Consider the following 442,545-nt stretch of genomic DNA (forward strand, 5'->3'; position numbering starts at 1 on the left):
AGGACCAGCCTGGCGGGATGGCCCTCCGCATCCCGGTCGCGCATGTGCCTCACCGCGAGGCTGCCGGTCCCGGCCAGCGGCCAGGTCCGCTCGATGCTCTCGATCGCCGCCAGCGGCCAGGTCGTCCTGATGCTGCGGGCCGGGCGGCGATCCAGCACGATGACGCGCTCCGTCGTGACGCCATAGGCGGTGAAGGACGCCCGGCGCCAGGCGAGGCCCGGCGCCACCAGGAGGAAGGCGCCGTAGCCGATCGCGATGGGATCGTTGAACTGGTCGTGCAACACCGCGACGAAGACCGGTGAGAAGAAGAACAGGATCAGCACCGAGGGCACGAGCGTGGCCCAGGCATAGCGCGCCCGGTCGGGTTGCGCGGCCCAGAGCAGTGCCTCGCCAGGCCGGAGCGTCGGGGCGAAGAGCGCCTGCAAATCCGGCGCCGGCCCTGCTGCGCCCCGCATCGTCGGCCGGGGCGCCGCCACCAGCGCATGGACCGCGGCCTGCGCGGCAACGTCGTCCTGGATGGCGAAGAACCGGACCAGCGCCCCGCCGGCGCCGTCCCGCTGTCCCGCCGGTGCGCGGCGCAGGATATCGAGCTGCCCTGCCGCCTCCGCACCGCGCTTGTCGGCCCGCTCCGTCCCCCAGATGCGCGCGGGCAGATAGCTGTGCAGGCTGCCGATGACCGGCAGCCGCATCAGTTCCAGCACCCGGCGGTCCGTGACCGCATAGGTCGTGCGACGGAAAACCATCATCAGGACCGGGAGCGCGCAGCTCATCGCGATGCCGACGACGAGGAAGAGGATCCATGCCGCAAGCCGCGTCGCCGGGTCGTCGATCGGGACATTGTTGATGAAGATGGCGCGGTCCGTGGGCGCCCGCGCGACCAGCACGGTCCAGAGAATGCCGAACAGCGACAGGCCGATGCCCCAGCCCATCCCCTCCGTGGCGGCCGGGCGACCATGCCAGCGGATCTCCTCCCCCGGCAGCAACGCCTGGCGGAGCGCGGCCGGTGGCTCCGTCACGGCGCCACCAGCATCCCCACCACGGCCCCCGTCATGCAACAGGCGATGAAGCCCGCCACCAGCGCGGGCAGCCCCAGCCGCACGATATCCGCGCGGCGTTCCGGCACCATCGCCGTCATGCCCCCCAGCATGATCCCCACGGAGCCGAAGCTGGTGAAGCCGCAGAGCGCATATGTCAGGATCAGGCGCGACCGGGCATCCAGCCCCTGCCCGCCACTCGTCGCGAGCTGGAGGTAGGAGACGAACTCGTTCACGACGACCTTGATGCCGAGCGACTGCGCGACGGTCGGGACGTGTTCCAGCGGCACGCCCATGGCGAAGGCGATGGGCCAGAACAGCCAGCCGGCGATCACCTGCAGGGTCAGCCCCGTGATGGGCTCCACCACCATGTTCACCAGCGCCACCAGCGCCACGAAGACGATCAGCATGGCCATGATGCCGAACAGCAATTGCAGCCCGTCCATCGTGCCGCGGACCACCGCCTCCATCGCGCTGTCGTAGAGGCGGGGCGCATCGGCGGCCTCGGCCTCGTCCGGCACCTCCCCCGGCCTTGGCGGGATCATCAGCAGGGCGGCCACGATGGATGCCGGCGCGGCCACCAGGGACGCCACCAGCAACTGCCCCGCCGCATCCGGCACCACGGGCGCGATCATCAGCGCATAGACCACCAGCATGTTGCCGCTGATGGTGGCGAGCCCCGCCGTCATCACCACGAACATCTCGCTGGTCGTCAGCCGCGCCAGCCAGGGGCGGATGAGCAGTGGCGCCTCCACCATGCCGACGAAGACATTGGCGGCGACGGAAAAGCCGGTGGCGCCGCCGATGCCGAGCGTGCGCGTCAGCACCCGCGCCATGCCCGCCACCACCACCGGCAGGATGCGCCAGTGGTAGAACAGGGCGGAGAGCGCGCCGACCACCAGCACCAGCGGCAGGCCCTGGAAGAACAGGATGAAGCCGGCGCCGGGAAAGGGTTCCGCGAAGGGCAGCGGCCCGCCGCCGAGATAGCCGAAAACGAGGCTCGTGCCCTGCCGCGTCGCCGCCGCCAGCGCATCGACGACGCGGCCGAGCAGTGCGAAGGCCTCGCGCAGCGGCGGGATGTGCAGCAACGCGGCCGCCAGCACGATCTGCAAGCCAAGGCCTGCCAGGACCACGCGCCAGGGCACGCCGCGCCGGCAACCACCGAGCACCCAGGCCAGCAGCGCCAGCGCGAGCAATCCCACGCCTGATTGGAACTGGAGAAAGCTCATTCGGCGGCCCTTCGGCTGGTGTCGTCGGGGATGTCGAGGGCGCGGATGGCGTCACCGCGGCGCGCGATCTTCTCCGCCGTCACCTCGATGTCGCGCATGTCCTGCGCCATGGCGGCGTAGTGGCCGCGCAGCGCGCCGACGCGGCGCTCCAGCCGCGCCGTCTCCTCCGCCAGCGCCTCCACCTGCTGGCGGATGCGCCGCGCCTCATCCTGCAGCCGCGCGTCGCGCAGCAGGCCGCGCATGGTGTTGAGCACGGCCCAGAAGCTGGAAGGGCCCACGATGTGCACGCCGCGCCGCGCGGCCTCCGCGAAGAGGTCGCCGTGGTTGGCCAGCAGCGCGGCGTGGATCGCCTCCGAGGGCAGGAACATCAGCGCGCCCTCCGCCGTCTCCCCGGGGATCAGGTACTTTTTCGAGATATCATCGACGTGGCGGCGGATGTCGGTGGCGAAACGCCGGGATGCGAGGTTGCGGGCGGGGGCGTCCGGCGCCTCCTGCATCGCGGCCCAGGCCTCGAGGGGAAACTTGCTGTCCACCGCGATGGGCCCCGGCGGGAAGGGCAGGCGGATCAGGCAGTCGCAGCGCGTGCCGTTGGACAGGGTGTGCTGCCAGGCGAAGCCGGAAGGCGGCAGCCGGTCCTGCACCAGGTCCCGCAGCTGCACCTCCCCCAGCGCGCCGCGCGCCTGCTTGTTGCCGAGCACGGCGGCGAGGGAGGTGACCTGGCCGCCCAGCGCCTCGATGTTCTGGCGCGCGCTGTCGATGACGGAAAGGCGCTGCTGGATGGCACTCGCCGTCGCCTGGGTCCGTTCGGCGGCGACGTCGAGCCGCTGGCCCAGCGCCCTCTCCTGCTCCCGCAGCCTTTCGTCGGTGCGGGCGGCGAGCCGTTCCTGGGCAGCGGTGATGGCATCCAGCGTGGATGCGATGCGGTCCATGCGTTCGGCGGCGCGCCCGCGCAGCGCCAGCATCAGCAGCAGCACCGCGAGGGCCGCGATGCCGGCGATCAGCGCGATGGGCAGCCAGTCCGGCACCGGAATCCCCCGATTCGTCGGGGCGAGTGTCGCACGGCGCCTAGGCCGGCGCGAAAGCCCCTTCGGCGTCCATCAGCACCAGCCGCCCCGTGGCGACGCCGAAATGCGCGCCATGCAGCGTGAGGGTGCCCGCCGCCACCGCCGCCGCCACCCAGGGGAAGGTCATGAGGTTGGCGATGGAGATGCGCACCGCCTCATGCTCGCAGGCTTCCTGCGCGGCTTCCGGCGTGTCGCAGCTGAGGCCCGCTTCCCGCGCGCGGGCGGCGATGTTGATCCAGCCCGCGATGAAGTCCCCGGCCTCCGGCGGCACGCCCTCCCGCAGCGCGCGGATGCCGCCGCACAGCGCGTGGCCCATCACCACCAGGTCCCGCACGCCCAGCACGCGCACGGCGAATTCCACCGCCGCGCTGGTGCCGTGGAAGGCGGCGTCCGGCATGTAGGGCGGCACCAGGTTCGCGACGTTGCGGACGATGAACAGCTCCCCCGGCGCGGCCGCGAAGATCATCTGCGGGTCCACGCGGCTGTCGGAGCAGGCGATGATCATCGTGCGCGGGCGCTGGCCCTGCGCGGCCAGGGCTTCGAAGCGCGCGCGCTGCTGGGGCCAGGTGTCCTCCCGGAATCGCCGGTAGCCGTCGAGGAGGCGCTGCATCGGCACGGGGCCCCGTTCAGAAGTGGTCGGCGCGCAGGATGGTGCAGTCGGTGATGCTGACGATGGCGGGGCGCGCGCCCAGCAATTCGTCACTGGCGTCCAGCACGCGCGCCGTCACCGCCTCGCTGGCGATGCAGAGGATGACGACGTTGTCGAGCACGCCGGACAGGTCGCCGCCAAGCCGCACGCCCCGCCGCCCGCGGCCGGACAGCACGGGCAGAATGGTCCAGCCCGTGGCGCCGAGACGGTCGAGCAGGGCGGTGACATCGTCAGCGCGGACGCGCTCCACGACGATCTCGATGCGCTTGCGGTGATGCATGGTCAGCCCCCGGCCAGTTTCACCCAGAGCGGGATTCCCACCAGGATGTTGAAGGGAAAGGACACGGCGACGGAGAGGGTGACATAGACGCCCGCATCGGCGCGCGGCAAGGCCAGGCGCATGGCGGCCGGCACCGCGATGTAGCTGGCGGAACCGGACAGCACCGCCATCAGCGCGACACCGCCGGTCGACAGGCCGATGGCCTGCGCGCCCAGCAGCCCCGCCGTGCCACCGACCAGCGGCATCGCCATGCCGAAGGCGACGAGCCCCGGGGACAGGCCCCCGCCTCCGGCACGAAGCTGGCGCACCGCCATCAGCCCCATCTCCAGCAGGAACAGGCAGAGCGCGCCGGGGAACAGGGCCTCGGTGAAGGGGGCGAGTTGCTGGCGCCCGGGCGCGCCGGCGATGAAACCGATCAGGAAACTGCCGAGCAGCAGCACCACCGGCCCGTTCAGCAGCACCTCATGCGCCAGCTTGCCCGCGTTCAGGCGCGGCTGGCCGGGCCCGGCGCCCAGCCTTGCCAGCAGCAGCGCCGTCAGGATGGCCGGCGTTTCCATGGCGGCCAGGATGGCGGGCATGAAGCCTTCCGGCGCGACGCCGAGTGTCGCCAGCGTGCCGGCCGCGGCGGCGTAGGTGACGACGGAGACCGAGCCGTAATGGCCGGCGATGGCTGCCGCCGTCTCCCGTTCCAGCCGCAGGGCGCCGCGCAGGAACAGGAAGGCCGGCAGCGGCAGCAGGAAGGACAGCCCGATGCCGAGCGCGAGCGCCGCCCACAGCCCATCCGTCGCCCCGGGGCTGGCCAGTGCCGCGCCTCCCTTCAGGCCGATCGCGATCATCAGGTAGATGGAAAGGGCGCGGGCCAGTGCCTCCGGGATCGACAGGTCGGCGCGAAGCAGACCGGCGGCGAAGCCGAGGATGAAGAACATCACGGGCAGCGGAAGCAGGGAGAGGATGTCGGGCACGGGCGCCTTCCGGGGTGGTGGCGCCGGCCGGTGGATCGTCCGGCAGGCGGCCAGTCATGGGGTGCTGACAGCGTAACGGTGTGCGTTCGCGTCCGCGGGCGCGGCGTGCTTCACGTCATCGCCTTCAATGGCGGAAGTGGCGCATCCCCGTGAACACCATCGCGAGTCCAGCCTTGTCGGCGGCCGCGATCACCTCCGCATCCCGCATCGACCCGCCGGGCTGGATCACCGCCGTCGCGCCCGCCGCCGCCGCCGTCTCCAGCCCATCGGCGAAGGGGAAGAAGGCGTCGGAGGCGACGACGGAGCCCTGCGCCAGCGGCGCATCCAGCCCCGCCGCCTTGGCCGCCGCTTCCGACTTCCACGCCGCGATGCGGGAGGATTCGACGCGGTTCATCTGCCCCGCGCCGATGCCGACCGTCGCCAGGTCCTTGGCATAGACGATGGCGTTCGACTTCACATGCTTGCAGACGCGGAAGGCGAAGAGCAGGTCGCGCAGCTCCCGCGCGCTCGGCGCGCGCTGCGTCACGACGCGCAGCCCCGCTTCCGTCACGCGCCCATTGTCGCGGGACTGCGCCAGGAACCCGCCGGCCACCGACTTGATCAGGCGCCCGGGCGCGGCCGGGTCGGGCAGCCCTCCCGTCAGCAGCAGGCGAAGGTTCTTCTTGCGGGCGAAGACGGCCTTGGCGGCGTCATCCGCATCCGGCGCCACGACGACTTCCGTGAAGATGGCAGCGATCTTCTCGGCGGCGGCGGCATCCAGCGCGCGGTTGGCGGCGACGATGCCGCCGAAGGCGGAGACGGGGTCGCAGAGCAGCGCGCGGTCCCAGGCCTCGGCCAGCGTCGCCGCCGTGGCCACGCCGCAGGGGTTGGCGTGCTTGACGATGACGATGCTGGGCTCGTCGAATTCGGCGACGCATTCGAAGGCGGCGTCGGTGTCGTTCAGGTTGTTGTAGGACAGCTCCTTGCCCTGCACCTGGCGTGCGGTGGCCAGGCCCGGGCGGTCCGTGCCATCGGTGTAGAAGGCCGCCTGCTGGTGCGGGTTCTCCCCGTAGCGCAGCCCCTGGCGCAGGATGCCGGCGGTGGCCAGGCGCTGCGGGAAGACGTCCCTGTTCTCGCCCGCGAACCAGGTGCTGATCGCGGTGTCATAGGCCGCGGTGCGGGCATAGGCGGCCTGGGCGAGGCGCCGGCGCAGCGCGAGCGTCGTGCCGCCTTCCTCCAATTCGACGCGAACCTCGGCCAACTGGTCGGGTTCGGTGATGACGACAACAGAGGAAAAATTCTTGGCGGCGCTGCGGATCATGGCGGGGCCGCCGATGTCGATGTTCTCGATGCAATCCTCGAACTCGGCGCCCTTCGCGACCGTCGCCTCGAAGGGGTAGAGGTTCACGGCGACGAGGTCGATCGGCGCGATGCCATGCGCTTCCATCTGCGCCAGGTGGTCCGTCAGGTCACGGCGCCCGAGCAGCCCGCCATGGACCTGCGGCACCAGCGTCTTCACCCGCCCGTCCAGGATCTCGGGGAAGCCGGTATGCTCCGACACGTCCTTCACCGGGATCCCCGCCGCGCGGATGGCGCTGGCGGTGCCGCCGGTGGAGAGGATCTCGGCGCCCTGGGCGACGAGGAAGCGGGCGAATTCCACGATGCCCGTCTTGTCGGAGACGGAGAGCAGGGCGCGGCGGACGGGGAGGGTCTGGCTCATGCGGCGCGGCATAGACCCCTCCCCCCGGGGCATCAACCGCGTTGCGTGCCTTCCAGCAATGCAATGGTGCGGGAGACGACCTTCGCCTCGTCGAAGCGGTCCAGCGCCCGGGCGCGCCCGGCCTCCCCCATCGCGGCGCGCAGCGCGGGATCGGCGGCGAGGCGCGAGAGGGCGGCGGCCAGCGGTTCGACGGTGGCGGGCGGCACCAGCAGGCCGGTCTCCTCCGCCGCCACCTGCTCCCGCGGGCCGCGGATATCGGTCGCGACCACCGGCAGGCCGGTCAGCATGGCCTCGATGATGGACATGGGCAGGCCCTCGAAATGGGAGGGCAGGCAGAAGAGGTCGGCGGCGGCCATCAGCGCCGGGATGTCGTGGCGGTAGCCGAGGCGCCTGAGCCGCGGGCCGAGGGCTTCGGCGGCGCGGGCGAAATGCGGCTCCAGATCCTCCCCATGGTCGGAGGGCAGGCGTTCGCCGACGACCCAGAGCAGGCAATTCCCCGGCGTGGCCGGCATGGCCGCCAGCAGCTCCGGAAAACCCTTGTGGCGGACGAGGCGGGAGACGGCGATGACGACGCAATCATCGTCGCCGGCACCCAGCTCCGCCCGCAGCCGCGCCCGCGCTTCCGCGTCCGGCCGGAAGCGCGCGGGGTCGCGGCCGTTCAGCACGGCCGTCGCGCGGGGGTGGATGCCGAGCCGCCGGGCATCCTCCGCCTCCTCCGCGCTGACGGTGAGGAAGGTATCGGTGATGCGGCCGGCGGCGCGTTCCAGCGCCAGCGCCAGGCCGCCGCGCCACCAGGGGCCGGGCTGGTTGAACAGGAAGCCGTGGCAGGTATAGGCGATGCGCGGCACGCCGGTGAGGCGCGCGGCCGCGCGCGCCAGCAACCCGCTGATCGGCATATGGGCGTGCACCAGGTCCGGCTTCTCCGCCCGCATCAGCGAAACGAGCGCCCGCAGCGCCCGCGCCTGCGCCACCGGGTTCAGGCTGCGCGCCATGGGGACCGGGGCGATGCGGAACCCCTCGGCGCGGGGCAGGTCGAGCAGCGGGCCCTCCGCGCAGACGCCCACCACCTCATGGCCGCGGTCGCGCAGGCCGCGCATCAGCGGCAGCAGGAAGTGCCGCAGCGAGAAATCGACGTTGGTGACTTCGAGGATCTTCATGGGTGTGCCGACACCGCACGCCGGGAAAGCCCTCTCCACCCCTGCGGGCGGAGAGGGCGCAGGGCGTACCGCACCCCTACTCCTCCGCCGCCTCCACCGCGCCCGGCGCGCTCATGCTCGCGCGCACGATCGCCCATTGCAGGCTGTTCGCGCCCGGCTCGGCATAGAGCGCCACCTGCTGGCTGCGCCGCGGCTCCGCGGCCAGGTAGATGCTCTCCTCGATCGCGACGCGGGCCCCCTTCACCCGCAGCCGCCAGCCGACGCCGGAGGGAAGGCGCAGCAGCACCCCCTGCTCATCCTGCTGCAGGCTCGCCACCACGGCGGGGTGCAGGTGGAAGCGCACGGCGAAGCCGGGGATGGCGACGTCGCGCTCGGCCTCCAGCACATCCTCCCCGCGCAGGTCGTCGCCGGATTCCGAGAGATAGAGGCGCCGGCGGTGCCGCAGGCCGAACTGGCGCACCCAGCCATCATGGCTCGCCTCCAGCCACTGCGCGCCATTCGCCTCCTGCCGGTCGGCCTCCACCTGCTCCACGCGCCGGCCGAGACCCTCGGGCTTCAGCTCGCTGGAATTGGTATCGGCCAGCACCAGGGTGGAATGGGCGGCGGTGGCGCGCAGCGCGTCGCGCCATTCGCCCTCCGCCGCCGGGGCGGCGCCGCAATTGACGATCAGGCGGTCGCGGCCGACCGACATCTCGAAGGCCAGCGTCCCGGCATGGGCGTTGCGGTCGGCGCCGCGCGGCAGCCCGCCCGGCGCCGCATCCCGCCGCGCGGCGGGCGGCGCGCCGCAATCGGCGATCACCAGCGTCCGGCTGGCCGAAAGGCGCTGGAAGCCCGTCTCCGGCAGGTGGGTCGGCGCCCGGCCGCGGGACTGGCCCTGGGTCAGCACCAGGTCGATGATCGCGGCCTGTTCGTCCCGCGTCCCGTTGAACAGGGCGAGCCCGCCATCGGCATGCCGCAGCAGCCGCAGCGCCGGCGCCGCGCGATCCAGCGTGCCGGCCAGCTGGGGCGGCGCCTCGATCCCCGCGCCATGCAGCAGGTTGCGGATCTCGATCAGGTCCTGCAGCGCCAGCAGCTGCGCGCCGGGGCTGCGTTCCGCATGGCCGCCATCCGGGTTGAACTGGCGCTCCAGCTCCTGCGGCAGGAAGCGGACGCAGCGGGCGAGCCAGGTCTCCTCCTCCAGCGCCACGGCGGCCGCCATGCCGCCCTTCAGCGCCACCAGCGCGCCGCGATGCGCGGCCTCCGCCGGCAGGCCGGCCACCACGCCGCGGGCATCCTGGGCGAGCCGCTGCATCAGCTGCTTGCGGAACCCGTCCTCCGCCGTCGCGGCCAGGAAGTCCCAATGGCCGAGCCAGGCGGAGATGCGGGCGCCAGCCACTTCCGGCGCCTCGGCCAGCGCCTCATGGCTGGCCAGCGCCAGCCAGTCCGCCGTCAGCGCCCGGCCGCGCAGCCGCGCGGCATCGGTGCCCAGCGCGCGCAGGTCCCGCAGCCAGGCGAAGCCATGCGCCGCGCTGCGCCAGGCGGCGGAACCACCACCGCCGCCCCAGTCGCCGGGGCCGCCATCGGCCTCCTGCGGGCGCAGCGGCCGGACGGTGCCCTGCACCTCGAACTCCCCGCGCAGCAGCCGGGCGCCGCGGGCGGCATCGCCGGGCCAGAGGTCGCGGAAGGACCGTGCCGGGCCGTCCGGCACCTTGATCGGTTTCAGATTCGCCAGGATGCGGCGCGCGCCGCGAAGGACCCCCCCGATCATGGCGTCTCCCCTATCCCCGCAGGCCGGCGATGGCGGCGGCGTAGTCCGGCGCGCCGAAGACCGCGGTGCCGGCCACCAGCACATCGGCGCCGGCCGCGATGCAATCCTTCGCCGTCACGGCGGTCACGCCGCCATCCACCTGCAGCGCGATGTCGTGGCCGGCGGCATCGATCATGCCGCGCAGCGCCGCGATCTTGGCCAGCTGGCTGCGGATGAAGGACTGGCCGCCGAAGCCGGGGTTCACCGACATGACCAGCACCAGGTCCACCAGGTCGATCACCTCCGCCACCACGGCGACCGGCGTCGCGGGGTTCAGCACCACGCCAGCCTTCTTGCCGAGCGCCCGGATGGTCTGCAGCGAGCGGTGCAGATGCGGCCCGGCCTCGGGATGCAGGCTGATCAGGTCCGCGCCCGCTTCCGCGAAGGCGGCGAGGTAGGGATCCGCCGGCGCGATCATCAGGTGCACGTCGAAGGGCATGGCCGCGTGCTTGCGCAGCGCCTTCACCACCGAGGGCCCGAAGGAGATGTTGGGGACGAAATGACCGTCCATGATGTCGAGGTGGAGCCAATCGGCGCCGGCGGCCTCGATGGCGGCAACCTCCTCCCCCAGCCGCGCGAAATCGGCGGCGAGGAGGGAGGGCGCGATGCGGATGGGGCGTGAAGCGGGCATGACAGTCCCGCTTCTACCCGCCGCCGCCCCGCGGGGAAACCGGGCGGGGCCCCGCAAGCGCGGTCAAATCGGCAGGGCGGTGGTGCTTTTCACGCGTTCCATGGCGAAGCGGCCGGTCACTTTGCGCAGGGACGGCACCGCAGCAACGAAACGCCGGTAGAACGCATCATAGCCCGCCATGTCGGGCACCACGACGCGCAGCAGGTAGTCCACGTCGCCACCGAGCCGCCAGCACTCCACGATCTCCGGCAGGCTGTCCACGGCGGCGGCGAAGCGGGCGATCCAGTCGGCGGAATGGTCGCCGGTCTCCACCGAGACGAAGACCGAGATCGGCAGGCCCACCGCCGTCGCATCCACCAGCGCGACGCGGCCGGTGATGACGCCCGCTTCCTCCATCCGCTTGATGCGCTTCCAGCAGGGGGTGGGGGTCAGCCCCACTTCCTGCGCGATCTCCGCCAGCGAACGGGCGGCGTCCTGCATCAGCAGGCGGAGGATCTCACGGTCGATGCGGTCGAGTTCGGCGGCGGCCATGCCTTGGGGGTCCCGGGTGACGATGCCGGAACTTTAGAACAAATTTTTTCGCATCACGCCAGGGGGCGGGGAAATGAGAAGGATTTTCCGCCCCGACCCCTCAGAGCCGCCGGAATCGCGCGGCGAAGAACCCGTCCAGCCCGCCACGGTCGGCCCAGAGGTCGGGCCGCGTGCGCAGCGTGCCCCGGGCCGTGACCGCTTCCTCCAGCCCCGGCAGTTCCGCGGGCAGGATGGGGTCGGGCACCAGGCCGAGCGCCTCCGCCCGCGCCAGATGCGCCTCCCCCTCCTCCGGCTGGAGGGAACAGGTGGCGAGCACCATGCGCCCGCCCGGGCGCAGCAGGCGGATCGCCTGTTCCAGCAGCCGCGCCTGCGTCTCCGCCAGCGCGGTGATGTCCGCCTGGCGCTTCAGGTGGGGGATGTCGGGGTGGCGGCGGATGATGCCGGTGGCGGAGCAGGGGGCGTCCAGCAGCACGGCGTCGAAGCCCGCGCCATCGGGCTGCCAGGTCGCGGCATCCGTCTCCAGCACCACGGCGTCGAGCCCGAGGCGCGCCAGGTTCTCCCGCAGCCGGGCCGCGCGGCGGGGGTCGCGTTCCACCGCCGTCACGGCGGCCCCGGCGGCGGCGAGCTGCGCGGTCTTGCCGCCCGGCGCTGCGCAGAGATCCGCCACGCGTTCGCCGGGCTTCACGGCGAGCAGCTTCGCCGGCAGGGCAGCGGCCGCGTCCTGCACCCAGAACTTCCCTTCCGCCAGCCCGGGCAGGTCCGCCGCGCGGGTGCCGGCGGGCAGGCGCCAGCTGCCGGTGGGCAGCTCCACCGCCCCCTCCGGCGGCGCCACGCCCGGCTTCAGGGAGATGTCGAGCGGCGCGGGCACCTGGTGGGCGCGGGCGATGGCGCGCACCGCGGGGCCATAGGCGGCGTGCCAGGCGGACCAGAGCCAGGGCGGCGTGTCCAGCCGCTCCGCATCCAGCCCCTCCAGCGAACCCTCGGCCGCGACCTTGCGCAGCACGGCATTGACCAGGCCCGCGAAGGGGCGGGGCACCACCTCCACCGTCGCGGCGACGGCGGCATGGGCGGGGGTGCCGAGCAGCAGCAACTCCGCCGCCCCCATGCGCAGCGCGGCGCGCACCACGGGCGGCGGTTCCCGCCGCAGGAAGGGCTCCAGCACTGCGTCCAGGCTGCCGGCGCGGCGCAGCACGGCGGCGGCGATGCGATGGGCGGCGCCGCGGTCCCGCGCCTCCAGCGTGGAGGGCAGGGCGTCCAGCGCCTCCTCGATCGGGCGGCGGCGTTCGAAGACGGCGGCGAGCAGCGCGAGCGCCGCGTTGCGCGTCAGCACGCCCGGTGCCTGGCGGCCGGGGCTGGCGCGTTGCGGGCTTCGTTGCGGTACGGCAGTCGGGGGACGGGGGGGCATGAGCGGCGCTTTATGGCCCCCCGGCCCGCGCCGTGCTAGGGCCGCGCCATGCAAGCGCTGCGCGATTTCCTCGACAGGCTGCCGGAGACGCGCCGCCCGCTTCCCTGGCTCGCGCTCCTGTGCCTGCTGCTCTGGCTGCCCGGCTTCTTCGCCCTGCCGGCCGGGGACCGCGACGAAAGCCGCTTCGCCCAGGCCAGCCGGCAGATGGTGGAAAGCGGCGACTATGTCCGCATCCGCTTCGGCGAGGTCGAGCGCAACAAGAAGCCCGCCGGCATCCACTGGGCACAGGCGACCGCGGTGCATGTGGTGGAGGGGCTCCGGCTCGGCACGCGGGCCGATATCTGGGCCTATCGCATCCCCTCGCTGCTCGGCGCGCTGCTGGCGGTGCTGGCCACCGCGCATTTCGGGCGGTCGCTGGTCGGGCGGCGCGCGGCCTTCCTGGGCGCGGCCATGCTCGCCGGCTGCTTCGTCCTCGGCGTCGAGACGCATATCGCCAAGACGGATGCGGCGCTGCTCGGCACCATCGTCGTCGCCATGGGGCTGATGGGCCGGGCCTATCTGGCGCCGGGGCAGTTCACCGCGAAGCAGGCCGCCGGCTTCTGGCTGGTGCTGGGCGGCGCGGTGCTGCTGAAGGGGCCGATCGGGCCCGCCGTGCCGCTGCTGGCGGGCATCACCCTCTTCGCCGCCGACCGCGGCTGGCAGGGGGGCGCGCCCTGGCTGCGGGCGCTGCGGCCGGGCTGGGGCATCCCGCTGATGGTGCTGGCCGCCGCCCCCTGGTTCGTCGCCGTCACCATCGCGACGGACGGCCGCTTCCTGGCGGAGGCGCTGGGCGGCGACATGCTCTCCAAGGTCGGCGGCGCGGATGAGAACCACTGGGGCCCGCCCGGCTACTACTTCCTGAGCTTCGGCGTCGCGGCGTTTCCGGCCGCCTTCCTGGTGCTGCGGGCGGCGCCCGGCGCCTGGATGGACCGGCTGCAGCCCGCCACGCGCTTCCTCCTCGCCTGGGCCGTGCCGGTCTGGCTGATGTTCGAGGCGGTGACCACCAAGCTGCCGCACTACGCCATGCCGGCCTATCCGGCGCTGATGCTGCTGGCCGCGGCCTGGGCGCTGGACCCGCTGCGCCGCCAGCCGCCGCGCTGGCTGTCCGTCTTCTCCCTCGTCGTCGCCATCGCCGTGGCCTTCGGGCTGGCCGCCGTGGCGGTGGCGCTGCCGGTGCTGGCGGATGGCCGCGTCTCCCTGGTCGCGCTGCTCGCCCTGCCGGCGGCGGCGCTCTTCGCCGCCGGCGTCTTCCTGATGCTGCGGGATGGCGCGCCGGCGCGGGCCGCGCTGCTGGCGGTGCTGCTGGCGATCCCCCTCCAGGCCGTGGTGCTGGGCGGGGTGCTGCCGCGCATGACGGCCCCCTGGATCTCCCCCCGCCTGGCGGCGCTGGTGAACCAGGCGGCACCGGGCCTGCCGGATGAACGCTTCGGCATCGCCGGCTACCACGAGCCCAGCCTGATGTTCGCGCTGGGCTCCGAGATCCGCCTGCTGCGGGGCGGCGAGGAGGCGGCGCGCTTCCTGGCCGGGGAACCCGGGCGCCTCGCCGCCGTATCGGACCGGGAAGAAGCGCGCTTCCGGGCGGAGGCCGCGACGCTCGGCCTGGCGCTGCGGGAACGCGGGACGGTGGCGGGCTTCAACTATTCGCGCGGCCGCCGCGTGGCGATCGTGCTGTACGGAGTGGGTGGATGATCGAGTGGGTGACGAACACGGTGGCCGCCGGCGGCTGGCCCGGCGTGCTGTTCCTGATGTTCCTGGAGAACCTGTTCCCGCCCATCCCGTCGGAGGTGATCATGCCGCTGGCGGGCTTCGCCGCCGCCCGCGGGCAGATGTCCTTCACCCTCGCGCTCATCGCCGGGATCGTCGGCACGCTGCTGGGCAACGCCTTCTGGTATGAACTGTCGCGCGCCATCGGCGCCGACCGCATCCGCCCGCTGGTCGGCCGCTATGGCCGCTGGTTCGCGGTGGGGGAGGAGGATCTGCGCAAGGCGGAGCGGACGCTGGAGAAGTACGGCCCCTTCGCGCTGTCCTTCGGGCGGCTGCTGCCGGGCATCCGCACCGTGATCTCCATCCCCGCCGGGCTGATCCGCATCCCGCGCGGGATGTTCTATCTCTACACCACGCTCGGCAGCACGGTCTGGACCACCTTCCTGATCTGCGCGGGCTACTTCATGGAAGACCATTACGACCAGGTGGAGGGGTGGCTGGAGCCCTTCTCCTATGTCGTGGTCGCGGGGATCCTCGGCACCTATCTCTGGCACATCTGGTCCACGCGCATCCGCAAGCAGGGCTGAGCGTCAGCGCCGGACGGGCACCGGCACCGGCGCCAGGATCGGGGCCGGCGCGCGGTTGCCGCCGCGCGGGCCGCGCGGCTTCTCCGGCCGCTCCGCCAGCAGCATGGTCGCGGCGCCGATCTGCACGCTGCCGAAGGTGAGGCCCGCGAAGAACCACAGCGCCACCACGGGCCACCAATGCCCCGCGGCGTTCAGCAGGATGCCGCCGGCGCCGCCGGGGTTCGCCAGCACGAAGCCGGCCGTGAAGATGGCGGAGATGCCGAAGCCCACCAGGGCGTGGGAGAGCAGGAAGCGCACCAGGATCGGCAGGCGGTTCCAACCTGCGCGGCTCGGCATGGCCGGGGGCCCTCCGGGGGTTCGCCCCGGCCAACGAAGGATCAGCCCCATGGGTTCCGCCGCCCGCCGGGGTTCGACCAGGGGCCCGGCTGGGGGCCCGGGCGGGCGGGGCCGGACTGCGGCATCCGGCGGGGCGGCGGGGCCATGCCGCCACCCCCCGGCGGCGGGCCGATGCGCCCCGCCAGCGCCTGCAGCGCCGCCACCCGGTTCGCCGTGCTGGGATGGGTGGAGAAGAGCCCATCCATCCGAAGCCCCGAGAGCGGGTTGATGATGAAGACATGGGCGGAGGCGGGGTTGGCCTCCGCGGCCTCGTTCACCCGGCCTTCCTTGTAGGCCTCGAGCCGCATCAGCGCATTGGCCAGGCCCTCCGCATCGCCCGCGATCTCGGCGCCGACGCGGTCGGCCTCGTATTCCCGGGACCGGCTGATCGCCATCTGCACGATCATGGCGGCGATGGGCGCCAGCACCACCAGCAGGATGGCGCCGATCGGGCCGAAGGGGCTTTGCCGTCCCTCGCTGTTGCGGCTGCCGAAGAGGAAGCCGAACTGCGCCAGCATGCCGATGGCGCCCGCGATGGTGGCCGTGATGGTCATGATCAGCGTGTCGCGGTTGCGGATATGGGCGAGCTCATGCGCGATCACGCCCGCCACCTCCCGCTCCGGCATCAGGTCGAGCAGCCCGGTGTTCACCGCCACCGCCGCGCGGTCCGGGCTGCGGCCGGTGGCGAAGGCGTTGGGCTGGTCCTCATGGATCACGTAGAGGGCGGGCATGGGCAGGCCGGCGCGCGCGGCCAGCGCCTCCGTCATGGCAAACAGGCGCGGCGCATCGGCGGGGCCGATGGGCTGGGCATTGTGCATGCCGAGCACGACGCGGTCGCTGTTCCACCAGGCGAAGACGTTCATGCCGCAGGCCACCAGGAAGGCGATGACCATGCCCTGCTGGCCGCCGATGACGAAGCCGACGCCCACGAAGATCGCCGTCATCGCCGCCAGCAGCACGGCCGTCCGCACATATCCGCCCATGCGTCACCGATCCTTTCGTCTTTCGCCCGCGCCGCGCGTTCCAGGGGTCCGCATCAGCAGGAGGAGGTCCTACATGTGGGGCATGAGCAACGCCAATCACGGCCCGATGGCCCAGCAGCTTCCGATCCCGCCGAGCGAGCCGCCGGGCCCGCCGCCGGGCCAGCCACCCTCCCAGGACCCGCCGGTGATCCAGCCGCCGCCGGATGGCGACATGCCCCTGCCCGGGGAGCCGCCGCCCAAGCCCGTCGGCGATCCGCCGAGCGGGGAGCCCATCCGCATGGCCTCCCTGCAACAGTCGGGGCCCAAGGAGATCGGCGGGCCGAAGGGGCCGGAGCCGACGCGCTATGGCGACTGGGAACAGAAGGGCCGCGCGACGGATTTTTGAGTCGCCTCAAGGTGTTCCGCGACTCGGGCCGCGACTCGGACCCGAATCGGGGAACGCGGTTGTGCCGCGAATCGGAACGCGCCCCCCAGATGTTGGGCCGCGTGAACATCCGGCCCGGGTCAGCGATTCGTTCCGCCGACTCGGGCCAGGGTGTTGATTCCAGGACAGGTCCGATGGCCCTGCCCTGTTCCGATTCACCCTGTGTTCCGATCACGGGGCGAATCGCGAACCTCAACGGGCGGCCGGGCGCCCCGACCGGGCCAGGAACAGGCCGAGGCCGGCCAGCCCGATGGCCGCGATGAACAGCGGCGGCTCCGCCCCCAGCGCCCCGCGCCCGAGCCCCATCATGGCGGGGCCGAGCGACTGGCCCATGAAGAAGCAGAAGGCATGCATGGCCACCGCGCTGCCGCGGGCCATGGGCGCGACCTCCGTCACCCGGGTCTGGATCGCGCTGTGCATCATGTAGAAGCCGAGCCCCAGCACCAGGCAGCCCGCCACCAGCACCCAGGCGCTGGGCGCCATCGCCTGCGCCACCATGCCCGATGCCGCGACGAAGCCGCCGAAGCGCAGCGTCAGGCGCTGGCCGCCCCATCGCAGCATGGCCGGGGCGAGGGCGGCGAAGAGGAAGCCGCCGCCGGCGAAGGCCGCCACGGCCAGCCCGGCCTCCGCCTGCCCGCCCAGGCCGCGTTCGATCACCAGCGGCGCGATGAAGGGGAAGAGGCCGAAGACCAGCATCCCCTCCAGGAAGACGCTGCCATAGAGCACCCGCGCCGCCCGCAGCGACCAGAGCTGGCGGTAGCGGGCCAGCGCCTCCCCCAGGTTCAGCCGGCGCGGCTCCACCGGCGGCTCCCCCGCCTCCCGCCGCAGCACCAGCACCGCGCCCGCGGCGGCGACGGCGCAGACCAGGCTGACGCCCCGCCAGCCCAGATAGGGCTCCAGCCCCGCGCCGAGCAGCGCGCCGGCGGCCGAGCCCGTGAGCCCCGCCACCAGCAGGCGGGACAGCGCCAGCTGCCGGTCCTCGATCCGCACGCGGTCGCCGATGGCGGCGATGCACAGGGGAAAGGTGCCGCCCGCGGCGCCGCCCGCGATCACCCGCAGCACCGCCAGCGTGGCGAGGTCCGTGACGAAGAGGTGCCCGACCAGCGCCAGCACCAGCACCACCAGGCAGGCGCGGATGACGCGGCGCTTGCCCACCGCATCGCCCACCGGCCCCAGGATGGGCTGCACCAGCGCATAGGGCAGGGAGAAGGCGGTGGAGAGCAGGGCCACCGTCTCCGGCGGCCGGGCGAACTCCCCGGCCAGCACGCCCACCAGCGGGTCGAGCGAGCGCATCGCCAGGTTGGCGGCGAAGCAGGCCAGGCCGAGGATCAGGATCAATCGGCCGGTGCCGGCGGGGGATGCCATCGGGCGGATGTGCGGCCGGGCGGCTGAATGCGCAACCCGGCGACACGGACCGTGGCCTCGGAACGCTGGTGTGGCCGGACAAGTTGTGGAACAGAGTGTTGCGTCGTGACACCCCCGCCCGCCCCCACCTTCGCCGCCGCCTTCGCGATCGCCTTCCAGCCCATCGTGGATGTGGAAACCGGCCTGACCATCGCGCAGGAGGCGCTGGTGCGCGGCCCCGCGGGGCAGTCCGCGGGCAGCGTGCTGGCCGCCGTGCCCCTGCCCGACCGCTACCGCGTGGATGCCGAGATCCGCCGCGCCGCGATCGAGGAGGCGCTGCGGCTAGGCCTGCCGGCCACCACGGCGGCGCTGACGCTGAACCTGTATCCCGGCTGCGTCTCCCACCCCGATTTCGGGGTGCGCCGCACGGCGGATGACGCGGCGGCGCTGGGCTTCCCGATGGACCGGCTGGTCTTCGAGATCAGCGAGATGGAGCCGGTGGAGGACCCGGAGGCGCTGGCGGTGGAACTCTCCGCCCTGCAGCGCCGGGGGCTGCGCATCGCGCTCGACGACGTGGGCACCGGCCATGCGCGCATGCCGCTGCTGATGGCCTGGCGGCCGGACGGCGCCAAGATCGCGCGGGAGGTCATCATGGGCCTCGACCTCGATCCCCAGCGGCTGGAGCAGGTGCGCCTGACGCTGGCGCAGCTCAACGCCTTCGGCCTGGTGCCGGTGGTGGAGGGGGTGGAGACGGTGGGCGAGATGCGGGCGCTGCGGGCGATGGGGGTGCGGGCCATGCAGGGCTACCTCTTCGCCCGGCCGGGCATCGGCACGCTGCCGCTGCCGGTGGTGCCGGGCGGGCCGGCGTAAGTCCCTGGAAAACCATGAAACCGGAATAAGGCGGATTTAGCCGATTTAGCCGTTTTAGTGCTTTTAGTCGCGATTCCGGGGTGGCTTTGGACAAATTCCCGGACCCGTCCGGGCGCGATCCGCCCGGCGGCTTTCGGAACATAGAACGAACATCGGGCCAGGGCCAGCCGAATCGCGGCTACCCCGCCTTGTCCGGACCCTCCCCCTGCGCCCCGCCCGGGCGGCGGCGCTGGCTTTCGCGCCAGGCTTCCAGCGGCGCCGGGCCGCCGGCCTCCCCGGCCGGCAGCGCGGCTTCCGTCGGCGCCGTCGTCCCGCCGGGCTCGGCCGGCAGGGGCGACAGCCACAGGGCCAGCAGGCCGGTGGCGGCGGCGCGGCGGATGGGCGGCATGGCGATCCCCTTTCCGTGGCAGTCGGCCGAAGGGTCCGAAGGCCGCGCGGCGCCCGGGCGGCATGATCGCGGCGGGAAAGGGGCGAAAGCCGCCGCCCGATCATCAACCCGTGAGCGGCCAGCGCAGCGCCCCTTCCGCCGCCAGGCCCCAGAAGGCGCGGATCAGCCGGCAGGCGGCATCCCAGGCGGGGGCGGCCAGGCGCAGCCGGTGGTCGGCGTCCAGCGCCTCCACCCTGATGGCGGGGGAGAGGGGATGGGCGCCGGCGGCGGCGGGCGTGCCGTAATCGTCCCGGCTGCCCTGCAGGATCAGCGTCGGCACCGAGAGCCGGGCCAGGTGGGCGAAGCGCGCCGGCTCCTCCGCCGCGCCGGGCCGGCGGAAGGGGTAGCCGAGGCAGATCACCGCCAGCACCGGCCGGCGGCACGCGACCTCCGTCACCACCCGGGCGCCGGAGGACCGGCCGATCAGCACCGTGCGCGCCAGGGCGGGCCCGGCGGGCAGCGCGGCTTCCAGCTGCGCCACGCGCGCCGCGATGCCGGCATCGAAGCGGCCGCCCGCCAGCGCCGCCTGGCCGACCCAGCCGCCGAGATGGGGGGAGAGGCGCGGTTCCAGCGCGCGTTCGACCCCGACATCGTCCGGGAAGGAATCACCGGCGAGGTAGAAGGCGGGCCCGGGGCGGCCGGGGGCGGCGGGCATGCGCGGGGGGATGGCGATCCGGCAGTCGGTGAAGCTCAGCCGCGCTCCGTCACCCCGGTCGCGAAGCCATCGACCAGTTCGCGGATGCGGGCGGGGTCGGATTGCTCCATCACGCGGCGGGCGAAGCGGGCGCAATCGCCGATATCGAGCGAGCGGACCGCCTGCTTCACGCGCGGGATGGCGCTGGCATTCATGGACAGGCAGCGGATGCCGAGGCCCAGCAGCAGGGGCACGAGCCGCGGATTGCCGCCCATCTCCCCGCAGACGGAAACCGGCATGCGGAGCCGCAGCGCGGCTTCGGTGGCGAACTGCATCAGGCGCAGCACGGCGGGGTGCAGGGGGTCGTAGAGGTGGGCGACCTCCGCATCGCCGCGGTCCACGGCCAGCGTGTACATGGCGAGGTCATTGGTGCCGATGGCGAAGAAATCGGCCTCCAGCGCGATGGCGTCGGCGGCGAGCGCGGCGCCCGGCGTCTCGATCATGGCGCCCAGCTCGGGCAGCTTCTCCGGCAGCTTCTCGCCCCGCCGGCGCAGGCGACGGGCCACGCGGTCATAGATCTCCCGCGCCGCCTTCACCTCGGTCGGGATGGTCACCATCGGCAGCAGCACGCGCACCGCGCCCTCCGGCGCCTTCCCGGCGACGCGGAGGATGGCGGCGAACTGCGCTTCCAGCAGTTCCGGCCGCTTCAGCAGCATGCGGATGCCGCGCAGCCCGAGCGCGGGGTTGGTGCTGGTATGGGCGGGGACGCCGGCGGCGAGCGCCTCCATCTCCTTCTCCCCGCCCCAGTCGAGGACGCGGATGGTGATGGGATCGCCGGCCATGGCCTCCACGATCGGCGCATAGGCGGCGACCTGCGCATCCTCGTCCGGCAGATCCTCCCGGTTCATGAAGAGGAATTCGGTGCGCAGCAGGCCGATGCCCTGGGCGCCAGCCTGGGCGATCAGCGGCAGCTCGGCGGGGATCTCCATGTTCGCCTGCAGCTCCACCTCCTCCCCATCCGTGGTGATGGAGGGCAGGCGGCGGAGCTTGGCGAGCTTGGTGCGTTCCCGCGCATAGACGCCGACCTGGTCCTTGGCCCAGGCGAGGGTGGCGGGGGTGGGGTGCAGCGCGATGGTGCCGGCGGCGCCGTCCAGCACCATCTGGTCCCCGCGCCGCGCGGCTTCGGTCAGGCCATGGACGCCGAGCACGGCGGGGATGCCGAGCGCGCGGAGCATGATGGCGGTATGGCCATCGGCGCCGCCTTCCTCCGTCGCCACGCCCAGGATGCGGGCGGGGTCGAGGAGGGCGGCATCGGCGGGGGTGACTTCCTCCGCCACCAGGATCGCCCCCTCCGGCACGTCCTTGAAGCTGCGGAAGGGGTTCTGCGTGAGGTTGCGGGTCAGGCGGCGGGCGATCTCCCGCACCTCCCCCGCGCGGCGGCGGAGCCCGGCCTTGTCGTCATCCTTGGCGGAGAGGATCACTTCCGCGATCGCATCGGCCTCGTCCGCCACCGCCGTCTCGGCGGCCAGCAGGTTGCTTTCGATGCGCTTGCGGGCGCCGCGGATCAGGCGGCTGTCGCCCAGCATCATGGCGTAGGCGTCGAGGAGGGGTTCGAGTTCCTCCTGCGCTTCCTCCGGCAGCACGCCGAGCCGCATCTTGAGCTTGGCGACCTGCTTGCGGCTGGCGGCGACGGCGGCGGCCAGGCGCTGCTTTTCCGCATCCACCGCGGTTTCCGCGATGCTGCGGCGCGGCGCTTCGGCGGGCGGTTCGGTGGTGTCGAAGACGGGGCCGATGGCGATGCCGGGGGAGACGGCGATGCCCCGGATGACGGTTTCCTTCACCCGGCGCGCGGCACGCCGGTCGGCCGCCGGGCCGGCCTTCGTCTCCGCCTTGTCGGGCTTGTCGGTCTTCATCCGGCCCGCTTGTCAGTCTTCATGGAAGCCAGCTTCGATCAGGCCGGCGATGGCGTCCATCGCTTCCTTCGCGTCCCAGCCCTCGGCCTCCACCACCACCTCGCTCCCCTGCCCGGCGCCGAGCATCATCAGGCCCATGATGGAGCAGGCCGGCACGGTCTGCCCGTGGCGGGAGACGTTGACGCAGGCGGAGAAACGTTCCGCGACCGTGACCAGCTTGGCGGCCGCGCGGGCGTGCAGGCCGCGGCTGTTGATGATCTTCAGGGTCTTGCGCATGACCAATCCGCCGGCGGGGTCGCAGCCGCAGGCGCCATCGCCTTCCGCCACCAGGGCCGCGCCCGGCTGGGGGGTGGCTTTCGCCTCCCCGGCTTCATCCGGCCATTCGTTCATGCAGAGCCTCCGGCGTCGCGCGCATGGCCCCCGGGAGACCCGCTGGGGGACGATCCGTTGGGGGGGGTGCCATTGGGTTTGGGGGCCTCGGCCATGTCGGCGGCGCAGGCGATGTATTTGCGGCCGGCGGCGGTGGCATGGGCCACGGCTTCCGCCAGCGGTTCCGATCCGCGGATCTTGGCCAGCTTGACCAGCAGCGGCAGGTTGACGCCCGCGATGACCTCCACCGTCCGGTGGTCGCAGAGCTGGAAGGCGAGGTTGGAGGGGGTGCCGCCCAGGATGTCGGTCAGCACCACCACCCCGTCGCCCTGGTCCACGCCGGCGATGGAGGCGCGGATATCCTCCCGCCGCGTCTCCAGCCGGTCCTCGGGGTAGATGCAGACGGTCGCGACCGAGGCTTGCGGGCCCACCACATGCTCCATGGCGAGACGCAGTTCCTCGGCGAGGCGGCCGTGGGTGACGAGGACCAATCCGATCATGATGAGTGCGACAGGGCCTCCCGCCCCGCAACAGGATGGTCTCCCGCGGCCACCCCCTGCGCAGCGGGGGCATGGGTGGCGGCCGAGGGAGCGAGTTCGCGGTGGATCAGGTCCACGCGCCAGCCCAGCGACGTCAAGTGGGATGCCATGCGCTCCGCCACAAGCACGGAGCGGTGACGGCCCCCGGTGCAGCCGAAGGCGATCGTCAGGTACTTCTTCCCCTCCGCGACGTAGCGGGGCAACAGCAGGTCCAGCAGGCCCGTCATGCGGTCCCAGAATGGGCGGAAGGCGGGATCGGCCTCGACAAACGCGGCGATCGGGGCTTCGCGACCGGTCATGGGGCGGAGAAGCGGGTCGTAATGCGGGTTGCGCAGGAAGCGCATGTCCAGCACCAGGTCGGCTTCCCGCGGCAGGCCCTTGGGGAAGCCGAAGGACATCACCCCGATGCCGAGGCCGGCGGCATTGGCCGGGCGGAAGCGCCGTTCGATCTGCAGGCGCAGCTCCGGCAGCGGCAGGTCGGAGGTATCCAGCACCACATCCGCGGCATCCAGCAGCGGCGCCAGCAGCGCGGCTTCGCGGGCGATGCCCTGGTCCACCCGGCTGCCCAGCGCGCCCCCGGGCGCCAGGGGGTGGCGGCGGCGGGTCTCGGAATAGCGGCGGAGCAGGACCGGCGCCTCCGCCGTGGCGAAGACCAGGCTGACCGCGACATCGGGGCGGAGCCGGAGGCGGGAGACCACGCGCAGCACCTCCGGCGCATCGAAGCCGCGGGTGCGGGCATCGACGCCGATGGCGAGCGGGGTGGCGCCATCGCCCACCAGCTCCTCGATGATCGTCAGCGGGGGGTTGTCCACCGTCTCGAACCCCAGATCCTCCAGCGTGCGGAGGATGGAGGCCTTGCCGGCGCCGGACAGGCCGGTGACCAGGACCACGGGGCGGGCGGGGGGGAGCGGCGCATCCATCACGGGGCAAACGCCCCGGCGGCCATGGCGGCGCGGCCACACGCGGCTTTCAACGCGAAGGCCAGCTTGTCCGGCGCCGAAGGCTCCTTCCCCCTCAGCGCCACCAGGGGCAGGTCGATGTCATGCGCCGTCCAGCGCGCGGGGTCGGGCAGGCGGGGCGGCGGCGTATCCCGCAGCTGGACCGCGAGGCGCAGCCGCGCGCTGGCCGCCGCCGGCAGGTCCCGCATCAGGCCGAGGCCGCGGATTTCCAGCATGCCGCGGAGCGGGCCGGGGGAGGAGGCGATGAGCGCGCCCTGCCGCGCCGCGACCTCCACCTGGTCATCGGCGACGAGGTGCCAGCCGCGGCCGAGGAGACGGAGGACGAGATCGGATTTCCCGGCGCCCGAGGGGCCCAGGATCAGGACGCCATCATCATCCAGGGCCACGCAGGACCCGTGCAGCGGCATAGCGGTCCGAAGACCCCCAACTCATGGCGGGCGGACCATGGCAGAAAGGTGGCGGGAGTCAAATGAACGCCGGCGCCAGCGGCAGCGGCGGGCGCGGTTGCCTCGGCGCGGGGGGGCTGCCAGCCTGCGCGCCTGCATCGGGGAATGGCAGCGTGGCGATGATTGAGGCAGCAACGATCAAGGCGGGGCTGATCGAGGCGGCGGCGGCGCGCATCGCCCCCCATGTGCGGCGCACGCCGGTGATGCGGATGGCGGGCGGCGACCTCGGGCTCGACATGCCGCTCATCCTGAAGCTGGAACTGCTGCAGGCCACCGGCAGCTTCAAGCCGCGCGGCGCCTTCAACCGGATGCTGTCCCTGCCGGTGCCGCCGGCGGGCGTCGCCACCGCATCGGGGGGCAACCACGGCGCGGCCGTCGCCTATGCCGCGCGCGCGCTGGGCCACAAGGCGGAGGTCTTCTGCCCCGTCCCGACGCCGGCGGCCAAGACCGACCGCATCCGCGCCTATGGCGCGGTGCTGCACCAGGTGGGGGCCGCCTATGACGAGGCGCGGGAGGCGAGCGAGGCGCGGGCGGCGGAGACGGGCGCCATGATCGTGCATGCCTATGACCAGCCGGAGGTGCTGGCGGGCCAGGGCACGGTCGGGCTGGAGCTGTGGCAGGATGCGCCGGAGGCGACGCATGTGCTGGTGGCGACCGGCGGCGGCGGGCTGATCGGCGGCATCGCCGCCTGGTATGCGGGCCGCGGCGCCGAGATCATCAGCGTGGAGCCGGAGGGCTGCCCGACGCTGGCCACCGCGCTGCGGGAGGGAAGGCCCGTCCCCTGCCCCGTCGGCGGCATGGCGGCGGACAGCCTGGGCGCGCGGCAGGTCGGCGCGCTGATGTTCGAGGTGGCGCGCCACCACGTGGCCCGCGCGGTGCTGGTGCCGGACGCGGCGATCCTGGAGGCGCAGAAGCGGCTGTGGCAGGCGCTGCGGCTGGTGGCGGAGCCGGGGGGTGCCACGGCGCTGGCGGCGCTGACCTCCGGCGTGCTGGCGCTGCCGGCGGGGGCGCGGGTGGCGGTGGTGGTGTGCGGGTCCAACACCGATCCGGCGAAGGTCGTCTGACCCGGCGGCCGCCGTCAGTTGCCGAACAGGCGCTGCAGGCGGCCGAGGATTTCCGGGAGTGTCAGGCCGCTCGGCTGGGGCTGGGGGGCGGTGCCCTCCGGCACCCGGGCGCGGTAGCGGGCCAGGGCGTCGCGGGTGCGTTCCAGGCGCAGCTCCACCGGCTCCGCCTGCGTGGTGCCGGCGCCGAGGCCCGTGACGCGCACCAGCGCGGCGCCGGCGCCGGGCAGTTCCTCCGCCGCGCGGGCCAGGTCCTCGGGCTTGGGGGCGCAGGCCAGGGTCCGGCCCTCCAGCGTGCAGGGCATCTCGTAGAAGCGGTTGGGGGGGAAGCGGAGCTGGGCGGTGCCGGTCACGGCCAGCAGGCCGCGGCCCGCGGCCTCCAGCGTCAGGTCGCGGGCCGTGACGACCGGCACCAGGCGGCCGCCGCGATCCTGCACCTCCAGCACCAGGGAGGAACCGCCGGGACCCTGGGCGCGCTCCACAGGCTCCCGGTGCCGCAGCAGGCAGTCGGCGCGGTCCGTCATCCGGTCCGTGATGCAGGAGAGGCGCCAGCTGCCGATCTCCTCCGGCGGCACGGCGGCGGGGGTCGTCGTCGGCTGCGCCGCCGCAGGGACCGCGAGAAGCCCCCCCGCGGGGACCGCGAGAAGGGTGAGGAGCAGGGCATGGGTTGCGGCGGTCTTCATGTCGGCGAAGATAGGCGGCCAGGGGTCGAGGTTCCATGAAACAGGTGAAATTCCCGGATGGGACGACGGTGCCGGCCCTCGGCCAGGGCACCTGGTACATGGGGGAGCGGGGGTCCGACCGGCGGGCGGAGGCGGCGGCGCTGCGGCTTGGCCTCGACCTCGGCATGCGCCTGATCGACACGGCGGAGATGTATGCGGAGGGCGGCGCCGAGCAGGTGGTGGCGGAAGCCATCGCGGGGCGGCGGGAGGAGGTCTTCCTCGTCTCCAAGGTCTATCCGCACAACGCCTCGGCCCGGAAGCTGCCGCTGGCGCTGGAGGCCAGCCTGAAGCGGCTGCGGGTGGAGCGGATCGACCTCTATCTGCTGCATTGGCGCGGCGGCGTGCCGTTGGCGGAGACGGTGGCGGCGATGGAGCGCGCGATCGCGCAGGGCAAGATCGCGCGCTGGGGCGTCAGCAACCTCGATGTGGATGACCTGGAGGAGCTGGGGGCGGCGCTGGCGGATTGCGCGACGGACCAGGTGCTGTGGAACCTGGAGGCGCGCGGCGTGGAGTTCGACCTGCTGCCCTTCTGCGCGGGGCGGGGGATGCCGGTGATGGCCTATTCGCCGATCGGCCAGGGGGGCGCGCTGCTGCGAAGCCCGGCGCTGAAGGCGGTGGCGGCGCGGCATGGCGTGACGGCGGCGCAGGTGGCGCTGGCCTTCGTGCTGGCGCGGCCGGGGGTGATCGCGATTCCCAAGGCGGCGGATCCGGGGCATGTGCGGCAGAACGCGGCGGCGCGGGACCTGGTGCTGACGGCCGATGACATGGCGGTGCTGGACGCGGCCTTCCCGCCGCCCAGGCGCAAGCGCGCGCTGGCGATGCTGTAGCGCCCGGGCCTATGCTGCGCCCCCGCAACGGGGGAGTGGACGATGGGCCTGCCAGGCGGCTTGTTCGCCTTCGAGGAACCTCCATGGCAGCGCAACCCGATGGGGGACCTCTGCCCGGCCGTCCTGCCGCGGCCCGGCATGGGCTGCCACCTGCCCGTCAGCTGCTTCCCGCCCAGCGCCGATCCGGGCCCGGTGCCGCAGCTGGCGGACGTGCCGATCACGGAGGAGGACCTCCTCCGCCTGGTCGGCCAGGCCAAGACGCAGCCCGGCACGCAGCGTCGCGTCTTCGACGCGCTGATCGAGGCGTCGAGATCCGGCGCGCTCTGGTTCCATGAGATCAGCCGCAGCGGGCTGCGCCTGTCCCATTTCCTCGCGCAGTGCTGCATCGAAAGCTCCTCCTTCCAGAAGCTGGAGGAGGGGTTCGTCTTCAGCACCGTGGCGCGGCTGCTCGAGATCCACGGCAAGTACCTGACGGAGGAGCAGGCCAAGGCCTTCGTGCCGGAGGACCAGAAGACCCGCCACGACGCCATCAAGGCGGAGAAGGGCGAGCCCAAGACGCCTGAGGAGAAGAAGGCGCTGGAGAAGGCGCTGGCGGATAGCGACGCGGCGGAGAAGAAGAAGCCGCAGGAGCTGGCCAGCACCGTCTATGCCAACCGCATGGGCAATGGCGGCGTCGCTTCCGGCGATGGCTGGACCTATCGCGGGCGGGGGCTGATCCAGCTGACGGGGCGGGAGAACTACCGGGCGGCGGGGAAGGACCTCGGCCTGCCGCTGGAGGCGCAGCCGCAGCTGGTGTGGAAGGATGCCGAGGTCGCGCTGAAGACCGCCGCCTGGTACTGGACCAGGCACAAGCTGAACGACCACGCCGACCTGGATGATGCGCTGAAGGTCAGCCAGGCCATCAACCTCGGCCCCAACGCCGTGGGCGGCAAGGGCAAGCCGAACCACCTGAAGGACCGGCAGGAGAAGACGGAGGAGGCGAAGGCGATCTGGGGGGATTGGGCGCTGCGGTGAGCGACGATCCGCTCGCCCTCAGCCCCTTCGTCACGCTGATCCGGGATTTCCTGGCCGGCCGCATCGATGCCGATGCCTTCGAGCGTGGCTATCGCCGCGCCTCGCGGGAGGATGGGCAGCACCGGCCGCGCGCGGTGTTCCTGGTGCTCGATACGCTCTTCGCCGATGTCGATGCCTATTGCCCCGACCCGGCGCTGCGCGGGCCTGACGATTTGGATGCGGCGGGGCTGCGGGAGGCGGCGGCGCGGGCGGCGGCGCGGCTCGGGGCGATGGGCCTCTACCAGTAGCCCTGCATGATCTCCCGCGCCCAGTCCGGTTCGCGGACGGGGCCGCGCGGGTCGAAGCCCGTCATGTGCGGCTTGATGTCGAGCACCGGCGTGCCGTCGATGGCATCCAGCCCCCGCACCCGCAGCACCATGCCCTCCACGCCCAGCAGCGCGCAGGTGGTGACGCCGATCCGGTTCGGGCGGGGCGAGCCGCGCTGGCCGAGGATGCCGACGCGGGGCCAGTCCTGCCGCCCGCGGGGGTGGCGGGCATTGCGCTCCACCGAAGCGGGGTCGATGCGGTCGAAGACGAAGACGACCGTGACGTGGCTGAAGGCGTCAAGGCCGAGGGCGGCATCGGGGCCGAGCTGCGCGGGATCGAGCACGATCCCGGCCTCCACCGCATCCCAGCCATCATCCACCGGCTCCGCCCGGCCGCCGCGGACATGGGCGATGGGCGCGAGGATCATGGGAACGACCTCACTGGAAGACCGGCACCGCCGGCATGTCCGGCTGCGCGGGGGGCGGCGGCAGGTCGATGGTCACCGTGCTGGGATCGACGCGCGGGCCGCGATCCAGCCAGTAGGTCACGCTCTCCGGCCAGAAGATCACGATGGCGACGAGGATGAGCTGCAGGCCGAGCCAGGGCACCGCGCCCCAGTAGATGTCCCGCGTCAGCACCGATTTCGGCGCGATGCCGCGGAGGTAGAACAGCGCGAAGCCGAAGGGCGGATGCATGAAGCTGGTCTGCAGGTTGATGCAGATGAGGACGCCGAACCAGACGAGGTCGATGCCGAGGTTCTTGGCGACCGGGGCCAGCAGCGGGATGACGATGAAGGCGATCTCGAAGAAGTCGAGGAAGAAGGCCAGGAAGAAGATGAAGACGTTGACGAAGATCAGGAAGCCGGTCTGGCCGCCCGGCAGCTGCGCCAGCAGGTGCTCGATCCAGATGCCGCCATCGACGCCCTGGAAGACGAGCGAGAAGACCGTGGCGCCGATCAGGATGAAGATGACCATGGCGGTGATGCGCATGGTGGTGCCCATGGCCTCGCGCACCAGCGGGCGCGTCAGGCGCCGGTTGATGGCGGCCAGCACCAGCGCGCCGACCACGCCCATGGCGCCGGCTTCCGTGGGCGTGGCCAGGCCGAGGAAGATGGTGCCGAGCACCATGAAGATCAGCACGATGCTCGGCACCATGCCCTTCAGCACGCGCCACCAGAGCCGCCAGGTCCGCGGCTCCAGCAATTCATCCGGCAGGGGCGGGACCTTGTGGGGGGCGAAGATGCTGACCAGCGCGATGAAGGCGATGAAGAGCGCCAGCTGGAGGAAGGAGGGGCCGATCGCGCCCGCATACATGTCGCCCACACTCTGGCCGAGCTGGTCGCCCAGCACGATCAGCACGAGGGAGGGCGGGATGACCTGCGTGATGGTGCCGGATGCCGCGATGACGCCCGTCGCGATGCGCATGTCGTAGCCCGTGCGCATCATGATGGGCAGGCTGATCATGCCCATGGCGATGACGGAAGCGGCCACCGTGCCGGTGATGGCGCCGAGGATGGCGCCCACGATGATGACGGCATAGGCAAGGCCGCCCGGCACCTTGCCGAAGAGCTGGCCGGTGCCTTCCAGCAAATCCTCCGCCAGGCCGCAGCGTTCCAGGATGGCGCCCATCAGCGTGAAGAAGGGGATGGCCAGCAGCAGGTCGTTCGACAGGATGTTGAAGATGCGCAGCGGCAGGTTGAACATCCAGGCTTCCGGGAAGAAGCCCAGCGCGACCGAGATGAAGCCGAAGAAGAGGCCCACGGCGGCGAGCGAGAAGGCGGCCGGGAAGCCGATGAGCAGGAAGACGATGAGCCCCGCGAACATCAGCGGGGGCATCAGGTCCTCATGCGGGATCGATGCGATGTAGGCGAAGATGTTCATCGTGCCCTCAAGTGGCGGGCGCCGGCATCCGCCGGCTTGCCTTCGCGCCTGGGCACTGCGGCGCGGGGGCAAGCGGGGGCGCTGTGCGCGGGCCGCCATGGGCGGCCAAAAAATCGGGGTGGTACGCTGGCACGGGGGCCTACTGGTCCGGCCGGGCGTAGCTGGCGTGGAGGCGCCCATCCTCCAGCTTGATGCCGCGCAGCAGCGCCACGCGCTTCACCAGCTCCGACAGCCCCTGCACCGCCATCAGCGCGAAGCCGACCGGCAGCAGCAGCTTCACCGGCCAGCGGATCAGCCCGCCGGGGGAGGAGGAGGTTTCCGCCCGCACCCAGCTCTCCACGAAGAAGGGCCAGGTCATCCAGGCCAGCAGCGCCATGGCGGGCAGCAGGAACAGCGCGATGCCGACCACATCGACCCAGAGCCGCGCCCTTTCGCTGATCGAGCCGTAGATCAGGTCCACGCGCACATGTTCGTTGCGGAACAGCGTATAGGCCGCGCCGAGCATCACCACGCCGGCGAAGAAGTACCACTGCACCTCCAGCCAGGCGTTGGAGCCGGAGGAGAAGCCGTAGCGCGCGAAGGCGTTGCCGGCGCTGATGAGGCAGGCGAGCAGCACCAGCCAATCGGCCAGGCGGCCGAAGGCGGTGTTCATGGCATCGACCGCGCGACTGAAGGCAAGCAAGGGGCCCATGGAGACGGGCGCACTCCCTGGATTTCGATGGTTTGGGCGCCGGGGGCGCCGAGTGGCGCCATCTAGCGCCGCCAATCCCCCTTGGCCAAGGGCGATTCGGGCGTGCAACCCGGCGCATGGCCGGACCGTTGCGGGGCATCCATGATCCACCCGCCCCCTTCTGCCCCGACGGGTCCCTGCGTATCGTCACGGGCGTGACGTTCCCCGACACCCCGCCGTGCTGACGGCACTCTCCCTGACGCTGGCCGGGCTGGTGGTGCTGGCCGTCGTGCCGGTGCTGCTGGCCGGGCGGGGGCTGCCGGCCGGCGCGGCCGTGCATGGGGGGTCGCTGCTGGCCGCGCTGGTCTTCGCGGGCTGCGGGCTGGCCGCGCTGCTGGGCGGCGCGCCGGCGCCGCAGGCGCTGATGCCGGGCAGCTGGGCGCCGATGCTGCTGGCGCTCGATGGTCTGTCGGCCTGGTTCCTGCTGCTGCTGGGGCTGGCCGGGGCCTGTTCGGCGCTGTTCGCGCTGGCGCATGGCGGCCAGGCGCCGCCGCGCGTGCTGGCGGCCTATCCGCTGTTCCTCGGCGCCATGGCGCTGACGCTGCTGGCGGCCGATGGCTTCACCCTGCTGCTGGGGTTCGAGGCCATGTCCCTGGCCAGCTGGGTGCTGGTGGCGGCGGACCATGACCGTGACCACGAACAGGGGGCGGAGAACCGCCGCGCCGCGCGGCTCTACCTGGTCTTCGCCATCCTGTCGGGCCTCTGCCTGGTGCCGGCCGTGGGGCTGCTGGCGGCGGGGGGCGACATGACCTTCGCCGCCATGCGCAACGCGCCGCCGGAGGGGCTGCGCGCCGCGGCCATCCTGGCGCTGGTGGTGGCGGGCGCGGGCGCCAAGGCGGGGCTGGTGCCCCTCCATGCCTGGCTGCCCTTGGCCCACCCGGCGGCGCCGAGCCATGTCTCCGCCCTGATGTCGGGGGCCATGACCAAGGTCGCGCTCTATGTCCTGGCGCGGCTGCTGCTGGACCTCAGCGGCCCCGCCCAGCCGATCTGGTGGGGGGTGCCGCTGCTGGTGCTGGGCGCGGCCTCCGCCGTGCTGGGGGCGCTGCGGGCGAATCTGGAGGAGGACAGCAAGACCCTGCTGGCCTGTTCCACCATCGAGAATGTGGGGCTGATCGCCATCGGGCTCGGCCTGGCCTGCGCCTTCCGGGCGGCCGACCTCGGGGCGCTGGCGGCGCTGGCGGCGGGGGCGGCCATGCTGCACGCGCTGAACCACGCGCTGTTCAAATCCCTGCTGTTCCTGGGGCTGGGGGAGGTGCTGCATGGGGCGGCGTCCCGGCGGCTCGATCGCCTCGGCGGGCTGATCCACGCCATGCCCTGGACGGCGGCCCTGGTGCTGGTGGGCGCCGGCGCGGCGGCGAGCCTGCCGCCGCTGTCCGGCTTCGCCGGCGAATGGCTGCTGCTGCAGGCGCTGCTGGCGGCCTGGCGGGTGGGGGACCTCGCCTTCCAGGTGCTGGCGGTGGGGGTGGCGGCGATGGCGGCGCTGGCCGCGGCGCTGGCGGCGGCGGCGATGGTGCGGCTGTTCGGCATGGCCTTCCTCGGCCGGCCGCGCACGCCCCGCGCGGCGGGGGCGCAGGATGGGCCCTGGGCCGCCCGCGCGGCCCTGTTGCTGCCGGCGGGGCTGACGGTGCTGTTCGGCCTGCTGCCCGGGCCGATGCTGGCGCTGGCGGAGGCCGCGCTGCAGGTGCTGGTGCGGCAGGATGTGACGGGGCGCGCGACGGCGGGCGCCATCCGGGTGGGCGATGGCGCCGGGGCCTATATGCCGCTGGGCATCGCGGTCCTGCTGGCCGTGCTGGGGGCCGCCATCGTCTTCGCGGTGAAGCGCCGGGCGCCGGCGGGCGTGGCGCGCAGCCCGGCCTGGGATTGCGGCTTCATCGCGCCGCCGCAGCACCTGCCCTTCGGCGACCCGATCACCCAGCCCAGCGCCGCCGGGCTCGGCCAGCCGCTGCGGCGAATGCTGGGGAACCCGGTGCTGGCGGTGCATGAGGGGGTGACGATGCCACCGCCGGGCGATCCCTCCCCGGCGCGGATCGAGGCCGGATTCGCCGATCCCTCCGACCGGCTGCTGCTGGCGCCGCTGGCCAGGCTGCGGGATGCGGTGGTGGTCCGGACGGAGAGGCTGCGGGACCTGACGCTGGCGCAATGCCTGATGCTGCCCTTCGGCACGCTGGTCGCGCTGCTGGCGGTGATCGCCTGGCTGGAGGCGCGGTGATGGGCTTCGTCACCGGCGTGCTGACCCAGGCGATCCACCTGGCGCTGATGCTGGCGGCGGCGCCGCTGGTGGTCGGCGTGATCCGCTGGCTGAAGGCGCGGATGATGGGGCGGATCGGCGCCAGCCCCCTCCAGCCCTTGCGGGATTTCCGCAAGCTGCTGCTGAAGCGGCCGGTGCTGGCCGACAATGCCAGCTGGATCAGCCGCGTGGCGCCCTATCTCGGCGCGGGGGCGGCGCTGGCCGCCGTTGCGCTGGTGCCCTCCTTCGCCCGTGGCATGGCCTTCGCGCCGCTGGCGGACCTCGTGCTGATCGCGGGGCTGCTGGCACTGGGGCGCGTCGCCATGGCGCTGGCGGGGCTGGATGTGGGCACGGCCTTCGGGGGGCTCGGCGCGGCGCGGGAGATGAGCTTCGCGGCGCTGGCGGAGCCGGCACTGCTGCTGGCGGTGATGAGCTTCGCGATCCTGGCGGGGACCACCGGCCTCGATGCCATCGCGGCGACGTTCCAGGAGGGGGCGCTCGGCCTGCGCGTCTCGCTCGGCCTGGCGCTGGTGGCGCTGCTGGCGGTGGCGGTGGCGGAGAATGCGCGCATCCCGGTGGACAACCCCGCCACGCACCTGGAACTGACGATGGTGCATGAGGCGATGATCCTGGAGGCCTCGGGCCGCCACCTGGCGCTGTGGGAGGCCGCGGCGGCGCTGCGGCTGACCCTCTGGCTGGCGCTGCTGGCGGCGATCTTCTTCCCCTTCGGCACGGCGCCGGCGGGCTTCGCGCCGCTGGGGTGGGTGGTGGGCTTGCTCGCCTTCCTGGCCAAGATGGGCGTGCTGTGCCTGGCGCTGGCCGCCTTCGAGAGTGCGATCGCCAAGATGCGGGTCTTCCGGGTGCCGGAATTCCTGGGGGCGGCGCTGCTGCTGGGGCTGCTGGGCGCGCTGCTGCTGTTCGTCTCCACGAGGCTGGCATGAGTTTCGGCACGCCCGCCTATGACGTCGCGCATCTGCTGGGGGGCGGGGTGCTGCTGCTGTCCTTCGTGCTGCTCTACCAGCGGCGGATCGATGCGGTGATCAATGCCTTCGCCGTGCAGGGCGCGCTGCTGGCCGCCGCGGCGGCGTGGCAGGGCTACATCCAGGGGGCGGCGGGGCTCTACGTGACCGCCGTGATCGCGGTGGTGGCGAAGGCGGTGCTGATTCCGCTGGCGCTGCGCCATGTGCTGGGGCGCTTCGGCTTGCAGCGGGCGGTGGAGCCGGCGCTGGGCGTCGGGCCTTCGCTGCTGGCGGCGGTCGCGCTTGTCGGCCTCTCGGTGCTGGTGGTGCTGCCGATCACCGCCGGCCAGGCGCAGGCGCTGACGCGGGAGGATCTGGCGCTGGCGCTGTCCGTCGTGCTGCTGGGCATGCTGATGATGATCACGCGGCGGAATGCGATCAGCCAGGTGATCGGGCTGATGAGCCTGGAGAACGGGCTGATCCTGGGTGCCGTCGCCGTCACGGGCATGCCGCTGGTGGTGGAGCTGTCCACGGCGGCGCTGGTGCTGATGGTGGCGGTGGTGGGTGGCGTCGTCGTCTTCCAGATCAGGGGTCGGCTGGAGACGCTGGACACCTCGTTCCTGCATCGGGCGCGGGGGGAGGAGCCCCCCGCATGATGACGCTCGACGCGGTCCAGGGTCCCGCTGGACCCTGGCGGGGGGTGCAGGGGGGCAGCGCCCCCCTGCGGAACGTCCCATGAGTTTCCACCTCCCCTGGGCCATCGTCTTCCTCCCCTGGATCGGCGCCGTCGCGCTCGCCGCCATGCCGCCGCGCGGCCGGGTGCCTGCCTTGGTGAACCTCGGCGTCTCCGCGCTCAGCCTGGTGCTCGCGCTGGTGCTGGTGGCGCAGCCCTATGGCGTGCAGGGCTGGACGCGGACGGATGCGCTGAACCTGCCCTTCGTGCTGCTGTCGGCCATCGTGGGCTGCACCACCGCCGCCTTCTCCGCCGCCACCGTCGATGCCGAGCGTTTCGACGAGCTGCGCGCGCGGGCCTATCACGCCGCCTTCCAGGTCTTCATGGGCGCGCAGTTCCTGGCGCTGCTGTCGGACAATCTCGGCGTCATGTGGGTGGCGATCGAGATCGCGACGCTCGCTTCCGTGCTGATGGTGGCGGTGCATGGCACGCCATCGGCCGTGGAGGCGGCGTGGAAGTTCTTCATCCTGTGCGGCGTCGGCATCGCCCTCGCCCTGTTCGGGACCATCCTGCTGTACCTGGCGGCGCAGCCGGTGATCGGCGCGGGGGATCCGGGGCTGTCCTGGGGCGCGCTGATGGCGGTGGCGGCGCGCTGCGATGGCGGGGTGCTGGGCCTCGCCTTCGTCTTCCTGCTGGTGGGCTACGGCACCAAGGCCGGCCTCGTGCCGCTGCATTCCTGGCTGCCGGATGCGGAGGCCGAGGGCCCGCTGCCGATCAATGCCGTGCTGTCGGGGCTCCTGCTGAACGCCGCGCTGTTCGCCGTGCTGCGGGCCAAGGCGATCGTGGGCGCGCATCCGGATGCGATGGCGCCGGGGCCGCTGATGGTGGGCTTCGGCCTGGCGTCCCTGCTGCTGGCGGGCTTCGCGCTGTGGCGGCGGCGGGATGCCAGGCGGCTCTTCGCCTGGAGCAGCATCGAGCATATGGGCCTGGCGACCTTCGCCTTCGGCATCGGCGGCGCGGCCGCCAACCTGGCGGGGCTGCTGCACCTGCTGGGGCATTCGCTGGTGAAGTCGGGCGTCTTCTTCGCGATCGGCGCGGCGGCGCGGATCAAGGGCAGCCAGAAGGTCGCGGATATCGGCGGGCTGGCGGCCAGCCATCCCGGGCTCGGCTGGGCGCTGGCCTTGGGCATCGCGGCGCTGGCGGGGCTGCCGCCCTTCACGCTCTTCGTCTCCGAATTCTCCATGGTGGCGGCCGCGGCGGCGGCGCAGCCCTGGCTGCTGCTCCCGCTCGGCGTGGGGCTGCTGGTGGCGGCGGCGGCGCTGGTGACGGCGCTGCAGCGGCTCTGCCTCGGCACGCCCACGCCGGACAACCCGGCGGAGGGCGCCTTCACCCTGCCGGGCGGCCTGCTCTGGGCCAGCATCCCCACCTGGCTGCACCTGGTGCTGGCGGCGCTGCTGGCGCTGGCGGCGCCGGCGGGGCTGGCGGCGATGCTGCGCGAGGGCGCGAGGATGGTGGGATGAGCGGCGCGGCCTCCGCCTGGATCCGTCGCGGTTCGCCGCAGGGATGCGCGCCCTTCGAGCGCTACCTGCTGGCGCCCGCCGCCTTCGGCGATTTGCGCGATGCGCTGCGGGCGGAGCCGACGCTGGCGCTGCTGTCCTTCTGGGCGGAGCCGGGCTTCGTGCATGCCGCCTTCCTGGATGAGGTGGAGAGCACGCTGCTGCTGGCCTCCACCCCGACGGAGGGCGGGCGCTACCCCGCCCTCTCCCCGGCCCGGCCCGGCGCGGTGCGGTTCGAGCGGATGATGGGCGACCTCTGGGCGCTGAAGGCGGAGGGGGGCGTCGATCTGCGGCCCTGGCTGGACCATGGGCGCTGGCCCGTCATCGGGCCGAATGCCGCCAAGCCGCTGCGCCGCACCCTGCCGGCGGAGCAGCCGGAATTCCTGCCCATCGAGGGCGAGGGCTGGCACCAGATTCCCGTGGGCCCCGTCCATGCCGGCATCATCGAGCCCGGGCATTTCCGCTTCACCGTGCAGGGGGAGATGGTGGTCCGGCTGGAGCAGCGCCTCGGCTACACGCATAAGGGCACGATCGGGCTGATGGCCGGCAAGTCCCCCCGCGCCGCCGCGCGCTACGCCGCCCGGATTTCCGGCGACACGACGGTGGCGCATGCGCTGGCCTTCGCCCTGGCCGCGGAGGCCGCGACCGGCACCACGCCGCCGCCGCGTGCCACCTGGCTGCGATGCGCGATGCTGGAGATGGAGCGGATCGCGAACCACCTGGGCGATTGGGGCTTCGTCTGCAACGACGCCGCCTTCGCCTTCCCGCATGCGCGGCTCGGCGTGCTGCGGGAGGGCGTGCTGCGCGCCAATGCCAGCGCCTTCGGCCACCGGCTGCTGATGGACCGCGTCATCCCCGGGGGGCTGGCGATGGAAATGCTGCCAGGCGGCGGCGACGCCATCCTGGCGGCGCTGGCGGCGGTGGAGGCGGAGATGCCGGCGCTGATCTCCATCTACGACAGCCATGCCAGCCTGCAGGACCGCGTGGTCGGCACGGGCATCGTCAAGCCGGCGCTGGCGGCCGCCTTCGCGGCGGGGGGCCATGTCGGCCGGGCCTCCGGCCGCGCCTTCGATGCGCGCGTCGCGCTGCCGCATGCGCCCTATGAGTCGCTGGCGCCCGAGGCCGCGCTGCGGAGCGAGGGCGACGTGGATGCCCGCGTGCGCATCCGCATCGCGGAGATCGCGGAATCCATCGCCCTGGTGCGGGAGGCGCTGGCCGCCGCGGCCCCGGGGGAGATCCATGTCCCCCTGCCGCAGAAGGGCGGCGAGGGCATCGCGGTGGTGGAGGGCTTCCGCGGCGAGATCGTCACCTGGATGGCGCTGGATGACGGGGGCCTGATCCGCGCGGCCTTCCCGCGCGACCCGTCCTGGCTGCAATGGCCGCTGCTGGAAGCGGCGATCGAGGGCAACATCGTCGCCGATTTTCCCCTGTGCAACAAATCCTTCAACTGCTCCTACAGCGGGTGCGACCTGTGAGGTCAACGGCCGCTTGCAGCGACCCGTTGGCATGTTTTTCGTTCCCTCAAGCGCCGGGCGGGCGCCTGGCTGCGCGGCACTTGCCGCGGGCCGCGTTCCGGAACCCCATGAGCGTTGCGAAGCAACGCACATGGGCGCCCGTCGCGGCCTCGGCCGGCTTCGCCGGCCGCCGGACAGGCCATCGCGCCGGTGTTATGCCGTCGCGAAGGTGTCGGGTGACAGGCACGGCGGTTTGGGCTGTGGTCGGCGCATGAGCGGCCGCATTCACAGCAAGGCCGGCGCCGCGAAGGGCGCCACGGGCCAGTTCACCGTCACGCTGTTCAAGCCGGGCCCCGGCCGCGGCGTGATGGAGCATTGGGCCTATTCCGACCGCGCCCATGCGCTGGACGAGATCGGCTGGATCGCGGAGCGGGTGCCGCCGGGCACCGAGCTGCTGCTGCGCGATCCCGAGGGCAACGATTTGCTTCGGATGGCACGCACGGCATGAAGAGCCTCCGCCGCCTGCTCTGGCCCCGCCTCGCCCAGGGGCTGGTGGGCAAACCGCTCACGGAACCCGCAACGCCGCCGCCGCCGGAGGTGGTGGAGGCGCTGGCCGCGCGGCTGGAGGCGACGGCGCGGGCGCGCCTCGGCCGGAGCCTGTCGATCCGCCAGGTCGATGCCGGGTCCTGCAATGGCTGCGAGCTGGAGGTGAATGCGCTGAACGGCGTGCTCTATGACCTGGAGCGCTTCGGGCTGCGCTTCGTCGCCTCACCCAGGCATGCCGATGTGCTGCTCGTGACGGGCCCCGTGACGCGCAACATGCGGGAGGCGCTGGAGCGGACCCGCGCCTGCACGCCGGAGCCCTGCTGGGTGGTGGCGGTCGGCGATTGCGCGGCGGATGGTGGCGTCTTCAAGGGCAGCTATGCGGTGGAGGGGGGCGTGACGCCCGTGCTGCCCGTGGACCTGGTGATCCCGGGCTGCCCGCCGGCGCCGGCCCAGCTGCTCGAAGGGCTGCTGGCGCTGCTGGGCGCGCAGGATGAGCCGAAGCGCGTGGTGGCCGGGGCAGCCGCGGAGCCGGGGGTGTAACCGACGACGGTCCAGGCCCGTCTCGGGCCTGGCGGATGGGGTATGGGGAAGGCAAAGCCTCCTTTACCGAACATATCTGCGGTGATCGCACGGTAGCGTGGCGGCGACCATGCCGGTCGAGAAATCCCATGAAGCGTACTGCGCATTCGAATCCCGGTTGCTCCGCCAGTTCCCATACGAGCCGTGCTCTCTGCCAGACCGGACGCCGTGCTGAGTGGCAGGTTTCCTGGGGTTTTTGGGGCAGACCTGTTGACTGGCCCAGCGCGGAGACCCCCGAAGATCGCTCTCTGGAGGCCCATTCTCTCCGGACCTCCTGACTTGGCCGGTTTAGTACGGAACTCAAAAACCCTGGTCAAAGGCCGGTTTCAGCGTGGTCGGCGCTTGCTCCGGTTCGAACCTCACTTGTCAGAAATCCGTACTTCGAAACCGAACACTCGCTACGGCATGAAGGCTGGCTTTGTCCCATCCCAACCCCGGTTACCCTTGCTTCGAGAGATATTCAGCGCCTTTGTAGGCCCATGGATCACGCAATGCCCCAAGGCCGGAAGCGACGGATGACGACGGAGGAAATTCAGTCTCGCGGGGAGCGGCGCTGGATCGTCCTCGGCGAGGACGGGCGGCATGTCACGTTGGGGCGCCATTCCGACCCCTCGCCCGACGAAATCGCCCAGGCCGAGGCCGGCTTGGCAGCCCAGGGTCTCGCGGGGTGGCTCGCGGTCATGGAAGGCGCTTACTACCAGCGCCGCAAACCGTCCTTGATGATGGTCCGGCCTCTCTGCGGTCCCGAACGGCCCTTTGCCGAGGCGGTGGATGCGTTCCAGGCTGCACGCAAGGCAAGCTTGGATAGGTTCGCATAGCTACTCCGTTGTGGGAGGGCCTGATCGGCAATGCGCGTGCGGCTAAGCCACTCTTTAGCAGAACTGTCCCGACATCGCTGAACGGCGTCGCCGCTGGCGCATCTGGCAACGACGAATGGATCCGGCCCGCCCTATATTCCTTTGACACGACCGGTGCTGGGGGCCGCCCGGCGAGCGCCTGACGGATGCCGTTTACGGAGGATTGCGAAGTTACAACGCGTCCTCAAGGGACATTCTCCGCATGAAGGCATCCGAGGGACGCAGTACCGTGCCGCGAGATCGAGAATGGCCCAATTGACTAAAGCAGGCGCGCGCGATCGCACGAGCAACCGCGCGAGGCCTTGCAGGCGCGGATCGTAGCGGAGATCGACTAGACGACGGGGCTCAAAAACACGGTCCAGAACACGCGCCATGCTTGAGTCAAGAAGAGGCTCAGGGCGGCGTTTCGCGAACAGTAGGACCGCACTTGCAACATACTGCCCAACCGCTGGCAATGACTCGAGTTCACCGCGCGATTCTGGAAAGTGTCCTTTGCGCGCAATCATCGCACTGGCAAGTGCCTTCAGGGCTATCGCACGCCGCCGCCAGAGACCGATTGGACGAAGGACGCTCTCCAGCAGTTCGTCTGGCGCAGAAATTATATCTTCCCAGCTTCCAAAATCCTCGAAAAACGCGTCGAACATCCGGCCAACCGCGGAGGCTTGCGTCCGCTGGAGCAACACCTCCACCACGACCTGTCGATAAACGCCTGCATCTGGTGACCGCCACGGAAACTGGCGGCCGTGCTGCGCATACCAAGCCAAAAGCCGGCGCCGACACCAGCGAGCCTTGCCAATCGTTGGCCGGTCGAAAACAACAGGACCCCGTGCCAGCTTACCCCGTGTCGTCGCCCGTGAAGATACGGCTCGTGCCACCATGCTGCGTTACCCGCGGGCGCACCTGCACCAACCGTGGGCGCGCGAACAAGTTTCGTTGGGATGGAATTGACTGAACATAGCAGGTTCCCGGCGCGATCTGTTGGAGCGGCAAATCTGCAAATTCAGGCGCAAACCGAATCAAATCGTTGATGTTGTCCCGTGTTCCCAAGCTAAACACGAATCTTGTCGTAATAAACCGCCGTATCTGCAGTGGAATTGAACCAACATCTTGCGTTGCAAAGACATACGAGGTCCCTTCATGGCGCATTAGCCGGATTCGCGCCTCGATCTTCTCACCAAAGGCCTCGCTCATATACTCGTGCGCCTCGTCGAACACTACGAGCTTGTTGAAGTCTCCCTGCACTCGGCTGATATGGTTCGAGCAGACTAGGAAGAAGCGCAGAGCGTCATCTTTGTTGAATAATGGCTGCCGCAAATCGAAAATCACCGCACGGCCCGGCCGGAGGATCTCGCTAAATTGCAAACCTCCCGTGTCGGACAGGTACCGGCGTATGAAATCAAGCCTAAGTTGGGCTGCCGCTTGGCTTGAGCGGTTCAGCGTGTTCGCGATGCTTCGTTCGAGGCTCTGGAGGCTGACGTCACCGGCAGCCTGCAAGTCCATCAGTGTGTTCCTAATCGCTCGAGCAAAGACGGCGTTGCTCCCCGGCTCGCCCATCAGCAGCTCCCAATCCTCAACACCCAGCGTAGATGGGTCGAAGTAGAGTTCTGAAGCCGGCAAGCCTCCGTATTCGGCGATGCGTTCCGGGGTCAACTGCCCGGGTAAGCAGAGGATATGGATGTCATCGACGCTGCGCGGCGATGCATTGTACATCTGTTCCAGCCGCTCGCGATCGCTTTGGTTAGGATTTGGATGCGCGAACGAACCTAGTTCGAACCGGTCTGCAGAGTGCCGGCGGTAATTGAACACAACCACCGCTAGCGGTGCCGGCAGCGAGTTGATCCCCGGAATCGGAACGAGCGCCGACTCAACGAGCGTGCCAAGAAGATAGCTCTTTCCAGAGCCCATGTACCCGAAGACGCCAATTGCCTTCGGATTGTCTAGATCCACGGCCACTTGCTCGTTCGTGCCTACCATGTTGCCGAGGAGGCAGAACCGAGTTGCCGGCTCGGCCCACCCGACATAAGCCGCTGGCGGCGCGAGACGGGCAGACGGAGCAACGGATGGTGGAGTATCTTGCGCAGCATCGCCCCCGGCTCCCGGTGGGCCGCCTGATACTGCTGGGGAAGATTGCTCCCCGCTGGCTGAAATAGCCGATGCACCGTCATTTACCGGGCTTGCATGCGACGGCGCGCCACCTTCATTCGCGACTGCGGCGGGCGGCGTAAGTTCGTCTGTCGGATCTGGCATAAGCCCGAGCATCGCTGACAGCGCAGCAGTGACATCGGTCTCGGTGGCAGGTGGAATGTTCACCCTTTCTACGAACATCGCTCGCATCGCTTCGTCGATTGCCCGCCTTAGCTCTGCGTCGTCCGGTCCTATTTCACGCCCGGGCCAGCAAGTACCAGGCACGGCGGCCGGGTCGATGAACGCTTCGTAGCTCCCACTTTCATCTTCGCGAACAATACACGCTGAGCCACTTGTCGTAATCGAGCCCGGGGCAAACCACAGCAACATTGCCGGTCCAGCATCTACTGCCACGCGTCCCTGCACGACGTGGCGCAGGATAGTCGCGCGCGCGCGCGCATTCACTGGCTCGTCAGTGAAGCTCAGCGCAAGGTCGAGAAGCATTGCACAGGCTTGCCGGCGGACCACAGCAGCGACTGGATCTTGGGCGACGCCCGGTGCGGGATTTACAGCCCTAGCTAACGCACCAACCAGTCCTGCCGCGTCCCTGAGTTGCTCCCTCGCTCGCCTAAGTTCGGGATCATTGTCCGCAGGCAACGGGGTAGGAGCTTGAGGTTGGCCGTGGTGCTTTACTTCGACTGGCACAATGCCGATACGAACCGCGTCCGCTTCAAGGCTTACCTTGAAAACCAGAAGGTCGGCCCGACGGCGCGGCGACTCTCCAGCGATACCTAACAGGATCGGCGCAACCGGGTCGATTGGCAAAAGTCCGGCGAATGTATTGCTGTTGAGGGTTACCCAGCCTTGGGGCTGCGCGTGCCCCGCGGGAGGCAGCAGGATGCGTGTCGCATAGAAGTGGCCCGCCGTCGCGCTTTCCTGGGTCCCGCCTGCTGCTTGCAAGGATGCCAAACCGATTCCGCGGCGCCCTAACTCGGCAATCATCTCCTGCGCGGCAGCCTCGGGTAAGCCTTGGCGACTCGCGAGCCCTTTGATCAAGGATGCCGGAACGCGCGCCACGACATAGTGCGCACGCTTTGCAAGCGCGTCTCGATCTCCCGGCGCGTCGGCAAGCCATGATGGCCGCCATTCCCAGAGCATACGGTCGGCGTGGCCTCCGGCCCTAATAGTGCTCGAGAGGAGTGCCGGATCAACGTTGAGGGTACCCAAGACCTCCCAGCGTGCATTCCTACCGATTCCAAGCGCGTTCGCCTGAGGCGCAACGCGCAAGGCCGAAGCCCCGTTCGGCAGCGAGTATTCGATTCCTGCCAATAGGCGCGAGAGGCCTAAGACGTCGTCACCAGGATGTCCGGCATATTGCTGGTCGAGGACCTGACCAGAGATCGCAGAAACCGAAAAGCGCCGCAGCGGCAACGGAGCGAGCACTCCGGTCGCGATAGCGTCGACCACGCCCATGTGGGCACTAGCGTTCTCGATAAGCGCTATGTCGGAACTCGGAGGCGCGGAGTCTGCCGCGTATCGGCGCCACTCGAACGGGCGATCCCGCCAATCGGAATCGCGTTGCATACGCAACTGGTCCCGCGACGGCGGCGTACCGAGCCTGTTTTCAGAATCCCAAATGCGTGTCGCTCCACCTAGGAGCGAGATCTCGCGCACCGCTGCTCCTCCGATTGCGCGGACTAGGGCGTCGTCGATCTCGGTCGCTCGCGGCGCCGGCGATACTGACCGGACATCGACTTCGAAGGAGCTCAGGTAAGGGTGGATGGCCAGATAATCCTTGATGGCTTGATCAACGACCTTCTGGTTGATCCCGCTTGGTCCACCCCACGGAAGCTCGAGGCCAGCAGCGAGCCTCGGAACACGCATCAGGCCGTCGTTGCCGAGGATGCCCAACGCGCTCCATGCCGCGAAATCCGCATCCTCTCCCGGGTCGAGCGGCAAGGCGACCAGCGGCACTGGCTGACCCGTAACAGAGACGGTTACCCCCGTAAGCGGAAGATTCCACCCTTCGGCGATGCCTAGCAGGACACGGTCAATATTTGAGCTTTGTGCGAGCCGAGCAACAGAAAACGCCCAGGCAAGTCGCACGGGATGCAGCGGCGATAGAAACACGGCTTGGACATGCCCCAGGTTCGGGCCTGGCGCATCGTCCACCACGACGATCGAGAAAGGATAGCTCGCCCAGAACACATCTGCCGCAGACAGTGTCTTGGCTTGCGCGACTAGATCGGAGTGTGCGTCAACGAGAGTTCGCACAGCTCGGCCCGGGAGCTCGCCCGGATTAGTCGCTGAGAGCCATATGTCTTCTCCACCACACCGCACCCCGAGGTGATCAAGAACCCCGCCCGATGCGGCCACGAATCTCTGCCAGGCCGCACTCGTTGTGAGCGCTTCGCTTGGGCCGTTCCCAATCCCGGGCAACTTGAAGCTTGGGGGGAGATTGGCCAAGACGGTCGGCGCGGTGCTGACGATTGCCGGCCAGTCGACTGAGGAGCGGTTGCTCCCCAGCACGAACTGGAACAAGCTGTTTGGGAGCCCGCTGCTCGAATTCCGGACTGCGCCAACGATCCCGCCTTGAAAGCGACCGAAGACGCTGGCGCGAGCGTTCGAAGACGGAGGCTTTCGGCCGGCGCCGGCATTCCGAATGGCAGCGACGAGTCCAGACGTGACTGACCGCGCGCGTTGCTTAACCTTGACGACCGCTATGACGCCCGCCGTCGAGCCCTCAACTTGGTCGCCCTCATCTAGCCGTGCATCGACCTGCTGCAGTCCACTAACCGCAGCGAATGCCCGCCCCATAACGTCCATCGCTGCTTCGGCAGCAAACGAACCCCCGCCTACGACCCGGCCGTCATAGCCAACCAGGGTGTACGAGCCCTCCTCTGCGAGGAGCAGGTCCGGCGTCGAGCCTGCGTTCCACATAGAGTCGCTGGGGCCACGCTCGAAAGTGTCCCCGCGATCAGGTGTGGCGACCAGCTTTCCGCGAATTCCATTGTAAGCAAGCAATATTGGTGAGAAGCAGGACGGTACGATGATTTCTACCGAGTGATCTACTGGCCGTGCTTCGCCCCACCCAGTTCCAGTCCAATCGCGTGCGGACGCGACGATACGCAGCGTGCGAACAGGATGCCACGAGCCGGAACTAGCGCCCCCGCTATCGACGGCTGCCGAGTACGTGACCGCGATATCGAATTCGATCTCTAACTGCTCGCCCGGAACAACTCGGAGGGCGCGGATGTCCGCTTTCACGCCTGTACCCGAAACCGAGAGTTTTACACTGTCCGGATCAATGGTCGTCGCCCCATGTGCGCCTTGAACTGGCAATGAATGAGTGACGTGAAGCGAAGCCCACGGCTCCCGCAGGCGCAATGACACCGCATTCAGCGAGACGGTTGTTCGCCACTTTGTAGGGGAAGCGTTGTCTGAGACGCTGCCACAGCGTGTCTGCAAGACCAGTACGGCTTCCCTCCCGGGCAACGCGGTCAGCGCCGCGCACGAAGGGTTGCTGGCGATGCCGCGCGCCTGATGAAGTGCTGCCCTCGCGGACTCAAGCTGGACGATATTGACTCCCCACCATGCTGGGACGGGCGCGATCGGAAAGACAGGCGGGCTGCTGGTCAGGAGAGTTGGAGAAGGGGCGCGGGCGAACACTCTTCTTCCAACAACCGGTGCCGGCGCCTCGGGAGACAGGTCAAGTGCGCCCGCCCAACCGAGCCCGCGCCACGGTGTAGGCTTCTGCGCACCAGGCACTTGGAGATCTAGTGCCATCAGCAATAGCTCTATTCCGCCGCGCGGGATAACGAACTCATCGACTAACTGTTGCCACCGGCGTGCAAGCCGAGGGGCGTCATCGTTTACGAGCCGCTCCATCGGGCTTCGCAGGAACGGATTGTCGGTATCCCTTTCGCGTGCTGGAACCGGGATCCCCGCAAGCCGGAAGAGCTCCCATGCGTGGCGTTCTTCCGGTGCTGACGGCAGGCCTCGCATCCCCTGCTCGAGGTCGGACCATATAAGTGTCCAGTGCTCAAGGAACCGATCGCTCCAATGCCCTGTCGCGCTGCTGCCCGCTTGCTCGAATGCAGCTACGAGCAGGTCCGCAAGCCAAGAAGCGGTTTCCATGAACGCCGCAAACGCTGGTCCTCCAGGAGGAAGTGACAAACCCCTCCAAAGCTCGCCGACGCAAAGGCCTGAGAGCAAGGCCGTGGAGCATTCTCCTCCGCCGGTCCCCGGAAACCGAGCTGAGATAAACGGCCGGACCACGTCTCGAAACGACGTATCCGGATCCCGCTCGCTCCGCCTCCACACGAATACTCGGTCTTCAGCGGTTCGCCATCCCAAAACGTCGGGCCAACTCACTTGGACGACGCCACTTGGGACGGTTGGGCGCTCGCCGAGTAGGACGGCACGAGCCGGCGTTGCGGTATTGCAGCCCGCAACGACGTCAAACATTTCTGCTTCAAGTGCGAGCGGCAGCTCGACTGAGTACAGTCCTTTGAGGGTACCAAGGTGAGCCGCTATCGCGCGTCCGACGAGTCCCATGCTATTCAGCCTTCGCCCATCTAGAACGCCGATCTTATTACGAGTGCGTTGTCGGCATCGGGACTATCAGTGCTTAGCCCGGCCTCCTCGAGCAATCGGACAAGCACCGATCGTTCATTTCGAATACCGAGTGACGCCAGATCGTCCACCAGCTCTCCCAGAGTACAGTGACCACCTGGTCGACCAGCTAGTAGGCTGCAAACGACGACGAGCCACTCGGGGCCCGGCTCGAACCAGAAATTCCGCTGGTTGCTCCGCGCAAGGTAATAAAAGTCGGCCTGATCCGCCGTGTCGTCGTCCGATGTCCTCGGAATGAGGAGATATCGCACAAACTCTCGCGTGTTCTTGGCCGTGCTGGCCTCAGGCTCGAGCCTAGCTTCTAGGGCTCCGGCTCCGAGCGACGAAAACTCACGGAGCCACGTGGCAAGCCGAGCAGGAAATGTCCCCGCTTGGATCGTCGAGAGGTCGAGATCGTGGGGGTGCTCTCCGAGCGCGTCTTCGAGCGCCTGGCGTGCCAGACTGCCATGCATCAGGAGCGTCTCGAGGGCTGGCCAAGCGTTCTTTTCCGAAGGCGGAATATTTGCCGGCTCGATGGATGCCAGCCGCGCGCCGTCCTGTATGAAGCTGGTGACCGCTAAGACAGCCGCAGCAGCCTCGCTCGAGTTCTGCCGGCTCTCGATTGCGGCTCGGTGAAGAAGGCGGAAGAACTCTGCTTCCCAAATGTAGGCAAATGCTAGTCCGGTGCGAAGGAGGCACAGCGACCAGTCCGTGAACCGCCGACCCGGCAGGGCATTGCGCCAATTGTTCCGGGGATCACAAAGGTTCGACCATTTCGTCCAGAACCATCGGAACGGGGTAAATCGGGCAGCGGCCAACGGATGCACCGTGCCTTCCAAGATAGGAACAGGTTCGATGACAGGCCAAGGCCGCCAGTTCTCCACGCCCTGCCCGAGTTCATTCCACACGTGTCGCGCCATGGCCTGTAGTGTAGTGGCCATCAGGCGGTGTAGGGCATCTCCCGGAGGTTCGGTGAGAAGCAAGTTGAGAAGGGTCGATGCAACGTGCCCTTCCCCCGATGAGCCACCGAGCAATCCAACGACCTCGATCGCGCGCGCTTGGTTTGCTGGGCTATCCTTGTTGACCATGCCGTGCAGTGTCTGCAGGCTGACTACGTCGGGGGTAATAGGTACGCATGCCAGGGACTTGTCGCCCCTAGCGCGTGGCGCGAGAAGCGAGTCGAGTACTACTGACATAGCGTTTAGCCCTGGCGGCACGCGGTCGATCAATCCTGCCAGCGGTGTACCCAATGCGATCGCGTACGTCTCCAGCGCCTTCGGAGAGGCACCGTGCGTCCTTCGCGCTACTAGCCTTCGCGGGTCGAGGCCTGCTGCCAATTGGGAACGTGCCAGTTCGTCGAAGTACCCTTCGGTCGTCGCACTTCCGCTGAGGCTCGACCCTGGTGACCTCCAGAAAAGATCGGTGAGTAGTGCCTCGGTCTGCTTCGCGTATTCTGGCCGCGGTAACGGGAGGAGCTTGTTCACCAACCAACTTCCGGTCACCGCCGACCTCCGCTTCGCGATTGCACCCGGAAAGGACTTACTCCGGATGTAGGCGGCACAACTTCCCATGCTTGCCCTGCGGCATCAGAGAACAGCAGCCGTACGCTTGCGAGATAGCGCCCACTGATCAGCGCGGCGCGCGCTCGCTCGATACGCGCGAATGCCGCTTCGCCGATCTCGGTGAACGACCCCGACGGACCGTCGATATTGAGTAGCGCCTCCCTTGCTATCCGCAGGTCAATCGGAAGCTTCGCGACGGTTTCTGCCGTGCCGCCTTGCACGGCCGCCAGTCGCAACTCCGCCGAGAGCGTGTCCCCATCGGCGACGAGTTCGAGCCGAAGATCCCGTGCGAGCAGCGACACAGCCACGCAATTTGCGGGCAGAGAGCGTCCTAGCTCCATCGTGCGAGGACGGAATGGCGCCAGAATAAATTCGGCCTGGCTGGGGAGCACGAGGTTGTTCAGCCCCAGCCTAAGAGCGCCGGAGGGCCGGTTGCATAGTGCCGCTTGATGCTCGTTCAACCAGCTCTGGACCACCGACTTGTAGGGCAACCAGCCCAACGCGAGGCCCGCCTGCCTCAGCAGCAACACTGCGCGCCATTTTCGTAAAAGCTCGGCACGGCCTGTGCCCTCGCGACCCCGGCCGAGATCCGCGGTTACCTCTCCCGGGACCACCGCGTCCAGTCTCCGTTCGACTTCGGAGCTTGCAGCGTCGCTCCACCCTTCAACGCTCCGAATCTCGTCCGCTGGCGGCGCGACATCCATGGCCTCAATGATGTCCAGGATCGTCGGGCGAAGCCCCCCCCAAGAGTCAGTGTCGCGCGCCGGATCGATTAGGTTGAAGGCCTGCTCGAAGACGCGCACGCGCGGCGCGTCGTGAACAGCTCGCATCGTAGATGCCACTACGCGGTACGCGCGCGGTTCAGCGAGGGGCCTTCTCTTCGGCCAAGCTGCAGGATCGGTGATCGGAAAGAGGTTCGCGTAGATTCGATGGCTCGCAAGTTCAGCCACGCTCTGCGCATTTCCATTGCGCGCCTCGCGAACGGTGCGTTCAGCCCACCGGCAAGGATGTTCGTCTGTGAGCCAGCTCTGCGCGGGAGTTCCGATGATTGCTAGCGCCAAGTGACCGAGCAAGTCGCGATAGGTGAAACGCCGCCCACCAGCGAGCTCGGCCGCCCGAAGTGCGTCGAGGAATCGGTCTCGGAGTTGTTGCTCACGAAGCCACCGGGCATTCTGTGCAAACGGGCACAAGTCGTAAGCCTCGCACAGCGAGCCGGACCCGTTCTCGCGGCAGCCGGCTCCGTCCCAGTGCGTCGCGTCGGCTAGCTGTCCAGTAATGCCGCCAGCGATCGTGCCAGAACGCGACCCCGCATCGTCGGACAGTCCCCCGAGCGGCTCATATGGAGCGGGGATAGCTGGCAGAACAGAGAAATTTACTGATCGACCATCGTGCCCCGGCGTCGGTTCAAGCAGCGACAACGTGTCGAGGAAGACCGCGTGAACGATGATGTCGTGGGTCACGCCTTGGTCTGTAACGCTAATGGCGAGTTGTCCGTAGTACGGCGACGCGGCGGTGAGCGGCACAGTCGTCTGAACGGGAACCAATGACTCGCCGGGTGCTGCCCTCGGATCTGCAAGCCAGCGAATGATTGCGGCGGCTGCCTGCGTAGCCGGTTCGGCACGCGTCAGGTTGTCGAGTACTCGGCATTCTTCAACGAGAATACCCCGATTCACGTTGGCGAACACGACGAGCGCCGGGCCTGGCTTGAAGAGGTGGTGAACACCGTCGCGGAGATCGAGAAACAGCGACCCGGTTCGTCGATCGCCGTAGGCGTCCTGCCTCGGAACGGAGGCGTCATTCACAAACGCAATGTCTAACCCAGGAACTATGGTTGCTCCTTGGAGCGGCCAAGTTGGCGGGACAGTTCTTGGCGCGGGTTGCCCACTGGACCGCAGCGGCAACTCGACTTGGAGCGCACCTGCGAGATCGCGCAGTGCCTCCGATTTCCCATTTCCCGGCCCACCGACCAAAAAGCACCATTCCAGAGGCGGACCACTTGGTGACGGTGCCCAGCCGGCATAGACGTCAACGAGCCGATCAAGCACATCCTGGACGCCAGCGGGAAGCCTGCCTCTGACGTGCAACGAGCGTGCAGACGCTGTCACTTCTCGATCTGGCACCGCAACCGTGCCGCCCTGACCGTAGGAGTGCCGTAGCAAGTAACCGACCAGTGGATTCGTGGAGTAAGCCACTTCAGGCCGCCTCGCTTTTGCTGGTCAGCGCCAGCCTTCGATACGAGCCTGACGCTGAGCTGAGCACAGTTCCAAATAGCGCGGCCGGGAGTGATGGCACTTCGCTTGCTGGCTGGGTGAACCGCAGTCCCTCGCGCACACGTCGATGGTTGCCCCCGGCTAGTGGCGGTCGCGAAGCCAATGGTACTGGCTTCATGCCGCAACTTCCCTCTTGATCGTCGCTCGTTGGTCTACCGCGTAGCTAAGCAAGACCTCGCCCCACATCTCGGCGATGAGGGGGGGCACGGCGTTGGCGACCTGGGTGAACCGAGGAACCTGCCGTGCGCGCAGCTCGCCGCCAGTCGTGTACTTCCCCTTGAAGACGAACCAGTCTGGGAAGGTCTGGAGACGAGCGTTTTCCCGCACAGTAAGTGTGCGAGGCTCGCTGTAGTGCAGCAAGTCGTCCGGCATGCTCGTGATGGTGGGGGACGGCGCCTCTGGGTCGAGGACTCGGGTAGCCATCTTCTTGATCCCGTAGCGCTCTCGCATCTCCCGATTGAGCTGGACATTCAGCCGCCCGCTCGCCTTGCACTCAGCAATGATCTTTTCAAATCTCTCTACGATGCGGGGGGTGTGGTTAGCTAGCCGAGTGTCCGAGACCGGACCGCGGTGGCCGTCATTCATCAAGCGCTGGAAGTTTGAGAGCGGACGTGGTGCCAGGAGTGCCTCGTAGCCCTTGGTGTCGGGGCTTGGTCCGACGCCAGCCCTCGCCATTTCCAAGTCGCCTATCGCCTGCCGCGAGGTCACCTTGGTGCCCAGCGAGCGCTTTTCGAGAAAGCGGACCTTCGATGCCCGGAGCCAGGCGAACGGGTCCTCTCCGCTCGGCAGCCTCTTGAACTCCGACTTCAGCATCCCGACGAGGAAGAAACGGGGCCGGTGCTGCGGCACGCCAAATGACGAGCAGCGGATCGTGTCGGCATACACATGGTACATCTTCCCAAGTCTGGCCACGAGCTCATCGGCAAAGTTCCGCTTGTCGTCCAGATCGCAGCCAGCACCAAAATCATAGGTGATGCCCCGGACATTCTCGATCAGCACAAGGCGCGGCCTGACGAGCTCTACGAAGTCCAAGTAGCGCTCAAAGAGCACGTTGCGTGGATCGCCAGTGCGACGTCGCCCTGCGCTGGAGAAACCCTGGCAAGGTGGCCCGCCCGCAAGAAGATCAACATGCCCCCGCAGCCCTGATAGCTGATCTGCGTGCTGCTCCATGAGTTCTTCTATGGTCCAGGGCTGGACCGGAAGCCAATCGGGCCAGTCGAACCTGCACTTCGACACCTTGCCAGTGAGGTTCGTTCGCAATGTATCGAACGCGAAGGCATCCTTCTCGATCGCGAACAAGCCGCGCCAACCTGCTTTGAGCAAGCCGAGGCTAAGCCCGCCGCAGCCGGCGAAGGCGTCAATGAATACTGGTTTCTTGATGCCCGCCTGCACGCTCGCCCCCGATTCGCCTCCATGCCGATTCGCACACTCAGGACTGTAGTCACCCCGTCGCGCGTCGCCAAACGGAACGTATCTCATGGCCTTCAGCCCCTGGGGCTCGGGCCGCCTCGCACCGCCGTTTGGGCAGCGGGCCGGGTCGGAGGGGTTGTGGTAGGTGTTCTTTCCTGGTTCGGCTCGCCTTGGCGATGCCACTCCACCGGAAACGGCTCCATCAGCCCCGGCAGCGTCATCCCCTCCGGCTGCCGCCCATCCAGGATCGCGTCGACGATGTCCGGCGCCAGCAGCGTGAGTCGGAGCAGGCGCGAGACATAGGACGAGTTGATTTTCTCAGCCGCCGCCAGTTCGCTGATCGTGCCGTAACGGCCAGCTTCCATCATTCGCCGCCACCTGAACGCCCGGGCCGCCGCCTTCACCAACGTGGTGTCCGAAGCCGATGAGCCCCGGTTCGTGGGGGTGGCAAGTGCGACCATCAGCTTCCGCCCGCCTCGCTGCTTCCGCACCGCCAGCGGCACACGGACGGTCAGCATCTGCGCCGCGCCGGTCACGCTGCGGCCCTCGCCGCTTCGGCCGGCGGCGTCGCCAGGTCCCTCGCCAGGCTGGCCAGCCCTTCCAGCTTGAGCCGCACGTCGGCGCCGCCCACCCCGATGTCCACTCGGTCGACCAGCAGGCGGATGATGCGCGCCTGCTCCGCGGGGAATAGCTCCTCCCACAGCGGGTCCAACCGCTCCAGTGCCAGCGGCGCCTCGTCCTCCGTCATGTCCGGCGCCGAGGCCCGTGCCGCGCGCCAGGCGCCGAGCACCACCTCCGGCTGCCGCAGCAGCCCCCGAACCTGCGCGATGACCGCGCCCTCGATCTCCGCGGCGGAAATGCGCGCGATGGCTGGCCCGTCCGCGGCGCTGCCCTTCAGCACCTACTGGCTGACATAGTAGCGGTACTGCTGGCCGCGGCGCCCCCGCGCGTAGGTGGGCGACATGGCGCGCCTGTCGCTGCCGAAGATCAGCCAGCGCGGAAGCGAAGGCGTCTGGCAGCGCGTGCGGTTGGCGCGGGTCAGCGGGCTGATCGTCAAGAGGGCGTGGGCCGCGTCCCACATTGCCTGTGGGACGACCATGGAATGCTCACCGGTGCGCGACACCCCCTTATGCGTCGCCGCAGCGAGCAAGGAGCTTACTTATCGCTGTGGCCCAGGCGTCAGCCGCCATTCGCATGGTCACGAGGCGCGGCGTACGCCCGGACATCTCAACGCAACGGTGTTTGCTGAGCCAACCCATTCTAATCGCTTCCGCGAGCATTCAATTATTGGCAGGCCCGCAGTCACCGGCAGCACCGCCTCGCCATTCGTCAAGGAAATATGATGAATCGGGTTGCATGCAGAGTATTTTAACCCCCTTTCCTCTGATGGCAACGGCCACAATATGTCGCGCTCGGAATTAATAATCTTGATTAATGCCCGCCACTCATTATTCTAACCTCATCACCAACCACGGAGCGACAAATGGCGATATTCTGGACTATTAAGGAGGGCGAAGGCATTCGGATCGACGGCACCGATATCTGGATGATCAACCGCATAATTGACGGCGGAGGCGCCGCCGAAGTCGCGACGCCCTTCGGAGACATTATTATCTTGGAAGAGAACGCCGTATTCCGTGTCGGACCCGGCTTCAGGATGTGGCTGGAGCGGGGCGATCTCGACGGCCACGTTCGTCTCGCGATGGAGCACTATGTCCCGCTAATGCACCGGCATCCGCCACGCAACCACAAGATCTCGCAGTCATCAAAGGGGCCCAAGCAATGACGCCGCGATCAGCCACCAAGCCGAAGTATACCAGCCTGCCGCCCAGCCGAAGGTTGCGCCTCGAAGTTGATCTCGAATTCGACGGCAGGATCCCATTGCCAGACGGCTTCGTCGCCACGGCCTTGGCGGACGCACTGCTGATCATGGACGAGCAGGGCCTTGTGTTTCCAGGCGTCGAATGGCCACGGCACCTGGAGCGGCTTCACGGCTGGTTCGTGAGGGTCGTCGGCAGTGGCCATCTGGTCAGTGAAGCGTCGGTGCCCGAGCGCTTTATCGAGCAGCGGCGGCAAGACGGCGACGTCTGGCCTCGGGAAAGCTTGCCTGCGGGTACGCCTGCCGCGCTCAGTGCCGAGATCGACGAGGTTCTCGCGGCCATCGACGACCTTGAGCCGCTGGTGATGGAACATGCTGAGGCCGCCTGGATCGCTGTGACTCATCTGCGGCACGCTGCTGCACAGTTGGCAACGCCAGGTCAGTCCGTGCAGGCATTGCAAGCCGCTGTAGAGCAAGGTCGGAAAGCCCTGGCGTCGTCGCATAAACTTGGCGGCGTGCTGTCGGAGCCGCTCCCTCCAACATAGCCGGAGCAACCAGCTCTTTCGGCATCAGGCGTAGGCAGCTCTGTGCCGGTCGTTGCGACGGCAGGGTCTCCAAGTTGCCGGAGCCCGTGCAGGTCATCAACAAGGCGTTGGCCAAGGAGTGCACTTGAGTGCACGCAATGCAAGGTTGGCAGTGCTTGGCCAACGAGGCGAGCGAGTGGGATCTCCTGAGCTATCTGGAGTGTTTGATCCCATAATTTGATAGTGAACTAACCTCTACAGCGTTGAAGAAGGCGCCATTGGCTATGTTTGTCACGGCCGCGCGACGCCTCGGCAGGCCGCAGGAGTTGACCCGCTTTCGTGAGCCAACTCCTGCGTAGCAACTGGCCGTGCGGCTCCCTGTCAGCTGCCCTGTGCCCTCAGGAAGGCTTCGAAGCCAGCCGGGCGGGCAGCATCGCGCGCCAGCGGGCCGCGCGGCCGCTCGGCCGCCTGGGCGCGAACCAGTTCCTCCGTGGTGCGGATCAGCGCCTCCGCGCTGGCGACACCGCGCTCGTTGCGGGCCACCGCCGCGTCGATGCCGCGCAGCGCGGCCTCCACCTGGCCCATCACCCCCGCGGTGCGCGCGAGCTCGATCTGCGCGGGCAGGATGGCCAACTGCGCCCGCACCTCGCCACGCGCCACCAGCAACTCGTCATGCCGGGCGATGATCGCAGCCCGCTGGGCACGCGCATTGTCCAGGAAGGCCAACACGCCGTCGCGTTCCGTCCAGGTCAGCTGCATCTGCCGCTCCAACGATGCGCTGCCCGGCAAGGTCACGCCGACATAGGCGATCGGGGCCTGCGGCGTCGTCGCATTCGCCAGCAGCAGGCGCCGTCCCTCGTGCAGGAACATCTCAGCGCGCGAGGCCTTTGCCTCCTCCCGCACGATCAGCGACTGCACCTCGCGCGCAGCCACGGCCAGCGGCTGCAGACCCGCCTCCACCGCGGCTTCCGAACGACGCAGCTTCGCCTGCTGGTATTCCAGGCAGCCCACCGCATCCGCCTGGCAGGCGGCCACATCCCAGCCATTGGTGGCGCCCCGCATGGCGGAGCGCGCCTGGCTCGTCGCCTGGGCGGTCAGGTCCGGCAGCACCGCGCCGCCGCCGAGCAGCAGCGCGCCGAAGGTCGCGCCGCCGAGAAGGAGGTAACCGAGCTTCGAAACAGGCATTTGATATCTCCGTGCCAGTCCGGGGCGCCTGTCGCCCCGTCACACCCTTCTCCTCCGGGAAAAATGGCACAGTCAGACGATGAATCAGGCGTTTTTCGCAGCAGCCCAGAGGAAGGACGCTTCCTCTATATGGCCGATGGCATGCACCAGCACGCCCGCCTGCCGCGCGCGCGCGATGGCGGCATGCCCCTCGGCGTTCAAGGCGCGGAGGTTGGCGAGGGGGAAGAACAGCACGTCGCCGGCGGCGCAGACCGCCTCCGCCAGGAAAACCAGCTTTGTGCCAAGCTCCTCCACCGCCCCCACTTGGCCGCCTCGACCCGGTGGAATGGTGCCGGTCGCGTGCAGGCGCCGCCCACCGGCAGCGCCCGCCAGCAGAAGCCGGTCCGCGAGGGCAAGGGCGAGTTCGTAGCTGCGCCCCTCGAAGTCGCCGCTGCCGGACAGGGCGCGGTACCGAACGAAGACCGGCTCCGCCAGGCGGTCGGGCGGGCGGGTCGCCGCCAGCACCGCCTCCACGGCAGGGGGCGAGACATGCGGTGGAAAAGCGATGAGCCGCACGGTCGCGCGCGCCGCTAGGTCCACCTGCGCGGTCAGTACGCGCAGCGCACCGATCGCCGGCTGCGGGCCGGCTAGGGGAAAGCGGACCTCGGCCATGGCCGCGCTAGCCGCCTTCGATGCGCACGCCCATGCGTGCCAGCCGCGCCATCGGCGTGCCGTGCTCGGTCCAGACACCGCCAAGCGTGCCGCTCGCATCGGGCCAGCCTTCGAGCCAGACCAGCCCCTCCTCGTCAAGCAGCCGCAACGGCAGCCCATCCAGTGCCGCGCATATGCGGTCCGACAGGCGCAGCAGCAGCAGCCATTCCGGGTCGGCGCCTTCCTCGTCGCGCTGCCCGGCCAGGGTGAAATCTGCGGACCGCAATTCGAAGGTGTCGGCCTCTGTTGCGGCGGCCAGTCGTCGCGCTTCGGTTTCCACGCCGGCCCTGGCCAACCGATGCGCGGCGATCCTGCGGAGTGCATCGCGGGCCTGGGCATGGTGCAGGCGCGCAGCGGGAGAGAGCAGCAGGCGCTGTTCGTCCGCGGGGGTCAGCGCCGGGGCGCGACCGGACAGCGCACGCTGGTAGAAGGCGACCGGGGGCGCGGCCTCGGGATCGTCCCAGGGCTGGTCGGCCATGATCTCCCGCAACAGACGGTTTCGCCCCTTGCCTATCGCCGCCATGAAATCCGGTCCTCTGGTGCCACCGTTGCGTTGAAGCGCTTGATCGCCAGCACGAATTGCGCGCGGGCGGCCGCCAGCGCGGCGTCGTACTCTGCTTCGTTGCGGCCGAAACGCGCGGCAAAGTCAGGAATTTTCAGGTCTGCCAAGTGCGATTCATCCTCATGGTGCAGGAACACCGCGCGCTGCCATGCATCCAGCCGCCCGAAGGCATCGCGCCGCACCGCCTCGGCCCGCTGCGTGGTGCTGGCCAGTATCTCGGGGTCGGGTGGCGGGACAAGGGTCGCGTCCTCGTCGCCGCGAGCGCGCAGCAGCGGGTGAAATTCCTCCAGGTATCCCACCACGCGGGCCCGTTGCAGCGCGGGGTTGTTGCGGGCATTCGGCAAATGGTGGTCGTCCGGCGGGATGCTGGCGATCAGCGCGTCGATGAACCAGTCCTCCAGCGGATGGATATGCGCGGCATCGCGCCCTGCCAGAGGATCGCCCGCGCGTGCGAGGTCGAGGCGATGGGTTTTTTGCGCCACCTCTCGCTCGATGGCCCCAATCAGCCGCGCCAGCCCCGCCCATGCGCGACCGCGCGCCGGGGCCTGCGGCGAGCGCAGGATCTCCCCCTGGTCGCGACCGAAAAGGGACAGGCTGCGATACAGCACGGCCACCGGCTGCGGCACAGCCTCGGCGGGCGCGCAGATTGCCCCGCGGTCGCGCAGCAGCCGCGCCGCCAGCCGGTCATTCGGTAGGACGGCCGCCGCTCGGCCCGGTGCCGCCTCGGCTTCCGTGGCCGCGAACAGGATCGCCTGGCAGGCGCGCCAGGGACAGATATGGAATGAGGGGGCGGGAGGCAGGTCGGCGCCGGAGCCGCTGGACGGCGGCTCCGCAGGCTCCTCCGCCGCCGCGGCGTTCAGCTGTGCTCGCCGTTCCAGTTCCGCTGCCATGGCGCGGAAGAAGGCCTGCGCCACGGCGCGCGCCTCCTCCACCGGCACGCTGCCCACCGGGCAGAAGCGCAGCAGCGTGGCACGCTGCTCCACCCCCAGTTCACACAGCATGCGCAGAAGCTGCCGGAACGGGAAATGGCCGAAATCCGGATGGCTCATGGCGGGCTACCCATCGGCGCAGGCCGCGCCAGGATGACGGCGATGTTGTCGCGCCCGCCTGCGGCCAATGCAGCGGCGACCAGCCTCTCGCCGATCTGGCGCAGCGGTGCGCCGGCTTCCTCGGCCAGGATGGCATCGAAGCGCGCCGGCTCCACCTCTCCCCATAGGCCATCGCTGCACAGCATGAGCAGATCGCCGGCCGCGATGCCGCGCAAGGCCGGCGAGGCCTGATCGGTGCCATCGGCCTCCTTGCCGCCCCAGTTCGGCTCGATCACCAGCGTGGGGTCCGGCCCGCCGAGCGTGCTGAACAGCGTGTTGCGCAGCTGTGCAGGCGCCTCCTCCTCATTGGCGATACGCCCGCCGTCCACATAGATCCGCGCCATGCTGTGATCGCGGGTACGATAGGCCCGCCCCTGGGCCGGGAGGTGGTAGAACCGGCTATCGCCCGCCCCTGCATGCACCAGTTCCCTTGCAGTGGCCAGGACAGCGACCAGGGTCGTTGCCCCGGGCTCCTGGTCCGCAGCCGCCGCCCGGATTGCGGCGTCCAGCCGCCCGAAGGCCAGCACCAGCGCGGTATGGGAGCTCCGCGTGTCCGGCGGCGTGTCCGGCGGCGTCGGCTGCTCGGCCAGCGCCTCCAGGAAGCGATCGGCCAGGCCCTGTACCGCGATCTCGGCTGCCGCGGCGCCATCGGCGGAGCCGCCCAGCCCATCGGCCACTGCCAGCAGCAGCAGGGGCACAGGGGACAGAACGAGCGGCACCACCACCAGCCGGTCCTCCTGCCTTGCGCGGCGGAAACCCCGGTGCATCACCGCGGCCCAGTCCAGCCCCGCCCACTGGCCTTCCTGCCAAGGCAAGGTGCCGGATATGTCGCCGACCAGCCGCAGCGGCTTCGTCATGCCGGCTTGCCCTCGGCAATGCGCCGTCGCCCGGCCTCGTCCAGCAGCCGCGAGGTGGACACGGCCGGGTTCGCCCCGGTGCCGAGATCCGCCTGCAGCTGGCGCGCCGCATTCACCAGCGCGATGCTCCCGGATCGCGTCGCCTCACGCAGCATCGCGCGCGCGATCTCCCCGGTGCGCCCGGGATCCTGGCTGGAGATCAGCAGCGCCGCCTGGTCCTGGAAGCGCCAATCGGCAGCCGCGCGCTCAACGCTTTCCTGCACCGTCATCACTCGGTCCAGCGAGAGGGTGAAGGTGATCGGCACCGCCAAGCTGGCCTGGCTTCCCGCCACATTTAGATGTAACGACAGCAATGGCCGCTGGCCGGGCTGCGCGCCCTCCCCCGGCCCCGGCACCCGCAGGCGCAGCATCAGCTCGGTCACGCCGCCGACCTCGCCCACCGCCACCACAGGGCCGCGGGATTGCCCCGGCGCGATGGGCAACGGCGCAAAGCTGGGCGCGATGCGGGCCGCGGCTTCCAGCTGCAGCCCGGGCAAATGCGGTTCCACCACCAACCGCGCATCGGCGTCACGCACGGATTGCGCGGGCTCCAGCACGTCTAGCAGCTCCGGCGTCAGCGCATCCGTGGTGCGGGCATGGATGAAGCGCCCGCCGCCGCCGACCCTGCAAAGCGCATGCAGCAGCGGCGCATTGAACAATTCTGGCCGCCCGAGGCCGATCGCCTGTAGCGGCACGCCCGCCCGGCCGAGTGCCGCAGCCCGACTGTGCAGCGGCGCCAGGTCCACCATCGGCTTCCGCGCCGCATCATAGGGGTGCCCGTCGGTAACCAGGACGGCCAGCCGTGCGCGGCCCGGTACCGGGGTGGCGGCCGCTGCCAGCCAGTCCAGCGCCAGATCTATCCGCGTGCCGAAGCCGGTGGTCGCGACGGCTAGGCGAGAAGCTGCCTCGCGCTGGGCGGAGGCGCCGTTCAGCCCGCGAACCAGTTCCACCACCGCGCCGTGGAACAGCGCGAGGGAGAGCCGGTCGCCCGGCCGCAGCAACTCCGCCAGGCGGGTGGCGGCCAACCGCGCCTGGTCGAAGGGAGCGCCAATCATCGAGGAACTAGCGTCCAGCGCCAGCGCCACGTCGAGTGGCAGGGGCCGGCCCAAGGTCTGGCCCCCCGCGTTCGGCGTGATGCGGAGGCGGAGGTAGCGGACCTCCTCCCCTTCCATGGCCTGGAAAGGACGGTTGAGATCGCAGGCGAGCATCGGGGCCTCCCTCCAGGCTCAGCGCGGGATGCGCAGCAGGTCGTCGAGATTGCGCAGCTGCTCGGCAGGCGCCGGCTCGGCCAGCGCCAAGCGGGCGTCCCAACGGGGCGGTTCCGGCCAGGCCAGCATCGCACCAAGCCCGGCCAGGCAGAGCAGCATAAGCACGGCCACCGCCGGGCTGCGCGGCGTGGCGGCAGGTCGCGCCGCGGCGTAGCGCAGCCGCACCGTACCCAGCAGCAACTCGTCGCCCGGCGTCAGCCGCCGCCTGCCGTCATGGCCGAGTGCCAGCGCCTCGCCGTTGACCGCGGTCAGTGCGTTGCGGCTCAGCGCCTCCATCGCATGGCCGCCGGACCCTCGCAGCAGCAGCGCATGGCGGCGTGAGACGCCGCGGCCCCCTTCGGGATCGGCCGCAGTCAGGTCGATATCCGGAAAAATGCCTCGCCCGGCATCCGCCCGGCCGAGCAGCATTTCGTCCTGGCGAAGCGGAAACCGCGCACCTCGCATCGGGCCGTCCAGCACTTCCAGCACGGCGTCGTCACCGGCTTCGCGGGCCATTGTCCATCCTCCATGGCAGCTTGCTCCCCCTTCCTCCGGGAAAAACCATGTGGCCCGGTCCCGCGTCCTGAAGGGCGCCAAACTCCGCGCCGCAAGCGCGCTCAACTCCGTGCCGCCAAGGCGTTCAGCCGCGCCACCACCGCGGCCTCGAACGGCGCCTCGCCAGCCCGCGCCGAAGGGTCGAGCAGCCGCCGTATCGCCGCCCGCGTCGCCGGGCGGAGACGCTTTCCGCCGCCATCGCAGATCCGCACGAGCGCTGCCCGGTGGCCAAGCCGCAGCGCCGCCACAGCATGGGCCGCCGCGCTGCCGGGGTCGGGCGGCAGGCCGCCCTCCCCCGTATCATGCAGCCGCATCAACTCGTGATGAGCAAGCCCATCGCCGAAGGCGGCGGCGCGGGCATAGAGGTCGCGCGCAGCCTCGGTATTGACCGCTACGCCCCGGCCCTGACGCCGTGCCTCGGCCAGCAGGGTGAGGCCGGGCACATGATCCAGTGCCGCTGCGCGGGCGAACCAGTCGGCGGCAGCGCGCTCGTCGGCCGGGCCACCCCGGCCATCGGCCAGCATGGCGCCAAATGCTACCATCGCATCGGGGTCGCCGGCCTCCGCCGCGCGGCGGTGCCAGCGGCGCGCCTCGGCTGCGTCGGGCACGGTGCCAAGGCCGAATTCCAGGCGCTCCGCCAGCGCGGCCATGGCGGGCGGGTGGCCGGCTTCGGCAGCACGCCGGAACCAGGCGGTGCCGCGCACGGGGTCGGCGGGCAGGCCCGCCAATCCATCGGCATGGGCCACTGCTAGCCGCATCATCGCTTGCGCATCGCCCGCCTCCGCAGCCCTGCGCAGTGCGGCCTGTGGCGAAGTGGGCGGCGCTGGCGGCGATGCCTTTGCCGGCGCTGGGGCTGGAGCCGCACGATCACCGGCGAGCGCGGCCAGGATCCGCTCCGGGGTCCACCGCTTGGCGGGGTCCTTGAGAAGACAGCCCGCCGCGATGGCGTCGAACGGCGCCGGCAGCGCTGGCAGCGGCAGCGGCCGGTCGCGCAGCAGCTCGGCGCCCCATTGCGCCACCGTCTGGCGCTCACCCGGCAAACCCCCGGCCAGCGCCCACACCAGGCTGAGGCCGAGTGACCAGACATCCCATGGCGCGCGCGGCGCCGGCTGCTCAATCACCTCCGGCGGCTGGAAGCGCACCGCACCGCGGCGAAACATGTACTCGCCCCGCACCTCAGTGCGCGCCAGGCCAAGGTCGGAGATCTTCCACGCCTTCTCAGTTCGCAGGATGTTGCCCGGGTGTAGGTCGCGATGCACGAAGCCAGCCTGCTTCGTCCAGGCCAGCCCGGTTGCCAAGTCCCGCAACAGGGCGCGCGCCTCCGCCGCCGCCAGCGGGCCGCTCCTCGCAATGGCGGCATGCAGCGACTGCTGCGCCAGTTCCATGCCGAAATACGGGAAGGAAAGCTCCACCCCATCGCCCCGGCGCAGCGCGGCAATCCCGGGCTCGCCGCGGCTGGCAATGATGTTCGGATGGACGAACTGCGCCATGTTGCGCAGCTCCCGCAACGGATCATGCGCCAGCAGGCCCTGCGGCCACAGCAGCTTCACCGCCACATCGCCAGCCAGGCCCTCCGCGCTGGCGCGGAAGACCACGCCGAAGGCGCCCCGGCCGAGTTGTGGGCCCAGCGTGAAGACGCCGATCCTGCGGCCCGGGAGGTTGTCCAGCATATCGGTCATCGCGCCCTCCGGGCCTGGTCCGCATTCACTCGTTCCAAGCGAGGACGGGGGCCGCGGCGGCTCATCATCTTGCCGCCTGCACAAGCTGCAGGCGGCCGGTCCAGTCCTGGCGGGCGGCGCCCCAGTTGGGCGCCACCGCGTTCCACGCCATCGCCTGCTCCATCTCCAGCAGCAGCCGTGCGAGCTCCGCGGAAGTGGCGAGGTTCGCTGCCTCGGCATACCAGGCGCCGCGCCGGGGGAGCCAACGCGGCGCAACGGCATGGTCCGCCACTTGCTTGCTGAAGCGGACGAGCAGGCGACCGAGCACCCTTGGATCCTGCGCGGCGCGCGCCTGGGCGATCCAGTCGGCGCGCATCCCCTGCCACTCCGGGTCGAGCGCCGTGGAGCGGATCGCCGCCTCGAATTCCAGCAGGGCTAGCCGGGCGACAACTTCGGGTGCCGGAGCAGGGGCTGGCGGCGGCTTGGCGAGGGACGGGCTTGGCAGCGGAGGCGCGGGCGGCTGCGCTTGGATAACAGGCGGGACCTGCGGCAGTGGGGCTGGACGTGCCGGAGGTTGCGGCGGCGCAGCGCCCTGGGTCGGGGCAGCCTGCGTCGGGGCTGGCCGGGTTGGCGCAGCCTGGGTTGGCGCAGCCTGGGTCGGCGCAGCCTGTGTCGGCGCAGGCCGGGGTGGGGCAGTCTGTGGTGGTGGTGCCGGAGCCGATGCAGAGCGCACGACCCCAGGGCTGGAACTGGGCGCCAGCGCAAGCACCGTCCCGCCACCAAGCAGCGCCACGGCCAGCACGGCGGCTATCCCGAAGCGAAGCTGCTCTGGTGTTGTACTGCTGGCTGGCTGCACCCGCTGCCCGGCCCCCACCCTCTTTGCCTGGCGCGCGAGCTGCGCGGCGGTAGGCCGGCTGGTGCCGGATTTTGCCACGCACGCCTCGACCAACGGCCTCAGAACTGCCGGCAGGGCGGGCGGCAGGGGCAGCGGCTTAAACAGTGAGGCGAAGATATCTATCGCCGGCTTCGGACCGAGCTCCTTCTCCAGCCATTCAAAATACCGCCGGCCGGTCGCCGCCTCGATGGCGGTAATGCCCAGCGCGAAGATATCGACCGAACTGCTAACCTCCATCGCCTGTTCCGGCGGAGCGAATCCGGGCGTCCCACGATTGCCGCTGGCATCGCCATGGGTCGGGCGCGCCAGGCCGAAATCGGCCAGCTTCCAGACGCCGCCGACCAGCAGGATGTTGCTGGGCTTGATATCGCGATGGACGTGCCCGGCCGCATGAAGCGCCGCGAGTCCAGTAGCGACCTGCGCCAGCATCGAGCAGACCTCCGCCAGCGGCATAGGTCGCCCCGCGATGCGGCCATGCAGGCTGGTCTCCGCCAGCGGCATCGCAAAGTATACCGCCGGCACCAGGCTACCGCCGGTCACCTTGACCTGCGCCTCCCCTGGATCGTCGATCACCCTGATCAGGTTCGGATGGGCGTTTGCCTCCAGCACCTGCCGCTCGCGCTTGATCAGGCGCTCTTCGACCGGACCGACATCGCTGCGCACCAGCTTTACCGCCACCGGCGCGCCGTGGACTTCCTTGCCCTCGATGCGGCGTGCCCTGAACACGGTGCCGAAGCCGCCGTGGCCGATCCGCTCCTGCAGGAGCCACGGGCCGCAGCGCTGTGGCAGATCAAGCGCAAGGTTCTCCGTCATGGAAGCCCTCCATGGCGCGGTGCCACCCGACCGGATGCCGGGTGCACGGGTTCAAGGTAAGCCAGTTGCTGCCGTCCCGCAACGAACAAAGGCGAGCCGCAAAAAACGAAACTAAATTGGCTATGGCGGCCGGATTTCGGATGAAGACGCTGCTTCTGTCCCAGGGCTCGCCCGAAGCCCCAGCACTTTGGCCCGTAACAGCGCAACAGCATCGCCTGCGATACCGGACGGGCTGCGCCGTCTCTTCAGTGGAACCTGCATGGAGTGGCGCATTGTCGCCATCATCGTGGCGGCACAGCAGTGAGGCGCAGCCCGCAAGGGGTGTTGCGATCCTGGCCTTTGCCCACCCACTGCCTGCACCGCCCTGCTCCCGTGCTGCTCACGATCCCCCTCCGGGAAATTTCAAGGCTTGCGGCAGTCCGCAGGCACGGGCTGCGGAAACCAGATCGGCCGATGCGCCTGCCCGACCATTCCGATCGTGTCCCATCGCGTGGTGTAGGAGCGCGATGATCGTCGGCGGGCTGGGCCGCCGGGTCAGGCGGGCACAGCCGAGAGCCTGACGGTGGCATTATTGCTGACGGTGCTGATGGCTTCCAGGGTCATGTAACGGGCGCGCTGGGTGGCCCATTCGTCGGACTGTTCCAGGAGAATGGCGCCGATCAGGCGGGTGATGGCACCCTCGTTCGGGAAGATGCCGACGACATCGGTGCGGCGCTTGATCTCGCCGTTGAGGCGCTCGATGGGGTTGGTGCTATGGATCTTGGCGCGGTGCTCGCGCGGGAAGTCCATGTAGGCGACCGGCAGCTGCGGGTCGAAGTCGAGATGGGTGATGGAGGTCACGACGAGGCGGCCGCTCTCATCGGCGCCTTCGCGGGCGAGGTGGCGGGTGATGCCGCCCTCGTCACCGGCATAGTCGACACGGGTGATGCGGCAGGCTGCCACGATCGGCAATGTGGGGTTCTGGTCCCGCAGGGTGGCCAGCAGCCGCGGCGTCATCCGCGCCCGTATCGGCAGGGCGGCGCGTAGCGCGACCAGCAACCGATCCACCTGTTCGGGATGGTCGATCACGGCGTGCTGTCCAGCTTTATGTTTCAGGGCAGGATGTCGTCGAGGCGATCGATGGTGTGGCCGCGGGCCAGGCGGTCGAGCACGGCGGCGATGTAGGCCTCGGGGTCGAGGCCGTTCAGCTTGGCGGTCTCGGCCACTGTGTAGATGATGGCGGCACGATCGCCGCCGACGTCCGAGCCTAGGAACGGAAAGTTCTTCCTTGTCAGCGCAATGCCGCGCAGCTGCCGCTCGGGCAGGTTGTTGTCGATGGAGAGCCTGCCGTCGTCGAGGTAGCGCGCCAGCGCCTCCCATCGGTTTAGCGCGTATTGCATCGCGCGGCCGAGCGTCGACTTGGCGGACAGGCGACGCCGCTGCGCCAGCATCCAGTCATGCAGTTCCTCCAGCAGTGGCTTGCTGCGCGCCTGGCGCTCGGCTCGGCGCTGATCGGCGGGTTTGCCGTTGATCTCGGCCTCGATTACGGATTCCGACGAAGCTGGCCACGGATTCCGATTGAAGGCGGCCACCTGTTCCGACCGAAGGCGGCCGGGGGTTGGGTGGCGATCTGCGGGCGGTGTGGGTGTGGCCTAGCTTTCCCCCTCGGCGTCAACGGTGACGGCGCGGTGGGCGGCCCGGCGGCGCATGGACTCTCCCTTGAGCTCGATGCGGTGGGCGTTGTGGACGAGGCGGTCGAGGATGGCGTCGCCGAGGGTCGGGTCGGCGATCCATCCGTGCCAGGCGGCCACCGGCAGCTGGCTGGTGACGACGGTGGCAGCGCGGCCATGGCGGTCGTCGATGACCTCAAGCAAGTTTCGCCGCCCCTCGGGCGTCAGCGGCGTCAGGCCCCAATCCTCCAGCAGCAGCACCTGGACCCGCGCCATGCCCTTCAGCATGCGGGCGTAGCGGCCTCTCGCCACGGGCCAGGGCAAGCGCCTCCAGCAGCCGCGGCAGGCGCTGGTAGAGCACGCTGCGTCCGTCGCGGCAGGCCTTGCGGCCGAGCGCACAGGCCAGCCAGGTCTTGCCCACCCCGGTCGGCCCCGTCAGCAGCACGCCCTGATGCCGGTCGATCCAGTCGCCGCTGGCGAGGCGCTGAAACATGGCGTGGTCCAGGCCGCGGGCGGCGCGCCAGTCGACATCCTCGATGCAGGCGGACTGGCGCAGGCCGGCGAATTTCAGTCGGGCCCGCATGCGTCGGTCCTCGCGGCCGGTCGCCTCGTGCTCGACCAGCAGGGCCAGGCGTTCCTCGAAGCCGAGGCCATCCAGGTCCGGCTGTCGTCTCTGCTCCTCGAGGGCCTGCGCCATGGCGACCAGGCCAAGGGCGCGCAACCGCTCGCTCGTGGGGTGGGTAAGCATGCTGTCTCCTCAGTGGTAGTAGCCGCCGCCGCGGATGTTCGGGTGCCGGATGGGCGGGGTGTCCGGCACGGGCTCGGGCGCGTAGGCGCGGTCGAGGCCGTTGCGCAGGATGGATGCGATCTAGCCGTAGCTGCGGGCGCCGATGTCGAGGCCGCGCTGGCAGGCCGCCTCGACCCGGCCAGCGCCCTAGCCGCGCACCAGGCCGAGGATGCCAAGGCAGGCGCGAAAGCCCTGCTCGGGGTGGGGTTTGGCGGCCAGGATCGCCTCGACCATGCCGGTCGTGGCGGAACCGATCGCCGCGGCATCACGGCGCAGCCGGGCTCGCCTACATGCACTTCCCCGCCGCGCATCGCGCCAAGATGCATTCAACGAACCCGATCGAGCGTCTTAACGGCGAGATCAAGCGCCGCACCGATGTCGTCGGCATCTTCCCGAACGAGGGTGCCATCACCCGCCTGATCGGCGCCATTCTCCTGGAACAGTCCGACGAATGGGCCACCCAGCGCGCCCGTTACATGACCCTGGAAACCATCGGCTCCGTGAGCGACAACCCCACCGTCAGCCTGCCCGCCGTGGCCGCCTGACCGGCGGCCCAAGCCGCCAAGGAGCACCGCTCCTACACCACGCCCTGGGGCACGATCGCGGGCCGGGCTATTTGTGCACTCGAGTGCACTGAAAGTTTCATCAATCGAACAGGCCTGCCATTGCGGTAGCCAGTGCGTTCGGCCAAAGCGCCCAGATATCCGCCGAGGCCCACCACTTCGGCACCGAGGCGGCCAGCGCGTCGGTAAACCGTTGCCGCGCCGACTTCGGCGAGCCTGGTGCCTTCACGTCGGGCACCATCGCGACGAGGCTACGGATGCCAAGAAGCTGGGCGTGGGAAAGGGCGGCCTTCCGACAGATCTCCCCAACATTGACGACGCTGAACGCGGTCGCGACGTCGTATGGCGTCAAAGCACCGAAGGGGTTTGCGAGATCGGGCAACTGCCAGAGCGGCGTATTCGGCTTCGGCCGAAGTTCAAGACGCGTCCAGGCCTCACTGGCCGGCAGCTTCTGTTGGGCCGCCTTGTCATAGATGCAGGCGGCCCCATGCTTCGGCGAACCCAGGTAGATGGTCTCCAGTCCGCGCTTGCTGACGTAGTGCCGGATAACGTTCCGCTGCGGCATATGCCAGGCGAAGTCCTGCAGCCGAACGCCGTGGAGATCGAGCGCCAGGTCGATCCGGCTGACACGCGCCTTCAGAATGTCCGACGAGTGAAGCACCATCGCGCCGCAGAAAATCTCGTCGTACAGATGCTCGAAGCCAGCGGTGGTCAGGCCCAGCGGGAAGATCTCGATGCGGATCTGCAGCTTGCCGCCCTTGCCCTGCTTCAACTGAACGGTCGCAGCGTTGTCGATCGACCAGATCAGTGGGGAGGTGCTGGTCGGGACCTTCACGTGGAAGGCGACCATGCTGCCCGACTTCGCCTTAGAACCCGCTGGGACGATCCCCTCAGCCCCGCCATTGAGCTTGACACTTATGAGATGATTCAACGCTGCCTCAGTGTCCGCTGGGTGGAGATCAATGAGGAGAGTAACGCGGTCGATCCTGAGGGAGGCCTTCTTCTGGCTTGCTGGCTGAGTCTCCATCGCGATTGTCTTCTTCTGCAGGGCGGGGCTGTTAGAATCACCCACGAATGTCATTGGATCCTCCGGGCATGAGGGCTCGCCACCGCCTTCCTCGGCGGGTGGGCAGTTAAGTGCCGAGCGCAGCCAAGTCGTACGATTCGCGGCCGGTGCGGTCGCTTTACGTCTGATCGGTGCCACGAGAGGCCGCCAGTTGATTTTCTGAGCGTGGTACACCTGCGTGCCAGCTTCGTCCGGTGCCGCCCCGTGCGGGCGTTTGGCATGCGACGTCAACGCCTGACGGCGTTGCGTCTCGCACCGCCCGCATCACGCGGAGACACCCACCAATGCCGGATCTGCCCCGACCGAGAACCTCGACATCGGCGGGAGCGGCCCGGCCGTTCCCCCTGGCGGCACGCCCCCGTTTGCTGACGATGGCGGAGGTGGGCGTCATCATCAGCACACGGCCACGCACCCTGCGGCGATGGATCAAGGACGGTGTGCTGCCCGCCCATTGGGTCGGCGGCCGGCTCATGGTCAAGGCTGAAGATCTCGCGGCGCTTATCGAGCGAGGACGCGTGGTCCCTTAGCGAGGGGGGCGCCGTGACCACGGAAGCGATAGGCGTATCGCTCTGCTCGGCCCCCACTACACGGCATCACGCGGCACCGTTTCGCAGTGCATGGCAGCATTTGGCCACCCCGCCATCAACCCATCACCTCTCAAACACAAGGGTTTTCACCCCTACCCCTTTCACCGCCGGTCGCATTTGGCCGGTCTTGTCCGCAGGAGGGCATGAATGGCCACGCAGAAATCGGTCGATCAGCTGCTTTCGAGCAATTACAACACGCCCACCGCGATGGCGGCGATCCCAGCACTTCCGACATTCGCTGCCGTTCGAGAGTCGGTGCAGGCCGCGCCGGACCTCACCGAAGGCGCGCGCAAGAACCTGCTGCGGGCTGTCGATATCGTTGCCGGCCAGATGGGCGCGGCAGGCATCTCGGCGCCCGTCGACATCAGCCGTATCCGGCGCCTGTTCGAAAAGCTCACCCCGGCGATGATTGGCTACTCCAGCCCAGGCGGGCTGTCATCCATGAAGAGTTCCTTTCATCGGGCGCTGCGCATCGCTGGGCTGACGGTCATGCCAGGCAAGTCGCGCACATCTCTGAGCTCGGCCTGGGGCATTCTGCGCGAAGCCGCTGAACCCAGTGGTTCATGGCCAGCGGTCAGCCGCTTCGCCCATTGGTGCTCGGAGAATGGCGTCGAGCCCGCGTACGTCGAACAGGGCCATGTTGCGCGCTTCGTAGCACTCGTCGGCCAGACCTCGCTGAAGCAGCGTGCCGACAAGGCTGAACGGCAGGTGGTTCGGGCGTGGCGAATCGCTCAGGCCAAGGTCCCCGGCTGGCCAGTACAGCCACTGCCGATGCCTCATCCAAAAAAGGGTGAGGCGTCACCGGCGTGGTCCGTCTATCCGCCCAGCCTCGAGGCGGAGGCGAAGGCCTTCGTGGCACGTGGAGCCGAGGCAGACGGGGACTGGCTGGCGCAGACGCCGCGTACGCCTCTTCGGCCTGCAACGCGCGAGGCCTACCTCGGGACGTTGCGTCGGGCCGCAGGTGAACTCGTCGCGTCGGGCATTCCGCCGGAGGACATTTCATCTTTGACTGACCTGGTACGCCCTGACCGCGTGAAGCGCATTCTGACCGGTATCCGCAACCGTACGCATCGGTCCAAGGGCAGCTCGGTTAGCCAGACCGCGATTGTTCTCACCCTTGTAGCGCGCGAATACCCAGATCTGCTTCAGCAGGACGTGAAGCTCCTGATGCAGATGGAGCGGGCCGTCCGTGCCGGCCGCGGCATGGGCAACAGGACGGTTAGGAAGCTGGAAGAGATTGACGATCCAGCCAAGCGTCGCGCGCTGCTAAATCTCCCAGGCAAGCTGATGCGAGAGGTGAAGGCACGAGCAACAGTCGATATTTCGTCGGCACGGCTGGTCCGCGCCGCGCTGTTCCTTCAGCTGCTGGTCGATACAGGGTCCCGGCAGGGCAACATTGTCTGCCTTGATCTTGAACGCCACGTCTGTCGGCTCCGGGATGGCAGCATGTGGATCTTCATCGAAGGGGCGGAGACGAAGAACGGAGTCGAGCTGGAAGCGCCTCTGCCGCCTGAGACAGCAGCGATGCTCGATACCTACGTGCGCGAGTACCGCCCGCTGCACAGCGGGCAATCCACCTCGTCATGGCTGTTCGCTCGATCCGATGGCAGCCACTGGCCCAGGACCGAGGCAAACCAGACGCTGCAGGATATCACTGCGAAATACATCGGCGTGCCGGTAAATCCGCACCTGGTGCGAGCTGTCATCGCCGAGATCCTGGAGGAGGCGGCACCGGGCGCGCTCGGTCTTGCCCGCGACGTTCTTGGCCATCGGAGCATCCAGACGACCGAGGCCCACTACGCCCGAAGGAAGGCGGCGCGGTCTCGGCGGCTTCATCAGGAAACGATGGACAGGGTGAGGAGGGGGCGGTGAGGGCAGTGCATCACCGGAGGCTCGGCCTTCCGATCGCGGAGTGGCCACCCCTCTGGCGCATCGGCTGGCTCGAGACGGGCACCCCTCGTGGCTTTCTCGACGAGCCGGTGCGCGCCGGGACCTGGTCGCTGCGCCGACGGCGACAGGCGACCTGGGACGCGGAACGCTTCCTGGCCTGGCTTGGGCGCGAACAGCCTGAGGCCCTGCTGATGGAAAGGCCTGGCTCGATCCTCTCGCCTGAATTGCTGTATCGCTTCAGCCGCGCCGAACGTGCTCGCGGGCTTCGCTACAACTCGCTGGCAACAGCGCTTGGCAACGTCGTCGGTGTCGTTGACGCGATTGGCCCGGAGATCGAGCAGGAGCGCCGCAATAGGCTCTGGAACGTCATCGACGCCGTTCGGCAGAGAGCACGGCAGCAGCGCTCCGCAACGCGGCACTTTGTGGAACCTGCCGAACTCTACGCCGCCGGGATCGGGTGGATGGAGGCGACCCTCGACGAGGAAGGCAATTGCCGAGACGCTGACAGCTGGCAGTCCGGCCTCATGATGGCACTGCTCGCCGCCGCCCCGATACGCATTTCCAACTTCTCGTCGCTGGAACTGGGTGTCCATCTGAGAAACGTGGGTGATACCTGGACCATCGAACTGTCGGCGGGTGAGACAAAGACGGGCCGTGCCGATACCTGGCCGACACCCCGAAGTCTTGCCCGGTTTCTCCAGTACTTCGTCGATGAGCTGCGCCCAGGAATGCTCGCCCGCGGCAAGTTAAACACCGCGCATGCGCGCATCTGGGTCGGAGCCTACGGGCAGCCGCTGGAGCATCAGGGCGTACGGGCGAGGATCAGGACGATTACCGAAGCGCGGTTCGGTCGGCCTGTGCTGCCGCATTCGTTCCGCCATGCGGCGGCGACAGCGTTCTTTATGCAGCATCCGGAAAAGGCCCGCGATGCCGCGGCTCTCCTGGGCCATACCGGGTTTCGGACGACCGAGCGCCACTACGTCGCGTCCCGGCGCGCTGTAGCCCTCCAGACCGCACAGAAGCTTCTGCGGGAATACCGCCGGGATCGCAGCCAAGCCCGCGAGGGCCAGGGCGATCCCAACTCGGCCCAAGACGCGCGCGGCGTGTGCACTCGAGTGCAAGAGTAGGCAGTAGGGGGATTGTGGGATCCACTGCAAGCATCAGCACATCCCGTCGACCACTTGGATATACGGGTCAGAGGCGTGAGTGGACACAGAGTAGCACCGGGCCGCTGAACCGGTTGCGCGCGGTGAGCCCGGCGCTGGCATTCGAACGTGGCCATGCAGAAGCCCAGTCGAATCTCGCATCCAACCCCGACTATCGAGATCCAACGATCGAGCGCCCCAGCAGTCGCAGCGCTGGGTGAGCTGGCTCGCTCGCTGGCTCGCTTGGAGGCGCGCCGCCTCTGGGCGGAACAGGTTCAGAAGGGGGATGAACGGCCATCGGAAAGCGGCTACGATGTCGGAACGCCAAGGAGGGCACCCCGCACGACAGCCCGTCGTGATCGAGACGGAGGCCCTCCATGATCCAGCCGCGTTGCGCCGTCTACGCCCGTTACTCATCCGAGCAACAGCGCGAGCAGTCGATCGCCGACCAGCTTCGCGTCTGCTACAGAAGGGCCGAGAGCGAAGGCTGGCAGGTCGTTGAGGTCTTAAGCGACGCTGCGATCTCCGGTGCCACGACAGAACGCCCGGGCTATCAGGCACTGCTCTGCGCTCTTCGGGCGGGGGCGATCGATGTCGTCCTGACCGAGAGCCTGGATCGCCTGTCGCGCGACCAGGAGTACATCGCCTCCTTCTATAAGCAGGCCGTGTTCGCCCGCGTCCGCGTTATCACCTTGGCAGAGGGCGAGATCAGCGAACTCCATATCGGTTTGAAGGGTACCATGGGGGCGCTCTACCTCAAGGATCTCGCCGATAAGACAAGGCGTGGTCTCGAAGGGCGCGCTCGTGCCGGACGCGGTACCGGCCGCGCCCCCTACGGATACCGCTTCATTCGCGGCAAGCTGGCTGAGAATGGCGAGCTGGAGCGCGGCCTACGGGAGATCGACCCCGCCAAGGCGACCGTCGTGCAGAAGATCTTCCGGGACTACGCTGCCGGCGTCAGCCCAAAGGCGATTGCGCGATCCCTGAATGCGGATGGCATCGCAGGCCCCGCCGGCGGACCCTGGCTGGAGGGCACCATCCGCGGCAGAGCCGGGCGCGGCAGCGGGATCCTTCGTAATCCCCTCTATGCCGGTCGAGGGGTGTGGAACCGCCAGCAGACGCTCAAGGATCCGACGACGGGCAAATGCGTCAATCGGCCGAACCCGCGCCAAGCCCTGGTCACGACTGACTTGCCGGAGCTCCGGCTGATCGACGAGCCCACCTGGGCCGCCGTGCAGGACCGGCTGGCCCGAGATGCCACGGCCCGCATCGAGGCGGACGGCCCGCACTTCTGGGAACGGCGCCGGCCGCATTCCGTCGTCTCAGGCAAGGTGTTCTGCGGCGAGTGCGGGCGGACGTTCAAAGCCGTTGGCAGCGACTACCTCGCCTGCACGGCTGCGCGCGAGGGGATATGCACGAACCGCGCCTTTGTACGGCGGGGTCGTTTGGAGCACAGGGTCTGTGACGCATTGGCAAAGCAGTTGATGGATCCCGGGCTGGCTGACGAGTTCTCCGTGGCATTTGAACAGGAATGGAAACGCCTAGCCGCGGAGCAGCGGGCCGGGATGGCAGGCCATGAGGAAGAGTTGCGCGACGTCGAGCGGCGCATCACCCACCTCGTCGATGCACTGGCGGAGGGGGTGGCCGCCTACAGCGTGAAGCAGCGCTTGGTCGCACTGGAAGCGCGCCGGAGCAAACTTGAAGCATCGCTGAAGGCCTGCCCGCCTCCCGCGCCGCAGTCAGTGCCGAATCTTGGAATCGTATACCGAGAACGGGTTGCGGCGCTGAACACGGCCCTCGGTGGTGCTGAGGCCACCGAGGCCCGGGAGGCTGCGCGTGCGCTGATCGACCGTATCGTCATCGGTCAGCCGGATGACGATGGCGGGCCTCCCAGGATTGAGCTTTTCGGTGACCTCGCGGCTATGCTCGGCATCGCAGGCGTTACGCCCTTTGCGGGGCCGGCAGCCCGGGACCAAACCAGCTTGGCCGCCGCGGCGCTGCGTTCGGCAAAGAAGGATAAGGGAAGGCAGAGCCTTCCCCATCAGAGCCGCAGGCACCCCTTCGGCAGCGCCGGCCACACGAACCACGCCCCATTGGCATAGAGCCGTGCCGGCAGTCCCGGCGCCTCATCCCGCAGCAGCACGAAGCCGTTGCCGGTTTCCAGCAGCGCCGCGTCCGTGGCGCTGACCGCCCGGCCCAGCGAGGCGGAGGGCCCGAAGGCGATGGCGCCGGGCGGGTCCACCACCAGCGCCAGCGCCGCCATGCCGCCGAACCACGCCAGCAGCGCCAGGCCCATGCCGCGCAGCAGGCGGAGCGTGCCCTCAATAGTCATAGGCGTGCTCGAAGCTGGCGCCGGCCGCCGCGGCGTCCCGCATCAGCCGGGTGAGGTCCGGCAGGGCCACGTCCAGGCCGAGGCGGCGCCAGCCCGGGCGGGACTGGATGGGCAGGGCGAAGACCGGGTCGCCCGGCAGCGCCACGCCATCGGGCGCCAGCACGGTGACGAGGATGCGGGGATTGCCCGCGATCTCCCGCACCTCCCCTGCCCGCTGCGCGATCCCGCCAAGGATTTCCGTGAAGGCGCGGTAGCGGGGGGTCTCGATCAGGGTGGCGCCGTCCTCGAAGCGGCGGAGGATGGTGATGCGGGGATCGGCCTCGGGATCGCCGCCCGTGATGACGCTGCGGATGCGGAGCGCGGCCGGGGCGGCGCCGGCCAGGGCGCCGATTGCCACCGCATAGGCGGCGCGGCCGCCATAGAGGGCGCTGAGCCAGGCGCGGCGTTCGGTGCTGCGGAGCAGGCTGACCTCGCCATAGGGCGTCTCCTCCCACAGGCGGGAGAGTTCGGTCGCGAAGGGGTATTCGTACCAGGGCACCTGGCGGAGGAAGGTGGCGTAGTCCTCCGCGACGCGCAGGGCGAACTCGTCCTCCGGCGTGCGGCGCGGGCCGCGGGCCCAGGCGGTGAGCGCGCCGATCGTGCGTTCATAGGCGCCGATCACCGCCATCTCCGCGGTGAAGCTGATGCCGATGACGTAGTTCGTCGTCTTCTGGTCGGCGGTCGCCGCGCCGGTGCGCGCGGCCTCCCGCGTCGCGTGGCAGAGGCTGCGCCAGAAGCCGGCGATGGAGGCGAGGTAGTCGAAGGAGGATTCGGAGGCCTGGCGCGCGACGCCGGCCATGTCCTCATAGGCGTGGACGATGAACCATTCGGGATAGGTCAGGAAGCTGTCGCCCGCGGCGCGGCGCCATTCCGCGCCGCCGAGGTCGTAGCGCGGCGCGGGCGGGGCACGGTCGGTGGATTCCGCGACGCAGCGCTGCTCCACCACCACCACGGGGGCGGCCGCCAGCAGCAGCAGCGGCAGCACCACCAGCGCGAGGCGCCGGGCCCAGCGCCGCCAGGGCCGGCGCTTCATCCGCGACGCGCGCCAAGCCATCCCGTGGCCATCCCGAAGCCGCCCAATGCCAGATGGGGAATGCTGGAAAGGAAACTGACCATCCAGGGCATGTCGCGCGCGATGCCGTGGATGAAGAGGCTGAGGTCGAGGAAGCTGGCGCCGGTCAGCACGCCACAGATTCCATCGATGAAGTAGAGCGTGCCGAAGACCCTGAGGAAGGTGACGGAGGCCGCGCGCCCCATCGCGACCGCGGCCAGCGCCCAGAGCGCGGACGCCAGGTGCAGCGCATCCTTGTAGATGTCGAGCCGGAAGAGGCCGAAGACCCGGCCTTCATCATCCACGAAGGCGGGGACGTAGTTGGTGATGGCCGCGAAGAGCAGCGCGGCGGCGAGGAGCGAGGCGGCAAGACGTGGGCTCATTTCAGGCAAGATAGCCGTCCCACAGCGCGTGTCGGAACAACAGGCCGGGATCGTAGTGGCGCTTGCGCTCCGCGAAGAAGGCGGCGCGGGGATAGGCGCGCTGGAACTGGTCCCGCCGCGTATGCAGGCGATAGGGCAGGTAGTAGGCGCCACCGAGGGCGATGACGCGCTCCACCAGCGCCTCCGTCATCAGCAGCATGTCGGCCTCCCCCTCCGCCGAGATGTCCTGGGAGAAGGACATCACCGCCGCGATGCGCGGCTGCGGGGCGTAGCGGAGCACGCTCAACTCGTCCGTGCCGACATAGCGGAGTGTCACATTGATGAATTCCGCCGCGGCGGGCGGGATGATGTCGCGGCAGGCCTGGCGGAAATCGCGGAAGCGCTCGGGCGGCACGAAGTATTCGTGCAGGATGTCGGTGCGCCGGCGGGCGGTGTTCGCCAGGTTGGAGACGGGCTCGACCATCAGCGTGTTGCGGGTCGCGAGCCCGGTGCCGATGGCGGGCATCAGGCGCGTCTCCGCCACCCAGCGCAGGCGCTTCGCCGTCTCGCTGCCGATCTGCTGGCGGTAGATGGTGTTGGAGATGCCGGTCATCAGGCTGTGGTTGGCGGCCGGCGGCAGCGTGGCGGGCTGGGGCGAGACGGCGCGAGAGACGGTCAGGATCGCATCCTCGAACAGCGCCTCCCGCGCCACGGAGAGCCGCCCATAGGCCATGGAGACGGTGGGATCGCGCGCGACCTGGGGGATGAAGGCCTCCGCGAAATCGGCGCCCGGCAGCAGCTGCGCATAGGGGCGGAGCATGAGGTTGGGCACGACCTCGATATCCAGGTCGAGGATGACGCCGAAGAGGCCGTAGCCGCCGGCCATCAGGCCGAAGAGCTCCGCGTTCCGGTCCCGCGCGCAGTCCAGGATGGTGCCATCCGCCAGCATGACGCGGCAGGACCGGACGGTGCTGGCGAAGGGGCCGTGCGGCACGGGCCAGCCATGGGCGTTGACGCTGAAGGTGGCGGCGGCGCCGAAATCGGCATTGGACTGCATCACCTTGGGGGAGAGCCCCTGCGGGTCCAGCCAGCCGATGATCTCCGACCAGGTGGCGCCGGCGGAGACGCGGGCGATGCCGTTGGCGCGGTCCAGCTCGAACCAGGGATTCGTGAGCGTGATGCCGGTGCCGTCGCGCGCGAGCGATTGCGCGCCCATGGAATGGCGGGCGGCGCCGACCACGACGGGGCGGCGCGCGGCGGCGGCATCCCGCAGCTCGGCGCGCAGAGCTTCGTGCCAGGCGCCGGCGCGGTCGGTCGCGGGGCGCCAGTGGCGGGCGACGGGGGTGGGGTTCAGCCGGCTGGCATCGTTCATGACGATGCGGGACTGCGCGGCGCCGATGCGGGGCGACAGGGCGGCCGCGGGCAGCAGGGCGGTGGCGGTCAGGGCATCCCGGCGGGTGATCGGCACGCGCGTCTCCTCCAGGGGTGGGATGGTGGCGCGGAAGGGGGGCGGCGGCCAAGGGTGGCGGCGGCGGCGCCCGGGCAAAAGAAAGGGCCGGTCGCATCGCTGCGACCGGCCCGAAGGGGCCGACCCCGGGCGGGGGCCGAAGGCCACAAGGGCCTGGGGCTCCACCAGATCGGCCTCGTCGGCGCAGGCCTGCCGGGAAATGGCCAGCGCCGAAGCCGGGCGCGCCTGGGGCGCGCCGAAGTCTCAGCCCTGGCCGGCCGGCGTCTGCGCGGCGGGGCGGGCGCGGCGGGCGGCGGCGCGCTGGCCGTTCTGCCGGTGGCGGCGGGCGGCCGCGGCTTCGCGGCGCTGGCGGCGCTGCGCGCGGGTCTGGGTCTGGCCGTCGCGGGCCGCGGCCACTTCCTCATACGGCGTGCCGTTCGGCGCGACGGGGCTGGTGGCGCCGGCGGGCGCCGCCAGCAGGACGGGCGCGGCGATGGCGGCGGCGGCGAACAACAGGCGAAGGGACATGCGCATGGATGCGTTCCTGACTCCGGGGCGGATGGGTAGCGTCGCTGGCGACCGGGGGGAAACGCCGTCGAGGGAGCCCCAGGGTGCGCCCTGGCCCCTGACGGGGCCATGGGGCGCAACTGAAATCCATGTAATCCAAAGCGCTTGGCGCGCGTTCTTCGCGCGCAGTCTCGTCAGATGAGGCAGAGGGCCTGGAGTTCGCGCCGCAGCGCCGGCGGCAGGGCTTCCAGCCCCGTCGCGGCGGCGCCGCCGCGGGGCGCGTCCGGCGGCGCGGCCGCGGGCTCCAGGTAGCGCCAGCCCTGGAAGGGCTTCTGCGGCCGCGGCTCCACCAGCACCAGCTCGGGATCCAGCACCAGGCCGGCGCAGGCGCTGCCATCGTCCCACCGCTCCTCCCGCACATCCAGGATGCGCTGGCGGACGCGGATGAAGCCGGAGACGACCCAGTAGAGCGACCCGCCCTCCGTCAGCTCGGCCGCGCGCTTCGGCACCATGCGCGTCTGGTGGCGCAGCGGCGGGTCGATCGCGGCGCGGCGCGCCTGGTTGGCGGCGAGTTCCGCCACCTCCTTCGGCCCGACGCAGAGTTTCAGCAGGTGCAGCATGGCGCTGCCATGTGGCAGCAGGCCGAGTCCCTGCAAGCCCCGCCCGGCGCGCGGGCAGGCTTGCCCCCCCTTGCGGTCCGGCAGTAAGGCGTCCGGTAACAATAAATGAACGGGAGGAAGCGTCATGCGTCGCCGCCATATCCTTGCCGCCCCGGCCCTCGGCCTGGCGGCGTCCTGGCGCGCGGGCGCGGCCTCCGCCCAGCCACGCAACCCCTCCTGGCCGCGCAGCCTGACCATGGGCACGGCGGCGCCCGGCGGGACCTATGCCCTCTATGGCCCGGCCTGGGGGCAGATGGCGCAGGAGGCGACGGGGATCGCCATCGCCTACCGCAACACCCAGGGGCCCAACCACAACATCATCCTGGTGAACCGGCGGGAGGCGGAGCTGGGCATGGTGACGATGGGGGTCGCGCTGCAGGCCTGGAACGGCCAGGCGGAATGGACGCAGGGCAACCGCTTCCGCGAGATCCGCGCCCTGTTCCCGATGTACGACACGCCCTTCCACGGCATCGCGCTGAAGCGCAGCGGCATCACCGGCCATGCGCAGCTCGGCGGGCGGTCGGTGGGCGCGGGGCCGCGCGGCGGCACGCCCGGCACCTACTACCCGCAGATCCTGAACACGCTGGGCGTGCGGCCTTCCGCCGTGCGCTACGGATCGGCCACCGACCTGGTCGGCCAGCTGCAGGACGGGCTGCTGGACTGCTTCCTCTTCGCCTCCGGCGTGCCGGTGCCGGCCTTCAGCGAGGTCGAGGCGCAGGCGGATGTCCACTTCCTCGACTTCACGGCGGAGGAGGTGCGGCGGCTGACGATGCAGTTCGCGGAGCTGACGCCGGGCACGCTTCCGATGGGCACCTACCGCAAGCAGGAAAGGCCGCTGACCATCGTCGGCATGTACAACTTCGCCATCGGCCACCGCAGCCTGCCGGACGAGGTGGCCTATGAGATCACCAAGGCGGTGCTGGGGCAGAATGCGCGCTTCCGCCAGGCCATCGCCGCGGCGGCGGAGACGCTGGCCGAGAACTGGACGAAGAACAGCTTCCTGCCCTTCCACCCCGGCGCCGCGCGCTACCTGCGCGAAGCGGGGCATGCGGTGCCGGACCGGCTGGTTCAGCCCTGACGATCCTGCGCCGCTGCCTCACACAACCGTGAGGCGGGCCGTTACAACCGCCCGTCGTTCACTGTCCGGCAAGGTGGGTCTGAGAGTTTTCCGGCATACACTCATCCGGAAGCTCGAAAAGAATGCGACTGATCCCGGACTTCACCGTGGGCCGCAAGCTGGCGGCCTCGGCCCTGCTCACCCTGGCCATGCTGGCCGTGCTGACGGCGCTGGTGTGGCGGGCCACCACCGGCATCATCGGGGAACAGGCCGCCTCCGCCCAGACCGAGGCCGCGATGGACCGGCTGGACGAGGGCGAGGGCCTGCTGCGCGAGGTGGCGGTGCTGGAGCGCGACCTGCTGCTGCTGCACCTGGAGGCGGAGCAGGAGCCGGCCTGGCAGCGGATCGCCGCCGCGCTGGAGCAGGGGCGCCGGGTGGTGCGGGATGCCGGGCAGCGGCTGGGCCGGCCGGAGATGACGGCGGCGCTGCAGCGGCTGGACGGCGCGGCGGCCACCTACGGCCAGGCGCTGGAACAGGTGGCGCGGCAGCGGCTGCTGATGATCCAGGCCCGCGACAACGAGCTTTTCCCCCGCAGCAGCGAATATGACAGCCTGTTCGAGGCGGTGGCCGCGGCGATCGGCTTCGACGTGCCGGCCGACCAGCAGGAGGATGCGCGCCAGCGGCTGATGACGGTGCACGCCGCGGTGAACGACACGCGGCTTGGCATCCAGCGCCTGCTGGCGACCGGGGAGGAGGCGCAGGTGCGCCGCGTGCGCCGCGGCATCGCGCAGGGGCGCGTGCATGGCCGGGGCCTCGCCTCCATCGAGGCGCCGCCGCGCGTGAAGGAGGACATCAACCGCCTGATGGACCGCGCCATCGCGGTGGGCGAGGCGTCGAGCAAGGTTCTGGCGGCGGGCGAGGAAATCGCGAAGCTGCGGCGCGAACAGGTGGAGCCCGCCCGCGCGGCGCTGCGCGAGGCGATCGGCGCGGTGAGCGAGGCGTCGCTGCGGATTTCCGCCGCGCAGCGCGCCGCCGTGGCGCAGGAGGCCGAGGGCGCCCGCCAGGGCACCATCTGGGCGGCGCTGGCCATCGCCGTGGTGCTGGTGCTGTCCGGCCTGCTGCTGGCCCGCGCCATCGGCGCGCCGCTGCGCCGCCTGTCCGGCGTGATGGGCCGGATCGCCGATGGCGACGCGACCATCGCCGTGCCGCATCGCGGCCGGCGGGACGAGATCGGCGCCATCGCCGAGGCGCTGGAGACGCTGCGCGTGACCACCGGCCGCGCCTTCGCCCAGCAGCAGATGATCGAGCAGCTGCCCACCGCGGTGATGTCCGCCGACCCCAACGACGATTTCCGCATGACCTACATGAACGCGGAGACGAAGGCGCTGGTGGCGCGGCTGCGGCACCTGATGCCGACGGATGCGGACAGCATGATCGGCCAGTCCATCGACATCTTCCACAAGGACCCCGGCCACCAGCGGGCCATCCTGTCCGACCCCGCCCGCCTGCCGCATACCACCCGCATCATGCTGGGGGATGAGGTGATCGAGCTGCGCATCTCCGCCATCCGCGACGCCGCCGGCCACTACACCGCCGCCATGCTGTGCTGGAACGTGGCGACGGAGAAGGTGCGCCTGGCCGATACCTTCGAACGGGAAGTGGGCCATGTGGTCGGCGCGGTCGCGGAAAGCGCGCAGCGGCTGCGGCAATCCGCGGTCGGGCTCAGCGCCTCGGCCGAGACATCCGGCACCCAGGCGGCGGCGGTGGCCGCGGCGGGCGGGCGGGCGCAGGCCGATGTGCAGGCCGTGGCGGCGGCGGCCGAGGAGATGGCGGCCTCCGTCACCGAGATCTCCCGCCAGGTGGCGGAAGCCGCCAGCGTGGCGAGCCAGGCGGTGGCGGAGACGCGGGCCACGGACACCACCGTGCAGGGGCTGGCGGATGCGGCTTCCCGCATCGGCGACGTGGTGCGGCTGATCGGCGACATCGCCGGGCAGACCAACCTTCTCGCCCTCAACGCGACCATCGAGGCGGCGCGCGCCGGCGATGCCGGCAAGGGCTTCGCGGTGGTGGCGAGCGAGGTGAAGACCCTGGCCGGGCAGACCGCCCGCGCCACGGAGGAGATCGGCCAGCAGATCGGCCAGATGCAGGCCGCCACCAGCCAGGCCGTCGCCGCCATCCGCGGCATCGGCACGACGGTGGAACGGACCAGCGAGATCGCGACCGCCATCGCCGCGGCGGTGGAGGAGCAGGGCGCCGCGACGCAGGAGATCGCCCGCAGCGCCGCCCAGGTGGCGGAAGCCACCCAGACCGTGGCCACGGGGATCGAGGGCATCCGCGGCGCCGCCAACGCCACCGGCGGCGCGGCGACCGCGGTGCGCGACGACAGCGGCACCCTGGCCAGCCAGGCGGAGCTGCTGCGCGCCAAGACGGACGGCTTCCTGCGCGCCGTCCGCGCCCTGTAGCCCGGCTTCAGCGTCGGCCGCGACGCTGGAACCGGTCCGGACGCTTGGTTTCGCGCATGTTCCGGATCGTCGGGCGGCCCCGCCCGACTTGAAGATGCGCCGGCCCGGCGGCGGAGGGGGCCTGCGGCTTGCCCCCTCCGCGCCTTCCGCCTAAGCCGCCCCTCCCCTTCCAGGCAGGAGCGGCAGCATGGGCATGAAGGTCGCGGTCGTCGGCGCCACCGGCGCGGTGGGGCGGGAGATCCTCAAGACACTCGCGGAACGGTCCTTCCCGGCGGATGAGGTCGTGGCGCTGAGCGCCGGCCGCGGCGGCGGACAGGAGGTTTCCTACGGCGAGGAGGCGGTGCTGAAGGTCCGCGGCCTGGACGGGCACGATTTCGGCGACACGGACCTTGTCTTCTTCGCGGCCGGCGCCGCGGCCAGCCAGATGCACGCGCCGCGCGCCGCCGGCCAGGGCTGCATCGTGATCGACGACAGCAGCGCCTTCCGCATGGAGCCCGACGTGCCGCTGGTGGTGCCGGAGGTGAATGCGGCGGCGCTCACCCGCTTCCGCAAGCGGCGCATCATCGGCAATCCGAGCCCGGGCAGCATCCAGCTGGCGGTCGCGCTGAAGCCGCTGCACGACATCGGCAAGGCGCGGCGCGTGGTGATCTCCACCTACCAGTCCGTCTCCGGCGCGGGGCGGGAGGGGATGGACGAGCTCTGGACCCAGACGCGCGGCGTCTATGTGAACGAGACGCCGCCCGCCGAGCAGTTCCCGAAGCAGATCGCCTTCAACTGCATCCCCCATGTCGGCGACTTCATGGATGACGGCGCGACGCGGGAGGAATGGGCCCTGGCGGCGGAGGCGCGGAAGATCCTGGACCCCGACATCGCCGTGGCGGCGACCTGCGTGCGCGTGCCGGTCTTCATCGGCAATGCCCAGGCCGTGCAGGTGGCCTTCGAACGCCCGGTGACGGAAGCCGATGCCCGCGCCGCGCTGCGGGAGGCGCCGGGCGTGATCGTGCTCGACCGGCGGGAGGATGGCGGCTACGCCACCGCGGCCGAGACCTCCGGCGAGGATGCCGTCTATGTCAGCCGCCTGCGCCGCGACCTGACGGTGCCCTATGGCCTCGGCTTCTGGAGCGTGACGGACAATCTGCGCAAGGGATCGGCGCTGAACGCGGTGCAGATCGCGGAGGAACTGGTGGCGCGGAAGCTGGTGGGGAAGTGAGGCGTCCTCAGCCGCCCCGGAACATCGCCGCCACTTCCCGCGCCATCCAGGGCGCGGTGCTGAACTTGCCGCTGTCCACGGAGACGTAGCGGCCGGTGCGGCGGATGCCGAAGCGGTCGCGGCGGTGCAGGCCGGCGGCGGGGTCGTGCAGCGGGCCGCTGCCCGGGGCGACCACCCAGCTGCCCTGCACATCGGTATGCGCCGCCCCGTCCGCGACGCGGCGGATGGCCGGCAGGTGTTCCGCCAGCCCGTCCAGGATCCGCGCCGCCAGGGCCTGGCGCCCGGCCTCGTCCAGGGCCGGCAGGGGCGGTGGCGCGGCGTCCCGGCCTTCCGCCACCAGCCCCGCGGGATACCAGGACAGGTAGAAATCCCGGTCGCCATAGGCCTTCACGTCGCCGAAGGGGCCGGTCCCGATCAGGGCATTGTCCTGCGCCACCGGGCGGGCGGTGTGGATGAACAGCGCGTAGCGGTAGCGGTGGGTCAGCTCCGGCGCCGGGGCCAGGCCGATGCCCTGGTCGATCACGCAGCGGCCTTCCCACAGCGCGTTGACGACGATGGTGAAGGGCCCGTCCGGCCCGGCCTCGGTCTCCACCCGGAAGGGGCCGTCCAGCCCGTCCGCGGCCGCGGCCGGCCGCACGCCCAGCACGCGGGTGCCGGCGCGCAGCTCGATCCGCTGTTCCGCCGCCAGGGCGGCGATGTAGCGGCGGGCGAGCCAGCGGGAGGAGACGCTGCGTTCCGGCAGCCGCCAGCCGCCCAGGATGGCGCCGCCTTCCGGCGCCAGGCCCGCGATCTCCGCGCCCGTCAGGGGGGTGGCGCCGCGGCGGGCGGCGTCGTCCCAGTAGCGCCCGGCATCGGGATGGCTGCGCACCAGGTCGGAGACGCGGCGGAAATAGGCGTCGATGCCGGGCTGCTGGACCACGGAATCGCGGTGCAGCAGGAAGATCTCGTCCCGCGGCGTGGTGGCGCCGGCGATGGAGCCGCCGAGCAGGTCCTCCACGATGTCCTTGAACAGCAGCCCGCCGGGCAGCAGCTGGCGCGCGGTGCCCAGGCTGGGGTCGGCGGCGTAGAGGTAGCCGAGATGGAGCTTGCCGTCGTTCCAGCCGCTCGATCCCTCGAAGGGTTGTCGCGCCTGGTCGAACAAAGTCACGCTGTAGCCTTGCCGCGCCATGTACAGCGCGGTCGAGCAGCCCGTGATGCCCGCCCCGAGCACCGCTACCCTGCCTGTTGCCCGCTTGCCGCGGCGTCGTGGCGTCTCCATCAACAAGACGGTAGGCGGGCCTTCCCGGATGGGCAAGGAAGGGGTGGCGGGGGGACGCCTTCAGAAGAACAGCCGCAGGATGGCGCCCAGCGCCGCGCCGCCGGTCAGCAGCTTGTGCAGCACCTCCAGCGCCCGGGCCAGGCGAGGGCGGGCGGGCGCTTCGGCGCCGGGGGGCGGGCAGGGCGCGGCCGGGCGGCGGGGGGCGAAGCGCGGCAGCGTGCGAGGCTCGGGCTTGCGCATGGCTATAGGATAGCATTCCTATAACCTCGATGCACGATTCGTCGGATGGACGCCTGTCCATGTTGCACCGCGTTGACGCTATGGCGCGGTGCACCATAAAAGCATCCACAAGGTTGAGCGCGCGCCCTGCCTCGACGTCGGGCGCGCCATGAGGAGCGGGCGCCGCATGTCGACAATGCAGGATTCGCGGGAGGCGACCATGATCGGTCGCCGGTCGGATGGCACGCCGGTCAGGCGGCCTCTGTCGCCGCATCTGCAGGTCTATGACATGCTGCAGATGACGAGCGCGCTGTCGATCAGCCATCGCATCACGGGCGTGATCTGGTCCGTGGGCGCGGCTGTCATGGTGTGGTGGCTGGTGGCCGCGGCGTCGGGGCCGGAGGCTTTCGCCACGGTTCAATGGTTTCTTGGCTCCTTCATCGGCATCCTGTTCCTGATGGGGCTGACGGGCGCGGCCTGGTTCCACACGCTGGCGGGCATCCGCCACCTGCTGTGGGATGCGGGCTGGGGCTACGACATCCCGACCGTCTACAAGACGGGCCGTGCGGTGCTGGTCGGCACGGGCGTGCTGACGGCGCTCACCTGGCTCGCGCTGCTGATCTCCTGGTAAGGGGCTGAACCATGTCGCATTCGACCGGGGAAGCGCCCCGCCAGTCCCAGCTCCGCACGCCGCTCGGCCGCGTGCGGGGCGCGGGTTCCGCCAAGTCCGGCGTCGCGCATTGGTGGGGGCAGCGCGTGACCTCCATCGCGCTGCTGCCGCTGACGATCTGGTTCATCGCCTCGCTCGCCACCTCCGCCGGCATGCCGCACCATGTGGCGCAGGCCTGGATCGGGCATCCGCTGAACGCGGTGCTGCTGCTGGCGCTGATCGGGCTGACCTTCCACCACATCGCGGCGGGGCTGCAGGTGGTGATCGAGGATTATGCCAGCACCGAGGGTTCCAAGATCGCTGCCGTGCTGGCGGTGAAGTTCGTCTGCGTGCTGCTGGCGCTGGCGGCGGCGCTCGCCGTGCTGCGCATTGCGGTCTGACGCGGCGACCATAGTTCAAGGCCTGGCGGCAGGGGCTACGGGGCCCCGCCTGATGAATGGACGGCACAGCTGATGAACGCCATCTCGAAGCCCTCGATCGGCAATGGTGCGTATCGCATCGTCGATCATACCTATGACGTGGTCGTGGTCGGCGCCGGTGGCGCGGGCCTGCGCGCCACCTTCGGCATGGGGGCCTCCGGCCTCAAGACCGCCTGCATCACCAAGGTCTTCCCGACGCGCTCCCACACGGTGGCCGCGCAGGGTGGCGTGGGCGCCGCGCTCGGCAACATGGGCGAGGATGACTGGCGCTGGCACATGTACGACACCGTGAAGGGGTCGGACTGGCTGGGTGACCAGGACGCCATCGAGTACATGTGCCGCGAGGCGATCCCGGCGATCATCGAGCTCGAGCATTTCGGCGTGCCCTTCAGCCGGACCGAGGACGGCAAGATCTACCAGCGCCCCTTCGGCGGCCACATGCAGCATTACGGCAAGACGCCGGCGATGCGCGCCTGCGCCGCGGCGGACCGCACGGGCCACGCCATCCTGCACACGCTCTACCAGCAGGCGCTGAAGGCCAATTGCGAGTTCTTCGTCGAGTACATCGCCCTCGACCTGATCATGGATGACGAAGGCGCCTGCCGCGGCGTCACCGCCTGGTGCCTGGAGGATGGCTCGCTCCATCGCTTCCGCGCCCAGTCCGTGGTGCTGGCGACGGGCGGCTATGGCCGCGCCTATTTCTCCTGCACCTCCGCCCATACCTGCACGGGCGATGGCGGCGGCATGGTGCTGCGCGCCGGCCTGCCGCTGCAGGACAATGAATTCGTCCAGTTCCACCCGACCGGCATCTACGGCTCCGGCTGCCTGGTGACGGAGGGTGCGCGCGGCGAGGGCGGCTACCTCACCAACTCCGAGGGCGAGCGCTTCATGGAGCGCTACGCGCCGACGGCGAAGGACCTGGCGTCGCGCGACGTCGTCTCCCGCGCCATGTCGATGGAGATTCGGGAGGGCCGCGGCGTCGGCCCGCTGAAGGACCACATCCACCTGCACCTGGAGCACCTCGGCGCCGACCTGCTGCATGAGCGGCTGCCGGGCATTTCCGAGACGGCGAAGATCTTCGCCGGCGTGGACGTGACGAAGGAGCCGATCCCGATGCTCCCGACCGTCCACTACAACATGGGCGGCATCCCCACGAACATCCACACCGAGGTCCTGAACCCGACGGCGGGCGACCAGGACCGGGTGGTGCGTGGGCTGATGGCGGTGGGCGAGGCCGCCTGCGTCTCCGTCCACGGCGCCAACCGGCTTGGCACCAACAGCCTGCTCGACCTCGTGGTGTTCGGCCGCGCGGCCGCGCATCGCGCCGCCGAGACGATCAAGCCGGGTGCGACCCAGGCGCCGCTGCCGCCGGGCGCGGGCGAGGCCTCCTTCGCCCGCTTCGACAAGGTGCGCCACACCAAGGGCGGTTCCTCCGTCGCCGATGTCCGGCTGCAGATGCAGCGGACGATGCAGGAACACGCCGCGGTGTTCCGGACCAGCGAGCTGCTGGCCGAGGGCGTGCAGAAGATGAACAAGGTGGCGGCGGGCTACGAGGATATCCGCATCGCCGACCGCAGCCTGATCTGGAACAGCGACCTGCTGGAGGCGCTGGAGCTGGACAACCTGCTCGGCAACGCGCTGACCACGATCGTCGGCGCCGATGCGCGCAAGGAAAGCCGCGGCGCGCATGCGCATGAGGATTTCCCGGAGCGCGACGACCAGAACTGGATGAAGCACACCCTCGCCTGGGTCGATGACAAGCGGAACGTCAAGCTCGACTACCGCGACGTGAAGATGCGCACGCTGACCAACGAAGTGCAGGTCTTCCCGCCCAAGGCCCGCGTGTACTAGGAGCCCGATGGATCATGGCTACCTTTACGCTGCCCAAGAACTCCACGATCTCGAAGGGCAAGCACTATCCCGCGCCGCATGGCGCGAAGAAGGTGCGGAGCTTCAAGATCTATCGCTGGGATCCCGATAGCGGGGAGAACCCGCGCACGGATACCTATGACATCGACCTCGATGCCTGCGGGCCGATGGTTCTCGATGCCCTCATCAAGATCAAGAACGAGGTGGACACCACGCTGACCTTCCGGCGGTCCTGCCGGGAGGGCATCTGCGGCTCCTGCTCGATGAACATCGACGGGCTGAACACCCTGGCCTGCCTGAAGCCGATCGAGGATGTGAAGGGCGAGGTGAAGATCCACCCGCTGCCGCACATGCCGGTGGTGAAGGATCTGGTGCCCGACCTCAGCCAGATCTACGCGCAGCTCCGCAGCGTGGAGCCCTGGCTGAAGGCCGATACGCCCCCGCCGCCGGATGGGGAGCGGCTGCAGTCGAAGGAGGAGCGGGCGAAGCTCGACGGCCTCTGGGAATGCATCCTCTGCTTCTGCTGCTCGACGGCCTGCCCCTCCTACTGGTGGAACGGCGACCGGTATCTGGGCCCGGCGGTGCTGCTGCAGGCCTATCGCTGGATCGCGGACAGCCGCGACGAGGCGACGGGCGAGCGGCTGGATGCGCTGGAGGATCCCTTCAAGCTCTATCGCTGCCACACCATCATGAACTGCGCCCGCACCTGCCCGAAGGGGCTGAACCCGGGCCAGGCGATCGGCGAGATCAAGAAGATGCTGGCCGAGCGCCAGGTCTGAACGACCACGCCGCTGAGGCATGGAAGGGCCCGCCGGCGACGGCGGGCCCTTTTGCGTTTCAGCGGAGATAGGGATCCAGCAGCGGCAGCGACAGCAGGGCGGAGGCCGCGATCATCGCGTAGCAGGCGCGGCGGAAGACCACCGGGGACATGATGGTGAAGAGCCGCGTGCCGACCCAGGTGCCGAAGGCATAGACCGGTGCCGCCACGACCAGCGGGCCCAGCAGCGCCGCGCTGAACAGGCCGGCGATGGCGAAGCCCGCCGCGGTCAGGAAGCCACTCGCCGCCAGGAACAGGTTGAAGACGGCGCGCAGCTGCGCCGGCGGCAGGTGGCGGCCGAGCAGCCAGGCCATCACCGGCGGCCCCGGCACCAGCGCCACGCCCGCCAGCACCCCCGCCACCCCGCCCACGCCGATGGCGGCCCCCCGATGCGGCGTGGCGGGGAAGCGAAGCCCCGAGGCCGCCAGCGCCAGCAGCGCCAGGATCACGCCGGCCACCAGCCAGCGCAGCGCCAGCGGATCGGCCATGGCCAGCAGCCCGATGCCGAAGGGCAGGCCCAGCAGCACGCCGAGGCTGAGCCACCCCACCTCCGCCTTGTCCGCCAGGCCCCAGGCGCCCCGCAGCAGCAGGATCATCGGCACGAAGTCGATCACCAGCAGCAGCGGCGCCGCCAGCCGCGGCCCCACCGCGAAGGCCGCCAGCGGCATGAAGATCAGCGCCGCGCCGAAGCCGGAGAAGCCGCGGGCGATGCCACTCGCGAGGGATGCCAGGACCAGGGCGGCCAGCGGAATGCCCTCCGGGATCGTCATGCCCGGCGGAACACGACGATGAGGTTGTTGGCCGGCATGGGCGTGACCTCGGGCGGGGCGAAGCCCCGGGTGGCGGCCAGCGCGGCAACCTCCTCCAGATGCCGCAGCCCCCATGCGGGGTCGCGGGCGCGGAGGCTCTGGTCGAATTCCTCGTTGCTCGGCGCGGTCGGCACGGCCGCCTGGCGGTAGGGGCCGTAGAGGATCAGGGGGGCACCCGGCGGCAGCACCCGCGCCGCGCCGCGCAGCAGGCCCTTGGTCGCCGTCCAGGGGGCGATGTGGATCATGTTGATGCAGAGCAGGGCATCGGCGGCGGCGATGGGCCAATCGGCGCTGGCATCCAGCGCGAGCGGGGGGCGGATATTGGCGAAACCCCCGCACCAGGCGGCGATGCTGGCGCGGTTGCCGGGATCGGGGTCCGTCGGCTGCCAGTCCAGCGCGGGCAGGGCCGCGGCGAAATGGGCGCAATGCTCGCCGGTGCCGCTGGCCACTTCCAGCACCAGGCCGCGCGGCGGCAGCAGGCGGCGCAGCTGCGCCAGGATCGGGTCGCGGTTGCGCAGCGTGGCGGGGGCGTATCGGCGCGGATCGTCGCTCATGCCCCCCGGCATCCGCCCGGCGCCGCGCGCCGTCAACCGGCAACCCCGCGCGCCGCATCCCGTTTCCCCCGCATGCCGCGATGGGCGGCCAGGAGGACACGCCATGACGCATCACACGCTGCACCAGGTGCAGGAACACATGAAGGTCGTCGGCAGCGATGGGGAGGAGGTCGGCACGGTCGATCACCTCGACGGCGACCGCATCAAGCTGACGCGCGACCAGAGCGGCCAGCACCATTTCCTGCCGGGGGAGGCCGTCGCCTCGGTCGGCGATGGGCAGGTGCGGCTGTCCATGCCGGCGGCGCAGGCGAAGCGGCAATGGCAGGCGGAGCCGATGAACCCCGCCATGAACCCGGCCATGACCGGCGCGACGCAGGGCCAGCGCACCATGCTGGGCGCGGCGGAGGCCGGGCGCGGCGGCGGCCAGCGGCAGGAGGGGACGGGCATGGCCCAGCCCGGCAAGGCCCAGCCCGGCATCGCCCAGCGCCAGGGCGACAAGCCGGCGGTGGGCGGGGAGGCCGGTGACGCGACCGGCGGCACGGGGATGACGCGCGACCCGATCTGACATCGAATCAGCCGGCCGAACCCGGGGAGCAACCGATTGCACCCCGGGGCTGCCCTGGGCCATGCTCCCCCTCCCGGTGGCCATCCGAAGAGCGCACCGGAAGGGAGAGATACATGGTCCGCACATCGCTTTTGGCGGCCGGCTTCCTCGCCGCGCTGGCCACATTCCCGGCCCTTGCCCAGGCCCCTGCCCCGGCCCCCGTGCCAGGCTGGGCGATCGGGCGGCCGGAAGGCTCCACCCTCGCCCCCCATGCGCCGCGGCTGACCGTGACGCCGGTGGACCAGGTGCCGGTCGGCGCGCTGCGCCTGCCGCCGGGCTTCCAGGCGGAGATCTACGCGCATGGCATCCCCGGCGCGCGCATGATGGCGGAAGGGCCGAACGGCACCGTCTTCGCCGGCACCCGCGCCATCGGCCGCGTCTATGCCATCAGCCGCAACCCGGACGGCACGACGCGCACGCGCATCATCGCGCAGGGGCTGAACAACCCGAACGGCATCGTGATGGTGGGCAACAGCCTCTTCGTCATCGCGCTGAACCGGGTGCTGCGCTACGACAACATCGAGGCGAACCTCGACAACGTGCCCGCGCCGGTGGAGCTGACGGAGGCCTTCGGCCTGCCGGGCGATGCCGACCACGGCGGCAACCACCACTGGAAGTTCGCGACGCTGGGCCCGGATGGCCGGATCTATACGAATGTCGGCGCGCCCTGCAACATCTGCGAGATCGACCGGGAGCGCTTCGCGCTGCTCGTCTCCTTCAACCCGGATGGCAGCGACCGGCGGATCGAGGCGCGCGGCGTGCGCAACAGCGTCGGCATGGCGCATCACCCGATCACGCGGGAGCTCTGGGCCAGCAACAACAGCCGCGACTGGGCGGGCGACGACAGCCCCGACGACACGCTGTACCGCGTGCGCCGCGCCGGCGAGGATTTCGGCTATCCCTTCTGCGTCGGCAGCTGGGCGGACCCGCAGGAGAACAAGGGGCGCAACTGCTCCGAATTCTCGCAGCCCGCGGCGCTGCTGGGCCCGCATGTCGCGGCCCTCGGCATGCGCTTCTACACCGGCACGATGTTCCCCGAGCAGTATCGCAACCAGATCTTCATCGCCCGCCGCGGGTCTTGGAACCGCACCCGGCTGACGGGCTTCGACGTGGTGGTCGCGAAGCTCGATGCGCAGGGCAATGTCACGGCGGTGGAGGAATTCCTCACCGGGCTGCGTGACGACGCCAACCAGCGCTTCCTCGGCCGGCCGGTCGATGTGCAGGTGCTGCGCGACGGGTCGATGCTGGTGGCGGATGAGCAGATGGGTGCGATCTACCGCATCACCTATCGCCAGTGAGGGGCGTTCTGGGCGCCCTTACCGGGTGTGATCGACGGACGCCGCAGGCGGCCGAGGCCGCGAATGCGGCCCGCCGGTCGTCCGGCGAGCCAAGCGGCCGGAGGCCGCGCCCGGCGCTTGAGGGCCTGAAAATGCTGGCGGCGGCCCTGGTGGCCGCCGCCGCTTCCACCGGCGCGCAGGCCGCCGATGCGCGGCGGGGCGCCGATCTGGCCGCGCATCGCTGCGTGAACTGCCATGGCGACAATGGCCGCAGCCAGGTGCCGGGCGTGCCTTCGCTCGCGGGGCAGCCGGCCGATTTCATCACCGTGCAGATGATCCTGCTGCGGGAAGGCATCCGCCAGGCGCCGGCCATGAACCCCTTCGCGCAGGGGCTGCCGGACCGGGACATCGAGGATCTGGCCGCCTTCTTCGCCAGCCTGCCCCCCGGCCCGCCCGATGACCGCGCGCCGAAGGACGAGGCGCTGTTCGCCGCCGGCCAGGCGCTGGCGGGGCCGCGGCACTGCGCCACCTGCCATGTCGCCGACTATGGCGGGCGGGCGCAGATTCCCCGCGTGGCAGCGCAGCGGGAGGAATACCTGGTGCATGCCATGACGGAGTATCGCGACGGCAAGCGCGCCGGCGTGGATACGCAGATGAACGGCGCCGTCGTCGGTCTCAGCAACGCCCATATCGCCGCGCTGGCGCATTTCCTGGCGCATCTCGACTGAAGCGCCGGGGTGCGCGCGGCACCCCGGCCCTCCCAAAGGCTCAGGCCAGTCTCAGGCCAGGCGGCGATCCGTGGCGCGCACCGTGGTGCGGGTGCCCGTGCGGGCCCCGAACACCGCCGCGACGGCGCCCAGCAGCATGGCCGCGAAGATCCAGTAGGCGCCGATCGCCGCGCTGTTGGCGGCCGCATCGGCCGCGGCGCGGGCGCGCGTCTCGGCTTCCTGCGCCACGCGCGTCGCCTCGGCCTCCAGCCGGTCCACCCGCGTGCGGGCTTCCTCCGCCGGGATGCCGTATTCGGCGGCGACCAGCTGGGACAGGCGGTCGCGCGCGCCCGCATCGGCGCTGCCGCTGCTGATGCGGTTGCCGACGATCTGCGCCATCTCCGCCCGGCGCTGGTCGCTGTTCATCGCGGCCGGGTCGCCGCCGGTCTGCAGGCCCGTCTGCAGGCGTTCCACCACGGCGCGCGGGTCGATGCCGCGCGCGGCCGGCGCCACGGCGGCAATCGCCTCCCCAGCCCCCTGCCCGATCCCCTGGGCGGCGCTGCCGACCATGCGGCTGATGCCGCCGGCCGCGCCGGCCGCGGCATTGCCCAGCAGCACGGCGGAGATCAGGAAGCCGATGGCCCAGACGGAAAGGCCGTGCAGCACGCCATCCGTGTCATCCGCCGTGCCGGACAGCCGCGCGGCGACATAGCCGCCGACCGCCAGGCCGATGAGGTTCGCGACCAGCAGCCAGATGCCGCCGGCGATGCCGAAGCTGCTGGCGGAGGGGGTATCGCCCACCGTCGTCGGATCGATGGTGGTGGCGCCGATGGCCAGGCCGAGCACGTTCAGCATGGCGCCGACGGCGACGGCGACGACGCCGCCCGCGAAGACGGCGCCCCAGGAGATGCGGCTGGGCAGGGCGGGCGCGCCTTCGGGCGCGGCGCCGCCGGTCATGCCAAGGGCACTCCCCTGGGCGGTGGCAACATGGGTCTGCATGGAAATTCCCCTCGGCTTGAATGCCTGGGGCGGAACGCCGCGATCCGGGGCGGGTTCGGGCCGGGCCGCGGCGGCGATGGATGTTCCGCCAAATGTGGGCCCGGCAGCCGGATTTTTTCCCGTCGCAAACTTGCGGCGCCGGCGTTCCGGGTCCAAACCGCCGCAGTCCCGCCATATCGCCCGGGAAGAATGGACAGCGATGCAGGTCTATCTGCCGATCGCCGAGATGTCGGTTGATGCCCTGCTGCTGCTGGGCATCGGCTTCGGCGTGGGCTGGTTGTCGGGCCTGTTCGGCGTCGGCGGCGGCTTCCTGCTGACGCCCATCCTGATCCTGATCGGCATCCCGGCACCCGTGGCGGTGGGGTCGGGCGCGAACCAGACGCTCGGCGCCTCGGTCTCCGGCCTCATGGCGCAGTGGCGGCGCGGCAATGTCGATGTGCGCATGGGCAGCGTGCTGCTGGTGGGCGGCTTCGCGGGCTCGCTGCTCGGCGTGCAGCTCTTCGCCTGGCTGCGCCGCATGGGGCAGGTCGATCTCGCGGTGGCCATCTTCTACGTCGTCGTGCTCGGCACCGTCGGCGGGCTGATGGTGCGGGAGAGCCTGACGGCGATCCTGCGGCGCCGCCGCGCGCGGCCGCGGCGGCTGCACGAGCATTTCTGGATGCACGGCCTGCCGCTGAAGATGCGGTTCCGCAAGTCGCGGCTCTACATCTCCGTCATCCCGCCGCTGCTGATCGGCTTCGCCATCGGCCTGCTGTCGGCCGTGATGGGCGTGGGTGGCGGCTTCATGCTGGTGCCGGCGATGATCTACCTGCTCGGCATGCCGACCGCCGTGGTCATCGGCACCTCGCTGTTCCAGGTCGTCTTCGTCACGGCCAATGTCACCTTCCTGCAGGCCGTGCAGGTCGGCAGCGTCGATATCGTGCTGACCCTGCTGCTGCTGGCGGGCGGCGTGGTGGGGGCGCAGATCGGCGCGGCCATGGGCACGAAGCTGCGCGGGGAGGAGACGCGCGCGCTGCTCGGCGCGCTGGTGCTCTCCGTCGCGTTGGCGCTGCTGTGGGACCTGCTGCGGGTGCCGGAGCAGCTGTTCGTCATCGGCCCCGCGCCGTGAGGCGCGGCCTGGTTGGGCACGCCGTGAGGCGCGGCCTGGTTGGGGGCGCCGTGATCCGCGCGCTGCTGCTGGCCCTGGCGCTGGCCTTCCCGGCCGCGGCGCAGGTCGCGCCGCCGCCGCCCGCGGCGCCGCCGACGCTGGCGCCGCCCTCGCTCGCCGCGCAGCTCGCCGTCGCCACCATCGAAGTGACGACCGCCTTCACGGGCGGCGAGATCCTGGTCTTCGGCGCGACGGAACGGCTGATCGGCGCGCAGGGGGATGAGGTGGTGGTGCTGGCGACCGGGCCCTCCACCTCCCTCGTCGTGCGGCAGAAGGTCGAGATGCTGGGCGCCTGGATCAACGGGCCCTCCGCCCGCTTCAACCGGGTGCCGACCTATTGGGCGCTGGCCTCCACCAGCCCCGTGGCGACGCTGCTGGACGGGGTGGAGCGGCAGGACCTCCGCCTCGGGCTCGACCTGCTGCCGCTGGTGCAGCTGGGCGCGCGGGGGCCGCAGTTCCGCGCCGCGCTCGCCAGCCTGAAGCAGGATGCCGGGCTCTGGGTGGACCAGGTGAAGCCGGTGGAGGTCTCGGGCGGGCGGCTGTTCCATGCCCGGCTGCCGCTGCCCGCCACCGTCGCGACGGGGCCCTACCTGATCCAGGTGATGCTGGTGCGGGAAGGCCGCGTGGTGGCGCGGCAGGAATTGCGGATGGACGTGGTGCGCAGCGGCACGGCGGCCTGGATCGCCGACGTCGCGCGCGGGCAGCCCGTGCTGTATGGCTTGGCCTGCATCCTGCTCGCCGCCCTGGCGGGGTGGATCGGCAGCGTGCTGTTCCGGAGGGGCTGATGCCGGATGAGGTGAGGGACGAGACGGCGGAGGCCGCCAAGGCGCGGCGCGACCGCGTCTTCCTGGTGGTGGTGGATGACAGCCCCGAACGCGGCGTGGCGCTGCGCTACGCCGCGCTGCGCACCAAGAAATCCGGCGGCCGCGTGGCGCTGCTGCGGGTGATCGAGCCCGCGGGCCAGGTGGAATGGGCCGGCATCGGCGCGCTGATGGCGGAGGAACGGCGGGAGGAGGCGGAGAAGCTGCTCTCCACCCTGGCGGCGGAGGTGAACGACATCACCGGCGGCCTGCCCATCCTGCTGATCCGGGAGGGGGAGCCGCGGGACGAGCTGCTGGCGCTGCTGGAGGAGGATCCGCGCATCTCCATCCTGGTGCTGGCGAGTTCGACGGACGGGTCCGGCCCCGGCCCGCTGATCGCGGCGCTGACCGGGCGCTACGCCGCCAAGCTGCCGGTGCCGATGACGATCGTGCCCGGCGCGCTGAGCGATGCGGAGCTGGAACGCGTGACCTGAACGCCATGCCCCGGCCATCGCCCCGCCGTTGCACGGGGCGGTGAAAAGGACCACATAAGTCCGGTATAGCCAGTCACCCCGGAAACCAGTCCCGATGTTCATCGAAACGGAAAGCACGCCGAACCCGGCGACCCTGAAGTTCATCCCGGGCCGGGATGTCATGGGCGGGCGCGGCACCGCCGACTTCACCGCGGCGCCGGAGGCCGATGGCCGCTCGCCCCTCGCCGCGCGGATCTTCGCGGTCGGCGACGTCGCCCGCGTGTTCCTGGGCAACGACTTCGTCACGGTGACGAAGACCGAGGAGGCGGACTGGCAGCTGCTGAAGCCCCGCGTGCTCGGCGCCGTCATGGAGCACTACCTGGCCGGCCTTCCCACCATGGAAGGCGAGGACGAGGAGGCCGAGGCCGAGGATTTCGAGGCCGAGGACGGCGAGATCGTCGCCCAGATCAAGGAACTGCTCGACACCCGCGTGCGCCCGGCGGTGGCCGGCGATGGCGGCGACATCGTCTTCCGCGGCTTCCGCGAGGGCGTGGTCCGGCTGCGCATGCAGGGCGCCTGCAGCGGCTGCCCCTCCTCCCGCGCCACGCTGAAGCATGGGGTGGAGACGATGCTGCGCCACTACGTGCCGGAGGTGGTGCGGGTGGAGCAGGTGGAAGCCTGAACTTCCATTCCTGACGGGCCGGATTGGCGTCACCACGCCCCCGGCCTATCTCCCTCCGGCAGAGACCTGCCGGAGCCGCCTTCCATGACCGACCAAGCCCCCGCCCCCGCGACCGCCGAGCCCGTGCCGCCCGCCCCGCCGCCGGTCGCGGCCACCCCGGTGGTGGAGCGCCCGGTGCTGGATGGCGCGGGGATGGACCTGCTGTTCCGGGAAGCGCGAACCCACTACGCCTGGCAGGACCGGCCGGTGCCGGAGGCGACGCTGGAGGCGATGTACAACCTGCTGCGCATGGGCCCGACCTCGGCCAATTGCAGCCCGGCGCGCTTCGTCTTCATCCGGACCTCGGAAGGCAAGGCGCGGCTGAAGCAGGTGCTGTCGCCCGGCAATGTCGAGAAGACGATGAAGGCGCCGGTGGTCTGCATCGTGGCGCATGACCAGGCCTTCTACGACAAGCTCGGCTTCCTGTTCCCGGGCGCGGAGCTGCGCGGCTGGTACGCCGACAACCCGGCGCTGGCGGATGCGACGGCGCTGCGCAACGGCACGCTGCAGGGCGGCTACCTGATCATGGCGGCCCGCGCCGTCGGGCTGGATGCCGCGCCGATGAGCGGCTTCGACAACTACCAGCTGGACAACCTGTTCTTCGCGGGCACGCGGTGGAAGTCGAACTTCCTGGTCGCGCTGGGCTATGGCGAGGCGGCGGCGCTGCCGCCGCGCAACCCGCGCCTGAGCTTCGACGAGGCCTGCCGCTTCGAGTGAAGCCCTTCCCCCCCTCCCCCGCGCTGGCGGGGAGGGGGGGGTGGGGGTCGAAGCCCTCAGGCGGCCTGGGCGCGCCCCGCGGTGGGGTCGAGGCGGTAGCCGCCGCCTTCCGTCACCAGCAGCCGGGCATTGGAGGGATCCGGCTCGATCTTCTGGCGCAGGCGGTAGATGTGGGTCTCCAGCGTGTGGGTCGTGACCGCGCTGTTGTAGCCCCAGACCTCGTTCAGCAGGATCTGCCGCCCGACCGGCCGGCCGCCGGCGCGGTAGAGGTACTTGAGGATCGCCGCCTCCTTCTCCGTCAGCCGGATCTTCCGGTTCCGCGCCACTTCCAGCAGCAGCTTGGCGGAGGGGCGGAAGGTGTAGGGGCCGACGGTGAAGACCGCGTCCTCGCTGTTGTCGAAGACGCGCAGCTGGGCGCGCAGCCGCGCCATCAGCTCGCTGACCCGGAAGGGCTTGGCGATGTAGTCGTTGGCGCCGGAATCGAGCCCGCGCACGATGTCCTGTTCGCCATCCGCGCCGGTCAGCATCAGGATCGGCATGCGGAGACCCTGCTTGCGCAGCCGCGCGCAGAGTTCCCGCCCATCGCCATCCGGCAGGCCGATGTCGAGGACGATGGCATCGAAGCGCGCATCCTCCGCGGCCAGCCTGGCCGCGGCTTCCGCCGCGGTCGCGGCCTCGGAGGCGACGAATTCACCGTCATGGGCCAATTGTTCCGCCAGCGTCTGCCGGAGGGCTTCGTCGTCGTCCACGACGAGGATGGGGCGTGGACCGGCCATGGTAGCTCCCGTATCTGTGAGGCGCCTTCACAACGGGCGCGATGCGCATCGGTTTCACGCAGCCGTGCCCGAATCTCGCGATACTGGGACGCGACAGGCGATCTGCGCGTCCCAATCTTGCCCGAGGCGTCATGCGAGGGGCAAGCCTCGTGACCATTACGTCACGATCACCCTCGCTTGACGGGCAGAACGTTTTTCTCGGGGCCTGCCCCCTCCCAAACGCCTTCCGCACGCCACATTCGGGCGCGCCAATGGGCGAGTACCGGAACGCCAGATGATGAAAACCACCGCCCCCCTCGCATCACAGATGCGCGACCACGGCACCGATGCCGGACCCGGCGCCGGCGACGCGCAGGTGGCCGCGCTGCGCGCCGTCCATCGCGTGGCCAGCGACCTGCGGCGCGGCACGCCCGTGCTGGTGCGCGGCGCGGAAGGCGCGATCGTGGTCGCGGCGGCGGAGACGGTATCGGCCCGCGGCCTTTCGGAACTCGCCAGCGCGGCGATCGGCCCGGCGCTGCTGCTGCTGGCGCCGGTGCGGGCGGCGGCGGTGCTGCAGCGCCCGGTGCCGCAGGCGCTGGCAGCGGCCAATGCCGGATCCCCGCCGGAGATGGGCGTGGTGGCGCTGCGCCTGCCCGCCGGGCTGCTGGACCCCGCCGCGCTGCGCAGCCTGGCGGACCCGACGGCGGAGCGGCTGCTGCCGGCGGAGCCCGAGCGCGGCGCGCCGCCGCCCCACGCCATGGCCGCGATCGCGCTGGCCAAGCTGGCGCGGCTGCTGCCCGCGCTGGTCGCCGCCCCGGCGGCCGAAGCCACCGCCGCGCGGCTGAACCTGCTGGCCGTGGATGCCGCGGACATCCTGGCCTACCCGACCGGCGCCGCCATGACGCTGGCGCGCGTGGCGGAGGCGCGCGTGCCGCTGGAGGATGCGCCGGAGGCCCGGATCGTGGCCTTCCGCGCCGCCGATGGCGGGATCGAGCACCTGGCCATCCTGGTGGGCCAGCCGGAAGCGGCGCTGGCCGCCGGCACGGCGCCGCTGGCCCGCATCCATTCCGAATGCTTCACCGGCGACCTGCTGGGCAGCCTGCGCTGCGATTGCGGGCCGCAGCTGCGCGGCGCGATCAAGCGCATGGCGGAGGACCCGGCCGGCGGCGTGCTGCTCTACCTGGCGCAGGAAGGGCGGGGCATCGGGCTGGTCAACAAGCTGCGCGCCTATGCGCTGCAGGATACCGGGCTCGACACGCTCGATGCCAACCGGGCGCTGGGCTATGGCGCGGATGAGCGGAATTTCTGGGTGGCGGCGGAGATGCTGCGCGCGGTGGGCATCGGCCGGGTGCGGCTGCTGACCAACAACCCGGACAAGCTGGCGGGGCTCGCGGCCTGCGGGATCGGGGTGGAGGGGCGGGAGGCCCATCAGTTCGAGGCCAATGGCGTGAACGACGCCTATCTGGAGACCAAGGCCCGCCGCTTCGGGCACCTGCTGGCCTGATGGCGGCGGAGGCGGGCTACGCGCGCATCCAGCCCCAGGGCGACGGCAAGCGCGGCTTGTTCGTCCTGGACGGGCTGGTGCTGCGCTGTGCCCTCGGCAAGGGCGGCGTGCGGCCCGCGACGCAGAAGCGGGAGGGGGATGGCGCGACCCCCGCGGCCAGCATGGCGCTGCGCCGCGTGCTCTACCGGGCCGATCGCGGCCCGCCGCCCCGCTGCGCCGTGCCGGTGGAGCCGCTCTCCCCCAGCGATGGCTGGTGCGACGACCCGGCCGACCGCGCCTATAACCGCCCCGTCCAGCTGCCCTTCGGGGGGTCGCATGAGCGGCTGTGGCGGGACGATGCGGTCTATGACGTGATCGGCGTGCTGGGCTGGAACGACGCGCCGGTGGAGCGCGGCCGGGGCAGCGCCATCTTCCTGCACCTGGCGCGGGACGATTTCTCGCCCACCGAGGGCTGCGTGGCCCTCGCAGCCCGCGATCTCCGCGCGGTGCTGGAGGCGGGGCTGCGCGGGGTCACGGTGCTGGAGGGCTGATGCCTCACCCCGGCAGGGGCGGCGGCACGGTGGCGGCCACGGCGGGGCGCGCCATCATGCGGTCGAGATAGGGGACCAGGTGCCGCGCCGCCGCCATCCGCGCGCCGGCCAGCGGCAGCCCGCGCAGCCAGTGCAGGATCGGCACCAGATAGGCATCGGCCAGGGTGAAGGCCTGCCCGCCGGCGAAACCGCCTTCCAGCGCCGCGTCCAGCCAGGCCAGGTGGCGCTCCAGCCCCGGCAGCGTGGCCTCCACGCGGCCGGGGTCCGGCCGGCCATCCGCCGTGCCGGGGAAGAGATAGGCGAAGAGGTGCTGGCGGATCAGCACCGGCTCCGCCGCCGTCACGATCAGGGAAACCCATTGCTCGGCCCGCGCGGCGGCGCGGGGGTCCCGCGGCATCAGCGCCGGGCCGTCGAAGGCCTGGTCGATGAAGGCCATGATGGCGCGGCTTTCCGCCAGCACCAGCTCGCCCTGCCGCAGCACGGGGATGCGGCCGAGCGGGTGCAGGCCCGCGAGGTCCGGATGGCCGGGCGGCAGCGGCGTGCTGACATGCGGCACCCCCTTCTCCCCGGCCGCGATGCGGGCGGCCCAGACGAAGTTGCTCTGCGGGATACCGATGATCTCGATGGGGGGCATGGACGGTCTCCTCGGGGCAATGGCGCCCCGGGGATGACGCGCGGGCCGGGCCCGTTTCGACAGGCCGTCAGCTCCTGCGGCGCCGCAGGCTGCGCAGCGCCTCCCGCAGGTCCAACCCGCCCAGCGCCTGCGCCGCGCCGAAATAGGTGACGAGCCCGGCGCCGATCAGCACCGCGATCCCCGCCAGCCGCGCCAGCCCGTGCTCCAGCGGGAAGATCGCGGCCTGCAGCGCCAGCAGCACGGCGGACATGACCAGCGCGGCCGCCAGCAGCCGCGGCACGGCGCGGCGCAGCCGCCGGTCCAGCACCAGCTGCCGCCGGCGGGTCAGCAGCCAGCCCAGCACCAGCACATTGGTCCAGGAGGCGAGCGAGGTCGCGAGCGCGATGCCGACATGGCTGAAATAGCGGGTCAGCAGCAGGTTCAGCGCCAGGTTCAGCGCCACCACCCCCATCGCGACCTTCACCGGCGTCGCCGTGTCGCCGCGGGCGAAGAAGCCCGGCGTCAGCGCCTTCACCAGCACGAAGGCCGGCAGCCCCACCGCATAGGCGACCAGCGCCAGGGAGGTTGCGGCAGTGGCCGCGGCATCGAAGGCGCCGCGTTCGAACAGCGTGCCGATGATGGGCCGCGCCACGCAGGCCATGGCGAAGGCGGCGGGCAGGGCGAAGGCCAGCGTCAGCTCGATGGCGCGGTTCTGGCTGCGATGCGCCGAGAGCGCCTTGCCGGTGCGGAGCTGCCGGGACAGCAGCGGCAGCAGCGCGGTGCCGACGGCCGCGCCGATGACGCCGAGCGGCAGCTGGCTGATCCGGTCGGCGTAGTAGAGGAAGCTGACCGCGCCGGCCGGCAGCAGGGACCCGATGATGATCCCGATGGCCAGGTTGAGCTGCGTGACCCCCGCGCCGACCAGCCCCGGCCCCATCCGGCGCAGCACGCCCCGCACCTCCGGCGTCAGCCGCGGCACGGAAAGCGGGTTGATGGCCATCCCCGCGACGCGCGCCGCCACGATCAGCATCAGCAGCTGCACGAGGCCCGAGGCCACCACGCCCCAGGCCAGGGCATGGGCGGGTGTGGCGACATAGGGCGTGAGGCCGAGCAGCGCCGCCATGGAGATCAGGTTGAACAGCACCGGCGCCGCGGCGGCGGCGGCGAAGCGGTCCATCCCGTTCAGCACGCCGGAGACGAGCGCGGCCAGGCAGATGAACAGCAGGTAGGGGAAGGTGATGCGGGTGAGTTCCACCGCCAGCGGGAAGCGCAGCGCCTCTCCCACGAAGCCGGGCGCCAGGACGAAGAGGAGTTGCGGCATGAAGATGATGCCGATGGCGACCAGGCCGCTGAGGGAGAGCGTCATCAGCCCCGCCAGCGAATTGGCCAGCGCCCGCGCCTTGGCCGGCCCGTCCAGCGCATAGGCGCCGGCGAAGGCGGGGACGAAGGCGGCGTTGAAGGCGCCCTCCCCGAAGAGCTGGCGGAACAGGTTGGGCAGGCGGAGCGCCACGAAGAAGGCATCCCCGATCGGCCCGGCGCCGAGCCGGGCGGCGATCAGCATGTCCCGCGCGAAGCCGAGCAGGCGGCTCGCCATGGTCCAGCCGCCGACGGTGAAGATGCTGCGCAGCATCCGCCGGGTTTAGTCCGGAAGACGGGGGCGGGGAACCGCGCCGGCCCGGCGGTTCATGGATGGTTATCATGCCGGGACTAGAACACCGCGCCAGGAGACTGGCGGCTGAGGCTTCGCGAGGGAGGCTTCGTCCCTGGCAGCGGCCGGGCGCAGCCGATGCCGATGGCATCGGCGGGTCCGGCGACGCTCCGGGGCGGAAGCGCCCGGCGATGCCGGCCCGCCGGCGTTCCCGAACGGTCACCAAGGCCAGGCGCATGGCGATACCGCCCTTCCGCTCCCCCCAGCCCGCCGGGCCGCGCGCCCTGGCCGCGGCCTGGGCGCTGCTGGGGGCGGCGACGATCGGGCTCCTCGTCATGCAGGCCCTGCCGAGGGCGGAGTTGCCGGTGCTGCTGGTCTTCCCGCCCGGGCTCGATGCCGATCGGGCCCTGGCCGGCGTGCTGGCGGTGCCGGGCTGGGATCCCGCGCTGGTGCGGGGCATCGGGCCCTTCGCCATCGCCATCGCGGCACCGGTGGCCGCCCGGGCGGATGCCGGGGCGCTGCGCCGGGGCAGCGGGGCGTGGCTCAGCCTGCCGGCCCCCGGCCGCGCGGCCTGCGCGGGGCGCATGGGGTGATGCGGCGCGTCGCCGGGGCGGCGCGCCTGGACTGAAACGACCGCTCCACGCCGCGCCGCGGCGCGCCGGCCATCTTGCGGAGACTGGGTGCCCATGGATCTGGATCGACTGCGCCGCGGGACGGCGCGCATGCTGCTGTGGGCGCTGGGCGCCTGCGTGCCGCTGCTGGTGCTGGCCGCCTGGGCATCCGGCGCCGGGCTGGGCACGGTGCTGGGCGCGGGCGCGCTGGCCGCGGCCGCCCTTGCCGCGGCGCTGCTGGCCGCCCAGGCGGGGGTGGCGCATCCGGCCATCCGCCCCGTGATCGCGGTGGCGCTGATGGTGCAGGTCTCCCTGCTGGTCTGGGTCTCGCCCGACGGGCTGCGGATCGACATGCACATGGCCTATTTCGCCGCGCTGGCCGTGGCGGCGGGGCTGGTGGACCGGCGGGCGATCATCCTCGGCACCCTGACCGTCGCGGTGCACCACACCGTGCTGGCCGCGCTGGCGCCGGTGATCGTCTTCGGCAGCGATGCGTCGCTGCTGCGCGTCGCGGTGCATGCCGGCATCCTGGTGGCGGAAGCGGCGGCGCTGATCGCCCTGATCACCGGGCTGCAGCGCGCCTTCGCCGCGACCGAGGCCGCGATGACGGAGGCGACCGGCGCGCGGGCCGCCGAACAGGCCGCCCTGGCGCGGCGGGAGGAGCGGGAAGCCGCGGCGGCGGCCGAGGCCCGGGCCGGCCGCCAGGCGCTGGCCACGCAGATGGAAACCCAGGTGGGCGGCGTGGCCGGGGATGTGGTGGCGGCGGCCGGGGAGATCGGCCAGGCGGCCGGGGGGCTGGGCCAGGCGGCCAAGGCCGGGCGGGACAGCGCCCAGGATGCCGCGCGCGCCACGGCGGCCGCGGCGGCGGGGGTGCAGACCGTGGCCTCGGCGGCGGAGGAGCTGGCGACCGCGGTGGCGGAGGTGACGCGCCAGGTGGCGGGCGCCGCGCGGGTGGCGGGCCAGGCCTCCACCCAGGCGCGGGAGACGGATGCGCTGGTGAACGGCCTGGCGGAGGGTGCCGCGCGCATCGGCCAGGTGGTGCGGCTGATCAGCGACATCGCGGGGCAGACCAACCTGCTGGCGCTGAATGCGACGATCGAGGCGGCGCGGGCCGGGGAGGCCGGGAAGGGCTTCGCCGTGGTTGCCGGGGAAGTGAAGGCGCTGGCCGCGCAGACGGCGAAGGCGACGGAGGAGATCGGCCAGCAGGTCGCGGCCATCCAGGGCTCCACCGCCGAGGCCGTGAAGGCCATCCGCGGCATCGCCGATGTGGTGGGCGACCTCGATGCGGTGTCCGGCGCCATCGCCGCCGCCGTCGAACAGCAGGGCGCCGCGACGCGGGAGATCGCGGGCACGGCCGCGCAGGTGGCCAGCAGCACCGATGCGGCCGCCAGCGCGGTGAGCCGCGCCGAGCAGGCGATCGGCGCGACGAATGCGGCCGTCACTGTGCTGGAGGAGACGGCGCGGCGGCTGGACCAGGGGGCCGCGGCGCTGCGCGGGATGCTGGGCGCCACGGTGCAGGGCCTGCGCGCGGCCTGACGCGGAAGGCCCGGGGTGCTTGCCCCGGCGCATCGGGGCGCCTAGGTGGGGGCGGCGCGTTTCGCACGCCTCCCCCTCCCGATCCGCCGAGATCCAGATCACCATCGACATGAGCGACAAGCAGGATACCCCCACCCCGGCCGAGACCCCGGCCGAGGCCCCCGCGCCCGAGGGCGCGCAGCCCGGCGCGGCGGCGCCGACCGATGCGGAACGCATCGCGGCGCTCGAGGCCGAACTCGGCCAGATGCGCGACAAGTGGCTGCGGGCCGAGGCCGACAACGCCAATCTCCGCGCCCGCGCGAAGCGGGAGGCGGAGGATGCGCGGCTCTATGCCGTGCAGAAATTCGCCCGCGACGTGGTGGAGACGGCGGAGAACCTCCGCCGGGGCCTGGACAGCCTGCCGCCGGCGGCGGAGGACGAGCCGGAGTTGCTGGCCAAGCTGCGCGGCGGCTTCGAGGGGGTGGAGCGCGCCTTCACCGCCATGCTGGAACGCCACGGCGTGCAGAAGCTGGACGCGCAGGGCAAGCCCTTCGACCCGGAACTGCACCAGGCGATGGCCGAGCAGCCGGCGCCGGAGGGCGTGGAGCCCGGCACCATCATCCAGGCCTGGACGCCGGCCTGGACGCTGCATGGCCGCCTGCTGAAGCCCGCCATGGTGGTGGTCGCGGGCAAGTAGCCCCGTGGCCCCGCGCGCCATCGCGCCGGCGGACCTGCCGGCGCTGAACGCGCTGAACGACGCGCATGCGGCGGCGGTGAACGCGCTGGCGCCCGGCGATTTCGCCGCGCTGGTGGCGGTTGCCTTCAGCGCGCGGATGATCGCGGCGCCGGATGGCTCGCCCGCCGCCTTCCTGCTGGCGCTGAGCCACGAGACGCCGGCGCAGGGGCCGAACCATGGCTGGTTCCTCGCCCGCCATCCGCGCTTCGCCTATGTTGATCGCGTCGTCGTGGCCGATGGCTGGCAGGGGCGCGGGCTGGGGCGGGTGCTCTATGACGACCTCGCGACACAGGCGCGGGCGGCGGGGCTGCCGCTGCTGGCCTGCGAGGTGAACCTCGACCCGCCCAATCCCGGCAGCATGACCTTTCATGAGCGGCTGGGCTTCCTGCCGGCGGGGGAAGCAAGCGATCCGCGCAACGGGAAGCGGGTGCGCTACCTGGTCAGGGCGCTGCGGTAGCCTTCCGCCGGTTGCGGCGCATCCGCACCCAGACCAGCGCCGCCACCACCGGCACCAGCAGCGCCAGCAGCGTATCCGCCTTCCAGGCGCCGAGCGGCACGGGCTTCAGCGCATAGCCCGCCAGCGACAGCACATAGTAGGAAATGCCGGCGACGGAGAGGCCCTCCACCGTCTCCTGCAGCCGGAGCTGGGCTCGGCCGGTATCGGCCATGGCGCCGAGCAGCTTCTGGGTCTGCGCTTCCTGCGCCACGGCGACGCGGGCGCGGAGCAGGTCCACCGCCCGGCCGCAGCGGACGGAGAGGTTGGCGATGCGCGTGCCCGTCGCCTCCACCGTCGCGACGGCGGGGTCGAGCCGCCGTTCCAGATATTCCGTCAGCGTCGGCAGCCCGTGCAGCCGGGCCTCCCGCAGCGATTGCAGGCGGCGGCCGACGAGGGCGTGGTAGGCCCGCGTGCCGCTGAAGCGGTCCGCCGTCTCCGCGGCCAGGCGTTCGATGGTGGTGGCGAGGTCGGTCAGCTCCTCCAGCGCCGCGCGTTCCTCATCCAGCTTGTCGAGGCCGGGCAGGCGGGCGGTCAGCGCGGCGAGGCCCGCCGAGGCGCGGGCGAGTTCGGGGCCGCAGGCGCGCGCCTGGGGCAGCGCCAGCAGGGCCAGCAGGCGGTAGGTCTCGACCTCCCACACCGCCTGGGCGAGGCGGCCGGCCAGCGCCGCCGTCATCCCGTGGTCCTGCAGCAGGATGCGGGTGAAGCCATCCGCGCCGGGGCGGAAATCCGTCCAGGCCGTGGCCGCCCCGGCGGAGAGGCTGGAGCCCGCGAGGTTGTCCGGCACGAAGCAGCCGGGGGGCGGCGGCTCATCCTCCCCGGCCGTGCGGGGCACGGCGATATGGGCGGCCACCAGCACGCGGCCGGGCAGCTCCGCCAGCCAGTCCGTGGGCACGGCCTCGATCGCCGTATCCTCGAAGGGATCGGGCGCGCCGGCATCGGGGCCGGGGCGGAGGAAGGTCCAGCCATCGAATTCCGTGTGGCGTTCGTAGCGCAGGGTGAAGCGGCCGAAATCGGCCAGCACGAAATCGGCGCCCGGCGCCGGCGGCGTGACGCCGTAGCGGCGGCACAGCGTCTCCAGGTGGCGGATGGCCGCCCCCCGGTCGGCCCCGGGATCGCGCAGCAGGGCGAGCCGGCTGATCGTGACGGGGGTGGCGAGCGGCAGGGCCGGGCGGGCATGAAGCTCGCCCGCCAGCAGGTCGCGGTCGGGATGCAGGGGGAGGGTCTGGATCATCGGCGGCCGCAATCTACACGAAGGAGGGCCAGCGCCGGAACGAAAGAAGCGACTTTTGCGCCACATGGGGCGGGAGGCTTCGGAACTTCCGCGCGCGAAGGTTGAGTCGCTGCCTCAATCCCCCTTTCGCCCCCTTGCCCGGGGCGACTGCGATGAATATGTCACAGCCCATCCACCACCCCCATCCGGCAGGGGCCGGGCGCGGTGCCTTCAGGGGCCGCACCCACGCCGCCGCAAGAGGAGCCACATCGGATGAGCAAGGTCATCGGTATCGACCTCGGTACCACGAATTCCTGCGTCGCCATCATGGAAGGCAAGGACGTCAGGGTCATCGAGAACGCGGAAGGCGCCCGCACCACCCCCTCCATGGTCGCCTTCGCCAAGAATGGCGAGCGCCTGGTCGGGCAGAGCGCCAAGCGCCAGGCGGTGACGAACCCCACCAACACCCTCTACGCCGTCAAGCGCCTGATCGGGCGCCGCTTCGACGACCCGATGGTGACGAAGGACAAGGGCCTGGTGCCCTATGCCATCGCCCGCGCGCCGAATGGCGATGCCTGGGTGGAGGTCGAGGGCAAGACCTACGCGCCGCAGCAGATCAGCGCGAATGTGCTGACCAAGATGAAGGAGACCGCCGAGGCCTATCTCGGCGAGAAGGTGTCGCAGGCCGTCATCACGGTGCCCGCCTACTTCAACGACGCGCAGCGGCAGGCGACCAAGGAAGCCGGCTCCATCGCGGGGCTGGAGGTGCTGCGCATCATCAACGAGCCGACGGCGGCCGCGCTCGCCTATGGCATGGACCAGAAGAAGGGCGGCACCATCGCGGTCTATGACCTCGGCGGCGGCACCTTCGACGTCTCCGTGCTCGAGATCGGCGACGGCGTCTTCGAGGTGAAGTCCACCAACGGCGACACCTTCCTGGGTGGCGAGGATTTCGACGCGCGCATCATCGACTACCTGGCCGATGAGTTCCGCAAGGAGCAGGGCATCGACCTGCGCGGCGACAAGCTGGCGCTGCAGCGCCTGAAGGAAGCCGCCGAGAAGGCGAAGATCGAGCTTTCCTCCTCCAAGCAGACCGAGGTGAACCTGCCCTTCATCACCGCCGACGCCTCCGGGCCGAAGCACCTGGTGATGCAGATGACGCGGGCGAAGCTGGAAAGCCTGGTCGATGACCTGATCCAGAAGACGCTCGAGCCCTGCAAGCAGGCGCTGAAGGATGCGGGCCTCTCCGCCGGGGAGATCGACGAGGTCATCCTGGTCGGCGGCATGACGCGCATGCCGAAGGTCATCGAGGTGGTGAAGCAGTTCTTCGGCAAGGAACCCGCGCGCAACGTCAACCCGGACGAGGTGGTCGCCATCGGCGCCGCCATCCAGGGCGGCGTGCTGAAGGGCGACGTGAAGGACGTGCTGCTGCTGGACGTCACGCCGCTGTCGCTCGGCATCGAGACTCTGGGCGGCGTCTTCACCCGCCTGATCGAGCGCAACACCACCATCCCCACCAAGAAGTCGCAGGTCTTCTCCACGGCCGATGACAACCAGTCCGCGGTGACCATCAAGGTCTTCCAGGGCGAGCGGGAGATGGCGGCGGACAACAAGCTGCTCGGCCAGTTCGACCTGACCGGCCTGCCGCCGGCGCCGCGCGGCGTGCCGCAGGTGGAAGTGACCTTCGACATCGACGCGAACGGCATCGTCAGCGTCAGCGCGAAGGACAAGGCCACCGGCAAGGAACAGCAGATCCGCATCCAGGCGAAGTCGGGCCTGTCCGACAGCGACATCGAGCGGATGGTGCGCGAGGCGGAGGCGAATGCCGAGGCCGACAAGAAGCGGCGCGAGGCCGTCGAGGCGCGCAACGGGCTCGACGCCCTGGTGCACTCGACCGAGAAGACGCTGAAGGACAACGCGGACAAGGTCCCGGCGAACGAGAAGGCCGAGGTCGAGGCCGCGATCGCCGCGGCGCGCACCGCGATGGAAGGGCAGGACCTGGAGGCCATCAAGGCCGCCAATGACAGCCTCTCCCAGGTCGCCATGAAGATGGGCGAATCGCTCTACAAGGCGCAGGCCGCGGCGGGCGATGCGGCCGGCGCGGCTGGCGGTGGCCAGGGCGGGCCGGGCGGCAACCCCAACGACAAGGTGGTGGACGCCGAGTTCGAGGAAGTCGATCCGAAGAAGAAGAAGCCCTCGTAACAGGGCGAGGTCTCCGGATCGGCCACCGTTCCCGGCGCGCCCGGCTTCCGAAAGGGGGTCGGGCGTTGCCTTGTTGAAACAGTGTCGCTGAACACGCTACCCCAGGGGCCCAGGCCCGACCGGGGCAGCCAGCGTGAGGACTTGGGGCCCCATGGCCAAGCGCGACTACTACGAGGTCCTGGGCGCGGCCCGGGACGCGAGCGAGGAGGACCTGAAGAAGGCCTACCGCAAGCTCGCCATGCAGTACCACCCCGACCGCAACCAGGGGGACAAGACGGCCGAGGCCAAGTTCAAGGAATTGAACGAGGCCTATGACGTGCTGAAGGATGCCGAGAAGCGCGCGGCCTATGACCGCTACGGCCATGCCGCCTTCGAGCAGGGCGGCGGCGGCCCGGGCGGCTTCGGCGGCGGTGGCGGCGGCAACCCCTTCGGCGGCGCCTTCGAGGACATCTTCGAGGAGATGTTCGGCGGCCTCGGCGGCCGTGGCCGGGGCGGGCGCGGGCCCGTGGGCCGCGGCGCCGACCTGCGCCAGCAGGTCGAGGTGACGATGGAGGAGGCCTTCGCGGGGGCGAAGAAGACCATCCGCGTCCCCTCCTCCGTCGTGTGCGAGGCCTGCAAGGGCACCGGCAGCGAAGGCCCCGCCGCGCAGGCGGCGCAGACCTGCCCGACCTGCCAGGGTGCCGGCAAGGTGCGCGCGCAGCAGGGCTTCTTCCTGATCGAGCGCACCTGCCCGACCTGCTCGGGCAGCGGGCGCATCATCAAGAACCCCTGCAAGGTCTGCGCCGGCCAGGGCCGCACGCAGCGCGACCGCACGCTGGCCGTGACCATCCCGGCGGGGGTGGAGGACGGCACGCGCATCCGCCTGTCCGGCGAGGGGGAGGCCGGGCTGAGGGGCGCGCCGGCCGGTGACCTCTATGTCGATGTCGGGGTGAAGTCCCACCCGATCTTCCAGCGCGACGGCGCCAATATCTTCGTCCGTGTGCCGCTGCGGATGACGCAGGCGGCGCTGGGGGGCGGCGTGGAAGTCCCCGTCATCGATGGCGGGCGCGCCCGCGTGACCATCCCGGCCGGGACCCAGACCGGCGACCAGTTCCGGCTGCGGGGCAAGGGCTTCTCCGTCCTGCGCTCCGCCGCGCGGGGGGACATGTATGTCCAGGTCGCGGTGGAGACGCCGCAGAACCTCTCGAAGCGGCAGCAGGAGCTGCTGGCCGAGTTCGAGAAGGAATGCGAGAAGACCGGGCGGTCCAGCCCCGAATCCGAGGGATTCTTCGCCAAGGTGAAGGAATTCTGGGACGGGCTGAAATAGGCCACCGCCTGACAGCTGCGTGACCGGGCCGCCGGGCCGCAACCCCGGCGGTGCCGCGCCGTTCAGCCCCTGACCGCCGCATCCCCCCATCGGCGGTCCAGGCAGGCGGCGGCGCGGTCCAAGGTCCCACCCGCGTCGCCGCCCGCCCCCCCTCCAATCCTCCCCCCTTCAATCCTCTCATGACATCGCAGGAACCGCATTCAGGCGCTTGACCCGGCGCCATGGAATGCGGAAGGGATCGGCCATGCGCTTCGCCCGTCCCGCTGCCCTGTCGGTGCTGCTGGTCGCCCTCTCCGGGGGCGTCGCGCTGCCGCAATCCAGCATCGCGCCGGCCACGGGCTCCCTGCCCCCGCCCCGGCCGGTGCAGGCCACGCCGCCAGCCGCGCCGCCGCCGGCCGCCGCCCAGGCCCCCGCGCAGCCGGCCGCCCGGCCGGCGACGCAACCCGCCACCGGCACCGCGGCCCAGCCCGCCCGCCCGCCGCAGCAGGGGCAGGCGCCGGCCCGGCCGCCGCAGGGCCAGGCGGCGCCAGCCCGGCCGCCGCAGCAGGCCGGCACGCCCGCCGCGCGGCCACCCGCCGCCGCGCAGGCGCAGCGGCCCGGCCAGCCCCCCACGGTGGGCCGCAACCCGCAACCGCAGAACCGCCGCCCGGCCGCCGCCGGGGCCGCCGCGGCCGGCGCCGCCGCCGGGGCTGCCGCCGCGGGCGCCGCCGCCGCGGCCAGCCGCGCGCCGGAACCGGCCCAGCCCCCGCCGCCGCCCATCCCCTCCACCGGGTCGGTGACCGGCCTGCCCCTGCCGCGCTTCGCCGCGCTGCGGTCGGACGAGGTCAATATGCGGGTCGGGCCTTCCACCAGCTACCCGATCGAATGGACCTACCAGCGCCGCGACCTGCCGGTGCAGATCGTGGGGGAATTCCAGCTCTGGCGCCGCATCCGGGATGCGGAGGGGGCGGAGGGCTGGGTGCATTCCTCGACGCTGGCCGGCCGGCGCACCGCGCTGATCCGCCCCCCCGCCGGCGCCGCCCCCAATGCCCCCGCCGCGGCGCAGGAGGTGACGCTGCGGCGGCGGCCGGAGGATGGCGGCGTGGCGGTGGCGCGGCTGCGCCCCGGCGTCATCGGCCGCATCCGGGAATGCGAGGCGAACAACGCCTGGTGCGAGGTGCAGGTGGCCGGCCACAAGGGCTTCCTGCGGCGCGCGGAGATCTGGGGCGTCGGCGCGGATGAAGAGGTGAAGTGAAGGACGCGGTCTTCACGGCCCCGCCTTCGCCCGTCGCCCACCGCGCCACCCCGGCGCTCTTCGCCGCCACCGTCGCAACCTCCGCCGCCCTGCTCTTCGCCGTACAGCCCATGCTGGGCAAGGCGCTGCTGCCGCCCTTCGGCGGGGGGGCGGCGGTCTGGACGGCGGTGATGCTGTTCTTCCAGATCGGCCTGCTGGCGGGCAGCGCGCTGTTCCACCTGACCTCCACGCGGCTCGGGGCGCGGGGGGCGGCGGCGGTGCACCTGGCGCTGGCGCTGCTGGCCCTGCCGCTGCTGGCGCCGGTGCCGCGGCCCGTGGCCACCGGGATGGGGCCCGCTATCGACGTGCTGGCGACGCTGGCGCTGGCCTATGGCCCGGCCGTGCTGGTGCTGGGGGCCAATGCGGCGGCGCTGCAGGCCTGGTACGCCCGCGTGGCCGGGCAGGCGCCCTGGTGGCTCTACGCCGTCTCCAATGCCGGCAGCCTGGCGGGGCTCGCGGCCTATCCGCTGCTGCTGGAGCCCGCCCTCGCCCTCAGCGCGCAGGGGCGGCTCTGGACGCTGGGGTTTGCCGCCTGCGCACTCGGCCTGCTGGCCTGCGCCTGGCCGGTGCTGCGCCAGCCCTCGCCGCCCGTGGCGCGGCAGGCCGTGGCGGGAATGGGGCTGCGGCAGGCGCTGCCCTGGGTGGCGCTGGCGGCGCTGCCGGCCAGCCTGCTGCTGGGCGCGACGGAGCGTGTGACCGTCACCATCGCGCCGCTACCGCTGCTGTGGGTGCTGCCGCTGGCGGCCTATCTGCTCAGCTGGATCCTGGCCTTCTGGCGGCCCACGGCGGCGGCGCGCGGGGGGCTTCTGGGCGTCACGCTGTTCCTGCCGGCCATGCTGCTGGAGGTGGTGGCCCCGGCCTTCGGCAGTGCCTTCCCGTGGCTCGGCGTGCTGATCCATGTCGGCGGGCTGCTGGCGGCGGGCACGCTGGCGCATGCGCGGCTCGCGCTGATGCGGCCGGAGCCCGCGGGGCTGACGCGCTTCTACCTCTGCCTGTCGCTCGGCGGCGCGCTGGGCGGCACGGTGAACGCCCTGGTCGCGCCGCTGCTGTTCGACCGGCCGCTGGAATACCCGCTGGCGCTGGCCGCGCTCTGCCTGCTGCCGGCCATCGGGCGGGAGCTGGGGCCGCGGATCATCTGGGGCAGCGCGGCCGCCCTGCTGGCCGTGGCGCCGCTGCTGGAGGGGATGGGCGGGTCCATCCGCTGGGGGCGGGATTTCTACGGCGCGGTGCAGGTGCAGGACCAGGGAGACCGCCTGGTGCTGGCGCATGGCCGCACCCTGCATGGCTACCAGTGGAAGGATTCGTCACGCGCGCTGGAGCCGACGGGCTACTACCATCGGGAAGCCGGCGGCGGACGCCTTGTCGCGACCATGCTGGCGCGGCGGGAGGCGCCGATGCAGGCCGTGCTGGTCGGGCTCGGGGCCGGGGCCATGGCCTGCTACGGGTCGGACCGGCTCCGCCTCTCCTACATCGAGATCTCGCCCGCCGTGGTGGAGGCGGCGCGGCGGTGGTTCACCTTCCTGCGGGATTGCGGCGATCCGCCGGTCGCAATCGCCGATGGCCGCGTCGGGCTGCGGGAGGCCACGCCGGGCTCGATCGATCTGGTGGTGCTGGACGCCTATTCCGGCGCCTCCGTCCCCGTCCATATGGCGACGGCGGAGGGCGTGGCGCTGTTCCTGGACCGGCTGGCGCCCGGGGGCGCGGCGGGCTTCCACGTCAGCAACACGCATTTCGACCTGCCGCCGCTGATCGCCGCCGCCGCGCGGGAAGCGGGCGCGCAGGCGCTGTCGCTGGCCGCGGCGCCGGGCGGCCAGCCCTCCGTCTGGGTTGCGGTGACGCGCGATGCCGGGCTGGCGGCGGCGCTGGCGGCGGAAGGCTGGCAGACGGTGACCCCCGCCGCGACGCCCTGGCGCGACGATCGCTGGCACCTCGGCGCCGCGCTCCGGGGATGGTGGTAGCGCAATTTTTCACGCCCTCAGGCGTCGTGCCGAAGGCACGCCTGCGGCGTGACGGGCGCGGCCTCCGGCCGCTTGGCTCGCCGGACCGCCGGCGGGCCGCATTCCGGGACCCCATGCACGTTGCGAGGCAACGCGCATGGGAACCCGTCGCGGCCTCGGCCGCCGGAGGCGGCCGCAGCTTGGCCCGCCCAGCAAGCTGGGCTTACGATGCTCGCCATGACGGAAGAAGCACCCCCACCCGCGACCCACGACCTCGGCGGCGCGCCGCGCTTCCGCTGCACGGCCGTCGAGCCGGATGACGAGGCGCCGCCCGATGAATTCGGCAAGCGCGTCGATGCCCTGCGCCAGATCCTCGGCCGCAGCGGGCTGATGACGGTGGATGAGATGCGCCGCTGCATCGAGGCGATCCCGGAGCCGGAATACCACGCGCTCGGCTATTACGAGCGCTGGCTGCGGGCGATCTCGGCGTTGATGGTGGAGAAGGGCGTCGTGCCCGCGGAGAGCCTGCGATGACCGGAGCCTTCGAAGCGGGCCAGCGCGTGCGCGTGAAGCTGGATTTCCCGGAGCTGCGCGGCCCCTGCCACATCCGCACGCCGCATTACCTGCGCGGACGGGAGGGCGTGGTGGAGCGCCCCCTCGGCGCCTATCCGAACCCCGAGGATTTGGCCTTCGCGCGCCCCGCGGCGCGCATCCCGCTCTACCATGTCCGCTTCGACCAGCCCTCGCTCTGGAACGAGGGCGCGGCGGGGGACACGGTGCTGGTCGAGCTCTACGAGCATTGGCTGGAGGGCACGGCCTGATGGCCCACGCACCCACGGCGGAGAGCGTCGCGCTGCTCGACCGCTTCGTCGCCGCCCTGGTCGCCCAGGGCGTGCTGACCGAGGACCAGATCACGACGCAGATCGCGAGCACGGACCGCGCGAGCCCGGAGATCGGCGCGCGGATGGTGGCCCGCGCCTGGACCGATCCCGCGTACCGCGCCCTGCTGCTGCAGAATGGCGGCCAGGCGGCGGAGGCGATGGGCGTGTCCATGGCCGGCGCGCCGCCGCTCGGCGTGCTGGAGGATACGGACAAGGTCCATCACCTCGTCGTCTGCACGCTCTGCTCCTGCTACCCGCGCGCGGTGCTGGGCTATCCGCCGCACTGGTACAAATCAGCCGCCTATCGGGCGCGGGCGGTGCGGGAACCCCGCGCCGTGCTGGCGGAATGGGGCACCACGCTGCCGGATGGCGTGGCGGTGAAGGTGGTGGACAGCACGGCGGATTACCGCTGGATGGTGCTGCCTCAGCGGCCGGCAGGCACCGAGGGCTGGGACGCAGCGCGCCTCGCCTCGATCGTCACGCGGGATGCGCTGGTGGGGGTCGCGCTGCCGCGCGCCGGCGGGTGATCCGCCGGGCGATCCTGGACGACATCCCGGCGCTGATGCGCATCCGCCTCGCGGTGCGGGAGAACACCTTCAATCCGGCGCGGGTCTCCCCGGCGGATGTGGTCTGGTTCGTGGAGCAGGCGCCGGTCTGGGTGTGGGAGGAAGCGGGCGCGATGCGCGGCTTCTCCGCCGGGGATCCCCGGGATGGCTCGATCTGGGCGCTGTTCGTCGAACCGGGCTTCGAGGGGCGCGGCATCGGAAGCGCGCTGCTGGCCCGCGCCTGCGCCAGCCTGGCGGCGGCGGGCCATGCGACCGCGACGCTCGATACCGCACCAGGCACCCGCGCGGCCGAGTTCTACCGGCGGCAGGGCTGGGTGGAAGGCGGGCCGGATGCGGCGGGGGCGCTGCTGTTCAGCCGCGCGATCGTCACGGCGTCGTAGGGCCGCGCAGCCGCTCGCGCTTTCGCGCGTTGCAGCGCGAAAGCCAGGGCATTCCGCCCCATGGCCGGGAAGCCCTGCATGCCAGACCAGACCACCCACCCGACGATGCTCGCCTGGGCGCCACGGATGCTGTCCGTGCTGCGGATCATGGCGGGGCTGCTGTTCCTCGCGCATGGCACGCAGAAGATCCTGGGCTTCCCGCCCATGGCGGGCGGGGCGCCGTTGCCGGATGCGATGACCTTGTCCTGGGTGGCGGGGGTGCTGGAGCTGGGGCTGGGCGCGCTGCTGGTGCTGGGCCTGCTGACGCGGCCGGCGGCCTTCATCGCCTCCGGCGAGATGGCGGTGGCCTATTTCATCGGCCATGCGCCGCGGAACTTCTACCCGGTGCTGAATGGCGGCGACGCGGCGATCCTCTACTGCTTCGTCTTCCTCTACATCAGCGTCGCGGGGCCGGGGCCGTGGAGCCTGGACGCGCTGCGGCGGCGAAGCGCGTAGCTCAGCGCGGCACGACGGCCAGCACCACCGGCAGGCCGAAGCGCCGCCACCACAGCGGCCAGTGCAGCAGGCGGATGCGATCCTCCACCGTCTGCGTCTCCCACAAGCCGCAGAAGTCGCGCTCATAGCCTGCAAGCCGGATGCCCTGGCAGGCGACAGGCCCGCCATCCAGGTTCAGCGCGATGGAAAGGTCGAGCGGCGCGTCGCGCAGGAAGTCCGCGAAACGCCGCAGCGAGAAGAAGGCATCGGCCGTGGTGCCGATGAGGATTCGCCCCGCGCGGTCCTCGGCCAGGAAGCTGCGATTGGCGAGCCAGCGCGGATCGCCGGCCGCGCGGATGCTGCCATCGGGCGCCAGCAGCAGCGGCCAGGAGACGACGCCATCCCGCGCGCCGGCCAGCGCCGCCCGCCAATCCTGGCCGCGGAGGTCGAGGAGGCGCGTGCCGGAAGCATCGCTGACCACGGCGCCATGGCGTGCCTCATAGGTGGCGGGGCCGAGGCGCTGTCCGTCGCTGACCATCGGCGTGTCGGGATCGCCGTAGCGATCGTAAAAGCTCCCATTGACGACGAGCACGGCGCCCAGCGCCCGCCGCCAGTCCTGGAGGTCACGGTTGCCGGCCGGCGCGGCGCGCGCGATGAGGCGGAAATGGCGGGGATCGATGCGTGCCAGCAGCAGGCGATCGACCTCCGCCTCCCCGGCCAGCACGGGCATCTCCGCGACCTCGAAGCCCTCGGCCAGGCTGCGCCAGGCGATGGGGCCCGCGCGCACCTCGGGCATGGGATCGCGCAGCGCCAGCCGCATGGAAGGCGAGAGGCGCGCATCGTCCCGCGTGACATCGACCCAGTAGCTGCCACCCCGCCGCAACACGATGGTGACGCCGTAGAGCCCCGCCTGCGCATAGGCCCAAGCCAGCCCGGCCAGGATCGCAAGCAGCGCGAGACCCGCCAGCCAGGCGAGGCGGCGCCTCACGCCATCGCCGCCTTGCCCCGCATGCCCTGCGCGCGGATCAGCAGCGTCGTGACGATGATGACGTTGACGGCGTTCCAGGCGACGCCGTTGAGGAAGGCGGCGGCGTAGCTGCCCGTCAGGTCGAAGATGTAGCCGGACAGCAGGCCGCCGATCGCCATCCCCGCCAGCGTCGCCATCAGCACGATGCCGACGCGCGTGCCGGCCTCCCGCGCCGGGAAATACTCCCGCACGATGATGGCGTAGCTGGGCACGATGCCGCCCTGGAACAGGCCGAAGAGCGCGGAAATCACATACAGCGACACCAGGCTGTCGAAGCCGAGGTAGAGCACCAGCGCCGCGCCCTGCAGCAGAGATCCCAGCAGCAGCGTGCGCAGGCCCCCGATGCGGTCCGCGATGAAGCCGGAGGCGATGCGGGAGACGATGCCGAAGGCGAGCATGAGGGAGAGCATCTCCGTCCCCCGCGCCACGCCGTAGCCGAGGTCCCCGCAATAGGCGACGATGTGGACCTGCGGCATGGCCATGGCGATGCAGCAGCCGATGCCCGCGAAGCCCAGCACGCCCGTCAGCGTGTTCTTCGACATGCCGAGCGGACGGTCCGCGCGCGGCGGCGGCGCGCCGGCGACGGCTGGCGCCACCTTCGCCACGGGTGGCCGCGCGCGCAGCATCAGCGCGATCAGCGGCATGGTCGCCAGCACGATGCAGCCGACGACGATATGCGCCACGCGCCAGCCCCAGTTGCCGATCAGCACCGTCAGCAGCGGCGGCCACACCACGCCCGCGAGGTAGTTGCCCGAAGCCGCCAGCGCCACGGCGATGCCGCGCCGGCGCATGAACCACATGGAGGCATCGGCCATCAGCGGGCCGAAGCTGGCCGACGACCCCAGCGCGCCGATCAGCACGCCCTGCACCAGGGCGAAGACCAGCAGGCTCGGCGCCAGGCCCGCCAGGATGTAGCCGAGCCCCATGACGCAGGAGGCGATCATCACCGGCCACATCGCGCCGAAGCGGTCCGACATGCGCCCCATCAGGATGCCGCCGAGCGCGAAGCCCACCATGGTGAGGGTGTAGGGCAGGGACGCCTCGGCACGGGTCGCCTGGAATTCCGCCTGCACGAAGGGCAGCGCCACCACCACGGACCACATGCCCGCGCCGCCCAGCGTGGACAGCGCCATGATGGCGGAGAGCCGGATCCAGCTCTGCCGGCTGTCGAGATGCGTCACGCGCCGGGCCCGAAGGTGACGAAGTTCGAGAGCGGCTCGCGATCCGTCACCAGCGCGTTAGTGGGCTCCGCGGCATCGGCGATGCCGATCGACATGCCGCAGACCAGCGCCTGGTCATCGGGGATGCCGAGATGGGCGCGCACCACGTCGTGGTGGTCGCAGAAGGCGGCCTGGGCGCAGGTGTCGAGGCCCTCCGCGCGGGCGGCCAGCATGATGGACTGGAGGAACATCCCGTAGTCGAGCCAGGAGCCCTGTTCCATGTCGCGGTCGATGGTGAAGAAGAGTCCGACGGGTGCGCCGAAGAAATCGAAGTTGCGGGCGCGCTGCGCGTGGGCCGCCTGCGTGTCGCCGCGCCCGATGCCGGCCAGCTTGTAGAGCCCGAAGCCGCAGGCGCGGCGGCGTGCCAGGTAGGGTTCGCGCCACACCCGCGGGTAGTAGTGGTAGTCGCGTGCGACCTTGGCGCCGGCATCGTGGGCGGCGCGGAGTGCGCGGGAGAGGGCGGCCTTCTCCTCGCCGACGGTGACGCGCACGCGCCAGGGCTGGATGTTGGAGCCCGAGGGCGCGCGGGAGGCCGCGCCGAGGATTTTTTCGAGGGTCGCGCGCGGGATGGGGTCTGGCCGGAAGCCGCGGATGCTGCGGCGCGTGGCCAGGGCCTCGAACACGTCCATGGTTTTTGGCGCTGCTCCCGTTTGGTTGGAATCAGTCTGTCCCGCTGGTGGCCTTGGCGCAAATTCCCGGCGGGGTCCGGGGGGCGCCACGCCCCCCGGCGGAGCACGAGGCGGAGCCTCGTCCTTATCCGATCTGTTCCGCGATGGCGTTTGCCACCGCGGTCGTCCCCACGCCCCCGAATTCCGCGCTGCGGAGCCCTTTCGCGAACGCCGCATCGACCGCGCCTTCCAGCTCGTTCGCCGCATCCGCGAATCCCTGCCCCGCGCCGCGCGAGGCCAGCCAGTCCAGCATCAGCGCGGCGGAGAGGATCGCCGCTGTCGGGTTGGCGATGCCCTTGCCGGCGATGTCGGGCCCGGTGCCGTGGCTGGGTTGGAACACGGCGTGGGTATCGCCGATATCGGCGGAGGGGGCGTAGCCCATGCCGCCGATCAGGCCCGCGCCGAGGTCGGAGAGGATGTCGCCGAACATGTTCTCGGTCGGCAGCACGTCGAAGTCCCAGGGCTTGCGGATCATGTCGAGCGCCATGGCATCGACGTAGTGCGCGTCGGCCGGCACGCCGGGGAACTCGGTCGCGACCTCGAGGAAGACCTTCCGCATGAAGGCCATGGAGGTGAAGACATTGGCCTTGTCCACCAGCGTCACGCGCTGCGCGCGGCCCATGCGCGCGGCGCGGCGCTCCGCCAGGCGGAAGGCGAAGCGGGAGAGGCGTTCGGTGGTGGCGCGGGTGATGAGCATGGTGTCGCGCGCCTCGGCATCGTCGGTCACGGTGCCGCGGCCGCGGGCGTAGAAGAGGCCTTCCGTGCTCTCCCGCAGGATCACCAGGTCGATGTCCTTGGCCCGGGGATGGGAGAGCGGCAGGGGCACGCCCGGGATGGCGCGGATGGGGCGCACGCCGGCGTAGAGGCCGAGGCGGAAGCGGAGGTCGAGCTGCGGCGCGATCTCCGTCCCGTCCTCGTAGCGGATGCCGGGCCAGCCCATGGCGCCGAGCAGGATGGCGTCGGCCGCTTTCGCGCGCTCGAAGGTTTCCTCCGACATCGCGGTGCCGGTGCGCTGGTAGGCGAAGGCGCCGGCTTCGAGCGTTTCCGTCGCGATGCCGATGGCGTGGCGGCGGGCCAGCTTCTCCAGCACGAAGGTCGCGGCTTCCGTCACTTCCGTGCCGATGCCGTCACCGGGCAGGAGGGCGATGCGGACGCTGTTGCTGGGGGTGGCCATGGCGGGGGTTTCCTGGGTTCCTGGCGGCATAACGGCATGGCGGGGGCGCGGCGCCAAGCCTGGGGGGGGCGTTAACGAATGCAGCTGGAAGATGCATACGTTAACGCAACAATCGCCTTCCGGTTGGGCCAGTGTTGCGGCTATCCTGCCGCATGGCCCGGCCCCCGCCCCTGTTCCAGATCGCCGTCGCGTTGAGCCTGGCCCCCCTGCCCGCGCTCGGCCAGGCGGTGGATGCGCGGCCCAGCGGCGGCCAGGTGGTGGCGGGCCAGGCGAGCATCAGCCAGACCGCCACGCGCACCCAGGTGAACCAGGCGACGGATCGCGCCATCATCGAATGGCAGCGCTTCGATGTGGGCGCGCAGCACCGGGTGGATATCCGCCAGCCCGCCGCCTCCTCCTTCTCCCTCCAGCGCGTGACGGGGGGCGATCCCTCGGCCATCGCGGGGCGCGTCACCTCGAATGGCGGGGTGGCGCTGGTCAATCCGGCGGGGGTGGTGTTCTCGCAGGGCGCGCAGGTGGATGTGGCGGCGCTGATCGCGACGACGTCGGACACCACGAACCAGGCCTTCATGGCGGGCCGCATGGTCTTCGATGGCCAGCCCCGGCCGGGCGCGCGGGTGGAGAACCGGGGCACCATCACCGTGGCGGATCGCGGCCTGGCGGCGCTGGTCGCGCCCAGCGTCGCCAATTCGGGCACCATCCGCGCGCGGCTCGGCCGCGTGGCGCTGGCGGGGGGGGAGGCCTTCGCGCTGGACCTCGCGGGCGACGGGCTCCTGGCGCTCGACGTCACGCGCCAGGTGCAGGCGGCGCCGGGCGGCGGCGCCGCGCTGGTCACGCAGGCCGGCACGATCGAGGCGCAGGGCGGCAGCGTGCTGCTCTCGGCCTCCGCCGCCTCCACCGTCATCGAGACCCTGGTCCAGGCCGGCGGCACCACCACCGCCGCCCAGGTCGCGCTGCGCGGCCAGGGCGGGGGCGTGACCATCACCGGCGATGTCGCCGCGCCGCGCGGCGTGGTGGAGGCGACGGCGACCGGCACCGTCCGCGTCGCATCCGGCGCGCGCATCGCCGCGGAAGGCGGGCGCGTCGCGATCGGCGCCGGGGCGGAAAGCCGCCCGGGCGCGCCCCGGCGCCTCGCTGGGCGGACGGTGGTGGAACAGGGGGCGCGAATCTCCGCCGATGGCGGCGGCAGCATCCTGGTCCATGCCGAGGGGCGGACGGAGATGCGGGGCGGCCTCTCCGCCACCGGGGGGGAGATCGAGGTCTCGTCGCGCGGCGCGCTGGCCCTCGATGGGTCCATGGCGGCGGAGCGCGTGCTGGTCGATCCCGTCACGCTGCGCGTGGTGGCGACGCTGTCCGGATCGACCGAGCCGGCGGAGATCACCGCCGCCGCCGTCAACGCCACCACCGGCGCCCTGACCCTGCAGGCGGAGGCCGCCATCACGGTGGAGGCCGCGATCAACAAGCCGAGCGGCCCGCTGACGCTGGAGACGACGAACCCGGCCGCCACCGCCGGCCAGGGCATCACCCTCCTCCGCCCCGTCACCGTGGCGGGCGACCTGGTGCTGCGCAGCGCGGGGGACATAGCGCAGCTCGGCGCGACCGCCCTGGTGAATGCCGGCACGCTGGAGGCGCGGAGCAGCGGCGGGCAGGTGCGGCTGGAAGCTGCGGGCAACGCCATCCGCGCGCTGGCCGGCGGCGCCGCCGCCACGCGCTTCGGCATCGCCACCACCACCGCGCTGTCCGTCGATGGCGCCATCGCGGCGCCGGAGATGGCGCTGGCGACGAGGCAGGCGCTGTCGCTGCGCGCGCCCCTCTCGGCCACGACCAGCCTCGACCTCAACGCCGATGGCGGCATCACGCAGGAAGCGGCGGGCGCCGGCATCACCACCGGGCTGCTGCGCCTGCAGGCGCCGCTCGGCGCCGTGGCGCTGACCGGGGCGGGCAACCAGATGACCACGCTGGGCGACGCCATCGTGCCGCTCGGCCTCTCCCTGGTGAACGAAGGCGCGCTGAACATCGCCGGCACCATCAATGGCGGGCGGCTCTCCTTCACGACGCGCAGCGGCGACCTGACGCAGGATCCCGCCGCCTCCCGCCTCATCGCCGATGAGGTGCAGGCGGTGGCGGAAGCGGGCTCCGTGCTGTTCGACGGCACGCTGAACAGCATCCCCCTGCTCTATGGCCGGGCGCGGGACAGCTTCGTCGTCGATGCCGGCGGCGCCGTGCTGCTGGCGGCGCCGATCAGCGGCACCGATGTGGAGATCCGCGCGACGGGGGAGATCGCGCAGGACCTCGGCGCCCCCGTCACCGCGACGCGGCTGCGGCTGAACGCGACGGGGGGCGCCATCACCCTCGATGACCCGCAGAACCAGGTGGCGGCGCTGGGCGATGCCGCGGCGGGCGGCGCCCTGGTGCTGGCCACCGCCGGCGCGCTGTCGGTCCAGGGCACGGTGTCCGGCACCAGCGTCGGGCTGACGGCGGGCGGGGACATCACCAGCGGCGGCGGGCGGATCGAGACGCCGCTGCTGCGCGTCGCCTCCATCGCCGGGCAGGTGCGCCTCGATGCCGGGGACAACGCGATCGGGGCGCTGGGCGCTTCCGGCGCCGCCACCGACTTCACCCTGGTGAACCGGGACGTGCTGCGCGTGACGGGCGCGGTGGATGCGGGCGGCACGCTGCGGCTGACCGGCCAGGGCCTGTCGGTGGAGGCACCGCTGGCCGCGCCCCTCGTCGTGCTGCGGGCCGAATCGGGGGATGTGACGCAGACCGCCGCCGGCGGCATCAACACGCCCCGGCTGCTGGCGGAAAGCCCGCTCGGCAATGTCCGGCTGGCAAGCGCCTCCAACGGCCTCGGCGCCTTCGGCGGGGGCGCGGGGTTCGAGTGGGAGGTCGCGGCGGCGGGCAGCGCGGCCCCCGACGCCACGACCGGCATCGCCGCGCCGCAGGTGCGCATCACGGTCGGCGGGGAGCTGGTGCAGGCCAGCGGCGCGGCCGGCATCCGGGCGGAGCGGATCACCGCCAGCGCGGCCGGGCGGGTCGATCTGCGCGCCGCGGCCAATGCCATCCGGGAAGTCGGCGCCATCACCGCGCCGGGGGGGCTGTGGCTGTCCACCACCACGGAGCTGACGCTCGCGCTGCCGCTGGCGCTGCCCAGCGCCACCCTCTCCGCCGCGCAGGGCATCACGCAGCTGACCGGCGCGCCGCTGGCGGCGGGGGTGGCGCGGCTGGATGGCGGCGCGGGCGACGTGCTGCTGCCGGAAGGCGCCAACGCCATCCCGCGCCTGGCCGCCGGGCGGGCGGGCGGGGTGTTCCGGCTTTCGACCGGCGGCGGCCTGGCGGTGGAAGGCGCCGTCACCGCCGGCACGCGGATCGAGTTCCAGGCGGGCGGGGACATCACCCAGTCCGGCACCGGGGCGGGGCTGGTGGCGCCGCGGCTCGGCGTGGTGTCGCTGGGCGGCAACGTGGCGCTGACCGGGGCGGGCAACCGCGTGCCGGTGCTGAGCTACAGCGCCGCGGCCGGGGATTTCGCCCTGTCCCAGGAAGGCGCCGCGGCCCTGGTGCTGGACGGGCTGCTGGTGGCGCCCAGCGCCACGCTGCGGACGGAAGGGGGCGTGGCGGATGCCGCGGGCGGCGGGCTGCGGGCGGGGATGCTCGTGCTCGACACCACCGGCGCGGTGCGGCTGGATGCCGCCGGGCAGCATCTGCTGGATGCGGTGGCCGGGCGGGCCGGCAGCCTGGCGCTGGCGGTGGAGGGCGCGCTTTCCGTCGCCGATCCGCTGGCGGTGACGGGCGCGGCCTCGCTCTCCGCCACCGCGCTGTCGCTCGATTCGCGGCTTTCCGCCGGCAGCACCGCGCTGGTGGCGCGCGCGGGCGGCGTCACCCAGGCGGCGACGGGCGCGGGCCTTTCCACCGGCACCCTCACGGTCCAGGCCAGCGGCGCCGTGGCGCTGGAGGGGGCGGGCAATGCCGTGACGCGGCTGTCGGCCGGCAGCGCCGGCGGCGCCTTCGCCCTGGCCAATGCGGGGGCGCTGACCGTCTCCGGCAGCGTCGCGGGCAGCGAGATCGTGCTGCGCGCCAGCGGGACCATGACGCTGGCCGGCGCCGGCCTGGCGGCGGACCGGGCGGTGCTGCTGGCGGTGCCGGGGGGCCTGGCCTCCGGCGCCACCAGCCGGCTGCTGGCGCGGGACCCGACGCTGCTGCCGGTGATGATCGTCGATACGCGCCGGACCGGCGGGCTGGTGGCGATCCCCACCGGCGTGGCGGCGGACTTGCCGGGCCTGCCCGCCGCGTCCCAGGCGACGCAGCTTTCCACCTTCGGCGCCCCGGCCGCCGCCGCCGCCGGGCCGGCGGCCTTCGACCTCGCCGTCGGGTCCTCGCCCCTCTTCCTGCTGCTGGACAGCGGCAGCGCGGTGGGGGTGCTGGAGGCCGGGCGGCTCGGCGTGCTGGGCAGCGGCGGTTCCGCCTTCATCGTCGGCACGCTGGGCGGCGCGGGCGGCGGCACGGCGGCGCAATCCGTGGCGGTGGCCTCGACCGGATCCAACTACCTCTTCAACAGCTGCGTCATGGGGGCGACGCTCTGCGGCGGCCAGCCGGCGGCGCCGGACGAGCCGGGCCCGGTCACGCCGCCCGTCGTGCCGCCGGTGCAGCCCCCGGTGGTGGTGCCGGTGGAGCCGGGCACCGGGGCGGGGTCATCCGCCCTGGCCGGCCTGCCGCTGCTGCCGGGCAGCGCCGTCGCGCCCCGGCTGCTAGCCACGGACCTGCGCGCCGGCAGCCCCGATGGCCCGCCGGAATGGCTGCTGCTGTCACCCTGGCGGCGCGAGGAGGACCCCTGAGGGCGCGGCACCCGGCCGCAGCGTGATGCTGCCATCCGGGTTGGGCTGGGCGGTGACGGGGCCGAGCCGGCTCAGCGCCTCCAGCGCCGCGGCCAGGCGCGCCTCGTCCAGCGGCAGCCCGGCCTGCGGGTCCGGGCCGGGCGGTGCCTCCCGCAGCAAATTGGCGGCGACGCGGGCGGGGTCGAGGTCCGGCGCCACGCGCATCACCTCCAGCAGCGCGGCCGCGGCGGCGGGGGCGGTGGCGGCCAGGGCGGCATGCAGCTCATCCCGCCGCGGGTCGGGCGGCAGCGGCGCCTGCACCGCCCGGGCGGCGGCGATGCGGCGGGCGGTGGCGGCCAGGTCGCCGGCCAGGACGGCATGGCGCCGGCTGGCCAGGAGGGCGCGCGTCGCCGTCTCGTCCAGCCCGGCGGCGGCGGCGGCGAAGGCGGGGTCATGCGCCCGGCGCGCCGCGATCTCACGCCGCTCGGCCTCCGTCTCCGGCCGGGACGCGGCATCCAGCAGCAGCCGGGCCACCAGCGGCGCGGGCGCGTCCGGCAGGGCGGGCGGGGCGCGGGCGGGCGCCGGCACGATGGCGAGGGTCCGCGGCGGCGGCGAGGGCGGGCGCGGCTTCGGGAAGACCACCGCCTGCACCCAGAGCGCGGCGGCCAGCGGCAGCGTGCCGATGGCGAGATGCGCGGGCAGGCCGATCTTCGGCACCGCCGCGCTGAACAGCAGGAAGCAGCCGAGCCCGAGCAGCGCGGCGCCGGCCCAGAGCCCCGCGGCCGCCGCCAGCCGGGCCGGCGGCAGGGGCGCGGGCCTTGCCCGTCGGCCCAGCATCCGATCGCGCGGTCCCGGCCGGCTCAGCGCAGGTTCATCAGGCCCTCGAACAGGCCGCGGAGCATGCCCGCGCCCTCCGTCAGGCCCTCGACCCGCAGCGGGCGGCCGGCGGCGGTGCCGGCCCCGGCGGCGAAGGCGGCGCGGTCCTGCGCCAGTTCGGCCGCGGAGAGCCGGCCATCGCCGTCATAGTCCAGGCTTTCCAGCAGCACGCGCCCGGCCAGGATGCCGGCCACGGCACCGGCGCCGACCGCGGCGGCGATCACATCCTGCGTGCCGCCTTCCTGCACCGCCGCCAGCCAGGCGGCGCCGCGGGCCAGGCGGGCGATCTCCGCCGAGCTCAGCAGGCCGTCGCCGCTGACATCGGCCTGGGCGACGATGGCCTGGGCGCAGACGCCGGGCGTGGCGCTGGCGCAGCCGGCTTCCAGGTTCTCGATGATGGAGAGGAAGGCGGCGCCTTCGCCATGCAGCGCGGCCAGCACGGGCGGCGGCGCGGGGCAGCGGCGCCAGGCGGCGATGGGGGTCGCGCCCGGCAGGCGGTCATCGCGCGTCTTGGCGTCGGGCTCGGCCGTCTCCAGCGAATTGCCGGCGTTGCGCAGCATGATGCGCGGCGCCTCCGCCCCCGTGGCGGTGGCGATGGTCCAGCTTTCCGTCGCCCGGGTGGCGGCCAGGCGGAACAGGCGGGCGGGGGCTTCGGCATCCACCCGCGCCACGCTGCGGGCCGTGACCAGCAGCATGCCGCGGGGGTCCGCGCAGTCTCCGGCGAACCAGGCGCCGCGCTGGGCTTCCGGCAGTTCGGCGGCGGGCTGCGCCGCGGCCGGGGCGGCCAGGGCGAGCAGCAGGATGGCCGCCCGGGCCAGGCTGGTGGGGAGTGCCGGCATCATCGCACCTCGATCTCCTCGCCGCGGCACAGATCGATGCCGGGCCGCGACACTTCACGCCCATCGCGGAACACCACCACCAGGTCGGCGGCGCAGGCGCCGCCCTCCAGCCCCGGCAGGTCCATCGCATCGCCCACCGGCACCACATCGGCGCCGAGGCGGTCCGACCCGCGCGGGGCGCCGGGCGCGGAGGCATAGACCTCCACCACCGGCAGCGGGCCGGCATTGCGCAGGCGGAAGCTGCCGGGGGAGGGCGCGGGGGTGGTGGCGGGGACGGGCGTCTCCTCGATCCGCTGCACCACCCAGCCCGGGGCGAGGACGATGCGCGGCTGGTCGCAGATGTTCACCTCCCGCGCCTCCTCCGCGCCGCCATTCGGGAAGACGATGCGGATATCGGCCTCGCAGCCGCCTTCCACCTGCACCACCGTCTCCTGCCCCTGCGGCAGGGTGGCGGCGCCGAGGCGATCCGGCCCCCAGTCGCTGTCGCTGCTGGGGGAGACATAGACTTCCTGCACGGTGGCGAGGTGCCGGTTGACCAGCGCGACCGATTGCGTCGGCGGGCGGGGGATGCCGCTGCGGTCGAAGGCGACGGTCCGGTTGGCGCAGAGGTCGATGCCCTGCTTCACCTCCTCCCGGTCATCGGCATAGACGGCGCGCAGGTCGAAGGCGCAGTCCCGCGTGCGCATGCGCAGCCGGAAGGTCGCGTTGGCGTCGATCACGCCGGCGCCGAGGCGATCCGGCCCCCAGGCTTCCGGCGCACGGGGTTCGGGCCGGGCGGGGGCGGCGTAGAGTTCGCGCAGCACCGTGTCGCTGCGGTTGGCGATCTCGGCCTCCAGCGTCGGCATGGCGGGGTCGCCATAGATCAGGCGCTGGGTGCGGCAGATATCGACGCGGCGGCGGACATCCTCCGACCCGTCCTGGAAGATCGCGACGGCGTCCCAGACGCAGTTCTGCACGCGGCCGAGGCGAAGCCGGAAGGTGGCGCCCTGCGGCACGGTGTCCCGCCCCAGCCGGTCCTGGCCCCGGTCCTGGCTGTTGGGGGTGAAGAGGTAGAAATTCTGCAGCACGAGGTCGGTTTCGTTCTGCAGCGTGATCTCCCGGTTCGGCGGCTGCTGCGCGGGCTGCTGCTGCTGCGCCATCGCGGCGGTGCCGGCCATGGCAAGGCCGATCACCGCCAGGGCGCATGCTCGCCTGATGGCTCGGATGGATCGCATGTCTGGCCGGGCTCCCGCTGGTCGCCCCGACAATGCGCATCCGCAACGCCCGAAGCAAGCAACCGTTTCTTTCCAGGTCGTTAACCCCCGGGGCCCGGCGCCCCGGCGGTCAACCCGGGCCCTGGGCGGCGGCGCCGGGCCGGGCGGTGGGTTCCGGCCCTTCCAGGTCGCGCGCCTTCGGGCGCCACAGCGCATAGGCCGGAAGGCAACCCGCTTCGGGTGCCTGCCATGCCAGGCCGCGCAGGCCGGGCAAGCCCCATCCTTCGCGGCCGGGCTTCACGCGGTCCCGGTCACGGCGCCGGGTCTTCCGGCAGCGGCATCCAGTGCGTCGCGTAGTCCGTGACCGTGTTGCCCGCGGTCGCGATGCGCACGATCCACTGCGGTGGCAGTTCCTCCCGCACACCGTCAGCTCCCTGATCGAAGACACCTTCGACGCACTCCGCCTCGCAGATGTAGGGCGTCTCGTCGTCCGGAAGGATCAGCCGGAGAAGCAGGCGGGCGCCATCGATCGCGGGCGCCGTGGCCATGGGTTGCCAGCCTCCCGCCAGCCGCGCAGCGGGGATTCGCCCGGAACCGGAGCCCTGGTCGCGGCCGTTCGGTTCGCCGGGCTTTGCGACAAGCTTCTGGCAGAATTCGCCGGGGTGGCTCATGCGCGGCCTCCCGTCGCGGCGCGCAAGGCGTTGCGCGCCGACCATCCGGCCAGGATGGCGCCGGGGACTGCATGCATCACGGCCCGCGCTGCGGCGCCCGTGCGGCTTCCCGCGCCAGGCTGATCCCGTGTGGCATCGTGGCCGAGGGCAACAGGGTTGCGGCCGGCTCTGTGGTCTCCGCCGTCCAAGACGACGCGACACTGACCTGCGCGCAGCGCGCGGGCGAGTTCGCGCGATGGCGATGCGGACGGCGCCAAGCGCGGCAAATGCAACCGCCGCGCTATCACCTGCGGTCCGCGACAATTGGCACGATGGCAGCAACAGCCGAAGTTTCGGCTACCGATCGACCGAGCAGAAAACAAGCTTGCGCGGGCGGAGATCTGGTCGTAGTCGGGCCAATACGTGCCTGGAACGTCCGTGCTGCAAATCGCAAGCCCATCGGGCGGCGCGGCACAGTGTCCCTGATCGGGCAGCCGCTTCCAGGGACCGGGCGTATCGATCTCAGCGCTGGGCATCACGGAATCACCATGCTCGGACGATTTCGTTTTGACAGCTTTTCTGACGATCGCAATATGATTTATCTGACAGAATGTCAGAAGATCTGATAGCTTGCGGACTCTAGGAGGGATTCTGACCCTATGGGCGCTCAGTATTTTCCCGATGCCTCAAGCGCGCGGCCATCGACGTTGCGCCCTTTCTGCTGGCCCGCCAAACCTACCGGGCAGCAGCAACCGCGCCCGAAGCCCGCGCCGCGTCCGGATCCAACCCCTGCTCCCTCGCGGTGAGTCGGATGCCCAACCGCGTTGGAACGGCGTCGAGGACGCCGCGATAAATGTAGTCCATGGTGAGGCCCGGTAGCAGATCGCACAGGTACGCCATGGCCTCTTCGGCCGGGTAGTTGCCGCTCGGTCCCTCATTCTCCCAGTTGAGGTAGCGGGTACGGCCGACGCCAAGCAGGGCGGCAAATTCCGGCGCCTTGGGATAGCCCATCTCCAGCCGGATCGCGCGAAGGCGCCGGACAATGTCTGTGCGAGCCGACAATGCCATGCGGCCAACGTTGGCGCTAATCCCCTGAGATGTCATGAAAAGAAACCTGACGAAACGACCATGAAGTCGTCGCCGTTCGTCCGATTATCTGACACTTGTGGGGCGAGCCGAGGCGGCGCGCTGGCTGGCCGTCCGCCCATTTTCGTGCCCCGAGCCACCGCCCTGCGACGCGGCGCGAGGCCGGATAAGCCCCATGTTCGCAGTGCGGGAAGTGGTTCAACGGCTGCCGATGTTCCGACAGGGTTTCACGGCCATTCGGCTCGTCTGGACGCGGTCCCGCGCCGACCCTTCCGGTTGCGCGCAGGGTGGCACGGCGCGCCGCTTCGTGCGCGAGCGCCGCCGCCCAGCCACCTTCCTGTGCGGACGATGGGCTTATAAGGTGGGCGCGAAAGCGCCATTCCTGGAGGAAACATGACCACCCGCCGCAGCCTGATCGCCGCCACCGCCGCCCTGCCGATGGCCACCCTCCTGCCCGGCGGCGCCAGCGCCCAACAGCGCTTCAACAGCCTCTACGTCTTCGTCCCCGCCGGCCCCGGCGGCGGCTGGGATGGCCTGGGCCGCGCGATCGAGCAGGCGTCCCGCGGCGCCGGCCTGGTCAATTCCTTCCAGTTCGAGAATGTCGGCGGCGCCGGCGGCACGGTCGGCCTGCCGCGCTTCGTCAGCCAGCGCCGCGGCCGCGGCGATGCGATCATGGTGGCCGGCGCCGTGATGGTCGGCGCCGTCATCACCAACCGCACCCCCGTCGGCATCAAGGACGTCACGCCGATCGCGCGCATGACGACGGAGCCCGGCGTGATCGTGGTGCCCGCCAGCAGCGACCTGCGCGACCTCGCGGGCTTCATGGCGGCGCTGCGCGCCAATCCGGGCGCGGTGTCGGTCGGCGGCGGCAGCGCCGGCGGCATCGACCACATCACGCTCGGCCTGCTGCTGAAGTCGCTCGGCAAGAATGCGCGGGAAGCCAGCTACGTCGCCTTCGCCGGCGGCGGCCCGGCCCAGGCCGCGATCCTCGGCGCGCAGGTCCGCGCCGGCATCTCCGGCGTGTCGGAATTCGCCGAGCAGATCCGGGCCGGCCGCATGCGGGCCCTGGCGACCACCGGCGAGACGCGCAGCCTGGAGGGCGTGCCGACGCTGAAGGAAAGCGGCATCGACATCGTCATCGGCAATTGGCGCGGCGTCTTCGGCGCGCCCGGCATCAACGCGACCCAGCGCCAGGCGCTGTCCGACTACATCGGCGCGCTGGTCGCGACGCCGCAGTGGAAGGAGATCGTGGCCCGCCAGGGCTGGGACGAGGCCTACCTCTCCGGCGCGGAGTTCGAGCGCTTCCTGGCCCGCGACCAGGCGGACACCGAGCAGGTGCTGCGCGACATCGGCCTGGCCGGCTGATGCTTCCCCGCCGTGCCCCGGCCCGGGCACGGCGCCCCCACCGTCACGGAGGCTGAGGCCGGATGCGTGATACCCAACGGTCGGACCTTGGCGCGGCGGTCTTCGTGCTGGTCCTCGGCCTCGTCTCCGCCTGGCAGGCGGCGGTCATCCCGACCACGCCGCTCTATGCCCAGGTGGGGCCGAAGGCGATCCCCTACCTGATCGCGGCCGGGCTCATCGCGCTCGGCATCGGCCTGGTCGCGGCGGCGCTGCGCGGCGGCTGGTCGCATGACCTGGAGGAGGTGCAGGAAGCACCCCCCACCAATTGGCGCGCCCTGTCCCTGCTGCTGGCCGGGCTGCTGGCCAATATCGCGCTGATCGTGCCCTTCGGCTTCACCGTCGCGGCGACGGTGCAGTTCACGCTGGTGGCGGCCGCCTTCGGCAGCACCGCCCATGCGCGCAACGTGGCGATCGCCTTCGCCGTCTCGCTCGGCGCCTATGCCCTCTTCGTGAAGGCGCTCGGCGTCAATATCGGCGCCGGGGTGATCGAGGCCCTGATCTTCGGAGACCCCGGCTGATGGATGCGCTTTCCGGGCTGGCGATGGGCTTCGGCCACGCGCTGACGCTCACCAATCTCGGCTGGGCGCTGCTCGGCTGCTTCCTCGGCACCGCGATCGGCGTGCTACCTGGCATCGGCCCCGCGCTGACCATCGCGCTGCTGCTGCCCATCACCTTCAGCGTGCCGGCGACGGGCGCCTTCATCCTGTTCTGCGGCGTCTTCTACGGCGCCATGTATGGCGGCTCCACCACCTCCATCCTGCTGAACACGCCGGGTGAATCGGGGTCCATCATCACCTCGCTCGAAGGGGCGAAGATGGCCCGGAACGGCCGCGCGGGGCCGGCCCTGGCGACGGCCGCCATCGGCAGCTTCGTGGCGGGCACGGTGGGGACCATCGGCATCGCCTTCCTCGGGCCCGTCGTCGTCGAACTCGCGCTCAAGCTCGGCCCGGCCGAGTATTTCTGCCTGATGGTGCTCTGCTTCGTCACCGTCTCCGCGGTGCTCGGCGGCTCCGCGCTGCGGGGGCTCACCAGCCTGTTCTTCGGGCTGCTGCTGGGGCTCGTCGGCATCGACCTGCAGACCGGCCAGCCGCGGCTGACCTTCGGCATCCCCGAGCTGCTGGATGGCGTGAATGTCGTGCTGGTCGCCGTCGCGCTGTTCGCGGTGGGGGAGACGCTGTACCTGGCGTGGCGCTACGTGGAGGGGAAGCAGGAGGTGCTGCCCGTCGGCAGCATCATGATGTCGAAGACCGACTGGAAGCGGAGCTTCTGGCCCTGGGTGCGCGGCGCCGGCATCGGCTTCCCCTTCGGCGTCATGCCGGCCGGCGGGACCGAGATGCCGACCATGCTCAGCTACTACATGGAGCGGAAGCTGACGAAGCCGGAGCACCAGAAGGAATTTGGCACGACGGGTGCGATCGAGGGCGTGGCCGGGCCGGAGGCCGCGAACAACGCCGCCGCCGCCGGCATCCTGGTGCCGATGCTGACGCTGGGCCTGCCGACGAGCGCGACCGCGGCCATCATGCTCTCCGCCTTCCAGTCCTATGGCATCCAGCCGGGCCCGCTGCTTTTCACCTCCCAGGCGGAGCTGGTCTGGACGCTGATCGCGAGCCTCTTCATCGCCAATGTCATGCTGGTGGTGCTGAACCTGCCGCTGGTGGGCCTCTGGGCGCGCATCCTGAAGATTCCCCAGCCGCAGCTCTACGCCGGCATCCTCGTCTTCGCGACCATCGGCACCTACGGCATCAGCAACTCCGTCGTGGACCTGTTCCTGCTGTATGGCATCGGCATCATCGCGATGTTCATGCGGCGCTTCGACTTCCCGGTGGCGCCGGTGGTCATCGGCATGATCCTGGGGCCGATGGCGGAACAGGCGCTGCGCCAGGCCATGACGATCAGCCAGGGGGACTGGTCGGTCTTCGTGACGCGGCCGATCAGCCTGGCGATCCTGCTGGTGGCGGTGGCGGCGCTGGTGGGGCCGCGGCTCTATGGGGCCTGGGTGCGGCGGATGGCGGCATGATTTTGCCACGCTGAATTTGCTGGCACCTTCAGCCTAGCTGAAATAACCTGGGACCATGAGGCTAGATGAACGGCTCCGACAACTTGGGATGTCCCAGCGGGAGTTTGCCCGTCGCCTTGGGGTGTCCGACGCTACGGTGAGCGGCTGGATTTCAGGCCGCAACGTCCCTGACGCCCGCAAGCTGCCTTTAATTGAGGCGCAAACTGGGGGTGCGGTGAAATTGGCGGATTTTCTAGGCGCAGCGCCGAAAGGGCCCGGACGTCGCGCATCTTCACAGGGACGGAAGCGTCGCCTCACGGCAAACGTCACGCCGGGGGCGGCACAAGGTTTTCCAGACGCACGACAGTCGCTGATGACCGACGCGGTGGAACTCGGACTCGACCCCGACGCAATCGCCACCAAGTCCATCCAGGACGCCATCCGCGCCGAAAAGACTCGCCGCTGGAAGGAAGAGAACCGGGCGGCGATGGACGCCTGGAACGAATGGACGGAGCGCAACGGGCTGCCGCTGGCGAAGTACCGGATGTTCTGAGGCGTGGCACGCTTCGACCTCTATCGGCCGAAGGGGTCGGCGGCCTGGCTGCTCGATGTCCAGGCCGATTTCCTGGACCACCTCCGCACCCGGGTCGTGGTGCCGCTGTTGCCGCCGGATGAGGTGCCGACCCGCATGACGGACCTGCACCCGGCCTTCGAGGTCGAGGGCCATCGGCTGTTGATGGCGACGCAGTTGATGGCCGCCGTCCCCCGCCGCGAACTCGGCCGGCCCGTCGGGAACCTCGCCCCGCACCGCGATGACATCACCCGCGCGCTGGACCTGCTGCTGACGGGGTTCTGAGCACGTTCAGGGGCCCGCGCAGGCCTCCACCACCAGCGCCAGCATGTCCTCCGCCACCTCCGCCGCCCGATCCTCCCCGGCCCAGAGCTCCGCCCCCGGCACTTCCAGCCGCAGCGTGCCGAAGCCGTGCACGGCGGACCAGGCCAGCGCCAGGCGCGCGCGCCGTGCCCGCCCCTCCGCCGCCGGCGCGGCCGCCGCCATGGCGGTGGCGAGCGGCGCCCAGGCGCCCCGCGCGGCCGCGCGCCAGGCCTCGTCCGCCGTGTCGATCAGGTCGGTGCGGAACATCAGGCGGAACTGGGCCGGGTTCTCCCGCGCGAAGGCCAGGTAGCCGCGGCCCGTCGCGGCCAGGCGCGCGCGGGCATCGGCGCCGGCCGGCAGGGCCGCCACCGCATCCTCCATCGCGCGCGCCAGGCGCTCCGACCGCTCCACCGCGAAGGCGGTCAGCAGGCCCCGCTTGTCGCCGAAATGCGGCGCGGCGGCGGAGTGCGACACGCCGGCGCGGCGCGCGCATTCGCGCAGGGTCACCGCCTCCGGCCCCTGCTCCAGCACGATCTCAGCGACCGCATCCAGCAGGGCGCGGCGGAGGTCGCCGTGATGGTGCCGGCCGCGGGGCTTGGGGGTGACGGTCATGGCCGCGATCCTGCCGCGCAAGATCGAACTTGACAATGGTCAGTCCCTCGGGCGATCAAACTGACCATTGGACAGTCGGAGCCCCTGACCCGTGGAAACCTTCTTCTCGGCGGTGAACCTGATCGCGCTGGCGGGCTGGGTCGGCCTGCTGGCGGCGCCGCGATCCCGCGCCGTCACCTGGTGGTTCGCGGGGCTCGCCCTGCCGGCGCTGCTGGCGGTGCTCTATCTGGTGCTGCTGGCCACCTACGCCCCGGGGGCGGAGGGCGGGTTCTCCTCCCTCGCCGGCGTCGCCGCGCTGTTCCGCACGCCGGGCGTGCTGCTGGCGGGCTGGGTGCATTACCTCGCCTTCGATCTCTTCATCGGCGCCTGGATCTGCCGGCGTGGCGCGGCGGAGGGGATGAACCCCTGGCTGGTGCGGCTCTGCCTGCCGCCGACCTTCCTGGTGGGGCCGGTCGGGCTGCTGCTGTTCCTCGGCCTCCGCGCCGCCAAGGGGACCCGCTTGGGGAGGGCGGCATGATCGCGATCCTGCGGGAGCTGGACCGCCGGCAGCCCACCCTCGCGCGGCTCGGCTGGGGGATGGCGGCGGTGCTGGCGGCAAGCCTCATGGCGATGCTGGTGGATGGGCGGGGCCTCAACGGTGTCTCCGTCTGGACCAAGCCGGCGAAATTCGCGGCCTCGCTGGCGGTCTGGTGCTGGACGCTGGCCTGGGCCTGGGGGGTGCTGGCGCCGGCGGTGCGGGATGGCTGGGTCGCGCGGGTGGTGCTGTGGGGCACCGTCGCGGCGGCGCTGTTCGAGCAGGGGTGGATCACGCTGCGCGCCGCGCTCGGCCTGCGCAGCCATTTCGCGACGGATGCGCTGGGCGCCTTCATGTTCGGCGTCATGGGTGCCGCGGCGCTGGGGCTGGTGCTGCTGGCGGCGGTGCTCGGTCTGCTGGTGCTGGCGCGTGGCGATGCGGCGCAGCCGCGGCCCTGGCGGATGGCCGTCGGGCTGGGGCTGGTGGTGGCGGGGGTGATGGGCGGCGTCACGGGCTTCGCGATCGGCGGGCATGGCTCGCCCCTCATCGGCGGCACGCTGTCCGATGCCGGGGCCTGGCCGCCCTTCTTCTGGTCGCGGGATGGCGGCGACCTTCGCATCGCGCATTTCCTGGGCACCCACGCCATGCAGGCGGTGCCGGCCTTCGCCCTGCTGGCCTCCCCCGGCGTGGCGGGGGTGGTGCTGGCCGCGCTGGCCTGGCTGGCGCTGAGCCTGGCCGCCTTCGCGGCCGCGCTGGCGGGCATCCCCCTGATGCCGTAAGCGCGCCATCATCCCGGACGATGGATGGCGCGTGACCGACGAGAATCCCCTGCTGCGCCGCGCCGCCTTCGCCGCGCTGGTGGCCGGCATCGCCGCCTTCCTGCTCTGGCTGACCTGGCGCGCGCTGACGCCGGTGAACGGGTGGGAGGCGCTGATCCTGCTGGCCGTCGCGCTGACCACGCCCTGGACAGCGCTGTCGGCCGCCAATTCGCTCCTCGGGCTCGCGCTGCTGCTGGGCGCGCGGGACCCGCCCGCCGCCGTGCTGCCCGCGCTGGCCCGCGCCCGCCCCGGCCCGCCGGATGCCGTCACCGCCATCGCCGTCTGCATCCGGAACGAGGCGATGGAGGCGGTGCTGCCGCCGCTCGGCACGCTGCTGGATGGCCTGGCGCGGGAGGGCGCCGCCGACCGCTTTCGCCTCTGGCTGCTGTCGGACACGCAGGACCCCGCCATCGCGGCCGCCGAGGAAGCCGCCATCGCTGGCTTCGCGAGCGCCCATCCCGGCCGCGTGCGGTACCGCCGCCGCACCGACAACACCGGCTACAAGGCCGGCAACGTGATGGATTTCCTCGACCACCACGTGACGGACGAGGCCTTCTTCATCACGCTCGATGCCGACAGCGTGATGACGCCGGCCGCCGTGCTGCGCCTCGTTTCGATCATGGAGGCCGAGCCGAGGCTCGCCATCGTGCAGCAGCTGATCGTGGGCCGTCCCGCCACCGCCGCCTTCCCGCGGCTGTTCCAGTTCGGGATGCGGGCGGGGATGCGCAGCTGGGCGACGGGGCAGGCCTGGTGGCAGTTGGATTCCGGCCCCTATTGGGGCCACAACGCCATCATCCGCGTGGCGCCGTTCCGCGACCACGCGAAGCTCGAACCCCTGCCCGATGGCAGCCGCATCCTGAGCCACGACATGGTGGAGAGCGTGCGCCTGCAGGCCGCGGGCTGGGCCGTGCGCTGCCTGCCCGCCGAGGATGGCAGCATGGAGGCCAACCCGCCCGCGCTGCCCGAATTTCTCCAGCGCGACGAACGCTGGGGCGCCGGCAACATGCAGTATTTCCGCCTGTTCGATCTGCCGGGAATGACGGCACTCGGGCGGCTGCAACTCGTGCAGGCCATCCTGCTGTTCCTGGGCGCGCCGCTCTACGCCGCGATCCTGCTGCTAGCGGCGGGGAATGCGTTGAGCGGCGGCGGCGCGGGCACGCCGATGGGCGCGCTGGCGCTGGCCGTGCTGGCGCATGCGCTCTGCTACTTCTCGCCCAAGCTGTCGGGCTATGCGCAGGCGCTGATCCAGCGCGAGGTCGCCGCGACCTATGGCGGGCGCTGCGCCTTCGCGCGCGGCGCCGTCGCGGAATTCGTCTTCATGCAGCTGTTCGAGCCACTGTCCACGCTGAACAAGGCGATGTTCCTGCTGACCTTGCCCTTCGGCGCGCGCACGGGCTGGGCGCCGCAGAACCGCGCGGATCGCGGCATCGCCTGGCGCGACGCCGCGCGGCTGCTGTGGCGGCACACCGTGATCGGCGTGGTGCTGACGGCCTGCTTCGCGAGCGTGTCGGGGACGGCGCTGCTGATCGCGCTTCCCTTCACGGCGGGGATGGTGCTGGCGATTCCGCTATGCGTGTGGAGCGCCGATCCGCGGGTGTCGGCGTGGCTGCGGGAGAAGGGGGTGGCGAGCACGCCGGAGGAGTTGGTGGTGGCTCGCCAATGACGAGCACATATGGTACGATCATGGAATGTATTTTGTGGGAACCCGACTGTGCCGGAGCCGACGCCCTGGTGGCTTGATCTCATTAAGGTCGTGGGTGCCGGCTTGTTCGCGGCCTTCGCCACCCACTTTCTGACCGGCTGGCGTGAGGCGAAAAAGAGCGAAGCGAATGCTCGCCATCTGGCCCTGCAAATCTCTGTGGCGCTTGAACGCTTCGCGATCGAGTGCGCAGATAGAGTTGGCGATACCGAGATGTCAGTAAGCTCCGGGGGGCATGCCGGCAAAGCGCATCTCTCGCTACCGACGCTGGCTGCCTTTCCTGCGGATGGCGCGTGGGGGAGCCTAGAATCATCGTTAGCGGCCCGCGCACTGGCTATGCCAAACGAGCTTCTTCTCGCAGATCAGAAGCTTTCGTTCGAATGGGAAATCAGTGACGCCGACGACGTAGCTCGCGAATGCGCACGTCAGGCGGCACTGCATGGCGCGCGCGCGTTCGAACTGGCGGGCGACTTACGCTCCCGGTACCAACTGCCGTCGTTCGATCCCACGAAGTCGGCTTGGGATGTTAAGGCGTATCTCAAGCGGAAGCGCATCGAAGCGGAAGCTATTTGGAAAAGGCAGCGCGAGTCATGATACACTGGCTCGGTCACGCTCGCACGACAAGCGAGCAGATCGCATCGTGCTTTGCCGCTTGGAACGCTGCTCGTGGCGCAGCATGCCGCCCTCACCGCATGAACCCCCCGAACCCCTCCTCGAAGGCCCGCGCCCTGCCCTCCCGCGTCACCTCCCACAACGGATTGTCCACCGCCAGCCTGGCGCCGCCGTCCCGTGTCACGCCGCGGATGGTCAGCGGCGCCACGCTCCGCGTCTCGATCCCGAACAAATCGAGCGGCACGCGCACATAGATCCCCCGGTCGAAGCTGCCCTCGCCGAAGGTCTTGAAGGGCACATCGGTCAAGGTCGCGAAGCCGCCGACCTCGATGCCGCTGCGGAAGCGCCGCCCGATCTCGACCGTGCCGCCCCAATCCCCCGCGAGGTACCGCCCCGCCCGCGCCACGCCATACATCCCGAACCAGGGCAGGTCGGCATAGACCGACACATGCCCGGTGGTGACGTTGTAGCCCTGCAGGCCGAAGCGCTGGTCGTAGTCCCGCTGCGCCACCTGCGCGACATCGACGCCGACGCCCCAGGCGCGCCCCTCCGGCCGCCACAGCACCTCGGCCGACACGCCCGCGAACATCGGCTCCAAATAGCCGCCCGTCACCCGCGCGAAGACATCGGGCGCAAGCCCCCAGATGCGCTCCCCATACAGCGCGGGCATCGCCGTCTCCCCCTCCCGCGCATAGCGCGCCGCCTCGCTGCGGACGCGCGGCAGGCGGCTGTCGGAAGCCGGTGCCCCCGCCAGGTTCCCCGCCAGCACGCGGGAAAGGCTGCCCGCGACGGCCACGCCATGCCCGACCTCCGCCCGCGCGCCCAGCACCGCCTGCGCCTGCCAGCGCAGCGTGCGGGACGGATCGCCGAACAGGGTCGAGAAGCGCGGCTCCAACCCCCAGGAGAAGCCGCGCCCGCCATCCAGCAGGCCGAATTCATCCGCCCCCGCCGCCTCCAGCCGGCTGGCGTAGAACATCTCCTCCGCGCTGCCATCGCCGCGGACCGCCGCCTCCATCGCGCCCCGCGGCAGCGTGAGGCGCGCCACCTCCACCCCCGCCTGGCGCCAGGAGAAGACGATGCGCTCCACCCCCGGCGGCAGGTGCGGCTGCACGGCGCGCAGCATCCGCCCCGCCGCCCGCGCCAGCGTCCGCTGCCGCCCGCCCGCGACGGCAATGCGCGCGACCTCGCCCTCGATCCGGATGCGGACGGGGCGGAAGCCGATGGCGCGCAAGGCCGCCGCCACCGCCGCCTCGGCGTCCGGCGGCGCTTCGACCGGCCGCGCCGTCATGGCCGGCGGCGGCGGGCGCTCCACCTCCGGCACCCGATCCGGATCCAGCCGCGCGGAGACCCGCAGCAGCAGGTCCGTGCCATGCACGAACTGCACCCCCGCATCCAGCCAGCCATTCGACCATTGCAGGCCGTAATTCACGCGGGATCCGGCCTCACCCCGCAACCCCGTCGTCCGCGCCGGCCAGCCGCCCCGCTCATCCCGCAGCGCGTCGCCGGAAACCTCCACCTTCGCGCGCAGCCCCTCGACCTCTCCCCAGGGGGTCCAGACCGGCGGCAGCGAATATTCGAGCCCGCCGAACAGCGCCGCGCTCTCCCCCCGGAAGAACTGGAAGGTGTTGATGGAGCCGCCCTGGTCCACGCGGCGGGGCCGCTCCTCGAACCGCGGCGACAGCACCGCCAGCGGGTTCTGCCCATCCGCCGCCGTGCCGAGCCGCCCCCAGCCCAGGCCCAGCGTCGCATCCAGCGGCCCGAAGCGCTTGGAGGCCACGACATACTCGCCCGAATAGAGCCCCGTGCCGATGAAGTCCTGCAGCCCCACGGCAATGGCAGGCGTCCAGTCCGTCTCCTCCCAGATCCGCATCTTCAGGTCGAAGGCGCGGTCATTCGTCATCCCCGCGCCCGTCGTGCCATCCAGCCGCTCCGTCAGCCGGAACGTCGCCTCCAGCCACGGCAGGGCCTGGAAGGAGAGGAGATGAAACCGCCGCTGGTGCCGGACCGCCGTGCCCCCCTCCAACACCCCATCCGGCCGGAACCGCGCATTGCGCATCTCCAGCAGGCCCACACCGCCGTAGTTGGACCCGGTCCCCGGCACCTCGTCGGCGGCGCGGCTCGGCGCGGGGGCGGTGAGGAGCGCGAGGGCGAGCAGCAGGGGGGCTTTGCCCCCCTGCACCCCCCACCAGGGGGCAGGGGCCCCCTGGACCACCTTCCGTTGCATGCCGGTAGGGAGGGGGGCACTTCGGCCCCCCTCCCTACCGGCATTGAAAACCGATGGCGGGGTCCGGGGGGCGCCACGCCCCCCGGCGGGGGCGCGGGGGCAGCGCCCCCGCAGCGCGCCCTCATGTCTCCTCAGCGCATCTCTCGCGCGATCACGGCCAGCGCGGCGGAGGAGATGGTGACCTGGCTCAGCACCTGGGTCAGGTCGCGGATGAAGCCCCAGGTCTCGAAGGGGGAGGGGTCCTGCGGCACGACGACCAGGCTGCCGGGCGGCACGGGTGGCCCGCCCGCCTGCCAGCCGGACAGGCCCGCGGGGGCGGATTGGCCGTTGGGGAGCACGACGAAGGCGCGGGAGGTATCGGCGAAGCGTTGCGGCCCCCCGGCGGCGCGGAGGTAGTCGCCGGCGCGCCAGCCGGACTGGAATTGCAGGCTGCCCGGGTTCAGCACGGCGCCGACCACGGTGACCTCGTTGGGCCGCTTCGGGATGACGATGAGGTCGCCTGGTTCCAGCAGCACGTCGAGTTCCGGCCGCGCCGCCAGCAGCACGGGGTTGGCTTCCACCACCATGCGCCCGGCGGCCTGCGCCTGGCGGAGTGCGTTGGCGAGTTCGCGCCCGGCGCTGATGGCGTTGCCGACATCGACATTCTGCCCCCGCCCGCCCGCCACCGCCTGGCCCGCGGCGACCTGGATGAGGGAGGTCTCGAGGTCCCGCGCCGTGCGGGCGAAGCCTTCCTGCTGGCGCAGCCGGACGCTGTCCCGCGTGAAGACGGTGCCGTAGGCATAGGCCTGGCCGGTCAGCCCGCCGGCGCGGGCGAGCAGTTCGGAGAGGCGTTCGCCGCGGCGGATGTCGTAGACGCCGGGGCGCACCGCTTCGCCCGCCAGCGTCACCGGCCCCGTCTCCCGGTCGGTGAAGCCGCGCGGCACGCGGATGACGTCGCGCGGCGAAAGGCGCACGGCGCGGAAGTTGCGGCTGCGCAGGTCGAGCAGCGTGCGCGACAGCGGGATGGTGCCGGACTGCTCCGTGGGTTCACGGGCGAGTTCGATGGCGGAGAGGTCCGCGCCATCCGTCACGCCGCCGGCCGCGGCCAGCAGCGCGTCGAGCCCGGTATTGTCCTGGATCGGGAAGAGGCCGGGCTGCCGCACCTCGCCCGCCAGCAGCACGGCGGTGTCGAGCAGGAAGGAGAGCAGCGGCGGGTAGTCGCGGAACACCGGCGGGCAGGCCGGCGCACCGATATCGGGGAAGCCGGCGCCGCGGGCATGGGCGAAGCGGGCGGGGGCGCTGCGGGCGGCGATGGCCAGCTGGGTGAGCGCCGGGCAGCTGTCATCGGCCGGCGCTTCCCCGCGCAGCGCGCGCTGCACCGGCGGGCTCGCCAGCCAGGCGATGTCGCTGTTGGCCAGCACGATCACCTCGTCGCCCTCGACCAGCGGCAGGTTGCCCTGGCCCTGCAGGGCCCGGGACAGGTCGAAGGGGATGAAGCGCCGGACGCGCGTTTCCCCATCCAGGCGCAGGATGACCGCGAGGCGCGGATAGGGATCGGGCCGCACCAGGCGGGGGTCCGACAGCAGGCTGTTGAGCGAGGCGCCGCCGCGCCCGATGGCGCGGGTGACGGGGGCGGTGACGTGCCCGGCCAGGCGAAGCTGGTTGGCGATGACGTCGGCGCCGGGCTGCACCAGCACGCTGTCGCCCCGCCGCACCAGGTCCTGCGGGCGGAGTTCCGTGAAGCTCCGCCGGCCGCCGCCATCCGTGCCCTGGGACAGGAAGCGGTTGCCCGCGGGGCGCAGCGGGTCGCCCGCCAGGCGCAGCGCGACGGCAAGCGGCACGCCGGTGCTGCCGGCGGGCAGTTCGTAGATGCCGGGCCGCGTCACCTCCCCGGCCAGGGCGACGACGCCGCCGAGCGGCGGGACGACGATGCGTTCGCCCTCGCGCAGCGAGAGATCGACGCTGCCGCGTTCCCCCGCGATGACGGCGTAGAGATCGACCACCCGGCTGCCGCGCGGCCCTTCCACCCGGATGCCGCGCAGCGATCCCGTCTTGCGCACGCCGCCGGCCTGCTGGAGGGCGTCGAGCACGGAGGACAGCGCCGTCAGCGCCTGCATCCCCGGCCGCTGCACCTCCCCGCCGACGAAGATCGCGATCTGCCGGACCTGGCCGATGGCCAGGTAGGCCTCGGTCCCCGGCATGTCGCGGCTGATGCGGGCCTCGAGGTCCGTGCGCAGGTCGCGGAGCGTGCGGCCGGCGGCGGGGATGGGCGGCAGGTCGGGCGTCACCAGCGTGCCGTCGCGCAGCACGCGGAGGTTCTGCGTGGACCGCGTGCGGCCGCGCAGCGCCAGCACCAGCTCATCGTCCCGGCCGATGATGTAGTCGTCCGGCAGCGCGCCCAGCACGCTGGCGCCGCCCGGGCCGGCCCGGAAGCTGTCATAGCCGAACTGCCGCAGCGCCAGGCCCAGCCGTTCGGCGAAGAAGATCTCGGTATGCGAATAGGGTTCCTCCGGCGCGGCCAGGGCCGCGGCGGGCGGCGCGGCGGGCAGGGCCGGGAAGGGGGAGGAGGGGGTGGGCGCCGCGGGTGCGGGCAGCGGGCCGGGGGGCGTGCGGCCGCCGGCGGCGTCCAGGATCCGTTGCATGATCTCCTGCTGCGTGCCGGCCGGCAGGGTCGGCAGCGGCAGCCCGCCGGGCAGCAGGGAGGGCAGCGGCGGCGGCGACAGGGCGGACCCCACCGCGGGGCCGGTCGCGGAGCCGGGCGAGGCGGAGATGGCCGGCGGGCCGGCCGGCTGGGCCCGGGCAACCGGCATCCAGGCCAGCAGCCCGGCCAGGACGGCTGAGACAAGTCTCAACTCAGGCGTTAATTGCGATGGCATGATTTACGACCCTGTGTAGCATAAACATTACGTTCATGCCGAACCAAGCCCCCCTTTCGCCCGGGCGGCGGGCGCCGGTTGCGCCCACCCTGACGAAGCCCCCCTGCCGCGAAGCGGCGTCGCCGCAGCCACGCGGAGCGGCATCGCCGCCGCTGCGCGGCGCGGCCCTGCTGCGCCTGGATGCCGCCTGGCGGCTGGGCCCCCGGCCGGTCGGGCTGTTCCTGTGGCACCGCGCCACCATGGCGCTCGGCCTGCCGGCGCGGCGCCTGCGCAACCCGGCGGCGATCGAGGCGCCGATGCTGCCCGCCACCGCGCCCCCGGCGCCGCCCCTGCCGGATGGCGCGGCGGACCGGCTGCTGCGGGCGGCGGCGGCGTTGCCGGCGGCGCCGGACTGGCATGGCCCCTTCGATGGCGCGGCCCCCGCGCTCGGCATGGACCTGTTCCGGGCGGGCGATGTCCGGCCGGTCTGGGAAGGGCACCGCTTCGGGGAGTTGCTGCTGCTGGCGCAGGCCGCGCGAATCGACCCCGGCGGCGGCCACCTGGCGCGGGCGGAGGCGCTGCTGCGGGGCTGGGTGGCGGCGAACCCGGCCTTCCGGGGCCCCGCCTGGGCCTGCGGGCAGGAAGCGGCGCTGCGGGCGCTGGCGCTCGCCCTGGCGCTCGCGCTGCTCGATGCGGATCGCGGCCTGCCGCGGGGGGCGCGGGGGCTGCTCGGCCTCTGCGCCCGGCGCATCGCCGCCACCCCCGCCTATGCGGCGGCGCAGGACAACAACCATGCGATCTCGGAGCCCGCCGGCGCCTTCGCCTGCGCGCTGCTGCTCGGGGACCGTCGCGCGGCCGGGCAGGCGGCGCGGCGTCTCTCGGCCGCGGTGGGGCGGCTGGTGGCGCCGGATGGTGGCTTCGCGCAGGTCTCGGCCGGCTATGCGCGGCTGGCGCTGGATACGCTGTCCGTCGCGGAATGGCTGCGCCGGCGGCATGGCGCGCCCGCCTTCCCGGCGCCGCTGCCGGCCCGCGCCGCCGCGCTGGCGGCCTGGCTGCACCGGGTGGTGGCGCCGGACGGCACCGGCCCCGCGATCGGGGTGGAGGACGGGTCGGCGCTGGCCGATCTCGGCCTGCGGGGGCCGGCGGATGCGCGGGGCAGCGTGGAGCGCGCCGCCCGGCTGTTTGCCGGCGCCTCGGCCGGCCAGGCGGATGATCCGGGCTGCGCCTGGCTCGGGCTGCCCTGCCCGGATGCCGGGTTGGATCGCCCGGCGCGCTGGGCGGCGGCGGGGACCATGGGCTGGGCGGCCGGCGGCGCCACGGCGCTGCTGCGCACCGGCCCGCTGCGCTTCCGCCCCGCGCAGTCGGACCTGCTGCACCTGACGCTGCGCGACGGCGCCGCCACGGTGCTGCGGGATGGGGGGACGGGGTCCTACAACCCGCCCTCGCCGGGCTGGTGGGAGGCGATCGGGGCCGCCGCCGCCCACAACGCGCCGGTCTTCGATGGACGGGACCCGATGCCGCGGGCGGGCCGCTTCCTGCTGGCGCGCTGGCCGCGCCTCGGCACGGTGCCGGGGGGCGCCTGGACGCGCGACCATGCCGGCAACCGGACGGAACGGCGCGTCTCGGCGGAGGGCCGCGACTGGATCATCGAGGATCGCCTGGCCGGCCCCTTCCGGCAGGTCGCCTGGCATTGGCGCCTGCCGCCGGGGGATTGGCGCCTGGCGGCGGATGGCGTGGCGGGGGCGGCGGCGCGGATCGCCGTCACTGCCGATGCCCCCCTCTCGCTGCGCCTGGCGGAGGGGTGGGAGAGCCCCGCCTATGGCGCGCTGCGCCCGGTGCCCATCCTGGTCGTGGCCGGCGCCGCGCCCCTCTCCCGCCTCCTCACCCGCGTCACCCTGCCTGCCGGAGCCCCCCCATGATGCCGCGGCGCCATCCGCCCGCGATCGAGGAGGGCCGCGCCCCCCATGCCGCTTGACCTCCTCCTTGCCCGCATCCTGGCGCTGCGCTGGCGCGTGGCGCTGCTGGCCGCGCTGATCCTGGGCGCGGGGGGCACCACCATCATCCTCTGGCCGCGGCAATATGTGGCGGAGGCGATGGTGGCGCCCGCCGAGACGACGGGCATCGCCACCTCCACCCTGCTCTCCTCCGCCTCCACCGTCTCCGGCCTGCTGGACACACGGCCCACGGGCAATTTCGCCATCTATCTCGGCGCGCTGCGGTCGGCGGAGGCCGCCGCCATGCTGGTGCGGGACACACCCCTGCTGGCGCTGCTGACCGAAAGGCGGCGCGCCTGGCCCGGCGGCGCGGTGCGGGAGGCGCTGGACCTGCGCATCGAGGCCGACCTGGACGATGCGCGGGACTGGCTGGAGCGCAACCTCGCCCTGACCCAGACGCTCGGCGCGCTGACCTGGGGCCTGGCGCTGCCGCATCGCGACCGGGACTTCGCGCTGGATGCCCTGGCCCGCCTGCATGCCTTCGCCGAGGCCAAGGTGCGCGGGGACCTGGCGGAGCTGGCCCGCCGCCGCGTCGCGGCGCTGGAAGCGCGGCTGGCGCGGGAGCCCGACCTCTACATCCGGCAGTCGCTCTATGAACTGCTGGCGCTGAACCAGCGCGCCGCGGTGGTGGTGGCGGCGGATGAGGCGGTGGCCGCGCGCCTCGTCTCCGCACCCATGGTGGAGATCCGCCCTTCCCTGCCCAACCGGCCGCTGCTGCTGCTGCTGCTGCTGGTGGCGGCGCCGATGGCGGCGACGGGGCTGGTGGGGGCGGGGATCCTGCTGCGCCAGGCGCCGCCGGCCGGCCGGCCCACCGGCGGCGCGCTGGCCCGCCCGATGCGGGTGGAGCCGGCGGAATGAGGCCCGCCATGCCCTGGGCCCCCGTCGCTATGGCCCCCGTCGCCCTGGCCCCCGTCGCCCTGGCGGCCGGCGCGCTGGCCGCCATCCTGCAGATGGCCGGCGCGCTGAAGACGGCGCCGCCGCTGGCGGGCCTGCCGGTCGATCTCACCCTGGCGAGCCTGGCGCTGCTGCTGCCCGCGCTGGCGCTGCTGGCCGTGTCGCGGGCCTGGCGGGTGGAACGGGCGCTGGCCCTGCCGCTGGCGGCGGCGGGGCTGTTCTGGGCCTGGCTGGTGGTGGCCGGGGCCTGGAGCCCTTCCTCCGTCGTGCTCTCCGCCAAGCTGCCGGAGGCGACGCTGGCCGGGCCGCTGATGCTGGCCGCGGGGATGCTGGTGGGGGCGGAACCGTCGGCGCGCCGGGCGCTGTCCGCCACCACCATCGCCATCGGCGCGCTGCTGGCGGCGACCGTCGCCTGGGGCGTCGCGGGCGGCTGGGGCCTGGCCGCGCTGCTGGAGGCGGAGGCGCAGCGCCTGCAATACCAGCTGGCCGGCCTCGCCATGGCCACCGCCGCGGCGCTGGCGGCGGTGAAGCTGGTGGAGGCGCCGTCCTGGCCCGGCCGCGCCGCCTGGGCGGCGCTGATCCTGGCGCTGGCGGCGGCGGCGCTGCTGCCGGGCGGGCGGACGGCGCTGGTGGCGCTGCTGCTGGGCGTGGCGCTGGCGCCGGCGCTCCGCCTGCCGCGCCGCCGCGCCCTGGCCTGGACGGCGGCGGTGGCGGCGGCGGGGATGGCGGGGCTGCTCTGGCTGCTGCTGCATCCCGACCATGCGGAGGGGCTGCGCACCCTCGAACGCCTGACGGGCGATGCGGCGGGGCTCGATGCGCGGCGCGGCCTCTGGAGCGCGGCGCTGGACTGGGCGGGGGAAGCCGCGCCCTTCGGCCTCGGCACCGGCGGCTTCACCATCGCGGCCGGGCATGGGGAGAGGCGCGGCCTCTACCCCCACAACCACGCGCTGGAAGCGCTGGCGGAGGGCGGGCTGCCGGGGCTGCTGCTCTGGCTCGGCACCTTCGGCGGCGCGGCCTTCGCCATGCTGCGCCTGGCGCCCGGCGTGCCGCCCGCGCGGCTGGCGCGAATGGCGGCCATGGTGCTGCCGGTGGCGATGACGATCATGGTCTCGACCGACCTCGGCAACCGGATGGCCTGGTTCGCGCTCGGCCTGGCGCTGAGCCTCGGCCTCTCCGCCCGCCCGCTGGAGGCCGCCCATGCATGAGCGCTTCGGCAAGCGGGCGCTGGACCTGGTGGTGGCGGCGCTGCTGCTGGTGCTGCTGTCGCCCCTCTTCGCCGCGGTGGCGCTGGCCGTGCGGTGGCGCCTTGGCAGCCCCATCCTCTTCACCCAGCCCCGCGCGGGCCTGCACGGCGCGGCCTTCGACCTGAAGAAATTCCGGTCGATGGCGGTGGGGCCGGGCAGCGATGCGGAGCGGCTGGACGGCTTCGGCCGCGCGCTCCGCGCCTCGGGCCTCGATGAGCTGCCGCAGCTGGTGAACGTGCTGCGGGGGGAGATGAGCCTGGTCGGCCCTCGGCCGCTGCCGCTGGACTATGGCCGCCTCTATTCCGCGCGCCAGGCGCTGCGGCTCCGGGTCCGCCCCGGGCTGCTGGGGCCGGGCGTCGCGGCGGGGCGCAACGCCGTGCCGTGGGAGAGGCGGCTGGAGCTGGATGCCGCCTATGCGGCGGCGCCGCTCCGCCTGCGCACCGACCTGGTCCTGGCGCTGCGCAGCCTGGCGGTCTGGCTGCGCGGCCAGGGCACCACGGCGCCGGGCCACGCCACCATGCCGGCCTTCGAGCCGGGGGACCGGGCGGATCGCTGACGCCGGCCGCGGAAAGCGCGGTTGCAAACGGTTGTGGCTGCAAGACGGGGCTTGCGAAACCGCCGGGGTATCAATCACGATGTGATATCGATTCACTGTTTATCAACTTATGGGTTCGCATGGCTACGCCCCTTCCCGCTGCCGCCGGCGCGATCCTCCCCTTCCCCCCGCGGCCCCAGCCCGTGCCCCTGCTGCTGTCCCCGCCGCAACTGGCGGGCGGGGAGGCCGAGCGGGTGCGGGAGACGCTGGAAGCCGGATGGCTGGCCCCGGCCGGGCCCACCCCCGCGGCGTTCGAGGCCGCGCTGGCCGAGACGATCGGGCTGCCCTCCGTGCTGGCCACCGCCTCCGGCACCGCCGCGCTGCATCTGGGCTACCGGGTGCTGGGCGTGGCGCCGGGGGATGAGGTCTGGGCGCCGGCCATGACCTTCGTCGCCAGCGTGGCGCCGGCGGTGCAGATGGGCGCCATCCCCCGCTTCCTCGACGTGGTGGAGACCGGCTGGACCATGGACCCCGGCCTGCTGGCCGAGGAGCTGGCCAGGGCCGCGCGGCGCGGGCGGCTGCCGCGCGTGGTGGTGCCGGTCGATCTCTACGGCCAGTGCTGCGACCTCGACGCCATCGTCGCGGCCTGCGACCGCTGGGGCGTGCCGGTGATGGTCGACAGCGCCGCCGCCATGGGGGCCACGCAGCGCGGCGGCCGCCATGCCGGGCGGGGCGCGCGGCTCGCGGCCTTCTCCTTCAACGGCAACAAGATCGTCACCGCGGGCGGCGGCGGGGCCCTGGCCGGGGAGGATGCGGCCCTGCTCTCCCGCGCCCGGCAGCTGGCCGGCCAGGCCAAGGAAGCCTGGCCGCATTACGAGCACGAGACGACGGGCTACACCTACGGCCTCTCCTCCGTCCTCGCGGCCGTGGGGCTGGCGCAGCTGGCGGCGCTGGCGGCGCGCGTGGCGCGGCGGCGGGAGATCTTCGCCCGCTACGTGGCGGGGCTGGCGGAGCTGCCGGGCCTCGGCTTCATCGCCGAACCCGCCTGGGGCCGCGCCAATCGCTGGCTGACCGTGCTGACGATCGACCCCGCCCCCTTCGGCGCGGACCGGGAGGTGGTGCGGCGGGTGCTGCAGGCCGCGGGCATCGAAAGCCGCCCGGCCTGGAAGCCGCTGCACCTGCAGCCCGCCTTCCGCGACGCGCCACAGGTGGGCGGCGCCACCGCCGCGGCGCTGTTCGAACGCGGGCTCTGCCTGCCCTCCGGCACCGGGATGACGGAGGCCGACCAGGCCCGGGTGATCGACCTCGTGCGGTCCTGCGCGCGGGCGTGACGGCGATGGCGCTCCGCATCCTCTACCTGCACCAGCATTTCTCCACGCCGGACGGCGCCACGGCGACGCGCGCCTACAACCACGCCGCCGCGCTGGCGGAGGCCGGGCACGCCGTGACCCTGGCCTGCGGCCGCTATGCCGGCGCCGCCACCGGGCTGGCGGGCCCCTTCCGCCACGGCGCCCGGCGCGGCGCGGTGGCGGGGTTCGAGGTGGTGGAATTCGACCTGCCCTATGGCAATGCGCAGTCCCTGGCCCGCCGCAGCCGCGTCTTCCTGCGCTATGCCGCGGCGACCTCGCGGCTCGCGCTCCGCCAGCGCTGGGACCTCATCCTCGCCTCCTCCACCCCGCCCACCGTCGCCATCCCCGCCCTGCTGGCGCGGCTGCTGCGCGGCACGCCCTTCCTGTTCGAGATCCGCGACCCCTGGCCGGAACTGCCCGCCGCGCTGTCGCGGCCCCGGGAAGGGGCCAGCGGGGGCGATGGCGGGGGCGTGCCGGGCGCGGTGCTGGCGGCGATCGGCCGGCTGGCCGATGCCGCCTGCCGCCGCGCCAGCGTCGTCGTCGCGCTGACCGAGGGCATGGCCCGCACCGCGCTGGCGCGGGGGACGGACCCCGACCGGCTGCGGGTGCTGCCGCAGGGCGCCGACCTCGCCCTGTTCGGCCCCGATGCCCGGCCCTGGCGGCCGGATGGGGTGGGGGCGGAGGAGATGGTGGCGGTCTATGCCGGCGCGCATGGAAGGGCGAATGGCCTCGGCGTGCTGCTGGATGCCGCCGCGCGGCTGCGGGGCACCGGCATCCGCATCCTGCTGGTGGGCGATGGCGCGGAGAAGCCGGCCCTGATGGCCCGCGCGGCGGCGGAGGAGCTGCCGGTGCTCTTCCTCGACCCCATGCCGAAGCGCCGCCTGGCGGGGCTGCTGGCCGGGGCGGATGCCGGGCTGCTCTGCCTGGCGCCGGTGCCCGAATTCGCGGAATGGACGGCGCCGAACAAGCTGGCGGAATGCCTGGCCGCGGGGCTGCCGGTGGTGGCGAATGTGCCGGGCCGCGCCCAGCGCCTGCTGGCGGAAGGCGGCTGCGGCCTGACCGTGCCGCCCGGGGATGGCGATGGCCTGGCGGCGGCGCTGCTGGCCATGGCGGATGACCCGGCGCGCCGCCGCGTCATGGGCCAGGCGGCCCGGCGCCTGGCGGAACGCCATTTCGACAGCCGCCAGATCGCCGCCCGGCTGGTGGCGACGGTGGAGGCGGCGGCCGGCCACGCCCCCGCCCCCGCCACGGCGCTGGCCCAATGACCCCGCCCGCCATCCTCATGCTCTCCGCCGCCCATCCGGCGGAGGATGTGCGGATCGTGGCCAAGGAAGGCGCGGCGCTGGCCGCGGCGGGCTTCCCGGTGCGCCACCTGGCGCCGGGGCCGGAGGCCGGGACCAGGCTGCTGCATGGCGTCGCGCTGCAGACCTATCCGCGGCCGGCGGGGGGGTGGCGGGCGCGGCTGCTCGGCATCCCGGCGCTCGCCCGCCGCGCCGCCGCGCTGCGCCCGGCCGTGATCCATGCGCATGAGCCCGACAGCTGGGTGGCGGCGCTGCTGGCGGCGCGGCGCTGCGGCGCGCGGGTGGTGCTGGACGTGCATGAGCACTACCCCTCGCGCCTCGATCCCCTGCTGCCGGGGGTGCTGCGGCCGCTGGGCCGTGCCCTGGTCGGCGCCGCCTGCCGGCTGCTGGCATCCCGCGCCGATGCGGTGGTGGTGGCGAAGGATGGGCTGGAGGGGTGGCTCGGCGGTGCCGCGCGCTGCACGCCGGTGCGCAACTACGCCACCCCCGTGGCGCTGGTGCCGCGGCGGCACGCGGCCGGGCCGCTGACCCTGCTGCACCTGGGCGCGCTGACCCGCGCGCGGGGCGCCTTCGTCATGCTGGATGCGCTGGCCCTGCTGCCCGCGGGCACGCGGCTGCGGCTGATCGGCCGCTTCACCGATGGCAGCGAGGCCGCCTTCCGCGAACGCAGCCTGGCGCTCGGCCTGGCGGGGCAGGTGGACTACCTGGACTGGATGCCGCGGGAGGAAGCGCTGGCCCTGGCGGCGGAGGCCGATATCGGCCTGGTGCTGTTCCAGCCGGGGGTGGAGAACCACCGCCTGGCGCTGCCCCACAAGCTGTTCGACTGCATGCTGGCGGGCCTGCCCGTGATCGTCCCCGCGCTGGCGGAGGAGGTGGCGGGCATCGTGCGCAGCGCCGATTGCGGGCTGACGGTGGATACCGCCGATGCCGTCGCGGTCGCGACCGCCATCCAGGCGCTGTCGGACCCCAGCGTGCGCGACGCCATGGGCCAGCGGGGGCGCGACGCGGCGCTGACCCGCTTCGGCTGGGCGGCGGAGGCGGCGCGGCTGGTCCGGCTCTACCGGCTGCTCACCGCCTCCTCCAGCGCCGCCATCCAGGCGGCGACGGCGGCGGCGCCCGCATCGGTGTGGCCGAGCGCGCGGTCGCCGAGGTAGCTCGCGCGGCCGAGCCGCGGGCGCATCGCGGCGGTCGCCGCCGCCCCTGCCGCCGCCGCCCGCGCGGCGGCCGACAGCGCGGCCCGCCCATCCGGCAGGGCGTCCCGGAAGGCCAGGGCGGCGGGGTGCAGCGCATCCAGCATGGTGCGGTCGCCCGGCTGCGCGCCGCCGAGTTCGCCGATCGCCGCCACCGCCGCCTCCAGCGCCGCCGCCCAGTCGGCCGGCGCCGGCCGGGCTGGCAGGGCGCGGGCGGCGCGCAGCAGCGCGGTGGCGTAGAAGGGGCCGGAGGATCCCGCGATGGCCCGGCGCAAGGTGCCAGCCATGGCGGAAAGCGCCGCCGGCGCATCCGCGAAGGCGCCCTCCGGCAGCGCCCGCAGCGCCGCCGCGCCGCGCGCCAGCGACAGGCCGAGATCGCCATCCCCCGTCGCCGCATCCAGCGCCGTCAGCCGCGCCTCCGCCGCCTCCAGCGCGCTTGCCACGGCCAGCACGGCGGCGCGGATGGCGGGATCGGCCGCGCCGGTCCAGGGATGCGGCGGGGCCTCGGCCGGGGCCACCACCGCCCGCGCCGCCGGGATCACGCCGCTACCCGGCCAGGCCGGCGCGCTGGCCGGGGCATCGAGGCGCGCGAGCCGCGCCGCGTCCAACACCATGACGGAGAAGGAGCAGCCCGGCATCTCCAGCGCCGAGAGCGCCGTGCCGCACCACGCCCGCGCCACGCCGATACCCCGCGCGCGCAGGCCGGCCAGCGCCTCCCGCGCCATCAGCGCGAGTTCCATGGGCGGCGTGCCGCCGAGGCCGTTGACCAGCAGCGCCACCGGCGTGCCCGCTTGCCAGCGCGTCTCCGCCAGGATGCGGTCGAGCAGCGTCGCCGCGACCTCCCGCGCCGGCGCCAGGGGCACGCGCGCCACCCCGGCCTCCCCATGGATGCCGAGGCCGAGTTCCATCTCGCCCTCCGGCAGGTCGAAGCCCGGCCGTCCCGCCGCCGGCACGGTGCAGGCGCCGAGTGCCACGCCCATGCTGCCGAGCGCCGCCGCCGCCGCACGCGCCTCCGCCGCCACGGCATCGAGCGGCAGCCCCGCGGCCGCGGCGGCGCCGGCGACCTTGTGGACCAGCACCGTGCCGGCGATGCCGCGCCGCCGCGCGGGCTCCACCGTGCCGGCCAGCGCCACGTCATCGGCCACCACGGCGACCTCGCAGGGGATGCCCTCGGCGCGGGCCAGCTCCGCCGCCAGGCCGAAATTCAGCCGGTCGCCCGTGTAGTTCTTGACGATGAGCAGCGCGCCCGGCGGCCCGGCCACGGCGCGGATGGCGGCCAGCACCGCATCGACCGGCGGGCTGGTGAAGACATCGCCCGCCACCGCCGCATGCAGCAGGCCGGGGCCGACATAGCCGGCATGGGCGGGTTCATGGCCCGCGCCGCCGCCCGAGATCACCGCGACCTCCCGCCTTTCGCCGAAGGCCGGCAGCCCGGCGCGGAGGATCACGCCCTCCTCCGCCAGCAGCGCCAGGCCGGGCGAGAGATCCGCCAGGCCTTCCAGCATCTCCCGCACCGCGGCGCGGGGATCGTTGAGGAATTTCCGCATGGCGCCCTCTCCCTTTGGCGGGAGTGTAGCGCCGGCCGCCCGCTACGGCAGGGCCTGGAGCTGCCGTTCCACCACCGGCCGCCAGGGCGCCTCCGCCGGCGCATCCGCCAGCAGCGCCTGCCAGGTGCGGCGGGCATTGTCGGTGCGGCCGGCCCGCGCCTCCGCCAGCCCGGCCAGGAAGCGCAGCCGCGGCTCCCGGGGGGACGAACCCAGCGCGCGGGCGATCAGGGCGGCGGCGGCGGCGTGGTCGCCCCGCTCGATCTCCAGCTCCGCGAGATCGGCCGCGAGCGGGCCATCGAAGCGGGCTTCCAGCGCGGTGCGATAGGCGCGCGCGGCCTCATCCAGCCGGCCGCGGGAGCGTTCGGCATTGCCGAGCAGGATCTGCCCCTGCCGCGCCGCGTCGCTGCCGGGCTCCAGCATCGCGAGGCGCCCGCGCAGCGTCTCCAGCATCGCGTCCTCCTCCTGCGCCAGGCGCTGGCGCTCCACGAAGGGGGCGGCGGGCATGTCGGGCGTGCCGCGCACGAGGTAGAGGCCGAGCGCCGCGGCCGGCACCAGGAAGACCATGGCCGCCAGCACGGCGGCGGTGCGGCCCGGGCGGAGCTCCGGCGCATCCTCCTTCGGTGCGGCCAGGATGCGGCGCTGCACTTCCAGCGTCGCCGCCTGGTGCTGCGCGGCATCGAGCCGCCCGGCCTCACGCTCCCGATCCAGCTCCGCCAGCTGCGCGCGATAGAGGGCGAGGTCGGCCTCCGCCCGGCCACGCGCGCGGGTCGGCCGGATGAGGGTGATGATCAGCGGGAGCAGCGCCAACAGCGCGAGCGCACCCAACAGCAGCCAGAGGGTCACGCGCGGTTTCCGTCCCTTGTCTCGGCGTCGAGCGCGGCGAGGCGGCGCTTCTCCTCCTCCGTCAGCGGCGCGGGTGGCGCGGGCTGCGCGCTGCGACGGCGCGAGAGGATGATGAGGCTGGCGCCGGCCATCAGCGCCAGCACCGGCGTCAGCCAGAGCGCCGCGGTGGACCAGGTGAAGGGCGGGCGCAGCAGCACGAAGTCGCCGTAGCGCGCATGCAGGAAGTCCCGCACCTGCGCATCCGTGTCGCCGGCCACGATGCGTTCGCGCACGATCAGCCGCAGGTCGCGCGCCAGCGCCACCTCGCTGTCCTCGATCGACTGGTTCTGGCAGACCATGCAGCGGATTTCCCGGCCGAGGGCGCGGGCGCGCTCCTCCTGCGCGGGGTCGCGGAGCATGTCGGCGGGGTTGGTCGTGGCGTGCGCCGCGCCGGGCAAGAGCAGCGCGAGCAGCAGGAACAGGGTCTTCATGCGGCGTAGCGGGCCAGCAGCGGCCGAAGGTCCTGTGCAAGGACCTCGTCGGTGATGGGGCCGGCGTAGCGCCAGCGGATGATGCCCTGGCGGTCCAGCAGGTAGGTCTCCGGCACGCCGTAGAGCCCCCAGTCGATCGCGACGCGACCCGGCTCGTCCTTCGCCAACCGGAGAAAGGGGTTGCCGTGGCGGCGGATGAACTGGAGGCTGTCGGCCGGCTTGTCCTTGTAGGCGATGCCCAGCACCGGCACGCCTTCGCGCGACAGGCGCATCAGCTGCGGATGCTCGATCACGCAGGGCACGCACCAGCTGGCCCAGAAATTCACCAGCAGCGGGCGGCCGAAGCCGCGGAGATCGGCGGCGCCGAAGCCTGGCACGCCGCTTTCCTCCAGCGCCGGCAGAGTGAAGTCCGGCGCGTGCTGGCCGATCAGGGCGGAGGGCACGCCGCGCGGGTTGTAGACGCCGCGGCGCTGCCGATCGAGCGCGGCATAGAAGGCGACACCCCCGGCCGCGGCGGCGGCGAAGGGCGCCATCAGCAGAAGGCGACGGGTATTCGGCGTCATTCGGCAGGGACCATCCGGGCCGCGGCGCGATTGGGGGCGGAGACGCGGATGCGACGGTCCGCCAGCGACAGCGCGCCGCCCAGCGCCATGATCGCGGCGCCGATCCAGATCCAGGGCGCCAGGAAGTTGTAGTGCAGGCGGATCACCGCCTTGCCCGTGCCGGCCTCCTCCTCCCCGATCACCGCGTAGAGGTCGGCGATCAGGTTGGTGTGGATCGCGACCTCCGTCGTGTTCTGCCGCGCGATGGGGAAGAAGCGGCGGGAGGGTTCCATCACGCGCACCTCGGCGCCGTCCCGCAGCAGCGTGATGGTGGCGCGCCGCGCGGTCCAGTTCGGGCCCTGCACGTCGCGCACGCCCTCGAGCCGCCATTCATAGCCGGCCAGCGTGGTGGATTCGCCCGGCGCCAGCGCGACCATGCGTTCCTGCGCGAGCCCCATGCCCGCGATGCCGGCCGCGGTGATGCCGATGCCGGCATGGGCGATGGCCGCGCCCCAGGCCGCGCGGGGCAGGCCCTTCGCGCGGTTCCACGCATTGCCGAGATTGGTGCGGAACAGCGCGGTGCGATCCGCGATGTCCGCCACGGCGGCGCCAATCACCCAGACGGCAAAGGCGAAGCCAACGGCCGGCATGACATGCTGGCCGCTCAGCAGCAGCGCCAGGAAGAAGGCCGCGAAGGCGATGACCGCGCACCACCAGAGCCGCATCACAACAGAGGAAAGCTGCGCGCGCTTCCAGGGCATCAACGGCCCCGCCGCCATGGCGATCAGCAGCGGTACCACCAGCGGGAAGCTGGCGGAGTTGAAGAAGGGCGGGCCGACCGAGACCTTCATGCCGAACAGCGCATCGGCGAACATCGGCCAGAGCGTGCCCACGAACACCACCGCGGTGATGGAGCAGACCAGCAGGTTGTTCAGCACGATGGCGCCCTCGCGCGACACCGGCGCGAAGATCCCGGTCGGGATCATGGCCGAGGCCCTGAAGGCAAACAGCAGCAGCGCGCCCACCACATAGACCATCAGCAGCGCCAGGATGAACAGCCCGCGCTCCGGGTCATTGGCGAAGGAATGCACGCTGTTCAGCACGCCCGACCGCACCAGGAAGGTGCCGAGCAGCGACATGGCGAAGGCGATGATGGCGAGCAGGATGGTCCAGGTCTTCAGCGCGTCCCGCTTCTCCACGACGATGGCGGAGTGCAGCAGGGCGGTGCCGATCAGCCAGGGCAGCAGCGAGGCATTCTCGACCGGGTCCCAGAACCAGTAGCCGCCCCAGCCCAGCTCGTAATAGGCCCACCAGGACCCCAGCGCGATGCCGAGCGTCAGGAAGGACCAGGCGGCCAGCGACCAGGGCCGCACCCAGCGCCCCCAGGCGGCATCGACGCGGCCCTCGATCAGCGCCGCGATGGCGAAGGCGAAGGTGACGGCGTAGCCGACATAGCCGAGGTAGAGCAGCGGCGGGTGCATGGCCAACCCGATATCCTGCAGGATCGGGTTCAGCCCCTGGCCATCCGGCGGCGGCGGCCACATGCGGTCGAAGGGGTTCGAGGTCTTGATGGTGAAGAGCAGGAAGCCGACCGAGATCAGCCCGAGCACGCCGAGCACGCGGGCGCGCAGCGCGGTGGGCAATTCGCGCCCGAAGCCGGAGACGGCGGCGCCGCAGAGCCCGAGGATGTTGACCCAGAGCAGCAGCGAGCCCTCATGGTTCCCCCAGGTGCCGGTGATCTTGTAGAGCATCGGCTTGGCGGAATGGCTGTTCTGCACGACGTTCAGCACCGTCGTGTCGTTGATCGCATAGACGTACATCAGGCAGGCGAAGGACGCGATCAGCGCCACGCATTGCCCGATCGCCAGCGGCGCGGCGGAGGCCATCATCCGCGCATCGCGCACATGCGCGCCGATCAGCGGCAGCAGCGCCTGCGCCAGCGCCAGCACCATGGCCAGCGCGAGGGCGAAGTGACCGAGTTCGGCGATCATTGCTGCTGCACGAAGGCTTTGCCTTCGTGCCCCTCAGACGCCGGGCGGGCCGCATCCGCGGCCCTTGGCTTCGCGGCATTGGCCGCGGGCCGCATTCGCGGCCTCGGCCCTTCGGGCCGCAGGTTGGAGCGCTGGACGTCAGTCATCATGATCCGGTCCTCCCCGCCGCGGCAGGCCGCGCGGGGTCCAGCGTGTTCCAGGTGGCGGGCGGCGGTGCCGCGCCCTGCGCGGGGTTCCAGTGGCCGGACCGCTTCAGCGCATCCGCCACCTCGGGCGGCATGTAGGTCTCGTCATGGCGGGCCAGCACCTCGCTAGCGCGGAAGGTGCCATCGACGCCGAGGCGCCCCATCGTCACCACGCCCTGGCCTTCGCGGAACAGGTCCGGCAGCACGCCCTGGTAGGTGACGGCGATGGCATGCGCGCCATCCGTCACGCGGAAGCGCACGGTGGGCCGCTGGCCGCTGACCGCGGGCTCCCGCTCCACGCTGCCGGCCTCGACCAGCCCGCCCAGGCGGAAGGCGCGGTCGGGGCCCGGGCGTTCCGCCATGATGTCGGAGGGCGATCGGAAGAAGACGAGGTTGTCCTGGAAGGCCGTCAGCGTCAGCGCCGTCGCGCTGCCCAGCCCCAGCGCACAGAGCAGCAGGATCCACATCCGGCGCTTCTTGCGCGTCATCATGCATCCCTCCCGCGGGAATCCCCGCGCGGGTCAAGGCGTTTCAGGGTGGCGGCCGCCGCCCGGTGGCGCAGCACCGCCGCCACGGCCAGCCCCGCGAAGGTGGCGAGCGTGACGCCCCAGGAGGCGGTGACGTGGATCCAATGCGTGGTCATCACGCGGCCTCCGCCCGCCGGGCGCGGGCCGTCTGCAGGGCGCGCACGCGGCGTTCCATCACGGCGCTGCGGGTGCGCGCCAGCACCACCGCGGCGAAGAGCAGCGTGAAGCCCAGCGCGTTGACCAGCAGCGGGTAGAGCAGGTCCACATGCATGCCTGGCGCGTCGATGCGGGTGACGGAGGCGGGCTGGTGCAGCGTGTTCCACCAATCGACGGAGAACTTCACGATCGGCACGTTCACCAGGCCGACCAGCGCCAGGATGGCGCCGGCGCGCGCGCCACGCTCCATGTCGTCGAAGGCGCGGACCAGCGCGGCGTGGCCGAGCCAGAGGAAGAACAGCACCAGCACGCTGGTCAGCCGCGCATCCCAGACCCACCAGGTGCCCCACATCGGCTTGCCCCAGAGGCTGCCGGTGGCCAGGCAGAGCGCGGTGACGGCGGCGCCGACCGGCGACAATTCCCGCGCCGTGAGGTCGGCCAGCGGATGCCGCCAGATCAGCGACATGATGGAGAGGATCCCGAGCCCCGTGTAGCCGCCCATGGCCAGCCAAGCCATCGGCACATGGACGTGCATGATCCGCACCGTCTCCCCCTGCTGCCAATCGGCGGGGGAGAGGAACAGGGCCCAGACGGCGCCGATCCCGGTCACCAGGATGGCGGCGGCCCAGAGCCAGGGCATCAGCGCATCCGTCAGCCGCAGGAAGCGGCCGGGGTTGGCGAAGCGATGCAGCGACCGTGCCCCGCCCGCGGTCGCGGGGGGGTCGTTACGGGGCGCGCCCGGCGGGGTTGGCCCCGCGGGCGGCGAAAGGGGTCTGGCGTCCACGCCCTTAGACTAGGGGTGCTTCGCGCCGGATTGAAGCCGGGGCCCGGGGGCGTTACGTCCCTTTCGTGCCCGCAGCGTCCCGAAGGACCATCCCGCCCATGCTTTTCGCCATCTCCTGCACCGACAAGCCGGCCTCGCTCGCGCTGCGGATGGAAACCCGTCCCGCCCATCTGGAATACTTGAAGCAGCACGCCGCCAGCTTCGTGCTGGTGGGGCCCGTGCTGGATCCCGAGGGCAAGCCCTGCGGCAGCCTGCTGGTGGTGGATGTGGCCGACCGCGCGGCGGCGGAAGCCTTCGCCGCCGGCGACCCCTATGCCAAGGCGGGGCTGTTCGAGAGCGTGGTCATCCGCCCCTTCCGCACCGTCTTCAAGGACGGGGTCGCGGCCTGATGAGCGGCCGGTCCCATTGGCTCGTGAAGTCGGAGCCTGACGCCTTCTCCTGGGACCAGCAGGTCGCCAACGGGGTCGAGCCCTGGACCGGCGTGCGCAACCACATGGCCAAGGCGAATCTCAAGGCCATGAAGAAGGGCGACCGGGCCTTCTTCTACCATTCCAACATCGGGAAGGAGATCGTGGGCGTGGTGGAGGTGGTGCGGGAGGCCTATCCCGACCCGACCGTCGCCCCCGACGACCCGAAGGGCGAATGGGTCTGCGTGGACATGAAGGCGCTGATGCCGCTCAAGACGCCCGTGACGCTGGCGGCGATCAAGGCGGAGCCGGCGCTGGCCGAGATCGCGCTGATCCGCATGTCCCGCCTTTCCGTCATGCCCATCACGCCGGAGCACTGGAAGACGCTGTGCAAGATGGGCGGGATCAAGGCGTGAGCGAGGTTTCGGCGTCCGAACGCGTGCTCTGCCGGGTGGAGGACATCCCGGATGGCGAAAGCCGCGGCTTCGCGCCCGCGCCGGGGGCCTTCACGGGTCTCTTCGCGATCCGGCGGGGCGCCGCGGTGCTGGTCTATGTGAATTCCTGCCCGCATGTCGGCCTGCCGCTGGACCCCGCGCCGCACCGCTTCCTGGACGCGAAGCGGGCCCACATCGTCTGCTCCGCCCATGGCGCGCGCTTCCGGATCGAGGATGGCGAATGCTTCTCCGGCCCCTGCTACGGGGAGAGCCTGGAGGCCGTGCCGGTGCGGATCGACGGGGAAGGCCGGGTGATCGTGCCGGCGGAGGCGGGGCTGTAGCGTTCGGCTCGCCTGATCCCATATGATGGGCTCGGCTGATCCCGGAGCCCCGCCCGCCATGTATCCCGTCGAGGTCGCCAAGGTCGCCGCCGCGCTGGGCGGCAGCCGCACGCTGCGCACCGAGGTGCGGTCACTCGGGGAACTGACGGAGGCGGTGGAGCAGGGATTCCCGCGCGGCGTGGTGCGTGCGCTGGCCAGCGCCGTGGTGCCGGGCGGGGACAGGGGCTCCACGTTGCGGCGCCAGGTGGAGGCGCTTGTCGCCTCCCCCGCCACGCTCAAGCGCAGCCCCCGGCTTTCCGCCGCGGCCAGCGAGCGGGCCGAGCGCCTCGCCCGCGTCGCCGCGCTGGCCACCCAGGCGCTGGGGGAGGCGGCGGAGGCCAAGGCCTGGCTGACGGAGCCCCACCCCCTGCTCGGCAACCGCCCGCCGATCGAGGTCGCGGCGACGGATCTCGGCGCGCGGCAGGTGGAGCGCATGCTGGTCAACATCGAATACGGGCTGCCGGCGTAGCACCCGCGTGAAGGTCTATCGCCTCGGCACCGCGCAGCACCCTGTCTGGGATGGGCTGGGCGCCGCGCTGCATGGCGGCCGCTGGAACCCGCCGGGCCGGCCGGTGATCTATGCCGCCGCGACGCTGTCGCTCGCCATGCTGGAACGGCTCGCGCAGCGCCGGAACCTCGGCGGCACGCTGCTGGTGGAAGCGGAGGTGCCGGACGACCTGGCGATGGAGGATCTCTGCGCCGCGCCGCCGACCGGCTGGCGCAGCCCCGGCAGCCCGGAGGCCGTGGCCGCCGGCGCCGCCTGGCTGGCGCGGGCGCGCACAGCGCTGCTGCGCGTGCCCTCCGCCCTGGTACCGCGGGAGGCCAACATCGTCATCAACCCCGCCCATCCCGATGCCGCGCGGATCGTCCCCGGCCCGGTGGGACCGCTGGACTGGGACCCGCGCCTGTTCGGGATTCCCGCCCCCGCCACCGTTCCGCCGCCATCGCCACGCGGCCGCCGCGCCTGACCTGAAAACACCTTGGGCGCGCCCAAGGGCCGACACGGGGCATGCCCATCCTCCGTCCTGCGCCAGACATCACGGCGCAACCTGAAGGATGGATCCGATGCGTTCCCTCTCCCGCCTGCCCCTCGCCGCCACGCTGATCCTGATCGGCGCGGTCCCCGCCTTCGCCCAAGGCACGAGCGGCAGCGTCACCTCCACCGCCCCCGTGACCTCCACCCGCCCCGCCGCGGTGGCGCCCGCCGCGCCGGCGCAGCGCCCCGCGCAGGCGGCGACGCCGGCGAACCCGGGCGGCAGCGTGCAGGCCACCACCCCCGCGGCGCGCCCCGCCACGCAGGGCCAGCAGGCCCAGCCCGCCCGCCCGGCCACGCCCGCCGCCCCGCAGGCGCCGCGCGCGACGAACTGACAGCCGGATTACCGCTTCCCTCTCTCCCCAACTCGGCCGCCGTCCCCCTCGGGGGCGGCGGTCCTTTCCGTTTTCCGTCCCATTCGTTACCGATTTCCGCTGCACCGCAGCGCCGGTTGACGCATATCAAGGGGCGTGGCCCATTCGGCCGCTAGGAACCCGCCGCAAGGCCGGAACAAGGTTTGGGGACGCCCATGTCTGATGCATTGATCGCCGTGAAGCCCGAGATCGCCGCGCGCGCCCATGTGGACGCGGCCAGGTACAAGGCGATGTACGACGCCGCCTCGGCCGACCCCGACGCCTTCTGGGCCGCGGAATCCAAGCGCGTCGCCTGGATGAAGCCGCCGACGATCATCAAGAACGTCGATTTCGGCGGGACCTCCGGCAAGGTCTCCATCAAGTGGTTCGAGGACGGCGTCCTCAACGTGACGGAATCCTGCCTCGACCGGCACCTGGCCACGCGGGGCGACCAGGTGGCGATCATCTGGGAAGGCGACGACCCCAAGGCCGATGCCAAGGTCACCTACAAGGAGCTGCACGCCCGCGTCTGCCAGCTGGCCAACGCGATGCGCGGCATGGGCGTGAAGAAGGGCGACCGCGTCTGCATCTACCTGCCGATGATCGTGGAGGCCGCGGTCGCCATGCTGGCCTGCGCCCGCATCGGCGCCGTCCACTCCATCGTCTTCGGCGGCTTCTCCCCCGACAGCCTGGCATCCCGCATCCAGGACAGCGAATGCACGGTGCTGCTGACGGCCGATGAGGGCCGGCGCGGCGGCCGCAAGGTGCCGCTGAAGGTGAATGCGGATGAGGCGCTGAAGACCTGCCCCTCCATCCGGCACGTCATCGTCGCCAAGAACACCGGCGGCAACGTCGCCATGCAGGAAGGCCGCGACGTCTGGTGGCACGAGGCCTGCGACAGCCAGCCGACCACCGCGGCGCCGGAGCCGATGGGCGCGGAGGATCCGCTCTTCATCCTCTATACCAGCGGTTCGACGGGCAAGCCGAAGGGCGTGCTGCACACGACGGGCGGCTACCTCGTCTGGGCGTCCTTCACGCACCAGAACGTCTTCGACTACCGCGACGGCGAGATCTACTGGTGCACGGCCGATGTCGGCTGGGTCACGGGCCACACCTACATCGTCTATGGCCCGCTCGCGAATGGCGCGACCACGCTGATGTTCGAGGGCGTGCCCAACTACCCCACTGTCTCCCGCTTCTGGGAGGTGATCGACAAGCACCAGGTCAACATCTTCTACACCGCGCCGACCGCGATCCGCGCCCTGATGCGCGACGGCGAGGCGCCGGTGAAGAAGACCAGCCGCGCATCCCTGCGCATCCTCGGTTCCGTGGGCGAGCCGATCAATCCCGAAGCCTGGCTCTGGTACTATCGCAACGTGGGCGACGAACGCTGCCCGATCGTCGATACCTGGTGGCAGACGGAAACGGGCGGCATCCTGATCTCGCCCCTGCCCGGCGCCGTCGCGCAGAAGCCGGGCTCCGCGACGCTGCCGCTGCCCGGCGTGAAGCCCGCGCTGGTGGACAATGACGGCAACCCGCTGGAAGGCGCGACCGAGGGCAACCTGGTGCTGCTGGATAGCTGGCCCGGCCAGATGCGCACGGTCTATGGCGACCATGAGCGCTTCCAGCAGACCTACTTCTCCACCTTCAAGGGCACCTACTTCACCGGCGACGGCGCGCGGCGCGATGCCGATGGCTACTACTGGATCACGGGACGGGTGGATGACGTCATCAACGTCGCCGGCCACCGCATGGGCACGGCCGAGATCGAGAGCGCGCTGGTCGCCCATCCCAAGGTGGCGGAGGCCGCGGTCGTCGGCATGCCGCATGAGATCAAGGGCCAGGGCATCTACGCCTATGTCACGCTGAAGGCCGGCGAGGAGCCGACCGAGGCGCTGCGGAAGGAACTCGTCGCCTGGGTCCGCAAGGAGATCGGCCCCATCGCCAGCCCCGACGCCATCCAATGGGCGCCAGGCCTGCCCAAGACGCGGTCGGGCAAGATCATGCGCCGCATCCTCCGCAAGATCGCGGCGAATGAGACGGATGCGCTGGGGGATACGTCCACCCTGGCGGACCCGGCGGTGGTGCAGGAACTCGTCGACAACCGGGTTGGGTGATTCCGGGGAAGGCGCTGCCTTCCCCGGACCCCTACCGCCAGGGGCGAGACGCCCCTGGACCGTCGGCAGACGCGGGCGAGGGGGGTAGCGTCCCGCCCCTCGCCATGGATACCTGTGCGCAACACAGGAGCCTCCCCATGGACCAGCAGCCTTCGCCCCTCCCCGCCGATTTCCAGTCCCGCTATGGCGGCGCCGCCCCGGCGGTGGAGCCGCCGGTGAATGCGGTGCTGGAGACGATGCTCGGCCACCGCTCCGTCCGCGCCTATCTGCCCGATGCGCTGGCGCCGGGGGTGCTGGAGACGCTGGTCGCCGCGGCGCAATCGGCGCCGACTTCCTCGAATCTCCAGGCTTGGTCGGTGGTCGCGGTGCAGGATCCCGATCGGAAGGGGCGGCTCGCGGACCTATCCAACAGCCAGCGCTTCATCCGCCAGGCGCCGCTGTTCCTGTGCTGGGTCGCGGACCTCTCGCGCCTGACGCGGCTGGGGGAGGCGCATCAGCGCAGGCTGGAGGGTCTCGACTACCTCGAGAGCTTCATGGTGGCGCTGGTCGATGCCGCGCTGGCCGCGCAGAACTGCGTGGTGGCGGCGGAGAGCCTCGGGCTTGGCACCGTCTATGTCGGCGCGCTGCGGCATCATCCGGAGAAGGTAGCGGCGGAGCTGGCCCTGCCGCCGAATGCCTTCGCCGCCTTCGGACTCGCGGTCGGCCATCCGGACCCCGCCGTGCCGGGCGCCGTCAAGCCGCGCCTGCCGCAATCCCTGGTGCTGCATCGGGAGCAGTATGGGATTGCGGATGAGAGCGCGGCGATCGCGGGCTATGACAAGGCGCTCGGCGATTTCTCGCAGGCGGTCGGCATGGGCAAGCAGGACTGGACGCAGCGCATGATAAGCCGCGTCGGCACCGCCGCCGCCCTGTCCGGCCGCGACCGCATGCGCGAGGCGCTCACGGCGTTGGGTTTTGGATTGAAGTAACCGCGGTCCAGGGTCCCGCTGGACCCTGGCGGGGGTGCAGGGGGCAGAGCCCCCTGCGTTCACAGTGTCGCCCTTCCCGCGATCTCGAACCGGTTCGCCGGCTGCACCAGCCGCGAAAACGTCATCGCCTGTCCTTCCGTGAAGGTCGTGCGCTGGATCACCAGGCAAGGCTGGTCCCGTTTCACCGCCAGCAGCTTCGCGAGCCCCGGGTCGGGCAGGATGGCCGTGATGGATTGCTCCATGGCCGTCGCGTTCCCCGCACGGATCAGGTGGGCGAAGGTCGTTTCCGTCGTGTAGTCGCGATCGAGGTAGCCGGGCGCGTAGCCCGGGCGGAGCCAGCGTTCCTCCTGCTGGATCGGCGCCCCGTCGCCGAGGTGGAGGATGGCGCTGTGCGGCATGGGCGCGCCTGGCGGCAGCAGCAGCGCCGCGGCCGCTTCCGGCGGCGCGGGCGAGATGCCGAGGCGCAGCACGCGGCAGGTCCAGGCCATGCCGCGGGCGGCGATCTCGTCGGCGATGTCGTGGATGGTCATCAGCCCGAAGCGCGGCCGGGCGCGGGCGACGAAGGTGCCTACCCCCTGCACCTTCCGCAGCAGCCCTTCCTGGGCGAGTTCCGCGAAGGCGCGGTTCACCGTGATGCGGCTGACGCCGAGTTCCGGCCCCAGCGCGTTCTCCGACGGGATCTTCGTGTCCGGCGGCCATTCCCCGTTGAGGATGCGTCGCCGGACGTAGTCCTTCACCGCCGCGTATCGTGGCTGCGGCTCCGCCGCATGGCGCGGCTGCGGCTCCGCCGCATGGCGCGGCTGCGGCTCCGCCGCGTGGCGCGGCTGCGCATCATTCATGCCTGCTTGCGGTAGGCGAAGGCCTGGGCGAAGCGGCCGAGGATGTGTTCCCCGCAGGTCGTCGGCGGATAGTGCGGGTCGGTCGCGCCCAATGCGCGCGGATCGACGGGCGCCGAGAAATCGGGGTCGTAGAAGGTGGCGATGGACATGCGTTCGTGGCCGCTGCGGTTCACCACGCGGTGCGGCGTGCTGGCGAAGCGGTCATTGCTCCAGCGGCCGAGCAGGTCGCCGACATTCACCACCAGCGTGCCCGGCAGGGGCGGGGCGGGAATCCAGGCGCCGGTCTGGCGTTCCCGCACCTCGAGGCCCCCGCTGTCATCCTGCCAGAGCAGGGTGATGCAGCCGAAATCGGTGTGGGGCGCGACGCCGAAGCCATCCGTGTCGTCCGGTGCCTGCGGCGGGTAGAAGATCGCCTGGGTCCGCTGCAGCGGGGTCTTGTAGTGCGGCGCGAAGAAGTCGCGGTCGAGCCCGAGGCTCAAGGCGACGGCGCGCAGCAGCTTCGCCCCGCAGGCGCCGATGGCGTCGAAATAGGCTTCCATGGCCGGGGCCAGTTCAGGCACCTCGGCCGGCCAGTTGTTGGGGCCGCGCAGCTTCTCCCCGGCCAGGACGGTCGGGTGGTCGGCCGGCAGGTCGAGCCCGATGGAGAAGAACTCCTTCAGGTCGGGCTTCTTCGCGCCTTCCATGACGGCGCCGCCGGCGGCGTGCCAGCCGCGATGGATCAGGTTCGCCTTGGTGCGCATCTTCACCTCCTGCGGCAGCAGGAAGAAGCGGCGCGCGGCGGCCATGGCGGCGGCGATCGTTGCCTCCGGCACGCCGTGGTTGCGCACGTAGAAGAAGCCCGGGCCCGTGCAGGCGGCGTTGATGGCGGCGGCCACCGCCGCCTCCCCGCCCGCGCTGTCGAGCGGCGTCAGGTCGATGACCGGAAGGCTGCTGTTTCCAAGCTGGTGCGTCATGGTGCAAGCTCCCGCCAAGGTTGGGCTTGATACGCAGGGAAGGCGACCCTACGGTCATGACCTGTCATGTCAAGCAGCCCCGTGCAGACGGGGCTGCAACCAGCCCCGCGCAGACGGGGCGTGACGCAGACGAACGGGGAAGACGCCGGCACGGCCCGGACGGTATTCACAGGCGGCCGAATGGCCCAGGAGACGATGATGACTGCCTTCACCCTGACCCGCCGCCAGGCGGGCATCAGCGCGGCTGCCGCGCTGTTCGCCCCCATGCTCGCGCCCCGCTTCGCCCACGCGAACAACCTGGAGAAGGCGCGCCGGGCGGGTGAACTGACGATCGCCACCGAGCTGCACTTCGCCCCCTTCGACTTCACCGAGGGCGGCCGCCAGGTCGGCATGAACAGCGAGCTGTTTGCCGAGGTCGGCCGCGCGCTGAACCTGCGCATCCGCTTCCAGGACCTGCCCTGGCCGGGCGTGCTGCCGGGCCTCGAAGCCGGGCGCTTCGACCTGGTCGCGGGCCCCGCCACCATCACCCGCGCGCGGATGGAGCGCTACCGCTTCACCGCCCCCATCGCCGATGCCACCGTGGCCCTGCTGAAGCGGGCGAACGATGCCAGCATCCAGAAGCCGGAGGACATCAACGGCAAGATCGTCGGCTCCGCGCAGGCGACGGCGCAGCTGACGCAGCTGCAGAACTTCATCGCGGCCAACAACCTCAACGTCCAGATCCGCGAATACCAGTCCTTCAGCGAGACCTATGCGGACCTCGCCGCGGGCCGCATCGTGGCGGTGGCCAATTCGCTGCCCAACATCGCCTATGTCGCGCAGCAGCGCCGCGGCGTCTTCGCCGTGGTGAACCCGCCCTTCGGCGCCAAGGTCTATTTCGGCTATCTTGGCCGGAAGGATGCCGACACGGCGCCGCTGCTGGATGCCGTGGATGGCGTGATCGACGCGATGCGCACCGATGGCCGCCTGGCCGCGCTGCAGACCAAGTGGTTCGGGCAATCCTTCGAGGTGCCGGCCCGCGTCGTCGAAGCCAACGCGTAAAGTTGGACTTCATCGCCGAAGCCCTGCCGCCCATGCTCTGGGCGGCGGGCAATACCGTCTGGATCTCGGCCGTGGGCATCGCCCTCGGCCTGGTCCTTGGCGTGCCCATCGCGGTGGGGTGCGAGGCGCGGCGCGCCTGGGCGCTCACCTATGTCAGCTTCTTCCGCGGCGTGCCGCTGCTGATCCAGCTGATGCTGGCCTATTACGCGCTGCCCTTCCTCGGCATCGACCTGCCCGCCTGGTTCGCCGCGACGGCGACGCTCGGCCTCTGCTGCGCGGCCTATATGGCGGAGATCATCCGCGGCGGCTTCGCGCTGGTGCCGAAGGGGGGGCTGGAGGCCGCGCGGCTGCTCGGCCTCACGCCGCGGCAGATCCTGCTCCGCATCCGCCTGCCCATCGCCATCCAGGCCATGCGCCCGGCCGTGATCAATGAGGCGATCCTGATCGTGAAGGCCTCGTCGCTGGTCTCCGTCGTCGGCATCCTGGAGTTGACGCGAAGCGCGCAGGCCATCGCCTCCTCCACCTTCGAGCCCTTGCCGGCCTATGCGCTGTGCGGCGCGATCTACCTGGTGATGAACCTGCTGCTGACGCTGCTCGCGCGCGGGAAGCCCGCATGATCCAGGCGCTTATCGACAGTCTCGCCGCCGCCGCGCTCGGCCTGCCGATGACACTGGCGCTGTGGCTCGGCGGCGTCGCCATCGGCATCGTGGCGGGCTTCCTGATCGGCGCGCTGCGCTTCTTCGCGCCCGTGGCCCTCACCTGGCCGCTGGCCGCGGTGGTGGAGGCGGTGCGCGGCACGCCCTTCCTCGTCCAGTGCTTCCTCCTGTATTTCGGCGGGCCCTTCATCGGCATCGACCTCTCGCCCGTCGTGGCGGGGCTGGTCGCGCTGTCGGCCTATGGCGCCGCCTATTTCTCGGAAGTCTTCCGCGCCGGCTTCATGGCGGTGCCGAAGGGCCAGCTGGAAGCGGCACGGATGCTTGGCCTGTCCCGCCCGCAGACGGTGCTGCGCATCATGCTGCCGGTGATGGCGCTGGCCGTGCTGCCCTCCCTCGTCAACCTCGCCGTCATCCTCATCAAGGAAACCGCCGTGCTGTCCATCATCACGGTGCCGGAGCTGACCTTCCGCGTGCAGGGCGTCGGCTCCGCCACCTTCGCCTTCGCCGAGACGACGCTGGTTTTGGCGCTGGTCTACTGGGCGCTGACCGAGGCGACCTCCTGGGCCGCGCGCGGCCTTGAACGCCGCATCGAACGCCGGATGGCCGCATGAATCCCGTCCTGCAGGTCCGCGCGCTGGAGCGCCGCGTGGGCGATGTGGAAATCCTGCGCCGCATCAGCCTCGACGTCATGCCCGGGGAGGCGATCGGCGTCATCGGGCCGAGCGGTTCCGGCAAATCCTCCCTGCTCCGCTGCATCGCGGGCCTCGACCCGATCTCGGGCGGCGAGGTGCTGGTGGAGGGCAAGAGCGCCAGGCCCGGCGACGGCGCCATCGGCATGGTGTTCCAGCAGTTCAACCTCTGGCCGCACCTGACGGCGCGGGACAATGTCGCCCTCGCCCTCAAGCTCGTCCGCGGCATGCCCGCCCGCGACGCGGACGCCAAGGCGGAGGCGGCACTGACGAAGGTCGGGCTCGGCGCACTCGGCGGCCGCAAGCCCGCGGCCCTCTCGGGCGGGCAGCAGCAGCGCGTCGCCATCGCGCGGACGCTCGCCATGGAACCGCGCGTGCTGCTCTTCGACGAACCGACCGCGGCACTCGACCCGGAACTGACGACGGAAGTGCTGGACGTGATCCGGGCGCTGGCGGCGTCGGGCGTCACCATGCTGGTGGTCAGCCACGAGATGGGCTTCGTCGCCAGCCTCTCCACCCGCGTCGTATTTCTCGACCACGGCGTGGTGGTGCAGGCGGCACCGCCGGCGGAGGTCTTCGGCGGCGGGGGGGAGCCGCGGGTGAAGACGTTCCTGAAGACCTACCTCGATCGGGTGGCCTGGACGAAGGACGCGTGAGCCGGGGAAGGCGCTGCCTTCCCCGGACCCCATCCGCCAGGCCCGAGACGGGCCTGGACCGTCGTCAGTTCGCCGATGCGCGCTGCGTGCCGAGATACTCGCGCACCGTCTCCCACGCCACGCGCTGCAGATGCGCCGCCGTGTCGGCATCAAGCCCGGCCGTGTAGCGGTTGCCCTCGGGATTGCGGCCGAACACCGCGGCATAGGTCGTGGCAGCGGCCAGGTAGGTGCCGGCCAGGGACGGATGCCGCAGGTCCGACACATAAAGGTCGAGCGCCGGGCGCTGCGCGATCGAACGCTCGAAGGCCAGGCCCGCGGGAATGACCAGCGCGTTGTTGGCATTGCCCACCGCCGTATAGGCGGCGGCCAGCCCCGCCATCATCTCCGGCTTGTCCTTGTAGGCCCAGGACATGAAGAAGACCGGCTCCGCCCCATGGCTGCGCACCGTCGCGCTGTGGCGCCGCGCATAATCCTCGAACACCGGCGCCAGCTGCGGATGCACGGGGCAGAGGCTGCAATCCATCATGATCGCCAGGTCGAACAGCTTGCCCGGCGCGCGGAAGACGATGTTGTTGCGGGCATCGAAGCCATAGCTCGCTACCGCATCGGGGCGGAAATAGCTGGCCACGTCATGCCACTGCATGTTGGACCCGCCGATGCCCACCAGCGTGGAGCGGAACGGCCCCACCGGCTCGCCCCCCCGCAGGAAGCCCGTCAGGTGATTGGTGATGCCGTTGTTGTAGTAGAAGAAGCTGTTGCCGATGAAGATGGCGGAAGCCGGCGCCTCCACCCGCGTCACCGCCGGGCGCGGCGCCTGCTGCGCCAGGGCGGGGAACGCCAGCAGCGCACCCAGCATCAGGCCGCCCAAGGCCCGTCCGAAACCGATCATGGCATGTCCCTCCCCAGGGTATGGCGGCCCTGCCGGCCTGCCTGGCGGGAAGGATAGGCCCGCCCCGGCCCGGCCGTCACGCCCGCCGAACGGTGGCCCGGCCAGGGCAACCCCGCATAGGGCAACCCCGCATAAAGATATCCTTATGGGTAATGGGTCCATCTGGCCTTTCCGGCCGCCCCATGCTACCGGGCCGCCCACAACCCGCGTCGCGAGAAGAGAAGCCCATGCCCGAAGCCACCGACTACGTCATCAAGGACATCTCCCTCGCCGGCTGGGGCCGGAAGGAAATCTCCATGGCCGAGGACGAGATGCCCGGCCTGATGGCGACGCGCGCGGAATACGGGCCGAAGAAGGTGCTGAAGGGCGCCCGCATCGCCGGCTGCCTGCACATGACCATCCAGACCGCCGTGCTGATCGAGACGCTGAAGGAACTCGGCGCCGATGTCCGCTGGTCCTCCTGCAACATCTTCTCGACGCAGGACCACGCCGCCGCCGCCATCGCCGCCACCGGCACGCCGGTCTTCGCCGTGAAGGGTGAGACGCTGCCGGAATACTGGCAGTACGTGAAGCGCACCCTGGAATGGGCCGATGGCGGCACGCCGAACGTCCTGCTGGACGATGGCGGCGACATGACGCTGCTGGTCCATTACGGCCTGCGCGCCGAGCAGGGCGACGTCGCCTTCCTCGACAAGGCCACGAACGAGGAAGAGGAAGTCTTCTTCGCCCTCATCAAGGACTGCCTGAAGACCAAGCCGGGCTGGTTCGCGGAGCTGGCGAAGAACATCGTCGGCGTGTCGGAGGAGACGACGACGGGCGTCCACCGCCTCTACAACATGGCCAAGGAAGGCAAGCTGCTCTTCCCCGCCATCAACGTGAACGACAGCGTCACCAAGTCGAAGTTCGACAACCTCTATGGCTGCCGTGAATCGCTGGTGGACGCCATCCGCCGCGGCACGGACGTGATGATGGCCGGCAAGGTCGCGATGGTCTGCGGCTTCGGCGACGTGGGCAAGGGCTCCGCCGCCTCGCTGCGCAACGCCGGCTGCCGCGTCATGGTCTCCGAGGTCGATCCGATCTGCGCGCTGCAGGCGGCGATGGAGGGCTATGAGGTCGTGACGATGGAGCAGGCCGCCCCGCAGGCCGACATCTTCGTCACCGCCACGGGCAATGTGGACGTCATCACCGCCGACCACATGCGCGCCATGAAGCACCGCGCCATCGTCTGCAACATCGGCCACTTCGACAGCGAGATCCAGGTCGCGGCGCTGCGCAACTACAAGTGGGACAACGTGAAGCCCCAGGTGGACGAGATCGAGTTCCCCACGGGCAAGCGCATCATCCTGCTGTCCGAAGGCCGCCTGGTGAACCTCGGCAACGCCACGGGCCACCCCTCCTTCGTCATGTCCGCGTCCTTCACCAACCAGACGCTGGCGCAGATCGAGCTGTGGACCAACCCCGGCAAGTACGAGAAGAAGGTCTATGTGCTGCCGAAGCACCTGGACGAGAAGGTCGCCTCCCTGCACCTCGCCAAGGTCGGCGCGACGCTGACCAAGATGACGGCGCAGCAGGCCGCCTATATCGGCGTGGCCGAGAGCGGCCCCTTCAAGGCCGACCAGTACCGCTACTGAGTGCCCAAGGGCCCGTCCCCGCCAGGGGACGGGCCTTGCCCATGCCGGAATGCTGGCGGGCCTTGCCCGCGGGGCCCCGCCACCGCATGATCCGCGCCTTCCTGGGATACCGCCCCGCATGTGGATCTGGCTCGTCATCGCGGCCGTCTTCCTGTTCCTGCTCGGCCGCCAGGCGCAGGAGAACAGCCTCACCACCCGTTCCCGCGCCGCAGCGCTCCTCGCCACCCTCGCGCATGGGCTGGCGCTCGCCTCGCTTGGCTGCGGCACCTTCGGGATGCTGATGGCGATCTTCCTCGGCCTCATCCCCCCCGCCGGCCCGCACCTCACCGGCACCAGCCTGCGCGACGTCCTGCTCTGGAGCACGGGCTTCCTCGCGCTCGGCGCCGCGCTGCTGTTCGGCGGCGGCGGCATCCGGCGCCTGGGCGGCCGCGGCGCGCCGGCGGCCAGGGTCTCCCGCGGCCACTGAAGGCGGCGCCTTGCGCCGTGGCGGCGCGGGGCGACATGGGGGGCGACCGATCCGGAGCCCCGCGTGTCCATCCTCGCCACCCTCGCCCTCTTCGCCACCGCGCTTCTCTTCGGCGGCATGGCCTTCTTCGCCGCCCTCATCGCGCCGATGATCTTCAAGGCGCTGCCCGCCGAGATGGCGTCCCGCTTCGTCCGCGCGGTCTTCCCGCCCTACTACCTCTGGGTGCTCGCCACCTCGGCGGCCGCCTGCGTGGCGCTGTTCCCGCTCTCCAAGCCCGATGCCGGCATGATGGCGGCGATCGCGGGCCTCGCCTTCTGGCTGCGCCAGGTGCTGATGCCGCGGATCAACCTGCTCTCCGATGCCGCCAAGGCCGGCGATGCGGAGGCCGGGCGCGCCTTCGACCGGGCGCACAAGCTCTCCGTCGCCGCCAACCTGCTCCAGATGATCGTCGCGGGGGTGGTCCTGGCTGGATTCGTCCTGTGAACGATCGGGCGCGAAAGGCGCCTATTTCCGCCGGGCCGGGGATGCATTAAGCGTGCGCCCCAGTTGCGGATGGCCGCCATCCGCGTCCTGCCCGAGGGAGGAGAAATCACGATGAACCGCCGTTCCATGGTGGGCGCCGCCGCCGCCGCCATCCCCGCCGCCGCGATCGCCACCCCCGCCGTCGCCCAGGCCCTGCCGGAAGTCCGCTGGCGGGCCGCCTCCTCCTTCCCCCGCGTCTTCGACGTGCTCTACGGCACCTTCGACCGCATCTGCGCCCGCGTCGCGCAGCTGACGGAAGGCAGGTTCCGCATCCAGCCCTTCCCGGCCGGTGAGATCGTGGGCGGCCTGCAGGTGCTGGACGCCGTCCAGGCCGGCACGATCGAGGCCGGCCACACCGCCGCCTACTACTACCTCGGCAAGGAACCCGGCTTCGCGCCCTTCACCGCCATGTGCTTCGGCCTGAACACCCGGCAGATGACCGCCTGGTTCCGCTATGGCGGCGGCAACGAGCTGGCGGCGGAGCTGTTCCGCGAATACAACATCCACGGCATCACGGCAGGCGACACCGGCGCGCAGATGGGCGGCTGGTTCCGGAACGAGATCACCTCGGTCGACCAGCTCCGCGGCCTGAAGTTCCGCATCACGGGCCTGGCCGGCCAGCTCTTCACCCGCCTCGGCGCCGCGCCGACGCTGATCGCGCCCGCCGACATCTACCCCTCGCTGGAGCGCGGCGTGATCGATGCCGCCGAATTCGTCGGCCCGCATGACGACGAGCGCGCCAACTACGTGCGCGTGGCGCGCTTCTACTACGCGCCCGGCTTCTGGGAGCCGGGTGCCAGGCTGCACTTCATCTCCAACCAGCGCGCCTATGCGGCGCTGCCGGACCTCTACAAGCACGCGCTCGACGTCGCCTGCGCCGAGGCCGACAGCGACATGGTGGCGCGCTACGACCACCTGAACCCGCAGGCGCTGCGCCGCCTGGTCGCCGCCGGCGCCCAGCTGCGCTTCTGGCCGCGCCCGATCCTGGAAGCCGCCTGGCGCGCGAATGAGGAGATGGTGGCCGATATCGGCCGCCAGAACGCCCGCTTCGCCCGCATCATGGAAAGCTACAATCGCTTCCGGACCGAACAGTTCCAGTGGTTCCGGATCGCGGAGAACAGCTACGATAACTTCGCCTTCAGCGCCGCCCAGACGGTGCGCTGAGGCGCCACCACGCCCAGGCCAAGGGGGGATCCCGGCCCGGATCCCCCCGGACTACCCCCGAACCGCCCCCCCGGGCCGAACCGCCTTGATGGGGATGCCCCATGCGGATCATCGGTCTTCTGCTGCTGCTGCTGCTGGCCCTGGTCGGCGTGCCGCCTGCGCGGGCGGATCATGAACTCTCCCTGCTGCGCGAAAGGGGCCTGGCGCTGATGCGCCATGGCGGGGCCATCCCCGCCCCGCCCGGCGCCACGCCCCCCGTCCCCGGCTGCGATCCCGGCGCGGTGCTGACCGAGATGGGGCGGGAGGAGATGCGCCGCTGGGGCGCCGCGCTGCGCAGCGCGGGGCTGCCGCCCGTCACGCTGCTGACCTCCCACCAATGCTCGGCCTGGGAGACGGCGGTGCTGCTCGACCTCGGCCCCGTCGTCACCGATCCGGCGCTGGACCCCTGGGACCGGGCGGAGGGCGCCACCCGCGGCGAACAGCTGCGCCAGCATGTCGTCGCCCTGGAAGGCGCGCGCCGGCAGGGCGCGGGGCCCGTGATCATGATCACGCACCGCGCCAATATCCTGGCGGTGACGGGGATCGAGGCATCGCACGGCGAATTGCTGCTGCTGCGCGCGGATCGCGGCAGCCTCGGCCTGCTGGGCCGGCTGCAGATGGAATAGCCAGCGGCCGCCCGGGCCTGTATTGCACCGCCCGCCCTGCCCGGAGTGTCCCGCGCCCATGGATGCCGCCACCCTGTTCTCCGCCCTGCTGATGGGCATCGTGGAGGGCCTGACCGAATTCCTGCCGATCTCCTCCACCGGCCATCTGATCCTGCTGGGGGAGCTGCTGGGCTTCCAGGGCCCGCCGGGCAAGACCTTCGAGATCGTCATCCAGCTCGGCGCCATCCTGGCCGTGGTGGTGGTGTTCTGGCCCACGCTGATGTCGCTGGTCACCAAGGCCTGGCGCCCGGGGCCGGAGCGCTTCTACGCCATCAACCTGCTGCTGGCCTTCCTGCCGGCCGCCGCCATCGGCGCGACCCTGCACGGCACCATCACGCGGCTGCTGTTCAGCCCCTGGGTCGTCTGCTTCGCGCTGATCGTCGGCGGCATCGCCATCATCGCGATCGAGCGGCTGCGCCACACGCCCACCATCCATTCCGTGCCGCAGATCGGCCCGCTGGCGGCGCTGATCATCGGCTTCGGCCAGGCCCTGGCGATGATCCCGGGCACCTCGCGCTCCGGCGCCACCATCATCACCGCGCTGCTGATCGGGGTGGACCGCAAGGTGGCGGCGGAATTCTCCTTCGTCCTCGCCATCCCGACCATGGTCGCCGCCACCGCCTACAGCCTGTTCAAGGCGCGGGCGGAGCTCGACTTCTCCGGCCTCGCGCAGATCGGCGTCGGCTTCGTCACCGCCTTCGTCGTGGCGCTGGTGGTGGTGCGCTGGGTGATGGGCGTGATCGGCCGCATCGGCTTCACCCCCTTCGGCTGGTACCGCATCGCGCTGGGCAGCGTCATGCTGGCGTTTCTTCTGTTGCGCTGACGCTAAGCGATTGTTCCGGCGCAAGCGGATGCTTGTGCCGCGTGGCGCGCGCGTTCATCTTCCGGTGATCCCACCGTCCGATCCGGAATTCTGGTCAATGCGCCTCCGCACCCTTCTCGCCCTGCCGGTCGGCCTGCTGATGGCCGGCCCCGCCGCGGCCCAGCATTGGAACGACAGCGGCCCGGGGCGGGACCTGATGAGCTCGACCGCGCAGGAATTCGACAGCTTCCGCCAGCGCATGCCGGCCCAGCCCCGCTTCACGCCCACCACGCCGGGCGTGCCCGCCACCGCGGCCGCGCCGCGCGGCCCGATCCCGATCCTGGACTGGGTGCCGCCGCCCCCCGTGCCGGCCGCCGGCACCGCGCCCCGCCGCACCGGCACCAGCACCGTCCGCCGCACCCGCGCGCCCGCCCCCCCCGCGGCGCAGGAGCCGGTGTTCCGCGACCCCGCGCCCCAGCCCGCCGCCGTGCCGGCCAGCGCCACCAGCGATGCGGAGCGTTCGCTGGCGGAGCGAGAGCGGGAGCTCGACCGCCTGCGCCGGATCCTCGAGGAGGATCGCCTGCGCTACCAGCGCCGCCAGCAGCCACAGCTGCAGTAGAAATCAGCCGCAGCTGCAGTAAGGGGGGCGGGCCGAAGCCCGCCCCGGCCGGCGTTCAGGCCGTGACGTAGTCGGCCTCGGTCTTCGCGCGGATCTCCTCCGCGCTGACGCCCGGCGCCGTCTCCAGCAGCCGCATGGCGCCATCGCCCTTCTTGTCGATGGCGAAGACGCCGAGATCGGTCACCACCAGATCCACCACGCGGCGGCCGGTCAGCGGCAGGTTGCAGGCCTTCAGCAGCTTGGCGCTGTTCCCCGCCGTGTGCTCCATCAGCACGATCACCTTCTTGACGCCCGCGACCAGGTCCATCGCGCCGCCCATCCCCTTCACCATCTTGCCGGGGATCATCCAGTTCGCGAGGTCGCCATTCTGCGCCACCTGCAGCGCGCCCAGGATGGACAGGTCGATATGCCCGCCGCGGATCATCCCGAAGCTCTGCGCGCTGTCGAAGTAGCTGCTGGTCGGCAGCGCGGTGATGGTCTGCTTGCCGGCATTGATGAGGTCCGGATCCTCCTCCCCCTCATAGGGGAAGGGGCCGAGGCCCAGCATGCCGTTCTCCGACTGCAGCTGCACCGTCATGCCCGCGGGCACGTGGTTCGCCACCAGCGTCGGGATGCCGATGCCGAGGTTGACGTAGAAGCCGTCCTGCAGCTCGCGCGCGGCGCGCGCGGCCATCTGGTCGCGGGTCCAGGGCATGTCGTGGTGCTCCTCAGGCCTGGGATTCTACGCCGGCGGCAGCGGCGGCTTCGCGCTTGCGGACGGTGCGCTGCTCGATGCGCTTCTGGAAATCGGGCGGGCAGAGCACCAGGCGCTTCACGAAGATGCCCGGCGTATGGATGTGGTCCGGGTCGATCTCCCCGGGCTTCACCAGGTGTTCCACCTGCGCGACCGTCACGCGGGCCGCCGTCGCCATGATCGGGTTGAAGTTCCGCGCCGTCTTCCGATAGACGAGGTTGCCTTCATGGTCGCCCTTGTAGGCGTGCACGATGGCGAGGTCGGCGAAGAGCCCGCGCTCCATCACATAGTGCTCGCCGTCGAATTCCCGCGTCTCCTTCCCCTCCGCCACCGCCGTGCCGTAGCCGGTCTTGGTGAAGAAGGCGGGGATGCCGGCGCCGCCGGCGCGGATGCGCTCCGCCAGCGTGCCCTGCGGGTTGAACTCGATCTCCAGCTCGCCGGCCAGGTACTGCTTCGCGAAGGTCGCGTTCTCGCCCACATAGCTGCTGATCATCTTGCGGATCTGCCGCGTGTGCAGCAGCAGGCCGAGCCCGGCATCGTCGATCCCCGCATTGTTGGAGACGACGGTCAGGCCCTTCACCCCGCTCTCGCGGATCGCCTCGATGAGGAGGGAGGGGATGCCCGAGATTCCGAAGCCGCCCGACATGATGGTCATGTCGTCCCTGAGCAGGCCGGCCAGCGCCGCCTTCGCATCCGGATGGATCTTTCGCATCACGCTCTCCCGCCCGCGGCCGGCGTGAAGGCCGGCCGGTGATGGGGCGAAACTATGCGGCGCGAGGGCCGAGCGAAAGGGGGTTGGGGGAGGCTTGCGCACCCCTCGCGCCGCCGCTATACGGCCGGCCTCGCAAGACTGCGGGGCCATAGCTCAGTTGGTAGAGCGCTTGAATGGCATTCAAGAGGTCAGGGGTTCGACTCCCCTTGGCTCCACCAGTTCGAAAGGGCGTCCGCCGGCCAGGCGGGCGCCCTTTTCACTTGGGGGGTATCTCCCCTTGGGGGAGGCGGGTCGCTACCCGATCCCCACCACCCGCCACGCCGCTTCCGCCCCGCCGGGCTCGCGGATCGTCAGCACCTCGCCGGGCCGCGGCATGCCGAGGTGGAGGATGCGGTGCATCGGCGCGTCCGGCGCGGCGGTGGCTTCGGCGAAGAAGCGCAGCGACCAGCCATCCTCGTCATGCGTCACATCGCCGCCCATCGGCGGCCTGCCGGGCGGCTCGTGGCGCGCGGGCCAGGGGGCCGGGTCGGCCAGCCAGGCACCCGCGTCGGGCTGGCCCTGCCCGTCCAGCGCGATGGAGAAGACGATGCGCGCGGGCGCGTCCCCCGGCGCCAAGTCCGGGCTCCAGGCTTTCACCAGCGTGACCTCAACCAGCCTGGCGGCGCTCACCCTCGATCCCCTCCTGGACGATCCCGAGGCGACGCGAACGCGCGCCCCGGCCCGCGGTTCGACGCCGCGCCCTCAGATCGCGACGCGGACGCCGAGTTCCACCACCCGGTCCGACGGGATGCGGAAGAATTCCGTGGCCGGCACCGCATTCCGGCTGAGCAGCGTGAAGATCCATTGCCGCCAGCGTGGCATCTTCGGCACCGCCGCCGCCACCACCGTCTCCCGCCCCAGGAAATAGCTGGCCTGCATCGGCTCGAAGGCGATGCCGATGTCGCGCAGCGCCTCCAGCTCCCGCGGGATGTGGGGGCTTTCCTGGAAGCCGTAGCGCAGGATCACGCGGTGGATGTCGGGCGCCAGCTCCGTCACCTCCCGCCGCTGCTCCACGCGGGGAATGTCCTCGTTGATCACGGTCACGAACAGCACGCGCTCGTGCAGCACCTTGTTGTGCTTGAGGTTGTGCAGCAGCGCGCCGGGGACGAGGTCCGCCTGCCCGGTCATGAACACCGCGATCCCCGGCACGCGAATGGTGCGGGATTGCGGCAGGCGGGCGATGAAGGATTTCAGCGGCAGGCTGTCCTGGCGGAAGCGGGCAAACAGCAGGTCCCGACCCTGCCGCCAGGTCAGCATCAGCGTGAAGGTGGCGATGCCGAGCAGCAGCGGCACATAGCCGCCCTCGGGGATCTTCAGCGCGGTGGAGATGAAGTAGGCGAGGTCGAGCAGCAGCAGCGGCCCGAACACCGCCACCACCAGCACCAGCGGCCAGCCATAGGCGCGGCGGAACACCAGCATCGCGAGGCAGGAGGTGGCCAGGAAGGTGCCCGTGACCGCCAGGCCATAGGCGGCGGCCAGGCTGTCGCTGTTCTTGAATTCCAGCACCAGGATGATGACGCCGATCAGCAGCATCATGTTGACCTGGGGCATGTAGATCTGGCCCTGCTCGGTCTCGCTGGTGTGGCGCACCTCCAGCCGCGGCACGAAGCCCAGCTGGACGCATTGCCGCGCGATGGAGAAGGCGCCGGAGATCATCGCCTGGCTGGCGATGATGGTGGCGGCCGTCGCCAGGATCACCAGAGGCAGGCGAAGCCAGTCCGGCGCCAGCAGGAAGAAGGGGTTCTCGATCGCCTCGGGGTCGGACAGCAGCAGGGCGCCCTGGCCGAAATAGTTGAGCGCTAGCGCCGGCAGCACGAAGGCCACCCAGGCCAGCTGGATCGGCTTGCGGCCGAAATGGCCCATATCGGCGTAGAGCGCCTCCGCCCCCGTCACCGCCAGCACGACGGAGCCGAAGGCGATGAAGGCCGCCAGCTTGTAGTGCAGGCAGAAGGTGATGGCGTGGTGCGGCGACAGCGCCACCAGCACCTCCGGCTCCCGCACCACCTCGATCAGGCCGAGCAGGCCGAGCACGCCGAACCACAGCGCGCAGACGGGCCCGAAGATCTTGCCCATGCTGGCGGTGCCCCGCCACTGCACCAGGAAGAGCGCGACGAGGATGCCGAGCGCGATCGGCACCACCGCCTCCTCAAAGGCGGGCGAGATGATCTTCAGCCCCTCCACCGCCGAGAGGACGGAGATGGCGGGCGTGATGATGCCATCCCCGAAGAAGAGGCTGGCGCCGGTGATGCCGAGGATGGCGACGAAGGATCGCCCACGCGGCGTGCGGGCATGGCGCTGGGCCAGCGCCATCAGCGCCAGGATCCCGCCCTCTCCCCGGTTGTCGGCCCGCAAGACGAAGACGACGTATTTCACCGTCACCGTCAGGACGAGCGACCAGAAGATCAGGCTCAGGATGCCCAGGATCTCCCACCGCTCGATCCCGTCGGCGGAGAAATGCAGCAGGGCGGCGCGAAGCGCGTAAAGCGGGCTGGTGCCGATGTCGCCATAGACGACGCCGAGGACACCGATCAGGGCGGCCAGCGTCATCGGACGGTCGGCCGCGGGGGAATGGCTCAAGGATGCGCTCCGAAGGCGGAACGCGGCAAGGCATAGGCCCGGCGGGTGGGGGCACGCAAGCGCGCCGCCGCCCGCCGGGGCCGGGCCATCAGCGGCCGCCCCGCCTCAATGCCCGCGGAGGATCTGGCTGAGGAACAGCTTGAGGCGATCCGTCTTGGGGTCGTTGAACAGGGATTCCGGCTCCCCGCTCTCCACGATCTCGCCGCGGTCCATGAATACCACGCGGTCGGCCACCTGCCGGGCGAAGCCCATCTCATGCGTCACGCAGATCATGGTCATGCCGGTCGCGGCCAGCATCACCATGGTGTCCAGCACTTCCTTGATCATCTCGGGGTCGAGCGCCGAGGTCGGCTCGTCGAACAGCATGATCTTGGGCTTCATGCAGAGCGCGCGGGCGATGGCGACGCGCTGCTGCTGGCCGCCGGAAAGCTGGCCCGGATACTTCTTCGCCTGCTCCGGGATGCGCACCCGGGTCAGGTATTCCATCGCCAGCTCCTCGGCCTCCTTCTTCGGCATCCGGCGCACCCAGATCGGCGCCAGGGTGCAGTTCTCGAGGATCGTCAGGTGCGGGAAGAGGTTGAAGGACTGGAACACCATGCCGACCTCGCGCCGGATCGCGTCCAGCGAGCGGAGGTCGTCCGACAGCTCGATCCCATCGACGATGATCTTGCCTTCCTGGTGCGTCTCCAGCCGGTTGATGCAGCGGATCAGGGTGGACTTGCCGGAGCCCGACGGCCCGCAGACCACGACGCGTTCGCCCGCGGCGACGGAGAGGTTGACGTCCCGCAGCACGTGCAGCGCGCCGAACCACTTGTTGACGCCTTCCAGCACGATCGCCGGCGGGGCGTCCGTGCGCATGGCGGAGGCGATCTGGGCCTCGGTCTCGATGGTCTCGCTCATTGTGTCTTTCCCTGTCTTCCGGCTTCCGGCTTGGTCGGCATGGTGGCGCGGGCGATGCCTGCTACCGCCGCCGGTGCCGGTTGAGTTCGCGTTCCAGATCCTGGCTGTACTTCGACATGGCGAAGCAGAAGACCAGGTAGATGAGGCCGATGGTGACATAGACCTCGATCCCGAAGCCCTGCCAGGCGGGCTCGACGATGGAGGTCTTGCCCGCCGTCAGCAGGTCGAAGATGCCGATGATCAGCACCAGCGAGGTGTCCTTGAAGAAGCCGATGAAGGTGTTCACCAGCGGCGGGATCACCAGCCGCAGCGCCTGCGGCAGGATGATGAAGCCCGTCTTCTGCCAGTAGGAGAGGCCGAGCGCATCCGCCGCCTCGTACTGCCCGCGCGGCAGCGTCTGCAGGCCCGCGCGCACGACTTCCGCCAGATAGGCGCCCGCGAAGAGCGTGATGGCGACCTGCGCGCGCAGGAGCTTATCGATGTTCATGCCTTCCGGCAGGAACAGGGGGAACATCACGCTCGCCATGAAGAGCAGGCTGATCAGCGGCACGCCGCGGATAAGCTCGACATAGAGCACGCAGAGCGTCTTGATCGCCGGCAGCTTCGACCGCCGGCCGAGCGCCACCAGCACCGCCAGCGGGAAGGCGAAGGCGAGGCCGAAGGTGGACAGGATCAGCGTGATGGGCAGCCCGCCCCAGCGTTCCTGCGGCACATAGGTCAGGCCGAAGACGCCGCCCCACATGAGGACGCCGATGACCGTCAGCGTCACGATCCAGATCGGGATCAGGCGCCAGTTCCAGAAGCGGCGGAGGGCGGAGACGATGTAGAGGCCCACGAACAGCACGCAGACCAGGAGCGGCCGCCAGTGCTGTTCATAGGGGTAGGTGCCGAACAGGATGAAGCGGTGCTTTTCCGTCACCACGGCCCAGCAGGCGCCCACCCCCTTGATCTCGCGGCAGGCCTGGGTCTGCGCCTGGCCGTTCACCACGGGCACGGACCAGATGGCGTTGAGGAAGGCCCAGTCGATGAAGCCGATCGTCCAGCGCACTACCAGATAGGCCAGCGCCAGGGTGATGGCGGTGTTGATCCAGGAGGAGAAGAGGTTCATCCGCGCCCAGGCGACGATGCCCGTGGTGGCGACGGGGGGCTGGCGGCGTTCGCTGCCGGCGGCGGCCGGCACGGCGTTGGCGGTGATGTCGCTCATGGCTCAGCGCTCCACCAAGGCAATGCTGGCGTTGCGCCGCAAGGCGCACGGGGAAACGTACAACGCGCGGCAACGCTTCATGTCTATCGGCTTCATGGGGCTCACCGCTCCACCAGCGCGATGCGCGCGTTGTACCAGTTCATGAACAGGCTGATCGACAGGCTGATCGTCAGGTAGACCAGCATGATGATCGCGATGCCCTCGATCGCCTGGCCGGTCTGGTTCAGCGTCGTGTTCGCGATGCTGACGATGTCCTGGTAGCCGATCGCGACCGCGAGCGAGCTGTTCTTCGTCAGGTTCAGGTATTGCGAGGTCATGGGCGGCACGATCACGCGCAGCGCCTGGGGCAGCACGATGCGCTTCAGGATCTCCGCCCGCCGCAGGCCGAGCGCCTCCGCCGCCTCCCACTGCCCCTGGTTCACCGCCAGGATGCCGGCGCGGACGATCTCCGCGATGAAGCCCGCGGTGTAGGTGACGAGGCCGAGCAGCAGCGCGAAGTATTCGGGGCTGACGGTGACGCCACCGCGGAAGTTGAAGCCGCGCAGCACCGGGATGTCCGGCGTGAAGGGCGCGCCATGCGCCGCCCAGACCACCAGCGGCAGGCCGACGATCAGCGCCAGGCCCGCCGGCCAGATCTTGCGCGGCTGGCCATCGGCATACTGCTTCTTCCGCATGGCGCGGGCATAGGCCCAGGTGCCGACGATCCCCGCCACCATCGCCAGCAGCGCCCAGCTATGCGCCGGCAGCCATTCGATCCAGGGCAGCTTCATGCCGCGGTTGGACAGGAAGACGCCGTCCACCGGGTTCAGCGCCTGGCGCGGCCCGGGCAGGCCCTGGAGGATGGTGTACCAGAACAGCAGCTGCAGCAGCAGCGGCAGGTCGCGGATGACCTCGACATAGAAGCCCGCGAGCTTGGAGACGAGCCAGTTCTTCGACAGCCGGGCGATGCCGATCACCGTGCCGAGCAGGGTGGCGAGGATCACGCCCACCACCGCCACCTTCAGCGTGTTCAGCACGCCGACGGTCAGGGCGCGCAGGTAGCTGTGGGTCGGGTCGTAGTCGATCAGCGATTCGCCGATCGGCAGCCCCGCCTCCCGGCTCAGGAAGCCGAAGCCGGTCGCGATCCGCCGGACCTCCAGGTTGTGCACCGTGTTGGACCACAGCCACCAGACGATGGCACCGACGATGCCGACGACGATGACCTGCCAGACGATGGCGCGCAGCCGTTCATCCGACCAGGACAGGCGGATCGGGCGGCGCGGCGGGCCGGCGGAGGCCAGGCGCGGATCGGCGGTGGATGATGACATGAAGGCTTCCCTGGTGGATTGGCCCGGCGGGGTTGGCCCCGCTCCAGGCGGTCAGGCACGGCGTGAAGGTCTTCCAAGGGGTCCGGTGGCGGGGTGGCCCCGAGGGGGGCCCATGCAACGGGACCATGCAAGAGTGGGGCCGCATCAAGGCGTCCGCCGGCGGCGCGGCCCCCTCCTGGTCTTGCCCACCGGCCTTGCCCCTGGGCTCATGCCCCTGGGGCCCGGCGGGCAGCGGGGCGCCGCCGGCGCCCCGCCGTCACCTCACCGGAAGGGCGGCGAGTACTGCAGGCCGCCATTCGTCCACAGCGCGTTCGGGCCGCGCTGCAGGCCGATCGGCGCCAGGTTGCGGTCGAAGATCTCCTGGTAGTTGCCGACGGTCCGGATCACGTTGACCAGCCAGGCATTGTCCACCGTCAGCATCCGGCCCAGGTCGCCCGTGCGGCCCAGCATGCGCTGGACTTCCGGCCGCTGGTCGCTGGTCGCGGCCTGCGCCACGTTGGCGGCCGTGATGCCCAATTCCTCGGCACCGATCAGGCCGAAGTGGATCCAGCGCAGCAGGTCGGCGAAGCGCTGGTCGCCATGGCGCACCAGCGGGCCGAGCGGTTCCTTGCTGATCACGTCCGGCAGGATCACGTGTTCCTGCGGCCGCGGCTGGGCGGAGCGGGTGGAGGCGAGGCCGGAGACGTCCGTCGTATAGGCGTCGCAGCGGCCGGAGACATAGGCCTGCACCACGTCGTTCAGCTGCTCGATCACCACCGGGGTGAACTGGATGCGGTTGGCGCGCGCCCAGTCGGTCAGGTTCTGTTCGGTGGTGGTGCCGGGCTGCACGCAGATGGTGGCGCCGTTCAGGTCCCGCGCCGTCCGCACGCCGGCGGAGGCCTTCACCATGAAGCCCTGGCCGTCATAGAAGTTGATGCCGGTGAAGTCGAAGCCCAGCGAGGTGTCGCGCGACAGCGTCCAGGTCGTGTTGCGGGACAGCATGTCCACTTCGCCGGATTGCAGCGCGGTGAAGCGGTTCTGCGCCGTGGTCGGCACGTAGCGCACGCGGTTGGCGTCGTTCCACAGCGCGGCGGCGACGGCGCGGCAGTAATCCACGTCGAAGCCGCGCCACACGCCCTGGCTGTCCGGCTGGGCGAAGCCGGCCAGGCCGGTGTTCACGCCGCAGATCAGCGTCCCGCGGGCGCGGATCGCGTCCAGCGTCGCCGCGGTGCCGGCCGCCGGCGCGGCGGGCTGCTGCGCCGCCAGCGGGGCCGCCAGCGATGCCGCCAGGGCGGCGCCGCCCAGGGCGCGCGTCACAGAAAGGCGAAGCGCCTTCATACCGTCATCTCCCTCATGGGCCCGGTCCTTGCGGATCTCGGGCCGTTTCATTCCCGGTGCCACCGCGCCGCGCCACCGGCCCGGCAGGCCCACCCAGCATCCCTTCCCGTGGATGCTGCGCCAGCCGCCTGTCCGGATCAACGCGCATCTCGCGCCGTGCCCCCCGCCCACGCCCCTACGCATGCCGCAAGCCTCTGTCAAACCGGGCGTTCGCTGAGCGCACGGGGATGGGCTTGGCGGTTCGGGCGCGGGATGCGACAGCAGGGCTGTCCCGCAGAAGGTCTTCCTCCATGCGCATCGTCACCGCGGAACAGCTTCGCGCCGCCCTGCCCTGGGGCGCGCTGGAGGATGCGCTGGGGGCGATGTTCCGCCAGGGCTGCGCCGCGCCCCTCCGCCACCGCCACCCCCTGCCCCAGGCCGATGGCCAGCCGGAGGGCATGCTGCTGCTGATGCCCGCCTGGACCGGCCCGGCCACGGCGGATGGCTTCACCGGCGTCAAGATCGTCCATGTCCTGCCCGGCAATGGCGCGCGCGGCCTGCCGGCGGTGCAGGCGGTGTACCTGCTGTCGGATGGCGCCACCGGCCAGCCGCTCGCCATGCTGGATGGCGGGGAGTTGACGGATCGCCGCACCGCCGCCGCCAGCACGCTGGCCGGGCGCTACCTGGCGCGGCCCGACAGCCGCCGCCTGCTGGTGCTGGGCGCCGGCCGCGTCGCCACCACCCTGGCCGAGGCCTGGTGCGACCGCTTCCCGATCGAGGAGGTGGCGATCTGGGCCCGGAAGCCCGACCAGGCGCAGGCGCTGGCCCGCCGCCTGGCCGATCACGGCCTGCCCGCCCGCGCCGCCGCCAGCCCGGACCCCGCGGGCTTCGACATCGTCTCCTGCGCCACCCTGTCGGAGGCGCCGCTGGTCCGCGGCGCGGCGGTCTCGCCCGGCACCCATGTGGACCTGGTCGGCGCCTTCCGCCCGACGATGCGGGAAAGCGACGGCGCCCTGCTGGCCCGCGCCACCGTGGTGGCGGATACCCGCGCCGGCGTGCTGGCGGAGGCCGGGGACGTGGTGCAGGCGATCGCCGAGGGCGCGATCACGGAGGCCGCCGTCGTCGCCGACCTGGCTGGCCTGACGCGCGGCGCCCATCCCGGCCGGACGAGCGCCGAGGAGGTGACGCTGTTCAAATCGGTCGGCTGGGCCGGGGAGGACCTGGCCGCCGCCATCCTCGCCTACCGGGCGCGCTGATCAGATCCGGGCGCGCTCCGCCTGGTATTTCCGGAAGAGCTGCTCGGGCAGCAGCAACTCCTCCTCCAGCCGCTCCAGCGCCTCGTAATCCATCAGCGCCTTGATGTCGTCGATGGAGAAGAGAAGGTCGGGGCGGTCCACCGCCTCGCCCGTCTCGAGCGTGTGGCGCAGCAGGGCCAGCGCATTCTCCATGGCGCGCAGCGCGGCGGCGGGCAGCATGCGCGGCACGCTGACGCGCCGGACGCCGAGCGCCTTCAGCCGCTTCACCGGGATCAGCGGCGTGGTCGGGCGGCTGCGGATGCCGAAGCCGATATTGATGCTGACGGGAATGTCCACGGCATCGACCAGGCGCTTGATGTCGTCCTCTCCCCTGACGGCATCGGGGAAGATCATGTCGGCGCCGGCGGCGGCATAGATCCGCGCGCGCTCCACCGCGCCCTCGATCCCCTCCACGGCAATCGCATCGGTGCGGGCGTTGATGATGAAGTCGGGGTCGCGGCGGCCCTTCACCGCGGCCTCGATCTTCTTCGCCATCTCGGCCGGGTGGATCAGCTCCTTCCCCTTCATGTGGCCGCAGCGCTTGGGGAATTCCTGGTCCTCGATGTTGATGCCGACGACGCCGGCATCCTCGAACAGCCGCACCACGCCGAAGACCGTGACGGCATTGCCGTAGCCCGTATCGGCATCGGCCATGAGGGGAATATCCACCGATGCCGCCATGGCGCGGCAGGCATCGACATTCTCGTGCAGCGACATCATGCCCGTGTCCTGCACGCCGAGCCTGGCATTCGCGATCCCCGCGCCGCTCGTGCTGGCCGCCTGGAAGCCCGCGCGCTGCGCCAGGCGAAGGCTGTAGCCGTCATAGACGCCCGGGGAGACCACCACCTCCTCCCCCGCCAGCAGCTGGCGCATGCGTGCCGTCTTCTTCATCGCGCGATGGTCCCTGTGTCCCAAGGCATCTTGTCCATGCGCGCGAACCGCGCCTAGCCTTCGCGCATGACGACAGCGCCGCGCCCGCCGCTCGACCTCGATGCGCACTTCCCGGAAGTCGCTGACATCAGCGATGCCTCGCTGGCCGACAAGGTGCGCGCGGTGTGGCGCGACCTCTGGGCGCAATCATCCTTTGACGATCTGGCATCGGTGCCGACCTCCGGCGAGATCGCCTATCCCAACGTGCCGCATACCCGCAGCGTCACGGCGCTCGCGCTCTCCATCGCCGATGTGCTGGAACGCTTCCACGGCACGAGGATCGACCGGGACGTGCTGATCGCCGCCTGCCTGCTGCAGGATGCCTCCAAGCTGGTGGAGTACCAGCCCAAGCCAGGCGGTGGCGTGGAGAAGACGGCGATCGGCCGCGCCATGCCACATGCCTTCGAAGCCGCGCGCATCGCCGCCCAGCACGGCGTGCCGCTGCCCGTGCTGCACATCATCGCCACGCACAGCCCATCGGCCGCGAAGCTGCCGGAGACGCTGGAAGGCCGCATCGTCTACCTCGCGGACGAGATCGACGTCACCGCCATCCATGGCGACCAGTTCGTCAAGGAACAGATCCTGCGCCGCCGCTGACGCCCCGGAGAGAACCGCATGAAGATCACCCGCCGCGCGGCCCTCGCCGCGACACTCCTCGCGCCCGGGATCGCCCGTGCGCAGGGCGCCTATCCCAACCGCACCATCCGCCTCGTCGTGCCCTTCCCGCCAGGCGGCTCCACCGACGTGGTCGGGCGCCTGGCGGCGGAACGGCTCCAATCCGTGCTGGGGCAGTCGGTGGTGGTGGAGAACCGCGGCGGCGCCTCGGGCGGCGTCGGCTCCCAGGCCGTGGCGCGGATGGCGGCGGATGGCTATTCCCTCGTCGTCTCCGGCGTCGGCTCCCACGGCATCGTCCCCGCCGTCGTCGCCAACCCCGGCTACGACGCGCTGCGCGACTTCACCCATGTCGGCATGCTCGGCCTGTTCCACTCCGTGCTCGTCGTGCACCCGAGCTTCCCGGCCCGCGACCTCGCGGGCTTCATCGCGGAAGCGAAGCGGCGGCCGGGCGCGGTGAACTACGCCACCTCCGGCAACGGGTCCTCCAACCACCTGATGGGGGAACTCATCAAGCTGGAAGCAGGGGTCGACATCGTCCACGTCCCCTACCGCGGCGCCGGCCCCGCCCTGCAGGCCGTGCTGGCCAATGAGGTGCCGGCCATGTGCGACAGCCTGCCGAGCGCCGCGCCGCACATCCGCGCAGGCTCGCTGCGCGCCATCGCCATCTCCGCGCGCACGCGCCTGCCGACCATGCCGGAAATCCCTACCTTCGGTGAATCCGGCCTGCCGCGCGTCATCGTCGAGAACTGGTTCGGCATCGCCGGACCGGCCGGCATGCCGGCAGACGCGACGGCACGACTGAACCGCGCGATGGCGGAGGCGCTGGCCCAGCCGGAACTCGTCACGAAATTCAGGGAGATCGGATTCGAGCCGCAGATCGTGGACCCGGCGGCGACGACGCGCTTCGTGGAAGAGAATATCGCCTTCTGGGCGGATGCGGTGAAGCGGGCGGGCGTCAGCAATCTTTGAACGGCAATCGGGGAAGGCGTCGCCTTCCCCGAACCCCATCCACCAGGGGCGAGACGCCCCTGGACCGTCGTCAGCCGCGGGTGACGGTGTCGCGGCGGGCGACCATGCGATAGACGACCAGGACGATGATGGCGCCGACCACCGCGCCGATCAGGCCCGCCCCCTCGCCGGCGCGATACCAGCCGATCGCCTGGCCGAGCCACGTCGCCACCAGCGCACCGACGATGCCGAGCAGGATGGTGACGATGATGCCGCCGGGATCACGGCCGGGCATGATGAACTTGGCGATCGCGCCCGCGATCAGCCCGATGATGATGGTCCAGATGAAACCCATGGCGGCGCTCCTGCCTCTGCCGCGAGGTAAGCCACGGCAGAGGCCCGGGTTCCCGCCCTGTCGCGCTGTTCAGTTCAGCGCCTGGTAGGCCAGCGCGCGCAGCTGGAAGCGGAAGGGCAGCCGTGCCGTGGGGCTCTGCATCATCAGCACCACATACATCTCCTCCTTCGGATCGACCCAGAAATAGGTCCCGTGCGCCCCGCCCCAATAGGCATCGCCCGGGCTGCCCGGCAGCGGGTTGTGGCCCACCGTGTTGCGCACCGCGAAGCCCAGCCCGAAGCCCTGGCCCATCTCCGGCGTCGGCGCCAGCGGCCCGAAGCGGCCCTCCACCACGTCACGCGTCCGCGTGCCCGGCGGCAAATGGTCCGCCATCATGAGGTCGATCGTGGTCCGCGACACCAGCCGCGTGCCGTCCAGCTCCCCCTTGTTCAGCAGGAACTGGGAGAAGCGCGCATAGTCCCGCGCGGTGGAGACCATGCCGCCCGCGCCCGAATACCAGCCCGGCCGCTGCAGCGGGTTGGGCATCGAAGGCCGCTGCCCCGTCGCCGGATCCACCTGCGGATGCGCGAGGCGCTCCGCCGAACCCTCCGGCGCCACGAAGCCCGTATCCACCATGCCGAGCGGCCCGGTGATGCGGCTGCGCACGAAGGTATCCAGGTCCTGGCCGCTGACGACCTCCACCAGGCGCCCGAGGATGTCGGTGGACCAGGAATACTCCCAGGTCGTGCCGGGCTGGTGCATCAGCGGCAGCGCGGCGACGCGGCGGCTCATCTCCTCCATCGAAATGCCGCGGTCCCGCGCGCCGGAAGCGCGATAGGCCGCCAGCACCGGATGGTCGCCCGGCGATGAATCCGCGAGCCCCGAGGTGTGGCGCAGCAGGTCCTGGATGGTGATGGCGCGGCGCGCCGGCACCAGGGTCATCTGCCCGTCCCGCACCTCCGCCACGCGCGGCGTCTCCCGCCATTCCGGCAGGTAGGTGCCGATGGGATAGGCGATGGACAGCCGCCCTTCCTCCGCCAGCATCATCACCGCCAGCGACACGATCGGCTTGGTCATGGAGGCGATGCGGAAGATGCTGTCGGGGCGCATCGGCGCCTGCGCCTCCCGGTCCCGGAAGCCGGCCGTCACCTCCTGCGCGATGCGGCCCTTGCGGCCGATGACGATGACGGCGCCGGGGATGAAGCCGCGCCGCACCTCCCCTTCCAGCCATTCGCCGAGGCGGGAGAGGCGTTCGCCGGAGAACCCCACCTCCTCGGCGCGCGAGGCGCGGGGCAGTTCGGCGGCGGTCACGGGCACGGCAAGGCCGGCCATCAGCCCGGCCGCGACGGCCAGGCGAAGCATGGGGCGCATGACATTTCCTCCAACGGCCCGCCTGTGGCGGCGGGTCCGGGGGAAGCCTCCGCCCACCGGGCCGGAACGGTCAAGCGCGGCGGAAGGCGGGGGCGCGGGGATGCCGCGGCTGCGCGTAGAGAGTCGCCTCCTCCGTCCCCTCCGGCCAGCCGCCGGCGGGCAGGCCGACATTGCGGACACTCGGATGCAGGGCCACGAATGCCTCGTCGATATCGATGCCCAGCCCCGGCGCTTCCGGCACCATCAGATGGCCGTCGCGCAGTTCCGGCGTGGCGGTGACGCAGCGCGCGCGGCCTTCCCAGTCCGGGTCCATCTTCTCCAGGATCAGCGCGTTGGGGATGGCGGCCAGCACATGCAGCGCCGCGTATTCCGCGACGGGGCCGAGCGAGCCCGCATGCGGCGCCACCGTCGCGAAACGGCTCTCGGCATGGATGGCGATCTTGCGCAGCCCCGTGATGCCGCCGCAGCGCCCCGCATCGGGCTGCACCACATCCACCAGCCCCTCATGCAGCAGGGGCGCGATGCCCTGGAAGCCCGCATGGCGTTCGCCAGAAGCGAGCGGCACGTCGGTGGAACCGCGCAGCCGCCGGTAGCCCTCCAGATCCTCCGGCGCCAGCGGTTCCTCGACGAAGAGGGGCGAGAGCGGCGCCAGGGCGTGGCAGATGCCGATGGCGTCCGGCGCCGTCAGCCAGGGCGGACCATGGGCATCGATCATGATGTCCACGTCGTCGCCAACCGCGTCGCGGATCGCCGACGCCTTCGCCACCGGGTTCTTCACGCCCCCGGTCTTCAAGGCACGAAAACCCTTGGCGACGGCGGCGCGCGCCTGGTCGGGCGTGCTGGCATGGGCATAGGCGCGGATGCGGTCCCGCAGCCTGCCGCCCAGCAGCTGCCACACCGGCACGCCCAGCGCCTTCCCCTTGATGTCCCACAGCGCCATGTCGATGGCGCCGATCGCGCCCTGCCCGACCACGCCGGACATGCCATGCCCCATCATCGCGACGTTCATGCGCTGGGTCATGAGTTCGATGGCGAAGGCATCCTGCCCGATGACGACGGAAGACAGGTCGCGCACCGCGGCCTCCACCACGCGGGGCCAGCCGCTGCCCTCCCCGATGCCGGTGATGCCGTCCTCCGTCTCCACCTTCACGAACAGCCAGTTGCGCGTGCCCGTGGTGATGGAGTTGCGCACATCGGCGGCCCAGCCGGAGACGCCGAGCGGCCCCGCCTGCATGAGGAAGGTGCGGATGGCCGTGATGCGCGGGCCCTTGGTCAGGGAGGTCATTGTGCGGTGATCCCGGCTTCGCGGATGACGCGGGTCCAGCGTTCCGTCTCCGCGGCGACGAAGCTGGCGAAATCGGCGGGGCTGGCGCTCGCGCGCGGCTCGATGCCGGCGCGGGCGAGCCCTTCGGTCAGGGCGGGGGTGCGCATCGCCTCCGTCACCGCCTCGAACCACCGTGCCTTCACGGCGGGCGGCCAGCCCGTGCGCATCATCACCCCGTGCCAGGAGCTGATGAAGACCTCCGGCCCGAAGCCGGCCTCGGCGATGGCGGGGACGGAGGGCGCGGCAGGGATGCGCGCTTCCTGCATCACGGCGAGGCCCCTGATGCGGCCGCTGGCGACATTGCCGGGGATCGCGGCCTCCGCGACGGTGAAGGAGCAATCGACCTCCCCCTGCAGCAGCGCCTGCATGGAAGGCGCGCCGCCGCGGAAGGGCACATGGGTGAAGCGGAAGCCCGCCTGGCGGGAGAAGAGTTCCGCCGCGAGGTGGGAGGAGGTGCCGATGCCGCCGGAGGCGAAGTTCAGCTCCCCCGGCCGCGCGCGGCCCGCCGCCACCACATCCCGCACGCTGGCCAGGCCGCCCTTGAGGCTGGCCAGGAAATAGACCGGCACATGGCCGGTCTGGGTCAGCATCTCGATATCCCGCGCCGGGTCGTAGCCCAGCGGCATCAGGGCGGGGTTGGCGGCCAGGTGGATGGCGGCGAAGCCGATGGCGTGGCCATCCGCCGGCATCCGCGCCAGCGCCTGGGTGGCGAGGTTGCCGGAGGCGCCCGTGCGGTTCTCCACCACCACGTTCTGGCCGAGCAGCGGCGCCAGCTCCCGCGCCAGCAGCCGGGCGACGTAGTCGATGACGCCGCCGGCGGGAAAGCCCACCAGGAAGGTGACGGCGCGGTCCGGCGACCAGCGCGCGGGCTGGCCGCGCGCCGGCAACGGGAGGGCCGGCAGGGCGAGGCCTGCCGAGGCCGCGCCCAGGGCGCGGCGCCTGGTGACGATCATGCGTTCCCCCTCCGCCGGGCCTTCAGAAATAGCCGCCCTTGGCGCTGATCTCGGCGACGCTGTCGCCCTGCTCGATCCAGCCGAAGATGTCGCGTTCCAGCCCCAGGATCGCCTCCGCCCGTTCCAGCACGGGCAGGGCCAGGGCGCGCGGCACGATGATGACGCCGTCCATGTCGCCCACCACGATGTCGCCGGGATGGACGAGGACGCCGCCGATGCGCAGCGGCACCTGGTAGTGGGAGATCATGGCCCGGCCGAGCGCGGCGTTGGGGTGCCGGAAGCGGCAGAACAGCGGGAAATCCGCGTCCAGGATCTGGCGGATGTCCCGCGCGCCGCCATCGATCGCGGCGCCCCGCACGCCGCGCGCCTTGGCCGCCGCCGTCATCACCCCGCCCCAGGCCGTGCTGTCCTCCGCGCCCGAGCAGTCCCAGAGCACGAAGTCGCCCTCCCCCATCGCCTCCAGCATGGCGCTGCGCAGCGGCATCTCCCCGGTCAGCAGCGTGTGCGGCTGGCTCTTCACCGTGAAGGCGAAACCGGCGGCGCAGCGTGTCTCCGCCCGCAGCGGCTGGATGCGGTGGGGCAGCGCCTGGTCCATCAGCCGGTGCTCGCGCAGCACGTCGCTGATGGCGCCGGTGTAGAGCCGCTCATACCGCGCCAGCAGCCCGGCCGGCGGCACGGGCAGGGGCGAGAGGGCGCGCGCCTCCCGCTCCTCCACCAGCCAGTCGAGCTTCATGGCCTTCACCTCGGCGCGGAGCCGGGCGGCGGGGTCGCCGCTCATGTCACGGTGATCCCGGCCTCGCGGATCAGCGTCGTCCAGCGCTGCAGCTCCGCGCGGTACAGCGCCTCGAAGGCGGCGGGATCGGCGCTCTCGGCCGGCTCGATCGCCAGCGCCTTCATGCGGGACTGGAATTCGGCGGAGCGCACGGCGGCGCGCGTCGCCTCATGCAGCGCGGCGATGGCGGCGGGCGGCGCGCCGGCCTTCACGCAGATCCCCTGCCAGGACCGCATCATCGCGGCTTCCGGCAGCCCGGCCTCGCCGAAGGACCGCACCTCCGGCAGCCCCTCCGCCCGGCGCTGCTGCATCACGCCCAGCATGCGGATGCGCCCTTCCGCCGCCGCCGGCGCCTGGTAGCTGGCGACCAGGTCGAACATCATCTCCGTATCGCCGCTCATCAGCGCCTGGAAGGCGGGCGCGCCGCCGCGATACTGCACCGCCTCGAACTTTCCCGAGATGGCCCGGAACAGCAGCTCCGCGCCGAGGTGGGAGGAGGTGCCGACCCCCGCCGTGCCGATGGTCACGCCCGGGCCGCGGGCGCGCGCCACCGCCTCCTCGATGCTGGTGATGCCGGATCGCGCGCTGGCCATGACGACGACGGGCAGCGCCGTCAGCTGCCCCACCATGGCCAGGTCCCGCGCCGGATCGTAGCCGAGCTGCGGGATGAGGCCGGGATTGGTGACGAGCTGCAGCCCCGCCAGGGCCAGCGTCAGCCCATCCGCCGGCGCCTGCACCACCGCCTGCGTCGCGATGTTGCCGGAGGCGCCGGGCCGGTTCTCCACCACCACGGTCTGGCGCAGCGCGCGGCCCATCTCGGCGGCGGCCAGCCGCGCCACCAGGTCGGCCGCGCCGCCCGGCGCGAAGCCCACCACCAGGCGCAGCGGGCGCTCGGGCCAGGATTGCGCGCCGGCGATCCCGGGCAGGGCCAGGGACGTGGCCAGGGAAGCGGCGAGCGCGGTGCGGCGGGTGATGCCCGTCATCATCGGTTTCCTTCCTCGAGGCGCGCGATCAGGTCGCGCTTGGCCGCCATGGCATGGGCGAAGGCCGCGGCGGCGGCGGCCTCCGGCTGCCGGGCCGCGATGGCGGCCAGGATGGCGCGGTGCTGCGCGGCGGCCTCCGCCATCCGCGCCTGGCCGAAGCCGAGGCGCAGCCGCACCGCATTCACGAAGGCGCTGCGCGCCTTGTAGAGGGCGGTCGCCTGCGGGTTGTCCGCCGCTTCCTCCAGCGCGTCGTGGAAGGCCTCGTTGGCGGCCAGCGCCGCGGCGGCATCGCCGGCTTCGGCCGCGGCGGCATAGGCGGCCTCGTGCCGCGCCATGGCGGCGATCTGCGGGGCCGTCGCTCGTTCGGCCGCGCGGCGCGCCAGCAGGGACTGCAGCGCGCCACGCAGGTCGTAGAGGTCGGCGAAGAGCTTGGCATCCAGCACCGGCACCACGGCGCCGCGATGCTGGCGGATCTCGACCAGCCCCTCCCCCTCCAGCGCCAGCAGCGCCTCCCGCACCGGGGACATGGAGACGCCGTGCTCCGCGGCCAGCGCGCCGAGGGTGCGGTGCGTGCCGGGCGCCCAGGCGCCGCCCAGGATATCGGCCCGCAGGCGGTCCCGCAGGCGGGCATAGGCGGGGGTGGAGAGCGGTTCGGCCATGGGTTGATTCTGTATAATCGATTTTCGAAAACAGCAAGCGGAGAAGCTGGCGGTGGTGCCATTGACCCGGCGCGGGGCGATGCTTCACTGGCAAGGCCATGGAAACGCTTCCCCGCCCTGTCTTGTCCGGCAAGGCCCGCAAGGCGGGCGTGCTGGGCTGGCCCGTCGCCCATTCCCGATCGCCCCGCCTGCATGGCTGGTGGCTGGCGAAGCACGGCATCGATGGCGCCTACCTGCCCCTGCCGGTGCGGCCGCAGCGCTTCGAGGCGGCGGTGCGCGCGCTGGCCGATCTCGGCTTCGCCGGCGCCAACGTCACCATCCCCCACAAGGAAGCGGCCTATGCGCTGTGCGACGTGGTGGACCAAGTGGCGAAGCGCGCGGGGTCGGTGAACACGCTGGTCTTCGATGCCGATGGCCGCATCCATGGCACCAGCACCGATGGCTACGGTTTCCTCGAATCCATCCGCGAACAGGCGCCGGGATGGCACGCGGCGGATGGTCCTGCGGTGATCCTCGGCGCCGGCGGTGCGGTGCGGGCCGTGGCGGCCGCGCTGCTCGATGCCGGCTGCCCGCGCCTGGTGCTGGTCAACCGCACGCCGGCGCGGGCGGAGGCGCTGGCGCGGGACCTCGGCGGGCCGGTGGAGGTCGCGACGGCGGCGCCGCTGGCGGATGCCGCGCTGCTGGTGAACGGCACCAGCCTCGGCATGCAGGGGGAACCGCCGCTGGAGATCGACCTGGCGCCCCTGCCCGCCACCGCCGTGGTGGCCGACATGGTCTATGTGCCGCTGGAGACGCCGCTGCTGGCCGCCGCCCGGGCGCGGGGGCTGCGCGGCGTGGACGGCCTCGGCATGCTGCTCCACCAGGCGCGCCCGGGCTTCCTGGCCTGGTTCGGCGTGGAGCCGCAGGTGGACCAGGCGCTGCGGGACTACGTCGCCCATGACATCCCGCGCGCATGAAGGTGATCGGCCTGACGGGCAGCATCGGCATGGGCAAGTCCACCGCCGCCCGCGCCTTCCGGCGGCTGCGCGTGCCGGTCTTCGATGCCGATGCCGCCGTCCACCGCCTGCAGGCCCGGGGCGGCGCCGCGGTCCGCCCCATCGAGGCCGCCTTCCCCGGCACCACGCGTGACGGCCGCGTGGAGCGGGAGGCGCTGCGCACCCGCGTCCTTGGCGACCCCGCTGCGCTGCGCGTGCTGGAACGCATCGTCCATCCCCTGGTGCGGAAGGCCGAGCGCGCCTTCCTCGCCGCATGCCGACGCCGGGGCGACCGGATCGCGGTGCTGGACGTGCCCCTGCTGTTCGAGACGAAGGGGGAGGGACGCGTCGATCAGGTCATCGTCGTCTCCGCCCCCGCCGCCACCCAGCGCGCGCGTGTCCTGGCCCGCGGCGGCATGACGCCGGAACGCCTCGCCGCCATCCTCGCCCGCCAGATGCCGGATGCCGAGAAGCGACGCCGCGCCGATCACGTGGTGCGCACGGGGCTTTCGAAGCACGCGGCGCAGCGCCAGATCAGGGCGATCGTGCGGGGCCTGTCGGGGTGACCCTGCCGCCCTGGTACCGGATCCTGGAGGCCGTGGGTGGCCCATTCGCCACGCCCGCCGCCCCGATCCGCCTCCTCCTCGGCCTGCCGCTCCTGTTCATCGCCGCCGATACGGCCAATGCGGTGCTGGCGCCGGCCTGCGGGCCTGGCCTGGGCAACCGCACGGAAGGGCTCCTTGCGAGCTGCTACCCTTGGGGCTTCGAGGGCCCCTTCGACGATTTCTGGTTCTGGCGGTCGAAAGCGGCCTACCTGACCTGCAACGCCCTCCAGATCGGCTTCTGCGCTGGCGGCATCCTCGCAACCTTCTGGTGCCGGCCCCGCTGGCTCGGCATCGTCCTGGCCTGTATCGCCCTGGCCGCCGTGATCCTGCTGCCCATCGCGGGCGCCACCTATTCCTGAGGTCCCCATGCGCCAGATCGTGCTCGACACCGAGACCACCGGCCTCGACCCCGCCACCGGCGATCGCGTCATCGAGGTCGCGGCCATCGAGATCTACAACTTCATGCCGACGGGACAGACCTTCCACGTCCTGATCGACCCGGAGCGCGACATCCCGGAGGAAGCGACGCGCGTGCACGGCTTCACGGCGGAGATGCTGCGCGGCAAGCCGCTGTTCCGCGACATTGCCCAGCCCATGCTCGACTTCCTCGGCGACAGCGAGATCATCGCCCACAACGCCCGCTTCGATTTCGGCTTCCTCGATGCCGAACTGGTCCGCGCCGGCCACAGGAAGCTGGACCGCGCGCGGATGGTGGACAGCCTGGAGATCGCCAAGCGCCGCTACCCCGGCCTGCCCAACAGCCTGGATGCGCTATGCCGCCGCCTCGGCGTCGACAACTCCATGCGCACCAGCCACAACGCGCTGCTGGACGTGAAGCTGCTGGCGGAAGTCTATCTGGAGCTGATGGGCGGCAAGCAGCCGGGCTTCGAGCTGGCGGCCGCCCAGGCCAAGCCCGCCCTGCCCGGCATCGTCATCGAGGCCCCGGTCGCCCGCACCCCGGTGCTGATCCAGCCGAGCGAGGCGGAGATCGCCACCCATGCCGCCTTCGTCACCAAGCGGCTCGCCAAGGGCGACCCCCTCTGGCTCAAGCCGCCCTTCGCGGAACCGGCGCCCGCCGAAGGCTGACCCTCCCGCATCGCGGGGGGTTGCCCTACATTGGGCGCATGACCCCGCCCCGCCCCCGCGTCGCGCTCTTCGTCACCTGCCTGGTGGACCTCTATCGCCCCAGTGTCGGCTTCGCCGCGCTGAAGCTGCTGGAGGAGGCGGGCTGCGAGGTGGTGGTGCCGGACACCCAGACCTGCTGCGGCCAGCCCGCCTACAACAGCGGCGACCGCGCCACCGCCACCGACCTGGCCCGCGCCGTCGTCGATGCCTTCTACCCCTATGACTACACCGTGGTCCCGTCCGGCTCCTGCGCCGGCCAGATCGCGCACCACTACCCCGCGCTCTTCGCCGATGACCCGCATTACCGCGGCAAGGCGGAGGCGCTGGGCGCCAAGACGCATGAGCTGACGAGCTTCCTCTTCGACGTGCTCGGCCTGAAGTCCGTCACCGCCCGCTACGACGGCATCGCCACCTACCACGACAGCTGCTCGGGACTGCGCGAGCTCGGCGTGAAGGCCCAGCCCCGCGCGCTGCTGGCGAGCGTGGAGGGGCTCGCGGTGCGGGAGATGGCGGAACCCGAGATCTGCTGCGGCTTCGGCGGCACCTTCTGCGTGAAATACCCCGACATCTCCACCCGCATGGTCGGCGACAAGACGAAGGACGTGGCGGCCACTGGTGCCGACACCCTGCTGGCCGGCGACCTCGGCTGCCTGCTGAACATGGCGGGGAAGCTCCGACGCGACGGATCGGCCGTGAAGGTGCGGCATGTCGCGGAGGTGCTGGCGGGCGTTACGGGCGATGTCGCGCCGATCGGGGAGGCGCGATAGCGCCTCAACCCTGTGCGGCGATCCAGTGCGTCAGCCCTGGCGCCACGCTGCCATCGATGACGCGCCATGCGCCGCCCTCGCGCTTCTCCGCCAGGATCCGCATCTGCGGCTGATGGGTCGCGCGATCGGTCAGCGAATTGTCGATGACGAGGCCGGCATCGGCACGGCCGGCGAATTGCGGGAAGTTGTCGTGGGACGCATCGCGACGCGCCAGGATGCGTTCGCGCGGCACATCGTGGCCGCCGAGCGCCACGCGATGGGCGACCCGGGCGACGTTCAGGTCAGCCAGCTCGACGGTGACGTAGATGATGCCGAAGCGGCGCCCGATCTGCCGCGCAAGGTCGATCAGGGCGAAGAACTTCGGAGAACTGCCCACGGTCTCCACCAGGACCGTGCGGCCCGCATGCACCGCCTCCTCCACCAGGGAATCGGACAGGGTCTGCGCCGCCCTGACATAGGCGAATTCTGACGCCCCCGGAACGACAGGCGGCAGCAGCTTCGCGATGTCGTCTGGCGATTGGGCGACGGAGGGTATCGACGGATGCCAAGCCTGCAGCGCCCCGCTGCGGGCGAGGGTCGACTTGCCGGAGCCATTGGGCCCCGCGATGATCCAGAGCCAGCCTTCCGCCGACACGGGCCGGGTCAGGCCTTGGGCGAGGCGGGACTTGCTGCCAGGCGACGCGACCCGTCAGGATGCACCCAGACGACGCGGCCGGCTTCGAGGGTCGGATAGGGGGCGCCACGCGCCAGCCCCGCTTCAAGCTCCGCACCAGCGGCCGCGGCGAAGACGGTCGCGGCAGCCGCGGCTTCCGGCGACGGATCCTGCGTCGGGGCGGGCGCTGGCGTGTAGCTCAACGCGGCCCCCGTGCGGTAGCTGAGGACAATGGCCATGCCTTCACGGTAGGGGCGGCGCCACGCTGCAACAAGGTCATTGCTGCTTCGTTATCGATTACCCACCCAGGCGAGCATCGTATACTGGAAGCCTGTTGCCGAGAAGGCACAGGGTCGCGAGATCACCGCGCAGCCAAACCCCTGACCGATCGCGCCAGACGCGCTAGATTGGACGGGACAGGAGTTCCCATGGTCCAGGTCACCTCCCCCGCCTTCAAGCGGAACGCCGCCGCGGCACTCGACGACCCCGGCCTGCAGAAGGCGCTCGGCAAGGCCAAGGGCGCCTTCCTGCAGCGCCGCGCCGCCGCCGTCGCCGCCCTGCCGGAATTCGAGACGCTGCGGAACACCGGCCGCGACATCAAGAACCACACCCTCGCCAACCTCGACTTCTACCTCGAGACCTATGCCGCCAATGTCGAGCGCGCCGGCGGCCAGGTCCATTGGTGCTCGACCGCCGCCGATGCCCGCGCCGCCGTGCTCGACATCTGCCGCAAGGCCGGCGCGAAGACGGTCACCAAGGGCAAGTCGATGATCTCCGAGGAGATCGGCGTGAACGACCATCTGGAGGCCCATGGCATCCAGCCGGTCGAGACGGACCTCGGCGAGTACATCATCCAGCTCCGCCACGAACACCCGAGCCACATCATCGCCCCCGCCTTCCACCTGAACCGGGAGGATTGGGAAGCGCAGTTCCGGATGTCCCACACGGACCTGCCGAAGGACCGCGTCTTCAACGAACGCCGCGACATCCTGGCGGAGGCCCGCACACGCCTCCGCCAGAAATTCCTCGCCGCCGATGTCGGCATCACCGGCGCCAACTTCCTGATCGCGGAGACCGGCAGCAGCGTCATCGTGACGAATGAGGGCAATGGCGACCTGACCCAGACCCTGCCGCGCGTGCACATCGTCCTCGCCAGCATCGAGAAGGTGGTGCCGACGCTGGAGGACTGCACCAGCCTGCTGCGGCTGCTCGCACGCTCCGCCACCGGCCAGGATTTCTCGGTCTATACCACCTTCTCAACCGGCGCCCGCCGGCCCGCCGACCTCGATGGGCCGGAGGAGTATCATGTGGTGCTCATCGACAATGGCCGGTCCAACATGATGGGGACCGACTTCCAGGAGATGCTGCGCTGCATCCGCTGCGCCGCCTGCATGAACCACTGCCCCGTCTATGGCGCGGTGGGCGGCCATGCCTATGGCTGGGTCTATCCCGGCCCCATGGGCAGCGTGCTGACGCCGACCCTGGTCGGCGTGGACAAGGCCGGCCACCTGCCCAATGCCAGCACCTTCTGCGGCAAGTGCGAAAGCGTCTGCCCCGTGAAGATCCCGCTGCCCAAGCTGATGCGGCATTGGCGCGAACGGGAGTTCGAACGCCACCTGACGCCCCAGGGCGTCCGATCGAACCTGGCGCTCTGGGCCTGGTTCGCGCGGCGGCCTTCCGTCTATCGCCTGGCAACCCGCCTCGGCATCCGCGCGCTGTCGGCCCTGAGCCGCGGCAAGGGGGCCTTCCGCTGGCTGCCCTTCGCCGGCGGATGGACCGAAGGGCGTGACCTGCCGGCGCCGGAGCCCGGCGGCACCTTCATGGCCCGCTACCAGGCCCAGCAGAAGGGTGCCCGCCGATGAGCGACCAGGAAGCCGAGCGCGTCTATGGCCAGCGCTTTCCCCAGAACCAGCCCGCCCGCGTGGCGCCCCGCCCGACCGGCACGCTGGCGGAGATCTACGCCGCCATCGATGCCGATACCCCCGCGGCGCGGCTGAACAACGACCTCGACCGCATCGAACGGTCGCTGGCCGTGCTGGAACAGGCGGTGCGGGAGGCCTTCGAGGCCGAGCAGGCCATCGCGCAGCAGGACGCTGACGAGGACCGGGGCGCATGAGCAAGGACGCCATCCTCGGCGCCATCCGCCGCGGGCTGAAGCGCGGCCCGCTGCCGGCCGACCAGCGCGCCATGCTGGAAGGGCGCCTCGCCACCCATCCGCGCCACCTGATCCCCGCCCGGTCCCGCCTGCCGCGGCCCGACCAGGTCGCGCTCTTCATCCGCAACGTGGAGAAGGAATTCGGCACGGTGGAACGCGTGCCGGACCTGGCCGCCATCCCCGCCGCGGTGGCGGATTTCCTCGCTGCGCAGAACCTGCCCGCCCGCCTGGTCGTGGCGCCGCACCCCGAACTCGCCTCCATCGACTGGTCCGCCCGCCCGATGATCGAGCGCGAGGCACGCCGCGCGCGGGATGGCGACGTCGTCTCCCTCCAGCATGGCTGGGCCGGGGTGGCGGAGACGGGAACGATCCTCTTCCCTTCCGACCCTGTCCGCCCCGCGACGCTGAACCTGCTGCCGGAGACGGAGATCGTGGTGCTCCGCGCCTCCGCCGTGGTCGGCGCCTATGAGGAGGCCTGGGACCGCCTGCGGGCAGAGCGGCAGGACCCGACGACCGGCGGCTTCATGCCGCGCAACCTGATGTTCGTGACCGGCCCGTCGCGCAGCGCCGATATCGAGCAGACGCTGGAACTCGGCGCCCACGGCCCCCGCCGCCTGCATGTGCTGCTGGTGGAGGACGAACCCGCCCCCCGCATGGCGACCCCCGCGGAGGCGCGGGCGGAGGCGCCCGTCCAACCCGGCCAGCCCGCCGCACCGGGGGACTGACCACCCCCCATGCGACGCCTGCGACCGAAGGGGTTGAGCGGCACCGACCTCGCGCTGTGGCATGCCTACACGGCCGAGATCACGCCCCTCTTCGGCCGCCAGCGCCCCGCCGCGCCGGAAGCGCCGCCCCCGCCCCCGGTGCCGCCGGCGGAGCCCATCCTGGTGAAGCCGGCCCCCGCGAAGCCCGCCGGCCGGCCGCCCATCCCGGAGATCCGGGTGGGGGAGGCGCCGAGCGGCCTCGACCGCAAGCGCTGGACAGCGCTGCGCCGCGGCGACATGCGCGCCGAACGGACGCTCGACCTGCATGGAAGGCGGGTGCAGGAGGCGCATGCGGCGCTGCGCGCCTTCATCCATGACGCGGCGGCGGATGGCATCCGCACCGTCACCGTCGTGACCGGCAAGGGCCCGCAGCCCGAGGGCGGCATCCTGCGGCGGGAGCTGCCGCACTGGCTGAACGCGCCGGACCTCCGCCCGCTGGTGCTGGGCGCGGCGCACCCCCATCCCACCAATGCCGGGGCGGTGAACCTGCTGCTGCGGCGGGTGCATCGGGCGAAGGGGTGGTAGCGCGGGTTCGCCGGGGAAGGCGCTGCCTTCCCCGGACCCCATCCGCCAGGGGGGAGACCCCCCTGGACCATCGTCAATTTGAGACGGTCCAGGGGCGGTTCGCCCCTGGCGTGGGGGGCATCGGGGGGAGCAGCGCTCCCCCCGGGCAGCCATGACACCATTCGGCGCCCGCCTCCGCGCCCTCCGCCGCGCCCGCCGCGTCACGCTGAAGGACATGGCGGCCGCGCTGCAGGTCTCCTCCGCCTATCTCTCCGCGCTGGAGCACGGCCATCGCGGCCGCCCCTCCGCCGGCCTGGTCCACCAGGTGAACGAGTTCTTCGGCCTGATCTGGGACGAGGCGGAGGAGCTGTCGGAACTCGCCCGCCTCTCCCACCCCAAGGTCACGCTGGAGACGGGCGGGCTGACGCCGGAGGCGACGGCGCTCGCCAACCGCCTGTCGGACACGATCCACCGCCTCAGCCCGCAGACGGTGGCCGCCATGCACGCCCTGCTGGACCGGGAAGCGCCACCGGAGAAGCCCCGCCTGCGCCGCGCCGCCGGCCGGTAGACGGCCCGTCCCCCCCGCGCTTTGATGACACTTCGATGACGGCGCGAAGGACCGGGCTTGTCCACTTCCGTGATGCTGCTGGTCCTGCTGGGTGCCGCCCTGCATGCAAGCTGGAACGCGCTGGTGAAGTCGGGCGGCGACAAGCTGCTGGACACCGCGCTGGTGGTCCTCGGCTCCGGCGCGCTGGCCGCCCTCGCGCTGCCCTTCCTGCCGCTGCCGCAGCCGGAATCCTGGGCCTTCGTCCTCGCCTCCGGCGTCATCCACCTGCTGTATTTCTGGCTGGTCGCCGCCGCCTATGGCAGCGGGGAGATGAGCCTCGCCTACCCCTTGATGCGCGGCACCGCGCCGCTGCTGGTGGCGCTGCTCAGCGGTTCCGTGCTGGGTGAGGCGCTGGGCCTGGCCGGCTGGGCGGGCGTGGTGCTGATCTGCGGCGGCGTGCTCGCCATGGCCTGGAAGCGGGGTGCCACGCCCGACCGCGCGACCATCGGCTTCGCGCTGGCGAATGCGCTGGTCATCGCGGTCTATACGCTGGTGGATGGCTCCGGCGCGCGGGCATCGGGCCATGCGGTGTCCTACACCCTCTGGGTCTTCCTGCTGACGGCGCTGTTCTTCGTGGGGCTGGTCGCCTGGCAGCGGCCGGCGGCGCTGGCGGGGCATGTGCGGCGGCGCTGGCGCATCGGGCTCGGCGCGGGGATGGCGACGCTCGGCTCCTATGCGCTGGCGCTCTGGGCCATGACGCAGGCGCCGATTGCCAGCGTGGCGGCTCTGCGGGAATCCTCCATCCTGTTCGGCGTGGCGCTGGCGGCCCTGCTGCTGGGGGAAAGGCCGGGCCTCTCCCGCCTCGCCGGCGCCATCGCCATCACCGGCGGCGCCTTCTGCCTCCGTCTCGCCTGAGGATTTTCGTCAGTGCACCTCGCCGTCCTGGGTGCGGGGGCCATCGGGCCCGCCGCCGCCGTCCTTGCGATCTCCCGCGGGCACAGCGCGATCCTCTGGTCGCCCTCGGGCGCCGGGATCGCGGGGATCGAGGGCACGATCCGGGCGGAGGGCCTGATCGAGGGCGCCTTCCCCCTGCCCACCACCACCAGCCTGGCAGAGGCCTTCGAGGGCGCGGATGCCGCCTTCCTCGCCGTCCCCGCCTATGCCTTCGCCGATGTGCTCCCCCGCATCGCGGCCAGCCTGCCCGCCCGCCTGCCCCTGCTGATCGCCCCCGCCGCGAGCCTGGCGCCGCTGGCGCTGGACGCGATGCTGGCGGCCCGGGGCGCGGACCCGCACCGCGCGCCGATCGGCGCCATGGCCACCACCCCCGGCGGCGCGCGGCGCCTGGGGCCGGACAGGGTGAAGGTCGCGATGCTGCGCAGCGCGGTGGAGGTGGCCGCCATCCCCGCCGCCGCCGGCCCCGCCATGGCGGCGCTGGCCCATGACCTCTTCGGCCATGCCTGCCCGCCATCCCCCGATGCGCTGCATGCCAGCCTGCTCAACCTGAACCCCATCGCCCATGCCGTGATGGCGCTGACCAACGTCACCCGCATGGAGAGGGCCGAGGCCTGGTCCCAATACGCCATGATGACCCCGGCCGCCTGCCGGATGATGGAGGCGATGGGCGCGGAGCGGGATGCGCTCGCCGCCCGCTTCGGCCATCGCCTCGACAGCCTGGCGAGTTTTCTCCAACGCGCCAATGGCGTGCCCCCTGCGCCACTCGCGGAAACCGCCGCCGCCATCGCGGCAAGGCGCCCGGACGTGCTGGGCCCGAAGACCATGGCGACCCGCTACGTGACGGAGGACGTGCCCTTCGGCCTCTCCTTCTACCTGGCGCTCGCCGGCGACACGCCCATGCCCGTCACATCCGCCGTGGTCACGGCGCTGGAGGCGCTGTGGGGCCGGGACCTGCGCGCCAACCCGGTCCTGGACGCCATCGACCTCGCCGACCTGCCCCGCGGCCTGCAATCGGGGATAGGCCGCGCCCCCTCATGATCTTGCGCGGAACCCGCGCGCGGCTATGGTCCGCGCCGGTCTTCCCGGGCCGCCGCGCCCCATTCGCAAGGATCGTCCATGGCCGACTACGTCGTTCCCCCGCCCGCCCAGGCGGCGCTGCCCGTCAAGGGCGGCGGCCTGTTCCCGGTGCGCCGCATCTTCTGCGTCGGCCGCAACTACGCCGAGCACGCGATCGAGATGGGTTCCGACCCGACGCGCGAGCCCCCCTTCTACTTCACCAAGCCCGCCGACGCCGTCGTCATCAACGACGCCGACATGCCCTACCCCTCCGTCACCAAGTCCCTGCACCATGAGATGGAGCTGGTCGTCGCCATCGGCACGGGCGGCGTGGACATCAAGATCGAGGACGCGCTGAAGCATGTCTGGGGCTACTGCTCCGGCCTCGACATGACCCGCCGCGACATTCAGAACGAGGCGAAGAAGACCGGCCGTCCCTGGGACATGGGCAAGGGCTTCGATCAGTCCGCGCCGATGGGCCTGCTGGTCCCCGCCGCCGGCATCGATCCCTCCAAGGGCAAGATCGAGCTGAAGGTGAACGGCAAGGTCACGCAGACCTCCGACCTCTCCAAGCTCATCTGGTCCGTGCCGGAAGTGATCGCGAACCTCTCCGGCCTGGTGCGGCTGGAGCCGGGCGACCTGATCATGACGGGCACGCCGGAAGGCGTGGCCGCCGTGGTCCGCGGCGATGTCCTCGAGGGCTTCGTCGAGGGCGTCGGCACCGTGAAGACCAAGATCGTCTGAGGTCGCATGGCGGGGCGGAAGAAGGGGGCTGAGGCCCCCGCGATCATCCCGGCGGCGACAGCCGCGCCCGCGCTGGTAAGCCCGGCGCGGCCGCTGCGCATCGTCACCTGGAACATCAACTCCGTCCGCCTCCGCCTGCCCCTGCTGGCGGATCTCGTCGCGGCGCTCGATCCCGACGTGCTCTGCCTGCAGGAGACGAAGTGCCCCGACGAGCACTTCCCGCATGAGGGCGCCGCCGCGCTGGGTTTCACGCATCGCGCCATCCGCGGCATGAAGGGCTACAACGGCGTCGCCATCCTCTCGAAGCTGCCCTTCGCGACGCGCGACGGCGCCGATCCCGACTGGTGCGGCAAGGGCGATTGCCGCCATCTGGCGGTCGAGGTCGATGCCCCCGGCGGCGCGGTCGAGCTGCATGATTTCTACATCCCGGCCGGCGGCGACATCCCCGACCGCGCGACGAACGTGAAGTTCGCGCACAAGCTGGATTTCGTGGCGGAAGCCACCGCCTGGTCCGCGAAGCGTAAGGCCGAGGGCGGCTTCCGGCGCGCGGTGCTGGTTGGCGACCTCAACATCGCCCCCCTCGAACACGATGTCTGGTCGCACAAGCAGCTGCTTGACGTGGTGTCCCACACGCCGGTGGAGACGCAGGCGCTGACGGCGATGATGGCGGCCGGGGAGTGGCATGACGCGCTCCGCCACTTCGTGCCCGCGGACCAGAAGCTCTACACATGGTGGTCCTACCGCGCCGCGGATTGGCGCGCCTCCGACCGCGGCCGGCGGCTGGATCATGTCTGGGTCTCGCCCGACCTCGCGGGCGGCCTTCGCAGCCACCGCGTCCTGAAGGATGCGCGGGACTGGCCCAAGGCCAGTGACCACGTGCCCGTGCTGGTCGAGGTCGCGACCTGATCCGCCGCCTCCTCCACCGCCTCGGGCCGCTGCTCGGCGCCGTCCTGCTGCTGCAGACGGTGCTCGCGCCCTCGCTGTGCCTGGCGCGCGGCGCCGGCCATGCGGCGCTGGTGATGGAGATCTGCGGGCCGGATGGCCTGAAGCGCGTCGCCATCGGCGCCGATGGCCAGCTCGCGCCGCTGCCGGACCATGAACAGGCGGAACACGCGCCGGGCTTCTGCCCCGCCTGCCACGCTTTGCCCGCCATGGCGGCGCTCGACCCGCCGCTGCTGCCCGCGCCGCATTGGGTGCGGGTCGCGCAGGCCGACCCCATCCCCGAACCCGCCGCGCCGCGCCCGCCCATCCGCGGGCCGCCGCTCGGCGCCCAGGCGCCACCCCTCTCCTGACGGGCCGCGCGGCCCCGCGCCGCGCTTTCGCACACCCCATCAGGACAGGAATCATCATGCGTATCCTCACGCGCTGCCGGCTGCTGGCCGGCACGGCGCTGCTCGCGCCCACGCTCGCCTTCGCCCAGCAGGCAACCCCGGACGCCACGCCGGGCATCGCCATCACCGTCACCGCGCCGCCCATCCCGGCGGCCGCCGCGACACCCTCCAACGAACAGGCGCAGGAGGATGCCCGCCGCATCCCCGGCAACGTGTCCATCGTCCCGGCCGAGGCCTTCCTCGACCGCCCGGGCGCGACGACGCTGCGGCAGATGCTGGACCTCACGCCCGGCGTCTTCGCCCAGCCCAAATGGGGCGAGGATTCGCGCCTCTCGATCCGCGGCTCGGGCCTCGCGCGCAACTTCCACCTGCGCGGCGTGCGCCTGACGCTGGACGGCATGCCGCTGAACCAGGCCGATGGCAGCGGCGATTTCCAGGAACTGGATGCGCAGGTGCTGCAGCGGCTGGAGGTGTTCCGCGGCGGCAATGCCTTCGCGCTCGGCGCCAATACGCTGGGCGGGGCGCTCAACGCCGTCTCCCAGACCGCGCGCAGCAACCCCGGCGGCACGGTCAGGCTGGAGGCGGGCAGCGACGGCTTCGCGCGCGGCCTGCTGAGCTACGGCGCCGTGGCCGGCCAGGCCGATGCCTTCATCGCCTATTCGACCCTCAGCCAGGAAGGTTATCGCGACCACAGCGCCGGCCGCAGCCAGCGCGTCAACGGCAATGTCGGCTATCGCTGGTCGGACAACGCGGAGACACGCTTCTACGTCACCTACAACAACATCTGGCAGCAGATCCCCGGCGCCGTGACGCGCGACCAGGCGCTGCGGTCCCCCCGCAGCGCCGCCACCGCGAACCTGACCGGCGACTACATGCGCAACATCGAGAGCCTTCGCCTCGGCAGCCGCACGGCGGTCCGCCCGATGGAGGGCGTGCTGCTGGAAGCCGGCATCAGCCTGGTGCGGCGTGAACTGGACCACCCGATCTTCCAGTACATCGACCAGCGCAACGACGATGTCGGCGCCTATGCCCGCGCCACGCTGGATGGCGTGATCGGCGGCATGGAGCATCGGCTGGTGGTCGGCGCCAATGCCGCTATCGGCGTCACCGACAGCAACCGCTACGTGAACATCGGCGGCAGGCCCGGCGCGCGCACCGCCTCCTCGCTCGACCGCGCCCGCACCAACGACCTCTACGCCGAAAGCACGCTGCGGGTGCGCCCCGATGTCGCGATCATCACCGGCCTGCAGGCCGGGGAGGCCTACCGCTCATCCCGCGACCGCTTCCTGACGGAAGCCGTCACCGCCGCGGACCCCTTCCGCGACGACAGCGGCAGCGGACGCTGGCAATGGGTGAATCCCCGCTTCGGCGCGATCTGGGACGTGACGGAGCAGGCGCAGCTCTTCGCCAACCTGACCTGGAGCACGGAGCCGCCGACGCTCTCGGACCTGACGCCGCTCGTGGCCGTGGGCGGCTTCTCCCGCCTCGACGCGCAGCGCGCCGTCACGGCGGAATTCGGCGCGCGCGGGCGGCAGGGCGACCTCGGCTACGAGGTCACGCTCTACCGCTCCTGGATCCGGGACGAGATCCAGCTGCTGGCGGGGCCGACGGCCGGCTCCTCGCTGGCGCAGAACGTCGATCGCACCATCCACCAGGGGATCGAGGCCGGGGCCGACTGGCTGGCGGCGCGGGACTGGCTGGCGGCGGGCGACACGCTGCGCCTGCGCGGCGCCTATACCTTCAGCGATTTCCGCTTCGACGGCGACCGCAGCTATGGCGACAACGAATTGCCCGGCGCGCCGCGCCACCTGCTGCGGGCCGAGTTGCGTTATGCCCACCCCGCTGGGGGCTGGGTGGCGCCGAACCTGGACTGGGTGCCGCAGGCCTTCTACGCGGACAATGCGAATACGCTGAAGACCAGCAGCTACGCCCTGTTCGGCCTGCGCGGCGGCTGGGACTTCGGCAACGGCGTGACGGCCTTCGCGGAGGCGCGGAACCTCGGCGACACCCGCTACATCGCCAGCACCAGCGTCGCGACGGTGGCGGCCGCGAACAGCGCGCTGTTCGAACCGGGCTTCGGCCGCAGCGTCTTCGCGGGCGTGCAGTTCCGCTTCTGACGGGAAGGGGCCGCCGGATCGCGCCGGCGGCCCCCATCCCTGCTCAGCGGCGGTTGCCGCCGCCGCTGTTCTGCCCGCCCTTGCGGCCGGCTTCGGAGGCCTTCTCGCGATCCTGCGCGAAGTTGCCCGAATTGCCCTGGGACCCGCCGCCGCCCTGGCTGTGCTGGCCGCCGGTGCGCCCGGCCTCGCTGGCCTTCTCCCGGTCATTGGCGAAATTGCCGGGGTTGTTTTCCTTCCCCTGGCTCTGCCCGCCCATGCGGCCGGCCTCGCTGGCCTTCTCCCGGTCATTGGCGAAGTTGCCCGGGTTGTTTTCCTTCCCCTGGTGCGTGCCGCCGACATGGCCGGCGCGCGCCGCCTTTTCCGGGTCGTTCGCGAAATTGCCCGGGTTGTTCTCCCGCCCCTGGTGCTGGCCGCCGGTGCGGCCGGCCTCGGCGGCCTTCTCGCGGTCATTCGCGAAATTGCCCGGGTTGGAGTTGCCCTGGTTGTTGCTGGCCATGGTGTCGTTCTCCCACTCTCTCTCGGTTGGGGCCCTTGTCCGGCCCATCCTCCGCCGTTCCAGAAGAACCGCGGCAGGGACGGCGGAAGAACGCCACCGGCCCGCGCCGGGATGCCCGTCTTGCGCGGATTTCACGCGATGCGTTCGCGCAGCGGTGCTGAACCGTGCCGGTCAGGCGCCCCGGCCCGCGTGATCACGGCTTAGGAATCCTGGCCGGAACCGCAGCGCAGCATCCCGCGTTCTCGGCACATCCAGGACGTCCGGATGGTCCAGGGCAGCGGCGGTCCCGCCGCGCGGCAGGAAGCCGTGTGCCCGTCCATCCGCCCGCCTCACCGAAGGAGACCAGGATGAACGAGGCCCCGCCTTGTGCCCCCATGCCGTGTGCGGCGGATGCGCGCCCCGTGCTGCTCTGCCTTTCGCATCTCCGCTGGGACTTCGTCTTCCAGCGCCCGCAGCACCTGATGACGCGCGCGGCGGCGGCGCATGAGGTGATCTTCCTGGAGGAGCCGCTCCACCAGGACGTCCCCGCCCCGCGCCTCGACCTCTCCGCCCGTCCCGGCGGCGTCACCGTCGCGCAGCCCATCCTGCCGCATGGCACCGCGCCCGATGCCGCCGTCGCCGCGCAGCGCGCGCTGCTCGATGGGCTGCTCGCGCCCCGCGCCGGGCGCCGCCTCATCGCGTGGTTCTACACGCCGATGGCGCTGGCCTTCGCCGGCCACCTGCATCCTGACGTCACCGTCTATGACTGCATGGACGAACTCTCCGCCTTCCGCGGCGCGCCGCCCGCGATGCTGGAGATGGAACGCCGCCTGATCGCGCGTGCGGACCTCGTCTTCACCGGCGGGCGCAGCCTCTATGAGGCGAAGCGAGGCCGGCATGCCCGCGTCCACTGCTTCCCCTCCTCCATCGATACCGCGCATTTCGGCCAGGCGCGGCTCGGCCCGGCGGAGCCCGAGGCGATGCGCGGCCTGGCGCATCCGCGCCTCGGCTTCTTCGGCGTCATCGACGAACGGATGGATATCGACCTCGTCGCCAAGCTGGCCGCGCTGCGCCCGGCCTGGTCCTTCGTGATGATCGGCCCGGTCGTGAAGATCGATGAAGCCGCGCTGCCGCGCGCCGCCAACATCCACTGGCTCGGCGGCCGCGACTATGCGGACCTGCCCGCGCATCTCGCGCATTGGGATGTCGGCTTCATGCCCTTCGCGCTGAACGAAAGCACGCGCTTCATCAGCCCGACCAAGACGCCGGAATTCCTCGCCGCCGGCCTGCCCGTCGTCTCCACCCCCGTCGTGGACGTGGTGCGGGACTATGGCGATGCCGGCCTGGTGGAGATCGCCGACGACGCCGCGGCCATGGCCGCGCGGGTGGAGATGATGCTGGCGCGCGACCGCGCGCCCTGGCTCGCCCGCGTCGATGCGACGATCGCCCGCAATTCCTGGGACATCACCTGGGGCCGCATGGCGGGGCTGATCAGCGATGTCACCGCGCCGCAGGCGGCGCCGCGGGCGGGTGCGGGCCGTGCCTTCCAGACCATCCGAGCAGCGGGGGCGGCCCATGTTTGACTGGCTCATCGTCGGCGCCGGCTTCGCCGGCTCCGTCCTCGCGGAACGGCTCGCGACCCAGCGCGGCGACAAGGTGCTGGTCATCGACCGGCGCGACCACATCGCCGGCAATGCCTATGACCACCTGGACGAGGCGGGGGTGCTGATCCACCGCTACGGCCCGCACATCTTCCACACGAACAGCGAGGCGGTGTTCGGCCACCTCTCGAAGTTCACGGCCTGGCGCCCCTACGAGCATCGCGTGCTGGCGGAGGTGGTGAGCCCCACCACCGGCCGGACGGTGCAGGTGCCGATGCCCATCAACCTCGACACCATCAACACCCTCTACGGCCTGTCGCTGACGGAGGAGGAGGTGGAGGGCTGGATGGCGGCGCGGGCGGAGAAGCCCGACCAGATCCGCACCAGCGAGGATGTGGTGGTCGCGAAGGTGGGGCGGGAGCTCTACGAACTCTTCTTCCGCGGCTACACGCGCAAGCAATGGGCGCTCGACCCCAGCGAACTGGACAAATCCGTCACCGCCCGCGTGCCGACGCGCACCAACACGGATGACCGCTACTTCACCGACCGCTTCCAGGCGATGCCGCGGGATGGCTACACCGCGATGTTCGCCCGCATGCTGGACCAGCCCGGCATCACGGTCCGCACCGGGATGGATTTCGCGGAGGCGCGCCGGCGCTTCAGCTTCCGCCGCATCATCTGGACCGGGCCGGTCGATGAATATTTCGGCTTCCGCTACGGCAAGCTGCCCTATCGCAGCCTGAAGTTCCGGCATGAGACGCTGGACCGCGAATGGGCGCTGCCGACCGGCACGGTGAACCACCCGGCGGAGGCGACGCCCTTCACCCGCGTCTCCGAATACAAGTGGATCACGGGCCAGCAGCATCCGCGCACCAGCGTGACCTACGAATTCCCCTCCGCGGAGGGCGACCCCTACTACCCGATCCCCCGGCCGGAGAATGCCGCGCTCTACAAGCGGTACGAGGCGCTGGCCGATGCGGAGCAGGACACCTGGTTCGTCGGTCGCCTCGCCACCTATCGCTACTACAACATGGACCAGGTGGTGGGGCAGGCGCTGGCGACCTTCGAGCGGATCCAGAAGGTGGTGCCGCCGGCCTTCGCCAATGACGACAGCCGCGTGGTCCGCGCCGGAACCGCCGATTGAGCCGGCGGCCCCGGATGAAGGGGGCGTAAGCGGGTTGAAAGGTGGCGGGGCTAGGGTCGGCCCCGGCCCATCCCGCCGCCCGCCCGCTTCACGAGGTGCCGCTTGCCCCTGTCCCGCATGCTGCTTCGGCTGGAGCTGGCGCTCTGGCGCCGGGCGGGCCGGCGGCCCGTCCTGTGGTGGCGCGACGATGACGCGCGGGCGGACACGCCGGCGCTGCGGCGCCTCCTCGCCCTGTCCGGCCGCCATGCGGCGCCGGTCACGCTCGGCGTGATTCCGGGGGCGGAGGTCGCCTCGCTCGCCGCCCTGCTCGCCACCGCGCCGCTGGCGGCGGTCGCGCAGCACGGCATCACCCATCGCAACACCGCCCTGCCCGGGGAACCGGCCTCGGACGTGCCGCGCGTCACCGGCCTCGCCTCCCTGGCGGCGGAGGTCGGCCGCGCCGCCGCGATGCTGGACGGGCTGCCGAACCGCCTGCCGGTCTTCATCCCCGCCTGGAACCGCCTGACCCCCGCCCTGGCCGCCGCCGTCGCCAAGGCGGGCGTCGCGGCGCTGTCGGGGCATGCGCGCCATGCCCCCGGCCTGGCGCCGCTGCCGCGGCTCGATGTCCATCTCGACCTGATGCGATGGGGGGCGGAGCCGCGCTTCCGCGGCCGGCTGCGCCTGACGATGCGGCTGGTGGCGCTGCTGCGCGAACGCCGGCGGGAAGGGCGCTGGCAGGCGCCGATCGGCATCCTGACGCATCACCTTGCGCATGACGAAGCCGCCTGGCGCTACCTGGACGGGCTGCTGGCCGCGCTTCGCCCCCACGCCACCATCCAGCCCCTCGCCACGCTGCTGGACCTGTGCCCGGCCGGGGCCGCGCCCCGCATCCCGGCCGCGGCGGCCTGACCGGCTGGGCCGCCGTCAGGGCCCGCCATGGTCGCTCAGCGCCGGGTCCAGCCGGAATTCCGCCGCCAGGTGGTCCACCACCGCGCGCACCCGGGTCGGCACCTGCCGCCGCGTCGGGAAGACGGCCTGGATGGGCAGCAGCGTCGGCGTCCAGCCCGGCATCACCGCCACCACGCGGCCATCCCGCAACTCCTCCGCCAGCAGCCATAGCGGCGCCAGATAGAGCCCCATCCCCGCCAGCACGGCGGCGCGCACCGCCTCGCTCGAACTCGCGCGGAAGCGGCCCCGCACGGGCACCAGCACCGGGCCGTCCGGCCCCTGGAAGGGCCAGGCCTCCCCGCTCGCGAGGCCGGTGAAGATCAGGCATTCGTGCCGCGCCAGATCCTCCGGCCGTTCCGGCGTGCCGGCGCGGGCCAGGTAGTCCGGCGTCGCCACCACGGCGCGGCGCGTCAGCCCGATGCGCCGCGCCACCACGGCGGGGTCGGTGATGGTGCCGATGCGGATCGTCGCATCCAGCCCCTCCTCCACCAGGTCCGCGGCCCGGTCGCCGAGTTGGAGATCGACGGAAAGCGCGGGATGCCGTGCCAGCAGCGCCGGCAGCCGCGGCACCACCTGCAGCCGCCCGAAGGCGACGCCGGCGCCGAGCCTGACGCGGCCCGCGACCTCGCCGCGCCGGTCCCCCACCGTGCCGATCGCCGCCTCCGCCGCCTCCAGCGCCGCCCGCGCCCGGGGCAGCAGCGCCAGCCCATCCTCCGTCAGCGCGACGCCGGTGGAGGAGCGGTGCAGCAGCCGGGCGCCGAGCCGCGCCTCGAGATCCGCCACCTGCCGCGAGACGGCGGGCTGGGAGGTGTTGAGCGCCCGCGCGGCGGCGGAGAAGCCGCCGAGTTCGGCCACGCGCAGGAAGGATCGGAAATGCAGCAGCAGGTCCATGGCGCGCGATCCTGCCAAGGCCCGCGCGCGCCGCCCATACGGAAACCGGATGGCCCCGAGCCGGTCGCGCCGCGATCCGCCCGCGCCGCCTGCCCGGCACTCTCCCCTCACCGGCAAGCACGCCGACCCGAGAGGAGAGACCCCGATGGCCCATTTCCCGACCCACACCGCCGACACCGCGCCGGAGGCCGCGCGCCCGACCCTCGCCGCCATCAAGGCGGGCTGGGGCTTCGTGCCCAATCTGCATGCCGGCCTGGCGGAGGCCCCGGTGGCGCTGGAGGCCTATGGCACGCTGTTCGACATGGTCGGCCGCAGCAGCTTCACCCCCGCGGAGCAGCAAATCGCCTTCCTCACCGTCTCCGCCATCCATGAATGCGAATACTGCGTCTCCGGCCATTCCATGCTGGCCGGCAAGGCCGGGCTGGACGCGCGGAGCATCGCGGCGCTGCGGGAAGGCGGCGCCCTGCCGGATGGGAGGCAGCAGGCGCTGCGGGCCTTCACCGCCTCCCTCGTCCTGAACCGCGGCCGCGTGCCGCCCGGGGAGGTCGAGGCCTTTCTCGCCGCCGGCTACACGGAAGCGCAGGCGCTGGAGCTGCTGGTGGTGATCGCCGCCAAGACGATCAGCAACTACGCCAACCACCTGGCCGGCACGAAGCTCGACGGCTTCATGGCGAAGACCGCCTGGGTCGCCCCCTCCCGCCGCGCCAAGGTGGCCGCGTGATGGGCGCGCTGCAGAGCGACCTCGATGCCTTCCGCGCCGAATGGGCGCGGAAGGCCCCCGCGGAGGCACAGGCGCTGATCGCCGGGCAGATCGCGGCGCTGGAACAGGATGGCGCCGAGGACCGCATCCTCGCGGAAGGCGCGATGCTGCCCGACCTCGTGCTGCCCGATGCCAGCTTCCGCCCCCGGCGGCTGCGCGACTTCGGCGCGGCGGTCATCGTCTTCTACCGCGGCGGCTGGTGCCCCTATTGCAACCTCCAGCTCCGCGCCTGGCAGAAGCGCCTGCCGGACCTGGCCGCGCGCGGCCTCGCTTTGGTCGCGATCAGTCCGCAGCGTCCCGATGGCTCGCTTTCCACCGCGGAGCGCAATGCGCTCACCTTCCCGGTGCTGTCGGACAGCGAGGATCGCGCCGGCCAGGCCTTCGGCGTCAGCTTCGCCCTGCCCGCCGAGCTGATCGCGCTCTACCAGCGCTTCGGCCATGATCTGCCGGCGGTGAACGGCCCGGCCGGCTGGCGCCTGCCCATGCCGGCGACCTTCCTGGTCGGCACCGATGGCCGGATCCGCTTCGCCCGGGCGGAGGCCGATTACCGCCGGCGCGTCGATCCCGAGGCGGTGCTGGCGCTGGTGGAACCCCTGGCGGAGGCGGTGGCATGAGCGCGACGGTCATGAAGGCCCATGGCCTGGCGCTGACGCCCACCCTGCGCGGCCTGCTCTGGGGGCTGACCGCGGCGGTGATCTGGGGCGGCTACCTCGCCTTCGCCCGCGCGGGCATCACGGGCGGCCTCGCGCCGCTCGACTTCGCGCTGCTGCGCTACGGCACCGCTGCGCTGCTGGTCCTGCCGCTGCTGCCGCGGATCGGGATGCGCGACCTGGGCGGCATCGGCTGGGGGAGGGGGGCGGTGCTGGCGCTGCTGGCCGGGCCGGCCTTCATCCTGCTCGGCACCTGGGGCTACCGCTTCGCACCCCTCGCCCATGGCGCGGTGGTGCAGCCCGCCACCGTCACCATCGCCACCATGGCGCTGGCCATGCTGGTGCTGCGCGAGCGGATCGCGCGGCAGCGCTGGATCGGCGTCGCCATCGTCATCGGCGGCCTGGCGCTGGTCTCCGGCGCCGGCATGGCCCAGGGGGAGGCCTGGAAGGGCGACCTGATCTTCGCCGCGGCGGGCCTTCTCTGGGCGCTCTTCACCATCGCGTCGCGCCGCTGGAAGGTGGATGCCTGGCGCGCGACGATCGCGGTGGCGGTGATCGGCGGCGCCGCGGCCCTGCCGCTCTGGCTCGCCTTCGGCGATGGCCCGGCGCTGCTGGCCCAGGGCTGGCGCGTGATCGGCACCCAGGCGCTGGTGCAGGGCGCGCTCTCCGGCCTGCTGGCCGTGCATGCCTTCGGCCGGGCGGCGGCGCTGCTGGGCCCGGCGCGGGCGGCGATCTTCCCCGCCATGGTGCCGGCCCTCGCCGTGCTGGCCGGCATCCCGGTGGCCGGGGAATGGCCGGAACCCGTCCAATGGCTGGGCCTCGCGACCGTGCTGGCGGGGCTGCCCCTGGCCATGGGGTTGTATCGCGCCAGGCCCTGACACGCCTGGCGTGCCGACAAGGCACGCAGTTGTGTAGGCGCCGCCATGGCAAATCAACGGGTTACGAAAACAGCAATGGTTCGTAACCCAAGATTCCGCCATTCTTGGGTCGGAGGCTCCCGCCATGAGCATCACGCCCCACCTCGCCGTCCACCGGTTCGGTCTCGGGCCCCGTGCGGCCCTTCCCGCCGATCCTCTCGCCTGGCTCGACGCCCAGACCACCGGCGCCGGCCCTCCCATCCCGCCGCCGGAGGGCCGGGACGCCGCCTTCGCCCTCGCCGAAGGCTACGCCGCCTGGCGGGAGCATGACGCAACGCCACCCCCCGCCGGCCAGCCCAGCCCCGTCACCCGCCTGTTCCGCGCGGAGCAGGAGGCCTGGACGAAGCATCTCCTCACCGCGGAGGAGCCCTTCCGCGAACGCCTGGTGATGTTCTGGCTGAACCACTTCACGGTGGCGGAGCGCGGCGGCTTCGGCGTGACCACCGCCTATGCCGGCTTCCTGCGGGACGTGGTGCGCCCCCGCATCACCGGCCGCTTCGCCGACCTGCTGGTGGCGGTCTCGACCTCGCCCTCCATGCTCTACTACCTCGACCAGGTCGCCTCGGTCGGCCCCAACAGCACCTTCGGCCGCCGCAGCGGGCGCGGGCTGAACGAGAATTTGGCGCGGGAGATCCTGGAGCTTCACAGCCTGTCGCCCGCATCAGGCTACACCCAGGCCGACGTCACCGAATTCGCCCGGCTGATGACGGGCTGGGGCGTGGAGCGGATGCGGGAGCCCTTCGGCACCATCTTCCGCCCCGCCAACCACGAACCCGGCGCCAAGACGGTGATGGGCAAGCGGTTCGAGGAAGGGCCCGCCGCCTATGAGGAGGCGCTGCGCTTCCTGGCCACCCACCCCGCCACGCTCCGCCACCTCGCCTTCAAGCTGGTCCGCCACTTCATCGCCGATGACCCGCCGCCCGGGGCGGTGGCCGCGATCGAACAGGTGCTGCGCGACACCGGCGGCGACCTCGGCGCCGCCTCCCGCGCCCTGCTCCGCCTGCCCCAGGCCGCCGATCCGAAGCTGGCAAAGCTGCGGAGCCCGATGGAATGGGTGCTCGCCATCCACCGCGCCGGCGGCACCACGGACCCGCGCCCCGTCATGGGCGGCATGGCGGCCCTGGCGCAGCCCCTGTGGAACGCGCCCCAGCCCAATGGCTGGCCCGACACCGCGCAGGGCTGGGCGGGGCCGGAGGGCGTGATGCAGCGCCTCGACCTCGCCTATGACGTCGCCGGCCGCTTCGCCCGGCAGGACCCGCGCATGCTGCTCGATGCCACGCTCGGCCCCCTGGCCGGCGCCGCCACGCGCCGCGCCGTCACCGGCGCCGGCAGCGCGCGCGACGCCATCGCCCTTCTCTTCGCCAGCCAGGAGATGCAGCGCCGATGACCCACCTCCCGAAGCTCGGCCGCCGCGGCTTCCTGCTCGGCCTCGGCGCCGTCGCCACCCTCGGCCATGCCCGCCTGGCCCTGGCCGATACCGCGCCCGGCGAGGCGCGCCTCGTCATCATCCTGCTGCGCGGTGCCATGGATGGGCTGCACGCCCTCGCTCCCTATGGCGATGCCGACTACGCCGGGCTGCGCGGCCCCCTCGCCCTGCCCCAGCCGGGGCAGGAGGGCGGCGTGCTCGACCTCGGCGGCTTCTTCGGCCTGCATCCGGCCCTCTCCGCGATGCACGGGATGTATGGCGAAGGCGCGCTGCTGCCCATCCACGCCGTCGCCGGCCCCTACCGCACCCGCAGCCATTTCGATGGCCAGGATTTGCTGGAAGGCGGCAGCGACCAGCGCCTGACCTCCGGCTGGCTCAACCGCGCCCTGGCCGCCGCCGCGCTGCGGGAAGGCAAGGCCCGGCGCGGCCTGGCGCTCGGCATCGACCTGCCGCTGATCCTGCGCGGCAGCCAGCCCGTCGGCATGTGGGCCCCGCCCCGCCCCACCCGGCCCGACCCCGCGCTCTACCTCCGCATGGCGGAGCTGCTGCATGACGATCCGCTGCTCGGCCCCGGCGTGGCGGAAGGCCTGCGCGGCCGCGGCTTCGCGACCGATGCGCTGTCCATGGGCGCGCCACTTCCCGCCAACCAGGGCGGCTTCCTGCGCCTGGCCGGCGCCGCGGGCCGCCTGCTGGCCGCGCCCGATGGCCCCCGGATCGCCGCCATGGAAATCGGCGGCTGGGACACCCACGCCGCCCAGGCGGACCGCATGCTGCCGGCGCTCCGCCAGCTCGATGGCGGGCTCGCCGCGCTGCGCGCCGAACTCGGCACCGCCTGGGCCCGCACCGCCGTGCTCTGCATCACCGAATTCGGCCGCACCGCCCGCGTCAACGGGAACGGCGGCACGGACCACGGCACCGCCAGCGCCGCCTTCCTGGCCGGCGGCGCCATCCAGGGCGGCCGCGTGCTGGCCGACTGGCCGGGCCTCGGCCAGGGCAAGCTCTTCGAGAACCGGGACGTCCAACCCACCCGCGACCTGCGCGCCATCGCCAAGGGCCTGCTGCGCGACCACCTGCGCCTGCCGCCACAGGCCGTCGCGGCGGCGTTCCCGGGGAGCGAGGCGGTCGAGGCGGAGGGCGGGATGGTGCGCGGGTGATTCCGGGGGAACGCTGTTCCCCCGGACCCCCATGCCAGGGTCCAACGGGACCCTGGACCGCGGGCATAACGACGAAGGGGGAGGGGGCACTTCGGCCCCCTCCCCCTTCGTCGTTGTATCTCATGGGTTCCCAAGGGCCCGCTGGCCCTTGGCGGGGGGTGCAGGGGGGCAGCGCCCCCCTGCAAGCAACCCGCGCTACTCCGCCGCCTGCTTCGCCGGCTCCGTCCCCGGCATCCGCACCCGCAGTCGCCGGATGCGCCGCGGGTCCGCGTCCAGCACCCGGAATTCGAGGCCGGAGGGGTGCGAGATCAGTTCGCCCCGCGCCGGCACGCGGCCCGCGAGGGTGAAGACCAGGCCGCCGACGGTATCGATGTCGGAGTGGCGTTCCTCCTCCGTCAGCACGGTGCCGAACTTGGCCTCGAAGGCCTCGACGGTCGTGCGGGCGTCCAGTTCCACCGTGCCGTCCGGCCGGTCCTGCATGGTGACGGGCGTGATCTCGTCATGTTCGTCGGCGATGTCGCCGACGATGGTCTCGACCAGATCCTCGATCGTCACCAGCCCGTCGATGCCGCCGTATTCGTCCACCACCAGCGCCATGTGGATCCGGGCGGCGCGCATCTGCAGCAGCAGGTCCAGCACCGGCACCGTCGGCACCACGAAGAGCGGCCGGCGCAGGATCCCCTTCAGGGAGAAGCTGGCGGGGTCCCGGCCCACGGAGGCGAAGACGTCCTTGATGTGCACCATCCCCACGATGTCATCGAGGTTCTGGCGATAGACCGGGAAGCGGCTATGGCCTTCGCGCTGGATCAGCCGGATCGCCTGGTCGAGCGTCAGGTCTTCCGGCATCGCCAGGATGTCGGCGCGCGGCACCATGACGTCATAGGCCGTCTTGTCCCGCAGCAGCAGGACGTTGGACAGCAGCAGGCGTTCGTTGAGGTCGAGCCCGCTGTCGTCATCGGCGGCGGCGCGGTTGGCGCGCTCCTCCTCCCGGCTTTCCAGCAGTTCCTCGACCCGGTCGCGGACGCTTTCATTCTCCCGCCGCCCGAGCAGGGTCTGGAGGCGGCCGAAGAAGCTGTTCCGGCGGTCATGGCCGTTGCCGTTGCCCCCGCTCATGGCGCGAAGCGCGCCCGCGTCGCCGCGGCACCCTCCTTCCAGGGATTCGGCCGGCCGAGCCGGCGCATGACGCGGGCCTCCGCCTGCTCCATGCGTCGGGCCTCGCCGGCTTCCAGGTGGTCATGCCCCACGAGGTGCAGGGCGCCATGGGCGACCAGGTGGGCCAGGTGGTCGGCCGGGCGGCGGCCGTTCTGCCGTGCCTCCCGCCGCACCACGCCGAGCGCGAGGGCGATGTCGCCGAGATGCCCCGGCATGCCGCCCGGGAAGGACAACACGTTGGTGGGCTTGGCTTTCGATCGGTGATCGCTGTTGAGGCGCCGCACCGTGGCGTCATCCGCCAGCAGTACCGTGACCGCCCCTTCGGCCCCCGCTTCGCGCAAGGCGGCCATGGCGGCCTGCCTGGCGAGTGCCTCAGGCCGCTTCACGGCGGCGCGCCATCCGGGCGCCGCGAGGACGACGGTGATCTCCGCCGCCCCATTCCCGATCCCAGCGCCACCGGAGACATCTCCAGCCGCGCCGGGCGGTCTACTTAACGGTTCCATCCTTCTCCTTCTGCCCCCGGCCCCTCTGGGCGGCCTCATCCAGGCGCCCATAGGCCGCGACGATCCGTGCCACGAGGGGATGCCTTACCACATCCCGTTCCGCAAATCGCGCCACCGCGATGCCATCCACCCCATCAAGAATCGACAGGGCCTCGGCAAGCCCGGATTTCTGCCCGGGCGGCAGGTCGATCTGGGTGGGGTCGCCGGTCACCACCATCCGGCTGCCATGCCCCATGCGCGTCAGGAACATCTTCATCTGGGCCGGCGTGGTGTTCTGCGCCTCGTCCAGGATGGCGTAGCAATGGGCCAGCGTCCGGCCGCGCATGAAGGCCAGCGGCGCGACCTCGATCTCCCCCGCCTCGATCCGGCGCTTCACCTGTTCGGCCGGCATCATGTCGTGCAGCGCGTCATAGAGGGGGCGGAGATAGGGATCGACCTTCTCCTTCATGTCGCCGGGCAGGAAGCCCAGGCGCTCCCCCGCCTCCACCGCCGGGCGCGACAGCACGATGCGGTCCACGCGCCCGGCCTGGAGCAGCGCCACGCCCTGTGCCACGGCGAGATAGGTCTTGCCGGTGCCGGCGGGGCCGATGCCGAAGACCATGTCGTTGCGGGCCAGCATGTCGATATAGGCGGCCTGGGCGGGGGTGCGGGGCGCGATGGCGCCCTTCCGCGTCCGGATCGCCGGGATGTCCTGCAGCGGCAGGCGCGGATCGGCTTCCTGCACGCCCTCGGCCATCCGCATCGCCGCCTCCACCTCCGCCGAACCCACGGCCTCGCCCTTCTGCAATCGTCGCCACAGCGCGCCCAGCGCCGCTTCCGCCACTTCCGTCCGCTCCGGCGTCCCCGTCACGGTCAGCCGGTTGCCCCGGCTGTTCAGCCTGATACCCAGCCGGACCTCGATCCGCGCCAGGTTGCGGTCATGCTCCCCGTAGAGGAGCGGGACCAGCGCATTGTCGTCGAACTGCATCGTGACGACGCGCTGGGCGGGCTGGTCGGCGGAGGCGAGGCGCTGTCGCGCGACGGGCTCGGCGACCCGGCCGGGGGGGAGGATGGAAAGCGCGGCGGGCGTTGTGTTCAAGCGGCGGCCTTCTCCTGACAGGGGGGTTGGGGGCTGCTCTCGGGCGGTCCGTTCCCCGCGGGCCGCTCAAGGGAAGGGGGGGCAAGGGGACGCACGGAAAGGGAGTTGGGGTGGGCGGCCAGGATCTCCACCGCCACCAGGTCGCCAGGCTGCTGGCCCCCGCCCTCGAAATGCACGGGCTGGAGCCAGGGCGACCGCGCCGCGAGCTGGCCGGGATGCCGGGCGGGCCCGGTCACCAGCACCTCGCAGTGTCGCCCCACGCAGGAACGATTGAACCCGTCCTGCTGTTCCCGCAGCAGCGCCTGGATTTCCTGCAGGCGGCGGTCCTTCTCGGCCTCCGGCACCTGCATGGTCGCCCCCGCGGCCGGCGTGCCGGGGCGGGGCGAATACTTGAAGGAATAGGCGAGCGCGAAGCCGACATCGCGGATCAGCGCCATGGTCGCCTGGTGGTCGGCCTCGCTCTCCCCGGGATGGCCGGCGATGAAGTCGGAGGAGAGGGCGATGTCCGGCCGCGCCGCGCGCAGCTTCTCCGCGATCCGCCGGTATTCATCCGCCTTGTGGCCGCGATTCATGGCCTGGAGGATGCGGTCCGAGCCCGACTGCACCGGCAGGTGCAGGAAGGGCATCAGGGCCGGGATCTCCCCATGGGCGGCGATCAGCTCGTCATCCATGTCGCGGGGGTGGCTGGTGGTGTAGCGCAGCCGGGCCACGCCCTCGATCCCGGCCAGCTCCCGCAGCAGCCGGGCCAGGTTCCAGGTCTTCCCGTCCAGCCCCTCGCCATGCCAGGCATTCACGTTCTGGCCGAGCAGCGCGATCTCCCGGCTCCCCTGGGCGGCGAGGCGCCGCGCCTCCGCGATGATGGTGGCGGCGGAGCGCGAGTATTCGGACCCGCGCGTGTAGGGGACGACGCAGAAGGAGCAGAACTTGTCGCAGCCTTCCTGGATGGTCAGGAAGGCGGTCACGCCCTGCGGCGTCGTGCTGTCCGGCAGGAAGTCGAATTTTTCTTCCGCTGGGAAATCCGTCTCGATCACCGCGCCGGCCGCCCGCGTCGCGCGGGCCACCATCTCCGGCAGGCGATGATAGGTCTGCGGGCCGAGCACGAGGTCCACGTAAGGCGCGCGGGCCGTGATCTCCGCCCCCTCCGCCTGCGCCACGCAGCCGGCGACGGCCAGGATCATGCGGTCGCCCCCCTGTTCCTTCGCCTGCTTCAGCACGCGCAGCCGGCCGAGCTCGGAGAACAGCTTCTCCGACGCCTTCTCCCGGATATGGCAGGTGTTCAGCACCACCATGTCGGCGTCTTCCGGCGCCTCCGCCGGCGCATAGCCGAGGGGGGCCAGCACATCCGCCATGCGGGCGCTGTCATAGACATTCATCTGGCAGCCCCAGGTGCGGATGAAGAGCCGCTTCAGGGGGCGAGAGCTGGGGGCGTTCACCGGTGAAAACACTCCGCCGCCCCGCCGGGCAGACGGCGGGGGGAAGCGGGGGATGTGCGCAGGCGCCGCGCCCGGGTCAAGCGACCCGAGGCGCCGCGCTGTCCGAAGGACATGCGGCCGGAGGGATGATCGCCATGCCGGCAGGCTGCGGGACGCCGCCGCGCCGGGTCAAGCGGGAATGCGGGCACGCAGCGGCACGACGGGCCGGTTCTGCCGCATGGTGGCGCAGGCCCGCGCGATCACCGCCGAACAGGCGGCCGCCAGGGCCTTGCGGTCCGGGTAGTCCGCGGGGTCCACGGGATCATGCAGCACGATCGTCGCCCGCCCGCCGGGGTGGCGCGCCAGGCGCCAGAAATGGGTGAAGATGTCGGTATCCCCGTACCAGGCGAACAGCGGCCGGTCCCGCCGGCAGGCCGGCAGGCCGCCCAGCCGGTCGAACACCACGGAAACCGGCTGCACCTGCCGCGCATGGTCCGCGACCGAGAGGAAGGCGCTGCGGAAGGGCAGCACGCGGCCGCCATCGCTGGTCGTGCCCTCCGGGAACAGGATCACGCTGTCCCCCTGGCCCATGCGTTCGCGGATCACGCCAGCCTCCCCCTTCGTCGCCGTGCGGGTGCGGCTGACGAAGAGCGTGCGCCCCAGCCGCGCGACGGTGCGGATCAGCGGCCATTGCCCGACCTCCGCCTTCGCCACGAAGCAGGCATCGAGCGTGGTGCCCAGCGCCAGCACGTCGAGCCAGGAGGAATGGTTGGAGACGAAAAGCACCGGCGCCTGGCGCGATGCCTCCCCCACCACCCGCACCTTCATGCCGATCAGCCAGCACAGCACGCGGAAATAGACCTGCCCGAAGGCGACATTGGCGCGCCCCGGCAGCACCAGCAGCAGCGCCTGGATCGGGATGGCGATGACCGTCCAAAGCAGGATCGTCACCAGGCGGCGGGAGGCGCGGAACCGCCCGCCAAGGCGTCGGAACCCCAGCACATCCCCCCACAACCCCTCGGGATCGGCGGAGGAGAACTGGATCGGGGACTTCCGGAGCAGGCGGCGGGGCCGCAGCGCGTCGGAAGCGGTCAGGCGGGCGGTGGCTTCCATGGGCGGGGATTAACGCCGCGATCCGCGACATGGCAATGAAAGCCGCGCGACCATCGCGTGACGATTGGTTGCACCGCCGGTGGCGGGAAGCGGCGCCATGTGAAGACCGACGCGCGACCCCTTGGCGGGGAACAAATCACCCCGTGCCGGTTGCGCATTGTGCCGGGCACAAGGACTCGCGTTGTGCGAAGGCCCCGGGCGAGGCAGGGTGGGGCATGGACCGAACCCGCGAAAAGGCCACCACCATGCTGCCTCGCCGCTCCCTGCTCGGCGCCGGCCTCGCCGCGCCCTTCCTGGCGACCCCGGCGCGCGCCCAGGCCCCCTGGTCGCCCGACCGGCCCGTGCGCCTCATCGTCCCCTTCGCCCCGGGCGGCAGCCAGGACGTGCTCGGCCGCCTCTTCGCCCAGGCGGTGTCGCAGTCCGTCGGCCAGAACATGGTGATCGAGAACCGCGCCGGCGCCGGCGGCATCATCGGCGCGCAGGAAACCGCGCGCGCCGCGCCGGATGGCCTGACCCTGCTGCTGGCCACCGCCGGGCAGCTCACCATCGCCAAGGCGGTCGGCCGCCGGCTCGCCTATGACCCGGTGGCCGATTTCGCCCCCATCATCCACCTCTCCGACAGCCCCGTGGCGCTGGCCACGGCGCCCAGCCTGCCGGTGAACAACACGCGGGAGCTGATCGCCTACTGCAAGGCCGCCCGCACGCCCGTCCCCTACGGCTCCACCGGCATCGGCACCAACACCCACCTGATCATGGAAGACCTGAAGGCGCGGGAGGGGCTGAATGTCGAGCACATCCCCTATCGCGGCGCCGCCGCCGCCTTCAACGACCTGGCGGCGGGGCGGATCGGGCTGATGTTCATCTCCGTCGCCTCCGTCCTGGCCGTCTCCGGCGCGCAGATGAAGGTGCTCGGCGTCTCGTCGCGCGAACGCTTCCCCCCCACCCCGGACGTGCCGACCCTGATCGAGGGCGGGCTCGCGGCGTTCGAGGCCTCCATCTGGACCGGCATCGCCGCCCCGGCCGCGACGCCGGCGCCGATCGTGGAGCGCTGGCGCGCCGAATTCGCCAAGGCGCTGGAGACGGACCTCGTGAAATCCCGCCTGCCCGCGCTGGGCTCCACCGCCAATGGCAGCGGCCCGGCCGAATTCGGCCGCCTGCTGCGCGAAGACCTGGAGCGCTGGACCCGCGTCGCGGCGCCGCTCTCCATCTCGCTGGAGTAGGCCGCGCCCATGCGCTTGGCCGTGCTGGGTGCGGGGTCGGTCGGGCCGGGGGCGGCGGCGCTGGCCGTCAGCCGCGGCCATTCCGTGGCGCTCTGGTCCCCCCGCGGCGGCGGCACCCATGGCATCGGCGCGAGCCTGCGGGTGGAGGGCATCATCGCTGGCACCGCCCGCGTCGATGTCGCCGTCGATGTCTCCCGCGCGCTCTGGCAGGCGGAGGCGGTGCTGGTCTCCGTCCCGCCCCACGCGCTCGGCCCCGTGCTGCGGCGCGTCGCGCCCATGCTGCATGACGGCGTGCCGGTGCTGCTGGCGCCGAGCCATTCCCTCGCCGCGCTGCTGCTGGACCGGCTGCTGGCGAGCCTCGGCCGCGGCGCGCCGATCGGCGCCATGGCGACGCCGCCGCTGCAGGCGGTGCGGGAAGCCGGCGACCTGGTCCGCATCACCGCCTTGCGGGAGGGGGTGGAGATCGCCGCCGTCCCCGCCGCCGCGGCATCCGGCCTGGCGCGGCTGGCCGCCGACCTCTTCGGCATCCCCTTCCGCCCGCTGCCCGATGCGGTGGGCGCGGCGCTGGCCAACCACGACGCCGTGCTCCAGGCCGCGCTCGCCATCGCCAATGCCACGCGGATCGAGGGCGCGGAGCCCTGGGACATCCATGAACGCCTGACCCCCGCCGTCTGCCGCCTGGCGGAGCGGCTGGATGCGGAGCGCCTGCACCTCGCCCACGCGCTGGGCCATGCCATCACGCCCCTGCCCACCGCGCTGGCGCGCGCCCATGGGCTGGAGGAAGCGCCGCTGTCCCGCCTGGCGGCCGCGCTGGCCGCGAAGGCGCCCGCCCCCGGCCCGCTGGGGCTGGACGCCACCCACCTGGCGGAGAGCGTGACCTATGGCCTGGCGCTGTGGCTGCGCCTGGCGGAGGCGCGGGGCCTGGCGATGCCGCTGACCGCCGCGGCGGTGTCGGTGCTGGAAGCGCTGTGGGGCAGCGCGCTGTCGGGCGATGACCTGCTGGAGGGGCTGGACCTGGCGCAGCTGCCCACCCTGATGCGGGACGGGCATCCGCGGTAGCGGGAGGGCCTCACCGCCCCATCGACAGGCACTGCCCCCCGCTGCAGACGCCGGAATAGCCGCCGGAGCGATAGCCGGTGACGCGGTTGTTGAGCGCGCCGGAGCAGGCGATGCCGGGGTTGGCCAGGCAGTTCCGCTGGCCACCCGCCGCCCCCCCGCCGGTTGCCGGCTGCGCCGCGGCGAAGGCGCCGTTCACCTGGGTGATGAGCTGCGCCTGGGCGGCGCTGACGCGCTGCATCGACCGCGTCATCCCATCCACGAAGATGTATTCGCCGCCGATCTCCTCGCAGAGCGAGCCGCCGCTGGCCGGCAGCGCCGTGCAGCGCCCGAGCTGCGCGTTCTGCACATACTGCCCGCAGGCCGCGAGGTTGACGGAGGCGGCGAGGGTCAGGCCGGCGAGGGTGAGGAAGCGGGGCATCGGCGGGGCTCCTTGCTGGGATTGGCTGGCAAGGCGGAGTGAAGCCCGGCCGGGCGCCGTTCCGGTGTTCCCGGGGTGACAGGACGGGCGCGGCTCGATGCGGGGAAGGCGCTGCCTTCCCCGCGCCCCATCCGCCAGGCCCGAGACGGGCCTGGACCGTCATCAGCTTGATATTGAACCAAAACCTCCCGGTCCAGGGTCCGGCTGGACCCTGGCGGGGGTTGCAGGGGGGCGGAGCCCCCCTGCGGGCTATGGTTGGTGCAGGGGGCAGCGCCCCCTGCGGCTACCGCGAGACCTTCGCCTCGATCGCGTCCCAGATCGCGCGCTCCAGATACACCCCGTCGAACCGCGCCAGCTCCTGCAGCCCGGTGGGGGAGGTGACGTTGATCTCCGTCAGGTAGTCCCCGATCACGTCGATGCCCACGAAGATCAGCCCGCGGTCGCGCAGCGCGGGCCCGATGGCGGCGCAGATCTCGCGCTCCCGGTCCGTGAGCTTCGTCGGTTCCGGCCGCCCGCCGACATGCATGTTGGACCGCGCCTCGCCAGAGGCCGGCACGCGGTTGATGGCGCCCATGGCGATGCCGTCCACCAGGATGATGCGCTTGTCGCCCTGCCGCACGGCGGGCAGGTAGCGCTGGATCATCAGCGGCTCCCGCGACCGCTCCGTGAACATCTCCACCAGCGCGTTCATGTTGGGATCGTCGGGGCGCAGGTGGAAGACGCCGGCGCCGCCATTGCCGAACAGCGGCTTGATGATGATGTCGCCGTGCTTCTCCCGGAATTTCCGGATCTGCCGGACATCGGCGGTCACGAGCGTTTCCGGCATCAGCTCCGGGAAGTGCGTGACGAAGAGCTTCTCCGGCGCGTTCCGCACGCTGGCGGGGTCGTTCACCACCAGCGTCTTCGGGTGGATGTGTTCCAGGATGTGGGTCGCCGTGATGTAGGCCATGTCGAAGGGCGGGTCCTGGCGCATCAGCACCACGTCCACCTGGCCGAGGTCCAGCTCCTCCTCCGCCCCCAGCGTGAAGTGGTCCCCCTTCACCCGCTGCACCGTCACGGGCTGCGCGCGGGCGATCACGCGCCCGCCCTGCAGCGCCAGGTCCCGCACATGGTAGTGCCACAGCGCATGGCCGCGGGACTGGGCTTCGAGCATCAGGGCGAAGGTGCTGTCGCCATCGATGTTGATCGAGGAGATCGGGTCCATCTGGACCGCGACCTTGAGGCTGCGGGTCATGGGGTGGCGCTCCGCTACGGGTTGGCGCTCCCGTGGCACGGCGCGGCGCGGCGGGGAAGGGGGGCCTGGTTCGGCGCCCCCCCCGGCCCCCCTCAGTCCCCCTTGGGCTCGGGATGGACCGCCCAGGGCCCCTTGGCGGCATCGCCCGGCACCGGCGCCTCGTTATCCTTCGGCACCGTGCTGTCGATGGTCAGGCCGCGCGCATCCTTCTCCCCGGCCATGGATTGCCCCTTGCCCCCCTGGCGCACGCCGGTGTCCTCCGTCTGGGTGCGGGCGCCGCCGCGGTAGCCGGGCTTGTCGGAGGCCGTGGCCCCCTCCGTGTCGTCGGGCGTCTGCTGGCGATTGGCCATCTCGTTCTCTCCCTTGCCGAGGGAGCAGAACGTGGCGCCACGCGCCGGGGTTCAGCCCGCGATCACGTCGATGTACTGCGCCAGGTAGCCGTAGCTGTCGGCGTTGCGGAGCGCCTTCTTCCTGTCCGTCATCGGCGTGGTCCGCGACACGAAATCGGGCGGGTCGAAGTCGAGGTACCGGTAATCCCCGGTGCCGGCGTATTTGTGCGACGCCTCATGCACCAGGTTGCGGATCGGCGTGGTCCCGGTCACGGCCTGGCGGGTCAGGCGGATGGCACCCGTCGCGGCTATCCAGGTGCTGGACTGGAACAAGCCTGGATTGGGGTCGAAGGCCTGGACGATGGTGGTGTAGGGCTTGGCGGCGCGCTTGCTGTGCGCCGGGCGGAACATCACGGCGCCTTCGGAGCGATCGTCATCCTCCTTGCCGATCACGGTGCCGATCTTCAGCGTCACGTCGCTGTTCAGCCCGTTATGGATCAGGGTGAAGGTCGCCTTGATGTGCTGCAGGTCCTCATCCGCGATGCGGGCGGCGTCGGTCAGGAACAGCTGGCGCGCGACCCGCGCCAGGCGTGGATGCCGGCCCGGGTCGCCCAGCACGGCGGAAACCAGGGTCAGGGCGGCGCGCGCCTCCTCCAGCAGGCCGGGCAGGGCGGCGATGGCCCGGAGCACCGCGGGGTCGCCGGCCTCCTCCGGCCGGCTCATGATCGTCAGCGCATGCCCGCCGACATCGGTGGTGGTGCTCGTGCTGAACCGGGTCATCCGCCGCTCGTTCCCAGCCGTCTCCTGCGGGCTGACCGTGGTCGAACCGGGCCGCGCCCGTCAACCGGACGATGAGCGGGGAGGGCCCCGCCACAACCCTCAGCGGCAGGCGGCGCCCTGCCCTGCGAGGAAATCCGCGAGGCAGGCGCCGAAGATCGCGTCGAATTCCGGCGCCTGCACCCCGCCATGGCCTGTCGGCGCCGGCGGCCGGTCGAGCAGCAGCGAATCCCAGCCGAGCCGCGCCATGGCCGCGCGGAACAACGCCGCCCGGGCGGCGGGATCGGGGTCCCAGCCATCATCCTCGAACAGCAGCAGCGCCAGGCGCCGCAGCGCATCCGGCGCCGCCCGGTCCAGCGCCGCGGCGAAATCGGCCAGCGCCTGGGGCCGCCTTTCGGGCCGCCGCCCATGCGCGGCCGGCGCGGCCAGCGCCGCCGCATCCGCCAGGCCCGGCACGCGAAGCGCCGCCAGCACCAGGAAGGCGCCCCGGCTTTCGCCGACCAGCACCACCTGCCGGTAGCCGCGCGCCCGCAGCGCCGCCGTGCCCGCCGCCAGCTCCTCCACCCAGCCCGTCAGCGGCGGCACCGGCCCGCCGGTCGGCCGGTCATGCCGCCAGCCATCCCAGCCCCGCGCCGCCAGCCGCGCCATGAAGGCGGGGGCCTCGGGCGGCGGACCCTCGGTGTAATGGGGGTGCAGCCAGACCATGGCGCCCGTCGCCGCGCCGTCCCGCGGCACCACCCCCGCTTCCGTCACCAGCGGCCCCGCCTGCTCCGCCGCCGCCGCCATCGGCAGCAGCAACGCCAGCAGCAGGGCCGCCCGCCGGATCACAGCGGCGGCAGGCAGGCCGCGGAGAGCTGCCGGAAGGCGTCCGCGCGGTGGCTGATGGCGTGCTTGGCTTCCGGCGTCATCTCCCCGAAGGTTTCCGCCCCACCCTTCGGCACGAACATCGGGTCATAGCCGAAGCCATTGGCGCCCCGCGGCGGCCAGACCCATTGCCCATGCGCCTCGCCCAGGAAGCCCTCGGTATGCCCATCCGGCCAGGCGATCACGAGCGCGCAGGAGAACCAGGCCCCGCGATCCGCGGCATGCCGGGCCAGCTTCTCCACCTTGCCCATGGCCATGGCGTAGTCGCGGCCGGTGGGCGTCTCCGCCCAATCCGCCGTCCGCACCCCCGGCGCGCCGTCCAGCGCGGCCACGCTGAACCCGCTGTCATCCGCCAGGGCCGGCAGGCCGGAAGCGGTCGCCGCCGCCAGCGCCTTGATCCGCGCATTGCCGAGGAAATCTTCCTCAGTTTCCGCCGGCTCCGGCAAACCGAGTTCCCCGGCCGCCGCCACCTCGAACCCCCAGGGCGCGAGCAGCGCCGCCACCTCCCTCACCTTGCCCTTGTTGTGCGTGGCGAGGACCAGCTTCGGCCCGGTGAGGATCCGGTGGCTCATCCCCGCACCGCGGCCTTCTGCAGCTCGAACAGCTTCGCCGTCCCCGCCCGCGCCAGGCCGAGCAGCTGCAGCAGCTCGGTCTCGGAGAAGGGCGCGCCCTCCGCCGTCGCCTGGATCTCCACGATCCCGCCGGAGCCCGTCATGATGAAATTGCCATCCGTCTCCGCCTTGCTGTCCTCGGCATAGTCGAGGTCCAGCACCGGCGTGCCGTTCCAGATGCCGCAGGAAATCGCGGCGACCTGATCCTTCAGCGGGTTGGTCTTCAGCACGTTCATCTTCATGCAGTGCTGGAACGCGAGATGCAGCGCCACCCAGGCGCCGGTGATGCTGGCGCAGCGCGTGCCGCCATCGGCCGTCAGCACGTCGCAATCCACGACGACCGACATCTCCCCCATCGCCTTGAGGTCCGTCACGGCACGGAGGCTGCGCCCGATCAGCCGCTGGATCTCCTGCGTCCGCCCGGACTGCTTGCCCCGCGCGGCCTCACGATCGCCCCGCGTATGGGTCGCGCGCGGCAGCATGCCGTACTCCGCCGTCACCCAGCCCTGGCCCGTATTGCGGAGGAAAGGCGGCACCTTGCTCTCGACACTGGCGGTGCAGAGCACCTCCGTCACCCCGAAGCGAATGAGGCAGGACCCCTCCGCATGCCGGGCCTGGCCCGGGGTGAGCGTGACCTCCCGCATGACATCGGCGACGCGGCCGGAGGGACGGACGAAGGGGGCTTTGAAGCCGGCGGGGAAATCGATCATGGGGCGGGGGGGTAACACGGGAAGGAAGAGCGGGGGAGTGAACTCCCCCGTGCCCCCTCCTTTTTTCGGATTTCCGCCAGACGAGGGGGACAGAACGGAGCCGGAAAGGTAGCCTCCGCTGGGAAGGGGGATGGGATGGCGATTCCGATCATCTCGGGCGTGCTGGGCGCCTTCGGCGTCGAGGCCGCCAAGGAAATGGCCGGCGCGGCGGATGAGGTGCTGGGCGCCCTCTTCGGCAAGCGCGCCTCCGAGGTTCTGGAAGAGGTCGGCGCCCGCCTCCGCGGCTATGCGGGCGAAATCCCCCCGAACCACGATCTGGAACGCACCCTCCGCCTGATTCAGCTCAGCACCAACCTCTACCTCCTCCGCGACTACCAGGGCTGGGACGAAGCGGACCGCTTCGACACCCGCACCGCCACCCCACCCCCCTTCATCACCGACGCCCACGCCTGGCTGCGCAACCAGATCGGCCTCTGCCCCCGCATGACCGTGGTGGAGAACGCACCCCTGGTGGCGGAAATGGAACGCGCCCTCGACGCCCTGCTCCGCAGCGGCAACCCTACCGAGGCCGCCCTTTCCCGCATCGCCGCCATGGAAACCGCCGCCTGGGACGAACTCGTCACCGGCGCCGGCACCCCCCCACCCGATTTCCGCGCCCGCTTCTTCGGCGAGGTCGAAGGCACCCCCGCCTGGCGCGACATCCTCCGCGCCTTCCTCCGCGAAGCCCTGAAGGACAAGCCCCGCGTCAAGATCGCCTTCGACATCTCCCGCCTCGCCGCGTTGCGAGAGGACACGACCGCCATCGGCCACGCCGTCGCGGCGCTTGCCGGCGATACCGCCGCGATGCGCGCGACCATGGAGGCCATCCAGGCCGAGTTGCGCGAACTGCGCCTGCTGGTGGACCGCCTGACCCGCGATCTCTCCATGTCCGAGAGCGAGAAGCGCGCCTTGGTCAGCGACCTCGCCCGCGTCCAGGCGGAGCAGCAGGGCACGCTGGCGCTGGTCACCGGCTTCCTCGAAACCATGGTCGGCCGCCAAATCCCGCCCGAGCAATTCCCCGCCACCCTCTTCGCTATCGCGCGGGATTGGCGCCAGGCCGGCGAACGCATCGACGCCCTCTCCACCTCCCGCAACCTCTCCCCCCGCGCGGAGGCCCTGCGCGACCAGGCCCGCATCGCCCACGCCGCCGGCCGCCTGGACGATGCCCGCCAGGCCCTGGCCGCCATGGCCGCGGAGGAAGAGGCAGCGCTGACGCGGCTGGAAGCGCATGCCGCGGAGATCGAAGCCGAGCGCCGCACGCGCCGCACGAGCCTGGCGGAGACCAAGGCCGCGCAGGCCGCGGTAGAAAAGGCCGGTTTGCGCTACCGGGAAGCCGCGGCGCTGTACCAGGAAGCATCAGCCCTGGTCACCTTCGATCCGCGCGAGGCTTGGCAATGGTTGCTCTTGTCGGCCGACGTGCTGGAAGATCACGGGCGGGAATATGGCGACAATGCTGCGCTAAACGAGACTATCGCCCGTTATCGCGAAGCCCTCGCCCTCGCCCCCCGCGACCGCGTCCCGCTCGACTGGGCCATGACGCAAAACAACCTCGGCATTGCCTTGACGACGCTCGGGGAGCGGGAGAGCGGCACGGCCCGGCTGGAGGAGGCCGTCGCCACCTATCGCCTCGCCTTGGAGGAATGCCGCCGCGACCGCGTCCCGCTCGACTGGGCCACCACGCAGAACAACCTCGGCAATGCCTTGGGGACGCTCGGGGAGCGGGAGAGCGGCACGGCCCGGCTGGAGGAAGCCGTCGCCGCCCATCGCCTCGCCCTGGAGGAAGTCCGCCGCGACCGCGTCCCGCTCGACTGGGCCATGACACAGAACAACCTTGGCATTGCCCTGGCGGCGCTCGGCGAGCGGGAGAGCGCCACGGCCCGGCTGGACGAGGCCGTCGCCGCCTATCGCCTCGCCTTGGAGGAACGCCACCGCAACCGTGTCCCGCTCGCCTGGGCCACCACGCAGAACAACCTCGGCAATGCCTTGCTAGCGCTCGGGGAGCGGGAGAGCGGTTCGGCCCGGCTGGAGGAGGCCCTCGCAGCCTATCGCCTCGCCTTGGAGGAACGCCGTCGCGACCGCGTCCCGCTCGACTGGGCCGCCACGCAGCACAACCTCGGCCTCGCCTTGTGGACGCTCGGGGAGCGGGAGGGCGGCACCTGCCGGCTGGAAGAGGCTGTCGCCGCCTATCGCCTCGCCTTGGAGGAATACCGCCGCGACCGCGTCCCACTCGACTGGGCCATGACGCAGAACAACCTCGGCAATGCCTTGGCGACGCTCGGGGAGCGGGAGAGCGGCACCGCCCGGCTGGAGGAGGCCGTCGCCGCCTATCGCCTTGCCTTGGAGGAATACCACCGCGGCCGCGTGCCCTTTCTCTGGGCACAGACGGTGGAGAATATGGCGCGGGCCAAGGAAACGTTGGGCGCCCGCGAAACACCACGCCTGCACTGGCAATCCGCTCTGGAACACGCCAAGGCCGCGCTCGAAGAATACACTCGCGCGGGCGCCCAATACGACATCGCCCGCGCCACCGCCCTCCGCGACCGCCTCCTCACCCGCCTCGCCTCTCTCCCCTAACCCCTGCACACCACCCGCGGCCGTCCATTCGGCGCCACCAGCATCGCCGCCCGCAGCCCCGGCGCGCACAGCCCCCGCAGCGCCCCCGGCGCCGAGAGCGCCACGCCGCCCGCCACCCGCGTCACCGTCACCCGCGCATGGTACGCCATCCCCCGCCCCGCCTCGCCGGAGTGGTACCCCGCCACCGCCTCCGCCCAATTCCCATTCCGCGCCCGCAAATCCCGCAGGAAGCGCACGGCATAGGCCACGTTCAGCGCCGGATCGAACCCCGCCTCCAGCCCCGGAAAGGCATCCGGGTGGTGGAACAGGTTCACCTGCATGCAGCCCACATCGATGCTGGTGATGCCCCGCGCCCGCAGCGCCTCCACCATCGCGACCGCCGCCGCCCGCGTCTCCGGGAAGCGCCCCGTCCCCTCCGCAGTGATCGCGAACGGCCAGGGCGCCACCCCACCCCCCGGCGCCGCCCGCCCGCTTTCCACCTGCGCGATGGCCAGCAGCAGCCCGGCGGGGATCCCGCTCCCCCGCTCCGCCGCCGCGATCGCCTGGCGGCAGGCGCTCCATGCCCCCTCCGCCCGCGCGGCAGCTGGGACCAGCAGCGCCAGCAGGACCAGGACATGCCGCATGCCCCACCCCTGCCGCCCGCCAGCCGGCCGCGTCAACCAACCAGCGCGCGAACCGCCACCAGCCCCGTCAGCAGGAACTCATCCCCCTCCGGCGGCCCCGCGATCAGCAGCAGCCCCACCCCCACCGCCAGCGCCGAGACCATCAGCAGCGCCGCCAGCCGGAAGGCGCCCCGCACCGGCGACAGCATCAGGGACGTCATCATCCCCGCACCCCCCGCCAGCATCAGCGACGCCGCCGCGAACACCGCCGTCACGCCCGGCTTCCGCCGCCCAGCCACCAGGCCAGCGCCGCCGGCCACAGCCCGGCCCCATCCTTCGCGCCCATCGGGGTCTCCCCTTGTCCCTGTCCTGACCCCACATGGGGGGAGGACGGTAACGCCGGCATGGCGCGCTTGTGTCGAAACCTTGCCGGTGGCGCCCGCCGCGTGACAGGCGCCGCCGAAAGGCGCCGATTGACCGGCGATGCCCCCGCCCCCTAGCGTTCCACCCCAAGAAAACGGTCCGGGACACTGACCCATGGGTCCACTCACCAGGCCGCCGCGTCCGACGGGGGCCCCCAACATGACGGTGGCAGGGACGACCATCCCCCTGCCGCCCAACCTCGATGACCGCAGCGCCGCCATCCTGCGGGAGCTGGTGGAGATCTACGTCCAGACCGGGGAGCCCGTGGGCTCCCGCACCCTCTCCCGCCGCCTGCCCCAGGCGCTCTCGCCGGCCACCATCCGCAACGTGATGGCGGATCTGGAGGATGCCGGCCTGCTCTTCGCCCCCCATACCTCCGCCGGCCGCCTGCCGACCGAACGCGGGCTCCGCCTCTTCGTCGATGGCCTGCTGCAATTCGGCGCCCTGGCGGAGGAGGAGCGCGACGCCATCGCCGCCCGCTGCGCCTCCGGCGGCCGCAGCCTCCAGGAAACCCTGGGGGAGGCCGGCCAGATGCTCTCCGGCCTCGCCGGCGCCGCCGGCCTGGTCGTGGCCCCGAAGCGGGAGGCGCCGGTCCGCCACATCGAATTCGTGGCCCTCGGCCCCGGCCGCGCTTTGGTCGTGCTGGTCACGGCCGATGGCCAGGTGGAGAACCGGGTCATCGAGGTTCCGGCCGGCCTCCCCCCCTCCGCCCTGCAGCAGGCCAGCAACTACCTCAATGCCCGCCTCTCCGGCCGCACGCTGGATGAGACGCGCGGCACCGTGGCGCAGGAGATCGCCGCCAACCGCACCGCCCTCGATGCCCTGACCAACCAGGTGATCGAGGCCGGGCTCGGCACCTGGTCCGGCGGCAGCGGCGGCAGCCTCATCCTCCGCGGCCAGGCCAAGCTGCTGCAGAACCTCGACCATGTGCAGAAGGTGACGGAGATCCAGGCGCTGTTCGAGCGGCTGGAGGCGCAGGAGACGATGCTGCGGCTGCTCGACCTCGCCCAGCGCGGCGAAGGCGTGCAGATCTTCATCGGCGCGGAGAGCGGCCTCTTCGACAGCGCCGGCCTCTCCATGGTCGTGGCGCCCTTCCGCAACGGGCAGGAGAAGATCGTGGGCGCCATCGGCGTCATCGGCCCCACGCGGATCAATTACGGCCGCATCATCCCGGTGGTGGACTACACCGCGCGCGTGATCGGCCGCCTGCTGGGTTAGGCCCTGCGGACGTTCCACGGATAGGGCGAGGACCCCGGCAGGATCCCCGTGATGTCCCGCCGGAACGCCGTGCGGATCACGAACTGGCCGAGCGGCACGAAGGCCGCCTCATCCAGCGCATGCCGCCCGAGCTCGGAGGCCAGCGCCCGCTGGCGCCCCTCATCCGGCGCGTTCAGCCAGGCCTCGGCCAGCTCCTCCGCCCGGTCGGATTTCCACCAGCCGAACCACCCATTCGCCCCCTGCCCGCGCACGAGGAAGGAGGTCGCCGGGTTCGCCCAGGCGGAGGCGCCGCCCGTGGTGTGCAGGATCGACCAGCCGCCGCGATCCGTGGGTTCGCGATTGGCGCGGCGCTGCACCACCGTCCCCCAGTCGCTCTCCGACAGCTCGACGTTCATCCCCGCCCGCTTCAGCCGGTCCGCCGTCACCTGGCCGAGCGGCCCGATATCCGGGAAGTCGGTCGGGTTGATGATGACGACCTTCTGCCCGGCATAGCCGGCCTCCCGCAGCGCCGCCCGCGCGCGGTCAAGGTCGCCCGGCATCACCTCCGCGCCCAGATCCTCGAAATAGGGGGTGTGGCGCGGCCAGAGGCTGCGGCCCACCGACCAGTCCCGCATGTCGTCGCCGCGCGACGCCCGCATGTATTCGTCCTGCGCCACGGAAAGCCGCACGGCGCGCCGCACCCGCACATCGTCGAAGGGCGGCTGGAGGTTGTTCATCCGCAGCACCGCCATGCGGCCCGTGGGGTCCGTCACCTCCCGCCGCACGTCGCGGGACCGGGCGAGGAGCTGCTGCAGGTCCGGATGCGGCCGTTCCCACCAGTCGATCTCGCCGGCCTGCAGGGCCGCCGCCGCCGTCGCGGGGTCGGGCAGGATGTGCCACTCGATCCGCCGGAAATGCGCGACCTTGGCGCCGGAGGTCCAGGTGGGCGCCTCCTGCCGCGGCACATAGCCGTCGAACTTCTCATAGACCACGCGGCTGCCGGAATTGAACTCGCTGGCGATGAAGCGGTAGGGCCCCGATCCCACCATCTCCGTCACGGCGCGGGAGGGATCGGTCGCCGCCAGGCGGGCCGGCATGATGAAGGGGCTGGCGGCGTCGGGCTTGGCCAGCGCGTCCAGCATCAGCGGGAAGGGGCGGCGCAGGCGGATGACCATGGTGCGGTCATCGGCGGCGATCCATTCCTCCGCGACGCGGGCCAGCAGCTGCCCGAAGGGTTCGCGGGCGCACCAGCGGCGGATGGAGGCGATGCAGTCCACCGCCCGGACGGGTTCGCCATCATGGAAGCGAAGCCCCTCCCGCAGCCGGATGCGCCAGGTCAGCCCATCGGCGGAGACCTCATGCCCCTCCGCCATCTGCGGCGTCGGCCGCAGCTGCGCATCCACGCCATAGAGCGTGTCGAAGACGTAGAAGCCGTGGTTGCCGGTGACGGTCGCGGTGGTGAAGACCGGGTCCAGCACGCTGAGATTGGCCTGCGGCGCCATGCGCAGCGTGGTGGCACGGCTGTTCTGCGCGACAGCCGGCGCGGCAACCGCAAGGGCCGCGCCCGCGGCGAAAAGGTCCCGACGACGCATGATGCTAGCTCCCCGACCCCGCGGCGCTGACCGGCCGCTGTGGCGGGCAGGCTAGGGCCGGCTGTCACGACCCGGCAAGCCATCCGGTTCCGCGCCGGGCGGGCCTGCTGTAGCATCGGGCCGGTGACGGACAGCATTCCCCCCGCCGAGGGCGCGACCCCCGCCCTTGCCCAATGGTTCGCCGCCAAGGCCCAGCACCCCGATGCGCTGGTGTTCTTCCGGATGGGCGACTTCTTCGAGCTTTTCTTCAACGATGCCGAACGCGCCGCCCCGGTGCTGGACATCGCGGTGGCCCATCGGGGCGAGCATCGCGGCCAGCCCGTGCCCATGGCGGGCGTGCCCGTCCATGCCTGGGAAGCCTACCTCGCCCGGCTGATCCGCGCCGGCTTCCGCGTTGCCGTCTGCGACCAGATGGAGACGCCGGAACAGGCCAAGGCCCGGAAGGCGAGCACCATCCGGCGGGAGGTGGTGCGCGTCGTCACGCCCTCCACCGTGACGGAGGACGGGCTGCTGGAGGCCACCCGCCCCGCCTGGCTGCTGGCCCTCGCGGAAACCGACGGCGCCTTCGCCTGCGCCTGGCTGGATGTCTCGACCGGCGGCTTCGAGACGATGGCCCTGCCCAAGGGCGATCTCGGCGCGCTGCTGGCCCGGCTGGAGCCGGTGGAGGCGGTGGCGGAGCGGGATCTCGCGGAACTGCCCGAGCTGCTCGCCCGCCTGCCCGGCCGCATCGCCCATCGCGTGAAGCCCCGCGACCCCGCCCGGCTGCTGCGGGAGGCCTTCGGCGTCGCCACCCTGGAAGGCTTCGGCGTCTTCACGGAGGCCGAGCTGGCCGCCGCCGCCCAGGCCCTGTCCTATGTGCGGGAAACGCAGGCCGGCGCCCTGCCGCGCCTCGACCCGCCGCGCCCCCAGGCGGGTGCGGCCGGCACGCTGGCGCTGGATGCCGCCACGCGCCGCAGCCTGGAGATCCTGCGCGACCAGCGCGGCGGGGACCAGGCGACGCTGTTCGGCGCGGTCAACGCCACGCTGACCGCCGCCGGCGCGCGCGAACTCGCCGGCCGCCTGGCCGCGCCGCTGGCGGAGGCCGAGGCCGTCTCCGCCCGCCACGATGCCGTCGCCTTCCTGCTGGGGGCGGAGGCGACGCGGGGCGCGATCCGCGCGAGCCTGAAGGGCGCCCCGGACATGGCCCGCGCGCTGGCGCGGCTGGCGCTCGATCGCTTCGCGCCGCGGGATCTGGCGGCGCTGCTGGCGGGGCTGCGGATCGCCGCGATGGTGCGGGATGCCGTGCTGTCAGCGGTGCTGCCCCCGCCCGCCCTGCTGGCGGAGGCGGCGGTCGCATTGGCGGTCGAGGCCTCGCTGGAGGCCGAACTCTCCCGGGCGCTGAATGTACAAAAACTGCCGGCGAGGCTGGAGGATGGGGGGGTGATCGCCCCCGGCTATGATGGGGAGCTGGATGCGCTGCGGCGGCTGCGCGATGGCGGGCGGGACGCGATCGCGGCCCTGCAGCAGGACCTGGCCCAGGCCTGGGGCATCGCCAGCGTCAAGATCCGCCACCACCAGCAATTCGGCTTCCTGGCGGAGGTGCCGGCGGCGCCGGCCGAGAAGCTGCTCCGCGCCTCTCCCGTCCCGGCCGGCCAGCCCCTGGCGCCGATCCATCGCCAGACCATGGCCAATGCCGTCCGCTTCACCTGCGCCGCGCTCGCCGACCTCGACCGCAAGGTGGCGGAAGCGGGCGACCGCGCCGCGGCGCGGGAGCGTGCCTGCATCGCCCATCTCAAGCGCCTGGTGCTGGCGCAGGGCGATGCCATCGCGCGGGCGGCGCGCGCGCTGGCGGAGGTCGATGTCCATGCCGCCAGCGCGCATCTGGCCGCGGAAGGCGGCTGGTGCCGGCCGCAACTGACGGAACGCGCGGAATTCTGCATCGTGGCCGGCCGCCACCCGGTGGTGGAGGCGATGCAGAAGCGCGCCCGCGGCGCCGCCTTCGTGCCGAATGATTGCGACCTCTCGCCCGGCCGGCGCCTCTGCCTGCTGACCGGCCCCAACATGGCGGGCAAGTCCACCTGGCTGCGGCAGAACGCGCTGATGGTGGTCCTCGCCCAGGCCGGGATGTTCGTCCCCGCCCAATCCGCCCGCATCGGCCTGGTGGACCGGCTCTTCTCCCGTGTCGGCGGCGGGGACGACATCGCCGGCGGCCGGTCCACCTTCATGGTGGAGATGGCGGAAACCGCCGCCATCCTGAACCAGGCAACAGCCCGTTCACTGGTTGTGTTGGATGAAGTGGGCCGTGGGACCGCGACCTGGGATGGGCTGGCCATCGCCTGGGCGGTGCTGGAGGCGCTGCATGACCGCATCCGCTGCCGGGCCATCTTCGCGACCCATTTCCATGAACTCACGGCGCTGGCCGGGCGCCTGCCGGATGTGGCGCTCGCCTCCATGAAGGTGCGGGAATGGCGGGGGGAGGTCGTGTTCCAGCACCTCGTCGGCCCCGGCGCCTCCGAACGCAGCTGGGGCGTGCATGTGGCGCGCCTGGCCGGCGTGCCGCGCCCCGTGCTGGCGCGGGCGAACCAGGTGCTGCAGGCGCTGGAAGCCCGCGCGCGCGGCGGCGGGCCGGATGCGCTGGCGGAGGAACTGCCCCTCTTCGCGCAGCGCGTGTCCGCACCGCGCCGCACACTCTCCCCGATTGAAAGCGCACTGGCGGAGATGGACCTGGACGCGTTGTCCCCGCGGGAAGCACAGGAAGCGCTCTACCGGCTGAAGGCGCTCTCGGTGGAAGTTGACGCAGCGCAGCAAGAGAACCCTGTTGCGCGCCCAGGTGACACGGTAGTGTGACACGGATGACAGTCAGCCTCGGCCAACCGCCCGCCTCGGCGGCCGCTTCCGCGCTGCCACCCGCCGAGCCACCCGAGGTCCTGCCGGACCTGATCGCGGGGCTCGTCGAGGGCGGCCGGCCCGTCGCCCGCGACATCGCGCTCGGCCAGCTGCGACGGCAGTTGGGCCGCGTCCAGGGCCGCGTGCAGCGCGCCTTCGAAGCGCATGACCTCTCCGGCCTCGGCGCCGCGCGCTGGCTGGCAGCCCTCACGGACGGCATCGTCGGCGCCATCCACACCTACACCCTCGCCCAGGTGCCGCCGCAGGAACCCGGCGGCGCGGCGGAGGAGACCTTCTCCCTCATCGCGACGGGCGGCTATGGCCGCGGCGTGCTGGCGCCCTATTCGGACATCGACCTGCTCTTCCTGTCGGAAGCGCCGCTCGGCCCGCAGGGGCGCCGCGCGGTGGAATTTCTCCTGTATCTGCTCTGGGATCTCGGCCTGAAGGTCGGCCACGCCACGCGCACCATCGATGAATGCATCGAGGATGCGCGCGGCGACGTCACCATCCAGACGGCGCTGATCGATGCCCGCTACCTCGCCGGCAACCGCGCCGTGCATGACCGCTTCCAGGACACCTTCGCCGCCGCCCGCAAGGCCAGCGGCCTGGCCCCCTTCCTGGCCGCCAAGCGCGCGGAACGCACCACGCGCCATGCCCGCTACGGTGAAAGCCCCTTCCTGGTGGAGCCCCACGTCAAGGAAGGCCGGGGCGGGCTGCGCGACCTGCAGACCCTCTACTGGCTGGCGCGCCATGCCTTCGGCGTGCAGCGCATGCCCGAACTCGTCGGCCCCGAAAGCCCCGGCGGCGGGCTGCTGACGCCGCAGGAAGCGCGCAGCATCCGCCGCGCCTGGAACTTCCTCTGGACCGTCCGCTTCCACCTCCACTACGTGACGGGACGGGCGGAAGAACGCCTGACCTTCGACCTGCAGCCCGTGGTCGGCGCCCGCATGGGCTATACCCGCCACGGCGTGCAGGACGGCGTCGAGCGTTTCATGAAGCACCTGTTCCTGACGGCCAGGGACGTGGTGCGCCTGACGCGCCTGCTGGAACCCGCGATCGAACGCGCGGCGCTCGGCCCGCCCGCCGTGGTGCCGGCCGGCGATGCCGCGCTGTCCCATGCCGGCATGGCGCTGGCCGATGGCAAGGTGCTCTTCGCGCCCGACCGCCAGGTGGCGGAGGACCCCGCCATCATGCTCCGCCTGGTGCGCGCCGCGCGGGACAGGGGGCTCGAGATCCATCCGCTGGCGCATCGCGCGCTGATCCGCAACGCGCGCTATGCCGTGACGCTGCGCGACGACGCGGCCGCCAATGCGCTGTTCCTCGACCTGCTGACGGGCAAGGATTCACCGCGCTGGATGCGCGTGCTGAACGAGGTGGGGTTCCTGTCCCGCTTCATGCCGGACTGGGCCCGCATCGTCGGCCTCATGCAGTTCGACACCTACCACGTCTTCACCGTGGAGGAGCACACGATCGAGGCGATCGGCGTCCTCTCCGCCCTCGAACGCAACGAGCTGAACGAGATCGCGCCGGTGGCGTCGGAGCTGATCGGCCAGGTGCAGTCCCGCCGCGCGCTCTATGTCGCCGTCATGCTGCACGACATCGCCAAGGGCCGCGGCGGCGACCACAGCGAACTCGGCGCGCAGGTCGCGCTGGAGCTCTGTCCCCGCCTCGGCCTGTCGCCGGAGGAGACGGAGACCGTCTCCTGGCTCGTGCTCAACCACCTGCTGATCAGCGCCACCGCCTTCAAGCGCGACATCGACGACCCCAAGACCATCCTCGACATCGCCGAGACGGTGCAGTCGCCGGAGCGGCTGCGGCTGCTGCTGGTGCTGACGGTCGCCGACATGCGCGCGGTGGGCCCCAAGGTCTGGAACGGCTGGAAGGCGACCCTGCTGCGGGAGCTCTACTGGCGGGTCGCGGAGGTGCTGGCGGGCGGGCTTTCCGTGCCGGAGCGCGACACCCGGGTGGCGCGCGCGCGGGCGGCGGCGGCTTCCCTGCTGGAGACGATGGCGAAGCCGGACCTCGACCGGTTCCTCGGCCTCGGCTATCCCGGCTACTGGCTGTCCTTCGACCCGGAGACGCATGCCCGCCACGCGGAGATGATCCGCGATGCGGAGGCCGAGCAGGCGCCGCTCACGGTCCGCACCCGCGTGATCGAGGCACGGTCGGTCACGGAAGTCACCGTCTATTGCTCCGACCACCCCGGCCTGTTCAGCCGCATCGCCGGCGCGCTGGCGGTGGCGGGCGCTTCCATCGTCGATGCGCGCATCCACACCATGACCAACGGCATGGCGCTCGACACCTTCTGGGTGCAGGACGCGGCCGGCGGGGCCTTCGATGCGCCGCATCGCCTGGCCAGGCTCGCGGTGCTGATCGAGCAATCGCTCTCCGGCCGCCTGCGGCTGGAGCAGGAGATCGCGAAGCTCCGCCGCGAACCCGCCCGGCTGCGCGCCGTGACCATCCCGCCGCGCGTCGTGCTCGACAACCACGCCAGCAACACCCACACGGTGATCGAGGTGAATGGCCGCGACCGGCCGGGGCTGCTGCATGCGGTGACGGCGGCGATCAGCGGGCAGGGCCTGCAGATCGCCAGCGCCCACATCACCACCTATGGCGTGCGGGCCGTGGACGTCTTCTACGTGAAGGACGTCTTCGGCCTGAAGGTGGAGAATGAGCGCAAGCTGGCCTCGCTGCGCAGCGCGCTGCTGGTCGCGCTCGGCGCGCCGGATGTGCCGGTGGAGAGCGGCGTCAGGGTGGTGTGAGGCACGGGCTGCTGCTCGGCGCCTTGCTGCTTGGCCACGGAGGTGGCGTGCTGGCGTCCGAAGTGCCGCCCGCCTGCCTGGAGGAGCCGACACCCATCGGCCGGGCGATGTGCCTGAACGGTGCTTTGCAGGAAAGCGAACGTCGGGTCGCGGCGCTGGTGCGGCAGGCGGCCGCGCCACACCTCGGTCTGCGTGACCAGGACCTTGTGGCCGCACAGGACCATTGGCGGCGATACCGTGACCTTCATTGCGGCCTGCGTGAGCGGGATGGGGAATCCGCCGGCAGCGAAGCGCCGGCCGACATCGCGGCATGCCGGCTGACGATCACGGTTCAGCGCGAAGCGGCGTTGCGGGCACTGATCGGGGCGATGGGGCCGCGGTAGTGCCGCTCACGGCACCCCATTGGCCCCATGCTCGCGAAAGCCGGGCCGGGCGGTGAGCCTGGTGAGATAGGCGGCCACCGCGGGCAGGGCGGGCCGCTCGATCGGCGTCATCATCCAGCGGTTCACGGACAGACCGAGCACGATGTCGGCGAGCGTGAAATCGGGGCCGGCCGCGTAGGCGCCGGTGCGGGCCAGGTGCCCGTCCAGGATCCGCATCATCCCGTTCCAGGCGCGCGCGCTGGCGGCGATGCGGCCGGCATCCGCATGGTCGGGGTGGCGGCGGACCAGGCCCATGAAGGCGCCGCGCCAACTCGCGTTCAAATCCGTCGCCTGCCAGTCCATCCAGCGCTCCACCTCCGCCCGGGCGCGGGGCGCCGCCGGCAGCAGGTCCGCCCTTCCATGCTTCGCGGCCAGGTAGCGGCAGATCGTGTTGCTCTCCCACAGCACGCCCGCCTCATCCTCGATCACCGGCACCAGGCCATTGGGGTTGAGGGCGCGCAGCGCCGCCTCCCCGCCCCGATCCTCCCGCGCCACGGGGATGCCGATCTCGGCGCAGGTCCAGAGGACCTTGCGCACATTGATGGAGCTGGCCTGGCCGATCAGCCGAAGCGGGGGCAGGCTGAGCATGGGGGCGGTGATCCTTCCGGGCGTCCCCGCGTTGGTGCCACGACGCGACAGGAAGGACCACGCCATGGCGAGCGACAGCGAGAAGGACCGCACCTCCTTCACCGGCAAATACGACCTGGAGACCAAGACCGCGCGCCCGAAAAGCGTCGGCCCGCACCACGCGACGCGGGACCAGGAAGACCCGGCCGACAAGGGCATCGAGCCCGGCGCCGGCTATGCGAACGAGATCGCGGAGGTGAACGCGGCGCGCCGGGCCGGCGGCAAGCCGGCCAAGGGCAGCCCCGTGCAGATCAAGGTGAAGGGGGGCGCGCCCGGGGAGCCTGACGGCTCCGGCTGAACCCTCCCCTCCCCCTTCGCGCCGCTAAGCCCCTCGCAATCGCGAAGCGACCGGCTTTCGCCCCGCCGCCTTCGGTCGCATAACGGGGGCTGAAGGTTGGGGGAAATCAAGCACCATGGATGATGCGCGCAAGAACTCCGTCGAGGCCGTCGCGGATACACGCACGGCCCGGGTGACGGGCGAGGAAGCGCTCGCCATGCATGCCGAGGGCCGGCCCGGCAAGCTGGAGATCCGCCTCACCAAGCCGCTGATCACCGCGCGCGACCTCTCGCTGGCCTACAGCCCGGGCGTGGCGGCGCCCTGCCTCGAGATCCATCGCGACCCGTCGCTGGCCTATGACTACACCTCCAAGGGCAATTTCGTCGCCGTCATCAGCAACGGCACCGCCGTGCTCGGCCTCGGCAACCTCGGCGCCCTCGCCTCCAAGCCGGTGATGGAGGGCAAGGCGGCGCTGTTCAAGCGCTTCGCCGATGTGGACAGCATGGACCTCTGCGTGGCGACGGAGGATGTGGACGCCTTCGTCAACGCCGTCCGCTACCTCGGCCCCAGCTTCGGCGGCATCAACCTGGAAGACATCAAGGCCCCCGAATGCTTCGTCATCGAGCAGCGGCTGCGGGAGCTGATGGACATCCCCGTCTTCCATGACGACCAGCATGGGACGGCGATCGTCGCCGCCGCGGGGCTGATCAATGCCTGCCACCTGACGGGCCGTGACCTGAAGTCGGTGAAGCTCGTCATCAACGGCGCCGGCGCCGCCGCGGTCGCCTGCGCCGAGCTGGTCAAGGCCATGGGCATCCGCCCGCAGAACGTCATCCTGGCCGATACCAAGGGCGTGATCTATCGCGGCCGGACGGAGGGCATGAACCAGTGGAAGTCGGCCCATGCCGTGGAAACGCCGGCGCGGACGCTGGCCCAGGCGATGGAGGGCGCCGACTGCTTCATGGGCCTCTCCGTGAAGGGCGCCGTGACGCCGGCCATGGTGCGCAGCATGGCGCCCAATCCCGTGATCTTCGCCATGGCGAACCCCGACCCCGAGATCACGCCGGATGAGGCGCGCGCCGTGCGCCCCGACTGCATCGTGGCGACCGGCCGGTCAGACTACCCGAACCAGGTCAACAACGTCCTCGGCTTCCCCTTCATCTTCCGCGGCGCCCTCGATGTCCGCGCCTCCACCATCAACGATGCGATGAAGGTCGCGGCCGCCGAGGCTCTCGCCATGCTGGCGCGGGAGGATGTGCCGGAGGAGGTGGCGGGCGCCGGCGCCGGCAAGTCGCTGCGTTTCGGCCCCGACTACATCATCCCCAACGCCTTCGACCCGCGCCTGATCTCCCGCGTCTCCCCCGCCGTCGCCAAGGCGGCGATGGAAAGCGGCGTCGCCCGCAAGCCGATCACCGACCTCGCCCGCTACGCCCGCGACCTCGCCGGGCGCCTCGATGCCACCGCCGGCGCGATGGAGGCGATCGCGGAAAATGTCCGCGCCCATCCCCGCCGCGTGGTCTTCGCGGAAGGGGAGGAGGAGAAGGTCATCCGCGCCGCCATCGCCTTCCGCAACGCCGGCTACGGCACGCCGATCCTGGTGGGGCGGGAGGACCGGGTGAACGCCACCGTCGCCTCCCTCGGCATCCCGCTGGGCGAGGGGATCGAGATCCAGAACGCCCGCGTCTCCGCCAAGAACGGCGCCTATGCCGAATGGCTCTACGCCCGGCGGCAGCGGGAGGGTTTCCTGCTGCGCGACTGCCAGCGCCTGGTGAACCTGGACCGCAACGTCTTCGCCGCCTGCATGGTCGGCAATGGCGATGCGGATGCCATGGTCACCGGCGTGACGCGCAGCTACGCCGCGGCGCTGGAGGGCGTGCGCATGGCGATCGACCCGGCGCCGGATACGGTGCTGTTCGGGCTGACGCTGATGCTGGCGCGGCGGTCGGGCACCGTGCTGGTGGCGGACACCGCCATCCATGAACGGCCGGATGCCGCGACGCTGGCGGAAATCGCCATCCGCGCCGCGGCGGCTGCCCGCCGCATCGGGCAGGAACCGCGCGTCGCCTTCCTCTCCTTCTCCACCTTCGGCGATCCCAAGGGCAGCATCCCCGGCAATGTCCGCGATGCCGTGAAGCTGCTGGACCAGCGGGAGGTCGATTTCGAATACGATGGTGAGATGGCGGCCGATGTGGCGCTGGACCCGGAGCTGCGCGCCAAGCTCTATCCCTTCTGCCGCCTGACCGGCCCGGCCAATGTGCTGGTGATGCCCGGCCTGCATGCCGCGCATATCCTGACCAAGGCGGCGCCGCGCCTCACTTCCGCGCAGACCATCGGCCCGCTGCTGATGGGCCTCTCCGCGCCGGTGCAGATCGTGGGGATGGAGGCGGGGGTGAACCAGATCCTCGACATCGCCTGCCTCGCCGCCCACGCCGCCCTGCCGAAGTGAGACGGCAGGCCGGATGAGCAACCTGCGGCAGCGAAGCGGGCCGGAGGCCACGCCTCACGCCGCAGGCGTGCCTGAGGGGTAGGGAATGACCGTCTTCACCATCGGCTATGAGGAGACGACGCCCGCCAGGCTGCTGGCGGCGCTGACCGGCGCCGGGGTGAGGACGCTGGTCGATGTCCGGGCGCTGGCCAACAGCCGGCGCCCCGGCTTCGCCAAGCGGGCGCTCTCCGCCAGCCTGGAGGAGGCGGGCATCGGCTACCGCCACCTCCGCGCCCTCGGCACCCCCGCGGAAGGCCGGCAGGCCGTGCGCGAAGGCCGGCCCGACGACATGAAGCGCATCTTCGCCGCGACGCTGGCGGGCACCGAGGCCCAGGCCGCGCTGGCCGACCTGCGGGAGCAGGCGCGGCGGGAGCCCGTCTGCCTGCTCTGCCTGGAAGCCGACCACCGCCGCTGCCACCGGACCCTGGTGGCGGAAGCGCTGGGCCTGCCGGTCACGCACCTCGCGCCGTGAACGGCGCCGGCCGCCGGTATCATACTGCCGAGCCCATGTCGTGACCTGCGGCCGACACCGTCGGCCGAGGCCGCGAATGCGGCCCGCCGCTTATGCGGCGAAGCCAAGCGGCCGGATGGCCGCGCCGGCGCTTGAGGGCGGAAATGCGTCAGCATTTCCGCACATCGGTATCAGACCCCCAGATGCGCGCAGCGCGCCTCGTCGCCCGGCTGGCCCCAGATCGCCAGCCCCGCCAGGCGCATCACCGCCGGCACGCCGATCACCGCCTCCAGCCGCCGGAGCCAGGGGTTGATGTTGTCCTCCACCCCGCCCGCGCCCTGGTTACGCCCGTCATTGCCGATATCGTGGTCGATGCGGGGCAGCACCACGCCGGCGTAGAAGTCCCGGCGCAGGAATTGCGGCGTGTTGGAGAAGCGCGCCGTGATGGTCACCCCATCCGCCTTATCCTGTGCCGCCTGGGCCAGCAGCGCGTCGAAGCCCACCGCGACATTCGGCCGGCGGTTCAGGCGCAGCTGGTTGATGTCCGGGCGGCGGGCGAAGAGGTCCAGGATCCCGGCCAGCGACGGGCCGGGCGGGATGAATTCATGGTCCTGCTCCACCACCATCACCAGCTCCGCCGTGCCGCGGCCGAAGGCGTGCAGCCATTGCCGGCGCAGCCCGTGCTCGGTGTTGATCACCAGGCCCAGCCCCTCCGCCTCGCAGAACCGCATCAGGTTCGCCAGGAAGGCGCGGTTCATGGCGGTGTCGCGATGGTCGTAGAAGACCGTCATCGGCACACCCTCCGGCAGCTCGATCGACTGCCGCAGCGACCGCACCGCGGCCTCCAGCAGGCCGAGCCCCGGCGCGCCGAGATGGGCGTTGCGATGCAGCTTGCCCGAGACGTGGCAGAAGAAGACGACCTCCAGGCTCGCCGGCGCCGGCACCGCCAGGCGGCGTGACCACAGCATGACGGCCCCGTCGATCGCCGCCGCCGCCTCCGCCTCCCCCGCCTCCCGCAGCAGGTCCGCCGCGCGGGTCGCCAGCCCGCAGGCCAGCTCCATCGCGCCGCGCCCCAGCGCCACGCAGGCCAGCCCCGCCACCGCCCGCGCGCAGCCCGCATCCTGGCCGAGCGCGGTCCGGTAGCAGGCCTCGGCGGCGTCCAGCTCATCCTCCAGCAGGTGGATGTCGGCAAGCTGGCACCAGACCGGCACATCCTCCGCGCCATGGGCCGCCAGCCGCGCGGCCAGCCGGCCGCGCAGCGGCGCCGCCGCCAGGCGCAGCGTCTCCCGCGTCCTGGCATGGAAGGCGAAGGAGACGAGGCGCAGCAGGTGCGGGAAGGGAACGGCGGGATGGACGACGGCCCGGTTCCACAGATGGGTGCGGACCGGCCCGCCGAACTGCCGCTGCGACCGCAGGATGAAGTCGAGCCACTGGAACCGCGGCAGCACCAGGCCGGGGTGGCGGTCGATCAGCCCGACCAGCCGGGCCTGCAGCGCCAGGCGCCGCCCGGTGGTCTGCGGGCCGCCATCCCAGGCCGCCAGCACGGCCTCCACATAGGCCAGGCCGAACAGCGGCGCGCCGCCTTCGGCCAGCGCCTCGGGGAAGCGCCGGCAGCCTTCCTCCAGCGCGGCCAGGCCCGCCTCCAGCCGGCCGGCCCGCAGCAGGGCCCGGCCTTCCGCCAGCGCCTCATCCTGCGTCGGGGGGGGTAGCGTCTCGTGCAGCCTCGTCATCCCCACTGGCATCCGGGGCGGCAACCGAAGCGGCCGCCCGCCGGGAAGACCGGCGCGGCGGTGATGTCCCAGATCGGCCGGCCCTTGTCCATGACCGGGCTTCCGTCACGCATCCGCGGCCATCCGCCTTGCCGCCATCTCCCCGATCATCACGCAGGTGAAGTGCAGGTTGGCCCGGCAGTCCGACGGCATGATGGAGGCATCGGCCACGCGCAGCCCCTCCACCCCGCGCACCCGGAGGTCGGGGTCCACCACGCCGCGCGGATCCTCATGCGCCGTCATGCGGCAGGTGCCGGCGGCGTGCTGGATGTCCCCGGCCTCCGCCAGCATCAGCGCGTCCAGCGCCGCATCCGGCAGCGAGGCAGCCTCCTCCATCGTCAGCGCCGTCTCCCCGAAGGTGATGGCCTCCGCGATCCCCGCCACGGGATCCAGGGCGCAGAGCTGCGCCAGCCGCCGCACCCCGTCGCGCATCCGCGCGCGGTCCAGCGGATGGTCCAGCATGTTCTCCTCCACCTCCGGCTGCGCCGCGGGGTCGGCGGAGGCCAGCCGCAGGGACCCGCGCGACAGCGCGTCATACAGCGCGATGCCGATCGCCCCGTTCGGCGCCGGGTCGTCATCCCCGGACAGGCCGCGATGGTTGTAGGCGATCAGGATCATGTCCCGCTCGCCGCCCATCCCGCTGGAATAGGTCACGCAGCAATTGGTGTGGCGCGCCTCCGCGCCCTGCGCCCGGTGGCCCGGCCTCAGCGCCAGGCTGGCGCGCAGGATCGGATGGTCCATGAGATGCGCGCCGACCGAGGGCTGGTCATGCCGCACCGCGATGCCGAGCGCCCGCAGATCGGCCGCCGGCCCGATGCCGCTGCGCATCAGCAGGGCCGGCGAATGGATGGCGCCGGCGCAGAGCACGACCTGCCGCGCCGCGACCTCCTCCCACGGCCCGTCGCCGAAGCGCACCCGCACGCCGCGGGCGCGGCTGCCCTCGAACACCACGCGGTCCACCAGCGCCTCGCCGCGGATCTCCAGGTTCGGCCGCCCGCGGGCCGGCTCCAGGTAGCCGTCATTGGTGGTCACGCGCCGCCCGTCGCGCAGGTTGATCGGGTTGCAGGAAATGCCCTCCCCCTCCGGCGCGTTGAGGTCCGCCTTCCAGGGATGCCCCGCGGCCAGCGCGGCGTCGCGCAGCGCGCGGTCCACCGCGCCCCAGCGATCCTCCGGCATGCGCCACACCGGCAGGGGGCCGCCCTGCTTGCGGCCGGGCGCGCCGAAATCGGCATCGTCCTCGATCGCGTCGAACAGCGGCATGACGCGGGATGCCGACCAGCCCTCGCAGCCCGCTTCCGCCCAGGCATCGAAGGCGGCGGGCACGCCGCGGATGGCGATCTGGGCATTGACGGTGGAGGACCCGCCGAGGGCCCGGCCGCGCCAGTAGAAGCGCGGCGCCTGCGCCCGGGTGCGGCGCGCCATCAGCCCCGGCCATTGCCATTCCGCCTGGTGGGCGGGGTGGTGCATGAAGGGGATGATGTTGGGGCTGCGCAGCGCGGCCGGGGCCTCCGCCGCCCGCCAGTCCCGCCCCGCTTCCAGCAGCAGCACGCGCCGGCGCGGGTCTTCGGAGAGCCTGGCGGCGAGGGTCGCGCCCGCGGACCCGCCCCCCACCACGATCACGTCATGCAAGGCGCCCGATCCCCATGCCCCGGTTGAGGGGGGCGATGATACCGGCCGCTCAGCGCCCGCGCATATAGGCGCGCTCCGGCCGGTAGGTCAGCCAGCGGCGGAGGTTGCGCAGGAAGTCGCGCACCGGGGTGCGGGCGCGGAAGGGAAGGGCGGTGATGCTGGGCATGGCGGGGCTCCCCGCTGGCGATGGGGTGCGCCCTCCTGGCGGGGCAGCCTCGGGCCGCCTTGGGTCATCATGCGGGAGCCCCATGAATGGTCCCTTAGCGGCGTCGCGTTTTCCCCCCCGATCCGGGCGGCTGGCGGGATGCCCCCTTCACATCCGGCGGAGCGCCCCCGGGCGGGCCGGGCGATTCCGCCAGGCGCGCCAAGGGCCTGGCCCCGCCAAGCGATATCTCCGCAACCCTGGCCGCCGGCCAGGCGCCTTGCCGGCGGCGGGGGCGCTGATAGCCCAGCCGGCCATGACCCCTTCACGACATGCCCCGGCCCGGCATCCCGCGGCCCCCACCCGCCGCGCCGTCACGGCCGGCCTTCTCTCCGCCACGGCGCTGCCCACCGCCGGCCTCGCCGCCTTCGCGCCGGAGCTCGAGGCCCGGGTGGCGCAGGCCGCGCGCGCCTTCATGGAACGGACGGGCGCGCCGGGCCTGGCGATCGGCCTCGCCGGCCCCGCGGGGCGGCGCCTCTTCTTCTTCGGCATGGCCGATCCCGCCCGCGCCGCGCCGGTGGGGGACGGGACGCTGTTCGAACTCGGATCGCTCAGCAAGCTGGTCACCGTGGCCCTCGCCGCCCTGGCGGTGGAGGAGGGGCGCCTGCGCTGGGAGGATGCGCCAGGCCGCCATGTGCCGGAGATCAGCGGCCCCGGCACGGATCGCCTGACCCTGCTGCACCTCGCCACCCACTGCACCGGCGGCATGCCGCTGCAATTCCCCGCCGAGGTCCGGGGCTGGGCGGATGCGGCGGCCTGGTACCGCGCCTGGGTGCCGCCCGCCCCGCCCGGCACGCTGCGCGCCTATGCCAACCCCTCCATCGGCCTGCTCGGCGTGGTGGCGGCGCGGGCGCTGGGGGGGGATTTCGCCGCCCTGGCGCGGGACCGCGTGCTGCGCCCGCTCGGCCTCGAGGCCAGCTGGCATGCGGTGCCGGCCGCGCGGCAGGGCGCCTATGCGCAGGGCCATACGCGGGATGGCCGGCCGATCCGCCTGGCGCCCGGGCCGCTCGACCTGGAAGCCTATGGCCTGCGGGCCACGGCCCCCGACCTGCTGCGGCTGGTGGAGGCGCAGATGGGCCTCCTCCCCCCGCCCGCGCCGCTCGGCGCCGCGCTCGCCGCGCTGCCCCTGGGCCGCTACCGCAGCGGGGCGCTGACGCAGGGGGCGATCTGGGAATGGTACCCCCCGCCCGCCACGGCGGAGGCGATCGCCGCCGGGAACGCCGATGGCATGGTGCTCCGCCCGAACGCCGCCGCGGCGCTGTCGCCGCCGCTCCCGCCCCCGGACGGGGCCTTCGTGAACAAGACCGGCGCGACCAACGGCTTCGGCGGCTACGCGGCCTATGCGGCGGGGCGGGGGCTCGGCCTCGTCATCCTCGCCAACCGCAACCACCCGACGGCGGAGCGCCTGGCGCTGGCCCTGGAGCTGCGCGCGATCATCGGGGCCTGACCGCCCCGGCCGGGCCGGCCCGCCATCCGCGGGCCCTACCGGGCCTTGCGGATGATCAGCCCGATCGAGGTCGCGACATGCTCGCCCATGGCCAGCCGCAGATGTGGCGTATCCGCCACCGGCAGCGCGCCGCCTTCCTCCGCGAAGGGGGGCAGGTCCACGAACTGGTCCAGCACGCCCCGGCCGGGGTCGAAATCCACCGGCAGCAGCTCATGCCCCGCCGCCGCCAGCCGCTCGCCCAGCGCCTCGATGTGGCGGCGCTGGAACAGCACGGTGACGCCGGATTCCGGCGTCGGCCCCTCGGCGGCCATGTTGAATTCCGTGGTGTGCACGGCGATGCCGCCGGGGCGCAGGCAGTCCATGGCCCGCACCACGAAATCGAGGCCCGCCTGGATGCTGCCCAGATGTTCCAGGGAACAGACGGACCAGACGAAATCCCGGCCGCCATCGGCCAGCTCATCGGGGATGCGCCGCATGTCGGCGGGCTGGAAGGTCACGCGCTGGTCGAAGACCTCGCGCTCCACCAGCGTCGGCCAGAACAGGTCGTCCAGCTCGCTGGCATGCTGCCCCGTCGCCTGCCAGCCCCGCGCCGCCTGCTCCTGCTGCGCCAGGTCGGTGGCCAGCACCTCCACCCCATGGGCGGCGAAGAAGGCGGGCAGCATCTCCCGCCCCACGGCGAAGCCCAGCGCCCGGCGGCGGCCGTTCAGCATGCCGGCCTCCCACAGCGCCTGGGCGACGAAGCAATCCTCCCACACCTTGCGGTGATAGACCGGCAGCATGCCGAGCCGGGCGCACCAGTAGTGCAGCCAGGGCTGCTCGATATCCGCCTGGCGGCAGAGGCCGGAGGTGAGCCGCACCTGCACGGGGAAGGATTGCGGCGGCACCCCCGGCCCGGCGATGCCGCTGGCATAGAGCTGCCGCGCGAAGGCGGAGCCCAGCACCTTGGTGTTCCACGCCGCGTGCCGTGCCTCCGCCGAGGGTCCGGCGGCGCGGCTGGCAAGGTCCGCCACCCCCTGCCGCCCGCGCGTGATCAGCGCCGAAACGCGCCGCAGCATGCCGTGTCTGTCCATGCCGCTCCCTCTGCCCCCGAATCCCGCCCGGGGCAACGGGTGGGATGGGGTGGGGCCATGCCCCCCGGGCGGCCGCCGGCCGCGCCGGGGATGCGCGCGCCTCAGCTATCCAGGCGGATGCCGAGGTCCCGGATCAGCGGCCGCCAGGTCGCGTTCTCCTGCGCCACGAAGGCGTTGAACTGCGCCGGCGTCCAGGGCTGGTACTCGATGCCGAGGTCCGCCAGCCGCCGCGCCAGCTCGGGCGAGGTCATGGCCCGGATCATCTCCTCCGCCAGCCGGGCGATGACGGGGGCGGGGGTGCCGGCCGGCACGCTCATCCCCTGCCAGCCATAGGCGACCGCGTCATGGCCCAGGTCGCGGAGCGTCGGCACCTCCGGGAACAGCGCGCTGCGCGCCTCGCTCATCACGCAGAGCGCGCGGACGCGGCCATCGCGGATGAAGGGCGTGCCCGTCGCGGTGTCGATCACCACCACGTCCACATTGCCCGCCAGCAGGTCCTGCATGGCGGCGGGCCCGCCGCGATAGGGCACATGCTCCGCCGCCAGGCCCGTGCGCCGCTTCACCAGCTCCATCGCCAGGTGGTGGGGGGAGGCGACGGCCGGCGTGCCATAGGTCGGCGCCTTGGCCCGCGATGCCGCGACGAGGCCCGCGAAATCCCGCACCGGGTCATTGGGCCGCACCACGATGTAGAGCGGGAAGCGCCCGATGAAGCCCACACCGGCGAAATCCCGGTCCGGGTCGTAGGGCAGCCGGGCATAGAGCGCCGGGTTGTAGGTCAGGATGCCGTTGTCCACATGCATCCAGGTGTAGCCATCCGCCGGGGCCCGCGCGACGATCTCGCTGGCCAGCACGGCGCCGCCGCCGGGCCGGTTCTCCACCACCACGTTCTGGCCGAGCCGCGGGCCCATCTGCGCCGCGATCAGCCGCGCGAAGGCGTCCGATGCGCCGCCCGGCGGATAGCCGACGATCCAGCGCAGCGGCCGGTCCGGCCAGGCGGCCTGCGCGGCCGCGCCCCGCGCCAGGCCCGCCACCCCCAACCCCGCCGCGCCCGCGATGAGCCCCCGACGTCCGACCATGCCCCGATCTCCTGGAATTCAGGGCGGCCATTCTGCGGGCCCGCGCGCCCGGCGCAACCGGAATGCGCGGCCCCATGGCGCCCGGCGCGGGCATTCCCTGCCCGGCAATGCGGCAACAAGGGCCAGCCATGCGCAGTCAGCGCGCGATTAACCCGAAACCTGTCTTGATCCTGCCATACCGAGGCAGGACATTCGCGGCATGCGCGCGATGATTGGCATTTCCTGCTGCGTGAAGGCGTTCGGCATCTTCGCCACGCCCAATCACGCGGCGTCCGACAGCTACATCCGGGTCACGCTCGGCCCGATCGGCGGCGTCCCCGTGCTGCTGCCCGCGGCCGGGGAGGCGCTGGTGCCGGAGATCCTGCCCCGCCTCGATGGCCTGATGCTGACGGGCAGCCGGTCCAACGTGCATCCCGACCACTACCAGGGCCCCGCCCATGCCGAGGGCACGCCGGAGGATGTGGCGCGGGACAGCACGACCCTGCCCCTGATCCGCGCCGCCATCGCGGCCGGCCTGCCCGTGCTGGCGATCTGCCGCGGCTTCCAGGAACTCAACGTCGCGCTCGGCGGCTCGCTCGACCAGCGCATCCAGGACCTGCCCGGCCGCCTCGACCATTCCACCCCCTCGGATCAGAAACTTCCGAAAGTCCGCACCGGCAAGGCCCACCCCGTGCGCCTTTCGGCCGACAGCCAATTGGCAAAAATCTGGGCGGCGGCGGGGCTGCGCTTCCGGCCGGAAGCGGTGCCGGTGAACTCGCTGCACAACCAGGGCATCTGCCGCATCGCGCCGCGCCTGGTGGCGGAAGCCTGGGCGCCCGACGGCACGATCGAGGCCGTGCGCGTCGCCGATGCGCCGGGCTTCGCCATGGGCGTGCAATGGCACCCGGAATATGACTGGGAGCATGACGCGCTGAGCCGCACGATCTTCGAGGTCTTCGGCGCCGCCTGCGCCGACTGGGCCGCGGGACGAAGGCCGGAAGCCGCCGCCGCGCGACGCGCCGCGGCCTGACTCCGCAACGACCATCGCCACGCGCTTCACGTCCACGCGACCTGCCTTGGCCATGCCCGATTTTCCCGGTCGGACATGCATTCGCCTTTTGCAAGCGGGGCTTGCGGCGGGCTAACCTTCCCGTGCCGGCCTTGACTTCGCCGGTGGACGAAGCCCGGTTCCCCTGCCGGCTCGCCCGACCATTCCGATCGGAACGTTAGCGTGGCGCCCGGTCACCCCCCTGACCGGGCGCTTTTCCGAGCGCATCATGGCCGCATCGCAAGGGGCACCCATCATGGACCAGGACAGGCTCGCGGGACTCAAGGCGCGCTTCGGCGCCGCGGCCTCCGGCGCCGGGGAGACCGAGGACCCCCTCTTCCGCCGCATCATCGACAGCCAGTTCCAGGGCGACCGCCGCGCCTGGCCCTTCGCCGGCATTTCGACCTTCTGCGGCGCGCGCCTCGAAGCCGATCCGATCGCCAACCCGCCGGAGATCGGGCTGCTCGGCGTGCCCATGGACCTCGGCGTCACCAACCGCGCGGGCTCGCGCCTCGGCCCGCGCGCCCTCCGCGCGGTGGAGCGCATCGGCCCCTATGAGCCCGCCCTGCACATGGCGCCGCTGACGGAGGCGCGCGTGGCCGATATCGGCGACGTGCCCATGGCGTCCCGCTTCTCGCTGGAACAATGCCATGCGGATATCGAGGCGCATGTGGCCAGGCTGCACGCGGCCGGCATCCGCCTGGTCTCCGCCGGCGGGGACCATTCCATCAGCCTGCCCATCCTGAAGGCGCTGGGCCGGGACCGCCCCTTGGGCATGGTCCATATCGACGCCCATGCCGATACGGGGGGCGAGTACGAGGGCACCCGCTTCCACCATGGCGGCCCCTTCCGCCAGGCGGTGCTGGAGGGGGTGCTGGACCCCGACCGCACCATCCAGATCGGCATCCGCGGCGGCGCCGGCTACCTCTGGGAATTCTCCACCGCGTCAGGGATGACCCTGCTGCCGATGCATGAGGTGGCGGCCATGGGCATCCCCGCCGTCATCGCACGCGCCCGCCAGGTGGCGACGGGGCCCATCTACGTCTCCTTCGACATCGATGCCGTCGATCCCGGCTTCGCGCCGGGTACCGGCACGCCGGAAGTGGGCGGCCTGGCGCCGGTCCAGGTGCTGGAGCTGCTGCGCGGCCTGGCGGGGCTCGACGTGGTGGGCGGCGATGTGGTGGAGGTCGCGCCGCAATATGATGGATCGACCGCCACCGCCCAGATCGGCGCCCAGGTCATGTTTCAGGTGATCTGCCTGCTCGCCCGCGCGCCTTCGTTCCGCCGATAGGGCCGGAAACTTAGGAAAACCCCGCCTTCAACAAGCGATTCCGGCCTGTTATGTAGGGTCCGTTATCGGGGGCCATGGGGCCTGGGGGCGGGTCCGCCCCGGGGCCGCTTCAGAACGTCGGGATATCGGGTGCCATGAAGTTCACGGTGGACAGGGCAGTGCTGCTCAAGGCGCTCGCGCATGTGCAGAGCGTGGTGGAGCGGCGCAACACCATCCCCATCCTGGCGAATGTGCTGCTGGAAGCCCGCGATGGCGGCCTGCGCCTGACCGCCACCGACATGGAGATCGCGGTGGTGGAGGAAGTGCCGGGCGTCACCGTCGCCCGCACCGGCCGCACCACGGCCCCCGCCGCGACGCTGTTCGAACTCGTCCGCAAGCTGCCCGAGTCCGCGAAGATCGAGCTGGACCACCCCGGCGGCGACAGCCAGCTGACGCTCCGCGCCGGCCGCTTCGACGCCAAGCTCGCCGTCCTGCCGGTCGAGGATTTTCCCTCGATGACCGAAGGGAAGCTCCCGCACCGCTTCGCGCTGCCGGCCGGCCAATTGCGGGAACTGATCGACCGCACGCGCTTCGCCATCAGCACGGAGGAGACGCGCTACTACCTCAACGGCATCTACATCCACGCGACGGAAGCCGGCGGCGCCAAGGTGCTGCGCGCCGTGGCCACGGATGGCCATCGCCTGGCCCGCGTGGAGGAGCCGCTGCCGGACGGCGCCAGCGGCATGCCCGGCGTCATCATCCCCCGCAAGACGGTGAACGAGCTGCGCAAGCTGGCGGAGGAGGTGCAGGACGAGATCGCCGTCGCGCTTTCCGACACCAAGATCCGCTTCACCCTCGGCCCGGTGCAGCTGACCTCCAAGCTGATCGACGGCACCTTCCCGGAATATGAGCGCGTCATCCCCCGCGGGAACGACAAGATCCTGAAGGTGACGAAGAAGGACTTCGCCGAGGCCGTCGGCCGCGTCGCCGGCATCAGCAGCGAGCGGTCGCGCCCCGTGAAGCTCAGCGTGGACCGCAACCACCTGCTGCTCTCCGCCGCCAGCGCCGAGCTCGGCCAGGCGCAGGAGGAGCTGGATGGCGACGTGGTGAGCTACGAGAACGCCCCCATCGAGATCGGCTTCCAGGCCCGCTACCTCAACGACATCACCGACCAGATCGCGGAGACGGTGGAGTTCCGCTTCTCCGACGGATCGGCGCCGACGATCGTGACGGACAGCGCGAAGCCGGAAGCGCTCTACGTCCTGATGCCGATGCGGGTGTGACGACGGGCGGGGAGGCTAGGAACAGCCTCCCCACAACCGCTCATCGAAGCGGAAGGGCGTGACGGCCAGGATGCGCGCCTCGCCCGCCCGCGGATGCGCCGGGTTCAGCAGCAGGTTCCGGCCTTCCCGCAGCACCATGGAGGGCACGGAGAGCACCGCGCTCCGCCCGCCCGCGATCCAGCCATCGCCGGCCGCGCGCGGATCCTCCGGCATGGCGGCCACCACCTCGACATCCGCGGGCAGCGCGACGCGGACCAGCACATGGTCATGCGTGACCCCGGCATAGGGCATGTCGAGATGCACGCGCGCTTCCAGCACCGCGAGCGCGGGATGCTCGGACAGATAGACCAGCGCGCGGCCGGGGCTGTTCCAGCGCTGCCCGTCCCGCGCCTTGTCGCCGGAAAGCCCCACCTGGCCCTCGCGGCAGATCTGCCAGCCCGTCAGTTCGTCCATCGGCCCCGATGACGCGGCGGCGGCGCGCCGAGTTGCTAGCTGGCGTCGTAATCAACCGAGACGCTGGCCCCGAGCGGCCGCGCCTGGCAGCTCAGCACGAAGCCGGCCTCGGTCTCCCAGGGCTGGAGCGAGTAGTTCGTCGCCATCGCGACCGCGCCCTCCGTCACCTTCGCCCGGCAGGTGCAGCACATGCCCCCGCGGCAGGACCAGGGCAGGTCGAGCCCCGCGCGCAGCCCGGCCTCCAGCACCGTCTCCCCCGATGCCATCGGCACGTCGCGCGTGACGCCATCGACGGTGATGGTCGCCATCGCCGCCGGCGGCGCTTCCGGTGCCGCCACGGGCCGGGGGCGGGGCAAGGCGCCGGCGGCCGGCGTGAAGCGTTCCTCCTGGATGCGCGCGGGATCCATCCCGAGCCCTTCCAGCGCCTGGCGCGCGCCCTCCGCCATCCCCTCCGGCCCGCAGAGGAACGCCGCGTCGACGGCGCCCACCGGCACCAGCCCCGGCAGCAGCGCCGCGATCCGCGCGGCATCGAGCCGCCCATGCAGCGCGCTCAGCTCATGCTTCTCCCGGCTCAGCACATGCACAACGGCGAAGCGGGACAGGTACCGGTCCTTCAGCCGTTCCAGCGCTTCCCGGAACATGATGCCGGCGGCGTCGCGATTGCCGTAGAGCAGCACGAAGCGCGCGCGCGGCTCCCGCGCCAGCAGGCTGGCGGCGATGGAGAGGATCGGCGTGATCCCGCTGCCGCAGGCAATGCCCAGCACCGTGCGGGGCGCCGCCGCCGCATCCGGCATCAGCCCGAAGCGGCCTTCCGGCGCCATCGCCTCCACCACATCGCCCGGCTTCAACCGCTCCACCGCCCAGGTCGAGAAGGCACCGCCCGCGACGCGCTTGATGCCGACGCGAAGCGTCCCGTCATCCAGGCCCGAGCAGATCGAATAGCTCCGCCGCTGCTCCACCCCCTCCACCACGCGGCGGAAGGTCAGGTACTGGCCCGGCGTGAAGCGGAAATCGGCCTGCGGCGGCGGCTGCAGCGTGATGGCGACGGCATCGTTTGTTTCACGGGAAACATCGACGACCCGCAACGGATGGAAACGGGTGGACACGGCGTTCATCGGCGCCTCGCTACAGGCATTTGAAGGCATCGAAGGGCTCGCGGCAGGCGGTGCAGCGCCACAGCGCCTTGCAGGCCGTGCTGCCGAATTCCGAGAGCTTCTCCGTGGCCGCGCTGCCGCAGCGCGGGCAGGGCGTGTCGTCATCCGCGCCGAACAGCGCGCGCCGCCCCGCCCGCTTCGCCGGCGGCGCGATGCCGTAGTCCCGCAGCGCCTGGCGCCCGGCTTCCGTTATCCAGTCGGTCGTCCAGGCGGGCGACAGCACCAGCCGCACGCGCACCTGCGGAAACCCGGCGGAGGCCAGCGCGGCCTCCACCTCCCACGCGATCACGTTCATGGCGGGGCAGCCGGAATAGGTCGGCGTGATGTCCACCTCCACCCCGCCACCGCTCATCCGCACATCGCGCAGCACGCCGAGATCGCCGATGCCCAGCACCGGAATCTCCGGGTCCACCACCGCGCCGGCGATGGCCCTGGCACGCGCCAGGTCGAGCGTGACGACGCTCACCACGTCGCCCCGGGATAGGCGCGCTGCAGATGCTGCATCACCGCCAGCATGTGGCCGAGATGCTCGGTATGCACGCCGCGGCGCCCGCCCTTCTGCATCCAGCCATCGCGCGGCCGCTCCAGCCCCGCCTCGGCCAGGACGCGCGCCACCGTCGCCTCGAAGGCCGGGCGCAGCGATGCCGGATCGGGCAGCAGCAGCGCCACCGCGCCATGCTCCGCGATGAAGAGTTCGCCGGTATAGGGCCAGAGCTTCGCCACCGCCGCCGCCGCGCGCGCCCGGCTTTCCGCCGTCCCGTCGCCCAGCCGGATCATCCATTCCCCGGCATGGCGAAGATGGTAGGTCACCTCCTTCTCCGCCTTGGCCGCGATGGCGGCAAGCCGCGCATCGGGGGAGGACATGGCCGCCTGCCACCAGGGCAGCATCACGGCGCTGGCCAGGAACAGCCGCGCGATGGTCTCCGCGAAATCGCCGCGCGGCAGCTCGAAGATCAGCGCGTTGCGGAATTGCGGGGCGTCGCGGCGATAGGCGAAGTCATCCTCGCCATGCCCCGCGCCCTCGACCTCCGCCGCGTACTGGTACAGCGACCGCGCCTGGCCGAGCAGGTCCAGCGCGACATTCGCCAGCGCCAGATCCTCCTCCAGCATCGGCGCATGGCCACACCATTCGGACAGGCGATGCGCATGCACCAGCGCGTCATCCGCGCGGGCGAGGAGCGCCTCCACGAAAGGCGAGGCAGCGACGGTGATCGTCGTCATCTCACATATGCCCGATCTCGTCGGGCACCTCGTAGAAGGTGGGGTGGCGGTAGATCTTGTCCGCCGTCGGCTCGAACAGCGAATCCCGGTCCGCCGGGTCGCTCGCCGTGATGGCGGAGGACGGCACGACCCAGAGCGAGAGCCCCTCGCCGCGCCGCGTATAGGTATCCCGCGCCGCCTGCAGCGCCATCTCCGCATCCGCCGCATGCACGCTGCCGGCGTGGCGATGCGCGAGTCCCGCGCGGGCACGCACGAAGACTTCCCAGATGGGCATGGGGGTTTCGCTCATCGCGCTCACTCCGCCGCCTCGGCCATCGCGGCGCGGCGCGCGCGGCGCTTGGCGGCATGCGCCAGCGCCGCCTCCCGCACCCAGGCGCCCTCCGCATGGGCTTTCCGCCGCGCCTCCAGCCTCTCCCGGTTGCAGGGCCCGTTCCCGGCCAGCACCTGCCGGAACTCCTCCCAGTCGATGGCGCCATACCGCCAATGCCCCGCTTCCTCGTCGTACCGAAGCGCCGGGTCCGGGAAGGTCAGCCCGAGGAAATGGCCCTGCGGCACCGTCGCATCGACGAATTGCTGGCGCAGCGCATCGTTGGTGAAGCGCTTGATCTTCCAGCGCATGGACTGGTCGGTATGCGCACTTTCCGCGTCCGGCGGGCCGAACATCATCAGGGAGGGCCACCACCAGCGGTCCAGCGCATCCTGCGCCATCGCCTTCTGCTGCGCCGTGCCGCGCGCGAGCGTCAGCATGATCTCGTAGCCCTGCCGCTGGTGGAAGCTCTCCTCCTTGCAGATGCGCACCATGGCGCGCGCATAGGGGCCGTAGCTCGTCCGGCAGAGCGGGATCTGGTTCATGATCGCCGCGCCATCCACCAGCCAGCCGATCGCGCCGATATCGGCCCAGCTCAGCGTCGGGTAGTTGAAGATCGAGGAATACTTGGCCTTGCCCGACAGCAGCTGGTCGACCAGCTCCTCGCGCCCCGTGCCCAGCGTCTCCGCCGCCGCATACAGGTAGAGCCCGTGCCCGCCCTCATCCTGCACCTTGGCCAGCAGCGCCGCCTTGCGGCGCAGGCTCGGCGCGCGGGTGATCCAGTTGCCCTCCGGCAGCATGCCGACGATCTCGCTATGCGCGTGCTGGCTGATCTGCCGCGTCAGCGTCCGCCGGTAGGCCTCCGGCATCCAGTCATTCGGCTCGATCTTGTCCTCGGCCGCGACCCGCGCCTCGAACCGCGCCAGGCGCTCCGGATCCTCCGCCGGGCCCGAAGCCGGCGCCACATCCTTCTGGCTCAGGGCCTGGGTGTACACCGGCGCCTCCTCCGCTTTCGGGGGAGGTTATGTCACAGATACCGCCAAGTAAAGCAAGAATGACGTAACACGTCAGCCGAGCCCGAACCGCCCCGCCAGCTCCGCCGGCGGCAGCTGCCCCGCCTCCGCCCGGCCCGCCTCGTCCAGCCAGGCCTCCGCCGCCGGCACCAGCCGCGCATAGAGCCGCGCGGCCAGCGCCGCCGCATCCCGCCCCGGCCAGCGCTCCGGCAGCAGCGCATCCGGCAGCGCCGGGTCCCGCAGCGCGATCCGCCGCCACTCATGCACCAGCCTGAGGCGCAGCGGCAGCGCCTCCGCCGCCTCCGGCCGCAGCTCGTCCAGCGGCGCGAAGGCCTCGACGAAGCGCTCATGCGCCGCGGCGATCGCCTCCAGCGGCCAGGCCCGCGCCGCCAGGTCCCGCGCCTCCGCCAGGTGGCGCGGCGTCGCCATCAGCACCGTGGCGGCCGCCGGCAGGGCCTCCGCCGCCCCCCGCAGGCCGATCCAGAGGCCCGGCGCCGCCTGGCCGAACTGGCTCGCCACCAGCGCCTCCACCACCGCCGGGTCGCTCGTCATCGCCAGGCGGAACTGGCCGTCCCAGGCCGGCGGCACGGTGCGGTAGATGCGCCGCGCCGCCGCGCCGAAGGCGGCCTCCCCCCGCGGCCCCAGCCGGTAGAAGGAATTCCGGCCGACGCGATTGCGCGCCAGCCACCCCTCCTCCGTCAGCCGCGACATGGCGGTGCGCACCTGCCCGGGATTGCAGCCGAAATGGTCGAGGATCTGCTGCAGCGACCCCAGCCACAGCGATCCCCCCCGCGGCGCCACGGCATCCCCCCAGATCGTCACGATCAGGCTCGCGATGCGGGGCGGGCCGAGGCGCTTCGTCAGCGCCTCCAGGGCGGAGGGGTCGGGCATGCGGGGCAGACTGCGTCCACCATGCCGGCCAGGCAACACTTGCCCCCGCCGGGGTCGCGGACCACATCCGCGCCGCCATGACCCATGACCGACGCCCCCCCGCCTATACGGCGCCGATCCTCTCCACCCTGCCGCCCCTGCCCGATTGGCTGGTGGGCGAACTCCGCTCCGACCATGCGGGAGAGACAGGGGCCGTCATGATCTACCGCGGCATCCTGGCGGTCTGCCGCGACCCCGGCGTGGTGGATTTCGCCCGCCGCCACATGGCGACGGAACAGGGGCACCTCGACCTGCTGAACGTGCTGCTGCCGCCGCACCAGCACAGCCGCTTGCTGCCCATCTGGCGCGTCGCCGGCTGGCTGACCGGCGCGCTGCCCTCCCTTTTCGGCCCCCGCGCCGTCTATGCGACGATCGACGCGGTGGAGACCTTCGTGGACCACCACTACCAGCAGCAGATCGACCGGCTGGACGCGGAGGACATCCACCCGGAAATCCGTGCCCTGCTGGCCCATTGCCAGGCCGAGGAAGTCCACCACCGGGACGAGGCGCGCGACGCCGCCACGGCACCACCGGGCATGCTGCTGCGCGGCTGGGCGTGGCTGGTGGGGAACGGGTCCGCGGCGGCGGTACAGGCGGCGCGCCGCATCTGAAAAGTGCGAGGCTCTGCCTCGCGCTCCGCCGGGGGGCGTGGCGCCCCCCGGGCCCCGCCGGCACTATGCGACTCCCAGAGGGGGATCGCAGCCATGCCGACGAACAAGCTTCCCAAGCCCAGGGCCATGATCGTGGCGCCGCAGCCGGAGGCCGCTGAGGCCGGCGCCAGCATCCTCGCCGCCGGCGGCAACGCCATCGACGCGCTGCTCGCCTGCGCGCTCACGCAAGGCGTCGTGGACCCCATGATGTCGGGCATCGGCGGCCTCGGCATCCTGCAGCTGCACGACCCCGCCACGGGCCGCACGACCGTGCTGGACGGCCTCTCCACCTGCCCCGGCGCCTGCACCCCCACCATGTGGGAAGCGGCCTTCCAGCGCGAATGCGCCGATGGCTACGGCTTCATCCTGGCCGACCGCGCCAACGAAGTCGGCCACCGCGCCGTCACCACCCCCGGCATCCTCCGCCTCTTCGCCGAAGCCCATGCCCGCTTCGGCAGCCTGCCCTGGAAGGATCTCTTCGCCCCCGCCATCGGCTTCGCCGAGGAAGGCTGGATCATCCGCCCCCACGTCCACACCATGTTCACGGCGAACGAAGCCGCCTATGGCCGCCTCGACTACGTCCGGAAACTCGCCTTCACCGCGGAAGGCGCGGCCCTCTACTGCCGCCCGGACGGCACCCCGAAACGCCCGGGCGACCCCGTCCGCAACCCCGCCCTCGCCCGCACCCTCGCCGGCATCGCGGCCGATGGCGTCGAGAGCTTCTACACCGGCGCCCTCTCCCGCGTGATCCTGGACGACATGGCGGCCAATGGAGGCCTCCTCTCCGCCGCCGACCTCGCCGGCTTCCGCGTGACGGAAGCCGCGCCGCTCACCGTCCGCTACCGCGGCTTCGACATCTCCCTGCCCCCGCCCCCCGCCGGCGGCATCGTGGTGGCGGAGATGCTGCGCATCCTCGAACGCTTCGACCTCGTCGCCCTGGGCCACAACAGCCCGGCCTTCATCCGCATCCTCTCATCCGCCATGCGCATCGCGCTGAAGGACCGGGAGGATCACATCGGCGACCCCGCCACCCAGCCGCCCCCGCTCGACCACCTGCTCTCCGACGCCTATGCCGATGCCTGCGCCGCCCGCATCCGCGATGGCCTGGTGGCGGCACCCGCGCGCGTCACCGCGACGGCCAAGGACACGACCACGATCTCCTGCGTCGATGCCTCGGGCCTGGTCGCCTCGCTCACCCACACCCTCGGCGTCCCCTCCGGCGTCATCCCGCCCGGCACCGGCTTCATGCTGAACGGCGCGATGAACTGGTATGACCCGCGCCCCGGCCGCGCGGGCTCCATCGCGCCGGGCAAGAAGCGCTTCTCCTCCATGACCCCCACCATCGTCTTCCAGGATGGCCGCCCCGTGATGACGCTCGGCGCCCCCGGCGGCGCCTGGATCGGCATCGCCATCCTCCAGGTGCTGGTCAATGTGCTCGACTTCGGCATGGGCATGCAGGAAGCCGTGCAGGCCCCCCGCTTCGCCGCCACCGGCCCCGCCATCGATATCGGCAACCGCATCCCCCGATCGGTGGAGCGCGCCCTGGTCGCGGCCGGGGAGGCGGTGCGCCGCAACTACCATTCCTACCCCTTCGCCGCCCCGCACGGCATCAGCCTCTGGGATGGCGTGCTGGCCGGCGGCGCCGATCCGCAGCGGGACGGGCTCGCCATCGGCGTGCCCTGACCGCCCGCGCGAAACAGCGCGAAACCGCGGCGAAGCGCGGGAACATCGCGACGGCGTGATCCCGTGATTCCCTGGGCCCGACGTGCCCAGGGCCCCCGCACCATGACCGAACTCACCCTCCAGACCCGGAACATCAACGCCCTGGCGCTGGAAGGGCCCGCCGCCGGCAGCCTGGTGTGGGATGACCTGGTGGCGCGGCTGGATTTCGAACAGCGGCTGACGGAGGACAGCTTCGGCATCCCCGTCCCCGTCATCGATGCCGGCGCCACCATCTACGCCCATGGCCAGCTCGGCATCGAGGTGACGGCCACCTGGGATGCCGGCAGCTTCGGCATCGACTATGTCGTGGACGACAAGGCCGATGGCTTCAGCGAATGGGTGGATGAACGCGCCGCCCCCTACATCCCGCCGCCGGATGCCGCGGACAAGACGCCGCTCGCGCAGTACCAGAACGCCAACCCCATCCTGCTGCCGACGCTCGATTTCGTCACCGGCGACATGCCCTTCGTCGCGCCCAAGGGCCCCTCCAGCCTCTCCGTCGATTTCGTCTATGGCCTCCAGGCCGGGGTGAAGGATATCGACGTCTCTGCCGACCTCTGGGTGGATGAGGTCGATATCATCTCCGACCTCGACATCCCGCTGGTGGACATCCCGGATGGGCGGGAGAACATCCTCAGCATCACGACGGGGGAGGCGATCGACCTCGACCTCGGCACCTTCCCCATCACCATCAACAAGCTGACGGTGCCAGAGGCGCCGAACGAATACCAGGGCGTCACCTTCGGCGACGGGCTCTTCCCCTCCCTCATGCGCAGCGGCCAGGGGCCCGCCTTCCTCGACGCCACCTTCTCCATGGCGCAGTTCCTGGCGAACCTCTTCCCCGCGGCCAAGGTGCTGTCCGGCACGCTCGACATCGCCGGCCCCAAGACGCAGCTCTACTGGACGGTGCTGGAGGTCGAGACCAACGTCACGCTCCGCCTGGTGCAGGAGGTGGAGTTCCACCTCGACGGCATCCGCCTGCAGCTCGACACCAGCCTCGGCCAGCATGCCGAAGGCGCGCTGGGCGACAGCTTCACCATCGACACGCCGCAGGGCCAGGGCGATGTGGACGCGACCGTCACCTACACCGCCTATGGCACCTACAGCGCCCGCGTCGGCATCCAGCTCACCGCGACGATGGAGGTCTCGGCGCTGGAAATCGGGCTGCGCAACACGCGCTTCAAGGATTTCGACGTCTCGGTCGGCCCCCTCATCCACTTCTTCGTCCCCGATGCCGATGGCTGGTCGGCGGAGCCGCTCTGGCTCTACGACAATTCGCGCAAGGTGGTGCTGGACGGGCCCGACACGACCGATGGCATCACCGGCGTGCAGGCCACCTACACCGCCCATTACCAGAACGACGTCACCGCCACCGATGGCGACGACACGCGCCGGCTGACGGATGAGCAGACGGCGCTGGACGCCAAGGCGGGCAACGACCTGATCGCGGGGTCCAAGGTCTTCAACAACATCTTCGGCAATGATGGCGCCGACACGCTGCACGGCTTCGGGGCCGGGGACCTGCTGAGCGGCGGCGCCGGCCATGACCGCCTCTATGGCGATAGCGGCCCGGGCGGGCCGGCCGATTTCTACACCGGCTACAACGCGCCCGGAATCGCCGTGCCGGGCGATGACATCCTGCTCGGCGGCGCCGGCAACGACACGCTGGATGGCCAGGGCGGGCATGACGTGCTGACGGGCGGGGACCTCGGCACCGGCGCCAGCGGCAGCGATTCCCTCAAGGGTGGCGCGGGCAACGACACGCTCTATGCCGGCGGCACCGATGGCGGCGTGGATACGCTGGATGGCAGTTCCGGCCAGGACCGCGCCGTCATCGCCCGCCGCGGCTCCCTCGCCGATTTCCGCGTCGCCGCCGGCGTCGATGTCACGCTGCCCGATGGCACCGTGCTGAAATCGATCGAGCGCCTCGACATCGCCACCGGCTTCGGCGCGGATACGCTGACCGGCGGCACGGGCGCGGACAGCCTGGATGCCGGCGCGGGCGATGACCTGCTGGATGGCGGCACGGGGCGGGACACGGTGCTGGGCGGCGCCGGCGCGGACACCATCATCGCGATGGATGAATCCGGCACCGGCAAGGCCGATGTGCTGGATGGCGGCGATGGCCAGGACACGCTGGTCTATCGCGGCGCGGGCGTCGCCTCCCCCAAGGCCATCATCCTCGCCCTGCAGCCGGAGATGACCTTCGCGACCGGCACCATTGCCCGCGGCTTCGAACGGCTGGACTTCGACAGCGGCGTGCTCGCCACCGGCGCCGACATCGTCGCCGGCGGCGCGGGCAACGACATCATCCGCACCGGCCTTGGCGACGATGTGCTGGGCGGCGGCGCCGGGCGCAACCGGCTGTACGGCGGCGGCGGCAACGACACCATCGTCACGGCCGGGATCGACAGCGTCGATGGCGGCGGCGGCGACGATCTTGTCGTGGTGCTGGCGCCCTCCACCACCCGCCTCGGCACCCCCGCCTCCTGGCAGTTCATCTTCCGCGCCAATGAGACGCAGGTGCTGAGCAACGGCACCACCATCGCGGGCGCGGAACGCATCGACTGGACCGGCGGCGCGGCCAATGACCAGGTCACGGGCGGCGTGCATGCCGATGCGCTGATGGGATCGGGCGGCGCGGACAGCCTGGATGGCGGCGCGGGCAAGGACCAGGTGGATGGCGGCAGCGGCGACGATGTCGTCACCGTGCGGCAGGGGGAAGGCGGCGACACGCTGCTGGGCGGCACGGGCGATGACCGCCTGGTGCTCGATCTCTCCGATGCCACCGGCAGCCTCAACGTCTCCGGCTGGCAGGGCAATGACGATTTCACCTATGTCCAGGGCCCGAACGGCCCGACCGCCTTCGCGGGCTTCGAGCGCCTGACCTTCCGCGGCGGCGCCGGCAAGGACGTGATCGAGGGCGGCGACGCCGCCACCCCCATCGCCGCCCCGCGCGGCAGCCCCGGCGCCTTCGGCGACCGCCTCTATGGTGGCGGCGGCAACGACCAGATCGATGGCCGCGGCGGGCGCGACGCGCTGTTCGGCGAAGGCGGCAATGACCGGCTGGTCTGGTCCACGGGCGGCGACCTCTATGATGGCGGGGCGGGGGACGACACGCTCTGGGTGGATGCCGGCCGCGGCGCGCCGCTCGCCATCGCCATGGCGCCGCTCGATGCCGATGACGGCGACGACACGACGGATGAGAACGAGACCTTCCTCAGCGACGGATCGCGCATCGCGAATGTCGAACGGCTGCGCTACATCGGCACCGGCGCGGCGGATGGCGTCGATGTCGAAGGCGGTATCTTCAACGATACGCTCATCGGCGGCTTCCACGCGGACCGCCTGGCCGGCGGCCGCGGCGCCGATTCCATCGAGGGTGCGGCCCTGGCCGATACGCTGCTGGGCGGCGATGGCGCCGACACCTTGCTGGGCGGCAGCGGCGCCGACCTGATCGAGGGCGGGGACCGCGCGGATCGCCTGGTCGCGAATGGCGGGCCCGCCGTCGTTTCCACCTTCGCGCTGGTCGATACCGGCGGCGGCTTCGGGCCGGGCGACTTCACCCTGCCCGGCATCCTGGCCGATACGCTGCTGGGCGGCGCGGGCGACGATACGCTGGTGGCCGATGCGCCCGCCATGGTGGTGGGCGGGGAAGGGCTGGACCGCCTCATGCTGAACCGCGCCACCGCCTTCCTCGGCTATGGCGTGAACCTCACCAACCCCGACGTCACGACCGACCTGCTGGATGGCAGCACCGTCACGGGGGTGGAGGTGCTGCAATTCTCCGGCGGCACCGGCGACGATACCGTCGCGGTGGAAGGCCTGCGCGGGCATGACCTGCGCGGCGGCTACGGGCAGGACGTCCTCGTGCTGCACCTGGCGGCGGCGGCGGCCACCGTCACCACCGATGCCGCGGGCGTCATCCGCTTCGGCCCCGGCATCGCCCGCGCCTTCGAAACCGCCACCGCGCTGTTCGGCGAGGGCGATGACCGGCTGCTGGCCACCGCCGGCACCGTCGCCTGGACCGCCGATGGCGGCGGCGGCGATGATTCGCTGCATGGCGGCCAGGCCGGCGATACGCTGGCCGGCGGCACCGGCGACGACCGGCTGGAAGGCAATGGCGGCGCCGATACGCTGGATGGCTTCACCGGCCGCGATACGCTGCGCGGCGGCGCGGGGGACGACCTGCTGCTGGGCGCCGGGCTGCAGGCGGGGGAGCTGTTCGATGGCGGCAGCGGCACCGACACCTTCTCGCTGCGCGACGATGCGGTGGGCGCGCGCATCGACCTCGGCGCCGCCAGCGTCACCCGCGCCGGCGCCACCGCCACGCTGCGCTTCGTCGAGAGGGTGGAGGGCAGCGCCGGCGCCGACACGCTGCTCGGCGGCAGCGGGGCGGAGACGCTGATGGGCGGGGAGGGCAACGACCAGCTGGATGGCCGCGGCGGCCATGACCTGCTGGCGGGCGGGGAGGGGGATGACACCTACATCGTCAACCAGCCCGGCGCGACCATCGAGGAAGCCGCCGGCCGCGGCAACGACATGGTGCGCGCCAGCTTCAGCATCACGCTCTCGGCGAATGTCGAACGCCTCGTCCTGCTCGGCACCGCCGCCAGCGGCACGGGGAATGCGGGCGACAACGGCATCACCGGCAATGCGGCGGACAATGTCCTGCTCGGCCTCATCGGCCATGACACGCTGCTGGGGCGGGAAGGGGATGACAGCCTGGATGGCGGCCAGGGCCATGACAGCCTGCGGGGCGGGGAGGGCGCCGATACCCTGACCGGCGGCGCCGGCAACGACACGCTGCGCGGGGAGGGTGGCGCCGATGCCTTCCTGCTCGGGCGCTTCGGCGGCATCGACCGCATCCTCGACTATGACGAGACGGATCGCATCCTGCTGGACCGCGACAGCATCGACCCCGGGCGCGACCTGTTCATCGCCCTGGGCGCGGTGACGGAAAGCCGTTTCGGCTATGGCCGCGGCGATGGCTGGACGCTGGCGATGGCCGGGCGCGACCTGGTCTTCGATGCCGATGGCGTGGCGCGCAGTGGGGATGAGGTGGTGCTGGCGCGCATCCAGGGCGCGCTGCCGGACTTCCTCGACCTCAGCTTCGTGTGAGGCGTTTCGCCAGCTCCGCCTTCACCGTCTTGCCGCTGCTGTTGCGCGGCAGGTCGGCGATCAGCTCGATCCGCTTCGGCACCTTGTAGGGGGCGAGCCTGGCGCGGCACAGCGCCTCCAGGCTCGCCGCATCCGGCGCCTCCCCGGGCCGCGGCACGACGAAGGCCGCGATCTCCTCCCCCATGCTGGCGGAGGGAAAGCCCACCACCGCGGCCTCCGCGATCCGGGGGTCGGCAAGCAGCACGCTCTCGATCTCCGGCGGGTAGATGTTCACGCCGCCGCGGATGATCATGTCCTTCTTCCGCCCCTTCAGCGTGACGTAGCCGGAGGCATCGACCGAGGCGAGGTCGCCGGGCAGGAACCAGCCCTGGTGGAAGACTTCCGCGTCAGCCTCGGGATCCTCGAAGAAGCCGGTGGCGACGCCGGGCCCGCGATAGCCGATGCGCCCGACCTCGCCCGGCGGCAGCCGGTTCATGGCATCGTCGAAGATCGCGATCTCCACGCCGAAGACGGCGCGGCCGACGCTCGCCTCATGCGCGTCGATATCCTCCGGCCGCAGCAGCGATATCCCGCCGCCCTCCGTGCTGGCGTAGTACTCATGGAACCCGGCGCAGAGCCGGTCGCGGATGGCCTTGCGTTCCCAGGGATGCAGCGGCGCGCCCGACGACAGCAGCAGCCGCATTTTCTTCAGAGGCGCGGCCTCTGCCTCACTCAGGTCCAGCAGCCGCCGCAGCAGCGTCGGCACCAGGAAGGCCGAGGTCGCCTCGCGCTTCGCGATCTCGGCGGCCAGCGCCTCGGGCTTGTAGGGCGGCGGGAAGAGCACCGCCGTGCCGCCGCTGAACATCAGCGACATCGGAAACGTCCGCCCGCCCCCGAAATACAAGGGCGTCGCGGAGACATAGACCTCCCGGCTGTTCAGGCCGAGGTCGATCCAATGCGTCCAGAAGCGGCGCAGGAATTGTTCATGCGTCACCACCGGCCCCTTCGGCCGCCCCGTGGTGCCGGATGACAGCGACATCAGCAGCGGCATCGCGCCGCAATCGCGCCCGCTGGGGAAAGGCAGGTCGGCCGGCGCCGCTTCGACACCGCGCGCGAAACCGTCATCCATCGGAACGCAGCGCAGCCCCTCCAGCGCCGCCGCCCCCGGCTCCACCAGCACCAGCGACGCCCGGAAACGCAGCGCCACGGCCTGCTGCTCCCCCGTGGTCCAGCGCCAGTCCAGCGGCAGCGCCACCGCGCCCATCCGCGCGGCGGCCCACAGCGCCAGCATGTGCTCCAGGCTGTCCCGCAGCGCGATCCCCACCACATCGCCCTGCCGCAGGCCGAGTGCCGTGAGATGCGCCGCCCAGCGCCGCACCAGCCCGTCCAGGTCCCGGTACAGCACGCGGCGATCGCCCGCGACCAGCGCCGCCTGGTCCGGCCGCGCCACCGCGTGATGCGCCAGCGCATCCGCGATGTTCATCATGGCGCCAGCCCGTAGATCCGCAGCGCATTCTCCCGCAGGAATTTCCGCAAGGGCCCCGGGCGGAGGTTCAGCGCTTCCACCTCCGCGCGCGTGCGCTCGAATTGCAGCACGGGGAAATCCGTGCCGAACATCACCTTGTCCTGCCCGTAGCTGTCGATGTAGCGCACGAAGCTCTCCGGCCAGTATTTCGGGCTGTGCGCGTCCGCCGCGATGAAGACGTTCCGGTGCTTCCAGGCCATCGCGATCATCTCGTCGGTCCAGGGGATGCCGACATGGATGCCGATGATCTTCAGCTCCGGGAAATCGCAGGCCACCGCATCCAGGCAGATCGGCCGCCCGACGGAGCGCCGCGGGTAGCTGGCGTCATAGACCAGGCTCTGCCCGACCTGCAGCTGCACCGGCACGCCGAGTTCCACGCATTTCGCGTAGAAGGGATACCACTTGGCGTGGTCGGGCGGCAGCTCGAACCAATGCGGGTAGAAATGCGCGCCGATGAAGCCGTCCTCCTTCACCGCGCGCTCCAGCGCGCGCACGCCGTCCATCCCCTCGGTCGGGTCCAGCCCCGCCAGCGCGGAGAAGCGGTCGGGGTATTGCCGCACCGCCGCCGCCACCAATTCGTAGGGGACGTGGTAGCAGGCGGGGTGCCACTTCACGCCGACCTTGGCGGCCACCAGGAAGGCGCGCTCGATCCGCGCGGCGTCCATGCGCGCCAGCATCGTCTCCAGGCTGATGCCCTCGAAGGTTTCCTGGTCCACGCCGATCTTGCCGCGGAAGAAGGCGGTGCGGTCCGGCCGAGCGGCCAGCGCCTCCTTCGTCCAGATGTTCACCACGGAATCGATCGCCCAGATCTCGTCGCCCATCGCGTCAGGATTCCTTGTCGCGGCATCGCCGCGTCGTGGCGCGGCGATTGACCCGTGCCGCGTGCGGCGGAACTCTGGCCGCCTCACCTGGGCTGTCAACCCGCCATGCTCGCCGATGCGCTCGCCCTCCATGCCCGCATGCGCCCCACCCATCCCGCGCTGCTGGCCGATGGCGTGGCGCTGGACCATGCGGCACTCGATGCCGCGGTGAACCGCCTGGCGCAGGCGCTGCTGGCGCGCGGTGTCGCGCCCGGCGCGCGCCTCGCCCTCTGCCTCGGCGATCATCCGCTGCACGTCGTCGCGCTCTGGTCTCTCGCGCGGCTCGGCATCGCCGTGCTGCCGATGGATCATCGCTGGTCCCCGGCGGAGCGTGCCGCCGCGCGCGCCGTCTTCCCCTGCGCGCACAGCCTGGTGGAGCCCCGCTGCGCCGATGCCCTGCCTGGCGAGATCATCGCCGACGACGCCTTCCTCGCCGAAGTCGCCGCCGCCCCCGCCACGCCGCCGCCGCGCCCGGCCGATGACGATCCGCCCCTCGTCGTGGCACTTTCCTCCGGCACCACCGGCACGCCGAAGGGGCCGCTGATCCGCCATTCCCACATGCGGGCGCGCTTCATCGGCCATCATGTCGGCCTCGGCTTCGATCGTGCCGACCGCTTCCTGGTGGCGACGCCGCTGCACCATGGCGGCGGCCGCGGCTTCGCCATGTCCGTGCTCTGGGCCGGCGCCACGCTGCGGCTCTTCTGCCCGCCCTGGGACCCGCCGGCGCTGGACCAGGCCATCGCCGGTTTCGCCGCCACCGCCACCTTCCTGGTGCCGACGCAGCTGCGCCGCTGCCTCGCCGCCTGCGCGCCCGATGCGCCGCCGCGCTGGCCCGGCCTGCGCACCCTCATCTCCACCGGCGCCGCGCTGGCGCCGGCGGAGCGCCTGGCCGTGCGCGCCCGCCTCTCGCCCCGCCTGCACGACTATTACGGCAGCACGGAGGGCGGCGGCGCCACGGTGCTGCCGCCCGGCGAGATGGACGATCACGGCGACAGCGTCGGCCGCGCGGGCTTCGGCATCGATCTCCAGGTGGTGGATGCCGCCGGCAACGCGCTGCCCCCCGGGGAGGAAGGCGCGATCCGCTGGCGCGGCCCTTCCGTGCCCGATGACGTGCCCGGCGACCCCGCCTTCCGCCATGGCTGGTTCCGCCCCGGCGATCGCGGCGTGATCGATTCCGGCGGCTGGCTGCGCGTCACGGGCCGGGAAGGGGAGATGATCATCCGCGGCGGCGCCAACATCCACCCGCGTGAGGTGGAGGAAGCGCTGCGCGCCATCCCCGGCGTTGAGGACGCCGCCGTCCTCGGCATCCCCGACGCCGAATACGGGCAGGAAGTCGCGGCGGCGGTCATCGCCCCCGGCCTCGATCCCGCAGCGTTGCGCGAAGCCGCCGCGACGCGCCTCGCCGCCTACAAGGTGCCGCGCCGCTGGGCGCTGGTTGCAACCCTGCCCCGCAATGCCGGGGGGAAGGTGGTGAAGGCCGCCCTGCTGCCGCTCTTCGCTGGCTCGGGCTAGGGTGCCGCGCATGGAACTCAGGGCGGATGTGCTGGTCGCCGGCGGCGGCATGGCGGGCATCGTGGCGGCCATCGCGGCGGCGCGGGCGGGGGCGGATGTGCTGCTGGTGGAACGCTGGGGCTTCCTCGGCGGCGCCGCCACCGCGGCGGCTGTCGGCCAGTTCGTGGGCTGGGAAACCGCCACCGGCCGCCGCGTGGTCGCCGGCATCGCGGAGGAAGTGGTCGCGCGCCTCATGGCCCTCGGCGCCAGCGACGGCCATTCGTATTTCACCATGTCCACCGGCCACCGCATGGACCGCGTCTGCTACGACCCGGAAGTGCTGAAGCCCGTGCTGGATTTCATGGCGCAGGAAGCCGGCGTGCGGCTGCTGTTTCATGCCTCCATCCTCGACGCGCAGCGCACGGGCGGCACCATCACGTCGGTCGATCTCCTCACCAAGGCCGGTGTCTGGCGCGTGCTGCCGCGCATCGTCATCGATGCCTCCGGCGATCTCGACCTGCTCGCGCGCCTCGGCGCGGATTTCCTGCCGCTCGAGGAAGGCCAGGCGATGCAGCCCGCAACGGCGATGTTCCGCTTCGGGCCCATCGACCTCGCCGTCTTCGACGCCCTCTCGCCGCAGGACCTCGCCGCGCTGTCCCGCCAGGGAGTGGCCGAAGGCCGCCTTGCCCGCGCCGCCCTCCACGCCAGCCGCATCGAGGGCACGCGCGACGCCTGGTTCAACATCGGCCGCCTGGCCTTCGACGCCACGGACCCGCTGGCGCTCTCCGCGGCCGAGGTCGAGGGCCGCCGCCAGTCCCTCGCCGCCAGCGCCTTCCTGCGTGATCTGGTGCCGGGCTGCGCGCAGGGGCGCCTCGTCGCCTTCGCGCCGCAGATCGGCGTGCGCGAAAGCCGCCGCATCCGCGGCCTGCATGTGCTGGCGGAGGAGGAGCTGCGCGCCGCCACCCCCTTCGCCGACCGCATCGCCTGGGGCGCCTATCCCATGGACATCCACCCCGCCAAGGGCGCCGGCCTGCACTTCGAAGGCTTCGGCGAGGACCATGCCTATGCCATCCCGCTGCGGTCCCTGCTGCCGCTCGGCTTCGACAATGCGCTGGTCGCGGGGCGCGGCATCTCCGCCACCCACAAGGCGCATGCGGCCACCCGCGTGATGCCGACCGTCATGGCCATCGGCCAGGCCGCGGGCCTCGCGGCCGCCATGGCCGCGCGCGGCAATGCCGCGCCCGCCTCCTGCGACGTGCCGGCCCTGCAAGCCGCCCTGCGAGAAGGCGGTGCCCATCTGCCATGAGGAGGAAGCCCCGATGACCCTCACCCGCCGCGCTTTGCCCGCGCTGCTCCTCGCCACGCCCGCCCTCGCGCAGCCCGCCTGGCCCACGCGCCCCGTGCGCCTCATCGTCCCCTTCGCGCCTGGCGGCCCCGCGGACATCCTGGCGCGCATGCTGGCGGAATTCTTCACGCCGCGCCTCGGCCAGCCCTGCATCGTGGAGAACCATGCCGGCGCCGGCGGCATGATCGGCACGCGCGTCGCCGCCAGCAGCAGTGATGCGCATACCCTGCTGCTCGGCAGTGTCAGCATGACCATCGTGCCGCATCTCGCGACGCAGCCCGTGGGCTATGACGTCACCACGGATTTCGTCCCCGTCGGCCTCGTCGCCTCCGCGCCCTTCGTGCTGGTGGTGCCCGCCGCCTCGCCCCTTCGCGACCTGCCGGGCCTGGTCGCCGCATCGCGCACACGACCGCTGAACGCGGGCAACAGCGGGAATGGCACGCTTTCCCACCTCGCCATCGAGGTCTTTCGCACCCGCACCGGCGCGGCGGTGGAGTCCGTCGCCTATCGCGGGGAAGGCCAGATGCTGCCGGACCTCGTCGCCGGCAATATCGGCTTCTCCTTCGCCTCCCTCTCCTCCGCCCTGCCGCTGATCCGCGACGGCAGGCTGCGCGCGCTCGCCGTGCTCGGCCCCGCGCGGCTGGAGGCGCTGCCGGAGGTGCCGACGCTGGCCGAACAGGGCGTGCGCGATGTGGAGGCCGATGGCTGGCAGGCGCTCTTCGCCAACAAGGCCGTGCCGCCTGCGGGCATCGACCGCCTGCGCGCGCTGCTGGCGGAAGCCCTGGCCGACCCTGCCATCGCCGCCCGCATCACGGGCTTCGGCCTGCTGCGCGCGGCCCGCGACCCCGCCGCCTTCGCCACCCTCTTCACCGAGGAATATCGCCGATGGGGCGAGGTGGTGCGCGCCGGCGGCATCCGCGCGGAATGAAGCACGAGACCGATGCCCTGATCCTCGGCTCCGGCGCTGCCGGGCTGACGGCGGCGCTGACCGCCGCCAAGGCGGGGCTGCGCGTCACCGTCCTGGAGAAGACGGACCGCCTCGGCGGCACCAGCGCCATGTCCGGCGCCGGCACCTGGATTCCCGCCAACCACCACGCCGCCGCCGCGGGCATCGAGGACAGCGAGGCCGATGCGCTCGCCTACATCCGCGCCGCCGCACCCGAGGGTTGGGCGAAGACCGAGGACGCGCTCTGGCAGCGCCTGGTCGAGGCCTCGCCGGCCATGCTGCGCTTCGTGGAAGAAAACTCCCCGCTGCGCTTCGCCCTGACGCCCGAGCCCGACCCGCTGCGCGACCTGCCCGGCGCCCGGAAGCGCGGCCGCATGCTCTCGCCGCTGCCGCTCTCCCGCTGGAAGGCCGGGCGCTTCGCGCTGCGCATCCGCAAATCCACCATCCCCGAACTCTTCACCTATCACGAGGCCGTCGAGACCGACCTCTACCACCATCCCTTCCGCACGGCCTGGCAGCTCTGGCCGCGGCTGCTCTGGCGCATCCTGACCAACACGCGCGGCAAGGGCACGGCACTCATCACCGGGCTGCTGCGCGGCTGCCTCGATGCCGGCGTGCAGATCGAACTCGAAGCCTGCGCGGTGGAGCTGACGCGCGACGAGACGGGCGCCATCACCGGTGCCATCGTGGAACAGCGTGGCGCCCGCCACACCATCACCGCCCGGCGCGGCGTCGTCATCGCCACCGGCGGCTTCGAATGGGATTCCGCGCTGCTGGCGCAGCACTTCCCCGGCCCCGTGGACTACCTCGGCAGCCCCGCCGGCAACACCGGCGATGGCCACCGCATGGCAGCGGAAGCCGGCGCCGCCCTCGCCCATATGGACCAGGCGACGCTCACCCCCTCCATCCCCACCACGCTGCACGGCCGCCTCATGGCGCGCCCCGTGCCCTTCCACACCGAACCCAACGCCATCATCGTCAACCGCCACGCGCAGCGCTTCGCCAACGAGCTGCGCTTCAACATCGGTGAGTCGATGGATGAACGAGACGCCGCCGGCAACCCGGTGCAGCTGCCCTGCTGGGTCATCAGCGATGCCCGCCTGCTGGACCGCCTGCCCCCCGCCCGCTGGGGCGCCCGCGCCGATCCCGCCTGGCTGAAACGCGCCGACACCATCGCGGACCTCGCGCAACAGACGGGCCTCGACGCGACGGCACTCGCGGAAACCATCGCGCGCTACAACGCCCACTGCGCGGCGCAGAAGGACAGCGACTTCAACCGCCCCTCCGCCGCGGATGCCGCCGCCTCCGGCGACAAGCGCCGCCGTGGCGGGCTGGAAGCGATCGAACGCACGCCCTTCCTCGCCATGCCCTTCAACCGATCGATCCTCGGCACCAAGGGCGGACCCCGCACCAACGAACACGCGGAAGTCCTGCGGCCCGATGGCAGCGTCATCGCGGGACTCTTCGCGGCTGGCGCGTCATCGGCCAATCCGCTCGGCACGCGCGGCGTGGGGACGGGGACGACGATCGGGCCGTATATGACCTGGGGCTATGTGGCGGGGCAGAGGCTGGCGACACGGAACTGATGCGAGGCGCTGCCTCGCGCTCCGCCGGGGGGCGTGGCGCCCCCCGGACCCCGCCTCAACCGAAGGCGAGACTGGGCAACCATGTCGCGATACCGGGGAAGAGGCAGAGCAGGAACACACCCAGCAGCAGCGCGATCCAGTAGGGCAGGGCGGCGACCGCCGCCTCGCCCAGCTTCACCTCGCCCCCGGTGATGCCGACCAGCACGAACAGGTTCATCCCCACCGGCGGCGTCAGCATCCCCACCTCGATCATGATGGTGACGACCACCCCCAGCCACACCGGATCGAACCCCACGCCCGTCAGCAGCGGAAACACCAGCGGCAAGGTCATGATCATCATCGACAGGCCATCGAAGAAACAGCCGAGGATGAGATAGACGACGACCACCACCAGCAGCAGCAGCCACTTCGACAGGCCCCACTCCGACACCACCGTCAGCATCTGCTGCGGCAGGCCCAGCAGGCTGATCGCCTGCGCCAGCACCAGCGCACCCACGAAGACCATCGCGATCACCGCGAAGGTCCGCACCGTGCCGATCAACGCCACGCCCACGCCGCGCAACGTCAGGTCGCCGATGGTGAAGCCGAGGATCGCGGCCGCGGCCACGCCAACCCCCGCGGCCTCCGTCGGCGTCGCCAGCCCCGCGAAGAGGCTGCCCAGCACCGCCACGATCAGCACCAGCAGCGGCAGCACCGCGGGCAATCCCCGCACCGCCTCCCCGATCGCCACCCGCTTCTCCTCCGGCGCGATGGCGGGGTTGCGCAGCGCCGCGAAGACGATCCAGCCCATGAAGATCGCCGCCATCATCAGGCCCGGCAGCACGCCCGCGATGAACAAGCGCCCGATCGAGGTATCCGTCAGCGCCCCATAGATCAGCAGCGACAAGGATGGCGGGATCAGCAGCCCGAGCGTCCCGCCCGCCGCCAGAGTCCCCACCGTCTCCGCCCGGTCATAGCCCCGCGACTTCAACTCGGGATACGCCACGGACCCCACCGCCGCGGCGACGGACATGGAGGATCCGGACACCGCCCCGAAGATCGTGCAGACCGCGATGTTGGTGTGCAGCAACCCCCCCGGCAGCCGCCCGAAGAAGGGCGCCATGGCGCGATACACGCCCCGCGCCAGCCCGGACGCCACCAGCAACTCCCCCAGCAGGATGAACAGCGGGATGGCGGTCAGCGTGAACTCGTTCAGCGTGTTCCACACCGTCTGCACGCCGATGCGCGTCGATCCGCCGGCGAAGAAATGCAGGATGGCGAAGCCCGTCAGCCCCAGCGCCGCGCCCAGCACGGCGCCCGACAGCACGGTGGCCGTCAGCATCCCCAGCAGCGTGGTCCAGATCACAGATGCGCCGCCTTCTCATCCGGCGGCGGCCGCAACGCGACCCAGGCCGCCACCAGCCCCGTGACACCCAGGCTCACCGGCATCAGCACCACCCAGGGGCCGAGCGGCAGCCGCGCCTGCTCGCTCATCAGCTTCAGCATCAGCGTGAACTCGGCGATCGCCCAGCCCTCCCACGCGAAGACCGCGCAGAAGGCGACCATGATGCATTGCCCCAGGAACCAGGCGACGCGCTTGCCCAGCGGCGGCAGCCTGTCCGTCACCAGCGTCACCCGGATGTTGGCATTCCCCGCCATCGCGAAGGGCAGCGCCAGGAACGCCATGGCCGACAGCAGCAGCCCCGACAGCTCCTCCGTGAAGCGGAACGGCGCCGCGACGGCGTAGCGCATCACCACCGCCGCCACGACCAGCCCCAATATCGCCGCGCAGCACGCGGCCGAAAGGGCGAGCAGCCCGCGCGTCGCCAGCAGCAACGCGCGGTCGATGGCCTGCATCAGTTCCCGGTCAGCGCGGATTGGATGCGCGCGCGCCAGGCCGGGCCCTGCCCGCCGGCCTCCCGCATCAGCGTGTCCCATGTGTTGAGCGCCGCGGTGCGGATGGCCTGCTGCTCGGCCTCGGTGAAGGTCGGGTGGAAGGTCACGCCGGCCTCCCGAAGCCGCACCCGCGCCGCCTCGTCATCCGCCGCATCCTGCTCGAACCGCGCGCTGCGCTGTTCCATCGCGGCCGTCGCCTGCTGCAGCGCCGTGCGGTTCTCCGCCGACAGCGCCCGGAACCGTGCCTGGTGCGCCATCACGATGTAGGGCGTGGGCGGGAAGGCGAAGCCCGTGCTCGTCGCGTGCTTCGCCACTTCCTGCAGGCTGATCGTGTGCACGATGCGCGGCGGATACAGCGCGCAATCCACCACGCCCGTCTGCATCGCGCTGTACAGCTCCTGCTGCGGCACGATCTGCGCCGCGACGCCGAGCGTCCGGAAGGTTTCCACCTGCTCCCGCGACCCCACGCGCAGCTTCACGCGCCGCAACTCATCCAGGCTCCGCACGGGGCTGCGGCAGAACACCGCCGCATCCAGCAGGCCGAGCTGCATGTACCCCACCGGCTCGATGTTCCACCGGCGAATACCCTCGTTCAGGCTCTGCTGCAGCGCCGGCATGATGCGGTTCAGCTCTTGCGCGTTGCGGATCAGCCCGAAGACCAGGATGGAGGACATGGCCGCATCGTCGCGCCCCAGGAAGGGCGGCCAGATGAAGCTGATCTCCGGCGTGCCGCCCTGCATGGTGCGCAGCGCGTCCGCATCCCTGAGGTTCATGGCATTGCCTTCGAAGACGTTCAGCACGAAGCGGCCATTGCTCCGCGTGCGCACATCGGCGGCCAGCTCCCGCACATGCTGGCTCTCGATCCGCGTCGGCGCGTAGCTGTTGTGGAAGCGCCACTCCGTCGTCTGGGCCTGCGCCCCGCCCGCCATCAGCGCCGCCAGCGCCCCCAGCACGAACCGCTTCATGACAGTCACTCCCATCCCATCCGCGCGACGATAGGGGCCACGCGGGATGATTGACAATCTGTCACGCCCACCCTGCGATGCGCGGATGCCAGGACATGTCGATCGCGCCCGCGCCGCGGGGATGATGGAGGCAGCGGGGCTCGATGCCCTGCTGGTCGTCTCGCCGGAGGCCTTCGCCTGGGCCACCGGCGCCCCCGCCGGCGTCGCGGCCGGCTGGCGTCGCCTCGGCGCCGCCATGGCCGTCATCCCCGCCGATCCCGGGCAGCCCGTCGGTGCCGTGGCCAGCGACCTCTTCGCGCCCTCGGCGCAGGCCGCCGGCTGCGCGCCGCTCCGCACCCATCCCATCTGGCCGGAGGCCCTGTCGCTCCGCGCCGTGATGCGGGACGGCGCCAGCGCCGCGGAACTGGTGGCCGCGGCCACGGCTGACCGTCCCCCCGGCTTCGCCCGCCCCGCCACCTTCGACCGCGCCGCGGCGCTGGCGGAGCTGCGCGCCCTGCTTTCCGACCAGCGCCTCGCCACCGCGCGCCTCGGCGTGGAGTTCTCCGCCGTCCCCGCCGCCGACCTCGCCGCGCTGGAAGCCGCCATCGCCCCCGCGCGCCTCGCCGACGCCTCCGCCCTGCTCGACCGCCTGCGCGCCCACAAATCCCCGGCGGAAATCGCCCTGCTCCGCCAGGCCGGCGCCATCACGGAGGCCGCCTTCCACGCCTTCATCCCCGCGATGCGGGAAGGCGCGACGCGCCCCGCCCTCGGCCGCCATTTCCTCGACCTGGTGCAGCAGCACGGGCGGGACGCCACCGCGCCCGTCACGGCGTGGGAGTATGTCGGCTTCGGCACCTCCCCCTGGTCCAGCCCCGGCGGCCTGCAGCGCGGCTACGTCATCAAGGTCGATGTCGGCGCCGTGGTCGGCGGCTATTCGGCGGATCTCGCCCGGACCTTCACCCTCGGCCCCGCCCCCTGCCTCGCGAAGGAGGTCTTCGCCCCCCTGCTGGATGCCTTCGAAGCCGGCCGCGCCCTGTTCCGGCCCGGCACCGAACTGAGGAAAATCCACGAAACCTGCCTGCGCACCGTGCGCGAAGCCGGCTTCCCCTCCTACGCCCGCGGCCATTTCGGCCATGGCCTCGGCGCCTCCATCTGGTCGGAGGAATGGCCCTTCACCGCCGCCGACAGCGAGGTGGTGCTGGAACCCGGCATGGTCATGGCCTTCGAGCTGCCCTGGTACCTCGACGGCATCGGCGGCTTCATCGTGGAGGACATGCTGCTGGTCACCGACACGGGCGCGGAGACGCTGGCCGGCGCCACCCTGCCGCGCGGCCTGGTCGAACTGTGACGGCACCGGCGGCGTTGCAGCGCCGCCACCGCACAGGGATTCCCGCCATGCCGCCCACGCCGCCCGAAGGCCGCTTCGCCGTGGTGCGCATGCTGGCGCAGGGCTGGTGGCTGTTCCTGCTGCGCGGCGTGGCGGGCATCCTGTTCGGCCTGCTGGCGCTGTTCGCCCCGGGCCTCGGCCTGGCCTTCGTCCTCGGCTTCCTCGCCGCCTTCCTGCTGGTGGAGGGCATCGCCACCCTCGCCCAGGCCGCCCGCGGCGCGCCGGACCTGGCGGGCAACCGGTCCCGCACCTGGCTCTGGATCGATGGCATCGCCTCCACCCTCGCCGGCATCGGCGTGCTGGTGATGCCCGGCGTCTCCGCCGTGCTGCTGGTGGTGATGGTCGGCGCCTGGGCCGCCATCGTCGGCGCCATGCGCCTGGTCATGGCCTTCCGCAGCGGCGATGTGCTGATGGGCCTGCTCGGCGCGCTCGCGGTCCTCGTCGGCGCCTGGATGATCGTGGCACCCGGCCCCGGCCTGCTCGCCCTGGTCTGGCTGGTCGGCGTGCAGGCGCTGGTCACGGGCGGGCTCTTCCTCGCCATCGGCTGGCGGCTGCGGCGGATCGCGAAGGATCCGCACGGACCCGCCCCTCAGGCGTAGATCACGTCATCCGCGGTCAGGCCGGTCACGCCCCGCAGCCAAATCTCCCCCTGGCTGCCGTCGAAGCCCGTGATGTGGACCATCACGCCCCCGGCCCGGATCTCCCAGGACACGGCCTCGGGCGCGATGCCCTCGAAGCGCAGCCGGTCCTGGCCCTGGGCGAAGTCCAGCACCTGGTCCCGCGCCGCGCCCACCCCCGCATCCAGCCCGAAGGCCGCCGGCGCCGCGGTGAAGCCGAAGACGAAGACATCCAGCCCCGCGCCCCCCGTCAGCCGGTCCGCGCCGAGCCCGCCCACCAGCAAATCATCCCCATCCCCGCCCAGCAGCCGGTCCGCCCCCCATTCGCCCAGCAGCAGGTCATGGCCCTCCGCCCCTTCCAGCGTGTCGTCGCCGCCCGCGCCCTGGATGACGTCGTCGCCCGCGCCGCCCTGCAGACGGTCCGCGCCGTCGTCCCGCGCCAGGAAGGCGCCGCCCTGCCCGGGGCCGGGGAACAGGCCGCCGCCCGTGATGGTGTCGTTGCCCGCGCCGCCCTGCACCGTGTCCCGGCCATAGCCCGCGAAGACCACGTCATCGCCGCCCAGGCCCTGGATGACATTGCCGCCCCCCGGCACCTGCCCGGCCGGGTCGCCCAGGATCACGTCGCCCTCCTGCGTGCCCCGCAGCCGGTCCGCCCCCGAAAGACCCGTCAGAACCGCCATGATCCACCCCCGCGCAATGGATCGTATACTATTCGCTTCTGCCGGCAGGGCAGCCCCCGGCGGAAGCACGAGCGCGTGTGCCCGCTACCGCGCCGGTGGCGCCAGCACCTTGGCGGTGTGGTTGCAGAACGCGAGGGCCGGGCACCGCCAGCATTCCGGCATGCGCGCCTTGCAGATGTAGCGGCCATGCAGGATCAGCCAGTGATGGGCGTCCCGCAGCATCTCCGGCGGGCAGCGCTTCACCAGGCCATCCTCCACCTGCCGCGTGGTCTTGCCCGGCGCGATGCCGGTGCGGTTGCCGAGGCGGAAGATGTGCGTATCCACCGCCATCGTCTCCTGCCCGAAGGCCACGTTGAGCACGACATTCGCGGTCTTGCGGCCGACGCCGGGCAGCGCCTCCAGCGCCTTGCGGTCCTCCGGCACCACGCCGCCATGGCGGTCCAGCAGCAGCTGGGACAGGGCGACGACGTTGCGCGCCTTGCCCTGCCACAGCCCGATCCGGCGGATGTGGCGTGCCACCCCCTCCACCCCCAGCGCCACCATGGCGGCGGGGGTGGCGGCTTCCTCGAACAGCGTCGCCGTCGCCTTGTTCACCGCCACATCGGTGGTCTGGGCGGAGAGCGCCACCGCCACCAGCAGCGTATAGGCATCGCGGAAATGCAGCTCCGTCTCCGGCGCCGGGTTGGCCGCCGCCAGGGCGCGCAGGAAGGCGGCCGCCTGGTCGGCCTTCATCACCTTGGCGCGACGGGTCCGCGGCGCGGCCGGCGGCGCGGCCTTGGCTTTCGCCGCCCTGGCGGGCGTGGCGGCGGATTTTTTCGGGCGGGGCGGTGTTGTCTGGGGCATGGCGTTCCCGCAGCCCTACCCCATACTGGAAGGCGATGTCAGCCGCTTCCGACCCGATCCTGTTCGAGGCCGTCAGCACGCCGCCCCGCAGCCTGAGCGACCGCGGCATGCGCTGGCTTGCCGTGCTGTGCTGCCTGGGCGCCGCCATCCCCGCCGTGCTCTTCACCCTGCTCGGCGCCTGGCCCGTCCTGCCCTTCCTGGGCATGGAGGTGATGCTCGTCCTCTTCCTGGTCACGCTGCACCGCCGCTGGACCAAGGCGGCGCGGGAGGTGGTGCGCCTGACGGAAGGGCGGCTCAGCGTCGTCACCGCCGATGGCCGCGGCGGCCGAAGGGTGACGGAGTTCGAGCCCTACTGGACCCGCGTGGCGCTGGAGGAGGAGGTGGAGGGTTCGCCCCGCCTGCTGCTGGTGCAGCGCGGCCGCCGGATCGAGCTGGGCGGCTTCCTGGCGCCGGAGGAGAAGCGGGACCTGGCCCGCGCCCTCTCCGCCGCGCTGACGCGCTACCGCAACCCGGTCTTCGACAACCCGCAACTGCGCTGAGGGCGCCGCGGGCACGCCCCGGGGACGAGTGCCGCCCCGTGCGTTCCGGTGGGCGCTACGCGATGGGCGCTATTCGATCGGCGCCAGGCTCTTGATCAGGTCGAAGACCCGCTTGCGGACGGAGGGATCCGTGATGCGGTAATAGGCGCGGACCAGTTCCAGCGTCTCCCGCCGGTGCAGCGTGTCGTCCTCGAAGCCTTCCTGCACTTCCTGGAAGCCGCCGAAGCGACGGTTCTGCTGGCTGCCCCCCATCTCCGGCGGCATGTCGTCGAAGAAGAAGCCGATCGGCACGTCCAGCACGCGGGAAAGGTCGAACAGGCGGCTGGCGCCGATCCGGTTCACGCCGCGCTCATACTTCTGGACCTGCTGGAAGGTCAGGCCGAGCGCTTCGCCCAGCTTCTCCTGGCTCATTCCCAGCAGCGTGCGGCGCAGGCGGACCCGGCTGCCTACATGCACGTCGATCGGGCTCGGACGGTGCTCGCGCTCCGCCCGCTCGACGACGTCTTCACTCGCCATGACCAACACTCCGAACTCCGCGCCAGAAAGGTTACCAACCCTTGCTGGGGCCGTCCTGGCCCGGTTGGGACCCATCACCGCGTGCATAACGACGGTCTTCGGGCCGGCCCAAGGGGTATCGGCGTGGTAGGACTTTGTCAACTCTTTTGAGAAATCTCATTAATGTGCACGCCCGCTACGCGCATCGCAGCCCCTCGTCAGCCCGCTAGGGGGCATGAGTCCTGCGTCGGGAGAGAATACCCGACGCCCCACCTACCCCCACGAGAAGCATGACCGGCATCCACAATCCCAGGATGGCGAAGGGTGTCGGGCTTCCCGCCGCGGGCAGCGGCGCCAGCACAACCCCGGTCGCCGCCAGCCCCATCCGCTCCACCTCCCGCCCCCTGGCGTCGAAGACGGCGGAGATCCCGGTCTGCGCGGCGCGCGCCAGCGGCAGGCCCTCCTCCACCGCGCGCAGCCGGGCCGCGGCCAGGTGCTGGTAGGGCCCGGCGGAGACGCCGAACCAGGCATCATTCGTCACATTCACCAGGAAGCCCGGCCGCGCCGCCGGCGTGACGGCGCCGGGGAAGATCACCTCGTAGCAGATCAGCCCGCCGAAGCCCGGCAGGCCGGGCAGGTCGATGCGGCGCAGCCCGGGCCCCGGCGTGAAATCCAGCGCGGAGAGCACGAGGCGGATCGGCAGCAGCCCGCGCAGCGGCGTGTATTCGCCGAAGGGCACCAGATGCGCCTTGTCATAGGCATCCAGCACCGTCCCCTGCGCATCCAGCGCCACCAGGCTGTTCCAGACCCGGGTCGGCCGGCCATCGGGCGCGAATTCCGCGCGGACGGACCCCGCCAGCAGCGTCGCCCCCGGCGGCAGGGGCGCGGTGGCCAGCCGCGCCGCGGCCGGGTCATTCGCCAGCAGATAGGGGCTCGCCGTCTCCGGCCAGATCACCAGGATGCGGCTGTCCGGCGCATCGCGCCGCGCCGCCTGCACCCCGGCCGCCGTCAGGTCGATGTAGCGCTGGAAGATCGGGATGCGGCTTTCCTCCCGCCACTTCGCCTCCTGCGCCACATTGCCCTGCACCAGCACCAGCGCCACCGGCGCGGGATCCGGCTCCTGCGGCAGCAGGCGGACAAGGCCGAAGGCCGCGAACAGCAGCAGCGCCGCCAGGCTGCCCGCCGCGCCGCGCCAGCCCCGCAGCGGCGCCAGCGCCATCAGCAGCGTCGCCAGGCTCAGCCCATGCACCCCGATCCAGGCCGCCGCCTGGATGGGCAGGGCGCCGAAGGCCCAGACCGTGCCGATGAGGTTCCAGGGAAAGCCGGTGAAGAGGATGCCGCGCAGCAGCTCCGCCGCCACCCAGGCCGCGGCGAAGGCCAGGATGCGCGGCCAGCCCGGCGCCGCCCGCCGCGCCACCAGCGCCGGCACCACGGTGAAGGCCGCCAGCGGGATGGCCAGCCCCGGCACCGCCAGCGGCACCAGCCACCAGTAGCGCTCGGCCTCCGTCAGGATGGCGTTGGTCAGCCAATGCAGGCCCGCGACATGGAAGCCCCAGCCCCAGGCGAAGGCGACCAGCGCCGCCCGGCGCGCCGTCGGCGCCTCCATCGTCATGATGAAGAGGCCCGGCAGGGCCAGCAGCAGCACCGGCACCGCATGCACCGGCGGCAGGGCCAGGGCGGCGAAGGCGCCCAGCCCGAAGGCGGTCGCCAGCGCCCGCCAGAAGCCCGGGCCATGCAGGCGGCGCGTGAGCGCCCCGCGAAGGCGCTGCACGCGGCCTGCCATGGATCAGGCCGTGCCGACCTGCTGCGCGTTCGGGCCGCGGCGGCTCTGCCACAGCGCGACGAAGTCGATCGGCGCCAGCAGCACCGGCGGGAAGCCGCCATCGCGCGTCACATCCGCCAGGATGTTGCGGGCGAAGGGGAAGAGCAGCCGCGGGCATTCCACCAGCAGCACCGGCTCCAGATGCTCCTGCGGCACGTTCAGCGTGAAGACGCCGCAATAGGCGAGCTCGGCGATGAAGCAGGGGGTCTCCCCCACCTTCGCATCGGCGCGGATCTGCAGCGAGACCTCATAGACATTGCCGCCGGACTCGACCGGCCGCGCCTGGACATCGAGCGCCAGGTCCACCCGCGGCTGCTCCTTCAGGGAGACGAAGATCTCCGGCGCGCCCGGCACCTCGAAGGACAGGTCCTTGGTGTACTGGATGTTCAGCTGGATCGGCATGGTGCCGTTCGGATTGGCATTCTGGTCGGACATCGGAATTCCGTCTGGTGCGGTCGGGCGCGGAGCTAGCACGGGTGAGGGGGCGGGGGCCAGCAGGCGGCGCCGCCCCCCGACCCCGCCAGGGCCGCCCGGGCCATGGCGGGGGGAAGCATGCACCGCCGGGCGCATCGGAAAGGGCTGGCGGCGGGACCGATGTTTCGGTTATGTTCGGGGTGCCCAGGGGCCCGATCCAAGCCCGATCCAGGCCCGGGGCGGGCGGGAGGCACCCCGAAAAACGGTGCTAAAGGCATCTAGTCGGCTAAAGGCATAGTATTTCGCCGGCACGAATGACGCGATATCAAGGGCTTGGCCGAAGGCGGGTTAGACGCCCTCAAAATACAGCGGCTAAACATCCTAAAATTGTTCGGAATCAGCGGCTTGTCCCGGCGGCCGCGGCGGCGCCCGGCCCGCCCGATCACTCAGTGGTGCTTCCAGCTGACCTCGGTCAGGGCCGGCTCGGTCGGGTCCACGCGCAGCCAGGTGCCGTTCGCCACGCTCTGGCCCGTCATCGCCAGGATGAAGCCCCAATGCGCCACCACCACCGTGGTCCGCCAGTCCGGCAGGGATGCCATCTCGCCCCGGAACAGCGCGGCGCGGGCCAGCACCTGGTCGGCGGGTTCCTCCGTCGCCGGCCACCACACCTCCTCGATATGCGCCAGGTCGAGTGTCGGCCATTCCGCCCGCAGCGCGGTGGCGGGGCTGCCGATGTCGCAGGTGAAGGCGTAGCGTTCCCGCACCAGCGAATTCACCAGCACCGGCAGGCCGAGCCGCCTGGCCAGCGGCGCCGCCGTCTGCAGCGCGCGCGTATAGGGGGAGGCAATGATCCGCGTGATACCTTCCCCCGCCAGCGCCTCCGCCGCCGTCTCCGCCTGCTCATGGCCGAGCGGGGTGAGGCGCGGGTCCTTGATGCCGGGGTCGCGGCGGGTGGCGCTGAAATGCAGGTTGAATTCGCTCTGGCCGTGGCGGAGCAGGATCATGGGGCAGGCGGCTCCCGAGGGACGGTCATGCGTTAGCGGGGGACCCTGTGCGCCGCAATCGGGCCCAAAGCTGATGCGGGGCGTTGCGGGGGACCACGGCCGGCCTTAAGTGAGTGAAGAATGAGGAGTTGGCAATGTCCGGCGGCTTTCCTGTCGATCTGATCCTGTTCGCCATGATCGCGGCCTTCCTGGTCCTGCGCCTGCGCAGCGTGCTGGGCCGCCGCACGGGCTTCGAACGTCCGCGGCGGGAGGAAGGGGCGGGCTATGACCCGCGCGGCCCCCGCCCGGTGGACAATGACCAGCCGACTCTGCCGCCGGCCAGCGTCTCCCCGGCCAGCCAGGCCCGCGTCTCGGTGCCGGATCCGCGCAGCCCGGTGGGCCAGGCGCTGATGCGCATCCGTGGCGTCGATCCGTCCTTCGAGCCCAATGCCTTCCTCGCGGGGGCGGAGGGTGCCTTCCGCATGATCGTCAATGCCTTCGCGCGCGGTGATCGCCAGACGCTGCGGGCGCTGCTCTCCGACGACACCTATGCGGGGTTCGAGGGCGAGATCAGCCGGCGGGAGCGGGAGGGCGAGACCCAGCGCAGCGAGGTCCGCGCCATGCAGGACATGGCGATCGAGGCCGCGGATCTGCGCGGCACCACCGCCGATGTCACGGTGCGGTTCGTCAGCGACCAGATCAACCTGACCACCGCGCGGGATGGCAGCATCGCCGCGGGGGCGGAGGCGGTGACGGAGCTGACCGATGTCTGGACCTTCCAGCGCGACCTCCGCAACCCCGACCCCACCTGGCGCCTGGTTGCCACCAGGAGCGTCTAAACTGCTGACGGTCCAGGGGCGTCTCGCCCCTGGCGGATGGGGTCCGGGGAAGGCAGCGCCTTCCCCGTTTTCCCTGTTGCTGGCACTGGCGCTTTCCGCCTGCGCCCAGCCCCTTCCCCACCCCATCCCCTTCACCGACCTCCCCGGCTGGTCCTCCGACCGCGTGTCGCAGGCCATCCCCGCCTTCCGCGAGAGCTGTGCCGTCCTCGCCCGCATGCCCGCCGATCGTGCCCTGGGCGGCGATGGCCCGCTGGCGCGCGATGCCGGCGACTATGCCCCCGCCTGCACCGCCGCCGCCGCGGTCCCGCCGGATGACGAGCCCGCCGCCCGCGCCTTCCTGACCCGCCACTTCACCCCCTGGGCGGTGGGGGAGGGCACGCTGACCGGCTATTTCGAGCCCGAGCTGCGCGGCAGCCCGGTGCCGACGCCCGCGCTCTCCGCCCCGCTGCTGGCCCGCCCGCCCGCGCTGGTGGAGGTCGATCTCGGCAGCTTCGCCAGTGACCTCCGCAGCCGCCGCACGGCCGGGCTGGTGCGGGATGGGCGGCTGCAGCCCTTCCCGGACCGTGCCGCCATCGCGGCTGGTGCCCTGGCGGGGCAGGGGCTGGAGCTGGCCTGGGTGGATCCCATCGATGCCTTCTTCCTGCACATCCAGGGATCGGGCCGCGTCACCTTCCCGGATGGCAGCGTGCGGCGGCTCGGCTATGCCGCGCAGAATGGCCATGCCTATGTCGCCATCGGCCGCTTCCTGATCGAGAGCGGGGCCGTGGCGCGGGAGGCGATGTCCATGCAGGCCATCCGCGACTGGCTGCGCGCCGCGCCGCCCGCGGACGCCGCCGCGCTGATGGCCCGCAACCCCAGCTACGTCTTCTTCCGGGAGCTGACCGGCCTGGCGCCGGGGAAGGGCCCGCTCGGCGCCCTGGGCGCCCCCCTGACGCCCGGGCGGTCCCTGGCGGTGGATCGCACCCAGACCCCGCTCGGCACCCCCGTCTGGGTCGCCGGGAGGGGCCTGGAGCGGCTGGCCGTGGCCCAGGATACCGGCGGCGCCATCCGCGGGCCCGCCCGCGCCGATCTCTTCACCGGCTGGGGCGAGGCAGCCGCCGAGGCGGCGGGCCCGATGCGCGACCCCGCCCGCCTCTTCGTCCTGCTCCCGCCCTCAACCCCCTGAGCGGACGATCCGGACGAGCTGCGCCACGTTCTCCGGCGGCGTGATCTTCTCGATCCCGTGGCCGAGGTTGAAGACGAAGGGCCGGCCGCGCATGGCGGCCAGGATCTGCCGCGCCTCCGCCTCCAGCGCCGCGCCGCCGGCGATCAGCGCCAGCGGGTCCAGGTTGCCCTGCAGCCCGACATTGGCGGGCACGGCGGAGGCCGCGAAGCGCGGATCCATGGCGGTGTCCATCGCCACGGTGTTCACCCCCGTCCGCTGCGCATATTCGCCGATCAGCGGCCCCGCCAGGCGCGGGAAGCCGATGATGGGGATGGAGGGATGGAGGCGCTTGAGCGACCGCACGATGGTCGCCGTCGGCTCGATCACCCAGCGGCGGAACTGGCTGGGGGGCAGCATGCCGGCCCAGCTGTCGAACAGCATCAGCGCCTCCGCCCCCGCCTCCGCCTGCGCCAGCAGGTAGTCGGTGGTGGCATCGACCAGGGTGCGGATCAGCCGGCCGAAGAGCGCCGGGTCGTTGAAGGCCATGCCGCGGGCGGTGTGGAAATCCTTCGATCCATGCCCCTCCACCATGTAGCAGGCGACGGTGAAGGGGCTGCCCGCGAAGCCGATCAGCGAGACCTTGGGCGCATGCTGGTCGAGCGCCGCGCGCGTCAGGCGCACCGTCTCGAAGATCGGCGCGGCGCGTTCCCGCACGCGGTCGAGCTCCAGCGCCGCGACCCCCGCGGCATCGCGGATGGGGTCGAGGACCGGGCCCTCGCCCTCCGCGAAGCGCAGCCCCTGGCCCATGGCCCAGGGCACCATGAGGATGTCGGAGAAGAGGATGGCGCCATCCATGCCGTAGCGGCGGATGGGCTGCAGCGTGACCTCGGCCGCCATCTCCGGCGTGGTGCAGAGGTTGATGAAGCCGCCGGCCTTGGCGCGCACCTCCCGGTATTCCGGCAGGTAGCGCCCGGCCTGGCGCATCAGCCACATGGGCGGGGGCCACACGGCCTCGCCGGACACCGCCCGCAGCAGGGGCTTGTTCTCGCCCGTTGCCGCTCCCGCCTCAACCGTCAACCCAGCCTCCCTCGATCCGTGCCCGCATCCTGCCCGATGGCGCGGCTTCCGGCGACCCATCCAAGCAAGAAGAAAGAATCCTTAGGAGTCTTGGGGTAGATATTGGGGGGTGTGGGCGATGTGGATCACCGGTCCCGGCGCTTTCATCCACAGCCCTGTCCACGCGAGCTTCGGCGGCCAAGTCCCTGGCCCGGTTCGGCAATCCGGACCATCCCCAGCCGCGCGCCGAAGGGTGGCGGATTCCCCCCTTGTGCGGCGGGCTGCACGGTTCTCCCCACTCGCCCCGGCGCCGGGCTTGACCCGGCAGGGTTTTCCCCGTCATCCCCGCTCTCCCCGTTATTCTCCTCAGGCCCCGGCCGGGCAGGGAACCGCATGCCGCTCCGCACGACGAACCTGCACCTGGTGTCGGACAGCACGGGGGAGACGCTGAACTCCATCGCCCGCGCCACGCTGTCCCGCTTCGACGACCCGCATGTGGTGCACCACCGCTGGTCCCTCATCCGCTCCCGCCTCCAGCTCGACCGGGTGCTGGAGGGGATCGAGGCCGAGCCGGGCCCCGTCCTCTTCACCCTGGTCGATCGCAGCCTGCGCCTGGCGCTGGAGGAGCATTGCCGCCGCCTCGCCCTCGAATGCCTCTCGCCGCTCGAGCCGGTGATGGAGCTGCTGCAGAACGCGCTCGGCGAGCGGGCGCGGGAGAAGCGCGGCGCGCAGCATGTGATGGATGCCGATTACTTCCGCCGCATCGACGCCATGCACTACGTGCTGGCGCATGATGACGGCCAGGGCACGGCGGGGATCGCGGAGGCCGATGTCTGCATCGTCGGCGTCTCCCGCAGCAGCAAGACGCCGACCTGCTTCTACCTGGCGAACCGCGGCATCAAGGCCGCCAACGTCCCCCTGGTGCCGGGCGCGCCCCTGCCGCCGGAACTGGAGACGGCGCCCTGCCCCGTCGTCGGCCTCCATATCGAGACCAATGCACTCATCGAGATCCGGCGCCACCGCCTGAAGCTGATCGGCGCCCATGGCGTGCACCACGACACCACGGATTATGTGGACCATGAGGCGGTGAAGGCCGAGATCCAGGCCGCGCGCCGCCTCTGCACCGCGCATGGCTGGCCGGTGATCGACGTGACGCGCCGGTCCATCGAGGAGACGGCCGCTACTGTCCTACAATTGATGGAGGCCTGGCACGCCCGCCGCGGCCGCGCCGCCGCCCAGGCCCAGCAGCCGGAAGACCCCGCCGCCGGCGTGCTGAAGGCTAGCCCGTGATCCAGTCGGAGACGCCCGCCCTGGTGCTGGCCAGCGCCTCCGCCAGCCGCCGCGCCATGCTGGAAGGCGCGGGGCTGCGGTTCGAGGCGATCGCCGCCGCGGTGGATGAGGGCGCCATCAAGGAATCCGCCCAGGCCGAGGGCATCCCCCCGGCCGAGGCCGCCCTCATGCTGGCGGATGCCAAGGCGATGCGCGTGGCGGCCCGGCGGCCGGAGGCGCTGATCATCGGCGGCGACCAGCTGCTGACCTGCACCATCGACGGCACGGTGCGCTGGTTCGACAAGCCCATCGGGCTGGACGGCGCGCGCGAACACCTCCGCACCCTGCGGGGCCGGCGGCATGAGCTGGTGACGGCGACCGTCGCCTGGCGCGGCGGCGAGCGCATCTGGCAGGACGTCTCGACGCCGCGGCTGACGATGCGCGACGTCTCCGACGCCTTCATCGAGGACTATCTGGCGCTGGAGGGGGAGATCCTCTGCTCCAGCGTCGGCGCCTATCGCGTCGAAGGGCCGGGCATCCAGCTCTTCAACCGGATCGAGGGCGAGCACAGCGCCATCCTCGGCCTGCCTTTGCTGCCGCTGCTGCGCTTCCTGCGGCAGCACGGGGTGCTCTCGGCCTAATCGCCCACGGGCAGGAAGATGAAGACCACCGCGGCGACCAGGCAGAGGCCTGCGGCGACGAAGTTCCAGCGGATGGTCTCGCCCAGGAAGGTCACGCTGAAGACGGCGAAGACCGCCAGCGTGATCACCTCCTGCATCACCTTCAGCTGCTGGCCGGTGAAGGTGCCATAGCCCAGCCGGTTGGCCGGCACCGCCAGGCAATACTCGAAGAAGGCGATCCCCCAGCTCACCAGGATCGCCAGCCATAGCGGCCAGGCCGGCGCCTTCAGGTGCCCGTACCAGGCGAAGGTCATGACGATGTTGGAAAACAGCAGCAGGATCGGCGTGGCATAGAGGGCGGACATCGGGGAGGCCTCGGGCGTGGTCGGGCCGCGAAGGTGACGCCGCGCCCGGGATCGCGGAAGGGCCGGCGGCCATCACAGCCTTGCGCCTGGCGCAATGATTCGATATTTCGGGAATCATGGAAACAACCGAAGCCATCGAGGCGCTTGCCGCCCTGGCGCAGGAAACCCGGCTGCTGGTGTTCCGCCGCCTCGTCGTCGCAGGGGCCGAGGGGCTGCCGGCCGGGGAGATCGCGCGCCTTCTCTCCGTGCCGCCCAACACGCTCAGCACCCATCTCGCCGTGCTGTCCCGCGCCGGCCTCGTCACCGCGCGGCGGCAGGGGCGGAGCGTGATCTACGCGGCCGCCATGCCCGGCATCGATGCGCTGATCGACTTCCTGCTGCGGGATTGCTGCGGCGGGCGGGCGGAGCTGTGCGGCGCGCTGACCAGCAGGAGACCGAGCCATGACCGCGCCGCCTGACCCCGCCATCACCATCTGGCACAACCCGGCCTGCGGCACGTCCCGCAACGTGCTCGGGCTGATCCGCAACAGCGGCGCGGAGCCGAGGGTGGTCGAATACCTCCGAACCCCGCCATCGCGGGAGGCGATCCGCGATGCCGCGCGCCAGGCCGGCATCACCATCCGCGCCCTGCTGCGGGAGAAGGGGACGCCCTTCGCGGAACTCGGCCTCGACAACCCGGCGCTGGATGAGGAGGCGCTGCTGGATGCGATGGTCGCGCATCCCATCCTGATCAATCGCCCGATGGTCTTCACGCCGCTCGGCGTCCGGCTCTGCCGGCCGTCGGAGGTGGTGCTGGACATCCTGCCCGCCCCGCAGCGCGGCGCCTTCGCGAAGGAGGACGGGGCCGCGGTGGTGGATGCGGCGGGCCGCAAGGTCAGCCCCGGTGGCTGACCTGCCCCGCCGCCTGGTGGCGGAGGCGCTGGCGACGGCGCTGCTGCTGGCGACGGTGGTGGGTTCCGGCATCATGGCGGCGCGGCTGTCCGGCGGGAATGACGGGATCGCCCTGCTGGCCAATGCGCTGGCCACGGGCGCGATGCTGCCGGTGCTGATCCTGGTCTTCGGCCCGCTCTCCGGCGCGGCGATGAACCCGGCGGTGACGGCGGTGCTGGCGATGCGGCGGGAGATCCCCGGGCGGATCGCCCTTGCCCATGCCGGCGCGCAGGTGGCCGGTGCCCTGGCCGGCGTCGTGCTGGCCCATGCGATGTTCGAGCTGCCGCTGGTCCAGGCCGGGACCACGGCGCGGGCGGGCGCCGGCGCCTGGATCGCGGAGGCCGTCGCGACGGCGGGGCTTGTCTTGACCATCCTCGGCGTGCGGCGGGCGCGGCCGGAGGCGCTGCCCCATGCGGTCGGCCTCTACATCACCGCCGCCTATTGGTTCACCGCCTCCACCTCCTTCGCCAACCCCGCCGTGACGCTGGCGCGGGCGATGACGGACAGCTTCGCCGGCATCGCGCCGGCGGATGTGGCGGGCTTCGTGCTGGCGCAGATGGCGGGCGCCATCGGCGCGGCGGCGCTGTGGCGCTGGCTGGCGGAGACGCGACCCTCAGCCGCCTGAGGGCGCGCGCCTGTCCGGCGGCGGCAGCCGCCACAGCAGGAACAGCATCACCGCCATGGCGGGCAGGGCGGCCAGCGTGGTCAGGATGAAGAACTGCGACCATCCCAGCGACTGCGCCAGCGCCCCCGCGCTGGCGCCCAGGCTGCGCAGCGGCACGGCGGCCAGCGACGACAGCAGCGCATATTGCGTGGCGCTGAAGCTGCGGTTCACCAGGCCCGAGAGGTAGGTCAGGAAGGCCGCATCCGCGAGGCCATCGGTGAAGTTCTCGATCCCCACCTGGGCGAAGAGCATCGGGATGTCCCGACCCCCGCCCACCAGCGCCAGGTACATCAGGTTCGACAGCATCTGGCCGAGCCCGGTCAGGATCAGCGCGCGGCCGACGCCGATGCGCCCGACAAGCCAGCTGCCCGCCAGCGCGCCGGCCAGCGTGGCGCCGAGGCCGAAGACGGTGCCAACGGCCGCCACATCGTCGCGGGTGAATCCCTCCGACCGGTAGAAGACCGTCAGCGGGATGCTGGCCAGCGCCTCCCCCAGCTTGAAGAGCGCGATGAAGGCCAGGATCGCCAGCCAGTAGCGGCGGCCCATGAAGTCGAGGAAGGGGGCCACCACGTTCTGGCGCAGCCGCTCCGCCCAGCCCATCGGCAGGGCGGGCGCCGCCACCCCCTCCCGCCCCGCCAGGGTGGCGGCGATGCCGACCAGCATCAGCGCCGCGGCGTAGAGATAGGCGCCGGACCAGCCGAGATGCGCCACCAGGAACAGCGTGCCCGCGCCACTCGCCAGCAGCGCCAGGCGGTAGCCCCAGACATAGGCGGCCAGCCCATAGGCCTGGCGTTCGTCATCCTCGCCCAGCATCTCGATGCGCCAGGCATCGATGACGATGTCCTGGCTGGCGGAGAGGAAGGCGACCAGCACGGCCAGCGCCACCGTCAGCGTCGCGCCCTGCGCCGGGTCGGTCAGCCCGATGCCGGCGATGGCCGCCATCAGCGCGACCTGCAGGATGATCAGCCAGCCGCGCCGCCGCCCCAGCAGTGGCGGGCGCACTGCGTCGAAGAAGGGGGACCAGAGGAACTTGTTGGCATAGGCCAGGCCGATCAGCGCCGTCAGCCCGATGGCCGAGAGCGACATGCCGCTTTCCGTGAACCACTGCCGCAGCACCTGCCCCGCCGCCAGCGGCAGCGGCAGGCCGGCGGAGAAGCCGAGCGCCAGCATCAGCAGGAAGCGCCGATCCCGGAACAGGGGGGCACCGAAGAAGCGGCCGCGGCGCGGGGGGGCAGTGTCGTTCATGTGCGCACTCTCGCCATGTCCCGCGCCGCGCCGCCAGCCCCCCGGCGCGGTTCCGCGCGGCGGATCAGCCGCCTTCCAGGTGGCGGGTCAGGGATTCCCGCGCCTCCCGCAGCCGGCCGAGCAGGCGGGCCGGCGTCACCAGCCGCATGCCGGGGGGGGAGGGCTGCATCAGCACCGTGCCGCCCGGCACCAGGCCGAGCGTGCCGCGCAGCGGGCCCGGCAGGGTCAGCCGGCCCTTCCGGTCCAGCGTCGGCAGGCGGATATTGCCCTCCGGCTTCTCCGCGCCGGCGGGGGAGACGCGCAGCTCGTCATCCTCCAGCACCACCAGCAGGGGCTGGTTCGGCTGCAGGCCGGTCGCGGCGCGCAGCGGCGGCGGCAGCAGGACACGGCCGCGGGTATCGATGCGCAGGCGATGCGGCTTCTCCGCCGGCATTGCCCTGGAGGGCCCGTCCTGACCCGGCTGGTCGTGGTCTCGCGTGTCCATGCGGGTCCCGTATCATCGCCTGGGTTGAGTGTGGCGCAGATGCGGGCCGTTTCGCAAACGGCGCTGGATGAAGGAGCTTTTCACCGCGTTGCGCGTCCGCAGCATGGGTGGCGCGCCCGCCCTGCGCATCCCGCGGGTGGAATATCCTTGGGGTCATCCGGCCATCCGTGTAGGATTCCCGTCAGGTCCAGCGGGTGCCCCCCACCCTGCGGACTGGCCGCCCGCGGCGCGCTGCACCCCCCCCCAAACCGGACCTCCTCCGGCGGTGCGCCGCGGGCGCCCCCCCCCCGCTAGGGCTTTGCCGCGGCGTCGAGGTCGGTGGCGCCGAAGGCGGCCGGCAGCAGGGCGCCGATGGTCGTGGCGCGGAGCGCGCCTGCCGCATCCCGCGTCACCACCCGCAGCGATCCGTCCGGCGAGAATTCCGACAGCACCTGGCGGCAGAGGCCGCAGGGGCCGAGCGCGATGCCGGCGGGCCCCGCCACCGCGATCGCCACGAAGCGCCGCCGCCCCCCCGAAACCGCCGAGACCACCGCCGTGCGCTCCGCGCAGATCGTCGCGCCGAAGCTCGCATTCTCCACGTTGCAGCCCGGCACCACCGTGCCATCCGCGGCCAGCAGGGCGGCGCCCACGGCGAAGCGGGAATAGGGCGCATGGGCCGCGCCGCGCGCGGCTTCCGCCGCCGCCATCAGCGCGGCATCGTCGATCGGGTCCATGCCGGCCATGGGAGCGGAGGCGCCGCCCCGCCGTCAACCGCAGCCGGCGCCCTGCCGCGTCGATCCCACCACGCGCCCGTCGCGCAATTCGAAGGTGCTGCTGCAGCCGCGCGGCGCGCCGCCGCCGCCGAAGCCCAGCCCGATGCCCGTGCCGAAGGCGGTGCCCCCGCCCCATCCGCCGCCGAAACGCCCGACCCCGAAGCCGATGGAGGGGCTGACCGCGGGGGCCGACCCGCCCTGCTGCTCGAAGGTCAGGAAGCGGCGTCCCTCGGCCTCGTAGCTGCCGGCGGGCACGCCGAGCCGCTGCACCAGCTCCGCCTCCGTCAGCCCCGTGGCATCGAAGGGCGGCGCGGGCTGCGCGCAGGCGGCAAGCGCCAGCAGCGACAGGAGGGGCGGCAGGAAGGGGCGCATCGCGCGGCTCCGGGACGGGCCGGCATAACGCGCGGGCGCGGCGCGGGATGCCGCGCGCCGGCCCGCCTCTCAGCCCGCCGCCGGGAAGACGATCCGACGGATGCCGAAGAAGCGCAGGCGGTGGCCATGCAGCGTCAGGGTGCCGCTGACCGGCGCCTCCCGCCCCTGCTCATCGGGGAAGGTCACCGCCCCATCGGCGCCGATGACCATGGCCAGGTCGCGGCCGGAGAGGCGGAGCGTCCCGATCAGGCTGGCGGCGGTCAGGGACGGCAGGCTCAGCACATCGATGCCGCGGCCGCCATGCACCACCTCGTCCCCCTCATCGGGATACCAGCGATGGCAAGCGCGGGTCGGGTCGGGGGCGGGGGGCCGGTGCATGGTCGTCGTTCCCGCGGGGGGCATCCTCGCGGCGGAGCCTAGGGCGCAGGGCGGGTCCGGGGCCAAGAGCCTGAACCGATCGCCGCCTTCGGTGGATCCTATGGGCCGGGGCCGTGGCATGAAAAAAGGCGAGGACCCCGGGCGGGATCCTCGCCTCATGCCGGCGCCTCGTGGCTCAGGCCGCCTCGCTCTCCGCGCGGCGGGACTGCTTCTTGCGCTCGTTGGGGTCGAGGAAGCGCTTGCGCAGGCGCACCGCGGTCGGCGTCACCTCCACCAGCTCGTCATCCTCGATATAGGCGATGGCCTGCTCCAGGCTCATCCGCCGCGGCGGCACCAGCAGCAGCGCCTCGTCCTTCCCGGCGGCGCGGATGTTGGTCAGCTTCTTCTCCTTGATGGGGTTCACATCAAGGTCGTTGTCGCGGGAATGCTCGCCGAGGATCATGCCGACATAGACCTTCACGCCGGGGTCCACGAAGAGCGTGCCGCGTTCCTGCAGGTAGAACAGGGCGTACTGGATCGCCTCGCCGTCGGAGTTGCTGATCAGGCTGCCGTTGCGGCGGCCCTCGATCGGCCCGGCCCAGGGCTGATAGCCGAGGAAGAGGCGGTTCATCATGCCGGTGCCGCGCGTGTCCGTCATGAACTCGCCGTGGTAGCCGATCAGGCCGCGGGACGGGATGTGGAAGGTCAGCCGCACCTTGCCGCCGCCGGAGGGGCGCATGTCCTGCATCTGGCCCTTGCGGATGGAGAGCTTCTCCACCACCACGCCCGAATAGCCTTCGTCCACATCGACCAGCACTTCCTCGAAGGGCTCTTCCTTCTCGCCGGTCTCCGGGTTCTCCCGCGTCAGCACGCGCGGGCGGCCGATGGTCAGCTCGAAGCCCTCGCGGCGCATCGTCTCGATCAGCACGCCGAGCTGGAGTTCGCCGCGGCCGGCGACCTCGAAGGCATCGACTTCCTCGCTGACCTTCACCTTGATGGCGACGTTGCCTTCCGTCTCCTTGAACAGGCGGTCGCGGATCTGGCGGGACGTGACCTTCTTGCCCTCGCGGCCGCCGAGCGGGCCGTCATTGATGCGGAAGGTCATGGCCAGCGTCGGCGGATCGACCGGGATGGCGGGCAGCGGCTCCGTCACCTCGGGGGAGGCGATGGTGTCGGGGATGGTGGCGTCCGACAGGCCGGCGATGGCGATGATGTCGCCCGCCTGCACCTCCTCCACCGGCACGCGGTCGAGGCCGGAGAAGGTCATCAGCTTGGTCAGGCGGCCGGTCTCGACCACCGTGCCGTCCTGGCGCAGCACGCGGACGGGCATGTTCACCCGCGCCGTGCCCTGTTCCACGCGCCCGGTCAGGATGCGGCCCAGGAAGTTGTCGCTCTCCAGGATGGAGGCGTTCATCGCGAAGGGCTTCTCGAGATCGACCTTCGGCGCCGGCACATGGCTCAGGATCAGGTCGAACATCGGCGCCAGATCCTTGCGCGGACCGTCCATCGACATGTCGGCCCAGCCCTGGCGGCCGGAGGCGAACATGGTGTGGAAGTCCAGCTGCTCATCCGTCGCGCCGAGGGCGGCGAAGAGGTCGAAGACCTCGTTGTGCACCTCATCCGGCCGGGCGTCCTGGCGATCGACCTTGTTGATGACGACGATGGGCTTCAGGCCGCGGGCCAGCGCCTTGGTCAGCACGAACTTGGTCTGCGGCAGCGGGCCTTCCGCCGCGTCGCAGAGCACGATGGCGCCATCGACCATGGAGAGGATGCGCTCCACCTCGCCGCCGAAATCGGCGTGGCCGGGCGTGTCCACGATGTTGATCTTCACGCCCTTCCATTCCACGGCGGTGGACTTGGCCAGGATGGTGATGCCGCGTTCGCGCTCCAGGTCGTTGCGGTCCATGGCCCGTTCGGCCACCACCTGGTTCGAGCGGAAGGCGCCGGCTTGCTTCAGCAGGTTGTCCACCAGCGTGGTCTTGCCGTGGTCGACATGGGCGATGATCGCGACGTTGCGGATATCCATGGGTACAGTCCGACTTCCGGTTCGGGCCGACCCCGGCCGCCCCGCGACGGATCGCCGGACGGCGTCCATCACAGGCGCAAAGCGGGCCCTTTGACTTGATGCGGCGCACACATAAGGGCGCCCGCCGGAAAAAGCGAGCAGGAACCGCGCCCGGCCGGCGGGCGGCAGCCCTGCGTCGCGGTCACGGCCGCGTGCCGGCGCTCAGCCGGGGGCCTTCGAGGAACTGGGCGGGATGTCGCCCGGCCCGGCGGGCGCGCGGGGGTAGCTGGTATCGGCGCCGATCGGCACCGGCGGGCTCGCCGTGCCGCCGACCGGCATGTCCTGCGGCGCGATGCCGGGCAGGGGCAGCGGGCGCTGGGCCAGGGGAGGGGGCGCCGGGTCCGGGTTCGCGGCCGGGGCGGCGGCCCGGGGCGGCGGCGCGTCGAGCCAGGCGAGCGCCTGGTCGATATGGGTGGCGGCCGCCGCGCCGTCCCGCTGGCCGAGCGCGGCGCGCGCCGCGGCGATCTGCCCGACCGCGCCGCCCTGGCGGGGGCGGTCGGCCTCGCTGGCCAGTTCGGACCGCGTCAGCAGCCGGGCCTCCGCCCGTTCCAGCAGGTCCAGCGCCTGCCCGGCGCGGCCGGCGCCGAGCGCCCCGCCTGCCAGGCGCAGCAGGGTGGCGGGGTCGTCGATCGCCTCCGCGAGGGAGGGGGCGGGCGGCGTGGCGCGCGGCCCCGGCCGCGTCGGCGCCACGGCGGCGCCGGTGCCATCCTGCGCGGCCGCGGGCCAGGCCAGCAGGGGCGAGAGGAGGAGGAGGAGGGCAGGCAGGATCGGCGGGCGGGCGGGCATGGCGTGTTCTCCGGCGGGGGCATCCCCCGGCCCGGTGAACCGCCGGCCCGCCCGGCCGGTTCCCTTACCCCTGGGCGACCAGCGCCTTCAGGTCCGCCTGCGGGCGGGCGCCGAAATGGCTGATCGCCTCCGCCGCCGCCACGCTGCCCCAGCGGCCGCATTCCGGCAGCGCCTTGCCATGCGCCAGCCCCGCCAGGAAGCCCGCGGCATAGGCATCGCCGGCGCCGGTGGTGTCCACCACCGTGGTCGGCACGGCCGCGACGTCGAAGCGCTCCGCCCCCGCGATGACGACGCTGCCCTTCTCGCTGCGGGTCACGGCGGCCAGCGCCACCTCCTGCCGCAGCTGCGCCAGGGCGGCGTCGAAATCCTCGGTCTCGTAGAGGGAGAGCAGCTCGGCCTCATTGGCGAAGAGGATGTCGGTCTCCTCCTTCACGAAGGCGCGGAAGGCGGCGCGGTGGCGGCCGACGCAGAAGGCGTCGGAGAGCGTGAGCGCCACCCTCCGACCGGCCGCATGCGCGGCCCGGGAGGCCTTGCGAAAGGCTTCCTGGGCGGCGGGGGGGTCGAAGAGATAGCCCTCGAGGTAGGTGATGGCGGCGGAGGCGACCTCGGCCTCGTCCACATCGTCGGGGCCGAAGGTGACGCAGGCGCCGAGGAAGGTGTTCATCGTCCGCTGCCCGTCGGGGGAGACGAGGATGAGGCAGCGCGCGGTCGGCGCGCCACCGACCAGCGGCGCGGTCGGGAAGCGGACGCCGGCGGCGCGGATGTCATGGGCGAAGACCTTCCCCAGCCCGTCATCCGCCACCTTGCCGAGATAGCCGACGCGGGCGCCGAGCGCGGCGGCGACGGCGCAGGTATTGCCGGCGGAGCCGCCGGAGCTTTCGATGCCGGGGCCCATGGCGGCGTAGATCGCCTCCGCCGTCGCGGCATCGATCAGCGCCATGCCGCCCTTGGGCATGCCATGGGCGGCGAGGAAGCTGTCCTCCGCCCGGGCCTGCACATCGACGATGGCGTTGCCGATCCCGAGCAGGTCGAGGGTGGGCAGGGTGGCGTTGGGCATGGGGCGGGGAACCTCGCGCAGGCGTCAGGGGGTGGAAGGCGGCCGGAAGTTGCCGGAAGGGGCGGGCCGCCGCTAGTGCCGGTGGATGCTCAGAGCCCTGATGACGGCATTTCGCCAGCTTCCCGACCCCGCCTTCCGCCAGCCGGTGCTGCTGGGCGCCGCGGGGGCGCTGGCGGGGCTGCTGGCGATCGGGGCGCTGGCTTCCTGGGGCCTCGGCCACCTCGCGGCCGGCACCGGCTGGTTCGCGGGCGTCGCCGCGGCGGCCGGCGGCGTGCTGGTGGTCTTCGCGGCCTGGTGGCTGTTCGTGCCGATGCTGCTGGCGATCTCCGGCCTGTTCCTGGATGGCGTCGCGGCGGCGGTGGAGCGGCGGCACTACCCGGCCCTGCCCCCGGCCGCCGGCGCCAGCACGGCGGGGCAGGCCTGGTCCGGCTTCGTGCTGGCGGCGAAGATGGCGGGGCTGACGCTGATCCTGCTGCCGCTGTCGCTGGTGCTGCCGATGATCGGCACGCTCGGCCTCTGGGGCGTCGCCGCCATCGGGCTGGGCGAGGGGTTGTTCGAGGGGGTGGCGCTGCGGCGCATGGACCGCGCGGCGGCGGAGGCGCTGCGCCGCCGGCGCCGGAGCGCGATCTGGGGGCTGGGCGGCGCGCTCGCGGCGATGGCGGCGGTGCCGCTGCTCAACCTGCTGGTCCCGGTGCTCGGCACCGCGGCGATGACGCACCTGCTGCACCGGGTCGATCCGGCCGCGAATCCAGCGAAATCCGGGGGATGAGTCTGTGGACAAATGCGGGACAAGGGCTTCCCGCCGTTGTCTCCGCGCATGCCCGCGTGTTAGCCGGGGGCCTGAGTACGGGCACGGCGGGGAAGCGCCCGGCGGCCGGATCGGGGCGACCCGGTGCGGCAGTGACGTCGCCGCTATCGACGCCGGGATGTGAAGGGGGACGATCATGAATGTCTTTGGCCGCCGCCGCGATGAGAAGCCGGCCGCGGAAGCCCCCGAGCCCCAGCCCGCCACCGTGCCGACCACGCGCGACCCCGATCTGGGCGCGCCTCCGTTCCGACCCTCCAGGGATGCCTCCACCATGAGCCTCGCGCCGAAGCCCCCCTCCCCCACCCCGTCCATGCCGGGCGGCCCGACGCCGCCCGCCGGCACGGCGATCCCGCCGCGGCCGCCCCAGATGGGCGGGGCCATGGGGGGTGGCATGCCGGTCGGCCAGCCCGGCGCGCCCACCATGCCGACGCCGCGCCCCTCCAGCCCCGATCGCCGCACGCTGGTCGTCGGCCGCGGGATCAGCCTGCAGGGCACGGTGGCGGATGCCGAGCGCCTGGTGGTGGAAGGCACGGTCGAGAGCCAGATGATCCAGGCGACCGAGCTGTCCATCAGCCAGACCGGCGTCTTCAAGGGCGAGGTCCAGGTCGAGGACGCCGAGATCGCCGGCACCTTCGACGGCACGCTGACGGCGCGCGGCCAGCTGGTCATCCGTGGCACCGGCCGCGTCATCGGCGTGGCGCGCTGCCGCCGCCTGATGGTCGAGGATGGCGGCCAGATCTCCGGCCGCATGGAGATGCTGGGCGACACGCAGGTTCCCCCCGGCCCGGCGCCCCGCGCCTACGCCGAGGGCTGAGGCCTTCGGGCCGGGGCGGCGGGCGCACCCCGCCGCCCCGGCCGATGCCGGGCACGATGCGACGCCTCCTCCCCCTTCTGCTGCTGCCGCTCGCGGCCTGCGTGGCGCAGGGCCCTTCCGACACCGCGCAGGTGTTGCAGGAGGCGCTGGCGACGCACCAGGCGAGCCTGGCCGGCATCGCGCCCCGCCCGGCCGGGGCCGGGGGAGAGGGCACGGAACCCGCGACGGTGGCGCCCATCGTCGCGCGGCCGGCGCCGCCCGGCAGCGTGCCGACGCTGGCGGGCCAGCTGGTCGGCCAGCCTCCGGAAGCCGTCACGCAGTGGCTGGGCGAGCCCCGGCTGCGCCGCAGCGAGGGCAATGCGGAGATCTGGCACTACCAGGCCACGCAATGCCACCTGGACCTGATCCTGTACCGGGAGGAAGGGCCGCGCCCCGCGATGCGCGTGGCCCATGCCGCCGCCCGCGCCGTGGGCACCGCGCGGCGCGGGGAAGCCGCCTGCCTGCGGGACATCGCCCGCGGCGCCATGCTGCGGCCGAACGGCGCGCCGCCGACCGAGGAAGCGCGCGCGGGCGCCTGAGCGGTGGGTGCTGTACCGGCAGCTACAGGTACTTGCCGCGCTCCATGATCTCCAGCGTGTACTGCCTGTAGGTCATCCCCAACTCCTCCGCCCGCGCCAGGCGGCGCAGGGCGATTTCCGGCGGCGGGGTCTTCCAGGCCTTGCGATGGGCCCGCTTCCACAGGAACAGGCGGCCGCCGCCCGGGTCCGGCTCCTCCTCCAGCGGCGGGCCGCCATTGTGGCCGATGCCGGGGGGGATCACGCCGCCAGGTCGCGGTAGAAGAAGGTGCTGCCGCAGGGGCGGCCATCCGGGTGCAGGGCGAAGCGCGGGATGGTGCCCAGCGCGGTCCAGCCGAGGCGCCGGTAGAGCCGCTCCCCCTCCCCGCCCTCCGCCGTGTCCAGCACCAGCAGGCTGCGGCCGAGGTCACGGGCCAGCCCCTCCGCCGCCCGCATCAGGGCGGTGCCGAGGCCGCGGCCGCGGGCGGTCCGGCGCACCAGCATCTTCGCGATCTCCGCCCGGTGGGGCTGGTTCTCCGGCATGGCGAGCAGCAGCTGCACGGTGCCGAGGACGGTGCCCGCTTCCTCCGCCACGAAAAGGGCGCGGTCGCCCCTGGCGACGCCCGCCGCCACGCCCTGCCAGAAGGCCAGGGACCGGGCCGGGTCCAGCGGATGCATGAAGCTGACCGAGGCGCCGCCCGCCACGCAATCCACCAGCACCTCGGCCAGCGCCGGAGCCAGGCTGGCGGCCTCCGTCGCATCGAGGCGACGGATCGGGGGAGGGGCGTCTCGGTTCATGGCTGGTTCCGTGCTGCCGATGTGACTATGATGGACGCATGTCCACCATGCAAGACGAACCCGCTGCGGCGCAGCAACATGATTTGGCCGCCCCGCCGCAATACGATTCCGCCGCTCCGCCGCAATACGATCCCGCCGCTCCGCCGCAGGCGGATGAGGCCGCCCGCCGCCTGGCGGAGCGCCTGCGGCTGGAGCGGGAGGCGCGGGGCTGGTCGATCGCGGAGCTGGCCGCCAGGTCCGGCGTCTCCCGCGCCATGATCAGCAAGGTGGAGCGGGCGGAGGCGAGCCCGACGGCGGCGCTGCTCGGGCGCCTCTCCGGCCCCTTCGGCCTGACGCTGTCCGGCCTGCTGGCGCGGGCGGAGGCGGCGCCGGCGGGCGGCGTGGTGGCGCGGGTGGCCGACCAGGCGCGGTGGCGGGACCCGGGCACGGGGTATCTCCGCCGGCAGCTTTCGCCCCTCGGCGCGGATCCCGAACTGGTGCGGGTGGAACTGCCGCCGCTGGCCCGCGTGCCCTACCCCGCCGAATCCTATGCGCTGATCCGGGGTCAATGCGTCTGGCTGCTGGAAGGCACGCTGCTGTTCCATGAGGGTGCGGTGACGCACCGGCTGGAGCCCGGGGATTGCCTGGCGCTCGGCCCGCCGGCGGATTGCGCCTACGAGAACCCCTCCGCCACGCAGCCCTGCCTCTACGTGGTGGCGCTGGCGCGGCGCTGAGGCTTCGGGGAGATAGGGGCATGCCCTGCCCGTCTCCCCCATGATCCAGTGGCTGAACGCCTTCGTCCCGGTCTTCGGGCTGCTGGCGCTGGGCGCCGTGCTGCGGCGCCACCTGCTGCCGAACGACCTGGTCTGGGCGGGGATGGAGCGGCTGATCTTCTGGGTGCTGCTGCCCTGCCTGGTGGCCACGGCGCTGTCGGGCGTCGATCTCGGCCATCTGCCGGTCGGCGGCATGGCGGTGGCGATCTGGGCGGCGCTGGGCTTCGGCACGCTGGCGGCGGTGGGGCTGGCGCGACTGCTGGGGGAGGGGCATGCGGCCATGACCTCCGTCCTGCAGGGGGGCATCCGCTTCAACAACCTGATGGGCTTCGCCATCGCGGGCGCGGTCTGGGGCCAGGCGGGGCTGGCGCTGGCGGCGGTGGCCACGGGGCTGATCGTGCCGGTGGTGCAGGCGATCTCCACCATCGCCTTCGCGCTGGGCGCGGAGGGCCGGGTGCGGCCCTGGCGGCTGCTGCGCCAGGTCTTCGCCAACCCGCTGATCATCGCGGTGCTGGCGGGGTTCCTGCTCTCCGCCCTGGGGGGGCTGCCGCCGGGGATCGGGCCGATGGTGCGGAATTTGGGCCAGGCCTCCGTCGCGCTCGGGCTGCTCTGCGTCGGCGCGGCACTGACGCCGCAGGGGCTGACCACGCGGCCGCTGACCCAGGCGGCGACGGCGCTGCTCAAGCTGGTGGCGATGCCGGCCGTCACCTGGGCCTTCTGCGCGGCCATGGGCATCGGCCCCATGCCGACGGTGATCGCCGTGCTGTTCATGGCGCTGCCGACGGCGGCGACGAGCTATGTGATGGCCCGCGCCATGGGCGGCGATGCGCCGCTGATGGCGGCGATCACCACCAGCGAACACGTGCTGTCGCTGCTGACGCTGCCGGTCTGGCTGTTCCTGCTGGGGCGGCTGCTGTAGCGGCCGCCGGCCCTGGCCGCCGCGGGAAACTCTTCGTGCGTTTGGCGTATTGAGGCTCGTCACGGTCCCCGGCCGGCCGCATCTCCGGCGCGGCCGGGGCGGATCCGGAAGGAGCAGGCGGGGCGCATGACGGCTGGCTGGGCGAGCGTGCCCGTGATCCTGGTATGGGCCGTGTCGCTGCTGCTGGTGGGGCTGACCATCCTGCCGCTGTCGAAGCGCCCCTGGTGGTGGATCCGGCTGTGGGATTATCCGCGCCTGCAGCTGGCCGCGGGCCTGATCGGCATGGCCGCCTTCCAGGCCGTGGTGCTGCCCTGGGGCGGGGCGGAGGGCGCGCTGCGCATCGTGACGCTGGCCTGCTTCGCCTGGCAGGTCTTCCGCATCTGGCCCTACACCATCCTGCACCGCACGCAGGTGCCGGGGACGCGGCGGCCGGACCCGGCCGAATCCCTCACGATCCTGGTGGCCAATGTGCTGCAGGAAAACCGCCGCGCCGCGGATCTGCTGGCCCTGATCCGCCGGGTCGATCCCGACGTGATCCTGACGCTGGAGACCAATGCCTGGTGGGAGGGGCAGCTGCGCCCGCTGCTGGAGACCCATCCCTTCGCCGTGCTGCACCCGCTGGAGAACACCTACGGCATCCACCTCTTCTCCCGCCTCCGGCTGCGGGATGCGGTGGTGCGGGAGAGGGTGACGAAGGACATCCCCTCCGTCTTCGCCCGCGTGCGGCTGCGGTCCGGGCGGCTGGTGGACCTGCATTGCCTGCATCCGGAGCCGCCGCAGATCGGCAACGACGTGGCGGAACGGGATGCGGAGCTGCTGCTGGTGGCGAAGGAGGTCGCGGGCAATCCGCGGCCGACCATCGTCTGCGGGGACCTCAACGATGTCGCCTGGTCCCACACCACGCGGCTGTTCCAGCGCCTCAGCGGGCTGCTGGATCCGCGCGTCGGGCGCGGGCTCTACCCCACCTTCCATGCGGAGCACTGGTTCGCGCGCTGGCCGCTGGACCATGTCTTCCACGACGCGCATTTCCGCGTCGCGGGGCTGCGGGTGCTGCCCTATTACGGCTCCGACCATTTCGCCATGTGCATCACGCTCTGCCATGACGCGACGGCGGCGGTGGAGGCGGAGATTCCCGAGCCCGACGAGGACGACCACGCCGAGGCCGAGGCCAAGATCGCGGAGGGGCGGGAGGCGGCCGCGCTCGGCACGCCCCCCGTGCAGGATTAGCGCCGGGGCAGGAAGCCCACGATCTCCTCCGCCCTGGCGCAGATGGGGGAGGCGATCGCCTCCGCCCGGTCGGCGCCGAGCCGCAATTCGGCATCGAGCGCGGCGGGATCGTCCAGCAGGCGCTTCATCGTGCCCTGGATGGGCGTGAGATGCGCGACCAGCGCCTCCACCAGCACCTCCTTGAAACTGCCAAAACCCTTGCCGCCATGTTCCCGCAGCACGTTCTCCGGCATGGTGCCGGTGATGGCGGCGAGGATGCCGACCAGGTTGCGCGCCTCCGCCCGCGCCTCCAGGCCCGAGACATGGTCCGGCAGCGGTTCCGGGTCCGTCTTGGCGCGGCGGATCTTCAGCGCGATGGCGTCGTGGTCATCGGTCAGGTTGATGCGCGACTGGTCGGAGGGATCCGACTTCGACATCTTCTTGGTGCCGTCGCGCAGCGACATGACGCGGGCGGCGACGCCCTGGATCATCGGCTCGATGCGGGGGAAGAAATCCACGCCGTAGTCGTGGTTGAACTTCTCCGCGATGTCGTTGGCGAGCTCGAGGTGCTGGCGCTGGTCATCGCCCACCGGGACCTTGGTGGCGTGGTAGGTCAGGATGTCGGCGGCCATGAGGTTCGGATAGACATAGAGGCCCGACCCCGCCGCTTCCCGGTCCTTGCCGGCCTTGTCCTTGAACTGCGTCATGCGGTTCAGCCAGCCGAGCCGCGCCACGCAGTTGAAGATCCAGGCCAGCCGCGTATGGGCATGGACGTGGGACTGGATGAACAGCGTGCAGCGCCGCGGGTCGAGCCCGCAGGCGATCAGCGCCGCCGCCATCTCCCGCGTCTGCCGCGCCAGCTCCTTGGGGTCCTGCCAGACGGTGATGGCGTGCAGGTCCACGACGCAGAAGATGCTCTCATGCGTATCCTGCATCGGCACCCAGTTGCGGATGGCGCCGAGGTAGTTGCCGAGGGTCGGGACGCCCGAGGGCTGGATGCCGGAGAAGACGCGGGTCATGGGCTGTATCGCTCGTGTGATGGGGCGTGGTTGTGCCGGGCGGGCGGGCAACGTCAAGCCGGGTACGGCCGGTGGCCGAAGATGGCGGTGCCGATGCGGACATGGGTGGCGCCTTCCGCGATGGCGGCCTGGTAGTCGCCGGACATGCCCATCGACAGCGTCCTGAGGCCATGGCGCGCCGCCATCTCCCGCAGCGCGGCGAAATGCGGGCGGGGGTCGCCTTCCACCGGCGGGATGCACATCAGGCCTTGCACCGGCAGGCCGTGGTCGTCGAGGCAGGCGCGGATGAAGGCATCGGCCTCCGCGGTCGGCACGCCGGCCTTCTGCGGTTCGTCGCCGATATTGACCTGCACGAGCAGGCCGGGGCGGCGGCCCTCCTTCGCCATGGCCTCGGCCAGGGCGGTGGCGAGCTTCGGGCGGTCCAGGCTTTCGATGACGTCCGCGATCCGCACCGCGTCCCGCGCCTTGTTGGTCTGCAGCGCGCCGATGAGGTGCAGGCGGAGCCCCGGATGGTCCGCCCGCAGCCCGGGGAATTTCTGCTGCGCCTCCTGCACCCGGTTCTCGCCGAACACCGCCTGCCCGGCGGCCAGCGCGGCCAGCACCGCGTCCTGCGGATTGGTCTTGGAGACGGCGACCAGGGTGACGGAGGCGGGATCGCGATTGGCGCGCAGGCAGGCTTCCGCGATGCTGTCGCGGATGCGCGCCAGGTTGGCGGCGATGGGGTGCGGTGAGGGATCGGACATGGCGCGGACGCTAGAGGTCTGGTCGCGGCGCCTCAAGCCGCCCCGCGCGCGGGGCAGGCGCCTGCCCTGCCTGTGGCTGCTGTCGGACCCCGGCCGGCTGCCGGATCCGCGCGCCGCGGCGGCGCGGCTGCCGCGCGGGCAGGGCGTGCTGGCGCGGGGCGCGAAGCGCGGCGTGCTGCGCGGCCTGGCGCGGCTGGCGCGTGCCAGGGGGCTGGTGCTGCTGGTGGGGGGCGATGGGCGGGCGGCGCTGCGGGCGCGGGCCGGGCTGCACCTGCCGGACCGTGCCGGGGCGCGCGGGCTGCTGCCCTTCCTGCTGGCGCGGCGGGCGGGGGCGCCCTGGGCGCTGCTGTCGGTGGCCGTGCATGGGCGGGCGGCCCTGGCGCGGGCGCGGCGGCTGCGGCCCGATCTCGGCTTCGTCTCGCCCGCCTTCCCGACGGAGAGCCACCCCGGCGCGCCGGCGCTGGGCCCGCTGCGCTGGTCCGGCCTGGCGGCGCGGCTGCCCGTGCCGGCGGTGGCGCTGGGCGGCGTCGGGCCACGGACGGCCGGGCGGCTGCCGCTTCGCCGGGTGAAGGGCCTGGCCGCGATCGGGGCGCTTCGCGGCTGATTGCTGCGCGGCGGTGGGCCTTCGTGGTGTCTCATGGCGTCGCGGGCTGCTCACGCGCCGCGAAATGTCGCGCAACATGCTGTGGCTCTGCCGCCACACTGTCTCACGGAAGTCGCGAGCTTGGTTGCTGGCCCGTTGCCGGCGGGGATGAGGCCGGACCATAGTCGGCCCGGGCCTGACTGCCATTGGGGGATTTCCCCCGGTGGCGGCGTCCTGCCGAGGGGGGCAGGCGGGTCGTCGCATGCCGGGGGCCACCCGGTGCAGGAGGAGGTTTAACTATGCGCAAGATTCTGCTGGGCACCACCGCGGTGGTCGGCGCTGCGCTGCTGAGCAACGTCGCTCAGGCGCAGACGGCTCCGACGGTCCGCATTGGCGGCTACTTCGAGTTCACGGGCGCCTATGTCGACGACAGCGCCGACCGCAACGCCGTCACGATCGCCGCCGGCACGGCCGGCCCGGCCCGCACGGTCAACCGCGACAAGATCGACTTCCGCACGGACGCCGAGATCGTCGTGATCGTCGGTGGCAAGGCCGCCAACGGCCTCAGCTACGGCGCGCAGGTCGAGCTGCAGATCGACAACTTCATCCCGCAGGCCAACACCACGGCCGGCACGGGCGTGGACACGGACGAGGCCTGGGGCTTCATCTCCTCCCCGACCCTCGGCACCCTGCAGTTCGGTGACCAGGACAGCGCGGCCTCCCAGATGGCCGTCTCCCTGCCCGGCGCCGTTGCCCAGCTCGGCATCTCCTCCCAGTGGGACGAGTTCGTGGCCCTCGCCGCGGACGGCAACCGCTACCTCGTCGCCGACATCAACGACGGCAACGACAGCACCAAGATCATCTACATGTCGCCGCAGTTCTTCGGCTTCGACTTCGGCGTGAGCTTCGCGCCGAACCGTCGTGAAGGCGAGGAATACCGCACGGTCACGTCCGGCCTGACCGCCGGCACGCAGGTCCTGCAGCGCGACCCGAACGACAGCCTCCGCAACGAGCTGTCGGGCGCCATCCGCTACCGCGGCAGCTTCGGCAACATCGGCGTGACGGCCGGCCTCGCCGCGCACCGCGCCGACGCGGCGTCCAACAACAACAACCTCCAGGACGTGTCCGAATACCAGGCCGGCCTGCAGGTCACGGGCTTCGGCCTGACCGTCGGCGGCATGTACCGCTGGGGCAAGTACGGCGGCGTGACCGCCACGGCCCTGCCGTCCGGCCGTGCGCAGTCCTCCACCTGGGGCCTGGGCGCGACCTACGTGACGGGCGCGATCGCGGTCGGCGGCTTCTACGCCAAGGCCGAGCGTGACAACGGCGGCGCGCTGGCCGACCGCACGCAGACGGTGTGGGGCCTCGGCGCCTCCTACACCCTCGCGCCGGGCATGGACCTGTTCGCGAACTACACGAACATCTCGGACAAGAACATCGCCGCTTCCGCGACGGCGCTGGCCCCGGTCGGCAACGGCCCGCTGGCGCGTAACCGCGACATCGACGTGTTCGTCATCGGCACCCGCCTGACCTTCTGATCCCCCTGGGATCGGAAGGGCTGACGGCCCGGGATGGGGGCGGCGGGGAAACCCGCCGCCCTTCTTCGTTTCAGCCTGCTTCGCCCCCGGCGCCGGGGTGATGGAATCGGTTTCAGCCAGGGCCGGTTTTGGGCCCTTCGGCCGCGGGCCAGTTTTCCTCCGCCCGCAAAGCGGCTAGGAAGCAGGCCGGGGCGCGGTTGCGCCCCCGATCGCTCGGGATGGGAATCATGCGGCGGCTCAGGAATGTCTTGTCGGTCGGCCTCGTCGCCAGCGTCCTCGCGGGGTGCTCCACCCTGTCGGAGAACATGCGCGTCCCCGGCCTCGACGAATACAATGACGACAGCAAGCGGGCCCGCGTCCGCGGCCGCCTGACGGGCGAGGACGGCATCCTGATCTTCGGGAATGACCGCAGCAGCCCCGGATCGCGCGGCGGCGGCGCCGGCGAGCAGAGCGGCATCGGCGTCAACGCCTTCCTCTGGCGCGCCTCGCTCGACACCCTGTCCTTCATGCCGCTGGCCTCCGCCGATCCCTTCGGCGGCGTGCTGATCACCGACTGGTATTCGCCCCCCGGCACCACCGGCGAACGCTTCCGCGCCACGGCCTATATCCTCGGCCGGCAGCTGCGCTCCGATGGCGTGCGCATCGCGATCTTCCGCCAGGAACTGCGCGGCAATGCCTGGGTGGATGTCCCCGTCTCCGCCGGCACGGCGTCCGAGCTCGAGGACCAGGTGCTGAGCCGGGCGCGCGAGCTGCGTTCCCAGGCCACCGCCGCCGCCCGCTGAACGGCAACCACTGACCGGGCCGGGGCGGCACCGCCCCGGTCCCCCCCGTTTCATCCGGCCCCGTGCCCTTTCCAGCGGCGCGCGGGGGTTCTATGCCTGCGGCTCCCAGCAGACCGACGCAGCGCAATACGATGAACGAGATCGCCCCCAACCCTCCCGCGCGACACGACTTCGCCGCCGCCGAGCCCCGCTGGCAGGCGGAATGGGACCGGCGCGGCGTCTTCTCCGTGCCGGACGTGCCGCCGGCCGGGGCGCGCAAATACTATGTGCTGGAGATGTTCCCCTACCCCTCCGGCAAGATCCATATGGGGCATGTCCGGAACTACACGCTGGGCGACGTGGTGGCGCGCTACAAGCGGGCCCGCGGCCACCTGGTGATGCACCCCATGGGCTGGGACGCCTTCGGCCTGCCGGCGGAGAATGCGGCGCGGGAACGGGGCATCCATCCGGGCCAATGGACCTACGCCAACATCGCCAATATGCGCGCGGAGCTGAAGCGCATGGGCCTGTCGCTGGACTGGTCCCGCGAATTCGCCACCTGCGACGTCGCCTATTACGGCCAGCAGCAGAAGCTGTTCCTGGATTTCTGGAAGGCCGGGCTGGTCGAGCGGAAGGAGAGCTGGGTCAACTGGGACCCGGTGGATGGCACCGTGCTGGCGAATGAGCAGGTGATCGACGGCCGCGGCTGGCGGTCCGGCGCGCTGGTGGAGAAGAAGAAGCTCAGCCAGTGGTTCCTGAGCATCACCAAGTACGCGCCCGACCTGCTGGAGGCGCTGGGCGGCCTGGATCGCTGGCCCGAACGCGTGAAGCTGATGCAGTCCAACTGGATCGGCCGCAGCGAGGGCGCGCGAGTGCGCTTCCAGCTGGCGCAGCCCGTGGACGGGACCGAGGAGGTGGAGGTCTTCACCACCCGGCCGGACACACTGTTCGGCATGTCCTTCCTGGCGGTTGCCGCCGAACACCCGCTGGCCGCCGCCGCCGCGGCCGCCAACCCCGCGGCCGCCGAGTTCGTGGCGGAATGCCGCCGCATGGGCACCAGCGAGGCCGCGATCGAGCAGGCGGAGAAGCGCGGCTTCGACAGCGGCTTCCGGGTGAAGCACCCCTTCAACGGACGCGAATACCCCGTCTGGATCGCGAATTTCGTGCTGATGGAATACGGCACCGGCGCCATCTTCGGCTGCCCGGCGCATGACCAGCGGGACCTGGATTTCGCCCGGAAATACGGGCTTTCCGTCACGCCCGTGGTGCTGCCGCCGGGCGCCGACCCCGCCGCCTTCGCGGTCGGCGACGTCGCCTATACCGATGACGGCACCATCTACAACTCGGACTTCCTGGATGGGCTGGCGGTGCCGGCGGCCAAGCGGGCGGTGATCGACCGGCTGGAAGGCATGGGCACCGGCAATGGCGTGGTGAACTGGCGCCTGCGGGACTGGGGCGTCAGCCGCCAGCGCTACTGGGGCTGCCCGATCCCGGTCATCCATTGCGACGATTGCGGCGCGCTGCCCGTGCCGCAGGACCAGCTGCCGGTGGTGCTGCCGGACGACGTCGATTTCTCCAAGCCCGGCAATCCGCTGGACTACCACCCCAGCTGGAAGCATGTCGCCTGCCCGTCCTGCGGCAAGCCCGCGCGGCGGGAGACGGATACCTGCGACACCTTCGTGGACAGCTCCTGGTACTTCGCCCGCTTCTGCAGCCCGCAGGCGGAGCCGCCGGTGACGCGCGACGCCGTCGATGCCTGGCTGCCGGTGGACCAGTATATCGGCGGCATCGAGCACGCGATCCTGCACCTGCTCTACAGCCGCTTCTTCACCCGCGCGATGCAGGCCACGGGCCACCTGGCGGTCGCGGAGCCCTTCGCGGGCCTCTTCACCCAGGGGATGGTGCAGCACGAGAGCTACAAGGGCGCCGATGGCCGCTGGCTCTACCCGGAGGAGGTGGAGTTCGGCACCGCCGCCGATGGCAGCCGCACCGCGACGGTGAAGGGCACGAACGAGCCGGTGACGATCGGCCGCATCGAGGCGATGTCCAAGTCCAAGCGCAACACCATCGACCCCGGCGCGATCATCGCGAAATACGGGGCCGATACGGCGCGCTGGTTCATCCTGGCGGACAACCCGCCGGAACGGGACATGGAATGGACGGAATCCGGCGTGGCCGGCGCCTTCCGCTTCACCCAGCGCCTGTTCCGCTTGGCGAGCAACGCGCTGCCGGCCCTGCCGCCGGCCGGGACCTCCGCCGAGGGGGCAACGGGCGCCGCCCGCAAGCTGCGCCAGGCCACGCACCGCACCATCGCCGCGGTGACGGAGGCGCTGGAGAGCTTCGCCTTCAACGTCGCCGTCGCCCGCATCCATGAATTCGCCAATGCGATCGGCGAGGCCGAGGCCCAGGCCTCCGCCGAGGGCATGGGTGCCGCGCGGCGGGAAGCGCTGGAGATGCTGGCGCGCCTCTCCGCGCCCATGATGCCGCACCTGGCGGAGGAGCTGTTCAGCCTGCTCTCCCCGGGCAGCGAGGCGCTGGTGGCGCAGATGCCCTGGCCGGAGGCCGACCCCGCGCTGCTGAAGGCGGAGACGGTGACGCTGGCGGTGCAGGTGCTGGGCAAGTTGCGCGCCACCATCGAGGTCGCGGCCGGCGCTTCCGAGGCGGAGATTTTCGCCCTGGCCGAGGCGGAGGAGAACGTGCAGCGTGCCTTCGCGGGCAAGCCGGTCAGGAAGCGCATCCATGTCCCGGGACGGGTCGTCAACTTCGTTGTCTGAGCGCCCGGCGCTGTTCGCGCGTCGCGCCGCCCTGCTGGGGGCCTGCGGCCTGCTGGCGGGGTGCGGGTTCCGGCCGCTCTATGGCAGCAACGGCGCCGCGGCCGTGGCGGCGGGCGAGCCCTCCGTGCGTGACCAGCTGCTCGCGACCCGCGTGGCGCCGATCAATGAGCGCTTCGGCCAGCTGATCCGGCGGGGGCTGTTGCAGCGCCTGGGGAACGGCATCACGGGGGCGCGGCAGCCGCTCTATGAGCTCCGGGTCGGGCCCGGCGTGGCGGCGGAGGGCGTCGGCGTGCAGGTGGACGGCGCGGCGACGCGCGTGCGCTACATCGCCACGGCCAATTGGGTGCTGGTGCGGCTCGGCCCGCCGCCGGAGGGAATCATGTCCGGCCAGGAACGCGCCATCGAGGCCTACAACATCCCCGCCAACCAGTTCTTCGCGGCCGACAGCAGCCGGGAGGCGACCGAGCAGCGCCTGGCGGCGACGCTGGCGGAGCAGATCGTGCAGCGCGTGGCGGCGGAGTTCCGCCGGCGGGCGGAGGGACATGCGGCGGAGCCGGTGGAAGCACCCCTCATCCTGCCCGCGACGCCGGGCGATGCGGTGCCGCAGGGCCTGTCGGACCCGGCCTCCCCCGGCCTGCTGGGGCTGCCGCCGGGCTCCCGCTGATGCCGGGCTGACGCCGTCCCATGGCGAAGATCGATGCGCGGCGCGTGCAGGCGGTGCTGGCCGATCCCGGCGACATGCGCGCCGTGCTGCTGTTCGGCGAGGATGCCGGGCTGGTGCGCGAGAGGGCGGAGGCGCTGGTGCGCACCGTCCTTGGCGGTGCCATGGACGACCCCTTCCGCCTGGCGGACCTGACGCGGGAGGAAGCCGCGCGCGCCGGCGTGCTGGCGGGGGAAGCCGCCGCCCTGGCCATGACGGGCGGGCGGCGCGTGGTGCGGCTGCGGGACGCCACGGATGCCCATGCCAATGCGCTGAAGGACATGCTGGCCGCGCGGGGCGAGGCGCTGGTGGTGATGGAGGCGGGCGAGCTGCAGGCCCGGTCCAAGCTGCGGACCCTGGCCGAGGCCGCGCAGGACGTCGCCGTCATCCCCTGCTACCGGGAGAGGGATGAGGCGCTGGCGGGCACCATCGCGCGCCTGCTGAAGGAACAGGGCGTGCAGGCCGATGCCTCCGCCGTCGGCTGGCTGGCGGCGCGGCTGGGCGAGGACCGGATGATGCTGCGCCGCGCGGTGGAGGTGCTGGCGCTGTATGTCGGTGCCGGTGGCCGGGTGGATGAGGAGGCGGCCATGGCCTGCGTGGCCGAGGGCGCGTCGATGGACCTGGACGAGGCCCTGATGGCGGCGACCGCCGGCGACGCGGTGGCGGCCGACCGGGCGCTGGACGCGGCCTTCGCGGAGGGCGCGAACCCGGTGATGGTGGTGCGCGCCACGCTGCGGCACATGCAGCGGCTGCACGAGGCGGCGGTGGCGGGCGGCGATTCCGGCGTGCTGCGGCCGCCGGTCTTCTTCCGCCACAAGGCCGCCTTCGACCGCGCGCTGCGCCACTGGCCGACGGCCGCGCTGGAAGCGCAGGGTGCCGCGCTGCTGGAGGCGGAGAAGCGCACCAAGACCACCGCCTTCAAGGAGGCCGACCTGGCCATCGCCCGCGCCGCGATCGCCGCCATCGCCCGACAGGCGGCCGGCTTCAGCCGGCGCTGAGCGTCACCCGCCCGACAGCAGGCGGACGATGCCGTCGAGCTGGTCGAGGTCCTTGTAGCGGATCGTGACCTCGCCGCCCTTGCCCTGGTGCTTCACCAGGACCTGGAGGCCGAGCTTCTCCGTCAGGTCGCGCTCCAGCGCCCGCGTCTCCCGGTCCTCCGATTTCTCCCGCGGTCCGGACGGCCGGGGCTTCGAGGCGACCAGGGCCTCGGTCTGGCGGACATTCAGGCCGCGCACCACGACCTGGGTGGCGAGCTTCACCGGGTCCGGCGCCCCGATCAGCGCGCGGGCATGGCCGGCGGAGAGGCTGCCCTGGCGGACCAGGTCCCGCACCGGCTGCGGCAGGCCGAGCAGGCGGAGCGTATTGGCGACGTGGCTGCGGCTTTTGCCCACGGACTGGCCGAGGCTTTCCTGCGTCAGGCCGAATTCCTCGACAAGGCGCTTGTAGCCCTCCGCCTCCTCCACCGCGTTGAGATCCTGGCGCTGCAGGTTCTCGACCAGCCCGGCCGCCATGGCTTCCCGGTCGCCGAGGTCGCGGACGACGACGGGGACTTCGTGGAGCCGCGCCACCTGCGCCGCGCGCCAGCGGCGCTCGCCGCCCACGATCTCATAGGCGCCGGGATGGTCCGGCTTGGGGCGCACCAGGATGGGCTGGAGGATGCCGTGTTCCCGGATGGAGGTGGCGAGTTCCTCCAGGCGGTCGTTGTCCATCACGCCGCGGGGCTGGAAGGGGCCGGGTTCCAGCGCCTCGATCGGGACCTGGCGCAGCGCCTCGCCGGGTGCGGGGGTGGGCGCATCCGGGATGAGGGCGGAGAGGCCGCGCCCCAGGCGGGAGGTCGGCTTGCGTGTCGTGCTGCTCATGGACGGCTCCGCGCCCGTTCGCGCTTCAGGAATTCCGCGCCCAGCTTGACGTAGGCCTGCGCGCCGGGGGAGCGGAAATCGTAGAGCAGCACGGGCAGGCCATGGGAAGGGGCCTCGCTGACGCGGACATTGCGGGGGATCACCGTCTCGAACACCTTGTCCTTGAAGAAGCCACGGACATCGCTGGCGACGAGTTCCGAGAGGTTGTTGCGGCGATCCGCCATGGTCAGCACGATCCCTTCCAGCGTCAGCCGGCTGTTCAGCGCGCGGCGGACGCGGTCGATGGTGCGGGTGATCTGGCTGATGCCTTCCAGGGCGAAGAATTCGGTCTGCAGCGGCACGATCACGCCATCCGCCGCGACCAGCGCGTTGAGGGTGATGAGGCCGAGCGAGGGCGGGCAGTCCAGGAAGACGTAGTCGTAGCCGGCCAGCGTCCCGGCGGCTTCGGCGAAGCACTGGGCGAGGCGCCGTTCCCGCGCCTCCAGGCCCACCAGCTCGATCTCCGCGCCGGCGAGGTCGGGGTCGGCCGGCAGGATGGCCAGGTTGGGCACGGGCGTCGGGCGCAGGAGATCGCCGAGCGGCCGGCCTTCGGCCAGCAGCGCATAGGTGCCGGCGGCGCGGTCCTGCCGGCCGATGCCGAGGCCGGTGGAGGCATTGCCCTGCGGGTCGAGGTCCAGCAGCGCCACCTTGTGGTCGGTGGCGAGCACGCTGGCGAGGTTGATCGCCGTCGTCGTCTTGCCGACGCCCCCCTTCTGGTTGGCGAAGGCCAGGATGCGGGGGCGGTGGTCAGGCTTCCGGGCTGGCATGTCGGATATCGCTCAGGCGGAAGATGGTGGCCTCCCGGTCGGTCTGGCTGGCGAAGCGCTCCACCTGGCAGGTCCAGGCGGCACGGGCCGCGGCGAGTTCGGCATCCGCGGTGCGGCCCTTCGGGAAGATGGCGATGCCGCCGGGCGCGAGCAGCCGGGCGGCATGCGGCAGCAGCCGGTCCAGCGGCGCCAGGGCGCGGGCGGTGACGAGGGCGAGCGGCGGCAGGATGGCGTCCTCGATGCGGGTCGGGTGCACCTTTACGCGCTTCAGGTCGAGTCGCGCCGCCGCTTCCGTGAGGAAGGCGGCCTTGCGCCGGTCCGATTCCACCAGATGGGTCGGGCGGCCCGTCGCGATGGCGAGCACGAGGCCGGGCAGGCCGGCCCCGGCGCCCAGATCGGCCATCGGCTCATCCCCGGGCGGGACGAGGGCCGCCAGTTGCCAGCAATCCAGGATATGGCGCTGGCGCAGCACCTCGGGCGCCGCATCCGCCACCAGGTTGATGCGGCCGTTCCAGCGGATCAGCAGGTCGAGATAGGCGTCCAGCATCGCCTGCTGCGCCGCATCGGGCGGCGCGCGGTCGGGCAGGCGCGACAGGGTCGGCGGGGGCGGCTGTTTCACGTGAAACACCCCTATACCGCCTGCGCGGCCATCCGTCGAAGATGGACGGCCAGCGCGGCGATGGCGGCGGGCGTCACGCCCGGCACGCGGCCGGCGCTGCCGAGGCTGTCTGGCCTGGCGCGCAGCAGGCGCTGCTGCATTTCGGTGGAGAGGCCGGGGATGGCGCGGAAGTCGATGCCGTCGGGAATGGCCAGCCTTTCCTCCCGCGCCAGCAGGCGGCGCTCGGCTTCCTGCTTGCGGAGGTAGGGGGCGTAGAAGGCCTCGGCCTCCACCTGCACGGCGATGGCGGGCGGCAGCGCGGCCAGCCAGGGAAAGGCGCTGGCGGCCATGGCGGCGGTCGTCTCGGGCAGGGCCAGCACCTCCAGCACCGTGCGGCGGCGGCCATCCTGGCGGATGGGGATGCCGGCGGCGGCCAGGGCGTTGGGGGTGGCCAGGTCCTCGCCGGCCCGGGCCAGGGCGGCGGCGACATCGGCGGCGAAGCGGGCATGCCGGGCGGCGCGGTCCGGGCCGACGCAGCCCCAGGCGATGCCGCGATCGGTCAGGCGCAGCCCGGCATTGTCGGCGCGAAGGCTCAGGCGGTGCTCGGACCGCGCGGTCAGCATCCGGTAGGGCTCGGTGACGCCCTGCGACACCAGGTCATCCACCAGCACGCCGATATAGGCCTCCCCCCGGCCGAGGACGCGGTCCGGCGTTTCGCCCGCCGCCCGCTGCGCGGCGTTCAGCCCGGCCATGAGGCCCTGCGCCGCCGCCTCCTCATACCCCGTGGTGCCGTTGATCTGGCCGGCCAGGAACAGGCCTGGCGCCGTCCGCACCTCCAGCGTCCGGTGCAGGGCGCGCGGATCGACATGGTCGTATTCGATGGCGTAGCCCGGCCGCAGGATGCGGGCGCGTTCCAGCCCGGGGATGGAGGCGATGATCGCCGCCTGGACGGCCTCCGGCAGGCTGGTCGAGATGCCGTTCGGATAGACCGTGTCGTCATCCAGCCCCTCCGGCTCCAGGAAAATCTGGTGCCGCTCGCGGTCGGCGAAGCGGACGATCTTGTCCTCGATGGAGGGGCAGTAGCGCGGGCCGACGCCCTGGATCTGCCCGGAATAGACGGCGGAGCGGTGCAGGTTCTCCCGGATGACCGCATGCGTTGCGGCCCCCGTCCAGGTGATGCGGCACATCACCTGCGGGTTGGTGATCCTTTCCGTCAGCCAGGACATGGGCTCCGGCGGGTCGTCGCCGGGCTGCGGCTCCAGCGCCTCCCAGTCGATCGTCCGGCCATCGAGGCGCGGCGGCGTGCCGGTCTTCAGCCGGGCGAGTGGCAGGCGGAGGCGTTCCAGCGTCCGGGCCAGGCCGATGGCGGGGGCCTCCCCCACCCGGCCGGCGGGGAATCGCTGCTCCCCCAGATGGATCTCGCCGCGCAGGAAGGTGCCGGTGGTGATGACGACGGCGCGGCAGCGGATGCGGGTGCCGGATGCCGTGACCACGGCTTCGACGGCGCCGGCGGCATCCAGCGCCAGATCCTCCGCCGCCTCCCCCAGCAGGGTCAGGTTCGGCGTCTCCGCCAGCATGCGCTGCATGGCCGCCCGGTAGAGCTTGCGGTCAGCCTGGATGCGCGGGCCGCGCACCGCCGGGCCCTTGCTGCGGTTCAGCACCTTGGCGTGGATGGCGGCGGCATCCGCGGCACGGGCGATCAGCCCGTCCAGCGCATCGATCTCCCGCACCAGATGGCCCTTGCCGATGCCGCCGATGGCGGGGTTGCAGGACATCTCCCCGACCGTCTCGATCCGGTGGGTGAGGAGAAGGGTCCGCGCGCCGCAGCGGGCGGCGGCCGCCGCGGCCTCGCAGCCGGCATGCCCACCACCCACCACCACCACGTCGTACTGCGTCGTCGCCATGTTCATGCGCCGGGGTATAGGGCCACTACTTGCCGATGCAGAAGTCGCGGAAGATGGAATCGAGAATGCTCTCCACCTCCACGCGCCCGGTGATGCGGCCCAGCGCCAGCAGCGCGGCGCGGTAGCCCTCCGCCGCCAGTTCCGGCAGGGGCGCGCCCTGGGCGAGGCGGAGCTGCTCCAGCGTTTCCGCCAGGGCCGCGCGATGCCGGGATCGCGTCAGCGCCGGCGCGTCGCCGAGCCCCGCATGGCGGGCGGCCTCCCGCGCCAGGGCGCTGCGCAGCGCCTTGAGCCCCTCCCCCGTCCGCGCGCTCGTCGCGATGACGGTGCCTGGGGTGTCGAGTGCCGGCGGCGGCGCCAGGTCGCATTTCGTGGCGACGAGGATGGCGCCCGGGGCGTCGCGCAGCAGGGCCAGCGTCTCCGCATCCGGGGGCCTGTCGGCGGCGAAGGCGGCGAGGATCAGGTCCGCCTCCTCCGCCCGCCGCATCGCGCGCCGCACCCCTTCCTGTTCGATCGCGTCGGTGCTGGCGCGCAGCCCGGCGGTGTCGGCGATCACCGCCGGCACGCCATTCAGCTCCAGCCGGCACTCCACGATGTCCCGCGTCGTCCCGGCGATCGGGGAGACGATGGCCGCATCCCGGCCGGCGAGCGCATTCAGCAGGGACGACTTGCCCGCATTGGGCGCGCCCAGGATGGCGATGGACAGGCCCTCGCGCAGCCTCTCCCCGCGCCGCCCATCATCCAGATGGGCACCGATCTCCCGCGCCAGGGTGGCGGCCGCCTCCCGCGCCCGGTCGGCGACGTCGGTCGGCAGATCGTCCATCTCGAACTCGATGGCGGCTTCCTGCTGCGCCAGGATGCGTGTCAGCCGCTCCGTCCAGCCGCCATAGAGGCGGCCCAGCGCGCCATCGGCCTGGCGCAGCGCCTGGCGCCGCTGCGTCGCGGTCTCCGCGGCGATCAGGTCGGCGATGGCCTCGGCCTGGGTCAGGTCCATGCGGCCATGCAGGAAGGCGCGCCGGGTGAATTCGCCGGGCTCGGCCGGCCGGCAGCCCAGCCGTCCCAGCGCATCCGTCACCGCCGCCACCACCGCGCTGCCGCCATGCAGGTGCAGCTCCGCCGCATCCTCCCCCGTGTAGCTGGCGGGGCCGGGAAACCAGAGCACCAGCGCCTCGTCCAGCACCTCCCCGTCATCGGGGTCGCGCAGGCGGCGGAGACTGGCCCGGCGCGCCGCCGGCAGCCTTCCGGCCAGCCGCGCCACCACCCCCGCCGTCCCCGGCCCGGACAGCCGCAGCACCGCGACGGCCGCCTGCCCGGCGCCGGAGGCCCGGGCGAAGATCGTGTCGGTCAGCACCGGGCGGCGCGTGGCGGGTGTTTCACGTGAAACAGGGGCGCGCGATCAGTCCTTCGGCACCACGTCACGCTCGGTCAGCATCAGGTGCCGGGCCCGCCCGCCCTGCTGGAGGTGCGCCGTCAGGATGGCGTCCACATCCTCCCGCGTCTTGGGCGCGTACCAGACCCCCTCGGGATAGATGACGAGCGTCGGGCCGAACTCGCAGCGGTCGAGGCATCCGGCCTGGTTGATCCGCACGCCCTTCAGGCCAAGCTCCTTCGCCCGCGCCTTCATGTAGTCCCGCAGCGCCTCGCTGCCCGCCGCGGCGCAGGAACCGCGCTTGTGGCCATCGGGCCGGCGGTTGCAGCAGACGAAGACATGGGCGGTGAAATAGGGCGGCGGGTCGGCCTCCGCGGCGACGGAAGGGATGGCGGCGTCGGTCACAGGGCAACTCCCGGCAAGGGCTGGCGGCGCCCTCGATGTAGCGACCGCATTCCCGCGCGGCCAGGGCGCATCGCACCGCCCGCATCCGCTGGCTTGACGAGGGGGGCGGGAATGTGGCGCATGGCGCGCCCTGGACGGATGCGATGCCCCAACTCTCCTGCCTGACCCCCGTTGGCGAGGTGACCTTCTCCGAGGAGGATGGCGCGATCGTGGCCCTGGACTGGGGGCGCGGCCGCGACCAGGACCGCACGCCCCTGCTGGTGGAAGCCGTCGCCCAGTTGCAGGACTACTTCGATGGCCGGCGCACCGGCTTCGACCTGCCCCTCGCCCCCTTCGGTTCCGCCTTCCAGCGTCGGGTCTGGGACGCGCTGCGCGCCATTCCCCCGGGCGAGACACGGTCCTATGGTGACCTTGCCCAGTTGCTCGGTTCATCCGCCCGCGCCATCGGACAGGCGAATGGCGCCAACCCGATACCCATCGTCATCCCCTGCCATCGCGTGGTTGCCGCGGCCGGACGGCTCGGCGGCTATTCCGGTGGCGACGGGGCGCCCACCAAGCGCGCGCTGCTCGACCTGGAGCGGCGCGCGGCCGCCAACCCCCCCGGCCCCCAGGCCGAGCTCTTCCCCTCATCTCCAGGGACCATCCCCCGATGAACCGTGCCATCCGCGTCCATGAATATGGCGGCCCCGACAAGCTGGTGTGGGAGGAAGTGCCCCTCCCCGCGCCCAAGGGCGGCGAAGCGCTGGTCCGGCACAAGGCCGTCGGCCTGAACTACATCGACGTCTATTTCCGCACCGGCCTCTACAAGGCGCCCGCCCTGCCGGCCACGATCGGCATGGAAGCCTCCGGCATCGTGGAAGCCGTGGGCGAAGGCGTCACCAACGTCGCCCCCGGCGACCGCGTGGCCTATGCCACGGCGCCGATCGGGGCCTATGCGGAAGCCCGCACCATCAAGGCGGACCGCCTGGTGAAGGTGCCGGAGGCGATCGGCTTCGACCAGGCCGCCGCCATGATGCTACAGGGCATGACGGCCGGCTTCCTGCTGACCCGCACCTACAAGGTGCAGCCCGGCCAGACCATCCTGGTCCATGCCGCCGCCGGCGGCGTCGGCCTCATCATGACGCAATGGGCCAAGCACCTCGGCGCCACCGTCATCGGCTGCGTCAGCACGGAGGAGAAGGCCGAACTCTCCCGCGCCCATGGCGCGGACCATGTGGTGGTCGGCATCGAAGGCCTGCCCGCCCGGGTGAAGGAGATCACCGGCGGCGCCATGCTGCCCGTGGTCTATGACAGCGTCGGCCGCGACACCTTCACCACCTCCCTCGACTGCCTGGCGCCCTACGGGATGATGGTGTCCTACGGCAACGCCTCCGGCCCCGTGACCACCGATATCGGCATCCTCGCCGCCAAGGGCTCGCTCTACCTGACGCGCCCGACGCTTGCGACCTACACCTCGAAGCGGGAAGACCTGGAAGCCCATGCGGCGGCGCTGTTCGACGTCGTGGCGAAGGGCGCTGTGAAGATCCGGGTGAACCAGAGCTTCGCGCTCAAGGATGCGGCCGACGCGCATCGGGCGCTGGAGGCGCGGAAGACGACGGGGAGCACCGTCCTGCTGCCGTGAAGGGAGGATACGGGGGCTCTGCCCCCGTAAGCCCCCGCCGGGGGCCGTGGCGGCCCCCGGGCCCCGCCGTCAGTTCTTCAGGTAATAGACGTAGCGGTAGCGCTCGATCAGGCCGAGGCCGGCGTTGAGCGCCAGCGACGCCTTGTTGGTGCAGGCGACCTGGGCATAGGCCCAGCTGGCGCCCTGCCCCAGGGCCCAGGCACCGGCGGCCGCCATCACCCGCTGGCCGAGGCCACGGCGGCGGAATTCCGGGCGGACCGAGAGGTCGAACAGACCCGCCAGCGGGCCATCCGCGGTGACGAAGGCGCTGGCGGCCGGCACGCCATCCTCATGCAGCAGCACCCAGGCGGCCGGCACGGCCAGCAGATCGGCCATGCCCGCCTTCTCCGCCCGCCGCGCGGGGGATTGGTGCTCGGCCGTCGCCACCACGGCCATCCAACGCTCCTCCGGGCCCGTCAGGATCTCGGCAGCGGGATCGGGCTTCGCGAAATCCGCCAGCGGCCCCGCGATCACCTGGCTCTCGTCATGCCGCCGGTAGCCCCGCGCCTCCAGCATCGGCACCATCCCCTCGGGGTCGAGCGGCGTGGAGCGGAAGCGGCAGACCTGGCCCATCCGGGCATAGAAGGCCTCGATCCGGTCGATCCGCCCCGCCAGCCCCGGATCGGGCCGAGGGTCCATCGGGCAGGCCGCATTGGCCCGCCCCGTGCCGCCGAGGTAGCGGCGCACCACGAAGGGCCCGTCGAAGATCAGCCTCGGGGCCGGAACCGCTGTCAGCGTCGCCTGCTCGATGGCGAAGACGCCGGGAAACTCACTCACGCTCATGCCTGTTCTCACGCTTCCTGGGCCAACCGGGCCACGGCCTCCCGATAGGTCGCATCGAACAGCGCGTCGAGCGCCGGGTTCACGCCCCGGAGCCCCGCGGCCACCCGTCCCGCCCAGCCGATGTATTCCAGGCGCCGCGCATGGTCCCACCCCGCCGGCGGGCTGGCCGCGATGGCGCGGAGGTTGGAGATCTTGTCCGCCAGCTTCAGCATCTTCGCCGCATCGGTCTTCTTCGCGGCATGCTTCACCTGCAGTGCCTTGCGGACCTCCTTCGGCAAGGTCTTGTCGTCCGTCGCCTCCGCGACGACGCCCGCGACCAGCTCGCCGAACTCCGCCACCAGCCGCTCATGCGTGATGGGCTCCGGGTCCTTGTCGCTGTCCTCGACCGTGTCGTGCAGCAGCCCGGCCAGGATCGCCTCCTCCGGCGCGCCATGCGCGGCCAGGATGGCGGCGACCTCCAGCACGTGGTTCACATAGGGCTCCGCGGAGGCGCCCTTGCGGCGATGCGTGGCGTGGACGCGGGCGGCGAAGGTGGCAGCGCGGAGGAGACGGGCCGCGGCGGTCTCGGCCTGGCCGGTGTCCGGGGGTACGATGGTGTCCATTTGTGTCTCGGTGTCCTTCGGGTCGCATACTGCGCCATGCGGCGGCGCGCCGCATCCCGGATGCGCTGCGCCGCATCCCGGATGCGCCGCGTCGCATCCCGCCCGGCGCGGCCGCCGCGGTGCCTCCGCCTGATGGCGCCTGCCGTGCCTGCCGCCCTGCTGGCGGCGCTGCTGTCCGTGCTGGTGCCGGGCCGGGCGGAAGCGGGTGTCAGCCCCCTCACGACGGCGGAGGGCCATCTGCGCTTCGCGCTCGCCGTGCTCTGCCCCCGCTGCAGCAATGATGTGGAGGCCGAGGGCGTCAACCGGGCGATGCGCCGCGCCATCCTCGCCGGTCCGGCGCTGGAGGCCGCGCGGGATGCCGTGGAGGTCGCCGGCCAGGCCGGCGGCCGGCGCGCCGCGGCGGCGGGCCGCCCGATCGGCCGCGCGCTGCAGGCGCTCGAATCGGTGGATGAGCAGGCCGCCGCGCGGCAGGCGCGGCGCGCGCTGCGGATGCTGGAATCGCTGCCGCGATAGCGGGCGGGCGGCGTTCCTAACGCCGGCCGAGGCCCCGAGGGCGGCCCGCCGCAGGCGTGGCCGCGGCATGACGGAGCCAGGCGCGGCGCCGGCGTCCGGAGGCCCTTTCGCCTCGGCGAAAGGGCCAGACGCCTCAGGTGTTCATCGCGTCGAAGAAGTCCTGGTTGGTCTTGCTGTACTTCAGCTTGTCCAGCAGGAACTCCATCGCGTCCTGCGTGCCCATCGGGTTCAGGATGCGGCGCAGCACCCACATCTTGGACAGCGTCCCGCGATCGACCAGCAGCTCCTCCTTCCGGGTGCCCGACTTGGTGATGTCGATGGCCGGGAAGGTGCGCTTGTCCGACAGCTTGCGGTCCAGGATCAGCTCGCTGTTGCCGGTGCCCTTGAACTCCTCGAAGATCACCTCGTCCATGCGGCTGCCGGTATCGATCAGGGCCGTCGCGATGATGGTCAGCGATCCGCCTTCCTCGATGTTGCGCGCCGCGCCGAAGAAGCGCTTCGGCCGCTGCAGCGCGTTGGCATCGACACCGCCCGTCAGCACCTTGCCCGAGGACGGCACGACGGAGTTGTAGGCGCGGCCGAGGCGCGTGATGGAGTCGAGCAGGATCACCACGTCCCGCTTGTGCTCGACCAGGCGCTTCGCCTTCTCCAGCACCATCTCCGTCACCTGCACGTGGCGGGTGGCGGGCTCGTCGAAGGTGGAGGCCACGACCTCGCCCCGCACGGTGCGGGCCATGTCGGTCACTTCCTCCGGCCGCTCATCGATCAGCAGCACGATGAGGAAGACGTCGGGGTGGTTGGCGGTGATGGACTTGGCGATGTTCTGCAGCATCACCGTCTTGCCGGTGCGCGGCGGCGCGACGATCAGCGCGCGCTGGCCCATGCCGATCGGCGCCACCAGGTCGATCACCCGGTGCGTGTAGTCCTTGGTCGGCCCCTTCGCGACGCTCTCGGCGTCCGGGTTTTCCATCTTGAGGCGCCGCGTGGGGTAGAGCGGCGTGAGGTTGTCGAAGTTGATGCGGTGCCGCAGCGCCTCGGGCGGCTCGAAATTGATGGTATCGACCTTCAGCAGGGCGAAGTACCGCTCCCCATCCTTCGGCGCCCGGATCTGGCCTTCCACCGTGTCGCCGGTCCGCAGGCCGAAGCGCCGGACCTGGGCGGGGGAGACGTAGATGTCGTCCGGCCCGGGCAGGAAGTTGGCCTGCGGGCTGCGCAGGAAGCCGAAGCCGTCGGGCAGGATCTCCAGCGTGCCATCGCCGTAGATGGCCTGCTCGTTCTCCGCCAGCGTCTTCAGGATCGCGAACATCATGTCCTGCTTGCGCAGGCTGGATGCGTTCTCGATCTGGAGCGACTCGGCGAAGCCAAGCAGATCGGCCGGTGACTTGGCCTTCAGTTCGGAAAGATGCATGGGCGGACGGGTCCCGCGGAAAGGGAGATCGGGCGGACCCTGGCAGAGGCGGAGCGGGTTGGCGGCGTGGCCGGAGGCCAGCGTCACCATGCCCTTTGCCCGCCGCGCGCCCCGTTCTCGGGCTTTGTCGCGGTGGCCAGGGAGCTTGGGGAGGGAGGGACCGGCGGCGCCGCACCAGCTGCCTGGAACCCCGAACGGGGACCCGCCAGGAAGAAGGGGGCAACGCACGACCGATTGCCGGAAGGCAGTTCGACCCTAAGGAGGCGAACCGTCCCCGTCAACCGGCAGATGGAAGCCAGGGCGCGACATTCAAGGGGTTTCGTGCCGATGCTGAGACCCCGTCCCACGCCACCCCGCAACCCCCGGCTAGGCCGCGCCGCGGCGGAAGGCCTCCACCGGCCAGAGGCTCGCCGCCGGCACCACCCGTTCCAGCCGCGCACCGCCCGGCGCCGGGCGCAGCGCCAGCACGCGATCGTGATAGCGGTCGAGCCCCGGCCGGTGGCCGATGGACAGCAGCGCGGCCCCCGCCAGCTCCGCCTGGAACAGGGCGAACATCGCCGCCTGGTTCGCCTCGTCCAGCGCGGAGGTCGCCTCATCCATGAAGACCCAGCGCGGGCGGTGCAGCAGCAGCCGGGCGAAGGCCAGGCGCTGCTGCTCCCCCAGCGACAGCACCCGGTCCCAGCGCGAAACCTTGTCGAGCTGCGGCACCAGCGCGCCGAGCCGGCAGCGCCGGAGCGCCGCGGCCGCGGCTTCCGCCGGGAAGGCATCGGCGGCGGCGGGATAGGCCAGCGCGGCGCGCAGGCTGCCGAGCGGCAGGTAGGGCCGCTGCGGCATGAACAGTGTCGCCGCCCGGTCCGGCACCGCGATGCCCCCCTGCCCCCAGGGCCAGATGCCGGCGATGGCGCGGAACAGCGTCGATTTCCCGCTGCCGCTCTCCCCCGTCACCAGCACGCGCTCGCCCGGCCGCAGCGTGACAGCGGCCTCCGCCACCAGCGCGCGGCCGCAGGCGGTGCCCAGGCTGAGGCCCGTCAGCGCCAGCGCCTCCCCCGCGCCGATGACGATGCCCGGTGCCCCGGCCTGCCCGTCCGCGGCCTCGCAGGCGCGCTCCAGCTCCACCACCCGGACCACATGGCCGCGCCAATCCGCCAGCCGCGGCCAGTTCTCGACGAACCAGGACAGCGCCCGCGTCACCTCCACGAAGGCCTGCGTCATCTGCATCAGCACGCCGAGGGTGATGGCGCCGGCGAAGAAGCGCGGCGCGCCCAGCAGCAGCGGCAGCACCCCCGCCACCGCCATGTAGCCGGCGCCGAGCCACATCAGCTGCCGCTCGCTCCGCAGCAGCCGCAGCATGGCGGCCTCCACGCCGCGATAGGCCCGCGCCAGGCCCCGCTCCTCATCCGCCTCGCCGCGGATCAGCGCGATGCCCTCGCTATGCTCCCGGATGCGCAGCAGGGCGAAGCGGTGGTCGGCCTCCGCCTGGTTGCGGTCGAGGTGGATGCGCGGCATCGCCCGCCCGACCCGCCACACCACCAGCGCCCCCAGCCCCGAATAGAGCGCGGCGGCGATCAGCATGCTGCCCGGCAGGGCGATCACCGTCCCGCCGATGGCCAGTTCGAGCGTGCCGGAGAGGTGCCAGAGCAGCCCGGCGAAGCAGGCGAACAGCGCCACGCTGTGCAGCAGGCCCAGCACCAGATCCACGGTCATGATGGTGGCCCAGCGGGTATTCTCCCCGATGCGCTGGTCGGGGTTGTCGGCGCCCCCCTCCCCCATCTCCATCCGGTAGTGCCGGTGGTTCGCCAGCATGGCGCCCTGCAGCTTCAGCACCAGCCAGCGCCGCCACAGGAAGGCCAGCACCTGCCGGGCCCAGAGCCGCCCGACGGCGACGGCCATGCTGAGCAGCGTCAGCGCCACGAACCACCAGAGCTGCCCCTGGAAGGCATCGGCGTCGCGCTTCTCCAGCGCATCGAAGGCGTCGCGCTGCCAGTCGCTGAAGGCGTAGGACAGCGCGATCTGCAGCAGCGTCAGCACCACCGCCACCGCCGTCAGCCCCCAGGCGGTCCAGGGCGCGGCGCCATACCAGCCGCGCGCCAGCCGCCAGGTCTCCCGCAGCGCCCCGTCCCCCGACGTCGCCTCGGTCTCCACAGCCATGGGCCCCTCCCCCAGCAGGGGCCCAATTCGTATACAATAGATCGTGAGCGAGCAATCTTGAACTGCGCGGACTGGCAACCCGTCCGCGCGGCGATCAGAACGGCTTCGCGATCACCATGAGCACGATGATGATCATCAGCACCGTCGGCACCTCGTTCAGCATCCGCCAGCCGCGCTCCGTGCGCGGCCGCTCGTCGCGCTCGAAAGCCTTCCGGGCGAGCGCCAGGTCGTGGTGGAACCAGGACATCGCGAGCACCGAGGCGAATTTCAGGTGCCACCACCCCGCCGTCCAATCCACCACGCCGGGGGTCAGGATCAGCAGCAGCCCGAAGGTCCAGGTGGCGATCATGGCGGGGTTCATGATGGCCTTCAGCAGCCGCCGCTCCATCACCTTGAAGGTGGCGGAGCGCACATCCTCCGGCGCCACCTGCATGTGGTAGATGTAGAGCCGCGGCAGGTAGAACAGCCCCGCCATCCAGGCGATGACCGAGATCAGGTGCAGCGCCTTGATCCACACATAGGCGGGCGCCAGGAAGTCCAAGGTCATCGGGTTCCCTCGCGGGCCAGGCCGAGGTCCCGCAGCACGGTGGCGTTCATGGCACTCTCCTGCGCGAAGCGGTCGCGGAAGGCGGCGCCGTTCAGGTGCAGCGGGATGGCGTTCAGCCGCTCCGCCGCCGTGCGGAAGCTCTCCGCGCCGACCGCCGTGGCGCAGGCGCGTTCCAGCACCGCCGCCGCGGCCTCCGGAATGCCGGAAGGCGCCAGGATGCCGCCATGGGAACTGCCCTCCAGCGGCTGGCCGAGCTCCGCCAGCGTCGGCACCGCGGGCAGGCCCGCCAGCCTGTCGCGCGCCAGCACGCCCAGCACGGGCAGGCCGGTGGCGGCGGGGATGGAGCCGCTTTCGATGAACATGTGGATCTGCCCGCCCAGCGCCGCCTGCGCCATGGGCCCCGCGCCGGTGAAGGGCACGTGCAGCCCCTCGATCCCATGCGCCTTCAGCAGCGCCGCCGTCAGGATGTGCTGCGTGCTCCCCTGCCCCGGGGAGCCGAAGATCAGCGCCTCCCGCGCCGATCGCCCGAAGGCGACCATGCCGGCCAGGTCCGTGAAGGGCGCCTGGCGGCCGAGCACGACGACCTGCGGGTTGTCATAGACCAGGCAGAGGAAGCGGAAGCTGTCGAGGTTGTAGGACAGCGCCACCTGGTGCGGCTGCGCCGTGATGGGGTTGTTCGGGCTGAACAGCAGGGTCAGCCCATCCGGCCGCGCCCGCGCCGCTTCCGCCGCGCCGATCGTGCCCGCCGCGCCGCCGCGGTTCTGCACCACCACCGTCTGGCCGAGCGCGCGGGACAGTTCCGGCTGCAGCGCGCGCGCCATGAGGTCCGTGTTGCCGCCGGGCGGGTAGCCGACGATCAGCGTGATGGGTCGGGACGGAAACTCCTGCGCCGCCGCGGTCCCCATGCCGAGCGCCAGCAGCGCGGCGCCGATGATCCTTGCCAGTTTCATGCACCGGTCCTCCCCCAGGGCGGGCAGGCTACCAGCGCCGCGCGGAGGGCGTCAGCCCTGCCCCCCCGCTTGCCGATCCGGCTCCAGCCCCAGCAGCCGGGGCAGCTCCGCCATACTGACAAAAGTCTCGGCGCCGACGGCCTGCAGCGCCGCAGCGGGTGTCGGATGCGCGAAGCCCAGCACGCGGCAGCCGGCGGCGCGGCCGGCGCGGGCGCCCGTCACGCTGTCCTCCACCACCACGCAGTCATGCGGATCGGCCCCGCAGGCGGCGGCGGCGGCGCGGTACATGTCGGGCGCGGGCTTCGGGTTCGGCACGTCGTTGTAGGTGAAGGACCGGCCGCGGAAGGTCTCCGCCAGGCCGAGCCCCGCCAGCTTGGTGTTCAGCTCGGGGCGGGAGGAGTTGCTGGCCACCGCCACCGGGATCCCCGCCGCGACGATTTTCTCCAGTGCCGCCAGCACGCCGCGCACCGGCACGACTTCCTGGTGCAGTTCCCGCAGCACCCGGCGCACCACGCCCTGGATGAAGTCGGACGGCACCGAATCCGGGCCGAGCCGCGCCTGCACCCGCGGGATGATCGCTTCCCAGGACAGGCCCATGAAGTGCTGCTCGCACTGCTCGGGCGTCATCTCCCAGCCCAGCGCGCTGATCTCCTCGGCGATGATGCGGTTGTGCATCGCCTCCGTATCGGCCAGCACGCCGTCGCAATCGAACAGGACGGCCGCCGGGCGCCGGGTCACGCCCTTTCCCTCGCCCGCTGCATGGCGGCGGCCAGCGTCGCATGCGGGCAGTCGCCATGCTGCTTCGGGCATTGCCGGGCGCCGGCAAAGGAACAGAGGCTGCGGCCGCTGCCGCGGGCATGCCGCACCAGGTCGGCCAGCGCGCCGATGAAGGCGGGGTCGGAATTCTGCGCAGGCGCCCGGTAGTAGCCAGGCACGCCGAGCTTCTCGGCCTCCTCCCGGTACTCGACGTCGAGCTCCACCAGCGTCTCCGAATGCTCGGAGGTGAAGGCGATGGGCACGACCAGCACCGCGACCTTGTCGTGGCCCGCGCGCTCCAGCTCATCCTCCGTGGAGGGGCCGATCCATTTCTGCGGCGTGACGCGGGACTGGAAGCAGACGACGTGGTCGAGATCGGGCAGGCCGAGGCGTTCCACCACGCCCGCCACCGTCTGCTCCACCTGCCACTGGTAGGGGTCACCCGCCTTCACGATGCTTTCCGGCAGGCCATGGGCGCTGAACAGCACACGCAGCTTGATGGCCGGGTCGAGCTCCGCCCGCGCCTTGTCCCAGGCGCCGCGCACCAGCGCCGCGGTCGCCTCGGCGAAGCCGGGATGGGAGTGGAAGCAGCAGAGCGTCGTGGTCGGTGCCTCGAGCTTCGCCCGCGCCGCCGCCCGCGCCCAGTCGATGGCGCTGCTGCCCGTGGTGGTGGTGGAGAATTGCGGATAGAGCGGCAGCAGCAGCACCTCGTCGGGCGCCCAGGCCTTCACGGCGCGCGCCGTCTCGTCGCTCATCGGGTGCCAGTAGCGCATGGCGACGAAGCACTTGGCCTCGATGCCGGCATCCTGGTTCAGCAGCACCTCCAGCGCCGCCGCCTGCTCCTCCGTCAGCTCCCGCAGCGGCGATTTGCCGCCGAGGATGGCGTAGTTCTCCGTCGCCGGCTTGGTGCGCCGCCAGGCGATGATGCGGCCCAGCCAGGGGCGGACGAAGCCCGGCACCCGCAGGATGGCGGGGTCGGTGAAGAGGTTCACGAGGAAGGGGCGGATGCTTTCCGGCGCGTCCGGCCCGCCAAGGTTGAACAGCACCACCGCCACGCGGCGACGGCCGCCGGAGGCGGTCGGGACGGGCGGGGAAGGGGCGGGGAGATCCATGGTGCGCGGGACATGCCACGTCGCGGCCCGGGGTCAAGGCTCGGCTTCGCCGCGAGGCGCATGAAAACGCGAAACGGGGCGATTCCGGCCCGGAATCGCCCCGGCGATCGACGCCGCCTATCGGGCCGATCGATCAGCCGACGGCGCTGAGCGGACCTTCCACCCCCTGGGCCCGGAAGCTGGCCTGCAGCCGGGCCAGCTCCTCCGCCAGCGGGCGATGCACGTCCCGCCGCCCGTGGCGGGGCGTCAGCTCGAACAGTCCGTTCGGGCAGTAGCGGTCCTCGTCCCAGCCCATATGGGAGATGACGGGGTAGAGGCAGACGCCATGCACCGGCAGCCCGGCCTGGCGGGCGGCCATCGTCTCCTCCGCCACGTAGCGCAGCCAGGGGGCGCGGGGCGCGCCCTCGATGCTCGTCTCCGCCACGAAGATGTCGCGCGGCGCGTAGCGGCGGGCGGTATCGGCCAGCAGGTCCCGGAAGGGGCGGAAGCGCGCGCTGTCGAAGACGCTCAGCGGCTCCGCATGGTGCAGCCACTGGTTGTTCCAGTAGTAGTTGACGCCGATGACGTCGAGGATGTCCTCCGACCCGCCCAGCTCCGGCTCCTCCCGCCCCGCCAGCATGTCCCAGGCCTGCCACTGGCTGGCATTGTGGCGCGCGACCTCCTCGGCCTCCGCCGGTTCGCGGGGCACGATGTTGATGACGGGATCGACGGCGGCGAAGCGGGCGCCGGGCGCCGCCTCCCGCACCGCGCGCGTGCCGGCGATGGCGGCGCGGGCCAGGTTGCGCTTCAGCTCCATCCCCCGCCCGGTTTCATGCGGCGAACAGCGCGCCATGTCGCCCCCGGCGAAGGCCAGGAAGCTGATCTCGTTCACCGGGCAGACGAAGGGGGCGCGGCCCGTCTCCTCCCGGTGCAGGCGGGCGAAGGCGGCCGCGTAGCGGGCGAAGCGATCGACGAAGGCCGGGGAGAAGACGTCGAGGTCATCCGGCCAGCCGTAATGGCAGAGGTCCCAGATCACCTGGGTGCGCGTCGCCTCCGCCGCCCGCAGCAGCGGCAGCACGGCCGACCAGTCATACCGGCCGGGGGAGGTCTCCACGAGGTGCCAGCGCACCCCGTCCCGCGCCGCGCGGATGCCATGCTCCGCGAGCTGCGCATAATCCTCCCGCGCCAGCAGGTCGTGCCGGGTCGCGGCGATCATGTCGAGGCGCCGGCGGGACATGTTGCGGTGGGTCGAGCATTCGAACCCGCCGAGGAAGAAGGACTGGAACAGGGGCTGGTGGGGGATCACGCGGGACTCCGTGGAGAGGGAGGCGGACCGGGGAGGGGCCTGGGGCGCTAACGCCGCCAGGTCGGTGGGTTCATCGCCCGCGATCACGCACGCGTGAGGCGGGCGACCCTCGTATCGCCTATTGTATTCAATATTGTCCAGCGGAATCGCGCCGGGCGCGGGCGAAGCGGCTGCCGTGAAGCCGCCGGGCTGTCTCAACAGGCGCAGAAAGCGGCGCGACATCTCAGTTAACGGAAAGTTTGCCAAATTTTTGAGATCACGATACCGTTATACCGGCACGGCAACAAACGGACAGGACAACAATGGCCACGCTTCCCCGTCTGCTCGGGACCTCCGGGGCGAACACGCTCGTGGGCGCGAATTTCGCGCAGCAGATCTTCGGCTTCGAAGGCGACGATGTCATCCGCGGCGGCAGCGCGAGCGACGAGCTCTTCGGCGGCCTCGGCAATGACACGCTGTCCGGCGGCCTTGGCAACGACACGGTGCGGGGCGAGGACGGCTTCGACAGCATCGCGGGCGAGGGCGGCGACGACCGCCTGTTCGGCATGGCCGGCAACGACATCATCCAGGGCGGCGATGGCAACGACGTGCTGTTCGGCGGCGCCGGCGGCGACACGCTGAACGGAGACGACGGCAATGACCGCCTGGATGGCGAGGAGGGGAGCGACGTCCTCAACGGCGGCGCGGGCAACGACACGCTGTTCGGGGGCGCGGGCAATGACACCCTGAGCGGCGCCGCCGGGAACGACCACCTCGTCGCGGGCGATGGCGCCGACACCATCTCGGGCGGGGCCGGCAACGATACCGCCCGCGGCGGCGCGGATGCCGACCGGATCGAGGGCTTCGGCGGCGCCGACAAGCTCTATGGCGATGGCGGCAACGACTTCATCATCGGCGACGGCAACGCCACGCTGACCGGCCCGGGCGGCGGCGACACGCTGTTCGGCGGCGCGGGCGCCGATACGCTGGTGGGCGATGTCGGGGCCGACCAGCTGTTCGGCGGCGCCGGCGCGGATGTCTTCTACTACCGCTCCACGGTGGAATCGCAGCCCGGCGGCGCCGACACGATCCGCGACTTCCAGCGCGGCGTGGACAAGATCAACATCGCCGACTTCACCTTCGGCGGCGCGCTGATCGGCCAGGCGGCCTTCACCTCCCCGGGCACGCCGCAGATCCGCTACGACGTCGGCGCCGGCCACCTGGTCTATCAGGTGGACGTGACCGGCAATGGCGACGTGGACCTGGAGATCATCGTCAGCGGGACCACCCGTCTGGCGCTGAGCGACTTCATCTTCACCATCTGAGGCACGGGGCCGCCGCCCTCCGCGGCGGCCTCATCCCGCCTCGGCCGAAGCCTCCGCCGGCAGCCAGACGCGGAAGGTGGATCCCACGCCTTCCTCGCTTTCGATCAGCAGCACGCCGCGATGGCGGTTGACGATGTGCTTGACGATGGCGAGGCCGAGGCCCGTGCCGCCGATGCTGCGGCCGCGGCCGCGATCCACGCGGTAGAAGCGCTCCGTCAGGCGGGGGATGTGGTGGCGGGGGATGCCCGGCCCCTCATCCGCCACGGACAGCACCACGCCGGGCCTGGCGGGCCAGCGCGTCCCGGTCTCCGCCGGCGCGACGGACAGGCGGATGGTCCCGCCTTCCCGCCCGTAGCGCGCCGCATTCTCCAGCAGGTTGCGCAGCACCTGGCCGACCTGCCCGGCATCGGCCGGCGCCGCCACCGCGGCGGGCGAGAGCGCCAGCGCCACCGTCGCGCCGCGCTGCGCCAGGATGGGGGCCATCGCCTCCGCCTCCGCCGTCGCCAGCGCCGCCAGGTCCACCCGCCCGGTCGGCGGCTGGTGTTCCGTGACCTCGATCCGCGACAGGCCGAGCAGGTCGTCGATCAGGCGGCGCATGCGGTCCGCCTGGTCCGCCATGATGCCGAGGAAGCGGGCCTGCGCTTCCGCATCGTCCTTCGCCGGGCCGCGCAGCGTGTCGATGAAGCCGATCACGCTGGCGAGCGGCGTGCGCAGCTCATGGCTGGCATTGGCGACGAAATCGGCGCGCATCCGCTCCACCGCCCGGTCCCGCGTGCGGTCCGACAGCAGCAGCAGCAAGCGCCCGCCATCGGAGAGCGGCGGGTGCAGCGGCACCGCATGCACCGTCAGCTCCCGCGGCACGGGCACGGGCAGCGCGATGTCGGCGCGCTGCGGCTCCCCCTCCGCCCGCGCGGCGGCGACGGCCTCCGCCAGCGCGGGATGGCGCAGCAGGGCCGCGAGGTCGCTGCCCGGCACGCCGCCGCCGCCGCCGAACAGGCGGCGCGCGGCGCCATTGGCGCGCAGCGGCGCGCCGGCCTCGTCCAGCACCACCAGCGGGTCGGGCAGCCGCTCGATGATCGCGGCATCGGCCTGGCGGAGCCGCGCGACCTGCTCGGCCTGGGAGGCCAGGGTGCGTGTCAGGCGCCGCGCCGCCTCCCCGATCTCGGCGACGGAGGGCAGCAGCAGCGGGCCTTCCAGGGCGGGCACCGGCCCCTGCTCATCCGCCGCCTGGCGGAGCGCGTCCGACAATTGGCGGAGGTTGCCGAGCCAGATTCGCGCCAGGGCGAGGGAGGCCGCCGCCGTCGCCCCCAGCGCCGCCAGGCCGGGCAGGGGGGGCAGCGTATCGGTCGCCAGCAGCAGCACCAGCGCCGCACCCGGCACGCCGCCGATCAGCCCGGCGGCGGCCAGCACGCGGCCCGTGGAGAGCGGCATGGCGGCTGGCGTCAGCTGCCCGGTGCGCCGGGCAGGGGCGCCGGTTCCACCTGCACCGGATCCGCGCCGTTGGAGACGGCGTAGAGGGCGAGGCCCCGCAGCGTCTGCCCTTCCGGCAGCAGGCGCACCGGCCCGTCGGCGCCGGCGAAGCCCTCCACCGCCGTCACCTGGGCGGGGGTGGCGCCCTGGCGCAGCGCCCGCGCGGCGATCGCCGCGGCGTCATAGGCCGTGGCGGCGACGCGGGGCGGCGTCTCCCGGAAGGCGTCGCGGTAGCGGGCCTCGAACCGCGCGCGGGTGCGGCCATCGGGCCCGGCGAACCAGGCGCCGGCCAGGGCGGGTTCGTTGCGCACCGCGCCATCCTGCAGCCAGAGCGAGGTGCCGAGCAGCCGCGGCGGCGTCTCCCCGGCCTCGGCCACCCAGGCGGCGGCGAAGCGGCGCGCCCGCTCCCCGGCTTCGCCGATCAGCACCGCATCCGCCCGGGGCGCGGAGACCCGGGCGCCGGAGGCGGCCATGGCGGGCTCCGCGGCCGCGGGATGCAGCGCGATGGCGGGGGCGGGCAGGCCGAGCTCGGCCACGGCGCCGCGCAGCGCGGCGGCGAGCGACCGGCCGAATTCATTGTCCGGCGCGCCGAGGGCGAAGCGCTGCGCCCCCTGCTGCGCGGCCGCCGCCACCACGCGGCGGACCTGCTGCTGCGGCGTGATGCCGAGCACCCAGGTGCCGCCGCCGGCGCGCTGCGCGTCGTTGGTGAAGGCCAGCACCGGCACCCCCGCGGCGCGGGCGGGTTCCGCCACGGCGGCGGCCTCGGCGCTCGTCAGCGGCCCGATGATGATGCGCGCGCCATCCGCGATGGCGGCGCGGGCGGCGGCGGCGGCGCCCTGGGGCGTGCCGCCGGTGTCGCGCGGCGCGATCTCCACGCCCTGCGGCGCCTCGTCGAACAGCGCCATGGTCCCGGCATTCAGCATGGCTTGGCCGAGCGGCGCCTGCGGGCCGGTCAGCGGCAGCAGCATGGCCGCGCGCTGCGGGCCGATGGGCGCGGCCAGCACCGGCGCCTGGGCGCCGATCGGCGGCGCCACGCCGATGAAGGAAGGCCGCGGGGGTTGCGGTGCGCAGGCGGCCATGCCCAGAAGGGCGGCGATGGCGATGCCGCCCAGGGCCCTGCGAGGCAGGCGGCGGTCTTGCGGCTGAGGGGCAGAACGACGTGGCAAGCGGTGACCCTCCAGAGCGGGCGACGAACCGGGACGCCCCCAGGGAAGTTCCTGACGGGCTGTCCCTGGTGGCGACGCCGATCGGCAATCTCGGCGACCTGTCGCCCCGGGCTCTCGCGGTGCTCGGCGGTGCGGATGCCGTGCTCTGCGAGGACACCAGGGTAACAGGCCATCTGTTGCAGCGTTATGGCGTCTCCGCGACCTTGGTGCCACTGCATGACCACAACGAAGCGGAGATGATTCCACGAATCCTGGACAGGATGTCGCGGGGGGAGAAGCTGGCCCTGGCCTCCGACGCCGGCACGCCCCTCGTCTCCGACCCCGGCTACCGGCTGGTGCGGGCGGCGATCGAGGCGGGACACGCCGTCACGGCCATTCCGGGCCCCAACGCGGCGGTGGTCGCGCTGACGCTGTCCGGCCTGCCACCACACCCCTTCGTGTTCCTGGGCTTCCTGCCGCCGAAGGACGGGCCCCGCGCCACCGCCATCGCCCGCCACCGGGCGGCGGAGCGCGCGGGACTGACCGCGACCATCATCCTGCATGAGGCGCCGCACCGCCTGGCCGAGACGCTGGCCGCGCTGGCCGAGGGGCTCGGCCCCGACCGCCCCGCAGCCGTCGCCCGCGAACTCACCAAGCGGTTCGAGGAGGTGCGGCGCGGCACGCTGGCCGGGCTGGCCGCGCATTACGCCACCGCCGAGGCGCGGGGCGAGATCTGCCTGGTGGTGGGCCCGGCGCCGGAGGAGACGATGGGGGCCGAGGACCTCGACACCCGGCTGCGGGACGCCATGGCGGGGCAGAGCCTGCGAGACGCGGCGGCGATGGTGGCGGCGGCGACGGGGCTGCCGCGCAAGCAGGTCTATGCGCGGGCGCTCGAACTGTCCCGCGATGTGACATAAAGCCGTAGTACCCCCAGGCGGTTTATGCCGATTTAGGGCTTTTAGCACCGTTTTCGCGGGGTGGTGGGTGAGCCGGCCGGGCAGGGCGCGGCGGGTGGCGGCAGGAACATAGCAGCAACAGGCGGGCCGCCGCCAGCGGATTCGCCCGCCTCAGCCGGGATGGGGCGGGTAGATCAGCAGGCTGCCCGGGGCCATCTGGTTCGCCAGCGTCGTCATGCAGGCGACGATCCGGCGGTCCCGCCCCAGCACCATGCCCGCCACCGGCACCCCCGCCGTCGCGGCGATCGCCGCCACCAGGTCCTGGTTGGTGATCACCGCGCCGCAGCGGCCCATCAGCGCCCGCATCCGCCCGGCGGTCAGCTGCCGCCGCCGCTCCACCGGATCCGCCAGCTGGGGCAGCAGGATGGGGGAGTTGGGCAGCAGGGCCTGGGCGAAGGCGATGCTGCCGGCATAGTCGTCGCCCTCGCCCTCCGCCGCATCGGCGGGCAGGGGCAGGATGGGCCAGCCCTTCATCGGCCCCAGCCAGGCCGAAAGCTCCGCCAGCCGCGCCCGCCAGGTGGTGCGCATCTCCGGCGCGCCGAGCAGGGCCAGGCCGAGCAGCGGGCCGGGGGGCAGGCCGGGCAGCAGGGCGGAGTCGGGCGGCGCCTCGCGCTCCGCATAGAAATTCACGCGGACCGGCGCCGCGACGCGCCAGACCAGCAGCGTATTGGCGGTGTGGTGGTCGCGCGCCTCGATCACCGTCGCCTGGTCCAGCACCTCCACCCCCCGGGGCGGGTCCCGCCGCGCGGCGGCGCGTTCCAGCGTCAGGCCCCTTGCCTCCAGCGTCGCGCCCGCGGCGACGGCGCGGGCCGCCAGGGCCAGGGCACGGTTGAGGGTGGGGCGATCCTCGAAGACGCCGGCCAGCACCACGCGGGTGACGCCGAGCGCCACGACATCCGGCTTGGGCGGCACGGGGGCGAAGGCGGGCGGCGTCCGGGTGGCGGGGGTGGGGACGAGGATCGGCGCGGCCGCGCCCAGCGCCTTCGGCAGGGGGAGGAGGATGGCGCGGGAGCGGAGTTCCCTGAAGGGGCGCTCGGCGATGAGCAGGATCTGGGTCATGCGGCCATGCAGGGGGATGCCGCCCCCCCGCACCGCCCGTCAACGCAGGGGGGCTCCGCCCCCCCGCACCGCCCGTCAACGCAGGGGGGCGCCGCCCCCCTGCACCACCCGTCAACGCACGGGGGCTCCGCCCCCCTCCACCGCCCGTCAACGCAAGGGGGCTCCGCCCCCCTGCACCACCCGTCAACGCAGGGGGGCTCCGCCCCCCTGCACCGCCCGTCAACGCAGGGGGGCTCCGCCCCCCTGCACCGCCCGTCAACGCAGGGGGGCTCCGCCCCCCTGCACCCCCGGCCAGGGGCGAACCGCCCCTGGACCGTCGTCGATCGGCCAGGGGCCAGGGGCGGGCGGCGTCCCGGGCGGCGCGGCAGCGCCATCATGCCGCCACCGGCTCCGGCGGCGGCACCTCGTCCAGCCCCACGCAGCGCGAGCCCGGCGGCAGATCGTTCGCCAGCGTCACGAAAGTGCGGCGCAGGCTGTTGTCGATCAGCGGATGCAGGCCGATCACCCGCACCCCCGCGCCGATGGCATGGATGGCGTTGTGCTTGCGCTGCGTCACCAGCGCATCGCAGCGCGCGATCAGGCCCTTCAGGCGCCGCGGCGTCATCTCCGCCTGCCAATGCGCGCGGTCCAGCAGCAGGGGCGCGGCGATGGGGGCCTGCGGCAGGAAGGTGCGGATGAAGTCGGCGGCGCCGGTCAGGTCATCCTCCTCCACGCTGTCGATATGGACGGTGCTGACGATGGGCACCACGGCATGGCCCGCGAATTCCGCCAGCACCGCCCGCACCCGCGCCGCGTCATGCAGCAGGCAGGCCCGCATGGTCGGGGAGGGGATGATGGAGACGCCGAGCAGCTTCGGCCCGCCCGGCCGCCGCGGGCCGAGCAGCGCCTCCGCCAGGCCGGGATCGGCGGCGATGCGGGTTTCGGGGAAGAAGGTCAGCCGCGGCAGGCGGGCGAGGCCCGCTTCCGCCAGCCGCTCGGCGGAGAGCGGATCGCGCACCGACAGGCCGGCGAGGTTGGCGAAGACGTGCTGCGCCGTGGCGTCCAGCCAGGACCGGTCCTTCAGCAGCCAGGCGACGCCGAGGTTGTGCAGGTGGATCTGCGCGCCCGCCGCCATGGCACGGGCCAGGAAGGGCATCCAGTAGCGGAAGGCATCCACCACGCCGAACATGCCGCCGCCGAAGACGATGCGGGCGGGGGCCAGGGCCAGCATCGCCTCCCCATCCCCGAAGCAGCCCTGCAGGCCGGGGACGCAGCGCAGCGTCCAGCCGGGATTGACGGAGAAGGCATGCGCCTCCGCCGTCGGGAAGGCCTGCAGGGCTTCCAGCAGGCAGAGCTCGTCGCCGAGGTTGCCGTAGCCATAGGCGCCGAGGAAGGCGGTGCGCATGCGGGTCAGGGTGCCGTGGGGAAGGCGCTGCCTTCCCCACGGCCCATCCGCCCAGGGGGAACAGGGGGGCGAACCGCCCCTGGACCGTCGTCAGTGAAGCCGAGGCGCTGCTGCATCCGCTAACGCAACAACACCGGGAGCAGCGCGTCCAGCCTCAACAGCCCATCCGGCGTCGCGGCCAGGCGGCCATCGGGGCGCCATTCGAGCAGGCCCTCCTCCGCCAGCCCGTCCAGCGCGCGGCGATCGACGCATTCCTCGAAGGGCAGGGTGCTGCGGGCCTCGATCCGGGCGGGGTCGATGCCCTCATGCAGGCGCAGCCCCATCAGCAGCGCCTCCCGCGCGCGGTCGCGCGGCGACAGCGCCTCCTCCTCCACCACCGCGTGCCCGTCGCGCCGAACCCGGGCCAGCCATTCCTCCGGCGCCCGGTGGCGGCGGGCGGCGCGGAGGCTGCCATCGGCGAAGGACAGGCGCTGATGCGCGCCGGCGCCGATGCCGAGATAGTCGCCATAGCGCCAATAGGCGAGGTTGTGGCGGCTCTCCGCGCCGGGCTTGGCGTAGTTCGAGACCTCATAGGCGCGGAGCCCGAAGCCGGCGGCTTCCTCGGCGGTGGCGGTGTAGAGGCGCTCGGCCTCCTCGCCCTCCGGCAGGGTGAAGGCGCCGCGGCCGAACAGCGTCGCGAATTGCGTGCCGGGTTCGATGGTGAGCTGGTAGAGCGAGAGATGGTCGGCGGCCAGCGCCAGCGCCTGGCGGAGTTCCGCGCGCCAGGCGGCTTCCTGCTGGCCGGGCCGGGCATAGATCAGGTCGAAGCTGAGGCGCGGGAAGGTTTCGCGCGCGGCCTCCAGCGCCGCGATGGCTTCGCGGATGTCATGCTGGCGGCCGAGGAAGGCGAGGGCGGCGGGGTCCAGCGCCTGCACGCCGAGCGAGGCGCGGTTGACGCCGGCGGCGCGGAAGTCGCGCAGCTTCGCCAGCTCCACGCTGGTGGGGTTGGCTTCCAGCGTGATCTCGATATCGGGCAGGGGATCGAAGAGGCGGGTCGCGTCCTCGATCAGGGCCGCGGCGGTGGAGGGGGCCATGAGGCTCGGCGTGCCGCCGCCGAAGAAGATGCTGGCGAGTGGCCGGCGGCCGGCGCGATCGGCCTCCCGCTGCAATTCCTGGCGCAGCGCGGCGGCGAAGGCGGCCTGGTCGATGCGGTCCCGCACATGGCTGTTGAAGTCGCAATAGGGGCACTTGGCGGCGCAGAAGGGCCAGTGGATGTAGAGGGCGAGGGGTTCGCGCATCGGGTTCCGGGGATCGAGCAGGCGCGTATATGGCTGGCCTGGGCCGGCGTGACGAGGGAGCGGGGTGGCGATGTCGGGCGGTTCGGTCGAACGGGTGAGGGCGGCGCTGGCGGCGGCGGGGCATCCCGATACCATCCAGGCCTTCCCGGAGGGGACGCGGAGCGCCGCGGATGCCGCGGCGGCGGTGGGCTGCGATGTCGCGCAGATCGCCAAGTCCATCATCTTCCGCGCCGGCGGCCAGGCGGTGCTGGTCATCACCTCCGGCGCCAATCGCGTGGATATGGGCAAGGTCGCGGCCGCGACGGCGTTTCACGTGAAACGCGCCGATGGCGGCTGGGTGCGGGACGTGACGGGCTTCGCCATCGGCGGCGTCGCGCCCATTGCGCATCTGACGCCGCCGGTGGTGCTGGTGGATGAGGACCTCTTCGCGCTGGGCCGCATCTGGGCCGCGGCGGGATCGCCCATGCATGTCTTCGAGACGACGGCCGAGGCGCTGCTGCGGATGAGCGGCGGGCGGCGGGCCGATGTGAAGGAGGTGGCGTGATGCTGCCGGTGACGGCCTTCCATGCCGGGCTGCTCGGCTTCGGCTTCCTGTACCTCTCGCTGCGCGTGGTGCAGCAGCGCCACGCCTATCGCCTGGCGCTGGGCACGCAGCACCGGCTGGTGGAGCGCGCGGTGCGCACGCATGGCAATTTCGCGGAATACGTGCCGCTGGCGCTGGTGATGATGGCGCTGGCGGAGGCGAATGGCCTGCCGGACTGGGCGCTGCATGTGCTGGGCGTGGTGCTGCTGGCCGGGCGAGCGGCGCATGCCTATGGAATCTCCCGCGAGCCGGAGGAGATGAAGTGGCGCTCCATCGGCATGGGGCTGACCTTCACCATGCTGGGTGCCGCGAGTGCCGCGCTGATCGGGCTGGCGGCGGCGGGGCTGTGACCGGCGGCGCGGTTGCCGGCGGAAGCCGCCGCTGACAGCATCGGGCCCGGACCGCCCCGCGACGAGGGCGGCAGGAGGATGCCCATGCAGATCACCCCCCATGACGGCGGCGTCGGCGCGCGCATCACCGGCATCGACCTGGCGCAGAAGCTGGCCGAGCCGGATTTCCGGCAGCTGCTGCGGGCGCTCGGCCATCACGGGGTGCTGTGCTTCCCGGGGCAGGACCTGGAGGCCGCGCAGCTTTCCGCCTTCCGGTCCCGCTTCGGCACGCTGGAGCACAACGTGGCCGCGATGTTCAACGCCCCCGGCCATCCCGAGGTGATGATCCTGTCCAACATGAAGGACGAGGCGGGCCAGCCGGTCGGGTTGGGCGATGCCGGGCAGGGCTGGCACACCGACATGAGCTACAGCCACGACATCGCCATTGCGAATGTGCTGCATGCGAAGCAGGTGCCGATGCGGGATGGCAGGCCGCTCGGCGACACGCAGTTCCTCGACATGCACCGGGCCTATGAGGATCTGCCGCCGGCGGTGAAGGCGCGGCTGGAGGGCCGCACCGCCATCCACGACTTCAACAAGTTCTGGGAGATGATGCGCGCGCGCCCGGGATCGGCGCGGGCGCCGCTGACGGAGGAGCAGCGCCGGCGCAAGCCGCCGGTGAGCCAGCCGATCTTCCGCCTGCACCCGATCACGGGCCGCCGCGTGCTGTATTGCAATCCCGGCTACGCCACCGTGATCGAGGGCATGGAGGCGGCCGAAAGCGAAGCGATGCTGGACTTCCTGTTCCGGCATCAATCGCAGGAGAAATACCTCTACAGCCATGCCTGGACGCCGGGCGACGTGCTGATGTGGGACAACATCGCCACCACCCACAATGCGGTGGCCGATTACGGGCCGGATGAGCATCGCTACATCCTGCGGGTGCAGGTGATGGCGACGCTGGACTACGCGGCGCTGGCGGCGTGACCGCTAGGGCCGCCGCACCACCAGCGCATCGACGGCGGTGATGGACTGGCCCAGGCAGATCAGCGGATTCACGTCGATCTCCTGGACCAGTTCGGCCTGGTCCGCGACGAAGCGGGAGAAGCGGGAGAGCGTTCCGGCCAGGGCCGGGATGTCCACCGCCGGCGAGCCGCGGAAGCCATCCAGCAGCGCGGCGCCGTTCAGGCGGCGCAGCGCCGCCGCCGCCGCTTCCGGCGTGAAGGGGGCGGGCAGCAGCGCCGTGTCGCGCAGCAGCTCCGCCATCACGCCGCCGAAGCCGAAGGCGACCAGCGGGCCGAAGGCCGGGTCGATGCGCGCGCCCATCAGCATCTCCACCCCCCGCGGCACCATGGGCTGCACCAGCACGCCGGCGATGCGGTCCGCGGTGGTGGCGAGGAGCGCCTTCTCCATGACGGCATCGAAGGCGGCTTGGACCGAAGCGGCATCGGCCAGGTTGAGGCGGATGACGCCGGCTTCCGTCTTGTGGGGGATGTCGGGGCTTTCCGCCTTCAGCGCGACGGGAAAGCCCAGCGCGGTGGCGGCGGCCACGGCCTCCGCGGCGCTGTGGGCCAGGCGTTCGGGCACCACGGGAATGCCATAGGGGGCGAGCAGCGCCTTGGCCGCGCGCTCCGCCAGCACGCGGTCCGGCGCGGTGCGGAGGGCGGTGGCGGCGGCCTGGCGGATATCGGGCGGGGTGGGGGGCAGGGCGGCGCCCGCCTCGGCATCGCGCCGCAGCCAGGCGCCGATGGCGGCGAAGAGGCGCGGCAGGCTGCGGAAGGTGGCGATGCCGGGCTCGGCTTCCAGGCGCCGCACGCCCTCTCCCTCCAGCCACTCGCTCGCCCAGTAGCAGGCGATGGGCTTGCCGTGGCGGGCGGCGAGGCGCTTCCACCCCTCGAACCGCGTGGCGCCGAAGGGGTCGGCATAGGGGTAGATCACCATCAGGCAGGCATAGGCGGGGTCGGCCAGGAAGGCGCCGGCCGAGGCCTCGAAGGCGGTGTCGTCGTTCAGCGCCATGGCGGTGACGTCGCAGGGATTCCGCGCGGCGCCGAATTCGGGGACATGGGCGCGCAGCGTCTCCGCCGTGATGCCCTCGGGCTGGGGAAGGGGGACGCCTGCCGCCGCCGCCGCATCCGCCGCCGCCACGCCGAAGCCGCCGGAGGCGAGGACGACGCCCACGCCGTGTCCGCGCGGGCGCCCGGCCTTCGCCAGGAAGCGGGCGGTTTCCATCACGGCGTCCAGGCTCTCCACCATCACCGCGCCTGCCGCTTCCAGGATGGCGCGATAGGCGGCGTGGTTGCCGGCCAGCGCCCCGGTGTGGGAGAGCGCGGCCTCCGCCCCCTGCTCGCTCGACGCCATCTTGTGGATGACCAGCGGCTTGCCGGCGCGGGCGGCGAGGGCGGCGGCCTCGGCGAGCTGGCGGGGATGCTCGACGCCTTCGAAGACGGCGGCGATGGCGCGGCAGGTCTCGTCCTCCGCGAGATAGGCGATGAGGTCGGCGATGCCGACATCGCAAGCATTGCCGACGGGGATCGCGTGGCTGACGGCGACGCCGCGCTCCATCGCCTGGGCCAGCGCCATGCTGACGGAGCCGGATTGCGTGACGATGCCGATGGCGGCGCCGTCCATCGCGCGGGGTTCGGGCATGCGGCCGAACATCATCCGCGCGCCGATCGCGTAGTTGGTGGCGCCGAGGCAGTTGGGGCCGAGCAGCCGCGTGCCGGTGCCCGCCACCATGGCGGCGAGCCGCCCCTGGAGCGCGATCAGCTCGGGCCGTTGCGTCTCCGCATAGCCGGAGGCGTAGAGGATCACGCCGCCGACACCGGCCGCGATGCAGTCGGCGATGGTCTGCTCCGCCTGGTCGCGGCCCAGCGCGACGATGGCGCAATCCGGGACCGATGGCAGGGCGGCGAGGGTGGGGAAGCAGGGGGTGCCCTCGATCGACTCGTAGCGGGGGTTCACCGGATGCACGGCGCCCGCGAAGCCGCGGAGGTTGCGGAGCGTGCGGAGGCCGAAGGACCCCTCCCGCGGCGAGGCGCCGATGATGGCGAGGGAGCCGGGATGCAACAGGCGGCGGAGGGCGGCATGGGGGTAGGGGGTGCGCATGCGGCATTCTCGGGCCAGACCGTCGCGGCGGGAAGCCGCGCGGGGTTGTGTGTGGCGGGAAGCCGCGCGGGGTTGTGTGTGGCGGGAAGCCGGGCGGGGTTGTGTGTGGCGGGAAGCGGGGTGGGGTTGTGTGTGGCGGGAAGCCGGGTGGGGTTGTGAAGGGGCGCGCGGGGGACGATGTGGCGGGGATGAGCACGACCCCCGCCTTCACTTTCGACAACAGCTATGCCCGCCTGCCGGCGCGCTTCCATGCGCGGCTCGATCCGACGCCGGTGGCGGGGCCGCGCCTCATCAAGGTGAACCACGCGCTGGCGCGGGCGATGGGGCTGGATCCCGATTGGCTGGAGACGCCGGAGGGCGTGGCGGTGCTGGCGGGGAATGCGGTGCCGGCGGGCGCCGCGCCGCTGGCCGCCGCCTATGCGGGCCACCAGTTCGGGCATTTCGTGCCTGCCCTCGGCGACGGCCGCGCGATCCTGCTGGGGGAGGTGGTGGGGCCGGATGGGCGGCGCCGGGACATCCAGCTGAAGGGATCGGGGCCCACCCCCTTCTCCCGCCGGGGCGATGGGCGGGCCGCGCTGGGACCGGTGCTGCGCGAATACCTGGTGAGCGAGGCGATGCACGCGCTCGGCATCCCGACCACGCGGGCGCTGGCGGCGGTGACGACGGGCGAGGATGTGTTCCGGGAGACGGCGCTGCCCGGCGCGATCGTGGCGCGCGTGGCGTCCAGCCACATCCGCGTCGGCACCTTCCAGTATTTCGCGGCGCGGGGCGACATCGAGGGGATCCGCATCCTCGCCGACCATGCGATCGCGCGGCACTATCCCGAGGCCGCGGCTGAAGACAATCCGTATCGCGCCTTGCTGGAAGGGGTGGTGGCGCGGCAGGCGGCGCTGGTGGCGCAATGGCTGCTGGTGGGCTTCATCCATGGCGTGATGAACACGGACAACATGTCCGTCGCCGGCGAGACGATCGACTACGGGCCCTGCGCCTTCATGGATGCCTATGACCCCGGCGCGGTGTTCAGCTCCATCGATCACGGCGCGCGCTACGCCTATGGCAACCAGCCGCGCATCGCGCAGTGGAACCTGACGCGGCTGGCGGAGACGCTGCTGCCGCTGCTGGCGGATGCGGAGGAGCCGGCGCTGGAATCCGCGAAGCAGGTGCTGACGGGCTTCGGCCCGGCCTTCCAGGCGGCCTATCTCGGCGGGCTCGCGCGCAAGATCGGCCTGGCCGGCCTGCGGGAGGGCGATGCCGAACTCTCGCAGGATTTCCTGACGCTGCTGGCGGAGGCGGGGGCGGACTTCACCCTCGCCTTCCGGGCACTCGGCGATGACGACGCGCTGCGCAGGCTCTTCGCCGACCCGGCGCCGCTGGAGGCCTGGCTGGCGCGCTGGCACGCGCGGCTGGAGGCCGATCCGCTATCGCCGGCGGAACGCCAGGCGATGATGCAGGCCGCCAACCCCGCCTTCATCCCGCGCAACCACCAGGTGGAGGCGGTGATCGCCGCCGCCGTGGAGCGCCAGGATTTCGCGCCCTTCGAGGAACTGCTCGCCGTGCTGGCCCGTCCCTACCAGGACCAGCCCGGGGCGGAGCGGTTCCAGTTGCCGCCGAAGGCGGAGGAGCGCGTCCTCGCGACCTTCTGCGGCACCTAGAGATCCGACCCGTCCGGTGGGACGGATCGGCCCCGATCGCTCGCGCTACACGAACAGCGCGTTGTACTGGCCCGTCGTCATCGCGCCGATCTGCGTGGTGGTGAAGCCGGCCACCTGGGCGCCGGTCAGCGCCGCGATGTCCGTCGTCTCCAGCCCCGCGATCTGGGTCGTGGTCAGGGCGCCGAGCTGGGTGGTGGTGAAGCCCAGCATCTGCGTCGTGGTCAGCGCGGTGATGGCCGTGCTGGTCAGCGCCGTGACCTGCGTCGTCGTCAGGCCGCGGATCTGGCTGGTGCCGAAGCCCACCACCTGCGTCGTCGCCAGCGCGCCGAGGCTGGTGGTGGTCAGCCCCGTGACCTGAGCCGAGGTCAGCGCGCCCAGCTGCGTCGTCGTCAGCGCCGCCGTCTGCGTGGTGGAGAGGGCGGCGATGTCCGTCGTCTCCAGCCCGCGGATCTGCGTGGTGCCGAGCGCGCCCACCTGCGTGCTGGTCAGCGCGCCCACCTGCGTCGTGGTCAGCGACGCCACCTGGGCCGAGGTCAGGCCGGTGAGCTGGGTGGAGGCCAGCGCGCCGAGCTGCGTCGTCGTCAGCGCCGCGACCTGCGTCGTGGTCAGGCCGGCGACCTGGGAGGAGGTGAGGCCCGACAGCTGCGTGGTCGTGACCGCGCCGAGCTGCGTGGTCGTCAGCGCCGCCAGCTGGGTGGAGCCGAGGCCGCGGAACTGGGTCGTGGTCAGTACGCCGAGGTCCGTCGTCTCCAGCGCCGCCGCCTGCGTCGAGGTCAGGGCACCAAGCTGGGCGGAGGTGAGGCCGCCGAACTGGGTGGTGGTCAGCGCCGCCAAATCCGTCGTCTCCAGCCCGCGGATCTGGGCGGTGGAGAGGGCACCGACCTGCGTCGTCGTCAGCGCGCCGATCTGCGTCGTCGTCAGCGACGCCACCTGGCCGGAGGTGAGGCCCGCGATCTGGGTGGAGGCGAGGCCGCCCAGCTGCGTGGTGGTCAGCGCCGCGACCTGCGTCGTGGTGAGGCCGCTGACCTGGGTGGAGGTCAGGCCCACCAGCTGCGTCGTCGTGACGGCGCCGAGCTGCGTCGTGGTCAGCGCCGAGAGCTGGGTGGAGCCGAGGCCGCGGAACTGCGTGGTGGTCAGCACGCCGATATCCGTCGTCTCCAGCGCCGAGGCCTGGGTGCTGGTCAGCGCCGAGAGCTGGCCGGAGGTGAGGCCCGCGACCTGCGTCGTGGTGAGCGCCGCGAGGTCCGTCGTCTCCATGCCCCTGATCTGCGCGGTGGCCAGCGCGCCGATGGCGGTGGAGGAGAGCGCGCCGATCTGCGTGGTCGTCAGCGCCGCGATCTGGCCCGAGGTCAGCGCCGCCGCCTGCGTCGAGGAGAGCGAGGAGAGCTGCGTCGTGGTCAGCGCGCCCACCTGCGTCGTGGTCAGCGCGCCGAGCTGGGTGGAGCGGAGGCCGGCGAACTGCGTGGTGGTGAGCACCGCGAGGTCCGTCGTCTCCAGCGCCGCCGCCTGGCCGCTGCTGAGCGCGGTGAGCTGGGTGGAGGTGAGGCCGCCGATCTGCGTCGTGGTCAGCGCCGCCAGGTCGGTGGTCTCCATGCCCCTGATCTGGGCGGTGGAGAGGGCACCGATCTGCGTCGTGGTCAGCGCGCCGATCTGCGTGGTGGTCAGCGAGGCCACCTGGCCGGAGGTGAGGCCGGCGATCTGGGTGGAGCCGAGCGCGCCGATCTGCGTGGTGGTCAGCGCCGCGACCTGCGTGGTGGTGAAGGCGCCCGCCTGGGTGGAGGTGAGGCCCGACAGCTGCGTGGTGGTGACCGCGCCCAACTGCGTGGTCGTCAGCGCCGCCAGCTGGGTGGAGCCGAGGCCGCGGAACTGCGTGGTGGTCAGCACGCCGAGGTCAGTGGTCTCCAGCGCCGCCGCCTGCGTCGAGGTCAGCGCGCCAAGCTGCGCGGAAGTCAGGCCGCCGACCTGCGTGGTGGTGAGCGCGGCTAGGTCGGTGGTCTCCATGCCCCTGATCTGGGCGGTGGAGAGGGCGCCGACCTGGGTGGTGGTGAGCGCGCCGATCTGCGTCGTCGTCAGCGACGCCACCTGGCCGGAGGTGAGGCCCGCCAGCTGGGTGGAGCCGAGGGCGGTGACCTGAGTCGTCGTCAGCGCCGCGACCTGCGTCGTGGTCAGGCCGCTGACCTGGGTGGAGGTCAGGCCCGCCAGCTGCGTCGTCGTGACGGCGCCGAGCTGCGTCGTCGTCAGGGCGCTCAGCTGGGTGGAGCCGAAGCCGCGGAACTGCGTGGTGGTGAGGACGCCGATATCCGTCGTCTCCAGCGCCGCCGCCTGCGTCGAGGTCAGCGCGCCGAGCTGGGCGGAGGTGAGGCCCGCGATCTGCGTCGTGGTCAGGGCCGCGAGGTCCGTCGTCTCCATGCCCCTGATCTGCGCGGTGGCGAGCGACCCGATGGCGGTGGAGGAGAGCGCGCCGATCTGCGTGGTGGTCAGCGCCGCGATCTGCGCGGAGGTCAGCGACGCGCCCTGCGCGGAGGTGAGGCCGGCCAGCTGCGTGGTCGTCAGCGCCCCCAGCTGCGTCGTCGTCAGCGCGCCGAGCTGGGCGGAGCCGAGGCCGGCGAACTGCGTGGTGGTGAGCACCGCGAGGTCCGTCGTCTCCAGCGCCGCCGCCTGGCCCGAGGTGAGCGCCGACAGCTGGGTGGAGGTCAGGCCGCCGACCTGCGTCGTGGTCAGCGCCGCGAGGTCGGTGGTCTCCATGCCCCTGATCTGGGCGGTGGAGAGCGCGCCGATCTGCGTCGTGGTCAGGGCGCCGATCTGCGTCGTGGTCAGCGCCGCCACCTGGCCGGAGGTGAGGCCGGCGATCTGGGTGGAGCCGAAGCCGCCGACCTGCGTCGTGGTCAGGGCCGCGACCTGCGTCGTGGTCAGGCTGCCCGCCTGGGTGGAGGTCATCGCCGCGATCTGCGTCGTCGTGACCGCGCCGAGCTGGGTCGTGGTCAGCGCCGCCAGCTGGGTGGAGCCGAGGCCGCGGAACTGGGTCGTGGTCAGCACGCCGAGATCCGTCGTCTCCAGCGCCGCCGCCTGGGTGCTGGTCAGGGCACCAAGCTGGGCGGAGGTGAGGCCGCCGACCTGGGTGGTGGTCAGCGCCGCGAGGTCCGTCGTCTCCATGCCGCGGATCTGGGCGGTGGAGAGGGCGCCGACCTGGGTGGTGGTGAGCGCGCCGATCTGCGTGGTGGTCAGCGAGGCCACCTGGCCGGAGGTGAGGCCGGCGATCTGGGTGGAGCCGAGGCCGCCGAGCTGCGTCGTCGTCAGCGCCGCGACCTGGGTCGTGGTGAGGCCGGAAACCTGCGTCGAGGTCAGGCCGGCGATCTGCGTGGTGGTGACCGCGCCGAGCTGCGTCGTGGTGAGCGCCGAGAGCTGGGTGGAGCCGAAGCCGCGGAACTGGGTGGTGGTCAGCACGCCGAGGTCAGTGGTCTCCAGCGCCGCCGCCTGCGTCGAGGTCAAGGCACCAAGCTGCGCGGAGGTGAGGCCCGCGACCTGCGTCGTGGTGAGGGCCGCGAGGTCCGTCGTCTCCATGCCGCGGATCTGCGCGGTGGCCAGCGCGCCGATGGCGGTGGAGGAGAGCGCGCCGATCTGCGTGGTGGTGAGCGCCGCGATCTGCGCGGAGGTCAGCGCGGCCGATTGCGTGGTGCTGAGCGTGGAAAGCTGCGTGGTCGTCAGCGCGCCAATCTGCGTCGTGGTCAGCGCCGCCATCTGGGTGGAGCGGAGGCCGGCGAATTGCGTGGTGGTGAGCACGCCGAGATCGGTGGTCTCCAGCGCCGAAGCCTGGCCGCTGCTGAGCGCGCCGAGCTGGGCGGAGGTGAGGCCGCCGACCTGGGTGGTGGTGAGCGCGGCGAGGTCCGTCGTCTCCATGCCGCGGATCTGGTCGGTGCCCAGCGCACCGATCTGGGTCGTGGTCAGGGCGCCGATCTGCGTGGTGGTCAGCGAGGCCACCTGGCCGGAGGTGAGGCCCGCGATCTGCGTGGAGGCGAGCGCACCGATCTGCGTCGTCGTCAGCGCCGCGACCTGCGTGGTGGTGAAGGCACCCGCCTGGGTGGAGGTCATCGCCGCGATCTGCGTGGTCGTGACCGCGCCGAGCTGCGTCGTGGTCAGCGCCGCGATCTGCGTGGAGCCGAGGCCGCGGAACTGCGTGGTGGTCAGCACGCCGAGATCCGTCGTCTCCAGCGCCGCCGCCTGCGTGCTGGTCAGCGCGCCAAGCTGGGCGGAGGTGAGGCCGCCGACCTGGGTGGTGGTCAGCGCGGCGAGGTCCGTCGTCTCCATGCCGCGGATCTGCGCGGTGGAGAGGGCGCCGACCTGCGTCGTGGTCAGGGCGCCGATCTGCGTGGTGGTCAGCGACGCCACCTGGCCGGTGGAAAGCCCCGCCAGCTGCCCCGAGCCCAGCCCACCGATCTGCGTGGTGGTCAGCGCCGCGACCTGCGTCGTGGTCAGCCCCGCGACCTGGGTGGTGGTGAGGGAGGAGAGCTGCGTGGTCGTGACGGCGCCGAGCTGCGTCGTGGTCAGCGCCGAGAGCTGGGCGGAGCCGAGGCCGCGGAACTGCGTGGTGGTCAGCACGCCGATATCCGTCGTCTCCAGCGCCGAGGCCTGGGTGCTGGTCAGCGCGGAAAGCTGGGCGGAGGTGAGGCCCGCGACCTGGGTGGTGGTCAGCGCGGCGAGGTCCGTCGTCTCCATGCCGCGGATCTGCGCGGTGGGAAGCCCGCCGATGGCGGTGGAGGAGAGCGCGCCGATCTGCGTGGTGGTCAGCGCCGCGATCTGGGCGGAGGTGAGGCCGGCCGCCTGCGCCGTGGTCAGCGTCGCCAGTTGCGTCGTCGTCAGCGCGACGATCTGGGAGGTGGTGAGCGCCGCGATCTGGGTGGAGCCGAGACCCGCGAACTGCGTCGTCGTGGTCAGGACGCTGATATCGGTGGTCTTCAGCGCGGCGGCCTGGCTGGTGGTGAGCGCGCCGAGCTGGGTGGAGGTGAGGCCGCCGATCTGCGTGGTGGTGAAGGCGGCGAGGTCCGTCGTCTCCATGCCGCGGATCTGCGCGGTGGAGAGGGCGCCGATCTGCGTCGTGGTCAGGGCGCCGATCTGCGTGGTGGTGAGCGAGGCCACCTGGCCGGAGGTGAGGCCGGCGATCTGGGTGGAGCCGAGCGCGCCGATCTGCGTCGTCGTCAGCGCCGCGACCTGCGTCGTGGTCAAGCCGGCGACCTGGGAGGAGGTGAGGCCCGCCAGCTGCGTCGTCGTGACCGCGCCGAGCTGCGTGGTGGTCAGCGCCGAGAGCTGGGTGGAGCCGAGGCCGCGGAACTGCGTGGTGGTCAGCACGCCGAGGTCAGTGGTCTCCAGCGCCGCCGCCTGCGTCGAGGTCAGCGCGCCAAGCTGGGCGGAGGTGAGGCCGCCGACCTGCGTGGTGGTCAGCGCCGCGAGGTCGGTGGTCTCCATGCCGCGGATCTGGGCGGTGGAGAGGGCACCGACCTGCGTCGTCGTCAGGGCGCCGATCTGCGTCGTCGTCAGCGAGGCGACCTGGCCGGAGGTGAGGCCCGCCAGCTGGGTGGAGCCGAGGGCGGTGACCTGAGTGGTCGTCAGCGCCGCGACCTGGGTCGTGGTGAGGCCGCTGACCTGCGTCGAGGTCAGGCCCGCGAGCTGGGTGGTGGTGACGGCGCCGAGCTGCGTCGTGGTCAGCGCCGAGAGCTGGGTGGAGCCGAAGCCGCGGAGCTGGGTGGTGGTGAGGACGGCGAGATCCGTCGTCTCCAGCGCCGCCGCCTGCGTGCTGGTCAGTGCCGAGAGCTGGCCGGAGGTGAGGCCCGCGATCTGTGTCGTGGTCAGGGCGGCGAGGTCCGTCGTCTCCATGCCGCGGATCTGCGCGGTGGCGAGCGACCCGATGGCGGTGGAGGAGAGCGCGCCGATCTGCGTGGTGGTCAGCGCCGCGATCTGCGCGGAGGTCAGCGCCGCCGACTGCGCCGCCGTCAGGCCGCCCAGCTGCGTCGTGGTCAGCGCGCCCACCTGCGTGGTGGTCAGCGCCGCGATCTGGGTGGAGCCGAGGCCGGCGAACTGCGTGGTCGTCAGCACGCCGAGATCGGTGGTCTCCAGCGCCGCCGCCTGGGTGCTGGTCAGCGCACCGAGCTGGCTGGAGGTGAGGCCCGCGACCTGGGTGGTGGTCAGCGCGGCGAGGTCCGTCGTCTCCATGCCCCTGATCTGGGCGGTGGAGAAGGCGCCGATCTGCGTCGTGGTCAGCGCGCCGATCTGCGTGGTGGTAAGCGAGGCGACCTGGCTGGAGGTGAGGCCCGCGATCTGCGTGGAGGCGAGGCCGCCCAGCTGCGTGGTGGTGAGGGCCGCGACCTGCGTCGTGGTCAGCGCGCCGGCCTGGGTGGAGGTGAAGCCGCCCAGCTGCGTCGTCGTCAGCGCGCCGAGCTGCGTGGTGGTGAGGCCGACCAGCTGCGTCGATCCGAAGCCGCGCAACTGGCTGGTGGCGAGGACGCCGAGATCCGTCGTCTCCAGCGCCGCGACCTGCGTGCTGGTCAAGGCCGCCAGCTGCGTGCTGCTGAGCACCGCGACCTGCGTCGTCGTCAGCGCGGCCAGCTGGGTGGAGGCCAGCGCGCGCATATCCGTCGTGCTGAGGACACCGATGGTCGTGGTGGTCAGACCCTGGATCTGGGTCGTCGTGAAGCCAGCAAGAATCGACATCGGCCCGCTCCGCATTGGAGGATCGCATGCGCGAAGCCAGCGCCGTCCGTCCCTGAAGGGCGGATCACAGGCACCGACGCGGGGGTGACGTCTTGTCGTCCCGGCTCCCGGCCAAGCTAGCCGGGCAAGGGTTTCCGGATCGTGAAGACCGATGCGATAGCGATCCGGACCCGCGCTAACCGCTTGTTCAGCGCTGGCGGCGTAGCGGGGAAGCCTCAGCGCTGCGCCAGGACCGGAGCATGCATCAAGGCAGGATCGCCGACCTCATCGCCGCCGCGCAGGCCCTGCCGGTGGAGGATGCCATCGCGGCCTATCGCGACTGGATCGCGGCGCATGGCGAGGATCCGCTTCTCTACGCCGCGGCCTTCAACCTGGCCGTGCTGCTGGAACGGGATGGGCGGCATGAGGAAGCGGCGGAGGCGCATCGCCTGGCCGCGCAGCGCAACCCGGGCTTCCTGCCGCCCTTCATCAGCATCGGCCTGGCGCATGAACGGCGGGGCGAGGTGGTGCAGGCGCTGGAGCATTGGCAGTATGTCAGCGCGACGCTGCAGGCGGTGACGCGCGACGGCATCGCGATCCGCGGCAGCGCGCTGAAGCAGATGGCCCGGCTGCAGGAGGACCTCGGCGCCTTCGCGCAGGCGGAGGAAGGGCTGCGCCTGGCGCTGGAGATCGATCCCGCGCAGCGCGACGTGCTGCAGCGCTGGCTGAGCCTGCGGCAGCGGCGCTGCGCCTGGCCGCTGCTGGAACCGCCGGCGGGCATGACCCCGGCCGCGTTGCTGCGGGACGCGGCGCCGCTGACGGTGGCGAACATGACGGAGGACCCGATGCTGCTGCTGGCCCATGCGGCCGCCTGCACGCGGCGGGAAGCGCCGATGCCGGAGGGCTTCGCCGCGACGGCGGATTTCGGCCCGCAATTCCATCGCCTCGGCCGGCGGCGGATCGGCTACCTGTCCTCCGACCTGCGGGACCATGCCGTCGGCCACCTGACCGCGGACCTGTTCCGCCACCATGACCGCCAGGCCTTCGAGGTCTTCGTCTATGATTGCGGCATCGCGCGGGAGGATGCGACCAAGGCGCGCATCCGCGACAGCGTCGAGCACTGGCGGGATATCATCGCACTGGATGACGACGCCGCGCTGCGGCTGATGCGGGAGGATGGGATCGACATCCTGGTCGATCTCAACGGGCATACGCGGGGCGGGCGGCTCGGCCTGCTGGCGCGGCGGCCGGCGCCCGTCATCGTCAACTGGCTGGGCTTCGCGGGCACCATGGGCAGCCCCTTCCACCACTACATCATCGCCGACGAGGCGATCATCCCGCCGGCCGCGGAACCCTTCTATTCGGAAGCGGTGCGGCGCCTGCCCTGCTACCAGCCGAATGACCGCCACCGCATCGTGGCCCCGACCCCGGGGCGGGAGGCACTCGGCCTGCCGGAGGGCGCCTTCGTCTTCTGCTGCTTCAACGGCATGCAGAAGATCACGCGCTACGTCTTCGACCGCTGGATGGCGATCCTGCGCGCGGCGCCGGGCAGCGTGCTGTGGCTGATCCGCGGCGGGGCGGAGGCGGAGGCCGCGCTGCGCGGCCAGGCGGCGGCGCAGGGCGTGGATCCGGCGCGGCTGATCTTCGCGCCGCCGATGCGCAATGCGGAGCATGTGGCGCGGTATGGCGCGGCGGACCTGTTCCTGGATACCTGGCCCTATGGCGCGCATACCACCGCGTCCGACTGCCTGTGGATGGGCACGCCGATCCTGACCGTGCCAGGGCAGAGCTTCGCGTCGCGCGTCTGCGGCAGCCTGGTGCGGGCGGCGGGGCTGGGCGATTTCCTCTGCCGGGACTGGGACGAGTACGAGCAGCGCGCCATCGCGCTGGCCGCCGATCCGGCGCCGCTGGCGGAAGCGCGGGCGCGGCTGCTGGCGGGGCGCATGACCTCCGTCCTGTTCGACACGCAGGCGCTGGTGCGGGCGCTGGAAGGGCTGTACCGCAGCATGTGGCGCGACGTGACGACGGGGCGCCTGCCGCGCCCGGCGCTGCAGAACCTGGCGGACTACCTCGAACTCGGCTCCGCCTTCCCGCTGGATGGCGCGGCGCCGGCCGATGCCGCGGCGCTCTCGGCCCGGTGGCGGGCGGCGCTGGCGCGGCGCGATGCCTTCAGCCCGCTGTCGCCGGACCAGCGGCTGTGGCCCGCCGCGGCCGGCCATGCGGTGGCGGCCTGACGCCATGCTGGACAGCATCCATCCCCACTGGCTCGATGACTTCTTCGCCGCGCAGGACGCCAGCTTCGACGATCCGCGCTTCGCCGGGCTCGGCCTGGAAGCGGTGCTGCCGCGGGCGGAGGCGGCGGTGGCGCGGGGGCGGCGGGACATCGCCATCGCGGGCTACCGCGCCTGGATCGGCGCCAATGCGGGGGCGCCGCAGGGCTTCGCCGCCTGGTTCAACCTGGGTGTCGAACTCGCCCAGGCCGGCGACCACGGCAATGCCATCACCGCCTATCGCAACGCGCTGCTGCTGAAGCCGGACCTGCACCAGGCCGCGGTCAATCTCGGCCTGGCGCTGGAAGCCGCGGGGCAGCCGGATGCGGCGCTGGCGGCCTGGCAGCAGGCGCTGCAGCCGGATGACGCGCGCATCACGCTGCTGAACCATCGCGGCCGGCTGCTGGAGCTGCGCGGCGCGCTGGAGGAGGCGGTGGCGGCGCTGCGATCCAGCCTGCTGATCGACCCGCACCAGCCCGACGTGCTGCAGCACTTCACGCATCTGCGCCAGCGCATCTGCGCCTGGCCGATCCTGGAGCCGGAGATCCCCGGCCTGGGGCTGGAGGAGCTGTGCCTGAATGCCGGGCCGCTCGGCGCGCTGGCGCTGTTCGACGACGTCGCCCTGCAGACGCGCATCGCCGCGGGCTGGGTGGCGCGCAAGGTGCCGGCGGCGCCGGAACGCCTTGCGCCGGAAGGGGGCTACCGGCACGACCGCATCCGGCTCGGCTACCTCTCCTCCGACTTCTGCCGCCACGCGATGAGCTTCCTGATCGCGGAGGTGCTGGAACGGCATGACCGCGCGCAGTTCGAGGTCTTCGGCTACTGCTCCTCCCCGGAGGATGGCAGCGACATCCGCGCGCGCGTCATCGCCGCGCTGGACCACCATGTGAAGGTCACGGCGCTGAGCGAGGAGGACGTGGCGCGGCGCATCCGGGCGGATGAGATCGACATCCTGATCGACCTCAACGGGCTGACGCGCGGCGCGCGGCTCGGCGCGCTGCGCTGGAAGCCGGCGCCGGTGATGGCGACCTGGCTCGGCTATATCGGGCCGGTGCCGGTGCCGGAGCTGGACTGGCTGATCTGCGACGCGCGCACCATCCCGGCGGAGACGGCGCCGCTCTACGCGCCCGCGCCGCTGGCGCTGCCGGGGCTCTACCAGGCGAATGACGCGCAGCCGATCGCGCTGCCCGAAGTCTCCCGCGCCGAGGAAGGGCTGCCCGAGGATGCCTTCGTCTTCTGCAACTTCTCCCACTACTACAAGATCACGGAGGAGATGTGGGGCGCCTGGATGGAGATCCTGCGCCAGGTGCCGGGCAGCGTGCTGTGGCTGGTGGATGACAATCCGCCGGGCCGGCGCAACCTGCTGGCGCGGGCGGCCGCGGCGGGCATCCCGCCGGCGCGCCTGGTCTTCGCCGCGCGCGTCGATCCCGCGCGGTATCGCGCGCGGCTGGCGCTCGGCGACCTCTTCCTCGACACCACGCCCTACAATGCCGGCACGGTCGCAAGCGATGCGTTGCGCATGGGCCTGCCGATCCTGACGCTGTCGGGCCAGGCCTTCGCATCCCGCATGGCGGGCAGCCTGCTGGCCGCGATCGGGCTGCCGGAGGGGATCACCACCAGCCGCGCGGACTACATCGCGCGCGCCGTCGCGCTGGCGACGCAGCCTGCCCTGCATGCCCGGGCCAAGGCGGCGCTGGCGGGTGATGCCTGGATGCGCACGCTGGGGGATACCGCGACCTTCACGGCGCGGCTGGAGGCGAGCCTGCGCGGGGTGATGCGGCGCGGGTGATTCCGGGAAAGGCGCTGCCTTTCCCGGACCCTATCCGCCCTCCTTGGAAGATTTGGGGGGCAGAGCCCCCTGGACCATCGTCCATCATCTCCCGGTCCAGGGTCCGGCTGGACCCTGGCCGGGGGTGCAGGGGGGCGGCGCCCCCCTGCAACCAACGACCGGTGAAGGGGGAGCAGCGCTCCCCCTTCAGGCCGCCTGTGCCAGGCTGGCCAGACGCGCCTCCAGCGCCGCATCCAGCACCGCGCGCCGGTCGCAGAGCGACCGGTACCAGTCGATCCGCCGCCGCATCTGGTAGGCCGCCATCCGTTCATCGCGCACCCAGCCATGCGCCGCTTCCGCCATGCGGCGCGCGGCGCCGGGGTTGGCGATGAAGCCGCGCAGCGCGGCGAGCAGCGCGGCAGGATCGGGCAGGATCACGCCCGTCTCCCCGTCCCGGATGCTGTCCGCATAGACGGTGGGGCTGGCCAGGCAGCAGAGGCGGTGGGAAGCCGCTTCCACCGCCTTGATGTTGGACTTCATGCTGTTGAAGCGCGTGCGCGCCAGCGGCAGGAAGGCGAGTTCGCAGCCCGCCATGATGCCGCGATAGGTCGGGTAGTCGCAGGATGGGGTGAAGCGCTTGTGGGGGGTGGCCAGCGCATCGAAGCTGGCGCGGTCGTGCACCACCTCGATCCGCAGGCGGCCATCCGCTTCGGCCATCGCCTGGTCCAGCACGGGCAGGAAGGGCGCGATATCGGCTTCCCGGTTCAGCGCGCCGAAGAAGATGGTGAGCTGGCCGGGTTCCCGGAAATTGCGGGGGATGGGCAGCGTCTCGATGCTGTTGGGGAAGCACTCCACCTCCGGGTTCCATTGCCGCAGCAGGCGGGCGAGGCTGGGGGTGGAGGTCTGCACGGCGTGGACGGCGCGGAAGGTCATGTCCTCGGCCGCCGCGATTTCCGGCCAGCGTTCGGGATCGTCGTCGAATTCCTGCACGATGACGGCGCCGCTGCCGCGCAGGCCGTGGATGTAGCCGAGCGATTCGGCGCCCGGCCGCAGGAACAGGCGTTGCAGGATCATCACGCGGTCGATCTCCGCCCCGCCCGGCGGCATGGGCAGGTCGGCGGAGGCGATGGTGCCGATGCCGGGCGCCGTCGCGATGTCCCGCAAGGGCGCCAGCACGCGCACTTCCGCCATGGCGGTGACGGGGTCGGCGAGCGTGCGGGCGCCGACGATCATCGTCTTCGGCGCGCGGCGCACGGCGCGCCAGACATATTGCAGCGGCTTGCTGCGATCGAGCCATCCGGCGCGGTCGATGCCGAGCGCGGCGAGCGCCGGCGCCATGGCGGCGGCGAAGGCTTCGGCCTGTTCGGGCAGGAAGATGCGGGGCGCGACCTCGATCGGCACCAGGCCCGCCTCGACCAGCGCCTGCTGCATCATGCGCGGCGTGAACCAGCGGAGATGCGTGCGGTCATAGAGGCCGTGATCCTCGTAGTTCCAGGCGCCGGCCAGCAGCCGCGCGGCGAAGGACCAGTGTTCCAGGTTGGGGATGCAGACCAGCAGCACGCCCTGGTCCGCCAGCAGCGACGCATCGCGCTTCAGCACCGCCCAGGGGTCGCGCAGGTGTTCCAGCACGTCGCCGAAGATCATCGCATCCAGCGACCCGTCCTCGATCGGCGGGCGCGTGGTCTCGATGTCGATCGACAGGACCTCGTCCAGATGGGTGCGGGCGCGGGCGGCAAGCGCGGGGTCGGGTTCGATGCCGATCACGCGCGTCTTCGGGTTGATCCGCCGGAAGGCGCCGCCCAGCGCGCCGGCGCCGCAGCCGACATCGAGGATCGTCGCGGCATCGCGCGGGATGCGCGCCAGCAGGTCCGGATTGGCATCCGACCCGTAGATGAAGCCGTCGTCGTGGGGCATGGCGGAGTCTCCATCCTGGGGGAAGGGGGTCACGGTTCGCGGATGCTTTCCTGCAGGCCGCGCAGCAGCGGTTCGATGAAGAAGGTGATGATGCGGCGGGCACCGACCTGGATTTCCGCCGTCACGGTCATGCCCGGGATCAGGCGCGATCCGGGCGGCGCATCGGGCAGGCTCGGCGTGTCGAAGGTGATGCGGGCGCGGTGCGCGGGCGGGCCCGGGGCCTCGCCCTCCCGCGGCTGGGAATCGGGCGCCAGGCTTTGCAGGCGGCCCTGCAGCGCGCCGTGGCGCTGGAAGGGGAAGGCATCCACCTTCACCACCGCGGGATCGTCCCCGCGCAGCCGGCCGATATCGCTGGAGCGCAGCGTGATCTCCGCCACCAGCGGCGCGTTGAGGGGCACGAGCGTGACCAGGGCCTCGGCCTCCCGCAGCACGGAGCCGGCGGAGCGGCGGGCGATGTCCAGCACCACGCCATCCGCGGGCGCGACGAGGACACTCATCGCCGCCAGGCGCTCGGCCTTGGACAGCTGGTCCTCCGTGCGCTGCAACTCGCCCCGCAGGCGCACCACCTCCTCCAGCAGCTGGCGGCGCCAATCGTCGCGGAAGGCGTCGCGTTCCGCCTGCTTGGCGGCCAGCACGCCGGAGAGTTCCTCCGCCCGGTGGCGGGCCTGGCGCTGGTCCTGTTCCGCGCGCAGCCTTTCCGACCGCGCGGCCAGGGCATTGAGGCGCGAGCCCACCTGGCTGGCGAGCAGCCGGCCGCGCATGGATTCGACTTCCGCCGCGATGGCGGTCTGCTCCGCGCGGATGGCATCGCCATCGCGCAGCGCGGCGATGGCGGATTCCAGCGCGCGGATATCCGCGGCATAGCCCGCCATGCGCGCGGCATAGAGCGAGGCGCGCTGCGCCAGCAGCAGGGATTGCAGCGTGCCATCGGCGGTCAGCGGCATGGGCGCGGGCGCGCCGGCCAGTTCGGATTCGATGCGTTCCAGCTGGGCGGAGAGGCTGCGGCGCTGCGCCACCAGCGACAGCCGGTCGGCTTCCGCGAAGGTGGGGTCCATCAGCGCCAGGATCTGCCCCTGCACCACCACCTGGCCGGGGCGGACGCGGATCTCCTGGATGACGGCGCGTTCCATCGGCTGCACCACCAGCGGCGGCGCATCCGCCGCCAGGCGCCCCGTGCCCGTGACCACGACATCCACCTGCGCGACGCTGGCCAGGCTGACCAGCCCGGCCAGCAGCAGCGCCAGCACCCAGGGCCAGAAGCGCAGCGAGGGTGGCGGCGGCTCCTCGATCAGCCGGTCCAGCTCGTCCTGGAACTCGATCGCCTCCGGCGCCAGGCGCGGCGCCTTGCCGCGCGCGCGCCCGCCGCCCAGCCGGGGCAGGGCGGGCGCGGCGGCGGGGGCCGGGGCTAGTGCAGGTGCTGCGTCTGCTGCTGCCATAGGTGCCTGTAGATGTCGCAGCGTTCGAGCAGCACGGCGTGCGGCGCGCAGTCGATCAGCTTCCCCTGGTCCAGCACCAGGATCGCATCCGCCTGCACCAGCGAGGACAGGCGGTGGGAGACGATGATCATGGTGCGGCCGCGGCCGATCTCGGCCAGGTTGCGCTGGATGATCGCCTCGCTGTCCGGATCCAGCGCGCTGGTGGCTTCGTCGAAGATCAGCAGGCGCGGGCGCGTCAGCAGCGCGCGGGCGATGGCGATGCGCTGGCGCTGGCCGCCGGAGAAGTTGGTGGCGCCTTCCTCCACCATCGTGTCGTAGGAGAGCGGCAGGCGCTGGATGAATTCCTCCGCCCCCGCCAGGCGCGCGACCTCGATGATCTCGTCGAGGGTGGCGTCGGGGCGGGCGGCGGCGATGTTCTCCCGGATCGTGCCGCGGAACAGCAGGTTGTCCTGCAGCACGATGCCGACGGAGCGGCGGAGGTGGTCGAGGTCGATGTGCCGGATATCGACGCCGTCGAGCTGGATGAGGCCGTCCTGCGGCGCGTGGATGGCCTGGATCAGCCGCGTGACGGTGGTCTTGCCGGAGCCGGAGCGGCCGACCACGCCGATGGCCTGGCCTTCGCCCACCGCGAAGGTCACGCGGTTCAGCGCGGGGGTGGCGGCGCCGGGATAGCGGAAGACCACATTCTCGAACCGCAGCGCGCCGGTGATGGTGGGGCGCGCGGTGCGGTCATGCGCGCCGCGTTCGGGAGGCGTGTTCATCACCGTGCCGAGCATGGAAATGGACAGCGCGGCTTCCTGGTATTCGTTGATCAACGCCACGATCTGCACCAGCGGCCCGGTGACGCGGTTGGACAGCATGGTGAAGGCGACCAGCGCGCCGATGGTGAGCGATCCGTCGAAGACCAGCAGCGCGCCGATGGCGAGTACGCCGATCTGCATCAGCTTCTCGAGCGTCGTGGTGATGACGTTGCCGGCGGCGGAGATTCGCCCGACCGCGGCGTGCTGGCGCGCGGCGCCAGCGATGCGGTCGTCCCACACCTTCTGGCGCGCGGGTTCCAGCACCAGCGACTTCACCGCGCGCATGTTGTGCAGCGTTTCCACCAGATAGGCCTGGCGCGCGCCTTCCTGCTGATACAGGGCATCGAGCCGCCGACGGAAGGCCGGCACCATGGCGCCGATGACGGCGGCGATGGCGAGCGAGAAGCCGAGCACGACGGCCGTGAGCACGCCGCTGTAGAGGGCCAGGAACACCAGCAGCACCGGCAGCAGCAGCGCATCCAGCATCACCTGGAACAGCCGGCCGGTCAGGAAGTGGCGGGTCTTCTCGGTCTGCTGCATGTGCCGCACCAGCACGCCGGCCGAATGCGACTCGAAGAAGTGCAGCGGCAGGCTCATCAGGTGGCGGAAGGTGCGGGAATTCAGCTTCGCGTCGATCTTGTTGCTGGCCAGCAGCATCAATTGCTGGCGGAGGTAGCCGAAGGCGCTGTCGAACACCGTCAGCAGCAGGAACACCGCCACCACCGCGGCCAGGGTCTGGGTGGCCTGGTGGGTGATGACCTTGTCGATCAGCACCTGCATCAGCAGCGGTGTGGCGAAGCTGATGAGGTTGGCGACGATGGCGGCGACGGCCACGCCGGCGAAGAGGCGGCGGTGGCGGATGATCTCCGGCAGGAACCAGCGGAAGCCGAAGGGCTGGTCATCCTCGGTCAGCGCATGGACGCGCTTCACCAGCAGCAGCGTGCCGGCCCATTCCGCGAGGAAGCGGTCGGGGGGGATGAGCTGGACGCCGAGATGTTCCGCCGCCGGGTCCAGCACCGCGGCCATGCCCGTGCCCTCCGGCCCCGGCACGGTCTGGATCAGGATGGCCCAGGACCCGTCGCGCCGCAGCAGCATGGCGGGATAGGCGGTGCCGAGCGCCGAGGCCTTGTCCCAGCCGCAGCCGCGCAGCGCGCGCGCCTTCAGCCCCGCGGCGCGCAGCGCGCGCAGCACGGGGGCGAGCATGTCGCCCTCCGCCACCGCCGGCAGCTGGTCCGGCCGCAGGCGCAGCCCGTGATGCATGGCCACGAGGAAGACGCAACGGATCGCCGTGAGGGCGGGAGGCATGGGGCGCGCCTGCGGTCAGCCTGCGGCCGGCGTCGTCGGGTCCTGCTGGTATGCGCGCTTCATGGGCTTCTCCCGCTCCGCCGGCGTACTGCCGGCCTTGGGGGATAGCGCGAGGAGGCTTGACGGGGGGTTAGCGTGCCAGGGGCCCGCCGCTTCAGGCGCCGAGCGGCCCCACGGTGATGGCCAGCGTGCCGCGGCCCGCGAATTCGCCATGCAGCACGCCGCCCGCGGCGGGGACGGGCAGCAGGCCCGTGAGGCTGCCGAGCGTGATGACCTCCCCTTCCTTCGGCTCATGGCCGATGGCGAGGCAGCGGTCGCGCCAGGCCTCGATCAGCGGCGCGATCGGCATGGCGCGGTGCGGGCCTTCATGCTTCGCGACCTCGATGCCATCGACGGTCAGGCGCATGGCGGCGGATTCGACATCCGCCCAGGACCACGGTCCGACGGAGGGGCCGACGACGCAGCTGCCGTTGGAGACGATGTCGGCGATCTTCTCGAGGTCCGAGGGCCTGGCGCCGGGCGCGTAGCGCGTCTCCACCAGCTCGAACAGCATCACCATCTCCGCCATCCCCGGCAGGGCGGCGGGGGTGAGGGTGGCGAGGTCGGCGGCGGTCAGCGCGCGGGTCAGGCGCAGCGCCACCTCCAGCTCCATCCCGCTGTGCAGCGGCAGGCGGAGCGGCTTGTCGGAGACGGGGGCGATGGCGGCGTCGGGCAGCGGGGCGGCGAAGACATGGGCATTGGCGCGGCCCACCTTCCAGCCGACGATGGACCAGCCCAGCGCGGCGTAGGTGGCGATCTGCACGGCCTCGGCCTCCGCCTGGTCGGCGGGGCGGAGTTCGGGGGGCAGGCCTTCCGGCTTCTCCCGCCGGCCGCGGCGGATATCCGCCAGCAGGGCGGCGGCGCCGGCGATGCGCGCGTCGCGCGTCTGCGGGGCATCGAACATTCAGGCGTCTCCCATCGACAGGGGGGACGCTAGAAGTCTTGTCGGCGTCGCGTCAAACCGGGGCGCGGGACGGCTGCGTCAGACCAGCGCGCCGTTCCACACCGGGAAGTTGCCGGAGGCGACGGGCAGGCCGGGGCGGCGCCACACGACGCGCCAGGCGACCTGGTCGAACACCATGCCCATGTGGAAGAACTGGCCGCCGGCGGAAAGCTCGATCTCCGCCACCTGGCCGCGCAGCGCGGGGGCCAGCTGCTCCATCGCGTGCGCCACCAGCTCATGCCGCGGCACGCCATGGATGGTGCCGGCATCGATCGGCAGCAGGGTGTTGCCGGAGAGGGAGGAGGGGGCGAAATCGAAGGGCATGGGAAGCTCCGTGACCGGGATCGGGGGTGCTGATCCCGCTTCTCGGGTGGTGCCGGCCTTCCTGGTCCGGGGCGTCGAGGCTCATAAAAGCGCACCGAGGGTTGACGACGGGTAAATCCCGCGGGGACTTTCCGCAGGGCCCGGGATGGGCCATCTGGCAGCCATGCAACGACGCACCCTGATCGCCGCCGCCGCCCTGTTCAGCCCGCCGGCGCTGGCGCAGCAGTCCCGGCCGGCCGCGCCGCCGCCGCCCGCCGCGGCGCCCGGCATCGACCGCGCGGCGGTGGCGCGGGTGGAGGCCTATCTCAATGGGCTGCGGACCCTGAAGGCGCGGTTCCTGCAGGTGGCGCAGAACGGCGCCTCGGCCGAGGGGATGGCGCTGATCAGCCGGCCCGGGCGCATGCGCTTCGACTACAACCCGCCGGAGCCGATGCTGCTGGTCGCCTCCGGCGGGCAGGTGATGATGTATGACCGGGAATTGCGGCAGCCGAGCACGGTGCCCGCTTCCTCCACGCCGCTCGGCCTGCTGCTGCGGCAGGAGATCCGGCTCTCCGGCGACATCACCGTGACGGGGACGGAGCGGACGGGCGGCTTCCTGCGCATCGGCCTGCACCGCACGGGGGCACCGCAGGAGGGACGGCTGACGCTGGCCTTCCAGGAGCAGCCGATGGAGCTGCGGCAATGGACCGTGCTGGACGCGCAGGGGCGGGAGACGCGGGTGACGCTCTATGAGGTCGAGACGGGCATCCGGCTCGACAACAAGCTGTTCGACTTCAACGACCCGACCTTCATGGAGCAGGAGGGGCTGCGGCGGGGCGGATGACGCGGCCTGCCCTTCCCGTCGCAAGGGCCGGAAAAGCGTTGCGGTGAGGCATCTTGTATTGTATTAATACCCACGCAGCGGGAGCGCGCGGGATGAAGATCGAGTATGTCGGCAACGCCAAGAACCATGGCTGGCACGGCATGGCCGACGCGCCCGCCGCGATCCGCTGGAACGACGGCCAGGTGCGCCGCGACAGCGTCCTGGCGGACTCCGCCGATGATCGCGGCCTGAAGCTCTGGTTCCGCGGCGCCGCGAACATGAACCGCAAGTCGGAATACCAGATTGTCCTGCATATCAGCGACCAGGAACTGATCGAGCTGTTCCAGGGCCGCTTCGGCCTGACGGCAAGCCCCCTGTCGCTGGCCGGCGACCGCGCCAAGGCCGAGATGGAGAGGCGGCTGCTGGAGGCATCGGGGAGCCCCGTGCCGCGCCGCCTGCCCGCCCCGAACCAGGATGACGACATCTTCGGCATCGTGCCGGGGCCGGGGGCGCCGTAGCAGGCCCCGGGGCGGGCTGTCAGTCCTTCACCCGCCGCGCCCAGGCGACCAGCCCCGCCACCACGCGGCCGATGGCGGCGCGGCTCGGCTCATCCACCAGCGTGCCCTCCGCGTCGAATTTCCCGCGCGCGCTGCCCACGAAGGCCTCCGGCCCCGGCATCACGCGCACCCCGATGGATTGCAGGGACATGCGCAGGTGCTGCTGCGCGCGGGCGGTGCCGAGCATGCCGGGGGAGGTGCCGATGATGCCGGCGGGCAGGTCCGCCAGCGGGGTCCGCCGCGCCTCGCCCTCCGGCGCCGTGGTGCCGCCGGTCCCTTCGGCGCGGGACGCCCAGTCGATGGCGTTCTTCAGCGGCGCGGGGATGCCGGCATTGTATTCGGGGCAGGCGATAAGCAGGGCATCGGCGGTCCAGAGATGGCGGCGGAGCCGCTGGACGGGCGCCGGCCAGGCGGGCTTCTCCAGATCCTCGTTCATCAGCGGCAGGTCGCCGATCTCCGCCACCTCCAGCACCGCGCCCTCCGGAAGCATCGTGGCCGCCGCGCGCAGCAGGGCCGCATTGGTGGAGGCGGCGCGGAGGCTGCCGCAGAGACCGACGATGCGCATCACGACGCCTCCTCCAGCAGCCCGAGGCGCGTGAGGCGGCGGCAGAAATCGAGCCCGCCCTCCCCCAGCGCCCCGGGCGTGGTGCCTTCCGCCAGCGCGCCCATCCAGCCGGCCTCGGCCGGGCTGAGCGCCAGCGGATCCCCGGCCCAGCGCAGCCAGGCGCCGCCGGTTTCCTCATCCGGCACCAGGGCGTGCAGCACGCCGGAAGCGAGGCGGAGCGGCGTGCCGGCCCCGGGCAGGCGGGGAAACAGCCCCCGCCCCAGCATCGGCGCGCGATCCGCCGCCAGCCGGTCCAGCAGCGCCAGCGCCGTGCGTTCCAGCGCGGCGGGCTCCGCCAGCATCGCCGCGAGCGGCCGGGCGAGGGGCGCCAGCGCGCCCGGGCCTTCCGCCAGGCGCCAGGTGGGGAAGGCGGCGCGCAGCCCTGGCTCCGCCTCCTCCAGCAGGTCCACCGCCATGCGCAGCACGCTGGCGAAGGAGGGTTCCATGAAGCCCACCGTCACATGCAGGGATGGCGCGGTGCCGTCCTGCGCCGCGGCGTCATGCAGCACGCCGCGCGGCACGTAGAGCGCATCGCCCGGCCGCATCGTGATCTCCACGGCCTCCGCCAGCGGTTCCACCCCGCCGGTCCAGGGGGTGCGGCGCGTGGGCGCGGGGAAGGGCTGGCCGGGCCAGATGCGCCAGTGCTTCTCCCCCTCCACCTGCAGGACCAGCACGTCATGCGTGTCGTAATGCATGCGGAAGCCCTGGGCGCCGGGGGGCGTCAGGTAGATGTTGGCCTGCACCGCATGCAGGAAGACCTGTTCCAGCCCCCGGCAGAACCGCGCCAGCGCCGGGTGGAGTTCGTGGAACTGGGAGACGACGAGCGTCGCGCCGCGGTCGAAGGCGTGGAACAGGCGGGGCAGGTCGGCCGCGCCATCCGCGCCGGCATAGTCATCCTCCGGCACCGCGGCGCTGCCCTGGCGGCTGCCATCGGCCATGGAGATGCGCGGGCGCCGGGCGGCATCGGTCGCCAGGAAGGCATCGAGATCGGCGATGGAGAGCAGGCCCCGGTAGCGGGCGGGATCGGGGGCCGGGAAGTGGCGCCATTCCGTGCCCTCCCGCAGCGCGAAGCCGTCCTCCACCGACAGCTCGCCGAAGCCCAGCGCCCAGGCTTCCTCCGCCATGCCACCCATGCCTGCCGCTCCCCGCCGGTCGATGGCGCATCATCGGCGGGCCGGCGCCCGCGCGGAAGGGGGGCGCTACGGCACCGCGAGGCCGAGGCGCTGGATCACCGGGATCCAGGTCGCGCGTTCCCGGGCCACCAGCGCGCCGTATTCGGCGCTGGTGCCGGGCGCCACGCGGAAGCCGGCGGCGGAGAGGGCGCGGCGCGTCTCCTCCTGCCGCAGCGCATCGCCGATGGCGGCGTTCAGGGCGGCGATGGTGGCGGGCGGCGTGGCGGCCGGCGCGTGCAGCCCGTACCAGAAGCTGGCCTCAAGGCCCGGCAGGGTCTCCGCCGCCGTCGGCAGCTCCGGCCATTCCGGCAGCCGCGCGGCTTCCAGCACCGCCAGCGCCCGCAGCGCGCCGGACTGGATGTGCGGCGTGGCGGTGGCGAGGGAGGCGAAGCTGAAATCCACCTCCCGCCGCAGCAGGGCGTTGGTGCCCTCGCCCCCCGACCGGTAGTGCACGTCGGTGAATTCCACGCCGCCCCGCCGGGCGAGTTCGGCGGCCAGGAACTGCGTGACGTTGCCGACCCCGGTGGCGCCATGCGTCACCCGTCCCGGCGCCTGGCGGGCGCGGTCCAGCAGCCCGGCCAGGGTGGTCGCGCCGGTGCCGCTGACGATGACGATGGGCTGGGTGGCGGCCAGGATCACCGGCGCCAGGTCGGCTTCCGGGTCATAGGGCAGGTTGGGGAAGATGGCGCGCGCGGTCGCGACGGTGCCGAGTTCGCTGACCAGCAGCGTCTCCCCGCTCGGCGCCGCGCGGGCGACGGAGGCGGCGCCGAGCGTGCCGCCGGCGCCCGGCCGGTTCTCCACCACGAAGGTGCGGCCGGTGCGATCCTGCGCCGCGCGGGCGATGAAGCGGGCCAGCGTGTCGATGCTGCCGCCGGCGGCGAAGCCGCTGACGATGCGGAAGGGCCCGCGCGGCAGCTCCTCCGCCGCCGCGGGCAGGGCGGGCAGCAGCAGCCCGAGGACAAGCAGCAGGCGCTTCTTCATGCGCTTCTTCCTCCCGGTGGAGCGGCGCCCGCGCCCCTGGCCGCGGATCAGGCCAGGTAGGCGTCGGGCAGCAGCAGCAATTCGGCGCAGGCATTGCGGACATGCAGGCGCATCCCCGCCTCCGCCGCCGCGCCATCCCCCATTAGCAGCGCCGCGACCACGCGGGCATGTTCCTCCGCCGATCGCAGCCGCGCGGCGCGGTCGAAGAGCCGGGCATAGATCAGGCGGGACAGGGGCAGGGTCAGCGGCCGCAGCGCCTCCGCCAGCCGGGGATTGGCGGCGAGGTCGAGCACCAGGTGGTGGAAGGTGATGTTGGCGCGGGCGAAGGCGCCGACGGGATCACCCGCGTCTTCCGCCGCGCGCTGTTCGGCCAGGCTCGCCATCAGCCGGTCCCGCGCGGCATGGGCGGCGGGGGCGGCCAGCCGCGCCGCCAGGCCTTCCAGCGCTTCCCGCACCGGGGCGACGGCGGCGACATCGGCCCGCGCCAGGCGGCGCACCGCGGCGCCGCGATTGGCGGCGATTTCCAGCACCCCTTCGGCCGCCAGGCGCTGGAAGGCTTCGCGCACCACGCCGCGGCTGGTGCCGAATTCCGCCACCAGCGCGGCTTCCACCAGCCGGTGGCCGGGGCTGTAGAGGCCGCCCAGCACGCGGTCGCGCAGCGCATCCGCCAGCGCATCCACGCGGTTGCGGGCCTCGGGCGTCGGCGACGGCGCCGTCGCGGTTGAATCATCCAACATGATTGTCCTACAATACTGCCAACCGCAAGGAATGGGAAGCATGCGCCTGGTCCATGGCCGAGACATCGACTTCACGGCGCCCCGCACCCGCCACCGGGAACCCGGCATCCTGTTCAAGCACCTGCTGACCGGCGCGCCCGGCACGCCGGATTGCTACGAGCTGTCGCTGACCAGGGTGGTGACGCGCTACGAGGCGCCGCGCCACCGGCACAATTTCGACCAGGTGCGCTGGCAGCTGGCGGGGCGCTTCGGCGACGGGAAGGGGGAGGACCTGCCGGCGGGCTGGGTGGGCTACTACCCCGAGGGCACCTACTACGCCATCGACGCCACCGGCCCCTGCGAACAGCTGACGCTGCAATGCGGCGCGCCGACCGGTTCCGGCTTCATGCCCTATGACCAGCTCTTCGCCAGCGCGGCGGAGCTGGCGAAGCTCGGCAGCTTCCAGGACGGCATCTACCGGCGGCACGACGCCAGCAACCTGCCGCCGGGCGTGAAGCGCAACCAGGATGGGTATGAGGCGGTGTGGCAGCACGCCATGGGCACGCCGGTGGTCTATCCGCGCCCGCGCTTCGCCGCGCCGCTGCTGATGGACCCCGACGCCTTCGCCTGGATCGATGCCGGCGGCGGCGCGGCGCGGCGGGAGATGGGGCGCTTCACCGAACGCGGCGTGACCATCGCGCAGCTGCGCCTGGCCGCCGGCGGGGCGGTGACGGAGACGGCGCGGGCGCGCCGGCTGTTCTACGTGCTGGCGGGGGAGGGCCTGGTGCAGGACCAGGCCATTCTCCCGGAAAGCGCCATCGAGCTGGCGCCGGGGGAAGAGGCGCGCTTCGCCAGCGCCGGCGGGATGGTGCTGGCGGCGCTGACGCTGCCCGATTTCAGCCTGCCCGCGGCGATGGCCGCCGCGGCGTGACGCCTATTTCGCTTCCTGCAGCGCCGTCTCCATCGCGGCGAAGTTGGGCATGAGGCCGGAGGGGATGGTCTTGCGGCCGACCTCGATCGCGACCTGCGGCGCATTGCCGTGGAGATGCGCGACGAGGACGGCGCGGATCACCTCCAGGAACCGCGCATCCTCCTCCACCACGCCCTTGAGGCGCACGGCGATGGGGCCGACGAGGCCGTAGGCGAGCAGCACGCCGAGGAAGGTGCCGACCAGCGCCGAGCCGATCATGGCGCCCAGCACCGCCGGCGGCTTGTCGATGGAGCCCATGGTCTTGATGACGCCGAGCACGGCGGCGACGATGCCGAGCGCGGGCAGCGCATCCGCCATGTTCTGCAGGGCATGGGCGGCGTGCAGCTCCTCGTTCTTCACCTTCTTCAGCTCGGACGCCATGATGTCCTCGATCTGATGTGGATCGTCGGCGTTCATGCCGACCATGCGCAGATAGTCGCAGATCAGGTGGGTCGCGTGGTGGTCGGCCAGGATGCGGGGATAGGCCTGGAAGATGGCGCTTTCCTCCGGCTTCTCGATATGCGGCTCCAGCCCCGCGGCGCCCTTGGACTGCGCCACCTTCAGCAGCCGGTGCAGCAGCACGCCGAGGTCGAGGTAGTCCTGCGTCTTGTAGCGGCTGCCCTTCATCGCCTTCCCGATGCCGCCCAGCGTGTGCTTCACGTCGGAGATCGAGTTGGACATCAGGAAGCTGCCGACCGCGGCGCCGCCGATGATCAGCATCTCATAGGGCAGCGAATGGAGGATGGGCTCCATGTGGCCGCCGGCGATGATGAAGCCGCCGAAGACGCAGCCCAGCAGAATGGCGAATCCGCCGATCAGGATCATGGCGCGGTGCCTCCTTGGGCTGGCAGCAGCATCAGCACCGCGACGCGTCGGTTCGCGGCATCAAGCGGGTTGGCGGGGACGAGGAGTTCGCGTTCCGCGCGGCCGGACACGCTGCGCATGCGGCGATCCGTGACGCCGGCATCGACCAGCAGGCGGCGCGTGGCATTGGCGCGTTCGGCGGAGAGGTCCCAGTTCGACCGTTCCCCGCCGCCGCGGAAGGGCGCGGCATCGGTGTGGCCGGTGATCTCGATGGGATGGGGCAGGCGGGCCAGCACCTGGGCCACGCGCAGCAGCAGGGCGCGGCCGCGTTCATTGGGCGCGGCGCGGCCGGTTTCGAACACCGGCTGGCCTTCCGCATCCACCAGCTGGATGCGCAGGCCCTCCGCCACTTCCTCCACGATCAATTGCCGGCCGAGCGAGGCCAGGGTGGGGTCGTTGCGGACGGCCTGGCGGATCTCCTCCGCCGCGCGGGTGAGCAATTCCTGGCGCGCGGCCTCCGCGGCGCGGCGCAGCGCCTCATTGTCCACGGAACCGCGGCGCGCGGCGTTGTCGGCGCCGCGCAGCGCCGCTTCCAGCTCCCCGGCGCGGCGCGCGGCATCGGCCATGGCGTCGCCATCCGGCACGGCCTGGGCGGGCGGCGTCTGCTGGCGGGCGGAGGGGCGGGGCAGGCGGATCTCCGGGCCTTCCTCCTCCTCCTCCGAATCGAGGCCGGGCTGGGCGGTGCGCATGGTCGGCACCAGCGGCGCATCGGCGATCAGCGGGCCATCGCTGTAGAGGCTGCGGCCGCCGAAGGGCTGGCCGGAACCGCTCGGCCCGCGCGCCAGGTCGTTGGGCTGCGCGAAATAGTCGGCGATGCCGCGGCGCTGCGCTTCGGTCGTGGCGTTCACCAGCCACATCAGCAGGAAGAAGGCCATCATCGCCGTGACGAAGTCGGCATAGGCGATCTTCCACGCGCCGCCGTGATGGCCGTGCTCCCCTTCCTCGATCCGCTTGATGACGATGGGGGGCAGGTTGCCCTTGCCGCCGGGCTTCGGCATCGCCGTCCCTCCTGCCGCGATCAGGCGCCGGCCAGGCCGAGGCCGGCGGCGGGGACGAGATGCGCGCGGCGCAGGCGCGGCTGGCCGGCGGCGAAGCGCGCGCGGGCGGCGGCCACGGCGGCGGGGCCGGGATCTTCCGCCACATAGCCGAGGCCCCAGACGGTGCGCACGATCTCCGCCGCGCCGGCGGCGGCCAGCTTGCGGCGCAGCTTGCAGACGAAGACGTCGATGATGCGCTGGTCGGGCCCTTCCTCGTCGCCATAGAGGCGGCTCATGAAGCGCTCCTTGCTCAGCAGGGCGGAGCGGCGGAGCAGCAGCGTCTCCAGCACCTCGAACTCCCGCCCCGTGATGCTGACGGCGCGGCCATCGACGGCGACGCATTGCCGGTCCCGGTCCAGCGCGACATTGCCGCAGAGGAGGAGGGTGGGCGCATGCGCGCCGGTGCGCCGCACCATCGCCTGCACGCGCGCGACGACGACGGGGCTGGCCACGGGGCGCGCGACGAGGTCATCCGCGCCGTGGTTCAGCGCGGCCGCTTCCTCCGCCGCCGTGACCGCGCCGGCGATGACGAGGATGGGCGACTGCACGCCATGGCGGCGGATGTCGCGCAGCACGGGCAGGGCTTCGCGCGACAGGTCGGCGACGCTGAGCACGACCGCGTCGAAGGGACCATTCTCCACCGTGGCGTTGCCGATGCCGCCGAGATCGCCGGCCTGCTCCACGAAACGGCCGGAGCCCGTCAGCGCCTGGCGGAGCGGCACCTGGTCATCGGCCGTGACGCCGAGCAGGATTCTCATCGGTCTTTGCCTCGCGTTTTTCGCAGGGGGAGTGGTCGGCGTCGTGACGACGCTGAAGAAGGACATGTCCACCGCGCCTCACGCGCGGCCCTGGGCGGTGCCGTCGGGCGGCAGCCGCTTGGCGATCTCGATCCGCAGGCGGAGCGCGACGGGGGCGCAGACGCGCCGGGCTTCCGCACCCTCCTCCGCCAGGGATTCGGCTTCCGCCGCGGCGGCTTCCAGCACCGCCAGCGCCGGGGGCTCATCCGCCAGCAGGCGGCGCTGCATGTCGCGCAGCAGCGCCAGGCCGCGCGTCGCGGCATCCTGCGGCGAGGGGCGGCGGCGGCGCGGGGGCGGATCATCCTGGCCCTGGATCGCGAGCAGCGCGGCGGCGGCGGAGGCGCCGGCGCTGGCCATGACGCCGCCGGCGGATTCCGCCCCGGGCGCGCCGAGCAGCGCGCCGAAGTCGCCGCGCAGCGCGCGCAGCCGCGATGCCGCGGGCGGCAGCGACGGAGGGGCGGCGGTGGCAACGCGCAGCATGGGCAGGGGCACCCCTTCTGGGTTTCAGGCTTGCCCATTTGCGCGCCGTCGATTTCTGCGGTGTGAACAGTGGGCCCGGCACGGCCCCGTGATCGCGGGGCGGGCGATGCGCGGCGCTGTTCAGAGTTGGTAGCGGTGCTGGCATGGGCGTTGCGATGCGCGCCGCATGATCCGCATCCTGGCTTCCCTGTTGTTCCTGTCCCTGGTCGCGGCGACGGCGCCGGCGCGCGCGCAGGTCGCGCTGTGCCGCGCCGCCATCACGGCGGCGGAGGCCGAGTTCGCCATTCCCGACCGGCTTCTGCTGGGCATCGGCCGCGTCGAGAGCGGGCGGCGCGATCCGGAAACCGGCGCCTTCGATCCCTGGCCCTGGACCATCAATGCGGAGGGACGCGGCAGTTTCTTCCCATCGCGGGAGGCGGCGGTGGAGGCGGTGCGCGCGCTGCAGGCCTCCGGCGTGCGGTCGATCGATGTGGGCTGCATGCAGATCAACCTGCGCCACCACCCCAATGCCTTCGCGAGCCTGGAGGAGGCCTTCGACCCGATGGCCAGCGCGCGCTACGCGGCGCGCTTCCTGACGAGCCTGCAGGCCCGCGCGGGCGACTGGACGGTGGCGGCGGGGCACTACCATTCGCAGACGCCGGAATTCGCGGAGCGCTATCGCGCGCGCCTGGCCGCGGTGATGGCGAATGAGCGGCGGTCGCCGACGCCGGAACCCGCGGCGGTGCCGCGCCTGGCCGCCGCGCCGGCGGCGCCGGGTGGCGTGGCGCCGGCACCGCCCGCGCGCGGCGCGCTGGATGCTTACCGCGCCGCGCCGATCCCGGTGGCGGGACGTGGCCCCGGCGGCGCTGGGCAGAATCTGCCGGCCGCGACGCCGAACCCGGCACCGGCTGCAGCGCCCGCCCCGGTGCAGGTGGCCGCCGCGCGGGCGCCGCATGTGGTGGCGGAGGTGGGGCTGGGCGGGATCGGGAACCGGCGGCTGTTCTGAGCAACCGTCTTGCGCTGGGCGTGGTGGGGTCAGGCGGTCTGGTGGTTGGAGGTGGCCCAAGGCTGTCGTGTGCGCATCATGGTGTTCAGGATGACGACGAGTTTGCGCATGACGGCGCCGAGGGCGACCTTGGGCGGCTTTCCGGCAGCCCGCAGCCGGTCGTTGAAGGCCTTGAGGGTGGGGTTGTGCCGCACGGCCACGGTGGCGGCCATGTAGAGGGTGTTGCGCACGGCCTTACGGCCACCGGCGCAACGCCGCTTGCCCTGGCGCTTGCCGCTGTCGTCGGCGAAGGGCGCGACACCGACCAGGGCCGCGATCTCCCCGCGCGAGGCTTTCCCCAACTCTGGCAGATCAGCAATCAAGCGTGCCGCGGTGACGGGGCCGACACCCGGCATGCTTCGCAGCAGCGCGGCATCCGCGGCCAGGGCCTGATGGGCGGCGATGTGGTCTGCGATCTCCGCCTCGACTTGCTTCAGCATCTGCCGCAGCTGCCCGATGCGCTGGTCAGCGAGCACGACCATGCGGGGCAGGCGCAGGCCGCGGCGCTGCGCTTCAGCGACCATCCGCTCGGTCGAGAGCTGGTCGCGCAGCCGAACCATCTCGGACAGGGCATCGCGTGGGACATCCCGCTGGAAGAGCGGGCCGGGAAAGGCCGCGGCACAGGCGCCGATGACCCGGGCATCGATGCGATCCGTCTTGGCCCGGTGGCCGGCCGCGCGGGCATACTGGCGCACCCGCCGCGGATCGAGGATGCGCACGCCGAAGCCGGCATCGGTCATGGCCTCGGCGAAGGCGCGTTCGTAGCCGCCGGAGGCTTCGCAGGCGAAGACAAGGGGGCCTAGCGCAGCGGGAGCGTGGCTCCGGGAAGACTGTATAAGCTGCTGATATCCCAGCGCATCGTGAGGAAGCCGCTTGGTGGTTCCGTCAGGTAGCGCGGCATCGAGCCACTCGGCGCTGATATCCACACCGATCACCAGGTGAGGCTCCATCGTCTGATCCTCCGTCCCATCCTTGCCGTTCGGGGTTGCGCCCCGGGCAACCGTTCGGGTTCAAAGGGAGACGGATCCGGGCCAAGCTCAGAAACGGTCTTAGGACCGGGGGGCCGACGGCCTCGAGATCGCGCCGCCGGTGCAGGGCTGCAGCCCTGCACCGGCGGTCACACTATGCACCATCGCCAAGACACAAGTGGCCGCAGGGCGGCGGCGCCCCTCCCGGCCGTCCCGCGCCCGCAACGGAAAACCGCGCCACCCCCTGCGGGATGGCGCGGCGCGTTCCGCTCGGCGATGGGGCCTGGCGTCAGCCCAGGAACTTGGTCAGCGACAGACTGGAGAGCATGGCCAGCGACCGGTAGCTCGCTTCCAGCTGCGTCTGCGTCGCCTGGGCGCGGCTGATCGCCTCCGCCAGGTCGATGCCCTCGACCTCCGAGAGCTGGCCTTCGAGCTGCGTCGCGAGTTCGCTGTGGCGCAGCCGGGAATCGGTCAGCCGCTGTTCGGCGGTGCCGAGGCCCGCGGCCTCGTCGCTCACGCCCGAGAGGCCGGCGCGCAGCGCGCCGAGCGCGCCGGTGACCACCTGCTGGTAGTCGGCGCCGTCGGTGACGCCGAGCTGGTCGAGATTGGCGATGACGGACAGGCCGTAGATCAGGTCCCGCGCCCAGGACCCGGTGCTGTCCGCCGCCTTGGACGGCAGCGCGCCGGCGTTGCGGTTGGGGTAGAGGCCGATCTCGACGGCGCCGCCCTCGCTGACGGGCACGGAGGCCAGGCTGTCCTCCACCTCGCCGGCCGCGGCGGCGGTGGCATAGGCGGAGAAGGGCGTGATGGCGGGGTCGTTGCTGGCGCCGAGGTCGCGCAGCGCGCCGCGCAGCGCGGCGCCGCCGCCCTTGGCCATACCCTTCATCGCGTCCTTGATGGCGGCGAAGAGGGTGCCGTCCTCGACACGGCCCGGGATGGGGGTGCCGTCCAGGTCGGCGCCGCCGAACAGGCTCTCCCCCTGGTAGCGTTCGTTGATCATGCCCGTCACCTCCCGCAGCGCGGAGCGCGCGCCGATGGCGGCGGCGCTGACCTGCGTGGCGCCGCCGCTGAGCAGCGCGGTGGCCGTCGCGACCATGTCGGTGGTGATGCTGGTGATGCGCGACAGGGCGGATTGCGTGACGGCGGCGCGCGCCTCCCCGCGTTCCGCGGCGCGGGCCAGGGATTCGTGGCGCGCGACTTCCGTGCGCAGGTCGATGGCGCGGCGCGCATCGGCGCCGAGCCCCGCATAGGTGGCGGCGCGCTGGCCGCCGGAGGTCTGACGCGTCTGCTCCGCGAGGCGCGCGCGCAGCGTGCCCGCCGCTTCCGTGGCGCGATCGATGGCGGCGAAGCCGGAGATGGTCATGGCCCTCTATCCCTCAGCGCACCATGCCCATGAGCGCGTCCCACATCGACTGGATGGCGGAGATCACGCGCGCATTGGCGGCATAGGCATTCTGCAGCGTCACCATCGACGCCATCTCGGCATCCACATCGACACCCTCCCGCTTCTGCACCAGCGCGTTGATCTGGGTGGAGAGGGTGGCGGTGGTCGTCTCCTCCGCGCTCGCATCGCCCGCATCCCTGGCGTGGGCGGCGGTGAGCGCGGCGGCGTAGTCCAGCAGCGCGCGCGGCGGGGAGAAGGCGGAGGCGAGCGTGCCGCCCGGGCCGAGCCCGCTGCCCGGGATGGGGCTGTGCGGCACGCCGGCCGCGCGCTGGCTGCCGAAGGCATAGTCCAGCACGCGATCGAGCAGCTTCGTGTAGCCGGCCTGGTTGTCCGGGTTGGGCGGGAAGGCGGGCACGTCGCCGGTGCCGTCGCGCAGCAGCGCGGGCTTCGCCGCCACCTCGGCATTGACGATCATGCGGCCCGCGAAGCCCACGGCCTGCGCGCTGCCGGCGGCGGGCGGCGCGGCCCCGTCGCTGTCCGTGAACAGGGTCAGCCCCTGTTCCCGCAGCCGCCCGGCCATGGTGGCGGCCAGGGTGTCGAGCTCCGCCGTCATGCGGGGCAGCGTCTCGTCCCGCAGATCGAGCCCGGCGCCTATGCGGCCGCCGCGCGGCACGTCGGCAAGCGGCACGCCGTTCAGCGTCAGCCCCGGCAGCGTGCCGGCGGGGGCGCCGTGGTAGGAGCCGGGGGCGATGACCGCATCGGCGATGCCGAGGGGGCTGCCCGTCTCGTCCAGCGGCAGCACGGCGCCGCCCTGGAGGATGAGCGTGAGCGAGCCGTCCCGGCCTTCCGCGGGCGTCACGCCGATGAGGTCGGAGAGCTGGCCGATCGCGGCGTCGCGCCGGTCCAGCAGCCCGCTATCGTCGAGCCCTGCAGCGCGCATGGCGCGCGCCTGGCTGTCCAGCGCGGCGACGTTGCGCAGCAGGCCGTTGGCGGCATCGACATCGGTGCGCAGCCCGTCCTGCACGGATTGCCGCGCGCGGGTCACGGCGCCCGAGAGGTCCCGCAGCTGCGCGGCCACGTCGCCGGCGACGCCCAGCGCCGCGCCCTGCGCGGCGGTGTCGTTCGGCGTGGCGCGGAGTTCCGTGAGGCGGTCGCGCAGCGCGCCGATCCGGCCGCCGAGGCTGGCGCCATCCGCCGGCGCGCCCTGCAATTCGGCGAGGGGGCCGAGCACGCCGGCCCGCAGCGACGCCGCGGCCGCTTCGCCGCGCGCGCCGCGGGCTTCGGTGCGCAGCGCGCGATCCACGTCGCGCTGGGGGGTGGAGCTGCGCACGCCGGCCGCGGTCTGTTCGCCGCGCACGGCCTTGCGCGTGTAGCCCTCCACCCCCGCATTGGCGACGTTCTGCGAGGTGGCTTCCAGCTGGCGGGAGGCGTGGCGGATGCCGGCCGTGGCGCGCAGCAGCGCGGATTCCAGGCTCATGACGGCCTTCCCTGTCGCCTGCTGGCAATCATCCTGGCCACCGCTTCGTCCTCCGCCGGGATGATCCCGGCCGCTCTGGGTCTTCCGAGGGGAAGGCCGCCCGGGCGGCATTCCGACCGGTGGAGGAGACGCCGGGGATGTGACCCCCGAATTAACCAGTGCCTGCTTCGGTGGCGCTCTCGGCCAGGGTCTCGGGCGCGGGGGCGTCCCGCAGGTGGATGGTGAAGATGGCGCCGTCCGGGCCGTTCTCCGCCGCGATGCGCCCGCCCATCGCCACCACCAGCCCGTGGCAGATGGACAGGCCGAGCCCGGTGCCGCGATCCGGCCCCTTGGTGGTGACGAAGGGTTCGAACATGCGCGCGAGCACGAGGTCGGGCAGCCCGCCGCCGCTATCGGCCACGCGCAGCGCGGTGAAGCCATCCTCCGCCGGCGTCGCGGTGATGGCGATCCAGCGCGGCGCCTCCGGCGGCCGGGCGGCCAGCACATCCCCGGCATTGGCCAGCAGGTTGGCCAGCACCTGTTCCAGCGCGACCAGGTGGCCCAGCACGATGGGCGCCGGATCGCCGAGTGCGCAGCGGATCTCGATGCCCGCTTCCCGCAGCACGCCGCCGGCCAGCGCCATGGCGCCTTCGACGGCATCGCCCAGCGGCACGGGCTGGGGCGGCGCGTGTTCGTCCACGCCGCGGGCGAAGCGGCGCAGATGCTCGATCAGCGCGGCGGCGCGCTGGGTGTAGCCGGCGATGCGGTCCAGCCGCTGTTCCGCGACATCGACGCGGTCGCGCCGCATGGCGGTGCGCGCATTGTTGGCGGCCAGCGCGATGGCCTGCAGCGGCTGCTTGAGTTCATGCGCCAGGCCCGCCGACATCTCCCCCAGCGAGGCGAGGCGCGCGGCGGCGATGGCGCGCGCATCGGCGGCGCGTTCGGCGGTGACGTCGGCGATGTAGCCCACGGCATCGGCGCTGCCATCGGGCAGGCGCGCGATGACGGTCAGCGTGACCTTCACCTGCAGCAGCCGCCCATCGGCGCAGCGCAGCCGCAAATCCTTCGACCATTCATCGGCGCCGGCGAAGAGGCTGCGGTCCCCGGTATAGCCGGCCTGGGGCGGATCGAAGATCGCGCGCAGGCCGCCCGGCGCGTTCACCTGGTCATAGGGCCAGCCCGTCATGCGTTCGATGGAGCGGCTGACATAGGTCTTGGTGCCGCGGCCATTGGGCGCGATGGTCACGCGGAAGACGACGATCGGCGCGCCTTCCAGCGTGCGGTCCAGCTCCCGCCGCGCGGCTTCCACCTGGGCCGTCGCCTCCCGCTCCACCGTCACGTCGCGGCTGTAGCCCACCACCTCCCCGCCGCCATCGGGGCGCAGCGACAGGCGGTGCAGGCTGGTCACCAGGATCGGGCGCGGCGCGAAGGCGGATGGGGCGGTCCATTCGAAGCTGGCGGTGCCGGTGGCCAGCGCTTCCAGCAGGGCGCTGCGCAGCGCGGCCGGCGGCGGGTCCTGCGCGCCGCCGGCGCGGTAGAGCAGCCCGGCCGCGCCATCGGCCGCGACATCGAGGAGGAAGAGGCCGACGGGCAGGCCCGCATGCAGCCGCTCCACCTGTTCGCGCCCCTGGCGCAGCGCGGCGGCGGTATCGGCCAGCGCGTGGTTGCGCCGCGTGACGCGGCCGAAGAGCAGCGCGAGCAGGACGCCGGCGGAGAGCGCCAGCACGGCGAAGCGCACCGCGCCGCGCAGCAGGGGCATCGCCTCCATCTCCGCTTCCGCATCGACGGCGGCGAAGGCGACCAGGTTGGTGTCGTCCACCGCCTGCACGGCCATGAACTGGTCGCGGCCATTCACCTGGCTTTCCTGCCGGAAGGTGAAGGCGCCCCGCTGGCTGAGCCCGGCCATGGCATCGGCCGGCAGCGGGATGAGCAGCCCGAGCAGGGAGGCGACGTCATGGCTGCGCGCCAGCAATTCGCCTTCCCGCCGCAGGATGGCGACGACGTCGTTCGGCCGCGGCGTCATCTGCGCCAGGCGCTGGGAGACGTCGCGCGGGCTGATGGAGGCGATGACGATGCCGGCGAAGCGCCCGCCCTCATCCTCCAGCCGCGACACCGCGGCGAAAAGCGGCTGGGCGGTGGCGCGGCCGGCGAAGGGGGCGCTGATGCGCAGCCCCGCGGCGCCGGCCGCGGCCTCGGTGAAATAGGGCCGGTCCGCGACGGAGAAGGGCCGGGTGTCCGGGTCCGAATGCCAGAGCGTCTCCCCGGCCGGGCCGGCGATGACGATGTTGGCGAGGGTGGTGCGCCCCGCCGCGGCTTCGCTGATGATGGAGCGCATCATGCGCTCCGCCTCCTGCCGCGCGCTGTCGTCGCCGCTGCGGCGAAGCGCGATCCAGCGCCGCGCCAGCACGGTGGCGAAGCCGGCATCGTCCACGACGTGGGAGGCGACATGCCCGACCGCGGCGGCGGCGGCGCTGGCGCGCAGATAGGCGTCCTGGGCGCTCAGCCGCTCCGCGCGGTCCACCACCGCTTCGGCCACCAGCCAGGCGGGCACCGCGACCAGCAGGGCGAGGATGACCAGCACGGTCGGCGCGGCGCCGGCCCCGATCGCCCTTCCCTTGCCGCGAAGACCAGAGCGAAGCCCCATGCCCAACCATAACCCCCGTCGGGTCGGCAGGGAAACGTTGCCGGCTGCGGTCAGGCCGCGCCTTCGGCCGGCACCCAGCCCGCGGCGGCGCCGCGGCCGGCTTCCATCGATGCCATGCGCGCCAGCATGATCAGCGCCCCGGCATAGTAGTCCGGCGCCGTCGCCACCGCGGGGAAGGACGGGCGCAGGATCCCGGCGCCGGCGCCCCGGCTGGCCAGCGTCAGCGCCGCCACGGCGCGCACGCCTTCATGCCCGGGATAGGGGGAGAGCGCGCCGGTCTGCAGGTCCGCCCAGGCGGGCAGCGTCTCCGGCCGCGCATGTTCCCAGAAGGCCGCGGCGGCGCGGAGCGATTCCGCCTCATGCAGCCCGGCCCAGGCGAGGTAGAGCGGCACGCGGATCGCGTCCCAGGAGAAGCGCGGCGGCCAGCCATTGGCGGGCGTCATGCGCCCGGTGGTGGCATCGATGTGCAGCCAGTCCGGCGGCAGGCGCCAGGTGCCGAAGCGCCCGGCGGCCAGGATGTGGCGGCCATCGGCCTCGACCCGGCGCAGCTCCGTCCCCGGCACCAGGGCGGCGAGGGAGCGGATGGCGGGCAGGTTGTAGTAGGACGGGTTCACCACGCAGGCATTGGGGCGCGTGAAGCCGTAGGCGCCCGGCAGCAGCACGGTGCGCCCGGCGATGTCGCGCGTGCAGAGCTTCACGATGTCCTGCGTGATGGCGGCGGCCATGTCCTCCCACGCCGGGACGGACCAGCGCGCGGCGGCGCGCTGCAGCGCCCAGGCGATGGCGATGTCGCCATCCGTCGCGTTGTTGTTGTCCGGCACCGCCACGGCCTGGTGGGGGCGCCAGGACCAGGCGAAGAGCGTGTCGCGGGGACGGGCGAGGTTGTCGCGCGTCCAGCCCAGGATGCGTTCGAAGGCGGCGCGGTCCGCGCACCATTCGGCCAGCAGCATCGCGAAGCCCTGGCCCTCGGAATGCGAGACGCCGCCATTGCCGCTGTCGATCACGCGTCCATCGCGCGTCACGAAGCGGTCGCGGAACTGGCGCCATTCCGAGATGTCGCGGTCGTCGGCGGTGGAGGCGAGGGGCGGCGCGGGCGGCAGGTGGAGGATGCCGGGATTGGCGGCGGGCGCCGCGACGGTGCGCGGGCGCAGGGTCAGGCTGGCCGCGGCGCCGAGGCCGAGGGTCAGCAGGGCACGCCGCCCGGGCAGCACGGAGCCGCGCGGCGCTGCCGGCGCGGGCGGTGGCGGCGTGCGGGACGCTTCGTTGATGACCACGATACTCCTCCGCACCGTCCATGGCCCCTTCCCGGGGCACGACGGCGCTGGCGCATCGTTGCCGCATCGGGGGCGAAAAATCGCGTCGGGTTCGGTCGGGAAGGTTCAGAAACCGGTCGTAAGTATCGGAAAAGGCCGCGGAATATCGGGCGGCGCCGGATGCGCGAAACGGCGAAGCCCGGCCGGAGGGGGCTCCGGACGGGCTTCGGGCGTCGTCGGTCGGGAAGGGGTGCCGTCAGGCGGCCTCGGCCCATGCCTTGGCGGGGCTGGTCAGGCGGTTCGGGCGGCGCAGATGGCCATCCGCGAAGCGCGACCGCGCGGCGGCGATGGCGGTCACCGGCGGTTCCTCCGCCATGTAGCCGCGGCCCCAGGCGGTGCGGATGAATTCCGCGGCGCCGGCGGCGGCCAGCTTGCGGCGCACCTTGCAGATGAAGACGTCGAGCGTGCGGCTGTCCGGCCCTTCGTCCGAGCCGTAGAGGCGCTGCAGGAAATCGGCCTTCGTCACCAGGCTGCCGCGGCGGAGGAACAGCATCTCCAGCACGTCGTATTCGCGGCGGGTGATGCGGACATCGCGGCCATCGACGGTCAGGGCGAGGTTCGCCTGGTCCAGCGTGGTGTTGCCGATGGTGATCCAGGCGGAGAGATGGCCGAGCATGCGGCGCTGCAGGGCGCGCAGCCGGACGACGAGGGTGGTGATCGCCATCGGCGCCATCAGCACATCGTCGGCGCCGGCATCCAGCGCCTCCGCCTCGCTCTCCGGCGTCGCGGAGGCGACCAGCACCACGGTGGGGACACCCAGGCGCTGGCGCGCCACGGCGCGGATGCCGGCGATGACGGCGTGGCCGAGGCCCGCGGCCTCGATCAGGATGGCGTCATAGGGGCCGGTCTGGGCCGCGACGGCGCCGGGATCGTCATCCAGCGCGACGGTGTCCACCATCAGGCCTTCATGGCCCAGGGCAACCTTGAGCCTCTGTCCCGCCGGCAGGGTGGAAGCGACAACCAGAATGCGCATGTCGGTATCCCTCGCGATCTTCGCCCGGCAGCGAACGATGTTCGTCCGCCCTCGATCCGTAACGGCATCAATGTCGCTGGAGGGGGTCGCGGGTACGAGTCGGCTTTCTTAAGGGTTGGTCAACGCCCGGCGCTCTCGTTTACGTGTTTGACCAACTCTGTCAGGAAATGTCGGGCGCCGCGTCCGGAAGCGTCGGCGCGCCGGCGCCGGCGGTGGCCACGGGGGCGGCCGCCGGGGCCCCCGCGATGGCGAAGGTCAGCGTCATCACCGCGCCATCCGGGCCGTTGGCGGCGGTGATGGAGCCGCCGAAGGCGCGCATGGCGGCATGGACCAGCGGCAGGCCGAGCCCGGTGCCCTTGCCTGGCGCCTTGGTGGTGAAGAAGGGTTCGAACAGGCGGTCCATGTGGCTGTCGGGGATGCCGCCGCCGCTGTCGGCGATGGTCATGGCCAACATCGGCCCTTCCACCGCGGCGGCGATGCGGATCCAGCCCGCGCCCTCGCCCTCCCGCCCCGTCTCCCGCCGGTGGTCGTCGATCGCGTCGCGGGCGTTCATCAGCAGGTTCACGATGGCCTGTTCCAGCGGCACCAGCCGGGCCATCACCGGGGGCAGGCCGGCCGGCAGGTCGATGGAGAGGTCGATGGCGGCGGCGTGCAGCGCCCCGTTGGTGAGGACGGAGGCGCCTTCCACCGCCTGGGCCAGGGACAGCGGCTCGGGCTCCCCCTCATCCGACCGGCCGAAGACGCGCAGGTGGTCCACGATGTCGCGCGCGCGCTGCGCCTGCTGGCCGATGCGCGACAGGCGTTCCTGGATATCCGGCAGCGCCGCCGCGCCGCGCCGCTGCAGGGCGCGGGAGGCGTTGTCCGCCGCCAGCGACATGACGGCCAGTGGCTGGTTGAGTTCATGCGCCAGGCCCGTCGCCATCTCGCCCAGCGTGGTCAGGCGGCCGGCATTCTGCAGCTTGGCCTGGATGGCGCGTTCGTCGGAGATGTCGGCGATGTAGCCCACCATCTCGGCCGTGCCGTCGGCGCGGCGGTCCACCACGCGGACGGAATCGCGCACCCAGATCCACTGGCCATCGCCGCGGCGAAGGCGGAATTCGCGCTGCGCCTCCCCCTGCTGGCCGACGCTGGCGTAGAACTCCGCCTGGCGCGCGGCGTCCGACGGCTCCATCAGCTCATGCGGGTCGGGCATGTCGAGCAGATGGGCGGGCGTCCAGCCCACCACGCGTTCGGCGCTTTCGCTGGCATGGGTCAGGGTGAAGGTGCCGTCCGGGCGGATGTCGCCGCCATAGATCAGGCCCGGCAGGCCCGCGATGCGGCGGGCATAGGTGGCGCTGGCGGCCTCGGCCAGGGATCGTTCCGTCTCCGCCGCGGCCGCGACCTGGCGGGCGGTGGCGCGGGCGCGCAGCGACAGGCCGACCCAGACCAGCATCAGCGTCACGGCGCCGCCGGCCCCGGCCGTCAGCCGCACCAGCAGGGCGAGGTTGGCGACGCCGGCCTGGCTGGCCGCATAGTCCTGGATGTAGGCGACGGTCAGCGGCGTGCCCGCCACGCGGCGCCAGGCGGTGATGCTCTGCTGTCCTTCCGGCGTGCGGCGCAGCACGGACCCGGTCATCTGGTCGGGCGGGCTGGCGCGCAGCGGGTCATCCGCCGGCAGCTCCGTGCCGATGGCGGTGCCGGGGATGCGGCTGTGGGCGGCGCGCAGCGTGCCGCGCAGGATCATGGCGCTGTCCTGCGGGCGGAACTGGATCTCGGCCAGCGCTTCCGACAGGTCGTGCAGGTCCATGGAGACGACGGCGACGCCGGCGAAGGCCGCATCGGGGCCGAGCAGCGGGCGGGTCAGCTGCACGGTCCAGCGCTGGCTGACGCGGCCGACCAGGGGGATGCTGATGAACAGGCCGCGCAGGCCGCGGGCATGGACCTGGAAATGCTCCCTGTCCCCCAGATAGACCGGCGCGCCGGAGCCGGGGATGGAGGACCAGAGCATCCAGCCATCCCGCCCGATGATGGCGACCTGGATGAAGCCGAACTGGCCGGCATTCACGGTGCTGGCCAGCTCCGTCTCGATCGCGGAGCGGCCCTGGTCGTTGCCGGATTCGCGCAGCACGAGCCAGGACTGGGTCAGGCGGTGCAGGACCTCCACCGCCTCCAGCCGCCGCAGCAGCACCTGGTGCACCACGTCGGCGGCGGCCTCCGCCTCCACCCGCGCGCTTTCGGTGGCGTCGCGCGACAGGCGGCCGATCAGCGCTTCCCCGGCCAGCAGCAGGGCGGCCGCGATCGCCAGCGCGGCGAGCCAGGCGATCCAGCGGCGCGGCGCCGTGCGCGCCGGGGGGGGCGGCGCGGTCATGGGACGGATCGCGACGGGCATGGCGGGGGTGCGGGAAGGCCTGTTCCGGTGCAGCCGGGCGCAGCATGGCGGGCGGGTGTTGCCGGAATGTGGCGCGGGGCGCCCGCGCCGGGGCGCGGCTGGGCGGCCCCCGCGCAACCGCGCGCGGGGCTGGTGCGGGCGCCTGGCCGGGAAGCCGGGCTGCCTGCCCCCGCCACCGCCGCTAGCCCCGCGGGAAGCCCGTGAAGACGTAGCCCTGGCTGCGGATGGCGGTGATCGCGCGGTCGCCGCCCGGGCCGAGCTTGCGGCGGAGATGCATGACGAGGTTGTCGAGCGCGCGGTCATCCGGCCGCCAGGGGCGGCGGAGCACCCGCTTGGTCAGCGTCTCCCGGTCCACCGGGTGGCCGGGGGCCTCGGCGAGCACGGCCAGCAGGTCGAACTCCGCGCCGGTCAGCGGCACGACGGAGCCGTCGCCGCGGCGGAGTTCGCGTTCCACCGTCAGCAGGGTCCAGGTGCCGGCCGCGGGCTGTTCCGGCTCCTTCTCCCGCTCCTTCTCCGCCGGGCGGGCCTGCTGGACGCGGCGCAGATGGGCGCGGATGCGCGCCACCAGTTCCCGGCCGGAGATCGGCTTCAGCAGGAAGTCGTCGGCGCCGATCTCCAGCGCCACGATGCGGTCGGTCTCCGCCCGGTTGCCGGTCAGGATCAGGACGGGCGCATCGGTCAGGGCGCGCAGCGCGCCGATGCGCGGCAGGGTATCCACGCGGCCCAGCCGCTGGTCGAGCACGACGAGGTCCGGCTGCGCCGCCTCCACCGCCGCGATGGCGGCTTCCCAGGTGGCGGCCGTGGTGGGGCGCATGCCGTAGTCCGACAGGGTGAGGGCCATCTCCTCGGCCAGCGCCTCGTCGTCCTCGACGATCAGGACGTTGGGCGCCGGGCCCGCCTCCTCGGCGCCGAGTTCCGTGCCTGACGACATTGACAAGACCAAAGCTCCCGATCCGCAGCCCGCGTCGTGCCCATGATGCCCCGAATCCGTGGGGACAGGGTATCTTCGGGACAACAGGACAGAAAATCCGACACTTCCCGACAAACTCAAAGCCCTCTCTTCCGCCAATATCGGGCAGCCATGAAGGCGGGCGGCGCCATCCACGCCGCGGGGTGCCCCGCACCACGGATCCGTCCCCCTTCGGCATCGGATCCGCAGGGGGTCCAGCGAGACCAGGTAATGGACATTGGCACCGTGTCATCCACCGATTGCGCCATGGTGGTGGTGGTTGACGACGAACCCGACATCGCCCGGGAAATCGCCGAAGGCCTCGCCGCCGATGGGTTCCAGACCATGGTCGCCGCTTCCGCCGAACAGGTGATCGCGCTGCTGGACCGCGATGGCGGCAGCATCGCCGTGGTGGTGACGGATCTGCGCATGCCGGGCATGGATGGGATCGGGCTGATCCGCCGCCTGCGCGACCCCGCGCGCGGCGCCGCCATCCCGGAATTCGTGATGATGAGCGGCCATGCCTCCGCCGCCGAGAAGCAGGCGGCGCGCCTGGCCGGCGCGCTGGCCGTGCTCAACAAGCCCTTCGCCTGGGACGAGCTGGCCCGCGCGGTGGACCTGGGGCTGGACCGCGCCCGCGCGCGGCGGGCGGGCGCCTCGGTCCCGGATTCCGCGCCGGACTGAGCCTTACGCCGGATTGGCGGAGCGCCGGATTGGCCGGGCGCGTGCCGGCCGTCTCATCCCGGTAGCGCCTGCTTCAGCAGTTGCTAATATCATGCTGCTTGTGTGGCGCCGCATCGCAGCGGCGCCCGACATTGGCCGGTCGCTGCCCAAGACAGATTGCCAAGGATGACCAGGCATGTTCGCCAACGAGACCCAGTCCCCGCCCGGTGAGGGGACGCCGGCTGACGAAGCCAGGCTCGTCGTGCTGGTGGTGGATGACGAGGTCTGGATCGCGGAGGAGCTGGCGCTCGGCCTCGAGGAAGCGGGCATGGCGGTGAAGATCGCCACCTCCGCCGTCACCGCCCAGGCGGCGCTGGCGGAGACCGCCGATATCGGCGTGGTCGTCACGGATATCCGCATGCCGGGGGAGGATGGGCTGTCGCTGGTCCGCCGCCTGGTGATGAACCGGCCTGAGACGGATGCGATCGAGACGGTGGTGATGACCGGCCATGCGACGATCGAGGATGCGGTGGCCGCGGTGCGCGCCGGCGCCTTCGACTTCGTCCGCAAGCCCTTCACGCTGGATGAGATGATCGCGGTGGTGGCCGCCGCGCGCAGCCGCGCCGCCACCAAGCGCCAGGAAGCGCGCAACCGCCTGCAGGAAAGCCGCCGCCTGGCCGCGGCGGAGGCGGAGCGGGAGGAGGCGCGGGCGCGCGACCCGCTGACCGGCCTGCCCAACCGCGCCGCCTTCAGCGCCCGCCTGGCGGAGATGACGGTGGATGCGGCGCGCGACGGCAGCGGCATGGCGGTGGTGGCCATCGACCTCGATGGCTTCGCCGCGCTGAACGAGGCCGGGGGCAGCGCGGTCGGCGATGCCATCCTGCAGACCATCGGCGCGCGGCTGCGCCAGGCCGCGGGGGCGGAGTGGTTCGTCGCCCGCATCGGCAGCGACGAATTCGCCATCGCCTCCGCCGCCTGCGCCAGCCAGGCCGATGCGCTGGCGGTGGCGGAGCGCGTGCGCGCCGCGATCGAGGAGCCGGTGCCGAACCCGACCGGCGCGCTGCGCCTGACCGCCAGCATCGGCGTGGCCCATCGCGCCACGGCCGACCGCGTGGCGCTGGACGATGCCGCGCTGGTGGCCGGCAGCGTGGCGCGGCGTGAGGGCGGCAGCCGCTGCGTGCTGTTCACCCCCGCCATGCAGGAAGCGGCGGAGCGCCGCCTGACCGTGGTGCGGGACCTGCCCCATGCCGTCGCCCGGCAGGAAACCGCCATCTACTACCAGCCCATCTTCAACATCGCCGACCGCCGCCTGCTGGGGTTCGAGGCGCTGATGCGCTGGCGGCACCCGACCCTCGGCTTCATCTCCCCGGGCGAGTTCATCGCCATCGCGGAGGAAGGGCGCGTCATCCTCGACCTCGGCGCCTGGGCGCTGCGCGTCGCGGCGGCGCAGGCGGCGCAATGGGGGGCCGGGACCACGCGGGATCTCTACGTCACGGTCAACCTCTCCGGCCGCCAGATCGCGGAAGCGGACATGCCCGGCCTGTTCAAGGCGACGCTGGAGGCGGAGAAGCTGCCCGCCAAGGCGCTGGTGGCGGAGGTGACGGAAACCGTCGCGCTCGGCCCCAAGGCGGGAGAGGTGGTGGAGGCGATCCGCGCGCTCGGCGTCCGCGTGGCGCTGGATGATTTCGGCGCGGGCTACTCCTCCCTCGGCGTGCTGGGCGGGCTGTCGGTGGATACCGTGAAGCTGGACCGCGCACTGGTGATGCGCGTGGTGACGGATACGCGGGAGCGCCGGCTGCTGACGGGCCTGGTCGCCACCATCCATGCGCTCGGCCTCAAGGTGGTGGCGGAGGGGATCGAGACCGATGGTCAGCTTCAGGTTGTGCGCCAGGCCGGCTGCGAGGCCGCGCAGGGCTACCTGCTCGGCCGCCCGCTGACACCCGCCGCGGCCACCGCCCTGGTGATGGCGGAAGGCTGAAATCCCGCCGGCTGGGCGCATCCGTCCCAGCCGCCGCAACGGTTCCCCGACAACGAGAATTCCCGACGAAGCCCGACAGGCGCCGCGACAGTCCCGGCGGTAGAGAATGATCACTCGCCCGCGAGTTGAGCGGCGCGGGGGGTAGGAACGGGACAGGGTCATGCAGGTTCTGATCATTGCGGATGCGGCGACGGGGCCGAACCGCATCGCGGAAAGACTGGCCGCGGCGCATGTCGAGACGCGCGTGACCACGCCAGGCCGGATCGCGGAGGCCGAGCAGGCGCTGGATGACGGCGTGGATGGCGTGGTGATCGATACCGCCGACCTGGCCGGCATGGGCTTCCCGCTGCTGCGCCGCTTCCGCGAGGCCGGGCACAAGCTGCCGCTGCTGCTGCTGGGCGCCGCTTCGCCGCGGATGGAGGCGGAGGCCTTCAACCTGGGCGCCGATGCCGTGATGCCGCGCGGCGCCCCCGCCGCCACGCTGCTGGCGCGGATCGAGGCGATCCGCCGCCGCGCGCCGGCCCGCAAGGTGGCCGGCATCCGCTGCGGCAATGTCAGCATCGACCGCGAGAGCGGGATGCTGAGCGTGGCCGGCCAGCCCGTGGAGGTGACGCCCTGCGAGCTGCGCGTGCTGGACATGCTGATGGGCGCGCGCGGCGGCGTGCTGGGCAAGGAACGCATCTGCGACGCGCTGCGGGAGGGGGAGGGCGATGCCGCCCCGGGCGTGCTGCGCGTCTTCGTCTGCCGCCTGCGCCGCAAGCTGGCCGAGGCCGGCGCGGATGACATCATCCGCACCGTCTGGGGCGTGGGCTACCGGGTGGAGGCGCCGTCGAGCGGCGTCCGCCCCGGCATCGGCAACCCCGTGAACGCCTTCGGCGCCGCGATCTGAGGCGCACAGGAATGCCCGACATGCAGGTGCAGATCACCGAGGAACGGCCGGCGAGCAGCCGGGCCGCCGATACCTCCGACGCCAGGCTCGGCGTGCGGGTCCGCCAGCTGCGGCGCCTGCGCGGCCTGTCGCAGGCCGATGTCGCCCAGGCGCTGGGCGTGACCTACCAGCAGGTGCAGAAATACGAGACCGGCAAGACCCGCCTGCCCGCGCGCATGCTGCCCGTGCTGGCGCGCATGCTGGGCGTGGACACGGAACTGCTGCTGGCCGGCGTGCAGGGGCAGGAGCCCCCGCTGCCGCCCCACCAGGGGCCGGATGAGCGGGAGACGGCGGAGCTTGTCTCCGCCTTCGCTTCCATGCGCCATCCGCAATCCCGCCGCCGGCTGCTGTCCATCGTGAAGACCTTCGCGGCGGAGGCCGGCGCGGCGGAGATGTGATCGCGCCCCGCGACGGCGGGATTGCGCGCCTCGCACGCGATTGACAGGCCCATCCGCATCCGGTCGTCTTCCCGGGCCTGCCGCGCAGGATGCGCGCGGCGGCCCAGGGAGGATGCGGCATGTCGCTGTTCCCGTTGCGGCGCCTGGCGCCGATCCTCGTCCTGCTGGCGGGCTTCGCGGGCTCGCGTCCCGTGGCCGCGCAGGATTATCCGGCGCGGCCGATCCAGCTGATCGTGCCGACCTCGCCGGGTGGCACGCTCGATCTTTCCTCCCGCATGCTGGCGCCGCTCTGGAGCGAGTTCCTCGGCCAGCCCATCGTCATCCAGAACCGCGCGGGCGGTGCATCGGCGATCGGCACGCGGGCCGTCGCGCAGGCGGCGCCGGATGGCTACACGCTGCTGGTGGCGAGCGATTCCTCCTTCGTCACCGTGCCGCTGACGCGCAACGACACGGGCTATACGCTCGACAGCTTCACCATGCTGTTCTCCTACGGCGTCGGGTCGCTCTTCGTCGCGGTGCATGCGGCCTCGCCCTACCAGTCGCTGGCGGAGCTGGCGGCCGCGGCGCGGCGCGATCCGGGCAGGCTGACCTATGCCAGCTACGGCATCGCGAGCCTGGCGCATTTCGGCGGCACCATGCTGTGGCGCGCGCTCGGCGTCGATGTCGCGCATATCCCCTACCGCTCCACTGCGGAGGCGAATGTCGCGCTGCTCGGCCGGCAGGTGGATATCGGCATCATCGGCTCGCTCGGCGGCAGCAGCGATGCCAGCCGGGTGCGCGTGCTGGCGACCTCCGCGCCGCAGCGCCTCGCCTATGCGCCTGACGTGCCGACGATGCGGGAGCTGGGGCATGACCTCGAACTCGGCTTCACCAACACCGTCGCGGGGCCGCGCGGCCTGCCGCCCGCGGTCACGGCGCGGCTGCTGGCCGCGCATCGCGCGGTGATGGAGAAATACGGCGCGACGCTGCGCGACCGCCTGCTGGCGGCGGAGCTGACGCCCGTGGACCTGGATGGCGCGACCGCGCTGGCGGGGATGCGGGAGAGGGAGGCGCGCTTCCGCGCCGTGCTGGGCGCGATGAGCCTGCAGGAATGAGGACGACACGGACATGACCGGTGCCACCCTGCCGCTGTCGCGCATCAAGGTGCTGGACCTGACGCTCGCGCGGGCGGGGCCGACCTGCGTGCGGCACCTCGGCGACTGGGGGGCGGATGTGCTGCGGATCGAGCCGCCGGGATCGGCGGCAGGAGAGATCACCGGCAAGCAGGACGGCTTCGACCACCAGAACCTGCACCGCAACAAGCGCTGCATGACGCTGGACCTGAAGACGGAGGAGGGGCAGGCGATCTTCCGCCGCCTGGCAAGCGAGGCCGATGTGGTCGTCGAGAACATGCGCGCGCCGGTCAAGTACAAGCTGAAGGTGGATTACGAGACGCTGAGCGCGCTGAACCCGCGCATCGTCTATGGATCGATCTCCGGCTTCGGGCAGGACGGGCCCTATGCGCATCGCGCGGGGCTCGACCAGATCGTGCAGGGGATGGGCGGGCTGATGTCCATCACCGGGCTGCCGGGGCAGGGGCCGGTGCGCGTCGGCATCCCCATCGCGGACCTGACGGCGGGCAACCTGCTCGCGCTCGGCATCATGATGGCGCTGTTCGAGCGGGAGGCGACGGGCCGCGGCAAATGGGTGCAGACGAGCCTGCTGGAGGCGATGATCTTCATGCTCGACTTCCAGGCTTCCCGCTGGCTGATGGCCGGCGAGGTGCCGGGCCAGGCGGGCAATGACCACCCGACGGGCATCCCGACCGGCGTCTTCCCGACGGTGGACCGGCCGATCACCATCGCGGCGTCTTCCGCGCGGCACTGGACGCGGTTCTGCGAGGTGGTCGGCAAGCCGGAATGGCTGCGGCACCCGGACTGGCAGACCATGAACGGGCGGTCGAAGGATCGCGCCGCGATCAACGCGGCCATCTCCGCCGTCACCGCCACGCAGCCCTCCGCGCATTGGATATCGCTGCTGGAGGAAGCCGGCATTCCCTGCGGGCCGATCAACACGGTGGACCAGGTCTTCGCCGATCCGCAGGTGCAGCACCTGCGCATGGCGCAGCCCGTGACGCATCCGCGCCTCGGCGAGCAGCACATGGTGGGAACGGCCATCAACATGGCGGGCGTGGAGGACGGCATCCGCCGGCCGACGCCGAGCCATGGCGAGCACACGGCGGAAGTCCTGGCCTCGCTCGGCTATGACGAAGCCGCCATCGCGAGCCTGCGCGAGAAGGGCGTGGTGTGACGGAACTGGTCCTCGTCCGGAAGGCGGACGGCATCGGCTGGATCACGCTGAACAACGCCGCGAAGCGCAACGCCATCACGCTGGCGATGTGGGACACGATGGCGGCCGCCGTCACGGACTTCATGCGCGACGACGCCGTGCGCCTGGTGGTGATGAACGGCGCGGGCGGAAGATCCTTCGCCGCCGGCGCGGATATCGGGGAGATGGAGCGCATGCGCGCGGAAGGGCGCGCGGCGGAGTACACCGCCCGCGCCACCGCCGCGCGCGCCGTGCTCGACACGCTGGAGAAGCCGCTGATCGCGATGATCCAGGGGCACTGCATCGGCGGCGGGCTCGCGCTGGCCCTGCGTGCCGATCTGCGCGTGGCGAGCGAGGACAGCGTCTTCGGCGTGCCCGCCGCCAAGCTCGGCATCGCCTATGCGACCTGGAGCCTGGAACGGCTGACGGCGCTGGTCGGGCCGGGCTTCGCGAAGGAGATGCTGTTCACAGGCACCAACTATCCGGCGGAGGTCGCCTTCGCCCGCGGGCTGCTGAACCGCGTGGTGCCGGCGGCGGAGCTGGAAGACGCGGTGATGGACTACGCGCGGATCATCGCGCGCAACGCACCGCTCTCCATGCGCGCGGCCAAGATCACCATCGACCAGGTCAGCGGCGACCCGGCGCTGCGCGACCCCGCGCGCATCGCGGCGCTGTCACAGGCCTGCGCGGAAAGCGAGGACCTCAAGGAAGGGCAGGCGGCGTTCAGGGAGAAGCGACGGCCGGTCTTCCGGGGACAGTGACGCGGGGGGAACGCTGTTCCCCCCACACCCCCCATGCCAGGGGCGAGACGCCCCTGGACCGTCGTCAGATCAGGGGCATGCGCGCGGGAACATCACCACCCAGCGCCGACAGGGCATTCGCGACAGCAGCGCCAACACCCGGGACACCGGCCTCGCCCAACCCGACGGGATGCTCGGCACTGTCGATCAGCGCCACCTCGATCAGCGGCGCATCGGCCAGGCGCAGCAGGGGATAGGCGTCGAAATTCGTCTCCACCACGGCACCGCCCCGCACCGTGAGGGATTCGCGCAGCGCATTGGACAGGCCGAAGATGATCGCGCCCTCCATCTGCGCCCGCGCATGGTCGGGATGGATGATGCGGCCGCAATCCACCGCGGCCCAGACGCGATGCACGACGATACCCTGCGCACCGCGCGAAACCTCCGCCACCTGCGCGACATGCGCGCCATCGCATTCATGCACGGCGACACCCCGCGCACGGCCCGCGGGCACCACGCCACCCCACCCGGCCATCGCCGCCACGCGATCCAGCACCGCCAGCAGCCGCGGCTCGCCACGCAACAGATGCCGGCGATAGGCGACATCATCGATGCCGGCCCGCCGCGCCAGGCGGCTGACGAAGATCTCCACCGCCGCGACATTGTTCTGGTAGCTCACGGCCCGCATGAAGCCGACCGGCCGCGGCGCCTCCGCCAGCACGAACTCCACGCGGAGGTTCGGGATGGCGTAGGCGATCTCCTTCAGCCCATAGGTGGAAGTCCCGTCCTTCCCGTTGTGGAAGAATTGCGGGAAGGCCCGCTGCAACAGGGAGGCGGTGCAGGTGCGCGCGAGCAGCGACGTGGGATAGCCCTGCGCATCGAGCGTCGCCGACAGCCGCGTCGCGGCGGCGGGGCGGTAGTAGCCCTGCGCGAAATCCTCCTCCCGCGACCACAGCACCTGCACGGGGCGGCCCAGCGCCTTGGCCAGCGTCACGGCCTGCACGATCTCGTCCCGCTCATACCGCCGGCCGAAGCCGCCGCCGGCCAGCATGGTGTGGATGGTGACCTTGTCCTCCGGCAGGCCCGCGACCTCGGCGGCCAGCGTCCGGGCGTAGCTCTGCTCCTGCGTGCCGATCCAGACCTCGCAGGCGCCATCGGCGATGCGGGCGGTGCAGTTCGGCACCTCCATGCAGGCGTGGTGCAGCAGCGGCGCGTAGAAATCGGCGGTGACGGTGGCGCCGGCATGGGCGGTGGCGTCGCCCTCGTTCCGCATCTCCACGCCTGGCAGGTCGAGCCCCGCGCGCAGATCGCGTTCCAGCGAGACATCGTCGAAGACCGCGCCGCCTTCCCATTGGACATCGAGCGTGGCGAGCGCGCGCTTCGCCACCCAGTGGCGGTCCGCCACCACGGCGATGCCGTTCGGGATGGGCAGGATGGCGTGGACGCCGGGCGGCAGCGGCGCTGGCGGCAGCACGGCGTTTCCGCCATGGGCGGGGCTGCGCTTCACGGCGGCGCACAGCATGCCGGGCAGGCGGAGATCCATGCCGTAGGTGGCGCTGCCATTCACCTTCATCGCGGCGTCCAGGCTGCGCATCGATCGCCCGATCAGCCTGAACTGCGCGGGGTCCTTCAGCGGCGGATCGGCCGGCGGCGCCAGCCGCGCAGCCTCCGCCGCCAACTCGCCATAGGCGAGGCGCTGGCCGGAGGCGGCGTGGATGACGAAGCCCGGCTCCGTCGTGCATTCCGCCGCCGCCACGCCCCAGCGGGCGGCGGCGGCGCGCAGCAGCATGTCCCGCGCCGCGGCGCCGGCCTGGCGCATCGGCAGGAAGCGTTCGGTGATGCTGAGTGCCGCGCCCGTCATCTGCCGCTTGCCGCCGGGGCGCTTGAAGGCCTCCCCGGCCGGCGCCAGGGCGAAGCGCACCTGGTGCCAATCGGCGTCCAGCTCCTCCGCCACCAGCATGGGCAGCGATGTCGCCACACCCTGCCCCATCTCGAGATGCGGGACCTGCACGGTGACGAGGCCCGCCGAGTCGATGCGGAGGAAGGCGTTGAGTTCGCCGCCGCCGCCCGATGCGGATGCAGGCAGCGCGAAGCGCAGTGTCAGCGTGCCGGCTGCCGCCTGCATCACCATCCGCCTGCCGAATCGCGCCGTCATCGCCGTCCTCCCCCGCGCTGCGCGCAGCATGCACGGACCGGCTCGTGCCGGCCACCAGAGACGGTCCATGGCCGGTTCGGCCCCATTGGTCCCTTGGGCGGGTGGGGCCGGGGGAAGGCAGCGCCTTCCCCAGCCTGTGCCGCTACACCGCCTCCGCCCGCAGCAGCCGCGCCGCCGCCACCAGGTTTTCCATGGCCGGCCTCACCTCCGCCCAGCCCCGCGTCTTGCAGCCGCAATCCGGGTTGAGCCATAGCCGGTCCCGCGGGATGCGCTGCGCCGCGCGTTGCGCGAGGCGCGCCATCTCCGCCGCCCCCGGCACGCGGGGCGAATGGATGTCCCAGACCCCGGGGCCGATGCCGTTCGGGTAGTCGAAGTCGGAGAAGGCTTCCAGCAGCTCCATGTCGCTGCGCGCGGTCTCGATCGAGATCACATCGGCATCCATCGCGGCGATGCTGTCGATGATGTCGTTGAACTCGCTGTAGCACATGTGGGTGTGGATCTGCGTCTCGTCCCGCACCGCGCTGGCGGCCAGGCGGAAGCAGGCGGTGGCCCAGCGCAGGTAGTCCGCGCGATCGGCCTGGCGCAGCGGCAGGCCTTCGCGGAAGGCTGGCTCATCGATCTGGATGACGGGGATGCCCGCCGCTTCCAGATCCGCCACCTCCTCCCGGATCGCCAGGGCGACCTGGCGGCAGACATCTTCCCGCGCGATGTCGGTGCGGACGAAGGACCACTGCATCATCGTCACCGGCCCGGTCAGCATCCCCTTCATCGGCTTGGCCGTCAGGGATTGCGCGAAGGCGGACCAGCGCAGCGTCATCGGCGCGGGGCGCGTGACATCCGCCCAGATGATCGGCGGCGCGACGCAGCGGCTGCCATAGCTCTGCACCCAGCCATGCTTCGTGAAGGCATAGCCGCCGAGCTTCTCGCCGAAATGCTTGACCATGTCGTTGCGCTCGAACTCGCCATGGACGGGCACGTCCACGCCGATCTCCTCCTGCCACCGCACGGCCTCCGCGATCAGCGCCTCCATCGCCGCGTCATGCGCGGCCTGGTCGATCTCGCCGCGCGCCAGGCGGGCGCGGAGCGTGCGGACCTCCGCCGTCTGCGGCCAGGACCCGATGGCGGTCACGGGCAGGTCCGGCAGGTTCAGGCGCGCCTGCTGCGCCGCGGCGCGCAGGGCATAGGGGCTGGCGCGGCGTTCCATGGCGGGGGTCACCGCGGCGATCCGCGCCGCCACCGCCGCATCATGCAGCCGCGCATCGGCGCGGGCTTCCGCCAGCGCGCGGTCGCTGTCGGCGAAGGCGCCGGAGACCGCCTTCTCCCCCTCATCCGCCGCGCGGGCCAGGACCCAGACCTCCTTCAGCTTCTCATTGGCGAAGGCCAGGCGCCGGGCCAGGGCGGGGTCCAGTGCCGTTTCCATCGCCAGGCTCTGCGGCACATGGAGCAGGGAGCAGGAGGGGGCGACCATCAGCCGCCGCCCGAAGCCCGCCTGCTGCGCCAGCTGGACCTGGCCGAGCGCCTGGCGGAGATCGGTGCGCCAGACGTTGCGGCCATCCACCAGGCCGAGCGAGAGCCAGCGGTCGCGCGGCAGCGCCTCCAGCACCGCCGGCAGCTGGCCCGGCGCCCGCACCAGGTCCAGATGCAGCCCGGCGACGGGCAGGGAGGTGGCGAGGGCGAGGTTGTCGCGCAGCCCCTCGAAATAGGTCGTCAGCAGCAGGTCGAGCCCCGGCGCGGCATCGGCCAGGGCGCGGAAGGCGGTGCGGTAGGCTTCGGACGCGCCGGCGGGCAGGTCCGTCACCAGGCAGGGCTCATCCAGCTGCACCCAGCTGGCGCCGGCCTCGCCCAGGTAGCGCAGCGCATCGGCATAGGCGGGCAGCAGCGCCGGCAGCAGCTCCAGCGGCCGCAGCCCGTCCTCGGCCTTGGAGAGCAGCAGCAGGGAGACGGGGCCGAGCAGCACCGGGCGGGTGCGCGTGCCGTGCTGCAGCCCTTCCCGCACCGCGCGGGCCCAGCGATTGTCCAGCAGCCTCGGGCGGGACGCCGCGGAGAGGCGCGGGACCATGTAGTGGTAGTTGGTGTCGAACCACTTGGTCATCTCCAGCGCCACGGCATCGCCGGGGATGCCGGCGGCGCGTTCGGCGGCGCTGCCGCGCGCGCCGCGCGCGAGGGCGAAGACCGTGGCCAGGGAGGCCGGGCCCTCCCCGTTCCAGCCATAGCCGGGGGGGATCAGGCCGAAGGCGCAGGCGGTTTCCAGCACATGGTCGTAGAGCGCGAAATCGGCCGAGGGGATGTGGCTGATGCCGGTGCCCTGCTGCAGGGCCCGCGCGCCGGCGCGCAGCGCCCCGGCGGTGGCGTGCAGGTCGGCTTCCCCGATCCTGCCGGCCCAGAAGGCCTCCAGCGCGGTCTTCAACTCGCGCCGGGGGCCGATGCGCGGGTAGCCGAGATTGGCGGCGATGGTCATCGCAGTCGTCTCCGTCGCCCGGTGCACCCAGCCCGGCCGTGGGGGTGGCGCGCCCCCTGCGTCGAGGGGTGCACGGCGCGGGCAGGTCTCCTGGCTCGCGGGTGCCGGGCTTGCGCCCATCGCCACCGGCCCTGCCTTCCCGCTTGCGCAGTGGCGTCCCCCGCCCCCCTGGAACAGGGAGGGGTGACTCGGGCCGGCGGCTTCCCGCCGACAGTTGCTGGGGCAGCGTCCGACTGGGGGCGCGAACCCCGCACGGACTTCCCTTTTCACCCGCTCGCGCGGGACCAACGCCCCATCAACATATCTTTATGCGATGCGGGCCTCAAGAGCCCCGCATGCGACCCCCCCCAGGCGACCCCCCCGGCAACACCCCCAATGGGCGATCGGCAGGCGGCCATCGCCACCCCCGCGCGCGGGTGTTACAGCCGACGCGCATGGCCCCGACAAAGTCCCCGATGACCGGCACCGACGACAGGTTCGAGATCTTCCTCGCCGCCCCGCCGGGGCTCGAGGAGACGCTGGCGGCGGAGGTCGCGGGCAAGGGCTTCCGGCAGCCGAAGGTGGTCCCGGGCGGTGTCGTCACCACGGGCGGCTGGCCGGATGTCTGGCGCGCCAATCTGTGGATCCGCGGCGCCAGCCGCGTGCTGGCGCGTGTCGCGCAGTTCCGGGCGGTGCATTTCGCGCAGCTCGATGAACGCGCCCATGCCGTGGAGTGGAACAGTCTGCTGCGGCGCGACGTGCCCTTCCGGGTGGAAGCATCCTGCGCCGGGTCGAAGCTCTGGCATTCCGGCGCCGTCGCGCAGCGCGTCGCCACCGCGATCCGGGAGACGGTGGGCGCGCCTGAGGCCGAGGACGCGCCGGTGCTGGTGCGGGCCCGGGTGGAGAAGGACCTCTGCACCCTCAGCATCGATACGTCGGGCGATGTCCTGCACAAGCGCGGCTTCAAGCAGGCGGTGAACCCGGCGCCCCTGCGGGAGACGATGGCCGCGCTGTTCCTGATGCAGTGCGGCTATGGGGGCACGGAGCCGCTGCTGGACCCGATGTGCGGCGCCGGCACCTTCGTGATCGAGGCGGCCGAGATGGCGGCGCGGCTCAATCCCGGAAGGGCGCGGACCTTCGCCTTCGAGCACTTGAGAAACTTCGATGCGGAGGCCTGGGCGCGGATGCGCGCGGTGGCGCGGGCGGGGGTGGAGGGGGTGACCTGCCTCGGCTTCGACCGGGATGCGGGGGCGGTGGCGATGAGCATCGCCAATGCCGAACGCGCGGGCGTTTCCGCGGGCACGCGCTTCGCGCAGGGGACGATCAGCGACCTGCGGCGGCCCGAGGGCGCGCCGGGGCTGGTGATCGTCAACCCGCCCTATGGCAGCCGGATCGGCGACCGGAAGGCGCTGGCGCCGCTATACCGCGCGCTGGGCCAGGTGCTGAGGGAGCGCTTCGCCGGCTGGCGCGTCGGCCTGGTGGCGGCGGAGCCGGCGCTGGCGCGGGAGACGCGGCTGCCCTTCCTGCCCCCGGGCCCGCCGGTGCCGCATGGGGGGATGCGCGTCACGCTGTTCCGCACGGGGCCGCTGGGGTAGGCCGGTGGGGGGCGTCCGGCTCTTCCTGCTTTTCGCCGCGCATTGCGTCGGCACCATCAACATCATGGGCGTGATGGCCTTCGCGCCGGCCATCCAGCGGGATCTGGGGCTGGATACCGCGACCTTCGGCCTGCTGGTCGCGGCCTATTACGGCGCGCAGCCGGTGGTGGCGCTGCCCGGCGGCTGGCTGGTGGACCGCATCGGCGTGAAGGCGGCACTCGCCCTGTCCATGGCCGGGGTGAGCATCAGCGCCGGGCTTTTCGCGACCTCCGCCGGGGGCGGCATGGCGGCGGGGCTGCTGATCCTGGCCGGGATCGCCTATTCGCTGGTGAATCCGGCGACGAGCGTGGGCGTGGTGACCTGGTTCCCGCCGGACTGGCGCAGCACGATGATGAGCGTGAAGCAGGCCGGCGTGCCGGCGGGCGGGCTGATCGCGGCCATCATCGCGGGGCTGGCGGGGCCGGATGCCTGGCGGGTTTCCGCCGGCGCGGTGGCGGTGGCGGCGGCGCTGACGGCGGTGCTGGCGCTGGCGACGCCGGGCGGGGGCGCGCCATCCCTGGCGCGCGGCCCGATGCTGGCGGGGCTGCTGACGGTGCTGCGGAACCGGGCCCTCATGCGGGTCTGCCTGACGACCTTCCTGCTGAACACGGCGCAGGGCGCCTTCTACGCCTATCTCGTGCTGTACCTGGTCGGGCCGGTCGGGCTTTCGCCGGCGGTGGCGGCGCTGATCTTCGGGGCGACGCACATCGTCTCCGCCATCGCGCGCATCCTGTGGGGGCTGCTGGCGGACCGGGTCTGGGGCGGGGATGGGCCGCGGGTGCTGCGCCTGATCGCCTTCGCCGCCGGGCTCGGCTTCCTGGGCCTGGGGCTGGGGTCGGGGCTCGGCGCGCCCTGGGGCCAGGCCGCGGCGGGGGCGGCGGCGCTGGCGCTCGGCATGACCATCGCGGGCTTCGCGGGGGTGGCGCAGGGCGCGGCGGCCACGGCGGCGCCGCGGGCGCAGATCGGCGCCGCGATGGGCGTCTTCATGGTGCTGACGCCGCTGGGTTCGGTGGTCGGGCCATCGCTGTTCGGCGGGCTGATCGGCCTGAGCGGCGGCTACCTGGTGCCCTACCTGCTGCTGGCCTGCGTCACCGTGGTGGTGGGGCTGTTCGTGCTGCGGCCTGTGCCACCCAGCCGAGGGGGAGGAGGCCCCGCCGGCGCCTGAGGCCATAAATGACACCAAGGGGGAGGAGGCCCCGCCGGCACCTGAGGCGCGAAAAGACTACCCGCCCGCCGTCCGCTCATAGTGGCGGTAATACTTGTCGGTGATGAGGTCCGTCTTCACCACGATGCAGACATCGGTGGTGTTGAACTGGTGGTCGATCACCGCGCCATCGCCGACGAAGCCGCCGAGGCGGAGATAGCCCTTCACCAGCGGCGGCAGCGCCACCATGGCCGCCCGCATGTCGAGATCGCCGGGCGGGATGCGGTCCATGGCGACGTGGCGGCCCGGCACGGCGCGGGGGCGGAGCGCGGGCGGGGCCAGGTGGTTGGCGTGGAGGTAGGAGAGCTGCGGCGCCAGCGCATCGACATCCGTGCCGGCCAGGGAGGCGCAGCCGAACATCAGGTCGATCCGGTGGCGGAAGACGAAGGCCGCGATGCCGCGCCACAGCAGCTGCAGCGTGCCGCGGGTGCGATAGGCGGCGGCGACGCAGGAGCGGCCGAGTTCCATCACCTCACCCGGGAAGGCCAGCAGGGGGGCGATGTCGTATTCGCCGGCGGAGTAGAAGCGGCCGAGCCGTTCGGCGGCCGGGCGGCGGATCAGCCGGTAGGTGCCGATGACGGCCTCGGGGCCGTTGCCGAGGTCATGGTCCAGCACCAGCAGGTGGTCCGCCACCGCGTCGAATTCGTCGCCGTCGCGGCGGGCTTCCAGCGTCGCGGCATCGGCGCGCGCGCCCATCTCCTCGTAGAAGACCTGGAAGCGCAGCGCCTGGGCAGCGTCGATCTCGGCGGCGGTTTCCGCGATGCGGAGGCCGAGATTGCCGGCGCGCAGCTCCTCGAACCCCTCGGCGCGCGGTGCCGCGCGGGGCGGGTCCGCGGGCAGGGGCGCGTCCTCGGGCAGCGGGCCATCGACACTCATCGGTTTCAGGCCTTGGGCTTGGAGCGGCCGCGGGGGGCGGGGGTGGGGGCGCCCTTGCGGCCGAAGAGCTCGAGCCGCTGGCCGACCAGGGTGAAGCCGAGGCGCTCCGCGATGGCGCGGGCCACGCGTTCGAATTCCGCATCCTCGAATTCGATGACGCGGCCGGTATCGACATCGATCAGGTGGTGGTGGTGGCCGCGATCGGTCGGGTCGTAGCGGGCGCGGCCGCCGCCGAAGTCGCGGCGTTCCAGGATGCCCTTCTCCTCCAGCAGCCGGACGGTGCGATAGACGGTCGCGACCGAGATGCGGTCGTCGAGCGCGGCGGCGCGGCGGTAGAGTTCCTCGACATCCGGATGGTCCTCCGCCTCGCTCAGCACGCGGGCGATGAGGCGGCGCTGGCCGGTCATCTTCAGGCCGCGTTCCACGCAGAGCCGCTCGATCCGGGAGGGATCGGGGCGGGTCGTCTCGGCGTGGCGGTCGTGGCTGTGCATGCGTCGGGCGATGGGTCCTGCTGGGGCCGGGGTTCAGCCCGGCCGAGGCGGCGGCATCAATAGCGCCTGTGGCCGGAGGCCACCACCCGGGTAGCTCGGCCGGGGGCCGGGCTCCGCGGGGGCGGGTCCTAGGCTTCGCGTGCCGCGGCGCCGGCCCGGCCGCGCGCGGCGGCGCGGGGGCGGGGCTTGGTGCCGAGGCCGATGCGCTTGGCGAGGGAGGAACGATGCTTGGTGTAGTTGGGGGCGACCATGGGATAGTCCGCCGGCAGGCCCCAGCGTTCGCGATACTGGTCGGGCGTCAGGTTGAACGAGGTCTTGAGATGCCGCTTCAGCATCTTGAGCTTCTTCCCGTCCTCCAGGCAGATCAGGTATTCCGGGGTGATGGACTTCTTGACGGGGACGGCGGGCTGCGGCCGTTCCGGGGTTTCCGCGGCGGGCTGCCCGATGGTGGCGAGGGTGCGGTACACGTCCTGGATCAGGTTCGGCAGATCCGCGACGGCGACGGGATTGTTGGAGACATGGGCCGAGACGATTTCGGCCGTCAGGCCCAGCAGATCAGGGTTCGCCCCAGGGTATGCCGTTGTATCGGCCATGCGTCTCGTCCTGCCCGCGTCGTCGGGGCGCGATTGCCCGACTATTTCCCCGGCCGGCGGGCGCCATGCCCGATGCCGCGACGCGCCGTTGCCACCATATTGCCGTGAATCGCCGTTTCGCAATGACGTTTGGTGATGAGAAGGGTCGCAGCGTGGTGAATCATCCCGGATTGCAAGAACAGAGTCACGATGTGGCACTGGATATCACCACCGAGACTTGCCCCATGACCTTCGTCCGCACGCGCCTGGCGCTGGACCGCATGTCGAGCGGGCAGGTGCTGCTGGTGCGGATGAAGGGGGAGGAGCCGCGCCGCAACGTGCCGCGCACGGCGGCGGAGCAGGGGCATGGGGTGCTGGGGGTGAGGGAGGGCGAGGGCGGGGTGACGGAGGTCTGGCTGCGGCGGAAGTGAGGGAGCAAGCACCATGGCTTGCAGATCGACCGCAGCCAATTATTGCGATTTCGTATCAATATACTGATTTGCGTGGCCGCTGGACGACGAGTGAGAATTCGCACCGCGAGGTTGCGCGCTGCCAGTCGAGTGTCTCGTTTCGTCGGCACCTTGTCGACAAATGGCGTGTCTAAAAAACTACCTGTTTTTATCTGAGTTCTCGACGCTTGTAGTCGGATGATAGCGTCCTCCGGCTCTGTTGGCAGGAGAGCAGAATGTCTGCGAACGTGTCCGGCACCTCCCCGTGGGACCAAGCCAGAGTGTACGAGTACTATAAGATACAACGTGCCTATATTGAGCACGAGGATAATCTGATAAACCATCGCAATACGTGGGGAACAACGATTCAGTCGTTCCTTATCGCTACATTTGGCTTCTCGGTTCAGAAGATATTCGAGGTCGCGGAGAAGATTTTGTCTCACAGCGATGCTGCGGCGTCAGTCCTGCTGGCGAAGTTCATACTCATATTCATGCTGTTTTTGCTGCCGCTCTGCATTGTCGGGCTGATGACGGCGGTTTCGCAAAAGCGCTCGGTGAGGGCGGCCTACGACGCCATCGACGCCGTAAGGCGGAATTACGATTGCGTTGCCAAAACGAACGACTTCGAGCGGATTTACTCCCTAGTTCCGATCACTGGCGGGGGAGATCGACATCTTCAGAATCGCGGCTTCAATATATCCGGCAAAATGCCGAAGATCTTCATGTATTTCTGGTTGATTGTCGGCTCGTTGTGCCTGCTAACATTGCTTGTGGCTGGCTTCGTTTCATTTGGCCAGTTAAGGGTGTAGGCATCATGGAGTTGATCGCCCCGGCGCCATTTCGCGGCACGCGATGCGATTGACGCGCTCGAATGAGGAGGCGTCTTACGTCTCCAGCCCCCGCCGCATCACCACCGCATCCGCCCCATCCGCGTAGTATCGCCGCCTTCGCCCGACCGTCGAAAAACGCGCCGCCGCATACAGCGCCCGCGCCGCCTCGTTCCGCTCGCTGACCTCGAGAAACATCGCCCCCGCCCCGCGCACCACCGCGCCGGCCATGGCCTCTGCCAGCAGCGCGCCGCCCACGCCCTTCCGGCGGGCGTCGGGCGCCACGGCGAGGGTCAGGATCTCGGCCTCATCGGCCGCGACGCGGCATAGGATGAAGCCTGAACCGTCCCGCAGCACGCCGAAGGCGCCGGGCATCTCCAGCATCAGGCGGATCGCATCCTCGCCCCAGCGTTCCGCGGGCTCGAAGGCGAGGGCGTGCAGGCGGGCGGCCTCGGCGATGTCGAAGCCGCTCATCGCGCCGCGGGCAGGCGGACGGCGGGGGGCTCGACATAGAGGGGCGTCGCGTCCCGCCAGGGGATTTCCCCAGTCAGGCGGCGCAGCGCGACCAGGCCGGCGGCGGCGGCATCCGGCAGGCGGCTGTCGGTCAGCATGGCGTCGAAGCCGCGGGCCAGCAGGCGGGCGGCGGCCAGGGGGGCGGCGTCGCCGACCAGGGCGACGGGGCCCGGGGGTGCGGGGATGTCGCGCTCGGCCATCGGCTCGGGCGCCGTGCCGGCGTCGAGGCGTTCCAGCAGGAAGCGGCCGCGCTTGGTGTCGATCGCGGCCCAGACGGCCCGCGCCTCGCGCAGCCCCTCGGGCAGGGCGGCGGCCAGGGCCTCCCCGGTCGTGACGCCGACCAGGCGCGCGGCGGTGGCGAGCGCGATGCCCTCGGCGAGGGCGATGGCGGTGCGGAGCCCCGTGAAGCCGCCGGGGCCGACCACGACGGCGACGGCATCGGGGCGGGCGCCGGCCAGGACCTGCTCGGCCAAGGGCGGCAGGGCGGTGGGCTGGCCGCGGGCGCCCCCCTGGGCGGCATGCGCGACCAGCGCGCCGTCCTGGAACAGGGCGGCGGAGCAGCGGGCCAGCGAACCATCGAGCACGAGCAGGCGCATGGCGCGTGCTCTAATCGCCTCCAGGAGTCGCGTCCATCACAGGCTTGCGGCGCCACCGCCCTCTTGCTTTGGTGGCGGCACAGAAGGACCCCGCCCCATGAACGAGATCAGCGTGCCGCGTCCGAACAACCTCGACGCGTTCTGGATGCCGTATACCGACAACAAGTCCTTCAAGGACAAGCCGCGCATGCTCGCGCGGGCGGAAGGCATGTCCTACTTCACGCCGGAGGGGCGGGAGATCCTGGACGGCACCGCGGGCCTCTGGTGCTGCAACGCCGGCCATGGGCGGCGGGAGATCGTGGAAGCGATCCAGAAGCAGGCCGCGGTGATGGATTTCGCGCCGACCTTCCAGATGGGCCACCCCATCGCCTTCGAGGCCGCGGCCCGTGTGGCGGAGATGACGCCGGAGGGGATGGACCGCGTCTTCTTCGTGAATTCGGGCAGCGAGGCCGCGGATACCGCGCTGAAGATCGCCCTCGCCTGGCACAAGGCCCGCGGCGACAGCCAGCGCGTGCGCCTGGTCGGGCGGGAACGCGGCTATCACGGCGTCGGCTTCGGCGGCATGTCGGTGGGCGGCATCGGCGGCAACCGCAAGCAGTTCGGTGCGCAGCTGCCTTACGTGGACCACCTGCCGCACACCCATGGCGTGCCGGGCAACCTCTTCGCCAAGGGCCAGCCGGAGCATGGCGCGCATCTGGCGGAGACGCTGGAGAACCTGGTCGCGCTGCATGGCGACACCATCGCGGCGGTGATCGTGGAGCCGCTGGCGGGATCGACCGGCGTGCTGGTGCCGCCCAAGGGCTATCTCCAGAAGCTGCGGGAGACCTGCACGAAGCACGGCATCCTGCTGATCTTCGACGAGGTCATCACCGGCTTCGGCCGCATCGGCGCGAATTTCGGCGCGGAGCGCCTGGGCGTGACGCCCGACATCATGACCATGGCGAAGGGCCTGACCAACGCCGCGGTGCCGATGGGCGCGGTCGCCACCAGCAACGAGGTGTACGACACCATCGTGAAGGGCGTGCCGTCGGGCATCGAGCTGTTCCACGGCTACACCTATTCCGGCCACCCGCTGGCCGCGGCCGCCGCGATCGCGACGCTGGAGCTGCACCGGGCGGAGGATCTGCCCGGCCGGTCCCGCGCCATGGAAGGCTATTTCGAGGAAGCCGCCCATTCCATGCGCGACGTCCCCGGCGTGATCGATGTGCGGAACATGGGCCTGGTCGCGGGGATCGAGCTGGCGCCACGCGCGGGCAAGCCCACGGCCCGCGCCATGGACGTGTTCAAGACCTGCTTCGATAGGGGCGTGCTGACGCGCGTCACGGGTGACATCGTGGCACTCTCGCCGCCGCTGATCGTGGAGCGCCCGCATATCGACCGGCTGTTCGGCACGCTGGCCGATGCGATCCGGGCCGTGCCCGCCTGACACGCGCCCGCCGCCTCGCGCCGCTGCTGCTTGCCGCCCTGGCGCTGGCCGGGGCGCTGGGGGCGGCGGTGCTGTCCATGATGCGGGCGGAACTGTCGCAGGCGCCCCTGCTCACGCTCGCCCTGGTCATGGCGGGCGCGGCGCTGCTCGGCGCGGTGCTCTGGCGCGCGGAGGTGGCGCGGGGGGAGGCGGAGGCCGAGGCGCGGGCCGCCGCCGCCAAGGCGGAGACGGAACAGCACGCGGCCAAGCTGCATGCCGACATGCTGGCGACCGCGGCGCATGAGATCCGGACGCCGCTCAGCGGGGTGCTCGGGCTGCTGGACCTGGTGCTGGGGGGAACCGGCCTGTCCCGCGCCGCGCGGGCGGATGCGCAGGCGGCACGGCAGGCGGCGGCGGACCTCATGCTGCTGCTGCGCGACCTGATCGAGGTGCCGGGCGAGGTGAAGGCGCCGCTGGCGGCCGAGCCCTTCCGCATCGACGAGACGATGGACCAGGTGGTGGCGCTGCTGCGGGCGCGGGCGGCGGCGCATGGCAACCGGCTCGCCGTCGCGATCGCCACCGGCACGCATCCGGCCTGGCGCGGCGACCCCGCGCGCATCCGCCAGATCCTGACCAACCTGGCCGCCAACGCCATCCGCTTCACCGAAGGGGGCGAGGTGCGGATCGAGGCGCGGGAGACGGCGGCGGGGCATCTGCAACTCTCCGTCAGCGATACCGGCGCCGGGATCGCCGCCGACCGGATGGCGACGCTGTTCGACCGCTTCCAGCGCAGCGAACAGGGCACGGGGCTCGGGCTTTCCATCTGCCGAGACCTGGCGGCGCGGATGGGCGGCGGCATCGCGGTGACCAGCGCGCCGGGGCGCGGCAGCCTGTTCACCGTGACCCTGCCCCTGCCGCGCGTGGCGGATGAGGAGGTGGTGGTGCCGGAACACGCCGCCCCCGCGCCCGCCAGCCCGCCGCGGCGGCCCGGCCCGCCGGTGCTGGTGGTGGATGACGTGCCGGTGAACCGCCGGCTGCTCGGCCATGTGCTGGACCGCGCGGGCTGGGGGCATGAGGAAGCGGGGGATGCGGCGACCGCCCTGTCCCTGGTGCAGTCCCGCCCCTATGCCGCGGTGCTGATGGACCTCCAGATGCCGGAGGTGGACGGGCTGGAGGCGACGCGGCGGCTGCGGGCGCTGCCCGGCCCCGCCGGCCGCCTGCCTGTCATCGCCGTGACCGCGCAGGGGGGGGATGATGTCCGCGCGCAGGCGGAAGCCGCGGGGATGGACGCCTTCCTGGTGAAGCCGGTTTCCGCCGCGGATCTGGCCGGCGTCATCACCCGCGCGCTGGCCAACCGGGCGAAGCAGGCGGGCGGCACCCCGCTGTAAGGTCCCCCCGGGCCTGGAATCAGCCCCGCATCCCCATATAACCGCCCGAACGCTGTCCGACCGCCCCGAGAGGCCCCCGATCCATGAGTGCTGCCACCACCCCCGCCCCCGTGCCCGTCACCGTGCTGACCGGCTACCTCGGCGCCGGCAAGACCACGCTGCTGAACCGCATCCTGAGCGAGAACCACGGCAAGAAATACGCCGTGGTGATCAACGAGTTCGGGGAGCTGGGCGTGGACAACGACCTCGTCGTCGATGCGGACGAGGAAGTGTTCGAGATGAACAATGGCTGCATCTGCTGCACGGTGCGCGGCGACCTGATCCGCATCATCGGCGGGCTGATGAAGCGCCGCGGCAAGTTCGACGGCATCATCGTGGAGACGACGGGCCTCGCGGACCCCGCCCCCGTCGCGCAGACCTTCTTCGCGGATGAGGATGTGAAGCGGGCCACCAAGCTCGACGCCATCGTCACCGTGGTGGACGCGAAGCACCTGCCCGCGCGGCTGGCCGACAGCGCCGAGGCGCAGGAGCAGATCGCCTTCGCCGACATCATCGTGCTGAACAAGATGGACCTGGTGGATGAGGCGGAAGCGGCGGCGGTGGAGAAGCTGATCCGCGGCATCAACCCCTATGCCGAGATCCGCCGCAGCACCAAGTCCGACGTGCCGATCGAGAGCGTGGTGGGGCGGGACGCCTTCAACCTGGCCCGCATCCTGGAGCGGGAGCCGGAATTCCTCTCCGGCGAGGACCATCACGAGCATGACAGCGAGGTGAACTCGATGTCCTTCCAGGTGTCGCGGCCGATCGACGCGGAGAAGTTCAACGTCTGGATCGGGGAGCTGCTGCAGTCCAAGGGCCAGGACCTGCTGCGCACCAAGGGCATCCTCTACTACGCCAATGACGATCGCCGCTTCGCCTTCCAGGCCGTGCACATGATCGCCGATGGCGACTACATCGGCCCGGTGAAGGACGGCGACGAGCGCAAGTCCAAGATCGTCTTCATCGGCCGCAACCTGAACCGCCCGCAGCTGCGGCGGGGGTTCGAGGCGTGCCAGGTTCCGGCCTGAGGTTGACAGGCGCCGCCCGCGCGACGAAGGCGGGCGGCAGCATGATCGGGACTGAGCAATGGCCGAAGTGACGGAAGCCGATTTCCTGCTGGCGAGCCGGGGCGTGGCGCGCGACCTCGGCGCCTGGGCCGTGGCGGCGGTGTTCGGGCGGGAAGGGCGGAGCCTGTCCTTCGCGCTGGCGGATGGCACCGTGCATGTGGCGGGCGTCGGCACGCCGGCGGCCGAGTGGCAGCGCGTGGAGGCGCATGACGGCGCCGTGCTTTCCGCCGTGGCGGATTGCCGGGCGGGCGTGCTCTCCGGCGGCGATGACGGCAGGCTCGTGCAGGTGCTGCCGGATGGCACGGCGACCCAGGTGGCCAGCTACGGCTCCAAATGGGTCGATCACGTCGCGGCGCATGAGGGCGGCGTGCGCGCCGCCTCCGTCGGCAAGACCGTGCATGTGCTGGATGGCGCGGGGCAGGCGCTGAAGTCGCTGGTCCACCCCACCACGGTCGGCGGCATCGCCATCGACGCCAAGGGCAAGCGGATCGCGGCCAGCCATTACGGCGGCGCGTCCCTGTGGTTCGTCGCCGCGAAGGAGGACAAGCCCAAGGTGCTGGAATGGAAGGGCAGCCACCACGCCATCCTGTTCAGCCCGGACGGCACCCATGTGGTGACCGCCATGCAGGAACCGGCGCTGCATGGCTGGCGGCTGGCGGATGGCCAGCACATGCGCATGTCCGGCTATCCCGGGAAGACGCGCAGCATCCATTTCTCCGGCCGCGGCCGCTGGCTGGCGACAAGCGGGGCGGAGAGCGTCGTGCTCTGGCCCTTCTTCGGCGGCGGGCCGATGGGCAAGGCGCCGACGGAACTCGCCGGGGGCGACGAGGTGCTGTGCAGCGCCGTCGCCTTCCACCCGCAGCACGAGGTGGTGGCGGCCGGCTTCGGGGACGGGTTGGTGCTGATGGCGGAAGTGGCCAGCGGCAAGGTGGTGCCGGTGGCGCCGCCCAAGGGCAGCGCCGTCTCGACCCTCGCCTGGAACGCGGCGGGCACGCATCTCGCCTTCGGGACGGAAGCCGGGCTCTGCGGCGTCGTCGACCTGTCCAAGCGGTAGGAGCGGAACCGATGCAGATCCTGGAGACGGCGCATCTGCGGATGCCGCGCCTCGGCCTCGGCACCTGGCCGATGAAGGGGGAGGAATGCACGCAGGCCGTGATCTCCGCCCTCGGCCTGGGCTACCGCCACATCGACACGGCGGAGATGTACGGGAATGAGGAGGCGGTCGGCGCCGGCCTCGCGCGGTCCGGCGTGGCGCGGGGGGAGATCTTCCTGACCACCAAGGTCTGGAACGACAAGCCGAAGGGCGATGCCATCCGCCGCGCCTTCGATGCCAGCCTGAAGCGCCTGGCGACGCCCTATGTGGACCTCTTCCTCATCCACTGGCCGTCGCCGGAGCTCGACCTGGCGGATGCGCTGAAGACGCTGGCGGCGCTGCGCGCCGAGGGGCGGGCCAAGGCGATCGGCGTCTCCAACTTCCCGCCGAAGCTGCTCCAGCGCGCCATCGGCCAGGGCGTGGGCCTCGCCTGCCTGCAGGTGGAACACCACCCGCTGCTGGACCAGTCCGCGCTGCGGCGCATCTGCGCGGCGGCGGGGATGGTGCTGACCAGCTATTCGCCGCTGGGCAAGGGGAACGTGCCCTCCGACCCCGTGCTGCAGGGCATCGGGCGGAAGCATGGGGTGACGGCGGCGCAGGTGGCGCTGGCCTGGCTGATGGCGATGCCGGGCGTCTCCGCCGTGCCCAAGGCCGCCAGCCCTGCGCGGCAGGCGGAGAACCTGGCGGCGCTGGATGTGAAGCTCGATGCCGGGGACCTCGCCGCCATCGCGGCGCTGCCGAAGGACCGGCGCTACGTGAATCCCGGCATGGCGCCGGATTGGGTGAACGGGTAGCGCCATGGCGGCCCTGGCGGCGATCGCGGGGCTGTTCCTGCTGGCCTGCGCCAGCCCCGGGCCGGTCTGGCTGGTCATCACCTCCACCGCCATCGGCGCCGGCCGCCGGGCGGGCGTGCTGGCGGGGCTCGGCGTGGCCTGCGCGACGCTGATCTGGGCGAGCATCGCCATGGCGGGGCTCGGCCTGGTGCTGGCGCGGATGGAATGGATCGGCACGACGATCCGCCTGGCGGGGGCGGCCTACCTCGTCTGGATCGGGTGGCGGATGCTGCGGGGCGCCGGCAGCCCGCCGGTGGCGCCGGGGGGCCTGCCGCGCGGTGGCGCCAGCGCCTTCCGGCGCGGCTTCCTGGCCAGCATCACCAACCCCAAGGCCGCGGCCTTCTTCGGCAGCGTCTTCGTGGTCACGCTGCCGGAAGCCGCGCCCGATGGCCTGCGGCTGGCGGCGGTGCTGATGCTGGGCGCGCTGTCCGCCGCCTGGCATGCGGGGCTGGCGGTGGTGTTCTCCACCGCGAGGGTCCAGGCCGCCTATGCGGCGTCGAAGCGGCGGCTCGACCTGGTGGTGGGCGTGGTGCTGATGGGGCTCGGGCTGCGGCTGGCGGTGGCGCGCTGAACGCTCAGGTGTGGTGCAGCGGCCGCTTGCGCATGCCGGGTTCCGCCAGGCAGGTCAGCATGGCGCGGCGGAAGGGCGGCGGGTCTTCCGCCATGGCATCCCGCCGTGCCGGATCCGCGGCGTGCAGCAGGAAGGGCGCGGCGCAGCCGAAGCCGGGGCCGCGCATCTGCGCCACCTCCGGCAGCGCATCGGCCGTGGCGGGCAGGGCCAGCATCGGGGCCAGGACGAGGATCGGCCAGGCGCGCATGGCGGGATCTTCCGTTGCTCCCGGCCACAACGCGGCGATGCCGGCTGCCGTTGCCGGGCGATTTTTTCGCCCCCCGTCTGGAACTGTGACGCCCCGCTGCTTTGTAATGGGCGCGCAGGCAGGAGGGGGGATTCCCATGGCGGCAGCATCCGAGGACGAGATCGACCTGGGCATCAGCCTGGAGACCGTCGCGACCATCGTGGACCAGGCCCGTGCCGTGCAGGGTGACGAGGAGGCGGAGCTTGGCGCGGCGGCCGATGATGGCGGCGACGATACCGACGTGGCCGGGCCGGACGACATCACGGAGGACAGCCTGCGCGCCTACATCACCGAGTTGAACGAGGATGAGCAGGCCGCGCTGATCGCGCTGTGCTGGGTCGGCCGCGGCGACTACGAGGCCGGCGAGTGGGAGGAGGCCGTGGGCCTGGCCGCGGAGCGGAATGATGGCCGCGATGCCGCCGATTACCTCCTCGGCATCGACAATCTCGGCGACCTGCTGAGCGAGGGCGTCGCCGCCTTCGGCCTGTCCCTGGAAGAAATCGAACGCTGACGAGAGACGGTCCAGGGGCGGTTCGCCCCTGGCGGATGGGGTGTGGGGAAGGCAGCGCCTTCCCCACGGTCAGGCATGGCGGATGACGGGCCCCGCCACCCCCGCAATCTCCCGGATCAGCTTGCGCCGCACCGCATTGCCGAAGGCCTCGAAATCCTCGGCCGCGATCATGAAGGCGCCCTGCCCGCCGATGACGCTGTCCCGGTAGTAGATGTCGAGCGGCACGGGCGGCGCGCGGCCGAAGGTCGGGCGGTCGTTCAGGATGGGCAGGCCGTTGATGGTGATGCCTTCCGCCACCGCGCGGTCGCGCGCCAGTTCGGCCGGCGGGCCGCTGTTGTTCACGCCGTCGCCGGAGACGTCGATGACCTTTCGCGTCGCCTCATGCGGGCATTCACCGATGGCGCGGCGAGAGGCCTCGATGGCGCCGGAGATGGAGGTCCAGGAGAGGGAGGCGCGCGGCGCCTGGGCGAGGGTATTGGCCCAGCCATCGGCATCCCCCTGGCTGGCGATGCGCGTCCAGGGGATGACGGTGCGCTGGTATTCGATGCCGGCCCATTCGATGTAGCAGAGGGCGACGGAGCCCAGCATGCCGCCGCGGATGGCTTCCACCACCTTGGGGTCGCTGATCGCGCTGCGGTAGCCTTCGCGCTGCAGCCTGGCCTCATCCTCGTCGATGGAGCGGCTGACATCGACGGCGAGGACGAGGGCGACATCCACCGGCTCATCCGCCCGGGCCGGGGTGATCCTGGCGAGGCTCGCCGCGCCGGCGGCGGCAATCAGGGACCTGCGGCGCATCGGCGGCCTCCGCGTCTGATGGTCCCGTCATGCAACAGCAACGGGGGCCGCCGGTTCAAGCCTCAATAAAGATTTTCAGCCTGGGAGGGTTCAGACCGCGCCGCTGACCGCAGAGATGACCCGCGCGACCTCCTGCTCCGTCAGGTAGGGGTGCATCGGGAGCGACATGATGCGCTGGCAGAGCATCTCCGCCACGGGCAGTTCGGGGGCGTTGCTGATGGCGCCGGCATGGGCGGCGGCGTAGGCGGGCTGCCGGTGCAGCGACTTCGGGTAGTAGATCGCGGTCGGCACGCCGGCGGCCTTGCAGGCGTCCTGGACGCGGGCGCGGGCGGCCTCGTCCTCCACCAGGATGGAATAGAGGCCCCAGGCGTGGTCGGTGCCCTCGGTCGTCACGGGGGTCTGGACCTTGCCGGCCAGGCCCTGGTTGTAGGCGGAAGCGATGCGGGCGCGGGATGCGAGTTCGGCCTCCAGCAGCCCGAGCTTCGGCAGCAGGATCGCGGCCTGCATGGTATCGAGCCGCCCGTTCATGCCGGTGCGCTCCACCTCGTAGCGCGTCTTGCCTTCGCCATGCGTGCGCAGGCTGCGCCACAGCTCCGCGCGGTCCGCGTCGTCCGTCAGCAGCGCGCCGCCATCGCCGTAGCAGCCCAGCGTCTTGGTCGGATAGAAGCTCAGCGCCGTCGCATGCCCCCAGCGGCCGAGGCGCTTGCCATGCAGAGCCGCGCCGAAGGCCTGGGCGGCGTCGTCGAGGGCGAACATCCCCTTCTCCGCGCAGAGCGCCTCGATCGCCGGCCAGTCGGCGGGCAGGCCGAAGAGGTCCACGCCCACGATGGCGGCGGGGCGCAGCCGGCCCTGGCTTTCCACCAGCGCGATGCGGCGCTTCAGGTCATCGATGTCGATGTTGAAGGTGCCGGGATGGACATCGACGAAGACCGGCGTGGCGCCGAGCACGAGGGGCACTTCCGCCGTCGCGGTGTAGGTGAAGGCGGGCAGGAAGACCGCGTCGCCCCGGCCGATGCCCGCGCCCATCATGGCGATCTGCAGCGCATCGGTGCCGGAGGAGACGCCGACGGCATGCGCGCAGCCCGCGAATGCGGCCAGCTTCTGCTCCAGCTCCTGCACCTCCGGCCCGTTGATGAATCGGCCGCTGTCGAGCACGGAGGCCAGGCGGCGGTCGATCTCCGCCCGGATCAGGGCCTGCTGGGCCTTCATGTCGAACAGGGCGATGGGGGGAGGCGTGGTCATGGTCATGCGTCATCCGGTCGATGCCGGGGTTCAATAGCCCCGGGGTGCCGCGTCGGCCAAATCACCGGGGGTTTCAGGGCGTTGCCGGGCGGCCCCGTTAGCGTGCCGGTGATGAAGGCGGGATCATGCTGGCGGCAACGAACTGAACCGAAGGTCCCCGCATGCGCCTCCGCCGCGCCTTTCTCCTCGGCTTCGGCCTGGTTGCCCTGCCGGGGCTTGTCCTCGCGCTCTGGTTCGCGGGGCAGGGCTGGCGCGCCGTCTCCGTCGCCGAAAGCGGGTTGCTGGCGACGCGCGCCATCAGCGACGTGCTGCGCGCCTCCTCCGTCTATGGCACCCAGGCGGGGCGGGTCAGCGCGGTGGCGCTGGCGGCGCAGCCGGACCTGGATGACCTGAACCGCGGCCATGCGGAGATGAGCGGCCTGCTGGCGACCGCCATCGCCAGCGCCACCGCGGCCGGCTTCGACCCGGCGCCCCTGGCGGCGACGCAGAGCCGGATGGAGGCCTTCCGGCTGCGGGCGATCGAACTGGCGCGCCTGCCGCCGGCGCAGCGCGATGGCTCGCTGCTGCGCGAATTGCCGGCCGCGCGGGCGGAGCTTGGCGGCGGCATGACGCAGCTGGCGCTGGCCATCGGGCGGGACCTGGCGCTGTCCCAGCCGGCGCTGGCCATGCGGCTGGAGATCGCGATGCATGTCGCCTCGCTGCGTGACCTCAGCGGCCAGCGATCCCTGCCGATGACGGGCTGGGTCGGCGGGCAGCCGGTGCAGCCGCAGGCCTGGCGCGCGGCGGTGGAACTCTCCGGCGGCATCCGGGAATCCTTCGCGAGCGCGGAGCGCCTGGCGCGCGCGATCGGCACGCCGCGGCTGCTGGCGGCGCTGGAGGAACAGCGGCGGAGCTTCCTCAACGGGTCGGAGGTGACCTGGCGGCGGGTGCTGGAGGAAGCCAGCGGCCGCATCGGCACCGCGGGCCAGGGCTGGTCGATGAGCCTGGCGGAATACCGCGCCTTCGCCCCGCCCGCGCTGACCGCGCAGGTGGCGCTGCGCGACGCGGCGCTGGAGGAGGCGCGGGAGTTCGGCGAGGCCGCGCTGGCGGCGGCGCGGTGGGAACTCGGCATGGCGGCGGCGACCGCCGGCGTGATCGGCGGCCTGCTGGTGGCGGCGCTTATCATGCTGCTGCGCCAGGTGATGCGCCCGATCGGCCTGCTGACCGGCACGGTGCGCCGGATCGGCGAGGGGGAGCTGACGCTGGCCGTGCCGGTGCGCGACCGGCCGGACGAACTCGGCGAGATGGCGCGCGCCGTGGACCAGCTGCGCCTGGCGTCGCTGGAGCGGGAGGCGCTGGAAGCGGCGCAGAAGGCGGAGGCGGCGGTGCAGCTGGAACGCGCGCAGCGCGTCGATGCGCTGCTGCGCGCCTTCGAGGAGGAGACCGCCGGCGTGCTGCGCAGCGTCGCCTCCGCCGCCACGCAGCTGGACGCGACCGCGGGCACGATGGCGGCGACGGCGGCGGACGGCACCCGGCGCGCCGAGGCGGTGGCGCGGTCCTCCGCCGAGGCGAGTGCCAGCGTCGGCAATGTCGCGGCGGCGACGGAGGAACTCTCCGCCTCGATCAGCGAGGTGATGCGCCAGGTGGAGGCGAGTGCCACGACGGCGCGGCAGGCGACGGAGGCGGCGGAGCGCACGGATGCGACGGTGCGCGGCCTGTCCGAAGCGGCGTCGCGCATCGGCGACGTGGTGCGCCTGATCGGCGACATCGCGGGCCAGACGAACCTGCTGGCGCTGAACGCGACCATCGAGGCGGCGCGGGCGGGCGAGGCCGGCAAGGGCTTCGCGGTGGTGGCTAGCGAGGTGAAGACGCTGGCGGCGCAGACGGCCAAGGCGACGGAGGAGATCGGCGCGCAGATCGCGGCGATGCAGACGGAGACGGGCCGGACGGTCGAGGTGGTGCGCGCCATCGCAGGCACGATCGAGGCGCTGAACCGCAACACCGCGCAGGTGGCGGAAGCGGCGTCGCAGCAGGCGCAGGCGACGCGGGAGATCGGCCGCGCCGCCGCGGCGGCCGCGCAGGGCACGCAGGAAGCATCCCACCACGCGACCGGGGTCAGCGAGGGCGCGGCCCAGACGGGGCAATCCGCGTCGGAAGTGCGCGGCGCCTCGGCGGAGCTGGCGCGCCAGGCGGAAGGGCTGCGCGGGCGGGTGGACCAGTTCCTGGGCGCCATCCGCGCTGCCTGAGGCGCGGGCCAGGGTTAAGGGACCGGCAAGCCGGCTGGCTTATGGTCGGAATGCGTCTGCCTGTCCGGGATATCCATGCGAATCCAGTCACGCTTCCTCCTCGGCTTCATCGCCATCGCCGCGCCGGGCCTGGCGCTGTCCGCATGGTTTGCCAGTGAGGCCTGGCGTGATTCCGCGCGGGCGGACCGGGCCATCCGCGCGACGCAGGTGTTCAGCGACATCGGCCGCGCGCAATCCAGCTTCGCGGTGCAGACCGGCAACCTGACCGTCGCCTTGCGCGCGCCGGCGCCGGACCTTGCCGGCATGCGGCAGACGCATGAGGCGGCGATCCAGGGCCTGGCGGCGGCCGAGCGCAGCATGGGGGCGGCGGGCAGCGATGCCGCGGTGGTGCGGGAGGCTTCGGCCGCGCTGGAGGACCTGATGCGCCGCGTGACGGCGGCGGCCGCCCAGCCGGTGCCGGCGCGCGACCCCGCCCTGCTGGCGGAGGTGCTGGCGAAGCGGGCGGATCTCAGCACGCGGATGAGCGCGGTCGGCGGCGATGCGGCGCGCGTCATCACCAGCACCGCGCCGGCCGTCGCGCCCTTCATCGAGGTGGCGCTGCACGCCATGACGCTGCGGGAAGTGGCGGGTCGCCGGGCGCTCGGCGTCTCCCCCTGGGTGGGCGGCGCGCCGATCCAGGCGGAGGCGCTGGAAGGGCTGGTCGAGCTGAGCGGCCGGCTGACGGATGCCATGGCCAATATCGAACGGCTGGTCGAGGCCTCGGCCGCCCCCCGCCTGACGCGGGCGCTGGCCGACCTCAAGCGCCTGTTCGGGCAGGAGGCCGATCCCTACTGGCGCAGCTTCCTGCGGGTGGCGCGGGCGCGGCTGCAGCCGGCCACGGCGGAGACGCCCTGGCCGCAGGATACGGCGACCTATTCGCGCTACACCATCCAGACCCTGGCGCGGCTGCTCGACATGCGCGACGCGGCGCTGGACGAGGCGCTGGAACGCGCGTCGGCGGATGATTCCTCCGCCCGCATGCGGCTGGCGGCTTCCGTCGCCGGCATGGTGGTGACGGGCGGCGTGGTGGTGCTGGCGCTGCTGCTGCTGCTGCGCGGCATGGTGGCGCCGCTCGGCCAGCTGACCGGCACGGTGCGCCGGATCGGCGAAGGGGAGCTGACGCTGGCGGTGCCGGCGCGCGATCGGCCGGACGAACTCGGCGAGATGGCGCGGGCGGTGGACCAGCTGCGCCGCGCCTCGCTGGAGCGCGAGGCGCTGGAGGCCGCGCAGAAGGCGGAGGCGGCGGTGCAGCTGGAACGCGCGCAGCGCATCGACGCGCTGTTGGTGGCGTTCGAGGCGGAGACGGCGGATGTGCTGCGCGCGGTCGCTTCCGCGGCGACCGAACTCGACGCCACGGCGACCAGCATGGCGGCGACGGCGGCGGATGGCACGCAGCGCGCCGCCGCGGTGGCGCGATCCTCCGCGGAGGCATCGGGCAGCGTCGGCAGCGTGGCGGCGGCGACGGAGGAGCTCTCGGCCTCGATCAGCGAGGTGATGCGCCAGGTGCAAGTCAGCGCCGCCACGGCGCAGGAGGCGACGGAAGCGGCGGAGCGCACCGATGCGACGGTGCGCGGCCTGTCCGAGGCGGCGTCGCGCATCGGCGACGTGGTGAAGCTGATCGGCGACATCGCGGGGCAGACCAACCTGCTGGCCTTGAACGCGACGATCGAGGCGGCGCGGGCCGGCGAGGCCGGCAAGGGCTTCGCCGTGGTGGCCTCCGAGGTGAAGGCGCTGGCGGCGCAGACGGCCAAGGCGACCGAGGAGATCGGCGCGCAGATCGCGGCGATGCAGACCGAGACCGGCCGGACGGTCGAGGTGGTGCGCGCCATCGCGGGCACGATCGAGGCGCTGAACCGCAACACCGCCCAGGTGGCGGAAGCGGCGGCGCAGCAGGCGGAGGCGACGCAGGAAATCGGCCGCGCCGCCGCGGCGGCCGCGCAGGGCACGCAGGAAGCATCCCACCACGCGACGGGCGTCAGCCAGGGCGCGGAGCAGACGGGCCAATCCGCCAGCGAGGTCCGCGCCGCATCCGCCGACCTGGCGCGCCAGGCGGAAGGGCTGCGCGGGCGGGTGGACCAGTTCCTGGGCGCCATCCGCGCGGCGTGACGTGCGTGCCCCTTCGGTATCAAGGCGGCCCGGCCCCGGGCCCTGGCAAGGATTGAGCAGGATGCGCGTTCGCCAATTGCTGCTGCTGTGCTTCGCCCTGATCGCGCTGCCCGGGCTGGTGGCCCTGGCCTGGCAGGCCCGCGAAGCCTGGTCGGAACTGCGGCAGACGGAACGGGTGGTGACCTCCACCCGGCTGATCAGCGAGGTGCTGCGCGGGCAGACCGCCTTCGCGCTGCAATCCGCGCGCATCAGCACCGCCATGGCGGTGCCGCAGCCGGACCTGGCGGATCTGCGCGCGGGGCAGGAGGAGATGCAGCGGCTGCTGGCCGCGGCGGAGATGAATGCGCGCACCGTGGGGCTGGATTCCGCCCCGGCGCGGGACGCGCTGCAGGCGATGACGGCGCTGACGCAGCGCGCCATCGCGGCGGCCCCCCAGCCGCCGGCCCAGCGGGATCCGGCGCTGCTGCGCGAACTCTCCCAGGTGCGCAACGACCACGGCAACCGGCTGAGCGGCCTGGCGCGGGAAGCGGCGCGCGAATTGTCGCGCCTGGCGCCGGCGCTGGCACCGCTGCTGGAGACGGCGATGCAGGGCGGCCAGCTGCGCGACATCGCCGGGCGGCGCGGCCTGCTGCTGAACGGCTGGGTCGGCGGCGGCGCCATCACGCCCGAGGCGCTGGCGACGGCGCAGCAGCTGACCGGCCGGGTGGAGGAGATCCTCGCGACGCTGGAACGGCTGGTGGAGGCGGTGGGGTCCGCGCCCGTCTCGCGGGCCTATGAGACCTCCATCCGCCAGGGCTACCTGGTGACCGGGGAGCCCGGCTTCCGCACCCTGGTCCGCATCGGCGGCGTGCGCCTGGCGGGCGGCAGCGAGGCCTGGCCGAACGACCCGACCGCGCATCGCCGCTTTTCCACCGGCGCGCTGACGCAGATGGTCGGCGTGCGGGATGCGGCGCTGGAGGAAGCGATCGCCAAGGGCGAGGCGATGGTGGCCAAGGGGTGGCAGGACCTCATGATCATCGGCGCCATGGCGCTGGCCACGCTGGCGGTGATGGGCGGCGCGCTGGTGGTGATCCTGCGGCGCCTCGTCTCCCCGCTCGGCGACCTGGCCCGCGTGGTGCGGCGGATCGGCGGCGGGGAGCTGACGCTGGAAGTGCCGGGCAGCGCGCGGCGCGACGAGCTGGGGGAGGTGGCGCAGGCGGTGGAGCAGCTGCGCGCGGCTTCCGCCGAACGCAACGCGCTGGAAGCGGCGCAGGCGGCGGAGCGCGAGGCGCAGGCCGCGCGGGCGGCGCGCGTGGACGCGCTGCTGCGGGAGTTCGAGGCCGAGACGGCCGATGCGCTGCGGACCGTCGCCTCCGCGGCGACGGAGCTGGACGCGACGGCGACGGGCATGGCGACGACGGCGCGGGACGGTTCGGCGCGCGCGGCCGCCGTGGCGGACAGCACGGCCATGGCCAGCGCCAATGTCGGCAGCGTGGCGGCGGCGACGGAGGAACTCTCCGCCTCGATCGGGGAGGTCGTGCGCCAGATCGACGCCAGCGCCGCGGCGGCGCGGGAGGCGACGGAGGCGGCGGAGCGCACCGATGCGACGGTGCGCGGCCTGTCCGAAGCCGCGTCGCGCATCGGCGACGTGGTGCGCCTGATCGGCGACATCGCGGGCCAGACGAACCTGCTGGCCCTGAACGCGACCATCGAGGCCGCTCGGGCGGGGGAGGCCGGCAAGGGCTTCGCCGTGGTGGCGAGCGAGGTGAAGACGCTGGCGGCGCAGACGGCGAAGGCGACGGAGGAGATCGGCGCGCAGATCGCGGCGATGCAGACGGAGACGGGCCGGACGGTCGAGGTGGTGCGCGCCATCGCCCGGACCATCGACACGCTGAACACCGCGACGGCGCAGGTGGCGGAGACGGCGGCGCAGCAGGCGGCCGCGACGCAGGAGATCGGCCAGGCGGTGGCGCAGGCCGCGTCCGGCACGCGCCAGGCCTCGGAACACGCGGCGGGCGTCAGCCAGGATGCGGAACGCACGGGCAGCGCGGCGGCGGAGGTGCGCGGCGCCTCGGCGGAGCTGGCGCGGCAGGCGGAAGGGCTGCGGGGCAAGGTGGACCACTTCCTCGGGGCCATTCGCGCGGCGTGACCCTGCGCTAGAAGGGGGGCTCCTGATGGGGAGCCCCCTGCGTGACGCCTGTTGACCACTGGATCGGCGTGCCGGGCGGGAGGCTGTTCGCCCGGGCTTGGCGGCACAAGCCGGGGCGCCCGACCATCCTGCTGCTGCATGATTCGCTGGGCTGCGTGGCGCTGTGGCGGGATTTCCCGGAGAGGCTGGCGGCGGCCACGGGGATGGGCGTCGTCGCCTATGACCGGCTGGGCTTCGGGCAGTCCGACCCGCATCCGGGGCGGCTGGCGCCGGGCTTCATCGAGGAAGAGGGGCGCGTCGCCATCCCCGCGATCCGGGCGGCGCTCGGCCTGGGGCGCATCATCCCGCTGGGGCACAGCGTGGGCGGGGGGATGGCGGTGGCGGCGGGTGCCGATGGCCCGGCCGTGGTCACGGTGGCGGCGCAGGCCTTCGTGGAGGACCGGACGCTGGCGGGGATCCGGCAGGCCGAAACCCTCTTCGCCGATCCCGCGCAGGTGGCGCGGCTGGAACGCCATCACGGGGCCAAGGCGCGCTGGGTGCTCGACGCCTGGATCGGCACCTGGCTGTCGCCTGGTTTCGCGGGCTGGACGCTGGACGGGGCGCTGGCGCGGCTGCGGGCGCCGGTGCTGGCGGTGCATGGGGAGCGGGATGAATACGGATCCGCGCTGCATCCCGAACGCATCGTGGCGCGGGCCGGCGCGGGCGGGCAGGCGGTGATCCTGCCGGGCTGCGGCCATGTGCCGCATCGCGAACAGCCGGAGGCGCTGCTGGCGGCGGTGGCGGGGTTCCTCCGGGCCCGCTCATGCTGACCGCCTTCCTGGCGGTGGTGCCGGTCTTCGCCGTGATCGGCGCGGGCTATGCGGCGGGGCGCTTCGGCTGGATGGGCCCGACGGCGAGCGGGGAGCTGAACCGCTTCGTCATCGCGCTCGGCCTGCCGGCCATGCTGTTCCTGGTGATGGCGGAGGCGGATTGGGCCCGGCTGTGGCAGCCGGGCTTCGTCGCCGCCTTCGTGCTCGGTGCCTGCCTGATGCTGCTGGCGGTGATGGCGTGGCGGCTGCGGCGGGGGGAGGGGCTGACGGCGGCCGCGCTGCAGGGGCTGAACGCGGGCTATGCCAATGTCGGCTACATGGGCTTCTCGATCTGCGGGGCGGTGTTCGGGCCGGGCAGCGTGGCGCTGGTCTCGGTCGCGACCATCCTGACGGCGAGCGTGGTGCTGGCGGTGGCGCTGACGCTGATGGAGGCGGGGCGGCAGGCGGAGGCGCATCCGCTGCGGCTCGGCCTGCGCGTCGGGGCCTCCCTGCTGCGCAACCCCGTGGTGGCGGCGCCGCTGCTGGGCGCGGCCTGGGCGATGGCCGGGATCACGATGCCGGAGAGCCTGGCGAGCGTGGCGCGGATGCTGGGCGCGGCGGCGAGCCCCTGCGCGCTGCTGGCGATCGGCCTGTTCTTCGCGCTGCCGGCGGCGCGGATGCCGGAGGGAGGCGGCCTGCCGATCGGCATCGCCCTGCTGAAGCTGCTCGGCCAGCCGCTGCTGGCCTGGCTGCTCGGGCGCTACGCCTTCGGGGTGGAGGGGGAGGCGCTGGGCGTGCTGGTGCTGCTCTCGGCCCTGCCGACGGGGACGGGCGCCTTCATGCTGGCCGACCGCTACCGCACCAACCTGGCCGCGACCTCGCGCATCATCCTGCTGTCCACCGCCGCCTCGGTGCTGACGCTGACGGCGCTGATCATGGCGCTGGGGCTGATGTAGCCGGCGCGTCAGGGCGCCTTGCCGTTGGTCTCGTGCTCGAATTCCGGAACCAGGGCGCCGAGGCGGGCGAGGGCCGCCTTGCGGTCCCCGGCGGCGGCGAGGGCGGCGACGGCATCGATGGCGCGGCCCATCTCCGCCGCATCCGTGGTGCGCGGCGTGGCCACCAGCAGGCCCGGGAAGTTGGTGGGGCTGGGGGGTTCCTGGCCGTGGAACAGCTCCTCGAACAGCTTCTCCCCGGGGCGAAGGCCGGTGAAGCGGATCTCGACATCGTCATCGGGACGCAGCCCCGCCAGGCGGATCATGCGGCGGGCGAGGTCCACGATCTTCACGGGATCGCCCATGTCGAGGACGAAGATCCCGCCCTCCCGCAGTTCCGGCGGCTGGTCCTGCCGGTCCGTGGCGCCGACGACGCTGGCCTGGAGGACGAGGCCCACGGCCTCCCGCACCGTCATGAAGTAGCGGCGCATGTCGGGGTGGGTGACGGTCAGCGGCCCGCCGCGCTCCAGCTGCCGGCGGAACAGCGGCACGACGGAGCCGGTGGAGCCGAGGACGTTGCCGAAGCGGACGGTGACCAGGCGCATGCCGGTGCCGGATTGCCGGGCGCCGCGGTCCAGCGCCTGGCAGTACATCTCCGCCAGCCGCTTGGAGGCGCCCATGACGCTGGTCGGGTTCACCGCCTTGTCGGTGGAGATGAAGACCATCAGCGAACAGCCGGCCTCCCGCGCCGCATCGGCGACGATGCGGGTGCCGAGCGCGTTGGTCAGCAGGCCCTCCAGCGGGTCGTTCTCCACCATCGGCACATGCTTGAGGGCGGCGGCGTGGAAGACGAGCTCCGGCCTGATCTCCGCCATGAGGCGCGCCATGCGGGCGCTGTCGCGGACATCGGCCAGCACCGCGCGGCGGGGCACGCCGGGGTGGCGTTCGCGAAGCTCCAGGTCGATCTCGTAGAGGACGTATTCGCCGTGGTCGAGCAGCGTGAGGCTGGCCGGGCCGAGGGCGGCGACCTGGCGGGCGAGCTCGCCGCCGATGGTGCCGCCGGCGCCGGTGACCAGCACGCGGCGGCCCTGCACCAGGCGGGCCATGCCTTCGCGGTCCAGCGGCACCTGTGGGCGGTCGAGCAGGTCCTCGATCTCGACCGCGCGGAGCGTGACGCGGGGCTCGGCTTCCGCGCGTTCGCCGGGGCGGCGGCTGGCGGGGCCTAGCGCCGTGGGAAGGGGGGCGCGCTTCACGGGCAGGCCGTGGCGGTCCGCGGCGTCGAGCAGCCGTTGCAGTTCCAGGCCCTGCAGCTGGGGGGTGGCGAGGATGATCTGGGCGGGAAGGCGCCCTTCCTCCCGCAGCTGGTCGAGGATGGCGGCCGCATCCTCCGCCGTGCCGAGGATGGGCAGGCCATGGATGCGGCGGCCCAATTGCCTTGACCGCAGCGAGAGGATGCCGGTGACGCGGTAGGCGGGGCTGCGTTCCTGGCCGATGGCGCGGATGAAGAGGTCCGCCCCATCGCCGGCGCCCACCAGCAGGACGGGGGCGGCGGGCGTGTCGGAAAGCGGGCCGCCGCGGCCGGCGTGCCGCAGGCGCGCGGCGATGCGGGGCGCGGCCAGCAGGGCGGCGAGGACCAGGGCGTGGATGGCGGGGAAGCCTGGGTTGGGCGGCACCCAGGCGCCGGCCCCGTGCAGGCCGATGGCGGTGATCAGCGCCGCGGCCCCGGCGGCGCCGGTGGTGGAAAGCGCCTCCGGCAGGGAGGCGAAGCGCCAGTATTGCTGCGGCAGGCGCAGCGGCACGCCGACCGCCAGCAGCGCCGCGATGGTGCCGGGAATGGCGGCCGCCCACCACAGGGCGGGCGGCCAGGCGCCGGGCGCGGCCAGCCAGACCGCGGCGGGCAGGGCGAGTGCCGCCACCAGCGAATCCAGGGCGAGGTTGAGGAGGATGCGGTCCCGAGCCGAAGCAGCCATGGGCGGTTGCTACTCCCGCGCGGGCGCGGTCGCTAGTGGCGGCCGGTTCCGCCCCCCTCGGGACAGCCGGCGCTGGCCGTGCCATGAATCGAGAAACGGATCAGGGGAACGCGGCCATGGCCGAGGGCAGGCTGGTGATCGGGACGAAGCGCTACTCCTCCTGGAGCCTGCGCGGCTGGCTGATGGTGCAGCTGGCGCAGCTCGACGTGGAGGAGGTGGTGGTGCCGCTGGCGGGCGGCGGGGGCACCCAGGCCATCAAGGCGATCTCCCCCAACGGGATGGTCCCCTACCTCGAACATCGCGGCGCGCGGATGTGGGAGAGCATCGCGATCGCGGAATACTGTTCCGAGTTCAAGGCCGACCTCTGGCCGCGCAAGCGGGCGGCCCGCGCCCATGCGCGCAGCATCGCGGCGGAGATGCATGCGGGTTTCCGGGCGTTGCGCATGGCGATGCCGATGAATCTCGGCCGGGAATTCCCGGGCCATGGCCGCAATCCGGAGAGCCTGGCGGACATCGCCCGCATCCAGGCGATCTGGGCGGAGGCGATCGGCGAGTATGGCGGGCCTTTCCTGACCGGCATCGACTTCACGCTGGCCGATGCGATGTATGCCCCCGTGGTGGCGCGCTTCCTGACCTGGCAGCCGGAGTTGAACGGCACCTCCCGCGCCTATGTCGCGGCCGTGCGCGCGCATCCGCTGGTCGATCGCTGGTACCGCGAAGCCGCGGCCGAGCCGGCGGAGTGGCTGCTCGACAAGTACGAGAACCCCGCCCTGTGAGGATGGTCCCCTTCACGACGGTCCAGGCCCGTCTCGGGCCTGGTGGATGGGGTCCGGGGAAGGCAAAGCCTTCCCCGATGCTCCCATGAGTTCCGCCACGGTCCTCGACCATCTCGGCCTCTGTGCCCGCGACCCCGCGCCCTTGTGGGCCGCGTGGGAGCGGATGGGCTTCGTCCTTTCCCCCTTCGCGCAGCAATCCGGCCGGCGGACGCCGGATGGCCCGGTGGAGCCCTTCGGTTCGGCCAATCGCTGCGCCTTCCTGAAGCATGGCTATGTCGAGCTGCTCGGCATCCATGACGCGTCGCTGTTCTCCAACGGGCTGGACGGCTTCCTGGCGCGCTACGCCGGCGCGCATATCTGTGCCTTCGGGATGGAGGATGCGGAGGGGAATCTGGCGCGGCTGCGGGCGGGGGGGATGGCGATCCCGGGGATTGCCTGGCTGCAGCGCCCGGTCGAGGCCGGCGGGCCGATCGCCCGTTTCGCCCGGCTGCCCTTTCCCGATGCGCCGGAGGGGCGGATCCAGCTGGTGCAGCACATGACGCCGGAGCTGGTCTGGGACCCGCGCTGGATGGGCCACACCAATGGCGCGGAGGCGCTGGAGGCGGCGATCCTGGCCGCCGCCGACCCGGCGGAGACGGTGGCGCGGCTGTCGCGCCTCACGGGGCTGCCGGCGGAGCCCGATCCGGTGGCGGGCTTTCGCGTGAGGCTGCCGGGCGCGGCCGGCGCGGCGGGGCCGTTCTCCCCGGCCATGGAGACGGTGGTGCGCATCCTGCCGGCGGCGGCGCTGGGGCGGGTGCTGCCGGGGGTGGCGGCGCCCGCCCTGCCCTTCATGGCGGGGATGGTGATCCGGACGGGCGACCAGGGAAGGGCCGCGCGCGCCGTGCTGGCGGGGCTGCCGCTGCGGGACGTGCCGGGTGGGATCATGGTGCCGCCGGAGGCAGCGGGCGGCGCCGCGGTGGTGTTCCGGTGACCTCCGTCGCGGCGATCCGCGCCTCCATCCGCACCTATCTGCGCGAGCCCGGGCGGGCGGCGGCGCTGGACGGGTTCCAGGCGCGGTTCCTGGGGCCGGGGGAGCTTGGCTTCGATGTGGGTGCCCATGTGGGCGATCGCGCGGCCAGCTTCCGGCGGCTCGGCGCGCGCGCGGTGGCGGTGGAGCCGCAGCCGCTGCTGGCGCGCTTCCTGCGCCGCGCCTTCCGGGGGGATGCCGGCTTCACCCTGGTGGAATCGCTGGTGGGCGAGGCGGTGGGCGAGGCCGTGCTGCGGGTGAACTCCGCCAACCCCACGGTCGCCACCGCCAGCGCCGATTTCGTGGCCGCCGCCGATGGCGCGGCGGGGTGGGAGGGCCAGGTCTGGGACCGGGAACTCCGCCTGCCCGTGACGACGCTGGATGCGCTGGCGGCCGCGCATGGCATCCCCGACTTCGTGAAGATCGATGTCGAGGGGTATGAGGCGGTGGCGCTGGCGGGGCTGACGCGCGCGCCGCGCAGCCTCTCCTTCGAATTCACCACCATCCAGCGCGGCGTGGCGGCTGCCTGCCTCGATCGGCTCTCGGCCCTCGGTTTCCGCCACTTCAATGCCTGCCTGGGGGAGGGCATGCGCTTCGCCCACCCGGCGCCGATCGGGGCGGCGGCGATGGCCGCCTGGATCGAGGCGCTGCCGCATGAGGCCAATTCGGGCGATGTCTATGCCAGCCTGGAGCCCGGGCGCCTGATGTGAGGAAAGCCGCCATGCACCTGCCCCGGATCCTGTGCCTCGCGCTGATGCTGGGGGCGGCGCCGGCGCTGGCGGACCAGCCCGATTACGACGAGCGCGGCGTGCCGGAAGGGTCGATCGCGACCAGCCTGCCCGCCGGCGGCGATCCCTTCGGCCACCGGGCGGCGCTGGCGGAGCGGGGCGTGACCTTCAACCTCTGGTACCGCAACGACGTGCTGTCCAACCTCTCCGGCGGGCAGCGGCGGGGCACGGTGGACCAGGGGATGCTGGAGACCAGCCTCGCCGCCGATCTGGAGAAGCTGGCCGGGCTCACGGGGCTGCGCTTCTACGGAAACGCCTTCGTGCTGCACAACACCGGGCGGATGCGGCGCGACTATGTCGGCGGCGTCAACACCATCGCGGCGATCGAGGGCGTGCCGACCGCCAGGCTGTCCGAGTTCTGGCTGGAACAGGGCCTGGCCGGCGGCACGGTGCGGCTGCGGGCGGGGCAGCTGGCGGCGGATGTGGAGTTCTTCTTCTCCGAGGCCTCCGCCCTGTTCCTGCAGAGCGACTTCCCGACCATCGCCGCGCTGAACCTGCCGAGCGGCGGCCCGGCCTATCCGCTGGCGACGCCCGGCGTGATGGTGGCCTGGGATGTGGCGGAGGACACGACCCTCAAGCTCGCGGTCTTCAACGGCGACCCGGCCGGGCGGGGGGAAGGCGACGAGCAGCAGCGCAACCGCCACGGCACGAATTTCCGGACCCGGGACCCGGCCCTGATCTTCGCGGAGGCGCAGTTCCGCGCCAACCAGGGGGAGGAAGGCCTCGCCCGCACGGCCAAGCTCGGCGGCTGGGCGCATCCCGGCGGCTTCGACGACCAGCGCGTGGCGGAGGGCGGCGACCCGCGCCGGCGTCGCGGCCAGGGCGGCGTCTATGGCGTGCTGGACCAGCAGCTCTGGCGGCCGGCGGGCGGCGATGCGGGCAGCGGCGTGACAGGCTTCCTCCGCGCGGCGGCCAGCCCGGGGGAGCGCAGCGTGATCGGCTTCCAGGCGGATGGCGGCGTGGTGGCGGCGGGGCTGGTCCCCGGGAGGCCGGAGGACCGGCTCGGCATCAGCCTGCTCTATGCGCGCTTCTCCGACGCCGTGCGGGACCAGGACCGGGAGGCGCGGCGGCTGGGCGGCACGGAGGGCGTGCGCGGCCATGAGATGAACCTGGAGGCGACCTGGCAGGCGGAGGTGGTGCCGGGCTTCAGCCTGCAGCCCATGGTGGCCCGCGTCTGGCACCCCGGCGGCGTGCCGGGGCGCAATGCGGTGGTCGCCGGCCTGCGGACCCAGCTGCGGTTCTGAGGCCGAAGCGCCGCGGTCCAGGCGCCGCGGCGCTGCCCCGGCCCCTGCACCGTCCAATCTTGCCCCGGCGCGCCCCGCCGTGCTGTAGCGGCCCCGCATGACCGTCCCCGCCTTCCTGGAACACCTGGCCTTCGCGGGCGCGCTGGCGGTGTTCTCCGCCCTCGCCGTGCGGCTGATGATCGCCTTCCCGATCCTTGACCACCCGAATGCCCGCAGCGCCCATGTGCGGCCGACCCCGCGGGGCGGCGGCATCGGCGTGGTGCTGGCCTTCATGGCGGGGATGCTGGTGCTCTACCAGGTCGCGAATTTCGCGCGGGTGGCGGACCGGCAGTTCATCGGCGTGATCCTGGCCGCGGGCGCCATCGCCGGTGTCGCGCTAGTGGATGACGTGCGGGACCTCTCCGCCCGGCTGCGGCTCGCCGCGCAATGCCTGGCGGCGCTGGTGGCGGTGGCGAGCGGCCTGGTGGTGCAGAAGCTGGCGCTGCCCTGGATCGGCGTGGTGGAGCTGGGCTTCCTCGGCACGGCGCTGACCCTGGTCTGGATCGTCGGCTGCACCAATGCCGTGAACTTCATGGATGGGCTGGACGGGCTGGTGGGCGGCACGCTGCTGCTGGCCAGCGCCGCGCTGGCGCTGCTGGCGGCGATGCAGGGGGGCTGGTTCGTCTATGCCGCGGCGCTGTTCCTGGCCGCCGGCTTCGCGGGCTTTCTTCCGTTCAACCTGCACCCGGCCCGCATCTTCATGGGGGATGTCGGCAGCCAGTTCGCGGGCTTCATGCTGGCGGTGCTGGCCGTCGCGGCATCGCGCTTCGACGGGCAGCAGGTGTCGTTCCTCATCGTGCCGCTGCTGATCTTCGGCCTGCTCTTCGATGCGGGCTTCACCCTGGCGCGCCGCGCGCTGATGCGGGAGAGGCTGGCGGAGGGGCACCGGACCCACCTGTACCAGCTGGCGCAGCGCTCCGGCGTGCCGGTCCGCACCGTGGCGGCGGTGCATTGGGGCTTCGCGGCCTTCCACGCGGCACTCGCGCTGGCCTTCCTGCAGCTGCCGCCGCCCTTGAAGCCGCTGGTGGTGGTGCCGGCAGTGGCGGGGCAGCTGGTGTGGATGGGCTTCGTGCTGCGCCGGATGAAGCGGGCCGGGCTCGGCTGGCGGTAGCGGTCACGCCGCTGTCCGGATGAAGTCGATGAAGGCGCGCAGCGGGCCGGGGACCAGGCGCCGGCCGGGATAGTACAGGAAGGGCCCCGGAAAGGGCTGCCACCAATCGGGCAGCACCGGTTCCAGCACGCCGCGGTCGACATACGGGCGCAGCCAGTCCTCGAACAGATAGACGATGCCGGTGCCGGCGATCGCGGCCTCCACCGCCAGGTCCACCGCCCCGCCGATGCTGACCAGCAGCGGTCCGCTGGGGTCCACGCGCACGACCACCCCCTCCCGCTCGAATTCCCAGGGCAGCAGGGGGCGGCCCGGGAAGCGGCCGCGCAGGCAGGCATGGGCCATCAGGTCGCGCGGATGGGTGGGATGGCCATGGCGGCGCAGATAGGCCGGCGCCGCCGCGGCGGCGAAGCGCTGGCGGCGCGGGCCGATCGGCACCGCGATCATGTCCTGCTCCAGCCGCTCATCGTAGCGGATGCCGGCATCGCAGCCAGCGCCGAGAACATCGACGAAGCTGTCCTCCGCCGTCACCTCCAGCCGGATGCCGGGATGGGCGGCAAGGAAGGGTGGCACGATCCGCGGCAGCACCAGCCGCACGGCGCTGACCGGGACATTGAGGCGCAGCGTGCCCGTCGGCGTGTCCCTCAGGCTGCCCACGGCATCGAGCGCCGCCTCCACCTCCCCCAGCGCGGGGCCGAGGCGATCGAGCAGCCGCTGGCCCGCCTCGGTCGGGCGCACGCTGCGCGTGGTCCGGTGCAACAGGCGCAGGCCGAGGCCCGCTTCCAGCCGGCGAACGGCCTCGCTGAGCCCCGAGGCGCTGGCGCCCGTGGCGCGGGCGGCATCACGGAAGCCACGCGCCCGGGCGACGGCGAGGAAGGCGTTCAGGTCACCGAGATCCACGGCCATTGTTCGAATTCCCGCACGGGCTGTGCCGACCATAGCCGATTATCGCGCAATGCCGCCGCGACCATCTTCGCCCCGTTCACAGGAGAACGACGATGGACAGCATCACGCAGCCCGGCACCTATCGGCTCGGCGACCGGCAGGTGCGCCGGATCGGCTACGGGGCGATGCAGCTGGCGGGGCCCGGCGTCTTCGGGCCGCCACGGGACCCGGAAGCGGCGCGCAGGGTGCTACGGGAAGCGGTGGCCGGCGGCGTCAACCACATCGACACCAGCGACTTCTACGGCCCGCATCTCACCAACCGGCTGATCCGCGACGCGCTGTCCCCCTATCCGGACGACCTGGTCATCGTCACCAAGGTCGGCGCACGGCGCGGGGAGGATGCATCCTGGCTGCCCGCCTTCTCCCCGGCCGAGATCGTGCAGGCCGTGCACGACAATCTCCGCAACCTCGGGCTGTCGGCCATGGAGGTGGTGAACCTGCGCTGCATGTTCGCGGTGCACGGCCCGGCGGAGGGCTCCGTCGCGCCGCAGCTGGAAGCGCTGGCGGGGCTGCAGCGGCAGGGGCTGGTACGGCACATCGGCCTGAGCAACGCGACACCGCGCCAGGTGGCGGAGGCCCGGGGCATCTGCGCCATCGCCTGCGTGCAGAACCTCTACAACCTGGCGCATCGCGACGATGACGCGCTGATCGACGAGCTGGCGCGGGACGGCATCGCCTATGTGCCCTTCTTCCCGCTGGGCGGCTTCCAGCCGCTGCAATCCGCGGCGCTGGCGTCGGTGGCGGAGGAGGTCGGGGCCACGGCGATGCAGGTGGCCCTGGCCTGGCTGCTGCGCCGGTCGCCCAACATCCTGCTGATCCCCGGCACCTCCTCCCCCGCGCATCTGCGGGAGAACCTGGACGCCGGGGCGCTGGTGTTGCCGGCGGGGGCCATGGCGCGGCTGGATGGGATCGGGCGCGGCTGAGGCCCTCAGCGCATCTCCATCGTGACCGGCGGGACCTCGTTCCCCACCCATTGCTCGCTGCGCAGCACGGCGCCGGTCTCGGGATCCGCCCAGAAGCGGTTGACGAAGCCGCCCAGGGGGCTGGTGCATTCCTCCCGCACCAGGATCTCCCCCGCGCGGCGGGAGGCGGTGAGCCGGCACTCGATCACCAGGCCGAAGCGCATGGTGGAAGGCTCCCGGCTCGCCCCCGCCAGGTCCACGGTGCGCCGCGTGCTGGCGGGCTGGTCGAGCAGGGCGGCCACATCCTCCAGCGGGTCGGGCCCCTCCTGCCGCGTCGCGGTCAGCATCTGGCCGAGGCCCGCGGTCGCGATGATGCGCGGCCCGTCCGTCGCCACCGCCACGCCGCCATCGGCGCGCCAGAGGCGGCGATTGCCGGTCTGCTGCGCCAGGGCGAAGACCAGGGATTGCCGCTGGCCGGACAGGCGAAGCCCCCCGGCGGGCAGGGCGGGTGCGGGGGCGGGCGCCTCCGCGGCGGGCATCACGCCGCGCAGCGCCTCCGCCACCGGCGTGTCGCCACAGCCGGCGAGCAGCAGCGCGAGCACCAGCCCGATGGCCCGCCGCCGCATCAGGCGGGCCGGGCGCCCGGCCCGCGCCACTGCAACAGCGTCAGCGCCGCCGCCAGGCCAAGGCCGATCCAATGGGGTACCGGCACGACCCCCGGCGCCAGCGCATCGAGCGAGGCGGGGAAGATCATCAGCACCCCGGCCACCACCAGCGCCAGCCTCTCCCACCCCGGCATGGCGCGGATCAGGAAGCCCTGGCAGGCCGCGGCCAGCGCCGCCAGCCCGGCCGTCGCCAGCACGATCTGCCAGGCGACATCGACCCAGGTCATGGAGGCGGTGAAGCGCAGCAGCAGCCCGACCCCTTCCGGATCGGTCACGAAGACGAAGGGCAGGACGAAGGCGGGCAGGGTGTATTTCCAGGCCTGGAGGGTGGTGCGGTAGGGGCCGGCCCCCGTGATCGCACTCGCCGCGAAGGGGCTGAGCGCGGTGGGGGGCGAAACCTCCGACAGCACGGCATAGTAGAAGACGAACATATGCGCGGCGTAGTCCGGGACGCCAAGCTTCATCAGCGCCGGCGCCGCAACCACCGCGCAGATGATGTAGCTGGCCGTCACCGGCACCGCGAGGCCGACGACCCAGACGATCAGCGCCGTGTAGATCGCCGTGATCACCAGGCTGCCGCCCGCCGCCTGGATGGCGATGTCGGAGAATTTCAGCCCGAGCCCCGTCAGCGTGATGACGCCCACGATGATGCCCGCGCAGGCGCAGGTGGCCGCGATGCCGACGGACTGCACCGCGCCACTGGCCAACGCATCGATCAGCTTGCGGGGCGTGATCGCCGTCTCCCGCTTGATCCAGGACAGCACGACGGCGACGAGGGTGGCGTAGAGCACGCTGAGCGTCGCCGAATAGCCGATGCCCATGAAGACGACGATCGCGACCAGCGTGGAGAAGTGGAAGCCGTATTCCCGCACCAGCTTGCCGACGGGATCGACCTTCATCGCCTCCGGCGGCGCCGCATTCGGGTCCGCCGCCCGCCGCGCCGCGATGCGCCGCTGGTCCAGCTCCACCATGAAGAGCAGGGAGGCGTAGTAGAGGCAGGTCGGCACGATCGCCATGACGATGACGTCGAGATAGCCGATCTTCAGATACTCGGAGATCAGGAAGGCCGCGGCACCCATCACGGGCGGCGACAGGATGGCGCCGAGCCCGCCGGCCGCGAGCAGCCCGCCGGCATCATCCGCGCGATAGCCGACCTGGCGCATCATCGGCCAGGCGACGGTGCCGAGCGTGACGGTGGTCGCCACCCCCGATCCCGAAGGCCCGCCGAGCAGGAAGGAGGACAGCACCACGGTGCGCCCCGCACTCGATGGCTTGCCACCCGTCAGGCTGAAGGAGAAATCGACGAAGAATTTTCCCGCGCCCGTGGCCTGGAGAATGGCCCCGTAGATCGTGAACAGCACGATCAGCGTGGCGGAGACATCGATCGCCGTGCCGAAGATCCCCTCCAGCGTGATGGTGATGTGGGGGATCAGGCGTTCCATGTCGTAGCCCTGGTGCCGCCAGGGCGGCGCCAGGTGATTGCCGAAGAAGGCATAGAGCAGGAAGGCGATCGCCACCGCCGGCATGATCCAGCCCGTGGCGCGGCGCGTCACCTCCAGCACCAACGCAATCAGCATCCAGCCGACGACCAGGTCCATCGGCTCGGGGAAGATGTAGCGATCCTGCAAATCATCGCCGCCGGCGATCAGATACCAGATGCAGTAGATCCCCGCCGCGATCAGCGCCCAGTCCCAGACCATCACCCGGTGCCGGAAACGCCGGTGCATCGGGAACAGCGCGAAACCCAGCACCATCGCGAAACCGACATGCACGTAGCGCAGCGTCGTCGTCGGCACGATGTCCCAGGCCGCCCAGAGATGGAACAGCGACATCGCGAGCGCGACACCCACCGCCGCATGCCCCAGCAAGCCAGGCAGCCGGTTCTGCGCACCCTCCTCCTGCTCGATCAGCGCCTCCACCTTCGCGGCGGTCGCGTCATCCAGGGCACCCTTCGGCACCTCGGGCGGGAGGACACTGGTGCTCATCGGCGGGACCTGCTGGGCGAGAGGGAGCGAGCATGCGAGGGGCGCTGCCCCTCGCGCACCCCGCAAAGGGGCAGCGGCCCCTTTGAACCCATCAATTCATGGGCGGCGTGGAGGAGGGGCATGGCGGGGCCGCGGGTCAGGCGGGCGTTTCCTGCCCCTCCTCCACGCCGCCCATCGAAAGGGTTTCCAAAGGGCCGCTGCCCTTTGGCAGGGGGTGCAGGGGGACGGCGTCCCCCTGCAAGCCGCCCCCTCACGCCAGCGTCGCGCCGGCGGAGCGCCAGAAGGCTTCTGCCGCGGGGTGCCAGGGGATGCCGGCGGCGGCGGTCTTCTGGGCGGCGAGCGTGAAGTTGCGGGCTTCCGCGTGGACGCGGGCCCAGTCTTCCCGGTTTTCCCAGGTGACGCGCAGGATGTTGGTGACCATCTCGGCCGGCATGTCGTCCCGCACCGCCAGGATGTTGGCGACGGAGAGTTGCTGGTTGTCCGTGCGCTGGCCGGGGTAGGTGCCGGCGGGGATGACTTCGGGGAAGTAGACGGGGCCGTTTTCCTGCACGATGCGGGCGTGCAGGTCGGCGTGGTCGATCAGGTGGATCTGCGTGCCGGGCGTGGCGGCGAGGTCCGTGATGGCGGAGGTCGGCACGCCGGAGACGAAGAAGTAGGCGTCGAGCTTGCCGTCGCGGATGGCGTTGGTGGATTCCGCGGGGCTCAGGCGTTCGCGGGCGCGGAAGTCCCTTTCGCGGTCGAGGCCGGCGGCGGCGATGACGCGGAAGGCGAAGAGTTCGGTGGCGGAGCCGGGGGCGCCGGTGGAGACGCGCTTGCCGCGGAGGTCGGCGATGGAGCGGATGCCGGTGGCGGCGGTGGTCACCACCTGCATGCGGTTGGTGTAGAGCACGGCGATGGCGCGGGCGGGCACGGCGCGGCCGCGGAAGGGCCCGGCGCCGCGCAGCCCGTCCACGGCGGCGTCCACCTGGCCGAAGAGCATGCCGACGCGCCCCGCGCCCAGCAGCTGGAAGTTGGCGACGGAGCCGCCGGTGACTTCGACGGTGGCGGACATGCCCGGGATGCCGCGGGAGAGGTAGTTCGCGAGCGCGCCGCCGAGCGGGTAGTAGACGCCGCCGGTGGTGCCCGTCGCGATCGCCATCTGCGTGCCCTGGGCGCGGGCGATGGATGGTGCGGCGATGGCGGCGGCGCCGAGGGCGGCGAGGCTGCGGCGGCCGATCATGGCGGCGCCGATCTTGCTGGTCGTCATCTGGACCCTCCCGTTTGATTGTGTCCGAGGCATACAGGGGCTTCGCGCGGGGCGGAAGCCCGCCTGGCGGTGGGGGCGGCGCGATTGACCTGGGTCAAGGAAGTGGCGGCGGCTGGCGCGTAGCCTCCTGGTCATGGGAACCAACCCGTGGAGGGATTGAGCCGTGACCAGTCTTCGTGCGCGTGACCTGATGACCGCGGATGTCGTCACCGTGCCGCCGGCCACGCCCGTGATCGCCGTGGCGAGGCTGCTGGCGGAGCGCGGGATCTCGGCGGTGCCGGTGGTGAATGCCGATGGTGGCGTGGCCGGCATCGTGACGGAGGCCGACCTGATCCGCCGCCTGGCCGGGGAGGATGACAAGCCGGCGGGGTGGCTGGCCGCCATGTTCGCCAACCCCGCGCGGGATGCGGAGCGTTATGCCCGCACCCATGGGATGACGGCGGCGGATGTGATGACGGAGGCGGTGGTTTCCGTCGATCCGGACACGCTGGCGTCCGTCATCGCCCATCTGATGGAGGATCGCGGCATCCGTCGCGTGCTGGTGACGGAGGGGGGCCAGCTGAAGGGCCTGGTTTCCCGCGCCGACCTGTTGCGCGCGCTGGTGGCGCCGGCGCCGGAGGCGGGGGAGTTGTCCGATGACCGCATCCGCCGCGCGGTGCTGGCGGCGATGAAGCGGGAGCCCTGGGCGGACACCTTCTATGCGCTGGTCGATGTGAAGGATGGCGTCGTGGAGTTCCACGGCTTCAGCCGGAGCGCGGCGGTGCAGCGGGGCTTGCGCGTGCTGGCGGAGAATGTGCCGGGCGTGAAGGGCGTGGTGGACAACACCCAGCCCATGCCGACGTATTTGTTTGCCGCCGCCTGACGGCGGCCGGTGACATGCCGGAGAGGCATGTCACCGCTCAAACGCCGGGCGCCGGCTTGGCTTCGCGGCATAGGCCGCGGGCGCCGTTCGGCGCCTCGGCCCGCCTGAAGAGCGGCGGGCCGCTTGCCACCGCCTGACGGCGGCCGGTGACATGCCGGAGAGGCATGTCACCGCTCAAACGCCGGGCGCGCGCTTGGCTTCGCGGCATAAGCCGCGGGCGCCGTTCGGCGCCTCGGCCCGCCTCACGGCGATGGTGTAGCGCCTGCCCTCTCCCCCCGTCGGGGAGACAGGGACGCGTTGCGCGGGGTGTCAGTACCCCCGCCGCCCGCGGCCGGGGCCGTCGGAGGGGTCGCTGTCGGTCAGGCCGGTGCGGTAGCCGCCGCCGCCGCGATAGCCGCCGCGGCCATTGCCCGGGCCGTCCGACGGGTCGCTATCCGTGATGCCGGTGCGGCGGACGGGCGCGCCGCGATAGCCGCCGCGGCCATTGCCGGGGCCGTCGGAGGGGTCGCTATCCGTGATGCCGGTGGTGCGGCGGTAGCTGCCGCCGCGGCCGCCGCCCGGCGGGTCGTTCGGGTCGCTGTCGCTGACGCCGGTGCGGCGGGCATAGCCGCCGCGGCCGAAGCCGGGGCTGTCATTCGGGTCGCTATCCGTCACGCCGCTGCCGCGATGGCCGCCGCGGCCATTGCCCGGGGCGTCGGAGGGGTCGCTGTCGCTGATCCCCGTGCCGCGGCGCACCACCGGCTGCTGGTACACGGGCTGCTGCACATAGACGGGCTGTTGCGGCACGCAGGCCGCCACGGCGGGTGCCGCGCCCCCCAGGGCGGCCAGGCGCAGCACGAAAAGCCGGCGCCGCAGCGGGGGCTTTTCCTCGGGTTGGTCGGTCATGCGGCGCTTTCCTCGGTCCTGGCTATTGGGCCCCGATGGGCCTTTGGCTGGGGCGATCCACGCGGCGCGGACAGCCCGCCTCGGCCGGCCGTTTCGCCACAAAACATATCCTTGCGCATACTCGGCAAGTGTTACAGCCCGAGGGTAACAAATGACTTAAGTTTCAATATTTCGGCGCGCTTCGCGGGCGGGCGCCTCACGGCAGCGTGGGCAGCACCACGATGGTCACGGCACGCGCCTCGGGTTCCGCCTGCCTGCCGCTGAAGGCTGCGACGCGGGCCTCCGCCCGGATGCGGTCGCGCTCGATCCCCTGCTGGGACAGGGCCTGCGCCACGGCGCGGGCGCGCTGCGCGGCGATCTGCGTGCTGGTGCCGGCCCCGGCGCTGCGGTCGGCATGGCCGAAGACGCAGATGTTCCGCTCCCGCTCGCCCTCCGCCAGCTGCGCCGCCGCCGCGATGGCGCTGCGGCCGGCATCGCGCAGCGTGGTGCTGCCGCGGGTGAAGGGCACGGCGAAGACGTCATCCTCCAGCGCCTCCGCGCCGACGCAGGAGAAGCTGCGCGGCTGGGCCGCGGCGGGACCGGCGAGGAGGAGAAGCGCGAGGGCGAGTGGGCGCATCAGGCGGACCGCGCCAGCAGGCCGCCTGCTTCCAGCCGGGCCAGCAGGCCGGGGGCATCGAGGCCGGGGGCCTTGGCGGCCAGCTCGGCCTCCGTCACCTCGGGGCGGGAGAGCAGCCAGGTGGCGGCCTCGGCCTCCGCCGGCGTGACGGTCAGGCTGCCCTGCGCGGTCTTCAGCACCCAGTCGGCGCCGCGGCGGACGGGCTTGGCGCCGGGGGAGAGGATGCGGAAGCCGGGGGCATCGCCCGCTTCGGAGGCGGTGCTGGCGATCCCGCGCGCGGCGAGGATGTCGTAGCCGCCGCGGCTGAAGCGGTAATTGGCCACGAACTGGCCGAGCACCTGCAGCACCTTGGGATCCCTGCACAATTCCTGGAGGCGCTGGCCGAGCAGCCCCGCGCGCTGCGTCAACGCGAATTGCGCCGCCGCGCTGCCATCCTGGCGGGGCAGGGGCTTCCTGAATTCCGCGTCATAGAGCACGCGCTCCCCCAGCATGTTCATGAGGTCCATGCCCAGCGGCGCGTGGACGCCATAGGCGACATGGACGGAGGAAGGCGCCTCCGCCAGCGCGTCGTGGTACCAGCCGCGGGGGAGATACAGCAGGTCGCCGGTCTTCATGTGGACCGTGCCGCGCAGCTTGCCGCGGGCCTGGTCGTGGTGGGATTGCGGCTGGCCGCGGAAGGCGGGGTGCGGGATCGGGTAGTCCGCGCGGCCTTCCCAGATGTTCCAGGACTTCTCGCCCTCCACCTGCACGGCCCAGACATCATGCGTGTCGTAGTGCGTGTGGAAGGCCTTGTGGCTCTGCCAGCTGATGTAGACATTGGCCTGGGCCTTGCCGAGGCCGGCACCCTCCAGCGCGGCGGAGATGCCGGCCAGGCCCGGCGTCAGGCTGTCCACGTCGTTCATCACCACGCTGGCGCCCTTGGCGATCCAGGCCTGCACCAGCTTCGCGTCGGGCTGCAGGACGGATGCGTTGTCGCGGCTGGTGGCGCGGGTGCAGAACTGCTCCGCGGGCACCGTCTGGCTGTCCAGCACCAGCTTCAGGCTGGTGGAGGTCCAGATATGGGACATGTCCAGCAGCCGGTTGATCTGCCGCCAGGACAGGACCTGCGCGAATTTTCCCGCATTGCCGCGGATATGCAGCGGCGCCTTGTCGTAATGCTCCGCGAAGAACTTCTCGGGCGTGACGGGGGCGAGGAGCGCGGCGAGGTCGTCGATCATGGCCCCAGGCTACCGCACATCCACGTGATCCGTCATCCGGCCTCGGGGGTTGCGGCGGGTGGTGCGGCGACGCCACCTTCCAGGGACCGCGCTGCACCCGATCCGGTGACAGGCGCGGCAGGAGGAAGGCGCGATGAACGACGCGGCGCGGGAACAGGACGGCGTGCGGCCCCTGGTGCTGGCGGAGGCCAAGGCCGCGCTGGGCCGGCTGGCGCCCGGGCTGCCGCCCATGGCGGCCGACCTCCTCGCGCGGTTGCAGGAGGCGGTGCCGACCGCCGAACTCGCCGCCACGCCGCCGGAGGCGCTGGCGGAGGCGGCGGCGAGCCTCTTCGCCTTCGCGGAGCAGCGCCGGCCGCGCCAGACCAAGGTGCGGCTGCTGCCGCCGGGACCCGGCCGCAGCCTGGCGGTCGCGGAGATCGTCACCGACGACATGCCCTTCCTGGTGGACAGCGTGCTGGCGGCGCTGGCCGTGCAGGGGCGCGTGGTGCGGCAGCTGCTGCACCCCGTGCTGCGCGTGGCGCGGGATGCGAAGGGGGCGCTGGTCTCGCTGGCCGGCGAGACGCCGGAGAGCATGATGCGCATCACCCTCGGCCCCGGCGTCGCGCTGCCCTTCGCGGGGGTGGCCGGCGACTGGGAGGGCGTGGAGGCGGCGCTGGTGCGCGCCATGGGCGATGTCCGCCTCGCCGTCGATGATTTCTCCCCGATGCTCGCCAGGCTCGGCGATGCGGCGGCGGAACTGCCGGCCGGGGAAGACGAGGCGCGGGAATTCCTGCGCTGGATGGGGGAGGACAATTTCGTCCTGCTCGGCCATCGCCGCCTGGTGCTGACGGAGGCGGGGCTGTCGGTGGCGGCGGAGGAGGATCTCGGCCTGCTGCGTGACGCGACCGTGCCGGTCTTCGATGCGCTGCGCGACCTGGCTTCGCTGCCCGGCGCCGTGCGCGCGAACCTGGCGCGGCTGGAGGCGGTGACGGTCGCCAAGGCCAATATGCGCGCGACGGTGCATCGGCCGCAGCACGCCGATGTGGTGATGACGCGCATCACGGATGGGGCGGGGCGCGTGGTGGGGGTGCGGCT

Annotated in this window: 420 protein-coding genes, 1 tRNA gene, 4 pseudogenes and 1 riboswitch (2 of these 426 running past the window's edge); of the genes and pseudogenes, 207 read left to right on the forward strand and 218 right to left on the reverse strand. The window is 72.1% G+C overall.

The features are described from left to right. From JJI54_RS02135 to JJI54_RS02190, 12 genes are all read right to left on the reverse strand, one after another. Positions 1 to 1,016: the 5' portion of a hypothetical protein gene (locus JJI54_RS02135; protein ID WP_203070474.1), read on the reverse strand. It extends 106 nt beyond the left edge of the window; 1,016 of the gene's 1,122 nt are visible here — the first part of the coding sequence; it begins with the start codon at positions 1,014 to 1,016; its stop codon lies beyond the left edge, outside the window. Continuing rightward, positions 1,013 to 2,263, reverse strand: coding sequence for a NupC/NupG family nucleoside CNT transporter (locus tag JJI54_RS02140; RefSeq protein ID WP_203070475.1), 1,251 nt, complete (start codon positions 2,261 to 2,263; stop codon positions 1,013 to 1,015). Before JJI54_RS02140 ends, JJI54_RS02135 begins: the two co-directional genes overlap by 4 nt. After that, the gene (locus tag JJI54_RS02145; RefSeq protein ID WP_318987431.1) at positions 2,260 to 3,288 is read right to left on the reverse strand and encodes a DNA recombination protein RmuC; all 1,029 of its coding nucleotides are present in this window, start codon (positions 3,286 to 3,288) and stop codon (positions 2,260 to 2,262) included. The genes JJI54_RS02140 and JJI54_RS02145 overlap by 4 nt, the downstream gene beginning before the upstream one ends. 40 nt (positions 3,289 to 3,328) lie before the next feature. Beyond that, positions 3,329 to 3,937: a carbonic anhydrase gene (locus JJI54_RS02150; protein ID WP_203070476.1), complete on the reverse strand. Its 609-nt coding sequence runs from the start codon at positions 3,935 to 3,937 to the stop codon at positions 3,329 to 3,331. 16 nt (positions 3,938 to 3,953) lie between these two features. Continuing rightward, positions 3,954 to 4,256: a P-II family nitrogen regulator gene (locus JJI54_RS02155; RefSeq protein ID WP_203070478.1), complete on the reverse strand. Its 303-nt coding sequence runs from the start codon at positions 4,254 to 4,256 to the stop codon at positions 3,954 to 3,956. A 2-nt stretch (positions 4,257 to 4,258) separates the two neighbouring features. Beyond that, positions 4,259 to 5,218 carry a sodium-dependent bicarbonate transport family permease gene (locus JJI54_RS02160; RefSeq protein WP_318987432.1) on the reverse strand — a complete coding sequence of 320 codons (960 nt, stop codon included), beginning with the start codon at positions 5,216 to 5,218 and terminating at the stop codon, positions 4,259 to 4,261. A 124-nt stretch (positions 5,219 to 5,342) separates the two neighbouring features. Next, entirely contained in the window at positions 5,343 to 6,917 is a 1,575-nt protein-coding gene (purH, locus tag JJI54_RS02165; protein WP_203070480.1) for a bifunctional phosphoribosylaminoimidazolecarboxamide formyltransferase/IMP cyclohydrolase, read from the reverse strand. Positions 6,918 to 6,949: 32 nt separating this feature from the next. Beyond that, positions 6,950 to 8,074, reverse strand: coding sequence for a glycosyltransferase family 4 protein (locus tag JJI54_RS02170; RefSeq protein ID WP_203070482.1), 1,125 nt, complete (start codon positions 8,072 to 8,074; stop codon positions 6,950 to 6,952). A gap of 76 nt (positions 8,075 to 8,150) precedes the next feature. Then, on the reverse strand, positions 8,151 to 9,821 hold the full coding sequence (locus tag JJI54_RS02175; RefSeq protein WP_203070484.1) for a heparinase II/III family protein: 1,671 nt from the start codon (positions 9,819 to 9,821) through the stop codon (positions 8,151 to 8,153). A gap of 10 nt (positions 9,822 to 9,831) precedes the next feature. Further along, a complete protein-coding gene (gene rpe, locus JJI54_RS02180) occupies positions 9,832 to 10,491 on the reverse strand; it encodes a ribulose-phosphate 3-epimerase (protein WP_203070486.1) in 660 nt (219 codons plus the stop codon). Positions 10,492 to 10,554: 63 nt separating this feature from the next. After that, the gene (locus tag JJI54_RS02185; RefSeq protein ID WP_203070488.1) at positions 10,555 to 11,022 is read right to left on the reverse strand and encodes an Lrp/AsnC family transcriptional regulator; all 468 of its coding nucleotides are present in this window, start codon (positions 11,020 to 11,022) and stop codon (positions 10,555 to 10,557) included. 100 nt (positions 11,023 to 11,122) lie between these two features. Next, positions 11,123 to 12,427, reverse strand: a complete 1,305-nt coding sequence (locus JJI54_RS02190) for an RsmB/NOP family class I SAM-dependent RNA methyltransferase (protein ID WP_203070490.1) — start codon at positions 12,425 to 12,427, stop codon at positions 11,123 to 11,125. 48 nt (positions 12,428 to 12,475) lie between these two features. Here JJI54_RS02190 and JJI54_RS02195 point away from each other — a divergent pair, with 48 nt between their 5' ends. Both JJI54_RS02195 and JJI54_RS02200 read left to right on the forward strand, forming a co-directional pair. Continuing rightward, a complete protein-coding gene (locus tag JJI54_RS02195; RefSeq protein WP_226381342.1) occupies positions 12,476 to 14,155 on the forward strand; it encodes an ArnT family glycosyltransferase in 1,680 nt (559 codons plus the stop codon). Continuing rightward, positions 14,152 to 14,757 (forward strand): DedA family protein, encoded by a 606-nt coding sequence (locus JJI54_RS02200; protein WP_203070492.1) that lies wholly within the window; start codon positions 14,152 to 14,154, stop codon positions 14,755 to 14,757. The genes JJI54_RS02195 and JJI54_RS02200 overlap by 4 nt, the downstream gene beginning before the upstream one ends. A 3-nt stretch (positions 14,758 to 14,760) precedes the next feature. On the opposite strand, the gene JJI54_RS02205 is transcribed toward JJI54_RS02200, so the two are convergent. Together JJI54_RS02205 and htpX are read right to left on the reverse strand one after the other, a co-directional pair. Beyond that, positions 14,761 to 15,093, reverse strand: a complete 333-nt coding sequence (locus JJI54_RS02205; protein WP_203070494.1) for a hypothetical protein — start codon at positions 15,091 to 15,093, stop codon at positions 14,761 to 14,763. Positions 15,094 to 15,134: 41 nt separating this feature from the next. Beyond that, positions 15,135 to 16,115 carry a zinc metalloprotease HtpX gene (gene htpX, locus JJI54_RS02210; protein ID WP_203070496.1) on the reverse strand — a complete coding sequence of 327 codons (981 nt, stop codon included), beginning with the start codon at positions 16,113 to 16,115 and terminating at the stop codon, positions 15,135 to 15,137. 73 nt (positions 16,116 to 16,188) lie between these two features. Here htpX and JJI54_RS33165 point away from each other — a divergent pair, with 73 nt between their 5' ends. After that, positions 16,189 to 16,500: a DUF1674 domain-containing protein gene (locus tag JJI54_RS33165; protein WP_456305571.1), complete on the forward strand. Its 312-nt coding sequence runs from the start codon at positions 16,189 to 16,191 to the stop codon at positions 16,498 to 16,500. A 231-nt stretch (positions 16,501 to 16,731) separates the two neighbouring features. Here the strand turns inward: JJI54_RS33165 and JJI54_RS02220 are convergent, their stop codons facing one another. Continuing rightward, a complete protein-coding gene (locus JJI54_RS02220; RefSeq protein ID WP_203070498.1) occupies positions 16,732 to 17,904 on the reverse strand; it encodes an MFS transporter in 1,173 nt (390 codons plus the stop codon). Positions 17,905 to 18,009: 105 nt separating this feature from the next. Between JJI54_RS02220 and JJI54_RS02225 the strand changes: the two genes are divergently transcribed. After that, a complete protein-coding gene (locus JJI54_RS02225) occupies positions 18,010 to 18,753 on the forward strand; it encodes an EAL domain-containing protein (RefSeq protein WP_203070500.1) in 744 nt (247 codons plus the stop codon). A gap of 178 nt (positions 18,754 to 18,931) precedes the next feature. Here JJI54_RS02225 and JJI54_RS02230 read toward each other — a convergent pair whose 3' ends face one another. From JJI54_RS02230 to JJI54_RS02260, 7 genes are all read right to left on the reverse strand, one after another. Beyond that, entirely contained in the window at positions 18,932 to 19,141 is a 210-nt protein-coding gene (locus tag JJI54_RS02230) for a hypothetical protein (protein WP_203070502.1), read from the reverse strand. Between the two features lie 103 nt (positions 19,142 to 19,244). Continuing rightward, complete coding sequence (locus JJI54_RS02235) at positions 19,245 to 19,835, reverse strand: alpha/beta family hydrolase (protein ID WP_203070504.1); 591 nt, start codon at positions 19,833 to 19,835, stop codon at positions 19,245 to 19,247. A 35-nt stretch (positions 19,836 to 19,870) separates the two neighbouring features. Beyond that, the gene (gene ptsP / locus JJI54_RS02240; protein WP_203070506.1) at positions 19,871 to 21,727 is read right to left on the reverse strand and encodes a phosphoenolpyruvate--protein phosphotransferase; all 1,857 of its coding nucleotides are present in this window, start codon (positions 21,725 to 21,727) and stop codon (positions 19,871 to 19,873) included. Between the two features lie 12 nt (positions 21,728 to 21,739). Beyond that, positions 21,740 to 22,003 (reverse strand): HPr family phosphocarrier protein, encoded by a 264-nt coding sequence (locus JJI54_RS02245; RefSeq protein ID WP_164694956.1) that lies wholly within the window; start codon positions 22,001 to 22,003, stop codon positions 21,740 to 21,742. Positions 22,004 to 22,113: 110 nt separating this feature from the next. Next, complete coding sequence (locus JJI54_RS02250) at positions 22,114 to 22,596, reverse strand: PTS sugar transporter subunit IIA (RefSeq protein ID WP_203070510.1); 483 nt, start codon at positions 22,594 to 22,596, stop codon at positions 22,114 to 22,116. Next, complete coding sequence (gene rapZ, locus JJI54_RS02255) at positions 22,593 to 23,555, reverse strand: RNase adapter RapZ (protein WP_203070511.1); 963 nt, start codon at positions 23,553 to 23,555, stop codon at positions 22,593 to 22,595. Before rapZ ends, JJI54_RS02250 begins: the two co-directional genes overlap by 4 nt. Beyond that, the gene (locus JJI54_RS02260) at positions 23,555 to 24,001 is read right to left on the reverse strand and encodes an HPr kinase/phosphorylase (RefSeq protein WP_203070513.1); all 447 of its coding nucleotides are present in this window, start codon (positions 23,999 to 24,001) and stop codon (positions 23,555 to 23,557) included. Before JJI54_RS02260 ends, rapZ begins: the two co-directional genes overlap by 1 nt. Before the next feature lie 158 nt (positions 24,002 to 24,159). Between JJI54_RS02260 and JJI54_RS02265 the strand changes: the two genes are divergently transcribed. Continuing rightward, entirely contained in the window at positions 24,160 to 25,104 is a 945-nt protein-coding gene (locus JJI54_RS02265) for a serine/threonine dehydratase (RefSeq protein WP_203072296.1), read from the forward strand. Positions 25,105 to 25,118: 14 nt separating this feature from the next. On the opposite strand, the gene JJI54_RS02270 is transcribed toward JJI54_RS02265, so the two are convergent. Further along, positions 25,119 to 25,784 (reverse strand): hypothetical protein, encoded by a 666-nt coding sequence (locus JJI54_RS02270; protein WP_203070515.1) that lies wholly within the window; start codon positions 25,782 to 25,784, stop codon positions 25,119 to 25,121. A gap of 35 nt (positions 25,785 to 25,819) precedes the next feature. Here JJI54_RS02270 and JJI54_RS02275 point away from each other — a divergent pair, with 35 nt between their 5' ends. From JJI54_RS02275 to JJI54_RS02285, 3 genes are read left to right on the forward strand one after another with little or no spacing between them, the layout of a single operon-like run. Beyond that, positions 25,820 to 26,650: an aldo/keto reductase gene (locus JJI54_RS02275; protein WP_203070517.1), complete on the forward strand. Its 831-nt coding sequence runs from the start codon at positions 25,820 to 25,822 to the stop codon at positions 26,648 to 26,650. Between the two features lie 42 nt (positions 26,651 to 26,692). Then, entirely contained in the window at positions 26,693 to 27,664 is a 972-nt protein-coding gene (locus JJI54_RS02280; protein WP_203070519.1) for a glycoside hydrolase family 19 protein, read from the forward strand. Continuing rightward, a complete protein-coding gene (locus tag JJI54_RS02285) occupies positions 27,661 to 27,951 on the forward strand; it encodes a colicin immunity domain-containing protein (protein ID WP_203070521.1) in 291 nt (96 codons plus the stop codon). Before JJI54_RS02280 ends, JJI54_RS02285 begins: the two co-directional genes overlap by 4 nt. Here JJI54_RS02285 and JJI54_RS02290 read toward each other — a convergent pair. From JJI54_RS02290 to JJI54_RS02300, 3 genes are all read right to left on the reverse strand, one after another. Next, positions 27,942 to 28,397, reverse strand: coding sequence for an SAM-dependent methyltransferase (locus JJI54_RS02290; protein WP_203070523.1), 456 nt, complete (start codon positions 28,395 to 28,397; stop codon positions 27,942 to 27,944). The genes JJI54_RS02285 and JJI54_RS02290 overlap by 10 nt on opposite strands. Positions 28,398 to 28,407: 10 nt before the next feature. Then, positions 28,408 to 29,850, reverse strand: a complete 1,443-nt coding sequence (locus JJI54_RS02295) for a TRAP transporter large permease (protein WP_203070525.1) — start codon at positions 29,848 to 29,850, stop codon at positions 28,408 to 28,410. A gap of 139 nt (positions 29,851 to 29,989) precedes the next feature. Further along, complete coding sequence (locus JJI54_RS02300) at positions 29,990 to 30,541, reverse strand: TRAP transporter small permease subunit (protein WP_203070527.1); 552 nt, start codon at positions 30,539 to 30,541, stop codon at positions 29,990 to 29,992. Between the two features lie 217 nt (positions 30,542 to 30,758). Here JJI54_RS02300 and JJI54_RS02305 point away from each other — a divergent pair, with 217 nt between their 5' ends. The 8 genes from JJI54_RS02305 (at position 30,759) to JJI54_RS02340 (ending at position 39,392) form a co-directional block, all read left to right on the forward strand. Then, the gene (locus JJI54_RS02305; protein ID WP_203070529.1) at positions 30,759 to 32,789 is read left to right on the forward strand and encodes a proton-conducting transporter transmembrane domain-containing protein; all 2,031 of its coding nucleotides are present in this window, start codon (positions 30,759 to 30,761) and stop codon (positions 32,787 to 32,789) included. Beyond that, positions 32,789 to 33,748 carry a respiratory chain complex I subunit 1 family protein gene (locus JJI54_RS02310; protein ID WP_203070531.1) on the forward strand — a complete coding sequence of 320 codons (960 nt, stop codon included), beginning with the start codon at positions 32,789 to 32,791 and terminating at the stop codon, positions 33,746 to 33,748. Before JJI54_RS02305 ends, JJI54_RS02310 begins: the two co-directional genes overlap by 1 nt. Further along, the gene (locus JJI54_RS02315; protein WP_203070533.1) at positions 33,745 to 34,422 is read left to right on the forward strand and encodes a hydrogenase-4 component E; all 678 of its coding nucleotides are present in this window, start codon (positions 33,745 to 33,747) and stop codon (positions 34,420 to 34,422) included. Before JJI54_RS02310 ends, JJI54_RS02315 begins: the two co-directional genes overlap by 4 nt. A gap of 79 nt (positions 34,423 to 34,501) precedes the next feature. Further along, entirely contained in the window at positions 34,502 to 35,959 is a 1,458-nt protein-coding gene (locus JJI54_RS02320) for a proton-conducting transporter transmembrane domain-containing protein (protein WP_203070535.1), read from the forward strand. After that, a complete protein-coding gene (locus JJI54_RS02325) occupies positions 35,956 to 37,470 on the forward strand; it encodes a hydrogenase large subunit (RefSeq protein WP_203070537.1) in 1,515 nt (504 codons plus the stop codon). Before JJI54_RS02320 ends, JJI54_RS02325 begins: the two co-directional genes overlap by 4 nt. A gap of 250 nt (positions 37,471 to 37,720) precedes the next feature. Next, on the forward strand, positions 37,721 to 37,957 hold the full coding sequence (locus tag JJI54_RS02330; RefSeq protein WP_203070539.1) for a hypothetical protein: 237 nt from the start codon (positions 37,721 to 37,723) through the stop codon (positions 37,955 to 37,957). Continuing rightward, positions 37,954 to 38,535, forward strand: a complete 582-nt coding sequence (locus JJI54_RS02335; RefSeq protein ID WP_203070541.1) for an NADH-quinone oxidoreductase subunit B family protein — start codon at positions 37,954 to 37,956, stop codon at positions 38,533 to 38,535. Before JJI54_RS02330 ends, JJI54_RS02335 begins: the two co-directional genes overlap by 4 nt. Before the next feature lie 554 nt (positions 38,536 to 39,089). Continuing rightward, on the forward strand, positions 39,090 to 39,392 hold the full coding sequence (locus JJI54_RS02340; protein WP_203070543.1) for a hypothetical protein: 303 nt from the start codon (positions 39,090 to 39,092) through the stop codon (positions 39,390 to 39,392). A gap of 131 nt (positions 39,393 to 39,523) precedes the next feature. On the opposite strand, the gene JJI54_RS33080 is transcribed toward JJI54_RS02340, so the two are convergent. From JJI54_RS33080 to JJI54_RS02380, 8 genes are all read right to left on the reverse strand, one after another. Continuing rightward, entirely contained in the window at positions 39,524 to 40,309 is a 786-nt protein-coding gene (locus tag JJI54_RS33080) for an HhH-GPD family protein (RefSeq protein WP_226381345.1), read from the reverse strand. After that, the gene (locus JJI54_RS02350; protein WP_203070547.1) at positions 40,266 to 45,692 is read right to left on the reverse strand and encodes an ATP-binding protein; all 5,427 of its coding nucleotides are present in this window, start codon (positions 45,690 to 45,692) and stop codon (positions 40,266 to 40,268) included. Before JJI54_RS02350 ends, JJI54_RS33080 begins: the two co-directional genes overlap by 44 nt. Before the next feature lie 440 nt (positions 45,693 to 46,132). Then, positions 46,133 to 47,653 carry a hypothetical protein gene (locus JJI54_RS02355; protein ID WP_203070548.1) on the reverse strand — a complete coding sequence of 507 codons (1,521 nt, stop codon included), beginning with the start codon at positions 47,651 to 47,653 and terminating at the stop codon, positions 46,133 to 46,135. Positions 47,654 to 47,667: 14 nt separating this feature from the next. Beyond that, a complete protein-coding gene (locus JJI54_RS02360) occupies positions 47,668 to 49,533 on the reverse strand; it encodes a hypothetical protein (protein WP_203070550.1) in 1,866 nt (621 codons plus the stop codon). Positions 49,534 to 50,115: 582 nt separating this feature from the next. Then, positions 50,116 to 51,393, reverse strand: a complete 1,278-nt coding sequence (locus JJI54_RS02365) for a DNA cytosine methyltransferase (RefSeq protein WP_203070552.1) — start codon at positions 51,391 to 51,393, stop codon at positions 50,116 to 50,118. Positions 51,394 to 51,485: 92 nt separating this feature from the next. Further along, on the reverse strand, positions 51,486 to 51,947 hold the full coding sequence (locus JJI54_RS02370) for a hypothetical protein (protein WP_318987433.1): 462 nt from the start codon (positions 51,945 to 51,947) through the stop codon (positions 51,486 to 51,488). Beyond that, positions 51,944 to 52,312 (reverse strand): hypothetical protein, encoded by a 369-nt coding sequence (locus tag JJI54_RS02375; RefSeq protein WP_203070554.1) that lies wholly within the window; start codon positions 52,310 to 52,312, stop codon positions 51,944 to 51,946. Before JJI54_RS02375 ends, JJI54_RS02370 begins: the two co-directional genes overlap by 4 nt. After that, on the reverse strand, positions 52,313 to 52,468 hold the full coding sequence (locus tag JJI54_RS02380) for a hypothetical protein (protein ID WP_203070556.1): 156 nt from the start codon (positions 52,466 to 52,468) through the stop codon (positions 52,313 to 52,315). 426 nt (positions 52,469 to 52,894) lie between these two features. On the opposite strand from JJI54_RS02380, the gene JJI54_RS02385 reads away from it, so the two are divergent. Together JJI54_RS02385 and JJI54_RS02390 are read left to right on the forward strand one after the other, a co-directional pair. After that, on the forward strand, positions 52,895 to 53,197 hold the full coding sequence (locus tag JJI54_RS02385) for a hypothetical protein (protein WP_203070558.1): 303 nt from the start codon (positions 52,895 to 52,897) through the stop codon (positions 53,195 to 53,197). Then, positions 53,194 to 53,775 carry a hypothetical protein gene (locus JJI54_RS02390; protein ID WP_203070560.1) on the forward strand — a complete coding sequence of 194 codons (582 nt, stop codon included), beginning with the start codon at positions 53,194 to 53,196 and terminating at the stop codon, positions 53,773 to 53,775. The genes JJI54_RS02385 and JJI54_RS02390 overlap by 4 nt, the downstream gene beginning before the upstream one ends. Before the next feature lie 360 nt (positions 53,776 to 54,135). On the opposite strand, the gene JJI54_RS02395 is transcribed toward JJI54_RS02390, so the two are convergent. From JJI54_RS02395 to istB, 12 genes and pseudogenes are all read right to left on the reverse strand, one after another. Then, entirely contained in the window at positions 54,136 to 54,939 is an 804-nt protein-coding gene (locus JJI54_RS02395; protein ID WP_203070562.1) for a hypothetical protein, read from the reverse strand. 84 nt (positions 54,940 to 55,023) lie between these two features. Next, positions 55,024 to 55,590: a hypothetical protein gene (locus JJI54_RS02400; protein ID WP_203070564.1), complete on the reverse strand. Its 567-nt coding sequence runs from the start codon at positions 55,588 to 55,590 to the stop codon at positions 55,024 to 55,026. Positions 55,591 to 55,597: 7 nt separating this feature from the next. Continuing rightward, positions 55,598 to 56,152 (reverse strand): hypothetical protein, encoded by a 555-nt coding sequence (locus JJI54_RS02405; RefSeq protein ID WP_203070566.1) that lies wholly within the window; start codon positions 56,150 to 56,152, stop codon positions 55,598 to 55,600. Continuing rightward, positions 56,140 to 57,240: a hypothetical protein gene (locus JJI54_RS02410; protein WP_203070568.1), complete on the reverse strand. Its 1,101-nt coding sequence runs from the start codon at positions 57,238 to 57,240 to the stop codon at positions 56,140 to 56,142. The genes JJI54_RS02405 and JJI54_RS02410 overlap by 13 nt, the downstream gene beginning before the upstream one ends. Further along, positions 57,237 to 58,136, reverse strand: coding sequence for a PP2C family protein-serine/threonine phosphatase (locus JJI54_RS02415; protein ID WP_203070570.1), 900 nt, complete (start codon positions 58,134 to 58,136; stop codon positions 57,237 to 57,239). The genes JJI54_RS02410 and JJI54_RS02415 overlap by 4 nt, the downstream gene beginning before the upstream one ends. Further along, entirely contained in the window at positions 58,133 to 59,383 is a 1,251-nt protein-coding gene (locus JJI54_RS02420; RefSeq protein ID WP_203070572.1) for a vWA domain-containing protein, read from the reverse strand. The genes JJI54_RS02415 and JJI54_RS02420 overlap by 4 nt, the downstream gene beginning before the upstream one ends. Before the next feature lie 18 nt (positions 59,384 to 59,401). After that, positions 59,402 to 59,938 (reverse strand): FHA domain-containing protein, encoded by a 537-nt coding sequence (locus JJI54_RS02425; protein WP_203070574.1) that lies wholly within the window; start codon positions 59,936 to 59,938, stop codon positions 59,402 to 59,404. 101 nt (positions 59,939 to 60,039) lie between these two features. Continuing rightward, entirely contained in the window at positions 60,040 to 61,656 is a 1,617-nt protein-coding gene (locus JJI54_RS02430; protein ID WP_203070576.1) for a Sel1-like repeat-containing protein kinase family protein, read from the reverse strand. A gap of 64 nt (positions 61,657 to 61,720) precedes the next feature. Beyond that, positions 61,721 to 63,343, reverse strand: a complete 1,623-nt coding sequence (locus tag JJI54_RS02435) for a serine/threonine-protein kinase (protein ID WP_203070578.1) — start codon at positions 63,341 to 63,343, stop codon at positions 61,721 to 61,723. 534 nt (positions 63,344 to 63,877) lie between these two features. Beyond that, positions 63,878 to 64,141 (reverse strand): annotated as a pseudogene (locus JJI54_RS02440) (transposase); the annotation flags it as partial. 293 nt (positions 64,142 to 64,434) lie between these two features. Continuing rightward, positions 64,435 to 64,914 (reverse strand): IS66 family transposase, encoded by a 480-nt coding sequence (locus JJI54_RS32555; RefSeq protein WP_203070580.1) that lies wholly within the window; start codon positions 64,912 to 64,914, stop codon positions 64,435 to 64,437. Positions 64,915 to 64,974: 60 nt separating this feature from the next. Beyond that, positions 64,975 to 65,740 (reverse strand): annotated as a pseudogene (istB, locus tag JJI54_RS02450) (IS21-like element helper ATPase IstB). Positions 65,741 to 66,060: 320 nt separating this feature from the next. On the opposite strand from istB, the pseudogene JJI54_RS02455 reads away from it, so the two are divergent. Further along, positions 66,061 to 66,324, forward strand: a pseudogene (locus tag JJI54_RS02455) (transposase); the annotation flags it as partial. A 100-nt stretch (positions 66,325 to 66,424) separates the two neighbouring features. Here JJI54_RS02455 and JJI54_RS02460 read toward each other — a convergent pair. Then, positions 66,425 to 67,423 (reverse strand): hypothetical protein, encoded by a 999-nt coding sequence (locus JJI54_RS02460; protein ID WP_203070582.1) that lies wholly within the window; start codon positions 67,421 to 67,423, stop codon positions 66,425 to 66,427. Positions 67,424 to 67,779: 356 nt separating this feature from the next. Between JJI54_RS02460 and JJI54_RS33085 the strand changes: the two genes are divergently transcribed. The 4 genes from JJI54_RS33085 to JJI54_RS02480 all read left to right on the forward strand — a co-directional run bounded on the left by JJI54_RS33085 (position 67,780) and on the right by JJI54_RS02480 (position 73,132). After that, positions 67,780 to 67,935 carry a helix-turn-helix domain-containing protein gene (locus tag JJI54_RS33085; RefSeq protein ID WP_226381454.1) on the forward strand — a complete coding sequence of 52 codons (156 nt, stop codon included), beginning with the start codon at positions 67,780 to 67,782 and terminating at the stop codon, positions 67,933 to 67,935. Positions 67,936 to 68,142: 207 nt separating this feature from the next. Beyond that, the gene (locus JJI54_RS02470; RefSeq protein WP_203070586.1) at positions 68,143 to 69,867 is read left to right on the forward strand and encodes a site-specific integrase; all 1,725 of its coding nucleotides are present in this window, start codon (positions 68,143 to 68,145) and stop codon (positions 69,865 to 69,867) included. Further along, a complete protein-coding gene (locus tag JJI54_RS32910) occupies positions 69,864 to 71,012 on the forward strand; it encodes a tyrosine-type recombinase/integrase (RefSeq protein ID WP_203070588.1) in 1,149 nt (382 codons plus the stop codon). Before JJI54_RS02470 ends, JJI54_RS32910 begins: the two co-directional genes overlap by 4 nt. Positions 71,013 to 71,407: 395 nt before the next feature. Beyond that, positions 71,408 to 73,132: a recombinase family protein gene (locus JJI54_RS02480; RefSeq protein ID WP_203070590.1), complete on the forward strand. Its 1,725-nt coding sequence runs from the start codon at positions 71,408 to 71,410 to the stop codon at positions 73,130 to 73,132. Here the strand turns inward: JJI54_RS02480 and JJI54_RS02485 are convergent. The 6 genes from JJI54_RS02485 to JJI54_RS02510 form a co-directional block, all read right to left on the reverse strand. Beyond that, the gene (locus JJI54_RS02485) at positions 73,072 to 73,362 is read right to left on the reverse strand and encodes a hypothetical protein (RefSeq protein WP_203070592.1); all 291 of its coding nucleotides are present in this window, start codon (positions 73,360 to 73,362) and stop codon (positions 73,072 to 73,074) included. The two genes, JJI54_RS02480 and JJI54_RS02485, sit on opposite strands and share 61 nt — an antisense overlap. Then, positions 73,352 to 74,455, reverse strand: coding sequence for a hypothetical protein (locus JJI54_RS02490; RefSeq protein WP_203070594.1), 1,104 nt, complete (start codon positions 74,453 to 74,455; stop codon positions 73,352 to 73,354). Before JJI54_RS02490 ends, JJI54_RS02485 begins: the two co-directional genes overlap by 11 nt. Continuing rightward, a complete protein-coding gene (locus JJI54_RS02495; protein WP_203070596.1) occupies positions 74,431 to 74,835 on the reverse strand; it encodes a DUF4383 domain-containing protein in 405 nt (134 codons plus the stop codon). The genes JJI54_RS02490 and JJI54_RS02495 overlap by 25 nt, the downstream gene beginning before the upstream one ends. A gap of 1 nt (position 74,836) precedes the next feature. Then, positions 74,837 to 76,282, reverse strand: a complete 1,446-nt coding sequence (locus tag JJI54_RS02500; RefSeq protein ID WP_203070598.1) for an FAD-binding protein — start codon at positions 76,280 to 76,282, stop codon at positions 74,837 to 74,839. Between the two features lie 243 nt (positions 76,283 to 76,525). Further along, positions 76,526 to 76,795: a hypothetical protein gene (locus tag JJI54_RS02505; protein WP_203070600.1), complete on the reverse strand. Its 270-nt coding sequence runs from the start codon at positions 76,793 to 76,795 to the stop codon at positions 76,526 to 76,528. Positions 76,796 to 76,962: 167 nt separating this feature from the next. Then, a complete protein-coding gene (locus JJI54_RS02510) occupies positions 76,963 to 77,424 on the reverse strand; it encodes a DUF1489 family protein (RefSeq protein WP_456305572.1) in 462 nt (153 codons plus the stop codon). Positions 77,425 to 77,512: 88 nt separating this feature from the next. Between JJI54_RS02510 and JJI54_RS02515 the strand changes: the two genes are divergently transcribed. The 3 genes from JJI54_RS02515 to JJI54_RS02525 all read left to right on the forward strand — a co-directional run bounded on the left by JJI54_RS02515 (position 77,513) and on the right by JJI54_RS02525 (position 82,156). After that, the gene (locus tag JJI54_RS02515) at positions 77,513 to 78,505 is read left to right on the forward strand and encodes a TAXI family TRAP transporter solute-binding subunit (RefSeq protein WP_203070602.1); all 993 of its coding nucleotides are present in this window, start codon (positions 77,513 to 77,515) and stop codon (positions 78,503 to 78,505) included. Positions 78,506 to 78,627: 122 nt separating this feature from the next. Next, the gene (locus JJI54_RS02520; protein WP_203070604.1) at positions 78,628 to 80,946 is read left to right on the forward strand and encodes a methyl-accepting chemotaxis protein; all 2,319 of its coding nucleotides are present in this window, start codon (positions 78,628 to 78,630) and stop codon (positions 80,944 to 80,946) included. A gap of 187 nt (positions 80,947 to 81,133) precedes the next feature. Beyond that, positions 81,134 to 82,156, forward strand: coding sequence for an aspartate-semialdehyde dehydrogenase (locus tag JJI54_RS02525; RefSeq protein WP_203070612.1), 1,023 nt, complete (start codon positions 81,134 to 81,136; stop codon positions 82,154 to 82,156). A 7-nt stretch (positions 82,157 to 82,163) separates the two neighbouring features. On the opposite strand, the gene JJI54_RS02530 is transcribed toward JJI54_RS02525, so the two are convergent. Together JJI54_RS02530 and JJI54_RS02535 are read right to left on the reverse strand one after the other, a co-directional pair. Next, positions 82,164 to 83,366, reverse strand: coding sequence for an FAD-dependent oxidoreductase (locus JJI54_RS02530; protein WP_203070613.1), 1,203 nt, complete (start codon positions 83,364 to 83,366; stop codon positions 82,164 to 82,166). A 108-nt stretch (positions 83,367 to 83,474) separates the two neighbouring features. Then, positions 83,475 to 83,654 (reverse strand): hypothetical protein, encoded by a 180-nt coding sequence (locus tag JJI54_RS02535; RefSeq protein WP_203070614.1) that lies wholly within the window; start codon positions 83,652 to 83,654, stop codon positions 83,475 to 83,477. A 166-nt stretch (positions 83,655 to 83,820) separates the two neighbouring features. Here JJI54_RS02535 and sdhC point away from each other — a divergent pair, with 166 nt between their 5' ends. The 4 genes from sdhC (at position 83,821) to JJI54_RS02555 (ending at position 87,370) form a co-directional block, all read left to right on the forward strand. Continuing rightward, positions 83,821 to 84,264 carry a succinate dehydrogenase, cytochrome b556 subunit gene (gene sdhC / locus JJI54_RS02540; RefSeq protein WP_203070615.1) on the forward strand — a complete coding sequence of 148 codons (444 nt, stop codon included), beginning with the start codon at positions 83,821 to 83,823 and terminating at the stop codon, positions 84,262 to 84,264. A gap of 11 nt (positions 84,265 to 84,275) precedes the next feature. Then, the gene (gene sdhD / locus JJI54_RS02545) at positions 84,276 to 84,683 is read left to right on the forward strand and encodes a succinate dehydrogenase, hydrophobic membrane anchor protein (protein ID WP_164697034.1); all 408 of its coding nucleotides are present in this window, start codon (positions 84,276 to 84,278) and stop codon (positions 84,681 to 84,683) included. Positions 84,684 to 84,755: 72 nt separating this feature from the next. Next, the gene (gene sdhA, locus JJI54_RS02550; RefSeq protein WP_203070616.1) at positions 84,756 to 86,573 is read left to right on the forward strand and encodes a succinate dehydrogenase flavoprotein subunit; all 1,818 of its coding nucleotides are present in this window, start codon (positions 84,756 to 84,758) and stop codon (positions 86,571 to 86,573) included. Positions 86,574 to 86,587: 14 nt separating this feature from the next. Further along, positions 86,588 to 87,370, forward strand: a complete 783-nt coding sequence (locus tag JJI54_RS02555; RefSeq protein ID WP_203070617.1) for a succinate dehydrogenase iron-sulfur subunit — start codon at positions 86,588 to 86,590, stop codon at positions 87,368 to 87,370. Positions 87,371 to 87,428: 58 nt separating this feature from the next. Here JJI54_RS02555 and JJI54_RS02560 read toward each other — a convergent pair whose 3' ends face one another. Further along, the gene (locus JJI54_RS02560; RefSeq protein WP_203070618.1) at positions 87,429 to 88,178 is read right to left on the reverse strand and encodes a sulfite exporter TauE/SafE family protein; all 750 of its coding nucleotides are present in this window, start codon (positions 88,176 to 88,178) and stop codon (positions 87,429 to 87,431) included. Next, the gene (locus JJI54_RS02565) at positions 88,175 to 88,771 is read right to left on the reverse strand and encodes a DUF938 domain-containing protein (protein ID WP_203070620.1); all 597 of its coding nucleotides are present in this window, start codon (positions 88,769 to 88,771) and stop codon (positions 88,175 to 88,177) included. Before JJI54_RS02565 ends, JJI54_RS02560 begins: the two co-directional genes overlap by 4 nt. 103 nt (positions 88,772 to 88,874) lie before the next feature. Between JJI54_RS02565 and JJI54_RS02570 the strand changes: the two genes are divergently transcribed. The 3 genes from JJI54_RS02570 to JJI54_RS02580 all read left to right on the forward strand — a co-directional run bounded on the left by JJI54_RS02570 (position 88,875) and on the right by JJI54_RS02580 (position 91,380). Next, the gene (locus JJI54_RS02570; protein ID WP_203070622.1) at positions 88,875 to 89,336 is read left to right on the forward strand and encodes a DUF2171 domain-containing protein; all 462 of its coding nucleotides are present in this window, start codon (positions 88,875 to 88,877) and stop codon (positions 89,334 to 89,336) included. 113 nt (positions 89,337 to 89,449) lie between these two features. Beyond that, positions 89,450 to 90,673: a PQQ-dependent sugar dehydrogenase gene (locus JJI54_RS02575; protein WP_203070624.1), complete on the forward strand. Its 1,224-nt coding sequence runs from the start codon at positions 89,450 to 89,452 to the stop codon at positions 90,671 to 90,673. Positions 90,674 to 90,804: 131 nt separating this feature from the next. After that, positions 90,805 to 91,380: a c-type cytochrome gene (locus JJI54_RS02580; protein ID WP_203070626.1), complete on the forward strand. Its 576-nt coding sequence runs from the start codon at positions 90,805 to 90,807 to the stop codon at positions 91,378 to 91,380. Between the two features lie 51 nt (positions 91,381 to 91,431). Here JJI54_RS02580 and JJI54_RS02585 read toward each other — a convergent pair whose 3' ends face one another. Then, a complete protein-coding gene (locus tag JJI54_RS02585; protein WP_226381348.1) occupies positions 91,432 to 92,358 on the reverse strand; it encodes a hypothetical protein in 927 nt (308 codons plus the stop codon). A 199-nt stretch (positions 92,359 to 92,557) separates the two neighbouring features. Between JJI54_RS02585 and JJI54_RS02590 the strand changes: the two genes are divergently transcribed. The 5 genes from JJI54_RS02590 to JJI54_RS02610 all read left to right on the forward strand — a co-directional run bounded on the left by JJI54_RS02590 (position 92,558) and on the right by JJI54_RS02610 (position 96,216). Beyond that, on the forward strand, positions 92,558 to 93,466 hold the full coding sequence (locus JJI54_RS02590) for a sulfite exporter TauE/SafE family protein (protein WP_203070628.1): 909 nt from the start codon (positions 92,558 to 92,560) through the stop codon (positions 93,464 to 93,466). A gap of 50 nt (positions 93,467 to 93,516) precedes the next feature. After that, entirely contained in the window at positions 93,517 to 94,290 is a 774-nt protein-coding gene (locus JJI54_RS02595) for a TIGR02186 family protein (protein ID WP_203070630.1), read from the forward strand. After that, on the forward strand, positions 94,290 to 94,799 hold the full coding sequence (locus tag JJI54_RS02600) for a universal stress protein (protein ID WP_203070631.1): 510 nt from the start codon (positions 94,290 to 94,292) through the stop codon (positions 94,797 to 94,799). The genes JJI54_RS02595 and JJI54_RS02600 overlap by 1 nt, the downstream gene beginning before the upstream one ends. A gap of 94 nt (positions 94,800 to 94,893) precedes the next feature. Continuing rightward, a complete protein-coding gene (locus JJI54_RS02605) occupies positions 94,894 to 95,460 on the forward strand; it encodes a NifU family protein (RefSeq protein ID WP_203070633.1) in 567 nt (188 codons plus the stop codon). A gap of 84 nt (positions 95,461 to 95,544) precedes the next feature. Beyond that, entirely contained in the window at positions 95,545 to 96,216 is a 672-nt protein-coding gene (locus tag JJI54_RS02610; RefSeq protein ID WP_203070635.1) for a malonic semialdehyde reductase, read from the forward strand. Positions 96,217 to 96,272: 56 nt separating this feature from the next. Here JJI54_RS02610 and JJI54_RS02615 read toward each other — a convergent pair whose 3' ends face one another. Further along, positions 96,273 to 96,992 (reverse strand): response regulator transcription factor, encoded by a 720-nt coding sequence (locus JJI54_RS02615; protein WP_203070637.1) that lies wholly within the window; start codon positions 96,990 to 96,992, stop codon positions 96,273 to 96,275. A 274-nt stretch (positions 96,993 to 97,266) separates the two neighbouring features. Here JJI54_RS02615 and ribA point away from each other — a divergent pair, with 274 nt between their 5' ends. Then, on the forward strand, positions 97,267 to 98,475 hold the full coding sequence (gene ribA, locus JJI54_RS02620) for a GTP cyclohydrolase II RibA (RefSeq protein WP_456305573.1): 1,209 nt from the start codon (positions 97,267 to 97,269) through the stop codon (positions 98,473 to 98,475). Continuing rightward, entirely contained in the window at positions 98,475 to 99,005 is a 531-nt protein-coding gene (locus JJI54_RS02625; RefSeq protein ID WP_203070639.1) for a L,D-transpeptidase family protein, read from the forward strand. Before ribA ends, JJI54_RS02625 begins: the two co-directional genes overlap by 1 nt. A gap of 4 nt (positions 99,006 to 99,009) precedes the next feature. On the opposite strand, the gene JJI54_RS02630 is transcribed toward JJI54_RS02625, so the two are convergent. Both JJI54_RS02630 and murJ read right to left on the reverse strand, forming a co-directional pair. Next, positions 99,010 to 99,639, reverse strand: coding sequence for a glutathione S-transferase family protein (locus JJI54_RS02630; RefSeq protein WP_203070641.1), 630 nt, complete (start codon positions 99,637 to 99,639; stop codon positions 99,010 to 99,012). Between the two features lie 67 nt (positions 99,640 to 99,706). After that, on the reverse strand, positions 99,707 to 101,248 hold the full coding sequence (murJ, locus tag JJI54_RS02635) for a murein biosynthesis integral membrane protein MurJ (protein WP_203070643.1): 1,542 nt from the start codon (positions 101,246 to 101,248) through the stop codon (positions 99,707 to 99,709). A 254-nt stretch (positions 101,249 to 101,502) separates the two neighbouring features. Between murJ and JJI54_RS02640 the strand changes: the two genes are divergently transcribed. From JJI54_RS02640 to JJI54_RS02655, 4 genes are all read left to right on the forward strand, one after another. Next, positions 101,503 to 101,859 (forward strand): hypothetical protein, encoded by a 357-nt coding sequence (locus JJI54_RS02640; protein ID WP_203070645.1) that lies wholly within the window; start codon positions 101,503 to 101,505, stop codon positions 101,857 to 101,859. Between the two features lie 93 nt (positions 101,860 to 101,952). Continuing rightward, entirely contained in the window at positions 101,953 to 103,413 is a 1,461-nt protein-coding gene (locus JJI54_RS31750) for a methyl-accepting chemotaxis protein (RefSeq protein WP_226381349.1), read from the forward strand. 109 nt (positions 103,414 to 103,522) lie between these two features. Next, entirely contained in the window at positions 103,523 to 104,089 is a 567-nt protein-coding gene (locus JJI54_RS02650) for a nucleotide exchange factor GrpE (protein ID WP_203070647.1), read from the forward strand. 4 nt (positions 104,090 to 104,093) lie between these two features. Then, a complete protein-coding gene (locus JJI54_RS02655; RefSeq protein ID WP_203070649.1) occupies positions 104,094 to 104,585 on the forward strand; it encodes a GNAT family N-acetyltransferase in 492 nt (163 codons plus the stop codon). On the opposite strand, the gene JJI54_RS02660 is transcribed toward JJI54_RS02655, so the two are convergent. Then, on the reverse strand, positions 104,569 to 105,855 hold the full coding sequence (locus JJI54_RS02660) for a DUF3422 family protein (RefSeq protein ID WP_203070651.1): 1,287 nt from the start codon (positions 105,853 to 105,855) through the stop codon (positions 104,569 to 104,571). The genes JJI54_RS02655 and JJI54_RS02660 overlap by 17 nt on opposite strands. Positions 105,856 to 106,059: 204 nt before the next feature. Here JJI54_RS02660 and dnaK point away from each other — a divergent pair, with 204 nt between their 5' ends. From dnaK to JJI54_RS02705, 9 genes are all read left to right on the forward strand, one after another. Then, complete coding sequence (gene dnaK / locus JJI54_RS02665) at positions 106,060 to 108,036, forward strand: molecular chaperone DnaK (protein ID WP_318987434.1); 1,977 nt, start codon at positions 106,060 to 106,062, stop codon at positions 108,034 to 108,036. A 151-nt stretch (positions 108,037 to 108,187) separates the two neighbouring features. Continuing rightward, positions 108,188 to 109,342: a molecular chaperone DnaJ gene (gene dnaJ, locus JJI54_RS02670; RefSeq protein WP_203070655.1), complete on the forward strand. Its 1,155-nt coding sequence runs from the start codon at positions 108,188 to 108,190 to the stop codon at positions 109,340 to 109,342. A gap of 244 nt (positions 109,343 to 109,586) precedes the next feature. Beyond that, on the forward strand, positions 109,587 to 110,576 hold the full coding sequence (locus tag JJI54_RS31755; protein WP_226381350.1) for an SH3 domain-containing protein: 990 nt from the start codon (positions 109,587 to 109,589) through the stop codon (positions 110,574 to 110,576). Next, positions 110,573 to 112,573, forward strand: a complete 2,001-nt coding sequence (locus tag JJI54_RS02680; protein ID WP_203070657.1) for a spermidine synthase — start codon at positions 110,573 to 110,575, stop codon at positions 112,571 to 112,573. Before JJI54_RS31755 ends, JJI54_RS02680 begins: the two co-directional genes overlap by 4 nt. Positions 112,574 to 112,789: 216 nt before the next feature. After that, positions 112,790 to 113,086 carry a nitrile hydratase gene (locus JJI54_RS33090; protein WP_404817591.1) on the forward strand — a complete coding sequence of 99 codons (297 nt, stop codon included), beginning with the start codon at positions 112,790 to 112,792 and terminating at the stop codon, positions 113,084 to 113,086. Continuing rightward, positions 113,083 to 113,373, forward strand: coding sequence for an SH3-like domain-containing protein (locus JJI54_RS33095; protein ID WP_203070661.1), 291 nt, complete (start codon positions 113,083 to 113,085; stop codon positions 113,371 to 113,373). The genes JJI54_RS33090 and JJI54_RS33095 overlap by 4 nt, the downstream gene beginning before the upstream one ends. After that, positions 113,373 to 113,960, forward strand: a complete 588-nt coding sequence (locus tag JJI54_RS02695; protein ID WP_203070663.1) for a nitrile hydratase subunit alpha — start codon at positions 113,373 to 113,375, stop codon at positions 113,958 to 113,960. The genes JJI54_RS33095 and JJI54_RS02695 overlap by 1 nt, the downstream gene beginning before the upstream one ends. Further along, complete coding sequence (locus JJI54_RS02700) at positions 113,957 to 114,379, forward strand: GNAT family N-acetyltransferase (RefSeq protein WP_203070665.1); 423 nt, start codon at positions 113,957 to 113,959, stop codon at positions 114,377 to 114,379. The genes JJI54_RS02695 and JJI54_RS02700 overlap by 4 nt, the downstream gene beginning before the upstream one ends. Before the next feature lie 78 nt (positions 114,380 to 114,457). Next, positions 114,458 to 114,874 (forward strand): DoxX family protein, encoded by a 417-nt coding sequence (locus tag JJI54_RS02705; RefSeq protein ID WP_226381351.1) that lies wholly within the window; start codon positions 114,458 to 114,460, stop codon positions 114,872 to 114,874. A gap of 1 nt (position 114,875) precedes the next feature. On the opposite strand, the gene JJI54_RS02710 is transcribed toward JJI54_RS02705, so the two are convergent. From JJI54_RS02710 to JJI54_RS02725, 4 genes are all read right to left on the reverse strand, one after another. After that, entirely contained in the window at positions 114,876 to 115,841 is a 966-nt protein-coding gene (locus tag JJI54_RS02710) for a phosphodiester glycosidase family protein (RefSeq protein ID WP_203070667.1), read from the reverse strand. Continuing rightward, positions 115,838 to 117,061: an MFS transporter gene (locus tag JJI54_RS02715; protein ID WP_318987435.1), complete on the reverse strand. Its 1,224-nt coding sequence runs from the start codon at positions 117,059 to 117,061 to the stop codon at positions 115,838 to 115,840. The genes JJI54_RS02710 and JJI54_RS02715 overlap by 4 nt, the downstream gene beginning before the upstream one ends. Then, positions 117,058 to 117,729, reverse strand: coding sequence for a nitroreductase (locus tag JJI54_RS02720; RefSeq protein WP_203070669.1), 672 nt, complete (start codon positions 117,727 to 117,729; stop codon positions 117,058 to 117,060). The genes JJI54_RS02715 and JJI54_RS02720 overlap by 4 nt, the downstream gene beginning before the upstream one ends. Positions 117,730 to 117,853: 124 nt before the next feature. Beyond that, positions 117,854 to 118,942: an isocitrate/isopropylmalate dehydrogenase family protein gene (locus JJI54_RS02725; protein ID WP_203070671.1), complete on the reverse strand. Its 1,089-nt coding sequence runs from the start codon at positions 118,940 to 118,942 to the stop codon at positions 117,854 to 117,856. Positions 118,943 to 119,094: 152 nt separating this feature from the next. Here JJI54_RS02725 and JJI54_RS02730 point away from each other — a divergent pair, with 152 nt between their 5' ends. Then, complete coding sequence (locus JJI54_RS02730; RefSeq protein WP_203070673.1) at positions 119,095 to 123,774, forward strand: beta strand repeat-containing protein; 4,680 nt, start codon at positions 119,095 to 119,097, stop codon at positions 123,772 to 123,774. On the opposite strand, the gene JJI54_RS02735 is transcribed toward JJI54_RS02730, so the two are convergent. The 5 genes from JJI54_RS02735 to JJI54_RS02755 form a co-directional block, all read right to left on the reverse strand. Next, positions 123,745 to 124,590, reverse strand: a complete 846-nt coding sequence (locus tag JJI54_RS02735; RefSeq protein ID WP_203070675.1) for a hypothetical protein — start codon at positions 124,588 to 124,590, stop codon at positions 123,745 to 123,747. The two genes, JJI54_RS02730 and JJI54_RS02735, sit on opposite strands and share 30 nt — an antisense overlap. A 23-nt stretch (positions 124,591 to 124,613) precedes the next feature. Continuing rightward, positions 124,614 to 125,471 carry a hypothetical protein gene (locus JJI54_RS02740; RefSeq protein WP_203070676.1) on the reverse strand — a complete coding sequence of 286 codons (858 nt, stop codon included), beginning with the start codon at positions 125,469 to 125,471 and terminating at the stop codon, positions 124,614 to 124,616. Beyond that, positions 125,468 to 126,682: a hypothetical protein gene (locus JJI54_RS02745; RefSeq protein WP_203070678.1), complete on the reverse strand. Its 1,215-nt coding sequence runs from the start codon at positions 126,680 to 126,682 to the stop codon at positions 125,468 to 125,470. The genes JJI54_RS02740 and JJI54_RS02745 overlap by 4 nt, the downstream gene beginning before the upstream one ends. Positions 126,683 to 126,972: 290 nt before the next feature. Next, positions 126,973 to 127,332: a hypothetical protein gene (locus tag JJI54_RS02750; protein ID WP_203070680.1), complete on the reverse strand. Its 360-nt coding sequence runs from the start codon at positions 127,330 to 127,332 to the stop codon at positions 126,973 to 126,975. Positions 127,333 to 128,046: 714 nt separating this feature from the next. Then, positions 128,047 to 128,322 carry a hypothetical protein gene (locus JJI54_RS02755; protein WP_203070682.1) on the reverse strand — a complete coding sequence of 92 codons (276 nt, stop codon included), beginning with the start codon at positions 128,320 to 128,322 and terminating at the stop codon, positions 128,047 to 128,049. A gap of 468 nt (positions 128,323 to 128,790) precedes the next feature. Here JJI54_RS02755 and JJI54_RS02760 point away from each other — a divergent pair, with 468 nt between their 5' ends. From JJI54_RS02760 to JJI54_RS02780, 6 genes and pseudogenes are all read left to right on the forward strand, one after another. Further along, a complete protein-coding gene (locus tag JJI54_RS02760; RefSeq protein WP_203070684.1) occupies positions 128,791 to 129,762 on the forward strand; it encodes a Bug family tripartite tricarboxylate transporter substrate binding protein in 972 nt (323 codons plus the stop codon). Between the two features lie 62 nt (positions 129,763 to 129,824). Further along, positions 129,825 to 130,319 (forward strand): tripartite tricarboxylate transporter TctB family protein, encoded by a 495-nt coding sequence (locus JJI54_RS02765; RefSeq protein ID WP_203070686.1) that lies wholly within the window; start codon positions 129,825 to 129,827, stop codon positions 130,317 to 130,319. Then, on the forward strand, positions 130,319 to 131,818 hold the full coding sequence (locus tag JJI54_RS02770; RefSeq protein WP_203070688.1) for a tripartite tricarboxylate transporter permease: 1,500 nt from the start codon (positions 130,319 to 130,321) through the stop codon (positions 131,816 to 131,818). Before JJI54_RS02765 ends, JJI54_RS02770 begins: the two co-directional genes overlap by 1 nt. Positions 131,819 to 131,873: 55 nt before the next feature. Further along, positions 131,874 to 132,005 (forward strand): annotated as a pseudogene (locus JJI54_RS33100) (helix-turn-helix domain-containing protein); the annotation flags it as partial. A 165-nt stretch (positions 132,006 to 132,170) separates the two neighbouring features. Then, the gene (locus JJI54_RS32560) at positions 132,171 to 132,350 is read left to right on the forward strand and encodes a type II toxin-antitoxin system CcdA family antitoxin (RefSeq protein ID WP_264177147.1); all 180 of its coding nucleotides are present in this window, start codon (positions 132,171 to 132,173) and stop codon (positions 132,348 to 132,350) included. A 3-nt stretch (positions 132,351 to 132,353) separates the two neighbouring features. After that, positions 132,354 to 132,653 (forward strand): CcdB family protein, encoded by a 300-nt coding sequence (locus tag JJI54_RS02780; RefSeq protein ID WP_203070692.1) that lies wholly within the window; start codon positions 132,354 to 132,356, stop codon positions 132,651 to 132,653. A 6-nt stretch (positions 132,654 to 132,659) separates the two neighbouring features. Here JJI54_RS02780 and JJI54_RS02785 read toward each other — a convergent pair whose 3' ends face one another. Continuing rightward, positions 132,660 to 133,283 carry a TetR/AcrR family transcriptional regulator gene (locus tag JJI54_RS02785; protein WP_203070694.1) on the reverse strand — a complete coding sequence of 208 codons (624 nt, stop codon included), beginning with the start codon at positions 133,281 to 133,283 and terminating at the stop codon, positions 132,660 to 132,662. 91 nt (positions 133,284 to 133,374) lie between these two features. On the opposite strand from JJI54_RS02785, the gene JJI54_RS02790 reads away from it, so the two are divergent. Genes JJI54_RS02790 through JJI54_RS02805 form a run of 4 tightly spaced genes read left to right on the forward strand, consistent with a single transcriptional unit; the run spans position 133,375 to position 136,908 of the window. Further along, a complete protein-coding gene (locus tag JJI54_RS02790; protein WP_203070696.1) occupies positions 133,375 to 133,800 on the forward strand; it encodes an ABA4-like family protein in 426 nt (141 codons plus the stop codon). After that, the gene (locus JJI54_RS02795) at positions 133,797 to 134,576 is read left to right on the forward strand and encodes a hypothetical protein (RefSeq protein ID WP_203070698.1); all 780 of its coding nucleotides are present in this window, start codon (positions 133,797 to 133,799) and stop codon (positions 134,574 to 134,576) included. The genes JJI54_RS02790 and JJI54_RS02795 overlap by 4 nt, the downstream gene beginning before the upstream one ends. 31 nt (positions 134,577 to 134,607) lie before the next feature. Next, positions 134,608 to 136,278 (forward strand): glucans biosynthesis glucosyltransferase MdoH, encoded by a 1,671-nt coding sequence (gene mdoH, locus JJI54_RS02800; RefSeq protein ID WP_203070700.1) that lies wholly within the window; start codon positions 134,608 to 134,610, stop codon positions 136,276 to 136,278. A gap of 48 nt (positions 136,279 to 136,326) precedes the next feature. Continuing rightward, entirely contained in the window at positions 136,327 to 136,908 is a 582-nt protein-coding gene (locus tag JJI54_RS02805; RefSeq protein WP_203070702.1) for a hypothetical protein, read from the forward strand. A 91-nt stretch (positions 136,909 to 136,999) separates the two neighbouring features. Here the strand turns inward: JJI54_RS02805 and JJI54_RS02810 are convergent, their stop codons facing one another. After that, entirely contained in the window at positions 137,000 to 139,105 is a 2,106-nt protein-coding gene (locus JJI54_RS02810; RefSeq protein ID WP_318987436.1) for a YjbH domain-containing protein, read from the reverse strand. 176 nt (positions 139,106 to 139,281) lie between these two features. Further along, positions 139,282 to 141,981 carry an SLBB domain-containing protein gene (locus tag JJI54_RS02815; RefSeq protein WP_226381353.1) on the reverse strand — a complete coding sequence of 900 codons (2,700 nt, stop codon included), beginning with the start codon at positions 141,979 to 141,981 and terminating at the stop codon, positions 139,282 to 139,284. A gap of 59 nt (positions 141,982 to 142,040) precedes the next feature. Here JJI54_RS02815 and JJI54_RS02820 point away from each other — a divergent pair, with 59 nt between their 5' ends. The 7 genes from JJI54_RS02820 (at position 142,041) to JJI54_RS02850 (ending at position 150,455) form a co-directional block, all read left to right on the forward strand. After that, positions 142,041 to 143,903, forward strand: coding sequence for a heparinase II/III domain-containing protein (locus JJI54_RS02820; protein ID WP_203070708.1), 1,863 nt, complete (start codon positions 142,041 to 142,043; stop codon positions 143,901 to 143,903). A 45-nt stretch (positions 143,904 to 143,948) separates the two neighbouring features. Further along, positions 143,949 to 144,836, forward strand: a complete 888-nt coding sequence (locus JJI54_RS02825) for a hypothetical protein (protein WP_203070710.1) — start codon at positions 143,949 to 143,951, stop codon at positions 144,834 to 144,836. 8 nt (positions 144,837 to 144,844) lie between these two features. Continuing rightward, positions 144,845 to 146,077: an O-antigen ligase family protein gene (locus JJI54_RS02830; RefSeq protein ID WP_226381354.1), complete on the forward strand. Its 1,233-nt coding sequence runs from the start codon at positions 144,845 to 144,847 to the stop codon at positions 146,075 to 146,077. Beyond that, on the forward strand, positions 146,070 to 146,672 hold the full coding sequence (locus JJI54_RS02835) for a sugar transferase (RefSeq protein ID WP_203070712.1): 603 nt from the start codon (positions 146,070 to 146,072) through the stop codon (positions 146,670 to 146,672). The genes JJI54_RS02830 and JJI54_RS02835 overlap by 8 nt, the downstream gene beginning before the upstream one ends. A 119-nt stretch (positions 146,673 to 146,791) precedes the next feature. Then, positions 146,792 to 147,982, forward strand: a complete 1,191-nt coding sequence (locus tag JJI54_RS02840; protein WP_203070714.1) for a DegT/DnrJ/EryC1/StrS family aminotransferase — start codon at positions 146,792 to 146,794, stop codon at positions 147,980 to 147,982. Positions 147,983 to 147,987: 5 nt separating this feature from the next. Further along, positions 147,988 to 149,265 (forward strand): glycosyltransferase family 4 protein, encoded by a 1,278-nt coding sequence (locus tag JJI54_RS02845; protein WP_203070716.1) that lies wholly within the window; start codon positions 147,988 to 147,990, stop codon positions 149,263 to 149,265. After that, positions 149,262 to 150,455, forward strand: coding sequence for a glycosyltransferase (locus JJI54_RS02850; protein ID WP_203070718.1), 1,194 nt, complete (start codon positions 149,262 to 149,264; stop codon positions 150,453 to 150,455). The genes JJI54_RS02845 and JJI54_RS02850 overlap by 4 nt, the downstream gene beginning before the upstream one ends. Here the strand turns inward: JJI54_RS02850 and JJI54_RS02855 are convergent. From JJI54_RS02855 to JJI54_RS02890, 8 genes are all read right to left on the reverse strand, one after another. Next, the gene (locus JJI54_RS02855; protein ID WP_203070720.1) at positions 150,359 to 152,038 is read right to left on the reverse strand and encodes a dihydroxyacetone kinase family protein; all 1,680 of its coding nucleotides are present in this window, start codon (positions 152,036 to 152,038) and stop codon (positions 150,359 to 150,361) included. The two genes, JJI54_RS02850 and JJI54_RS02855, sit on opposite strands and share 97 nt — an antisense overlap. 42 nt (positions 152,039 to 152,080) lie before the next feature. Beyond that, complete coding sequence (ccmI, locus tag JJI54_RS02860; RefSeq protein ID WP_203070722.1) at positions 152,081 to 152,881, reverse strand: c-type cytochrome biogenesis protein CcmI; 801 nt, start codon at positions 152,879 to 152,881, stop codon at positions 152,081 to 152,083. Next, the gene (locus JJI54_RS02865) at positions 152,878 to 153,351 is read right to left on the reverse strand and encodes a cytochrome c-type biogenesis protein (RefSeq protein WP_203070724.1); all 474 of its coding nucleotides are present in this window, start codon (positions 153,349 to 153,351) and stop codon (positions 152,878 to 152,880) included. Before JJI54_RS02865 ends, ccmI begins: the two co-directional genes overlap by 4 nt. Beyond that, positions 153,348 to 153,914: a DsbE family thiol:disulfide interchange protein gene (locus JJI54_RS02870; RefSeq protein ID WP_203070727.1), complete on the reverse strand. Its 567-nt coding sequence runs from the start codon at positions 153,912 to 153,914 to the stop codon at positions 153,348 to 153,350. Before JJI54_RS02870 ends, JJI54_RS02865 begins: the two co-directional genes overlap by 4 nt. Continuing rightward, positions 153,911 to 155,884, reverse strand: a complete 1,974-nt coding sequence (locus JJI54_RS02875; protein ID WP_203070729.1) for a heme lyase CcmF/NrfE family subunit — start codon at positions 155,882 to 155,884, stop codon at positions 153,911 to 153,913. Before JJI54_RS02875 ends, JJI54_RS02870 begins: the two co-directional genes overlap by 4 nt. A 145-nt stretch (positions 155,885 to 156,029) precedes the next feature. Continuing rightward, positions 156,030 to 156,557, reverse strand: a complete 528-nt coding sequence (ccmE, locus tag JJI54_RS02880) for a cytochrome c maturation protein CcmE (RefSeq protein WP_203072305.1) — start codon at positions 156,555 to 156,557, stop codon at positions 156,030 to 156,032. Beyond that, entirely contained in the window at positions 156,557 to 156,712 is a 156-nt protein-coding gene (ccmD, locus tag JJI54_RS02885; protein WP_203070731.1) for a heme exporter protein CcmD, read from the reverse strand. Before ccmD ends, ccmE begins: the two co-directional genes overlap by 1 nt. Next, positions 156,712 to 157,392 carry a heme ABC transporter permease gene (locus JJI54_RS02890; protein WP_203070733.1) on the reverse strand — a complete coding sequence of 227 codons (681 nt, stop codon included), beginning with the start codon at positions 157,390 to 157,392 and terminating at the stop codon, positions 156,712 to 156,714. Before JJI54_RS02890 ends, ccmD begins: the two co-directional genes overlap by 1 nt. A gap of 242 nt (positions 157,393 to 157,634) precedes the next feature. On the opposite strand from JJI54_RS02890, the gene JJI54_RS02895 reads away from it, so the two are divergent. The 8 genes from JJI54_RS02895 to JJI54_RS02930 all read left to right on the forward strand — a co-directional run bounded on the left by JJI54_RS02895 (position 157,635) and on the right by JJI54_RS02930 (position 163,228). Further along, complete coding sequence (locus JJI54_RS02895) at positions 157,635 to 157,925, forward strand: YciI family protein (RefSeq protein WP_203070734.1); 291 nt, start codon at positions 157,635 to 157,637, stop codon at positions 157,923 to 157,925. Continuing rightward, positions 157,925 to 158,359, forward strand: a complete 435-nt coding sequence (locus JJI54_RS02900) for an EVE domain-containing protein (RefSeq protein ID WP_203070736.1) — start codon at positions 157,925 to 157,927, stop codon at positions 158,357 to 158,359. Before JJI54_RS02895 ends, JJI54_RS02900 begins: the two co-directional genes overlap by 1 nt. Further along, positions 158,356 to 158,718 carry a Rieske (2Fe-2S) protein gene (locus JJI54_RS02905; protein ID WP_203070738.1) on the forward strand — a complete coding sequence of 121 codons (363 nt, stop codon included), beginning with the start codon at positions 158,356 to 158,358 and terminating at the stop codon, positions 158,716 to 158,718. The genes JJI54_RS02900 and JJI54_RS02905 overlap by 4 nt, the downstream gene beginning before the upstream one ends. A 58-nt stretch (positions 158,719 to 158,776) precedes the next feature. Beyond that, positions 158,777 to 159,226: an antitoxin Xre/MbcA/ParS toxin-binding domain-containing protein gene (locus JJI54_RS02910; RefSeq protein ID WP_203070740.1), complete on the forward strand. Its 450-nt coding sequence runs from the start codon at positions 158,777 to 158,779 to the stop codon at positions 159,224 to 159,226. A 7-nt stretch (positions 159,227 to 159,233) separates the two neighbouring features. Beyond that, on the forward strand, positions 159,234 to 159,725 hold the full coding sequence (locus JJI54_RS02915; protein WP_203070742.1) for an RES family NAD+ phosphorylase: 492 nt from the start codon (positions 159,234 to 159,236) through the stop codon (positions 159,723 to 159,725). Positions 159,726 to 159,822: 97 nt separating this feature from the next. After that, on the forward strand, positions 159,823 to 160,125 hold the full coding sequence (locus JJI54_RS02920) for a hypothetical protein (protein ID WP_203070744.1): 303 nt from the start codon (positions 159,823 to 159,825) through the stop codon (positions 160,123 to 160,125). A 194-nt stretch (positions 160,126 to 160,319) separates the two neighbouring features. Continuing rightward, positions 160,320 to 162,260 carry an acetate--CoA ligase gene (gene acs / locus JJI54_RS02925; protein WP_203070746.1) on the forward strand — a complete coding sequence of 647 codons (1,941 nt, stop codon included), beginning with the start codon at positions 160,320 to 160,322 and terminating at the stop codon, positions 162,258 to 162,260. Between the two features lie 137 nt (positions 162,261 to 162,397). Beyond that, positions 162,398 to 163,228 carry an NADPH-dependent oxidoreductase gene (locus JJI54_RS02930; RefSeq protein WP_203070748.1) on the forward strand — a complete coding sequence of 277 codons (831 nt, stop codon included), beginning with the start codon at positions 162,398 to 162,400 and terminating at the stop codon, positions 163,226 to 163,228. 59 nt (positions 163,229 to 163,287) lie between these two features. On the opposite strand, the gene JJI54_RS02935 is transcribed toward JJI54_RS02930, so the two are convergent. After that, the gene (locus JJI54_RS02935; protein WP_203070750.1) at positions 163,288 to 164,067 is read right to left on the reverse strand and encodes a UTRA domain-containing protein; all 780 of its coding nucleotides are present in this window, start codon (positions 164,065 to 164,067) and stop codon (positions 163,288 to 163,290) included. Next, positions 164,064 to 165,020 carry an isopenicillin N synthase family dioxygenase gene (locus tag JJI54_RS02940; RefSeq protein WP_203070752.1) on the reverse strand — a complete coding sequence of 319 codons (957 nt, stop codon included), beginning with the start codon at positions 165,018 to 165,020 and terminating at the stop codon, positions 164,064 to 164,066. The genes JJI54_RS02935 and JJI54_RS02940 overlap by 4 nt, the downstream gene beginning before the upstream one ends. Before the next feature lie 198 nt (positions 165,021 to 165,218). Here JJI54_RS02940 and JJI54_RS02945 point away from each other — a divergent pair, with 198 nt between their 5' ends. Genes JJI54_RS02945 through JJI54_RS02960 form a run of 4 tightly spaced genes read left to right on the forward strand, consistent with a single transcriptional unit; the run spans position 165,219 to position 168,062 of the window. After that, complete coding sequence (locus JJI54_RS02945) at positions 165,219 to 166,061, forward strand: transporter substrate-binding domain-containing protein (RefSeq protein WP_226381355.1); 843 nt, start codon at positions 165,219 to 165,221, stop codon at positions 166,059 to 166,061. A gap of 2 nt (positions 166,062 to 166,063) precedes the next feature. Further along, entirely contained in the window at positions 166,064 to 166,678 is a 615-nt protein-coding gene (locus JJI54_RS02950; RefSeq protein WP_226381356.1) for an amino acid ABC transporter permease, read from the forward strand. Then, entirely contained in the window at positions 166,675 to 167,328 is a 654-nt protein-coding gene (locus JJI54_RS02955; RefSeq protein ID WP_203070756.1) for an amino acid ABC transporter permease, read from the forward strand. The genes JJI54_RS02950 and JJI54_RS02955 overlap by 4 nt, the downstream gene beginning before the upstream one ends. Next, positions 167,325 to 168,062 (forward strand): amino acid ABC transporter ATP-binding protein, encoded by a 738-nt coding sequence (locus JJI54_RS02960; RefSeq protein WP_203070759.1) that lies wholly within the window; start codon positions 167,325 to 167,327, stop codon positions 168,060 to 168,062. Before JJI54_RS02955 ends, JJI54_RS02960 begins: the two co-directional genes overlap by 4 nt. Positions 168,063 to 168,126: 64 nt before the next feature. Here JJI54_RS02960 and JJI54_RS02965 read toward each other — a convergent pair whose 3' ends face one another. Further along, positions 168,127 to 168,951 carry a hypothetical protein gene (locus JJI54_RS02965; protein ID WP_203070761.1) on the reverse strand — a complete coding sequence of 275 codons (825 nt, stop codon included), beginning with the start codon at positions 168,949 to 168,951 and terminating at the stop codon, positions 168,127 to 168,129. 227 nt (positions 168,952 to 169,178) lie between these two features. Here JJI54_RS02965 and ahcY point away from each other — a divergent pair, with 227 nt between their 5' ends. From ahcY to JJI54_RS03000, 7 genes are all read left to right on the forward strand, one after another. Then, on the forward strand, positions 169,179 to 170,582 hold the full coding sequence (gene ahcY / locus JJI54_RS02970) for an adenosylhomocysteinase (protein WP_203070763.1): 1,404 nt from the start codon (positions 169,179 to 169,181) through the stop codon (positions 170,580 to 170,582). A gap of 118 nt (positions 170,583 to 170,700) precedes the next feature. Continuing rightward, the gene (locus tag JJI54_RS02975; RefSeq protein ID WP_203070765.1) at positions 170,701 to 171,048 is read left to right on the forward strand and encodes a hypothetical protein; all 348 of its coding nucleotides are present in this window, start codon (positions 170,701 to 170,703) and stop codon (positions 171,046 to 171,048) included. 63 nt (positions 171,049 to 171,111) lie between these two features. Then, entirely contained in the window at positions 171,112 to 171,531 is a 420-nt protein-coding gene (locus tag JJI54_RS02980) for a DUF4149 domain-containing protein (RefSeq protein WP_203070767.1), read from the forward strand. 111 nt (positions 171,532 to 171,642) lie between these two features. Then, entirely contained in the window at positions 171,643 to 172,734 is a 1,092-nt protein-coding gene (locus JJI54_RS02985; protein WP_203070769.1) for a TRAP transporter substrate-binding protein, read from the forward strand. A 101-nt stretch (positions 172,735 to 172,835) separates the two neighbouring features. Continuing rightward, on the forward strand, positions 172,836 to 173,399 hold the full coding sequence (locus JJI54_RS02990) for a histidine phosphatase family protein (protein WP_203070771.1): 564 nt from the start codon (positions 172,836 to 172,838) through the stop codon (positions 173,397 to 173,399). Positions 173,400 to 173,457: 58 nt separating this feature from the next. Next, on the forward strand, positions 173,458 to 174,261 hold the full coding sequence (locus JJI54_RS02995) for an undecaprenyl-diphosphate phosphatase (protein ID WP_203070774.1): 804 nt from the start codon (positions 173,458 to 173,460) through the stop codon (positions 174,259 to 174,261). A 97-nt stretch (positions 174,262 to 174,358) separates the two neighbouring features. Then, positions 174,359 to 174,859, forward strand: a complete 501-nt coding sequence (locus JJI54_RS03000) for a hypothetical protein (protein ID WP_203070776.1) — start codon at positions 174,359 to 174,361, stop codon at positions 174,857 to 174,859. Between the two features lie 55 nt (positions 174,860 to 174,914). Here the strand turns inward: JJI54_RS03000 and JJI54_RS03005 are convergent, their stop codons facing one another. Both JJI54_RS03005 and JJI54_RS03010 read right to left on the reverse strand, forming a co-directional pair. After that, the gene (locus tag JJI54_RS03005; RefSeq protein WP_203070778.1) at positions 174,915 to 175,553 is read right to left on the reverse strand and encodes a CoA transferase subunit B; all 639 of its coding nucleotides are present in this window, start codon (positions 175,551 to 175,553) and stop codon (positions 174,915 to 174,917) included. Positions 175,554 to 175,566: 13 nt separating this feature from the next. After that, on the reverse strand, positions 175,567 to 176,304 hold the full coding sequence (locus JJI54_RS03010; RefSeq protein WP_203070780.1) for a CoA transferase subunit A: 738 nt from the start codon (positions 176,302 to 176,304) through the stop codon (positions 175,567 to 175,569). Between the two features lie 142 nt (positions 176,305 to 176,446). Here JJI54_RS03010 and JJI54_RS03015 point away from each other — a divergent pair. Then, positions 176,447 to 176,522, forward strand: a tRNA-Ala gene (locus JJI54_RS03015). A 76-nt stretch (positions 176,523 to 176,598) separates the two neighbouring features. Here the strand turns inward: JJI54_RS03015 and JJI54_RS03020 are convergent. From JJI54_RS03020 to JJI54_RS03045, 6 genes are all read right to left on the reverse strand, one after another. Then, complete coding sequence (locus JJI54_RS03020; RefSeq protein WP_203070782.1) at positions 176,599 to 176,973, reverse strand: hypothetical protein; 375 nt, start codon at positions 176,971 to 176,973, stop codon at positions 176,599 to 176,601. Between the two features lie 72 nt (positions 176,974 to 177,045). Continuing rightward, positions 177,046 to 178,890, reverse strand: coding sequence for a potassium transporter Kup (locus JJI54_RS03025; RefSeq protein ID WP_203072307.1), 1,845 nt, complete (start codon positions 178,888 to 178,890; stop codon positions 177,046 to 177,048). A gap of 135 nt (positions 178,891 to 179,025) precedes the next feature. After that, positions 179,026 to 179,820 (reverse strand): amino acid ABC transporter ATP-binding protein, encoded by a 795-nt coding sequence (locus JJI54_RS03030; protein WP_456305574.1) that lies wholly within the window; start codon positions 179,818 to 179,820, stop codon positions 179,026 to 179,028. Between the two features lie 61 nt (positions 179,821 to 179,881). Further along, positions 179,882 to 181,024: an amino acid ABC transporter permease gene (locus tag JJI54_RS03035; protein WP_203070784.1), complete on the reverse strand. Its 1,143-nt coding sequence runs from the start codon at positions 181,022 to 181,024 to the stop codon at positions 179,882 to 179,884. Positions 181,025 to 181,125: 101 nt separating this feature from the next. After that, the gene (locus JJI54_RS03040; protein WP_203070786.1) at positions 181,126 to 182,331 is read right to left on the reverse strand and encodes an amino acid ABC transporter permease; all 1,206 of its coding nucleotides are present in this window, start codon (positions 182,329 to 182,331) and stop codon (positions 181,126 to 181,128) included. A 261-nt stretch (positions 182,332 to 182,592) separates the two neighbouring features. Continuing rightward, entirely contained in the window at positions 182,593 to 183,648 is a 1,056-nt protein-coding gene (locus tag JJI54_RS03045; RefSeq protein ID WP_203070788.1) for an amino acid ABC transporter substrate-binding protein, read from the reverse strand. Between the two features lie 290 nt (positions 183,649 to 183,938). Between JJI54_RS03045 and lhpI the strand changes: the two genes are divergently transcribed. After that, positions 183,939 to 184,883, forward strand: coding sequence for a bifunctional Delta(1)-pyrroline-2-carboxylate/Delta(1)-piperideine-2-carboxylate reductase (gene lhpI, locus JJI54_RS03050; RefSeq protein ID WP_203070790.1), 945 nt, complete (start codon positions 183,939 to 183,941; stop codon positions 184,881 to 184,883). On the opposite strand, the gene JJI54_RS03055 is transcribed toward lhpI, so the two are convergent. Then, positions 184,884 to 185,813 carry an isocitrate lyase/PEP mutase family protein gene (locus JJI54_RS03055; RefSeq protein ID WP_203070792.1) on the reverse strand — a complete coding sequence of 310 codons (930 nt, stop codon included), beginning with the start codon at positions 185,811 to 185,813 and terminating at the stop codon, positions 184,884 to 184,886. A gap of 66 nt (positions 185,814 to 185,879) precedes the next feature. On the opposite strand from JJI54_RS03055, the gene JJI54_RS03060 reads away from it, so the two are divergent. Continuing rightward, positions 185,880 to 186,449 (forward strand): HD domain-containing protein, encoded by a 570-nt coding sequence (locus JJI54_RS03060; RefSeq protein ID WP_203070794.1) that lies wholly within the window; start codon positions 185,880 to 185,882, stop codon positions 186,447 to 186,449. Positions 186,450 to 186,467: 18 nt separating this feature from the next. After that, complete coding sequence (locus tag JJI54_RS03065) at positions 186,468 to 187,436, forward strand: Bug family tripartite tricarboxylate transporter substrate binding protein (protein WP_203070796.1); 969 nt, start codon at positions 186,468 to 186,470, stop codon at positions 187,434 to 187,436. A 70-nt stretch (positions 187,437 to 187,506) separates the two neighbouring features. Here JJI54_RS03065 and JJI54_RS03070 read toward each other — a convergent pair whose 3' ends face one another. The 7 genes from JJI54_RS03070 to JJI54_RS03100 all read right to left on the reverse strand — a co-directional run bounded on the left by JJI54_RS03070 (position 187,507) and on the right by JJI54_RS03100 (position 193,811). Next, on the reverse strand, positions 187,507 to 187,770 hold the full coding sequence (locus JJI54_RS03070; protein ID WP_203070798.1) for a GlsB/YeaQ/YmgE family stress response membrane protein: 264 nt from the start codon (positions 187,768 to 187,770) through the stop codon (positions 187,507 to 187,509). A gap of 69 nt (positions 187,771 to 187,839) precedes the next feature. Beyond that, complete coding sequence (locus JJI54_RS03075; protein WP_203070800.1) at positions 187,840 to 189,120, reverse strand: serine hydrolase domain-containing protein; 1,281 nt, start codon at positions 189,118 to 189,120, stop codon at positions 187,840 to 187,842. 70 nt (positions 189,121 to 189,190) lie between these two features. Further along, the gene (locus tag JJI54_RS03080) at positions 189,191 to 190,405 is read right to left on the reverse strand and encodes a mandelate racemase/muconate lactonizing enzyme family protein (RefSeq protein WP_203070802.1); all 1,215 of its coding nucleotides are present in this window, start codon (positions 190,403 to 190,405) and stop codon (positions 189,191 to 189,193) included. Next, the gene (locus JJI54_RS03085; protein ID WP_203070804.1) at positions 190,402 to 191,397 is read right to left on the reverse strand and encodes a Bug family tripartite tricarboxylate transporter substrate binding protein; all 996 of its coding nucleotides are present in this window, start codon (positions 191,395 to 191,397) and stop codon (positions 190,402 to 190,404) included. The genes JJI54_RS03080 and JJI54_RS03085 overlap by 4 nt, the downstream gene beginning before the upstream one ends. Before the next feature lie 22 nt (positions 191,398 to 191,419). Next, positions 191,420 to 192,175, reverse strand: coding sequence for an RraA family protein (locus tag JJI54_RS03090; protein ID WP_203070806.1), 756 nt, complete (start codon positions 192,173 to 192,175; stop codon positions 191,420 to 191,422). Then, positions 192,172 to 193,152 carry a Bug family tripartite tricarboxylate transporter substrate binding protein gene (locus JJI54_RS03095; protein WP_203070808.1) on the reverse strand — a complete coding sequence of 327 codons (981 nt, stop codon included), beginning with the start codon at positions 193,150 to 193,152 and terminating at the stop codon, positions 192,172 to 192,174. The genes JJI54_RS03090 and JJI54_RS03095 overlap by 4 nt, the downstream gene beginning before the upstream one ends. Further along, a complete protein-coding gene (locus JJI54_RS03100) occupies positions 193,152 to 193,811 on the reverse strand; it encodes a GntR family transcriptional regulator (RefSeq protein ID WP_203070810.1) in 660 nt (219 codons plus the stop codon). The genes JJI54_RS03095 and JJI54_RS03100 overlap by 1 nt, the downstream gene beginning before the upstream one ends. A 98-nt stretch (positions 193,812 to 193,909) precedes the next feature. Here JJI54_RS03100 and JJI54_RS03105 point away from each other — a divergent pair, with 98 nt between their 5' ends. Genes JJI54_RS03105 through JJI54_RS03125 form a run of 5 tightly spaced genes read left to right on the forward strand, consistent with a single transcriptional unit; the run spans position 193,910 to position 197,282 of the window. Further along, a complete protein-coding gene (locus JJI54_RS03105; RefSeq protein ID WP_203070812.1) occupies positions 193,910 to 194,767 on the forward strand; it encodes a shikimate dehydrogenase in 858 nt (285 codons plus the stop codon). Further along, positions 194,764 to 195,351 carry a dephospho-CoA kinase gene (coaE, locus tag JJI54_RS03110; RefSeq protein ID WP_203070814.1) on the forward strand — a complete coding sequence of 196 codons (588 nt, stop codon included), beginning with the start codon at positions 194,764 to 194,766 and terminating at the stop codon, positions 195,349 to 195,351. The genes JJI54_RS03105 and coaE overlap by 4 nt, the downstream gene beginning before the upstream one ends. A gap of 32 nt (positions 195,352 to 195,383) precedes the next feature. Then, a complete protein-coding gene (locus tag JJI54_RS03115; RefSeq protein WP_203070816.1) occupies positions 195,384 to 195,749 on the forward strand; it encodes a hypothetical protein in 366 nt (121 codons plus the stop codon). Positions 195,750 to 195,756: 7 nt separating this feature from the next. Then, entirely contained in the window at positions 195,757 to 196,476 is a 720-nt protein-coding gene (gene dnaQ, locus JJI54_RS03120) for a DNA polymerase III subunit epsilon (protein ID WP_203070818.1), read from the forward strand. Between the two features lie 38 nt (positions 196,477 to 196,514). Next, a complete protein-coding gene (locus JJI54_RS03125; RefSeq protein WP_203070820.1) occupies positions 196,515 to 197,282 on the forward strand; it encodes a (Fe-S)-binding protein in 768 nt (255 codons plus the stop codon). A gap of 4 nt (positions 197,283 to 197,286) precedes the next feature. Here the strand turns inward: JJI54_RS03125 and JJI54_RS03130 are convergent, their stop codons facing one another. Both JJI54_RS03130 and JJI54_RS03135 read right to left on the reverse strand, forming a co-directional pair. Further along, entirely contained in the window at positions 197,287 to 197,916 is a 630-nt protein-coding gene (locus JJI54_RS03130) for an AAA family ATPase (RefSeq protein ID WP_203070822.1), read from the reverse strand. Between the two features lie 8 nt (positions 197,917 to 197,924). Next, positions 197,925 to 198,173 (reverse strand): hypothetical protein, encoded by a 249-nt coding sequence (locus JJI54_RS03135; protein ID WP_203070824.1) that lies wholly within the window; start codon positions 198,171 to 198,173, stop codon positions 197,925 to 197,927. A gap of 189 nt (positions 198,174 to 198,362) precedes the next feature. Here JJI54_RS03135 and JJI54_RS03140 point away from each other — a divergent pair, with 189 nt between their 5' ends. From JJI54_RS03140 to JJI54_RS03190, 11 genes are all read left to right on the forward strand, one after another. Next, entirely contained in the window at positions 198,363 to 199,796 is a 1,434-nt protein-coding gene (locus JJI54_RS03140) for a LutB/LldF family L-lactate oxidation iron-sulfur protein (protein ID WP_203070826.1), read from the forward strand. Continuing rightward, entirely contained in the window at positions 199,793 to 200,050 is a 258-nt protein-coding gene (locus tag JJI54_RS03145; protein ID WP_203070828.1) for a hypothetical protein, read from the forward strand. The genes JJI54_RS03140 and JJI54_RS03145 overlap by 4 nt, the downstream gene beginning before the upstream one ends. Next, complete coding sequence (locus JJI54_RS03150; protein WP_203070830.1) at positions 200,047 to 200,814, forward strand: LutC/YkgG family protein; 768 nt, start codon at positions 200,047 to 200,049, stop codon at positions 200,812 to 200,814. The genes JJI54_RS03145 and JJI54_RS03150 overlap by 4 nt, the downstream gene beginning before the upstream one ends. Positions 200,815 to 200,823: 9 nt before the next feature. Continuing rightward, on the forward strand, positions 200,824 to 201,378 hold the full coding sequence (locus tag JJI54_RS03155) for a Smr/MutS family protein (RefSeq protein WP_203070832.1): 555 nt from the start codon (positions 200,824 to 200,826) through the stop codon (positions 201,376 to 201,378). Between the two features lie 151 nt (positions 201,379 to 201,529). Then, the gene (locus JJI54_RS03160) at positions 201,530 to 201,925 is read left to right on the forward strand and encodes a helix-turn-helix domain-containing protein (protein WP_203070834.1); all 396 of its coding nucleotides are present in this window, start codon (positions 201,530 to 201,532) and stop codon (positions 201,923 to 201,925) included. 57 nt (positions 201,926 to 201,982) lie between these two features. Continuing rightward, positions 201,983 to 202,819: a DMT family transporter gene (locus JJI54_RS03165; protein ID WP_203070836.1), complete on the forward strand. Its 837-nt coding sequence runs from the start codon at positions 201,983 to 201,985 to the stop codon at positions 202,817 to 202,819. A gap of 12 nt (positions 202,820 to 202,831) precedes the next feature. Beyond that, entirely contained in the window at positions 202,832 to 203,896 is a 1,065-nt protein-coding gene (locus JJI54_RS32565) for an NAD/NADP-dependent octopine/nopaline dehydrogenase family protein (protein WP_203070838.1), read from the forward strand. Between the two features lie 78 nt (positions 203,897 to 203,974). Then, a complete protein-coding gene (locus JJI54_RS03175) occupies positions 203,975 to 204,658 on the forward strand; it encodes a fumarylacetoacetate hydrolase family protein (RefSeq protein WP_164697145.1) in 684 nt (227 codons plus the stop codon). Positions 204,659 to 204,751: 93 nt separating this feature from the next. Beyond that, a complete protein-coding gene (locus tag JJI54_RS03180) occupies positions 204,752 to 205,564 on the forward strand; it encodes an exodeoxyribonuclease III (protein ID WP_226381472.1) in 813 nt (270 codons plus the stop codon). 44 nt (positions 205,565 to 205,608) lie between these two features. Beyond that, positions 205,609 to 205,950, forward strand: a complete 342-nt coding sequence (locus tag JJI54_RS03185; RefSeq protein ID WP_226381473.1) for a DUF2946 family protein — start codon at positions 205,609 to 205,611, stop codon at positions 205,948 to 205,950. Positions 205,951 to 206,006: 56 nt separating this feature from the next. Further along, complete coding sequence (locus JJI54_RS03190; RefSeq protein WP_203070844.1) at positions 206,007 to 208,106, forward strand: TonB-dependent receptor family protein; 2,100 nt, start codon at positions 206,007 to 206,009, stop codon at positions 208,104 to 208,106. A gap of 43 nt (positions 208,107 to 208,149) precedes the next feature. Here JJI54_RS03190 and JJI54_RS03195 read toward each other — a convergent pair whose 3' ends face one another. Beyond that, a complete protein-coding gene (locus JJI54_RS03195) occupies positions 208,150 to 208,602 on the reverse strand; it encodes a con-10 family general stress protein (RefSeq protein WP_203070846.1) in 453 nt (150 codons plus the stop codon). A 401-nt stretch (positions 208,603 to 209,003) separates the two neighbouring features. Here JJI54_RS03195 and JJI54_RS03200 point away from each other — a divergent pair, with 401 nt between their 5' ends. From JJI54_RS03200 to JJI54_RS03210, 3 genes are all read left to right on the forward strand, one after another. Continuing rightward, a complete protein-coding gene (locus JJI54_RS03200; protein ID WP_203070848.1) occupies positions 209,004 to 210,164 on the forward strand; it encodes a glycosyltransferase in 1,161 nt (386 codons plus the stop codon). Beyond that, positions 210,157 to 211,326: a UDP-galactopyranose mutase gene (gene glf, locus JJI54_RS03205; protein WP_203070850.1), complete on the forward strand. Its 1,170-nt coding sequence runs from the start codon at positions 210,157 to 210,159 to the stop codon at positions 211,324 to 211,326. Before JJI54_RS03200 ends, glf begins: the two co-directional genes overlap by 8 nt. A gap of 102 nt (positions 211,327 to 211,428) precedes the next feature. Continuing rightward, a complete protein-coding gene (locus tag JJI54_RS03210; protein WP_203070852.1) occupies positions 211,429 to 212,214 on the forward strand; it encodes a polysaccharide deacetylase family protein in 786 nt (261 codons plus the stop codon). Positions 212,215 to 212,229: 15 nt separating this feature from the next. Here JJI54_RS03210 and JJI54_RS03215 read toward each other — a convergent pair whose 3' ends face one another. After that, positions 212,230 to 213,144 carry a LysR family transcriptional regulator gene (locus tag JJI54_RS03215; protein WP_203070853.1) on the reverse strand — a complete coding sequence of 305 codons (915 nt, stop codon included), beginning with the start codon at positions 213,142 to 213,144 and terminating at the stop codon, positions 212,230 to 212,232. 145 nt (positions 213,145 to 213,289) lie between these two features. Here JJI54_RS03215 and JJI54_RS03220 point away from each other — a divergent pair, with 145 nt between their 5' ends. The 5 genes from JJI54_RS03220 (at position 213,290) to JJI54_RS03240 (ending at position 218,051) form a co-directional block, all read left to right on the forward strand. After that, positions 213,290 to 213,865, forward strand: coding sequence for a carboxymuconolactone decarboxylase family protein (locus tag JJI54_RS03220; protein ID WP_203070855.1), 576 nt, complete (start codon positions 213,290 to 213,292; stop codon positions 213,863 to 213,865). Beyond that, positions 213,865 to 214,518 (forward strand): peroxiredoxin-like family protein, encoded by a 654-nt coding sequence (locus JJI54_RS03225; protein ID WP_203070857.1) that lies wholly within the window; start codon positions 213,865 to 213,867, stop codon positions 214,516 to 214,518. Before JJI54_RS03220 ends, JJI54_RS03225 begins: the two co-directional genes overlap by 1 nt. Then, positions 214,515 to 215,432, forward strand: coding sequence for a DMT family transporter (locus JJI54_RS03230; RefSeq protein ID WP_203070859.1), 918 nt, complete (start codon positions 214,515 to 214,517; stop codon positions 215,430 to 215,432). Before JJI54_RS03225 ends, JJI54_RS03230 begins: the two co-directional genes overlap by 4 nt. Before the next feature lie 124 nt (positions 215,433 to 215,556). Further along, positions 215,557 to 216,858 (forward strand): DUF1800 domain-containing protein, encoded by a 1,302-nt coding sequence (locus tag JJI54_RS03235; RefSeq protein WP_203070861.1) that lies wholly within the window; start codon positions 215,557 to 215,559, stop codon positions 216,856 to 216,858. Continuing rightward, complete coding sequence (locus JJI54_RS03240) at positions 216,855 to 218,051, forward strand: DUF1501 domain-containing protein (RefSeq protein WP_203070863.1); 1,197 nt, start codon at positions 216,855 to 216,857, stop codon at positions 218,049 to 218,051. Before JJI54_RS03235 ends, JJI54_RS03240 begins: the two co-directional genes overlap by 4 nt. Before the next feature lie 195 nt (positions 218,052 to 218,246). Here JJI54_RS03240 and JJI54_RS03245 read toward each other — a convergent pair whose 3' ends face one another. From JJI54_RS03245 to JJI54_RS03265, 5 genes are all read right to left on the reverse strand, one after another. Continuing rightward, a complete protein-coding gene (locus tag JJI54_RS03245) occupies positions 218,247 to 219,164 on the reverse strand; it encodes a hemolysin family protein (RefSeq protein ID WP_203070865.1) in 918 nt (305 codons plus the stop codon). Then, on the reverse strand, positions 219,161 to 219,589 hold the full coding sequence (gene ybeY / locus JJI54_RS03250) for an rRNA maturation RNase YbeY (protein WP_318987437.1): 429 nt from the start codon (positions 219,587 to 219,589) through the stop codon (positions 219,161 to 219,163). The genes JJI54_RS03245 and ybeY overlap by 4 nt, the downstream gene beginning before the upstream one ends. A gap of 100 nt (positions 219,590 to 219,689) precedes the next feature. Further along, positions 219,690 to 220,673 (reverse strand): PhoH family protein, encoded by a 984-nt coding sequence (locus tag JJI54_RS03255; RefSeq protein ID WP_203072309.1) that lies wholly within the window; start codon positions 220,671 to 220,673, stop codon positions 219,690 to 219,692. A gap of 107 nt (positions 220,674 to 220,780) precedes the next feature. Then, on the reverse strand, positions 220,781 to 222,157 hold the full coding sequence (miaB, locus tag JJI54_RS03260) for a tRNA (N6-isopentenyl adenosine(37)-C2)-methylthiotransferase MiaB (RefSeq protein WP_203072310.1): 1,377 nt from the start codon (positions 222,155 to 222,157) through the stop codon (positions 220,781 to 220,783). Between the two features lie 228 nt (positions 222,158 to 222,385). Next, complete coding sequence (locus JJI54_RS03265) at positions 222,386 to 223,309, reverse strand: lysophospholipid acyltransferase family protein (RefSeq protein ID WP_203070869.1); 924 nt, start codon at positions 223,307 to 223,309, stop codon at positions 222,386 to 222,388. Positions 223,310 to 223,524: 215 nt separating this feature from the next. Between JJI54_RS03265 and JJI54_RS03270 the strand changes: the two genes are divergently transcribed. Continuing rightward, entirely contained in the window at positions 223,525 to 224,529 is a 1,005-nt protein-coding gene (locus JJI54_RS03270; RefSeq protein WP_203070871.1) for a Bug family tripartite tricarboxylate transporter substrate binding protein, read from the forward strand. Positions 224,530 to 224,538: 9 nt separating this feature from the next. Further along, positions 224,539 to 225,588: an NAD/NADP octopine/nopaline dehydrogenase family protein gene (locus JJI54_RS03275; protein ID WP_203070873.1), complete on the forward strand. Its 1,050-nt coding sequence runs from the start codon at positions 224,539 to 224,541 to the stop codon at positions 225,586 to 225,588. A 10-nt stretch (positions 225,589 to 225,598) separates the two neighbouring features. Here JJI54_RS03275 and JJI54_RS03280 read toward each other — a convergent pair whose 3' ends face one another. The 7 genes from JJI54_RS03280 to rph form a co-directional block, all read right to left on the reverse strand. Continuing rightward, positions 225,599 to 226,006: a hypothetical protein gene (locus JJI54_RS03280; RefSeq protein WP_203070875.1), complete on the reverse strand. Its 408-nt coding sequence runs from the start codon at positions 226,004 to 226,006 to the stop codon at positions 225,599 to 225,601. Positions 226,007 to 226,289: 283 nt separating this feature from the next. Then, positions 226,290 to 227,240: a glutathione synthase gene (gene gshB, locus JJI54_RS03285; RefSeq protein WP_203070877.1), complete on the reverse strand. Its 951-nt coding sequence runs from the start codon at positions 227,238 to 227,240 to the stop codon at positions 226,290 to 226,292. A 92-nt stretch (positions 227,241 to 227,332) separates the two neighbouring features. Further along, positions 227,333 to 227,590, reverse strand: coding sequence for a hypothetical protein (locus JJI54_RS03290; RefSeq protein WP_203070879.1), 258 nt, complete (start codon positions 227,588 to 227,590; stop codon positions 227,333 to 227,335). A 51-nt stretch (positions 227,591 to 227,641) separates the two neighbouring features. Further along, positions 227,642 to 228,349 (reverse strand): hypothetical protein, encoded by a 708-nt coding sequence (locus JJI54_RS03295; RefSeq protein WP_203070881.1) that lies wholly within the window; start codon positions 228,347 to 228,349, stop codon positions 227,642 to 227,644. A gap of 99 nt (positions 228,350 to 228,448) precedes the next feature. Then, positions 228,449 to 229,174, reverse strand: a complete 726-nt coding sequence (locus JJI54_RS03300; RefSeq protein WP_203070883.1) for an alpha/beta fold hydrolase — start codon at positions 229,172 to 229,174, stop codon at positions 228,449 to 228,451. Continuing rightward, positions 229,171 to 229,782: a non-canonical purine NTP pyrophosphatase gene (locus JJI54_RS03305; RefSeq protein WP_203070885.1), complete on the reverse strand. Its 612-nt coding sequence runs from the start codon at positions 229,780 to 229,782 to the stop codon at positions 229,171 to 229,173. The genes JJI54_RS03300 and JJI54_RS03305 overlap by 4 nt, the downstream gene beginning before the upstream one ends. Then, complete coding sequence (gene rph / locus JJI54_RS03310) at positions 229,779 to 230,531, reverse strand: ribonuclease PH (RefSeq protein ID WP_203070887.1); 753 nt, start codon at positions 230,529 to 230,531, stop codon at positions 229,779 to 229,781. Before rph ends, JJI54_RS03305 begins: the two co-directional genes overlap by 4 nt. Before the next feature lie 135 nt (positions 230,532 to 230,666). On the opposite strand from rph, the gene JJI54_RS03315 reads away from it, so the two are divergent. Further along, positions 230,667 to 233,144 (forward strand): tetratricopeptide repeat protein, encoded by a 2,478-nt coding sequence (locus JJI54_RS03315; RefSeq protein WP_203070889.1) that lies wholly within the window; start codon positions 230,667 to 230,669, stop codon positions 233,142 to 233,144. Here JJI54_RS03315 and JJI54_RS03320 read toward each other — a convergent pair. Together JJI54_RS03320 and JJI54_RS03325 are read right to left on the reverse strand one after the other, a co-directional pair. Beyond that, complete coding sequence (locus JJI54_RS03320; RefSeq protein ID WP_203070891.1) at positions 233,141 to 233,767, reverse strand: lytic transglycosylase domain-containing protein; 627 nt, start codon at positions 233,765 to 233,767, stop codon at positions 233,141 to 233,143. The two genes, JJI54_RS03315 and JJI54_RS03320, sit on opposite strands and share 4 nt — an antisense overlap. 32 nt (positions 233,768 to 233,799) lie before the next feature. Then, positions 233,800 to 234,021 (reverse strand): hypothetical protein, encoded by a 222-nt coding sequence (locus tag JJI54_RS03325; protein WP_203070893.1) that lies wholly within the window; start codon positions 234,019 to 234,021, stop codon positions 233,800 to 233,802. A 262-nt stretch (positions 234,022 to 234,283) separates the two neighbouring features. On the opposite strand from JJI54_RS03325, the gene hrcA reads away from it, so the two are divergent. Next, positions 234,284 to 235,387: a heat-inducible transcriptional repressor HrcA gene (hrcA, locus tag JJI54_RS03330; protein ID WP_404817593.1), complete on the forward strand. Its 1,104-nt coding sequence runs from the start codon at positions 234,284 to 234,286 to the stop codon at positions 235,385 to 235,387. Here the strand turns inward: hrcA and JJI54_RS03335 are convergent. Continuing rightward, a complete protein-coding gene (locus JJI54_RS03335; protein WP_203070897.1) occupies positions 235,384 to 236,958 on the reverse strand; it encodes an ABC transporter substrate-binding protein in 1,575 nt (524 codons plus the stop codon). The two genes, hrcA and JJI54_RS03335, sit on opposite strands and share 4 nt — an antisense overlap. Before the next feature lie 123 nt (positions 236,959 to 237,081). Between JJI54_RS03335 and mutS the strand changes: the two genes are divergently transcribed. Genes mutS through JJI54_RS03350 form a run of 3 tightly spaced genes read left to right on the forward strand, consistent with a single transcriptional unit; the run spans position 237,082 to position 242,968 of the window. Further along, positions 237,082 to 239,784, forward strand: coding sequence for a DNA mismatch repair protein MutS (gene mutS, locus JJI54_RS03340; RefSeq protein WP_203070899.1), 2,703 nt, complete (start codon positions 237,082 to 237,084; stop codon positions 239,782 to 239,784). 5 nt (positions 239,785 to 239,789) lie between these two features. Then, positions 239,790 to 242,585 (forward strand): [protein-PII] uridylyltransferase, encoded by a 2,796-nt coding sequence (locus tag JJI54_RS03345; RefSeq protein ID WP_203070901.1) that lies wholly within the window; start codon positions 239,790 to 239,792, stop codon positions 242,583 to 242,585. 47 nt (positions 242,586 to 242,632) lie between these two features. Further along, complete coding sequence (locus JJI54_RS03350) at positions 242,633 to 242,968, forward strand: lysozyme inhibitor LprI family protein (RefSeq protein ID WP_203070903.1); 336 nt, start codon at positions 242,633 to 242,635, stop codon at positions 242,966 to 242,968. 6 nt (positions 242,969 to 242,974) lie between these two features. On the opposite strand, the gene JJI54_RS03355 is transcribed toward JJI54_RS03350, so the two are convergent. After that, on the reverse strand, positions 242,975 to 243,595 hold the full coding sequence (locus tag JJI54_RS03355; protein ID WP_203070905.1) for a glutathione S-transferase family protein: 621 nt from the start codon (positions 243,593 to 243,595) through the stop codon (positions 242,975 to 242,977). A 64-nt stretch (positions 243,596 to 243,659) separates the two neighbouring features. Here JJI54_RS03355 and JJI54_RS03360 point away from each other — a divergent pair, with 64 nt between their 5' ends. From JJI54_RS03360 to JJI54_RS03370, 3 genes are all read left to right on the forward strand, one after another. Next, complete coding sequence (locus tag JJI54_RS03360; protein WP_203070907.1) at positions 243,660 to 243,932, forward strand: hypothetical protein; 273 nt, start codon at positions 243,660 to 243,662, stop codon at positions 243,930 to 243,932. Positions 243,933 to 244,047: 115 nt separating this feature from the next. Further along, positions 244,048 to 246,357 (forward strand): NADP-dependent malic enzyme, encoded by a 2,310-nt coding sequence (locus tag JJI54_RS03365; protein ID WP_203070909.1) that lies wholly within the window; start codon positions 244,048 to 244,050, stop codon positions 246,355 to 246,357. A gap of 85 nt (positions 246,358 to 246,442) precedes the next feature. Next, on the forward strand, positions 246,443 to 246,868 hold the full coding sequence (locus JJI54_RS03370; protein WP_203070911.1) for a DUF488 domain-containing protein: 426 nt from the start codon (positions 246,443 to 246,445) through the stop codon (positions 246,866 to 246,868). 170 nt (positions 246,869 to 247,038) lie between these two features. On the opposite strand, the gene JJI54_RS03375 is transcribed toward JJI54_RS03370, so the two are convergent. After that, positions 247,039 to 248,577 (reverse strand): tetratricopeptide repeat protein, encoded by a 1,539-nt coding sequence (locus JJI54_RS03375; RefSeq protein WP_203070913.1) that lies wholly within the window; start codon positions 248,575 to 248,577, stop codon positions 247,039 to 247,041. A gap of 105 nt (positions 248,578 to 248,682) precedes the next feature. Continuing rightward, positions 248,683 to 250,236 (reverse strand): GMC family oxidoreductase, encoded by a 1,554-nt coding sequence (locus JJI54_RS03380; protein ID WP_318987458.1) that lies wholly within the window; start codon positions 250,234 to 250,236, stop codon positions 248,683 to 248,685. A 467-nt stretch (positions 250,237 to 250,703) separates the two neighbouring features. Here JJI54_RS03380 and JJI54_RS03385 point away from each other — a divergent pair, with 467 nt between their 5' ends. Continuing rightward, positions 250,704 to 251,894 (forward strand): serine hydrolase, encoded by a 1,191-nt coding sequence (locus tag JJI54_RS03385; protein WP_203070917.1) that lies wholly within the window; start codon positions 250,704 to 250,706, stop codon positions 251,892 to 251,894. Between the two features lie 35 nt (positions 251,895 to 251,929). Here JJI54_RS03385 and JJI54_RS03390 read toward each other — a convergent pair whose 3' ends face one another. Together JJI54_RS03390 and JJI54_RS03395 are read right to left on the reverse strand one after the other, a co-directional pair. Next, positions 251,930 to 252,964, reverse strand: coding sequence for an SAM-dependent methyltransferase (locus tag JJI54_RS03390; RefSeq protein ID WP_226381357.1), 1,035 nt, complete (start codon positions 252,962 to 252,964; stop codon positions 251,930 to 251,932). Between the two features lie 101 nt (positions 252,965 to 253,065). Continuing rightward, the gene (locus JJI54_RS03395; protein ID WP_203070919.1) at positions 253,066 to 254,040 is read right to left on the reverse strand and encodes a Bug family tripartite tricarboxylate transporter substrate binding protein; all 975 of its coding nucleotides are present in this window, start codon (positions 254,038 to 254,040) and stop codon (positions 253,066 to 253,068) included. A gap of 199 nt (positions 254,041 to 254,239) precedes the next feature. Between JJI54_RS03395 and JJI54_RS03400 the strand changes: the two genes are divergently transcribed. From JJI54_RS03400 to dnaN, 3 genes are all read left to right on the forward strand, one after another. Further along, a complete protein-coding gene (locus JJI54_RS03400; RefSeq protein ID WP_203070921.1) occupies positions 254,240 to 255,049 on the forward strand; it encodes a gamma-glutamyl-gamma-aminobutyrate hydrolase family protein in 810 nt (269 codons plus the stop codon). Positions 255,050 to 255,323: 274 nt separating this feature from the next. Beyond that, positions 255,324 to 256,358 carry an agmatinase gene (speB, locus tag JJI54_RS03405; RefSeq protein ID WP_203070923.1) on the forward strand — a complete coding sequence of 345 codons (1,035 nt, stop codon included), beginning with the start codon at positions 255,324 to 255,326 and terminating at the stop codon, positions 256,356 to 256,358. Between the two features lie 134 nt (positions 256,359 to 256,492). Then, entirely contained in the window at positions 256,493 to 257,620 is a 1,128-nt protein-coding gene (gene dnaN / locus JJI54_RS03410) for a DNA polymerase III subunit beta (RefSeq protein ID WP_203070925.1), read from the forward strand. Between the two features lie 15 nt (positions 257,621 to 257,635). On the opposite strand, the gene JJI54_RS03415 is transcribed toward dnaN, so the two are convergent. The 7 genes from JJI54_RS03415 to JJI54_RS32570 all read right to left on the reverse strand — a co-directional run bounded on the left by JJI54_RS03415 (position 257,636) and on the right by JJI54_RS32570 (position 262,659). Continuing rightward, on the reverse strand, positions 257,636 to 258,073 hold the full coding sequence (locus JJI54_RS03415; RefSeq protein WP_203070927.1) for an RES family NAD+ phosphorylase: 438 nt from the start codon (positions 258,071 to 258,073) through the stop codon (positions 257,636 to 257,638). A 35-nt stretch (positions 258,074 to 258,108) separates the two neighbouring features. After that, positions 258,109 to 259,188, reverse strand: a complete 1,080-nt coding sequence (locus tag JJI54_RS03420; RefSeq protein ID WP_203070929.1) for a 2Fe-2S iron-sulfur cluster-binding protein — start codon at positions 259,186 to 259,188, stop codon at positions 258,109 to 258,111. Between the two features lie 10 nt (positions 259,189 to 259,198). After that, positions 259,199 to 259,693, reverse strand: coding sequence for a 1,2-phenylacetyl-CoA epoxidase subunit PaaD (paaD, locus tag JJI54_RS03425; RefSeq protein ID WP_203070931.1), 495 nt, complete (start codon positions 259,691 to 259,693; stop codon positions 259,199 to 259,201). Then, positions 259,690 to 260,448, reverse strand: coding sequence for a 1,2-phenylacetyl-CoA epoxidase subunit PaaC (paaC, locus tag JJI54_RS03430; RefSeq protein WP_203070933.1), 759 nt, complete (start codon positions 260,446 to 260,448; stop codon positions 259,690 to 259,692). The genes paaD and paaC overlap by 4 nt, the downstream gene beginning before the upstream one ends. Position 260,449: 1 nt before the next feature. Continuing rightward, positions 260,450 to 260,737 (reverse strand): 1,2-phenylacetyl-CoA epoxidase subunit PaaB, encoded by a 288-nt coding sequence (paaB, locus tag JJI54_RS03435; RefSeq protein ID WP_203070935.1) that lies wholly within the window; start codon positions 260,735 to 260,737, stop codon positions 260,450 to 260,452. 5 nt (positions 260,738 to 260,742) lie between these two features. Next, positions 260,743 to 261,750: a 1,2-phenylacetyl-CoA epoxidase subunit PaaA gene (gene paaA / locus JJI54_RS03440; protein WP_203070937.1), complete on the reverse strand. Its 1,008-nt coding sequence runs from the start codon at positions 261,748 to 261,750 to the stop codon at positions 260,743 to 260,745. Between the two features lie 72 nt (positions 261,751 to 261,822). Then, positions 261,823 to 262,659 carry a PaaX family transcriptional regulator gene (locus JJI54_RS32570; protein ID WP_203070939.1) on the reverse strand — a complete coding sequence of 279 codons (837 nt, stop codon included), beginning with the start codon at positions 262,657 to 262,659 and terminating at the stop codon, positions 261,823 to 261,825. A gap of 77 nt (positions 262,660 to 262,736) precedes the next feature. On the opposite strand from JJI54_RS32570, the gene JJI54_RS03450 reads away from it, so the two are divergent. From JJI54_RS03450 to JJI54_RS32575, 3 genes are all read left to right on the forward strand, one after another. Further along, a complete protein-coding gene (locus JJI54_RS03450; RefSeq protein WP_203070941.1) occupies positions 262,737 to 263,309 on the forward strand; it encodes a demethoxyubiquinone hydroxylase family protein in 573 nt (190 codons plus the stop codon). A 93-nt stretch (positions 263,310 to 263,402) separates the two neighbouring features. Then, the gene (locus JJI54_RS03455) at positions 263,403 to 265,031 is read left to right on the forward strand and encodes a gamma-glutamyltransferase family protein (RefSeq protein WP_203070943.1); all 1,629 of its coding nucleotides are present in this window, start codon (positions 263,403 to 263,405) and stop codon (positions 265,029 to 265,031) included. A 102-nt stretch (positions 265,032 to 265,133) separates the two neighbouring features. Next, positions 265,134 to 270,191 (forward strand): beta strand repeat-containing protein, encoded by a 5,058-nt coding sequence (locus JJI54_RS32575; RefSeq protein WP_203070945.1) that lies wholly within the window; start codon positions 265,134 to 265,136, stop codon positions 270,189 to 270,191. Here the strand turns inward: JJI54_RS32575 and JJI54_RS03465 are convergent. Next, entirely contained in the window at positions 270,178 to 271,656 is a 1,479-nt protein-coding gene (locus JJI54_RS03465) for a class I adenylate-forming enzyme family protein (RefSeq protein ID WP_203070947.1), read from the reverse strand. The genes JJI54_RS32575 and JJI54_RS03465 overlap by 14 nt on opposite strands. Then, complete coding sequence (locus JJI54_RS03470; RefSeq protein ID WP_203070949.1) at positions 271,653 to 272,516, reverse strand: amidohydrolase family protein; 864 nt, start codon at positions 272,514 to 272,516, stop codon at positions 271,653 to 271,655. Before JJI54_RS03470 ends, JJI54_RS03465 begins: the two co-directional genes overlap by 4 nt. Before the next feature lie 105 nt (positions 272,517 to 272,621). Here JJI54_RS03470 and JJI54_RS03475 point away from each other — a divergent pair, with 105 nt between their 5' ends. Genes JJI54_RS03475 through JJI54_RS03490 form a run of 4 tightly spaced genes read left to right on the forward strand, consistent with a single transcriptional unit; the run spans position 272,622 to position 277,923 of the window. Then, positions 272,622 to 274,067, forward strand: coding sequence for a class I adenylate-forming enzyme family protein (locus JJI54_RS03475; RefSeq protein ID WP_203070951.1), 1,446 nt, complete (start codon positions 272,622 to 272,624; stop codon positions 274,065 to 274,067). Between the two features lie 10 nt (positions 274,068 to 274,077). After that, positions 274,078 to 275,352, forward strand: coding sequence for an FAD-dependent oxidoreductase (locus JJI54_RS03480; RefSeq protein WP_203070953.1), 1,275 nt, complete (start codon positions 274,078 to 274,080; stop codon positions 275,350 to 275,352). Between the two features lie 13 nt (positions 275,353 to 275,365). After that, entirely contained in the window at positions 275,366 to 276,319 is a 954-nt protein-coding gene (locus JJI54_RS03485; protein WP_203070955.1) for a Bug family tripartite tricarboxylate transporter substrate binding protein, read from the forward strand. Beyond that, the gene (locus JJI54_RS03490; RefSeq protein ID WP_203070957.1) at positions 276,316 to 277,923 is read left to right on the forward strand and encodes an FAD-dependent oxidoreductase; all 1,608 of its coding nucleotides are present in this window, start codon (positions 276,316 to 276,318) and stop codon (positions 277,921 to 277,923) included. The genes JJI54_RS03485 and JJI54_RS03490 overlap by 4 nt, the downstream gene beginning before the upstream one ends. Positions 277,924 to 277,978: 55 nt before the next feature. Here JJI54_RS03490 and JJI54_RS03495 read toward each other — a convergent pair whose 3' ends face one another. Genes JJI54_RS03495 through JJI54_RS03505 form a run of 3 tightly spaced genes read right to left on the reverse strand, consistent with a single transcriptional unit; the run spans position 277,979 to position 280,763 of the window. Continuing rightward, the gene (locus JJI54_RS03495) at positions 277,979 to 279,268 is read right to left on the reverse strand and encodes a TRAP transporter large permease (protein ID WP_203070958.1); all 1,290 of its coding nucleotides are present in this window, start codon (positions 279,266 to 279,268) and stop codon (positions 277,979 to 277,981) included. After that, positions 279,265 to 279,759, reverse strand: coding sequence for a TRAP transporter small permease (locus JJI54_RS03500; protein WP_203070960.1), 495 nt, complete (start codon positions 279,757 to 279,759; stop codon positions 279,265 to 279,267). The genes JJI54_RS03495 and JJI54_RS03500 overlap by 4 nt, the downstream gene beginning before the upstream one ends. Further along, a complete protein-coding gene (locus tag JJI54_RS03505; RefSeq protein WP_203070963.1) occupies positions 279,759 to 280,763 on the reverse strand; it encodes a TRAP transporter substrate-binding protein in 1,005 nt (334 codons plus the stop codon). The genes JJI54_RS03500 and JJI54_RS03505 overlap by 1 nt, the downstream gene beginning before the upstream one ends. 85 nt (positions 280,764 to 280,848) lie before the next feature. Here JJI54_RS03505 and JJI54_RS03510 point away from each other — a divergent pair, with 85 nt between their 5' ends. After that, positions 280,849 to 282,090: a M24 family metallopeptidase gene (locus JJI54_RS03510; RefSeq protein WP_203070965.1), complete on the forward strand. Its 1,242-nt coding sequence runs from the start codon at positions 280,849 to 280,851 to the stop codon at positions 282,088 to 282,090. Between the two features lie 47 nt (positions 282,091 to 282,137). After that, on the forward strand, positions 282,138 to 282,728 hold the full coding sequence (locus JJI54_RS03515; protein ID WP_203070967.1) for an HdeD family acid-resistance protein: 591 nt from the start codon (positions 282,138 to 282,140) through the stop codon (positions 282,726 to 282,728). Here JJI54_RS03515 and JJI54_RS03520 read toward each other — a convergent pair. Both JJI54_RS03520 and nth read right to left on the reverse strand, forming a co-directional pair. Further along, the gene (locus JJI54_RS03520) at positions 282,719 to 283,426 is read right to left on the reverse strand and encodes a calcium-binding protein (protein WP_203070969.1); all 708 of its coding nucleotides are present in this window, start codon (positions 283,424 to 283,426) and stop codon (positions 282,719 to 282,721) included. The two genes, JJI54_RS03515 and JJI54_RS03520, sit on opposite strands and share 10 nt — an antisense overlap. Before the next feature lie 84 nt (positions 283,427 to 283,510). Then, positions 283,511 to 284,158 (reverse strand): endonuclease III, encoded by a 648-nt coding sequence (gene nth / locus JJI54_RS03525; protein WP_226381484.1) that lies wholly within the window; start codon positions 284,156 to 284,158, stop codon positions 283,511 to 283,513. Between the two features lie 146 nt (positions 284,159 to 284,304). On the opposite strand from nth, the gene JJI54_RS03530 reads away from it, so the two are divergent. Next, a complete protein-coding gene (locus tag JJI54_RS03530; RefSeq protein ID WP_203070973.1) occupies positions 284,305 to 284,808 on the forward strand; it encodes a DUF2244 domain-containing protein in 504 nt (167 codons plus the stop codon). Between the two features lie 69 nt (positions 284,809 to 284,877). Here JJI54_RS03530 and JJI54_RS03535 read toward each other — a convergent pair whose 3' ends face one another. The 4 genes from JJI54_RS03535 to JJI54_RS03550 form a co-directional block, all read right to left on the reverse strand. Further along, positions 284,878 to 285,324 (reverse strand): helix-turn-helix domain-containing protein, encoded by a 447-nt coding sequence (locus tag JJI54_RS03535; RefSeq protein ID WP_203070975.1) that lies wholly within the window; start codon positions 285,322 to 285,324, stop codon positions 284,878 to 284,880. A 205-nt stretch (positions 285,325 to 285,529) separates the two neighbouring features. Next, on the reverse strand, positions 285,530 to 287,074 hold the full coding sequence (gene lnt, locus JJI54_RS03540; protein ID WP_318987439.1) for an apolipoprotein N-acyltransferase: 1,545 nt from the start codon (positions 287,072 to 287,074) through the stop codon (positions 285,530 to 285,532). Positions 287,075 to 287,089: 15 nt separating this feature from the next. Beyond that, positions 287,090 to 287,560, reverse strand: a complete 471-nt coding sequence (gene secB, locus JJI54_RS03545; protein ID WP_203070979.1) for a protein-export chaperone SecB — start codon at positions 287,558 to 287,560, stop codon at positions 287,090 to 287,092. A gap of 425 nt (positions 287,561 to 287,985) precedes the next feature. Continuing rightward, on the reverse strand, positions 287,986 to 288,543 hold the full coding sequence (locus JJI54_RS03550) for a histidine phosphatase family protein (RefSeq protein WP_203070981.1): 558 nt from the start codon (positions 288,541 to 288,543) through the stop codon (positions 287,986 to 287,988). Between the two features lie 134 nt (positions 288,544 to 288,677). Between JJI54_RS03550 and JJI54_RS03555 the strand changes: the two genes are divergently transcribed. Together JJI54_RS03555 and mltA are read left to right on the forward strand one after the other, a co-directional pair. Then, the gene (locus tag JJI54_RS03555; RefSeq protein ID WP_203070983.1) at positions 288,678 to 289,361 is read left to right on the forward strand and encodes a Tim44/TimA family putative adaptor protein; all 684 of its coding nucleotides are present in this window, start codon (positions 288,678 to 288,680) and stop codon (positions 289,359 to 289,361) included. A gap of 76 nt (positions 289,362 to 289,437) precedes the next feature. Next, positions 289,438 to 290,526: a murein transglycosylase A gene (mltA, locus tag JJI54_RS32580; protein WP_264177148.1), complete on the forward strand. Its 1,089-nt coding sequence runs from the start codon at positions 289,438 to 289,440 to the stop codon at positions 290,524 to 290,526. Here mltA and hemE read toward each other — a convergent pair. Beyond that, entirely contained in the window at positions 290,515 to 291,582 is a 1,068-nt protein-coding gene (gene hemE / locus JJI54_RS03565; protein WP_226381358.1) for a uroporphyrinogen decarboxylase, read from the reverse strand. The two genes, mltA and hemE, sit on opposite strands and share 12 nt — an antisense overlap. A gap of 372 nt (positions 291,583 to 291,954) precedes the next feature. Between hemE and JJI54_RS03570 the strand changes: the two genes are divergently transcribed. Together JJI54_RS03570 and JJI54_RS03575 are read left to right on the forward strand one after the other, a co-directional pair. Beyond that, positions 291,955 to 292,851 carry a pyruvate, water dikinase regulatory protein gene (locus JJI54_RS03570; protein ID WP_203070989.1) on the forward strand — a complete coding sequence of 299 codons (897 nt, stop codon included), beginning with the start codon at positions 291,955 to 291,957 and terminating at the stop codon, positions 292,849 to 292,851. Further along, the gene (locus JJI54_RS03575) at positions 292,848 to 293,471 is read left to right on the forward strand and encodes a Maf family protein (protein ID WP_203070991.1); all 624 of its coding nucleotides are present in this window, start codon (positions 292,848 to 292,850) and stop codon (positions 293,469 to 293,471) included. The genes JJI54_RS03570 and JJI54_RS03575 overlap by 4 nt, the downstream gene beginning before the upstream one ends. On the opposite strand, the gene JJI54_RS03580 is transcribed toward JJI54_RS03575, so the two are convergent. Continuing rightward, positions 293,468 to 293,815, reverse strand: coding sequence for a DMT family protein (locus JJI54_RS03580; protein WP_203070993.1), 348 nt, complete (start codon positions 293,813 to 293,815; stop codon positions 293,468 to 293,470). The two genes, JJI54_RS03575 and JJI54_RS03580, sit on opposite strands and share 4 nt — an antisense overlap. A 116-nt stretch (positions 293,816 to 293,931) precedes the next feature. On the opposite strand from JJI54_RS03580, the gene JJI54_RS03585 reads away from it, so the two are divergent. Genes JJI54_RS03585 through JJI54_RS03595 form a run of 3 tightly spaced genes read left to right on the forward strand, consistent with a single transcriptional unit; the run spans position 293,932 to position 295,370 of the window. Beyond that, positions 293,932 to 294,273 carry an ArsR/SmtB family transcription factor gene (locus JJI54_RS03585; RefSeq protein WP_203070995.1) on the forward strand — a complete coding sequence of 114 codons (342 nt, stop codon included), beginning with the start codon at positions 293,932 to 293,934 and terminating at the stop codon, positions 294,271 to 294,273. Continuing rightward, positions 294,257 to 294,706: an arsenate reductase (glutaredoxin) gene (gene arsC / locus JJI54_RS03590; protein ID WP_203070997.1), complete on the forward strand. Its 450-nt coding sequence runs from the start codon at positions 294,257 to 294,259 to the stop codon at positions 294,704 to 294,706. Before JJI54_RS03585 ends, arsC begins: the two co-directional genes overlap by 17 nt. Further along, positions 294,699 to 295,370: an aquaporin gene (locus JJI54_RS03595; RefSeq protein ID WP_203070999.1), complete on the forward strand. Its 672-nt coding sequence runs from the start codon at positions 294,699 to 294,701 to the stop codon at positions 295,368 to 295,370. The genes arsC and JJI54_RS03595 overlap by 8 nt, the downstream gene beginning before the upstream one ends. Here the strand turns inward: JJI54_RS03595 and JJI54_RS03600 are convergent. The 8 genes from JJI54_RS03600 to JJI54_RS03635 all read right to left on the reverse strand — a co-directional run bounded on the left by JJI54_RS03600 (position 295,359) and on the right by JJI54_RS03635 (position 302,527). Further along, positions 295,359 to 296,654 carry an AmpG family muropeptide MFS transporter gene (locus tag JJI54_RS03600; RefSeq protein ID WP_203071001.1) on the reverse strand — a complete coding sequence of 432 codons (1,296 nt, stop codon included), beginning with the start codon at positions 296,652 to 296,654 and terminating at the stop codon, positions 295,359 to 295,361. The two genes, JJI54_RS03595 and JJI54_RS03600, sit on opposite strands and share 12 nt — an antisense overlap. Positions 296,655 to 296,718: 64 nt before the next feature. After that, positions 296,719 to 297,138 carry an AbrB/MazE/SpoVT family DNA-binding domain-containing protein gene (locus JJI54_RS03605; protein WP_203071003.1) on the reverse strand — a complete coding sequence of 140 codons (420 nt, stop codon included), beginning with the start codon at positions 297,136 to 297,138 and terminating at the stop codon, positions 296,719 to 296,721. Between the two features lie 290 nt (positions 297,139 to 297,428). Further along, positions 297,429 to 297,860: a cytidine deaminase gene (locus tag JJI54_RS03610; protein WP_226381359.1), complete on the reverse strand. Its 432-nt coding sequence runs from the start codon at positions 297,858 to 297,860 to the stop codon at positions 297,429 to 297,431. 24 nt (positions 297,861 to 297,884) lie between these two features. Continuing rightward, entirely contained in the window at positions 297,885 to 298,262 is a 378-nt protein-coding gene (locus JJI54_RS03615) for a hypothetical protein (protein ID WP_203071005.1), read from the reverse strand. Between the two features lie 69 nt (positions 298,263 to 298,331). Beyond that, entirely contained in the window at positions 298,332 to 298,640 is a 309-nt protein-coding gene (locus tag JJI54_RS03620) for a hypothetical protein (RefSeq protein WP_203071007.1), read from the reverse strand. A gap of 175 nt (positions 298,641 to 298,815) precedes the next feature. Then, complete coding sequence (typA, locus tag JJI54_RS03625; protein WP_203071009.1) at positions 298,816 to 300,645, reverse strand: translational GTPase TypA; 1,830 nt, start codon at positions 300,643 to 300,645, stop codon at positions 298,816 to 298,818. 201 nt (positions 300,646 to 300,846) lie between these two features. Continuing rightward, on the reverse strand, positions 300,847 to 301,470 hold the full coding sequence (locus JJI54_RS03630) for a hypothetical protein (RefSeq protein ID WP_203071011.1): 624 nt from the start codon (positions 301,468 to 301,470) through the stop codon (positions 300,847 to 300,849). Between the two features lie 64 nt (positions 301,471 to 301,534). After that, entirely contained in the window at positions 301,535 to 302,527 is a 993-nt protein-coding gene (locus JJI54_RS03635; protein ID WP_203071012.1) for an adenosine kinase, read from the reverse strand. A 100-nt stretch (positions 302,528 to 302,627) separates the two neighbouring features. Between JJI54_RS03635 and JJI54_RS03640 the strand changes: the two genes are divergently transcribed. From JJI54_RS03640 to JJI54_RS03650, 3 genes are all read left to right on the forward strand, one after another. Continuing rightward, a complete protein-coding gene (locus tag JJI54_RS03640) occupies positions 302,628 to 303,296 on the forward strand; it encodes an EI24 domain-containing protein (protein ID WP_226381360.1) in 669 nt (222 codons plus the stop codon). Positions 303,297 to 303,471: 175 nt separating this feature from the next. After that, positions 303,472 to 304,149: a bactofilin family protein gene (locus JJI54_RS03645; RefSeq protein WP_203071016.1), complete on the forward strand. Its 678-nt coding sequence runs from the start codon at positions 303,472 to 303,474 to the stop codon at positions 304,147 to 304,149. Between the two features lie 56 nt (positions 304,150 to 304,205). Next, positions 304,206 to 304,727: a hypothetical protein gene (locus JJI54_RS03650; protein ID WP_203071018.1), complete on the forward strand. Its 522-nt coding sequence runs from the start codon at positions 304,206 to 304,208 to the stop codon at positions 304,725 to 304,727. Between the two features lie 22 nt (positions 304,728 to 304,749). Here JJI54_RS03650 and JJI54_RS03655 read toward each other — a convergent pair whose 3' ends face one another. Both JJI54_RS03655 and JJI54_RS03660 read right to left on the reverse strand, forming a co-directional pair. Continuing rightward, on the reverse strand, positions 304,750 to 304,968 hold the full coding sequence (locus JJI54_RS03655) for a hypothetical protein (protein ID WP_203071020.1): 219 nt from the start codon (positions 304,966 to 304,968) through the stop codon (positions 304,750 to 304,752). Continuing rightward, positions 304,965 to 305,501, reverse strand: a complete 537-nt coding sequence (locus JJI54_RS03660) for a GNAT family N-acetyltransferase (protein ID WP_203071022.1) — start codon at positions 305,499 to 305,501, stop codon at positions 304,965 to 304,967. The genes JJI54_RS03655 and JJI54_RS03660 overlap by 4 nt, the downstream gene beginning before the upstream one ends. 38 nt (positions 305,502 to 305,539) lie before the next feature. Here JJI54_RS03660 and JJI54_RS03665 point away from each other — a divergent pair, with 38 nt between their 5' ends. The 3 genes from JJI54_RS03665 to JJI54_RS03675 all read left to right on the forward strand — a co-directional run bounded on the left by JJI54_RS03665 (position 305,540) and on the right by JJI54_RS03675 (position 308,399). Then, the gene (locus JJI54_RS03665) at positions 305,540 to 306,214 is read left to right on the forward strand and encodes a helix-turn-helix domain-containing protein (protein ID WP_226381361.1); all 675 of its coding nucleotides are present in this window, start codon (positions 305,540 to 305,542) and stop codon (positions 306,212 to 306,214) included. 40 nt (positions 306,215 to 306,254) lie between these two features. Continuing rightward, entirely contained in the window at positions 306,255 to 307,172 is a 918-nt protein-coding gene (locus JJI54_RS03670; RefSeq protein ID WP_203071024.1) for an AEC family transporter, read from the forward strand. A gap of 126 nt (positions 307,173 to 307,298) precedes the next feature. After that, on the forward strand, positions 307,299 to 308,399 hold the full coding sequence (locus JJI54_RS03675; RefSeq protein WP_203071026.1) for an endonuclease/exonuclease/phosphatase family protein: 1,101 nt from the start codon (positions 307,299 to 307,301) through the stop codon (positions 308,397 to 308,399). Here JJI54_RS03675 and trpS read toward each other — a convergent pair. After that, on the reverse strand, positions 308,396 to 309,397 hold the full coding sequence (gene trpS, locus JJI54_RS03680; protein ID WP_203071028.1) for a tryptophan--tRNA ligase: 1,002 nt from the start codon (positions 309,395 to 309,397) through the stop codon (positions 308,396 to 308,398). The two genes, JJI54_RS03675 and trpS, sit on opposite strands and share 4 nt — an antisense overlap. Before the next feature lie 53 nt (positions 309,398 to 309,450). Then, positions 309,451 to 310,140, reverse strand: a complete 690-nt coding sequence (locus JJI54_RS03685) for a YggS family pyridoxal phosphate-dependent enzyme (protein WP_203071030.1) — start codon at positions 310,138 to 310,140, stop codon at positions 309,451 to 309,453. Here JJI54_RS03685 and JJI54_RS03690 point away from each other — a divergent pair. The 6 genes from JJI54_RS03690 (at position 310,139) to holA (ending at position 317,494) form a co-directional block, all read left to right on the forward strand. Next, positions 310,139 to 310,744 (forward strand): thiamine phosphate synthase, encoded by a 606-nt coding sequence (locus tag JJI54_RS03690; RefSeq protein WP_203071032.1) that lies wholly within the window; start codon positions 310,139 to 310,141, stop codon positions 310,742 to 310,744. The genes JJI54_RS03685 and JJI54_RS03690 overlap by 2 nt on opposite strands. A 278-nt stretch (positions 310,745 to 311,022) precedes the next feature. Continuing rightward, positions 311,023 to 312,261 (forward strand): porin, encoded by a 1,239-nt coding sequence (locus JJI54_RS03695; RefSeq protein WP_203071034.1) that lies wholly within the window; start codon positions 311,023 to 311,025, stop codon positions 312,259 to 312,261. Between the two features lie 227 nt (positions 312,262 to 312,488). After that, on the forward strand, positions 312,489 to 313,043 hold the full coding sequence (locus tag JJI54_RS03700) for a DUF3576 domain-containing protein (RefSeq protein ID WP_203071036.1): 555 nt from the start codon (positions 312,489 to 312,491) through the stop codon (positions 313,041 to 313,043). A gap of 131 nt (positions 313,044 to 313,174) precedes the next feature. Next, complete coding sequence (gene leuS / locus JJI54_RS03705; protein ID WP_203071038.1) at positions 313,175 to 315,796, forward strand: leucine--tRNA ligase; 2,622 nt, start codon at positions 313,175 to 313,177, stop codon at positions 315,794 to 315,796. Then, on the forward strand, positions 315,789 to 316,460 hold the full coding sequence (gene lptE / locus JJI54_RS03710; RefSeq protein WP_203071040.1) for an LPS assembly lipoprotein LptE: 672 nt from the start codon (positions 315,789 to 315,791) through the stop codon (positions 316,458 to 316,460). Before leuS ends, lptE begins: the two co-directional genes overlap by 8 nt. 20 nt (positions 316,461 to 316,480) lie before the next feature. Next, positions 316,481 to 317,494 (forward strand): DNA polymerase III subunit delta, encoded by a 1,014-nt coding sequence (gene holA / locus JJI54_RS03715; protein WP_203071042.1) that lies wholly within the window; start codon positions 316,481 to 316,483, stop codon positions 317,492 to 317,494. Positions 317,495 to 317,497: 3 nt separating this feature from the next. On the opposite strand, the gene JJI54_RS03720 is transcribed toward holA, so the two are convergent. Genes JJI54_RS03720 through JJI54_RS03745 form a run of 6 tightly spaced genes read right to left on the reverse strand, consistent with a single transcriptional unit; the run spans position 317,498 to position 323,434 of the window. Beyond that, positions 317,498 to 318,355: a ParB/RepB/Spo0J family partition protein gene (locus JJI54_RS03720; RefSeq protein WP_203071044.1), complete on the reverse strand. Its 858-nt coding sequence runs from the start codon at positions 318,353 to 318,355 to the stop codon at positions 317,498 to 317,500. After that, positions 318,352 to 319,161: a ParA family protein gene (locus JJI54_RS03725; protein ID WP_203071046.1), complete on the reverse strand. Its 810-nt coding sequence runs from the start codon at positions 319,159 to 319,161 to the stop codon at positions 318,352 to 318,354. Before JJI54_RS03725 ends, JJI54_RS03720 begins: the two co-directional genes overlap by 4 nt. Further along, positions 319,142 to 319,780, reverse strand: a complete 639-nt coding sequence (rsmG, locus tag JJI54_RS03730; RefSeq protein WP_318987440.1) for a 16S rRNA (guanine(527)-N(7))-methyltransferase RsmG — start codon at positions 319,778 to 319,780, stop codon at positions 319,142 to 319,144. The genes JJI54_RS03725 and rsmG overlap by 20 nt, the downstream gene beginning before the upstream one ends. An 11-nt stretch (positions 319,781 to 319,791) precedes the next feature. Continuing rightward, positions 319,792 to 321,663, reverse strand: coding sequence for a tRNA uridine-5-carboxymethylaminomethyl(34) synthesis enzyme MnmG (gene mnmG / locus JJI54_RS03735; RefSeq protein WP_203071048.1), 1,872 nt, complete (start codon positions 321,661 to 321,663; stop codon positions 319,792 to 319,794). Between the two features lie 25 nt (positions 321,664 to 321,688). Beyond that, positions 321,689 to 323,008, reverse strand: a complete 1,320-nt coding sequence (mnmE, locus tag JJI54_RS03740) for a tRNA uridine-5-carboxymethylaminomethyl(34) synthesis GTPase MnmE (RefSeq protein WP_226381490.1) — start codon at positions 323,006 to 323,008, stop codon at positions 321,689 to 321,691. 48 nt (positions 323,009 to 323,056) lie between these two features. Continuing rightward, entirely contained in the window at positions 323,057 to 323,434 is a 378-nt protein-coding gene (locus tag JJI54_RS03745) for a (2Fe-2S) ferredoxin domain-containing protein (RefSeq protein WP_318987441.1), read from the reverse strand. 143 nt (positions 323,435 to 323,577) lie between these two features. Here JJI54_RS03745 and JJI54_RS03750 point away from each other — a divergent pair, with 143 nt between their 5' ends. Both JJI54_RS03750 and JJI54_RS03755 read left to right on the forward strand, forming a co-directional pair. After that, a complete protein-coding gene (locus JJI54_RS03750; RefSeq protein ID WP_203071052.1) occupies positions 323,578 to 324,087 on the forward strand; it encodes a methylated-DNA--[protein]-cysteine S-methyltransferase in 510 nt (169 codons plus the stop codon). Beyond that, on the forward strand, positions 324,084 to 325,055 hold the full coding sequence (locus JJI54_RS03755) for a quinone oxidoreductase family protein (protein WP_203071054.1): 972 nt from the start codon (positions 324,084 to 324,086) through the stop codon (positions 325,053 to 325,055). Before JJI54_RS03750 ends, JJI54_RS03755 begins: the two co-directional genes overlap by 4 nt. 69 nt (positions 325,056 to 325,124) lie before the next feature. Here the strand turns inward: JJI54_RS03755 and JJI54_RS03760 are convergent, their stop codons facing one another. Both JJI54_RS03760 and JJI54_RS03765 read right to left on the reverse strand, forming a co-directional pair. Beyond that, positions 325,125 to 325,877, reverse strand: coding sequence for a GNAT family N-acetyltransferase (locus JJI54_RS03760; RefSeq protein ID WP_203071056.1), 753 nt, complete (start codon positions 325,875 to 325,877; stop codon positions 325,125 to 325,127). 8 nt (positions 325,878 to 325,885) lie between these two features. Further along, a complete protein-coding gene (locus tag JJI54_RS03765) occupies positions 325,886 to 326,479 on the reverse strand; it encodes an HD domain-containing protein (protein WP_203071058.1) in 594 nt (197 codons plus the stop codon). A gap of 132 nt (positions 326,480 to 326,611) precedes the next feature. Between JJI54_RS03765 and JJI54_RS03770 the strand changes: the two genes are divergently transcribed. Beyond that, complete coding sequence (locus JJI54_RS03770; protein ID WP_203071059.1) at positions 326,612 to 326,992, forward strand: hypothetical protein; 381 nt, start codon at positions 326,612 to 326,614, stop codon at positions 326,990 to 326,992. A 133-nt stretch (positions 326,993 to 327,125) separates the two neighbouring features. Here the strand turns inward: JJI54_RS03770 and rho are convergent, their stop codons facing one another. The 7 genes from rho to JJI54_RS03805 form a co-directional block, all read right to left on the reverse strand. Next, entirely contained in the window at positions 327,126 to 328,400 is a 1,275-nt protein-coding gene (gene rho / locus JJI54_RS03775) for a transcription termination factor Rho (RefSeq protein WP_203071061.1), read from the reverse strand. A gap of 366 nt (positions 328,401 to 328,766) precedes the next feature. Next, entirely contained in the window at positions 328,767 to 330,548 is a 1,782-nt protein-coding gene (locus JJI54_RS03780) for an ABC transporter ATP-binding protein/permease (protein WP_203071063.1), read from the reverse strand. 94 nt (positions 330,549 to 330,642) lie between these two features. Then, positions 330,643 to 331,095 carry a protoporphyrinogen oxidase HemJ gene (gene hemJ, locus JJI54_RS03785; RefSeq protein ID WP_203071065.1) on the reverse strand — a complete coding sequence of 151 codons (453 nt, stop codon included), beginning with the start codon at positions 331,093 to 331,095 and terminating at the stop codon, positions 330,643 to 330,645. Then, positions 331,092 to 332,045 (reverse strand): Bug family tripartite tricarboxylate transporter substrate binding protein, encoded by a 954-nt coding sequence (locus JJI54_RS03790; RefSeq protein WP_203071067.1) that lies wholly within the window; start codon positions 332,043 to 332,045, stop codon positions 331,092 to 331,094. The genes hemJ and JJI54_RS03790 overlap by 4 nt, the downstream gene beginning before the upstream one ends. A 51-nt stretch (positions 332,046 to 332,096) precedes the next feature. After that, a complete protein-coding gene (locus JJI54_RS03795; protein ID WP_318987442.1) occupies positions 332,097 to 332,783 on the reverse strand; it encodes an HAD family hydrolase in 687 nt (228 codons plus the stop codon). Then, positions 332,780 to 333,913: a ferrochelatase gene (gene hemH / locus JJI54_RS03800; protein ID WP_203071071.1), complete on the reverse strand. Its 1,134-nt coding sequence runs from the start codon at positions 333,911 to 333,913 to the stop codon at positions 332,780 to 332,782. Before hemH ends, JJI54_RS03795 begins: the two co-directional genes overlap by 4 nt. Positions 333,914 to 334,046: 133 nt before the next feature. Beyond that, on the reverse strand, positions 334,047 to 335,198 hold the full coding sequence (locus JJI54_RS03805; protein WP_203071072.1) for a beta-glucosidase: 1,152 nt from the start codon (positions 335,196 to 335,198) through the stop codon (positions 334,047 to 334,049). Positions 335,199 to 335,500: 302 nt separating this feature from the next. On the opposite strand from JJI54_RS03805, the gene JJI54_RS03810 reads away from it, so the two are divergent. Then, positions 335,501 to 336,502: a calcium-binding protein gene (locus JJI54_RS03810; protein ID WP_203071075.1), complete on the forward strand. Its 1,002-nt coding sequence runs from the start codon at positions 335,501 to 335,503 to the stop codon at positions 336,500 to 336,502. 30 nt (positions 336,503 to 336,532) lie between these two features. On the opposite strand, the gene JJI54_RS03815 is transcribed toward JJI54_RS03810, so the two are convergent. Next, a complete protein-coding gene (locus tag JJI54_RS03815; RefSeq protein ID WP_203071077.1) occupies positions 336,533 to 337,933 on the reverse strand; it encodes an ATP-binding protein in 1,401 nt (466 codons plus the stop codon). An 11-nt stretch (positions 337,934 to 337,944) separates the two neighbouring features. Further along, positions 337,945 to 339,051, reverse strand: coding sequence for a penicillin-binding protein activator (locus tag JJI54_RS03820; protein ID WP_203071079.1), 1,107 nt, complete (start codon positions 339,049 to 339,051; stop codon positions 337,945 to 337,947). A gap of 146 nt (positions 339,052 to 339,197) precedes the next feature. Between JJI54_RS03820 and rsmI the strand changes: the two genes are divergently transcribed. Then, entirely contained in the window at positions 339,198 to 340,034 is an 837-nt protein-coding gene (rsmI, locus tag JJI54_RS03825; RefSeq protein ID WP_226381492.1) for a 16S rRNA (cytidine(1402)-2'-O)-methyltransferase, read from the forward strand. Between the two features lie 150 nt (positions 340,035 to 340,184). Here rsmI and JJI54_RS03830 read toward each other — a convergent pair whose 3' ends face one another. The 3 genes from JJI54_RS03830 to hemW all read right to left on the reverse strand — a co-directional run bounded on the left by JJI54_RS03830 (position 340,185) and on the right by hemW (position 343,793). Continuing rightward, positions 340,185 to 341,132, reverse strand: coding sequence for a hypothetical protein (locus JJI54_RS03830; protein WP_203071083.1), 948 nt, complete (start codon positions 341,130 to 341,132; stop codon positions 340,185 to 340,187). Between the two features lie 373 nt (positions 341,133 to 341,505). Then, positions 341,506 to 342,516: a polysaccharide pyruvyl transferase family protein gene (locus JJI54_RS03835; RefSeq protein WP_203071085.1), complete on the reverse strand. Its 1,011-nt coding sequence runs from the start codon at positions 342,514 to 342,516 to the stop codon at positions 341,506 to 341,508. A gap of 119 nt (positions 342,517 to 342,635) precedes the next feature. Continuing rightward, a complete protein-coding gene (hemW, locus tag JJI54_RS03840) occupies positions 342,636 to 343,793 on the reverse strand; it encodes a radical SAM family heme chaperone HemW (RefSeq protein ID WP_203071087.1) in 1,158 nt (385 codons plus the stop codon). A 70-nt stretch (positions 343,794 to 343,863) separates the two neighbouring features. Between hemW and JJI54_RS03845 the strand changes: the two genes are divergently transcribed. The 3 genes from JJI54_RS03845 (at position 343,864) to JJI54_RS03855 (ending at position 345,692) form a co-directional block, all read left to right on the forward strand. Further along, complete coding sequence (locus JJI54_RS03845; protein WP_203071089.1) at positions 343,864 to 344,337, forward strand: YbaK/EbsC family protein; 474 nt, start codon at positions 343,864 to 343,866, stop codon at positions 344,335 to 344,337. After that, complete coding sequence (locus tag JJI54_RS03850) at positions 344,337 to 344,726, forward strand: MAPEG family protein (RefSeq protein ID WP_203071091.1); 390 nt, start codon at positions 344,337 to 344,339, stop codon at positions 344,724 to 344,726. Before JJI54_RS03845 ends, JJI54_RS03850 begins: the two co-directional genes overlap by 1 nt. Positions 344,727 to 344,810: 84 nt before the next feature. Beyond that, a complete protein-coding gene (locus JJI54_RS03855; RefSeq protein ID WP_203071093.1) occupies positions 344,811 to 345,692 on the forward strand; it encodes a TauD/TfdA dioxygenase family protein in 882 nt (293 codons plus the stop codon). Positions 345,693 to 345,695: 3 nt separating this feature from the next. Here JJI54_RS03855 and JJI54_RS03860 read toward each other — a convergent pair whose 3' ends face one another. After that, positions 345,696 to 347,810 (reverse strand): acetate--CoA ligase family protein, encoded by a 2,115-nt coding sequence (locus JJI54_RS03860; RefSeq protein WP_203071095.1) that lies wholly within the window; start codon positions 347,808 to 347,810, stop codon positions 345,696 to 345,698. 188 nt (positions 347,811 to 347,998) lie between these two features. Between JJI54_RS03860 and JJI54_RS03865 the strand changes: the two genes are divergently transcribed. Continuing rightward, on the forward strand, positions 347,999 to 349,462 hold the full coding sequence (locus JJI54_RS03865; RefSeq protein ID WP_203071097.1) for a protein adenylyltransferase SelO: 1,464 nt from the start codon (positions 347,999 to 348,001) through the stop codon (positions 349,460 to 349,462). 45 nt (positions 349,463 to 349,507) lie between these two features. Here JJI54_RS03865 and JJI54_RS03870 read toward each other — a convergent pair whose 3' ends face one another. Further along, positions 349,508 to 356,164 (reverse strand): hypothetical protein, encoded by a 6,657-nt coding sequence (locus JJI54_RS03870; RefSeq protein ID WP_203072364.1) that lies wholly within the window; start codon positions 356,162 to 356,164, stop codon positions 349,508 to 349,510. Between the two features lie 239 nt (positions 356,165 to 356,403). Here JJI54_RS03870 and JJI54_RS03875 point away from each other — a divergent pair, with 239 nt between their 5' ends. Beyond that, a complete protein-coding gene (locus JJI54_RS03875) occupies positions 356,404 to 358,377 on the forward strand; it encodes an O-linked N-acetylglucosamine transferase, SPINDLY family protein (RefSeq protein WP_203071099.1) in 1,974 nt (657 codons plus the stop codon). 4 nt (positions 358,378 to 358,381) lie between these two features. Beyond that, positions 358,382 to 360,202: an O-linked N-acetylglucosamine transferase, SPINDLY family protein gene (locus JJI54_RS03880; protein ID WP_203071101.1), complete on the forward strand. Its 1,821-nt coding sequence runs from the start codon at positions 358,382 to 358,384 to the stop codon at positions 360,200 to 360,202. 186 nt (positions 360,203 to 360,388) lie between these two features. On the opposite strand, the gene JJI54_RS03885 is transcribed toward JJI54_RS03880, so the two are convergent. From JJI54_RS03885 to JJI54_RS03905, 5 genes are all read right to left on the reverse strand, one after another. Further along, complete coding sequence (locus JJI54_RS03885; protein ID WP_203071103.1) at positions 360,389 to 362,095, reverse strand: methyltransferase domain-containing protein; 1,707 nt, start codon at positions 362,093 to 362,095, stop codon at positions 360,389 to 360,391. Positions 362,096 to 362,124: 29 nt separating this feature from the next. Further along, the gene (locus JJI54_RS03890; RefSeq protein ID WP_203071105.1) at positions 362,125 to 363,531 is read right to left on the reverse strand and encodes an HlyD family type I secretion periplasmic adaptor subunit; all 1,407 of its coding nucleotides are present in this window, start codon (positions 363,529 to 363,531) and stop codon (positions 362,125 to 362,127) included. Then, on the reverse strand, positions 363,501 to 365,636 hold the full coding sequence (locus JJI54_RS03895) for a peptidase domain-containing ABC transporter (RefSeq protein ID WP_203071106.1): 2,136 nt from the start codon (positions 365,634 to 365,636) through the stop codon (positions 363,501 to 363,503). The genes JJI54_RS03890 and JJI54_RS03895 overlap by 31 nt, the downstream gene beginning before the upstream one ends. Positions 365,637 to 365,790: 154 nt before the next feature. After that, positions 365,791 to 366,579: a hypothetical protein gene (locus JJI54_RS03900; protein ID WP_203071108.1), complete on the reverse strand. Its 789-nt coding sequence runs from the start codon at positions 366,577 to 366,579 to the stop codon at positions 365,791 to 365,793. 78 nt (positions 366,580 to 366,657) lie between these two features. Then, positions 366,658 to 366,942, reverse strand: coding sequence for a hypothetical protein (locus tag JJI54_RS03905; protein ID WP_203071110.1), 285 nt, complete (start codon positions 366,940 to 366,942; stop codon positions 366,658 to 366,660). 163 nt (positions 366,943 to 367,105) lie between these two features. Here JJI54_RS03905 and JJI54_RS03910 point away from each other — a divergent pair, with 163 nt between their 5' ends. Continuing rightward, positions 367,106 to 367,765, forward strand: coding sequence for a LolA family protein (locus tag JJI54_RS03910; protein WP_203071112.1), 660 nt, complete (start codon positions 367,106 to 367,108; stop codon positions 367,763 to 367,765). Positions 367,766 to 367,857: 92 nt separating this feature from the next. After that, positions 367,858 to 368,262 carry a hypothetical protein gene (locus tag JJI54_RS03915; protein ID WP_203071114.1) on the forward strand — a complete coding sequence of 135 codons (405 nt, stop codon included), beginning with the start codon at positions 367,858 to 367,860 and terminating at the stop codon, positions 368,260 to 368,262. Positions 368,263 to 368,281: 19 nt separating this feature from the next. Here JJI54_RS03915 and JJI54_RS03920 read toward each other — a convergent pair whose 3' ends face one another. From JJI54_RS03920 to JJI54_RS03935, 4 genes are all read right to left on the reverse strand, one after another. Continuing rightward, positions 368,282 to 368,866 carry an NADPH-dependent FMN reductase gene (locus JJI54_RS03920; protein ID WP_203071116.1) on the reverse strand — a complete coding sequence of 195 codons (585 nt, stop codon included), beginning with the start codon at positions 368,864 to 368,866 and terminating at the stop codon, positions 368,282 to 368,284. Next, on the reverse strand, positions 368,866 to 370,038 hold the full coding sequence (locus tag JJI54_RS03925) for a cupin domain-containing protein (protein ID WP_203071118.1): 1,173 nt from the start codon (positions 370,036 to 370,038) through the stop codon (positions 368,866 to 368,868). The genes JJI54_RS03920 and JJI54_RS03925 overlap by 1 nt, the downstream gene beginning before the upstream one ends. A gap of 66 nt (positions 370,039 to 370,104) precedes the next feature. Beyond that, positions 370,105 to 371,058 (reverse strand): Bug family tripartite tricarboxylate transporter substrate binding protein, encoded by a 954-nt coding sequence (locus JJI54_RS03930; RefSeq protein WP_203071120.1) that lies wholly within the window; start codon positions 371,056 to 371,058, stop codon positions 370,105 to 370,107. 47 nt (positions 371,059 to 371,105) lie between these two features. Next, positions 371,106 to 371,795: a GntR family transcriptional regulator gene (locus tag JJI54_RS03935; protein ID WP_203071122.1), complete on the reverse strand. Its 690-nt coding sequence runs from the start codon at positions 371,793 to 371,795 to the stop codon at positions 371,106 to 371,108. A gap of 40 nt (positions 371,796 to 371,835) precedes the next feature. Between JJI54_RS03935 and JJI54_RS03940 the strand changes: the two genes are divergently transcribed. Beyond that, on the forward strand, positions 371,836 to 372,705 hold the full coding sequence (locus JJI54_RS03940) for a hypothetical protein (protein ID WP_203071124.1): 870 nt from the start codon (positions 371,836 to 371,838) through the stop codon (positions 372,703 to 372,705). A 3-nt stretch (positions 372,706 to 372,708) separates the two neighbouring features. Here the strand turns inward: JJI54_RS03940 and motA are convergent, their stop codons facing one another. The 4 genes from motA to JJI54_RS03960 all read right to left on the reverse strand — a co-directional run bounded on the left by motA (position 372,709) and on the right by JJI54_RS03960 (position 375,922). Continuing rightward, positions 372,709 to 373,569 carry a flagellar motor stator protein MotA gene (gene motA, locus JJI54_RS03945; RefSeq protein ID WP_203071126.1) on the reverse strand — a complete coding sequence of 287 codons (861 nt, stop codon included), beginning with the start codon at positions 373,567 to 373,569 and terminating at the stop codon, positions 372,709 to 372,711. Then, the gene (locus tag JJI54_RS03950) at positions 373,566 to 374,606 is read right to left on the reverse strand and encodes a flagellar motor protein MotB (RefSeq protein WP_203071128.1); all 1,041 of its coding nucleotides are present in this window, start codon (positions 374,604 to 374,606) and stop codon (positions 373,566 to 373,568) included. Before JJI54_RS03950 ends, motA begins: the two co-directional genes overlap by 4 nt. Before the next feature lie 20 nt (positions 374,607 to 374,626). Beyond that, positions 374,627 to 375,403: a response regulator transcription factor gene (locus JJI54_RS03955; protein WP_203071130.1), complete on the reverse strand. Its 777-nt coding sequence runs from the start codon at positions 375,401 to 375,403 to the stop codon at positions 374,627 to 374,629. 78 nt (positions 375,404 to 375,481) lie between these two features. Further along, positions 375,482 to 375,922 (reverse strand): flagellar assembly protein FliX, encoded by a 441-nt coding sequence (locus JJI54_RS03960; protein WP_203071132.1) that lies wholly within the window; start codon positions 375,920 to 375,922, stop codon positions 375,482 to 375,484. A gap of 166 nt (positions 375,923 to 376,088) precedes the next feature. Here JJI54_RS03960 and JJI54_RS03965 point away from each other — a divergent pair, with 166 nt between their 5' ends. Further along, positions 376,089 to 376,907, forward strand: a complete 819-nt coding sequence (locus tag JJI54_RS03965) for a transglycosylase SLT domain-containing protein (RefSeq protein ID WP_203071134.1) — start codon at positions 376,089 to 376,091, stop codon at positions 376,905 to 376,907. 29 nt (positions 376,908 to 376,936) lie between these two features. Here the strand turns inward: JJI54_RS03965 and JJI54_RS03970 are convergent, their stop codons facing one another. From JJI54_RS03970 to JJI54_RS04005, 8 genes are all read right to left on the reverse strand, one after another. Continuing rightward, positions 376,937 to 377,896 (reverse strand): IS110 family RNA-guided transposase, encoded by a 960-nt coding sequence (locus JJI54_RS03970; protein ID WP_203071136.1) that lies wholly within the window; start codon positions 377,894 to 377,896, stop codon positions 376,937 to 376,939. 307 nt (positions 377,897 to 378,203) lie between these two features. Continuing rightward, positions 378,204 to 379,277, reverse strand: coding sequence for a flagellin (locus JJI54_RS03975; protein ID WP_203071138.1), 1,074 nt, complete (start codon positions 379,275 to 379,277; stop codon positions 378,204 to 378,206). Positions 379,278 to 379,290: 13 nt separating this feature from the next. Then, the gene (locus JJI54_RS03980; RefSeq protein ID WP_203071140.1) at positions 379,291 to 380,775 is read right to left on the reverse strand and encodes a flagellar hook-associated protein FlgK; all 1,485 of its coding nucleotides are present in this window, start codon (positions 380,773 to 380,775) and stop codon (positions 379,291 to 379,293) included. A 151-nt stretch (positions 380,776 to 380,926) separates the two neighbouring features. Next, a complete protein-coding gene (locus tag JJI54_RS03985) occupies positions 380,927 to 383,398 on the reverse strand; it encodes an ATP-binding protein (RefSeq protein WP_203071142.1) in 2,472 nt (823 codons plus the stop codon). Positions 383,399 to 383,448: 50 nt separating this feature from the next. Then, the gene (locus JJI54_RS03990) at positions 383,449 to 384,672 is read right to left on the reverse strand and encodes a glycosyl hydrolase family 8 (RefSeq protein ID WP_203071144.1); all 1,224 of its coding nucleotides are present in this window, start codon (positions 384,670 to 384,672) and stop codon (positions 383,449 to 383,451) included. 235 nt (positions 384,673 to 384,907) lie between these two features. Then, a complete protein-coding gene (locus tag JJI54_RS03995) occupies positions 384,908 to 385,684 on the reverse strand; it encodes a winged helix-turn-helix domain-containing protein (protein WP_203071146.1) in 777 nt (258 codons plus the stop codon). A 160-nt stretch (positions 385,685 to 385,844) separates the two neighbouring features. Continuing rightward, a complete protein-coding gene (locus tag JJI54_RS04000) occupies positions 385,845 to 388,031 on the reverse strand; it encodes an ATP-binding protein (RefSeq protein ID WP_203071148.1) in 2,187 nt (728 codons plus the stop codon). Between the two features lie 202 nt (positions 388,032 to 388,233). Then, entirely contained in the window at positions 388,234 to 388,983 is a 750-nt protein-coding gene (locus tag JJI54_RS04005; RefSeq protein WP_226381494.1) for a response regulator transcription factor, read from the reverse strand. A gap of 264 nt (positions 388,984 to 389,247) precedes the next feature. On the opposite strand from JJI54_RS04005, the gene JJI54_RS04010 reads away from it, so the two are divergent. The 7 genes from JJI54_RS04010 to JJI54_RS04040 all read left to right on the forward strand — a co-directional run bounded on the left by JJI54_RS04010 (position 389,248) and on the right by JJI54_RS04040 (position 396,036). Then, positions 389,248 to 389,685: a response regulator gene (locus JJI54_RS04010; RefSeq protein WP_203071151.1), complete on the forward strand. Its 438-nt coding sequence runs from the start codon at positions 389,248 to 389,250 to the stop codon at positions 389,683 to 389,685. Positions 389,686 to 389,860: 175 nt separating this feature from the next. Further along, positions 389,861 to 391,642 (forward strand): putative bifunctional diguanylate cyclase/phosphodiesterase, encoded by a 1,782-nt coding sequence (locus JJI54_RS04015; RefSeq protein WP_203071153.1) that lies wholly within the window; start codon positions 389,861 to 389,863, stop codon positions 391,640 to 391,642. A gap of 160 nt (positions 391,643 to 391,802) precedes the next feature. Next, positions 391,803 to 392,531 carry a response regulator transcription factor gene (locus JJI54_RS04020; RefSeq protein ID WP_203071155.1) on the forward strand — a complete coding sequence of 243 codons (729 nt, stop codon included), beginning with the start codon at positions 391,803 to 391,805 and terminating at the stop codon, positions 392,529 to 392,531. A gap of 20 nt (positions 392,532 to 392,551) precedes the next feature. After that, entirely contained in the window at positions 392,552 to 392,968 is a 417-nt protein-coding gene (locus tag JJI54_RS04025; RefSeq protein WP_203071157.1) for a helix-turn-helix domain-containing protein, read from the forward strand. Positions 392,969 to 393,087: 119 nt separating this feature from the next. Continuing rightward, complete coding sequence (locus JJI54_RS04030; RefSeq protein ID WP_203071159.1) at positions 393,088 to 394,062, forward strand: tripartite tricarboxylate transporter substrate binding protein; 975 nt, start codon at positions 393,088 to 393,090, stop codon at positions 394,060 to 394,062. A 13-nt stretch (positions 394,063 to 394,075) separates the two neighbouring features. Beyond that, positions 394,076 to 395,257 carry a CaiB/BaiF CoA transferase family protein gene (locus JJI54_RS04035; protein WP_203071161.1) on the forward strand — a complete coding sequence of 394 codons (1,182 nt, stop codon included), beginning with the start codon at positions 394,076 to 394,078 and terminating at the stop codon, positions 395,255 to 395,257. Next, positions 395,254 to 396,036, forward strand: coding sequence for an enoyl-CoA hydratase (locus JJI54_RS04040; protein WP_203071163.1), 783 nt, complete (start codon positions 395,254 to 395,256; stop codon positions 396,034 to 396,036). The genes JJI54_RS04035 and JJI54_RS04040 overlap by 4 nt, the downstream gene beginning before the upstream one ends. 64 nt (positions 396,037 to 396,100) lie before the next feature. Here JJI54_RS04040 and JJI54_RS04045 read toward each other — a convergent pair whose 3' ends face one another. Together JJI54_RS04045 and metE are read right to left on the reverse strand one after the other, a co-directional pair. Next, entirely contained in the window at positions 396,101 to 398,170 is a 2,070-nt protein-coding gene (locus JJI54_RS04045; RefSeq protein WP_203071165.1) for a xanthine dehydrogenase family protein molybdopterin-binding subunit, read from the reverse strand. Between the two features lie 142 nt (positions 398,171 to 398,312). After that, positions 398,313 to 400,628: a 5-methyltetrahydropteroyltriglutamate--homocysteine S-methyltransferase gene (gene metE / locus JJI54_RS04050; RefSeq protein ID WP_203071167.1), complete on the reverse strand. Its 2,316-nt coding sequence runs from the start codon at positions 400,626 to 400,628 to the stop codon at positions 398,313 to 398,315. A 63-nt stretch (positions 400,629 to 400,691) separates the two neighbouring features. Then, a riboswitch (cobalamin riboswitch) is annotated at positions 400,692 to 400,932 on the reverse strand. A gap of 151 nt (positions 400,933 to 401,083) precedes the next feature. Here metE and JJI54_RS04055 point away from each other — a divergent pair. Then, positions 401,084 to 402,202: a THUMP domain-containing class I SAM-dependent RNA methyltransferase gene (locus JJI54_RS04055; protein WP_203071169.1), complete on the forward strand. Its 1,119-nt coding sequence runs from the start codon at positions 401,084 to 401,086 to the stop codon at positions 402,200 to 402,202. Between the two features lie 4 nt (positions 402,203 to 402,206). Then, positions 402,207 to 403,406, forward strand: coding sequence for an MFS transporter (locus JJI54_RS04060; protein ID WP_203071171.1), 1,200 nt, complete (start codon positions 402,207 to 402,209; stop codon positions 403,404 to 403,406). 57 nt (positions 403,407 to 403,463) lie between these two features. Here the strand turns inward: JJI54_RS04060 and JJI54_RS04065 are convergent, their stop codons facing one another. The 3 genes from JJI54_RS04065 to JJI54_RS04075 all read right to left on the reverse strand — a co-directional run bounded on the left by JJI54_RS04065 (position 403,464) and on the right by JJI54_RS04075 (position 405,405). Then, on the reverse strand, positions 403,464 to 404,321 hold the full coding sequence (locus JJI54_RS04065) for a GNAT family N-acetyltransferase (RefSeq protein WP_203071173.1): 858 nt from the start codon (positions 404,319 to 404,321) through the stop codon (positions 403,464 to 403,466). Positions 404,322 to 404,326: 5 nt separating this feature from the next. After that, a complete protein-coding gene (locus tag JJI54_RS04070; RefSeq protein WP_203071175.1) occupies positions 404,327 to 404,812 on the reverse strand; it encodes a Fur family transcriptional regulator in 486 nt (161 codons plus the stop codon). Between the two features lie 128 nt (positions 404,813 to 404,940). Beyond that, a complete protein-coding gene (locus JJI54_RS04075) occupies positions 404,941 to 405,405 on the reverse strand; it encodes a MucR family transcriptional regulator (protein ID WP_203071177.1) in 465 nt (154 codons plus the stop codon). A 122-nt stretch (positions 405,406 to 405,527) separates the two neighbouring features. Between JJI54_RS04075 and JJI54_RS04080 the strand changes: the two genes are divergently transcribed. After that, a complete protein-coding gene (locus JJI54_RS04080; RefSeq protein WP_203072316.1) occupies positions 405,528 to 405,815 on the forward strand; it encodes a sulfurtransferase TusA family protein in 288 nt (95 codons plus the stop codon). A 254-nt stretch (positions 405,816 to 406,069) separates the two neighbouring features. Continuing rightward, complete coding sequence (locus JJI54_RS04085; protein WP_203071179.1) at positions 406,070 to 406,642, forward strand: hypothetical protein; 573 nt, start codon at positions 406,070 to 406,072, stop codon at positions 406,640 to 406,642. A 75-nt stretch (positions 406,643 to 406,717) separates the two neighbouring features. Here the strand turns inward: JJI54_RS04085 and JJI54_RS04090 are convergent, their stop codons facing one another. Both JJI54_RS04090 and tsaB read right to left on the reverse strand, forming a co-directional pair. Further along, positions 406,718 to 407,134 (reverse strand): GNAT family N-acetyltransferase, encoded by a 417-nt coding sequence (locus JJI54_RS04090; RefSeq protein WP_203071181.1) that lies wholly within the window; start codon positions 407,132 to 407,134, stop codon positions 406,718 to 406,720. Continuing rightward, positions 407,131 to 407,769: a tRNA (adenosine(37)-N6)-threonylcarbamoyltransferase complex dimerization subunit type 1 TsaB gene (gene tsaB / locus JJI54_RS04095; RefSeq protein ID WP_203071183.1), complete on the reverse strand. Its 639-nt coding sequence runs from the start codon at positions 407,767 to 407,769 to the stop codon at positions 407,131 to 407,133. The genes JJI54_RS04090 and tsaB overlap by 4 nt, the downstream gene beginning before the upstream one ends. Positions 407,770 to 407,866: 97 nt before the next feature. On the opposite strand from tsaB, the gene JJI54_RS04100 reads away from it, so the two are divergent. From JJI54_RS04100 to JJI54_RS04125, 6 genes are all read left to right on the forward strand, one after another. Continuing rightward, entirely contained in the window at positions 407,867 to 409,195 is a 1,329-nt protein-coding gene (locus JJI54_RS04100; RefSeq protein ID WP_203071185.1) for an aspartate aminotransferase family protein, read from the forward strand. 77 nt (positions 409,196 to 409,272) lie between these two features. Further along, entirely contained in the window at positions 409,273 to 410,562 is a 1,290-nt protein-coding gene (locus tag JJI54_RS04105) for an ATP-binding protein (RefSeq protein ID WP_203071186.1), read from the forward strand. A gap of 83 nt (positions 410,563 to 410,645) precedes the next feature. Then, entirely contained in the window at positions 410,646 to 411,629 is a 984-nt protein-coding gene (locus tag JJI54_RS04110) for a CobW family GTP-binding protein (protein WP_203071187.1), read from the forward strand. A 58-nt stretch (positions 411,630 to 411,687) separates the two neighbouring features. Then, the gene (locus tag JJI54_RS04115; protein WP_203071189.1) at positions 411,688 to 412,722 is read left to right on the forward strand and encodes a WD40 repeat domain-containing protein; all 1,035 of its coding nucleotides are present in this window, start codon (positions 411,688 to 411,690) and stop codon (positions 412,720 to 412,722) included. 11 nt (positions 412,723 to 412,733) lie between these two features. Then, positions 412,734 to 413,555 (forward strand): aldo/keto reductase, encoded by an 822-nt coding sequence (locus tag JJI54_RS04120; protein WP_203071191.1) that lies wholly within the window; start codon positions 412,734 to 412,736, stop codon positions 413,553 to 413,555. 4 nt (positions 413,556 to 413,559) lie between these two features. Then, positions 413,560 to 414,165, forward strand: coding sequence for a LysE family translocator (locus tag JJI54_RS04125; protein ID WP_203071193.1), 606 nt, complete (start codon positions 413,560 to 413,562; stop codon positions 414,163 to 414,165). Positions 414,166 to 414,169: 4 nt separating this feature from the next. On the opposite strand, the gene JJI54_RS04130 is transcribed toward JJI54_RS04125, so the two are convergent. Then, positions 414,170 to 414,412 carry a hypothetical protein gene (locus tag JJI54_RS04130; RefSeq protein WP_203071195.1) on the reverse strand — a complete coding sequence of 81 codons (243 nt, stop codon included), beginning with the start codon at positions 414,410 to 414,412 and terminating at the stop codon, positions 414,170 to 414,172. 136 nt (positions 414,413 to 414,548) lie between these two features. Between JJI54_RS04130 and JJI54_RS04135 the strand changes: the two genes are divergently transcribed. Further along, entirely contained in the window at positions 414,549 to 414,962 is a 414-nt protein-coding gene (locus JJI54_RS04135) for a DUF3775 domain-containing protein (RefSeq protein WP_203071197.1), read from the forward strand. A 69-nt stretch (positions 414,963 to 415,031) separates the two neighbouring features. Here the strand turns inward: JJI54_RS04135 and JJI54_RS04140 are convergent, their stop codons facing one another. Together JJI54_RS04140 and JJI54_RS04145 are read right to left on the reverse strand one after the other, a co-directional pair. Beyond that, the gene (locus tag JJI54_RS04140; RefSeq protein ID WP_203071199.1) at positions 415,032 to 415,757 is read right to left on the reverse strand and encodes a DUF1194 domain-containing protein; all 726 of its coding nucleotides are present in this window, start codon (positions 415,755 to 415,757) and stop codon (positions 415,032 to 415,034) included. 90 nt (positions 415,758 to 415,847) lie between these two features. Next, positions 415,848 to 416,999: a DegT/DnrJ/EryC1/StrS family aminotransferase gene (locus JJI54_RS04145; protein ID WP_226381363.1), complete on the reverse strand. Its 1,152-nt coding sequence runs from the start codon at positions 416,997 to 416,999 to the stop codon at positions 415,848 to 415,850. A gap of 161 nt (positions 417,000 to 417,160) precedes the next feature. Here JJI54_RS04145 and JJI54_RS32585 point away from each other — a divergent pair, with 161 nt between their 5' ends. From JJI54_RS32585 to JJI54_RS04170, 5 genes are all read left to right on the forward strand, one after another. Then, positions 417,161 to 419,224 carry a methyl-accepting chemotaxis protein gene (locus JJI54_RS32585; RefSeq protein ID WP_203071203.1) on the forward strand — a complete coding sequence of 688 codons (2,064 nt, stop codon included), beginning with the start codon at positions 417,161 to 417,163 and terminating at the stop codon, positions 419,222 to 419,224. A gap of 75 nt (positions 419,225 to 419,299) precedes the next feature. Further along, positions 419,300 to 421,369: a methyl-accepting chemotaxis protein gene (locus JJI54_RS04155; protein WP_203071205.1), complete on the forward strand. Its 2,070-nt coding sequence runs from the start codon at positions 419,300 to 419,302 to the stop codon at positions 421,367 to 421,369. Positions 421,370 to 421,430: 61 nt separating this feature from the next. Beyond that, the gene (locus JJI54_RS04160; RefSeq protein WP_203071206.1) at positions 421,431 to 423,497 is read left to right on the forward strand and encodes a methyl-accepting chemotaxis protein; all 2,067 of its coding nucleotides are present in this window, start codon (positions 421,431 to 421,433) and stop codon (positions 423,495 to 423,497) included. Positions 423,498 to 423,538: 41 nt separating this feature from the next. Then, complete coding sequence (locus JJI54_RS04165; RefSeq protein WP_203071208.1) at positions 423,539 to 424,306, forward strand: alpha/beta fold hydrolase; 768 nt, start codon at positions 423,539 to 423,541, stop codon at positions 424,304 to 424,306. Beyond that, positions 424,300 to 425,241, forward strand: coding sequence for an AEC family transporter (locus JJI54_RS04170; protein ID WP_203071209.1), 942 nt, complete (start codon positions 424,300 to 424,302; stop codon positions 425,239 to 425,241). The genes JJI54_RS04165 and JJI54_RS04170 overlap by 7 nt, the downstream gene beginning before the upstream one ends. 8 nt (positions 425,242 to 425,249) lie before the next feature. Here JJI54_RS04170 and JJI54_RS04175 read toward each other — a convergent pair whose 3' ends face one another. Beyond that, positions 425,250 to 427,187, reverse strand: coding sequence for a polysaccharide biosynthesis protein (locus tag JJI54_RS04175; RefSeq protein ID WP_203071210.1), 1,938 nt, complete (start codon positions 427,185 to 427,187; stop codon positions 425,250 to 425,252). 116 nt (positions 427,188 to 427,303) lie between these two features. Here JJI54_RS04175 and JJI54_RS04180 point away from each other — a divergent pair, with 116 nt between their 5' ends. The 5 genes from JJI54_RS04180 to JJI54_RS04200 all read left to right on the forward strand — a co-directional run bounded on the left by JJI54_RS04180 (position 427,304) and on the right by JJI54_RS04200 (position 432,151). Beyond that, positions 427,304 to 427,963: a glutathione S-transferase gene (locus JJI54_RS04180; protein WP_203071211.1), complete on the forward strand. Its 660-nt coding sequence runs from the start codon at positions 427,304 to 427,306 to the stop codon at positions 427,961 to 427,963. 85 nt (positions 427,964 to 428,048) lie between these two features. Continuing rightward, on the forward strand, positions 428,049 to 428,933 hold the full coding sequence (locus JJI54_RS04185; RefSeq protein WP_203071212.1) for a VOC family protein: 885 nt from the start codon (positions 428,049 to 428,051) through the stop codon (positions 428,931 to 428,933). Next, positions 428,930 to 429,679, forward strand: coding sequence for an FkbM family methyltransferase (locus JJI54_RS04190; RefSeq protein WP_203071213.1), 750 nt, complete (start codon positions 428,930 to 428,932; stop codon positions 429,677 to 429,679). The genes JJI54_RS04185 and JJI54_RS04190 overlap by 4 nt, the downstream gene beginning before the upstream one ends. 11 nt (positions 429,680 to 429,690) lie before the next feature. Next, positions 429,691 to 431,001, forward strand: coding sequence for a carbohydrate porin (locus JJI54_RS04195; protein WP_203071214.1), 1,311 nt, complete (start codon positions 429,691 to 429,693; stop codon positions 430,999 to 431,001). A 97-nt stretch (positions 431,002 to 431,098) separates the two neighbouring features. Further along, the gene (locus tag JJI54_RS04200; protein ID WP_203071215.1) at positions 431,099 to 432,151 is read left to right on the forward strand and encodes a glycosyltransferase family 4 protein; all 1,053 of its coding nucleotides are present in this window, start codon (positions 431,099 to 431,101) and stop codon (positions 432,149 to 432,151) included. 3 nt (positions 432,152 to 432,154) lie between these two features. On the opposite strand, the gene JJI54_RS04205 is transcribed toward JJI54_RS04200, so the two are convergent. After that, positions 432,155 to 433,054, reverse strand: a complete 900-nt coding sequence (locus JJI54_RS04205) for a LysR substrate-binding domain-containing protein (RefSeq protein ID WP_203071216.1) — start codon at positions 433,052 to 433,054, stop codon at positions 432,155 to 432,157. 92 nt (positions 433,055 to 433,146) lie between these two features. Between JJI54_RS04205 and JJI54_RS04210 the strand changes: the two genes are divergently transcribed. Beyond that, positions 433,147 to 434,016, forward strand: coding sequence for an aldo/keto reductase family oxidoreductase (locus tag JJI54_RS04210; RefSeq protein WP_203071217.1), 870 nt, complete (start codon positions 433,147 to 433,149; stop codon positions 434,014 to 434,016). A 5-nt stretch (positions 434,017 to 434,021) separates the two neighbouring features. Here the strand turns inward: JJI54_RS04210 and JJI54_RS04215 are convergent, their stop codons facing one another. The 3 genes from JJI54_RS04215 to JJI54_RS04225 form a co-directional block, all read right to left on the reverse strand. Further along, the gene (locus tag JJI54_RS04215) at positions 434,022 to 434,621 is read right to left on the reverse strand and encodes a YjbF family lipoprotein (RefSeq protein ID WP_203071219.1); all 600 of its coding nucleotides are present in this window, start codon (positions 434,619 to 434,621) and stop codon (positions 434,022 to 434,024) included. Continuing rightward, positions 434,621 to 436,645 (reverse strand): TRAP transporter permease, encoded by a 2,025-nt coding sequence (locus tag JJI54_RS04220; RefSeq protein WP_203071221.1) that lies wholly within the window; start codon positions 436,643 to 436,645, stop codon positions 434,621 to 434,623. The genes JJI54_RS04215 and JJI54_RS04220 overlap by 1 nt, the downstream gene beginning before the upstream one ends. A gap of 250 nt (positions 436,646 to 436,895) precedes the next feature. Then, complete coding sequence (locus JJI54_RS04225) at positions 436,896 to 437,891, reverse strand: TAXI family TRAP transporter solute-binding subunit (RefSeq protein WP_226381364.1); 996 nt, start codon at positions 437,889 to 437,891, stop codon at positions 436,896 to 436,898. Positions 437,892 to 438,054: 163 nt separating this feature from the next. Between JJI54_RS04225 and JJI54_RS04230 the strand changes: the two genes are divergently transcribed. Continuing rightward, the gene (locus JJI54_RS04230; RefSeq protein ID WP_318987443.1) at positions 438,055 to 438,753 is read left to right on the forward strand and encodes a CBS domain-containing protein; all 699 of its coding nucleotides are present in this window, start codon (positions 438,055 to 438,057) and stop codon (positions 438,751 to 438,753) included. Positions 438,754 to 439,062: 309 nt separating this feature from the next. On the opposite strand, the gene JJI54_RS04235 is transcribed toward JJI54_RS04230, so the two are convergent. The 3 genes from JJI54_RS04235 to JJI54_RS04245 form a co-directional block, all read right to left on the reverse strand. Next, positions 439,063 to 439,638 (reverse strand): hypothetical protein, encoded by a 576-nt coding sequence (locus JJI54_RS04235; RefSeq protein ID WP_203071223.1) that lies wholly within the window; start codon positions 439,636 to 439,638, stop codon positions 439,063 to 439,065. 196 nt (positions 439,639 to 439,834) lie between these two features. Next, positions 439,835 to 440,254 carry an OmpA family protein gene (locus JJI54_RS04240; RefSeq protein WP_203071225.1) on the reverse strand — a complete coding sequence of 140 codons (420 nt, stop codon included), beginning with the start codon at positions 440,252 to 440,254 and terminating at the stop codon, positions 439,835 to 439,837. After that, positions 440,254 to 441,471 (reverse strand): cupin domain-containing protein, encoded by a 1,218-nt coding sequence (locus JJI54_RS04245; RefSeq protein WP_203071227.1) that lies wholly within the window; start codon positions 441,469 to 441,471, stop codon positions 440,254 to 440,256. The genes JJI54_RS04240 and JJI54_RS04245 overlap by 1 nt, the downstream gene beginning before the upstream one ends. 133 nt (positions 441,472 to 441,604) lie before the next feature. Here JJI54_RS04245 and JJI54_RS04250 point away from each other — a divergent pair, with 133 nt between their 5' ends. Beyond that, positions 441,605 to 442,545, forward strand: the beginning of a protein-coding gene (locus JJI54_RS04250) for an NAD-glutamate dehydrogenase (RefSeq protein WP_203071229.1). Its footprint extends 3,721 nt past the window's final position; the window shows 941 of its 4,662 coding nt (coding positions 1–941); it begins with the start codon at positions 441,605 to 441,607; its stop codon lies beyond the right edge, outside the window.

Origin of the sequence: Falsiroseomonas ponticola (genome assembly GCF_016805305.1) — a bacterium.
GTDB classification, from domain to species: Bacteria; Pseudomonadota; Alphaproteobacteria; order Acetobacterales; family Acetobacteraceae; genus Falsiroseomonas; species Falsiroseomonas ponticola.

Excerpts from the sequence above, each read along its gene's own strand:
- JJI54_RS03505 (WP_203070963.1), bottom strand. The coding sequence starts at position 280,763 with ATGAAGCGGTTCGTGCTGGGGGCGCTGGCGGCGCTGATGGCGGGCGGG.
- JJI54_RS04110 (WP_203071187.1), top strand. The coding sequence starts at position 410,646 with ATGAGTGCTGCCACCACCCCCGCCCCCGTGCCCGTCACCGTGCTGACC.
- ahcY (WP_203070763.1), top strand. The coding sequence starts at position 169,179 with ATGCCCGAAGCCACCGACTACGTCATCAAGGACATCTCCCTCGCCGGC.
- JJI54_RS03175 (WP_164697145.1), top strand. The coding sequence starts at position 203,975 with ATGGCCGACTACGTCGTTCCCCCGCCCGCCCAGGCGGCGCTGCCCGTC.
- JJI54_RS03890 (WP_203071105.1), bottom strand. The coding sequence starts at position 363,531 with ATGGCAGCAGCAGACGCAGCACCTGCACTAGCCCCGGCCCCCGCCGCC.
- JJI54_RS03140 (WP_203070826.1), top strand. The coding sequence starts at position 198,363 with ATGGTCCAGGTCACCTCCCCCGCCTTCAAGCGGAACGCCGCCGCGGCA.
- JJI54_RS02340 (WP_203070543.1), top strand. The coding sequence starts at position 39,090 with ATGACGACGGAGGAAATTCAGTCTCGCGGGGAGCGGCGCTGGATCGTC.
- JJI54_RS03535 (WP_203070975.1), bottom strand. The coding sequence starts at position 285,324 with ATGGCGAGTGAAGACGTCGTCGAGCGGGCGGAGCGCGAGCACCGTCCG.
- JJI54_RS02840 (WP_203070714.1), top strand. The coding sequence starts at position 146,792 with ATGGCTACGCCCCTTCCCGCTGCCGCCGGCGCGATCCTCCCCTTCCCC.
- JJI54_RS04210 (WP_203071217.1), top strand. The coding sequence starts at position 433,147 with ATGGACAGCATCACGCAGCCCGGCACCTATCGGCTCGGCGACCGGCAG.
- mnmG (WP_203071048.1), bottom strand. The coding sequence starts at position 321,663 with ATGGCGACGACGCAGTACGACGTGGTGGTGGTGGGTGGTGGGCATGCC.
- JJI54_RS03725 (WP_203071046.1), bottom strand. The coding sequence starts at position 319,161 with ATGCCAGCCCGGAAGCCTGACCACCGCCCCCGCATCCTGGCCTTCGCC.
- JJI54_RS03765 (WP_203071058.1), bottom strand. The coding sequence starts at position 326,479 with ATGGACACCATCGTACCCCCGGACACCGGCCAGGCCGAGACCGCCGCG.
- JJI54_RS03290 (WP_203070879.1), bottom strand. The coding sequence starts at position 227,590 with ATGGCCAATCGCCAGCAGACGCCCGACGACACGGAGGGGGCCACGGCC.
- ribA (WP_456305573.1), top strand. The coding sequence starts at position 97,267 with ATGATGAAAACCACCGCCCCCCTCGCATCACAGATGCGCGACCACGGC.
- JJI54_RS03065 (WP_203070796.1), top strand. The coding sequence starts at position 186,468 with ATGAAGATCACCCGCCGCGCGGCCCTCGCCGCGACACTCCTCGCGCCC.
- ccmE (WP_203072305.1), bottom strand. The coding sequence starts at position 156,557 with ATGACGCGCAAGAAGCGCCGGATGTGGATCCTGCTGCTCTGTGCGCTG.
- JJI54_RS02765 (WP_203070686.1), top strand. The coding sequence starts at position 129,825 with ATGCGTGATACCCAACGGTCGGACCTTGGCGCGGCGGTCTTCGTGCTG.
- JJI54_RS03035 (WP_203070784.1), bottom strand. The coding sequence starts at position 181,024 with ATGAGCGACATCACCGCCAACGCCGTGCCGGCCGCCGCCGGCAGCGAA.
- JJI54_RS04045 (WP_203071165.1), bottom strand. The coding sequence starts at position 398,170 with ATGACGGCGCGATTCGGCAGGCGGATGGTGATGCAGGCGGCAGCCGGC.
- JJI54_RS03005 (WP_203070778.1), bottom strand. The coding sequence starts at position 175,553 with ATGCCCTGGACCCGCGACCAGATGGCCGCGCGCGCCGCGCGCGAGCTG.
- JJI54_RS04115 (WP_203071189.1), top strand. The coding sequence starts at position 411,688 with ATGGCCGAAGTGACGGAAGCCGATTTCCTGCTGGCGAGCCGGGGCGTG.
- JJI54_RS03255 (WP_203072309.1), bottom strand. The coding sequence starts at position 220,673 with ATGCAGTTCGACGACAATGCGCTGGTCCCGCTCCTCTACGGGGAGCAT.
- JJI54_RS02280 (WP_203070519.1), top strand. The coding sequence starts at position 26,693 with ATGGGCCTGCCAGGCGGCTTGTTCGCCTTCGAGGAACCTCCATGGCAG.
- JJI54_RS03670 (WP_203071024.1), top strand. The coding sequence starts at position 306,255 with ATGATCCAGTGGCTGAACGCCTTCGTCCCGGTCTTCGGGCTGCTGGCG.
- JJI54_RS02580 (WP_203070626.1), top strand. The coding sequence starts at position 90,805 with ATGCTGGCGGCGGCCCTGGTGGCCGCCGCCGCTTCCACCGGCGCGCAG.
- JJI54_RS02485 (WP_203070592.1), bottom strand. The coding sequence starts at position 73,362 with ATGACTATTGAGGGCACGCTCCGCCTGCTGCGCGGCATGGGCCTGGCG.
- JJI54_RS03070 (WP_203070798.1), bottom strand. The coding sequence starts at position 187,770 with ATGGGTTTCATCTGGACCATCATCATCGGGCTGATCGCGGGCGCGATC.
- JJI54_RS03265 (WP_203070869.1), bottom strand. The coding sequence starts at position 223,309 with ATGGAAGCCACCGCCCGCCTGACCGCTTCCGACGCGCTGCGGCCCCGC.
- JJI54_RS03960 (WP_203071132.1), bottom strand. The coding sequence starts at position 375,922 with ATGCTGCGCGTTGCCACCGCCGCCCCTCCGTCGCTGCCGCCCGCGGCA.
- JJI54_RS02875 (WP_203070729.1), bottom strand. The coding sequence starts at position 155,884 with ATGATCGCCGAACTCGGTCACTTCGCCCTCGCGCTGGCCATGGTGCTG.
- JJI54_RS02585 (WP_226381348.1), bottom strand. The coding sequence starts at position 92,358 with ATGCAGACCCATGTTGCCACCGCCCAGGGGAGTGCCCTTGGCATGACC.
- paaB (WP_203070935.1), bottom strand. The coding sequence starts at position 260,737 with ATGAGCGAAACCCCCATGCCCATCTGGGAAGTCTTCGTGCGTGCCCGC.
- JJI54_RS32560 (WP_264177147.1), top strand. The coding sequence starts at position 132,171 with ATGACCGACGCGGTGGAACTCGGACTCGACCCCGACGCAATCGCCACC.
- JJI54_RS02890 (WP_203070733.1), bottom strand. The coding sequence starts at position 157,392 with ATGCCCTGGCTCTGGGCCGCCGCCATCCTGGTGACCGGGATCGGCGCC.
- JJI54_RS03235 (WP_203070861.1), top strand. The coding sequence starts at position 215,557 with ATGAGCATCACGCCCCACCTCGCCGTCCACCGGTTCGGTCTCGGGCCC.
- JJI54_RS03610 (WP_226381359.1), bottom strand. The coding sequence starts at position 297,860 with ATGGCCGGCATGGACCCGATCGACGATGCCGCGCTGATGGCGGCGGCG.
- JJI54_RS03810 (WP_203071075.1), top strand. The coding sequence starts at position 335,501 with ATGGCCACGCTTCCCCGTCTGCTCGGGACCTCCGGGGCGAACACGCTC.
- JJI54_RS03580 (WP_203070993.1), bottom strand. The coding sequence starts at position 293,815 with ATGTCCGCCCTCTATGCCACGCCGATCCTGCTGCTGTTTTCCAACATC.
- JJI54_RS02350 (WP_203070547.1), bottom strand. The coding sequence starts at position 45,692 with ATGGAAACCGCTTCTTGGCTTGCGGACCTGCTCGTAGCTGCATTCGAG.
- JJI54_RS04235 (WP_203071223.1), bottom strand. The coding sequence starts at position 439,638 with ATGACCGACCAACCCGAGGAAAAGCCCCCGCTGCGGCGCCGGCTTTTC.
- JJI54_RS02995 (WP_203070774.1), top strand. The coding sequence starts at position 173,458 with ATGGATGCCGCCACCCTGTTCTCCGCCCTGCTGATGGGCATCGTGGAG.
- JJI54_RS03125 (WP_203070820.1), top strand. The coding sequence starts at position 196,515 with ATGACCCCGCCCCGCCCCCGCGTCGCGCTCTTCGTCACCTGCCTGGTG.
- JJI54_RS33080 (WP_226381345.1), bottom strand. The coding sequence starts at position 40,309 with ATGGTGGCACGAGCCGTATCTTCACGGGCGACGACACGGGGTAAGCTG.
- JJI54_RS03085 (WP_203070804.1), bottom strand. The coding sequence starts at position 191,397 with ATGATCGTCACCAGGCGCCGCGCCCTGGGCGCGGCCTCGGCAGGCCTC.
- JJI54_RS03385 (WP_203070917.1), top strand. The coding sequence starts at position 250,704 with ATGACCCCTTCACGACATGCCCCGGCCCGGCATCCCGCGGCCCCCACC.
- JJI54_RS02930 (WP_203070748.1), top strand. The coding sequence starts at position 162,398 with ATGGACCAGCAGCCTTCGCCCCTCCCCGCCGATTTCCAGTCCCGCTAT.
- JJI54_RS02640 (WP_203070645.1), top strand. The coding sequence starts at position 101,503 with ATGGCGATACCGCCCTTCCGCTCCCCCCAGCCCGCCGGGCCGCGCGCC.
- murJ (WP_203070643.1), bottom strand. The coding sequence starts at position 101,248 with ATGCTGCGCAGCATCTTCACCGTCGGCGGCTGGACCATGGCGAGCCGC.
- JJI54_RS03010 (WP_203070780.1), bottom strand. The coding sequence starts at position 176,304 with ATGCGAAAGATCCATCCGGATGCGAAGGCGGCGCTGGCCGGCCTGCTC.
- JJI54_RS04005 (WP_226381494.1), bottom strand. The coding sequence starts at position 388,983 with ATGTCGTCAGGCACGGAACTCGGCGCCGAGGAGGCGGGCCCGGCGCCC.
- JJI54_RS02170 (WP_203070482.1), bottom strand. The coding sequence starts at position 8,074 with ATGAAGATCCTCGAAGTCACCAACGTCGATTTCTCGCTGCGGCACTTC.
- sdhC (WP_203070615.1), top strand. The coding sequence starts at position 83,821 with ATGTCGACAATGCAGGATTCGCGGGAGGCGACCATGATCGGTCGCCGG.
- JJI54_RS04160 (WP_203071206.1), top strand. The coding sequence starts at position 421,431 with ATGCGCGTTCGCCAATTGCTGCTGCTGTGCTTCGCCCTGATCGCGCTG.
- JJI54_RS02730 (WP_203070673.1), top strand. The coding sequence starts at position 119,095 with ATGGCCCGGCCCCCGCCCCTGTTCCAGATCGCCGTCGCGTTGAGCCTG.
- JJI54_RS03985 (WP_203071142.1), bottom strand. The coding sequence starts at position 383,398 with ATGGGGCTTCGCTCTGGTCTTCGCGGCAAGGGAAGGGCGATCGGGGCC.
- JJI54_RS03965 (WP_203071134.1), top strand. The coding sequence starts at position 376,089 with ATGATCCGCATCCTGGCTTCCCTGTTGTTCCTGTCCCTGGTCGCGGCG.
- JJI54_RS02630 (WP_203070641.1), bottom strand. The coding sequence starts at position 99,639 with ATGCCCCCCATCGAGATCATCGGTATCCCGCAGAGCAACTTCGTCTGG.
- JJI54_RS02535 (WP_203070614.1), bottom strand. The coding sequence starts at position 83,654 with ATGCGCAAGCCCGAGCCTCGCACGCTGCCGCGCTTCGCCCCCCGCCGC.
- JJI54_RS02175 (WP_203070484.1), bottom strand. The coding sequence starts at position 9,821 with ATGATCGGGGGGGTCCTTCGCGGCGCGCGCCGCATCCTGGCGAATCTG.
- JJI54_RS02760 (WP_203070684.1), top strand. The coding sequence starts at position 128,791 with ATGACCACCCGCCGCAGCCTGATCGCCGCCACCGCCGCCCTGCCGATG.
- JJI54_RS33165 (WP_456305571.1), top strand. The coding sequence starts at position 16,189 with ATGTGGGGCATGAGCAACGCCAATCACGGCCCGATGGCCCAGCAGCTT.
- JJI54_RS02625 (WP_203070639.1), top strand. The coding sequence starts at position 98,475 with ATGGCGGCGGAGGCGGGCTACGCGCGCATCCAGCCCCAGGGCGACGGC.
- JJI54_RS02770 (WP_203070688.1), top strand. The coding sequence starts at position 130,319 with ATGGATGCGCTTTCCGGGCTGGCGATGGGCTTCGGCCACGCGCTGACG.
- JJI54_RS02265 (WP_203072296.1), top strand. The coding sequence starts at position 24,160 with ATGATTGAGGCAGCAACGATCAAGGCGGGGCTGATCGAGGCGGCGGCG.
- JJI54_RS02325 (WP_203070537.1), top strand. The coding sequence starts at position 35,956 with ATGAGCGGCGCGGCCTCCGCCTGGATCCGTCGCGGTTCGCCGCAGGGA.
- JJI54_RS02395 (WP_203070562.1), bottom strand. The coding sequence starts at position 54,939 with ATGCCTGTTTCGAAGCTCGGTTACCTCCTTCTCGGCGGCGCGACCTTC.
- JJI54_RS02275 (WP_203070517.1), top strand. The coding sequence starts at position 25,820 with ATGAAACAGGTGAAATTCCCGGATGGGACGACGGTGCCGGCCCTCGGC.
- typA (WP_203071009.1), bottom strand. The coding sequence starts at position 300,645 with ATGGATATCCGCAACGTCGCGATCATCGCCCATGTCGACCACGGCAAG.
- JJI54_RS03475 (WP_203070951.1), top strand. The coding sequence starts at position 272,622 with ATGCTCGCCGATGCGCTCGCCCTCCATGCCCGCATGCGCCCCACCCAT.
- JJI54_RS02270 (WP_203070515.1), bottom strand. The coding sequence starts at position 25,784 with ATGAAGACCGCCGCAACCCATGCCCTGCTCCTCACCCTTCTCGCGGTC.
- JJI54_RS02735 (WP_203070675.1), bottom strand. The coding sequence starts at position 124,590 with ATGCTGGGCCGACGGGCAAGGCCCGCGCCCCTGCCGCCGGCCCGGCTG.
- JJI54_RS04090 (WP_203071181.1), bottom strand. The coding sequence starts at position 407,134 with ATGAGCGGCTTCGACATCGCCGAGGCCGCCCGCCTGCACGCCCTCGCC.
- JJI54_RS03275 (WP_203070873.1), top strand. The coding sequence starts at position 224,539 with ATGCGCTTGGCCGTGCTGGGTGCGGGGTCGGTCGGGCCGGGGGCGGCG.
- JJI54_RS03950 (WP_203071128.1), bottom strand. The coding sequence starts at position 374,606 with ATGCCGAAGCCCGGCGGCAAGGGCAACCTGCCCCCCATCGTCATCAAG.
- JJI54_RS02155 (WP_203070478.1), bottom strand. The coding sequence starts at position 4,256 with ATGCATCACCGCAAGCGCATCGAGATCGTCGTGGAGCGCGTCCGCGCT.
- JJI54_RS02785 (WP_203070694.1), bottom strand. The coding sequence starts at position 133,283 with ATGACCGTCACCCCCAAGCCCCGCGGCCGGCACCATCACGGCGACCTC.
- JJI54_RS02200 (WP_203070492.1), top strand. The coding sequence starts at position 14,152 with ATGATCGAGTGGGTGACGAACACGGTGGCCGCCGGCGGCTGGCCCGGC.
- JJI54_RS03415 (WP_203070927.1), bottom strand. The coding sequence starts at position 258,073 with ATGGACGAACTGACGGGCTGGCAGATCTGCCGCGAGGGCCAGGTGGGG.
- JJI54_RS02495 (WP_203070596.1), bottom strand. The coding sequence starts at position 74,835 with ATGAGCCCACGTCTTGCCGCCTCGCTCCTCGCCGCCGCGCTGCTCTTC.
- JJI54_RS02260 (WP_203070513.1), bottom strand. The coding sequence starts at position 24,001 with ATGCCGCTGCACGGGTCCTGCGTGGCCCTGGATGATGATGGCGTCCTG.
- JJI54_RS03390 (WP_226381357.1), bottom strand. The coding sequence starts at position 252,964 with ATGGACAGACACGGCATGCTGCGGCGCGTTTCGGCGCTGATCACGCGC.
- JJI54_RS03690 (WP_203071032.1), top strand. The coding sequence starts at position 310,139 with ATGGCGCGGACGCTAGAGGTCTGGTCGCGGCGCCTCAAGCCGCCCCGC.
- JJI54_RS03550 (WP_203070981.1), bottom strand. The coding sequence starts at position 288,543 with ATGATCCTGCTCCGCCACGGCCAGAGCGAATTCAACCTGCATTTCAGC.
- JJI54_RS02230 (WP_203070502.1), bottom strand. The coding sequence starts at position 19,141 with ATGCCGCCCATCCGCCGCGCCGCCGCCACCGGCCTGCTGGCCCTGTGG.
- JJI54_RS04000 (WP_203071148.1), bottom strand. The coding sequence starts at position 388,031 with ATGACCGCGCCGCCCCCCCCGGCGCGCACGGCGCCGCGCCGCTGGATC.
- JJI54_RS02205 (WP_203070494.1), bottom strand. The coding sequence starts at position 15,093 with ATGCCGAGCCGCGCAGGTTGGAACCGCCTGCCGATCCTGGTGCGCTTC.
- JJI54_RS32570 (WP_203070939.1), bottom strand. The coding sequence starts at position 262,659 with ATGCCCGACCCCTCCGCCCTGGAGGCGCTGACGAAGCGCCTCGGCCCG.
- JJI54_RS03055 (WP_203070792.1), bottom strand. The coding sequence starts at position 185,813 with ATGAAGAAGACGGCACGCATGCGCCAGCTGCTGGCGGGGGAGGAGGTG.
- JJI54_RS03585 (WP_203070995.1), top strand. The coding sequence starts at position 293,932 with ATGGAAACAACCGAAGCCATCGAGGCGCTTGCCGCCCTGGCGCAGGAA.
- JJI54_RS03365 (WP_203070909.1), top strand. The coding sequence starts at position 244,048 with ATGGATGATGCGCGCAAGAACTCCGTCGAGGCCGTCGCGGATACACGC.
- JJI54_RS02940 (WP_203070752.1), bottom strand. The coding sequence starts at position 165,020 with ATGACGCACCAGCTTGGAAACAGCAGCCTTCCGGTCATCGACCTGACG.
- JJI54_RS03995 (WP_203071146.1), bottom strand. The coding sequence starts at position 385,684 with ATGCGCATTCTGGTTGTCGCTTCCACCCTGCCGGCGGGACAGAGGCTC.
- JJI54_RS04125 (WP_203071193.1), top strand. The coding sequence starts at position 413,560 with ATGGCGGCCCTGGCGGCGATCGCGGGGCTGTTCCTGCTGGCCTGCGCC.
- JJI54_RS04155 (WP_203071205.1), top strand. The coding sequence starts at position 419,300 with ATGCGAATCCAGTCACGCTTCCTCCTCGGCTTCATCGCCATCGCCGCG.
- JJI54_RS03195 (WP_203070846.1), bottom strand. The coding sequence starts at position 208,602 with ATGGCCAGCAACAACCAGGGCAACTCCAACCCGGGCAATTTCGCGAAT.
- nth (WP_226381484.1), bottom strand. The coding sequence starts at position 284,158 with ATGAAGGCCGACCAGGCGGCCGCCTTCCTGCGCGCCCTGGCGGCGGCC.
- speB (WP_203070923.1), top strand. The coding sequence starts at position 255,324 with ATGGACCAGGACAGGCTCGCGGGACTCAAGGCGCGCTTCGGCGCCGCG.
- ccmD (WP_203070731.1), bottom strand. The coding sequence starts at position 156,712 with ATGACCACGCATTGGATCCACGTCACCGCCTCCTGGGGCGTCACGCTC.
- JJI54_RS02515 (WP_203070602.1), top strand. The coding sequence starts at position 77,513 with ATGCGTCGCCGCCATATCCTTGCCGCCCCGGCCCTCGGCCTGGCGGCG.
- JJI54_RS03600 (WP_203071001.1), bottom strand. The coding sequence starts at position 296,654 with ATGAACGACACTGCCCCCCCGCGCCGCGGCCGCTTCTTCGGTGCCCCC.
- JJI54_RS02295 (WP_203070525.1), bottom strand. The coding sequence starts at position 29,850 with ATGAACATCTTCGCCTACATCGCATCGATCCCGCATGAGGACCTGATG.
- JJI54_RS03920 (WP_203071116.1), bottom strand. The coding sequence starts at position 368,866 with ATGCGCATCGTCGGTCTCTGCGGCAGCCTCCGCGCCGCCTCCACCAAT.
- JJI54_RS03345 (WP_203070901.1), top strand. The coding sequence starts at position 239,790 with ATGACAGTCAGCCTCGGCCAACCGCCCGCCTCGGCGGCCGCTTCCGCG.
- JJI54_RS03530 (WP_203070973.1), top strand. The coding sequence starts at position 284,305 with ATGTCAGCCGCTTCCGACCCGATCCTGTTCGAGGCCGTCAGCACGCCG.
- JJI54_RS04020 (WP_203071155.1), top strand. The coding sequence starts at position 391,803 with ATGCAGGTTCTGATCATTGCGGATGCGGCGACGGGGCCGAACCGCATC.
- JJI54_RS02695 (WP_203070663.1), top strand. The coding sequence starts at position 113,373 with ATGGCCCACGCACCCACGGCGGAGAGCGTCGCGCTGCTCGACCGCTTC.
- JJI54_RS03675 (WP_203071026.1), top strand. The coding sequence starts at position 307,299 with ATGACGGCTGGCTGGGCGAGCGTGCCCGTGATCCTGGTATGGGCCGTG.
- JJI54_RS03230 (WP_203070859.1), top strand. The coding sequence starts at position 214,515 with ATGAGCGCGACGGTCATGAAGGCCCATGGCCTGGCGCTGACGCCCACC.
- JJI54_RS02525 (WP_203070612.1), top strand. The coding sequence starts at position 81,134 with ATGGGCATGAAGGTCGCGGTCGTCGGCGCCACCGGCGCGGTGGGGCGG.
- JJI54_RS02470 (WP_203070586.1), top strand. The coding sequence starts at position 68,143 with ATGGCCACGCAGAAATCGGTCGATCAGCTGCTTTCGAGCAATTACAAC.
- paaC (WP_203070933.1), bottom strand. The coding sequence starts at position 260,448 with ATGACGACGATCACCGTCGCTGCCTCGCCTTTCGTGGAGGCGCTCCTC.
- JJI54_RS03915 (WP_203071114.1), top strand. The coding sequence starts at position 367,858 with ATGAAGATCGAGTATGTCGGCAACGCCAAGAACCATGGCTGGCACGGC.
- JJI54_RS03895 (WP_203071106.1), bottom strand. The coding sequence starts at position 365,636 with ATGCCTCCCGCCCTCACGGCGATCCGTTGCGTCTTCCTCGTGGCCATG.
- JJI54_RS02335 (WP_203070541.1), top strand. The coding sequence starts at position 37,954 with ATGAAGAGCCTCCGCCGCCTGCTCTGGCCCCGCCTCGCCCAGGGGCTG.
- JJI54_RS04205 (WP_203071216.1), bottom strand. The coding sequence starts at position 433,054 with ATGGCCGTGGATCTCGGTGACCTGAACGCCTTCCTCGCCGTCGCCCGG.
- JJI54_RS02195 (WP_226381342.1), top strand. The coding sequence starts at position 12,476 with ATGCAAGCGCTGCGCGATTTCCTCGACAGGCTGCCGGAGACGCGCCGC.
- JJI54_RS03870 (WP_203072364.1), bottom strand. The coding sequence starts at position 356,164 with ATGTCGATTCTTGCTGGCTTCACGACGACCCAGATCCAGGGTCTGACC.
- JJI54_RS03750 (WP_203071052.1), top strand. The coding sequence starts at position 323,578 with ATGCCCCAACTCTCCTGCCTGACCCCCGTTGGCGAGGTGACCTTCTCC.
- htpX (WP_203070496.1), bottom strand. The coding sequence starts at position 16,115 with ATGGGCGGATATGTGCGGACGGCCGTGCTGCTGGCGGCGATGACGGCG.
- arsC (WP_203070997.1), top strand. The coding sequence starts at position 294,257 with ATGACCGCGCCGCCTGACCCCGCCATCACCATCTGGCACAACCCGGCC.
- JJI54_RS03640 (WP_226381360.1), top strand. The coding sequence starts at position 302,628 with ATGACGGCATTTCGCCAGCTTCCCGACCCCGCCTTCCGCCAGCCGGTG.
- JJI54_RS02570 (WP_203070622.1), top strand. The coding sequence starts at position 88,875 with ATGACGCATCACACGCTGCACCAGGTGCAGGAACACATGAAGGTCGTC.
- JJI54_RS03845 (WP_203071089.1), top strand. The coding sequence starts at position 343,864 with ATGTCGGGCGGTTCGGTCGAACGGGTGAGGGCGGCGCTGGCGGCGGCG.
- hemW (WP_203071087.1), bottom strand. The coding sequence starts at position 343,793 with ATGCGCGAACCCCTCGCCCTCTACATCCACTGGCCCTTCTGCGCCGCC.
- JJI54_RS02560 (WP_203070618.1), bottom strand. The coding sequence starts at position 88,178 with ATGACGATCCCGGAGGGCATTCCGCTGGCCGCCCTGGTCCTGGCATCC.
- JJI54_RS03570 (WP_203070989.1), top strand. The coding sequence starts at position 291,955 with ATGCCGCTCCGCACGACGAACCTGCACCTGGTGTCGGACAGCACGGGG.
- JJI54_RS03685 (WP_203071030.1), bottom strand. The coding sequence starts at position 310,140 with ATGTCCGATCCCTCACCGCACCCCATCGCCGCCAACCTGGCGCGCATC.
- JJI54_RS02460 (WP_203070582.1), bottom strand. The coding sequence starts at position 67,423 with ATGACATTCGTGGGTGATTCTAACAGCCCCGCCCTGCAGAAGAAGACA.
- JJI54_RS02480 (WP_203070590.1), top strand. The coding sequence starts at position 71,408 with ATGATCCAGCCGCGTTGCGCCGTCTACGCCCGTTACTCATCCGAGCAA.
- JJI54_RS02590 (WP_203070628.1), top strand. The coding sequence starts at position 92,558 with ATGCAGGTCTATCTGCCGATCGCCGAGATGTCGGTTGATGCCCTGCTG.
- JJI54_RS03240 (WP_203070863.1), top strand. The coding sequence starts at position 216,855 with ATGACCCACCTCCCGAAGCTCGGCCGCCGCGGCTTCCTGCTCGGCCTC.
- JJI54_RS04200 (WP_203071215.1), top strand. The coding sequence starts at position 431,099 with ATGACCGTCCCCGCCTTCCTGGAACACCTGGCCTTCGCGGGCGCGCTG.
- JJI54_RS03060 (WP_203070794.1), top strand. The coding sequence starts at position 185,880 with ATGACGACAGCGCCGCGCCCGCCGCTCGACCTCGATGCGCACTTCCCG.
- JJI54_RS03860 (WP_203071095.1), bottom strand. The coding sequence starts at position 347,810 with ATGCGCACCCCCTACCCCCATGCCGCCCTCCGCCGCCTGTTGCATCCC.
- JJI54_RS04195 (WP_203071214.1), top strand. The coding sequence starts at position 429,691 with ATGCACCTGCCCCGGATCCTGTGCCTCGCGCTGATGCTGGGGGCGGCG.
- JJI54_RS02140 (WP_203070475.1), bottom strand. The coding sequence starts at position 2,263 with ATGAGCTTTCTCCAGTTCCAATCAGGCGTGGGATTGCTCGCGCTGGCG.
- JJI54_RS03770 (WP_203071059.1), top strand. The coding sequence starts at position 326,612 with ATGGCGCCTGCCGTGCCTGCCGCCCTGCTGGCGGCGCTGCTGTCCGTG.
- JJI54_RS03270 (WP_203070871.1), top strand. The coding sequence starts at position 223,525 with ATGGACCGAACCCGCGAAAAGGCCACCACCATGCTGCCTCGCCGCTCC.
- JJI54_RS03930 (WP_203071120.1), bottom strand. The coding sequence starts at position 371,058 with ATGAAGAAGCGCCTGCTGCTTGTCCTCGGGCTGCTGCTGCCCGCCCTG.
- JJI54_RS03450 (WP_203070941.1), top strand. The coding sequence starts at position 262,737 with ATGACCCATGACCGACGCCCCCCCGCCTATACGGCGCCGATCCTCTCC.
- JJI54_RS02920 (WP_203070744.1), top strand. The coding sequence starts at position 159,823 with ATGCGTTCCCTCTCCCGCCTGCCCCTCGCCGCCACGCTGATCCTGATC.
- JJI54_RS02990 (WP_203070771.1), top strand. The coding sequence starts at position 172,836 with ATGCGGATCATCGGTCTTCTGCTGCTGCTGCTGCTGGCCCTGGTCGGC.
- JJI54_RS03520 (WP_203070969.1), bottom strand. The coding sequence starts at position 283,426 with ATGGCGGTTCTGACGGGTCTTTCGGGGGCGGACCGGCTGCGGGGCACG.
- JJI54_RS02565 (WP_203070620.1), bottom strand. The coding sequence starts at position 88,771 with ATGAGCGACGATCCGCGCCGATACGCCCCCGCCACGCTGCGCAACCGC.
- gshB (WP_203070877.1), bottom strand. The coding sequence starts at position 227,240 with ATGACCCGCAGCCTCAAGGTCGCGGTCCAGATGGACCCGATCTCCTCG.
- rapZ (WP_203070511.1), bottom strand. The coding sequence starts at position 23,555 with ATGGATGCGCCGCTCCCCCCCGCCCGCCCCGTGGTCCTGGTCACCGGC.
- JJI54_RS03375 (WP_203070913.1), bottom strand. The coding sequence starts at position 248,577 with ATGACGAGGCTGCACGAGACGCTACCCCCCCCGACGCAGGATGAGGCG.
- JJI54_RS02310 (WP_203070531.1), top strand. The coding sequence starts at position 32,789 with ATGGGCTTCGTCACCGGCGTGCTGACCCAGGCGATCCACCTGGCGCTG.
- JJI54_RS03650 (WP_203071018.1), top strand. The coding sequence starts at position 304,206 with ATGCGACGCCTCCTCCCCCTTCTGCTGCTGCCGCTCGCGGCCTGCGTG.
- JJI54_RS02945 (WP_226381355.1), top strand. The coding sequence starts at position 165,219 with ATGACTGCCTTCACCCTGACCCGCCGCCAGGCGGGCATCAGCGCGGCT.
- holA (WP_203071042.1), top strand. The coding sequence starts at position 316,481 with ATGGCGAAGATCGATGCGCGGCGCGTGCAGGCGGTGCTGGCCGATCCC.
- JJI54_RS02315 (WP_203070533.1), top strand. The coding sequence starts at position 33,745 with ATGAGTTTCGGCACGCCCGCCTATGACGTCGCGCATCTGCTGGGGGGC.
- JJI54_RS02220 (WP_203070498.1), bottom strand. The coding sequence starts at position 17,904 with ATGGCATCCCCCGCCGGCACCGGCCGATTGATCCTGATCCTCGGCCTG.
- JJI54_RS03000 (WP_203070776.1), top strand. The coding sequence starts at position 174,359 with ATGCGCCTCCGCACCCTTCTCGCCCTGCCGGTCGGCCTGCTGATGGCC.
- JJI54_RS04245 (WP_203071227.1), bottom strand. The coding sequence starts at position 441,471 with ATGATCGACGACCTCGCCGCGCTCCTCGCCCCCGTCACGCCCGAGAAG.
- JJI54_RS04105 (WP_203071186.1), top strand. The coding sequence starts at position 409,273 with ATGATGCGGGCGGAACTGTCGCAGGCGCCCCTGCTCACGCTCGCCCTG.
- JJI54_RS02320 (WP_203070535.1), top strand. The coding sequence starts at position 34,502 with ATGAGTTTCCACCTCCCCTGGGCCATCGTCTTCCTCCCCTGGATCGGC.
- JJI54_RS02975 (WP_203070765.1), top strand. The coding sequence starts at position 170,701 with ATGTGGATCTGGCTCGTCATCGCGGCCGTCTTCCTGTTCCTGCTCGGC.
- JJI54_RS02720 (WP_203070669.1), bottom strand. The coding sequence starts at position 117,729 with ATGGACGTGTTCGAGGCCCTGGCCACGCGCCGCAGCATCCGCGGCTTC.
- JJI54_RS03040 (WP_203070786.1), bottom strand. The coding sequence starts at position 182,331 with ATGTCATCATCCACCGCCGATCCGCGCCTGGCCTCCGCCGGCCCGCCG.
- JJI54_RS03095 (WP_203070808.1), bottom strand. The coding sequence starts at position 193,152 with ATGACGGGCATCACCCGCCGCACCGCGCTCGCCGCTTCCCTGGCCACG.
- JJI54_RS03820 (WP_203071079.1), bottom strand. The coding sequence starts at position 339,051 with ATGGCCGCCTGCGCACCGCAACCCCCGCGGCCTTCCTTCATCGGCGTG.
- JJI54_RS02965 (WP_203070761.1), bottom strand. The coding sequence starts at position 168,951 with ATGATCGGTTTCGGACGGGCCTTGGGCGGCCTGATGCTGGGTGCGCTG.
- hemH (WP_203071071.1), bottom strand. The coding sequence starts at position 333,913 with ATGGATCTCCCCGCCCCTTCCCCGCCCGTCCCGACCGCCTCCGGCGGC.
- JJI54_RS04225 (WP_226381364.1), bottom strand. The coding sequence starts at position 437,891 with ATGACGACCAGCAAGATCGGCGCCGCCATGATCGGCCGCCGCAGCCTC.
- JJI54_RS02430 (WP_203070576.1), bottom strand. The coding sequence starts at position 61,656 with ATGACCGATATGCTGGACAACCTCCCGGGCCGCAGGATCGGCGTCTTC.
- JJI54_RS04120 (WP_203071191.1), top strand. The coding sequence starts at position 412,734 with ATGCAGATCCTGGAGACGGCGCATCTGCGGATGCCGCGCCTCGGCCTC.
- JJI54_RS04220 (WP_203071221.1), bottom strand. The coding sequence starts at position 436,645 with ATGAGCACCAGTGTCCTCCCGCCCGAGGTGCCGAAGGGTGCCCTGGAT.
- JJI54_RS02610 (WP_203070635.1), top strand. The coding sequence starts at position 95,545 with ATGACCGACCAAGCCCCCGCCCCCGCGACCGCCGAGCCCGTGCCGCCC.
- JJI54_RS03555 (WP_203070983.1), top strand. The coding sequence starts at position 288,678 with ATGTCCGGCGGCTTTCCTGTCGATCTGATCCTGTTCGCCATGATCGCG.
- JJI54_RS03465 (WP_203070947.1), bottom strand. The coding sequence starts at position 271,656 with ATGATGAACATCGCGGATGCGCTGGCGCATCACGCGGTGGCGCGGCCG.
- dnaN (WP_203070925.1), top strand. The coding sequence starts at position 256,493 with ATGAAGTTCACGGTGGACAGGGCAGTGCTGCTCAAGGCGCTCGCGCAT.
- acs (WP_203070746.1), top strand. The coding sequence starts at position 160,320 with ATGTCTGATGCATTGATCGCCGTGAAGCCCGAGATCGCCGCGCGCGCC.
- JJI54_RS02740 (WP_203070676.1), bottom strand. The coding sequence starts at position 125,471 with ATGATGCCGGCACTCCCCACCAGCCTGGCCCGGGCGGCCATCCTGCTG.
- dnaJ (WP_203070655.1), top strand. The coding sequence starts at position 108,188 with ATGGCCAAGCGCGACTACTACGAGGTCCTGGGCGCGGCCCGGGACGCG.
- JJI54_RS02575 (WP_203070624.1), top strand. The coding sequence starts at position 89,450 with ATGGTCCGCACATCGCTTTTGGCGGCCGGCTTCCTCGCCGCGCTGGCC.
- JJI54_RS31755 (WP_226381350.1), top strand. The coding sequence starts at position 109,587 with ATGCGCTTCGCCCGTCCCGCTGCCCTGTCGGTGCTGCTGGTCGCCCTC.
- JJI54_RS02330 (WP_203070539.1), top strand. The coding sequence starts at position 37,721 with ATGAGCGGCCGCATTCACAGCAAGGCCGGCGCCGCGAAGGGCGCCACG.
- JJI54_RS02190 (WP_203070490.1), bottom strand. The coding sequence starts at position 12,427 with ATGCCCCCCCGTCCCCCGACTGCCGTACCGCAACGAAGCCCGCAACGC.
- JJI54_RS02555 (WP_203070617.1), top strand. The coding sequence starts at position 86,588 with ATGGCTACCTTTACGCTGCCCAAGAACTCCACGATCTCGAAGGGCAAG.
- JJI54_RS03320 (WP_203070891.1), bottom strand. The coding sequence starts at position 233,767 with ATGCGGCATGTCCTGGTCCTGCTGGCGCTGCTGGTCCCAGCTGCCGCG.
- JJI54_RS02830 (WP_226381354.1), top strand. The coding sequence starts at position 144,845 with ATGCCCTGGGCCCCCGTCGCTATGGCCCCCGTCGCCCTGGCCCCCGTC.
- JJI54_RS03850 (WP_203071091.1), top strand. The coding sequence starts at position 344,337 with ATGCTGCCGGTGACGGCCTTCCATGCCGGGCTGCTCGGCTTCGGCTTC.
- JJI54_RS02960 (WP_203070759.1), top strand. The coding sequence starts at position 167,325 with ATGAATCCCGTCCTGCAGGTCCGCGCGCTGGAGCGCCGCGTGGGCGAT.
- JJI54_RS03030 (WP_456305574.1), bottom strand. The coding sequence starts at position 179,820 with ATGAGCGAGACCATCGAGACCGAGGCCCAGATCGCCTCCGCCATGCGC.
- JJI54_RS03760 (WP_203071056.1), bottom strand. The coding sequence starts at position 325,877 with ATGAGCGTGAGTGAGTTTCCCGGCGTCTTCGCCATCGAGCAGGCGACG.
- JJI54_RS02420 (WP_203070572.1), bottom strand. The coding sequence starts at position 59,383 with ATGCTCGCCTGCGATCTCAACCGTCCTTTCCAGGCCATGGAAGGGGAG.
- JJI54_RS03665 (WP_226381361.1), top strand. The coding sequence starts at position 305,540 with ATGTCCACCATGCAAGACGAACCCGCTGCGGCGCAGCAACATGATTTG.
- JJI54_RS02725 (WP_203070671.1), bottom strand. The coding sequence starts at position 118,942 with ATGGCCACCCCCAGCAACAGCGTCCGCATCGCCCTCCTGCCCGGTGAC.
- JJI54_RS03335 (WP_203070897.1), bottom strand. The coding sequence starts at position 236,958 with ATGCGTCGTCGGGACCTTTTCGCCGCGGGCGCGGCCCTTGCGGTTGCC.
- JJI54_RS03280 (WP_203070875.1), bottom strand. The coding sequence starts at position 226,006 with ATGCCCCGCTTCCTCACCCTCGCCGGCCTGACCCTCGCCGCCTCCGTC.
- JJI54_RS04180 (WP_203071211.1), top strand. The coding sequence starts at position 427,304 with ATGGCCGAGGGCAGGCTGGTGATCGGGACGAAGCGCTACTCCTCCTGG.
- ptsP (WP_203070506.1), bottom strand. The coding sequence starts at position 21,727 with ATGAAGACCGACAAGCCCGACAAGGCGGAGACGAAGGCCGGCCCGGCG.
- JJI54_RS03970 (WP_203071136.1), bottom strand. The coding sequence starts at position 377,896 with ATGGAGCCTCACCTGGTGATCGGTGTGGATATCAGCGCCGAGTGGCTC.
- leuS (WP_203071038.1), top strand. The coding sequence starts at position 313,175 with ATGAACGAGATCGCCCCCAACCCTCCCGCGCGACACGACTTCGCCGCC.
- JJI54_RS03720 (WP_203071044.1), bottom strand. The coding sequence starts at position 318,355 with ATGAGCAGCACGACACGCAAGCCGACCTCCCGCCTGGGGCGCGGCCTC.
- JJI54_RS03510 (WP_203070965.1), top strand. The coding sequence starts at position 280,849 with ATGCCAGGACATGTCGATCGCGCCCGCGCCGCGGGGATGATGGAGGCA.
- JJI54_RS02615 (WP_203070637.1), bottom strand. The coding sequence starts at position 96,992 with ATGGCCGGTCCACGCCCCATCCTCGTCGTGGACGACGACGAAGCCCTC.
- purH (WP_203070480.1), bottom strand. The coding sequence starts at position 6,917 with ATGAGCCAGACCCTCCCCGTCCGCCGCGCCCTGCTCTCCGTCTCCGAC.
- JJI54_RS02425 (WP_203070574.1), bottom strand. The coding sequence starts at position 59,938 with ATGGCCCGCGAAGCCGGTGACGACGCCGTGCTGGAAGTGCTGGACGGC.
- JJI54_RS02870 (WP_203070727.1), bottom strand. The coding sequence starts at position 153,914 with ATGACGCCGAATACCCGTCGCCTTCTGCTGATGGCGCCCTTCGCCGCC.
- JJI54_RS02835 (WP_203070712.1), top strand. The coding sequence starts at position 146,070 with ATGCATGAGCGCTTCGGCAAGCGGGCGCTGGACCTGGTGGTGGCGGCG.
- JJI54_RS03245 (WP_203070865.1), bottom strand. The coding sequence starts at position 219,164 with ATGAGCGGGGGCAACGGCAACGGCCATGACCGCCGGAACAGCTTCTTC.
- JJI54_RS03190 (WP_203070844.1), top strand. The coding sequence starts at position 206,007 with ATGCGTATCCTCACGCGCTGCCGGCTGCTGGCCGGCACGGCGCTGCTC.
- JJI54_RS04035 (WP_203071161.1), top strand. The coding sequence starts at position 394,076 with ATGACCGGTGCCACCCTGCCGCTGTCGCGCATCAAGGTGCTGGACCTG.
- JJI54_RS03090 (WP_203070806.1), bottom strand. The coding sequence starts at position 192,175 with ATGAGCGGCGACCCCGCCGCCCGGCTCCGCGCCGAGGTGAAGGCCATG.
- JJI54_RS03135 (WP_203070824.1), bottom strand. The coding sequence starts at position 198,173 with ATGGCCATTGTCCTCAGCTACCGCACGGGGGCCGCGTTGAGCTACACG.
- JJI54_RS02755 (WP_203070682.1), bottom strand. The coding sequence starts at position 128,322 with ATGGGCTATCCCAAGGCGCCGGAATTTGCCGCCCTGCTTGGCGTCGGC.
- JJI54_RS04080 (WP_203072316.1), top strand. The coding sequence starts at position 405,528 with ATGACGTTTGGTGATGAGAAGGGTCGCAGCGTGGTGAATCATCCCGGA.
- JJI54_RS02400 (WP_203070564.1), bottom strand. The coding sequence starts at position 55,590 with ATGGCCGAGGTCCGCTTTCCCCTAGCCGGCCCGCAGCCGGCGATCGGT.
- JJI54_RS04085 (WP_203071179.1), top strand. The coding sequence starts at position 406,070 with ATGTCTGCGAACGTGTCCGGCACCTCCCCGTGGGACCAAGCCAGAGTG.
- JJI54_RS03145 (WP_203070828.1), top strand. The coding sequence starts at position 199,793 with ATGAGCGACCAGGAAGCCGAGCGCGTCTATGGCCAGCGCTTTCCCCAG.
- JJI54_RS03780 (WP_203071063.1), bottom strand. The coding sequence starts at position 330,548 with ATGGCTGTGGAGACCGAGGCGACGTCGGGGGACGGGGCGCTGCGGGAG.
- JJI54_RS03080 (WP_203070802.1), bottom strand. The coding sequence starts at position 190,405 with ATGACCTCCCTGACCAAGGGCCCGCGCATCACGGCCATCCGCACCTTC.
- coaE (WP_203070814.1), top strand. The coding sequence starts at position 194,764 with ATGAAGGTGATCGGCCTGACGGGCAGCATCGGCATGGGCAAGTCCACC.
- JJI54_RS03755 (WP_203071054.1), top strand. The coding sequence starts at position 324,084 with ATGAACCGTGCCATCCGCGTCCATGAATATGGCGGCCCCGACAAGCTG.
- JJI54_RS03105 (WP_203070812.1), top strand. The coding sequence starts at position 193,910 with ATGGAAACGCTTCCCCGCCCTGTCTTGTCCGGCAAGGCCCGCAAGGCG.
- JJI54_RS03025 (WP_203072307.1), bottom strand. The coding sequence starts at position 178,890 with ATGACGCTGGCCGCCCTGATCGGTGTCCTCGGCGTCGTCTATGGCGAC.
- JJI54_RS03045 (WP_203070788.1), bottom strand. The coding sequence starts at position 183,648 with ATGAAGGCGCTTCGCCTTTCTGTGACGCGCGCCCTGGGCGGCGCCGCC.
- JJI54_RS03480 (WP_203070953.1), top strand. The coding sequence starts at position 274,078 with ATGGAACTCAGGGCGGATGTGCTGGTCGCCGGCGGCGGCATGGCGGGC.
- JJI54_RS31750 (WP_226381349.1), top strand. The coding sequence starts at position 101,953 with ATGGATCTGGATCGACTGCGCCGCGGGACGGCGCGCATGCTGCTGTGG.
- sdhD (WP_164697034.1), top strand. The coding sequence starts at position 84,276 with ATGTCGCATTCGACCGGGGAAGCGCCCCGCCAGTCCCAGCTCCGCACG.
- JJI54_RS02935 (WP_203070750.1), bottom strand. The coding sequence starts at position 164,067 with ATGAATGATGCGCAGCCGCGCCACGCGGCGGAGCCGCAGCCGCGCCAT.
- JJI54_RS03975 (WP_203071138.1), bottom strand. The coding sequence starts at position 379,277 with ATGACCATCTCCGGCTTCGCCGCCATCGATCGCGCCACGGAAGCGGCG.
- JJI54_RS03700 (WP_203071036.1), top strand. The coding sequence starts at position 312,489 with ATGCGGCGGCTCAGGAATGTCTTGTCGGTCGGCCTCGTCGCCAGCGTC.
- JJI54_RS03470 (WP_203070949.1), bottom strand. The coding sequence starts at position 272,516 with ATGGGCGACGAGATCTGGGCGATCGATTCCGTGGTGAACATCTGGACG.
- JJI54_RS02985 (WP_203070769.1), top strand. The coding sequence starts at position 171,643 with ATGAACCGCCGTTCCATGGTGGGCGCCGCCGCCGCCGCCATCCCCGCC.
- JJI54_RS03790 (WP_203071067.1), bottom strand. The coding sequence starts at position 332,045 with ATGAAACTGGCAAGGATCATCGGCGCCGCGCTGCTGGCGCTCGGCATG.
- JJI54_RS04030 (WP_203071159.1), top strand. The coding sequence starts at position 393,088 with ATGTCGCTGTTCCCGTTGCGGCGCCTGGCGCCGATCCTCGTCCTGCTG.
- JJI54_RS03155 (WP_203070832.1), top strand. The coding sequence starts at position 200,824 with ATGCGACGCCTGCGACCGAAGGGGTTGAGCGGCACCGACCTCGCGCTG.
- JJI54_RS04240 (WP_203071225.1), bottom strand. The coding sequence starts at position 440,254 with ATGCGCCCACTCGCCCTCGCGCTTCTCCTCCTCGCCGGTCCCGCCGCG.
- JJI54_RS04075 (WP_203071177.1), bottom strand. The coding sequence starts at position 405,405 with ATGGCCGATACAACGGCATACCCTGGGGCGAACCCTGATCTGCTGGGC.
- JJI54_RS04065 (WP_203071173.1), bottom strand. The coding sequence starts at position 404,321 with ATGAGTGTCGATGGCCCGCTGCCCGAGGACGCGCCCCTGCCCGCGGAC.
- JJI54_RS02865 (WP_203070724.1), bottom strand. The coding sequence starts at position 153,351 with ATGAAGACCCTGTTCCTGCTGCTCGCGCTGCTCTTGCCCGGCGCGGCG.
- rph (WP_203070887.1), bottom strand. The coding sequence starts at position 230,531 with ATGATCGATTTCCCCGCCGGCTTCAAAGCCCCCTTCGTCCGTCCCTCC.
- JJI54_RS03515 (WP_203070967.1), top strand. The coding sequence starts at position 282,138 with ATGCCGCCCACGCCGCCCGAAGGCCGCTTCGCCGTGGTGCGCATGCTG.
- dnaQ (WP_203070818.1), top strand. The coding sequence starts at position 195,757 with ATGCGCCAGATCGTGCTCGACACCGAGACCACCGGCCTCGACCCCGCC.
- metE (WP_203071167.1), bottom strand. The coding sequence starts at position 400,628 with ATGACCATCGCCGCCAATCTCGGCTACCCGCGCATCGGCCCCCGGCGC.
- motA (WP_203071126.1), bottom strand. The coding sequence starts at position 373,569 with ATGATCCTGATCGGCGGATTCGCCATTCTGCTGGGCTGCGTCTTCGGC.
- JJI54_RS03225 (WP_203070857.1), top strand. The coding sequence starts at position 213,865 with ATGGGCGCGCTGCAGAGCGACCTCGATGCCTTCCGCGCCGAATGGGCG.
- JJI54_RS03630 (WP_203071011.1), bottom strand. The coding sequence starts at position 301,470 with ATGCCCGCCCGCCCGCCGATCCTGCCTGCCCTCCTCCTCCTCCTCTCG.
- JJI54_RS03900 (WP_203071108.1), bottom strand. The coding sequence starts at position 366,579 with ATGTTCGATGCCCCGCAGACGCGCGACGCGCGCATCGCCGGCGCCGCC.
- JJI54_RS03835 (WP_203071085.1), bottom strand. The coding sequence starts at position 342,516 with ATGCGCACCGCCTTCCTCGGCGCCTATGGCTACGGCAACCTCGGCGAC.
- miaB (WP_203072310.1), bottom strand. The coding sequence starts at position 222,157 with ATGAATGTCTATGACAGCGCCCGCATGGCGGATGTGCTGGCCCCCCTC.
- JJI54_RS04145 (WP_226381363.1), bottom strand. The coding sequence starts at position 416,999 with ATGACCACGCCTCCCCCCATCGCCCTGTTCGACATGAAGGCCCAGCAG.
- JJI54_RS02845 (WP_203070716.1), top strand. The coding sequence starts at position 147,988 with ATGGCGCTCCGCATCCTCTACCTGCACCAGCATTTCTCCACGCCGGAC.
- JJI54_RS03935 (WP_203071122.1), bottom strand. The coding sequence starts at position 371,795 with ATGTTGGATGATTCAACCGCGACGGCGCCGTCGCCGACGCCCGAGGCC.
- JJI54_RS02300 (WP_203070527.1), bottom strand. The coding sequence starts at position 30,541 with ATGGGCCCCTTGCTTGCCTTCAGTCGCGCGGTCGATGCCATGAACACC.
- JJI54_RS03605 (WP_203071003.1), bottom strand. The coding sequence starts at position 297,138 with ATGGACACGCGAGACCACGACCAGCCGGGTCAGGACGGGCCCTCCAGG.
- JJI54_RS02505 (WP_203070600.1), bottom strand. The coding sequence starts at position 76,795 with ATGCGCATGTCCCTTCGCCTGTTGTTCGCCGCCGCCGCCATCGCCGCG.
- JJI54_RS03215 (WP_203070853.1), bottom strand. The coding sequence starts at position 213,144 with ATGGACCTGCTGCTGCATTTCCGATCCTTCCTGCGCGTGGCCGAACTC.
- sdhA (WP_203070616.1), top strand. The coding sequence starts at position 84,756 with ATGAACGCCATCTCGAAGCCCTCGATCGGCAATGGTGCGTATCGCATC.
- trpS (WP_203071028.1), bottom strand. The coding sequence starts at position 309,397 with ATGACCCGCGTCTTCTCCGGCATCCAGCCCTCGGGCGTCCCGACCCTC.
- JJI54_RS04215 (WP_203071219.1), bottom strand. The coding sequence starts at position 434,621 with ATGCGGCGGCGGGCCATCGGGCTGGTGCTCGCGCTGCTGCTCGCCGGC.
- JJI54_RS02490 (WP_203070594.1), bottom strand. The coding sequence starts at position 74,455 with ATGGCTTGGCGCGCGTCGCGGATGAAGCGCCGGCCCTGGCGGCGCTGG.
- JJI54_RS03880 (WP_203071101.1), top strand. The coding sequence starts at position 358,382 with ATGCTGGACAGCATCCATCCCCACTGGCTCGATGACTTCTTCGCCGCG.
- JJI54_RS03420 (WP_203070929.1), bottom strand. The coding sequence starts at position 259,188 with ATGAACGCCGTGTCCACCCGTTTCCATCCGTTGCGGGTCGTCGATGTT.
- JJI54_RS02385 (WP_203070558.1), top strand. The coding sequence starts at position 52,895 with ATGGCGATATTCTGGACTATTAAGGAGGGCGAAGGCATTCGGATCGAC.
- JJI54_RS04170 (WP_203071209.1), top strand. The coding sequence starts at position 424,300 with ATGCTGACCGCCTTCCTGGCGGTGGTGCCGGTCTTCGCCGTGATCGGC.
- JJI54_RS04070 (WP_203071175.1), bottom strand. The coding sequence starts at position 404,812 with ATGCACAGCCACGACCGCCACGCCGAGACGACCCGCCCCGATCCCTCC.
- JJI54_RS03885 (WP_203071103.1), bottom strand. The coding sequence starts at position 362,095 with ATGCCCCACGACGACGGCTTCATCTACGGGTCGGATGCCAATCCGGAC.
- JJI54_RS02955 (WP_203070756.1), top strand. The coding sequence starts at position 166,675 with ATGATCCAGGCGCTTATCGACAGTCTCGCCGCCGCCGCGCTCGGCCTG.
- JJI54_RS03645 (WP_203071016.1), top strand. The coding sequence starts at position 303,472 with ATGAATGTCTTTGGCCGCCGCCGCGATGAGAAGCCGGCCGCGGAAGCC.
- JJI54_RS03910 (WP_203071112.1), top strand. The coding sequence starts at position 367,106 with ATGCAACGACGCACCCTGATCGCCGCCGCCGCCCTGTTCAGCCCGCCG.
- JJI54_RS03940 (WP_203071124.1), top strand. The coding sequence starts at position 371,836 with ATGCGCCTGGTCCATGGCCGAGACATCGACTTCACGGCGCCCCGCACC.
- JJI54_RS03490 (WP_203070957.1), top strand. The coding sequence starts at position 276,316 with ATGAAGCACGAGACCGATGCCCTGATCCTCGGCTCCGGCGCTGCCGGG.
- JJI54_RS03660 (WP_203071022.1), bottom strand. The coding sequence starts at position 305,501 with ATGAACCGAGACGCCCCTCCCCCGATCCGTCGCCTCGATGCGACGGAG.
- JJI54_RS03075 (WP_203070800.1), bottom strand. The coding sequence starts at position 189,120 with ATGCGCCCCATGCTTCGCCTGGCCGTCGCGGCCGGGCTGATGGCCGGC.
- JJI54_RS02650 (WP_203070647.1), top strand. The coding sequence starts at position 103,523 with ATGAGCGACAAGCAGGATACCCCCACCCCGGCCGAGACCCCGGCCGAG.
- JJI54_RS03855 (WP_203071093.1), top strand. The coding sequence starts at position 344,811 with ATGCAGATCACCCCCCATGACGGCGGCGTCGGCGCGCGCATCACCGGC.
- JJI54_RS33085 (WP_226381454.1), top strand. The coding sequence starts at position 67,780 with ATGGCGGAGGTGGGCGTCATCATCAGCACACGGCCACGCACCCTGCGG.
- JJI54_RS02705 (WP_226381351.1), top strand. The coding sequence starts at position 114,458 with ATGCCAGACCAGACCACCCACCCGACGATGCTCGCCTGGGCGCCACGG.
- JJI54_RS02435 (WP_203070578.1), bottom strand. The coding sequence starts at position 63,343 with ATGACGGAGAACCTTGCGCTTGATCTGCCACAGCGCTGCGGCCCGTGG.
- JJI54_RS04055 (WP_203071169.1), top strand. The coding sequence starts at position 401,084 with ATGACCGGCACCGACGACAGGTTCGAGATCTTCCTCGCCGCCCCGCCG.
- JJI54_RS03905 (WP_203071110.1), bottom strand. The coding sequence starts at position 366,942 with ATGCCCTTCGATTTCGCCCCCTCCTCCCTCTCCGGCAACACCCTGCTG.
- JJI54_RS33090 (WP_404817591.1), top strand. The coding sequence starts at position 112,790 with ATGACGGAAGAAGCACCCCCACCCGCGACCCACGACCTCGGCGGCGCG.
- JJI54_RS33095 (WP_203070661.1), top strand. The coding sequence starts at position 113,083 with ATGACCGGAGCCTTCGAAGCGGGCCAGCGCGTGCGCGTGAAGCTGGAT.
- JJI54_RS03955 (WP_203071130.1), bottom strand. The coding sequence starts at position 375,403 with ATGAGAATCCTGCTCGGCGTCACGGCCGATGACCAGGTGCCGCTCCGC.
- JJI54_RS03100 (WP_203070810.1), bottom strand. The coding sequence starts at position 193,811 with ATGGCCGAACCGCTCTCCACCCCCGCCTATGCCCGCCTGCGGGACCGC.
- glf (WP_203070850.1), top strand. The coding sequence starts at position 210,157 with ATGTTTGACTGGCTCATCGTCGGCGCCGGCTTCGCCGGCTCCGTCCTC.
- JJI54_RS03395 (WP_203070919.1), bottom strand. The coding sequence starts at position 254,040 with ATGGTCGGACGTCGGGGGCTCATCGCGGGCGCGGCGGGGTTGGGGGTG.
- JJI54_RS03485 (WP_203070955.1), top strand. The coding sequence starts at position 275,366 with ATGACCCTCACCCGCCGCGCTTTGCCCGCGCTGCTCCTCGCCACGCCC.
- JJI54_RS02390 (WP_203070560.1), top strand. The coding sequence starts at position 53,194 with ATGACGCCGCGATCAGCCACCAAGCCGAAGTATACCAGCCTGCCGCCC.
- JJI54_RS03695 (WP_203071034.1), top strand. The coding sequence starts at position 311,023 with ATGCGCAAGATTCTGCTGGGCACCACCGCGGTGGTCGGCGCTGCGCTG.
- JJI54_RS02825 (WP_203070710.1), top strand. The coding sequence starts at position 143,949 with ATGCCGCTTGACCTCCTCCTTGCCCGCATCCTGGCGCTGCGCTGGCGC.
- tsaB (WP_203071183.1), bottom strand. The coding sequence starts at position 407,769 with ATGCGCCTGCTCGTGCTCGATGGTTCGCTGGCCCGCTGCTCCGCCGCC.
- JJI54_RS02660 (WP_203070651.1), bottom strand. The coding sequence starts at position 105,855 with ATGATCCAGACCCTCCCCCTGCATCCCGACCGCGACCTGCTGGCGGGC.
- JJI54_RS03315 (WP_203070889.1), top strand. The coding sequence starts at position 230,667 with ATGGCGATTCCGATCATCTCGGGCGTGCTGGGCGCCTTCGGCGTCGAG.
- JJI54_RS03980 (WP_203071140.1), bottom strand. The coding sequence starts at position 380,775 with ATGAGCCTGGAATCCGCGCTGCTGCGCGCCACGGCCGGCATCCGCCAC.
- JJI54_RS03370 (WP_203070911.1), top strand. The coding sequence starts at position 246,443 with ATGACCGTCTTCACCATCGGCTATGAGGAGACGACGCCCGCCAGGCTG.
- JJI54_RS03150 (WP_203070830.1), top strand. The coding sequence starts at position 200,047 with ATGAGCAAGGACGCCATCCTCGGCGCCATCCGCCGCGGGCTGAAGCGC.
- JJI54_RS03355 (WP_203070905.1), bottom strand. The coding sequence starts at position 243,595 with ATGCTCAGCCTGCCCCCGCTTCGGCTGATCGGCCAGGCCAGCTCCATC.
- JJI54_RS02520 (WP_203070604.1), top strand. The coding sequence starts at position 78,628 with ATGCGACTGATCCCGGACTTCACCGTGGGCCGCAAGCTGGCGGCCTCG.
- JJI54_RS03305 (WP_203070885.1), bottom strand. The coding sequence starts at position 229,782 with ATGAGCCACCGGATCCTCACCGGGCCGAAGCTGGTCCTCGCCACGCAC.
- JJI54_RS02900 (WP_203070736.1), top strand. The coding sequence starts at position 157,925 with ATGAGCGGCCGGTCCCATTGGCTCGTGAAGTCGGAGCCTGACGCCTTC.
- secB (WP_203070979.1), bottom strand. The coding sequence starts at position 287,560 with ATGTCCGACCAGAATGCCAATCCGAACGGCACCATGCCGATCCAGCTG.
- JJI54_RS02415 (WP_203070570.1), bottom strand. The coding sequence starts at position 58,136 with ATGACGAAGCCGCTGCGGCTGGTCGGCGACATATCCGGCACCTTGCCT.
- JJI54_RS02250 (WP_203070510.1), bottom strand. The coding sequence starts at position 22,596 with ATGATCGGATTGGTCCTCGTCACCCACGGCCGCCTCGCCGAGGAACTG.
- JJI54_RS02605 (WP_203070633.1), top strand. The coding sequence starts at position 94,894 with ATGTTCATCGAAACGGAAAGCACGCCGAACCCGGCGACCCTGAAGTTC.
- JJI54_RS02290 (WP_203070523.1), bottom strand. The coding sequence starts at position 28,397 with ATGATCCTCGCGCCCATCGCCCATGTCCGCGGCGGCCGGGCGGAGCCG.
- rpe (WP_203070486.1), bottom strand. The coding sequence starts at position 10,491 with ATGCCCGCTTCACGCCCCATCCGCATCGCGCCCTCCCTCCTCGCCGCC.
- JJI54_RS02245 (WP_164694956.1), bottom strand. The coding sequence starts at position 22,003 with ATGCGCAAGACCCTGAAGATCATCAACAGCCGCGGCCTGCACGCCCGC.
- JJI54_RS02185 (WP_203070488.1), bottom strand. The coding sequence starts at position 11,022 with ATGGCCGCCGCCGAACTCGACCGCATCGACCGTGAGATCCTCCGCCTG.
- JJI54_RS32575 (WP_203070945.1), top strand. The coding sequence starts at position 265,134 with ATGACCGAACTCACCCTCCAGACCCGGAACATCAACGCCCTGGCGCTG.
- JJI54_RS02795 (WP_203070698.1), top strand. The coding sequence starts at position 133,797 with ATGATCGCGATCCTGCGGGAGCTGGACCGCCGGCAGCCCACCCTCGCG.
- JJI54_RS02750 (WP_203070680.1), bottom strand. The coding sequence starts at position 127,332 with ATGAGCCACCCCGGCGAATTCTGCCAGAAGCTTGTCGCAAAGCCCGGC.
- JJI54_RS04140 (WP_203071199.1), bottom strand. The coding sequence starts at position 415,757 with ATGCGCCGCAGGTCCCTGATTGCCGCCGCCGGCGCGGCGAGCCTCGCC.
- JJI54_RS02235 (WP_203070504.1), bottom strand. The coding sequence starts at position 19,835 with ATGCCCGCCGCCCCCGGCCGCCCCGGGCCCGCCTTCTACCTCGCCGGT.
- JJI54_RS02745 (WP_203070678.1), bottom strand. The coding sequence starts at position 126,682 with ATGCGATCCATCCGAGCCATCAGGCGAGCATGCGCCCTGGCGGTGATC.
- lhpI (WP_203070790.1), top strand. The coding sequence starts at position 183,939 with ATGCGCATCGTCACCGCGGAACAGCTTCGCGCCGCCCTGCCCTGGGGC.
- JJI54_RS04175 (WP_203071210.1), bottom strand. The coding sequence starts at position 427,187 with ATGGCTGCTTCGGCTCGGGACCGCATCCTCCTCAACCTCGCCCTGGAT.
- JJI54_RS02820 (WP_203070708.1), top strand. The coding sequence starts at position 142,041 with ATGCCGAACCAAGCCCCCCTTTCGCCCGGGCGGCGGGCGCCGGTTGCG.
- JJI54_RS02410 (WP_203070568.1), bottom strand. The coding sequence starts at position 57,240 with ATGAGCCATCCGGATTTCGGCCATTTCCCGTTCCGGCAGCTTCTGCGC.
- JJI54_RS04135 (WP_203071197.1), top strand. The coding sequence starts at position 414,549 with ATGGCGGCAGCATCCGAGGACGAGATCGACCTGGGCATCAGCCTGGAG.
- JJI54_RS03615 (WP_203071005.1), bottom strand. The coding sequence starts at position 298,262 with ATGCGCCCCTTCCTGCCGCCCCTCCTGTCGCTGCTGGCGCTTGCCGCC.
- rho (WP_203071061.1), bottom strand. The coding sequence starts at position 328,400 with ATGCATCTTTCCGAACTGAAGGCCAAGTCACCGGCCGATCTGCTTGGC.
- JJI54_RS03500 (WP_203070960.1), bottom strand. The coding sequence starts at position 279,759 with ATGCAGGCCATCGACCGCGCGTTGCTGCTGGCGACGCGCGGGCTGCTC.
- JJI54_RS02405 (WP_203070566.1), bottom strand. The coding sequence starts at position 56,152 with ATGGCGGCGATAGGCAAGGGGCGAAACCGTCTGTTGCGGGAGATCATG.
- JJI54_RS03865 (WP_203071097.1), top strand. The coding sequence starts at position 347,999 with ATGAGCACGACCCCCGCCTTCACTTTCGACAACAGCTATGCCCGCCTG.
- JJI54_RS03875 (WP_203071099.1), top strand. The coding sequence starts at position 356,404 with ATGCATCAAGGCAGGATCGCCGACCTCATCGCCGCCGCGCAGGCCCTG.
- JJI54_RS03360 (WP_203070907.1), top strand. The coding sequence starts at position 243,660 with ATGGCGAGCGACAGCGAGAAGGACCGCACCTCCTTCACCGGCAAATAC.
- JJI54_RS04025 (WP_203071157.1), top strand. The coding sequence starts at position 392,552 with ATGCAGGTGCAGATCACCGAGGAACGGCCGGCGAGCAGCCGGGCCGCC.
- JJI54_RS04130 (WP_203071195.1), bottom strand. The coding sequence starts at position 414,412 with ATGCGCGCCTGGCCGATCCTCGTCCTGGCCCCGATGCTGGCCCTGCCC.
- JJI54_RS32585 (WP_203071203.1), top strand. The coding sequence starts at position 417,161 with ATGCGCCTCCGCCGCGCCTTTCTCCTCGGCTTCGGCCTGGTTGCCCTG.
- JJI54_RS04185 (WP_203071212.1), top strand. The coding sequence starts at position 428,049 with ATGAGTTCCGCCACGGTCCTCGACCATCTCGGCCTCTGTGCCCGCGAC.
- JJI54_RS03160 (WP_203070834.1), top strand. The coding sequence starts at position 201,530 with ATGACACCATTCGGCGCCCGCCTCCGCGCCCTCCGCCGCGCCCGCCGC.
- JJI54_RS04015 (WP_203071153.1), top strand. The coding sequence starts at position 389,861 with ATGTTCGCCAACGAGACCCAGTCCCCGCCCGGTGAGGGGACGCCGGCT.
- JJI54_RS02150 (WP_203070476.1), bottom strand. The coding sequence starts at position 3,937 with ATGCAGCGCCTCCTCGACGGCTACCGGCGATTCCGGGAGGACACCTGG.
- JJI54_RS03830 (WP_203071083.1), bottom strand. The coding sequence starts at position 341,132 with ATGACCCAGATCCTGCTCATCGCCGAGCGCCCCTTCAGGGAACTCCGC.
- JJI54_RS03295 (WP_203070881.1), bottom strand. The coding sequence starts at position 228,349 with ATGACCCGGTTCAGCACGAGCACCACCACCGATGTCGGCGGGCATGCG.
- JJI54_RS03620 (WP_203071007.1), bottom strand. The coding sequence starts at position 298,640 with ATGCACCGGCCCCCCGCCCCCGACCCGACCCGCGCTTGCCATCGCTGG.
- JJI54_RS03400 (WP_203070921.1), top strand. The coding sequence starts at position 254,240 with ATGCGCGCGATGATTGGCATTTCCTGCTGCGTGAAGGCGTTCGGCATC.
- JJI54_RS02910 (WP_203070740.1), top strand. The coding sequence starts at position 158,777 with ATGTATCCCGTCGAGGTCGCCAAGGTCGCCGCCGCGCTGGGCGGCAGC.
- JJI54_RS03635 (WP_203071012.1), bottom strand. The coding sequence starts at position 302,527 with ATGCCCAACGCCACCCTGCCCACCCTCGACCTGCTCGGGATCGGCAAC.
- hrcA (WP_404817593.1), top strand. The coding sequence starts at position 234,284 with ATGGGTCCACTCACCAGGCCGCCGCGTCCGACGGGGGCCCCCAACATG.
- JJI54_RS03925 (WP_203071118.1), bottom strand. The coding sequence starts at position 370,038 with ATGGGTGGCATGGCGGAGGAAGCCTGGGCGCTGGGCTTCGGCGAGCTG.
- JJI54_RS02895 (WP_203070734.1), top strand. The coding sequence starts at position 157,635 with ATGCTTTTCGCCATCTCCTGCACCGACAAGCCGGCCTCGCTCGCGCTG.
- hemJ (WP_203071065.1), bottom strand. The coding sequence starts at position 331,095 with ATGACCTTGGACTTCCTGGCGCCCGCCTATGTGTGGATCAAGGCGCTG.
- JJI54_RS03220 (WP_203070855.1), top strand. The coding sequence starts at position 213,290 with ATGGCCCATTTCCCGACCCACACCGCCGACACCGCGCCGGAGGCCGCG.
- JJI54_RS02855 (WP_203070720.1), bottom strand. The coding sequence starts at position 152,038 with ATGCGGAAATTCCTCAACGATCCCCGCGCCGCGGTGCGGGAGATGCTG.
- JJI54_RS03815 (WP_203071077.1), bottom strand. The coding sequence starts at position 337,933 with ATGCCGCTCTCCACGGGCCGCGTGCTGGCCGCCGCCGGGCTGATCGGC.
- JJI54_RS04100 (WP_203071185.1), top strand. The coding sequence starts at position 407,867 with ATGAACGAGATCAGCGTGCCGCGTCCGAACAACCTCGACGCGTTCTGG.
- JJI54_RS02850 (WP_203070718.1), top strand. The coding sequence starts at position 149,262 with ATGACCCCGCCCGCCATCCTCATGCTCTCCGCCGCCCATCCGGCGGAG.
- JJI54_RS03455 (WP_203070943.1), top strand. The coding sequence starts at position 263,403 with ATGCCGACGAACAAGCTTCCCAAGCCCAGGGCCATGATCGTGGCGCCG.
- JJI54_RS02600 (WP_203070631.1), top strand. The coding sequence starts at position 94,290 with ATGCCGGATGAGGTGAGGGACGAGACGGCGGAGGCCGCCAAGGCGCGG.